The sequence below is a fragment of the Streptomyces sp. NPDC036764 genome (genome assembly GCF_055609385.1).
In genome coordinates, this window is record NZ_JBVJPT010000001.1 from 2,366,112 (window position 1) to 2,756,806 (window position 390,695).

The 390,695-nt window shown below is 68.9% G+C and carries 339 protein-coding genes, 1 tRNA gene and 34 pseudogenes (1 of these 374 only partly in view); 177 read left to right on the forward strand and 197 right to left on the reverse strand.

Going from position 1 to position 390,695, the window contains the following annotated elements; translation table 11 throughout:
• From ACZ69Q_RS09730 to ACZ69Q_RS09740, 3 genes are all read left to right on the forward strand, one after another.
• Window positions 1-202 carry the 3' end of a hypothetical protein gene (locus tag ACZ69Q_RS09730; RefSeq protein WP_471040182.1) on the forward strand. It extends 1,442 nt beyond the left edge of the window, so only the last 202 of its 1,644 coding nucleotides appear in the window; the start codon falls outside the window, past its left edge; it ends in the stop codon at window positions 200-202.
• Window positions 202-2,169, forward strand: a complete 1,968-nt coding sequence (locus ACZ69Q_RS09735) for a beta-galactosidase (RefSeq protein WP_471039083.1) — start codon at window positions 202-204, stop codon at window positions 2,167-2,169. The genes ACZ69Q_RS09730 and ACZ69Q_RS09735 overlap by 1 nt, the downstream gene beginning before the upstream one ends.
• A gap of 231 nt (window positions 2,170-2,400) precedes the next feature.
• On the forward strand, window positions 2,401-3,117 hold the full coding sequence (locus ACZ69Q_RS09740; protein ID WP_471039086.1) for a glycoside hydrolase family 12 protein: 717 nt from the start codon (window positions 2,401-2,403) through the stop codon (window positions 3,115-3,117).
• Between the two features lie 115 nt (window positions 3,118-3,232).
• Here ACZ69Q_RS09740 and ACZ69Q_RS09745 read toward each other — a convergent pair whose 3' ends face one another.
• The gene (locus ACZ69Q_RS09745) at window positions 3,233-5,251 is read right to left on the reverse strand and encodes a glycoside hydrolase (RefSeq protein ID WP_471039088.1); all 2,019 of its coding nucleotides are present in this window, start codon (window positions 5,249-5,251) and stop codon (window positions 3,233-3,235) included.
• 53 nt (window positions 5,252-5,304) lie between these two features.
• Window positions 5,305-6,930, reverse strand: a complete 1,626-nt coding sequence (locus ACZ69Q_RS09750) for a glycoside hydrolase family 43 protein (protein WP_471039091.1) — start codon at window positions 6,928-6,930, stop codon at window positions 5,305-5,307.
• A gap of 422 nt (window positions 6,931-7,352) precedes the next feature.
• Here ACZ69Q_RS09750 and ACZ69Q_RS09755 point away from each other — a divergent pair, with 422 nt between their 5' ends.
• Window positions 7,353-8,999, forward strand: coding sequence for a glycoside hydrolase family 27 protein (locus ACZ69Q_RS09755; RefSeq protein ID WP_471039095.1), 1,647 nt, complete (start codon window positions 7,353-7,355; stop codon window positions 8,997-8,999).
• Between the two features lie 64 nt (window positions 9,000-9,063).
• On the forward strand, window positions 9,064-9,963 hold the full coding sequence (locus ACZ69Q_RS09760) for a CE1 family esterase (RefSeq protein ID WP_471039098.1): 900 nt from the start codon (window positions 9,064-9,066) through the stop codon (window positions 9,961-9,963).
• 62 nt (window positions 9,964-10,025) lie between these two features.
• Here the strand turns inward: ACZ69Q_RS09760 and ACZ69Q_RS09765 are convergent, their stop codons facing one another.
• From ACZ69Q_RS09765 to ACZ69Q_RS09780, 4 genes and pseudogenes are all read right to left on the reverse strand, one after another.
• Complete coding sequence (locus ACZ69Q_RS09765; protein ID WP_471039100.1) at window positions 10,026-11,150, reverse strand: glycoside hydrolase family 12 protein; 1,125 nt, start codon at window positions 11,148-11,150, stop codon at window positions 10,026-10,028.
• Between the two features lie 206 nt (window positions 11,151-11,356).
• On the reverse strand, window positions 11,357-13,123 hold the full coding sequence (locus ACZ69Q_RS09770; protein ID WP_471039103.1) for a cellulase family glycosylhydrolase: 1,767 nt from the start codon (window positions 13,121-13,123) through the stop codon (window positions 11,357-11,359).
• A gap of 79 nt (window positions 13,124-13,202) precedes the next feature.
• A pseudogene (locus tag ACZ69Q_RS09775) lies at window positions 13,203-13,637 on the reverse strand (beta-xylosidase family glycoside hydrolase); the annotation flags it as partial.
• A gap of 108 nt (window positions 13,638-13,745) precedes the next feature.
• Complete coding sequence (locus tag ACZ69Q_RS09780; RefSeq protein WP_471039110.1) at window positions 13,746-15,785, reverse strand: beta-galactosidase; 2,040 nt, start codon at window positions 15,783-15,785, stop codon at window positions 13,746-13,748.
• A 223-nt stretch (window positions 15,786-16,008) separates the two neighbouring features.
• On the opposite strand from ACZ69Q_RS09780, the gene ACZ69Q_RS09785 reads away from it, so the two are divergent.
• From ACZ69Q_RS09785 to ACZ69Q_RS09800, 4 genes are all read left to right on the forward strand, one after another.
• Window positions 16,009-16,137: a hypothetical protein gene (locus tag ACZ69Q_RS09785; RefSeq protein ID WP_471039114.1), complete on the forward strand. Its 129-nt coding sequence runs from the start codon at window positions 16,009-16,011 to the stop codon at window positions 16,135-16,137.
• Window positions 16,134-17,534, forward strand: coding sequence for a GH1 family beta-glucosidase (locus tag ACZ69Q_RS09790; protein ID WP_471039118.1), 1,401 nt, complete (start codon window positions 16,134-16,136; stop codon window positions 17,532-17,534). The genes ACZ69Q_RS09785 and ACZ69Q_RS09790 overlap by 4 nt, the downstream gene beginning before the upstream one ends.
• Window positions 17,531-19,813: an alpha-xylosidase gene (yicI, locus tag ACZ69Q_RS09795; protein ID WP_471039122.1), complete on the forward strand. Its 2,283-nt coding sequence runs from the start codon at window positions 17,531-17,533 to the stop codon at window positions 19,811-19,813. Before ACZ69Q_RS09790 ends, yicI begins: the two co-directional genes overlap by 4 nt.
• Window positions 19,814-20,124: 311 nt before the next feature.
• Window positions 20,125-20,460, forward strand: coding sequence for a hypothetical protein (locus ACZ69Q_RS09800; RefSeq protein ID WP_471039126.1), 336 nt, complete (start codon window positions 20,125-20,127; stop codon window positions 20,458-20,460).
• Here ACZ69Q_RS09800 and ACZ69Q_RS09805 read toward each other — a convergent pair.
• The 3 genes from ACZ69Q_RS09805 to ACZ69Q_RS09815 all read right to left on the reverse strand — a co-directional run bounded on the left by ACZ69Q_RS09805 (window position 20,457) and on the right by ACZ69Q_RS09815 (window position 22,585).
• A protein-coding gene (locus tag ACZ69Q_RS09805) for an IS5 family transposase (RefSeq protein ID WP_471040184.1) occupies window positions 20,457-21,295 on the reverse strand; the annotation gives its coding sequence in 2 pieces (ribosomal slippage) (window positions 20,457-20,948 and window positions 20,951-21,295; 837 coding nt in all). The genes ACZ69Q_RS09800 and ACZ69Q_RS09805 overlap by 4 nt on opposite strands.
• 55 nt (window positions 21,296-21,350) lie before the next feature.
• Window positions 21,351-22,043: a metal-dependent transcriptional regulator gene (locus tag ACZ69Q_RS09810; protein ID WP_471039131.1), complete on the reverse strand. Its 693-nt coding sequence runs from the start codon at window positions 22,041-22,043 to the stop codon at window positions 21,351-21,353.
• An 8-nt stretch (window positions 22,044-22,051) separates the two neighbouring features.
• Window positions 22,052-22,585: a YbhB/YbcL family Raf kinase inhibitor-like protein gene (locus ACZ69Q_RS09815; protein WP_471039136.1), complete on the reverse strand. Its 534-nt coding sequence runs from the start codon at window positions 22,583-22,585 to the stop codon at window positions 22,052-22,054.
• Window positions 22,586-22,745: 160 nt separating this feature from the next.
• On the opposite strand from ACZ69Q_RS09815, the gene ACZ69Q_RS09820 reads away from it, so the two are divergent.
• Window positions 22,746-23,450 carry a GntR family transcriptional regulator gene (locus ACZ69Q_RS09820; RefSeq protein ID WP_471039140.1) on the forward strand — a complete coding sequence of 235 codons (705 nt, stop codon included), beginning with the start codon at window positions 22,746-22,748 and terminating at the stop codon, window positions 23,448-23,450.
• Window positions 23,451-23,527: 77 nt separating this feature from the next.
• Window positions 23,528-23,925, forward strand: a pseudogene (locus tag ACZ69Q_RS09825) (ABC transporter permease subunit); the annotation flags it as partial.
• Here ACZ69Q_RS09825 and ACZ69Q_RS09830 read toward each other — a convergent pair.
• On the reverse strand, window positions 23,861-24,766 hold the full coding sequence (locus tag ACZ69Q_RS09830; RefSeq protein ID WP_471039144.1) for an expansin EXLX1 family cellulose-binding protein: 906 nt from the start codon (window positions 24,764-24,766) through the stop codon (window positions 23,861-23,863). The pseudogene ACZ69Q_RS09825 and the gene ACZ69Q_RS09830 overlap by 65 nt on opposite strands.
• Window positions 24,767-24,973: 207 nt before the next feature.
• On the opposite strand from ACZ69Q_RS09830, the gene ACZ69Q_RS09835 reads away from it, so the two are divergent.
• Entirely contained in the window at window positions 24,974-25,696 is a 723-nt protein-coding gene (locus ACZ69Q_RS09835) for a hypothetical protein (RefSeq protein ID WP_471039147.1), read from the forward strand.
• Window positions 25,697-27,775 (forward strand): glycosyltransferase, encoded by a 2,079-nt coding sequence (locus tag ACZ69Q_RS09840; RefSeq protein WP_471039150.1) that lies wholly within the window; start codon window positions 25,697-25,699, stop codon window positions 27,773-27,775.
• Between the two features lie 204 nt (window positions 27,776-27,979).
• Here the strand turns inward: ACZ69Q_RS09840 and ACZ69Q_RS09845 are convergent, their stop codons facing one another.
• Both ACZ69Q_RS09845 and ACZ69Q_RS09850 read right to left on the reverse strand, forming a co-directional pair.
• Complete coding sequence (locus ACZ69Q_RS09845; protein ID WP_471039152.1) at window positions 27,980-30,868, reverse strand: glycosyl hydrolase family 95 catalytic domain-containing protein; 2,889 nt, start codon at window positions 30,866-30,868, stop codon at window positions 27,980-27,982.
• Between the two features lie 180 nt (window positions 30,869-31,048).
• The gene (locus tag ACZ69Q_RS09850; RefSeq protein ID WP_471039156.1) at window positions 31,049-33,280 is read right to left on the reverse strand and encodes an alpha-L-fucosidase; all 2,232 of its coding nucleotides are present in this window, start codon (window positions 33,278-33,280) and stop codon (window positions 31,049-31,051) included.
• Window positions 33,281-33,747: 467 nt separating this feature from the next.
• On the opposite strand from ACZ69Q_RS09850, the gene ACZ69Q_RS09855 reads away from it, so the two are divergent.
• From ACZ69Q_RS09855 to ACZ69Q_RS09915, 13 genes are all read left to right on the forward strand, one after another.
• On the forward strand, window positions 33,748-34,809 hold the full coding sequence (locus ACZ69Q_RS09855) for a sugar ABC transporter substrate-binding protein (protein ID WP_471039161.1): 1,062 nt from the start codon (window positions 33,748-33,750) through the stop codon (window positions 34,807-34,809).
• A 46-nt stretch (window positions 34,810-34,855) separates the two neighbouring features.
• The gene (locus tag ACZ69Q_RS09860; RefSeq protein WP_471039162.1) at window positions 34,856-36,418 is read left to right on the forward strand and encodes a sugar ABC transporter ATP-binding protein; all 1,563 of its coding nucleotides are present in this window, start codon (window positions 34,856-34,858) and stop codon (window positions 36,416-36,418) included.
• Window positions 36,411-37,454, forward strand: a complete 1,044-nt coding sequence (locus ACZ69Q_RS09865) for an ABC transporter permease (RefSeq protein ID WP_471039164.1) — start codon at window positions 36,411-36,413, stop codon at window positions 37,452-37,454. The genes ACZ69Q_RS09860 and ACZ69Q_RS09865 overlap by 8 nt, the downstream gene beginning before the upstream one ends.
• A 95-nt stretch (window positions 37,455-37,549) precedes the next feature.
• Window positions 37,550-38,884 (forward strand): L-fuconate dehydratase, encoded by a 1,335-nt coding sequence (locus ACZ69Q_RS09870; protein WP_471039166.1) that lies wholly within the window; start codon window positions 37,550-37,552, stop codon window positions 38,882-38,884.
• Complete coding sequence (locus ACZ69Q_RS09875) at window positions 38,877-39,779, forward strand: amidohydrolase family protein (RefSeq protein WP_471039168.1); 903 nt, start codon at window positions 38,877-38,879, stop codon at window positions 39,777-39,779. Before ACZ69Q_RS09870 ends, ACZ69Q_RS09875 begins: the two co-directional genes overlap by 8 nt.
• Complete coding sequence (locus ACZ69Q_RS09880) at window positions 39,770-40,207, forward strand: RbsD/FucU domain-containing protein (protein ID WP_383449148.1); 438 nt, start codon at window positions 39,770-39,772, stop codon at window positions 40,205-40,207. Before ACZ69Q_RS09875 ends, ACZ69Q_RS09880 begins: the two co-directional genes overlap by 10 nt.
• Window positions 40,204-41,247: a zinc-dependent alcohol dehydrogenase gene (locus ACZ69Q_RS09885; protein ID WP_471039171.1), complete on the forward strand. Its 1,044-nt coding sequence runs from the start codon at window positions 40,204-40,206 to the stop codon at window positions 41,245-41,247. Before ACZ69Q_RS09880 ends, ACZ69Q_RS09885 begins: the two co-directional genes overlap by 4 nt.
• A complete protein-coding gene (locus ACZ69Q_RS09890) occupies window positions 41,244-42,005 on the forward strand; it encodes an SDR family oxidoreductase (RefSeq protein WP_471039174.1) in 762 nt (253 codons plus the stop codon). The genes ACZ69Q_RS09885 and ACZ69Q_RS09890 overlap by 4 nt, the downstream gene beginning before the upstream one ends.
• A complete protein-coding gene (locus ACZ69Q_RS09895) occupies window positions 42,002-42,634 on the forward strand; it encodes a bifunctional 4-hydroxy-2-oxoglutarate aldolase/2-dehydro-3-deoxy-phosphogluconate aldolase (RefSeq protein WP_471039177.1) in 633 nt (210 codons plus the stop codon). The genes ACZ69Q_RS09890 and ACZ69Q_RS09895 overlap by 4 nt, the downstream gene beginning before the upstream one ends.
• A complete protein-coding gene (locus ACZ69Q_RS09900) occupies window positions 42,631-43,668 on the forward strand; it encodes a sugar kinase (protein WP_471039179.1) in 1,038 nt (345 codons plus the stop codon). Before ACZ69Q_RS09895 ends, ACZ69Q_RS09900 begins: the two co-directional genes overlap by 4 nt.
• Before the next feature lie 35 nt (window positions 43,669-43,703).
• Window positions 43,704-44,717 (forward strand): aldo/keto reductase, encoded by a 1,014-nt coding sequence (locus ACZ69Q_RS09905; RefSeq protein WP_471039183.1) that lies wholly within the window; start codon window positions 43,704-43,706, stop codon window positions 44,715-44,717.
• Entirely contained in the window at window positions 44,708-45,430 is a 723-nt protein-coding gene (locus tag ACZ69Q_RS09910; RefSeq protein ID WP_471039186.1) for a FadR/GntR family transcriptional regulator, read from the forward strand. The genes ACZ69Q_RS09905 and ACZ69Q_RS09910 overlap by 10 nt, the downstream gene beginning before the upstream one ends.
• An 824-nt stretch (window positions 45,431-46,254) precedes the next feature.
• Window positions 46,255-47,532 carry a glycoside hydrolase family 27 protein gene (locus ACZ69Q_RS09915; protein WP_471039189.1) on the forward strand — a complete coding sequence of 426 codons (1,278 nt, stop codon included), beginning with the start codon at window positions 46,255-46,257 and terminating at the stop codon, window positions 47,530-47,532.
• A gap of 102 nt (window positions 47,533-47,634) precedes the next feature.
• Here the strand turns inward: ACZ69Q_RS09915 and ACZ69Q_RS09920 are convergent, their stop codons facing one another.
• Together ACZ69Q_RS09920 and ACZ69Q_RS09925 are read right to left on the reverse strand one after the other, a co-directional pair.
• On the reverse strand, window positions 47,635-48,741 hold the full coding sequence (locus tag ACZ69Q_RS09920) for a ricin-type beta-trefoil lectin domain protein (protein WP_471039192.1): 1,107 nt from the start codon (window positions 48,739-48,741) through the stop codon (window positions 47,635-47,637).
• Between the two features lie 157 nt (window positions 48,742-48,898).
• Window positions 48,899-50,329, reverse strand: a complete 1,431-nt coding sequence (locus tag ACZ69Q_RS09925) for a glycoside hydrolase family 43 protein (protein ID WP_471039194.1) — start codon at window positions 50,327-50,329, stop codon at window positions 48,899-48,901.
• A gap of 420 nt (window positions 50,330-50,749) precedes the next feature.
• Here ACZ69Q_RS09925 and trpC point away from each other — a divergent pair, with 420 nt between their 5' ends.
• Together trpC and ACZ69Q_RS09935 are read left to right on the forward strand one after the other, a co-directional pair.
• Window positions 50,750-51,535 (forward strand): indole-3-glycerol phosphate synthase TrpC, encoded by a 786-nt coding sequence (gene trpC, locus ACZ69Q_RS09930; RefSeq protein ID WP_471039195.1) that lies wholly within the window; start codon window positions 50,750-50,752, stop codon window positions 51,533-51,535.
• Between the two features lie 186 nt (window positions 51,536-51,721).
• Window positions 51,722-52,285: an MBL fold metallo-hydrolase gene (locus tag ACZ69Q_RS09935; RefSeq protein WP_471039198.1), complete on the forward strand. Its 564-nt coding sequence runs from the start codon at window positions 51,722-51,724 to the stop codon at window positions 52,283-52,285.
• Here the strand turns inward: ACZ69Q_RS09935 and ACZ69Q_RS09940 are convergent.
• Window positions 52,282-53,526, reverse strand: a complete 1,245-nt coding sequence (locus ACZ69Q_RS09940; protein WP_471039200.1) for an amidohydrolase family protein — start codon at window positions 53,524-53,526, stop codon at window positions 52,282-52,284. The two genes, ACZ69Q_RS09935 and ACZ69Q_RS09940, sit on opposite strands and share 4 nt — an antisense overlap.
• Here ACZ69Q_RS09940 and ACZ69Q_RS09945 point away from each other — a divergent pair.
• Window positions 53,478-55,910: a SpoIIE family protein phosphatase gene (locus ACZ69Q_RS09945; RefSeq protein ID WP_471039201.1), complete on the forward strand. Its 2,433-nt coding sequence runs from the start codon at window positions 53,478-53,480 to the stop codon at window positions 55,908-55,910. The genes ACZ69Q_RS09940 and ACZ69Q_RS09945 overlap by 49 nt on opposite strands.
• A gap of 193 nt (window positions 55,911-56,103) precedes the next feature.
• Window positions 56,104-56,904 (forward strand): phosphotransferase, encoded by an 801-nt coding sequence (locus ACZ69Q_RS09950; RefSeq protein ID WP_471039204.1) that lies wholly within the window; start codon window positions 56,104-56,106, stop codon window positions 56,902-56,904.
• An 89-nt stretch (window positions 56,905-56,993) separates the two neighbouring features.
• Here the strand turns inward: ACZ69Q_RS09950 and ACZ69Q_RS09955 are convergent, their stop codons facing one another.
• Window positions 56,994-59,336, reverse strand: coding sequence for an alpha-L-fucosidase (locus tag ACZ69Q_RS09955; RefSeq protein ID WP_471039207.1), 2,343 nt, complete (start codon window positions 59,334-59,336; stop codon window positions 56,994-56,996).
• Window positions 59,337-59,675: 339 nt separating this feature from the next.
• Between ACZ69Q_RS09955 and ACZ69Q_RS09960 the strand changes: the two genes are divergently transcribed.
• A complete protein-coding gene (locus ACZ69Q_RS09960; RefSeq protein ID WP_471039208.1) occupies window positions 59,676-61,115 on the forward strand; it encodes an RICIN domain-containing protein in 1,440 nt (479 codons plus the stop codon).
• Window positions 61,116-61,482: 367 nt separating this feature from the next.
• On the opposite strand, the gene ACZ69Q_RS09965 is transcribed toward ACZ69Q_RS09960, so the two are convergent.
• A complete protein-coding gene (locus ACZ69Q_RS09965; protein WP_471039211.1) occupies window positions 61,483-62,070 on the reverse strand; it encodes a TetR/AcrR family transcriptional regulator in 588 nt (195 codons plus the stop codon).
• A gap of 226 nt (window positions 62,071-62,296) precedes the next feature.
• Between ACZ69Q_RS09965 and ACZ69Q_RS09970 the strand changes: the two genes are divergently transcribed.
• Window positions 62,297-65,518: a bifunctional cytochrome P450/NADPH--P450 reductase gene (locus tag ACZ69Q_RS09970; protein WP_471039214.1), complete on the forward strand. Its 3,222-nt coding sequence runs from the start codon at window positions 62,297-62,299 to the stop codon at window positions 65,516-65,518.
• 197 nt (window positions 65,519-65,715) lie between these two features.
• Window positions 65,716-66,912, forward strand: a complete 1,197-nt coding sequence (locus ACZ69Q_RS09975) for an MFS transporter (protein WP_471039216.1) — start codon at window positions 65,716-65,718, stop codon at window positions 66,910-66,912.
• Window positions 66,913-66,976: 64 nt separating this feature from the next.
• Here ACZ69Q_RS09975 and ACZ69Q_RS09980 read toward each other — a convergent pair whose 3' ends face one another.
• Both ACZ69Q_RS09980 and ACZ69Q_RS09985 read right to left on the reverse strand, forming a co-directional pair.
• Complete coding sequence (locus tag ACZ69Q_RS09980; RefSeq protein ID WP_471039220.1) at window positions 66,977-68,221, reverse strand: WD40 repeat domain-containing protein; 1,245 nt, start codon at window positions 68,219-68,221, stop codon at window positions 66,977-66,979.
• A complete protein-coding gene (locus ACZ69Q_RS09985; RefSeq protein WP_471039223.1) occupies window positions 68,222-69,037 on the reverse strand; it encodes a WD40 repeat domain-containing protein in 816 nt (271 codons plus the stop codon).
• Between the two features lie 448 nt (window positions 69,038-69,485).
• On the opposite strand from ACZ69Q_RS09985, the gene ACZ69Q_RS09990 reads away from it, so the two are divergent.
• The 3 genes from ACZ69Q_RS09990 to ACZ69Q_RS10000 are packed head-to-tail and all read left to right on the forward strand — an operon-like array spanning window position 69,486 to window position 73,131.
• A complete protein-coding gene (locus ACZ69Q_RS09990) occupies window positions 69,486-70,832 on the forward strand; it encodes a flavin-containing monooxygenase (RefSeq protein ID WP_471039225.1) in 1,347 nt (448 codons plus the stop codon).
• A complete protein-coding gene (locus ACZ69Q_RS09995; protein ID WP_471039227.1) occupies window positions 70,829-71,704 on the forward strand; it encodes an SDR family NAD(P)-dependent oxidoreductase in 876 nt (291 codons plus the stop codon). The genes ACZ69Q_RS09990 and ACZ69Q_RS09995 overlap by 4 nt, the downstream gene beginning before the upstream one ends.
• On the forward strand, window positions 71,701-73,131 hold the full coding sequence (locus tag ACZ69Q_RS10000) for an aldehyde dehydrogenase family protein (protein ID WP_471039229.1): 1,431 nt from the start codon (window positions 71,701-71,703) through the stop codon (window positions 73,129-73,131). The genes ACZ69Q_RS09995 and ACZ69Q_RS10000 overlap by 4 nt, the downstream gene beginning before the upstream one ends.
• Window positions 73,132-73,235: 104 nt before the next feature.
• On the opposite strand, the gene ACZ69Q_RS10005 is transcribed toward ACZ69Q_RS10000, so the two are convergent.
• The 3 genes from ACZ69Q_RS10005 to ACZ69Q_RS10015 form a co-directional block, all read right to left on the reverse strand.
• Window positions 73,236-74,297: an AraC family transcriptional regulator gene (locus ACZ69Q_RS10005; protein WP_471039232.1), complete on the reverse strand. Its 1,062-nt coding sequence runs from the start codon at window positions 74,295-74,297 to the stop codon at window positions 73,236-73,238.
• A gap of 93 nt (window positions 74,298-74,390) precedes the next feature.
• Window positions 74,391-75,509, reverse strand: coding sequence for a sensor histidine kinase (locus tag ACZ69Q_RS10010; RefSeq protein ID WP_471039235.1), 1,119 nt, complete (start codon window positions 75,507-75,509; stop codon window positions 74,391-74,393).
• Complete coding sequence (locus ACZ69Q_RS10015; RefSeq protein ID WP_471039237.1) at window positions 75,506-76,177, reverse strand: response regulator; 672 nt, start codon at window positions 76,175-76,177, stop codon at window positions 75,506-75,508. Before ACZ69Q_RS10015 ends, ACZ69Q_RS10010 begins: the two co-directional genes overlap by 4 nt.
• A 190-nt stretch (window positions 76,178-76,367) precedes the next feature.
• Between ACZ69Q_RS10015 and ACZ69Q_RS10020 the strand changes: the two genes are divergently transcribed.
• Window positions 76,368-77,576 carry a DUF418 domain-containing protein gene (locus tag ACZ69Q_RS10020; RefSeq protein WP_471039239.1) on the forward strand — a complete coding sequence of 403 codons (1,209 nt, stop codon included), beginning with the start codon at window positions 76,368-76,370 and terminating at the stop codon, window positions 77,574-77,576.
• Between the two features lie 72 nt (window positions 77,577-77,648).
• Here the strand turns inward: ACZ69Q_RS10020 and ACZ69Q_RS10025 are convergent, their stop codons facing one another.
• Entirely contained in the window at window positions 77,649-77,813 is a 165-nt protein-coding gene (locus tag ACZ69Q_RS10025; RefSeq protein WP_471039242.1) for a hypothetical protein, read from the reverse strand.
• Between ACZ69Q_RS10025 and ACZ69Q_RS10030 the strand changes: the two are divergent.
• Window positions 77,752-78,491: pseudogene (locus ACZ69Q_RS10030) on the forward strand (MMPL family transporter); the annotation flags it as partial. The gene ACZ69Q_RS10025 and the pseudogene ACZ69Q_RS10030 sit on opposite strands and share 62 nt — an antisense overlap.
• A gap of 155 nt (window positions 78,492-78,646) precedes the next feature.
• On the opposite strand, the gene gap (ACZ69Q_RS10035) reads toward ACZ69Q_RS10030, so the two are convergent.
• Window positions 78,647-79,645 carry a type I glyceraldehyde-3-phosphate dehydrogenase gene (gene gap, locus ACZ69Q_RS10035; protein WP_471039244.1) on the reverse strand — a complete coding sequence of 333 codons (999 nt, stop codon included), beginning with the start codon at window positions 79,643-79,645 and terminating at the stop codon, window positions 78,647-78,649.
• A 142-nt stretch (window positions 79,646-79,787) separates the two neighbouring features.
• Window positions 79,788-80,744, reverse strand: a complete 957-nt coding sequence (locus tag ACZ69Q_RS10040; RefSeq protein ID WP_471039247.1) for a GlxA family transcriptional regulator — start codon at window positions 80,742-80,744, stop codon at window positions 79,788-79,790.
• Between the two features lie 369 nt (window positions 80,745-81,113).
• Between ACZ69Q_RS10040 and ACZ69Q_RS10045 the strand changes: the two genes are divergently transcribed.
• The 6 genes and pseudogenes from ACZ69Q_RS10045 (at window position 81,114) to ACZ69Q_RS10070 (ending at window position 85,552) form a co-directional block, all read left to right on the forward strand.
• Window positions 81,114-81,800, forward strand: coding sequence for a hypothetical protein (locus ACZ69Q_RS10045; protein ID WP_471039250.1), 687 nt, complete (start codon window positions 81,114-81,116; stop codon window positions 81,798-81,800).
• Window positions 81,793-82,170, forward strand: a pseudogene (locus tag ACZ69Q_RS10050) (GntR family transcriptional regulator); the annotation flags it as partial. The gene ACZ69Q_RS10045 and the pseudogene ACZ69Q_RS10050, both read left to right, overlap by 8 nt.
• A gap of 467 nt (window positions 82,171-82,637) precedes the next feature.
• On the forward strand, window positions 82,638-83,108 hold the full coding sequence (locus ACZ69Q_RS10055) for a hypothetical protein (RefSeq protein WP_471039253.1): 471 nt from the start codon (window positions 82,638-82,640) through the stop codon (window positions 83,106-83,108).
• 281 nt (window positions 83,109-83,389) lie between these two features.
• On the forward strand, window positions 83,390-83,737 hold the full coding sequence (locus tag ACZ69Q_RS10060) for an ArsR/SmtB family transcription factor (protein WP_471039256.1): 348 nt from the start codon (window positions 83,390-83,392) through the stop codon (window positions 83,735-83,737).
• Window positions 83,727-84,131 (forward strand): VOC family protein, encoded by a 405-nt coding sequence (locus ACZ69Q_RS10065; RefSeq protein WP_471039259.1) that lies wholly within the window; start codon window positions 83,727-83,729, stop codon window positions 84,129-84,131. Before ACZ69Q_RS10060 ends, ACZ69Q_RS10065 begins: the two co-directional genes overlap by 11 nt.
• A gap of 248 nt (window positions 84,132-84,379) precedes the next feature.
• Window positions 84,380-85,552: a N(5)-(carboxyethyl)ornithine synthase gene (locus tag ACZ69Q_RS10070; protein ID WP_471039262.1), complete on the forward strand. Its 1,173-nt coding sequence runs from the start codon at window positions 84,380-84,382 to the stop codon at window positions 85,550-85,552.
• Window positions 85,553-85,757: 205 nt separating this feature from the next.
• Here the strand turns inward: ACZ69Q_RS10070 and ACZ69Q_RS10075 are convergent, their stop codons facing one another.
• The 7 genes from ACZ69Q_RS10075 to ACZ69Q_RS10105 all read right to left on the reverse strand — a co-directional run bounded on the left by ACZ69Q_RS10075 (window position 85,758) and on the right by ACZ69Q_RS10105 (window position 95,074).
• Window positions 85,758-86,732, reverse strand: a complete 975-nt coding sequence (locus ACZ69Q_RS10075) for a GNAT family N-acetyltransferase (protein WP_471039264.1) — start codon at window positions 86,730-86,732, stop codon at window positions 85,758-85,760.
• Window positions 86,733-87,422: 690 nt separating this feature from the next.
• Entirely contained in the window at window positions 87,423-89,642 is a 2,220-nt protein-coding gene (locus ACZ69Q_RS10080; protein ID WP_471039267.1) for an RICIN domain-containing protein, read from the reverse strand.
• A gap of 234 nt (window positions 89,643-89,876) precedes the next feature.
• A complete protein-coding gene (locus ACZ69Q_RS10085) occupies window positions 89,877-90,071 on the reverse strand; it encodes a hypothetical protein (protein WP_471039271.1) in 195 nt (64 codons plus the stop codon).
• 586 nt (window positions 90,072-90,657) lie between these two features.
• Window positions 90,658-91,065 carry an SseB family protein gene (locus ACZ69Q_RS10090; RefSeq protein WP_471039274.1) on the reverse strand — a complete coding sequence of 136 codons (408 nt, stop codon included), beginning with the start codon at window positions 91,063-91,065 and terminating at the stop codon, window positions 90,658-90,660.
• A gap of 450 nt (window positions 91,066-91,515) precedes the next feature.
• Window positions 91,516-93,864 carry an ABC transporter permease gene (locus ACZ69Q_RS10095; protein ID WP_471039276.1) on the reverse strand — a complete coding sequence of 783 codons (2,349 nt, stop codon included), beginning with the start codon at window positions 93,862-93,864 and terminating at the stop codon, window positions 91,516-91,518.
• On the reverse strand, window positions 93,861-94,553 hold the full coding sequence (locus ACZ69Q_RS10100; RefSeq protein ID WP_471039278.1) for an ABC transporter ATP-binding protein: 693 nt from the start codon (window positions 94,551-94,553) through the stop codon (window positions 93,861-93,863). Before ACZ69Q_RS10100 ends, ACZ69Q_RS10095 begins: the two co-directional genes overlap by 4 nt.
• Window positions 94,550-95,074, reverse strand: a complete 525-nt coding sequence (locus tag ACZ69Q_RS10105) for a PadR family transcriptional regulator (protein ID WP_471039280.1) — start codon at window positions 95,072-95,074, stop codon at window positions 94,550-94,552. Before ACZ69Q_RS10105 ends, ACZ69Q_RS10100 begins: the two co-directional genes overlap by 4 nt.
• Window positions 95,075-95,219: 145 nt before the next feature.
• Between ACZ69Q_RS10105 and ACZ69Q_RS10110 the strand changes: the two are divergent.
• A pseudogene (locus ACZ69Q_RS10110) lies at window positions 95,220-95,359 on the forward strand (IS5/IS1182 family transposase); the annotation flags it as partial.
• Between the two features lie 27 nt (window positions 95,360-95,386).
• On the opposite strand, the gene ACZ69Q_RS10115 reads toward ACZ69Q_RS10110, so the two are convergent.
• Complete coding sequence (locus ACZ69Q_RS10115) at window positions 95,387-95,839, reverse strand: VOC family protein (RefSeq protein ID WP_471039283.1); 453 nt, start codon at window positions 95,837-95,839, stop codon at window positions 95,387-95,389.
• Between the two features lie 348 nt (window positions 95,840-96,187).
• Window positions 96,188-96,526, reverse strand: a complete 339-nt coding sequence (locus ACZ69Q_RS10120; RefSeq protein WP_471039285.1) for a hypothetical protein — start codon at window positions 96,524-96,526, stop codon at window positions 96,188-96,190.
• A 250-nt stretch (window positions 96,527-96,776) separates the two neighbouring features.
• On the opposite strand from ACZ69Q_RS10120, the gene ACZ69Q_RS10125 reads away from it, so the two are divergent.
• Window positions 96,777-100,649 (forward strand): nSTAND1 domain-containing NTPase, encoded by a 3,873-nt coding sequence (locus ACZ69Q_RS10125; RefSeq protein WP_471039287.1) that lies wholly within the window; start codon window positions 96,777-96,779, stop codon window positions 100,647-100,649.
• Window positions 100,650-101,056: 407 nt separating this feature from the next.
• On the opposite strand, the gene ACZ69Q_RS10130 is transcribed toward ACZ69Q_RS10125, so the two are convergent.
• From ACZ69Q_RS10130 to ACZ69Q_RS10155, 6 genes and pseudogenes are all read right to left on the reverse strand, one after another.
• The gene (locus ACZ69Q_RS10130) at window positions 101,057-101,269 is read right to left on the reverse strand and encodes a DUF6355 family natural product biosynthesis protein (RefSeq protein WP_471040186.1); all 213 of its coding nucleotides are present in this window, start codon (window positions 101,267-101,269) and stop codon (window positions 101,057-101,059) included.
• A gap of 98 nt (window positions 101,270-101,367) precedes the next feature.
• Window positions 101,368-102,390, reverse strand: a complete 1,023-nt coding sequence (locus tag ACZ69Q_RS10135) for an alcohol dehydrogenase (protein WP_471039289.1) — start codon at window positions 102,388-102,390, stop codon at window positions 101,368-101,370.
• A gap of 103 nt (window positions 102,391-102,493) precedes the next feature.
• Window positions 102,494-103,305 (reverse strand): annotated as a pseudogene (locus tag ACZ69Q_RS10140) (IS5 family transposase); the annotation flags it as partial.
• 30 nt (window positions 103,306-103,335) lie between these two features.
• Window positions 103,336-103,920, reverse strand: a complete 585-nt coding sequence (locus ACZ69Q_RS10145; RefSeq protein WP_471039291.1) for a S1 RNA-binding domain-containing protein — start codon at window positions 103,918-103,920, stop codon at window positions 103,336-103,338.
• 111 nt (window positions 103,921-104,031) lie between these two features.
• Window positions 104,032-104,412: a hypothetical protein gene (locus ACZ69Q_RS10150; RefSeq protein WP_471039293.1), complete on the reverse strand. Its 381-nt coding sequence runs from the start codon at window positions 104,410-104,412 to the stop codon at window positions 104,032-104,034.
• A gap of 39 nt (window positions 104,413-104,451) precedes the next feature.
• Complete coding sequence (locus tag ACZ69Q_RS10155) at window positions 104,452-105,300, reverse strand: alpha/beta hydrolase (protein ID WP_471039296.1); 849 nt, start codon at window positions 105,298-105,300, stop codon at window positions 104,452-104,454.
• Window positions 105,301-106,679: 1,379 nt separating this feature from the next.
• On the opposite strand from ACZ69Q_RS10155, the gene ACZ69Q_RS10160 reads away from it, so the two are divergent.
• A complete protein-coding gene (locus ACZ69Q_RS10160) occupies window positions 106,680-107,141 on the forward strand; it encodes a hypothetical protein (RefSeq protein ID WP_471039299.1) in 462 nt (153 codons plus the stop codon).
• Between the two features lie 33 nt (window positions 107,142-107,174).
• Here the strand turns inward: ACZ69Q_RS10160 and ACZ69Q_RS10165 are convergent.
• The 3 genes and pseudogenes from ACZ69Q_RS10165 to ACZ69Q_RS10175 form a co-directional block, all read right to left on the reverse strand.
• Window positions 107,175-107,401, reverse strand: a pseudogene (locus ACZ69Q_RS10165) (IS30 family transposase); the annotation flags it as partial.
• 179 nt (window positions 107,402-107,580) lie between these two features.
• On the reverse strand, window positions 107,581-107,985 hold the full coding sequence (locus ACZ69Q_RS10170; RefSeq protein WP_471039303.1) for a DUF5958 family protein: 405 nt from the start codon (window positions 107,983-107,985) through the stop codon (window positions 107,581-107,583).
• A gap of 268 nt (window positions 107,986-108,253) precedes the next feature.
• A complete protein-coding gene (locus ACZ69Q_RS10175) occupies window positions 108,254-108,745 on the reverse strand; it encodes an SRPBCC family protein (RefSeq protein ID WP_471039306.1) in 492 nt (163 codons plus the stop codon).
• Between the two features lie 205 nt (window positions 108,746-108,950).
• Between ACZ69Q_RS10175 and ACZ69Q_RS10180 the strand changes: the two are divergent.
• Window positions 108,951-109,277 (forward strand): annotated as a pseudogene (locus ACZ69Q_RS10180) (IS701 family transposase); the annotation flags it as partial.
• 95 nt (window positions 109,278-109,372) lie between these two features.
• Here the strand turns inward: ACZ69Q_RS10180 and ACZ69Q_RS10185 are convergent.
• On the reverse strand, window positions 109,373-111,097 hold the full coding sequence (locus ACZ69Q_RS10185; protein ID WP_471039308.1) for a dolichyl-phosphate-mannose--protein mannosyltransferase: 1,725 nt from the start codon (window positions 111,095-111,097) through the stop codon (window positions 109,373-109,375).
• Window positions 111,098-111,234: 137 nt separating this feature from the next.
• Here ACZ69Q_RS10185 and ACZ69Q_RS10190 point away from each other — a divergent pair, with 137 nt between their 5' ends.
• A complete protein-coding gene (locus tag ACZ69Q_RS10190) occupies window positions 111,235-111,480 on the forward strand; it encodes a hypothetical protein (RefSeq protein WP_471039312.1) in 246 nt (81 codons plus the stop codon).
• Window positions 111,481-111,711: 231 nt separating this feature from the next.
• Here the strand turns inward: ACZ69Q_RS10190 and ACZ69Q_RS10195 are convergent, their stop codons facing one another.
• A complete protein-coding gene (locus ACZ69Q_RS10195) occupies window positions 111,712-112,218 on the reverse strand; it encodes a SigE family RNA polymerase sigma factor (protein ID WP_471039315.1) in 507 nt (168 codons plus the stop codon).
• Between the two features lie 489 nt (window positions 112,219-112,707).
• Between ACZ69Q_RS10195 and ACZ69Q_RS10200 the strand changes: the two genes are divergently transcribed.
• The 5 genes and pseudogenes from ACZ69Q_RS10200 to ACZ69Q_RS10220 form a co-directional block, all read left to right on the forward strand.
• Window positions 112,708-113,271, forward strand: coding sequence for a DinB family protein (locus tag ACZ69Q_RS10200; RefSeq protein ID WP_471039318.1), 564 nt, complete (start codon window positions 112,708-112,710; stop codon window positions 113,269-113,271).
• 575 nt (window positions 113,272-113,846) lie between these two features.
• The gene (locus ACZ69Q_RS10205) at window positions 113,847-114,014 is read left to right on the forward strand and encodes a hypothetical protein (RefSeq protein WP_471039321.1); all 168 of its coding nucleotides are present in this window, start codon (window positions 113,847-113,849) and stop codon (window positions 114,012-114,014) included.
• Window positions 114,015-114,086: 72 nt separating this feature from the next.
• Window positions 114,087-114,903 (forward strand): annotated as a pseudogene (locus ACZ69Q_RS10210) (IS5 family transposase).
• Window positions 114,904-114,950: 47 nt separating this feature from the next.
• A pseudogene (locus ACZ69Q_RS10215) lies at window positions 114,951-115,332 on the forward strand (transposase); the annotation flags it as partial.
• A 98-nt stretch (window positions 115,333-115,430) separates the two neighbouring features.
• Window positions 115,431-115,865 (forward strand): annotated as a pseudogene (locus tag ACZ69Q_RS10220) (IS5 family transposase); the annotation flags it as partial.
• Between the two features lie 521 nt (window positions 115,866-116,386).
• On the opposite strand, the gene ACZ69Q_RS10225 reads toward ACZ69Q_RS10220, so the two are convergent.
• From ACZ69Q_RS10225 to ACZ69Q_RS10250, 6 genes and pseudogenes are all read right to left on the reverse strand, one after another.
• The gene (locus tag ACZ69Q_RS10225; protein ID WP_471039323.1) at window positions 116,387-116,833 is read right to left on the reverse strand and encodes a hypothetical protein; all 447 of its coding nucleotides are present in this window, start codon (window positions 116,831-116,833) and stop codon (window positions 116,387-116,389) included.
• A gap of 185 nt (window positions 116,834-117,018) precedes the next feature.
• Window positions 117,019-117,552 (reverse strand): zinc metalloprotease, encoded by a 534-nt coding sequence (locus ACZ69Q_RS10230; protein WP_471039325.1) that lies wholly within the window; start codon window positions 117,550-117,552, stop codon window positions 117,019-117,021.
• A gap of 319 nt (window positions 117,553-117,871) precedes the next feature.
• The gene (locus tag ACZ69Q_RS10235; RefSeq protein ID WP_471039328.1) at window positions 117,872-118,363 is read right to left on the reverse strand and encodes a DUF6174 domain-containing protein; all 492 of its coding nucleotides are present in this window, start codon (window positions 118,361-118,363) and stop codon (window positions 117,872-117,874) included.
• A gap of 657 nt (window positions 118,364-119,020) precedes the next feature.
• Window positions 119,021-119,613: pseudogene (locus tag ACZ69Q_RS10240) on the reverse strand (IS5 family transposase); the annotation flags it as partial.
• A gap of 42 nt (window positions 119,614-119,655) precedes the next feature.
• A pseudogene (locus ACZ69Q_RS10245) lies at window positions 119,656-120,216 on the reverse strand (recombinase family protein); the annotation flags it as partial.
• A 296-nt stretch (window positions 120,217-120,512) separates the two neighbouring features.
• Window positions 120,513-121,514: a helix-turn-helix transcriptional regulator gene (locus ACZ69Q_RS10250; protein WP_471039333.1), complete on the reverse strand. Its 1,002-nt coding sequence runs from the start codon at window positions 121,512-121,514 to the stop codon at window positions 120,513-120,515.
• Between the two features lie 160 nt (window positions 121,515-121,674).
• Between ACZ69Q_RS10250 and ACZ69Q_RS10255 the strand changes: the two genes are divergently transcribed.
• Both ACZ69Q_RS10255 and ACZ69Q_RS10260 read left to right on the forward strand, forming a co-directional pair.
• Window positions 121,675-122,097 carry a VOC family protein gene (locus ACZ69Q_RS10255; RefSeq protein ID WP_471039336.1) on the forward strand — a complete coding sequence of 141 codons (423 nt, stop codon included), beginning with the start codon at window positions 121,675-121,677 and terminating at the stop codon, window positions 122,095-122,097.
• 111 nt (window positions 122,098-122,208) lie between these two features.
• Window positions 122,209-123,238, forward strand: a pseudogene (locus ACZ69Q_RS10260) (aldo/keto reductase).
• A 9-nt stretch (window positions 123,239-123,247) separates the two neighbouring features.
• Here ACZ69Q_RS10260 and ACZ69Q_RS10265 read toward each other — a convergent pair.
• The 8 genes from ACZ69Q_RS10265 to ACZ69Q_RS10300 all read right to left on the reverse strand — a co-directional run bounded on the left by ACZ69Q_RS10265 (window position 123,248) and on the right by ACZ69Q_RS10300 (window position 132,941).
• On the reverse strand, window positions 123,248-123,883 hold the full coding sequence (locus ACZ69Q_RS10265) for a hypothetical protein (RefSeq protein WP_471039338.1): 636 nt from the start codon (window positions 123,881-123,883) through the stop codon (window positions 123,248-123,250).
• A gap of 288 nt (window positions 123,884-124,171) precedes the next feature.
• A complete protein-coding gene (locus tag ACZ69Q_RS10270) occupies window positions 124,172-124,657 on the reverse strand; it encodes a hypothetical protein (protein WP_471039341.1) in 486 nt (161 codons plus the stop codon).
• Between the two features lie 120 nt (window positions 124,658-124,777).
• Window positions 124,778-125,569, reverse strand: a complete 792-nt coding sequence (locus tag ACZ69Q_RS10275; RefSeq protein WP_471039344.1) for an IS5 family transposase — start codon at window positions 125,567-125,569, stop codon at window positions 124,778-124,780.
• A gap of 334 nt (window positions 125,570-125,903) precedes the next feature.
• Complete coding sequence (locus ACZ69Q_RS10280; RefSeq protein WP_471039347.1) at window positions 125,904-127,352, reverse strand: GH1 family beta-glucosidase; 1,449 nt, start codon at window positions 127,350-127,352, stop codon at window positions 125,904-125,906.
• 157 nt (window positions 127,353-127,509) lie between these two features.
• Window positions 127,510-128,997, reverse strand: a complete 1,488-nt coding sequence (locus ACZ69Q_RS10285) for a ricin-type beta-trefoil lectin domain protein (RefSeq protein WP_471039349.1) — start codon at window positions 128,995-128,997, stop codon at window positions 127,510-127,512.
• Window positions 128,998-129,673: 676 nt separating this feature from the next.
• On the reverse strand, window positions 129,674-131,017 hold the full coding sequence (locus ACZ69Q_RS10290) for an ABC transporter substrate-binding protein (RefSeq protein WP_471039351.1): 1,344 nt from the start codon (window positions 131,015-131,017) through the stop codon (window positions 129,674-129,676).
• A 56-nt stretch (window positions 131,018-131,073) separates the two neighbouring features.
• Window positions 131,074-132,021 carry a carbohydrate ABC transporter permease gene (locus ACZ69Q_RS10295; protein ID WP_471039354.1) on the reverse strand — a complete coding sequence of 316 codons (948 nt, stop codon included), beginning with the start codon at window positions 132,019-132,021 and terminating at the stop codon, window positions 131,074-131,076.
• A 2-nt stretch (window positions 132,022-132,023) separates the two neighbouring features.
• Window positions 132,024-132,941 (reverse strand): carbohydrate ABC transporter permease, encoded by a 918-nt coding sequence (locus ACZ69Q_RS10300; RefSeq protein WP_471039357.1) that lies wholly within the window; start codon window positions 132,939-132,941, stop codon window positions 132,024-132,026.
• 245 nt (window positions 132,942-133,186) lie between these two features.
• Between ACZ69Q_RS10300 and ACZ69Q_RS10305 the strand changes: the two genes are divergently transcribed.
• The gene (locus ACZ69Q_RS10305) at window positions 133,187-134,284 is read left to right on the forward strand and encodes a LacI family DNA-binding transcriptional regulator (protein ID WP_471040188.1); all 1,098 of its coding nucleotides are present in this window, start codon (window positions 133,187-133,189) and stop codon (window positions 134,282-134,284) included.
• Window positions 134,285-134,708: 424 nt separating this feature from the next.
• Here ACZ69Q_RS10305 and ACZ69Q_RS10310 read toward each other — a convergent pair whose 3' ends face one another.
• Together ACZ69Q_RS10310 and ACZ69Q_RS10315 are read right to left on the reverse strand one after the other, a co-directional pair.
• Window positions 134,709-134,957, reverse strand: a complete 249-nt coding sequence (locus tag ACZ69Q_RS10310; RefSeq protein WP_471039360.1) for a hypothetical protein — start codon at window positions 134,955-134,957, stop codon at window positions 134,709-134,711.
• 197 nt (window positions 134,958-135,154) lie between these two features.
• Window positions 135,155-135,757, reverse strand: a complete 603-nt coding sequence (locus tag ACZ69Q_RS10315) for a TetR/AcrR family transcriptional regulator (protein ID WP_471039364.1) — start codon at window positions 135,755-135,757, stop codon at window positions 135,155-135,157.
• Between the two features lie 168 nt (window positions 135,758-135,925).
• Here ACZ69Q_RS10315 and ACZ69Q_RS10320 point away from each other — a divergent pair, with 168 nt between their 5' ends.
• Window positions 135,926-136,639: an SDR family oxidoreductase gene (locus tag ACZ69Q_RS10320; RefSeq protein ID WP_471039367.1), complete on the forward strand. Its 714-nt coding sequence runs from the start codon at window positions 135,926-135,928 to the stop codon at window positions 136,637-136,639.
• A gap of 562 nt (window positions 136,640-137,201) precedes the next feature.
• Here ACZ69Q_RS10320 and ACZ69Q_RS10325 read toward each other — a convergent pair.
• The 4 genes from ACZ69Q_RS10325 to ACZ69Q_RS10340 form a co-directional block, all read right to left on the reverse strand.
• Window positions 137,202-138,029 carry an enoyl-CoA hydratase/isomerase family protein gene (locus tag ACZ69Q_RS10325; protein ID WP_471039370.1) on the reverse strand — a complete coding sequence of 276 codons (828 nt, stop codon included), beginning with the start codon at window positions 138,027-138,029 and terminating at the stop codon, window positions 137,202-137,204.
• A 45-nt stretch (window positions 138,030-138,074) separates the two neighbouring features.
• On the reverse strand, window positions 138,075-138,881 hold the full coding sequence (locus ACZ69Q_RS10330) for a strictosidine synthase (protein ID WP_471039373.1): 807 nt from the start codon (window positions 138,879-138,881) through the stop codon (window positions 138,075-138,077).
• Window positions 138,882-138,914: 33 nt separating this feature from the next.
• Window positions 138,915-139,781 carry an alpha/beta fold hydrolase gene (locus ACZ69Q_RS10335; RefSeq protein WP_471039376.1) on the reverse strand — a complete coding sequence of 289 codons (867 nt, stop codon included), beginning with the start codon at window positions 139,779-139,781 and terminating at the stop codon, window positions 138,915-138,917.
• 65 nt (window positions 139,782-139,846) lie between these two features.
• The gene (locus tag ACZ69Q_RS10340) at window positions 139,847-140,842 is read right to left on the reverse strand and encodes an NADP-dependent oxidoreductase (RefSeq protein WP_471039379.1); all 996 of its coding nucleotides are present in this window, start codon (window positions 140,840-140,842) and stop codon (window positions 139,847-139,849) included.
• Between the two features lie 150 nt (window positions 140,843-140,992).
• On the opposite strand from ACZ69Q_RS10340, the gene ACZ69Q_RS10345 reads away from it, so the two are divergent.
• The 3 genes from ACZ69Q_RS10345 (at window position 140,993) to ACZ69Q_RS10355 (ending at window position 145,069) form a co-directional block, all read left to right on the forward strand.
• A complete protein-coding gene (locus ACZ69Q_RS10345) occupies window positions 140,993-141,616 on the forward strand; it encodes a TetR/AcrR family transcriptional regulator (protein WP_471039381.1) in 624 nt (207 codons plus the stop codon).
• A gap of 1,101 nt (window positions 141,617-142,717) precedes the next feature.
• On the forward strand, window positions 142,718-144,154 hold the full coding sequence (locus ACZ69Q_RS10350) for a streptophobe family protein (protein WP_471039384.1): 1,437 nt from the start codon (window positions 142,718-142,720) through the stop codon (window positions 144,152-144,154).
• Window positions 144,155-144,376: 222 nt separating this feature from the next.
• The gene (locus ACZ69Q_RS10355; RefSeq protein WP_471040190.1) at window positions 144,377-145,069 is read left to right on the forward strand and encodes a response regulator transcription factor; all 693 of its coding nucleotides are present in this window, start codon (window positions 144,377-144,379) and stop codon (window positions 145,067-145,069) included.
• Between the two features lie 169 nt (window positions 145,070-145,238).
• Here ACZ69Q_RS10355 and ACZ69Q_RS10360 read toward each other — a convergent pair whose 3' ends face one another.
• Window positions 145,239-145,385 carry a hypothetical protein gene (locus tag ACZ69Q_RS10360; protein WP_471039387.1) on the reverse strand — a complete coding sequence of 49 codons (147 nt, stop codon included), beginning with the start codon at window positions 145,383-145,385 and terminating at the stop codon, window positions 145,239-145,241.
• A 216-nt stretch (window positions 145,386-145,601) separates the two neighbouring features.
• On the opposite strand from ACZ69Q_RS10360, the gene ACZ69Q_RS10365 reads away from it, so the two are divergent.
• On the forward strand, window positions 145,602-146,687 hold the full coding sequence (locus ACZ69Q_RS10365; RefSeq protein ID WP_471039390.1) for a sensor histidine kinase: 1,086 nt from the start codon (window positions 145,602-145,604) through the stop codon (window positions 146,685-146,687).
• A gap of 204 nt (window positions 146,688-146,891) precedes the next feature.
• Here the strand turns inward: ACZ69Q_RS10365 and ACZ69Q_RS10370 are convergent, their stop codons facing one another.
• The 4 genes from ACZ69Q_RS10370 to ACZ69Q_RS10385 form a co-directional block, all read right to left on the reverse strand.
• Window positions 146,892-147,857, reverse strand: coding sequence for a carbohydrate kinase family protein (locus ACZ69Q_RS10370; RefSeq protein ID WP_471039392.1), 966 nt, complete (start codon window positions 147,855-147,857; stop codon window positions 146,892-146,894).
• A gap of 1 nt (window position 147,858) precedes the next feature.
• Window positions 147,859-149,052 (reverse strand): methionine adenosyltransferase, encoded by a 1,194-nt coding sequence (gene metK, locus ACZ69Q_RS10375; protein ID WP_471039395.1) that lies wholly within the window; start codon window positions 149,050-149,052, stop codon window positions 147,859-147,861.
• A 151-nt stretch (window positions 149,053-149,203) separates the two neighbouring features.
• Window positions 149,204-149,596 (reverse strand): hypothetical protein, encoded by a 393-nt coding sequence (locus ACZ69Q_RS10380; RefSeq protein ID WP_471039399.1) that lies wholly within the window; start codon window positions 149,594-149,596, stop codon window positions 149,204-149,206.
• Between the two features lie 6 nt (window positions 149,597-149,602).
• Window positions 149,603-151,126, reverse strand: coding sequence for a DHA2 family efflux MFS transporter permease subunit (locus ACZ69Q_RS10385; RefSeq protein WP_471039403.1), 1,524 nt, complete (start codon window positions 151,124-151,126; stop codon window positions 149,603-149,605).
• A 134-nt stretch (window positions 151,127-151,260) separates the two neighbouring features.
• Between ACZ69Q_RS10385 and ACZ69Q_RS10390 the strand changes: the two genes are divergently transcribed.
• Window positions 151,261-151,716: an anthrone oxygenase family protein gene (locus ACZ69Q_RS10390; protein ID WP_471039406.1), complete on the forward strand. Its 456-nt coding sequence runs from the start codon at window positions 151,261-151,263 to the stop codon at window positions 151,714-151,716.
• A gap of 167 nt (window positions 151,717-151,883) precedes the next feature.
• Here ACZ69Q_RS10390 and ACZ69Q_RS10395 read toward each other — a convergent pair whose 3' ends face one another.
• Window positions 151,884-152,930: a methyltransferase gene (locus ACZ69Q_RS10395; RefSeq protein WP_471039409.1), complete on the reverse strand. Its 1,047-nt coding sequence runs from the start codon at window positions 152,928-152,930 to the stop codon at window positions 151,884-151,886.
• A 198-nt stretch (window positions 152,931-153,128) separates the two neighbouring features.
• Here ACZ69Q_RS10395 and ACZ69Q_RS10400 point away from each other — a divergent pair, with 198 nt between their 5' ends.
• The 8 genes from ACZ69Q_RS10400 (at window position 153,129) to ACZ69Q_RS10435 (ending at window position 160,230) form a co-directional block, all read left to right on the forward strand.
• The gene (locus ACZ69Q_RS10400; RefSeq protein WP_471039413.1) at window positions 153,129-153,449 is read left to right on the forward strand and encodes a TcmI family type II polyketide cyclase; all 321 of its coding nucleotides are present in this window, start codon (window positions 153,129-153,131) and stop codon (window positions 153,447-153,449) included.
• Complete coding sequence (locus ACZ69Q_RS10405) at window positions 153,449-153,892, forward strand: cupin domain-containing protein (protein WP_471039416.1); 444 nt, start codon at window positions 153,449-153,451, stop codon at window positions 153,890-153,892. The genes ACZ69Q_RS10400 and ACZ69Q_RS10405 overlap by 1 nt, the downstream gene beginning before the upstream one ends.
• On the forward strand, window positions 153,882-155,153 hold the full coding sequence (locus ACZ69Q_RS10410) for a beta-ketoacyl-[acyl-carrier-protein] synthase family protein (protein ID WP_471039419.1): 1,272 nt from the start codon (window positions 153,882-153,884) through the stop codon (window positions 155,151-155,153). The genes ACZ69Q_RS10405 and ACZ69Q_RS10410 overlap by 11 nt, the downstream gene beginning before the upstream one ends.
• Window positions 155,150-156,361: a ketosynthase chain-length factor gene (locus tag ACZ69Q_RS10415; protein WP_471039422.1), complete on the forward strand. Its 1,212-nt coding sequence runs from the start codon at window positions 155,150-155,152 to the stop codon at window positions 156,359-156,361. The genes ACZ69Q_RS10410 and ACZ69Q_RS10415 overlap by 4 nt, the downstream gene beginning before the upstream one ends.
• Before the next feature lie 109 nt (window positions 156,362-156,470).
• On the forward strand, window positions 156,471-156,716 hold the full coding sequence (locus tag ACZ69Q_RS10420; RefSeq protein WP_471039425.1) for a phosphopantetheine-binding protein: 246 nt from the start codon (window positions 156,471-156,473) through the stop codon (window positions 156,714-156,716).
• Window position 156,717: 1 nt separating this feature from the next.
• A complete protein-coding gene (locus ACZ69Q_RS10425) occupies window positions 156,718-157,557 on the forward strand; it encodes an SRPBCC family protein (protein ID WP_471039428.1) in 840 nt (279 codons plus the stop codon).
• A complete protein-coding gene (locus ACZ69Q_RS10430; RefSeq protein WP_471039431.1) occupies window positions 157,554-157,898 on the forward strand; it encodes an antibiotic biosynthesis monooxygenase family protein in 345 nt (114 codons plus the stop codon). The genes ACZ69Q_RS10425 and ACZ69Q_RS10430 overlap by 4 nt, the downstream gene beginning before the upstream one ends.
• 523 nt (window positions 157,899-158,421) lie before the next feature.
• On the forward strand, window positions 158,422-160,230 hold the full coding sequence (locus ACZ69Q_RS10435; RefSeq protein WP_471039434.1) for an AfsR/SARP family transcriptional regulator: 1,809 nt from the start codon (window positions 158,422-158,424) through the stop codon (window positions 160,228-160,230).
• A gap of 113 nt (window positions 160,231-160,343) precedes the next feature.
• Here the strand turns inward: ACZ69Q_RS10435 and ACZ69Q_RS10440 are convergent, their stop codons facing one another.
• From ACZ69Q_RS10440 to ACZ69Q_RS10450, 3 genes are all read right to left on the reverse strand, one after another.
• The gene (locus tag ACZ69Q_RS10440; RefSeq protein ID WP_471039437.1) at window positions 160,344-161,093 is read right to left on the reverse strand and encodes an SDR family oxidoreductase; all 750 of its coding nucleotides are present in this window, start codon (window positions 161,091-161,093) and stop codon (window positions 160,344-160,346) included.
• Between the two features lie 133 nt (window positions 161,094-161,226).
• Window positions 161,227-162,237 (reverse strand): beta-ketoacyl-ACP synthase 3, encoded by a 1,011-nt coding sequence (locus ACZ69Q_RS10445; protein WP_471039439.1) that lies wholly within the window; start codon window positions 162,235-162,237, stop codon window positions 161,227-161,229.
• 183 nt (window positions 162,238-162,420) lie between these two features.
• Window positions 162,421-164,631 (reverse strand): MMPL family transporter, encoded by a 2,211-nt coding sequence (locus ACZ69Q_RS10450; protein WP_471039442.1) that lies wholly within the window; start codon window positions 164,629-164,631, stop codon window positions 162,421-162,423.
• A 128-nt stretch (window positions 164,632-164,759) separates the two neighbouring features.
• Between ACZ69Q_RS10450 and ACZ69Q_RS10455 the strand changes: the two genes are divergently transcribed.
• On the forward strand, window positions 164,760-165,395 hold the full coding sequence (locus tag ACZ69Q_RS10455; RefSeq protein WP_471039445.1) for a TetR/AcrR family transcriptional regulator: 636 nt from the start codon (window positions 164,760-164,762) through the stop codon (window positions 165,393-165,395).
• Between the two features lie 127 nt (window positions 165,396-165,522).
• Window positions 165,523-166,230: pseudogene (locus ACZ69Q_RS10460) on the forward strand (substrate-binding domain-containing protein); the annotation flags it as partial.
• Window positions 166,231-166,419: 189 nt separating this feature from the next.
• Here the strand turns inward: ACZ69Q_RS10460 and ACZ69Q_RS10465 are convergent.
• Genes ACZ69Q_RS10465 through ACZ69Q_RS10475 form a run of 3 tightly spaced genes read right to left on the reverse strand, consistent with a single transcriptional unit; the run spans window position 166,420 to window position 169,207 of the window.
• A complete protein-coding gene (locus tag ACZ69Q_RS10465) occupies window positions 166,420-167,496 on the reverse strand; it encodes a DUF7405 family protein (protein WP_471039448.1) in 1,077 nt (358 codons plus the stop codon).
• A gap of 4 nt (window positions 167,497-167,500) precedes the next feature.
• Entirely contained in the window at window positions 167,501-168,208 is a 708-nt protein-coding gene (locus ACZ69Q_RS10470; protein ID WP_471039451.1) for an NAD(P)-binding oxidoreductase, read from the reverse strand.
• Window positions 168,209-168,211: 3 nt separating this feature from the next.
• Window positions 168,212-169,207: a zinc-binding dehydrogenase gene (locus ACZ69Q_RS10475; RefSeq protein ID WP_471039453.1), complete on the reverse strand. Its 996-nt coding sequence runs from the start codon at window positions 169,205-169,207 to the stop codon at window positions 168,212-168,214.
• A gap of 117 nt (window positions 169,208-169,324) precedes the next feature.
• On the opposite strand from ACZ69Q_RS10475, the gene ACZ69Q_RS10480 reads away from it, so the two are divergent.
• On the forward strand, window positions 169,325-170,314 hold the full coding sequence (locus tag ACZ69Q_RS10480; RefSeq protein WP_471039456.1) for a LysR family transcriptional regulator: 990 nt from the start codon (window positions 169,325-169,327) through the stop codon (window positions 170,312-170,314).
• Window positions 170,315-170,462: 148 nt separating this feature from the next.
• Here the strand turns inward: ACZ69Q_RS10480 and ACZ69Q_RS10485 are convergent, their stop codons facing one another.
• From ACZ69Q_RS10485 to ACZ69Q_RS10510, 6 genes are all read right to left on the reverse strand, one after another.
• On the reverse strand, window positions 170,463-171,572 hold the full coding sequence (locus tag ACZ69Q_RS10485) for a 3-oxoacyl-ACP synthase III family protein (protein WP_471039459.1): 1,110 nt from the start codon (window positions 171,570-171,572) through the stop codon (window positions 170,463-170,465).
• The gene (locus tag ACZ69Q_RS10490; RefSeq protein ID WP_471039462.1) at window positions 171,572-172,309 is read right to left on the reverse strand and encodes an HAD family hydrolase; all 738 of its coding nucleotides are present in this window, start codon (window positions 172,307-172,309) and stop codon (window positions 171,572-171,574) included. The genes ACZ69Q_RS10485 and ACZ69Q_RS10490 overlap by 1 nt, the downstream gene beginning before the upstream one ends.
• Window positions 172,306-173,388 carry a ScbA/BarX family gamma-butyrolactone biosynthesis protein gene (locus tag ACZ69Q_RS10495; protein ID WP_471039465.1) on the reverse strand — a complete coding sequence of 361 codons (1,083 nt, stop codon included), beginning with the start codon at window positions 173,386-173,388 and terminating at the stop codon, window positions 172,306-172,308. The genes ACZ69Q_RS10490 and ACZ69Q_RS10495 overlap by 4 nt, the downstream gene beginning before the upstream one ends.
• A 124-nt stretch (window positions 173,389-173,512) precedes the next feature.
• A complete protein-coding gene (locus ACZ69Q_RS10500; RefSeq protein WP_471039468.1) occupies window positions 173,513-174,565 on the reverse strand; it encodes a ketoacyl-ACP synthase III family protein in 1,053 nt (350 codons plus the stop codon).
• A complete protein-coding gene (locus ACZ69Q_RS10505; RefSeq protein WP_471039470.1) occupies window positions 174,562-176,196 on the reverse strand; it encodes an FAD-dependent monooxygenase in 1,635 nt (544 codons plus the stop codon). Before ACZ69Q_RS10505 ends, ACZ69Q_RS10500 begins: the two co-directional genes overlap by 4 nt.
• Window positions 176,197-176,253: 57 nt before the next feature.
• Window positions 176,254-177,747 (reverse strand): MFS transporter, encoded by a 1,494-nt coding sequence (locus ACZ69Q_RS10510; RefSeq protein WP_471039473.1) that lies wholly within the window; start codon window positions 177,745-177,747, stop codon window positions 176,254-176,256.
• Window positions 177,748-177,931: 184 nt separating this feature from the next.
• On the opposite strand from ACZ69Q_RS10510, the gene ACZ69Q_RS10515 reads away from it, so the two are divergent.
• Together ACZ69Q_RS10515 and ACZ69Q_RS10520 are read left to right on the forward strand one after the other, a co-directional pair.
• Window positions 177,932-178,357 carry a nuclear transport factor 2 family protein gene (locus tag ACZ69Q_RS10515; protein ID WP_471039476.1) on the forward strand — a complete coding sequence of 142 codons (426 nt, stop codon included), beginning with the start codon at window positions 177,932-177,934 and terminating at the stop codon, window positions 178,355-178,357.
• Window positions 178,358-178,402: 45 nt separating this feature from the next.
• Window positions 178,403-180,871 (forward strand): alpha/beta fold hydrolase, encoded by a 2,469-nt coding sequence (locus ACZ69Q_RS10520; protein WP_471039479.1) that lies wholly within the window; start codon window positions 178,403-178,405, stop codon window positions 180,869-180,871.
• A gap of 176 nt (window positions 180,872-181,047) precedes the next feature.
• On the opposite strand, the gene ACZ69Q_RS10525 is transcribed toward ACZ69Q_RS10520, so the two are convergent.
• Entirely contained in the window at window positions 181,048-181,953 is a 906-nt protein-coding gene (locus ACZ69Q_RS10525) for a helix-turn-helix domain-containing protein (RefSeq protein WP_471039481.1), read from the reverse strand.
• A 396-nt stretch (window positions 181,954-182,349) separates the two neighbouring features.
• Between ACZ69Q_RS10525 and ACZ69Q_RS10530 the strand changes: the two genes are divergently transcribed.
• Both ACZ69Q_RS10530 and ACZ69Q_RS10535 read left to right on the forward strand, forming a co-directional pair.
• Complete coding sequence (locus tag ACZ69Q_RS10530) at window positions 182,350-182,994, forward strand: MmyB family transcriptional regulator (protein WP_471039484.1); 645 nt, start codon at window positions 182,350-182,352, stop codon at window positions 182,992-182,994.
• 109 nt (window positions 182,995-183,103) lie between these two features.
• The gene (locus ACZ69Q_RS10535; protein WP_471039487.1) at window positions 183,104-183,415 is read left to right on the forward strand and encodes an L-rhamnose mutarotase; all 312 of its coding nucleotides are present in this window, start codon (window positions 183,104-183,106) and stop codon (window positions 183,413-183,415) included.
• A gap of 846 nt (window positions 183,416-184,261) precedes the next feature.
• Here the strand turns inward: ACZ69Q_RS10535 and ACZ69Q_RS10540 are convergent.
• The 5 genes from ACZ69Q_RS10540 to ACZ69Q_RS10560 form a co-directional block, all read right to left on the reverse strand.
• Window positions 184,262-184,525, reverse strand: a complete 264-nt coding sequence (locus ACZ69Q_RS10540; RefSeq protein ID WP_471039489.1) for an RICIN domain-containing protein — start codon at window positions 184,523-184,525, stop codon at window positions 184,262-184,264.
• Window positions 184,526-184,686: 161 nt separating this feature from the next.
• Complete coding sequence (locus tag ACZ69Q_RS10545) at window positions 184,687-185,445, reverse strand: transposase (RefSeq protein ID WP_471039492.1); 759 nt, start codon at window positions 185,443-185,445, stop codon at window positions 184,687-184,689.
• A 210-nt stretch (window positions 185,446-185,655) separates the two neighbouring features.
• Window positions 185,656-186,186 carry a SigE family RNA polymerase sigma factor gene (locus tag ACZ69Q_RS10550; protein ID WP_471039495.1) on the reverse strand — a complete coding sequence of 177 codons (531 nt, stop codon included), beginning with the start codon at window positions 186,184-186,186 and terminating at the stop codon, window positions 185,656-185,658.
• A gap of 68 nt (window positions 186,187-186,254) precedes the next feature.
• Window positions 186,255-186,629, reverse strand: a complete 375-nt coding sequence (locus tag ACZ69Q_RS10555; protein WP_471039496.1) for a GntR family transcriptional regulator — start codon at window positions 186,627-186,629, stop codon at window positions 186,255-186,257.
• Complete coding sequence (locus tag ACZ69Q_RS10560; RefSeq protein ID WP_471039499.1) at window positions 186,626-187,408, reverse strand: hypothetical protein; 783 nt, start codon at window positions 187,406-187,408, stop codon at window positions 186,626-186,628. Before ACZ69Q_RS10560 ends, ACZ69Q_RS10555 begins: the two co-directional genes overlap by 4 nt.
• 202 nt (window positions 187,409-187,610) lie before the next feature.
• Between ACZ69Q_RS10560 and ACZ69Q_RS10565 the strand changes: the two are divergent.
• Window positions 187,611-187,985 (forward strand): annotated as a pseudogene (locus tag ACZ69Q_RS10565) (DNA helicase); the annotation flags it as partial.
• Between the two features lie 179 nt (window positions 187,986-188,164).
• A complete protein-coding gene (locus tag ACZ69Q_RS10570) occupies window positions 188,165-188,467 on the forward strand; it encodes a hypothetical protein (protein ID WP_471039502.1) in 303 nt (100 codons plus the stop codon).
• Between the two features lie 455 nt (window positions 188,468-188,922).
• Here ACZ69Q_RS10570 and ACZ69Q_RS10575 read toward each other — a convergent pair whose 3' ends face one another.
• The 3 genes from ACZ69Q_RS10575 to ACZ69Q_RS10585 are packed head-to-tail and all read right to left on the reverse strand — an operon-like array spanning window position 188,923 to window position 191,730.
• The gene (locus ACZ69Q_RS10575; RefSeq protein ID WP_471039505.1) at window positions 188,923-189,957 is read right to left on the reverse strand and encodes an NAD-dependent epimerase/dehydratase family protein; all 1,035 of its coding nucleotides are present in this window, start codon (window positions 189,955-189,957) and stop codon (window positions 188,923-188,925) included.
• A gap of 10 nt (window positions 189,958-189,967) precedes the next feature.
• Entirely contained in the window at window positions 189,968-190,684 is a 717-nt protein-coding gene (locus ACZ69Q_RS10580; protein WP_471039507.1) for a DUF998 domain-containing protein, read from the reverse strand.
• Entirely contained in the window at window positions 190,681-191,730 is a 1,050-nt protein-coding gene (locus ACZ69Q_RS10585; protein WP_471039511.1) for an aldo/keto reductase, read from the reverse strand. Before ACZ69Q_RS10585 ends, ACZ69Q_RS10580 begins: the two co-directional genes overlap by 4 nt.
• A 75-nt stretch (window positions 191,731-191,805) precedes the next feature.
• On the opposite strand from ACZ69Q_RS10585, the gene ACZ69Q_RS10590 reads away from it, so the two are divergent.
• Complete coding sequence (locus ACZ69Q_RS10590; RefSeq protein WP_471039513.1) at window positions 191,806-192,342, forward strand: TetR/AcrR family transcriptional regulator; 537 nt, start codon at window positions 191,806-191,808, stop codon at window positions 192,340-192,342.
• Between the two features lie 661 nt (window positions 192,343-193,003).
• Here the strand turns inward: ACZ69Q_RS10590 and ACZ69Q_RS10595 are convergent.
• Window positions 193,004-193,690, reverse strand: coding sequence for an NADPH-dependent F420 reductase (locus ACZ69Q_RS10595; RefSeq protein WP_471040192.1), 687 nt, complete (start codon window positions 193,688-193,690; stop codon window positions 193,004-193,006).
• A gap of 8 nt (window positions 193,691-193,698) precedes the next feature.
• Window positions 193,699-194,511, reverse strand: a complete 813-nt coding sequence (locus ACZ69Q_RS10600; protein WP_471039516.1) for an inositol monophosphatase family protein — start codon at window positions 194,509-194,511, stop codon at window positions 193,699-193,701.
• Window positions 194,512-194,628: 117 nt separating this feature from the next.
• Between ACZ69Q_RS10600 and ACZ69Q_RS10605 the strand changes: the two genes are divergently transcribed.
• Window positions 194,629-195,564: a LysR family transcriptional regulator gene (locus ACZ69Q_RS10605; protein WP_471039518.1), complete on the forward strand. Its 936-nt coding sequence runs from the start codon at window positions 194,629-194,631 to the stop codon at window positions 195,562-195,564.
• A gap of 10 nt (window positions 195,565-195,574) precedes the next feature.
• Here ACZ69Q_RS10605 and ACZ69Q_RS10610 read toward each other — a convergent pair.
• The 4 genes and pseudogenes from ACZ69Q_RS10610 to ACZ69Q_RS10625 form a co-directional block, all read right to left on the reverse strand.
• A pseudogene (locus ACZ69Q_RS10610) lies at window positions 195,575-195,806 on the reverse strand (IS5/IS1182 family transposase); the annotation flags it as partial.
• Between the two features lie 324 nt (window positions 195,807-196,130).
• The gene (locus ACZ69Q_RS10615; RefSeq protein ID WP_471039521.1) at window positions 196,131-196,328 is read right to left on the reverse strand and encodes a hypothetical protein; all 198 of its coding nucleotides are present in this window, start codon (window positions 196,326-196,328) and stop codon (window positions 196,131-196,133) included.
• A 1,397-nt stretch (window positions 196,329-197,725) separates the two neighbouring features.
• A complete protein-coding gene (locus tag ACZ69Q_RS10620) occupies window positions 197,726-198,022 on the reverse strand; it encodes a hypothetical protein (RefSeq protein ID WP_471039523.1) in 297 nt (98 codons plus the stop codon).
• Between the two features lie 1,518 nt (window positions 198,023-199,540).
• Window positions 199,541-199,858: a hypothetical protein gene (locus ACZ69Q_RS10625; RefSeq protein ID WP_471039525.1), complete on the reverse strand. Its 318-nt coding sequence runs from the start codon at window positions 199,856-199,858 to the stop codon at window positions 199,541-199,543.
• A gap of 597 nt (window positions 199,859-200,455) precedes the next feature.
• Between ACZ69Q_RS10625 and ACZ69Q_RS10630 the strand changes: the two genes are divergently transcribed.
• Window positions 200,456-200,878 (forward strand): hypothetical protein, encoded by a 423-nt coding sequence (locus ACZ69Q_RS10630; protein WP_471039527.1) that lies wholly within the window; start codon window positions 200,456-200,458, stop codon window positions 200,876-200,878.
• An 823-nt stretch (window positions 200,879-201,701) separates the two neighbouring features.
• Here ACZ69Q_RS10630 and ACZ69Q_RS10635 read toward each other — a convergent pair.
• Complete coding sequence (locus ACZ69Q_RS10635; RefSeq protein WP_471039530.1) at window positions 201,702-202,703, reverse strand: hypothetical protein; 1,002 nt, start codon at window positions 202,701-202,703, stop codon at window positions 201,702-201,704.
• Window positions 202,704-203,143: 440 nt separating this feature from the next.
• Here ACZ69Q_RS10635 and ACZ69Q_RS10640 point away from each other — a divergent pair, with 440 nt between their 5' ends.
• The 4 genes and pseudogenes from ACZ69Q_RS10640 (at window position 203,144) to ACZ69Q_RS10655 (ending at window position 205,164) form a co-directional block, all read left to right on the forward strand.
• The gene (locus tag ACZ69Q_RS10640; protein WP_471039532.1) at window positions 203,144-203,584 is read left to right on the forward strand and encodes a hypothetical protein; all 441 of its coding nucleotides are present in this window, start codon (window positions 203,144-203,146) and stop codon (window positions 203,582-203,584) included.
• Between the two features lie 131 nt (window positions 203,585-203,715).
• Window positions 203,716-203,892: a transposase gene (locus tag ACZ69Q_RS10645; protein ID WP_471040194.1), complete on the forward strand. Its 177-nt coding sequence runs from the start codon at window positions 203,716-203,718 to the stop codon at window positions 203,890-203,892.
• Between the two features lie 107 nt (window positions 203,893-203,999).
• Window positions 204,000-204,191, forward strand: a complete 192-nt coding sequence (locus tag ACZ69Q_RS10650) for a hypothetical protein (protein WP_471039535.1) — start codon at window positions 204,000-204,002, stop codon at window positions 204,189-204,191.
• A gap of 240 nt (window positions 204,192-204,431) precedes the next feature.
• Window positions 204,432-205,164, forward strand: a pseudogene (locus tag ACZ69Q_RS10655) (prepilin peptidase).
• 438 nt (window positions 205,165-205,602) lie between these two features.
• On the opposite strand, the gene ACZ69Q_RS10660 reads toward ACZ69Q_RS10655, so the two are convergent.
• Window positions 205,603-206,523 carry an NADP-dependent oxidoreductase gene (locus ACZ69Q_RS10660; RefSeq protein WP_471039538.1) on the reverse strand — a complete coding sequence of 307 codons (921 nt, stop codon included), beginning with the start codon at window positions 206,521-206,523 and terminating at the stop codon, window positions 205,603-205,605.
• A gap of 241 nt (window positions 206,524-206,764) precedes the next feature.
• Window positions 206,765-208,255, reverse strand: a complete 1,491-nt coding sequence (locus ACZ69Q_RS10665) for a pentapeptide repeat-containing protein (protein ID WP_471039540.1) — start codon at window positions 208,253-208,255, stop codon at window positions 206,765-206,767.
• Between the two features lie 15 nt (window positions 208,256-208,270).
• Between ACZ69Q_RS10665 and ACZ69Q_RS10670 the strand changes: the two genes are divergently transcribed.
• From ACZ69Q_RS10670 to ACZ69Q_RS10680, 3 genes are all read left to right on the forward strand, one after another.
• Window positions 208,271-208,678, forward strand: coding sequence for a hypothetical protein (locus tag ACZ69Q_RS10670; RefSeq protein ID WP_471039543.1), 408 nt, complete (start codon window positions 208,271-208,273; stop codon window positions 208,676-208,678).
• Window positions 208,679-209,204: 526 nt separating this feature from the next.
• The gene (locus ACZ69Q_RS10675; RefSeq protein WP_471039545.1) at window positions 209,205-209,738 is read left to right on the forward strand and encodes a GNAT family N-acetyltransferase; all 534 of its coding nucleotides are present in this window, start codon (window positions 209,205-209,207) and stop codon (window positions 209,736-209,738) included.
• A 187-nt stretch (window positions 209,739-209,925) separates the two neighbouring features.
• Window positions 209,926-209,999, forward strand: a tRNA-Met gene (locus ACZ69Q_RS10680).
• A gap of 335 nt (window positions 210,000-210,334) precedes the next feature.
• Here ACZ69Q_RS10680 and ACZ69Q_RS10685 read toward each other — a convergent pair.
• From ACZ69Q_RS10685 to ACZ69Q_RS10700, 4 genes are all read right to left on the reverse strand, one after another.
• The gene (locus tag ACZ69Q_RS10685; RefSeq protein ID WP_471039548.1) at window positions 210,335-210,694 is read right to left on the reverse strand and encodes a hypothetical protein; all 360 of its coding nucleotides are present in this window, start codon (window positions 210,692-210,694) and stop codon (window positions 210,335-210,337) included.
• A gap of 187 nt (window positions 210,695-210,881) precedes the next feature.
• Window positions 210,882-211,541: an ATP-dependent DNA ligase gene (locus ACZ69Q_RS10690; protein WP_471039551.1), complete on the reverse strand. Its 660-nt coding sequence runs from the start codon at window positions 211,539-211,541 to the stop codon at window positions 210,882-210,884.
• A 164-nt stretch (window positions 211,542-211,705) separates the two neighbouring features.
• Complete coding sequence (locus tag ACZ69Q_RS10695) at window positions 211,706-212,824, reverse strand: fatty acid desaturase family protein (protein WP_471039554.1); 1,119 nt, start codon at window positions 212,822-212,824, stop codon at window positions 211,706-211,708.
• 7 nt (window positions 212,825-212,831) lie between these two features.
• The gene (locus ACZ69Q_RS10700; RefSeq protein WP_471039555.1) at window positions 212,832-213,887 is read right to left on the reverse strand and encodes a ferredoxin reductase; all 1,056 of its coding nucleotides are present in this window, start codon (window positions 213,885-213,887) and stop codon (window positions 212,832-212,834) included.
• Between the two features lie 86 nt (window positions 213,888-213,973).
• Between ACZ69Q_RS10700 and ACZ69Q_RS10705 the strand changes: the two genes are divergently transcribed.
• The gene (locus ACZ69Q_RS10705) at window positions 213,974-215,113 is read left to right on the forward strand and encodes a PucR family transcriptional regulator (RefSeq protein WP_471039558.1); all 1,140 of its coding nucleotides are present in this window, start codon (window positions 213,974-213,976) and stop codon (window positions 215,111-215,113) included.
• A gap of 208 nt (window positions 215,114-215,321) precedes the next feature.
• Window positions 215,322-215,618 carry a hypothetical protein gene (locus ACZ69Q_RS10710; protein WP_471039559.1) on the forward strand — a complete coding sequence of 99 codons (297 nt, stop codon included), beginning with the start codon at window positions 215,322-215,324 and terminating at the stop codon, window positions 215,616-215,618.
• Between the two features lie 332 nt (window positions 215,619-215,950).
• Here ACZ69Q_RS10710 and ACZ69Q_RS10715 read toward each other — a convergent pair whose 3' ends face one another.
• From ACZ69Q_RS10715 to ACZ69Q_RS10725, 3 genes are all read right to left on the reverse strand, one after another.
• Window positions 215,951-216,829: a potassium channel family protein gene (locus tag ACZ69Q_RS10715; RefSeq protein ID WP_471039561.1), complete on the reverse strand. Its 879-nt coding sequence runs from the start codon at window positions 216,827-216,829 to the stop codon at window positions 215,951-215,953.
• Window positions 216,830-217,753: 924 nt separating this feature from the next.
• A complete protein-coding gene (locus ACZ69Q_RS10720) occupies window positions 217,754-218,629 on the reverse strand; it encodes a universal stress protein (RefSeq protein WP_471039564.1) in 876 nt (291 codons plus the stop codon).
• 391 nt (window positions 218,630-219,020) lie between these two features.
• Entirely contained in the window at window positions 219,021-219,935 is a 915-nt protein-coding gene (locus ACZ69Q_RS10725; protein ID WP_471039566.1) for a DUF1918 domain-containing protein, read from the reverse strand.
• A 117-nt stretch (window positions 219,936-220,052) separates the two neighbouring features.
• Here ACZ69Q_RS10725 and ACZ69Q_RS10730 point away from each other — a divergent pair, with 117 nt between their 5' ends.
• The gene (locus tag ACZ69Q_RS10730; protein ID WP_471039569.1) at window positions 220,053-220,724 is read left to right on the forward strand and encodes a CBS domain-containing protein; all 672 of its coding nucleotides are present in this window, start codon (window positions 220,053-220,055) and stop codon (window positions 220,722-220,724) included.
• 141 nt (window positions 220,725-220,865) lie between these two features.
• Here the strand turns inward: ACZ69Q_RS10730 and ACZ69Q_RS10735 are convergent, their stop codons facing one another.
• Genes ACZ69Q_RS10735 through ACZ69Q_RS10750 form a run of 4 tightly spaced genes read right to left on the reverse strand, consistent with a single transcriptional unit; the run spans window position 220,866 to window position 223,702 of the window.
• Complete coding sequence (locus tag ACZ69Q_RS10735; RefSeq protein WP_471039571.1) at window positions 220,866-221,330, reverse strand: Hsp20/alpha crystallin family protein; 465 nt, start codon at window positions 221,328-221,330, stop codon at window positions 220,866-220,868.
• A 32-nt stretch (window positions 221,331-221,362) separates the two neighbouring features.
• Window positions 221,363-221,650 (reverse strand): DUF1876 domain-containing protein, encoded by a 288-nt coding sequence (locus ACZ69Q_RS10740; protein ID WP_471039574.1) that lies wholly within the window; start codon window positions 221,648-221,650, stop codon window positions 221,363-221,365.
• A gap of 11 nt (window positions 221,651-221,661) precedes the next feature.
• The gene (locus tag ACZ69Q_RS10745; protein WP_471039577.1) at window positions 221,662-223,065 is read right to left on the reverse strand and encodes a nicotinate phosphoribosyltransferase; all 1,404 of its coding nucleotides are present in this window, start codon (window positions 223,063-223,065) and stop codon (window positions 221,662-221,664) included.
• Between the two features lie 31 nt (window positions 223,066-223,096).
• Window positions 223,097-223,702, reverse strand: a complete 606-nt coding sequence (locus tag ACZ69Q_RS10750; protein ID WP_471039579.1) for an Rv1733c family protein — start codon at window positions 223,700-223,702, stop codon at window positions 223,097-223,099.
• A gap of 319 nt (window positions 223,703-224,021) precedes the next feature.
• On the opposite strand from ACZ69Q_RS10750, the gene ACZ69Q_RS10755 reads away from it, so the two are divergent.
• On the forward strand, window positions 224,022-224,891 hold the full coding sequence (locus ACZ69Q_RS10755) for a universal stress protein (RefSeq protein WP_471039582.1): 870 nt from the start codon (window positions 224,022-224,024) through the stop codon (window positions 224,889-224,891).
• 152 nt (window positions 224,892-225,043) lie between these two features.
• Entirely contained in the window at window positions 225,044-226,072 is a 1,029-nt protein-coding gene (locus tag ACZ69Q_RS10760; RefSeq protein ID WP_471040196.1) for an alcohol dehydrogenase catalytic domain-containing protein, read from the forward strand.
• Window positions 226,073-226,439: 367 nt separating this feature from the next.
• Here the strand turns inward: ACZ69Q_RS10760 and ACZ69Q_RS10765 are convergent, their stop codons facing one another.
• Window positions 226,440-226,739 carry a hypothetical protein gene (locus ACZ69Q_RS10765; RefSeq protein ID WP_471039583.1) on the reverse strand — a complete coding sequence of 100 codons (300 nt, stop codon included), beginning with the start codon at window positions 226,737-226,739 and terminating at the stop codon, window positions 226,440-226,442.
• A 395-nt stretch (window positions 226,740-227,134) separates the two neighbouring features.
• Between ACZ69Q_RS10765 and ACZ69Q_RS10770 the strand changes: the two genes are divergently transcribed.
• Window positions 227,135-228,025, forward strand: a complete 891-nt coding sequence (locus ACZ69Q_RS10770; RefSeq protein WP_471039586.1) for a universal stress protein — start codon at window positions 227,135-227,137, stop codon at window positions 228,023-228,025.
• Window positions 228,026-228,035: 10 nt separating this feature from the next.
• On the opposite strand, the gene ACZ69Q_RS10775 is transcribed toward ACZ69Q_RS10770, so the two are convergent.
• Complete coding sequence (locus ACZ69Q_RS10775) at window positions 228,036-229,061, reverse strand: 6-phosphofructokinase (RefSeq protein WP_471039589.1); 1,026 nt, start codon at window positions 229,059-229,061, stop codon at window positions 228,036-228,038.
• A gap of 380 nt (window positions 229,062-229,441) precedes the next feature.
• Entirely contained in the window at window positions 229,442-230,116 is a 675-nt protein-coding gene (locus tag ACZ69Q_RS10780) for a CBS domain-containing protein (protein ID WP_471039592.1), read from the reverse strand.
• A 527-nt stretch (window positions 230,117-230,643) separates the two neighbouring features.
• On the opposite strand from ACZ69Q_RS10780, the gene ACZ69Q_RS10785 reads away from it, so the two are divergent.
• A complete protein-coding gene (locus ACZ69Q_RS10785) occupies window positions 230,644-230,979 on the forward strand; it encodes a hypothetical protein (RefSeq protein WP_471039595.1) in 336 nt (111 codons plus the stop codon).
• On the opposite strand, the gene ACZ69Q_RS10790 is transcribed toward ACZ69Q_RS10785, so the two are convergent.
• Window positions 230,968-231,375 (reverse strand): STAS domain-containing protein, encoded by a 408-nt coding sequence (locus ACZ69Q_RS10790; protein WP_471039597.1) that lies wholly within the window; start codon window positions 231,373-231,375, stop codon window positions 230,968-230,970. The genes ACZ69Q_RS10785 and ACZ69Q_RS10790 overlap by 12 nt on opposite strands.
• 379 nt (window positions 231,376-231,754) lie before the next feature.
• On the opposite strand from ACZ69Q_RS10790, the gene ACZ69Q_RS10795 reads away from it, so the two are divergent.
• The 7 genes from ACZ69Q_RS10795 to ACZ69Q_RS10825 all read left to right on the forward strand — a co-directional run bounded on the left by ACZ69Q_RS10795 (window position 231,755) and on the right by ACZ69Q_RS10825 (window position 234,681).
• On the forward strand, window positions 231,755-232,195 hold the full coding sequence (locus ACZ69Q_RS10795; RefSeq protein ID WP_471039600.1) for a pyridoxamine 5'-phosphate oxidase family protein: 441 nt from the start codon (window positions 231,755-231,757) through the stop codon (window positions 232,193-232,195).
• A 151-nt stretch (window positions 232,196-232,346) separates the two neighbouring features.
• Window positions 232,347-233,177: a universal stress protein gene (locus ACZ69Q_RS10800; RefSeq protein WP_471039603.1), complete on the forward strand. Its 831-nt coding sequence runs from the start codon at window positions 232,347-232,349 to the stop codon at window positions 233,175-233,177.
• A gap of 164 nt (window positions 233,178-233,341) precedes the next feature.
• Entirely contained in the window at window positions 233,342-233,599 is a 258-nt protein-coding gene (locus ACZ69Q_RS10805; protein ID WP_471039606.1) for a universal stress protein, read from the forward strand.
• 57 nt (window positions 233,600-233,656) lie between these two features.
• The gene (locus tag ACZ69Q_RS10810) at window positions 233,657-234,007 is read left to right on the forward strand and encodes a hypothetical protein (protein ID WP_471040199.1); all 351 of its coding nucleotides are present in this window, start codon (window positions 233,657-233,659) and stop codon (window positions 234,005-234,007) included.
• A gap of 59 nt (window positions 234,008-234,066) precedes the next feature.
• Entirely contained in the window at window positions 234,067-234,234 is a 168-nt protein-coding gene (locus ACZ69Q_RS10815; protein WP_471040200.1) for a universal stress protein, read from the forward strand.
• Between the two features lie 58 nt (window positions 234,235-234,292).
• A complete protein-coding gene (locus ACZ69Q_RS10820; protein ID WP_471039607.1) occupies window positions 234,293-234,538 on the forward strand; it encodes an NAD(P)(+) transhydrogenase (Re/Si-specific) subunit beta in 246 nt (81 codons plus the stop codon).
• Window positions 234,523-234,681 (forward strand): hypothetical protein, encoded by a 159-nt coding sequence (locus tag ACZ69Q_RS10825; RefSeq protein ID WP_471039610.1) that lies wholly within the window; start codon window positions 234,523-234,525, stop codon window positions 234,679-234,681. The genes ACZ69Q_RS10820 and ACZ69Q_RS10825 overlap by 16 nt, the downstream gene beginning before the upstream one ends.
• A gap of 811 nt (window positions 234,682-235,492) precedes the next feature.
• Here the strand turns inward: ACZ69Q_RS10825 and ACZ69Q_RS10830 are convergent.
• Together ACZ69Q_RS10830 and ACZ69Q_RS10835 are read right to left on the reverse strand one after the other, a co-directional pair.
• Window positions 235,493-236,386, reverse strand: coding sequence for a universal stress protein (locus ACZ69Q_RS10830; protein ID WP_471039613.1), 894 nt, complete (start codon window positions 236,384-236,386; stop codon window positions 235,493-235,495).
• 196 nt (window positions 236,387-236,582) lie between these two features.
• Window positions 236,583-237,281 (reverse strand): hypothetical protein, encoded by a 699-nt coding sequence (locus tag ACZ69Q_RS10835; protein ID WP_471039615.1) that lies wholly within the window; start codon window positions 237,279-237,281, stop codon window positions 236,583-236,585.
• Between ACZ69Q_RS10835 and ACZ69Q_RS10840 the strand changes: the two genes are divergently transcribed.
• The 3 genes from ACZ69Q_RS10840 to ACZ69Q_RS10850 all read left to right on the forward strand — a co-directional run bounded on the left by ACZ69Q_RS10840 (window position 237,253) and on the right by ACZ69Q_RS10850 (window position 239,988).
• On the forward strand, window positions 237,253-238,269 hold the full coding sequence (locus ACZ69Q_RS10840; protein WP_471039616.1) for a GerMN domain-containing protein: 1,017 nt from the start codon (window positions 237,253-237,255) through the stop codon (window positions 238,267-238,269). The genes ACZ69Q_RS10835 and ACZ69Q_RS10840 overlap by 29 nt on opposite strands.
• A 236-nt stretch (window positions 238,270-238,505) precedes the next feature.
• Window positions 238,506-239,228 (forward strand): CBS domain-containing protein, encoded by a 723-nt coding sequence (locus ACZ69Q_RS10845; protein ID WP_471039619.1) that lies wholly within the window; start codon window positions 238,506-238,508, stop codon window positions 239,226-239,228.
• Between the two features lie 553 nt (window positions 239,229-239,781).
• Complete coding sequence (locus ACZ69Q_RS10850; protein ID WP_471039622.1) at window positions 239,782-239,988, forward strand: hypothetical protein; 207 nt, start codon at window positions 239,782-239,784, stop codon at window positions 239,986-239,988.
• Window positions 239,989-240,070: 82 nt separating this feature from the next.
• Here the strand turns inward: ACZ69Q_RS10850 and ACZ69Q_RS10855 are convergent, their stop codons facing one another.
• The 5 genes from ACZ69Q_RS10855 to ACZ69Q_RS10875 form a co-directional block, all read right to left on the reverse strand.
• On the reverse strand, window positions 240,071-240,580 hold the full coding sequence (locus tag ACZ69Q_RS10855) for a flavodoxin domain-containing protein (RefSeq protein WP_471040201.1): 510 nt from the start codon (window positions 240,578-240,580) through the stop codon (window positions 240,071-240,073).
• A 190-nt stretch (window positions 240,581-240,770) separates the two neighbouring features.
• Window positions 240,771-241,169: a universal stress protein gene (locus tag ACZ69Q_RS10860; RefSeq protein WP_471039624.1), complete on the reverse strand. Its 399-nt coding sequence runs from the start codon at window positions 241,167-241,169 to the stop codon at window positions 240,771-240,773.
• Window positions 241,170-241,546: 377 nt separating this feature from the next.
• A complete protein-coding gene (locus ACZ69Q_RS10865) occupies window positions 241,547-242,044 on the reverse strand; it encodes a hypothetical protein (protein ID WP_471039626.1) in 498 nt (165 codons plus the stop codon).
• Between the two features lie 122 nt (window positions 242,045-242,166).
• Entirely contained in the window at window positions 242,167-242,562 is a 396-nt protein-coding gene (locus ACZ69Q_RS10870; protein ID WP_471039629.1) for an ABC transporter permease, read from the reverse strand.
• Between the two features lie 14 nt (window positions 242,563-242,576).
• Window positions 242,577-242,747, reverse strand: a complete 171-nt coding sequence (locus ACZ69Q_RS10875) for a hypothetical protein (RefSeq protein WP_471039632.1) — start codon at window positions 242,745-242,747, stop codon at window positions 242,577-242,579.
• A 277-nt stretch (window positions 242,748-243,024) separates the two neighbouring features.
• Here ACZ69Q_RS10875 and ACZ69Q_RS10880 point away from each other — a divergent pair.
• Window positions 243,025-243,884: pseudogene (locus tag ACZ69Q_RS10880) on the forward strand (universal stress protein); the annotation flags it as partial.
• Window positions 243,885-244,294: 410 nt separating this feature from the next.
• Here ACZ69Q_RS10880 and ACZ69Q_RS10885 read toward each other — a convergent pair.
• Window positions 244,295-244,954 (reverse strand): CBS domain-containing protein, encoded by a 660-nt coding sequence (locus ACZ69Q_RS10885; RefSeq protein ID WP_471039635.1) that lies wholly within the window; start codon window positions 244,952-244,954, stop codon window positions 244,295-244,297.
• 50 nt (window positions 244,955-245,004) lie between these two features.
• Window positions 245,005-245,469 (reverse strand): cyclic nucleotide-binding domain-containing protein, encoded by a 465-nt coding sequence (locus tag ACZ69Q_RS10890; protein WP_471039637.1) that lies wholly within the window; start codon window positions 245,467-245,469, stop codon window positions 245,005-245,007.
• Window positions 245,470-245,687: 218 nt separating this feature from the next.
• Between ACZ69Q_RS10890 and ACZ69Q_RS10895 the strand changes: the two genes are divergently transcribed.
• The 8 genes from ACZ69Q_RS10895 (at window position 245,688) to ACZ69Q_RS10930 (ending at window position 254,686) form a co-directional block, all read left to right on the forward strand.
• Window positions 245,688-246,611, forward strand: a complete 924-nt coding sequence (locus ACZ69Q_RS10895; RefSeq protein ID WP_471039640.1) for a carbamate kinase — start codon at window positions 245,688-245,690, stop codon at window positions 246,609-246,611.
• A gap of 175 nt (window positions 246,612-246,786) precedes the next feature.
• A complete protein-coding gene (locus ACZ69Q_RS10900) occupies window positions 246,787-247,386 on the forward strand; it encodes a hypothetical protein (RefSeq protein WP_471039642.1) in 600 nt (199 codons plus the stop codon).
• A gap of 113 nt (window positions 247,387-247,499) precedes the next feature.
• Window positions 247,500-248,405: a universal stress protein gene (locus tag ACZ69Q_RS10905; RefSeq protein WP_471039645.1), complete on the forward strand. Its 906-nt coding sequence runs from the start codon at window positions 247,500-247,502 to the stop codon at window positions 248,403-248,405.
• Window positions 248,406-248,430: 25 nt separating this feature from the next.
• Window positions 248,431-249,453 carry a zinc-dependent alcohol dehydrogenase gene (locus ACZ69Q_RS10910; protein ID WP_471039648.1) on the forward strand — a complete coding sequence of 341 codons (1,023 nt, stop codon included), beginning with the start codon at window positions 248,431-248,433 and terminating at the stop codon, window positions 249,451-249,453.
• Window positions 249,454-249,458: 5 nt separating this feature from the next.
• Window positions 249,459-250,331 carry a universal stress protein gene (locus tag ACZ69Q_RS10915; protein WP_471039651.1) on the forward strand — a complete coding sequence of 291 codons (873 nt, stop codon included), beginning with the start codon at window positions 249,459-249,461 and terminating at the stop codon, window positions 250,329-250,331.
• 356 nt (window positions 250,332-250,687) lie between these two features.
• Window positions 250,688-253,417: a bifunctional acetate--CoA ligase family protein/GNAT family N-acetyltransferase gene (locus ACZ69Q_RS10920; protein ID WP_471039653.1), complete on the forward strand. Its 2,730-nt coding sequence runs from the start codon at window positions 250,688-250,690 to the stop codon at window positions 253,415-253,417.
• Between the two features lie 12 nt (window positions 253,418-253,429).
• A complete protein-coding gene (locus ACZ69Q_RS10925) occupies window positions 253,430-254,161 on the forward strand; it encodes a CBS domain-containing protein (RefSeq protein ID WP_471039655.1) in 732 nt (243 codons plus the stop codon).
• 24 nt (window positions 254,162-254,185) lie between these two features.
• The gene (locus ACZ69Q_RS10930) at window positions 254,186-254,686 is read left to right on the forward strand and encodes a flavodoxin domain-containing protein (RefSeq protein WP_471039657.1); all 501 of its coding nucleotides are present in this window, start codon (window positions 254,186-254,188) and stop codon (window positions 254,684-254,686) included.
• Window positions 254,687-254,818: 132 nt separating this feature from the next.
• Here ACZ69Q_RS10930 and ACZ69Q_RS10935 read toward each other — a convergent pair whose 3' ends face one another.
• Complete coding sequence (locus ACZ69Q_RS10935; RefSeq protein WP_471039659.1) at window positions 254,819-255,055, reverse strand: hypothetical protein; 237 nt, start codon at window positions 255,053-255,055, stop codon at window positions 254,819-254,821.
• Between the two features lie 79 nt (window positions 255,056-255,134).
• Between ACZ69Q_RS10935 and ACZ69Q_RS10940 the strand changes: the two genes are divergently transcribed.
• Window positions 255,135-255,314, forward strand: coding sequence for a hypothetical protein (locus ACZ69Q_RS10940; protein WP_471039661.1), 180 nt, complete (start codon window positions 255,135-255,137; stop codon window positions 255,312-255,314).
• A gap of 31 nt (window positions 255,315-255,345) precedes the next feature.
• Here ACZ69Q_RS10940 and hypE read toward each other — a convergent pair whose 3' ends face one another.
• The 12 genes from hypE to ACZ69Q_RS11000 form a co-directional block, all read right to left on the reverse strand.
• On the reverse strand, window positions 255,346-256,380 hold the full coding sequence (gene hypE, locus ACZ69Q_RS10945; RefSeq protein ID WP_471039663.1) for a hydrogenase expression/formation protein HypE: 1,035 nt from the start codon (window positions 256,378-256,380) through the stop codon (window positions 255,346-255,348).
• Window positions 256,377-257,480: a hydrogenase formation protein HypD gene (gene hypD / locus ACZ69Q_RS10950; protein WP_471039665.1), complete on the reverse strand. Its 1,104-nt coding sequence runs from the start codon at window positions 257,478-257,480 to the stop codon at window positions 256,377-256,379. Before hypD ends, hypE begins: the two co-directional genes overlap by 4 nt.
• 16 nt (window positions 257,481-257,496) lie before the next feature.
• A complete protein-coding gene (locus ACZ69Q_RS10955; protein WP_471039668.1) occupies window positions 257,497-258,123 on the reverse strand; it encodes a CBS domain-containing protein in 627 nt (208 codons plus the stop codon).
• Window positions 258,124-258,144: 21 nt separating this feature from the next.
• Entirely contained in the window at window positions 258,145-259,476 is a 1,332-nt protein-coding gene (locus tag ACZ69Q_RS10960; RefSeq protein ID WP_471039673.1) for a Ni/Fe hydrogenase subunit alpha, read from the reverse strand.
• On the reverse strand, window positions 259,473-260,234 hold the full coding sequence (locus tag ACZ69Q_RS10965; protein WP_471039678.1) for an NADH-quinone oxidoreductase subunit B family protein: 762 nt from the start codon (window positions 260,232-260,234) through the stop codon (window positions 259,473-259,475). Before ACZ69Q_RS10965 ends, ACZ69Q_RS10960 begins: the two co-directional genes overlap by 4 nt.
• A gap of 1 nt (window position 260,235) precedes the next feature.
• Window positions 260,236-261,042: an FAD/NAD(P)-binding protein gene (locus ACZ69Q_RS10970; RefSeq protein ID WP_471039683.1), complete on the reverse strand. Its 807-nt coding sequence runs from the start codon at window positions 261,040-261,042 to the stop codon at window positions 260,236-260,238.
• Window positions 261,039-261,503: a Crp/Fnr family transcriptional regulator gene (locus tag ACZ69Q_RS10975; RefSeq protein ID WP_471039685.1), complete on the reverse strand. Its 465-nt coding sequence runs from the start codon at window positions 261,501-261,503 to the stop codon at window positions 261,039-261,041. The genes ACZ69Q_RS10970 and ACZ69Q_RS10975 overlap by 4 nt, the downstream gene beginning before the upstream one ends.
• Window positions 261,503-262,657, reverse strand: a complete 1,155-nt coding sequence (locus tag ACZ69Q_RS10980; protein ID WP_471039687.1) for a 4Fe-4S dicluster domain-containing protein — start codon at window positions 262,655-262,657, stop codon at window positions 261,503-261,505. The genes ACZ69Q_RS10975 and ACZ69Q_RS10980 overlap by 1 nt, the downstream gene beginning before the upstream one ends.
• Window positions 262,658-262,913: 256 nt before the next feature.
• Window positions 262,914-263,171, reverse strand: coding sequence for a HypC/HybG/HupF family hydrogenase formation chaperone (locus tag ACZ69Q_RS10985; protein ID WP_471039688.1), 258 nt, complete (start codon window positions 263,169-263,171; stop codon window positions 262,914-262,916).
• 6 nt (window positions 263,172-263,177) lie between these two features.
• On the reverse strand, window positions 263,178-265,469 hold the full coding sequence (hypF, locus tag ACZ69Q_RS10990; RefSeq protein WP_471039691.1) for a carbamoyltransferase HypF: 2,292 nt from the start codon (window positions 265,467-265,469) through the stop codon (window positions 263,178-263,180).
• Entirely contained in the window at window positions 265,466-265,972 is a 507-nt protein-coding gene (locus ACZ69Q_RS10995; protein ID WP_471039693.1) for a hydrogenase maturation protease, read from the reverse strand. The genes hypF and ACZ69Q_RS10995 overlap by 4 nt, the downstream gene beginning before the upstream one ends.
• A gap of 121 nt (window positions 265,973-266,093) precedes the next feature.
• A complete protein-coding gene (locus tag ACZ69Q_RS11000; protein WP_471039696.1) occupies window positions 266,094-266,918 on the reverse strand; it encodes a universal stress protein in 825 nt (274 codons plus the stop codon).
• Between the two features lie 181 nt (window positions 266,919-267,099).
• On the opposite strand from ACZ69Q_RS11000, the gene ACZ69Q_RS11005 reads away from it, so the two are divergent.
• From ACZ69Q_RS11005 to ACZ69Q_RS11030, 6 genes are all read left to right on the forward strand, one after another.
• Window positions 267,100-268,002 (forward strand): universal stress protein, encoded by a 903-nt coding sequence (locus ACZ69Q_RS11005; protein WP_471039699.1) that lies wholly within the window; start codon window positions 267,100-267,102, stop codon window positions 268,000-268,002.
• A gap of 315 nt (window positions 268,003-268,317) precedes the next feature.
• Window positions 268,318-268,545 (forward strand): cation-transporting P-type ATPase, encoded by a 228-nt coding sequence (locus ACZ69Q_RS11010; RefSeq protein WP_471039702.1) that lies wholly within the window; start codon window positions 268,318-268,320, stop codon window positions 268,543-268,545.
• 231 nt (window positions 268,546-268,776) lie between these two features.
• On the forward strand, window positions 268,777-269,109 hold the full coding sequence (locus ACZ69Q_RS11015) for a hypothetical protein (protein ID WP_471039705.1): 333 nt from the start codon (window positions 268,777-268,779) through the stop codon (window positions 269,107-269,109).
• On the forward strand, window positions 268,992-269,543 hold the full coding sequence (locus tag ACZ69Q_RS11020) for a cation transporting ATPase C-terminal domain-containing protein (RefSeq protein ID WP_471039707.1): 552 nt from the start codon (window positions 268,992-268,994) through the stop codon (window positions 269,541-269,543). The genes ACZ69Q_RS11015 and ACZ69Q_RS11020 overlap by 118 nt, the downstream gene beginning before the upstream one ends.
• Window positions 269,544-269,629: 86 nt before the next feature.
• Window positions 269,630-270,328 carry an NADPH-dependent F420 reductase gene (locus ACZ69Q_RS11025; protein WP_471039709.1) on the forward strand — a complete coding sequence of 233 codons (699 nt, stop codon included), beginning with the start codon at window positions 269,630-269,632 and terminating at the stop codon, window positions 270,326-270,328.
• Between the two features lie 73 nt (window positions 270,329-270,401).
• Entirely contained in the window at window positions 270,402-270,995 is a 594-nt protein-coding gene (locus ACZ69Q_RS11030) for a TetR/AcrR family transcriptional regulator (RefSeq protein WP_471039712.1), read from the forward strand.
• Between the two features lie 108 nt (window positions 270,996-271,103).
• On the opposite strand, the gene ACZ69Q_RS11035 is transcribed toward ACZ69Q_RS11030, so the two are convergent.
• The 5 genes and pseudogenes from ACZ69Q_RS11035 to ACZ69Q_RS11055 form a co-directional block, all read right to left on the reverse strand.
• A complete protein-coding gene (locus ACZ69Q_RS11035; protein ID WP_471039714.1) occupies window positions 271,104-273,491 on the reverse strand; it encodes a glycoside hydrolase family 65 protein in 2,388 nt (795 codons plus the stop codon).
• Window positions 273,488-274,231 carry an HAD family hydrolase gene (locus ACZ69Q_RS11040; protein WP_471039715.1) on the reverse strand — a complete coding sequence of 248 codons (744 nt, stop codon included), beginning with the start codon at window positions 274,229-274,231 and terminating at the stop codon, window positions 273,488-273,490. Before ACZ69Q_RS11040 ends, ACZ69Q_RS11035 begins: the two co-directional genes overlap by 4 nt.
• Window positions 274,232-274,281: 50 nt before the next feature.
• A pseudogene (locus ACZ69Q_RS11045) lies at window positions 274,282-274,767 on the reverse strand (universal stress protein); the annotation flags it as partial.
• 160 nt (window positions 274,768-274,927) lie between these two features.
• Window positions 274,928-275,350, reverse strand: a complete 423-nt coding sequence (locus tag ACZ69Q_RS11050) for an Hsp20/alpha crystallin family protein (protein ID WP_471039717.1) — start codon at window positions 275,348-275,350, stop codon at window positions 274,928-274,930.
• 139 nt (window positions 275,351-275,489) lie between these two features.
• Window positions 275,490-276,092 carry an Rv1733c family protein gene (locus ACZ69Q_RS11055; protein WP_471039720.1) on the reverse strand — a complete coding sequence of 201 codons (603 nt, stop codon included), beginning with the start codon at window positions 276,090-276,092 and terminating at the stop codon, window positions 275,490-275,492.
• Between the two features lie 286 nt (window positions 276,093-276,378).
• On the opposite strand from ACZ69Q_RS11055, the gene ACZ69Q_RS11060 reads away from it, so the two are divergent.
• On the forward strand, window positions 276,379-277,380 hold the full coding sequence (locus tag ACZ69Q_RS11060) for an Acg family FMN-binding oxidoreductase (protein WP_471039723.1): 1,002 nt from the start codon (window positions 276,379-276,381) through the stop codon (window positions 277,378-277,380).
• A 106-nt stretch (window positions 277,381-277,486) separates the two neighbouring features.
• On the opposite strand, the gene ACZ69Q_RS11065 is transcribed toward ACZ69Q_RS11060, so the two are convergent.
• Both ACZ69Q_RS11065 and ACZ69Q_RS11070 read right to left on the reverse strand, forming a co-directional pair.
• Complete coding sequence (locus ACZ69Q_RS11065) at window positions 277,487-277,897, reverse strand: STAS domain-containing protein (RefSeq protein WP_471039725.1); 411 nt, start codon at window positions 277,895-277,897, stop codon at window positions 277,487-277,489.
• Window positions 277,898-277,993: 96 nt separating this feature from the next.
• Entirely contained in the window at window positions 277,994-278,695 is a 702-nt protein-coding gene (locus ACZ69Q_RS11070) for a CBS domain-containing protein (protein ID WP_471039727.1), read from the reverse strand.
• A gap of 212 nt (window positions 278,696-278,907) precedes the next feature.
• Here ACZ69Q_RS11070 and ACZ69Q_RS11075 point away from each other — a divergent pair, with 212 nt between their 5' ends.
• The 8 genes from ACZ69Q_RS11075 (at window position 278,908) to ACZ69Q_RS11110 (ending at window position 288,681) form a co-directional block, all read left to right on the forward strand.
• Window positions 278,908-279,912, forward strand: coding sequence for an Acg family FMN-binding oxidoreductase (locus ACZ69Q_RS11075; RefSeq protein WP_471039729.1), 1,005 nt, complete (start codon window positions 278,908-278,910; stop codon window positions 279,910-279,912).
• A gap of 456 nt (window positions 279,913-280,368) precedes the next feature.
• Complete coding sequence (gene pflB, locus ACZ69Q_RS11080) at window positions 280,369-282,642, forward strand: formate C-acetyltransferase (protein ID WP_471039732.1); 2,274 nt, start codon at window positions 280,369-280,371, stop codon at window positions 282,640-282,642.
• The gene (pflA, locus tag ACZ69Q_RS11085; RefSeq protein WP_471039735.1) at window positions 282,639-283,370 is read left to right on the forward strand and encodes a pyruvate formate-lyase-activating protein; all 732 of its coding nucleotides are present in this window, start codon (window positions 282,639-282,641) and stop codon (window positions 283,368-283,370) included. Before pflB ends, pflA begins: the two co-directional genes overlap by 4 nt.
• 83 nt (window positions 283,371-283,453) lie before the next feature.
• Window positions 283,454-283,699 (forward strand): hypothetical protein, encoded by a 246-nt coding sequence (locus ACZ69Q_RS11090; RefSeq protein ID WP_471039737.1) that lies wholly within the window; start codon window positions 283,454-283,456, stop codon window positions 283,697-283,699.
• A gap of 77 nt (window positions 283,700-283,776) precedes the next feature.
• Window positions 283,777-284,337 carry a universal stress protein gene (locus ACZ69Q_RS11095; RefSeq protein WP_471039740.1) on the forward strand — a complete coding sequence of 187 codons (561 nt, stop codon included), beginning with the start codon at window positions 283,777-283,779 and terminating at the stop codon, window positions 284,335-284,337.
• Window positions 284,338-284,450: 113 nt separating this feature from the next.
• Window positions 284,451-286,835 (forward strand): phosphoketolase family protein, encoded by a 2,385-nt coding sequence (locus tag ACZ69Q_RS11100; RefSeq protein ID WP_471039743.1) that lies wholly within the window; start codon window positions 284,451-284,453, stop codon window positions 286,833-286,835.
• A gap of 140 nt (window positions 286,836-286,975) precedes the next feature.
• Window positions 286,976-287,599, forward strand: coding sequence for a hypothetical protein (locus ACZ69Q_RS11105; RefSeq protein WP_471039745.1), 624 nt, complete (start codon window positions 286,976-286,978; stop codon window positions 287,597-287,599).
• A 158-nt stretch (window positions 287,600-287,757) separates the two neighbouring features.
• On the forward strand, window positions 287,758-288,681 hold the full coding sequence (locus tag ACZ69Q_RS11110; protein ID WP_471039747.1) for a universal stress protein: 924 nt from the start codon (window positions 287,758-287,760) through the stop codon (window positions 288,679-288,681).
• An 18-nt stretch (window positions 288,682-288,699) separates the two neighbouring features.
• Here ACZ69Q_RS11110 and ACZ69Q_RS11115 read toward each other — a convergent pair whose 3' ends face one another.
• From ACZ69Q_RS11115 to adhP, 7 genes are all read right to left on the reverse strand, one after another.
• Window positions 288,700-289,080 carry a hypothetical protein gene (locus tag ACZ69Q_RS11115; RefSeq protein WP_471039751.1) on the reverse strand — a complete coding sequence of 127 codons (381 nt, stop codon included), beginning with the start codon at window positions 289,078-289,080 and terminating at the stop codon, window positions 288,700-288,702.
• A complete protein-coding gene (locus tag ACZ69Q_RS11120; protein WP_471039753.1) occupies window positions 289,081-289,743 on the reverse strand; it encodes a DUF4389 domain-containing protein in 663 nt (220 codons plus the stop codon).
• Between the two features lie 63 nt (window positions 289,744-289,806).
• Window positions 289,807-290,298, reverse strand: coding sequence for a pyridoxamine 5'-phosphate oxidase family protein (locus tag ACZ69Q_RS11125; protein WP_471039756.1), 492 nt, complete (start codon window positions 290,296-290,298; stop codon window positions 289,807-289,809).
• Between the two features lie 133 nt (window positions 290,299-290,431).
• Window positions 290,432-293,125 carry a bifunctional acetaldehyde-CoA/alcohol dehydrogenase gene (gene adhE, locus ACZ69Q_RS11130; RefSeq protein WP_471039759.1) on the reverse strand — a complete coding sequence of 898 codons (2,694 nt, stop codon included), beginning with the start codon at window positions 293,123-293,125 and terminating at the stop codon, window positions 290,432-290,434.
• A 240-nt stretch (window positions 293,126-293,365) separates the two neighbouring features.
• Entirely contained in the window at window positions 293,366-293,752 is a 387-nt protein-coding gene (locus ACZ69Q_RS11135) for a hypothetical protein (protein WP_471039761.1), read from the reverse strand.
• Between the two features lie 61 nt (window positions 293,753-293,813).
• Entirely contained in the window at window positions 293,814-296,498 is a 2,685-nt protein-coding gene (ppdK, locus tag ACZ69Q_RS11140) for a pyruvate, phosphate dikinase (RefSeq protein WP_471039764.1), read from the reverse strand.
• Between the two features lie 41 nt (window positions 296,499-296,539).
• Entirely contained in the window at window positions 296,540-297,550 is a 1,011-nt protein-coding gene (gene adhP, locus ACZ69Q_RS11145; RefSeq protein ID WP_471039766.1) for an alcohol dehydrogenase AdhP, read from the reverse strand.
• Between the two features lie 488 nt (window positions 297,551-298,038).
• Between adhP and ACZ69Q_RS11150 the strand changes: the two genes are divergently transcribed.
• From ACZ69Q_RS11150 to ACZ69Q_RS11165, 4 genes are all read left to right on the forward strand, one after another.
• Complete coding sequence (locus ACZ69Q_RS11150) at window positions 298,039-298,245, forward strand: hypothetical protein (protein WP_471039769.1); 207 nt, start codon at window positions 298,039-298,041, stop codon at window positions 298,243-298,245.
• A gap of 129 nt (window positions 298,246-298,374) precedes the next feature.
• A complete protein-coding gene (locus tag ACZ69Q_RS11155) occupies window positions 298,375-299,064 on the forward strand; it encodes a response regulator (RefSeq protein ID WP_471039772.1) in 690 nt (229 codons plus the stop codon).
• 126 nt (window positions 299,065-299,190) lie between these two features.
• Complete coding sequence (gene gap, locus ACZ69Q_RS11160; RefSeq protein ID WP_471039775.1) at window positions 299,191-300,219, forward strand: type I glyceraldehyde-3-phosphate dehydrogenase; 1,029 nt, start codon at window positions 299,191-299,193, stop codon at window positions 300,217-300,219.
• A gap of 165 nt (window positions 300,220-300,384) precedes the next feature.
• On the forward strand, window positions 300,385-302,100 hold the full coding sequence (locus ACZ69Q_RS11165; protein ID WP_471039778.1) for a sensor histidine kinase: 1,716 nt from the start codon (window positions 300,385-300,387) through the stop codon (window positions 302,098-302,100).
• A 16-nt stretch (window positions 302,101-302,116) separates the two neighbouring features.
• On the opposite strand, the pseudogene ACZ69Q_RS11170 reads toward ACZ69Q_RS11165, so the two are convergent.
• Window positions 302,117-302,969: pseudogene (locus ACZ69Q_RS11170) on the reverse strand (IS5 family transposase).
• Window positions 302,970-303,037: 68 nt separating this feature from the next.
• On the opposite strand from ACZ69Q_RS11170, the gene ACZ69Q_RS11175 reads away from it, so the two are divergent.
• Entirely contained in the window at window positions 303,038-303,445 is a 408-nt protein-coding gene (locus tag ACZ69Q_RS11175; RefSeq protein ID WP_471039781.1) for a DUF3592 domain-containing protein, read from the forward strand.
• 661 nt (window positions 303,446-304,106) lie between these two features.
• On the opposite strand, the gene ACZ69Q_RS11180 is transcribed toward ACZ69Q_RS11175, so the two are convergent.
• From ACZ69Q_RS11180 to ACZ69Q_RS11205, 6 genes are all read right to left on the reverse strand, one after another.
• The gene (locus tag ACZ69Q_RS11180; RefSeq protein ID WP_471039784.1) at window positions 304,107-304,982 is read right to left on the reverse strand and encodes an aminoglycoside phosphotransferase family protein; all 876 of its coding nucleotides are present in this window, start codon (window positions 304,980-304,982) and stop codon (window positions 304,107-304,109) included.
• A 626-nt stretch (window positions 304,983-305,608) separates the two neighbouring features.
• Window positions 305,609-306,343 (reverse strand): dienelactone hydrolase family protein, encoded by a 735-nt coding sequence (locus ACZ69Q_RS11185; RefSeq protein WP_471039787.1) that lies wholly within the window; start codon window positions 306,341-306,343, stop codon window positions 305,609-305,611.
• A gap of 289 nt (window positions 306,344-306,632) precedes the next feature.
• A complete protein-coding gene (locus tag ACZ69Q_RS11190) occupies window positions 306,633-306,923 on the reverse strand; it encodes a hypothetical protein (RefSeq protein WP_471039790.1) in 291 nt (96 codons plus the stop codon).
• A gap of 68 nt (window positions 306,924-306,991) precedes the next feature.
• A complete protein-coding gene (locus ACZ69Q_RS11195; RefSeq protein ID WP_471039793.1) occupies window positions 306,992-307,180 on the reverse strand; it encodes a hypothetical protein in 189 nt (62 codons plus the stop codon).
• 232 nt (window positions 307,181-307,412) lie between these two features.
• Window positions 307,413-307,571, reverse strand: a complete 159-nt coding sequence (locus ACZ69Q_RS11200) for a hypothetical protein (protein ID WP_471039796.1) — start codon at window positions 307,569-307,571, stop codon at window positions 307,413-307,415.
• A complete protein-coding gene (locus tag ACZ69Q_RS11205; RefSeq protein WP_471039798.1) occupies window positions 307,568-308,005 on the reverse strand; it encodes an ATP-binding protein in 438 nt (145 codons plus the stop codon). Before ACZ69Q_RS11205 ends, ACZ69Q_RS11200 begins: the two co-directional genes overlap by 4 nt.
• A 202-nt stretch (window positions 308,006-308,207) precedes the next feature.
• On the opposite strand from ACZ69Q_RS11205, the gene ACZ69Q_RS11210 reads away from it, so the two are divergent.
• Complete coding sequence (locus tag ACZ69Q_RS11210) at window positions 308,208-309,554, forward strand: hypothetical protein (protein WP_471039800.1); 1,347 nt, start codon at window positions 308,208-308,210, stop codon at window positions 309,552-309,554.
• A gap of 138 nt (window positions 309,555-309,692) precedes the next feature.
• Here ACZ69Q_RS11210 and ACZ69Q_RS11215 read toward each other — a convergent pair whose 3' ends face one another.
• The 3 genes and pseudogenes from ACZ69Q_RS11215 to ACZ69Q_RS11225 all read right to left on the reverse strand — a co-directional run bounded on the left by ACZ69Q_RS11215 (window position 309,693) and on the right by ACZ69Q_RS11225 (window position 311,192).
• Window positions 309,693-310,319, reverse strand: coding sequence for a hypothetical protein (locus ACZ69Q_RS11215; RefSeq protein ID WP_471039803.1), 627 nt, complete (start codon window positions 310,317-310,319; stop codon window positions 309,693-309,695).
• A gap of 315 nt (window positions 310,320-310,634) precedes the next feature.
• Window positions 310,635-310,796: pseudogene (locus ACZ69Q_RS11220) on the reverse strand (IS5/IS1182 family transposase); the annotation flags it as partial.
• A gap of 42 nt (window positions 310,797-310,838) precedes the next feature.
• Window positions 310,839-311,192 (reverse strand): DUF7878 domain-containing protein, encoded by a 354-nt coding sequence (locus ACZ69Q_RS11225; RefSeq protein ID WP_471039808.1) that lies wholly within the window; start codon window positions 311,190-311,192, stop codon window positions 310,839-310,841.
• Window positions 311,193-311,479: 287 nt separating this feature from the next.
• On the opposite strand from ACZ69Q_RS11225, the pseudogene ACZ69Q_RS11230 reads away from it, so the two are divergent.
• Window positions 311,480-311,686, forward strand: a pseudogene (locus tag ACZ69Q_RS11230) (transposase); the annotation flags it as partial.
• A gap of 357 nt (window positions 311,687-312,043) precedes the next feature.
• Entirely contained in the window at window positions 312,044-313,177 is a 1,134-nt protein-coding gene (locus ACZ69Q_RS11235) for an aminotransferase class I/II-fold pyridoxal phosphate-dependent enzyme (RefSeq protein ID WP_471039811.1), read from the forward strand.
• Here the strand turns inward: ACZ69Q_RS11235 and fxsT are convergent, their stop codons facing one another.
• A complete protein-coding gene (fxsT, locus tag ACZ69Q_RS11240; protein WP_471039814.1) occupies window positions 313,178-315,310 on the reverse strand; it encodes an FxSxx-COOH system tetratricopeptide repeat protein in 2,133 nt (710 codons plus the stop codon). It abuts the gene before it with no gap.
• 89 nt (window positions 315,311-315,399) lie between these two features.
• Entirely contained in the window at window positions 315,400-315,789 is a 390-nt protein-coding gene (locus ACZ69Q_RS11245) for a hypothetical protein (RefSeq protein ID WP_471039817.1), read from the reverse strand.
• Between the two features lie 520 nt (window positions 315,790-316,309).
• Between ACZ69Q_RS11245 and ACZ69Q_RS11250 the strand changes: the two genes are divergently transcribed.
• The 4 genes and pseudogenes from ACZ69Q_RS11250 to istB all read left to right on the forward strand — a co-directional run bounded on the left by ACZ69Q_RS11250 (window position 316,310) and on the right by istB (window position 320,260).
• A complete protein-coding gene (locus ACZ69Q_RS11250; protein WP_471039820.1) occupies window positions 316,310-317,677 on the forward strand; it encodes a pentapeptide repeat-containing protein in 1,368 nt (455 codons plus the stop codon).
• 234 nt (window positions 317,678-317,911) lie between these two features.
• Window positions 317,912-318,121 (forward strand): annotated as a pseudogene (locus tag ACZ69Q_RS11255) (transposase family protein); the annotation flags it as partial.
• Window positions 318,122-318,248: 127 nt separating this feature from the next.
• Window positions 318,249-319,475 (forward strand): Mu transposase domain-containing protein, encoded by a 1,227-nt coding sequence (locus tag ACZ69Q_RS11260; protein WP_471039823.1) that lies wholly within the window; start codon window positions 318,249-318,251, stop codon window positions 319,473-319,475.
• A complete protein-coding gene (gene istB / locus ACZ69Q_RS11265) occupies window positions 319,472-320,260 on the forward strand; it encodes an IS21-like element helper ATPase IstB (protein WP_471039825.1) in 789 nt (262 codons plus the stop codon). Before ACZ69Q_RS11260 ends, istB begins: the two co-directional genes overlap by 4 nt.
• Window positions 320,261-320,396: 136 nt before the next feature.
• On the opposite strand, the gene ACZ69Q_RS11270 is transcribed toward istB, so the two are convergent.
• The 3 genes and pseudogenes from ACZ69Q_RS11270 to ACZ69Q_RS11280 form a co-directional block, all read right to left on the reverse strand.
• Window positions 320,397-320,882 carry a GNAT family N-acetyltransferase gene (locus tag ACZ69Q_RS11270; RefSeq protein WP_471040204.1) on the reverse strand — a complete coding sequence of 162 codons (486 nt, stop codon included), beginning with the start codon at window positions 320,880-320,882 and terminating at the stop codon, window positions 320,397-320,399.
• A gap of 368 nt (window positions 320,883-321,250) precedes the next feature.
• Window positions 321,251-322,234: pseudogene (locus tag ACZ69Q_RS11275) on the reverse strand (NADPH:quinone reductase).
• A gap of 20 nt (window positions 322,235-322,254) precedes the next feature.
• Entirely contained in the window at window positions 322,255-322,833 is a 579-nt protein-coding gene (locus ACZ69Q_RS11280; protein ID WP_471039828.1) for a PadR family transcriptional regulator, read from the reverse strand.
• Window positions 322,834-322,847: 14 nt separating this feature from the next.
• Between ACZ69Q_RS11280 and ACZ69Q_RS11285 the strand changes: the two genes are divergently transcribed.
• Window positions 322,848-323,351 carry an ester cyclase gene (locus tag ACZ69Q_RS11285; RefSeq protein WP_471039831.1) on the forward strand — a complete coding sequence of 168 codons (504 nt, stop codon included), beginning with the start codon at window positions 322,848-322,850 and terminating at the stop codon, window positions 323,349-323,351.
• Between the two features lie 241 nt (window positions 323,352-323,592).
• Here ACZ69Q_RS11285 and ACZ69Q_RS11290 read toward each other — a convergent pair.
• Window positions 323,593-323,786, reverse strand: a pseudogene (locus ACZ69Q_RS11290) (arsenic resistance protein); the annotation flags it as partial.
• Window positions 323,787-323,950: 164 nt separating this feature from the next.
• Here ACZ69Q_RS11290 and ACZ69Q_RS11295 point away from each other — a divergent pair.
• From ACZ69Q_RS11295 to ACZ69Q_RS11315, 5 genes are all read left to right on the forward strand, one after another.
• Complete coding sequence (locus tag ACZ69Q_RS11295) at window positions 323,951-324,310, forward strand: ATP-dependent DNA ligase (RefSeq protein WP_471039833.1); 360 nt, start codon at window positions 323,951-323,953, stop codon at window positions 324,308-324,310.
• A gap of 477 nt (window positions 324,311-324,787) precedes the next feature.
• Entirely contained in the window at window positions 324,788-325,105 is a 318-nt protein-coding gene (locus ACZ69Q_RS11300; protein ID WP_471039836.1) for a hypothetical protein, read from the forward strand.
• 614 nt (window positions 325,106-325,719) lie between these two features.
• Window positions 325,720-326,481 carry a hypothetical protein gene (locus tag ACZ69Q_RS11305; protein WP_471039837.1) on the forward strand — a complete coding sequence of 254 codons (762 nt, stop codon included), beginning with the start codon at window positions 325,720-325,722 and terminating at the stop codon, window positions 326,479-326,481.
• A gap of 148 nt (window positions 326,482-326,629) precedes the next feature.
• Window positions 326,630-328,231, forward strand: coding sequence for an ISL3 family transposase (locus tag ACZ69Q_RS11310; RefSeq protein WP_471039840.1), 1,602 nt, complete (start codon window positions 326,630-326,632; stop codon window positions 328,229-328,231).
• A 46-nt stretch (window positions 328,232-328,277) separates the two neighbouring features.
• Window positions 328,278-329,006 (forward strand): hypothetical protein, encoded by a 729-nt coding sequence (locus ACZ69Q_RS11315; RefSeq protein ID WP_471039843.1) that lies wholly within the window; start codon window positions 328,278-328,280, stop codon window positions 329,004-329,006.
• 63 nt (window positions 329,007-329,069) lie between these two features.
• Here ACZ69Q_RS11315 and ACZ69Q_RS11320 read toward each other — a convergent pair whose 3' ends face one another.
• Together ACZ69Q_RS11320 and ACZ69Q_RS11325 are read right to left on the reverse strand one after the other, a co-directional pair.
• Entirely contained in the window at window positions 329,070-329,828 is a 759-nt protein-coding gene (locus tag ACZ69Q_RS11320; RefSeq protein ID WP_471039846.1) for a hypothetical protein, read from the reverse strand.
• 346 nt (window positions 329,829-330,174) lie between these two features.
• Window positions 330,175-330,549: pseudogene (locus ACZ69Q_RS11325) on the reverse strand (transposase); the annotation flags it as partial.
• Between the two features lie 958 nt (window positions 330,550-331,507).
• Here ACZ69Q_RS11325 and ACZ69Q_RS11330 point away from each other — a divergent pair.
• Window positions 331,508-335,044 carry an NB-ARC domain-containing protein gene (locus ACZ69Q_RS11330; protein WP_471039849.1) on the forward strand — a complete coding sequence of 1,179 codons (3,537 nt, stop codon included), beginning with the start codon at window positions 331,508-331,510 and terminating at the stop codon, window positions 335,042-335,044.
• A gap of 82 nt (window positions 335,045-335,126) precedes the next feature.
• Here the strand turns inward: ACZ69Q_RS11330 and ACZ69Q_RS11335 are convergent, their stop codons facing one another.
• Entirely contained in the window at window positions 335,127-337,892 is a 2,766-nt protein-coding gene (locus tag ACZ69Q_RS11335; RefSeq protein WP_471039851.1) for a type 1 periplasmic-binding domain-containing protein, read from the reverse strand.
• 130 nt (window positions 337,893-338,022) lie between these two features.
• On the opposite strand from ACZ69Q_RS11335, the gene ACZ69Q_RS11340 reads away from it, so the two are divergent.
• Both ACZ69Q_RS11340 and ACZ69Q_RS11345 read left to right on the forward strand, forming a co-directional pair.
• The gene (locus ACZ69Q_RS11340) at window positions 338,023-338,271 is read left to right on the forward strand and encodes a cadmium resistance transporter (protein WP_471039854.1); all 249 of its coding nucleotides are present in this window, start codon (window positions 338,023-338,025) and stop codon (window positions 338,269-338,271) included.
• Between the two features lie 164 nt (window positions 338,272-338,435).
• The gene (locus tag ACZ69Q_RS11345) at window positions 338,436-339,125 is read left to right on the forward strand and encodes a hypothetical protein (protein WP_471039856.1); all 690 of its coding nucleotides are present in this window, start codon (window positions 338,436-338,438) and stop codon (window positions 339,123-339,125) included.
• A gap of 209 nt (window positions 339,126-339,334) precedes the next feature.
• Here ACZ69Q_RS11345 and phoU read toward each other — a convergent pair whose 3' ends face one another.
• On the reverse strand, window positions 339,335-340,009 hold the full coding sequence (gene phoU / locus ACZ69Q_RS11350) for a phosphate signaling complex protein PhoU (RefSeq protein ID WP_471039858.1): 675 nt from the start codon (window positions 340,007-340,009) through the stop codon (window positions 339,335-339,337).
• Window positions 340,010-340,411: 402 nt separating this feature from the next.
• Between phoU and ACZ69Q_RS11355 the strand changes: the two genes are divergently transcribed.
• Window positions 340,412-341,475 (forward strand): IS630 family transposase gene (locus ACZ69Q_RS11355; protein ID WP_471039861.1). Its coding sequence is split into 2 segments (ribosomal slippage): window positions 340,412-340,922 and window positions 340,922-341,475, totalling 1,065 coding nucleotides; the frame shifts between segments, so codons are not numbered across the junction.
• 45 nt (window positions 341,476-341,520) lie between these two features.
• Here ACZ69Q_RS11355 and ACZ69Q_RS11360 read toward each other — a convergent pair.
• Entirely contained in the window at window positions 341,521-342,258 is a 738-nt protein-coding gene (locus ACZ69Q_RS11360) for a hypothetical protein (RefSeq protein ID WP_471039864.1), read from the reverse strand.
• Window positions 342,259-342,591: 333 nt separating this feature from the next.
• On the opposite strand from ACZ69Q_RS11360, the pseudogene ACZ69Q_RS11365 reads away from it, so the two are divergent.
• From ACZ69Q_RS11365 to ACZ69Q_RS11395, 7 genes and pseudogenes are all read left to right on the forward strand, one after another.
• Window positions 342,592-343,154 (forward strand): annotated as a pseudogene (locus tag ACZ69Q_RS11365) (dihydrofolate reductase family protein).
• A 240-nt stretch (window positions 343,155-343,394) separates the two neighbouring features.
• Entirely contained in the window at window positions 343,395-343,643 is a 249-nt protein-coding gene (locus ACZ69Q_RS11370) for a hypothetical protein (RefSeq protein WP_471039865.1), read from the forward strand.
• A gap of 368 nt (window positions 343,644-344,011) precedes the next feature.
• Window positions 344,012-344,614 carry a TetR/AcrR family transcriptional regulator gene (locus tag ACZ69Q_RS11375; protein WP_331753601.1) on the forward strand — a complete coding sequence of 201 codons (603 nt, stop codon included), beginning with the start codon at window positions 344,012-344,014 and terminating at the stop codon, window positions 344,612-344,614.
• A 115-nt stretch (window positions 344,615-344,729) separates the two neighbouring features.
• A complete protein-coding gene (locus ACZ69Q_RS11380; protein ID WP_471039868.1) occupies window positions 344,730-345,653 on the forward strand; it encodes a TauD/TfdA dioxygenase family protein in 924 nt (307 codons plus the stop codon).
• A 53-nt stretch (window positions 345,654-345,706) separates the two neighbouring features.
• On the forward strand, window positions 345,707-347,062 hold the full coding sequence (locus tag ACZ69Q_RS11385) for an MFS transporter (protein ID WP_471039870.1): 1,356 nt from the start codon (window positions 345,707-345,709) through the stop codon (window positions 347,060-347,062).
• 92 nt (window positions 347,063-347,154) lie between these two features.
• Window positions 347,155-348,864 (forward strand): aldehyde dehydrogenase family protein, encoded by a 1,710-nt coding sequence (locus tag ACZ69Q_RS11390; protein ID WP_471039873.1) that lies wholly within the window; start codon window positions 347,155-347,157, stop codon window positions 348,862-348,864.
• 77 nt (window positions 348,865-348,941) lie between these two features.
• Window positions 348,942-350,519 (forward strand): long-chain-fatty-acid--CoA ligase, encoded by a 1,578-nt coding sequence (locus ACZ69Q_RS11395; RefSeq protein WP_471039875.1) that lies wholly within the window; start codon window positions 348,942-348,944, stop codon window positions 350,517-350,519.
• A gap of 137 nt (window positions 350,520-350,656) precedes the next feature.
• Here the strand turns inward: ACZ69Q_RS11395 and ACZ69Q_RS11400 are convergent, their stop codons facing one another.
• A complete protein-coding gene (locus ACZ69Q_RS11400; RefSeq protein ID WP_471040207.1) occupies window positions 350,657-352,750 on the reverse strand; it encodes a SpoIIE family protein phosphatase in 2,094 nt (697 codons plus the stop codon).
• 1,555 nt (window positions 352,751-354,305) lie between these two features.
• On the opposite strand from ACZ69Q_RS11400, the gene ACZ69Q_RS11405 reads away from it, so the two are divergent.
• A complete protein-coding gene (locus ACZ69Q_RS11405; RefSeq protein WP_471039878.1) occupies window positions 354,306-354,668 on the forward strand; it encodes a hypothetical protein in 363 nt (120 codons plus the stop codon).
• Between the two features lie 209 nt (window positions 354,669-354,877).
• On the opposite strand, the gene ACZ69Q_RS11410 is transcribed toward ACZ69Q_RS11405, so the two are convergent.
• The 4 genes and pseudogenes from ACZ69Q_RS11410 to ACZ69Q_RS11425 all read right to left on the reverse strand — a co-directional run bounded on the left by ACZ69Q_RS11410 (window position 354,878) and on the right by ACZ69Q_RS11425 (window position 357,373).
• Window positions 354,878-355,717: an endonuclease/exonuclease/phosphatase family protein gene (locus ACZ69Q_RS11410; RefSeq protein WP_471040209.1), complete on the reverse strand. Its 840-nt coding sequence runs from the start codon at window positions 355,715-355,717 to the stop codon at window positions 354,878-354,880.
• Entirely contained in the window at window positions 355,641-356,555 is a 915-nt protein-coding gene (locus tag ACZ69Q_RS11415) for an NUDIX domain-containing protein (protein ID WP_471039881.1), read from the reverse strand. Before ACZ69Q_RS11415 ends, ACZ69Q_RS11410 begins: the two co-directional genes overlap by 77 nt.
• Window positions 356,482-356,748 (reverse strand): annotated as a pseudogene (locus tag ACZ69Q_RS11420) (alcohol dehydrogenase catalytic domain-containing protein); the annotation flags it as partial. The pseudogene ACZ69Q_RS11420 and the gene ACZ69Q_RS11415, both read right to left, overlap by 74 nt.
• Window positions 356,749-356,767: 19 nt before the next feature.
• Complete coding sequence (locus tag ACZ69Q_RS11425) at window positions 356,768-357,373, reverse strand: dihydrofolate reductase family protein (protein ID WP_471039883.1); 606 nt, start codon at window positions 357,371-357,373, stop codon at window positions 356,768-356,770.
• Between the two features lie 531 nt (window positions 357,374-357,904).
• Between ACZ69Q_RS11425 and ACZ69Q_RS11430 the strand changes: the two genes are divergently transcribed.
• The 4 genes and pseudogenes from ACZ69Q_RS11430 to ACZ69Q_RS11445 all read left to right on the forward strand — a co-directional run.
• Entirely contained in the window at window positions 357,905-358,375 is a 471-nt protein-coding gene (locus ACZ69Q_RS11430) for a DIP1984 family protein (protein ID WP_471039886.1), read from the forward strand.
• Between the two features lie 651 nt (window positions 358,376-359,026).
• Window positions 359,027-359,860 carry a PIG-L family deacetylase gene (locus ACZ69Q_RS11435; protein WP_471039889.1) on the forward strand — a complete coding sequence of 278 codons (834 nt, stop codon included), beginning with the start codon at window positions 359,027-359,029 and terminating at the stop codon, window positions 359,858-359,860.
• A gap of 91 nt (window positions 359,861-359,951) precedes the next feature.
• Window positions 359,952-360,221 (forward strand): hypothetical protein, encoded by a 270-nt coding sequence (locus ACZ69Q_RS11440; protein WP_471039892.1) that lies wholly within the window; start codon window positions 359,952-359,954, stop codon window positions 360,219-360,221.
• 368 nt (window positions 360,222-360,589) lie between these two features.
• Window positions 360,590-361,773: pseudogene (locus tag ACZ69Q_RS11445) on the forward strand (RNA-guided endonuclease InsQ/TnpB family protein); the annotation flags it as partial.
• 15 nt (window positions 361,774-361,788) lie between these two features.
• Here the strand turns inward: ACZ69Q_RS11445 and ACZ69Q_RS11450 are convergent.
• Window positions 361,789-362,067 carry a contact-dependent growth inhibition system immunity protein gene (locus ACZ69Q_RS11450; protein WP_471039895.1) on the reverse strand — a complete coding sequence of 93 codons (279 nt, stop codon included), beginning with the start codon at window positions 362,065-362,067 and terminating at the stop codon, window positions 361,789-361,791.
• A 92-nt stretch (window positions 362,068-362,159) separates the two neighbouring features.
• Window positions 362,160-363,662 (reverse strand): FG-GAP repeat protein, encoded by a 1,503-nt coding sequence (locus ACZ69Q_RS11455; RefSeq protein WP_471039898.1) that lies wholly within the window; start codon window positions 363,660-363,662, stop codon window positions 362,160-362,162.
• 758 nt (window positions 363,663-364,420) lie between these two features.
• On the opposite strand from ACZ69Q_RS11455, the gene ACZ69Q_RS11460 reads away from it, so the two are divergent.
• Window positions 364,421-366,382 (forward strand): hypothetical protein, encoded by a 1,962-nt coding sequence (locus ACZ69Q_RS11460; protein WP_471039900.1) that lies wholly within the window; start codon window positions 364,421-364,423, stop codon window positions 366,380-366,382.
• A gap of 88 nt (window positions 366,383-366,470) precedes the next feature.
• Window positions 366,471-367,106, forward strand: coding sequence for a hypothetical protein (locus ACZ69Q_RS11465; protein WP_471039903.1), 636 nt, complete (start codon window positions 366,471-366,473; stop codon window positions 367,104-367,106).
• A gap of 167 nt (window positions 367,107-367,273) precedes the next feature.
• Here the strand turns inward: ACZ69Q_RS11465 and ACZ69Q_RS11470 are convergent, their stop codons facing one another.
• The gene (locus ACZ69Q_RS11470) at window positions 367,274-367,810 is read right to left on the reverse strand and encodes a DUF6415 family natural product biosynthesis protein (protein ID WP_471039906.1); all 537 of its coding nucleotides are present in this window, start codon (window positions 367,808-367,810) and stop codon (window positions 367,274-367,276) included.
• Window positions 367,807-367,950 carry a hypothetical protein gene (locus ACZ69Q_RS11475; RefSeq protein ID WP_471039909.1) on the reverse strand — a complete coding sequence of 48 codons (144 nt, stop codon included), beginning with the start codon at window positions 367,948-367,950 and terminating at the stop codon, window positions 367,807-367,809. Before ACZ69Q_RS11475 ends, ACZ69Q_RS11470 begins: the two co-directional genes overlap by 4 nt.
• A gap of 212 nt (window positions 367,951-368,162) precedes the next feature.
• Between ACZ69Q_RS11475 and ACZ69Q_RS11480 the strand changes: the two genes are divergently transcribed.
• The 3 genes from ACZ69Q_RS11480 to ACZ69Q_RS11490 are packed head-to-tail and all read left to right on the forward strand — an operon-like array spanning window position 368,163 to window position 369,795.
• Window positions 368,163-368,423, forward strand: coding sequence for a hypothetical protein (locus ACZ69Q_RS11480; protein ID WP_471039911.1), 261 nt, complete (start codon window positions 368,163-368,165; stop codon window positions 368,421-368,423).
• Window positions 368,395-368,922: a DUF6879 family protein gene (locus ACZ69Q_RS11485; protein ID WP_471039913.1), complete on the forward strand. Its 528-nt coding sequence runs from the start codon at window positions 368,395-368,397 to the stop codon at window positions 368,920-368,922. Before ACZ69Q_RS11480 ends, ACZ69Q_RS11485 begins: the two co-directional genes overlap by 29 nt.
• A 21-nt stretch (window positions 368,923-368,943) precedes the next feature.
• Window positions 368,944-369,795, forward strand: coding sequence for a helix-turn-helix domain-containing protein (locus ACZ69Q_RS11490; RefSeq protein ID WP_471039916.1), 852 nt, complete (start codon window positions 368,944-368,946; stop codon window positions 369,793-369,795).
• 5 nt (window positions 369,796-369,800) lie between these two features.
• Here the strand turns inward: ACZ69Q_RS11490 and ACZ69Q_RS11495 are convergent, their stop codons facing one another.
• The 3 genes and pseudogenes from ACZ69Q_RS11495 to ACZ69Q_RS11505 all read right to left on the reverse strand — a co-directional run.
• Window positions 369,801-370,202 carry a hypothetical protein gene (locus ACZ69Q_RS11495; protein ID WP_471040218.1) on the reverse strand — a complete coding sequence of 134 codons (402 nt, stop codon included), beginning with the start codon at window positions 370,200-370,202 and terminating at the stop codon, window positions 369,801-369,803.
• Window positions 370,203-370,290: 88 nt separating this feature from the next.
• Window positions 370,291-370,392 (reverse strand): annotated as a pseudogene (locus ACZ69Q_RS11500) (replication-relaxation family protein); the annotation flags it as partial.
• Window positions 370,393-370,565: 173 nt separating this feature from the next.
• Window positions 370,566-370,652: pseudogene (locus ACZ69Q_RS11505) on the reverse strand (SAM-dependent methyltransferase); the annotation flags it as partial.
• Between the two features lie 110 nt (window positions 370,653-370,762).
• Here ACZ69Q_RS11505 and ACZ69Q_RS11510 point away from each other — a divergent pair.
• The 4 genes from ACZ69Q_RS11510 (at window position 370,763) to ACZ69Q_RS11525 (ending at window position 374,727) form a co-directional block, all read left to right on the forward strand.
• Window positions 370,763-370,939, forward strand: coding sequence for a hypothetical protein (locus ACZ69Q_RS11510; RefSeq protein WP_471039919.1), 177 nt, complete (start codon window positions 370,763-370,765; stop codon window positions 370,937-370,939).
• 992 nt (window positions 370,940-371,931) lie between these two features.
• Complete coding sequence (locus ACZ69Q_RS11515) at window positions 371,932-372,816, forward strand: toll/interleukin-1 receptor domain-containing protein (protein WP_471039922.1); 885 nt, start codon at window positions 371,932-371,934, stop codon at window positions 372,814-372,816.
• Between the two features lie 45 nt (window positions 372,817-372,861).
• Window positions 372,862-373,317: a hypothetical protein gene (locus tag ACZ69Q_RS11520; protein WP_471040221.1), complete on the forward strand. Its 456-nt coding sequence runs from the start codon at window positions 372,862-372,864 to the stop codon at window positions 373,315-373,317.
• A gap of 318 nt (window positions 373,318-373,635) precedes the next feature.
• A complete protein-coding gene (locus ACZ69Q_RS11525; protein WP_471039924.1) occupies window positions 373,636-374,727 on the forward strand; it encodes a DUF3800 domain-containing protein in 1,092 nt (363 codons plus the stop codon).
• Window positions 374,728-375,088: 361 nt separating this feature from the next.
• On the opposite strand, the gene ACZ69Q_RS11530 is transcribed toward ACZ69Q_RS11525, so the two are convergent.
• The 5 genes from ACZ69Q_RS11530 to ACZ69Q_RS11550 form a co-directional block, all read right to left on the reverse strand.
• On the reverse strand, window positions 375,089-375,640 hold the full coding sequence (locus ACZ69Q_RS11530) for a hypothetical protein (RefSeq protein ID WP_471039927.1): 552 nt from the start codon (window positions 375,638-375,640) through the stop codon (window positions 375,089-375,091).
• Window positions 375,641-375,776: 136 nt separating this feature from the next.
• Window positions 375,777-376,976, reverse strand: a complete 1,200-nt coding sequence (locus ACZ69Q_RS11535) for a NucA/NucB deoxyribonuclease domain-containing protein (RefSeq protein WP_471039930.1) — start codon at window positions 376,974-376,976, stop codon at window positions 375,777-375,779.
• Window positions 376,977-377,178: 202 nt separating this feature from the next.
• Complete coding sequence (locus tag ACZ69Q_RS11540) at window positions 377,179-377,355, reverse strand: hypothetical protein (protein WP_471039932.1); 177 nt, start codon at window positions 377,353-377,355, stop codon at window positions 377,179-377,181.
• A 65-nt stretch (window positions 377,356-377,420) separates the two neighbouring features.
• Window positions 377,421-377,699: a hypothetical protein gene (locus tag ACZ69Q_RS11545; protein ID WP_471039934.1), complete on the reverse strand. Its 279-nt coding sequence runs from the start codon at window positions 377,697-377,699 to the stop codon at window positions 377,421-377,423.
• 250 nt (window positions 377,700-377,949) lie between these two features.
• Window positions 377,950-378,861: a hypothetical protein gene (locus tag ACZ69Q_RS11550; protein WP_471039936.1), complete on the reverse strand. Its 912-nt coding sequence runs from the start codon at window positions 378,859-378,861 to the stop codon at window positions 377,950-377,952.
• 1,082 nt (window positions 378,862-379,943) lie between these two features.
• On the opposite strand from ACZ69Q_RS11550, the pseudogene ACZ69Q_RS11555 reads away from it, so the two are divergent.
• Window positions 379,944-381,127 (forward strand): annotated as a pseudogene (locus ACZ69Q_RS11555) (IS110 family RNA-guided transposase).
• A 56-nt stretch (window positions 381,128-381,183) separates the two neighbouring features.
• On the forward strand, window positions 381,184-381,627 hold the full coding sequence (locus ACZ69Q_RS11560) for a hypothetical protein (RefSeq protein WP_471039938.1): 444 nt from the start codon (window positions 381,184-381,186) through the stop codon (window positions 381,625-381,627).
• Window positions 381,628-381,826: 199 nt separating this feature from the next.
• Here the strand turns inward: ACZ69Q_RS11560 and ACZ69Q_RS11565 are convergent, their stop codons facing one another.
• The 7 genes and pseudogenes from ACZ69Q_RS11565 to ACZ69Q_RS11595 all read right to left on the reverse strand — a co-directional run.
• A complete protein-coding gene (locus ACZ69Q_RS11565) occupies window positions 381,827-382,618 on the reverse strand; it encodes an MBL fold metallo-hydrolase (protein ID WP_471039940.1) in 792 nt (263 codons plus the stop codon).
• Window positions 382,619-382,675: 57 nt separating this feature from the next.
• The gene (locus ACZ69Q_RS11570) at window positions 382,676-383,473 is read right to left on the reverse strand and encodes an alpha/beta hydrolase (protein WP_471039942.1); all 798 of its coding nucleotides are present in this window, start codon (window positions 383,471-383,473) and stop codon (window positions 382,676-382,678) included.
• A 19-nt stretch (window positions 383,474-383,492) separates the two neighbouring features.
• Complete coding sequence (locus ACZ69Q_RS11575; protein ID WP_471039944.1) at window positions 383,493-384,317, reverse strand: alpha/beta fold hydrolase; 825 nt, start codon at window positions 384,315-384,317, stop codon at window positions 383,493-383,495.
• A gap of 19 nt (window positions 384,318-384,336) precedes the next feature.
• On the reverse strand, window positions 384,337-385,161 hold the full coding sequence (locus tag ACZ69Q_RS11580) for an alpha/beta fold hydrolase (protein WP_471039946.1): 825 nt from the start codon (window positions 385,159-385,161) through the stop codon (window positions 384,337-384,339).
• A gap of 95 nt (window positions 385,162-385,256) precedes the next feature.
• Window positions 385,257-388,001: a helix-turn-helix transcriptional regulator gene (locus ACZ69Q_RS11585; protein WP_471040211.1), complete on the reverse strand. Its 2,745-nt coding sequence runs from the start codon at window positions 387,999-388,001 to the stop codon at window positions 385,257-385,259.
• A 1,774-nt stretch (window positions 388,002-389,775) separates the two neighbouring features.
• Window positions 389,776-390,558 carry a phosphotransferase enzyme family protein gene (locus tag ACZ69Q_RS11590; RefSeq protein WP_471039948.1) on the reverse strand — a complete coding sequence of 261 codons (783 nt, stop codon included), beginning with the start codon at window positions 390,556-390,558 and terminating at the stop codon, window positions 389,776-389,778.
• 52 nt (window positions 390,559-390,610) lie between these two features.
• A pseudogene (locus ACZ69Q_RS11595) lies at window positions 390,611-390,695 on the reverse strand (IS5/IS1182 family transposase); the annotation flags it as partial.

Sequence of the window (390,695 nt, forward strand, 5' to 3'; positions counted from 1 at the left end):
GGCGATCCACATGGCCGGCGCCATCGAAGGCTTCAACGCCATCCACCGCTCAGACGACGAGGCGAGGACCTGGATGCGGATCAACGACGACCATCACCAGTGGGGCTGGACCGGCATCGCCATCACGGGCGACCCGCGGGAGTACGGCCGGGTCCACCTGACCACCAACGGGCGCGGCGTGCAGTACGGGGAGCTGGTCTGATGCCCGGCCTGAGTGACGCGACCCGCGGCCGCCTTCTCTTCGGCGGCGACTACAACCCCGAGCAGTGGCCGGAGCGGACCTGGCACGAGGACGTCCGGCTGATGAAGGCGGCCGGCGTCAACTCGGTCACCCTCGGCGTCTTCTCCTGGGCGAAGCTCGAACCCCGGCCGGGGGAGCGGGAGTTCGGCTGGCTGGACCGGCTGATGGACCTGATGCACGAGAACGGCATCGGCGTCGTCCTCGCCACGCCCACCTCCTCACCGCCGCCCTGGATGGGCCGGCTCCACCCCGACACCCTGCCCGTCACCGAGGACGGCCGCACCGAGTGGTGGGGCGGGCGGCAGCACTTCTCACACTCCAGCGCCACGTACCGGCGCTACGCCGCAGCCATCACCGAGGACCTGGCCGCCCGCTACTGCGGCCACCCGGCCCTCACCATGTGGCACATCAACAACGAGTACTGCACCTACGACTACGGCGACGAGGCGGCGGCGGCCTTCCGTCGCTGGCTGCGGGACAGGTACGGCAGCCTCGACGCCGTCAACGAGGCCTGGGGCACCGCATTCTGGAGCCAGGGCTACGACACCTGGGACGGCATCCTGCCGCCCCGCCTGCCCCACTACATGCGCAACCCCGGCCACGTGCTGGACTTCCGGCGCTTCACCTCCGACATGCTCCTCGAGTGCTACACCGCGGAGCGGGACATCGTCCGCCGCCACACCCCGCACATCCCGGTCACCACCAACTTCATGTCAGTCTTCTTCGGCCTGGACGCCTGGCGCTGGGCCGAGGAGGAGGACGTCGTATCCGTCGACATCTACCCCGATCCGCGCGACCCCCTGGGCGCCCAGCACGGCGCTCTCGTCCAGGACCTGACCCGCTCCCAGGCCCGTGGACCCTGGATGCTCATGGAGCAGGCGGCCGGCCCGGTCAACTGGCGCGGGGTGAACCACCCCAGGCCGCGCGGACTCAACCGTCTGTGGTCCCTGCAGGCCGTGGCCCGCGGCGCGGACGCCGTCTGCTACTTCCAGTGGCGCCAGTCCCGGCAGGGCGCGGAGAAGTTCCACTCCGGGATGGTCAGCCACGCGGGCGAACAGGGCCGCACCTTCCAGGAGGTCAAGCAGCTCGGCGCCGAACTCGCCCGCATCGGCGGGGAGGTGACGGATGGTCATATCAGTGCGGACATCGCGATCCTGCACGACTGGCATTCCTGGTGGGCGGGCTCCCAGGACGGCCGCCTCTCCACTCACGTCGACCACCCCACCGTCCTCCACGCCTGGCACCGCGCCCTGTGGGAGGCCCACCTCACCACCGACTTCGCCCACCCCGAGCACGACCTCACCGGCTACCGGCTGGTCGTCGTCCCGCAGCTCTACGCGATGACGGACGCGGCGATCGAAAACCTCCTCGGCTACGTCAGCGGCGGCGGCACCCTCGTGACCGGCTTCCAGACCGCCGTCGCCGACGAGGACGACCGGGTTCGCCCGGGCGGCATGGACGCCCGGCTGCGCGAGCTGTTCGGCATCCGCACCCTGCACGAGTGGTGGCCGCTGGACGCGGGGGAGACCGTCACCTGCGAGGGCTTCCGGGGCTCGATGTGGTCCGAGGAGCTGGAGGGCGACGGCACCGCCGAGGAGGCGTTGCCGTACAAGGGCGGTGAGCTCGACGGGCTGCCCGCCGTCCTGCGCAAGGGCCGGGCCTGGTACGTCTCCACGCTCCCGGAGCCGGAGGCGCTGCGCGACCTGCTGACCCGGATCGCCTCCGGCGCGAGTGTCCGGCCCGCGCTCGACGGAGTCCCCGAGCAGGTCGAGGCGGTACGGCGGGGCGAGGTGCTGTTCGTGCTCAACCACGGCCTCGAGCCGGTGACCGTCGAGGTGCCCGGCACCCACCACGACCTGCTCACGGGTGAGGCCGTGACCGACCGGGTGACCCTCGGCCGCTACGGCGTGGCGGTGCTCCGGTCATGACCACGGTCAACGGGCCTGCACTGATCTAGATGCCTGTCCAGCCGACCCCACCGGCTGGTCCCCTTGCCCGCGCTGTCGCCCGCGATCCCGGCGGGCTGTCTCACGGAGGTACGTCAGAACTTCTTCCGGCGACGTGGAGCCGATTGACCTCGTAGCCGGAGAGGACCACGTCCTCAGCATGGGGGCGTGGTAGCAACCCCCACATTTCCCCCCACCCGTGGAAGGGACACCATGGTTAAAAGCACGATGCGCAAGATCACCATGGCGGTGCTCGCGCCGGCGATGGCTCTCGGTGCCACCGTCGGACTGGCCTCCGCCCCCGCTTCGGCGGCAGTCTGGAACTCCTGCGGCCAGTGGGCCAGCACCAATCTGAACGGCTACACGCTCTACAACAACATCTGGGGCTCCGGTGCGGGCGGCCAGTGCATATGGGCCAACTCCGGGACCGGCTGGGGTGTCTGGGCCGACCACCCCAACACCGGCGGCATCAAGTCCTACCCCAACTCGACGAAGACGATCAACAAGACGATCGACTCCCTCGGCTGGCTCAGCAGCGACTACAACGTCAGTGTCCCGTCGTCCGGCGCGTACAACACGTCGTACGACATCTGGGACACCGACCACGACTACGAGATCATGCTCTGGGTCAACTACAACGGAGCCGTCGGCCCGATCGGCGGCTATGAGGGGAACGTCTCCCTCGGCGGCCACAACTGGAACGTCTACAAGGGCACCAACGGGTCCAACGAGGTCTTCTCGTTCCTGCGGACGTCCGACTCCAACTCCGGCAACGTGGACATCAAGCCGATCCTCCAGTGGCTCGCCTACACCAAACGCTGGATGGCCGGCAACGAGACCATCGGTGAGGTGCAGTTCGGCTACGAGATCACCTCGTCGTCCGGCGGGCTCAACTTCAACACCAACAACCTGACCGTCAGCGGCGGCTGACCCGACAACAGGGCCCAGGCCGGTCCGTGCCTGATGCCAGGCGCGGTCGGCCTCGGCCCGAGTTGCGTCGGAGAGTGGGCGTGGGCCCCGCACGTGTGGTGCGGGGCCCACATGGTCAGCAGGTCGAGTTTGTCTGGGTGAGGAGGGCGAGCCGCCATGGGAGGAGGTTGTAGTCGCCGCCCGCGTTGGGGTTCATGCCCTGGTAGAGGTACTGGAGCCGGCAGGAGGGGATGGTGAGTGTCTGGTCGTATCCGGCGCGGATCATCTCGCCGTGACTGATGTCCCTGGTCCAGGCCCCGGAGGGGAAGGCGACGTTGTTGGCCCGTGCGAACGGGTTGCTCTCGGACGCGGCCAGGGGTGTCCAGGAGCCGGCGAGGCTGCCCGAGGTCCAGGAGCGGAAGTAGCGTCGGCCGTCCGATCCGATGGCCTCGACCAGGAGCAGGTACTGATTGGTGCCCTGCACCTTGTAGACGTTGCTCGCCTCGAACAGGGCGTACTTGGAGTCCTGGGCCGCGATGACGGTGTTGGTGAAGCCGTTCGGGAACTGGCCGACGGTCGTCTGGGAGCGGTACAGGTGCCCGTTGTCGTCGGAGGAGAACAGGTAGCAGTTGGCGCTGTCACAGATCACCCACATGTCGACCCAGTAGCCGTTGCCGATGTTCTGCTTGATGATGTCGGGCATCGACGAGTAGAAGTTGCGGGGCGCGCTCCACCCGTTCGGGTTGCTGATGTCGGGGTTGGTGGAGTACGAGGCGTTGCCTGTCTGGTACACGAGGTACCACAGGCGTTGCGGCGCGTAGTAGAAGACCTGCGGCGCTGCCCGGTAGCCGGCGCCGATGGCGCTGCGGTCGAGGTAGTGGTGGGTGGCCGAGCCGGCCTGGGACCAGTCGCTGAAGTTCAGGTACACCAGGTTGTATCCGGAGGAGCTGGCGACGCTCGCGAACACGTGGTACTTGCCGTTGTACTGGACGACGGTCGGGTCCTTGATCCCGGCGATGTTGTGGGTCGAGTCCGGCTTGGGGGCGATCAGCGGGCCGCCGGAGCTCCAGGAGAAGCGTGAGGGCAGCGCGGCGGCGGACCGGGCCGAAGAGGTGTCGGCCCTTCGTGTCGTGGGCGTGCCGCCCAGCGCGGTGAGCGTCGACTGGTAGGCGGGCTTCTTGTTGCCGCCCCGGTCGAACAGCAGCGGGTTCTCCGAAGCCCGCCAGGAGTCGCTGTCCCGGATGCCCCAGACGGTGATGCCGGTGCAGCGCGCCACGTTCATGCAGGCCCGCACCGTGTTCGCGTACGCGGTCGGCGGTGCCTGGGCGATGTCCAGCTCGGTGATCTGGACGTCCACGCCGAGGGCGGCGAAGCTCGACAGCGTCGTCTGGAAACTGGCGGGCGGGCCGCCGGTACCGAAGTGCGACTGGAGGCCGACGCAGTCGATGGGCACGCCGCGCGCCTTGAAGTCGCGCACCATGCGGTAGACGCCCTGGGTCTTCGCGTCGCTCCAGTTCTCGATGTTGTAGTCGTTGTAGCAGAGCTTGGCCGCCGGATCGGCCGACCGCGCGGTGCGGAAGGCCTGCTCGATGAAGCCGTCGCCCAGCAGGTTCTGGAACACCGAGGGGCGGTGCTGGCCGCTGCCGCCGTCGGCGAAGGCCTCGTTGACGACGTCCCAGGAGTGGATCCGGCCCTTGTAGCGGTTCATCAAGCCGGTGATGTGGTTGTTCATCACGCTGCGCAGCGTGTTCGCGTCCCTGATGGAGCTGACCCAGTTGGGCAGTTGGGAGTGCCAGACCAGGGTGTGGCCGCGTAAGCGCTGACCGCGGGACGTCGCGCCGTTGACGATCTGGTCGGCGGGGCCGAAGTTGAACGAGCCACGGGACGGCTCGGTCGTGTCCCACTTCATCTCGTTCTCGGGTGTGACCGAGTTGAACTCGCGGCCCAGGATCGAGGTGTACGTGCCGTCGCCGAGCCTTCCGGCGGCCACCGCGGTCCCGAAGTACCTTCCGGACTGCGCGGCTTGTGCGCCGAGCGTGGAGGCCCGGACGGCATCGGGTGCGGCGGTCGCGGCAACCGGCGTCACCAGTGCGGCCGCGGCCAGAAGGGCCAGCAGCGAGGCTCGGCGACGGCCGAGGTGTTTCAGCGGGTTCATGGTTCTCCTCGTACGGTCGGATGGGGGGTCGGGGTGTGCGATCCTCCGTTCGTTCAGGGCGTGGACAGCTCGAACCGCGTGACGCGGACAGTGCCGCCGAGTGCCTGCGTGGCGTGGTTGAAGAGGGCGAATCGGTAGCCCATGAAGAACCGCCAGTCGTTGCCCATGGAGAACGCGGGCCCGAGGCGGGTGAAGGTGGTCCCGTCGGTGCTGTAGGAGAAGGTGCCGGGGCGTGCCGAGCCGGGGCGGATGTCGGCGCCGGCACGCAGCCAGATCCGGCCGCCGGGGACGGCCGCGCTCGCGACCTCGGTGCCCGTGCCGGTGGTGTTCCAACTGCCGTCCATGGTCAGCCCGTTGACCATCACCACCCGCGTCGCGCCGCCCTCGCGCTTGACGCCGATCCAGGCGGAGGAGTCACGCAGAAGCGCGAGTCCGGCCCGGTCGCCGTCCCGCATCGCGGAGTGGTCGAGCTGGACCGTGGCGGTGGAGGTGGGGCCCTGGATGCGGTGGGTGAGGGTGTTGCGGGCCCAGTACAGGTCGTTGGTGACGGTCGCGGTCCGCAGGGTGAGGCCGTTGCCGACCGACCACTTGGTGTTGTCCGGGTTGTGGTTCCACTCCCACCTCGGTTTGAGGGCGGTGCCGTCGAAGGTGTCGACGCCGATCATGGGGGTGACCTGGCGGGGTGGAGCGGGCACGGCTGGGCTCGGATAGGAGGTGCCCCACGCGCCGTTCACGAGTTGCACGACGGGCCAGCCGTCCGAGGTCCAGGTGACGGGTGCCAGGGCGGGCATCCGGCCGCCGGGGTAGGCGTCGACGAAGGCCATGTAGTACCAGGCACCGCTCTGCGTCTGCACCAGCCCGCCCTGGTGCGGGACGCCACCACCGGGGATCGGCCCGCGCAGGTCGAGCAGGACCTGACGCATCGTGTACGGACCGAAGGGGCCGCTCGACGACTTGAGGATGTACTGGCCGTTGGCGGGGCGGGTCAGGAAGATGTAGTACTGCCCGTTGATCTTGTAGAAGCGGGAGCCTTCGAGGGTGCCGACACTGGACGGTGTCGTGAACACCTGCTGCGTGCGCACCTGGTCGCGGCCGTCGGGCGAGAGCTGGGCCACGCTGATCGTGGTGTTCCCGTACGCCACGTACAAGGAGTCGTCGCTGTCGACGAGCAGCCCCGCGTCGTAGTACGGCGTGCCGATCGTCGTCAGCCTGCTCCATGGCCCCTCGACGGCGGTGGCGGTGTAGAGATACGTCCGGGCGAAGTCGATCTGGCCCAGCCAGTAGAACGTCCTGTTGCTCGGACGGTAGGCCAGCGATGATGCCCAGATCCCTCTGACATAGCCACGGGCACCGTTCAGGTCGTACTTGGCGCCGAAGTCGAGGACCGGCACCGAGTGACCGGCGATCTCCCAGTTCACCAGGTCGTACGAACGCAGGACGGGTGCGCCCGGCGAGTAGTGCATGGTCGAGGCTGAGGCGTAATAGGTGTTGTCGACGCGGATGACGTCGATATCCGCGAAGTCCTGCCAGATCACCGGGTTGGTGAACTCCGCGGCGGCCAGGGCGGCCGACCTGGGGGAGGAAGCGGAGGCGGCGGCGGTCCGTGATGACCCTGCCAGAGGCAGGAACGCGCCGGTGACCAGTCCGGAGGCAGCGGCCAGCGCCCGGCGACGCGGCATGCGTTGATGAGGGCATGACAGATCCATGAGTGGCGTTCTCCTTGGGTGGCCCGGTCGTTGCGGAGGGACCGGATCAATCCATTGCGTTCGCAATGTCGAACAAGGGTCGGCGTGTCGGGCCTTTTGGATGATAGGAGGTCGACGGATCACGTCAATACCTCTCGCATGATTCGCATTAGGAGTCGAAACATTCGGAACCCGGCGGAGTCGTGCTGCCGCAGGGCGGTTGGCCGGATGTCGCAGATCGGCGAGGCTCTATTCGGTCGTACGAGGTCGTGCGCCAACTCTGTATGTCGAATGGTGTTGACATGTTCGGTGGCCTCCTTAGGATGCGTGACGCTTCGACTTTCCGAATTGCATTCGAAATTTCGACCCAGAGCATCGCCCTCGAGGTGTCATGAACGTGACATGAAGGAGCCTCCGTGCCCAGACGATCAGGCAGACGACTGCTCCACCTCTTCGCGGCCGTCGCGATGACGGTCGCCGCGACTGTCACGGCCGCTGCCCACTCCACGGCTTCCGCCGCGCCCGGCAGTCCGGCGCTCACCCCGCCGCTCGGCTGGAATAGCTGGAACAGCTTCGGGTGCGGGATCACCGAGGCTCAGGTGCGCCAGGCCGCCGACGCGATGGTGTCCTCGGGCATGCGCGACGCCGGCTACCGGTACGTGGTGGTCGACGACTGCTGGTTCGACCCGCAGCGCGACGCGGCGGGCAACCTGCGGGCCAACCCGACCAAGTTCCCCAGCGGGATGAAGGCGCTCGGGGACTACATCCACAGCAAGGGCCTGAAGTTCGGCATCTACCAGGTGCCGGGCGAACGCACCTGCGCGCAGACCAGCGGCGCCTACCCCGGGTCGACGGGCAGCAGAGGGCACGAGGCTCAGGACGCCGCCACATTCGCCTCGTGGGGCGTCGACTACCTCAAGTACGACTGGTGCTCCTCCAGCGGTACCCGCGACGAGCAGGTCGCGCGGTTCACGCTGATGCGTGACGCCCTGCGTGCCACCGGACGGCCGATCGTCTACAGCATCAACCCCAACAGCTTCCACGCCATCACCGGCGCCACCTACAACTGGGGCGAGGTCGCCGACCTGTGGCGGACGACCGAGGACCTGCTCGACATCTGGCAGAACAACAACACCAACAGCTATCCGATGGGCGTCGGCAACGTCCTGGACGTCACCGCGCCCCTGGCCGCTCAGTCGGGCCCCGGGCACTGGAACGACCCCGACATGCTGGTCGTCGGACGTCCCGGCCTGTCACTGACCGAGTCCCGCTCCCACTTCGCCCTGTGGGCACTGATGGGCGCTCCGCTCATGGCCGGCAACGACATCCGCACCATGTCCGCCGACGTGAGCACGATCCTGCGCAACCCGCGTCTGCTGGCGGTGAACCAGGACTCGCTGGGCGCGGGCGGGCGCAGAGTGCGCGACGACGGCGACACCGAGGTGCTCGCCAAGCCCCTGTCCGACGGCTCCGTCGCGGTGGGCCTGTTCAACCGGGGTGGTGGGACGGCGACCGTCACCGCCACGGCCGCGCAGGTCGGCCTGTCCGGTGGGCCGTTCACCCTCACCGACCTGTGGACCGGCACCACGTCCAGCACCTCCGGCCAGATCTCGGCGAGCGTCCCCGCGCACGGCGTCGCCGTGTTCAAGATGACCGGCGGCAGCCCGCTCGCCGCCACCACCGCACGCCTGCGCGGCACCGGATCCGGCCGCTGCCTGGATGTCGACAACGCCTCTACCGCGGCCGGGGCCACGGCACTGATCTGGGACTGCCACACCGCCGCCAACCAGCTCTGGACCACCTGGGCCGGCGGCGAGATCCGCGTCTACGGCGACAAGTGCCTTGACGCCTACAACCAGGGCACCACCAACGGCACCCGGGTCATCACCTGGCCCTGCAACGGCCAGAACAACCAGAAGTGGACCGTCGGCTCCGACGGGTCGATCCGCAACGTCCACGCGGGACTGTGCCTCGACGTCAACGACGCCGGCACGGCGGGCGGGACCCCGCTGGTCCTGTGGACCTGCAACGGCCAGGCCAACCAGAAGTGGACCCGCGCGTGAACCGCCGCGGCTTCAGAAGGGGAGTTTCACGATGACGAGGACAAGATCCTTCTTATGTACCGCCGTGATCGCGGTGCTGGTCGTCCTGAGCATGGGAGGCACGGCACTGGGCCACGGCCGGGGCGCGAACGCCCCGCTCACGGCCTCCGGGATGGCCGCCCCGAGCTCCGGCTGCGGCAAGGCCCCCACCCTGACGAGTGGTACGTACACGATCTCCAGCGGCGGCAAGACCCGCAGCTTCATCCTGCGCATCCCCGACGGCTACGACCGTAACCGCGCCCACCGCCTGGTCTTCGGATTCCACTGGCTGGGCGGCACCTCCACCGACGTCGCCACCGGCCGCACCGTGGAAACGGGCACCTGGGCCTACTACGGACTCCAGCGACTGGCGAACAACAGCGCCATCTTCGTCGCACCCCAAGGCCTCAACAACGGCTGGGCCAACAACGGCGGGGAGGACGTCACGTTCGTCGACGACATGCTCAGGCGCATCGAGACGGACCTGTGCGTCGACACGACACAGCGCTTCGCTCTGGGATTCAGCTACGGCGCCGCCATGTCGTACGCCCTCGCGTGTTCCCGCGCGACGGTCTTCCGCGCGGTCGCGGTACAGAGCGGCGGGCAGCTCAGTGGATGCAGCGGCGGCAACCAGCCGATCGCCTACCTCGGCGTGCACGGCCTCAGGGACAACGTCCTCGGCATCGCCGGCGGACGGGCCCTGCGGGACAGGTTCGTCAGGAACAACGGCTGCACCCCCCAGAATCCGCCCGAGCCGGCGCAGGGCAGTCTGACGCACCGAGTCACCGCCTACTCGGGCTGCTCGGCCGGACATCCGGTCGTCTGGGCGGCCTTCGACGAAGGGCACATCGCCGCGCCACAGGACGGGGCCCCGGGCGACAGCGGCAGGACCTGGCTGCCGGGAGAGGTGTGGAAGTTCTTCACACAGTTCCGTGCACCGAAGTGACCAGGTAGACGGCTGACAAGGCGCCGGGCGCTGAGCAAGCGCCCGGCGCCGGTCACGTCACGTCATGTCTTGGTGCAGGTGCTCCCGTTCAGACTGAAATCGCCCGGCGCGGCGAAGGTGCCGCTGTAGGTGCCCTGGAACCCGAACGTCTGGCTGCCGCCGGGGGCGATGCCCGCGTTGTGCGTCAGACCGCTCGCTGTGACGGACCCCGAGGACGAGGAGAGGGAGGCGTTCCAAGTGCTGGTGACCTGCTGGCCGGAGGGCAGGGTGAACGCGAGGCGCCAGCCGTCGACGGGTGCCGAACCGGTGTTGGCGACGGTGACGTTCGCGGTGAAGCCGCCCTGCCACACGTTCGTGGCGTACGACACCGCGCAGCTCGTGGCATCGCCCGGGCCGCTGGGTCCACCGCCAGTGTTGACGGTGGACGAGAACGAGTTCACGGCCAGCCCCGCGCCGTTCTGCCAGGGCTCGAAGCCGGCCTGAACGCTGGTCAGGTACCAGTTGTTCTGTGCCAGGCCACGGGCCACGGCCTGCCGTACGAAGTCCATGACGTCGAAGCTCCAGCCGCCGATCGCCGACGGGGCGACGAAGGAGAGCACGTCGTTGGAGCCGTTGCCGCCCGACCACACCTGCCAGGTGCGTCCGCCCACGGTGGCCGTGCCGACCCGGGAGCCGATGGGCTGGATCGGGCCCACCTTGTTGAGCCAGATCATGATCTCGGTCTTGTTCACGCCGTCCGTGCGGGGCGTCGGGTCCAGCCAGATGTCGTAAGAGGCGTTGTAGACGGCGTCGCCGACGTAGCCGTACGAGATGCTGCTCGGCGCGCTGGAGATGCGGGAGAGTTGCGCGGGGAGGTTGGTGCCCGGCGAGCAGTTGGTGTAGTGGCAGCCGTTGAAGAGGGACGGGTACGACTTCGGCCCGCCGGTGGTGGGCACGGAACCGTCGGCCCGGGTGAGCCGGAAGCCGGTGTCGGTGGCGGTGACGCACTGGGGCTCGCTGGTGCCCCAGCGGTTGTTCTGGACGACGTAGCGCCCCTGGACGACTGTCGAGCCGAACTGTTCGCAGACAGTCGTGTCGGCTTGGGCCGGGGGCGTGGCGGCGAACAGCGCGGCGACGGTGGCGAGCGCGGTGACGAGCGTGCCCAATGTGCCGCGCACGGTGCGGGAAAGGTGGGGTAGCGGTCGCATGCGGGACCTCTTTCGGAGGTGCGGCCGGACGGGGTGTGGGGCGCCCCGCCTCCGCATGAGTGGGAGCGCTCCCATGTGCTGTTGCTGACGGACTGTAGGAAATTTGCATGTCCCTGACAAGGGTGTGCGTCGAAAGGGATGGCATGCGGAGACGCCGATGCCCTGGTTGCCCGCGACGTGGGCAACCAGGGCGAGGGGCCTGTCGGTCAGGATTCCCTGACAGCCGTACCGGTGACAGAGTCTCCGGACTTCGTGACCTTGTACTTCACCTTGGCGCCGCTGTGGAAGTGGAAGGTCAGCGTCGCCGGTTCGCCGTCACGCAGGGACTTGAGCGTCTCGGCGGTCAGGATGATCGTGCCGTTCGGGACGTCCGGCCGGAAGGCGATGTTGAACTCCTGGAACGGAGTCCAGCTCGTCGGGCCGGCGTTGGTGCCGTCGGCGTACGTGGCCTCCATCGTCGCCAGGTCGTCTCCCTGGTACTTCGTGGGAATGGCGAACCCGTCCTTCGTGCCCGTGGTGTCCGAAAGAACCGGGGTGTCGTACGTGATCACGTCGATCTGCCAGGGCAGACCCTTCGAGAATTGGGCCTGGAGCGTCGAGTTGACTCCGTACGCACGGTCACCGGCCAGCTTGGTCAGCGTCGATGCCCTCAGGGTGATCCGGTCCTCGAAGAGGGTGTAGTCCCGGCCCTCGGCCAGCTTGGTGTCGCCGTGCCACAGCCCGCGGAACTTCAAGCCGTTGCGGTTCAGGGTGAGCGACTGCTCCTCGATCCGGCCGGACTTCTTCAGGTAGATCCGGTCGAAGGAGGTGGTTCCGGAGCGTGTGGTCCAGCTCGATTTGATCCACGCGAAGAGCGCGGGGTCGCGCCACTTCAGGGTCTCGCGGTTCAGGTAGGCGAAGCCCGGGTCCCACAGGGCGGTGGTCACACCGGCGGTGCGCGCCAGGTGCCCGATGTGCTCGTAGTACTTCAGTGCCTCGCCCCGCTCGATGCGGGAGGGGTGGTTGTCGTCGGGGTAGGCGAGCAGGCCGTACTCACCGACGTAGACGGGGATGCCCCGGTCGGTGAAGACATGCTTCATCCGGGCGAAGACGTCGTCCGCGTCGTTCCGGGCCTTGTCGTCGTACCGGGTGCCGCCGGCGATGTTCACACTGAACGGGAAGAAGCTGTAGTAGTGCACGGTGGCGACGAGGTTCTTGTCGCGCAGCCCGCTGATCGTGTTGTTGAGGCTGTCCATGAAGTCCTGGGACGGGGTGCCACCCGGTGTGGTCAGGACGAGCAGACGGTTCTTGTTCCCGCCGCCCGAAGCGCGGACGACCTTGTGGAACGAGGTGTTCAGCTCATGCACCAACTCGGCCTTCCGCGCGTCCGTGACGTCGCCGAAGCTCGGTTCGTTGATGCTCTCGAAGAGCAGGGTGCGCGGCTCGTCGCGGAACGCCGCGGAGACCTGCGTCCACAGGGAATCGAAGCGGGCGAGCACCTGGTCGCGGTCCGTGGAGATCTTCCAGACCCACTGCCAGGAGTCGTGGTGCACGTTGAGCACGACGTAGAGGTCCTCGGCCTGTGCCCAGTCCACCACCTGCTTGACACGGCTCATGTACGCGGCGTCGACGGCGTACGGCGCGGTGTCCTTCTGGTAGTTGCTCCAGGTCACCGGGATGCGGACGCTGCGGAAGCCCTGCGCCCGTACGGTCTTGAACAGCTCCCTGGTGGCCTTGGGGTTGCCCCAGGACGTCTCCTCCGGAATCGCGTCCAGGGTGTTGCCCAGGTTCCAGCTCGGCTGCATCGCCGCGACGGCGTCCATGGCGCGGGCCGGAACCTTGACCGGGGAGCCTCCCTGCTGTGCCGTGCCGCCGGGCGCGGCGATCGCGGTGCTGCCGGCCAGTCCCAGGATGACGAGCAGCGCCATCAGCAGGCCGGCGAGGCGTCCTGGGCCGCGTCCGGGGTGGCGCGCGGGTTGCCGCATGTCCTTCACGTGTCGTGCCTTTCGGTCGGTCGTGCCTTTCGGCCGACGGTTCGGATCGGTTGCGTCAGTGATCGGAGGGGACCCTGGTTCAGTGGTCAGGAGGAGGTGGGTTCACTCGTCGAGGGGGCTCGTAGTCGAACCAGTCGAAGTGGACAGTGCCTGCCGCGGCGTACATGCCGGTGACATGGCCGGTGAAGCCGCCGGCGACCTCCGTGGACAGGTAGCGGCCGTCGAGGGTCGCGAGTTCGGTGAAGGTTCCGTCCGGGGCTTCGATGCCCAGGGAGACGACGTCGGGTCCGGTGCAGGGCCCGTGCGGTGACGGTGGGTCGGTGACGGTGACGGTGACGGCGAGGGCGAGGGCCACAGGCCCGGCGGGCACGGACTGGGCGGCCACGACCGTGCGCAGGGAGCCGACGCGTGAGATCACCCGCACCTCCGTGCCGGATGCCTCGATCGCGTAGTGGTGCCGCTCGTCCAGCCGTACGGCGAGGCCGCCGCGCCCCTGCTCCGGGTCGACCGCTCGACCAGAGGCAGGGACCCACGCGGGCCGTTGCCCGCCTCGTCCGGCCGTCCGAGGTGCGTCAGGTGGGCGCTGCCGTCGTCGCCGAGGGCGAATTCGAGGTGCAGGGCCTCATGACCCCAGCGAAATCTCCGCTGTTCCGTTTCTATGGTGGCCGTTTCCAGGCCAGTGGCCGCGCAGGACCGCGCAGGCGCCGGGCGGCAGTTCGTGGGCCGTCCGGCCGGTGAGCAGGTCGTGGGCGGGATCCGGCAGAGGCACGGCGTCCTCGGTGTGGTTGATCAGGACGTGCCAGCGACGGCCGTCGGCCGCGTGCCGGGTGACGGCCTCGACACCGGCCGGCAGGTCCGGCAGCTCCGGCTCGACGCCGGCTTCCTTCAGGAGCCGTCCGACCAGAGCGCCGTAATCGGCGTCGTCCAGGCGGGTGGAGAGATACCAGCCCTGTCCGGTGCCGAAGCGGTGCCGCGTGAGCGCCGGGCTGTCGGCGAGCATGCCGTGGGTGTAGGCGGCGAGCGTTTCGGCGCCCTCGGTGCGCAGGGACTCGCTCCAGACGGTGCCGTGCGAGCCGTCGGACAGGGTGATCCGCTCCTCCGTCCGCAGCGGCCGGTGCTCCTCGACGCGGATGCCCAGTGCCTCGCGCAGCGGTGTGGCCGGGTAGCCGCCGAGCCGGGCGTGCATGCGGTCGTCGACATAGCCGGTGGCGTGCTGGACGAGGAGCGTCCCCCCGCCCTCGACGTAACGGCGCAGGTTCTGCGCACCCTTGTCGGACAGCAGGAACAGGGAGGGGGCGATGACCAGCCGGTAGCGGCCCAACTCGTGCTCCGGGTGGGCGAAGTCGACCGTGACGCCCGCGTCCCACAGCGCGCGGTGCGCCCCGGCGAGCGGCGCGTGGTAGTCGAGGCGGGAGGAGGGCAGCCCGTCCGCCTCCAGTGCCCACATGGCGTCCGGGTCGTCGAGCACGGCCACCTGCGCGGTGACCGTCGATCCAGCCAGCTCCCCGAGCGCGGCGACCGCCTCACCGGTCTGCGTGACCTCGCGGAAGATACGGCTGTCGGGGCCCGCGTGCGGGAGCATCGCCGAGTGCCAGGTCTCGGCGCCCGCCCGGGACTGCCGCCACTGGAAGAACAGGGCGCCCTCCGAACCGCGCGCGATGTGGCCGAGGCTGTGGCGCAGTACATCACCCGGCTCCTTGCCGATGACCTGATCGCCGTCGTAGACCGTGCTGGTGCCCTGCTCCATCAGCAGCCACGGGCGGCCGCCGGCCAGGGAGCGGGAGCGGTCGGCGTAGTAGGCCACATGTGCGGCGCCGTCGAGGCCGTTCGCGTCCGGGTACTGGTCGGAGCTGACGACGTCGAGTTCGCGGGCGAACGCCCACAGGTTGAGCCGCAGGTAGTACGGCAGCATCAGGTTCGTCGTCACCGGGCGGTCGCTGTGCTCGCGGATCGCGTCGCGCTGCTCGCAGTAGGCGGCGACGATCTCGTCACCCCAGAAGCGATGGAAGTCCACAGTCTGGCCGGGGTTCTTGTGGTACTGCGTCGCGCGGGGCGGCAGCACCTGTTCCCAGGAGGTGTAGCGCTGGCTCCAGAAGGCCGTTCCCCAAGCTTCGTTGAGGGCGTCCAGCGAGCCGTGCCGGGCGCGCAACCACACTCGGAACGCGGCCGCCGCGTGGTCGCACCAGCAGAGCGTGCCGTACTCGTTGTGCACGTGCCACAGCGCGAGGGCGGGGTGGTCGCCGTACCGTTCGGCCAGCGCGGAGGCGATCCGGCGGGCCGCGCTGCGGTAGGCGGGCGAGGCCAGGCAGTAGGTGTCGCGGCTGCCGTGCACGAGGCGGGTGCCGTCGGCCCTGACCGCCAGCACCTCGGGGTGGGCGAGGGTGAACCAGGGCGGCGGGGAGGCGGTCGGGGTGGCGAGGTCGACGGCCACGCCGTTCGCGTGGAGGCGTTCGATGTGGGCGTCCAGCCAGGTGAAGTCGTAGCGTCCCTGCTCCGGTTCGAGCAGGGCCCAGGAGAAGACTCCGAGGGTGGCCAGGTTGACCCTGGCCCGGCGCATGAGTTCGTCGTCCTCCTTCCAGACCGGCTCGTCCCACTGCTCGGGGTTGTAGTCGCCGCCGAAGGCGAGGCCGCCCAGGCGGTCGGTGATGCTGCGTGCCGTCATGGCGGTGAGCCTTTCCCGTGCACTGTCGAAGCGCTTCACTTGCGAGGGAAGGTAACGGACGTGTTTCGAGCGAAACAAGAGCTCGTGTGGGAGGAAAACTTTGTCTCTACTGGTCCATTGACAGCCAGTGAGCGAAAATGACAGCGTCGATGCGCTTCGACAACTCATTGTCCATCTCTGTCTCCGCCCCCCGTACACGCCCGACTGCCGAGGGATCTGTCTCGTGGCTTCTCCGTCGTCCTCCAGCACCGCGCGCCTCGGCACCGCCTACGCCGAGATCACCCACTTCGAAGCCGAGGTCGCGCGTGCGGCCACCGGCGACCGCCACACCTGGACGGACGGTTCCGAGTGAGCACCCCGCCTTTCCCGAAGCTGCCCGCCGGATTCCGCTTCGGTGCGGCCACGTCCGCCTACCAGATCGAGGGCGCCCATGACGAGGACGGCCGTGGACCGTCCATCTGGGACACCTTCAGCCACACCCCCGGGCGCACTCGCGCGGGTGCCACCGGCGACGTAGCCGCCGACCACTACCACCGCCACCTCGAGGACGTGGCGCTGCTGCTCGATCTCGGCGTCGACGGCTACCGCTTCTCGATCGCCTGGTCCCGGCTGCTGCCCCAGGGTGTCGGACCGGTCAACGCCAAGGGGTTGGACTTCTACGACCGCCTCATCGACGACCTGCTGGCCGCCGGTGTCGCCCCCGCAGTCACCCTCTACCACTGGGACCTCCCGCAGGCCCTGGAAGACCGTGGCGGCTGGCGCGTGCGGGAGACCGCCCATGCCTTCGCGGCGTACGCGGCGCTCGCCGCAGACCGCTTCGGCGACCGGGTGGAACGCTGGATCACCTTGAACGAGCCCTACTGCTCCGCCTTCGTCGGCTACGCCGAGGGCCGGCACGCCCCCGGCGCGCGGGAGGGATGGGGCGCCCTGGCCGCCGCCCACCACCTGCTCGTCGGCCACGGACTCGCCGTGAGCGCCCTGCGCGCGTCGGGGGCCCGGGAGATCGGCATCACCCTCAACCTGGACCGCATCCACGCCGCCTCCGACCGGCCCGAGGACCGCGCCGCCCTGCGCCGCGCCGAGACCCTGCACAACGACATCTGGACGGAACCGCTCTTCGCCGGACGCCATCCCCGGTACGAGGCCGAGACCTGGGCCGGGCTCGCCGACGGCCCCTGGCGGCTGCCGGGCGACCTGGACCTGATCGGCACCCCACTGGAATTCGTGGGCATCAACTTCTACCGGCCCCTCACCGTGGCCGCCGCACCACACCAAGTGGCCGACCCCGAGCAGCGCACCGCCGTGGACGTCGGCGTGACCGAACTGGACCCGTACGGCACCCGGCACACCACCATGGGCTGGCCGGTCGTCCCGTCCGCGTTCACCGAGCTGCTCCGCGACCTGCACGCCCGCTACCCGCAGTTGCCGCCGATCTGGATCACCGAGAACGGCTCCGCGGAGGCCGACACGGTCTCACCCGACGGACGCGTCCACGACCCCGACCGCGTCGGCTACCTCGCCGACCACCTCGCCGCCGTTGCCGACGCCGTCGACGCCGGTGTGGACGTACGCGGCTACTACGCCTGGTCGCTGCTGGACAACTTCGAGTGGGCGCGAGGCTATGACCAGCGCTTCGGCCTCGTCCATATCGACTACGACACCCTGACCCGGACCCCCAAGGACAGCTACCACTGGTACCGGGGCCTGATCACCGCGCACCGCGCGCGGACGGAGGGACCTGCCCGATGAAGTTCACGGACGGCTACTGGCTGATGCGTCCGGGCTGCACCGCCCGCTATGCCACCGAGGTCGGCGATGTTCGCGTCGACGACCACCGGATGACCCTGTACGCACCCGTGAAACACGTCAGCCGACGCGGGCAGACCCTCAACAGCCCGCTGCTGACCGTGGAGTGCTGGTCCCCTGCCGAGGGGGTCATCGGTGTGCGGACCACCCACCACGCCGGATCGGTGCGCCGGGGACCGGAGTTCGCGCTGCCCGGAGCCGATGCCGGCGCCGGCAAGGTGAGCCGGGAGGGAGCGGTGCTGGAACTGGCCTCCGGCGAACTGACGCTGCGGGTGGACACGGAACAGCCGTGGCGACTGGAGTTCACCGCCGGCGGGCGCGTGCTGACCTCCGCCGGCGAGCGCGGCACCGGATTCGTCACCGACGCCGAGGGCCGGCACCACATGGTCGCCCAACTCGCCCTGGGAGTAGGTGAACTGGTCTACGGGCTGGGGGAGCGGTTCACCCCGTTCATCAAGAACGGGCAGGTGGTGGACATCTGGCAGGCCGACGGCGGCACCAGCAGCGAACAGGCCTACAAGAACATCCCGTTCCACCTGACCAACCGTGGATACGGCGTCTTCGTGAACCACCCGGGCAAGGTCGGCTACGAGGTCGGCTCGGAGGCCGTCGGCCAGGTCCAGTTCAGCGTCGAGGACCAGTCGCTGGAGTACTTCGTCGTATACGGGCCGACTCCGAAGCAGGTCCTGGAGCGCTACACCTCGCTGACCGGGCGCCCGGCCCTGCCGCCCGCCTGGGCACTGGGCCTGTGGCTGACCACGTCGTTCACGACCGACTACGACGAGGCCACCGTCCAGGGCTTCATCGACGGTATGGCCGAGCGCGGCATCCCGCTGAGCGTCTTCCACTTCGACTGCTTCTGGATGCGCGCCTACCAGTGGTGCGACTTCGAGTGGGACGCCGAGACCTTCCCCGACCCGGCGGGCATGCTGGCCCGGCTGAAGGACCGGGGACTGCGGATCTCCGCCTGGATCAACCCCTACATCGCCCAGAAGTCCGAGCTGTTCGAGGAGGGCATGCGCGAGGGCCACCTCGTACGCCGCCCGGACGGCAGTGTGTGGCAGTGGGACCTGTGGCAACCGGGCATGGCCCTGGTCGACTTCACCAACCCGGCCGCCCGCGACTGGTACACCGGCAAACTGCGCACCCTGCTCGACCAGGGCGTGGACTGCTTCAAGACCGACTTCGGCGAACGCGTCCCCACCGACGTCGTCTGGCACGACGGCTCCGACCCGGAGCGGATGCACAACTACTACACCCATCTCTACAACCAGGCCGTCTTCGACCTGCTCCGCGAGGAGCGCGGCGAGGGCGAGGCGATGCTGTTCGCCCGCTCGGCCACCGCCGGCGGCCAGCAGTACCCGGTGCACTGGGGCGGCGACTGCGACTCCACCTTCGGTGCCATGGCCGAGTCACTGCGCGGCGGACTCTCGCTCGGCCTGTCCGGGTTCGGCTTCTGGAGCCACGACATCGGCGGCTTCGAGGGCACCCCGACGCCGACCGTCTTCAAGCGATGGGTGCAGTTCGGGCTGCTCTCCTCGCACAGCCGCCTGCACGGCAGCAAGTCGTACCGCGTCCCGTGGGACTACGGCGAGGAAGCCGTCGAGGTCACCCGCGAGTTCACCCTCCTCAAAAACCGCCTCGCCCCGTACCTCCAGCGCGCCGCCCAGCAGGCCCACACCACCGGCATCCCGGTGATGCGGGCGATGGTCCTGGAGTTCCCCGACGACCCCACCGCCGCCGTGCTCGACCGGCAGTACATGCTCGGGGACGACCTGCTCGTCGCGCCCGTCTTCACCGACGACGGCACGGTCGAGTACTACGTGCCCGAGGGCACGTGGACCAACATCCTGACCGGCGCCCAGGTCACCGGCCCCAACTGGGTACGCGAGCGGCACGGCTTCCACACCCTGCCGCTGCTCGCCCGCCCCGACTCCGTCATCCCCCTCGCCGCCGACGACCAGCGCCCGGTCTCGGCCTGGGCCGACGGCGTCGAACTGAGGGTGCACGCCTTCGCCGACGGTGCCCGACGCACGGTCGTCATCCCGCGCACGGACGGCCCCGGTGAGACGGCCTGCTTCGACGTCCACCGCGAGGGAGACCACCTCCGCGTCACGACCGACAGCCCGCACCCCTGGCGACTGCGCATCGGCGGCCCCGACGGCACCGTGCACACCGGCACCGAGGGGCGGGCGACGACCGAGTTGCGCTACGAGAACTGAGTGGGTGCTTTTCGACCCGGTGCATTTGCTGTCCAGAGGGCGCTTTCGCCCTCGACGAGGTCCCCGCAGTCGCGGGTGAACTGGCCGGCCGTCACGTGCGGAGCAAGCTCGTGCACGGGTTCCGCTGAATCAACAGGGATGGCTCTCGACCACGATCGTGGTCGAGAGCCATCCCCTTGCCTGCAAGGGGCCTTACGGCACGGGCCGGCGCCCGGCCAGGCTCAGCACTTAGAACCCCTAACGGAATGCTCTACGCGGACTTGAGAGCTAACTCAGGGGACGTGAACGAACGCGGTTGCTACTGTCCGGACGTGACCCTGACTGACCTCAACAACGGCTTTCGTGACGATGAGCAGCGGCGGCGCGTCCAGAGGCTCATTCATGATCGCCTCGCAGACGACCGTGACCCGCAGGAATGCCGCTTCCTCATGCGGTTCTGGTGGCAGCTGGTCATGTCGTACCAAGAGGTGTCGATGGACGAGCTCAGCCGGAACGTCAGCACGCCGAAGCTGGACGTGATCGAGGCACTGATCAGCGCCATCAGGTCGTCCCATGCCGACATCGACGCCTGGATCACCACCACACAGCAAGTCTTCCCGGTGATCCAAGATCGCGGCTTCAGTGCTGCCCAGGACAACGAAAGCTAACGCGCCCGAAGCTTCTTCAGCCGTCGCCAGCAGAGGATGCTGCAAGCGAGGCTGAGGAAGGCTTCGTGGATGTCATCGCGTATCTCCCAGCGGATGCGCAGGCGGCGGAACCAGTGCAGGTGGGCGAACGCTCGCTCGACAACCCAGCGTTGGGTGCCCAGGCCGGAGCCGTGCTCGGTGCCGCGGCGGGCGATCTGCGGCTTCACGCCGAGGTCCCAGAGCAGGCGGCGGTACTTGTCGTGGTCGTAGCCGCGGTCGGCCAGCACCACATCAGGGCGGCGCCGGGGCCGGCCGCGCTTGCCCCGCACCGGTGGTACGGCCTGGAGCAGCGGGATCAGCTGAGTGACGTCGTTGCGATTGCCGCCGGTCAGAGTAGCGGCGAGTGGGATGCCGGTCGCGTCGGTGATCAGGTGGTGTTTGCTGCCCGCCCTGCCCCGGTCGACAGGGCTTCGTCCCATCTTGGGGCCCCCTTTAACGCGCGGATGTGGGAGCCGTCGACCGCCGCACGGGAGAAGTCCAGGGCATTCGCGCCGCGGAGCTCGGCGAGGAGGACCTCGTGCAGCCGTGGCCACACCCCTGCCTCGGTCCATTCGGCCAGGCGACGCCAGCAGGTCATGCCGGAGCCGAAGCCGAGTTCCTGCGGAAGGTGTTCCCAGGCGATCCCGGTGTGCAGCACGAACAGGATCCCCTGGAACACCAGCCGGTCCGGCTGCCGCTTGCGCCCTGGATGCCGAACCCGACGCTCCACCTTGGGCAACAACGGCTCGATCACCGCCCACAGCTCGTCATCGACATCCCACGGCTTCCGCCGAGCCACCCCACACCTCCGGATCATCGGTCCGGAGTGATCCAACCACCTTGAAGATCATTTCGTTAGGAGTTCTTAGCGCTCAGCGCTTGGCCACGAAGACATGCGCGGCGGCCTGCGTGGGGAGTTCCGCGGCCTCCCTGCCGCTGCTGACCATCACACCGCCGGGCGAGGACGTCACGCTCACGACCGTGCCGGGCTGCACCCCGGCGCGCCTCAGGGTGGACATCAGTTGGGGGTCGGTCTGGATCAGCTCGCTCATGTGCAGTACGACCGCGCTCGCGCCGTTCGGCTCGGGCTTGAGGTCGCTGAGGCTGACCATGCTCTCGTCGGGGAACGGATCCAAGGTGCTCTTCCCGCCGAGTTCCTCCAGGCCCGGGATCGGGTTGCCGTAGGGCGACTTGGTCGGGTGCCGTAACAGCTCGAGGACGTGGCGTTCGACGGCCTCGCTCATCACGTGCTCCCAGCGGCAGGCTTCGGCGTGGGCCTGCTCCCACTCCAGCCCGATCACGTCGACGAGCAGGCACTCCGCGAGCCGGTGTTTGCGCATCACGCGCGTGGCGATCCGTCGGCCCTCCTCCGTCAGCTCCAGGTGCCGGTCGGCGGCGATGTGCAGCAGACCGTTGCGCTCCATGCGGGCGACGGTCTGGCTGACGGTGGGGCCGCTCTGGTCCAGGCGCTCGGCGATGCGGGCGCGCATGGGGGACACGCCTTCTTCCTCGAGCTCCAGGATCGTGCGGAGATACATCTCGGTGGTGTCGATGAGTGGGGACATGCTGTTCGTCAGGCGGGGGTTTCGGCCGTGGCGGTCAGGACCGCGCGGCCGAGGATGTGGCCGGCCATGGTGAAGCCGAGGATGGCCGGAGTGGCGTCGGCCGGGACGCCGATGGAGGCGACGTCGAGGGCGTGCACCACGACGAAGTAGCGGTGTTGGCCGTGCCCGGCCGGCGGTGCGGCGCCGATGAAGCGGGCTGCGCGGGCGTCGTTGGGCAGTTGGAAGGCACCCTCGGGCAGGCCCGAGCCGGTGTCGTCGCCGGCGCCCTCGGGCAGCTCGGTGACGGTGGCGGGGATGTCGGCGACCGCCCAGTGCCAGAACCCGGACCCGGTGGGGGCGTCGGGGTCGTAGACGGTGACGGCGTAGCTCTTGGTGCCTTCCGGGGCGCCGCTCCAGGAAAGCTGCGGGGAGGCATCCTTCCCGCCGGGGACGCCGGAGGAGTACTGCTCGGGCGACCATGCGGCGCCGTCGGTGACGGTGGTGCTGGTAACGGTGAAGGAGGCCGCCTCGGGGAGGCGGGCGAAGGGGTCGTTGGCGCTCATCGCGTCGTTCCTTTCAGGCCGTGCTGTGGGGTGGGTTGGCGGTGATGCGGCCGACGGGCCCACAGAGTCGCGTAGCGGCACCGCCGCCGCCTTTCACTGACCGCTGGATCGACCATAACACCAATAATCGATTATTCGCTGGATCGTCTATGCTGGAGGCATGACTCAGACGGCCCACACCGCGACCTCACCGGGGAAGCAGATGCTCTCCGAGCAGGTCTACGCACGCCTGCGGGACGCGATCATGCGTGGGGACTACGCCCCCGGTGACGCCCTCAAACCGCAGGACCTCGCCAAGGAACAGGGAGTGAGCCTGGCCGTCGTGCGCGAGGCGCTCGTGCGGGTGGTCGGCGAGGGTCTCGCCGACCGGCTGCCCAACCGCGGCTTCGCAGTCCCGGCCTTCTCCGACCGCCGCTGGCAGGAGATCACGGAGGCTCGCCGGACCATCGAACCGGTCGTGCTGCGCATGTCCATCGAGCGCGGCGACGTCGACTGGGAGGCCCGCGTACGCGCCGCCCACCACCGTCTGGCCCGCACTCCGGCGTACGTTCCGGAGGAGGGCGAGTACTACAGCAGCGCATGGTCCGAAGCCCACCGGGTCTTCCACCGCACCCTCCTGGAGGGGTGCGGCAACCCCGTCCTGCTGGAGACCTTCGACCGGATGTGGACCGCGAGCGAACTGGCTCGCCGCTGGTCGGCGCACCGCAACCCCGACCGGGACGGCGTCGACGAGCACCGTCGACTGGAGGAGGCGGCGCTGGCCCGCGACGCCGACACCGCGGCCGAGCTACTGACCCAGCACCTCACCCAGACCGCGGCCGGACTGACCGGCTGTACCCACCGCGAACCCGCGAAGGAAGCCTGATACGCCTCGCCGACCTGGCTGGAGATCTGCACCTGATCACCGACACCGGAGCTGTGGACGTCGCCGACGCGCGGCCGGGCTATCTCCTCCGCACCCACCTGCTGCCTGCCGTACTGCCCCCGTCCTGCGCAACGCCCTCCTGCGCCTGCCCACGACCGTCCTCGTACTGGCTTCTCTGGGCTTTCTCGGTCTGGGCGAGCAGCCGCCCACCGCGGAGTGGGGCCGTCTGCTGTCCGAGAACCAGCCGTACGTGGAACTGGCGCCCTGGACCGTACTCGGCCCGGCGTGCGCACTCGTCCTGCTCTCCGTGCTCGCCGTATCCGGCACGGACGCCGTGGCTGCGCGCAGCTCGGCGTCCGTCCAGACATCCCGTCGGTCCCGTGGGAGTGGGGTGCAGGCGCAGGGCGGGATCAGTGCCGGGCGAACTGAACCCCCGTCGGTTGCACGACGTTCGGCCGCAGCGCGATCCCGGTGACTGTCAGACGTTCTCCGTAGATGTCCGTGACCCTGATCGCCTTGCCGCACCCGCTGCCGTCGGCGGAGATGAAGTAGTTGTATTCCGTGCGGGGCAACTGCCGCCAGCCGCCGCCGGTCTGAACCTCCAGGCGGGCGACCGGGTTGCGGTGGCCGATCGCCTGGATGGCGCACCAATAGGGGCTGGACCCGGTCTTGTACCTGATGGACATCATCTCGGAGGTGCTGGGGCTCACCAGTTGCCAGGTGATCGGGATCCGGCCGACCTTGAGGTCGGCGAGCTTGGCGAAGGCCTGTTGGCTGAGGTCGATCTGCCCGGGTGCGCAGGGCAGGGGGCATTCGTTGGTGATCCGTACGGTGATCGACTTGCCGCTGGCCGCGCGGACGAGCACGTACGCGCCGCACGCCCTGGACGTCTCGTAGTCCGTGGTGTTCATGGCCGCGATCATGAGGTCGGGACTCGGGCCGAACAGGCAGGCGCCGTTTCCGTCCGCGGCCTCGTAGGCGGTGGCGACCCCGGTGTAGGTGGTGCCGGGCTGAATCCGTCCTGCCGACGGTGCCGTGGTCGACACTGTTCGCTGGGACTTCGGGGTGCCTTTGGCCGACGGTCGTGCCGACGCGGTGGTCGCATTGGCCGTCGGACTGGGGGTGCCGGTCGCACTCGGCGTCCCCGACGGGCTCGGGGTACCCGAGGCGGTCGAGGTGGTGGTGGCTCTCACCTGGGTGGTGGCGATGGGTGTGGCCGCGGCAGTCTTTGCATCCGCCTCGTGGTCGGGGAGCGACCCCATGACCAGGTAGGCGAGAACGCCCGCGGCGGTCACCGCCAACGTGGCGCCCAGCATGAGCCTGCGTCTTTGCCTGCGCCGGCGCGCGGCCTGCCTCGCTGTCTTCATACCTGTCCGTTCGGGAGATCGAGCCGATGGTGCACTACTCAGTGGCCGCCGGAAGGGAATAGGTTGCCGACGTTTTTTTCTCAGTGTGTCGCTCGAGGTCCCGGTCCTCGATGCCCATGCGGTCGCTCGGCCGAATGCGGCCGACAGAGGTCGTACTTGAGCCCGCCAGGTGAGTTGGTCCGGGAGCCCGTGCCGGTGTTCGCGCCGTGGGTGGTGCCCCAGGTGTTCGGCGTCTTCCGCAGCACCGAAGGGATCTACGGGGTCCTCCCGCTCTTCGCCGACGGCAAGGGGCAGGAGGCCAGGTCGGACCTCACCTCGGCGCGCACGACGCTGTTCCGGAACGGCGCGAAGGTGGGCTCGAGTTCCGACCCGCTCACCGGGAACAAGGCGTTCCGGGTCCCGGCCGCCGACGCCGAGTACACGCTGACCGCGTCGGCCACGAGGAGCGCCGAGGTCCACGCCGCCTCCACACGGGTCGACGCGCGCGGGACGTTCCACTCGAAGGCGCCGTCCTCCGGCCTGCCGACCGAACTGCCCGTCTCCACAGTCCGCTTCCTTGCGAAGACGGGACTGGACAGCCGAGTCGAGGCCGGCAGGACGGTCACCTTCCCGGCCGCCGTCGAGGGCGCGGCCAAGGGCCGGAACCTGAAGTCGCTGACGGTGTACGTGTCGTACGACGGTGGCCGGACCTGGAAGCGTGGCTTCCGGCAGACCGCATCGGCCAGAAGCGGCGGCGCCGCTCCTCGTTCACCGGGTCCCACTTTCGGATGGTCCGAGTCCGGCCTGTCGGCGGGGGTGCTCCCGCTGGTCGGCGGAGTGAGTGCCTCAAGGCGCCGCGATGGGATGGAGGTGCCGGCCGAGACCACGAGGAGCACATGAATGAGCAGATTGAAGATCACCTTTCTGCTCCACAACGCCTACACCGTCGATGGCACGGTGCGGGCCACGACCAACCTCGCCGCCGCACTCGCGACACGTCACGAGGTGGAGATCGTCTCTTGCTACCGCACCGCCGACCGGATGCCGCTCGCGGTGGCGGACGGGGTGAAGACGAGGGCGCTGGTGGATCTGCGGCCCACCTCCCGGCGGACCGCGGTCGAGGCGGCCGACCTGCGTTCGCCGGGAATCGTGTGCCCACATGATTCCCTCCACGCCGGCTGGACACCGCCGAGCAGGCTCGGCGAGACACGCCTTGCCGCATACCTCCGGAGCACCGACTCCGACGTGGTGATCGCGACGCGCCCGTACCTCGTCTGTTTCCTGGCCCAGCACGGCCGCACCGACTACCTCCGCGTCGGCCAGGAGCACGCCGGCCGCGCCGCGCACGGGGCAGCGCTGCTCGGCGACCTGGATGCGGCCATATCCCGCCTCGACGGCTACGTCACCCTGTCCCAGGCCGACGAACGGGCCCACGGTGCGGCGCTGCCTGGCGTGCGGACGCGGGTGACAAGCATTCCCGTCTGCTGTCCCGCGCCGGACGCCTCGCCCTCCACCGGCGGGTCCCGGATCGTGCTGGCCGGCGGCCGGCTGACACCGATGAAGCGCTACGACCGTCTCGTGGACGCGTTCGCCAAGGTCGCGGCCGTGCACCCGGACTGGAGTCTGCGGATCTACGGACGCGGCCGGGAACGGCTGCGGCTCCGTCGCCGCATCGAGGAACTCGGCCTGTACAACAACGTTCTGCTGATGGGCGCCCGTACGCCCATGGAGACGGAGTGGGCCAAGGGCGCTCTCGCGGTGGTGTCCAGCAGTCTCGAACCGTCCGGCATGTCCGTCGTAGAGGCCATGAGCTGCGGGCTGCCGGTGGTGAGCACCGACTGCGACCACGCACCTCGCGAGATCATCACGCACGGCGAGGACGGCCTCCTGGTCCCGGCCCACGGCCCGGTCGAGGACGTGCTCGCCGACGCCCTGTGCCGTCTGATCGAGAACGAGGCCGAGCGCGGCCGGATGGCCGCGGCGGCCCGGCGGAACTCCGAGCGCTTCCGCCCCGAATACATCGCCGCGCAGTACGAGGCCCTGTTCGCAGACCTTCGGCCGGAGCTCGACCACCGGTCATGGAGGACCGCGACCGCTCCCCGGCGGCGAAACCGGCTGTCCGTCCTGGGCGCCGCCCTGCTGCGACAGCCGGTCAGGGCGAGCTGCCAGGTCATGCCAGGAGGATCGCTGGCTTTTGAAGTGCCGGCAGACCAACTGACGTCCGGTGGCTGGGAGTTGGTCCTGCAATACCGGAACCAGAACATCGCCGGCACTCCGCGGATTCAGCTCGAACAGCCCGGCACGGGCGGCGACGGCAGCGTACGGGCCGTCCTCGACAAGCGCCACTGGGAACTCGCCGAGGGCGACTGGGACGTGTTCCTCCAACGCGCAGGCGGCAGCAGGCTGCGCCCGGTCCGAGCAGGGCTCGTCGAGACAGCGAGCCTCCTGGATCCCGCGGCTCCGCGGCCGACGGACAAGGGAGGGCAGAGGTGGATCCCGTACGCGACCGAAGGCGGAGGGCTCGCCGTACGCACCTGGCTCCGGCCCGCGCACGCGGAGGTCTCCTGCGTCGAAGTCGACGACAACGCGATCCGGTTGGCGGGCTCGCTCCACGGATCGACGGTGCGGGCGCACCACTACCGCTTCGTGGCCCGGCTCCAGGCAAACGGAGGCCACCTCATCGACGCCCCTTGCCCCGTCGATCAGTACGGCGGCTTCCACATCACCCTGCCGGTCGACGTGGTGGCGGAACTCCATCCCGGGGGAGAGGCGCTGTGGGATCTGCGCCTGAGCGCGTACGGCGGGCCGGAGATCCGCCCGGCGATGGTGACCGGCGATCTCGTCGACCGCCGGGACGTCTGCGTGTTCCCGGCCATCCGCTGCGCGGGTCCCCGCGGCACGCTGTCGCTCCGGCCCGAGCTGACACGTGGTCACGACCTGGTGTTGAGAACCGCCGACGCGGTGCCGGACAGACCGTAGGAGAGGAGAACCTCGTGAACACCGTTCCCGGGCCTGCGCGATGACCCACCAGCCGTGCTTGCCGAATCCGCCGGGGCTGCCGACAGCGCTCCAAGAAGGCATCGCATACGTCTCCGGCGGATTCAACATCGTGGTGTTGCTGTGCTGGGCCCTGCTCCTCTGCATGGCCTTGGCCGGCACACGCGTGAAGTAACGCGGTGACGATCAGAGGGCGACGAGCTGCCACTGCTGGTTGGTTCCGTTGCCGACGGGCCACTGGATGACGCGGGCGCCGTCGTCCGTTGACCCGCCGTCGACGTCCGCGCACAGCCCGGTGCGGACGTTGACGAGCCGGACGTATCCGCCGCCCGCGTCGACGAGCTTCCAGTGCTGGTTGTCGCTGTCGTTGTCCTGCCACTGGATGAGCTGGGCGCCCTGGCCGGAGCCTCCGGGGCTGTCGAGGACCTTGCCGCCGCGGCGGGCGGCGAGGCGGAAGGAACCGTCGGCGTTTGGCAGCAGCCGCCACTGCTGGTTCTCGCTGCCGGACCAGCCCCACTGGATGATTTTGGCGCCGTCCGCGGTGCTGCCGCCGGCGACGTCGAGCACCTTGCCACTGCGCCGGTTGACCAGCCGGAAGAAGCTGTTGGACAGGGAGACGGTGAGGTCCGTGCGCTGACCGGCGGTCAGGGAGACCTTTCTGGCGTGGGCGCCGAGGGAGGAGGGCGCGACGGTGGCCGTGGTGGTCACGGAGTCCATGCCGCGGCGGCTGATCAGGGTGACGTCCTGGTTGACGGCGGAGGTGACGGACAGCTTGGCGGTCCGCGCGTTCAGGTCCCAGTCCAAGCTGTGGATCCGGATCCGGCCGCGGGCCCGGACCCCGGTGATCGTGCCCTTCGGCAGTTGGTCGGGCAGCGCGGGGAGGACTTCCAGCACTCCGGGCCGGCTGTAGATCAGGGCCTCGGCCAGCACGCCGGGGATGGCGTTCGCGGCGTCGGCGTTGTAGATGTCGAGGTTCGGGTTGTGGGAGGTCATCAGCGACTTGAAGACCATGTTGTTGCCGAGGATCTTCCGCAGGTTGCCGTAGAACTGTCCGCCGTCCTTCAGCCGGGCTCCGGCCAGTGCGCGGTGCAGGCTGCCGTGGGCGGAGATGTTCTGGTCGCCGCGCTTTTCGAGGGCCCGCTTCGCCGGGCCGACCAGCGAGGGGGCGTCCTCGGGGTTGATCTCGTGCAGCGGCCAGGCGCCGTAGAGATGCTGGACATGCCGGTGGTTGTAGTTGTCGGTGAGGCTGGGCCAGGACCATTCGGCCAGTGCGTTGTCGCTGTTGACGCGGTAGTCCGGGATCTTCTTCAGCAGCGCCGTCCAGCGGGCGACGCCCTGGCCGCTGCCCTGTTCGACACCGAGGGTGTTTGCTGCGTCGATGGCGGCCTGGAGGGCGTGTTTGCCGGCCATGATGTCGCCGGTGGCGTTGATCGAGAAGTAGACGCCGGTGTTGCCGGGGGCGTTCTCCATGGAGAAGGACGGTACGAAGACCGCCTTGCCGTTCGCGTCGGTGCGGGTGAGGAAGTCCTCGTAGAACAGGGCCAGTTCCATCAGCGCGGGGCCGAGCTTGTCACGCAGGAACGCCTGGTCGCCGGTGACCTCGTAGTACTCCAGGAGCGGGTACAGCAGCCAGTCGGCGCCGCCGGTCCAGCACTGGCCGGGGAAGTTGCCGTTGTTGAAGTGCAGCATGTGGCCGTACTCGCCGTCGGTGCGCGAGGGGGCGAGGAAGCCGCGGGCTCCGTAGAGGTTCTTGGCGTTGGTACGCCAGTCGTCGAGCTGGCCGAGGATGAGGTTGAAGTACCCCTCCATCACCTCGGTCGTGTCGAGGATGTTGCCGCCCGCGACCTGGAGGTTGATGTTGGCGTCGGTGGTGAAGTCGTCGGCCCAGGCGGCGCCCCACGATCCGGCCCAGATGCCGGTGAGGCGGGGTGGCAGGATGCCGCTGGAGCTGATGAAGAAGTAGCGGCCGGAGTCGTAGAGACGTTCCAGCAGAGCCGTGTCGATGACGCTGCGGTCGGCGTTCTGACGGGAGATCAGTTCGCTGACGGAGAGCTGCCGGTCGGCGGCCGGGACGTTCAGGTCGAGGCGGGAGCGGTCGAAGAGATCGGTGTGAACGGCCGTGTGCCGCGAGCGCAGCGCGGTGTAGTCGGTGCCGAGCGCGGCCAGTTGGGCGTGCAGCGGCTCGGAGTCCCAGCCGGTGGACGACTCGTAGCGGCCCAGCTTCGTCAGCAGCAGCACCTTGGCCGCCTTCGCCACCACGATGGTGGAGCCGTTGACGGTGACCGTGGCGCCGGTGCCCGAGGCGACGACACGGGTGACGCCCTCGTAGCCGAAGGCGCCCTGCCCCGCTGGGTACTTGCCGCGCAGGTTGAGGTAGCCGGAGCCGTTGCTGACCGTGGCACGGGTGGTGAAGCTCAGGCTGCCGGGCAGACCGTCGAGTGCGGTGTGGACGCTCAGCGTGGTGTCGACGGTACGGCCGGAAGCGGGTATCAGCTCGTGGACGATCACCTTGTCGGCCCGGGAGACGAACCCCCGGCGGGTCCACGTGCCGAACTGGTCGGTCCAGCTCGAACTCACCTCGCCGGTACGGAAGTCGGTGACGCGCCCGTAGTTGTTGACCGTGGTCATGCCCGGGGTGTCGACGCGCAGTTCGTACGCGGGGTGGTAGGCCTGCGTCCAGCGCAGCGACCAGCCCGCGGCGTAGTCCCGGTTGGCGCCCGCATAGTCCCCTGCGAGTGCTTTGTCGCGTGCGCCTTCCAGTCGGCCGGCGATCACGGGCGGGGTCACGTCACGGGTGCCGTTCGGCAGCACCAGCCGGTGGTAGTTGAACACCACCTTCTCCAGGGCGGGAGCGCCGTGCAGCACGGCCCCGTATTCACCGTTGCCGGTGAGGAAGCCGTCGGTCCAGGAGGTGGCCGGGGAGGTGTCGTGGATACCGCGCTCGGGCAGTGTGATCTGCGGTGGCACGGCCGCTTCCGCCCGGCCCGAGAGGAGGCCGCCGGGCAGGGCGGCGGCTCCTGCGGTCAGCGCGGCCGCGGTGAGGAACTGTCTGCGGTCGATGGGTCTTGCCGTCACGGGGACTCCTTTGCCCGGTCGGCGGTGTGTGGTCGCGGGGGAGTGAAGCGGTGACCACCGTCGTCGTGGCCCACCGGTGTGGTGGCTCACCGGTGTACTGGCTCACAGGTGTGGTGACCCACCGCCGCCCGGTCGGATGGGAGCGGATCCGGGCGGCGGCGGGCGTATGGGGGAGAGGGATCAGAGGGCCGTGAACGTCCACAGCAGGTTGTTGCTGCTGCCGTACGTCCACTGCTTGGTGGCGGAGCCCGAGTCGACGTCGCCGCCGCCGTCGAGGACCAGGCCGGTGGTGCGGTTGGCGATCGTGAAGCGGTCGCCGCCCCGGTTGGTGATCTTCCACTGCTGGTTGGTGCCGCCGTTCCAGGGAGCCTGTCGGGCCGCAGAGCCGTCGGAGGTGGCGCCCCAGCCGTCGGCGACCATGCCGTTGGTGCGGTTGACGAGCCGGTAGTAGCCGCCTGCGATCGCCTCGGCGCGCCACTGCAGGTTGGAGCTGCCGTCCCAGGTCCACTGCTTGAGATTGGACCCCGAGTCCACGTTGCCGCCGCTGTCCAGGGCGAGGCCGTTGGTGGCGTTGGTGATCCGGAAGTACGTCGCCGGGTTGAACTGGACCCTCAGCGAGCTGATCTGGTCGTTGTTGCCGGTGGCCCGCAGGTCGGGGTTCTCGGCGGTGAACGTCCAGGAGGTACCGCTGAAGTTGTCCCCGGAGTAGCCGATCACCTGGTAGCCGGGGGCCGGCCGGAGGGAGGACACGGAGCGCGCGCCGAGTCCGGCGGCGGTCAGGTCGGCCGCGGTGTAGTCGCCGACGGTGAACACGCCCGCGTTGCCGCTGTAGTTGACGTCCGTGAAGGCGACGGCGCCGGTGAGCGGCCGCAGCGCCGGGATCGTGCCGGAGAAGGCAAGCTTCAGGACGTAGGCGCCGGCGGTGTAGGGGGCCGAGGACGGCAGGGTGACCGTGAGGCCGGAGGAGTTCTGGGTCGGCGCGGGCAGGTCGATGTAGGTGCCCGCGGTGGAGCCGAGGAGTTTTACGGAGGTCAGCGGCGAGAGGTTGATCCGGTCCGAGCTGAGGGTCTTGATCGTCAGTGCGCTGCCGGGCCAGCCCAGGACGGTGGCGTACAGGACGTTGCCGGCCTTGTTGCGGGTGAAGCGGATGTCCTGCGGCGTACCGGCGTGCGGGGTGGTGAACGCGCCGCCGCCCATCTTCGTCGGGCCCTCGCCGTACGCCGTCCAGGCGCGGGTCGCGTACACCGACTCGCCGAAGCGCTTCAGGTGGTCCCCGATGCCGAGCAGGATGTCCTTCTGCGCCTGGGGGATGGTGCCGTCGGCCATCGGCGCGATGTTCAGCAGCACGTTGCCGTTCTTGCTGACCCGGTCGATGAAGGAGTGCAGCATCTGCTGGATGGTGTAGTAGCCGATGCCTTGCGTATAGCACCAACTGCTGCTGGAGATGCTGTCGTCGGTCAGCCAGTACGGCGTGGTGATGTCGGCCGGGCCGCCGCGCTCGTAGTCGAAGACCTCGCCCTTGCCGTTCATGCCGTCCTTGTAGGTGGCGACGACCTCACGGCCCCAGCTACGCGCCTGGTTGTAGTAGTAGGCCAGGAAGTTCAGGCGCTGTTGCTCGTCGACGGCGTCCATCCTGAAGTCCTGCCACAGGATGTCGGGCTGGGCGAGGTCGATGACCTCCTCGAGCTTGTCGTACCAGAGCTGGTTCTCCGCGGCCGAGCCGAGCTGCCCGTAGAGCTTCTTGAGGCTGGGGTCGGTCTGGGCGGGGACGTGTTCGTAGAAGCCGTTGTAGTTGTACGCGTGATGCATGGCCACCAGCAGCTTGAGGCCCTTGGCGCGGATGGCCGTGGAGAAGATCCGCAGGAGGTCGAGTCCTGGGCCCTTGTCCACCGAGTTCCACTCGTTGACCTGGCTGTCCCACATCGAGAAGCCGTCATGGTGCTCCGCCACCGGGCCGGCGAACCTGGCGCCGGCGTCGACGAAGAGCTGCACCCACTCCTCGGGGTCGAACTTCCCGCCGGCCGACTTCAGCTTCGGCGCGAACTTGACTGTGTTGCCCGCCAGGTCCTTCGCTCCGTTGATGAAGTTGTGGTACGGCCATGCCGAGGGCTGGCCGTAGGTCGCGATGTGGTGCTGGTTGGCGTTGCTGCCCGCCTGGTACATGTTCCGCGGGTACCACTCGTTGTCGTAGGCGGGGACGCTGAAGGCGCCCCAGTGGAAGTAGATCCCGAACTTCGCGTCCTGGAACCACTCCGGGGCGGGCGGGTGCTGGTCGACGGAGTTCCAGTCGGGCGTGTAGGTGCTGGGCGCCGCCTGGGCGGCACCGGCACCGAACACGCCGCCGGCAACGGCCGTTGCGGCAACGCAGGTGGCACCGGCCAGGAAGTGGCGTCTGTTGATCGAACTAGACATGAAGAGACATCCCTGGTGCAGGAGGGGACAGGGGACTGCAAGGGGAAACGAGTCGGCGTGGCCGCTGTGCAAAGGGCGCCGCTTGTTACGCATGAAGGTCCGCCATGTCTCCATGGGATGTCAACCAGTGTGCAGGGATGAAAAGCGCCTTTCGGTCGGTCAATTGGCGCCACTTAGGTCATCTTTGATGTGATTTATTACCTCCCAAACATGGCATGTCTGCCAAGGGTTCGTGTCCGGTTGAGGTCATATGTCGGCGGGGATTGATGGGATGGATCTTGTCCCGCAGTCTCACCCTGCGCTACCCGGTTGGGCTCTGAGCTGGAGTTTCCATACGGATATGAACCAGGGTCTGGACAGCGGGCCGGAGGCGCACCTATAAACATCCCATCTCTATCGCGCGGCGATACATAGATGTCGTCGAGGCGAAACATCTCCCGCTACGGGACCGGCGCGAGGAAGCACCGATGAGAGTCAGAACCGCCCTGTGTTCAGCCGTCTCAGCCCTGTCCGCACTGGCTCTGCTCAGTGCGTGCGGCAGCGGCTCCACCTCGGCGTCGTCGAGCGACAAGCCGCTGGTAGGCGTCGACTACCCGCGCTCCGACACCGACTTCTGGAACTCGTACATCAAGTACACGCCTCAGTACGCCAAGGAGCTGGGGCTGGACCTGAAGACCACCAACTCGCAGAACGACGTCGCCAAGCTGACCGCCAACGCGCAGACGTTCATCAGCCAGGGCGTCAAGGGCCTCGCGATGGCCCCGCAGGACACCGCCGCCATCGCGCCCACCCTCGCGCAGTTGGAGGCGAAGAAGATCCCCGTCGTCACCGTCGACACCCGCCCCGACACCGGCAACGTGTTCATGGTCGTGCGCGCCGACAACCGCGCCTACGGCGAGAAGGCCTGCCAGTACCTCGGCACCAAGCTCGGCGGCAAGGGCAAGGTGGTGATGCTGCAGGGCGGCCTGGACTCCATCAACGGCCGTGACCGCACCGAGGCATTCAACGAGTGCATGAAGAAGAACTACCCGGACATCAAGGTGTTCGGCGAGGCCACCAACTGGGACGGGGCCGTGGCCGCCCAGAAGCTCCAGACCGACCTGACCGCCAACCCGGACATCAAGGGCATCTACATGCAGTCCAGCTTCGCCCTGTCCGGCACGCTCCAAGTCCTCAAGCAGAAGGGTCTGTTGGTCGACCCGAAGGACAAGAAGCACGTCTTCGTCGTCTCCAACGACGGCATCCCCGAGGAGCTCAAGTCCATCGCCGAGGGCAAGGTCGACGCCACCGTCTCCCAGCCGGCCGACCTCTACGCCAAGTACGCCCTGTACTACCTCAAGGCCGCGATCGACGGAAAGACGTTCAAGCCCGGCAAGACCGACCACGACAGCACCATCATCCAGGTCCGCGAAGGCCTGCTCGAGGACCAGCTCTCCGCCCCGCTGGTCACCGCCGACGGAGGCACCTACGGCGGCGTCCCCAGCGTCAAGAGCGACGACAAGTCGCTGTGGGGCAACAACCTCGGCTGATGGTCCATCCGGTACTGCAACGGCTCACGCACACAAGGCGGTTGAGATGAGCGACGGGGAGCGACCAGTCACCCCCGCGCCCGCGCCGGCGGACGACGGACGGGTCCCCTCGGACCCGCCCGTCGTCGAGGCGACGGGCATAGTCAAACGATTCGGTCCGACGGTGGCCCTGAACGGCGCCCGGATCACCATCAGGCCCGGTGAGACCCACGCACTCGTCGGCCGCAACGGAGCCGGCAAGTCGACCCTGGTGTCCGTCCTCACCGGCCTCCAGGCCCCCGACGAGGGAACGGTCACCTTCGGCGGCGAGCGCGCCCCACGGCTCACCGACCGGGACGCATGGCGTCAGCGCGTGGCCTGCGTCTACCAGAAGTCGACGATCATTCCCACACTGACCGTCGCCGAGAACCTCTTCCTGAACCGGCACGACCACGGACAGAGCCGGCTCATCAGTTGGCAGGCCACCCGGCGCCGCGCACAGGACCTGCTGTCGACCTGGTCGGTGGACGTCGACCCGCAGACCCCGGCCGGTGACCTGAGCGTCGAGCAGCGGCAGTTCGTCGAGATCGCCCGGGCACTGTCCTTCGGGGCGCGGTTCATCATCCTCGACGAGCCGACCGCCCAGCTAGACGCGGCTGCCATCAACCGTCTCTTCGACCGCATCCGCGACCTGCAACGCCAGGGTGTCACCTTCCTGTTCATCAGCCACCACCTGCAGGAGATCTACGAGATCTGCGACATGGTGACGGTGTTCCGGGACGCCCGGCACATCGTGACCGCGCCGGTCGCGGACCTCCCCCGCGCCGACCTCGTCGCCGCCATGACCGGCGAGGCGGCGGCCGACCGGCGCGAGGAACGGGCGAGCACCCTCGACCCCGGCGCCACGGCCGCTCTGAGCGTGGGCGCGCTGCGGGGCGACGCCTATCACGACGTCAGCTTCCGGATCGGGGCCGGCGAGATCGTCGGCCTCGCGGGCGCCGCCGGCAGCGGGCGCACCGAGGTCGCGGAGACCGTCGTAGGGCTGCGGGCGGCAACGGCGGGCGAGGTGGAGATCGCCGGTAACCGGCCCCGGCCCGGCAGCGTGCCGGCGGCGCTCGCCGCCGGCGCCGGATTCGTCCCTCAGGACCGGCACCACCAGGGCTTCGTTCCCGACATGTCGATCGCGGACAACGCCACCCTGTCCGTTCCGCGCAGGCTCGGTTCCAACGGGTTCCTCAGCCGCAGCCGCCGGGACCGGATAGCCGAGAGCCTGATCGACAACCTCGCGATCAAGACTCCCGGTCCCGAACTGCCCGTCTCCGCACTGTCCGGAGGCAACCAGCAGAAGGTCGTCATGGCCCGCGCCCTGGCCGACGACCCCCGGCTGCTGGTCCTGATCAACCCCACCGCCGGCGTGGACGTGCGCTCCAAGGAGTTCCTCCTCGGCAAGGTCCAGGAGACCGCGGAGACCGGCACCGGAGTGCTCATCGCCTCCGACGAACTCGACGACCTGCGCATGTGCGACCGGGTCCTGGTGATGTTCCAGGGCCGTGTGACCTCAGAGATCGCCCGCGGCTGGCACGACCACGACCTCGTGGCCGCGATGGAAGGAGTGGACCTGCATGCCTGAAACCGTCCTCGCGGACACTGCCGCCGCCAAGGCCCCGGAGCCCCGGCCGAAGCGGACCGCGCTGCTCGGCGGCCGGATACCCCTGGCCCGCCTGCGCGACCTCGCGCTCGTCCCGGCCATCGTGGTCATCGCGATCGTCGGACAGATCGTCAACCCGGTCTTCCTGCAGGCCGACAACCTCATCAACGTCCTGCAGACCATGTCCGAGATCGCCCTGCTGGTCCTCGCCCAGGCGATGGTCCTGATCGTCAAGAAGATGGACCTGTCGCTGGAGTCCACCATGGGCCTCGCGCCCGGTGTCGCGGCCTGGCTGGTGGTGCCGGCCGGCGCGACCCACGGACTCGGACTGCTCCCCGGCGCCTGGGCCATTCCCGTCACCCTCGCCGTGGGCGCGCTCGTCGGCGTGATCAACGCCCTGCTCATCATCCGCTTCGGCCTCAACGGCTTCATCGTCACCCTCGGCATGCTGATCGTCCTGCGCGGCATCCTCACCGGCATCTCCGGCGGCCAGACCTTCTTCCAGTTGCCGCCGTCGATGCTCTACCTCGGCACCGCACAGTGGTTCGGGATGCCCGCGTCGATCTGGATCTGCCTGGCGCTGTTCGCCGTCGCGATCGTGCTCCTCGGCTGGACGAGCTTCGGGCGCTCGCTGTACGCCATCGGCGGCAACGTCGACGCCGCGAAGGCCGCCGGCATCCGCACCGACCGCGTGCTGTGGATCGTCATCGTCACCGGCAGCGTGCTCGCCGCCCTCGCCGGACTGATGCTCTCCGGCCGCCTGGCCTCCGTCGCCTCGGCGCAGGGCAACGGCTACATCTTCACCGTCTTCGCCGCCGCCGTCATCGGCGGGATCAGCCTCAACGGCGGCAAGGGCACCATGTTCGGCGCGTTCAGCGGCATCCTCCTGCTCTTCATGATCCAGAACGTGCTCACCCTCGCCGGCATCCCCGCCCAGTGGATCGGCGCCCTCAACGGCCTCATCATCCTGGTCGCGTTGACCATCTCGCGTATCACGGGCGGCAAGGTCCAGGAGTGAACCGGGCGGCCGTCCCCGGGCGCCCCGCACCCTGCGCCGCACCGCCATCTCGTCGCAAGGGCCGTACTGCCCCTGCTCTCACAGGAGTTGCCGCCATGTCATCCGCCCTGTCCGCTTCACCTGCCACCGCCCGCATCACCGCCCTGGACGTCCTGGACGTACGTTTCCCGACGTCCGAGCACCTGGACGGGTCGGACGCGATGAACCCCGAACCCGACTACTCCGCCGCCTACGTCGTCCTGCGCACCGACGCCGGCGACGGACTCGAAGGCCACGCCCTGGCCTTCACCACCGGCCGCGGCAACGATGTCCAGGCCGCCGCCATCGCGGCCCTCGCCCCGCATGTGGTGGGCCTGTCGGTCGACGAGGTCTGCGCCGATCTCGGCGCGTTCTCCAACTCCCTCGTCCACGACCCGCAACTGCGCTGGCTCGGCCCGGAGAAGGGCGCGATCCACATGGCCACCGGCGCCGTCGTCAACGCCGCCTGGGACCTCGCCGCCAAGCGGGCCGGCAAGCCCGTCTGGCGCTTCCTCGGCGAGATGTCGCCCGAGGAGCTGGTCGCCCAGGTCGACTTCCGCTGGCTGTCCGACGCCCTCACCCCCGAGGAGGCCCTGGACATCCTGCGCCGCGCCGAACCCGGCCGCCAACAGCGCATCGGCCACCTCATCGACCAGGGCTACCCCGCCTACACCACCACCCCCGGCTGGCTCGGCTACTCCGACGAGAAGCTGGCCCGCCTCGCCCGCGAGGCCGTCGCCGACGGCTTCACCCAGATCAAGCTGAAGGTCGGCGCCGACCTGGACGACGACGTACGGCGCATGCGCACCGCCCGCGAGACCGTCGGCGACTCCATCCGCATCGCCGTGGACGCCAACCAGAGATGGGACGTCCAGCCCGCGATCGACTGGATGAGCGCCCTGGCCCCCTACCAGCCGTACTGGATCGAGGAGCCCACCTCACCCGACGACATCCTCGGCCACGCCGCCGTGCGCAAGGCCGTCAGCCCCATCAAGGTCGCCACCGGCGAGCACATCGCCAACCGGGTCGTCTTCAAGCAGCTCCTCCAGGCCGGCGCGGTCGACATCGTGCAGATCGACTCCGCCCGGGTCGGCGGCGTCAACGAGAACATCGCGATCCTGCTGCTCGCCGCGAAGTTCGGCGTCCCGGTCTGCCCGCACGCGGGCGGCGTGGGCCTGTGCGAGATGGTCCAGCACCTGTCGATGTTCGACTACGTCGCCGTCTCCGGCACGACCGAGGACCGCGTCATCGAGTACGTCGACCACCTGCACGAGCACTTCGTCGACCCGGTGCGCATCGTCGACGGCCACTACCTCGCGCCGACGCTGCCCGGACTGAGCGCGCAGATGCACGCCGAGTCCCTCAAGGAGTACGCCTACCCCGACGGCCCCGTCTGGACCGCCCGTGCCTGACGCCCAGGCCCTCGTCGACGCCCACCACCACGTCTGGGACCTGGACGTCAGACCGCAGCCCTGGCTGGACGAGCCCGGACACGAGCCGATCCGCCGCAACTTCAGCCCGCACGACCTGCGATCGGCCGCGACCCGGCCGATCGCGGGACGGCGGCTGACGAGCACGGTGGTCGTCCAGTGCGTCGCCTCCGTGCCCGAGACCCGCGAGCTGCTCGCCCTGGCCGACAGCGACCCGCTGATCGGCGCCGTCGTCGGCTGGGCGGACCTGACGTCCCCCGAGGTCGGCGACGTTCTCGACGACCTGCGGTCGGGACCCGGCGGGCGCTACCTGCGCGCCGTACGGCACGTCGTGCAGGGCGAGTCCGACCCGCACTGGCTCCAACGGCCCGACGTGGAAAGGGGGCTGCGAGCGGTGGGGGAGCGCGGGCTCGGATACGACGTGCTGATCCGCAGCCACCAGCTCCCGCAGGCGACCCGTCTCGCGGAACGACTCCCCGAGCTGCCGCTCGTCCTGGACCACGCCGGCAAGCCGTCGATCGCCGACGGTGACCTGGCCGACTGGGAAGGCCAGGTGCGTTTGCTGGCCGCACACCCGCAGGTGGTCTGCAAGGTGTCGGGGCTGATCACCGAGGCGGACCACGAGAAGTGGACCGTCGACGACATCCGCCCCGTGTGGGAGGTCCTGCTCTCCGCGTTCGGCCCTGACCGGCTGATGTTCGGCTCCGACTGGCCGGTCGCGAACCTCGCGGGCAACTGGAACCGCTGGGCCGCCACGGTCGAGGAGCTCCTGGACGGCTGCTCCGGCGCCGAGACCCACGCGGTGCTCGCCGGCACCGCGACCGCCTTCTACCGCCTGACCCCCGGCCCCACGAAGGAGGGGACGCCATGCTCCTGACAGAACTGCTGCACCCCGGGATCCTCGAATCCCTGGCCGGAGCCGGCCACGGCGCCCGCGTGCTGCTCGCCGACGGCCACTACCCCGCGAGCACCGCCACCGGCGAGCGCGCCAGAACCGTCCACCTCAACCTGGCCCCCGGCCTGCTCGACGTCACCACTGTCCTCGACGTCCTGCTGCGCGCCCTGCCCGTCGAGTCGGCCCACGTCATGGTGCCGCCCGAGGGCGAACCGGAGCCGCCCGCCATCGCCGAGTACCGCTCGATGCTGGCGCCCGTCCCGGTCGACACGCTCGGCCGCTTCGAGTTCTACGACGCCGCCCGCTCGCCCGACCTGGCGCTGGCGATCGTCACCGCCGACACCCGTACCTACGCCAACCTGCTGCTGACCATCGGCGTCCGCGCTGAAGGGACCCTGACGACACGATGACACTCGCCGTCCGTTACACATCCGCCCGCACACTGGACGCGGCTCCCGTCGAGCCCTCCCCGCCGGGTCCCGGTGAGGTGGAGCTGGCGCCGGCTTACGTCGGCATCTGCGGCACCGACCTCCACATCTTCCACGGCGACATGGACGCCCGGGTCGCCGCCCCCGCCGTTCTGGGACACGAGATGTCCGGCCTGGTCGTGCGGGTCGGGCCGGGTGTGGAGGGCTGGGCGCCCGGTGACGCGGTCACCGTCATGCCGCTGCGCTGGGACGACACCTGCCCTGCCTGCCAGGCCGGGCACCAGCACATCTGCCAGCACCTGGACTTCATCGGCATCGACTCCCCGGGTGCGATGCAGCAGCGCTGGACGGTGCCCGCTTCGACGCTGATCCGGCTGCCGGAGTCGCTCGCGCTGGACCGTGCGGCGCTGGTCGAGCCGACGGCGGTGGCCGTGCACGACGTGGGCCGGGCGAAGGTCGCCGAGGGCGAGAAGGTCGTGGTGGTCGGTGGCGGGCCGGTCGGTGTGCTGATCGCTCTGGTCGCGTGGGCCGCGGGCGCCGAGGTCCGGGTGGTGGAGCTGAGTGCCCACCGTCGGCTGCTGGCAGAGGAGTTGGGGCTGACCGTCTGGGACCCGGCCGCTGACGATATCGGCGTACTGGTCGGCGAGTGGACGCAGGACGCCGGCGCGGACGTCGCCTTCGAGGTGTCCGGCGCGGCGGGCGGCGTGGACACGGCCGTCGACGTCCTCGGTGTGCGCGGCCGTCTCTGCCTCGTCGCCATCCACCCCCGCCCCCGCGAAGTGAACCTGCACCGCTTCTTCTGGCGCGAACTCACCCTGGTAGGCGCGCGGTTGTATGACCGTGGCGACTTCGAGAAGGCGGTGGCCCTGGTCGCGGACGGCACGATCCCGGCCGAGCGGCTGATCAGCAAGGTCGTCCCGCTCACGCAGGCGCCGGCCGCGTTCGAGGCCCTGGAGGGCGGCGGTGACGTGATGAAGATCCTCGTGGACTGCACCGACGACGCCCAGGGAGTGAGCCTGTGACCGCCTTCGACCTCACCGGGAAGCTCGCCGTCGTCACCGGGGCCCGGCGCGGCATCGGCCGGGCCATGGCCCGCGCGCTCGCCGGAGCCGGCGCGGACATCATCGGCGTGAGTGCCTCGTTGGAGGAGTCCGGCAGTGCGGTGGAGAAGGACGTCCTCGCCGCGGGCCGCTCCTTCGAGGCGATCCGGGCAGACTTCGCCGACCCGGAGGCGGTACGGGCCCTGGGCGCGGACCTTGCAGGACGTGAACGCCCGGTGGACATCCTGGTCAACAACGCGGGCACGATCCGTCGCGCCCCGGCCGCCGAACACAACGATGCCGACTGGGAGTTGGTGCTCCAGGTCAACCTCAACGCCCAGTTCGCGCTGACCCGAGCGGTCGGCGCGTCGATGGTGGCCCGCGGCCAGGGCAAGGTCATCTTCACCGCATCGCTGCTCAGTTTCCAGGGCGGCATCACGGTCCCCGGCTACACCGCGGCCAAGCACGGCATCGCGGGTCTGACCAAGGCGCTGGCCAATGAGTGGGCCCCGCGCGGGGTGAACGTCAATGCCCTCGCGCCGGGCTACATCGCCACCGACAACACCCAGGCACTGCAGGACGACCCCGTACGCAGCAAGGCGATCCTGGACCGGATCCCGGCAGGACGCTGGGGTGACGCCGATGACCTGGCGGGCGCGACGGTGTTCCTTGCCTCGGACGCCGCCGCCTACGTCCACGGCGTGGTCCTGCCCGTCGACGGCGGATGGCTCGGCCGATGACCGGCACCGACCTGGCCTCCGTACTGGCAGGAGCCCGTCTCCTGCCGGTGCTGACCGTGCCTGTGGTTGCATCGGCCGGCCCGCTGGCCGACGCGCTCGCGGCGGGCGGCGCCCGGTGCGCCGAGGTCACCTTCCGCACCCCCGGCGCCGAGCAGGTGCTCAAGACGATGGCCGCCCAGGGCGGGCTCACCGTCGGCGCCGGCACGGTCCTCACGTCCGAGCAGGCGGAGCGGGCCGTGGCGGCCGGGGCCCGCTTCGTGGTCTCGCCCGGCTTCGACGAGGACGTCGTCGCCAAGTGCCGGGAACTGGGGGTGCCCGTGGTGCCCGGCATCGCCACCGCCACCGAGTTGATGCGCGCCCTGAAGGCGGGCCTCGACACCGTCAAGCTCTTCCCCGCCGAGCCGCTCGGCGGCCTGTGGACGCTGCGGGCACTCGCAGCCCTCTTCCCCCGGACGCGCTTCGTACCGACCGGCGGGATCGACGCCGACCGCATGGCCGCCTACCTCACCGACCCGGCGGTCCTCGCCGTGGGCGGTAGCTGGATGGCCACCGCTGCCCTGCTGGACCGGGGCGACTACGAGGAGATCCGCCGGCTGACCGCCGAGGCGGTGGAACGGAGCATGACGTGATCGATGTCGTGGCCCTCGGCGAGGTGATGCTGCGCTTCGACCCGGGCGAGGGACGGATCCGCACCGCCCGCTCCTTCCAGGTCTGGGAGGGTGGCGGCGAGTACAACGTCGTCCGCGGGCTGCGGCGCTGCTTCGGCCGGCGCACAGCCGTCGTGACCGCCCTCGCCGACAACGCGGTGGGCCGGCTCGTCGAGGACCTGATGCTCCAGGGCGGCGTCGACACCTCGCTGATCCGCTGGATACCGGACGACGGCATCGGCCGCACCGCCCGCAACGGCCTGAACTTCGTCGAGCGCGGCTTCGGGGTTCGCGGCGCGCTCGGAGTCAGCGACCGCGCACACACCGCCGTCTCCCAGATGCGGAAGGGTGACGTGGACTGGGACGCGGTGTTCTCGGCCGGGGTGCGCTGGTTCCACACCGGCGGCATCTTCGCGGGCTTGTCCGACACCACGGTGGACGTCGCCGACGAGGCCATGGCCGCGGCCCGTCGCCACGGTGTCACCATCTCCTACGACCCCAACCACCGCCCCAGCCTCTGGGCCGGCCGGGGCGGAGCCGAACGGGCCCGCGAGGTCGACCTGCGGCTCGCCCGGCACGCCGACGTCGTGGTGGGCGCCCTGGGTCTGGCCGGGGCGTACCCGGGGCAGGCGCGCGTCGGGGCCGACGACGTGGTGGACGCGCTCGCCGAGGTCGCCGGCCTGCTGCCCGGGGCCACGGTGCTGGCAACGACCCTGCGCGACGTGCCCTCGGCCGGCGTCAACGACTGGTCCTCGGCCGCCTGGTCCGCCGAAACCGGCCCCGTCATCGGCCCGCGGATGCCCGGCCTTCAGGTTCTGGACCGCATCGGCTCCGGCGACGCCTTCGCAGCCGGCCTGATCCACGGACTGCTCAACGGCACCGGCCTGGAGCGCGCCCTGGCCTACGGCACCGCCCACGGCGCGCTCACCATGACCACGCCCGGAGACGTCTCCATGGCCTCGCTCGCAGAGGTCGAGGCGCTCATCGCGGGCGGGTCGCCCCACGTCAGACGCTGACCGGCGCCCCATCGCCCGTATCCCAGGAGCACCTCTTGCACCAGCGGAAGATCCAGAACACGCCCGTCACGCTCACCGAGCTCGGCTTCGGCGCCTCCGTGATCGGCAACCTCTACCGCGTCACCCCGGTCGAGGACGCGACCGCTGCCGTCGATGCGGCCTGGGAGGCCGGTCTGCGGTATTTCGACACCGCACCGCACTACGGCCTCGGCCTTTCCGAGCGCCGTCTGGGCGCCGCTCTGCGAGGCCGCCCGCGCGAGGAGTATGTGATCTCCTCCAAGGTGGGCAGGCTGCTGGTGCCCAACGAGGAACCGCGCGGCGTCGACACCGAAGGCTTCGTCGTGCGGGACGACCTGCGCCGGCAGTGGGACTTCAGCCGCGACGGCGTACTGCGCTCCATCGAGGCCACACTGGAGCGCACCGGCCTGGACCGCCTCGACATCGTCTACCTGCACGATCCGGACGAGCACTGGCGGCAGGCGGCCCAGGAGGCCATGCCCACGCTCGCGGAACTGCGCGACCAGGGCGTGATCGGTGCGATCGGCGCGGGCATGAACCAGTCCGGGATGCTCGCCCGCTTCCTGCGCGAGACCGCCGCCGACGTGGTCATGCTCGCAGGCCGCTACACGCTCCTGGACCAGTCGGCACTCGACGACGTCCTGCCCGCCGCACGCGAACACGGCAAGAGCGTCGTCGCGGTCGGCGTCTTCAACTCCGGACTCCTCTCCCGCGACCGGCCCACCGAGGGCATGAAGTACGACTACCAGGACGCCCCGCCGACCCTCGTCGCCCGTGCCCGGACCATCGCCCAGGTCTGCGCGGCACACGGCACCACCCTCCCCGCCGCCGCCATCGCCTTCCCCTACACCGATCCCAGTATCATCAACGTCACCCTCGGCATGCGGACTCCGGAACAGGTCGGACGAAACGTGGAACTCCATGATCAGCGCGTCCCGGACGCCCTCTGGGACGATCTGCGCGCGCAGGGGCTGATCAGGTCGGACGTGCTCGCCGGGCACAGTGGGGGGAGGGATGTGCGGTGTCTCTGACGGACAAGGCCATCGAGCAGATCCGTGAGCTGATCCGGAGTGGTGACCTTCCTCCGGGCTCGAAGCTCCCACCCGAGCCGGACCTGGCCGCTCAACTGGGCCTGTCCCGCAACCTCGCCCGCGAGGCGGTCAAGGCGCTGGCCGTGGCGCGGGTCCTGGAGGTCCGGCGGGGCGACGGCACATATGTGACCAGCCTCCAGCCGAGCCTGCTGCTGGAGGGGCTCGGCGGCGCGGTGGAGCTCCTGCAGGGCGACTCGGTCGCCCTTCAGGACCTCATGGAGGTACGGCGGCTGCTCGAACCCATGGCCACGGCCCTCGCCGCCACACGGATTTCCGATGAGCAGCTAGCCGAGGTGAAGCGGCACCTGGACGCCATGCGTGAGGCCCGCGACGACGTCGAACGGCTCAACGCCCACGACGCCGCCTTCCACCGCGCCGTCGTCTCGGCCACGGGCAACGAGACCCTCCTCACCCTCCTGGAAGGGATCTCCGGCCGCACCCTGCGCGCCCGCATCTGGCGCGGTCTGGTCGACGACAGGGCCGCGGGCCGCACCCTCGCCGAGCACGAGGCGATCTTCAACGCCCTGTCCACCCGCGACGCCACCCTCAGCCAGGCCGCGGCACTGCTGCACGTGAGCAACACCGAACAGTGGCTGAGAGAGCACCTGCGCTCGGGCGAACCCCTCCCCTTCGGGACGACAGCGAGGAAGTGACGGGCGTCGCGGCCTGCACGGGTCGGCCTGGGGAGGCCAAGGGCACGAGGAGCCGGTCGGTGTCGAGGGACAGCAGGTAGTCGAGGGCGGTGGCCTGTGCGTCCAGGACGAGCCGGGGAGAAGGAGAGGGTTCATCAATCGCTCTGGCGATGTTGAGCTTCGCGCCCGGCGACGAGGGTGTCCGGTCCCGCTCGTCCTTCGTGTAGCGGTAGTACCTCCCGTTGTGCTTGATCACGGCCGAGTCGTTCTCCAGGAAGCGCCGCAACCCGAGCTGCGATGAACTGCACCGCACTCCGCTGCACGAAGGTGCCGATGTTCGTCTGGAGTGTGGCGAGTTCGCCCGCCTCCCACACCATCGAGCACCGCCAAGGAGCATGTTGTCCGCGCCTGCCTGCCCGGCCGGCGGCGGCCGCCCACATGCTGGGGTGAGCCGGCGCCACGTCGCAGCGTCTCCGACGGCATCCCTCGGACCCGGTTGACACCGCCCCGGCCCCCAACTTTTCATCGTTATACAACATCGGAGTCGCCCGTGCCCACCGCCACCGTCGACAACGTCACCGCACGGCTGCGTCTGACCGGCGCGGACGGTGACACGCAGTTCACGCGCACCACCCTGCGACCCAGCCGCACTTCACGAGCCGCTTCGCACCCGCCCCGGCCTCCCCGGTCGAGGACCGTTTGACCGGCCCGCTCTGCTACCTACCGCCCTGCTCCTTCACCGTTCTGCGCACCCGCACGGAAAGTGTCGTGCGCGCCCGCACCGAAAGCGATCAGCGATGACCCGACAGCCACGTCCGATCCCCCCGCACCACGCTCGTCCGCCGATGGGGTGGAATAGCTGGGACTGCTACGGCACCACCGTGACCGAGGACGAGGTTCTCGCCAACGCGGAGTTCATGCGCGACCACCTGCTCGCGCATGGCTGGGACACCGTCGTGGTGGACATCCAGTGGTACGAGCCGACGGCCCGCGCCCACGGCTACAACCCGGACGCGCCCCTGGTCCTGGACGCGTACGGCCGCCAGCTCCCGGCCCCGAACCGGTTCCCGTCGGCCGCCCAGGGAGCGGGATTCGGACCGCTGGCCGAGCGGGTGCACGGCCTCGGTCTGCGCTTCGGCCTGCACATCATGCGGGGCATCCCGCGCCGTGCCGTCGCCGCCCAACTGCCCGTCGCGGGAACCGGGTTCACGGCCGACGAGATCGCCAACACCGGCTCGGTCTGCCCCTGGAACTCCGACAACTACGGCCTGAACCACGACCACCCGGGCGCCCAGGCGTACTACGACTCCCAGGTAGCCCAGTTCGCCGAGTGGGGCGTCGACTTCGTCAAGGCCGATGACATGCTCTTCCCGTACCACGAGCGGGAGATCGCCGCCTACGCCCGGGCCATCGAGCGCAGCGGGCGGCCGATCGAGCTGAGCCTCTCGCCCGGCACCGACGTCTCGCTGGCCCGTCTCGACCATCTGCGGGAACACGCCACCATGTGGCGGGTCTGCGATGACCTGTGGGACCGGTGGGAGGACGTCGAAGGCCAGTTCGCCCGCATGGCCCGCTGGGCTCCCTGGCAGAATGCGGCATCGACAGACGGCTCCGCCGCGGGCGGCTGGGCGGACGCCGACATGCTGCCGCTCGGGCACATCGGCATCCGTGCCGAACGCGGCGAGGACCGGCTGTGCTCCCTCACTCCCGCCGAGCAGACCAGCCTGCTCTCCCTGTGGCTGATCTCGCGTTCCCCGCTGATGATGGGCGGCGACCTGCCGACCAGCCCGCCGGAGACCATAGACCTCCTCACCAACGACGAGGCGCTGGACGTGCTGTGGCACAGCAGGGACAACCGGGAGGTCCTGCGTGAGCGGGACCTTGTCCTGTGGACGGCAGGGGACGTGGACGGCCGCACCCGTTACGCCGCCGTGTTCTCCCTGGCCGACGTCCCGAGCCAGGTGGCCGTACCCCTGGGGGCCATCAGCGCGGGCACCGGCGACGACGTACGGGAGGTGTGGACGCACAGGGACATCCCGCACGACGGACATGACCTGCGTCTCGAACTGCCCGCTCACGGGGCGGTTCTGTTGCGCCTGACCCCGCCCGGCACATCCGCCTGAGGTGCACGAGCCGGCCGCAGCGGGCACCGCACCCCCCGGTGCCCCCCACCGACGCTCGCCTGAGATCTGGGCCCGAAAGGACTCAGATCCCAGGAGCGGGGGTCATCCCGCGGTCAGGGTGGTCCACTTCTGGTTGGAGCCGCCGGTGCAGTCCCACAGGTGGAGTTGCGTGCCGTCGGTCGTGGAGGAGCCCGGGACGTCGAGGCAGCGGCCGGAGGCGGGGTTGCGGTAGCCGCCGTTGTAGGGCTGCCAGATCTGGTTGGCGCCGCCGTGGCAGGCCCAGATCTGCACCTTGGTGCCGTTGGCGGTGCCCGCTCCGGCGGCGTCGAGGCACTTGCCCATGGAGCGCAGGGTGCCGTCGGTGTAGGCGGACCAGTACTGGTTGGCCCCGTTGCCGCAGCTCCACGTCTGGACGGCGGTCCCGTCGGCGCTGCTGGCTCCGTTGACGTCCAGGCACTTGCCGCCGATGCCGGACTGCACGCGTGCGGCGGTGGGGGCGGGGTTCCTCAGCCACCCGGCGCTGTCCGCGGCCTGGACGCCGCGGTGGAAGGCGTCCGCCATCTTCCGGTAGCCCGCGTCGTTGGGATGCAGGGGGTCGGCCAGGTCGGCTGCGGTCAGGCTGCTCATGTCCACGTAGGCGACGTGTTTGCCCGCGGCCTGCTCGTCCCTCACGATCTGGGGGATGGCCTGGTTGTACGCGGCACGGTACTGCTCCTCCGAGCCGCTGGTGGACACGACCAGGGAGGCCACGAGGACGGTTGCGTCGGGGGCGGCGGCGGTGACCTGGTCGACCAGCGACCTCAGCCGGGCGGTGGCGGTGGAGACCTGGTAGCTCTCGTTGAGGTCGTTGGTACCGATGTGCAGCGTCACGACGTTGGGCCGGTAGCGGGTCAGCGAGGCGTCGGTGAGTGCGGCGATCTGGTGGATCTTGTATCCGGAGTGGCCTTCGTTGTCGGGGTCGGACATCGAACCGCCCCGCAACGTGCCGACGAAGTCCAGCGGATGGCCGTCCGCCGCGAGCTTGTCCCACAACGGGCCCCGGTAGCCGTTGCCCGTACTGCTTCCCACGCCCCAGGTGATCGAGTCGCCCAACGGCATGACCCGTAAAGGCGTGTTGGGGGCGGCGGAGGCAGGGGCCACACCTGCGGCCGTCGCCCCGGACACCGCAGCGACAAGCGTGATCAGAGGTAAAACCCAAGACTTTCTCAATGCAGCGTCCTCTTCTGCGAGTGATTGGGTGCATCAGCGCGGCTGATCGCCGTTCGTGTCAGCAGCTCGGCCGCAGTGCCGTCCCTTCGGCGTCGGCGGCCGCCTGACGTACTGGCAGCGCGGCAGGGGTGGCGCGGAGAGGTGGGTTCGCGTCCGCTCAACTCGTCACGCGGAAGGTGGCGTCGCCGCGTCCCGTCGCGGTGGTGATCGGGTCGAGGCGGAGTTCGTACGCGTAGTGCCGGAGGTACCGGTCGGGGTGGCTGTACGACTGGAAGGACGACCAGTTCGAGTCGGCGAGCCCGGCGACCTGGCGGAAGGCGGCGTCCGCGGCGAACTGGGTGGTGCCGTCGTTGTAGGCCAACTGGAAATCGTAGTTGGAGTGCCGCAGGAAGTACCCGGGGAAGTTGACCGACTCGAAGGAGACGGTGCCGGAGCCCGCCAGGCCGGGGCGGAGCCGGAACTGGGCGTCCGGGCCGGTGACATTCTGGTCGATGCGCGCGTCGAAGTTGGCGTGCCGCACATACCGGTCCTGGAAGTTGAACGACTGGAGTCGGTTGACCGGGGTGTTGGCCCAGCGTGCGAGCACACGGCTCTCCTCGGCGGCCGTCAGGTTCAGGATGGAACCGTGACGCTTCTTCGTGCCGCCCAGGTTGTAGCTTCCCGACGCCGGCAGCCGGTAGGTGCCGGAGCTGGACGGGCTGGTCGTCAGGACGGGCAGGTAGCCGCGTCCGGAGGCGTACTGGTCGAGGTAGAGGGTCCACTCGTCGCGGTCTCTGAACTTCATCCACATCGGGCCTTCGACCTGGGAACCGGTCAGGCCTATGCCGGAGAGGTTGCCGAGGCCGGTCCACGTACCGAGGATCGAGTTGCTGCCTTCGAGGGTGATCTGGCCGTCGCCGGAGGCGCGTACGTACCGGTGGTTGCCGACTCCGGCCGGTACCTCGACGATCTGGGTGTCGATGATGTTTTGGGTGCCGGGGCGGTCGATGTAGAGCTGCGGGGTGGTGACGGTGCGGAAATCGGCAGTGCGGGCGTAGTAGATGCGGTGCTTCAGCACGCCGCCCAGGGTCGCGTTCGTCGCCCAGTACAGGACGTAGTCGTTGGTCTCCGGGTTCCAGATCGCCTCCGGCGCCCACGCGTTGCGCCCGTCGGGGATCGCGCCGGCGACGTTGAGCAGCCACGGCTGTGACCAGGTGACCAGGTCCGTGGACTCCCACACCACGAGGTTGCGACTGGCGTTGTTCACGGCGTCGTCCCACGACTGCCCGCAGCCGATGCACAGGTCGGTCGCGAGGATCCAGTACCGGCTCCCGTCAGGGGAGCGCACCAGGGCGGGGTCGCGCACCCCGCGCGTGCCCACCGTGGAACGCAGCGTCATCCCGCCGCCGTTGAGGTCACTCCAGTGCAGGCCGTCCGTACTGTGCGAGAAGTAGATCTGCTGACCGGTGGACCCCTCCCCGATGAAGTGCGTCATCAGGTAGCCGGGGTCGGCGGCAACCGCCCGCTGCGGTGTGGTCAGGGCTTGGCCGCTGAAGACGAGGCATGCGGCGAGCAATACCGCCGACAGCCGGGCTCGGAGCGCGGACATGTACGTCTCCTGTCGTTCAGTGAATGCTCGGTGTACTGACCGCAGTTGCGCCGGGTTCGGCTGGTCGAACAGTGTTCGTAAGGTCGGGCAGAAGTTAAATGTGAGCAGCAGGGTGCGTCAATACTTCCGACATCCGCAGTCCTTGGGACGTGCAGGCGGGCAAGCCCCGTGACGGCTTGCGGTTAAGGCGTTAATCACTCAACCTACCGGGCGACGCGGGCAGGGCCGCGAGGCTACCTGCATCAAGTCCCGTATTTGCGCCGGGCGCGAGCACGTCACTCGGACATGAGGCAGGCCGGTGCGCAGGCCATGATCGATCCGAATAACCTTCTTTGAGCACGACTTGGACGTGGGTGATGCACGGCCTCACTCAAGCCGGGGGACGTCCGCGGCGGCAGACGATTCGACAAGGAGAGGCCGATGAGCGTTCTTGATGGAATCCTCGCTGGAGTTCGCGAGGACTTGGAAGAGCGTAAGCGTGCGACGCCGTTGGCGGAGCTGCGCTCTCGGGCAGCGGACGCGGCACCCGCGCTCGACCCGCTGCCCGGCTTCCGGGCGCCGGGGGTGTCCATCATCGCCGAGGTGAAGCGGAAGAGCCCCAGCAAGGGGGCGCTGGCAGATATCCCCGACCCCGCGTCCCTCGCTGCCCAGTACGCGGCCGGCGGTGCCGCTGCGATCAGCGTGCTCACCGAGAGCAGGCGTTTCGGCGGCTCTCTCGCCGATCTGGACGCCGTACGTGCGCGGGTCGACGTGCCCGTGCTGCGCAAGGACTTCATCGTCGACCCCTATCAACTGTGGGAGGCCCGCGCGCACGGCGCCGATCTTGCGCTTCTCATGGTCGTGTCGCTGGACGACGGTCAGCTCGCCGACCTGATGGGGCTGTGCAAGGAGTTGGGTCTCACGCCGCTCGTGGAGGCGCACACGGCCGACGAAGTGCGGCGCGCCGTCGCCGCGGGAGCGGAGCTTCTCGGCATCAACGCGCGGGATCTGACCACGCTGGACGTGGATCGCGGTGTGTTCGCCGACCTCGTGACGGCCATCCCGGAGGGCACGGTCAAGGTCGCGGAATCCGGCGTGACGGGCCCGAAGGATGTGGCGGAGTACCGCGGTTGGGGAGCCGACGTGGTGCTGGTCGGCGAGGCACTGGTCCGCTCGGGGGACCCGCGCACCGCCGTGCGCGGGTTCATCGAGGCGGCCGGGGCATAACGGCGTGCGGCTCGGCCAGGGACCGACGGCACGAGACCGGACCTGACGACTACCACTCGCACAGCCCCCCCGAGCAGCCCTGGAGGCCTGGGCCCGCTCCTACCGCGCGGCTTTCGACACCCCCGGGGCGGTGCCGCTCGTAAGGCCCCACACCACACCCATCATCACCCCACCCGAGGAGCTCTCATGACCGCTGCCTTCCACGTCCTGACCACCGGCTACGCCGACGAGCGGGTGGCCGGCACCGTCACCCTGCTCGTCGACGGCGAGACCGTCGCGATCGTCGATCCCGGCATGGTCGCGGACCGCCGGCTCATCCTGGACCCGCTCACGCACCACGGGCTGAACCCCGAAGACGTCACCGACGTGGTCTTCAGCCACCACCACCCGGACCACACGCTGAACGCGGCCCTGTTCCCCAAGGCCCGCTTCCACGACCACATGGCGATCTACCAGAACGACATCTGGGAGGACCGCGATGCCGACGGATTCCAGGTGTCGCCGTCGATCACGCTGATGACGACGCCCGGCCACACCGCCGAGGACGTCAGCACCCTGGCCACGACCGACGAGGGCCTGGTGGTGCTGACCCATCTGTGGTGGACCGCCGAGGGGCCGGCCGACGACCCCTTCGCGCCCGACCGCGAGCAACTGAGGGCGGCCAGGGAGAAGGTCCTGGCCCTCGCCCCGGCGCTCATCGTCCCGGGACACGGGGCACCGTTCGTGCCGTCGGCGTCGACGCCCGTCTAGCCTGCCGCATACCTTCGTCGCCAAGCCATGAACCATCGGCCGATTCCGTCCCGCTCTCCCCTTTCCCACACTGGTACCGGCCCCGGGGGCCAAGGGGGAGGCGGGAGCACATGAGAATCTGCCGGGCTCGTTTCCTGGCCATGGCTTCGGCGGCGGTCGGCACGCTCATGCTGCCGACGACCAGAGCGGCGGCGCTGATCCGAATCGCCCACGGGACAGAGACGCCACAGCGGCGCGGTCGGACTTACGGCAGATCGTCCACGAAGTCGACGTAGGGGACACCTCCGCACCGGCTCGACGCCCGGCTGAAGTCGGCTCTCTGCGACCAAGAACGGCTCCGGTACGGCCCGCCCTCTGGGATACATGCGCGCGTACCGCTGCGGCCCGATGTAGGGCCGCAGCGCGTCGTTCGTGAACGCGGAGGGCATCGCCCACTGCAACTGCATGCTGGCCACCACTCCGGCCCGGGCGAACCGCCGATAGTCGTGGGGGTGCACCAGTTGGAGGTGGGCAATGGTGTGCCGTCGGCCGGGGCGGCCGGGGCGGCCGGGGCGGGCGACGGCCTCGTAGGCGTTCAGGGCCGTACGTACGGCGCGGTCGCCGATGGCGTGGGCGTGCATCTGCCAGCCGTCCGCGTCCAGCGCGCGGACCAGAGCGCGGTAGTCCCGGTCGCTGACGTGCAGGGTGCCACGGTGATCGGTCGGCCTGCCCTCGGCGTCCAGGTACGGGTCCAGCAGTGCGGCGGTCTGTGCCGGGAACTCCATCACGCCGTCCAGGAACACCTTGACCGTGGTCAGCCGCAGCGTGGCCGGTCCGGTGAAGCGCCGGCGCACGTCGCGCAGGTAGTCGGCCGCCGCACGGGGCTTCCTGGCGAGTTCGGTGTCGATCAGCAGCGCGGGGGTGATGTGCTGCGGCAGCAGGCCCTTGGCGATGAGCTCGGCGTAGGTCTTGACGGTGTCCTCGCCGCTGGCGGCGTCGAGGAAGGACGTGATGCCGGCGGCCGGCAGGGTGCCGGCCCTCGACGGTCCACACGGCGTGCGGTGCGACGGACGAACGGCACACCGTGACCGCAGGACTGCGGAACGCGGCCGGTTGAGGCGGGTGTGCGGCGGCGGGATGCTGGAGGCAGCGCCCGTGACGGGCGACGCAGTGCTGTGCTGTGTGGCTGCGAGAACGAGGTCGGGGTACCGCCATGGACAACAAGCCCGACACGACCACGGCAGCGAGGGGCGCGGGACCACCCGAGGACTTCGCCGTGATCATCGACGCCCGCGGAGCCGTCTCCGCGTGGAGCGCCGGAGCGGGGCGACTGCTCGGGTACGCGGCCGACGAGTTGATCGGCCGCCCGGCCGCCTCCCTGCTGGCCGCGAAGCTGCCCATCGCGTTGCGGCGCCACCTGGCCGCCCGGGAGCCGTGGACGAGCGATGTGGCGCTGCGGAAACGGGACGGAGACCACGTCAAGCTGCAGCTTCGGGGCACGCCGGTGGCGGACGGGGACGGAGGGACCCAGTGGGTCGTCACCCCGGCGGCGATGAAGTACCTCGCCGCGCCGACCGACGCCGGGACGGCGGAGCTGTGGGACCTCACGCTCGCGCAGCTCCCGTTGCCCGTGGCCATTTACGACCATGAGGCACGGTTCGTGGCCTGCAACCAGGTGATGAGCCGGGCCATGGGGCTCACGCAGGAGGAGATGAGGGGCCTGACGTTGTGGGAGATCTATCCCGTCCCCCCGCTGGACGAGATCGACCGCCTCCAACGGCAGGTGGTGCGCACCGGCGAGATGATCTTCCGCGAGGAGCAGCCGTTTCGGGCGTCCGGGGAGGTCCGCGATCACGCGTGGTCGGTCTACCTGTCACCGCTGAAGGACCCGGCGGGCGCGGTGCTGGGGCTGTCGGCAGTGGTGATCGACATCACCGAGCAGTACTGGGCCCGCCGCCGACTGGCGGTGCTCAACGAGGCCGGCACGCGCATCGGCAGGTCCCTCGACGTGACCCGGACAACCGAGGAACTGGCCGAGGTGGCGGTGGACGGCTTCGCCGACTTCGTCACCGTCGACCTGCTGGAGTCGGTCATCCAGGGCCACGAGCCGCAACCGATCCCGCCCGACACACCGGTGCAGTGCCGCCGTACCGCGCAACGGTCCGTGCTCTCGGGCTGCCCGGAATCCGTGGTGGCGACGGGTGACGTCGACGTCTACCCTCCCGGCTCCCCACCGGCCCAGGCGCTGAGCACCGGCCAGGGTGCCTACTACCGTGCGGGCGACCCGGAGCTGCGCAAATGGTCGACTGCCTCCCCGGCCCGTGCCGAGAGCATGCGACGGTTCAGGATCCATTCGGTGATGATGGTGCCGCTGCGCGCCCGGGGCGTCACCCTGGGCGTGATGCACCTGCTGCGGCACCGTACGGCGGACCCTTTCGGCGAGGACGATCTGGTGCTCGCCGAGGAGATCGCCGCCAGGGCGGCGGTGAGTATCGACAACGCCCGCCGCTACACCCGTGAGCGCCGGACCGCGCTCACGCTCCAGCGCAGTCTGCTGCCCGAGCGGCTGCCACGAGCGCAGGCGGTGGACCTCGCCTACCGGTACTTTCCCGCCGGTCCGGGGGACGAGATCGGCGGAGACTGGTTCGACGTCATCGCGCTGTCCGGGGGACGGGTCGCGCTGGTGGTGGGCGACGTCGTGGGCCATGGCGTGAAGGCATCGGCCACGATGGGCCGCCTGCGCACCGCTGTGCGGACCCTCGCCGACGCCGACTTCGCGCCCGACGAGCTGCTCACCCGGCTGGACGACCTGGTCATCCGGCTCGACCGGGAGGAAGGCCCGGACACCCGGGGCGAGACGGAGGAGGCCTCGGGAGAGGTCGGGGCGACCTGCCTCTACGCCGTCTACGACCCCGTCGCCGGCCGATGCGACATGGCCCGCGCCGGGCACCCTCCGCCCGTCCTGGTCACCGCCGACGGCACCGTTCAAGTCCTGGACCTACCGCCCGGGCCGCCGCTGGGCCTGGGCGGACTGCCCTTCGAGGCAGCTCGGATCGAGGTGGGCGAGGGCAGCCTGCTCGCCCTTTACACCGACGGCCTGATCGAGGCCCCCGGCCGGGAGATCGACGTCGGACTGGAGCTGCTGACCGAAGCGCTGCGCCGCCCGGCCGCCGGCCTGGAGGAAACCTGCGACGAGGTCATGCGCAAGGTACGGCCCGACCCGCCTGCCGACGACATCGTCCTGCTGCTGGCGCGCACCTCCGGTCTCGACGCGCACCAGGTCCGCACCTGGCGACTGCCCGTGGACCCCGCGGCCGTCGCCGGAGCCCGCCGCGAGGCGAGCGAACAGTTGGCCGCCTGGGGGCTGGCCGAGCTGGAGTTCTCCACCGAGCTGATCGTCAGCGAGCTGGTCACCAACGCCATCCGGTACGGCAACGCCCCCATCGAGCTGCGGCTCATCCGCGCCGACGTCCTCATCTGCGAGGTCTCCGACGGCAGCAGCACCGCCCCGCACCTGCGGCGGGCCCGTGTCTTCGACGAGGGCGGACGCGGACTGCTGCTCGTCGCGCAGGTGGCCGAGCGCTGGGGCAGCCGCCACACCGCCGTCGGCAAGACGATCTGGGCCGAACAGTCTCTGCCTCACTGAGCTTGTTCTTTATGGTTTGAGCCGGTTTCGTTCGATGAGCGGCCTTCGTCGTCGTCACGTGCATCCTTGGTCGGAGCACATGATCAGACGAAGGCAGCCTCAGCGTCCGGCGATTGCCCAGGTGAGCGACCTGGTTCGAAGCGTATTTCGGGACCGTCCCACACGCGACCGACCTGACGGTAGCGTGATCGACATGACGGCTGAGGGCGAAGCCCTGGTTGGCGGCATGGTGAACGCAGGCGCGGTCTTCCGCCACGGTGCCCTGGTGGAACGCCCGGCGCCGCGCACCGCGCGCGCCCTCCATGCCCATCTCCTCGCGCTCAAAGAGCAGGGGTTCGACGCGGCTCCGAGGCCGATCCGTCTTACCGCAGACGGCCGCGAGCAACTGACCTTCATCCCGGGCGACGTCGCTCTACCGCCGTTTCCGCGCTGGGTGATGACCGAGACCGCGTTGAGATCGGTGGGAAGCCTGTTGAGGCGCCTGCACGACACCAGCGCGGCCATCGCGGTTGACGCATGCGCTGAGTGGCCCCGATCCCTGGCCGACCCGGCGGGAGGAACGATGCTGTGCCACAACGATGTGTGCCCGGAAAACGTCGTCTTCCGCGACGGCCGTGCCACAGCCCTGATCGATTTCGACCTGGCGGCCCCCGGCCGAGCAGTATGGGACGTAGCCATGACCGCCCGCTACTGGGTTCCCATGCTTGATCCCACGTCCGCGGCAGTTCTCTATCCCGCGGGGCTGGATGCCCCGGCACGACTGCGGATCCTCGCCGACGGCTACGGTCTCTCCCCGCAGGAGCGCGGTGAATTGCCCGGCGTTATCGAGCAGGCCACCGCATCCTGCCGGGCCTTCGTCGCTGATCGAGTGGCCGACGGTGACCCCGTCTACACCCAGGCGCTGTCCGAGCACGGTGGTTGGCAGCGTTGGGACCGCATCCAGCAGTGGCTGGTGGCTCACCACGAGATGTTCACGGCTGCCCTGTTGGGATGACTGGCTAGGAGGTCAAACAACGAGCTGAGCGTGGGAGAGGACGCTGCGGGGGCCGCGCCGTCATGCGGCACGACCCCCGCCCGCTGTCGTCACAGCGCGAGGATCTGCCAGTCCTGGTTGGAGCCGCTGGTGGCGGGCCACTGGATGACCGAAGCGCCGTCCGCGGTGGCGGCGTCCTTGACGTCGGCGCACCACCCGTTGCGGACGTTGACGAGCTGGTGGTAGCCGCTGGTCTGGGAGGGCACCAGCTTCCACGACTGGTTGTCACCGCCGTCGTCGGTCCCCTGGTTCAGTCCGTCACCCTGGGCGGAGTCGCCCGGGCTCTGAAGCACCTTGCCGCTGCGGACGTTGGACAGCCGGTAGGAGCCGTCGGCGTTGGGCAGCAGTTTCCACTGCTGGTTGGTACCCCCGCCCCACGGCCACTGGATGGCGGCGCCCCCGTCGGCGGTCGAGGCGCCGCTGATCTCCAGCACCTTGCCGCTCTTGCGGTTCACCAGCCGGACGCTGCCGACGTCCGCGCTGAAGGGCCGGTCGTAGACCTCCAGGCTGCGGATCGACGCCCAGACACCCGACGGCAGCCCGGTGACCGTCACCCGCACATACCGTGCCTGAGCGCGGAAGACGGAGACCTGCACCTGACTGGTGCCGGTGGTGGCGGTCAGGTCGGCCAGGGTGGTCCAGTCGGAGTTGTCGGTGGAACCTTCGATCCGGTAGCGGTAGTTCGTCGCCGGGGACTCCCAGGCGATACGGGTTCCCGTCAGCGACCTCACCGACCCCAGGTCCACTTTCAGCCACTGCCCCGTGTCGCCGTTGCTCGCGCACCAGCGGGTGGCGGTGGAGCCGTCGACGGCCTTGGCGGCGGTGTTGCCGTGGGAGGTCTCCTCGCTGCCGGCCGTGGCCGTCCTGCCGACGGCGATGTCGGCCGGCTGCACGGAGCGGTCCAGCGTGACCCCCACGATGCTGTCCTCGGGGATGCGGGTGCGGTTGATGCCGGTGATCGTCACCTTGCCGTCCGAGCCGACGCTGTACGACAGATCGGTGCCCGTGGCGACCTCGAAGACGCGGGTGACCCTGGCGTCCGAGGTGGACGGGGTGGTGAAGGAGGTGCCGCTGTAGCCGGGCAGCAGGTGGACGTAGAAGGTGTTGTCCTTGCACGTGTAGCCGTACTGGCCGTCCACCGGTTCCCACGGCCCGCCGCGCGTGCCGTAGACGGCCTGGCCGCAGGTGGACAGGAAGGAGCCGACCTTGCGCACCGCTGCCGCCTGGTCGGCGGGGACCACGCCGCTGCGGTCGGGGCCGACGTTGAGGAGGACGGTCATGTTGCGCACCCAGGAGTTGACCAGGATGTTCATGATGTTGCCGAAGCTCATCACGGGCGCGCCCGACGTGTAACCCCAGGCGCCGCCGATGGTGAAGCACTTCTCCGCCAGCCTGCCGGTGCGCATCGCGCCGCTCGGCACGGAACCGCCTTCCTCGCTGGTGTAATCGCCGATCCAGCCGGAGCGCAGAGTGGTGACGATGTCGGGCTGGTGCTTGCGTGCCAGGCCGGTCAGCCCGAGCGGCTTGCCGGTCGCGGAGTCGGTCTCGCTGTAGGCGGCGTCCACCGGCCACTCGTTGGCGGTGTCGCGGAACTTGCCGGGCTCCCAGAAGAAGGAAGCGTCCGCGTCGGTACCCTGCTGGCCGAGCCAGCCGCCGTCCCACCACAGGTCGTCGATCTTGCCGTACTGGGTGACCAGTTCCCTGACCTGCTGGTACACCTCGTTCTTCATGATCCGCGCGTTCTCTTTGTGCGCGGGATCGGTTACGTAACCCCACTTGTTCGGGAGGCAGTTGGTGCCGCGGACGTCGTAGTAGCCGGGGTAGCGCCAGCTCAACGGCGAGTAGTACAGGCCCACCCGCAACCCGGCCTCGCGCACGGCGGTGACGTACTGGCTGATGAAGTCGCGCTGCAGGGGCGCCTGCCCGCTGTGCCAGGCGTTCGGGTGCGTGGATGGCCACAGCGCGAACCCGTCGTGGTGGCGGGCCGTGAGCACCGTGTACTTGGCGCCCATGTCCTTGGCCAGTTGCGCCCAGTCGGCAGGGTTGTACGCAGCCGCGGTGAACTGCTCGCCGTTGGCGTCGGTGACGTACTTCCGGTAGTTCTCCGGCGTGACGGCGGCGTTCTCCATGTACCACTCGCCCCTGGCGGGGCCTGAGTAGACCCCCCAGTGGATGAACATGCCGAGCTTGGCGTCCTGGAGCCACTTGATCTTCTCGTCGGACTGCTGCTCGATGCCCAGGTCCGGCTGGGGGACTCGCAGCGGGAGGAGCGGCAGCGGCTGTGGGGAGGCGGCGGCGTGGGCGGGGGTCGCCAGCGTCGGCGAGACGGCTGCGGCAACCGTCATTGCGGCCATGCCGGTCAGCACTCTGCGGCGACTGATCGGTTCGGGCACGGTTCTCTCCTGACTGTTCACAGAACAGCACGACGGTGTGTTGGTTCAGGTTCAAAGCAAGCGGCTCGAGGGGCGTCCCGGTGTTCGACCATATGCGGAGACGCAACAGGAACATTGGATGTATTAGCAGCTACCCAACGGGCTGTTGTCCAGAGATCGGATGCAATTGCCTTAGGAAGCAGGGCTTTTGCGCCATCGCCTGTTGGAGTGCCGACTCCTGACATGGGATGTATCTACCGTGCGGTAGCTATTGACGAGGGCATGCCCGGTACCTACCGTCCTGCGACGGATCCGAACAGATTTCAACAATGACGAGCTGTCGCTCGGAGTGGAGTACCGATGCTCAGACGTGCGTTCCCTCCTCTTCTCGCCCTTGTCCTGGGCGCGTTCACGCTGCTCGCCTCTGGCGCGCCGGCCCAGGCGGCCTCTGTCACCGTGACCAACGGGACGCAGTTCACCGACACCACGGGAGCCGTGGTGCACGCCCATGGCGGCGGGGTGATCAAGGTGGGCGTGTACTACTACTGGTTCGGCGAGAACCGTTACGCCGACAACACCTTCAAGGCCGTCTCCGCCTACCGCTCCACCGACCTGAAGACCTGGGAGTTCAGACGCAACGTGCTGACCCAGGCCAGCGCCCCCGAGCTGGCGGTCGCCAACATCGAGCGGCCGAAGGTCGTTTACAACAGCACGACCGGCAAGTTCGTGATGTGGATGCACAAGGAGAACGGCAAGGACTACAACGAGTCCCGTTCCGCGGTAGCCGTCTCCGACACCGTCGACGGCGACTACACCTGGCGGGGCAGCTTCCGGCCGCCGTCCGGCACGACGTCCCGGGACATGACCCTGTTCAAGGACGACGACGGAACCGCGTACCAGGTCACTTCCGCGGCCGGCAACGCCGATCTGCACATCTACAAGCTCACCGCCGACTACACCGGCTACGACAGCCTCGTCGCCAACCCGTGGCCGAACAACTACCGCGAATCGCCCGCGCTGTTCAAGCGCGACGGCGTCTACTTCATGCTCACGTCCGGCACCAGCGGCTGGAACCCCAACCAGCAGAGGTACGCCACCGCCACCAGCCTGGCCGGCCCCTGGACCGCCATGACCGAGATAGGCGACGCCGCCGCCTACGGCTCCCAGACGGCGTTCGTGCTGCCGGTGCAGGGAACCTCGGGCACCTCCTACCTTTACATGGGCGACCGCTGGGGTAACTCCATGGGCGGCACGGTCAATGACTCGCAGTACGTCTGGCTGCCGCTGACCTTCCCGACCAGGACCACCATGAACCTGCCGTGGTACCCGCAGGTCGCCGTCGACATCGCCGTCGGCACGGTCACCGGAGTGGGCGGCGGCCCGTACTACAACCTGGTGGCCCGGCACAGCGGCAAGTGCCTCGACATCACCGACAACTCGGCCGCCGACAGCGCGAGCGCGCTGCAGTACTCCTGCAACGGTGGCCTCAACCAGCAGTGGCAGCTCCAGGATGCGGGCGACGGCTACGTCCGGGTGCTCGCCCAGCACAGCGGTAAGTGCCTGGATGTCGACGGGGGTTCCACCGCCGACGGTGCGTTCGTGAACCAGTACCACTGCACGACGGGCACCAACCAGCAGTGGCGCTTCGATGACCAGGCAGGCGGCTACTACCGCCTGGTCGCCCGGCACAGCGGCAAGTGCCTGGACGTCGAGGACGCCTCGACCGCCAACGGTGCCCGCCTCATCCAGTGGCCCTGCGGTACCGGCGCCAACCAGCAGTTCCAGTGGCCCGCGGTGTGAGACGGGCGGCAACGCCGGCCAACGACTCCAACAGCAGCGCGCCCCGGCCCTTCCCAGGGCGCGTCCCCCACTGCGGCCAGGCGGCCGCACTCAGTGAAGGAGAAACCGATGTTGGGCATGCGTACGGCATGCAGGGTCCCGTGGTGGCGTCGCTGGACGCGAACGGCCGTGCTCGCCGCGGTGACCGCCTTGATGGCAACGCTGCTGTCCGGGTTGGGCGCTGTCGGGCGGCTCAGGCGGCCGGCGTGGATACGACGGCGTTCTCCCCGTCACGCTTGAGCAACGTCCGGTCGACTCCCACACCGGCGACCTGCTGGCCGACTACTGCCGCCGAGTCGGCTGCCGCACCCGGGCCTCCCCGGCACCCTCAAGCCATGGCCAGGACGGCGGAGATCAGGGCTCGCAGGCAGACCCTTTCGGCTTCCTCGTCCGGCAGTGAGAGGTGCTGCATCGTCAGCCCGTCGAAGCCCGCGAGGAAGAACCTCGCGATCGTCTCGGCGGGTTGGGCGAGTTGGTGGCCGGTGCGTTCGGCGGCCTCGCTGATCAGCTTGGTCGTCACGGCCGAGATGTCGCGGTGGTGGCCTTGCAGAGCCTCCTGGAGATGGGGCGTGCGCAGGGCGAACATGGACAGTTCCGTGAGGAGTTGGTAGGACGCCGGCTGTTCGAGCACCGTTTGCCACAGGGCCTCGGCGAGAGTGCCGATCGTGTCCTCGAAGCCCGCGTCAGTGGGTGCCGCGCGCTCCACCTGGCTGACCAGGTCCTGGGTGAGCTGCTCCATGACGGCCCGGTACAGATCTTCCTTCGTGCCGAAGGTGTAGTGCACGGTCGCCTGGGCCACGCCGAGCTCGGCGGCGATGGCGCGGGTGCTGCCGGCGGCGACGCCCTCCCTGGCCATGAGGTCGATGGCCGCCTTGATCAGTTGAGGGCGGCGCTCCGCCGCGGATACATGAGCCATGACGGCATCCTATGCGACTCAGTCTGCCGAACAGGTCGTCCGACAAGGTCTGGATTCACGAGCCCGGACCGGCCGGACATCTCCTGGAGCGGCCGGACGTCTCAAGGTCTCGATAGTTCCGTCAATTGACTGTGTCGGTCAACACGATCGATCGACATTGTCGAGTGACAATGTCGTCTGTATGGTTCTGGCCAGCGACAGCCTGCGCCGAACGAAAGGCAAGCTCATGACCCACGAGACCCTGCGCGGAACCGAGCCGATCCCTCAGCGTCCGGCCCTGCCCCTGGTCGGCCACGCCTTCGACATCCCCGGTGGCGCAGACGGCCTGCTCTACGTGATGAAGGAGGCCAAGGAGCTGGGACCGCTGTTCAAGCTCCGCGTCTTCGGCACCGAGATCAACTTCGCCTCCGGCCTCGACCTGGTCACCGAGCTGGCGGACGAGAGCCGGTTCCGCAAGAACGTGCACCCCGACCTCGTGATCCTTCGCGAGATCGGCGGCGACGGGCTCTTCACCGCGTTCAACGACGAGCCCAACTGGCGCAAGGCGCACGACATCCTGATGCCGGCCTTCTCGCTCGGCGCGATGCGCGGCTACCACGCGACGATGCTCAAGGTGGCCCGGGAACTGATCGGGAAGTGGGACCGGGCGGCCGGGACGGAGCCCGTGGACGTGGCCGGCGACATGACGCGGCTGACGTTCGACACGATCGGCCTGTGCGGATTCGGCTACGACTTCGAATCCTTCGGCCGCGAGGAGCCGCACCCCTTCGTCACCGCCCTGTCGCGGGCGCTCGGCTTCGCCCAGGCCAAGGGGGAGTCCATCCCGGGTGCCGACCTGTTCAAGTGGAAGCAGGCCGAGCAGTTCCGCACCGACGTGACCCTGATGAAGGACCTCGTCGACGACGTGATCCGAGAGCGCCGGGCCTCCGGGGACCCGAGCACCGACGACCTGCTCGGGCGCATGCTGCACACCTCCGACACGGTGACGGGCGAGCCCCTGGACGACGTCAACATCCGCTACCAGGCGATCACGTTCCTCATCGCCGGGCACGAGACCACCAGCGGGGCCCTGTCCTTCGCCCTCTACTACCTGACCAAGCACCCCGAGGTCCTCGCCCGAGCCCAGGCCGAGGTCGACGCGCTGTGGGGCGACTCGGACGCCCCCGAGCCGGACTACGGGGACATCGGCAAGCTGACGTACATCCGCCAGGTGCTCAACGAAGGCCTGCGGCTGTGGCCGACGGCCCCCGCCTACGCCGTGGAGCCACTGGAGGACACCGTCATCGGCGGGAAGTACGCGGTGCGCAAGGGCGCGTCGATCCAGGTGCTCATCCCGCAGTTGCACCGGGACCCCGCCTGGGGCGAGAACGTCGAGCTGTTCGACCCCGACCGGTTCCTGCCCGAGCGGGAGGAGGAGCGGCCGGTCCACCTGTTCAAGCCGTTCGGCAGCGGCGAACGCGCCTGCATCGGCCGCCAGTTCGCGCTGCACGAGGCGACGCTGGTCCTCGCGCTGCTGATCCACCGCTACCGCCTGATCGACCACACCAATTACCAGTTGAAGATCAAGCAGTCGCTCACCCTGAAGCCCGACGAGTTCACGCTGAACCTGGCCCGGCGCACCGGCGGGGAGCGCCGTCTGCCCACCGCCGCGGCCGTCGCCGCGAGCAGCGCTCCCGCCGGCCAGGACCGGCCCGGCGTCCGACGCGCCACCGGAACCGCGCTGACCCTCCTGCACGGCTCCAACCTGGGCACCTGCGCGGGCATCGCCCGCGACCTGGCGGCGGACGGCGACGAGCGCGGCTTCGCCCCGTCCGTCGCTCCCCTCAACGACGCCGTGGGCAAGCTCTCCGCGGGTGACGGACCGGTGGTGATCGTGGCCGCCTCCTACAACGGCAGGCCCACCGACGACGCCACGGAATTCGTCGCATGGCTGGAGGGCCTGGAGCCCGGCGCGCTCGACGGCCTCCAGTACGCCGTACTCGGCGTCGGCGACCGCAACTGGGCCGCCACCTACCAGCGCGTCCCCACCCTCGTCGACGAGCGGCTCACCGCCGCGGGCGCCACCTCACTGCTGGAGCGCGGCGCCGCCGACGCCGCCGGCGACTTCGCCGGCACGGTGGACCGGTGGACCGGCGACCTGTGGACCGCCCTGCTGGAGCGGTACGGAGCCGCCGCGGCAGCGCAGGAGACCGAGCCGGGCGCCGACCAGGAGGCGGGACTGTACGAGCTTCAGGACGCGACCGACTCGGTCATCGGCGGCCTCGCGGCACGACACGGCGTACAGCCGATGGAGGTGCTCGACGCGTACGAACTGGTCGACATGGACAACGGGTTGGGCCGCTCCAAGCGATTCCTGAGGCTGCGGCTGCCAGAGGGCGTCACCTACCGCACCGGCGACCACCTGGCCGTGCTCCCGAGCAACCCGGACGCCCTCGTACGGCGGGTGGCCGACCGCTTCGGCCTCGACCTGGAGCGCACCGTGCGACTGCGCGCCCGTCGCCGCAGCCGGGGCGCCCTGCCCGTCGACCGGCCGCTGACCCTGCGCCGCCTGCTCACCGACTTCGTGGAACTGCAGGATGCCGCCACCCAGGAGCAGGTCGCCGTGCTCGCCGAGCACACCGCCTGCCCGCCCGAGAAGCGGCCCCTGACCGAACTCGCGGAGACGGACCCGGAGGCCTTCCGCGAGCAGGTGACCGCCGCCGGACGCAGTGTCCTGGACCTGCTGGAGCGCTACCGCGCCTGCGAGCTGCCCTTCGAACGCTTCCTGGAACTGCTGCCCGTCCTGCGCCCGCGCCACTACTCGATCTCCTCGTCCGCCGAAGCGGCACCCGGCGAGGTGGACCTGATGGTGTCGCTGCTCGCCGCGCCCCACCGCGCCGGCGAGGGCATGTTCCACGGCATCGCCTCGCACTACCTCCAGACAGTGAAGGCCGGCGACACCGTCCAGGCCAGGGTGCTGCCCTGCAGCGAGGACTTCCGTCTGCCGCAGGACGAGTCGGTGCCGGTGATCCTGGTCAGCGCGGGCACCGGTCTGGCGCCCTTCCGCGGCGCGGTCCTCGACCGCCACCACACCCGGTCGACCGGGACGCTTCTGTGCTACTTCGGCTGCGACCACCCCGACGTCGACTACCTCCACCGCGCGGAATTCGAGACGGCCGAGGCAGCCGGAGCCGTCAGCATGCGACCCACCTTCTCCTGCGCGCCCGAGGACGGTGCCCGCTTCGTCCAGGACCGCATCGCGAGGGAGAGCGACGAGGTCTGGGCCGTACTGGAGGCCGGCGGACGCGTCTACATCTGCGGAGACGGCCGACGTATGGCCCCGGCGGTGCGGGAGGCGTTCATGGCGATCTACCGCAAGAACACGGGTGCCGGCGATGAGGAGGCCACCGCCTGGCTGGCCGCCCTCACCGAGTCCGGCCACTACGTGGAAGACGTCTGGGCCGGCTGACCGCCCACGGTGCGGTGGCAGACGTCCACCGCGTCGATATCCCGATCGACGGGCCACGGACGTCCGACGCGTCCGTGGCCAGTGTCCCGAAAACGCGGCTCGTGCCCTCTGACTCGTGAGGCTCTCATGCTTGTTGCACACTCGGCACTCCGCCGAGGAACGGTTGCAGTCCCCAACTGCTCGCAGAGGAGCAGCCGGTGAACGCGCGAGGCTCCTCCGCCCTGACCTTCGGTATGGCTGTGGCGCTCATCGCCGGAGTCACCCTCGGCAACGGCGGGGCGAACGTGATGCCCGTGTTCGTCGACGACTTCGCGTCACGCTTCGGGTTGTCGGACTCAGGCGCCGGGCTTGTGGCCGCTACTCAGCTGATGGCGACGGCGGTGGTGACGCTGTTGCTGGCCAAGCGGGCAGCACGGCCGGGGCGGGTGCGGATGACCCGCCTCGGACTCGCCCTCTCCGGTGCCGGCTTCCTGGCAGCGGCGGCGGCCGTCGACCCGGTGACCCTGGTCCTGGCCAACCTGGTCCTCGGCGCGGGGCTCGGCGCGGTCTACGCGGCGGCCACTGCGGCGCTCGCCGCCACCGACGACGCCGACAAGGCGTCCGCCGTCACCATCTCCGGCACGGTCGGCGTGACGGCGCTGCTGATCATGGGCGTACCCGCGGCCAACCACGACCTCGGGGAGGGCACCGGCTTCCTGCTCATGGCATTGTGCTGCCTCGCCGCCTGGCCGCTGGTGCGTCGGCTCCCGGACGGTCCCGCCACCGCGGAGCCCGGGTCCGCCGGTGGGGGAGAGGCGACCGCGACCAAACCGTCCGTGGTTCTGCTCCTCGGGACCGCGCTCCTGTGGACCGTCACCCAGGGCGCGTGGTCGTACGCCTCGGTCCTGGGCCGTCAGCACACGGGGATGTCGCACTCGGCCGTGTCGGCCGTCCTCGCCATCTCCAGTGTCGTGGCGCTCGTCGGCGCCGTGGTGGGGCCGGTGGCGGCGCGGCGCTTCGGGCGCATGCGGTCGATGGCCGTCTTCGTCACGGCACAGGCCCTCGCGATGGCGGCCCTGGTCCTCACCCACGACCCCGTCCTCTTCATCGTCGCGGCCGTCCTCTGGCAGGCCTGCCAACTGGCCGTCCTGGTGCAGATGCTCGCCGCCGCGGCGCTCATCGACCCGACCGGACGCCTGGTCGCCTCGCTCAGCGGCGCGGGCGCCCTGGGTACCGGCATCGGACCCCTGGCCGTCGGAGCCGTCCTCGACGCCGCCGGGGCCGACGTGCTCGGCATCGTCCTGGCGCTCGGCACCATCGTCGCCTCGCTGCCCCTTCTCCGGATGACGGTGGCCGGCACGCAGGCATCACCCGAGAAAGGGCTCGCGCCCTCCTCCTCCGCCGAGGCCGGGTGAGCACTTCAGCCGGGTCGTCCGACGCGGCGAAGGGCGTGGCCGAACCCGCGATCGAGACGCCGCATCACTGTCCGCAGACCTTCTGATATGGCACGTCGCCGACGTACGTCCGCCACTGTGCCCCGGTCGGTACAGGGCGTCCCGCGCGGGTGCAGACCTCGGCGACGGCCCGCCCCGGATCGATGACGTAGCGCTGGAGCGGGACGTGTGCGCCGGCCGCGTACACGGTCGTGCCGTCCGGGCTGAAGGACAGGGAGGCGACCGCGTCGCCGGGTGTGGTCAGTGGGTCGCCGAGGGGCTGCTGGGTCTGCGTGTCCCACAGTTGGAGCGTGCCCGCGGTGCCGCCGACGGCCAGAGTGCGGCCGTCGGGGCTGAACGCCGGCGCGCTGACCGATTCCGGGGTGGGGCCGAGCGAGGCGCGGAAGACGTTGCGCAGGATGCCCGCGCGCTGTCGCAGTCGCCCGTCCCACAAGGCGACTCTGCCCGCTCCGCCGCCTGCGGCCAGCCGCGAGCCGTCGGCGCTGAAGGCGAGTGCGCCGACCTCGTCGCCGAGGACGAGGTCCCGGCCGGTCATCGGATCCGAGGGCAGGGCGGCCCTGCGGTTGTCCGCGACCAGGAGGTGTCCGTCAGGGCTGACGGCGAGTGGCAGGCCGCTCAGGCCGGTCACGGTGGTGAGCACCCGGGTGCGGCGGGCGCGTGCGGTGTCCCAGACCTCGGTGTCCAGATCGCCGGAGGGCCCGACCCGACCTGCGTAGGCGGTACGGCCGGACGGGCCGAGCGCCAAGGTCACCACGGGGCCGGTGCCGGCGGTCGCCAGGTCCAGCCCGACACGTGCGCGGTCGTGTCGTACGTCCCAGAGCTCCAGATGCTGCGGTGACGCTTGACCGCACGGTGCCGAGACGCCGTAGGCGAACGTCGTGCCGTCGGCGTCGAACGCCATCAGCGGCAGGGTGTCCGTCGGCACGACCGGCTGACGGGGGTCGCGTGAGACCGGGAGCGGCGGCGCGGGCAGGATGCTCGGGACACGGCCGTCGCGGGTGGAGCGGAGCTGAAAGGTGTAACGGGAACCGGAGCGTCGGGCGGTGGCGAGGGTGCGACCGTCAGGGCTGAGCAGGAGTTTGTCGTAGGGACGGTCCTGCCAGGCGGAAGTGACCGCTGTGCCCAGGTCGAGAGAGTGGACCGTACTGCCTTCCAGGTAGCGCAGGACCGGGCGCGAGGGGTCCCAGTCCAGGCCGCCGTACGGCTGCTGGTTGTTCAGGTCGCGCCGGAACACCGGGGCGTCGGGGGCCGACAGCCGCCAGACCCGCACCTAGCTGTCGTCCGCTGTCGCAAGAAAGGCGCCGTCGGCGCTCAGGGCCGTGTGCTGCACGCCGGGATCATCCAGGTCGGCCACCTGGCGGCCGGTGCGGGTGTTCCAGACGCGGACGGCCGCGGACGACACGGACAGCAGGCGGTCGCCGGAGGCGCTCAGAGTCAGCGTCGTGGCGGCGTACGACACGCCCGTGAGCCCGTCGGCCGGGGCGCACAGGCCGGAGGTGTCCTCCCATGCGCCGGGCAGCCTGCGGCGGCCGGCGACGTCCCAGACCCGTGGTGTGCCGTGGGCGGGACAGACCGCGACGGACCGGCCGTCAGCTCTCAGGGCAGCGGCCACATCACCGGGTGACCTGGTCTCGAAGAGGACGTTGCCGTCGCTGACGGAACGCACCCGCACCCGGTCGTCGCCCGTGTCCCGGACCACCGCGGCGCCGTTGGCGATGTCCACCGTCGTCCATGGCGGCATGGGGTTCGAACCCCCTGTCCACCGGCCCGCCCTCGTGTCCCACAGCCGTACGCCGCCGCGCTGGGAGACGGCGAGGACGCGGCCGTCCGGGGCTGCCGCGATGACGTCGCCCTGCGGGAACCTGCCCGCCCCGGTCCTCTTGTGGCTGGCCACGTCCCAGGTCACCCAACGGCCGGAGGCGACGGTGAGCAGGGTACGGCCGGAGTCGGCGAGGAAGCGCCGGGGCGCGGTGCCGGAGGCCGGGTCGGTGAAGGCGTCCTGTTCGGGCTGGGTGAGCGAGCCCAGCAGGGCGCGGCGGGACTCGGGCAGCCGGGAGACGCGCCAGGCGGCGACGCCGAGCAGCATCGCGGTGCGCGGGTCGGTGGTGCGCGGGGCGTGGGCGACGGAGGCGATGCGGCGAGCGGCGGTGGCCGTGGCCTGCCGTCGTTGTCGACGTGCTGGCTCCAGGCGGCCAGGCCCACCACCAGTGCGGTGGCCAGGACGACGGACAGAGCCGTGAGCAGTGCGCGGGCCTACCTGAACACGCCCGCCATCGCCGCCAACCCGTGGACGCGACCCTGCAACCCGTCCGACCAGTGCCGGGACGGCAACGGGTAGAAGCCGTCCGCGATACCCGCCGCACGGCACCCGCGGCCCCTCGGTGACCGGCACCGAGGGGCCGCGTACTCGGGCAGTAGCGGCCTCCCCTTGGCCGCTGCGGTCCCCTCTGTGGCCGCAGGGGTCAGTTCCCGTCGGCCGCCCGGTGCATAGGTTCCCGGCAACACCTGAGACACCCGAGAAAGGAGGCGGACTGGTGAGTGAGAACCAGTACGACACCTGTGTGATCGGCGCGGGACCCGCGGGACTGGCGGTCGCGAGGGCGCTGGCCGAGCGCGACCTGCCGTACACGCACATCGAGCGCCACACGGGACCGGGCGGGCTGTGGGACATCGACAACCCGGGCACCCCGATGTACGAGTCGGCCCACTTCATCTCCAGCAAGACCCTCTCCGGCTTCGGCGGCTACCCGATGCCGGACCACTTCGCCGACTACCCGCCGCACCGGCAGATCCTGTCCTACCTGACGTCGTTCGCCGAGGCTTACGGGCTCCGGGACCGGATCGAGTTCGGCACCGAGGTCCGCAGCGTGGACAAGAACCCGGACGGCACCTGGACGGTCACCCGGGCCGACGGTCGGTCCGGCACACACCGACAGGTCGTCGTGTGCACGGGCGCGCAATGGCACCCCAACGTCCCCGACCTGCCCGGCGACTTCACCGGCGAGGTCCGCCACACGGTCACCTACCGAAGCAGCGGTGAACTGCTGGGCAAGCGGGTGCTGGTGGTGGGTGCGGGCAACTCCGGGCTGGACATCGCCTGCGACGCCGCGCGGTCCGCCGACCATGCCGCGATCAGCATGCGCCGTGGTTACTGGTTCATACCGAAGCATCTTTTCGGCCGGCCCGTGGACACCATCGCGGCGGGCGGACCCCACCTGCCGATGTGGGCGCAGCAGAAGCTGTTCGGCGGGTTGCTGCGGCTCCTCAACGGCGACCCGCGCAGGCTCGGTCTGCAAAAGCCCGACCATAAGCTGTTCGAGACCCACCCCGCCCTCAACTCGCTGCTGATCCACCACCTCCAGCACGGCGACATCACGGCCAGGCCCGGCATCGCCCGCACCGAGGGCAGGACGGTGCACTTCACCGACGGCACCAGCGACGAATTCGACCTGATCCTGCTGGCCACGGGATACGTCCACAAAGTCCCCGTCGTGCAGAAGTACTTCGGCGACGAGCAGCACCCCGACCTCTACCTGTCCTCGTTCTCCCGGGAACACGAGGGCCTGTTCGGTGTCGGCTTCGTGGAGACCAACTCCGGTGCCTACCAGCTCTTCGACAGCCAGGCCCAGTTGATCGCCTCCTTCATCCGGGACGCGAAGGCCGGGCTGCCGACCGCCGAGCGGTTCGCGCGCATGATCCGCGGCGACCGGCCGGACCTGTCCGGCGGACTGAAGTTCGTCGACTCGCCACGTCACACCGGCTACGTCCACAGCGACGCCTTCGTGAAGTACCTCGGCAAGGTCGCCGAAGGGATGGGCTGGCGCACCGCGGGCCTGCCGCCCCGGGCGACGTCCGCGCGACAGGAAGCGGTGGCGCCATGACGTACGACTTCCGTGACAAGGTCATCCTGGTGACCGGCGGTGCCGGAGGCATCGGCAGCGCCCTGTGCCACCGCTTCGCCGCGGGCGGTGCCCGTCTCGTCGTGGTCGACGTCGACGAGGTGCGGGCCAAGCGGACCGCCGCCGAGCTGCCGGCGAGCGGGCACGCCGGGCTGGGCTGCGACCTGCTGGACCGCGCCGGAGTGGAGCAGATGCTCGACGGCGTCGCGGCCACCCACGGCCGTATCGACGTCCTGGTGAACAACGTGGGCATGACCAGCTCCGAACGGTTCGACGTGCGCAGCGTCGAGAGCATCGAGCGGGAGATCGAGCTCAACCTGATCTCCCCGCTGGTCACGACACGGCTCGCCATCCCGCTGCTGCGGGCCTCCGGCGACCCCCGGGTCATCACGACCGTGTCCCTCGGCGGGATCTTCCCGCTGGGCGAGACCCCCCTCTACACCGCCTCGAAGTTCGGGCTGCGGGGCGCGATGCTCGCCATCGGGCTGGATCTGCGGGGCAAGGGCATCGAGGCCGGTTCGGTGCTGCCGTCGGCGACCGACACGCGGATGCTCCGTCAGGAGGCCGTCGAGGGCGGGAACTCCATGCAGTTCCAGGACGCGCCGCAGCAGCCGTCCGATGTCGTCAGGGCGGCTGTGAGCCTGCTGGACAAGCCTCGCCTGGAGGCCTACGTCAGACCGGGCGAGTCCCGGCTGGTGCGGTTCGCGATGCTGGCGCCGAACCTGCTGCCCCGGCTCTTCCCGCTGTTCCGCAAGCGCGGTGAGCGAGGCATGGCCCGCTATCTGGAGGACCTGCGCCGCAGGGGACTGGCCCGCCAGGTCGGCGGCCGGTGGGAACTGGTGGAGGAAGCATGAGCGGGACGCACATCACCGGCTCCGAGGAGACGCTCGATGTCGTCAATCCCGCGACGGGTGAGCTGATCACGACCGTGGCGGCGGCGAGCGAGCAGGACGTCGCACTGGCCGCCGAACGGGCGCACAAGGTCTTCGAGAGCGGCGTCTGGGCCGGCCGGCCCCCGCGGGAGCGGGCCGCTGTGCTGCTGCGCCTGGCCGGCCTCATGGAGCGCGACGCCGAAATCCTGGCCAGGCTGGACTGCGAGGACGCGGGTAAGCCGATCACGGAGTGCCGTACCGGCGACGTGCCCGGGGCGATCGAGTCGATGCGCTGGTTCGCGGAGGCGGCCGACAAGGTCTTCGGCCGCGTCGCCCCTACCGGGCACGACAGCGTGGGGCTGGTGAGCCGGGAACCGGTCGGGGTGGCCGCCGCGATCCTGCCCTGGAACTACCCGCTGGCGATGGCCGCCTGGAAGGTCGGGCCCGCGCTCGCCGCGGGCAACTCCCTGCTGCTCAAGCCCGCCGAGGCCACCCCGCGCTCCACCCTGCATCTGGCTGCACTGGCGGTTGAGGCAGGCCTGCCGGACGGCGTGCTCACCGTGCTGCCCGGCCACGGCACCGTCACCGGTACGGCCCTCGCCCGCAACCCCCTCGTGCGCGCACTGTCGTTCACCGGATCCACCGCCACCGGACGCCGCGTCCTGGCCGACGCGGCGCAGACCAACTTCAAGCGGGTCTCCTTGGAGATGGGCGGCAAGAGCCCCCAGGTCCTGATGCCGGACGCCCTCGAATACGGCGACGAACTGATCGACAACATGATCGAGGCCGCGTTCCTGACCATGGGGCAGAACTGCACCGCCGGCTCCCGCGTCCTGGTCCACCACAGCATCGCCGAGGAGGTGCTGGACCGGTTCACCCGGGCCGCGAAGAGCCTCACCATCGGCGACCCCGCCGACGCACGCACCCAGGTGGGGCCGCTCATCAGCCGTGCCGCCTTCGACCGGGTCGCGGCGGCGGTGGACGCGGCCCGATCTGCCGGAGCCCACATCCACACTGGCGGTCTGCCGCACGGTCTGCCGCCGCGCGGTGCCTACTATCCGCCCACCGTGATCAGCCGGGCTTCGGCGGGCAGCGACGTGCTCACCAAGGAACTGTTCGGCCCTGTGGTCACCGTCCAGACCTTCACCTCGGAGGACGAAGCGGTGCGGACGGCGAACGCCACCGAATACGGGCTCGCCGCCTCGGTCTGGACCCGCGACCTCGACGCCGCGCTCCGGCTCGCGCGGGGCATCGAAGCCGGGGTGGTCTCCGTCAACGCGTACAGCGAAGGCGACATCACCACCCCCTTCGGCGGGTGGAAGCAGTCGGGGTTCGGTGGCGCGGAGAAGTCCACCGACGCCTTCGCGCAGTGGACCAGGGAGAAGACCATCTGGATCCGCACGCGTTGACCGGGTGACCAGGTGACCGGGTGACCGGGTGACCAGGTGACCAGGTGACCAGGTGACAGGGTGACAGGGGGGCCAGGTGGCCCGCTGCTGCGTGGGCAGTCCGGTCACTGCTCCGCGGTCTCCTCGCGCAGCCGGGCCGGGCTCACCCCGTGCCAGCGGTGCACCGCACGCCGCAGCGCTCGCACGTCGGAGAAGCCCGCCTGCCGGGCGACGTCCCTCAGGGTCAGCCCGGGGCGGCGCAATAGCTGCTCGACCCGCTCGCGGCGCACCCCGTCGACGACCGCCTCGTACGTTGTGCCGCACTCGGCCAGGCGGCGGCGCAGCGTGCGCTCACTGGAAGCGTGCCGTCGGACCTGCTCGACGAAGGACGGCACGTCGGGCAGGCTCTGCGCGATCGAGATCTCCAGTACCTCCAGCAGATCCTGCTGGTCGCGTCTCGACGCCACCTGCTCCGCCAGCAGCTCCACGACGGCGGTGTAGGTGACCCGGTCGCGGCCCGGCATCGGCCGCCCGGCCCACGCCGTGGGGAACACCAAGCGGTTTCCCGCGGCGCGGAACCGTACCGGGCACCGGAACAGCTCGGTGAACGGCCCGCTGTCACGTGGGGCGGGAAAGGCGAACTCGACGCTCTGCGGCGCGAACTCCTCCCCGGAACTCAGCCGTGTGAGGGCGACGACGCTGGCGAAAGCCTCCTCCGCCAGGAAGACCGCGACCGCCGGATCGAGGGCGGGATCGGGCAGTTCGGCCCGCAGTGCGTAGCCGGCCTCCTCAGGCCCGGCCGACCAGACCACCATCGCCCCGGACAGGTTCTGGAAGCGCACGCCCGTCTCGATGGCCTCCCGCAGCGTATCCGCGGCCATCTGGGCGAACCCCAGCAGACCCCAGGAGGTCAGGTGCTGCGCGGCACCCACCCGCAGGCCCAGGTGAGCGTCACCGGTGAGCTCCAGCGCACGCCGGATGACGGCACTGCCCTGGCGGTAGGAGACCCGCAGCTCCGCCGAGCGCATCATCGCCTCGTCCAGCCCGACCTGTCTCAGCTCGGGCCGGAGGTCGACTCCGTACCCGTCGGTGACCGGCGTGAGACAGCGCAGAATGTTCGGCGGGATGGTCGCCGAGGTGCTGCGGCTGGTGCCCGGCGACTGGGCCGGGGCGGGGCTCTCGGACATGGCGTTCCTTGTGGCCGGGCTGTGCTCGCTGCGCACACAGTAGAAGGGTTCTCGCCCGAGGCGGCCCAGGAGGCGTCCTGACTCTGCTCGGTCTCAGTCCGTGCTGAGGGGAATCCGTAGCCGCACCCGGTAGCCGCCCTCCGTGGAAGGGCCCGACTCCAGGGCGCCGTGGAGGAGGTCGGCCCGTTCCCGCAGGCCGACCAGACCCTGCTGTGAACCGGGGAGGGAGAGGGAGGGGCGGGTGGGCGGTGTGTTGGTGACGGTCACTCCGACGTCGTCGCCGTCCTGCCACAGCTCGACGCAGGCCGTGGCTCCCGGGGCGTGCTTTCGGACGTTGGTCAACGCCTCCTGGACCGTGCGGTAGATGGCCCGCTGGGCGGGTGTGCCCACGGCGGGCGGAAGCTCACCCTTCAGCGCCGCGTGAGTGCCGCTTGACTCCACCAGTTTGCGCAGGTCGGCCAGGGTGGGCTGAGGAGTCAGCTCCGTTGCGCGGCCGCCGGAGGCGCGCAGCAGCGTGACCATGGTGCGCAGTTCGTCGAGTGTGGTGACGCTCAGCGAACGGATGGTGCGGGCGGCCTCTTTGGCGTCCGTGTCCGTGGTGGCGACCTGCAGTGCTCCGGCCCGTACGGCGATCAGGCTGACCTGGTGGGAGACGACGTCGTGCATTTCGCGGGCCAGTTGGGCGCGTTCGCGTGCCAGCACGGCCTGGGCGTGCAGTGCCCGCTCGTGCTCCCTGGCCTCCTCGATCTCGGCCAGCCGCCGCGCCAAGTCCCGCCTTGCCTGCACCAGTTGGCCGAGGAGGACCGGGGCGACAGCGGTCGCCAGGCTGTACACGAAGACGATCAGCGTCATGGTCCTGGTGACCTCGGTGAGGCCGGCCAGGGGCCACGGAATGCTGCTCGCTGTGGCGGACAGGGCGACGCACACCGCGAGGAGACGGCGGTTGCGCGAGCGTTCGGCCAGGGTGAACAGCGCCACGAGCGGAGCGACGGCGACATCCTGCGTCAGCGCGATGGGCAGGGTGAGCAGGAAGACACCGAGCGGGAACCGGCGCCGGAAGGCCAACGCTGCGCAGCCGATCGCGGCCAGCGCGACACCGAGCCGCGTGTCGTCCCACAGGTTCAGCCACACGTCCACGGCCGCCACGGCCACCAGGACGATGTCGATGACCGGCGCGGGAACACGCCGCCACAGCTCGCCTGCGCGGCTCATCGTCCGGCCTCCGGCTGCGGGCGCTCGTCCAGCAGCCCGGCCCGCTGCGCCAGCAGCGCGGCCTGCACCCGGCTCGTCACCCTGAGCTTCGTGAGGATCGCGCTGACATGGTCCTTCACCGTGCCGGCACCCAGGTGGATGCGTGCCCCGATGTCGGCGTTCGACAGCCCCTCGGCCACCAGGACGAGGACGTCGCGCTCGCGGGCGGTGAGCAGGCGGACGCGGGCCGCCTCCTCATCGACGGCCTTTCCGGTGCCGGGGTGGCTGTGCAGCAGGGTCCGGGACGCCTTGGGGGAGAGCACCACGCCACCGGCGGCCAGGGTGCGCACCAGATGGGCGAGCTGCTCCGGTTCGGTATCCTTGAGCAGGAAACCGGCCGCGCCGGAGTGCAACGCGGTCACGATGTACTCGTCGGCGTCGAAAGTGGTCAGCATCGCCACCACCGGAGCGTCGGGCATGCTCCGCAGCTCGCGCAGGACGGTGAGCCCGTCGACGTCGGGCATCCGGATGTCCAGCAGAACCACGTCGGGCCGCTCCCGGCGGACGGTCTCCACGGCGTCGCCCCCGCTCGCGGTCGCGACGACCTCGATGTCCTGCGAGGCGCCCAGAATGAGTTGGAAGCCCGAGCGGACCAGTGCCTCGTCGTCCACCACCACTACCCGGATCACGCGCGCTCCGCCTCACCTTCGCCCAGGCCGTCCGGCCCCTGCCGCATCGACCCTAAGGCCCCGCCGAGCCCCGGCGTCCCCGCGGACGGCAGCTCCAGCCACACGGCGGGGTAGCACCCACCAGTCGGCAGGGACACCGCAGCCTGCTGCCGGATACTCCATGATCGGCCCGGTCTCCAGCCTGAGGGGTATGACACAGCACGCAGACCCCTCGCTGCTCCCGGCCGAGGCGCCGTCCCCTGTACGCGAGTGCAGCAGGCCCTCGACCGGCGCGCCCGGCGTGGGCCGGCTGATCGCCGTGGACCTGGCCCGCGGCCTCGCCGTCTTCGGTATGTACGCCGCCCATGTGGGCGCCGACCCGAGCGTGGGCGGAGTGACCGGCTTCCTGATGGAGCTCTCTCACGGTCGCTCCTCCGCTCTCTTCGCCTTCTTGGCGGGCTTCGCCGTCGTGCTCATCACCGGGCGCACCACGCCGAAGACCGGGCGGGCCGGCCGCCAGGCGGTCGCCAAGGTGATCATCCGGGCCGTGATCCTGCTGGCCCTGGGCACCGCGCTGACCATGTCTGGCGCCCCGGTCGAGGTGATACTCGCGTTCTACGGCGTGTACTTCGTGCTCGTCCTGCCGCTGTACCGGCTCAGCGCCGGCCCTCTGGCGGTCATAGCGGCGGGCACGGCCCTCGTACTGCCCCAGGTGCTGTACGTAGTGAAGCGGGCGCTCGGCGGCGGCGGATTCCCCACGCCCGGTGAGCCCGACGGCCCGCTGTCCCTGCTCTTCACCGGAACCTATCCGGCCCTGACGTGGATTCCGTTCGTCATCGCGGGCATGGCCGTCGCCCGCCTCGACCTGGCAGCCACCGCCGTACGCCTGCGCCTCGCGCTGACCGGCATCGCGCTCGCGGTCTTCGGATATGGCGGCTCCTGGCTGGCCCTCCACCTCGTGCCGGGAGCGCTTTCGGCGCTGAGCACGTCCGGGTGGGGAGGCAACCCGGCGAGCGCATGGTGGTCCGACACGGCCGGTTACAACTTCGGCGACACTCCCTACTGGCTGCTGGCGGCCTCCCCGCACAGCGAGACGACCCTGTCGATCCTCGGCAACACCGGCGTGGCGATCACCGTGGTGACCGCCTGCCTCGCCGCCATGGACGCCTTCCCTCGCCTGCGCCGCCTGAGCGGGCCGGTCATCGCGGTCGGCTCCATGTCGCTGACGGCCTACGTGCTGCACATCATCGGCATCCGGCTCCTGGGCATCGAGGAACTGCCCGGCTCGCCCCTGCATGTGCTGGTCGGCTTCATCGTGGGTGTCATGGCGTTCGCGGTCATCTGGTCGCGGTACGTCGCACGCGGCCCTCTGGAGTGGCTGATGGCGAAGGCGACCGGCATCGCGCGCCACATCCGGTGAACTGGACGCCGGCGAACTCGCCCGCGGCCGAGGCGGTGCCCGCCCGGGAGCCGGGCGGACACCCGCCTCAACTCAGGACGTCGTACCGGTAACCGTGCTTCCCGAATTGGTCACGTAGTACGTCGCCGAGGCGCCGCTCCAGAACTGGAACGTGAGCTTCACGCGCGCGTTGTCCCCGAAGACGGCACCACAGGACGAAGGCACCACCGACCTCCTGGACCGTATGCGCAACGACATGGCCCCGAAGGCGGAACACGACACCGGCGCCGAGATCCTGGTCGGCGGAGCCATCGCCGCCTCCCAGGATTTCGCGGACACGGTCTCCAAGCGGCTGCCACTGTCGCCGTCGTGGTCAGCCTTTCGTCACTGCTGGTCTTCCGGTCGATCCTGATCCCCGTCAAGGCAGCCCTGCTCAACCTGCTCTCGATCACCGCCGCGCTCGGCGCCATGACCCTGGTGTTCCAGCACGGCTTGTTCGGGGTGCAGCCGGGCCCGGTCGACGCCTTCCTCGCCGTGCTGATCCTCGCGATCGTGTTCGGACTCTCCATGGACCACGAGGTGTTCCTGGTCTCGCGGATACACGAGGAGTGGGAGCGTACGAAGGATCACTCCGTCGCGGTACGGGAGGGACTGGCCTCCATCGGCAAGGTCATCACGGCGGCGGGGGCCATCATGATCGTGGTGCTCGGCGCCTTCATGCTGAGTGCCGATCGGACGCTCCAGCAGTTCGGCTTGGGCCTCGCGGTGGCGATCCTGATGGACGCCCTGGCCATCCGCTGCCTGATGGTCCCGGCCATCATGGAGCTGATGGGTAAGTGGGCATGGTGGCTGCCCGCCCCGCGGCTGCCCAAGGTGGCACTCGAACGCCCCGCGGACAGCCGGCAATCAGCCCCGCGAGAGCCCGCACCTGAATAGGTGGCTTCCCTGCTCGTAGCCGTGGGACGGCCGACTCCGGGCACGGCCTGCAAGCTCCGGCCCGTCGGGATCAGGTCGGTCATCGCCGCTGCGGCAGTGAACGGGAAGTGCCGGGCGGTGCGGTCGCCGGGGCGGGGTGCCGCCCCGGCGTCCGGTCAGCGGGTGGCGAGGAACTCGAGCGTGTCGATCACGCGGTTCGAGAAGCCCCACTCGTTGTCGTACCAGGCGACCACCTTGACGTGGCGGCCGTCGACGCGGGTGAGGGCCGAGTCGAAGATCGACGAGGCGGGGTTGCCCACGATGTCGGACGACACCAGCGGGTCCTCCGAGTACTCCAGGACACCGGCGAGCGGCCCTTCCGCCGCGGCGCGGTACGCCGCCAGCACGTCGTCGCGCGTCACGTCACGGGCGACGGTCGTGTTGAGTTCGACGATCGAGCCGACCGGCACCGGTACGCGGATCGAGTCGCCCGACAGTTTGCCGTCGAGGTTCGGCAGCACCAGGCCGATCGCCTTGGCGGCGCCGGTCGTGGTCGGCACGATGTTGACGCCGGCGGCCCGGGCACGACGGGCGTCGCGATGCGGACCGTCCTGCAGGTTCTGCTCCTGCGTGTAGGCGTGCACCGTCGTCATGAACCCGTGCTCGATACCGGCGAGGTCGTCGAGCACCTTGGCCAGCGGCGCGAGCGCGTTGGTGGTGCAGGAGGCGTTCGAGACGATCGTGTGTACGGCCGGGTCGTAGGCGTCGGTGTTGACCCCGAACGCGAGCGTGACGTCGGCGCCGTCCGAGGGCGCGCTCACGAGTACCTTCTTCGCCCCCGCGTCGAGGTGGGCGCGGGCGGCCTTGGCCGAGGTGAAGCGGCCGGTGGCTTCCAGGACGATGTCGACGCCGAGTTCGGCCCACGGCAGCTCCGCCGGCTCGCGCTCGGCCAGCACCGTGATCCGACGGCCGTCGACGACGAGGGCGTCCCCGTCGACGGTCACCGGGCGCCCGAGCCGGCCGGCCGTGCTGTCGTAGGCGAGGAGCCGGGCGAGAGTGGCGGGCTCGGTGAGGTCGTTGACGGCGACGATCTCGAGGGTGCTGTCGCGCTCCAGCAGTGCGCGCAGCACATTGCGTCCGATGCGGCCGAATCCGTTGATGGCGATGCGAGTCATGAGTGATGTCCCTTCCCTTCGCCATCAGGGTCGCCCGCGGCTCGCGCCGCTGACAGTGGCGGGATCGCCATGGTTCAAAAGGATCTCGCCACGCGGCGCCTGGGTGGCGCGCGTCCCGCCACGGTCGGGCTGTGCGCTGGGGCTACTCGCCCCGGGTGAAGGTGCGCCGGTACTCGCTCGGTGTGGTGCCGAGGATGCGCTGGAAGTGCAGGCGCAGGTTCGCGCCGGTGCCGAGCCCGATGTCGGCGGCGATCTGTTCGACGCTGCGCTGCGAGCGCTCGAGCAGCTCGCGGGCCAGGTCGATGCGGGCGCGCATCACCCACTGCATCGGCGTGTAGCCGGTCTCCTCGACGAAGCGCCGGGAGAACGTACGCGGCGAGACCCCTGCCTGCCGCGCCATTATGTCGAGGGTGAGGGGCTCGTCGAGCCGGTGCAGCGCCCACTCGCGGGTGGCGGCGAAGCGCTCGCCGAGCGGCTCGGGGACGCTGCGCGGCACGTACTGGGCCTGGCCGCCGCTGCGGTAGGGGGCCGCGACCAGACGCCGGGCCGCGTGGTTGGACGCGGCCACTCCGAGGTCGCCGCGCAGGATGTGCAGGCACAGGTCGATGCCGGAGGCGGCGCCGGCCGAGGTGAGCACGCTGCCCTCGTCCACGAACAGCACGTTCTCGTCGACCTGGATGAGCGGATGCCTGGCCACGAGCGCCCGCGTGTAGTGCCAGTGCGTCGTGGCGCGCCGGCCGTCGAGCAGGCCCGTGGCGGCGAGCGCGAAGGCGCCCGTCGAGATGGCGGCGAGCCGCGCGCCCCGGTCGTGGGCGGCGATCAGTGCGTCGACGACGGCCTGCGGCGGATCGTCGCGGTCCGGGAACCGGTAGCCGGGGACGAAGACGATGTCGGCCCACGCGAGCGCGTCGAGGCCGTGGGCGACGTAGTACGCGAGGCCGTCGCCGCCGGTCACCAGACCCGGTGCCGCCCCGCAAACCCGCACCTCGTACGGCATGCTCGCGCGGGTCGTGAAGACCTGCGCCGGAATTCCGACATCGAGCGGCTTCGCACCCTCGAGCACAAGGACGGCGACGCGATGCAGGCGGGAGGCTGGCACAGGAAGAGGTTACGTGGGCCGTGACTTCGAGACGCCACCGCGCGGACGGGGCAGGCGACACGCCGCCCGGGCGGTCGTCCGCCCTGCTGCCCACCGTCCGTCCCACCCTTCCGCACCGGCGGAAGGTGGGCGAGCGCCGGCCATGCCCGAGGTCCTCCGGTGGCCCGCCGGCGTTCTGCTTGTATCGAGCGTTTGACACAAGATTTCGACCAGGGCATCTTGTACCCACTGTTTGGTACAAGATGATCTGGGGGATCTCCACGTGCTCGACACCGTCCCGCTCCAGTCCCGGCTTCTCGACCACGCCGACCACTACGCCCGCTGGTCGGCCTGGCCATCGGAATCGGGGCCGCACAGCAGTTGGTCACGATGGAGAGCGGCGACATCACGACCCCCCTGGTGTTCGCCATCACCGCTTTCGGCATGTGTGCCGTGGGAGGTGTCCTGCTCGGTGACGCCCTGACCCTGCGTCCCCAGGAAGCGGTGCGCACCGCGAGTCTCGCCCCGCGTCTGGTCCGGGACCACGTGCCGCCCCGCATGGCACCCCTGCTTCTTCTGCAGGCGGTCTCCCTCGTCGCTCTGCTGGTCATGGGCGCCGTCACGGCCTCATCCGGCCCCGACCGGATAGGCGGAGCGGGGCGCGTCATCACCGTCGCCTGCGAAGGGATGAGCGCATCCCTCGGTCCCTTGCCCGGCCTGTACTACAGCGGCCCGATGTTCGCCGCCCTCGCGGTCGGAACCCCCGCCTGCGTCTGGGCCCTACGCCGTATCGCCTTCGGGCCGGGCGACTACCAGCAGCGCCGCGACCGCGCGTGGGCGATCGCGGGAGCCTGGGGGCTGTTGGTGTCCAGTCAGGTGCTCCTCGTCGTTCTGATGCTTCTCATCGCGCTCACGGAGAGGGCCTGCGCCGGCGTTCTGGGCGCCGTCACCATCGTGGCGATCTGTCCCCTGGGTCTGTTGAGCGTGTTCACATTCGGGTGGTCCCTGGTAACCGTGGTGGCTCCGCGGGCAGTTGACGACGAGGTAGCAGACGATGGGACCTACGACGATGAGTGACCGCGCCGTCCGCGTCGACACCACGAGCCAGGTACCGCCGTACGAACAGATCCCTGCCCAGCTCGCCGCACTCATTCGCACCGGCCGGCTGACCGAGGGCGAGCGCCTGCCGACCGTACGCCAGCTCGCTGCCGACCTCGGTCTGGCGCCGGGCACCGTGGCCCGCGCCTACCGCGAGCTGGAGGCCGCCGAACTGATCCGCACCCGCCGAGGCGCGGGTACCAGGGTCGCGGCGCTCCCGTCCGGGCCGCACGCCCACGATGCCCACCAACTCGGCACCCTGGCCCGGGACGTCACCTCCGCCGCCCGAGCGCTCGGAGCCCACACCGAGGACATCCTGACCGCCGTCCGCAACGCCCTGAACACGGGGCCGGCCCCTGCACCGGCCACCGTCGACAACGGAGCGGGTGCCCCCAAGACGACTGAGGCGTCCGTGAAGTTCACGGGCGTGAGGCAAGGACGTGAGCAGCAGGCGTAGTCGACGGACGTCGCAGGCCGCGGGGCGAGAGGCCCCGGTGCGAGTCCGTCGAGCTGTGCCCGGCTCGACCAACCGGCTGCCATACGAGACCACGAGAAGTCGGGCTACATCGGCTGGTGTTCCGGCCTCCGAAGTCCGGGCCGGCGTGGTCCTGGCTGGAAGGGCCGGCGTATGAAGTTATCGTCCGGGCTGCTGAATCCTGGTCGGCCGTAGCTGAGGTTCGGGATACGGCCGGGCGGCTGGCTGGCCGGTGGGGTGCGGTGCGCAGCCGCAGCCTTGCCGGGGTCGGAGAGCGCCTCCCGAAGGAAGGGCAGGATGCCGCGCGGTGCAGAATGGCCCCGCACCAACGGGAGGGGAACGTGAACAGACTCAAGAGCTTCATCGGGCGGGGCTCGGTCATTGTGGTCGCGATATCAGCGCTCACAGCCTGCGCTGGTGATGACAAGGGCGAGGCATTCCAACTCGCCCGGGATGCCTGCACGATGGAGTTCCCCGAGGTCTCCGGTGATCCGCTGATAGACGCCGCGGCTCGGCAGGAGTCCCGAGACAGGGTGCTTCCGCTCATGGAGAAGGCAGCCGACAAGGCGGCCCAGGCCGCCCGCCTCGACGACACCTGGCAGCCTCTCGCTACGGCGTTCAATCGGAGCGCCGAACTCGCCTCGGTCACCGTTGAACTGGGTGACCTGCGGGGCAGCCAGCTTGACGGTGACTACAGCGATCCCGCGGGCGCTGACAAGGACAGCCAGCTCGACGAGCGACGCACCAAGCTGATCAACAGGCTGGACGAGCCGAGTATCACCGGCGAGTGCCGGAAGACGACGGGGGAGTAATCGAGGCTGGGGCCGGCGTTGGGGCCAGCACGCCCGGGGCAGCGCGAGGCCGCGCCGTGAGTGCCGCCAGGGCGGCCAGTCAATGGTGTCGGTGACCTCACCGGCTACAACGTCCATCCCGATCGCGAGCATCTGGTGCGGGCTCGAGTTGGTCGGCAGCCGATCCTTCGGCAGCGACCTGATTGGCTGAGTCGCTCGCAGCGCGGCCCCCTAGGGCCTGTCCGGAGTTGCGATCAGCACGCTTCGGCATCGCTAATACTTAGCGAGTATGCTAAGTATTAGTGGTGTACGAATCCGCCAATCGCGAGCCCTCGGCCGCGTATGACCGGGCCTTCGCCGCCCTCTCCCACCCGACACGCCGCCAGATATTGATCACCCTCCACTTCGGGGGCGGGGCCATGGGCGCGGGTGCCATTGCCCGCATGTTCGAGCACGCATGGCCAACGATCAGCCGACACCTACAGGTCATGGAGGATGCCGGACTGATCACCCATGAACGTCACGGACGTGAACGGACCTACCGCATGAACCGGAAACGTCTTGAGCTACTGACCGACTGGCTCGGCCTCATGCAAGGGCACGACTCCAACCCATCCGAACTCCAGGAGCAAGACCGCGATGACCCCTAACACCGATACGCCCAGCCTGTTCCGCCTCAACATCGAGGTGGCCGGCCTGAAAGAGGCGGAAGCGTTCTACGCGACGATGCTCGGAGTGACAGGACGCGGGCAGGCAGGCTCGCGCTGCTACTTCACTTGCGGCCCGGTCACGCTTCAGGTACTGGATGTCTCCGGTCATGGGGCCGTCCACCCGCTTCCCAAGTCGCTCTACTTCACCGTCGATGACATTGAGTCGATCTTCGAGCGCGCCCGCGAGCTGGACTGTCTCTCTGCCGAGCAGGTACACGGCGCGCCCGGAGGTGAGATCGCTGTGCGGCCGTGGGGAGAGCGTTCCTTCTATGTTGAGGACCCCTGGGGCAACTCACTCTGTTTCGTCGAGGCAGGCACCGTGTACGAAGGCTGACTCTGCCAAGAACCGACGTGACCGGTGTCCCGGCGCGAACGATTCCCGTGGTCAATGACCTGACATGCCTCCAGACCTCGACCTGTGGATCCTTCGAGCTCAAACGAGCGGCGGGCGCTGAGCGGTCGGCACCGGAGTACGGTGGCGGTACCGAGCGCACCTCGCACGCCGTCATCCATTTCGGCGTCGCCCTCGGGGAACGGCAAGGCCGGAGCACATCGCGTCCGGTCGGAAATGAGCCGCCCCACATGAGCCTGATGAGCCTCGCAGTACTCGCCTCCTCCCACAAGGAGAACGAGTTCCGACTGCCCCTGCACCCCAGCCACCTCGAACGGATCGCCCCGGACATACGCGAGAGGATCTTCCTCGAACAGGGCTACGGCCGACGCTTCGGCGTCGCCGACGACGCGCTGCGCCCCCTCGTGGCCGGCCTGCGCTCCCGCGAGCGACTCCTCGCCGAGTGCGACGTCGTGCTGCTGCCCAAACCGATGCACGAGGACATCGCCGCGCTGCGCGAGGGCCAGGTGTTGTGGGGATGGCCGCACTGCGTGCAGGACGAGAAGATGACCCAGATCGGCATCGACCGACGGCTGACCCTGATCGCCTGGGAAGCCATGAACCACTGGACCTCCACGGGTGCCTTCAGCGTCCATGTGTTCCACAAGAACAACGAGCTCGCCGGCTACTGCTCGGTGCTGCACGCCCTGCAGCTCGGCGGGCTGACCGGTAGCTACGGGCGCCGCCTGCGTGCGGTGGTCATCAGCTTCGGCGCCACGGCGCGCGGAGCGGTCACGGGCCTGGGCGCCATGGGGGTCACCGACGTCACCGTGCTCACCCAACGTGCCGCGGCAGCGGTGGCGTCACCGATGCCCTCGGTGGTGATGGGCCACTTCGAGGAGCAGGAGGACGATCCCTCGTGCCTGCGGGCAGTCACCGCAGCCGGTTCCCAGCCGCTGGCGGAGTACCTGGCCGGGTTCGACATCATCGTCAACTGCGTCCTGCAGGACACCGACGCGCCGCTCACGTTCGTCACCGACGAGGAACTCGCCCTCTTCCGGCCGGGAACCTTCTTCATCGACGTCGCCTGCGACGAGGGCATGGGCTTCGCATGGGCCCACCCGACCACCTTCGGCGAGCCCATGCCCTCGGTGGGATCGGGCTGCCACTACTACGCGGTGGATCACAGCCCGTCCCACTTGTGGAACTCCGCTACCTGGGAAATCAGTGAGGCGCTCCTTCCCTACCTGCGCAAGGTCATGAACGGCCCCGCGGCATGGGACAGCGACGTCACGATCAGAAAGGCCATCGAGATCCGCGACGGCGTCGTCCAGAACCCGAAGATCCTCTCCTTCCAGCACCGGTCAGCCGCCTACCCCCATGCTCCCGAAGTCCCGGCAACTGCGCTGAGCTCAGGGGTCTAGTACGCCAGCGCGTTGTGGTTTCTCCCGCCGGGTGTGTTTGGCCGGTCGTCCACCGGTCTTGACCGCCGGAACAACTGCAATATGCCGACGTGGTCAGTAGGAACCGTGACGGGCGGTCAGCGACAGGTCGTTGAGCGTGGAGTCCTGGTGTCGGTCGTCTCCTGACGGCATCAGGTCTTCCCCGAAGCCGAGTACGGCGATGGACTCAGCGCCAGTCGTCGATCACGTAGGCGTCCTGGTGGCTGTAGCCAGGTTCGTTGGGCTTGTGCATGGTCACGCCTTGCAGCCAGGTACGGAAACCGCGGTCGACCATGCGCCGGTAGGCATCCTGGCGGGCCAGGCTCATTCCGGCGTCCAGTTGCCCCAGTCCCTTCTCGGTGGCCATCTGCTCGCACGCATTCAGCAGTCGCTCGAACCGGTCCGCGGCGTCCGGGCCAGGGCGTACGGCGCCGAATTTGACGAAGCACACGCCCTCACCGGCCTCCGACCCCGCTCCGCAGTGGCAGACAGCCAGACCGTCGAGGTCAGAGTCGGCGCCCTCGAGGAGGATGGTGTCACCGAGCCCCTGCGCCTGTGTGGCCATGATCTCGCGCTCCAAACTCAGGCCCTCGTACACGGCCCCCGTCAGTGCCCGACTGAGGCTCAGCGCGGCGGGCCGCTCAGCGGCGGTCAGCTCGCCGTACAGCACTCGGCCGGGGACTGCGGCACTGACGGCGACCTGTTTCTTCATGATGGCTGTCAGGAATCGAGGCCAAAAACCGTACCGGCGGTAGAGCTCGAGGTGCTTGGGACTGTGCGAGAAGGTGAACAGGCCGAGGTGGCGGTTCTCCCAGGTGTCGAAGCAGGCCATGACCGGTTCCATGAGGCGCCTGCCGACGCCCTGGTCCCACAGATCCGGACGCACGGTCAGCGGGCCGAAGAACCCGACGCTGCCCCAGTTGGCGGCGAAGTTCGATCCGACGACCTCGCCCTCGACGGTCGCTGCGAAGGCCGCGTGTGGATCTGCCGCCCAGCGGGTGCGGACATAGTCGGCGGTCCCGAAGAACGTCTCCGGCTCAGGGGCCCCGAGGAAGGTCCCGAAGGCGACCCTGAAGATCTCGTCGGCCCGATCAAGGTCCGGCTCAATCAGCGGCCGGACCGACACCTCGGCGGCGGTACTCGTTCGCTTCGCTGCGGGCATGATCGCTCTCCTTTCCGCCCCCGGTTCCATCGCACCACGGACGTGCGCCGCGGGCGAAGCGACAGGTCGGCGGTACTTCAAGGGTCGAGCGGCCGCGTTCCCCGACGACCGGGCGGCCGTCTTCCTGCCGATCGACGACCCGCTGGGCGCCGATCCGCCGGGGGCCTCCGAGGAGCCGGAGGAGCACCGACTGTGCTTGCTCCATCGCCTCGCCCAGCCATGGTCATCACCGCCGTCGACAAGTTCGCCCAGCGAACTATTGGAGCCCGCCATGGCTAGTTGACCTTGAATGGGTGATGTCGTCATGGTGGCTGGGGTCGGAGGCCGGTACCGGTGAGGCAGCCGTGGAGGACGTCGTGGTGGTACTGGAGCCGGCGGTGCTGCGTCGGACGGCAGTGATCGCACCCCCTACCGGGCCACGGCGCACGACGCCGTGCACAGCGCCCGCGCGCCGTTCGGGCCAGCGGCCGGTCAGCCCGCGAGCGTTCGGCGGGCGCCGGCTCGGGTGGGCTCGACGCCTCTCGGCCGCCGCACACCGCGAGCCGCACGAACGGGGCCGACGACTTCCACGGCTGGGTCGTCGGCACCGTCCTCAACCTTGTGAGCCCTCTCTTCCGCGAGGCCCGGTATCTGCTCGCGGAAGAGCCCGACCTGCGAGACCCCGCCGTGCATCTGTGCGTGCAAGGAGGGTCAGACGATCAACCAGCGCTGGAGGGAGGAGTTCGTGTTCGTCTCCTGCGTCACCGGGGATTTGTTCGACGACGAGGCGGCGGTGAGCAGCAGCCCCCCGTTCGCCGAGGCGACGGTGTAGGCGCCGCTTGGCAGCCTGGTGACGACCCAGCGCTGGTTGGCGCGCCCGTTGCAGGTCCATTGGATGACCTTCGCGCCGGCTTCGGTGGAGGCGCCGCTGACGTCCGCACACAGTCCCGATGCGACGTTGACGAGCTGATAGGAGCCGTCGGGCTGCAGGGTGAACCGCCACTTCTGGTTGGCTCCACCGTTGCTGGTGTAGGTGATGAGCTGGGTGCCCGGCTCTTTGCTGTAGTCCGGGACGTCCAGCGCCTTGCCCCTGGTGATGAGGGTGTGCGTGCCGTTGAGGCCGCCGGGGGTCGAGCCGACTGCGGTCATCGTCAGCGCTTGCTCGGCAGCGGTGCGTGAGCCGCCGACCGGGTTGCCCGTGGTGTTGGTCCAGTGGCGGGCGGGTGTGGTCTCGGCGAGGCGGTCGGCGTCGGCGGACATGCCGATCATCAGGCCGCTGTAGCGGTTGACCAGCCGGTACGTGCCGTCCTGCCCGCCACCGGCGGACGTGCCGGGGATGATGAACCACTGTTGCCCCACGGTGGGACCGTCGGCTCCGACCGCGGTCACGGTCGGTTTGGTTCCCCAGGCTCGGGTCGTGGTGGAGGTGTTGGCGACGCCCAGGAGCTGTCCCGTGGCGGCGTTGGTGATCCGGTACGAGCCGTCGCCGTTGCCCGCGAATGACCAGGCTTCCAGGTCGGATCCGGTGGCGGACGCCAGCGAGGTGGTGGCCGAGTTGCCGGACACCTGAGCCAGCAGCCGGCCGTTCCCGCCGGCGATGCGGTAGGTGCGGGCCGGGTCGAAGGGGGCCTTGGCGGGCTCGCTGGAGTCGATGGTGACGTTGGCGTACTCGCCGCCGGAGGTGGCGCAGGAGATGGCACAGTACGACCGGAAGGTCTTGCCGACGATGGTGGAGTTCGTCCTGTTGGCGCCGTCGAGGAACCAGCGGTACCAGGAGCTGGACGTGTAGCTGCCGGAGTCACCGGCCAGGTGCCACTTCTGGGTCGCCAGGTTGTCCGTCACGTAGTACTGCTGCGGCCCGGGCTGCTTCACGACCTCGGGCGTGCCGATGTACAGGCCGAGGTAGGCGTCGTAGGCGATGTTCATGACGAACAGCGGAGACGTCGGGGGGAGTTCACCGGCCTCGATCTGCTCTGCCGCGGTGCCGGGGTTGGCGGGGTCGTAGTCGCGCTCGACCGGGGTGTAACCAGTCGGGTTCGACGACGTCACCGGCTCCATGTTGCTCTCGAAGCCGCCTACCCCCGGCTGTGACCAGGAGCCGTTGTGCCACTTCCGCCAGGAACCCGGGGCCATCTTCGCCGAGATCGGCGCGCGGGCGACGTGCGCCTGGAACGCCTTCCAGGTGCCGCCCTTCTCCACGACCCGCGAGCCGTAGTAGACGTAGAAGTAGCCCGAGGCGGTGTCGACGAACAGTCGCTGGTCACCATCGCCGTAATAGTACGTCTGGTGCGGGAACTGCTGGTTGTCGCCGCGCTTGGTGCTGTACGGGGAGGTGATGGCGTGGCCTTTGATGTTCCACGTGCTGCCCTGGTCCTTCGATACCGCGTAGTCGATGCCGTCGTAGTGGATGCCGTCGCCGAAGGGCTGCGGGGTGAACTCGTTGTGCACCAGGCCGTACCAGTCCCCGGTGTCCGGATCGACCCACACGCCGGACAGGTCGCAGTAGTTGCGCTGTGAGTAGCGCGAGCCGGCGGGCGCGTTTGTTGCCTCCACGCCGGTGGGGCTGTTGTTGCATCGCCAGGTCGTGTCGTTGTTCTTGTCGTTGGGATTGGCGGGGTTCACCGCGTCGCTGATCGCGGACGAGCGCTTGGCGTCCTCGAAGTTCGTGCCAGTGAAGAAGTCCCAGTAGCGGGGCTCCGACGTGCCGTACAGCGCGGCGGACTGCTGGAAGTAGAACGTGCCGTCCTTGTCGATGTAGGTGCTCGCCGGGGTGTCCGTCGGGTGCGCGTACGTGCCCTTCGTCCCGATGGAGATCGTGTATGTGGCCTCGGAGGGGGACGCCGATGCGGTCGTCGTTGTCACTAAGGTGCCGCCGATGAGCGCCAGAATCATGGCGATGACGGCAGCGGCAAGTCTGAGGGGAGCCAACATGGTTACTCCGTCTTCGTGTCAGGAGGGTGCCGCCGATCGGCCCTGGAAGGGGGAGGATCCAGGGGCGGAACACCGGCCTTCTTGATGACCCAGGGCAGGATCCAGCGATGGTTGGCCCAGCCGTTGCAGTCCCACGGGTGGACCGGCGCGCCGTTCCCGGTGCCCTCTTACTCGACGTCCACGCACTTGCCGTTCGGGCCACCGAGGCGCAGCGTGCCGTTGCCCCACCACCAGTTAGTTCTCTGCGCCCGTACGGGCTTTGGCCCGCTCGGAGTTGGTGTCGCCGCCGACCTTCAGCTTGAGGGTCTGCAATGCCGCGCTGTAGCCAGACTTGAAGGGGTGGTCGAAGAGCTGGGTGCGCTGCGGCTCGGGGTGGTCGGCGAGCAGGCGGAGGAGAGGTGGTGGTCGCGGTCTGAGTAAGGAGGTCATGTCGGCTCCATGAGGGGTTGGGACGACCGGGGAGGGGCTGAAGCGACCGCGGCCGACTGCCAAGGGGGTGGGGGGAAGCGGTGGCGCGTCCGGAATCGCATCGCCGCTTGGCAGGAGTCATGCGCAGGGCACCATCGGGCCCACGATCGGGCCCCGCGAATCGTGCAAGCTTCAACGAGATCAAACCGATTCACTCACCTCGCTGTGTGATGGTGATTGGGATTCAGCGGGCATGTCAACGGCAGCGCGCAAATGTCCAAGTGAACGGGCAAGAAGTCCTTGCGATTCAAAGGGAAGGTGAGCAACGCTCGGCTCTAGAGAGTCGCCCGAACGCTTCAGTGCCCCCTAAGCCAACTCCCTACCGAAGTGCGAAACGGGAGCATTGCTCGACCTAATCGGGCGGATCCTGGTGCCAGGAGACACAAGTGTCGCGAAGCGCAAGATGTCCAACTACCGGCCAAACCAGGCTGAACACCATGCCTGGCCCAAGCCACCCACACCTACAGTCAGGCCATCCTCATCACACGACCTCAGCCCACACACCCATAACGCAAAGGCATTGCCCTTGGGCGTGCCGCTCCGATACTCACCCTCTGGGGCGGGTCAGCAGCCGTCGTGCCTGCTGCGGATGGAGAAGCAATGAATCCGGGGAGCCGGCATCGACCATCAAAGCGACACCACTCAAGGGCCAGTGAGCGATCAACTCACTCAGTATCACGGGTCGGTAGCGGCGCACTTCCCGAAGTGCCTGCGCCATGCGAGCCTCAGAGGTGAACACGAGTGCCACGGGGTCATGACCCCGGCGTTCGGCCACGGGCAGTAGAAGGTGGACGAACTGAGGACGGCCGTGCACATAGCACAGCCCTCCGACGACCGGAATGAGCACCTCGCATCCGGTCAACGCTTCCAGCGCCGTGCGATCCTCGCGAGTACCGGTCAGGTCTCTCAACGCCCGCTGCGCCACCGATTCGGAGACATCCCAGGGAATTTGCATCGCCTTGCCGTCCTGCCATCACGCCTCAGCCACCACCCGGAGTGCCCCAACCCTCGGGTGGGCCTGATTGGCGCCTACCCGCGATTCACTCCGACATGCGGGGCGGCCACGGACCGCTTGCGGCATTGCGGGCTCAGTCCGGACGTCCGCCCGGCCGGAGCGTCCGCCCTGCGGCCCGGCACCGGACGCGCTTCCGCCGACCACGTCGGCCCCTTCACCCCGGCAAGACAGGTTCGACGCAGCGAGCCGTTCGGCCGCGGAGTTCTGCCTGGTCGCCTCCGGCAGGCTCGCGGCAGACGCCGTCTGATGGCGTGCCCCCCTCGGCTGAGGATCCTGCTGTGCGCCGAAGTTGCCCTGAAGGTGACCGTGCTGATGCCGACCGGGCTTGCCTGCGTGTGAGGGTGGGCTCCTCTTGGCAGGAGGAGCCCACTTCGGGGGATGTGTGAGGGGCTATTCCGTACGCAGGCCCTCCGGGCGCATCATCCGCAGCAGCGGCGGCAGGCTGAGCAGCGTGACCACGCCGACCACGGCCGCGCCCACGCCGGTCATGGTCAGCACGCTCGCCCAGTCCATGGTCACCGGTGTGCGGGTCATCTTCAGCAGCACGGTGCCGAGGGTGATACCCACCGTTGTGGCCAGTACGAGGCCGAGTCCGACGGGGAGGGCCGTCTGCCACAGCACCGACAGGCTCAGTGTGCGGCGCCGGGTGCCGAAGGCGACCAGCGCGGAGAGCAGCTTCCTGCGCTCGCGCAATTGCTCCAGTTGGGAGACCAGCAGACTCGCGCCGATCAGCGCCAGCACGAAGACGGAGCCGACGAGCAGGCCGGTGCGGATGGAGGTGTACTTGGCGGCCTCCTCGGTCGCCGACCAACTGTAGGCGCGTGCCAGGGGGTCGACCCGGGCGACGACGTTGCGTACGTACTCCCGTGAGTCCGGCACCGACGGGTCCAGACGCACGTAGACGCCGTCCGAGAACAACGCGGGCTTGGCCTTGGCGGGCAGGGCGGCGGGGGTGACCAGCAGACCGTTGAAGTTCTGCAGTGAGTCCTTGCGCGCGTCCACCACCCGCACGTTCGCCGGAACGGTCCAGGGCACCTCGATGCCGCGTACGTCGGCGTCGCCGTACGAAGGGTCGATGTAGAGCTGCCGACCGGGCTTCACCACGGCGATTTCGCCGGCGTTGCTGGGGTCCGGGTAGCAGCACCGCGTTCGCGTGACGAACACGTCGCCGTCCTTGCAGGAGGGCAATGCGGCGAGTTCGCGCAGGGCGGTGCAGTTAGCCACGGTCAGGCCGCTGCTGTTCTTCGGGTCGCGACGCCCGTCCCCGTACTGCGAGTTGGCCAGGGCCACTGCGGCCCGTACCCCCTTGGTGCCGGTGAATTCGCGCTCGACACCTGACAGCGGCTTGCGGTCGCTGAAGTCGACCTGCATCTGGACCCGGCCGGGGTCCTTGCCGGTGGCCTTGGTGTACTGGCTCTGCGTTCCCGTGAACAGCATCTGCAGGGCGATGGCTCCGGCCACGGCGACGGCGATGCCGTTGACCATGCGTGCGGCGGTTCCGCTGCTGAGCTGCAGCCGCCGTACCGCGAGCTGCCAGGACAGCGCGCCCTTGCCGAGGCGGACTACGACCGCCTCCACGGCCCAGGGGAGCAGCGCGGTGATGCCGATCAGCAGCAGCAGCACGCCGCCGATGACGAGGTACTCGTTGAAGTCGCCGTTCTCGCGGCCCTTGCCGATCATCGGGTAGAGCATTGCGAGGCCGGCCAGCGGCGGCAGCAGCCGCCACCACAGCCGGCGGCGGCGCTGCTTGGCCGCGCGCACGACACCGAGCGGTTCCACCACGACGCCGCGCATCGCGAGCAGCGTGACGAGTACGGCGGCGACCGGCACTGCCACCGCGACCAGCGCGGCGAGCGCGGGCGAGGGGTCGAGGTAGCTGGGCCAGACGCTGATGCCCATCACCTCGGTGTAGCCCAGCGTCTGACGGCCGAGGAGGAAGAAGCCGGTGCCGATGACCAGGCCGAGCAGGGCTCCGGCGAGTGCCTCGCCCGCGGCGATCCGCCGGGTCATGTGGCTGTCCGAGCCGACCAGGCGCAGCGCGGCCAGCCGGCGGTCGCGGCGCTCGCCGCCGAAGCGGACGGCGGCGGCGATGAAGACGGCGACCGGGGTCAGCAGCACCACGAACACGACCAGGACCATGAGCAGCAGCACAGGGTCGGTCTTCTCGGGTTCCGCGTCCGGTCGGCCGTACTTGGCCAGCCGGTGCACCGAGGAGGAGTCGGTGACTTTCAGCCCCGAGGCGCCCGCGTAGTAGGCCAGTTCGTGGGAGCCGATGAGTCCGCTCTCGCCGATCGTGCCGGTGATCTTGTAGGGCAGCCGCTCCCGCAGCAGCTTGGCGCCGTCCGAGGCGAGTAGGTCCTTCAGCGCGGGGGAGACCACCATCTCGCCCTTGCCCGGGAAGCTGTCGACTCCCGGGGGCAGCGGCGCCCGCTTGCCGTCGGGTTCGAGGAGCCGGCCCCAGATGTCGTCGTCGTGCCAGGTGGTGTCGGCTTCGGCGATCAGGAAGGTGTTGTCGGCCTTGGGCTGGACCGTCTGGCCGTACATGTCGGCGTAGCGCGCGTCCTCCACCTCGTGGCGGGCGGCGAACACGTTGGGCAGGGCCGTGCACAGCAGGAGCAGTGCCACACCAAGGCCGACGCCGACAGCGGTGAGCGTTATTCGGACCCAGCTCTCGCGTCCGCCGGTGACGGCGAAGCGGGCTCCCATGGCCAGGTCTCTGGCCCACTGGCGAGGACTCATATCGCGCGCTCCACGTCGCGGGACTTGCCGTCGCGGACGACGATCTCGCGGTCGGAGTAGGCGGCCACGCGTGTCTCGTGGGTGACGAGGACGACGGCGGCGTTGGTCGAGCGGGCCGCTTCGGTCAGCATTTCCATCACGCGTTCGCCGTTGAAGGAGTCGAGCGCGCCGGTGGGTTCGTCGGCGAACAGCAGGCGCGGTCCGGTGACCAGGGCGCGGGCCACGGCAACGCGCTGGCCCTGGCCGCCGGAGACCTCGCCGGGACGCTTGGCCTTGAGGTCGTCGACCTCCAGGCGTTCCATCCAGCCGAGCGCGGTCCGCTCGGCGTCCTTGCGGGAGGTGCCGTTCAGCCGCAGCGGCAGGGCGACGTTCTCCACACAGGTCAGTTCGGGCACTAGCTGCCCGAACTGGAACACGAACCCGAACTCGGAGCGGCGCAGTGCGCTGCGCTGGGCATCGCTCATCTTCGTCACTTCACGCCCGTTGTAGGTGATCGACCCGGAGTCGGGCGGCACGATCCCCGCGAGGCAGTGCAGCAGCGTGGACTTGCCGGACCCGGAGGGGCCCATGATGGCGACGACCTCACCGGGGTGGATGGAGAACTCGGCACCGTCCAGCGCGTGGGTCGGGCCGTACGCCTTGCGCAGGTCGTGCGCGCGGAGCAGGGAACCGGGGGGAGAAGTCGTCATCGGGTCAGGGCCTCACGGAGTTTGTCGAGTCGGGCGGCGGTCAGCTCCAGCCAGCGCAGGTCGGCTTCGAGGTGGAACAGGGCGTGGTCGCAGATCATCTGGTCCGCGAGGTCGCCCCTGCGCTTGCGGTCGGTGAGGATCCGCATGCTGCGCAGATGCTCGGAGCGCTGGGAGTCGAGGATCTCGGCGGCGTCGCGCCGGGTGAGCAGGGCGAGGACGACCTTGGTGTAGAGGGTCGACTGGAGGTATTCCTCCGGCTTCTCCGGGGTCGCAAGCCACCGCTGTACGTCGGTGATGCCGGCGTCGGTGATCGCGTAGCGCTTGCGCTCGGGACCGCCGCCCGCCTCGATCCCGTCGACCTCGACGAGGCCGTTCTTCAGCAGGCGGGACATCGTCGAGTAGACCTGGCCGTAGTGCAGCGGCCGGTCGTGACCGAACTTCTCGTCGAAAGCCCGCTTGAGGTCGTAGCCGTGGCGCGGGCCGGCCTCTAGGAGCCCCAAAAGGGTGTGACCGATGGACATGATCCGCACTCTACACGCTGTGTATACGCGGCATGTATACGCGATGCGTATACGCCGGGTGCTCAGGTCGTGGCGGGGTGTACGACAGTGCAGGTGAGGGAGCCGGGAGTTCCGATCGTCACGGTTCGGAAACAGGCGCCCAGCAGTGATCACGGCGCCGGAGCCGTCTTGGTCAGCCTCGTTCACAGGGCTGATTCCACGTCAGTTCGGCAAGCTGGTCACGGAGTTGCGGCACGGGGTGCGGATCCGGTGCGCAAGGGGCGGCCGTGGAGCCTGCTCTTGGAGTGCTGGGTGCTCTCCAGATCCATACATCTAGCTCGTGCCGGCGGGCGGGTCGGCGTAGACGCCGTGCAACATGCCCGTGGCCTGGCCGACTTCGATGAGATAGCCGTCCGGGTCACGCAAGTAGCACCGCAGTTCGGCACCGCGATCGATGGGCGGCGTGAGGAACTGGGCGCCCTTCGCGCTCCACTCTCGGTGACTGGTCTCGATGTCAGCGACGCGGAGGTTGAGGAAGCTGCTGACCGTGCTCGGGTCGGTGGGCGGGCGCAGGGTGACGTCCGGCTTGTCCGGGGTGGGGCCGCCACCGGGGTTCATGATGATCCATCCATTGGCGAGCTTGATGGTGCAGGGGTTCTCCTCCAGCACCACCTCACCGCCGAGAACGTCGGCGTAGAAGGCGCGAGACCGGGCTACGTCAGCCACCGTCAGAAAATGAGTGACGAGGAGCCCGGAATCCGGGGCAGGGAAACCGTCACGGTGCATACAAGACCTCCAGGCCAAACGGACGTATCCGCCATATTGGTGGATGGATGGCCATAGGCGGGGATCGACACGGCGAGCGAAGAGCCGGCCCCGCGCCAACTGCTGGACCCGCCGCACCCTGTCTCTTCGAACGGGGTCCTCGGTCGGGTGAGTTGGCAACTTGCCTGGCTTGTCCTCCACCAGCCAGACCTGTTCGACCATGGCCGCGTTACCGTGCTCGCCGCCCCCGCCCCCTCAGCGGCCCGGCCCCCGAACTCGGGTGGGGTGCCCGAAGCCGATTCGCCTGGCGTCGGGCACCCCCATCGCTCGGAGTCGTTGCTCCGATGCGATCATCTGTCGGCCGGTTGCTCAAGGGTTGGCGACGAAGCCCCCGCAGGTGTCGGTGCTGTGTTCGCAGACCCGGAACTTGGTGATGCGCGAGCCGTTTCCGGACCAAGGGCCCCAGTGTCCATCCGAGCCGTTCCCGTCCCAGACGGTGTAGTGCCCGCCGTTTTGAGTGTAGACGTCGACGAACACGCCCCTGCTGTCACGCTCCCCGTCGTAAGCCCGGGCTTGAGTCGAGGTGGCTTCCCCCTTGTTGTTGCCGTAGTCGATGACGACGGCGCTTGCGGAGGTGGTCGTTGCCACGCCGATGAGCGTTGCCGCCCCCAGCATCGTTGCTGCCCTGAACAGTGCCCTGTGCTTCATATGCCGCCTCCAGCGGTGTGTTTCACGCCCGAGATGTGCGTGATGGGTGGTCAGGGGGTCGGCGGACTCCCCTGGGCGCTTGCAACACCGAGTTCAGCGGCGGACGCATTGTTCGGCAGTGGTGTTCCGGCGACTGAACAATGGCCGGGCGTGATCTTTGCGGCAGTAGGGAGGGCGCATAGCTTGGCCGGCGGGCTGTTGTTAGGGCGACGCAAGGGGGGTGGAGGTGGCGGGGCGCCGAGAAGTGCCGGTGGATCCGGGAGCGGGTCCGGTACAGCGGTTCGCATTCGAGTTACGCAAACTGCGTGAGGAGGCGGGCGGACTCACCTACCGGGTGCTGGCTCAGCGGGCCGGATACTCCGTCACCACCCTGTCGCAGGCGGCTGCTGGTGAGACGTTGCCGACGCTGCCGGTGGTCCTGGCCTACGTCCGCGCGTGCGAGGGCGATCCGGCGGACTGGGAGGCGCGGTGGAAGCAGGCCGCGGACGAGGTTGCCGCCTCGACTCCAGCGCAGGACGACACGGGGGCAGTACCTCCTTACAAAGGGCTGGCACGGTTCGAGACCGGAGACCGCGGCCGGTTCTTCGGCCGCGACAAGCTCACCGCCGACCTGCTGGAGCTACTGCGACGGCGACAGCTCGTGGCGGTGTTCGGCCCGTCAGGCAGCGGCAAATCCTCCCTCCTGCGAGCCGGCCTGATCCCCGCCCTCCAGCACACCCAGGAAGCAGGGCTGCGGCCGGCCGCGATCCGGATTCTGACTCCGGGAGAGCACCCGGCGCGCACTCACGGACCCGCGTTCGAACCAAGCGACACCGGCCCCGGCACTGATGGCACTGGGACGGACACGATCGTGATCGTCGACCAGTTCGAGGAGATCTTCACCCTCTGCCAGGACGTCTCGGAGCGCTCCCGGTTCCTTGACATGCTGCTGGCAGCCCGTCGGCGTGAGAGCCGATTACGGGTTCTCATCGCGGTGCGGGCCGACTTCTACGGCCACTGCGCCGAACACCGCGACCTTGCTCAGGCGCTGTCCGACGCTCACCTGTTGGCCGGGCCGATGAGCCCGGCCGAACTGCGCGATGCCGTCGTCAAACCCGCTGCCGCGGCCGGCCTGACCGTGGAGCGGGCTCTGACCCTCCGTCTGGTCGAGGAGGTAACCGCTGCTCCGGGCGCTCTGCCGCTGCTGTCGCATGTGCTGCTGGAGACCTGGCGCCGCCGCCGCGGCAAGACTCTGACCACGGCCGGCTACGAGGCCGCCGGCGGCCTCGCAGGCGCCATCACCAAAACCGCCGAGAGCGTCTACGACCAGCTCACCGACGACCAGGCACGTACAGCCCGTCACCTTCTTTTGCGCCTGGTCACCCCCGGCGACGGCACCCCCGACACCCGAAGGCCCGTAGAACACGCAGAACTACAGGGGATAGGAGGACAGCAGACCTCTCATGTTCTGGAGGCTCTCGCCCGGGCGCGGCTGCTCACCCTCGACGACGGCACGGTCGACCTGGCCCACGAGACCTTGCTGACCGCCTGGCCCCGGCTGCGCAAGTGGATCGAGCGGGACCGTGAACGCCTGCGTGCCCACCGGAGACTGACCGAAGCCGCCCGCTCGTGGGAGGAACTGGGCCGGGATCCGGGGGCGTTGTACCGCGGCACACGACTGGCCACCGCCCAAGAACACTTCGGTTCCGGGCCGTCCGACGACCTGACCGGCCTGGAGCGCACATTTCTCACCGCCAGCCTGACCGCACGCGTCCAGGAACAACGCGCTACCACCCGCACCACCCGGCGCTTGCGCCGGTTGAGGGCGGGCCTGTCCGCACTGGCGGTGCTCGCGCTCCTCGCGGGTGTGCTCGCGTGGCGGCAGAGCGAGTCCGAGGAACAGGAGCGGCTGCGGACCGAGGCGCGCCGAGCCGCCGCGGTGGCGGAAGGCCTGCGCGTGACGGATCCGTTGACGGCGATGAGGCTGAGTGTCGCCGCCTGGACCCTTGCCGACCTGCCTGAGACCCGCATGGCTGTCATGAGCGCCGCGGTGCAGAAGGAGCAGGACGCCTTCACCGATCCCAACACCGATCCAGCGGCGGTGCGGTATCTCAGCGTCGACGGCCGCACGCTGATCAGCGTTACTGCCAAGCAGGTCATGACATGGGACGTGCGCACCCATCGCCGGACCGCCTCATACACGGGGCTGGGTACCAATCTCGCCGATGCCGGCGTGCTGAGCGCCGGCGCCCGCGAACTCACCCTCGTACGCGAGGACGGAAGAGTACAGATCTGGGACGTGCGGGCGGGCCGTGTGGAAGGGCGGCGTATGCCGGCCGACGACGGAGGCGAGATCAGTCCCAGTGGCCGCATCCTTGCTCTCTACCGGACCGGAGGCCCACACGCAGTCGTCCAGTTACGGGACATGAAGACCCGGCGGGTTCTGTTCGAGCGCCGCATGAACGACCGCCTGCCCGAGATCGCACCCGGGAAACTGTTCGAAGTCTCGGAGAGGGCAACGCAACGGCTGCACCGCCAGCGTCGAATGACGAGCTATCCGCTGCCCGACGTCCAGGTGAGCGCGGATGACCGCCTGATGGCGCTGTGCTTGCCCGGTACCCGCGTTCAAGTGTGGAACATCGCCCTGCGCCAACAACTGCCGATCACATGGACACCCGTGGCCACGGCGCAGAACTGCTCCGAGGAGGACTTCCAGTTCACCCCCGACAGCCGGCGTCTGGTCTTGCGCGGCCCGGCAGGAATCCGCACGTGGGAGATTTCCTCCGGCCGGGAACTGCCCAAGATCCGGCATGAAGGACTGGGAGACCTGGAATTCAGCACGGACGGCGCCTTCATGGCAGCAACAGACGCCGACGAAGTCCTGCTGTGGCGAACGGACACTCCAGCAGCACCCATCTTTCGCCACTCATTGCCTGACGAGGTGGTCAGTGAACTCAGACTGGACATGGAAGAAGGCTTGATCCGCTACTTCGCGGGCCGGTCCCAGACCGTGGTGCGTTCCCTCTCCCTGGACAAGGCCGTCGACCCCCGCTGGCAGAGCCCGCCCGCCGTAGCGGCCTCCTTCAGTCCCGACTCAGGCACAGTCGCCCTCGCCCATCAGGACAGCCGCACCGGCCAGGCCCGCATCCAGCTTCGCGATACCCGCACCGATCGACGCCTGGCCGACCTGCCCCCTGCTCCCTGCCCGCCCCCTCCGGTGGGGCCAAGGTCCCGGAAGGCCTGCCCGGTGCACATGGCCTTCAGCCGCGACGGACATCTTTTCGCCTACGGCGCCAGCAACCCAGCACAGTCTGTTCCACCGGAAAAGCTGTCCCTGTGGGACGTGACAGCCCACCGCATCACCGCCTCGCTCACGGTGACACGAACCGATCCCCACGTCCCCGGCGCACCCGCGAACCCGGTCAACGGCATCGCCTTCCACCCGGATGGGACATCGCTGCTGGCCTCCCGGCTACCAGAAGACGAACGCATCGAGTACTGGAACATGCTCCGCGGAACCCGTACCCGGGACATCCCCGGTATCGGTGGTGAACATCTGGTGGTGAAACCCGGCGGCCGTATCCTCGCCACCGACCACGGTCAGCTTCTCGATATGCGGACCGGCCGCGTCACACGCCGCGCCCTCACCTCGGGCGCCACAACTGCCCTGGCGTACAGCCCGGACGGCAGGTACCTGGCAGCGGGCGACGAATCCGGCGGAGCCATCCTGTGGGACGGCAACGCCCGCCAGCCCCTCGGCGTGCTTCCCCCGCCGCCCGTCCACGACGGCCAACCCAGACATGTGTCAGCGCTCGCGTTCTCTCCAGACGGAAACACCCTGGCCGTCGCAGGCGTGGACGGCACGCTGCGGCTGTGGAACGTGGACTCCAGCAGGCCAGTCGGCTCTGCCCTCCCCACAGCGGGTACAGCCGTTCTTGCCGTGGCTTTCAGCCCCGACAGCAAGACTCTGTACGCAGCAGGGGCGCACGTACCGCTGCAGACCTACGACACCACCCCCAAGCAGGCAGCAGCCCGGGCATGCGAGCGCGCCGGGGCAGGTCTGACTCCCGACGAATGGCAGACGCACATCCGCGGCGTCCCATACAAACGAACCTGCCAGCCAGGCCGACAGGGTACGGGCTGACACCCACGGCACCTTCCGCCGCCGCGTCTTCTTGCTCCTGCCCTACCGACCGCCATAGCGACCCGGCAGGACTGCACGCCAAGAACGCACCCGTATCCGCCGAAGCCGTCGACCCCCGAACGTCGCATCATGCAGGAACTCGGCCGACAACTCCCGTTGTAGGCCGTGCCTGCTCTATCCGAGGAAGCTGGCGTCTCCGTCAAGCAGTGGGCCAGAGCACCCCGAACCACCCGACTCCGGTGCACCGCTTTAGCTTGCGGGGTCCATCCGACCTGGGTGGTCCAGCTCTTCCGGCAGTCAAGATCACCTTTGGAGGAGCGCCTCAGAGGGGAACTCAGCTCCGTCTCCCAACTCAGGGGAGGCGGGGCTGTTTCGTGTTCGTTCCGCGCCGGCCGTGAGGCGGTGGGCTAGTCCCCGCCGACAGGACAACGCCGGTCGTTGCACCAGGCGTTGCGGATCGTCAGGGTGGATCCGAGCTTGGTCGTGCCGGGGCCCACGCACCGGTAGTCGTCGGGCCAGTTGGGGATGTCGACCTGGATCTCGATCCAGGTGCCGGTGTCCCGGCGCAGTGGTTGTAAGGGCCGACCTGCTGCGGCGTCCGTCCGACCCGACAGCGCCAGCCGACTTACCGGCCCGTCGCCACGCCGTCGAGTGCCGGACGTCGGGCCCGTCCTCGCCGTCGCCCCCTGCCGCCGTGGGGGTCCACATCACCGCGGCTTCAGCCGGTCGTGAGCACCATCCGGAAGCGGGCGGCGCCGGACAACATCCTTTGGTACGCCTCATCTGCTCGGTCCAGCGGCACGGTCTCGATCATCGGGCGGATCCCGTGCAGGGCGCTGAATGCCATGGTGTCCTGCACGTCCTGGGCGGTGCCGGACGGGTGGCCGCGGATGATCTTGCCGCTCAGGATGAGCTGGTTCGGGCTGATACCCAGGGGCTCGGCGTCGGCGCCGATGACCACAAGCTCGCCACGGGGGCGGAGCCCCTCCAGAGTCGCTGTGATAGCTGTGGAGTTGGCTGCGGTGGCCAGGACTACTTGGGCGCCGCCAAGTGACTGCAGCGCGTCCGCGACAGTGGTGTCCGCTGTGCTGTCGACGTAATGGTGGGCGCCGAGCTGCTTGGCGAAGTCGGCCTTGTCGGATCCGCGGGCGATGGCCACGGTCTCGAACCCCATCGCGGCCGCATACTTCACTCCCAGGTGGCCAAGGCCGCCGATGCCGAGGACGGCAACCAGATCGCCAGGCCGTGCGGAGCTGCGGCGCAGTCCGTTGTATGTGGTCACTCCAGCGCAGGCCAGGGGCGCCGCATCGGTCGCCGCCAGGGCGTCGGGGATCCGTGCCAGGGCGTCGGCCGGCGCGATCACCGTATCGGCGAACCCCCCGTCGTATGCCCATCCAGGAACCTTCAGGTTCTCGCACACGATGAAGTCGCCATGTCTGCAGGGTGTGCAGTGGCCGCAGCTTCCACCGAACCAGCCCACGGCCACACGGTCGCCCACCTGCCAGCCTCTGTATGTTCCCTCGCCGATCTCTTCGATGCGCCCGGCGATCTCGTGCCCGGGGACCAGCGGGAACCTGACGCCAGGCACCAGGGCGTTCACGAATGCGGCGTCGCTGTGGCAGACCCCGCAGGCTTCCATGGCAATCCGTACGTGGCCCGGTCCCGGCCGCGGTACCTCACGCTCGACGATCTCCAAGGGGCCGCCGACCGCTGCGACCTGAGCCACTCGATGGGCATTCATCTGGATCTCTCCGTGGTACGCGGATATGGGCACCCCTACGTCCAGCAGACCAGCTCCAGGCCCATCACGCACGCCGGCACATCAGGTGAGCACTCGACGTCGCTCACCACTCCCATCCGCCGCACGAGCAGTCCGTGCAGGGCGGTGACCGTCGGTGACGTACGGAGCCAGATGGTGAGGGCTGCGGCGGTTGCGGTGCCGAGGTAGACGTACCGGCGTTTGTTGTGGCGGGTGCCACTGCTCGGTGCTGCTTGAGCCGGTTGATGGCCCGTTCGACGGTGTTGCGTTTCTTGTACCGCTCTTCGTCGATGCCAGGTGGCCGGCCGCGGTGTGAGCCTTTGCGGAGCCGGGCGGTCTGGCTGTCGGTTTTCTGCGGGATGGTGTGCCTGATGCGCCGGCGCCGCAAGTACTCGCGGCAGGGTCGGTTGCTGTAGGCCTTGTCGGCGGCGATGCTGTCGGGCTTCTCGCGGCGCCTGCCCAGCCCGATCTTCGGGGCACGGATCTTCTCCAGAACCGCCTTGAACTGCATGCAATCAGCTCGCTGACCTGGCGTGACGACCAGGGACAGCGAGCGGCAGTGTCCATCCGCGCTCAGGTGGAGCTTGGTGGTGAAACCGCCGCGCGAGCGGCCCAGGCCCTCGCCTCCCGCACCACCTCCACCAGACGGGCGTGCAGGCTCTGCCACGGCGCTTCGTCCTGATGTTCTCTCCCTTCGCCCCCCCCTTTGAGGCGGGGGCGGACGGTGGGTCGGTGCGGGCACCGGCGGCATGCTGATGCGCCCGCACGGATGGTGGAGTCGACGGAGAGGTCCCAGTCGAACTCGCCTGCGGCGTCGGCCGCCGCCTGGACCTGCTGCAGCAGACGCTCCCACGTCCCGTCGCCCGACCACAGCCGGGGCCGTTCGTAAACCGTCTGCTCAGATCAACGACTCGGGCACGGCGGCCGTCACGTGGGCAGCACGACGCCTGCGTGCCGGCCGGTCTCTGCCCTGGAGAGGAACACCCGTCGGGTTGGCAGCTCGATTTCCTCGACGGCGACGACGATCTCCTCGCCGACTTCGAAGGCTTCAGCCGGACTTGCCGCAGGTCGGCCGTGGACCTCTCTGAAGGGGACCAGCCCGGAAATGCCGTCCCCAAGTTCGACGAAGACGCCGATGGGAACCACCTTCTCAACCCTTCCGCGGAGTTCCTGACCCACCACTGTGCGATCGGCGAAAACCTGAAGGGGATCGGGCTCCAGCGCCTTCAAAGACAGTCTGGCCTCAGCGTTGAAGGTGTCGAACTGAAGGAACTCGCACGAGACACGCTGCCCTGCCTGAACAACATCGGTGGGAGCATCGATGTGCCGCCAGGACAGTTCAGGGATAACGATGAATCCGACACCGGGCAGGGTGGGATGGCCAGGCCCCTCGTCCAGGGCCACGAAGACCCCGAACCGTTCGATCGCCGCGACGGTGCCGGACAGAATGTCGCCAGCGTGCAGGGACTCCAGGAACGCCCAGAGTTCCGGGCTCTCAGACTGCCAATCCATACCCGCAACCCTTGCACACGACGTCGTGTGCCAGCCATGGCCTCAAGCTGAAGCGACCGCCCGCAGTCCGCCATGCCTCAGCCGCCGGCACCTTGTTCGTCCGGACAAGTCCTAGCCGTCGTAGACCACGATGACGATGACCGCGAGGACACCACACAGGAAGCCCCAACCGGGAGGCGAGTACACGGCCCCGGACATTGCCCGGGAATCGTCACCTGCAGGGTGATCCGTGATCACCAAAACGAGCAGGTCGGCCAGGCCGCTCTTGCCGTCGTTGTGGGAGAAGCGGATGTTCCCGTCGGTCTCGTTGCCGTTGACGGCCCGGTACTCGATGACCTTCAGGCCCTTGGGCACCTGGGAGAACTCCGCCTTGGTGATCTCCAGGTCCTGGCCCGACGTGTTCCAGGCGAGACCGCGGTGGCGCAGGGCGCCGGGAGGCTGATCGGCCTCGCACCCGTTGTCCCGTGCCGCCGAACGATGATTGCGTGTCATCGAAGTTCGATCAGAGCGAGCTGCGCGAGATTGCCGAGATCATGAGATGTCGCAGTGGTCCACGAGCCAGTCCAGTGCGCTTGCACCAGTGTTGAGGACAGAGATGTGTCCGTCCCTCGGGCTCAGCCGCAGCTCTGACGCCGGGCAGCGGCTTGCGAGCCACTGGCTGTGTGTGCTGGGCGCGATCCGGTCCCGGCCGCCATGCAGCACAAGGACCGGTGCCGTGACCTGGCGGGGGTCGAATCCCCACGGAGCGACGTATGCCAGGTCGTCGTCTACCAGCCCGCCCGGCCCTGCCTCCAGGGCAGGGCCGACGACATCGGCGAACCAGGACCATTCACCGGCGAGCGCGGCGTGATCGGCTTTCGTGAACATCTCCGGGTCATACTCAGCGGATGCCTCGTAGGTCTCCTTTGCCGCGCGCCCCTCGGCGGCAGCCCGCAGGGAGGCTACGCCGGAGTCCGACATGCCCGCGAACCAGTCGAGTCCTTCAGCCGCGAACGGGGCCAGTCCCGCCACGCTGACCACGGCGAGAACGCGGTCGGGCAGCAGCGCGCCGCAGGCCAGGGCATGCGGACCACCACCGGAATGGCCCATCACCGCGAACCGCTCAATGTCCAGGGCATCGGCGATGGCGGCTACGTCACCCGCGGCCGAGGCGATGTCCCGGCCAGGGCGGGGAGTTGACCTGCCGTAGCCCGGCCGGTCATACGACACCCAGCGGATGCCGAGCCGGGCGGCGTGGGGGAGAAGGGGCTCGGGAGGGGCACCGATGTTTGGCGTGCCGTGATGCCAGAAGACGATGAGGCGGCCGACGGAATCTTCCGGGCTGGTGTCGTAGACGTGAAGGCTACGACCATCGCTCAGCTCCAGCTCAGTTTCCGTCACAGCGCCACCTCCGAAGACCCCACAGCCGCTCAAACCTACTGCGTTCTCGTCCCGCCACAGCCCCTCCACAAGCGGTCTGGAAGGTCCGGCCCCGGCCGGGTACGCAATGGGTCCGATGACCGCCGCTGCCCCGCATGGACAATTGGACCCACTGCCCCGCCGCTTCCGGGCGGGCCCCCTTGAACCACCCGACTCGATGTATTTTCGTCACCCGTCTTCCAAGGGGGTGGCGCCTGCTAGGACCGCTGCCGGCGAGCTCCCATTCAGTCCTCGGATGCGAGGCCATGGTCGCCGGCCCATCATTGCGGGCCGGGGGAGCGGCTGCTGTGCTGGCCGGGGTCGGCGGGTTCCTCGCCTTCCTCGGCGCGGGGCGGGGGTTGTGGCCGGGGTCTGTTGCCGCCGCTCTTCGATCAGGCGTAAGACCACTGCATGCTGGTGTGGTGCGGCGGGCGGCCGCGAAGCGGGTCGGCAGTGGCTTTGCGTGCATGCGCGGCTGCTTGGGTTGCGGCCGGCGTCGTCGGCCGTCGGCAGTGCGGGAACACGCTGTCGGCCGGTGCTCCTGACATGTGTCAGGAGCACCGCGGTTTCTGCGGAACATAGCGTCGCAGAGCAACTCCTGGTGACCGCTTTACAGCGGCGCCGGATCCGGTCGACACAGGAGGAGACTGTGCGCAAAGCCGTACTCGGTTTGTTTGTGGCAGTGGCGGTCGTGTTCGCGGTGGCGCCGCTAGCCGGCGCCGACCAGAGTGCGACAGTTGCCTGCTGCGGTGGTATGGGCGGCTTCTAAAGGGTGCTCAGGTTGGCTCGATGTTGTGCGAGGGCCCGTCAGCTCGCTAGCGGGCCCTTGCTTTCGTGTGGAGCGATGACCCGGCGGAAGCCGGCCGGCCCTTGATCCGCAGGCCCGCAGCATGGCCCGGACCCTGACATCTGTCAGGGTCCTCTCCTGCCCGCGCTTTTCTAGTCTTGCGTGCACGACGACCCTGTCGTCCCGGTCGCGAGGAGTGCTATGGATCCGGGCACCCGAATGGCGCGAGCCGCTTTCCAGGAGAGCGGAGTGCTGGCCCCCTTAACTGCAGGGGAGGCTTGCCGGGCGTGCTGCTGGACACGTGGCCGGCCCTTCACCGGTAACGGTTCAACTCATGTTGGCGTGTTGCCGGCAGCGGGGCGCATCGAGCGTGGGCGGCACAAGTGCTCGCCGCGGGCCGCGACGGCGGCCCTCTGGCCGGGTTCTGCACCGACGCTCCCAGCGGGATCGGCAACGCCCCGGACTGCTTACAGGTCGCCGTCTGCTGCGTCCCGCAGCCGACTGGTCGGCCGTAGAGGTCGCTAGGCAGGAGCGGCAGGGCTGGATCAGGTTGTTCCTTCGACAAGGAGCTGTGATGCGTAAAGCTGTTCTCGGCGTGTTGATGGCGTTGGCGGCGGTGCTCGCGATGGCACCGCCTGCCGACGCCGGTCAAATGGAGACCGCGGCCGCCACCGTCGCTGCGGGAGCCGGCAACACCGTGACGTCCGGCCCCCGGCCCGCGGTCGCAGGCAAGAGCGAAGGCGATGTCTCCATCAAGCGCGCCTTTACCACCTGGGCCACGAATGTGAACGTGCGCCACAACAACGCCAGCCTCACCACCTGCGGCATGTCGCCGTCCACGGCCAACTGCCCGGACATCCGGGCGCAGGTGAACCCGGGCTTCTCCTTCGAGGTCTGGTGCCAGACCACCGGCAGCCAGACAGTGGGCGGCAACCCGTACTGGGTCTACATCATCACGCCCAACTTCGACGGCTGGATGGCCAGTTATTACATCGACTACCCCGACAACGTGCTCCCGGACACCCGGTTCTGCTAGCGGCCGCCGGACCGCGACCAACGAGCAGTTCCCTCACGGGGAACTCCTCGGGGTCGTTGCAACACCGCGGTGAGTTGACCAGGCCGCGAGCAGCTTGGACAGACGCTCGGCCGGGGGTCTCCCGGCCGAGCGTTCTGCGTGGGCGGCCGTCGACTTCGATGGCGACGGCATACAGGTCGTCGCGGGTGTGCAGGGCAGAGGCTCGGTGCCTTGAGGAAGGACTGGCGCAGCAGGCCGTTGACGCTTCTATCCCAAGCGGACCGCTTCGCCCCCGTCACCGCACCACCCCAGCCACGCTGCCTGGACACCCTCAGCGCTGCTGAAGCCACCCGCGAACTCGACCCACGACCAGCGCACCGCCCCGGCCGGCCGCTGCGTTGCGGCACACCCGGACTAGAAGAATGGCCTCTTCGCCTTGTGGCTTGCCTGGTCTGATCGATCAAGCGGGATCTACGGCGGACAGCCTGTGCCACCAATGACCGCATCCGCCGGAGCAAAAGCGCTCGCGGCGCCGTTCGTCAGCGATCGCCAATACCGCGATCAGCAGCCGGAACGCCTTGCGGCGCTCATCGAGAGGGGCGAGAGCGGCGATCTTCCCCAGTTGCTGGTCGATTCGGCCGCGTGTGATCAGCACCGCAGGCGTATGCGTCGGGCGCAGTCCGGCACGGCGGATGCTCTCCGACCCATCCTCGATGACGGCGCGAGCTTGCACGCAGTGATGGCGCAGGAACAGCAGCGTCTCGGACTGCTCCTCCGGGCTGAGCCCGTCGAACCAATCAATGCCTTGTGACATGGGGCGCAGCCCTTGGGCGAGTTCGTTGAGTATGACGTCGCGTCCGGTCATGAATGGCTCCCGTTGGACAGACGTAGGCAGGGCTCCTGCGTCAGCGCAGGACATTCAGTGTTTCGGGCCCGGCGTCATTTTGGTCTTGAAAACCGCTGTGTGCCAGGGCGATACAACTCGCTCTACTTCATCAAGCGACCAAGATTTGGCCCACACCGATGACAACTGTGGCAACTAGTACTCCAGCCGTGGATCGCGATCTTGCTGTTCAGGGCCGGTGCGAAGACAGGTACGGCCACCGTCAGGGCCCCTCCTCGCGGCAAAGATCTCAGGCCGACGACACCAGCTCCTCCAGCTTGTTGAGACTCTGAGACCAGCCCTCCTCGTGAAGAGCTTGGCGCGCCTCAGTGGCGAAGTCACCCTGGCTGATAACCAACTCGGCCCGTGTACCGCCGATATCGCGAAGCGACAGCGTCACCACCGTCTCCCGATCCTCGGGATCAGGATCCTCCCACCGGAAGGTGTAGGAGAGGCGTTCCGGAGGGTCGGCCTCAACGAATTCCCCCACTAGGTAGAACAGATCGCCCTCCGGAGGCTGCATGGCGATCCGATACCTACCGCCTGGCCGAAGGTCGCTTTCCACACTTGGGATGGTGAACCCGTCAGGGCCCCACCACTTGGCCAGTTCCTGCGGTTCGGTCAACGCTCGGAATACGACCGAGCGCGGTGCGCGGAGGACACGCTGCAGATGCAGCCTCAGCCCGCCATCGTGTGTCATTGCGAACCTCCTCCAACCGAAAGCGCCGAGATTGACCAGCATGTTTATCGTAAGTATCCCAGCCGTAGACCGCGATCTCGCTGGCCAGGGGCGGTGTGAGGACAGATGCGGCCACTGGTGATCATCGCGTGCTGTGTGGACAAGCGAAGATCAAGAGCTGGTCGCGGGCCATAGCGTAGACCTGGCTCGCTGGCTGGGACATGTTCGATGCCCTTATGGGCCGGATCGCGGGCCGTTTCAGCGGACGTGGCGAGTGAAAGAGACCTTCCAATCCGGAAAGGGGCTGGCCGGACTGGACGAACACCAGGTCAGACGGTGGACCTCCTGGAGCCGGTGGGTCACCCTAGCCATGCTCGCGCACGCCTTTCTCGCCGTCACCGTCGCCCACGAACACGCCCGCCAACCGACCGCCGACGAACTGATCCCGCTGACTTGCAACGAGATCCGGCATCTGTTCACCAGCCTGGCCGTCCAGTCCGTCCACGGCGCAGCCCACCGCTTCCGCTTGTCCCACTGGCGACGCCGCCATCAAGCCCGCGCCCGCAACGGCCACTACCGACGACAAACAGCCTAAAACGCATGAAGATCATCAACTACGGCTGGAGTGCTAAGGCCAATACGGCATGAGGCCACGGCCGACTGCCGTGCCCTAGTGGTGTGTCTGCCCAGCTACACCCAGGTATCCAGCCACATCCGCGACCGCCAGTCGTCGATCGGGATCGCCGTGCCCGTGTAGATCGGCCAGAAGTAGATGAAGTTCCAGGCTATGAGCAGCACCAGCGTGCCCGCAGCCACCGCACCCCGTTTGCGGCGTTTCTCGGTCGCCCCCGGCGGGCCTATCAGCGCGCCCAGCATCATCGCCAAGGCCAGGCACAAGTAGGGCACGAAGACGACAGCGTAGAAGGAGAAGATCGTCCGGTCCTGGTACAGGAACCACGGCAGATAACCGGCACCCACTGCGCACAGGACGGCGCCCGCGCGCCAGTCACGGCGCAGCGCCCAGCGATAGAGCAGATACACCAGTGCGCAGCAAGCCGACCACCACAGCAGCGGCGTCCCCAGGGCGAGGATCGCCTGCGAGCAGCCGTAGGCCGCGTGGCAGCCGTCCTTCCCTGACGCCGGTGACTGGAAGTGGAACAAGACAGGACGGCCGAGGACCAGCCAACTCCACGGATTCGACTCGTACTTGTGGAAGGTGTTCAGCCCCACGTTGAACTGATAGACCCCGTACTCGTAGTGCCACAGGCTGCGAAGCGGGGCCGGGACCCACGACCATGTGCCGCCGCGGCCGTCCGCCCAATGCCGCCCGTAACCGTCGTCTGACAGGAACCAGCCGCTCCAGGTCGCCAGATAGGCGACCACGGCAACCGGAACGAGGGACACCACCGACCAGCCGAGTTCCTTGCGCAGCACCGCACGGTACGGGTGGAGTGCCCCCGCGATACGGCGGGCGCCGACGTCCCACAGCACGGTCAGGATGAGGAAGAAGGCCAGGAAATACAGGCCGTTCCATTTGGTTGAGGCCGCCAGGCCCAGGAAGACGCCGGCTGCGAGGCGCCACGGACGCGCTCCCGTCCCGGCGCGGTCACCGGTGTCCTGGTCCGGGCGCGTGCGGCCGTCGCCGTCTGCCGGTAAGGCCGCCGCGAGCCGGGCCCGTGCACGGTCCCGGTCGATGAGCAGGCATCCGAACGCCGCCAGGACGAAGAACATGACGACGAGGTCGAGCAGAGCGGTGCGGCTCATCACGTAGTGCAGACCGTCCACCGCCATCAGTGCTCCTGCGAGGCAGCCCAACACCGTCGAATGGAACAGGCGGCGCCCTATTCGGCACAGCATCAGCACCGACAAAGTGCTCAGGACCGCCGTCATGAAGCGCCAGCCGAAGGGGCTGAGGCCGAACATCCATTCGCCGAGGGCGATCACCCATTTGCCCGTCGGCGGGTGTGCGACGAAGGCCCCGGTTTCAGAGAGCGGGATCACCTGGGGGTCGGCCAGGATCTGTGGGTCGGCGATCTTGCGGTCCGGCCAGGTGCCTTCGTAGCCGAGCCGCAGCAAGGACCAGGCGTCCTTGGCGTAGTACGTCTCGTCGAAGACGACCGCACGCGGGCTGCCCAGACGCCAAAAGCGCGCCAGCCCGGCAAGGAACGCCACCAACATCGGGCCGCCCCAACCCGACCAGTGGGCCAGCCTGCCCGCTGCCACCGGGGGCAGCCCGAGCATGCGCCACAGCCGTGAGCTGGGTTCGGGAAACGGCACCACCAGGCGGTCGTGCGTGGACGTACGCGGGCGCTCGACGTGCCCGAAGCGACGGAGCCGCCGCTCCCAGGGAGCCGGTTGGCGATTCGTCGCCGTCCGTGGCACGTCGACAGACGCGGTCGCGTTCTCACGGTTCACCTGGTCAGCTTTCAACTCGTCGAGAGGTCGAGAACAGGGCAGCAGAGATCAAGCCGCCCAGTGGTCGGTGGTGGTCACGCCGGCTCAGGCAGCCCTCACCCACCGGGACCGCTTGAACCTGACCGAGGAGCTACCTGATGGTTGGAGTCCGTGTCGGCATCGGTACCGGCTCAGAGCTGGAGGGGCGGTACGGCATCGGTACCGGCTTGGTGGTTGACGTGCAGGTCGGGATCGGAACCACCTTGGCAGGGGAGGCGGGGCGGGCCGTCGAGGCGTTGGTAGCTGCTGTGCAGCTCGGCATCGGTGCCTCTTCGGCAGTAGAGGCGGGGCGGGCTGTCGACGGCATCGGGACCGACTCGGTGGAGGTGACAGGGCGGGGCTGAGGGCCAGTAGGCCCGCCCTGAGCGAAAGAGCTCGGCAGGACCATCAGTACGACTGCGAGTCCGGCAACGGTCAGTACGGATCCGATGGCCAGCCAGGCTGTCCGGGCCCGCTGCCGGGCGCGAACGCCGGCTTGCAGTCGGTACCGGTGCCTGTCCTCGTAAGGCGTGTCCTCTTGGCTGTCACGCATCATCCGTGCCAGCTCCTGCTCGAAGTGGTCCATGGCTCCTTCTTCACTCCACCGGCTTGGCTGCCTCAGCCAGGAGCAGCCTCAACCGTGCAACGCCGCGCGCCGTGAGCGAACGGGCGGTACCCACCGGACACCCCAGCACCTCGGCGACGTGCTGCTCGGGCAGGTCCTGGTAGTAGCGCAGCACCACCGCAGCCCGCTGCCGCGCCGGCAGCAACGCCAACATGGCCTCCAACCGGGTCCGTTCATCCACGGCAGCGGTCTCGTCCCCCACCTCGGGCGGATCGGGCAGTTGCTCCACGGGGTGCTCGCCCCACCAGCGACGCCGTGCCGAGCGAGCCGCAGCACGGACCAGGACCCTGCGCACGTATGCCTCGGGCGCCTGCTCGGCCACCCTCGGCCAGGCGAACCACAGCTTGACCAGCGCCTCCTGCAGCAGATCCTCCGCCCGGTGCCGGTCCCCGCCGGTGAGCAGCCGAGCCAGGTGAAGCAACGCCGACCACCGAGCCGCCACGAACCGGTCGAACTCGTCGGCCCGCAACTGCCCCATCAGCGCCGCCCCTCCACCTCGACACGCCCCTACATCTTCAAGAAGACACTGGCCCCTACCCGGCTATGCACCCCCGTCGTGTGACCTGCCTTACACAAGCCCGCCAGGCGTTCGGCACGTTGCGGGCGGCCCCTGAGCCTGATGAAACCAAGGCATGGCTTCACGCATCAGTGAGTCTTCGCCATCTTCGAACATGCAGGTCGGAGACTCTGGCGTGGTGCTCGCTCGGGGTACTCATGCTGATCACGGGCGGGAGTCGACGATCTTGATCGTCCGTCATGTCATCGGTTGAGACAGTTACATTTAGGTCGTTGAACCCAACTCGGCCTGCCGGGTTGTTAGTTTCAAGAAACCGTTCGCGGCGGCTCGGCCCGAAGGCACATCAGCTCCCAGCGGCATCTCTCGGTGCGGTACGCCCTTGCGGCCCACGGCCGGCGACGGCGTCCGCGAGGGTCGCAGCAAGATCCCCGTTGTATGTAGTGTGCGGAAGTGACAAGAAGCGAGCGGCTCGCGGAGCAGTTGGACTGGCACTGGCGCACGAACCTGCGGCCGCGGCTGGACGGTCTTACCGATGAGGAGTACTTCTGGGAGCCGGTGCGCGGCTGCTGGAGTGTCCGCCCGCGTGGCACGTCGGCCGCACCGATGTCGGAAGGTTCGGGGGAGTGGACGATGGACTTCGCGTCCCCTGGCCCGGTGCCGGCGCCGGTGACCACGATTGCCTGGCGGCTGGCACACATCATCGTCTCGTGCCTGGGCTATCGGGTCGGATGGTACTTCGGCGGCCAGGACGTCGACTCCGAGACATTCGCCTACGCGGGGACCGCTGACGAGGCGCTGAAACAGCTCGATGAGATGTACGGGAGATGGAACGAGGGGGTCCGCGCGCTCTCGGACGCTGACCTGGAGAATCCGCCCACGGTGGGTCCGGAGCGGTTTCCCATGGAGAACAGGGTCCTGCACGTCAATAGGGAGCTGATCCATCACGGCGCTGAGATTTCCCTGCTGCGCGACCTCTACCGCTGGCAGGACGGAGCCGTACCGCACCGAATATGACTTTCGGTAACCGGCGATCGAGCTTCGGAGGCTTACGTGGGCTCCGTGACGCTCCGTCGCTGCTGCCGCCGAGAGTCCTCACGATCTTTAACCGCCCTTCTACCTGCATGTTCGAAGAAGCTTCGCCATCTTCGAACGTGCTAGTCGAGGGCTCTGGCGTGATCGGTTTGCGGGGTGCTGGTGCTGGTGCTGGTCGTGGGCGGCAGTCTGGCGTGTAGATCGTCTGGCAGGGATGGTTATGCGGATTCCTGCCCGTCGGTTCGGGTTGCGTTTCTACGCTCCGACACATAACGGATCTCGAGGTGCTGGAGCGGCTTGCGGCGCGACGCGCGGAGCTGGACGGCCTCGAAGAGTAGATGGTCAAACAGTTGGCGGAGGTGCGGTCCGAGCGGGACGAACTCGCCGTGGCTGAGCGGGTGGTGATGCGGATGGCGAGCGGATCGCCGCTGAGCGGGGGATACTGCCTCCTCGCCGGTCGTGCACGTGGCGGGGCGCGCGGTGCGGCTGGTCCCGGACCGTGCGCCGGTGGTGGCCGAGTCCGCTCTGCCGGCGGAGTCCGGCGCATCCTGGCCACGGTGCGCGAGGCTGGGGGTCCCGTGGCGACCCGGGCCGTCGGCGAGATGCTGGGCCTGGACACCTCGGTGCGGGGCAGGCTGGAGCCGCTGCGCGGGAAGCTGACGAAGCTCGCTGATCGTGGATGGCTGCACAAACGGCCCGACGGGAAGTACAGCGTCCGCCCCTAACCAGGGCTTACTGGCTCTAACAAAAGCGGGTTGATCATGTGACTGTCGGCTTGATCGCTCGTTGATGTGGTCATGGGGAAGCGTCAGTCGCGGCCGTGGATCGTGTCGGACGAACTGTGGTCGCTCATCGAGCCGTTGCTGCCCGAGCCGGCGCCGAAGCTCGTGGAGGGACGGCCGCGAGTGCCCGACCGTCAGGCCTTGTGCGGGATCTTGTTCGTCCTGCACACCGGCATCCAGTGGGAGTACCTGCCCCAGGAGCTCGGCTTCGGTTCGGGCATGACCTGCTGGCGGCGCCTGGCGGCCTGGAACGAGGCCGGCGTGTGGGACCAGCTGCACCAGATGCTGCTGAACAAGCTGCGCTCGAAGAATCAGCTGGACTGGTCGCGGGCGGTGATCGACTCCTCCCACGTCCGGGCCGCACGCAGGGGCCCAAAAGCGGGCCCAGCCCGGTCGACCGCGCACGCCCGGGCAGCAAACACCACATCATCACCGACGGCCAGGGATCCCGCTCGCGGTGTCTCTGACCGGCGGAAACCGCAACGATGTCACCCAGCTGCTGCCCCTGTTGGACAAGATCCCGGCAGTGGCTGGAGTCGTCGGTCGGCCGCGCAGACGGCCGGACGTGCTCTTCGCCGACCGCGGCTACGATCACGACAAGTACCGACGGCTCTTGCGGCAGCGCGGGATCCGGCCGGCGATCGCCGAGCGTGGCCAGCCGCACGGGACGGGACTGGGCACTTTCCGCTGGGTTGTTGAGCGGACGATCTCCTGGCTGCATGGCTTTCGCCGCTTACGGATCCGCTGGGGACGACGCGACGACATCCACGAGGCCTTCCTCGGACTCGCGGTCTGCCTGATCACCCACCGGCACGTCCAGAGGCTTTGTTAGGGCCAGTTAGACGGTGTCCTATGTGGTGATCGCTCGTTGGGCTGTCTATGGGGCGGGGTACGTGGAGTTGGATTGTTCCGGAGGGCTGTGGGAGATCGCCGAGCCGCTGATCCCACCATCGAAGGTGCGGCCACAGGGTGGCGGGACGCAGGACACGCCTGATGAGACGCTGTTCGCGGCCATCGGCTACGTGCTGGTCAGCGGCTGCGCCTGGCGCCAACTGCCGTCCTGTTTCGGCATATCGAAGTCGACGGCTCACCGCCGGTTCCTGATCTGGTCAAGAGCCATCGTCTGGGGCCGCCTGCACGAAGCCCTGCTGCACCGCCTCGACGACGCTGGCCTCATTGACGTCACCCGTGTTGTCCTCGACACCGCCCATGTGAGGGCTAAAAAAGGGGCGAACACACAGGTCCGAGCCCCGTGGACCAGCCGCTTGCGGCCGCCCAAAGCCTTGGTCCGGTTCTTGCGGATCTCGAACATCACACCCCTCAGGGAGAGGTGTTGCGACGACCGCTAGAACTCAAGGGGGCAAGCCGGGTTCCAAGATGCACGTCCTGTCGGACGCGAACGGACTGCCCCTGGTCGTCGGCGTCTCGGCCGGCAACACCCACGACAGCGAAGCACTGAAGCCCATGGTCGAGGGTCACCAAACGAGACACGACCCTCATCGCGGCCGCCACTTCAAGCCCCAGCGCCTCCATGCGGACAAGGCATACGACGCGCCTCACCAGCGGAAATGGTTACGAGGCAAGCGCATCGGCGTACGCATCGCCCGCAAAGGCATCGGGTCCAGCGAACGGTTGGGCCGCCGCAGGTGGGTGATCGAGCGGACGATCTCCTGGCTGTCCGGCTACCGCCGACTCAGCCCCCGCTACGAACGCCACTCCCGCAACTACCTGGCCTTTCTCGGTCTCGCTGCAGCCCTGTGCTGCTACAAGCGACTGGTCCGCCTCACCACGTAGGGCACCCTCTTACTGCGCCACCGGCGCTACGCAAGCGGACCGACCGAGACGCCAGGTACCCGACTTTCGCGGGCGCTCCGGGCCTGTTCAGGTTGAGCAGTTCCCCGAGGGGGCGAGCGGCGCCGGGTAACTGCTTCACGCCACAGGCACTCGTCACAACGCATCGAGGTCGGGGCACCCCTGTCGTGTCGGGGTACCCCGGCCTTGAACCGGTCGGGTTGGTTGTCAGTGGTAGGGGGAACGGCCCTTGCCGCAGCCGATCATCCACTTGTTGACCGGCGTGGCGAGGGCCACCTCGATCGCGGACTTGTGGTCCAAGCCAACCCGGCGGACCGCGAACAAGGTGAAGGAGTAGCCCTACAGGAATGCCAGCGACATCGCCAGGACCACGGTGGGCACTCTCTCCAGAGCGGGGCGGTATCGGCACTCCGAGTATCTCGCCGATCGCCCGGCCTGTCAGGCAGTGCGGCTTGGCCTTCGCAGCCGTCTGTCAGGCCGCTCTTGCGTGCCCGCCTTGGTGGCTACTGGCTCGCCGCCTTGGTGAGCTGCTCCAGATCCTTCGTGGTCATCTTGAGCTTGTTGTGGGGGAGGGACTGCGGCTCTCCCGCGCCGTCCAAGGGGTACTGGCCCTGCACCGGCGTGATCACCGAGGCTGGCTGGTCCGGGAAGGTGGTCAGGAAGAGCAAGTACGGCTTTCCGGGAACGAGGGGCGTGGACTCGTCGGAGACGTACTCGGTGCCGCCCAGGTCGCCCCCGAGTTCCTTGACCTCGATGGTGTCCCCGACCTTGCCGACGCCCTTGTGGAGCTTGGTGATTTTGATCTTGCGGACCGTCACCACAACGGGGTCTTCGGCGGGCTGCTCGCCGCTGTCCACGCCGGCCTGGGGGTTGAGTCGGGGGTCGTCGCTGTCCGTTCCGCCGGACGAAAGCTTTCGGACTTCCGTGCCCGGCTGTACTACCGCCCGCACGACGAGGTCTGCTTTTCCGTAGAGCTCCTCGGAAGAGGAGAAATCGGGGTACGAGGCATGGTACGCGACCTGGTTGGGCGTAGACGACTGACTGTCTCCGGATCCACACGCCGTAATTAAGGAAAGAATTCCTGCGGCGCAGGCCAGGGAGAGGAACCGATTCTTCTTCACTTTTCCCCCGCTCGTCAGTAGATTCGGTTTACTTCGGCGATGTCGTACGTCGTTGGTTTCACCAGAGTGTTCCACGCCGTGTATTTCATGATTGACGAGGAGGACGTGGACGGATTGTCGGCCATGCTGAGTCCGTGGCCCAGCTCGTGCGAGAAGACGCGGGTTACCATGTTGCTGAAGTTGGTGGCGTCCCTGGAGATCGTCCTGCTGTTCAGCTTGATCGTGAAAGTGCGGCTGCTGTCGCGCGGGCCAGACGAGGTGAAGAGGCCGTACCAGGTGTCAGAGTAGGACGTCGCCGTCAGGGTGTTGGGGGAGCTGGACAGCTTGCCGATCGCCGCCGGAGTGGGCGTTCCGTTCCAGTTCACAATTCCGTTGTCGAGCGGGCCCTGCCACGTGGGGTTGTAGGAGTAGGTTCTTATCGAGAAATCAGCGCGGGGCATTCCTCCGGACCAGTAGGTGGCGTGTGCGGGTGCGGCGAAAAGCGCGATGGTGCAAGCGGTCGCCAGGGACGTGATGACAAGGCTTCGGGCCAGACGCATCAAGCGCATACTTTCATTCCTCACTGGCTGAAAGAGCCGTGGCATGGAACCTGTGTGCCTCCTGTGGTGCCTGAGGAATGCTAAGTGTCCGAAATGGATGGACGCAACGTTTTTCTTTGGAATTACGAGTTCCGCTTATTCCGGCCGGTTTTCAGTCATTCTTTGACGTACGGGCGCCTTTACCGCAGGCGTTTCATCCCGATCGTTCGTCTGGTCGAACTATTCGGCCGGTCGAATTCCGCATTCGACCGGCCGCGCTCGTCGGCAGGCATACGGTGTCCGGGTCCACGTACGGTCCGTCTGCGCCGGGGGCGACGGGTTGAGGTACCTAACTGCCAGCCGGTTCGTAGGAGCTGATGACGTACTTGGCTTCGTCATCGATGGAGTTCTCGTCCCAGTCCAGGATGATCCGCAAGGGATGCCCGTCGGGGGCGTACTCCACGTCCGCCGTGTCCGCCTGCTCGTGCCGGGCCTTCTCCAGCCTGTCCAGCAGGTCGCCGATCTTGGGGATCTGACCAGGTCCTCGCTCCACCACCTCCCGACTGCTGTCGTCGAGGCCCACCGCTTTGGTCACCTTGCCGTCCCGGACCGTCACCCGGAAGCTCCCCGCCAGGGCCTGTTCGTTCGAGGTGAGTGTGTAGACGTAGGAGGCAGGCTCGTTCCACGTGGCGTTGCTCTGTGTGGTCGTGCCCTTCGGTGAAATCCCTTCGGCTGGTTCTGGAGACGTCTGGCCGCCACAGGCGGCGGTCACCCACACCATCCCCGCGATCAGCGCGGCAGCGGAGAGCAAGGAACGGGCCCGGGAGTGTACGAGATCCATGGCGGTCCCCTTCTTCAACGGTTACGACTATGACGCCGCCCCTCCCCAGAACGTTCGAGGCGATCACGGTCCCCGAGCACCTAGGCGACCGAGACGCCGCACAGACGTTCAACCTCCCTGAGGTCGCAACTGCTCACGTACCCGCGGGACCAGCAACCTCCTGACGACCTGCAAGGTCGATCAGCGGGCCGCCGCGGGGGATGCTCGTTGCTAAAACGCGGTGTTGGGGTATGGGCCGAGGTGAAAGGGTGGTTGCCCCTGTGGAAGAACAGACACCAGCTGAGCAGGCTTTGAGCCGCTCGTACGTCACGGCTGACGGACTCCGTTTCGACGTCACCAAAATGACGGTCGAGCACCATCCGGACGGCAGCGCGATGTTGACGTACTGGCTGACTGTAGGCCGCCAAGGCCATCCGGATGAATGTTGGGTGGTCGCCCTCCCGTGGGGCGACAAGTCCTGGGTGGATGTGCTCACCTCGCCCGCCCCCCCTTCCGACCGACTGGGGCAGCGCGTGCACCTCGTCCACGCCCACCTGGAAGAGTGGTGGGATACCAAGGGGGGCAACCGTCAGTCGAAGCGAAGATGGGACGGCGACTTACCTGACCCCGGACTCTACTGGGCAAACTCGTCTTCAGGCGCCGCTCTTAGACCGTGTCCTACGTGGTGAGGCGGACGTACCGCTTGTAGCAGCAGATGGGTGCGGCGAGGCCGAGAAAGGCCAGGTAGTTGCGTGGATTGCGTTCATAGCGAGGGCTGAGTCTGCGGTAGCCGGACAGCCAGGAGATGGTCCGCTCGATCACCCACCGACGGCGGCCCAAACGTTCGCTGGACTCGACGCCTTTGCGGGCGATGCGCACTCCGATGCGCTTGCCGCGTAACCATTTCCGCAGGTAGGGAATGTCGTACGCCTTGTCGGCATGCAGGCGTTGGGGCTTGAAGTAGCGGCCCCGGTGAGGGTCGTGTCTCGTTTGGTGACCGGCCACCATGGGCTTCAGCCCTTCGCTGTCGTGGACGTGGGCGGCGGAGACGCCGACGACCAGGGGCAGTCCGTTCGCGTCCGACAGGACGTGCATCTTGGAACCCGGCTTGCCCCGGTCCACGGGACTCGGACCTGTGTGTTCGCCCCCTTTTTGGCGCGCACGTGCGCGGAGTCGAGGACGACGCGGGAGACGTCGATGAGGCCCGCGTCGTCGAGTTGGTGCAGGACCGCTTCATGCAGCCGGCCCCAGACGCCGGCCCTGGACCAGACCCGGATGTTCTCCCGCTCCGTCTCCGCCATCGCGGCGAAGAACCCGAACAGCAACTTGCCGGGACCGGTGGGGTCGTAGATGCCGGGCAACGGTCCGGCGAGCATCTCCAGCACCAGGCCGTGCTCGGTCAGATGGTCCGCGAGGGCGGTCTCTGCCGCGTCACACCTCACCCTCTTCATCTCGAACACGGTGAAGATGACCCGGCAGTGCGGGGCGTACGCCTTGATCTCCCGGGCGGTCTTCAGTGCCTCCTCGAACTTCGGGCGGATCTTGACCCGGGTGCTGTTCTTCTCGCTGAAGATCTTGTCTCTGCCGATGCCGTGCTTGGCGAGCGCGTCCACTGCGAGTCGAGCTCCTGGCTGTGGTGCGAGCAACGGGCATAGCCGATACGGATGTTGGCGCTCGGCAGGCTGGATCGACGGCCGCGGGCACCGACTTGCCGGGTCGTCAGGGCTGCCCCGTCCCTCGATTGGCCGGGGTCGGCACCCGCAGCTCCTTCGCCGGCTTCGGCACCTTGGTGAAGCGGCCGGTGGTAGGTGCTCGTGACTGCCCCGCTGCGCGAGCGGCACGGCGAGCCGGGGGCGGCCTTGTACTTCGGGCACGGATGGCGCTCGACGAGATCGCCTTCGGACTCAGGTCCAGCGGAAGGTTCTTGAGGGACCGTCTTGGACCCAGATTCTCGCAACGCAAGTCGCAGAGCTCTCTCCTGCCACCTTTGAGCGCGAACGGGTTCTGAGAGTCGGTCAGCTTCTTGGTGACCTTCATCCGACCCTATTTGATTTGCTCGAGCAAAGGTTTGTTCATGCGAACCCCTTCCCTGCACTCGGATCGCGCGTAACTGAGCGTTGGGTCGGCCCCGGAGGTTCGGAGGGCTTGAGCGGCGTGGTGAGTTCTGTTCTCACCGCGCCGGGCCGGTCTCTGGTCGTGTGGTGCGGGCGGCGTGGGCGTAGCGGGCGGCGAGGTCCCCGAATGCGGTTGCCAGTTGGGGTGGGCCGATGACTTCGATATCGGTGTCGAAGCGGCCAATGGCGGCGGCGAGTCCGGTCCATGACCAGGAGCCGAGGATGAGCCGGCAGTGGCTGGGGCCGAGTTCCTCGACGATTCCGTCCTGGGCGAAGGGTGCGACATCGGCGGCCGGGAGGCGGAGGATGACCTCGCCTTGGCATGGCCAGTCGGTGGAGGTGCCGTCGTTGCCGCGGAATCGGCTGCTGATGAAGGTGGAGACGGCGCCGCCGGGGAGGTCACGAGGGGTGAAGCGGGGGCCGGTGGGTGTGCGGGGCCGGATGCGGTCGACGCGGAAGGTACGCCAGTCCTCGCGGTGGAGGTCCCAGGCCACCAGGTACCAGCGATGACGCCAGGTGACCAGGTGGTGGGGTTGTACGCGGCGGACGTCATCGGCCGAGGTGCTTGGACCCGGGGCGTAGTCGAAACGCAGTTCCTCGCGGGCGTGGATGGCGCGGCTCAGGTCCATCAGGACCTGAGCGTCGACCTGGGGGGTGTCGCCGGCCGCCGCGGGCGGCCCGACGGCGGTGATGTGCAACAGGTCGATGCGGTGGCGCAGGCGGGGTGGCATGACCTGGCGGAGGGTGGCCAGCGCGCGGGTGGCGTCGTCGGCGACGGTGGTGCCGGCGGCCGCGGTCTGCAGCGCGACGGCCAGTGCGACGGCCTGGTCGTCGTCGAACAGCATGGGCGGCAGGTGAGTGCCGGCCTCCAGGCGGTAGCCGCCGGCCGGTCCTTTGACGGTCTTGATCGGGTAGTCGAGTTCGCGCAGCCGGTCGATGTCACGGCGCACCGTGCGCGACGTGATGCCGAGACGTTCGGCGAGATCATCGCCGGACCAGTCACGGGGCGTTTGAAGGAGCGAAAGCAGCGCGAGCAGCCGGGCAGATGTTTTATGCATGGCACCCATACTCCCCGGAGTACCGGACACAACCTGTCCTCTACCTCTGCCATCGTGGCGTACGAGCCGTTCGGGAGGCATCGCTCCTGGTCACGGCAGCCGCCGCTGGAGCTGGGACGGTCGGCGGTGTGTATTCATCACATCGAGCAAGGAGCAGGTCATGTCCGTCACGACCACCACTCACCTGAACTTCCGGGGCACCGCACGTGAGGCGCTGGACTTCTACCAGTCCGTGTTCGGCGGACGTACCGTCGCGGTCACCTACAAGGACGCGGGCGCCGTGAAGGATGAGAGCGAGGCGGACTGGGTGATGTGGGGCGAGGTAGCCGGCGACAACGGCTTCCATGTGATGGCCTACGACGTGCCCTCGCAACTGCCCTGGAACCAGGGCGAGAACCCGTTCTTCGTCTCCGTGCGTGGCGACGACACCGAGGAGATCAGCGCCCTGTGGGGCAAGCTCGCCGAGGGCTCGACCATCGTGCGTCCGCTGGAGCCCGCGCGGTGGGCACCGCTGTACGGCATGCTCACCGACCGCTTCGGTGTCACCTGGGTCCTGGACGTCACCGCTCCGTACAACGGCTGAACCAGCCGACCGACCTGACCTGCCTGCGCCGTCCGGGCCGCCGCAGCCGCACGGGCGGCCCGGACGGCGCAGGCACCGAACCCGTACGGCAGCGGAAGGAAACGGGGCACCGTGAGGGTGCGGAAGCTGGGACGGACCGGCATCGAAGTGAGTGCCTACTGCCTGGGCACCATGATGTTCGGCAAAGTGGGCAATCCTGATCACGACGACTGCGTGCGCATGGTCCACCGGGCGCTGGATGCGGGCATCAATTTTGTCGACACCGCTGATGTGTACGGCGACAGCGAGACCGAGGAGATCGTCGGAAAGGCCCTCAAAGGGTGCCGCGACGAGGCCGTGCTGGCAACCTAGTTCAACGGACCGATGGGCGAGGACCCCAACCGCAGGGGCAGCTCCCGGCGCTGGGTCGTCCAGGCGGTCGAGGGCTCACTGAAGCGGCTGCAAACCGACTACATCGACCTCTACCAGATCCACCACCTCGACCCGCACAACGACATCGAGGAGACCCTCTCCGCGCTCACCGACCTCGTGCGTGCCGGGAAGGTTCGCGCGATCGGCTCCTCCAACCTGCCGGCCTCGGAAATCGTCGAGGCCCAGTGGGTGTCCAGCAGCGTGGACTGCACCGCCTGCGAACCGAGCAGCCCACCTACTCCATCCTCAACCGCGGCATCGAGCGGGAGGTCCTGCCCACCTGCCGCCGCTACGGCCTGGGCGCTCTGGTGTGGGGTCCGTTGGCCATGGGTCTGCTCGCCGGCCGCTACCGCAAGAACGCCCCGCGGCCCGACAACGCCCGCATGCAGTGGGTCTCCCGGCACCTCACCGACGAACGCAAGCTTGACGCGGTGGAGCAGATGCTCACCCTCGCCGAAGAAACCGGCGACTCCCTCACGCACGTGGCCATGGCCTTCGCCACCAGCCACCCAGACGTCACCGCAGCCATCATCGGCCCGCGCACCATGGACCATCTGGACGCTTGCTCGTCGGCGCCACCCTTACGCTCGGCGACGACATCCTCGACAAGATCGACGCAATCGTCCCGCCCGGCACCGACATCAGCCCTCTGGACGTCTCCTGCGTACCTCCCTCCCTCACCCACACGGACCTGCGCCGACGCCCGTCCCACGAGCGAGCCGCCTCGTGAACTGTGCCCTCAAGCGGCGCCACTCGCTGACGACGACGCCTCATCCTCGTTGTCCCCGGCTGAGGCTTCGTCGCGGCCGCGCGGGCCCAGAGGTTGACGCGGCTCCAATCCATCGGCCTGGCTCTCACCCGCACTCTCTTCAGAGCCCTGAAGAGCCACTTCCTGGAGTTTCAACTCCAGCCACCCTTCTGCCAGAGGACCAAGGGGCGAATACAACACCCGGCAGATAGGCACCACAGCAACGGCGAGCGCGCCGGCAGCCACAACGACGGCCAGAGCCTCGGCGGCCTCAACCTCCTTCGGCTCCTTGGGGTCCGCCAACCAGACCAGGCAGAGGACGATTGCCGCCGCCTGCGCGACCATGATCAAACCCCACACGAGGCCAGTCGCCAGGAACAAGAGCGATTTCGCGGCCCCCACGCCATACTTCGGCAATCTCTGTACCTTGAACGCCTGCAAGGCTGCCCGGCGCTCTGACAGCGTCATGCTCGCCAGCTCCACCTTCATGCTCCTGAAGCTGTCGAACGCTGCGCGTGTCCAGTCCTGGATCGCCCTGCTCACGGCGGCTGCCTCCAACGTGGCGGCGATGAGAATCGCCGATGACACAGAGGCAACAGTCGTCGCAAAAGCTTCTGTCATCTGCACCCAGACAGACTGCCCAGGCGCCGCCTGTCCTGCGACCCACGTTGCCGAACAGTGACTTCCGCAGGAGGTGCCGTGGTTGGCAACCCCTGCAACGGGCGCCCCTACCGCAGGTACTGCGCGTGGCTCCGCGCACAGCGCCTGCCCTGCTGGTGGTGTGGCCACAACATCGGGCACGAGCTCGACGCCCGCCACCCGCTCTCCTTCACCCTCGGCCACCAGGTGCCCCTTTCCCGCGGGGGCAGCCTCCTCGACAAGACCAACGCCCGCGCCGCACATCGCCCTTGCAACTCAGCCAGGGGGAACCGGACGGCGCCGCAGCGGACGCAGCGAGCCCCACGGAGATGGTGAGCCGCCCTCATCGGGCCCAGACTCTCCCCGCCACTGAGTCACCAATTTCCGCGCCTCCAGCATGGCCTTGCCCTCAGCAACGCCAGATTGCACAACCGGGAAGTACGCAAGCCATACCATTCCCCCGACCAAGGCGAACCAGCAGAAGTAGGCGTTTGCCGTGTGCTGTCCAGCGTCTGGCGTGGCAAGCCACAGCAACGACACCCATTCCGCGGTGATCTGGGCAAGAGCAAAGAGCGTCCACCCCAGGAACACCCACTTGGCAGGGCGGGCTGCCAATCTCATCCGCTGCTCAGTCTGGTTAATATCTGGTGCGGGTTGACCCCGATCACGCGATTCGCGCAAGTCCTCCAGTATCCGGTCGAGTTGCTCGTGTTCCCGTCGGCGATACGTCGCCGCCTCCACCAGTCCCGCGAACACCAACACGGGCGCCACTGAAGCAACAGTCGTCGAGAAAGCCTCTGTGTCATCTCCACCAACCCAGGGTGCCGTTCACGGGACGCATGGAGGCCCGCGGCTGGCTGGCCGAGCCCGCACCGGGCCGGTTCATGCCGGCTGCGGGCGTGTCCGGGCCAGGCGGCGGGTCATGAGCAGGGTCCTCGACCAGTAGATCATTGCTTCGGCACCGGTGGTGCGGCGTTCGAAGTCGCGTGCCAGGCGTCGGGTGCGCATCAGGTGTGCGAAGAAGCGCTCGACGATCCACCGTTTGGGCAGCACCACGAAGCCGCGCATGTCGTCGCTGCGCTTGACGATCGCCAGGACCAGCGCGAACGCGGCCAGGCAGTGCTCGACGAGGCTGCCGGTGTAGCCGCCGTCGGCCCAGACGAGGGCGAGGCGGTGGTGGGCATCGCCTACCTGTTTCAGCAGCACGCGGGCGGCGGTGCGGTCGCCGGTGTCCGCGGCGGGGACCATCACCCCCAGCAGCAGACCGAGCGTGTCGACCACGACGTGCCGTTTGCGGCCGTTGACCAGCTTGCCGCCGTCGAAGCCCCGACTGTCCGCCCCGACCACCGCGTCCGCCTTGACCGACTGCGAATCGATCACGCCTGCGCTTGGCTCCGCGTCGCGGCCCACCATCAGGCGGGCCCTGGCGCGCTGCCGGTCGTGGAACTCCCTGACCAGACCGTGGTCGCGCCAGCGGCGGAAGAATGCGTACACCCGGTCCCACGGCGGGAAGTCAGCAGGCATCGCCCGCCACTTGATGCCGTTGTCCACCAGGTAGCGGATCGCATCAAGTACGGCCCGGTGGCAGTACGCCTCCGGCCGGCCGCCGCGACCGCGCAGCCAGCCCGGCACCGGCAGCAACGGCCGGACAGCCGTCCACTCCCGGTCCGTCAAGTCCGTCGGATAACGCGGCTGCCGGGACCCGTTGTCGGCGGCGTTTCCGAAAACCGGTGAGCCAGGCAGTCACACTCCAGGGCGACCGATCTGGACTGCACGGACATCAACACGGAACACTGCGGCACCGGGGCCTCCTGCTCGGTGATTCGATACCAACGAGTTGTTCAGGAGGCCCCACCCGTATGCGCCAAGCATCCCGCGACCACCCAATCGGGACTCCCGCCCGACGGGCTTCTCTCAAGATCGAAAAACAACAGCTACCAAGAGCCTCGGCCTCGGCGGCATCCATGCACCGCTTCGCCGCGTCCTGTCGGCCCGGGACATGTGAGCGTCAGACAGTCCTCTGGTGACGAGGGTCTTCAGTTACTGCACCGCTCCTCCGAACAGAGGTTCCCTTCTCGGGGGTGGGAATCGCGACGGAAGCTGCGTGTTGTGTGGTGCGCCCGTGGGCGCGGATGATCTCGGCGTAGCGGTGGCCGCTGTCCTTGATGGTGCGTGTCTGGGTCTCGTAGTCGACGTGGACGATGCCGAACCGCTGGGAGTAGCCGTAGGCCCATTCGAAGTTGTCCAACAAGGACCAGGCGAAGTAGCCGTCGAGCGGGACGCCGCGGCGGGCAGCCCGCGTGCAAGCTGCCAGGTGGGACTCCAGGAAGGCGATGCGCTCGACGTCGTGGACGCTGCCGTCGGGCGCTGCACGGTCGGGGTAGGCGGAGCCGTTCTCGGTGACGAAGATCGATCGCGGTGCGTAGTCCTCGCTGATCCGGACGAGCAGGTGTTCCAGCCGGTCCGGGTGGACCTCCCAGTCCATTCCGGTACGGGGTGTGCCCGGCGGTGTGACGGGACGGGCGAACGGTGCGGGCCCCTGCGGATCGTCGACGGTGACTGACCGCTTGTAGTAGTTGACGCCGAGCCAGTCCAGCGGCGCGGCGATCGTCTCCAGGTCACCGGGTTCGGCGGGTGGTTCGGTCCCGTACACCTCGACCATGTCGGCCGGGTAACCGCGGCCGTGGATGGGATCGAGCCACCAGCGGTTGTTGTGCCCGTCGTCGCGTCGGGCGGCGGCGATGTCCTCGGGCCGGTCGCTTACGGGCTCGGACTGCGTGAGGATGTTGACGATGCCGACCCGCGCTTGTGAGGCGGTGGACCGGAGGGCCTCGACGCCGAGCCCGTGGGCGAGCAGCAGGTGGTGTGAGGCGCGCACGGCGGCGGTCAGGTCGGTGCGGCCCGGCGCCATGACCCCCTGGAGGTGGCCGAGCCATGCGGAGCAGTACGGCTCGTTCAGCGTCGCCCAGTTGGTGACCCGGTCACCGAGCCTGTCGGCGACAACGGTGGCGTAGTCGGCGAATTGCAGGGCGGTGTCGCGGGCGGGCCAGCCGCCGCGGTCCTCGAGGGCCTGCGGCAGGTCCCAGTGGTAGAGGGTGGCATGAGGAGCAAGGCCCGCTTCCAGCAGTGCGTCGACCAGTTGGTCGTAGAAGGCCAGCCCTGCCGGGTTCACGCGGCCGTCCCCGTCCGGCATGACGCGGGGCCAGGCGATGGAGAATCGGTAGGCGTTGAGGCCGAGGGCCTTCATCAACGCCACGTCGTCGGGCCACCGGCGGTAGTGGTCGCAGGCGATGTCGCCGGTGTCCCCGCCGGCGATGGTGCCGGGCTGCTTGCAGAAGGTGTCCCAGATGGATGGTGCTCGGCCGTCCTCGGCGACCGCGCCTTCGATCTGGTAGGCGGAGGTGGCCGCTCCCCAGGCAAAGCCGGGGTGGAATGCGGTCAGGTCGTCAAGGGGCACAGCTTTCCTCGCTTCGTGGTAGGGAGACGTTCGGAGTGCCGATGGGACCGTGGATGGACCGGTCGGCTGCTCCGGCCCGGGGGGCCCCGGGGATGAGGCCGGTCGCGGCTCTTGACGTCCGCGACCGGCCTGTGGGTGTCAGGCGGGGGGCTGCCTCTCAGATGGTCTGCCACTTCTGGTTGTTGCCGCCCCAGCAGGACCAGAGCTGGGCCTTGGAGGTGTCCAGGGCCCTGTCCAGGCACAGACCGGACTGCACTCCGCGGATCGTGCCGTCGGAGTAGAACATCCACTTCTGGTTGTCCTGGCCGTTGCAGTCGTAGGTGCCGACCTTGGTGGCGTCGTTGGTGCCTGCTCCGTAGGCGTCCAGGCACTTCGTGCCCTGGCTGTAGACAGTGATCTGCCCGGAGGGCGTCAGGGTCCACTGCTGGTTGTCGCCGCCCCAGCACTGGGCCCAGACCTGGACTTGGCCGTTGTTGTGGTTGAGATCGGCGTCGAGGCAGCCGTTGCTGCCGACGTTGCGCAGGATGCTCGTGTGCGAGCCGGGGTCGCTGCCCCAGGCGTACTTCAGGCGGTCGATGCCGCTGATGTTGCGAACGCCCAGCGCCAGGTTGGAGCCGCTGCCCTTGAGGTCGAACAGGGAGTACCAGTCGTAGGCGGGCCGGTCGATGCGCTTACCGCCGAGGGCCGGCCAGTAGACCGCGCCCATGCCGAGGGAACGGGCGGTGTCGGTGTCGGCACGCAGGTACCGCACGAAGTTGTCGGTGCTCGTCGCGTCGTTGTAGTTGAGACCTGTGTCCATCGGCGCGCCGAACTCGTCCAGGATGGTACGCGTGCCGCAGGTGCCGACCTTGCTCTTGAAGTCGGTGACCCATTCGCTGTAGGTCTTCGCCGGCTTACCGAAGGCGTAGTGGTGGAGCGAGAGGTAGGTCCCGTCGAGGCGGGAGTCGGCGCACACGGTCGTGACGTAGTCGTTCGAGCCGGGTCCGCTCACGATGATCCGGTTCTTGGGGACCGAGGGGCGGTCGGTGATCCACTTGGCGGCGAGGTTCGCCCAGTCGGTGGCGCTGTAGCCGTGGGGCTCGTTCATCGGCTCGAAGTAGACCAGGCTGTTGGAGCCGTACTTGCCGATGACCGCGTCCCACATCGAGTTGAAGGCGGCCATATTGGTGATCCTGCCGCTCTGGGCCGCATCGTCCTCCCAGTAGGAGAGGATGACCTTGAAGCCCTTGGCGGTTGCGGCGTCGATGGCGCCGGTGTACTTGTCGCCCCACGTCGTGCCGGGGACGGAGTGGGTGTTGATCGGCAGCCGGACGGTGTTGGCGCCGAGCGTGCTCTGGAATCCGCCGAGGATGGCGTTGGCCTTGGCTTTGACGGTGTCGTAGCTGTCGGAGCTGTCCAACCCCTCGGGGACGACGTCGCCGTGGACATAGTTGTCTCCCACGCGGGCCCAGTTCACGCCCTTGAACTTGCTGGCGTCCGTCGGGTTGGTTTCCGCAGCCGCCGGCGACGCGGTGGACAGCATGGTGATCGGCGCGGCGATCAGTGCGGCCGCGAGGCAGGCCAGCGCGCGGCGGAGGAAGCGGGTACGGGCGGGGGGCAGTACGGCGGAGTGAGGACCTGGCCGGGTGCGTTGGGAGTTGGGCATGTCGTGTTCCTTTTCTGCATGCGGCTCTGTGCAGGCGGTCGTTGCCGCCTTGGGCGCCACGAAGCGATCTGCCGCAGTGGGCGGTTGTGATGCGGTGGTGGCGCCCGGTGTGTCCCTGGAGGGGGCGCGGCGCAAGGGTGGTGATGGGCGCCGGGCGGCCGGGGAACGTGGGGTCGGCTGAGTTGACGTGCTCGCTTTGGGCTGGCGGGCACGGCCTTTGATGTGGAGAAGGGGCCACTGCGGGTGAGGCCCGCTACGGCGTTGTCACCGCCCGCTGAGTGTCCTTGCTCGGGGCGGCGGGCGCGGGATGCTGTGGGCGGCTGCGCGGCCGGCTGCGGTGATCGCGACCACTGGTGCCCGAATCCGCGCGGGCGGTGGCCTGGGCAGGATGCTGGGCGAGCGTCCGTGCATCCGGGTTGCTCCTTCGGGTACGGGCGGCTCAGGGCATGGGGGAGGGAGACCGCGTGTGGCTCGGTGAGCCCGGGGTGGGACCCCGCCGGCCTGTCAGGTGGCCGGCGGGGCGATGGTGGAGGCGGGTCGCTGAGGTCGTCGTCAGCGGCGGCCGTTGGCGGCCGGTCGTGCGACCTCGTGCCCTCAGGGTGGAGGTGTGAAGAAGTGCCGTTGGCCGGTCCTGCTGTCCCGCCAACAGGCGGGCGGGACACGGGCCGGGGGCGTGTTACTTGACGGTGAAGCCTTGTTCCTGGCCGTACTTGCGGGAGGCGTCCTGCCAGGCTTTGAGGCCGTCCTGCAGGGTGGTGTCGCTGACGTAGGCCTTGCCGACGTTGTCGTTGAAGATGCTGTTGGCGTAGACCTGGAAGGGCAGGTACGACCATCCGATGAGGACGTCGTTGGCCGACTCGGCGAGCACCTCGTTGATCTTCTGGCCGCCGAAGTACGGGTCCTTCTTATTGAGGAAGTCCGGGGACTTCAGCTGCTTGGTGGTGGAGGGGAACGTCCCGGCGTCGACGCGGGTCTGCGCGCCCTCGTCGACGGTGGCGTACTTGAGGAAGGCGTAGGCGAGCTCCTTCTTGGTGCTGGCCTGCATGACGGCCAGCGAGCTGCCGCCGTTCTCGGCGGTGGCCTCCTGCCCGCTCTTCCACTGCGGCATGGGCGCCACACGCCACTTGCCGGCGCCGGCCTTGACGCCCGATGCGAGGGGCGCGGGCATCCACGCGCCGGTGACGAGGGAGGCGATCGTGCCGTCGCCGAGGCCCTTGTACCACGCATCGCTCCAGGGGGAGACCGGCGCGAGCAGCTTGTCGCTGATGAGCTGCTGCCAGGCGGTGGTGAACTTCTTGGTCCCGGCGTCGTCGAAGTTCACGCCGACGTCGGTGCCGTCGACGGTGTACGGCTTGCCGCCGGCCTGCCAGACCATGCTGGTGGTGAAGCCTGCGTCGCCGGTGTCGGCGGTGAGGTCCGCCTTGGGGTCCGCCTTGTGCAGCTTCTTGGCCGCGGCGATGTACTCCTCCCAGGTGGCCGGCACCTTGATCTTGTGCTTGTCGAAGACCTCCTTGTTGTAGAACAGGGCCATCGGGCCGGAGTCCATCGGCAGGGCGTAGATATCCTCGGTGCCGGCGTGGACGGCGCTCCACGGGCCGGCGGAGAAGGTGCCCTTGAGCTTGTCCGCACCGAGGGCGCTGAGGTCGGTGAGGGACTTGGCGAGCGAGAACTGCGACAGGGCGTAGTACTCGATCATGGCGACGTCGGGGACACCCGATCCGGCCTTGACCGCGTTCTGCAGCGCGGTGTACTGGTCGTTGTTGGTGCCGGCGTTGACCAGCTTGACCTTGACCTTGGGGTACTTGGCCTCGAAGTCGCTGACGACCTTCTTCAGCGTCGGGTCCCAGGCCCAGACCGTGATCTCGCCGCCGGTGTTCAGGGCGGCCTGGATGTCGGCGTTGGACGCCGGCTTGGCGCTGCCCGAGTCCTCGGTGCCGGAGGAGCTGCAGGCGGTGGCGGTGAGTGCCACCGACAGGGCCGCGGCGCCCAGCAGCAGGACGTGACGACGGGTTCTCGTCATGGGGTGTTCCCTTTCGTGCGGTGTACCTGGGAGGGGTGGCAGTCGGCGGGCGCAGATCAGCCCTTGACGCTTCCGGCGGACAGGCCGGACTGCCAGTACCGCTGGAGCAGCAGGAACGCCGCGATCAGCGGGACGATGGTGAGCAGTGATCCAGTGATCACGAGATTGAAGACCGCTTCGCCGCCCACGGTGGAAGCCTGGGCGTTCCAGCTGTTCAGGCCGAGGGTCAGCGGGTACCAGTCGGGATCCTTCAGCATGATCAGCGGCAGGAAGTAGTTGTTCCAGGTCGCGACCACGTTGAAGAGGAGAACGGTGACGATTCCCGGCGCCAGCATCGGCATGCTGATCTGGAAGAACGTGCGGAACTCGCCGGCGCCATCGACGCGCGCCGACTCCAGGATCTCTTTCGGGACGGCGTCGGTGGCGAAGGTCCACATCAGGTAGAGGCCGAACGGCGAGACCAGCGACGGGATGATGATCGCCCACGGGGTGTTGGTAAGCCCCATCTCGGAGAACATCAGGAAGGTGGGAACCGCCAGTGCGGTACCGGGCACCGCGACCGCTCCGATGACGGTCGCGAAGACGGCCTTCTTGCCGGGGAAGTCGAACTTGGCCAGCCCGTACCCGGCGAGCGTCGCGAGGAAGGTAGCGCCGCCCGCCCCGACCACCACATACAGCACGGTGTTGAGCAGCCAGCGGGTGAAGATCCCGTCGTTGTAGCTGAAGGTGTCGGCGATGTTGCCGAACAGGGCGAAGTCGCCATCCAGCCACAGGCCGAAGGAGTCGAACAGCCCCTTCTGCGTTTTGGTCGCGTTGATCGCCAGCCAGGCCAGCGGCAGCAGCGTGTACACCAGCATGATCACCGTCAGGGCGGTCAGCGTGGCGCTGCGCCTCTTCCGGCGGGAGGCGCGCCGCGCGGGGCGGACCACCAGCGGGCCCGAAGAGGCACCCGCGTGCTGTGCGGTGCGCGGCTTGTGCCCGACGCGGGGAGTCGTGGTCGCCATGATCAGGATTCCTTTCGCATGCCGCGCAGCTGGACGGCGTAGGCGATGATCATCGTGATCACACCCATGACGATGGCGACCGTGGCCGAGTAGTTGAACTTCTGTCCGGCAAACGACAGCGAGTAGGCGTAGAGGTTTGGCGTGAAGTAGGACGTGATCGCATTCGGCGCCAGGCTCTTGAGGACGCTCGGCTCGTTGAACAGCTGGAAACTGCCGATGATCGAGAAGATCGTCGCGATCGACAGAGCCCCGCGCAGCGCCGGGAGCTTGATCGCCCGGATGATCCGTAGCTGCCCGGCCCCGTCCATCTCCGCGGCCTCGTACAGCGTCGGATCGACCACCCTCAGCGCCGAGTAGAGGATCAGCATGTTGTAGCCGACGAACTGCCAGGTCACGATGTTGCCGATCGACGCGAGGACCAGACCGGGCGACAGCGGGTCGGGAAGCGAGATCCCGAACGCCTCATTGATGTTGCCGACCAGGCCGAACCGGGTTCCGTACATGAAGCCCCACATCAGCGTTGCGACGACGGCCGGCACCGCGTAAGGCAGGAACACCGAGATCCGGAAGAAGCCCGCCCCGTACAGGCGGCCGCTGTCGATCGCCAGGGCCAGTAGAAGCGCGAGGAGCAACATGATCGGGACCTGCACGGCCAGGAAGACCGCCACCCGCCCGAAGGCTGACCAGAACTGCGCGTCGCCCAGCACCTCGGTGTAGTTGTCGGCACCGACGAAGGCCGTTCCGCCGATCAGCCGGGTACGGAACAGGCTCAGGTAGATCGAGTAGCCGATCGGTGCGAGGAAGACCAGCGCAAACACCGCCACGAACGGCCCGACGAACCGCCAGCCGACCCATGACCGCCGTCTCGAGGCCGATGGCCTCCTGGCACCTAGAACCCTTGCCTGTGGTGCTGCGACCACCGCTTCACTCCTTGCTGCGCGAACGCTGACCACACTGCGTGGTCACGTGAACATCGAGTCCGGCTCAGCGTGCCGGCCCGAACCCTGTTCACGTGACCATTCAGCCCGCAGGCGGTTGGTCACGTGAACATGATGCGGTAGCGTGGCACCCGTCACAGTGGGAGGTCAAGGTTTCTCGCACGTTAAAACTTCCGCCCGCGCCTTCAGCGGACGGCGACGAGTGGACAGACAGGAGCGAAGGCTCGATGGACCTGAGTGAGCGCGGAGAGCAGGATCCTGGTCCTGCGATCGGTGCGCAGCGAGGCGGCTCGGCCGTACCGGGCGGGCGCCACAGGCAGCACGTCACGAGGGCCGACGTCGCCGCGCTTGCCGGCGTTTCACGTCAGACCGTGTCCAGGGTGGCCAACGGCCATCCCAGCGTGATCGGTTCGACCCGGGAGCGGGTGCAGGCTGCGATGCGGGAACTGGGCTACCGGCCCAACAGTGCCGCGCGCGCCCTCAGGTACGGGCAGTTCAAGACCATCGGCGTGATCCTCCACAGCCTCTCCGCCACCGGCCACAGCGACACCGTGCAAGCGATCGCGGCCCAGGCTGCGGCCGAGGGATACGCGATCACGGTGATCCCCGTCGATATTCCGACCCAGGACAGTGTGCTGGGCGCCTTCACCCGGATGGGCGAACTGGCCGTCGACGCAGTCATCGTCTTCATCGAGGTCTACCTGCTTGACGCGGGAACCGTGAAGCTGCCGCCCGGCGTGCGCGTGGTCGTGGTGGACTCCGACGCCGGAGACCGCTATCGCGTGGTCGATACCGACCAGGCCGGCGGCACCCGAGAGGCCATCAGCCACCTGCTGGAACTCGGACATGAGACCGTCTGGCACGTGACCGGTCCGGAGACGTCGTACGCAAGCCAGCGCCGAGCCCAGACATGGCGGACCGTGCTCGAGGAAGCCGGACGGTCTGTGCCACCGCCCCTGCACGGCGACTGGACCGCCGCATCGGGCTACGCGGCCGGCCTCGAACTCGCACAAGAGCCGGACTGCACCGCGGTGTTCGCCGCCAACGACCAGATGGCACTCGGTCTCCTGCACGCCTTCCAAGAACGAGGCAAGGCCGTCCCCGGCGACATCAGCGTGGTCGGCTTCGACGACCTCCCCGATGCCGCCCACTTCGCCCCGCCCCTGACCACCGTCCACCAGGACTTCGCCGAGGTGGGCCGGAAAAGTGCCCAGGAGGTCTTGCGGCAGATCCACGAACACGACGTCCCCCGATCCGGCACGGACATCGTTCCCACCCGCCTGGTGGTCAGAAGCAGCACGGCGCCGCCGCCCCCGAAGCGGTAAGGGTGGGTGGCTGTTGGCTTGCCGAACTTGAGGACGGCGTTTCATCTGGTCAAGCCTAGGGTCGGTGATTCCGTGGGAGCTGTGGCGTGTCGCGTTGTCGCTCGCCGGGAGGCCTCGAATGCCGTCGGGGTCGGGCTACTGGAAACAGTACGAGTTCGCCGCTCGCCGTCGAGTCGACGGGCTGCGTGAGGAGGCTGCCGTATCCAGGCCGAGCTGGCCGCGGCCGAGCTGGAATGGCAGGAGTGGGCGATCGCCCGCAGGCGGGTCAACACGGTACTGGCTCCGGACGGCGGCAACACCGTCGGCACGGGGGTCACCCCGGATCCGCGGGATGCGAACGCGCCCCCAAGCACCCAGGACCACCTAATCGGGACTCCCGTTCGACGCGCATCTCTCAAGATCGGAAAGACAACAACTACTCACGCTAGGTCCACTGTCGGGCACCGGCTCGCCGCCTCAGGTCCTCGGCCGCGGCAGCGGTGTCGTAGCGGAACGGGTGCACACGCTGGATGTAGTCGGCATGCCCCAGGAGGGCTTTGCGAAGCTGCTTCAGGTTGCGGGCACTGAAGGAGATGCCGCCGCGCTTGTCCACGACGCCGGCGGTGATGGCAAGCGGCTCGAGGTCCACCGTCAGCAGGTACGCCTCCGTATTGATGACGGCGCTGCATCCCATGGTTCCCTCTGAGTAATCGAGAGAGACCCAGTACTCAACCACAGCGCCTTTGTAGCGAGCGCATGGCATCACCACATCCTCTTCCTCGGGACCTGTAAGCCCCAGAGAAGCCGCCGTAGGGGCGCACGTCGTCCGCACCTCTTCGAAGAATACTTTCCACCCTGATGATCGCCTGGGCCTGGAAGCCGGGCCGCGCGTCAGCGAGGCAGCAGGACGTCGACCTGCCCCCGGATGTCCTGCACGATCCCCTCGACGCTCAAAGCGATGTTCACGCTCGCCGCCATGCTGAGGAACATCACGGCGGACACGATGTGTGCCAGTGTCGCGGCGTCGCCCTCTGCGACCCGCTCGTCTCGGCGCAGCACGGCGGCGATGGCCTCCTCGGTCTGCGCGACGATGGCGAGTGCTTCGCTGTGCCGGGGCTCCTCGGGGTCACCGAAGGCCATCTCTCGCAGGTAGGTGCGTCCGTTGTCGATCTGGGTGCGGTTGCACTCCACGATCGGTCGGACGATCGCCAGCACCGCGTCCAGCACGCCTGGGACGGTCTCGGCGTCCGCCCGGCCCTGCTCGAGCGCTTCGGCGTACTTGGCGTTCTGCACAAGCAGGAGGAGTTCGCCCTTGGTCTTGGCATAAAGGAACAAGGTCCCGGTGCCGATGTCGGCCTTGTCCGCGATCTGCTGGGTCGTGACCTCATCGACGCCGTGTTCGGCGAACAGCTCACTGGCGGCAGCGACAATGCGGTCGAGCTTTTCCTGCTTGTTCCGCTCGCGCCGTCCGACCGACTGGGGGGCGACAGACATGGCGGTGTCCTCCAGGAATCATTTCTGACTGTACTCAGTTATGATGGTAGTCATTACCGCGTGGGCTCCAATGTGGCTCCGCTCATTCTTCCACGGCCGGGCGAGGAGTCATTGCTCCATCCGCGCACAGCCACGCCCTTCACATCCCCTTGGAAAGAAGGAAGAGCAATGCCCTCTCTCGACGGATCAGTCGTCCTCGTCACCGGCGCCAATGGCGGTATCGGCACCCACTTCGTCCACGACGCCCTGGAACGCGGCGCCGCCAAGGTCTACGCCACCGCCCGTTCCCCCCGCGCCTGGGACGATGAGCGCATCGTCCCCCTGACCCTCGACGTCACCGACCGCGCGTCGATCGACGCAGCCGTCGCCGACGCGGCGGATGTCACCGTGCTCGTCAACAACGCGGGCGCCATCCCGCCGAGCGCGAGCCTGCTGGACGTCACCGAGGCGGACATCCGGGCGAACATGGAGACGAACTTCTTCGGGCCGGTCTTCCTCGCCCGCGCCTTCGCACCGGTCCTCGCCGCCAAGAAGGGGTCAATCCTCATCGACGTGCACTCCGTTGCCAGCTGGTATGCCTTCGGCGGCGCCTACAGCGCGTCCAAGGCCGCACTGTGGTCGGCCACCAACTCGCTGCGCATCGAGTTCGCACCCATGGGCGTCCACGTGACGGGTGTGCACATGGGCTACGTCGACACCGACATGGCCGCGCACGCTGTCGGACCCAAGATGCTGCCGACGCATCTGGTGACGACGGTCTACGACGCCGTCGAGGCCGGAGAATACGAGGTCTTGGCCGACGAGTTGACCAAGGGGGTCAAGGCGGCTCTGAGCGGCCCGGTCGAGGCGCTTTACCCGGACCTGCACAGCACGGACGCCTGAGCTTGTTCTTCGGTCCCGACGTGATCTCTTCACGTCGGGACCCCGTGATCCATGGCGTTCGAACAGTTGGCCGGCCGGTGTCGAGAAGGGGTGCACCGTCGCGGCCGTCGAGCCGCGGATGACATCGGCGGGCGATCCGGCAGCAGCCCGATCAGCAGCGGGGCACCACCGTGGTGACAGACCATCGCGGCTGTCGGGCCACGGGCTCAGGCGGTGCCAGGCACCGCGAGGTCGGCCCGGTCTGTGTCGGTGAAGCTCGGTCAGGCCAAGCTCGGCGCGCACTCGTCCGCGCATCATCCGGTGTAGTTCGTCCAGCGACCGCCAGGGCACTTCCCCCGCCACCACTCGCAGCAGTGTCGGTGGGTACAGGCTGCGCCACTTGGAGGTGAGTCCTGGCCAATCGGCCTGTGCCGCGACGCGGGCGCCGACGCGTTCGAATTCGCCCGCGATGCTGGTGCGCCGGTCGACCACAGTGCCGAAGACGTCGGAAATCAGGTGGGCCCCGCGACAAAAGAGGACGGCCGCGGCATCCGCTGCGTCCGTGCTCGCTTCCTGGTGGGTGTCAGCGTTGCTGGTTGGCCATGCCGATGTAGTGCCCGAGACGGTACTCGAAGTCGATGCCGACCTGTTCGGCCACGGCCTGCGTGCCTGTGGCCCGGGTGAGGAAACCGGGGAGGGTGAGGGAGTGGGTGAACTCGCCGTACGCGGCGATCAGGTCCGCGTCCGGGGGCAGGGATGCCCGGTTGATCTGGGCTTTGGCCGAGGCGAGTGAGGTGCGGTCGAAGGAGGCGAGCCGGGCGGCGACGGTGCCGACGAAGGCGTCGAGTTCGCTGTCGGGGAGGGCGCGGGTGACCCAGCCCCAACGCTCGGCGGTGTCGGCGTCGTAGTCGTCGCTGGTGAGGATGGCTTCCAGGGCGCGGTCGCGTCCGATGGCCCGGGGGAGGCGTTCGGTGCCGCCACCGCCGGGCAGCAGTCCGCTGCCGACCTCGGGCTGTCCGAAGATCGCCTTCTCACGACTGGCGTAGCGCAGATCGAGGGCGAGGGCGAGCTCGTTCCCGCCGCCGCGGGTGCGTCCCCGGATGGCCGCGATGGTGATGTAGGGCGCTCTGGAGAGTTCCAGACCAGATTCGTCCATGCCGGCACCGCGTCCGGGTCCTCGGGGGCGGGGAAGTCGGCGGCGGCCAGGTCGAAGTGGTTGTAGAAGAAGTCGGGGGGTGGCGCTGTCGAACAGCACGACCTGGATGTCCGGGTCGGTGGCCAGTTCTTCGACGATCTCGATGAGGCGCAGGACGGTCTCGCCGGCGATGAGGTTGACGGGCGGGTTGGCGAACGTGATCTTCGCGATCTGCGGTGAGGTGCGCTCGTAGTGGATGGTGCTTTGCTCGCTCATGGATTGCTGAGCAGATCCGGTGGTCCCGCTTCCCACCTGCGCTGCTCACTCCTGGTAGCGCGGGAGGATGTCGCCGTTCTTGACGTAGGTGAGGGCGGCGGTGACGTCGTAGGCGTGGATCGCGGAGACTTGCGGTGCCAGCCGGTTGGACAGGTCCTCGATCGCGTTGCCGGTGAAGAAGGCGTCCCCTGCTGCGGTGTCGGTGAACCCGAGGCTGACCGAGGCGTGGAAGTGCTGGTCGTGGGGGTTGTCGTGGGCGACGTCCGGGGTGTCCCAGAGCTTTTCGATCCAGGGCAGGAACGTCTGCGTGCGCAGTTCCTTCAGCACTCCGGTGCCGGCGAGCGCGGGGGCGAGCTGCTCGTTGACGAACTTCCGGAAGGCGCCGGCGCCGACGCCGTCTCTGCGGCGAAGGTAGATCAGCGCGCGGGCACCGACCGTCTGTCCGGGGCCTGCGACGTCGTACCAGCGGGATGAGTTCGGCGGGCCGGCGTAGAGCAGGGTGCGGCGGAACACGTTGATCTCGTCGGCGTAGGCCAGCTTCGTCTGCTTGCGCCCTTTCAGGGGTGCGAGCGCCGATTGAAAGGTGACTTCCGCGACGCCGTCGATCTTCCGGTCTGCGGGGATCGCGGTCTGGACCCCGTCGGTGGCCGGCCACCGGCCCGGGTTGTGCTCGGCGAGGTGGATCTGCCGGTACTCCTCCAGGCCCGGGGTGGCGGAGATGATCCCTGAGTGCGGGCCCTTCCAGTGGTCCATGCCGGTCTGGCGGGGCTGGTCGGTGCGCACCCACAGCAGGATCGAGGAGGTGAGAGGCTTCCTCACTTGCAGAGGTGCGACGGCCGGTGACGTGCTCATGGTGTTGCCCTTCTCTTCCTGGTCAGACGGTTGTCATCGGGCCAGGAACTCGACCGCCACGGGGGCGAACTCGTCGTGGTACTGGAAGATGCCGCCGTGCCCGGAGTCGGGGTAGATGATCAGCTCACTGCCCTTGATACGCCGGTGCAGGTCCTCCGACAGGACCGACGGCACCATGCGGTCGTTGTCGCCGTTGGCGATCAGGGTGGGCTGCGTGATCGACGAAAGGTCGTCGGGGGCGGAGCGCCCCCACTTCTTGATCGCCTTCAGCTGCGTCTGGAACGCCTTGGTCTTGATGTCCGCGTCGCGGTCGACGGTGCGCTCCTTGAGCCGGTTGACGAACGCGCGCGCGGCGGGCTTGCCGGTGGCGTTGCGGTTGAAGAACAGGAACTCCTTGGGGTCCGAGCGGGTCAAGGTGGCGCGCAGGATGTCCCAGTACGTGATTCTGGCGATCTTGTCCATGTCCTTGCCGCCCTTGGGCCCGGTGCCGGTGAGGACCAGCTTGCGGACGAGCTCGGGGTGCTTGACCACCAGGGCCTGGGCGACCATGCCGCCGAGGGAGAAGGAGAAGACGTCGATCTCGTCGTACCCGAGCGCCTTGATGAAGGTGTAGGCGTCGTCGGCCATCGCCTCGACACTGTCCGGCACCTGGCCGGTGGACGCCCCGACACCGCGGTTGTCGAAAGCGATGACGTGACGGCCCCTCGCGACGGGGTCGATGATGCGGGGGTCCCAGTTGTCCAGGGTCGCGGCGAGGTGGACGAAGAAGACGACGGGGATGCCGCCCTTCGGTCCCAGCTCGCGATAGGCGTAGGTGACGCCGCCGGCGCTGACGGTGCGGGCCGGGGCCTTCGCGTAGGAGGTGATGACGGCTTCGTCAGGGGTGTCGGTGCTGCTCATGACGGATTCTCCTTGCGTGTTCTGTGTCGCTGTGTGTTTCGTGTCGCCCGTCGCGGTTGCGGCGGTCAGCTGTTGCCGATGACGGCCTTGCCGCGGATGCCACCCTGAGACAGGGACTGCAGCGCCTGCGGGGTCTGGTCGAAGCCGACCACCTTTCCCACGACCGGACGCACCACGCCCTCGTCGATGAGGGTGGTGATCTGGCGGAGCTGGTCGCCGCTGGCGCGCATGAGCAGGAACTCGTACGTCACCCCGAGCTTCTTCGCCTGCCTGCGGATCTTGCCGCTCAGGCCCGCGACGGCCAGGCGCAGCAGCGGGTTCAGGCCGGCCTCGCGGGCGAACGCGGGGTCCGGGGGACCGGCGATCCCGATGGCCTTGCCGCCGGGCTTGAGCACCCGCAGGGACTTCTCGAGGGTCTCCCCACCGATGCTGTCCAGCACCAGGTCGTAGCCGGTCAGGAGCTGTTCGAAGTCCTGGGTGCGGTAATCGATCACCGTGTCCGCGCCGAGCGCGCGCACGAAGTCCGCGTTGGAACCGCTGGCGGTCGTGGCGACGCTCGCACCGAGGTGCGCGGCGAGCTGGATCGCGATCGAACCGACCCCGCCGGCCCCGGCGTGGATGAGAACCTTCTGCCCAGGCCGCACCTTCCCGCGCTCCACCAGCGCCTGCCACGCTGTGAGCGCCGCCAGCGGCAGTGAGCCGGCCTCTTCCATGCTGATCGAAGCCGGCTTGAGCGCAAGGTCGCCCTCCGCGACGGCGATGCGCTCGGCGAATGTGCCGATGCGGTTCTGGTGGGGCCGGGCGTAGACCTCGTCTCCGGGCTTGAAGCCGCGAACCGCTGCCCCGACACCGATGACGGTGCCCGCGACGTCGTTGCCCAGGATCAGCGGCAGCTTGTAGGGCAGGACCTGCTTGAACTCACCCGCGCGGATCTTCTCATCCAGAGGGTTCAGCCCGGCGGCCTCCACCCGGACGAGCACGTCGTGCTCCCCCACGGTGGGTTCGGGGACGTCCGCCTCCTGCAGCGGCTCCTTGTACTTGGTGACGACGAACGCTCGCATGAGGCGTCACTCCTTGCCTTAGTCCAATTTGTCCAGGTCTGAGACCGGGTCGGCCAATTCAGCGCGACACTCTGAGGTCTCGCCTCACTCAATCGATCTGAGTAAACTCAACTATGAGTCCACTCAGAATTCTTGTCAAGGGAGGTCCTCATGGGAAGCGGTCACATGCCGATCGGGCGCCGCGAGCTGGCCAAACAGGCCAAGCGCGAGCGCATCATGACCGCAGCCCGCGAGTTGTTCGCCGAACACGGCGTCGACGGGGTCACGACGCAGCAGATCGCCGACCGAGCCGATGTCGCGATCGGGACGCTCTACCTGTACGCGTCCACGAAGGCCGAGTTGCTGATCATGGTGCAGAACGAGAAGTTCGCCGCCGCCATCGATTCCGGCCTCGCCGCCGCGAACGCCGCCGTCGGACAGGGCGTACTGGAGCCGGTCATCACTCTCATCCGTCCCGTGGTGGAGTGTGTGAGGGAGCGCATCGAGAACGGCCGCACATACCTGCACGAACTCGTCTTCGGCGACCCGGCCGAGCCCTACCGGCAAACGGGTCTAGCCCTTGCCGGCCGCCTCGAGGTCGGCATCACCGGCCTGCTCACCCGCGACGAGCACATCGACGCCGCCGACGCGGCAACGCTGGCGCGGGTGATCACCGCGATCATCCACATCAGCACCACCGCCACCGTGTACCTGCACTGGAGTGACGAAGCCGTCCTCGCCGACATCCGCGACCAGATCCACGCCACCCTGGCACCCCACCACCGCGCCGCATGACCACTCGCTCCGCGAGCCAACCATCGAACACCCTGGAAAGGGGGCACGTCATGAGCGCGCACTACGACGTCGTCGCCCTTGGCGCCGGCACGAGCGGGTACGTCGCCACGATCCGCGCCGCGCAACTCGGCAAGACCATCCCGGCGCTGCGCGCGGTGTCGTGATCGCCGTGGGTCGTATCGAACCCCGCCAGGAGGACGTCCAGGTCCCCGAAAGCGGCTTGAGCCGCCTCGGCGATCCGGCCGACGTCGTCGTGCTGTCGCAGCACGGCTTCAGTTTCTCCGCGCCGCTGGTTACCGACGGAGTGGTATGCCCTAGTGGGTGCGATCTCTACGTGCGACTGCGGTCATGAGGTGGGGCCTTACCGGCGCCGGGCCGTAAGCGTCATTGTGCCCCTGTCAATCCGCAGGTATGTACTTCCGGTTGCTGGTACCAGAAGCTTCCGCTGGATGGAGTGACGGTGAGGCCGAAGTCCTCGCGTGCCGGGGCCTGGTCGCGGGTGTTTCTCGTTCACATGTGCTTGATCTCCTGGATAGAGAAGGGGAGTTGCCTCGTGCGGCTCGGTGATGGGGACGCCTTCGGCAGGTGGCCGCGTGGGGGGCTTGCCGCAGGACTTCGTCCGGGTTGGCGTGCGGGCTCGGGGCGCGCGGCCGGGAGGGCGCTGACTGCGGTCACTCTGCGCCGAATGCGGTGAGAACATGCTCGGCCCTCCCCGCGCCCCGGATCGCGCACGGCTTCACCAGCCATCTACGAGGGCTAAGGCTGAACATGCTGGGAGCGGCGCTGATGCCGGGCGTCCGGGCGGTTCTGGGAACTTTCTGAGAGAGAGGCCGACACCTCGGTCGTGCGTGCTCCGTGACCTGTGTGGATCCCCCACCAGCTCTCAGAGACCTCCCAGAACCTCTCGGGAACGTCGTATCCGCAACCGCGAGTGTGTGCGGGTCCCATGGCACGCGGCGCCGGAATCTCCCCGGTTCGGCGCCGCGTGCTCCCCGCGAGTGAAGCGGAGTTTCCTAGATGGCTGCCACCACACACCACCCCCGCACGAGGCTCGGTTCCAGTGCGGAGCCTGGTACGAGTCCGCGATCCCAACGCCGCACCGTGCCGGTACACCTGATCGGTTCATGGCAGAACGCTTTGGAAGGAGCGGGGGCCGCGTTGTGCGCGGTGGTCGCCATGGCGGCCGTGTCCGCGCTGGCTCTGGCCTTGCTCGATGCCGGGTCATTCGGATCGCTGTGGTCCTTGACGATGGCCCTGACGGCCATGGCCGTCGGCGGCTCGGTGAGCGCGGGTTCGGATGTCTCCGGAGACGCCGGGGCGATCGGCGGTCTGGCATCGCTGTTCGGCGGCGGTGGTGGCATGGGCCCCTCGACGAGCGGTGCGGCCGATGTCGTGCCTCTCGGAGTCACGTTGGTCGGCGCCGTCGTCCTGTGGGTCGCGTTCTCCAAGCGGCTGCGTCAAGGGCAGCAGCGGCGGTTTACCGCCGGTGAACTGGCCGTGCGGGCGGCGGGAGCGGGAACCGCGGCGCTTGTCACCCTCATGATCGTGGCGGGCCTCGCGCAGGGATCGGCCACCATGCCCGCGTCGGCGATGACCGGGATGGGAGGAACCGGCGGGGGCCGGTCTGATGAGGGATTCGGCGGCGGGAGTGGTGGCCTGAGTGAGCTTCTGGGCGGTGGCGGTGCGGGGGCCCAGCCGACGATGACCTACCACATGAGCGCGGGTTCGACCGGCTTCGGCGCGGTCCTGTGGGTGGGGGTCGTGATCGGCGTGGGATGCCTGATCAGCCGTCGGGTGCGGCTGCCGTTGGGCGGTTCGCTGGACGGGCTGCGCACCACCTGGGGCCGGAGCCTCTCAGTCGTCGTCCGCACGGTTCTCGTCTTGGCGGCTGTACCGCTGGTGGTCTTGTTGTTCGTCGGGGTGGTGGTCGGTGACCGGGTCGGCTCGGCGGCGGGTGCCGCTCTGTTGCTCGCCCCGAACGCCCTGGCAGTGTTTCTGACGCTGGGCGTTGGTTCCTCATGGACTGCCGCGGTGCATCCGGTACAGAGCGACGAGGGCGGCAACCCGCTCGCCGCGCTCATGCGTGGGATGGGTGGTACGGGTGGAATGGGCGGCGGCAATCGGCCGGACCGCACCGAGCACCTGAGGTCTCTGGCGGCGGGCGGATGGCCGCTGTGGCTCGCGGCGCTCGTGGTGACCGGCCTGATCCTGCTTGCCTGCGCCTACCGGGCGGCCCGGGCCGCGCACCCCGGCCACGAACTCCCGATGCTCCCGTACCGGGGTCCGCTGGCCCAGCATCTGGGCATGGCCGAGCGGTTCGGTGTCGTCACCGCCGTTGTCCTGGGCGGGGCGGCCTGGTTGGTGGGGGCGTCCGGGCATTTCGGCGTCAGCATGTTCGGCAGCGAGATGGGGGGAATACTGGCTGAGCTGCGTGGCAGCGTGCTGCGGACTGTCGTCTTCGGGCTGCTCGTTGGCGGCCTGGCTGGGTTCACCGGAAGCCTCCTGTCTGTGGTGCGGGGTGACCGTGGTGCGCGGTAACAGGGGGCTTTACGCGGTGAAGACGGTCCACTTTCGTATCCTGCCCGGCAGGTTCTCGGCTGCCGTGGGCCGCGCGGCTTCAGCCGTATCCCCCGTGTCTGGCGGGGTCAGGAGTGTGTTCCCGCTTGCCTGGAGGCCCCTTTGACACCTGTCGAGCGCTCTGCCCTGCCTGGGGTCGGCGTCGGGAGCGCCCCCGGCGCGGCGGCCGCCATTGGCGTGAACCTGCTGGTCGTGGACGACGAACCCACCGTGCGGGAACTGCTGTGTGCGGCCCTGCGGCACGCCGGTTTCACCGTCGCCGCGGCTGGGACGGGTCAGGAGGCCCTGGATCGTGCGCGGGAGGTCTCGCCGGATCTGGTCCTGCTGGACGTGATGCTGCCTGACCTGGACGGCTTCGAGGTGATCCGTCGGCTGCGCGAGCAGCACCGCCCTGCCGCGGTGCCTCGCGCCGGGCACATCCCGGTCTTGTTCCTCACCGCCCGTGACGCGACCCAGGACAAGATCGAGGGCCTGGTTCTGGGCGGCGACGACTATGTGACCAAGCCGTTCGACCTCCAGGAGCTGATCGCCCGCATCCGTGCCGTGCTGCGCCGCACCAGTGGCGACCCCAGCGCCTTGCTGCGGGTTGCCGACCTGGAACTCGACCCCGACGGTGTCCAAGCGGCGCGGGCGGGTGAGCCGCTGCGTCTGTCGCCCACTGAATTCCGGCTGCTGCACTACCTGATGACCAATGCCGGGCGTACGGTCTCGAAGCCGCAGGTCCTCCAGCGGGTGTGGGACTACGACTTCAACGGCGACACCGGCATCGTCGACACCTACATCAGCTATTTGCGTCGCAAGATCGACAACGGTGGCCCGAATCTCATCCACACTGTGCACGGCGTCGGGTACGTGCTGAGAGGACCGAAGTCATGACCAGGCCCCGACTTCGCGGGGCGTGGGCGCGGGCTTCACTGCGCAGTCGGGTGCTGCTGTTGGCAGTTGCCCTGCTGGCTGTCGGGTTCTCGGCCTTCGCCCTGGTCACCGGCAATTCCCTCCGCGGCTATATGGAGGACCGAGTCGACTCCCAGCTCCGTGCCACTGCTCAGGTGTTCGCGGCACTGCCGCCGACGGTGGCGGAGAACGGGGCCCAGCGGAAGCCGCTGGCGGGGCTGGCAGACTTCAGCACGGACGTTCTCGGCAACCCCGTCATCACGTACGTCGCCACGGACGGCACCGTCGAGAGGAGCATTGACTCCCTCGCGGGGGCGAACCGTACGAAGGACGCGCGGAGCCCGGCACTTCCCCGGCTGGACAGGGCAGCGGTCGCCGCCCGCGGAGGCCGCCCGTTCACCGTCGACGGTACGGAGGGCAACGCACGCTGGCGAGTGATCGCCGTGCCCAGGACAGCGCGCGTCGTACTGCCGGGAGCCTCGGTGGCGGCCTCTGCCGAATCCAGAGTGTGGTCGTGGCAACGTCGATGGAACAAGTGGACAGCACCGTGGGCCGCATGTGGCAGAACTACCGAACTACCGGACTCGCCTTGCTCGCGGTCTTGGCAGTGGCCGGCTGGTTCGCGGTCCGCTCTGGGCTGCGTCCGCTGTCCCGCGTCGAGCAGACAGCCGCCGAGATCGCGGGTGGTGACCTGTCCCGCCGGGTGCCCGAACTGGCCAGTCCAAAGACGGAGTTGGGCCGTCTGGCCGCCGCGCTGAACGGCATGCTCGGGCAGTTGGAGACTGCCTTCGCTGTCCGCGCCGAGTCCGAGGCGCGGATGAGCCGATTTGTCGCCGACGCCAGCCACGAGTTGCGCACCCCGCTCGCCGTCATCAAGGGCCTGACCGACCTTCACCGCATGGGGGGCCTCCCCGACCGCGAGGATATCGACGCCACGATGGCCCACATCGCCCGAGAGTCTGAACGCCTCACCCGGCTCGTCGAGGACATGCTCCAATTGGCCCGCCTCGACGCACATGCGCTGAAGACCACCGGGAGTCCCACCGGTTACCTCGCGCCCGGCCTCTCAACGGGCCTCGACTTCACCCCTGCTGACCTGCGCACCCTCGCCGCCGCGGCCCTGCACGACGTACGCGCCCTGGACCCGGCCCGCACCGTCGCCCTCACTGGTCCGGCCGGCGACGGACCGCCCGCCCCAGCGTCGACCCTCGCCGACGAGGCCCGGCTGCGCCAGGTCGCCACCAACCTGGTCGGCAACGCCATCGCCCACACCCCAGCCGGCACACCCCTCAGGATCGGCGTCGGCACGGTCGGCGACCACGTCGTCCTGGAGGTCGCCGACGAGGGACCCGGCCTCACTCCGGAACAGAGCAACCGCATCTTCGAGCGCTTCTACCGCGCAGACGCCTCCCGGAACCGCGCCACCGGCGGCGCCGGCCTCGGCCTGTCCATCGTCCACTCCCTGGTCACCGCCCACGGCGGACACGTCGAGGTCGACTCGGCCCCCGGCCGGGGCACGACCTTCCGGGTTCTCCTCCCTCAGCTCACTGACCAGCACATGTCGACAAGTCCGCCGGAACCGGCAGTTCTCCAGAAGTGACCACGGCGTGCAAAGCTAGGCTAGGAGCCGACGTTCCCAACTTCGGGGCGAAGGCAGCCGCTTGGGCGCGGACGCCGATCTGGGCGAGGGTGTAGCTGACGTAGGACTTGACGGTGGCCAGGGCGATGGACAAACGCCCCCGTCCGAGCAGGTGAGTACGCGCGTTCATCGGTTCATGGCGCGCCGAGTGGATGGCGGACCTCGTCACCCCCCGGCCTGCGTCGCGGTGACCGAACTTGAAGACGCCGTGACGAGGTCGTCAGATCCGCCGGGGGCAAGTGTGTATGTCTGGGTGCCGACGGCAGCGAGGGCCAGGGCGGCCAAGGCCGAGCCCGCCTGGGCGCACCGGACCGGATCGACGCCGGCGGCGAGGGCCGACAGGTAACCGGCGCGGAACGCGTCACCGACCCCCGTGGGGTCGACTGCCGTGGCCTCGGGCACCGCTGGGACCTCGGCTGGCGGCCTTCCCGCTTGCTCGACGTGGCTTCCATTCTCGCCGAGGGTGGTCACCCACACGGAGACCTGAGCCAGTACGTCGGCCGGTGTCCAGCCGGTCTTGACCAGTAGTAGCTCGCGCTCGTACTCGTTGGTGAACAAGTGATCGGCCCCGGCGACGAGCTCCCGGATGTCCGCACCGTCGAGTCGGGCGAGCTGCTGGGAAGGGTCGGCGGCGAATTTCACTCCCAGTGCACGACACGCCCGGGTGTAGCGCACCATTGCCTCCGGGGCGTCGGCACCAATGAGCACGAGATCGGCGCCACCGTGCCGCTGCAGCACGGCGACGAGGTCGATGGCGGGCGCCTCGCTCATCGCGCCCGGGTAGAAGGACGCGAGTTGGTTGCCGTCCGTGTCCGTGGTGCACAGAAAGCGGGCGGTATGGCGGGTGGTGGAGACACGGACTGCGGACAGGTCCACTCCCAGCGCGGCCAGCCGGGCACCGTACGTGTCGAAGTCGGCGCCGACCGAGGCGATCAGGAGCGGTCGGTGGCCGAGGAGGGCCAGCCCGTAGGCAATGTTGGCCGCGACTCCACCGTCCCGGACCTCCATGGTGTCGACCAGGAGGGATAGGGAGAGATGGTCCAGGCGGTCGGCCAGTAGCTGGTCGGCGATGCGGCCGGGAAAGGTCATGAGATGGTCCGTGGCGACCGAACCGGTGACGGCGATGCGCATGTCAGGCTCCGGCCGCGTCGCGGAGAGCGGCTGCCCGGTCGGTACGTTCCCAGGCGAAGTCGGGCAGCTCGCGGCCGAAGTGGCCATACGCAGAAGTCGGGGTGTAGATCGGGCGAAGCAGGTCGAGGTCGCGGATGATCGCGGCAGGGCGGAGGTCGAAGACAGTATCGATGGCCCGTTCGATCGCGGTCGGAGAGACGTTAGCAGTGCCGAAGGTGTCCACGAAGAGACCGACTGGTTCTGCCCTGCCGATGGCGTAGGCGACCTGGACCTCACAGCGGGAGGCCAGGCCTGCCGCGACCACGTTCTTGGCCACCCAACGCATGGCGTAGGCGGCGCTGCGGTCCACTTTGGACGGGTCCTTGCCGGAGAAGGCTCCGCCGCCGTGGCGGGCCATGCCGCCGTATGTGTCGATGATGATCTTGCGCCCGGTCAGCCCCGCGTCCCCCATCGGGCCGCCGATGTGGAACCGGCCGGTCGGGTTGACCAGTAACTGGCAGCCCTCGGTGGTGAGCTCGATGCCGTCATCGGCCAGCCGTGCGAGTTCGTGATCGACGACGTGCCGGCGCACGTCTGGCACGAGCAAGTCCTCAAGGTCGATGTCTGCCGCGTGCTGGGCGGAGACCACCACAGTGTCGAGGCGGGCTCGGCGATTGCCCAAGTACTCGACGGTCACCTGTGTCTTTCCGTCAGGGCGCAGGTACGGGACGGTGCCGCCCTTGCGGACCTGGGCCAGCCGGTATGCGAGCCGGTGCGCCAACTGGATGGGCAGCGGCATCAGTTCCGGCGTCTCGTCGCAGGCGTAACCGAACATCAGGCCCTGGTCGCCCGCGCCCTGTGCGTTGAGCGGATCGGCGTCCTTTGCGTCGGTGTCCACGCCGCGGGCGATGTCGGGCGACTGGGCGCCGATGGAGACAGAGACGCCGCAGGAGGCGCCGTCGAACCCCTTCATGGACGAGTTGTAGCCGATGTCGAGTACGGCGTCTCGGACCAAGCCAGGAATGTCCGCGTACGCAGTCGTGGTCACCTCTCCGGCGACATGCACTTGGCCGGTGGTGATCAGCGTTTCCACGGCGACCCGCGACAGTGGATCCTCCTTTATCAAGGCGTCGAGGATCGTGTCGCTGATCCGGTCGGCCATTTTGTCGGGATGACCCTCGGTCACGGACTCCGAGGTGAACAGGTTGCGGGGCATGACACTCCCTCGGGTTGCAGGGGCCGCTGATGATCTGGACAAGGCAGCAGTGCGGTACGACTTCTGGGTCAGGCCTCTGGTGTCGGACGCGGCCTCAGGCCGAACGGGGTGTTACCCGGGAATCATTGTCCGGTGGGCCGGTGACTCGACGTCAGCGGTCGAGGGTCAGGGCAGCCTGGCCGGCCTCGGCGGGATCGGTTCCCGGGGCCAGCACGAGTAGCCAGCGGGGCGAGCACTGCATGGCCGAGGCGATGGCGTCGGAAGCGGTGAGGTTTCCGGCTGTCCTGGGAAGCAGGACGAGAGCGCCGTCCACTCGCCTGCGGGTCGCAGCTTCCTCAGTGGGGTGGTTCCGGTGGCCGGGTGGGCGGAGGGCGACCGTGGCGCCGTGGCTGCCGAGCTTTGCCGCGATGGCACGAGCGGAGCCGCCCTGCCCGAAGACTGCGATGAGCCGCCCGGCCAGCGAGGTTGACCCGGCCGGAGTCGGTAAGGGCGGCAGCAGCACGGGGACGGGAACGGCCGGAACGGCGACTACGGGCTCGCGCATGGGTGGTTACCTCCGGAGCTCCTGGGTGGTTGAGGTCGGGCCGGGATTGCTGGGTGCCGTGTTGTCGGGACGTTCCGCTGATCTGGGCTCGCCGGGGGAGTGGGCCGGCTGCGCCCGGGCGTCGACGGCGAACCCCACGCCGACTGCTCCTAGGGCCAGCAGGGCCGCGACCCAGCCGGTGGCCACTGCGAACCCGTGTACCGTGGCGGCCTGTTCGACTGCCTCGCCCGGCTCCGCGCTGCCGTGCGCGCGCTCGTATCGCTGTGTCGCGCTGCTGGCCAGCGTGTTCAACAGCGCGACGCCGGTCGATCCACCGACCTGCTGTGCCGTGGTGAGGGTGGCCGAGGCGATGCCCGTCTCCCTGGGGTCGACGCCCAGCGACGAGCAGGCGATCGCCGCCATGAACGTGGTGCCGGCGCCGAGCCCCACCATGAGCTGCGCAGGCAGTACGTGCGACAGGTACGCCGGCTCTGTGCCGAGCCCGGTGAGCAGCAGCATTCCGCCCGCTGCCAGCAGCATTCCCGGCACGATCAACCCACGCGGTGGCACCCGGTGGCTGAGCCCGGCGGAGATCCGGGCCGCTCCGACGATGATGCCGACGGCTGTCGGCAGGAAGGCCAGGCCGGTCTTGAGAGGGGAGTAGCCAAGGACCGTCTGCAGGTAGTACGTGACGGACAGGAACAGCGCGAACAGCCCTATGGTGACAAGCGTCATCGTGACGTACGCACCCGCGCGCACGCGACTGCGTACGATGCGCGGCGGCAGCAGCGGCGTGCGGGTACGGGTCTGCCACCGGGCGAAGAGAGCTAGCAGGACGGTGCCTGCGACCAGCAAGCCCAGCACCGTGGCGTCCGCCCAACCGCGTGAGGTCGCCTCGCCGAAGCCCGCCGTGAGGGCGACGAGGCCGGTGCCGACCAGCAGCACACCTGGGAGGTCCAGGCGGGCACCGGTGTTCCCCGGGCGATCGCGCAGCACGATCAGCGCCCCGGACACGGCGACGGCGCCGGGCGGCAGATTGGCGTACAGACACCACCGCCAGTTCAGGTACTCGGTGAGCAGACCGCCGGCGATGAGGCCGACGACCGAGCCTGCTCCGGCGATCGCGCCGAACACGCCGAATGCCGTGGCACGTTCCGCGGGGTCGCGGAAGGTCGTCGACAGCAGGGCGAGCGCGGACGGCGCGAGCAGCGCGGCGAACACGCCCTGCAAGGCTCGCGCCGCGAACAGCAGCCCCGCGGTGGGGGCCGCGCCGCCCAGCGTGGAGGCGACTACGAATCCGACGAGGCCGATGAGGAACGTTCGCTTGTACCCGACACGGTCGGCGACCTGGCCGCCGAGGAGCAGCAGTCCGCCGAACGCGAGGGTGTAGGCGGTGATGACCCACTGCCGGTTGCCGTCGCTCATGTTCAGGCCGTCCTGGGCGTGCGGGAGTGCGATGCTCATGATCGTGGCGTCGAGCACCACTAATAGCTGGGCGAGGCCGATGACGGCGAGTGCCCACCAGCGTCGCGGATCGGGTGCGGCGGTCATGCGGCCACTGTCGGGCGGGGCGTTGGGGCCCGACTGGTGTCCGGCGTACCACCGGGCGCCAGACGGCCTCGAGCAATCGCCCAGTGTGTTGCGGTCGACTCCGGTCAAAGGCCCGTGAAAGTGGGAGGTATGAGGTGACCGAGGCATTGAACGCGCTGTCGATCGTGCTGAGCGGTGCGGCGCTGGGCGGTCTGCTGGTCGGCCTGTTGGTGATCGAGCCCGTGCTGCGCGGACTGAAGGTTGATCAGTATCTCTTGATGAACACGCTGCTCGCGTACCGGATGGACAAGCTGATGCCGGCGCTGGTGGTGTTCGGGGCGTTGAGCGACTTGGTCCTGTCGGTCACTGTGAACGTCATGGCTGAGCGACTGTTGTACGGACTCGCGGCGGCGTGCCTCGGTGGGATCGCCGTTGTCTCCCGGCTAATGGTTCGGCCGCTGTACGAGTGGGTGGAAAGGATCGACCCGACCGATCCGCCGCCGGAGTGGGAGGACGTACGGCTGCGGTGGCGCACTGTCCACCACGTTCGGGTCGGGCTCGGCGTCGTGTCCGTTGCGCTCGGCGCTTTGGCTGCGGCATTCAGCCTCTGATGGCCGGCTCTTGACGGCACTGAGCGCCTGGCGCACTACGCCAGGCGCGCGGAAGCGTCTGTCCCCGCCGCCACTGGGGGGACAGACGCTTCCTTGCCGTTTCCCTGGGGTGAGTCCTGGCCGTTCAGGGGGAGCGGCGGCCAGGTCTTCGTTCCGCCAGGGAGCGCTTAGCTCCGATGCAGCAGGCCCTCGACGAGGTGCAGTCGGGGCAGCGTGCCCGGAACGGTCTGCACACTCAGCTTCTTGATTCCGGCCTCCGCGAACAGTGGTTCGAAGTCGGCCAGGCTGTGCTTCGCCCCACCGACGTTCATCATCAGGAACAGGTCGAGTGTGGTGGTGATGCGCATTTCGTCGGGGTAGGCGTCCACCAGGCTGTCGATGATGATCACCCGTGCTCCGGGGGGAGCGCTGGCGGTGATGTTGCGGAGCACCGCCCGGGAGTTCTCGTCCGGCCACTCCACGAGGTTCTTCAGGATGTAGACGTCCGCCCTGACGGGCACCGACTCCAGGCAGTTGCCGGGCACGATCCTGGTCCGGGGGGCGAGCCTGCCGCCCTCCTTGAGGTCTTCGTGGGCGCCGGCCAACACCTGCTCGAAGTCGTACAGCACGCCGTTAAGGTGCGGGAACCGGTCGAGCAGAGTGCGCAGCAGCAAGCCCTGGCCGCCGCCGATGTCCACGACCGTGCCGACGCCGGTCAGGTCGATGGTCTGCGCGACCACCTCGGAGCTGCGCGCGCTGGAGTCCGTCATGGCACGCGCGAAAAGCTGCTCGTCGTCGGGTGCGTCCTCACGCAGGTAGTCGTAGAACTCCTTGCCGTAGATCGACGGGATCACGGACTTGCCAGTGCGGAGTGCTTCCTCCAGGCGCGGCCACGCCTGCCAGGTCCACGGCGCGCCGATCCACAGGATGAGGTTGCGGATGCCGTCGAGCGAGTCCTCGCGCAGCGGCAGCGACATCTCGGTGTGCGCGAAGCTCCGCTCGCCGACCTCCTCGAACACGCCGTAGGTGGTCAGGGCGCGCAACAGCCGGTACAGCAGGTGAGGTTCGATGCCCGCCTTCTCGGCGAGCTCCTCGACCGGGACGGGCTTATCTCCGATCATGTCGGGGATCTTCAGCCGGGTTGCCGTCTGGACGGCAGCCGCGTTTCCGGCTGCGAAAGCCAGCTCACCCAGCTTCCGGAGGCCGACGTCCCCGGCCGGTTGCGAAACGGTCATGGATTCCCTCGCGATCGATGCGGGCTCGAGGTTCTGACGGCCCGACATTGCCCGAGGGCGCTGGTGGGCCGCTGTCCGCGCACTGGTGGAGCACCGTCCAACGGCGACCAGCGTGCCGCCAGGCGTACCACCCACGATGCGCAAGGACGGATTTCAGCTCACATGCGACTCACAGAATCGAACTGCCGGGGAGGCGGAATGCACCGCACTTTGATCGTGGCGCGGATGAAACCCGAGGACGCCGACCAGGTCGCAGACCTGTTCCGCTGGTCGGACAACACAGAACTGCCGCACCTCATCGGCGCGCGGCGACGCACGCTCTTCCGCTTCCACGACCTGTACATGCATCTCGTGGAGGCCGACGAGGACCCCACGCACAAGCTCTACGCGGCACGGGAGCACCCGCTCTTCAAGGAGCTCCACGAGCGACTGCTGCCGTTCATCACGCCATACGACCCCAAGTGGTCCGAGCCCAAGCACGCCATGGCGCAGCCGTTCTACTCCTGGCAGGCCGACTGATGTCCGCCCAGGAAGTGCACACCGCCCCGAAGGAAGGGAAGGCGGAACTCCCTGTCGTCAAAGTTGCCGCCGCGGAAGTCCCGTCGAGCCCCCGGCACGGCGGCGATCTGCGCATCGTGCTCGGCCCGGCGACGACGGGAGTGGCCAGTGGCTTCATGGGCACCGGCCTCCTGGCCGCCGGCGAGCGGATCCGGGAGCACTACCACCCGTACTCGGACGAGTTCATGTACGTGGTGCAAGGCGGTCTACAGGTGACGACGGATGGCAAGGACGTCCACCGGGTCACGGCGGGCGAGGGCATCCTCATCCCGCGTATGACCAAGCACAAGATGCTCAACGACGGCACCGAGCCTGCATTCGTCGTCTTCCACTCGTGCCCGCTCGCGCCCCGGCCCGAGCTGGGGCATGTCGACACGGAGGAGCCCGATCCCGATGAGGAGTGAACGACGCGCCGTCATCACCGGTATGGGAGTGGTCGCCCCAGGCGGGGTGGGCACCCCGGCCTTCTGGTCCGCTGTTACCGCAGGCCGTACGGCCACGCGCCGCATCACGCTGTTCGACCCGGAGCGCTTCCGCTGCCAAATAGCCGCGGAATGCGACTTCGACCCGGCCTCGCTGGGCCTGACGCCGCAAGAGATACGCCGGTTGGACCGGGCAGTGCAGATGGCCCTGGTGGCCACCGGGGAGGCACTCGCGGACGCGGGGGTCGGCGAGGGCGATCTGGACCCGGCCCGCACCGGCGTCACCATCGGCAGCGCGGTCGGCAGCACCATGATGATGGAGGAGGAATACGTCGTCATCAGCGACGGCGGCCGGCAGTGGTTGTGCAACCAGGAGTACGGCGTACAGCACCTGTACGGCGCGGTGATCCCGAGCACGGCCGGCGTGGAAGTCGCCCGCCGGGTCGGCGCGGAGGGCCCGACAGCGGTGGTGTCGACCGGCTGCACCTCCGGGCTCGATGCGGTCGGCCACGCCGCGCAACTGATCGAGGAGGGCTCCGCGGACGTGGTTGTCGGCGGTGCCACAGACGCTCCGATCTCACCGATCACGGTGGCCTGTTTCGACTCGTTGAAGGCCACCTCGACCCGTAACGACGACGCCGCACACGCCTGTCGCCCCTTCGACCGGCACCGTGACGGGCTGGTGCTGGGCGAGGGGTCCGCGGTCTTCGTGATGGAGGCCAGGGATCGGGCCGTACGGCGCGGCGCGAGGATCTACTGCGAGGTGGCCGGCTACGCCGGACGCGCCAACGCATACCACATGACGGGCCTGAAGCCGGACGGCCGTGAACTTGCCGAGGCCATCGACCGGGCCATGGAGCAGGCCGGCATCTCGGCCGAGGACATCGACTACGTCAACGCGCACGGATCGGGCACCCGGCAGAACGACCGGCATGAGACAGCGGCGTTCAAGCGAAGCCTGAAGGACCACGCCCGCCGGGTACCCGTCAGCTCGATCAAGTCGATGGTGGGCCACTCCCTGGGGGCCATAGGGGCGATCGAGGTGGCCGCCTCCGCGCTCGCCATCGAGCACGGAGTGGTACCGCCGACGGCGAATCTCACCACACCGGACCCCGAGTGCGATCTCGACTACGTACCGCACGAGGCACGCGAGCACCCCACCGACGTGGTGCTCAGCGTCGGAAGCGGCTTCGGCGGCTTCCAGAGCGCGGTCGTACTGATCTCTCCGAGGAGCAGGCGATGACGGTGATCACCGGTCTGGGCGTGGTCGCCCCCACGGGCGTGGGCCTGGACGACTACTGGGCCACCACGCTCGCGGGCAAGAGCGGCATCGACCGCATCCGCCGCTTCGACCCGTCCGGATACACCACGCAACTTGCCGGACAGGTCGACGACTTCGAGGCGGCCGACCACGTCCCGTCCAGGCTGCTCGCCCAGACCGACCGGATGACGCACTTCGCGTTCGCCGGTGCGAGCATGGCGCTGGCGGACGCCAAAGCCGATCTCGCCGACTTCCCCGAGTACGAGCGGGCCGTGGTCACCGCGAACTCCTCCGGGGGCGTCGAGTACGGCCAGCACGAACTGCAGAAGATGTGGAGCGGCGGCCCCATGCGGGTGAGCGCCTACATGTCGGTGGCCTGGTTCTACGCGGCCACCACCGGGCAGCTGTCGATCCATCACGGTCTGCGAGGCCCCTGCGGGCTGATCGCGACCGAGCAGGCCGGGGGGCTGGATGCCATCGGGCATGCCCGACGGCAGTTGCGGCGCGGCGCCCGTATCGCCGTGACCGGCGGCACCGACGCCCCGCTCTCCCCGGCCTGCATGGTCGCGCAGCTGGCGACCGGGCTGCTCAGCCGGAGCGCGGACCCGACCGCCGCCTATCTGCCGTTCGACCAGCGTGCGGCGGGCTACGTGCCAGGCGAGGGCGGCGCAATCATGATCATGGAGCGGCGCGAGGACGCGCAGCGCCGCGGTGCCGAGCGGGTGTACGGCGAGGTCGCCGGCTATGCGGCAACCTTCGACCCCGCCGCCGGATCCGGACGTGGCCCGACGCTCGGCCGGGCGATCCGCAACGCACTCGACGATGCCCGGATCCCCCCGGCCGACATCGACGTGGTCTTCGCGGACGGCTGCGGAGTACCGGAGCTGGACCGCGCGGAGGCCACAGCACTGGCGGAGGTGTTCGGCCCGCGCGGAGTGCCAGTCGCCGTGCCGAAGGCCGCGACCGGGCGCATGTACTCGGGCGGCGGGGCACTCGATGTCGCCACCGCGCTGCTGGCCATCCGCGATGGCGTGGTGCCACCCACCCCGCATGTGGACGAGTTCACCTCGGAGTTCCCGCTGGATCTTGTTCGTGCGCAGCCGCGCGAACTGCCGATACGTCATGCCCTGGTCTGTGCCCGGGGTGTGGGCGGCTTCAACGCGGCCATGGTGCTGCGCGCCACGCCCTGACTGGCCTGCCAGTGCGGACCCGTCTGTAAGACCCAGGGGTCTTGGCGAGACCCGTGGGTGACCCAAAACCCATCCAGCCGATGAGGGAGCGAACGTGAGGACTTTGAGTGTGGAGAAGCTGCTCGAGATCATTCGGGCCACCCAGGGCGAGTCCGCAGACGCGTCGAGCCTGACCGAGGAGGTCCTCGACAAGGCATTCACGAACCTGAATGTTGACTCGCTGGCCGTCCTTGAGGTCGTCACCCAGATCCAGGACGAGTTCCAGTTGCGGATACCTGACGCCGCCATGGAAGAGATGGAGACTCCTCGGCAGGTGCTCGACTACGTCAACGCGCGTCTGGAAGAGGCGGCTTGAGATGGCCGGCCGCACCGACAACTCCATTGTCATCGACGCCCCCATGGAACTGGTCTGGGACATGACCAACGACGTCTCCACGTGGGCCGTTCTGTTCGAGGAGTACGCGGAGTCGGAGGTCATCGCCGTCGAGGGCGACACCGTCCGCTTTCGGCTCAAGACCCAGCCGGACGCTGACGGAAAACAGTGGAGCTGGGTCTCCGAGCGGACTCCCGACCCCGAGAGTCGAACGGTCACTGCGCATCGACTCGACAATGGCCTGTTCACGTACATGAAGATCCGCTGGGAGTACGCGCCGGAACCGAGTGGCGTCCGTATGCGCTGGATCCAGGAGTTCGCCATGAAACCGTCCGCGCCCGTGGACGACTCAGGCGCCGAGGATCACCTGAACCGGCAGACGGTAAAGGAAATGGCCCGCATCAAAAAGCTGGTCGAAGCGGCCGCACGGGCAGACGCCGACGGCAGGGCCCTGGATAAGGGGAGCGACAGTGTGAAAGATGCGTCGATCGCGAACGGCGACCAGGGACCGGTCTTCAGGGTGCTGCTGCGAGCCGAGATCGTAGCAGGCAAGGAGAAGGATTTCGAGGAGACATGGCGGGAGATCGGCGAGGTCATTACCTGCCAGCCCGCCAACCTCGGCCAGTGGCTCATGCGTAGCCACGATGAGCCTCGCGTCTACTACATCATCAGCGACTGGACCGACGAAGAGCACTTCCGCCTCTTCGAGCGCAGCGAAGAGCACATCGGCCACCGGAGCAGGCTGCAGCCGTTTCGGACGAAGGGCTCCATGGTGACCACCGACGTTGTCGCCGAGATGACGAGGACGGGGGTGGCACGGTGAGTGCCGGCACCGAGCGGGGCACGGTTCGGGTCACCATATACGTTCGGGTGCAAAACGAACACGACCCGGACGAGGTTGAGAAGTTGGTGCAGGCGTACGACGAATCCAGCAAGGCATTGCAGGGGACGCCCGGCCTGCTCCGCAACGAACTGCTCCGCAACTTGAAGGAACCCGTCCGTTTCGCCGTGCTCAGCGAGTGGGAGGACCGGCGAGCGTTCCTGGAGTGGGAAGAGGGTGCCCGGCACAAAGGACAGACGGCGCCGATCCGCGAGTTCGCCGACCCGAGTCCATCCGGAGCGCCTTTCGCCGTTTACGACGTGATCGCGTCCTACTCGGCGTGACCGATACTCTCCGTGAAGGGGGCGTCCCGGGCTGCGGGACGCCCCCTTCTTTTTGGACTCACCGGTAATTATGTCGTGAACTAGTTCTGGCTGCGTCCTGCTGGGACCGCAGGGAAATCGGCGGCAGAGTGTTTCTCAACGGCGCGCACCTTCGTAATCGCTTTCCGGTTCATCAGGTTGCGCCAGTCGGTGAACGGTTTATTCCCTCGACATACTCGCGAAACCCTGGGAGGTTCAACCATCGCTACTATAAGATGAGTTATGGCGAGTGCCCACCTTCGGATCAAGAGGCCGCAATTTGACGGGCAGTGTAATCCATTACTTGGGTTTTCGTGGCTGAGGCGACGCTCTCAGTAGGGGGATCACGCGGATGGGTAAGGTGGCTGAAATACGGTTTCGTGTCCTTGGGCCGCTGGAGGTGATCGGCGGCGAAGATCGCGAATTGACGCCGAGCGCACCGAAGTTACGTCAGTTGGTAGCGCTGCTGCTGGTGTCCGGGAACCGCGTTGTAGGTATACATGAGATGACGGACGAGTTATGGGGAAGTCGGCCGCCGGCCAGCGCGCTCGCCACTCTCCAGTCGTACATATACAAGATCCGGAAGAACGTCTTCGACGTTCTCGAGGGCACCGACATCTCACTGCACACCAAGCCCAACGGCTATCGGCTGGACATGCCGCCCGGCGTGCTCGACGTGCACCGCTTCGAGGAACTGATCGACCAGGGCCGGAAGACGCTTGACGGCGGAGACGCCGAGACCGCCGCCCACCTCCTCGCGGACGCCCTGTCTTTCTGGCGCGGTGCACCGTTGGCAAACGTCGCGCCGGGCGAGCAGCTCGGTGTCCAGATCACCCGCTTCCAGGAACGCCGGATGTGCGCGGTGGAGCTGCGGCTCGAGGCCGAACTCCAGCTTGGTCGGCACCGCGAGCTGATCAGTGAACTGAAGACGCTGTGCTCCACCCATCCCCTCGACGAGGGTATGCACAGCAAACTGATGATCGCGCTGTACCGCTCCGGACGGCGGCACGAAGCCCTGGAGACATATCAGACCTTCAGGCGAGGCATGATCGACGAGCTCGGCCTGGAGCCCTCGCCCATGCTGGCCCGACTGCACACGGCCGTGCTGGTGGCCGAACGAGAATTGTATCTCGAATGTGAGCCCACGCCTGAACTGACACTGCGTCCGGTGCGGACCACGCCGGACGGCATCGGTGCGGCTTCCGGGCACTCCGTGGCCGGCGACGAGGGGGAGTTGGTTGAGCTTGCTGGGGCACAGGTCGCGGCCGCGGTCGGACTGCCGTCGGGCGCGGCGCAGCAGGCCTGGTCTGCGCCTCATCCGGCACAGCTCCCTCCCGACATAGCGGACTTCACCGGGCGGACGAAGGTACTCAGTCGGCTGGAGAGCCGCCTCGCGGAATGCCGTGAGCAGCATGCTCCGCTGCCCATCCTGTGGATCACCGGCATGCCGGGCGTGGGTAAGTCGGCACTGGCTACCCGACTCGCCCACAGGGTGCGCGACCGGTTCCCGGACGGTCAGCTCTACGTGGACCTGCGCGGCGACAGCGCCGATCCGGTTCATCCGCGCACTGTGCTGCATCGTTTCCTCGCCGCGCTCGGCGAGCACCGTTCCGCTCTCCCCGATGACATCGACGAGGCCGGCGAGCTGTTCCGCAGCCGCTGTGCCTCCCGGTCGCTGCTCTTTCTCCTCGACGGTGCCGCGGCTACCGCCCAGGTCAAGCCGTTGCTGCCGGGCAGCGGTGACTGCGCGGTCATCGTCACCAGCCTCGCGCACGGGCTCGCCGGCTCCGAACTGGTACTCCTTGACCCGCTGCCCGACGACGAGGCCCGCGAGCTCCTGACCTCGATCATCGGACCACAGCGGGCGGGGGAGGATTCTCCCGCCGTCGACCGTATCGTCGAATTCTGCGGGGGGCTTCCGCTCTCGCTGCGGGCGGTCGGCACCCGGCTCGGCCGACTGCCGGGGTGGCCGCTTCGCCAGTTCGCCGAACGGCTCGCCGACCCTCGCCGCCGTTTCGACGAATCCAGTCTCCCTGGCCTCGACCTGCGCGCCTCCTACGATGCCGGCTTCCGGCAGTTGGACGAGCGGGACCGGCTGGCCATGCAGTTGTTCGCGATGCGCGCCGGGGGTTCGTTCACCGCCGAGGAGGCCGCCCAACAGCTCGGCTGTGACCTGGTGAGTGCCGAAGGTGTGCTCGCCCGGCTCGCCGAGCGGCACCTGCTGCAGGCGACGGGGACCAAGGACGGTCCGCTGGGTTACTCCGTCCACGAACTGGTGAGGGTCTATGCGCTGCAACGGCTGGCCGGGAACTGACGACAGTCTGTCGACCTCCTGCCGGAACATGGACCACCACCACGGGTTGCGGATGGGTGGGAGCCGGCCGCGTCCCAGGCGGAACATCCGCCGGTGCGACACGGCCGCGGGTATCAGATCCCCCCGTCCACGTTGATCGTCTGGCCGGTCACGTAAGAAGAAAGGTCACTCGCGAGGAAGAGCGCGGCGTCGGCGATCTCCTCCGTCTCGCCGAGGCGGCCGAGCGCCGTCTTCTCGCCGTAGCGGGCAACCAGTTGGGCGCGTTGTTCGGCTGGGATCGCGTTGGTGTCATCACTGTCGATCACTCCGGGTGCGATCACGTTGATCCGCACCCCCCGCCCGCCCAGCTCCTTCGCCGCCGAGCGGGCGAACCCCTCCAGGCCTGCCTTCGCAGCCGTGTAGTGGCTGCGTAGGGCAATGCCCCGGGCCGCTGCCCGCGAGCCGATCAGTATGACGGAGGACCGTTCCCCGTACAGCGGAAGGGTTTTCTGCACCACCATGAAGGCCGCGGTCAGGCTGGTGTCCAGCACGCGGTGCCACTCCGCCATCTCCAGTTCCGGCAGCGGGATATGGCTGATCACGCCGGCGTTGTGCACGACGACGTCCAGCGATCCGTACCTGCTCTTCGCCTCATCCGCCAGCCGGTCGAGGTCGGCCGGGTCGTTGACGTCGGCCTGCAGCAGATGGTGGTTGCCGTCGATCTTCTTCAGATCGGTGCCCAACTGGTCGGCCTGTGCACTGGGGTTCTGGTGGCAGGCCAGGACGTCGGCTCCCGAGCGGGCGAGGGCGAGCACGATGGCTCTACCGATGCCTCGGCTTCCGCCGGTGACGAGCGCGTGCTTGCCGGTGAGGTTCAGATTCATGAGGGGCACTCCGAGTTCGCGGGTGGGGCAGGATGGTTGCGTCGGATACGTTCGGACTGCGCTGTTCAGGGCTGGGCAGGACACCAGCGGGCTGCCACCGGGCCCACGGCCGGAGACGGTCCGGATGCGGCACCTAGGGGAGCAATACGACCTGGCCGGCGTGCACCAATCCGGATCCGAAACCGATGAGCAGGGCGGCGTCCCCGGACCGTGCCTCGCCCGAGGCGAGCAGGCGCTCCATTGCCATCGGGATCGAGGCGCCGGAGGTGTTCCCGCTGTCGGTGATGTCCCGGGCGACGGCTGCGTCGGCAGGCAGGCCTATGTCCTTGACCAGCGCGTCGGTGATGAGCCCGTTCGCCTGATGCGGGATGAAGGCCGACAACTGGTCCGGTGTGAGCCCGGCCCCTTCGACAGCCTCGCGGGCCGCCTGGCCCATGGTCTCAGTGGCCCACCGGAAGACCTTCCAGCCCGTCATGCTCAAGTAGGGCCAGGGGAGTTCAGGATTCTCGCGCAGACTCGGCGTCCACTGGCCGGTCATGGTGATGGCGTCCATCCGCCCACCGTCCGCGCCCCAGGCCACCGGGCCGATGCCCGGCGTCCTGGACGGACCGATGACAACAGCGCCCGCCCCGTCCGCGAAGAGGAATGCGGTCGCCGGATCATCGGGGTCCACCACATCCGTCATCCGGTCCGCACCGACCAGCAGTACATTGCGGGCGGTGCCCGAGCGGACCATGCTGTCCGCGATGGCGACACCATGGCAGAACCCGGCACAGGCCGCCGACAGGTCGAACGCGGCGGTGCCCTGGGCGCCCAAGCGTTGAGCCACATCGACCGCCAGCGCGGGCATCTGCAGGAGATGGCTGATCGTCGCGACCAGGACACAGTCCACCTCGCCGGCCGACAGTCCCGCCGAAGCCAGGGCCTTTTCCGCGGCCGTGGCGGCCATCATCGCCAGCGGCTCCTCCGGCCCAGCGAACCTCCGGGTGCGGATGCCCGACCGGCGCGCGATCCACTCGGGGTCCACCCCGATCCGAGGGGCGATCTCCTCGTTGGTGACAACGCGCGCCGGCCGGTACGCTCCGACGCCGCGGATTCGGCTGCCGCCGACGGGAGCCGACGGCGACAACGACAACTGAGACATCTGGGCTCCTTCGTACGGATCCACCTGCGGGGTGATACTCGCAGCGCTTCATCGCGGGCCGATGGCGCGTACGGACGGCCGTCACCAGCAGAGGAACGAGCGGTGCACGACCGATCCTCCAGCGGGTAGTGCCGCTGGAGGACTATGGGGTACTGCTGTTGGGGGCCAAGGGCCTGCACGTCGTCAGTTCGCCCGAGCGTCCTGAGTCTTTGGTGGCGCAGGGGGCGAGGGTGCGGGAGACGGGGGTGCATCCGCCGGTTCGACCGCCAGGTGCGGCAGCCTCTTGTCGAGCCAGCCGGGCAGCCACCAGTTGGCAGTGCCCAGCACCCGCATGACGGCAGGCACCAGCATGGTGCGGATCACGAACGCGTCCAGTGCGACTGCCGCTGCCAGACCCACGCCGAACTCGGAGATGATCCGCTCCTCGCGGAAGACGAACGCCGAGAACACACAGATCATGATGACCGCCGCGGCGTTGATGACCCGGCTGGTGTTCGTCAGGCCCACCGTCACCGCCTTGCGGTTGTCGTGGGAGTGCACCCACTCCTCGTGCATCCGGCTGACCAGGAACACTTGGTAGTCCATCGACAGTCCGAACAGCACCGCCAGCATGACCGCCGGCAAGAACGCCTCGACCGGCCCAGCGCCGCCGACCCCAAGGGGGTCCGAGAGCCAGCCCCATTGGAACAGCGCCACCAGCACGCCGAATGAGGCCGCCGCGGCGAGCAGGTTCATGACCCCGGCCGTCAGCGGGATCACCAGACTGCGGAAGGCCACGAGTAGCAGCAGGAACCCGAGCGCCACCACGATGAGCACGAACCACGGCAGCTTGCCGAGCATGACGGTGGCGAAGTCGTCGAACGTCGCGGTCTGTCCCCCGACGTAGACGTTCATCGTGGTGCCCCGCTCGGCAGCCGGAATCGTGGTGTCTCGCAGCCGTGCGATGAGATCGGAGGTCGTCTCGTCCTGAGGGGCGGTCTTCGGGATCACCTGTACCACGGCCGTTGTCGCGCCTGGCTGTGCGGGCAGGGCCACCACAGAGGCCACGTCCGCGTCGCTGCGTAGGGTGTCGGCGAGCTGCCGCAGAGCATCCTTGTCGCGTTGGCCGTCGATATCGGCGACCAATTGCAGAGGTCCGTTGAAGCCCGGCCCGAAGCCGTCCTCCAGCATGTCGTACGCCTGTCGCGTGGTGTTCGACTCGGGACGGTTGCCCTGGTCGGAGATGCCGAGACGGAGCGAGAAGAACGGGATGGTCAGCACGGCGAGTACGACCACGGCGGCAGTCAGAACACCGCCCGGCCGACGCTGGACAAATGCCGCCCACCGCACCGCCAGTCCGCGTGGTTCCTCCTCGTTCGAGCCTTCGGCGGCCAGTCGCCTCCGCTCCCGGCGGCTGAGCACCCGCAGGCCACACAGGCCGAGCAGGGCAGGCATGAACGTCACCGACGCGGCCATCGTGAGCACCACCACCGTGGTGGTGGCGATCGCGACGCCGGTGAGGAACTCCAGCCGCAGCGCGAGCAGGCCGAGCAGTGCGATGCAGACCGTGGCGCCGGCGAAGAGCACTGCGCGGCCGGAGGTGTTGAGTGCCCGGACGGCAGCCTCTTCCGGATCGATGCCCGCCTTCAGTCCCTGCCGGTGGCGGGTGATGATGAACAGGGCGTAGTCGATGCCCACGCCGAGGCCGATCAGTGTCGAGAGGGTGGCGGCCAGTTCCGGGACATCGGCACCGTGCGACAGAAGCTTGATCGTCATCATGCCGGTGCCGACGCTGAATAGCGCGCTGATCAGTGGCAGCAGCATTGCGAGCAGCGATCCGAACGCGAGATAGAGCACGACCGCTGCGGCCGCCAGGCCCACGAACTCGGCAATGTTGCCGGCCTGCCCCTCCTCGGTCTTCTCCGCGACGGGTCCCGAGACTTCGACCTTGATCCCATCGGTACGGGCCGCGGCCGCGGCGTCGATGACGCGCTCGGCCTCATCCACCGACAGCTCCTCAGCCGTCTTGTGGTAGGTGATCCCGGCGTATGCGGTACGGCCGTCGCGGCTGATCTGGGTGGCGCCGGCGGCGGCGTAAGGACTGGTCACCGTCCCGACCGTGTCAAGCCGGTCGATCTCGTCGAGCGTCGTGGACAGGCGCTTGCGTACCGCGGCGTCCTGGACGGTGCCGTCGTCCACGTGCCATACGACGGTATCCATGTCGCCCGCGCTTTGCGGGAACGCGGACTTCAGGAGGTCCTGTGCCTTCTCGGATTCGGTGCCGGGGACGGAGAACACGTTCGCGTAAGCGGGGCCTGCGGCCTGGCTGGCCACAGAGATGCCGCCTAACGCCAACAGCCACAGTAATAGAACCAATAGGCGATGCTGGAAGCACCAGCGAGCCAGCGGGGTCATGCCGCTCCTAAGTATTAATCGGTCGATCGATTAATACTTGCGAAGGTAGCATACGGACGCGGAGCTCAGGTGACGGCACGAGACATGTGCGACACCTCCCGAGCCCCAGAACGGGAGTTGCAAGAACGATGGCCCGGACCGCCGGAAGCACGGCCGGAGTTACCCGCCAGCGGATCCTGGACGCCGCAAGCGTGCTCTTCGCGGAGTACGGCTACGCCGGAACCTCGATGCGCGACCTCGCACGGCACCTGGGCATGACCAGCGCGGCCCTCTACTACCACTTCCCGGCCAAGGAGGAGCTGCTGTCGGCTCTCGTGAGCCCGGTCGTGGACGCCCTGGACCAGTTTGCCGACCAGGCCGAGGAAGCACAGTTCGACCAGGAGAGGCTGGTCCGCGGCATCATCGCGGTTCTGGAGAACAGCGGCCGCACACTGCAGGCCATCGCGACCGAGCCCGCCGCGCTGCGCATCCTGGTCGACCGCCACGACCTCGGTCGGCGACTGGCTCGGCTGGAGCGGCTCATCGCCGGTACGGACGACCCGGAGTTGATGCTGCGCTGTCGCTGCGCGCTCGGCGCCATCCGCGTCGGCGTCATGTCGATCCACGTGAAGATGCCGCGTCCCGGTGTCTCAGCGGACGCGACCCAGAAACCGGGCCCGACGAAGCCTCCGCCCCGACTCGCCGATTCCGAACGCGAGTTGCTCGTGTCGATCGCCCTGGCGGTACTCAACGCGCCGGCACCGAGCGGTGGCCGGGCCGCGTGACCCCCCTGGGCGCGGCCGTTGCTATGCCTGGTCTTGTCCGGCCCAGTCTTCCTGTCCGGGCCCACTGGCCGAGCAGGAGTGGCGGTAGCGGGTGCAAGCACGCGCCGCCCAAGCTCGCGTTTGGTGTGACAGTGCCGCGCGCGCCCTCAGGTACGGGCAGTTCAAGACCATCGGCGTGATCCTCCACAGCCTCTCCGCCACCGGCCACGTCAACACCGTGGAAGCGATCGCGGCCCAGGCCGAGGGATACGCGATCACGGTGATCCCCGTCGACATCCCGACCCAGGACAGTGTGCTGGGCACCTTCACCCGGATGGGAGCTGGCGGTCGACGCAGTCATCGTCTTCATCGAGGTCCACCTGCTCGACGCAGGCACCGTGAAGGTGCCGCCCGGCGTGCGCGTGGTCGTGGTGGACTCCGATGCCGGAGACCGCTACCGCGTGATCGACACCGACCAGGCCGACGGCACCCGACAGGCCGTCAATCACCTGCTCGAACTCGGACATGACACCGTCTGGCACCTGACCGGTCCGGAGGAGTCGTACGCAAGTCAGCGCCGAGCCTGGACATGGCAGACCGTGCTCGAGGAAGCCGGACGGCCGGTGCACCGCCCCTGCACGGCGACTGGACGGCCGCATCGGGCTACCGGGCCGGCATCAAGCTCGCAGACGAACCGGACTGCACCGCGGTGTTCGCCGCCAACGGCCAGATGGCACTCGGTCTCCTGCACGCCTTCCAGGAACGAGGCAAGGCCGTCCCCGGTGACATCAGCGTGGTCGGCTTCGACGACCTTCCCGAAGCCGTCTACTTCGGCCCGTCCCTGACCACCGTCCACAGCACCGCGCCACCTCCCCTGAAGCGGCAACGGTAAGCACGCTGGCGGTATGGGTTCTGGTTGTTGCGGTGGCGACGCCAGTCTCGCCAGTTGCGGTCCTCGAAGTGGACCAGAGCCCGCTTCATCGCGGCCACTGATCCGGACACCTCACGTTGTGAGAGGACCGCGCCTCGCCGTCGAGTACGTCACTCAATCCGCGAGATGCGGATACGCCCGGTAGCGCCTGGGTGGCAGCCCGAAGGTGGCGCGGGAGCGGACTTCGATGAACGCGTTGATGCCGTTCTGGCGGCGCGCGCCCACCGAGGGGTGGTGGGCGCGCGCGTCGGCGGCGTTCATCACGGCTCGGGTAACGTTGAAGTCCTCCATGGAGCGTTGGAGGGACACGAAGTGCGTGCCGGGCGACCCGCCGTCCAGAGTGGCGAAGTCGCGGCGGTTGATTCGGGGTAGGCCGTTCAGGCGTGCGCGGCCTGTGGCCTGGGCGTGCCCTACGACGCCATGGGCGGCGGTCAGCGCGGGGAGGTCGTCGGCGTCGCTGCGCGCGTCATCGACCAGGTGCGCGGCGGCGTGGGCGTCGATTCTCGGTGAGAACATCTGCGCGCTGCGGCGGTCCGCGTCCTGTTCGTACCAGCTGTCCACGTCGAGCGTCAGACGGCTGACATGCATGGTCGTCCCCCCGGCCAGCGGACCGTTCGTGATGGTGATCGCCTCCTCGGTGGCCTGGTTGCCGCGCAGCCCCGAGTGGAAGCCCAGCATCAGTGGTGCCCGCTCGGGGATTCCGGCGCCGGGCAGCCGCTCGGCCGGCAGTCCCCGTCCGACGAAGCCCGACCGGGTCTCACGCACCCGCAACCGCTCCCGCTGGCCGAGCGGTCCGTCGCCGAACAGCTCCTCGGCGACCTCGGCGAGCAGGTCCTCGTCGTCGCTCGCCAAGTGCAGGCAGGCGTCGATGTCCTCCAGGACCGGATTCTCCCAGCGGGCCATCGGCAGCGGGGGCGGGACCGGCGACCGGCCCAGCACGGTGTGCCGATCGAACCAGCCAGGGCCCCAGCCCAGGCAGGTCAGCAGCCCGTCAGGGCCGTACGGATGGCGGTCCTCCAGGGTCCGTAGCGCCCGCTCCAGAAAATCGGCGTCGGACCTGTTCGGCCGGCCCGTCACATCCAGCATGAGCAGCCGGTGGAAGCGCGGCGCCAGCGGCCGGCCCTCCGGGTCGCTGTGAAAGGTGCCCTCCCAGGCGTGCTGAGCCTCGGGCAGTTCCTCGGTCGTGGTCATGCCGTCATACCTCCGGGAGGGGACCAGGGAGCCGGGTGCGCGGATGCGGTACGGAGATCGAGCCCAGCCTTTGCCGCTCGGTGCGGTTGTCGGTGTCGCGGACGTCGTCGGGCCGCAGCTTGGCGAAGACTGAGGCCCAGTCGGTGAGTGGTTGCCCCGGCTCGTTGTAGAGCCCGAACGTGGTCCCGCGCGCGGCCGGCTGTTCGACGGCGGCGATCAGGGCGGCCGCGAGGTCGGCCCGCGAGATCATGCCGTCCGTGCGCGGATCCTGGGTCAGCATCAGGGCGTGTGAACCCGCCGGGTCCTCGCTGAACCAGACCGGCCGCACGATGGTGTAGGGCAGGCGCCCGTTCCGCGTCGCGTGCTCGGCGGCCGTCCGGCCCGGCAGGAGCGAGGGATCGGTCCGGTTCAGCGGATGCATCGGCCCGTGGCCGACGGCGAAGGAGCTGAGCAGTACCAGGTGCGGGGCCGTATCCAGCGCGTCGGCGGCGTCGGTAAGCGAGTGCACCGCGCCGTTCGCATGCTGCCAGGCGTTTCCGCGCCGTGGGATGAGGACGACCGCGTCGGTCCGGGCCAGCGCGGCCCGTACCGCCGCCTGGTCCTGGAGGCCGGGAAGTTCGGTGACCTTATGGCCCCGTTCCCGGGCGTGCGCCGTCACCAGCAGTCCCAGGGAACCGGAGTAGCCGGAAGCGGCGACCACCAGGTGTGCCATCGCTCATGCACCCCCGTCGTCAGGGTCGGGACCGTACCCCGAGCCCGTGCCAGAGCTTTCATCGGTGCCGCCGACCACGAGGACTGCCTTGCCCGCCACGCGCCGTTCCCGCATCGCGTCCAGCGTCTCGGGCAGCCGCTCCCAGGAGCTGCTCCAGCCCACCACCGGCGTGAGCCGGGCGGTCTCGATCAGCCGCAGCAGGATGGCCAGGTCCTGCGACACCGGTTCACCGGAGCCGAACACCCAGAAGGGATGCAGGGTCTGCCGCACATGCGGCACGAACGAGGAGATCGTCAATGTGGCCGGTTCCCGCGAGGAGGTGCCGAGCAGTACGAAGTTGCCCAGCGCGGAGACCATCTTGAGGGTGCGGTTCAGCACCTGTCCGCCGACGGACTCCAGGACGATGTCGAACTCGCCACGCAGGGCGTCGACATCGCTCACCACAGTGGTCGCCCCGAGAGCGGCGAGATCCAGGGTGCGGTGGGCACCGGTGAGCGCCGTCACCTCTGCGCCGCCGGCCGAGGCCAGTTGGACGGCAAACGAGCCGACGCCGCCGCTGGCCCCGGTGATCAGCACTCTCCGGCCCAACAGCGGTCCGCCGCGGCGCAGTGCCCGCAGAGCGGTCAGCCCGGCCACTCCCAACGTAGCCGCCTGCCGGGAGGGAACCGAGTCCGGTACGACGGCGAGCCGGTCGAGGGGCACGGCGGCGTACTCGGCCCAGCCGCCGTAGTCGTTCATCGCGGCGATACGGGTCCCGGCGGCCGGGCCGCCGCCGTCCGCGGCCGGTTGTACGACGGTGCCGGCCAGGTCCTGGCCAGGACGCCAGCCCTCCTCGCGGCGGTCGAAGAGGCCCAGTTCGCCGCGGTTGACGGAGAACGCCTCGATGCGTACCAGTACTTCGCCAGGCCCGGGCTCCGGGAGCGGAACGTCCCTCAGATCGGGGCCCTTTGGGGTGCCGACATAGGCACGCATCACGGTGTGCGGTGGGAAAGCGGTCATATTCCGACGCTATGAGCGCAGCCTGGCGCGGGGGAAAGACCGGTTCGTTATGGGTGGTCGGCGCTCTGCTTATCAATAGCTGCCCGCCTGCGGAATTCCCTGCCTATCGTGGGAGGAATGACACCCGAGGCGAAGCTCCTGCGGTCCTTCCTGACGGTCGCGGAAGAAGCGAACTTCACTCGGGCTGCGACCCGGCTGCACATCGCTCAGCCCGCGCTGAGCGCACAGATACGGCAGTTGGAATCACAGCTCGGCGTGCGCCTACTCGAACGCACCACCCGCAGCGTGCGGCTGACCGAGGCGGGCCGGGCCGTCCAGGAGCGGGGCCCCGCCGCGCTGGCCGCACTGGACGAGGTGTGGGAGGCGGCGCGGCGGGCCGGGCGTGGTGAACTTGGCCAAGTACGGCTCGCGTACAGCGCGAGCACCGGATACGGCACGGTGCCGAGCCTCGTCGAGGCGGTGCGGGCTGGCCACTCGGGCCTGCGGATCGCCGCGGACCTTCTCGCTACTCCGACGATCGCCCCCGCCGTACGCGAGGGCCGTGCCGACGCGGGGATCGCTCGCGCTCCCCAGCCAGACCCGGAGGTGCGGATGGTCCCACTGCGCATCGAGCGGTACGGCGTGCTGATGGCCGCCGCGCACCCGCTGGCATCCTACGCGCCGGGGCCGGTGCCGCTCGCGGCCGTCGCGCAGTTCCCGCTCGCGGTGCACCCGCGCGAGGCCAACCCAGGCCACTACGACCAGCTCACGGGGATGTTCCACCACGCCGGGGTGCCCACTGCCCTGGTCGAGCGCCCGGTGTCCTTCGACCCCACTCAGCGAGTCCTGCGGGACGCACGTACGGTGGCCCTGATCGGCGAAGGTGCGGACGACGGCCTCGCGGACTGGCTGAGCTGGCTCCCGCTGCCCGCCGAAGTGCCTCGTCTCGTCACCCGGCTGATCCTGCCTCCACAGGCCCGGACAAGCCCGGTGACAGCCCGCTTCGCTACCCTCGCGCTCCTCCACGGAAAGGTCTGCGGCTGGCTGCCGAACACGGATGTGGGCGCCGACAGTGGTGCGAACGCAGAGAGGGATATGGATACGCGAACGGACGCCGGCACAGACTGACGGCCCCGTGGCCGGAATCCGAGCCACACGCGGCGCGCTGAACGGCCCTAGGGACACACCCCGGACATGAAGCCGCCCGGCTGCACGCGACGGGGGAAGAGGCGCACAGCCGGGCGGTCGGCACCGCGGGACACGCGAGGCGGTGCCGTCAGGGGGGCGGTGTGATCACCGCTCCGGGGGCAGGGCGCGGGCCACGGGTCTGGTGAGGGATTGCGGCGGCCGGCGACCGCGCGTGGGCGGTATGCGTCCAGTCCGCGAGCAACGCGCCCACCGACATCCCACCGCCGAACGCGGCCAGCACCATGCGGTCACCCACCGCGAACTTGCCTTGCCGGTGCGCTTCGTCCAAGGTGACGGCCAAGGAAGCGGCACCGGTGTTGCCGTACTGGTCAACCGTAAGGTGCAGTTCGGCCGAGCCGAGGCCGAGATGGGGCCACACGTCGGTCAGCATCACACCGTTCGCCTGGTGCGGGACGAAGTGCCGGACGCCGGTGGCATCCACACCCGCCTCGGTGAGCAGGCCGTGGACGGCGACGGGCAGTTGCTCCTGTACGAAGCCGCGTACTCCGCCCCCGTCCATCGCGAAGAAGTGGGCGCCGTCCCGCACAGTGGCCACCGACGCGGGGAGCCGGCTGCCACCCGCTGGAACCTTGATCAGACCGTGCTGGTCGCCCCGGGTCAGCAGCCGGGTTCGGAGGATGCCGTGGCCGGAGGCCACCGGACCGAGTACGACGGCCCCAGCCCCGTCACCGAACAGCACGGCGGTTCGCCGGTCGGAGCGGTCGAGAATCCGTGAGTAGATGTCGGCGCCGATCACCAGGGCGTGACCGGCCGGGGCGTCCGTGCGCAGCAGCCCATGGGCCACAGCCAAGCCGTAGACGAAGCCGCTGCACACCGAGTTGAGGTCGAAGCATGCCGCGTTGCCGGCGCCGAGCAGGTGCTGGACGATGCCGGCCGTCGCGGGCTGCGGATGATCGGGGGTGGAGGTGGCGACCACGATGTACGCCAGATCCAAGGGACGGAGCCCAGCCTGCGCCAGAGCCCGTCTGCCGGCCTCGGCGGCGAGGTCGGAGGTGGCTTGGTCGGGAGCGGCACGCCGTCGTCGCTGGATGCCGGTCTTGCGGACGATCCACTCTTCGGTGACTCCGGTGGCCCGCGCCACCTCGTCGTTCTCCACCACCTCGGCGGGCAGGTAGGAGCCGGTGCTCACGACGCCGATCGGATCGCCGACGCCGTCCGAGCCATGCTGAGACACCATCACGCCTCCCGGGAAACAACGGGTTTGGTCTGCCCTCGATGGACCGCAGTCACTGCGGGACGGTCGGCGGTGATGTGCTCCCAGCCCATGCGGGCCGCGTACTCGGTGAGTACCGGGTCAGCGCCCACCACGACGGGCTGCCCGACGCTGCGCAGCAGGTCCAGATCACTGGAGTGGTCGCCGTAGGCTGCGCACACGGCAGGGTCGAGGCCGCCCAGGGCCATGGTGGCGTGGGCCGCCCTGCTCTTCGCGAGGCCGATGATCGGGGTGAGGACCTCGCCGGTCAGGTCGCCCCGGCGGATCCGTGGGCGGGTGCCGAGCGCCCAATGCGCACCCAGGTGATCGGCGATGGGGTCCAGGCAGGCGAAGAATGAGCCGGAGAGCAGCATCACGAAGTCGCCGCGGCACAGGTGCCCGGCCAGCCGCGCGGTCGGCTCGGTGGTGAACATCCCCCCGGCAGCGAGCCGTCGGTCGAACCAGTCCAACCCGGAGCGGGCCAGCCGTTGGGCGCTGTGGCCGGTGTAGAGGCGGTAGTAGTGCCGGTTGACCTCGTGGCGGGTGATGCCGGACGCCGCCATGCGGTGCAGCTCAGCAGTCAGTCGCTGGTAGGTGGACGGCGGTTCGCCCTGCTGTTCCAGGTAGAACTCCAGGAAGTCGAACATGCTCTTCAGGCCGATCAGGGTTTCGTCCACGTCGAAGAACGCGGCGCCTCCGCTGTTGCCCTGCCCGGCGGTCACGAGCGCGCCCCCGCCGGATCGAGGGTCAGTGAGAACTCGCACAAGGGCTCGCCATCCTGCAGGCACGACCCGCGTACCAGCAGGCCCTCGGCGGGGCCGTCCGGGTCCAGAGTGCCGCCCTGGGTCCATATCACGCCGGGTGAGACGGCCTGGGATGTCTCGCACCTCAGCTTGGTGGGTTTCTCCAGCTCGCCGAAGCGGCTGAAGACCACGAACAGGCTGGCGAGCGCGGTGCGGGACGGGGACATGCCCAGGGTCTCCAGCGCGGTCAGCAACGCGAGCTGGCGCGCGCCCTCGGCGATCACCATGCCGGGCAGGTGGTCCTGCGGATGGTCGAACATACTCGGATGCGCCGCGGGTATGCGCAGCGTGGCTTGCCCGAGGCCACCGGTCACCTCGCAGTCCGCGAGGACGACGTTGCCCGGGTCGTTCCGGCCCACCCGGTAGGGGGCCACAGGCTCGCCCTGGCCCCGATCCACCATGGTTGCGGAAGACGGCAGTGGCTTCCCGTCGCGGTTGCTCAGCCGCAGCCGTTCGTAGTCCTCGGGTGCTTTGAAGCGCAGCCCCACGGATGCCGATCCGACCTCCAGATCCTGTGCGTACAGCCCGAGCTCGTAGTCGAGACCGGTGGTCCGGCCTTCCCGGTGGCGGTGGGCGGACACCGCGACCCGCATGGACAGCCGACATGGTGCGGCGCCGACCACCGCGTGTTCCGGACGGCTCAGAGTGATCCTCAGGTGAGTCAGGATGAACTTGTGGTCGGCGGGGACCCGGTAGAACTGGTGAGCTCCGGCGAGGGTGGCCTGCCGGCACGCTTCCAGCAACAGGAGGGGGTCGTAGGCGGTGGGGCGCAGCAGATGGTCACCGTAGTAGGCATGGGAGCGGGGCAGTTGGGCCGCCGCCGTGAACGCCTTGGGGGAGCCGGTGTCACCGGCGTGACCGACGGCTTTCACATCGGTGAGGAAGACCTCGCCCAGGGAGTCCCGGTGCACCAGGTCACGGTCGACGGTTCGTGAATAGGTCAACTCGGTGTCGCCCTCAGGACGAAGCCCGTCCGGAGAGACTGCCGCGGTGGTCATGATCGGAGCCTGCCTTCGTGAGGTGGGTCGTCCGGTCCGGCGGGGTGGCCACCGGCCGATGCGTGATCGGGCACGTGCCGCTGATCGGCGCTGATCAGGGCGGTTGGGGTCGCGCGAAGCGCGCTCAGAGTCGTTCCACGAGCATCCCGGTCCAGCTGAAGCCAGCTCCGGCGCCCAGCAGGAGCAGCCGGTCGCCGGGGGCGAACTCCTCGTCGGCGAGGTGGTCGAGACCTGCGATCTGGTCACCACTGCCCAAATGCCCGACTGTGCGCCCGAAGGCCCACAGCGAGGCGTCGGCGCCTCCGGGGAACTCGGGGAAGTAGTTGTCCTCCAGCAGCTTCAGGCCGAGGTTGGGGTAGACGACGCGGCATAGCTGCGGATCGATACCGGCGGGCAGCAGCGTTCGGCTGATCTCTCCGACGGCGGCTCGGGTGGCCTCGCGCAGCCGGTTTATGCCGTGCTCGCTGAGAAAGCGCCGCTTGGCACTGCGCACATCGTGCTCGGCCGCGAGCAGGTCGGGCTGCTCGGGGGCGGGGTCGTCGGCACGGTGGAGACCCTCGAGTCCCGGGTCGCAGACGGTGTGGCGGGCCACGATCCGCCAGCCGGTCGCGCCGGGGTCCGTGGTGAGTACCGCCGCGGCGGCGCCGTCCCCGTAGACAATGCCGTAGTCGGCGGTGAACCTGTCGAAGCTGGAGCCGCCGAACCGGTCTGTGGCCACCACCAGTGCGGGGCCGCCGCCGCCGAGGAAGCGGGCTGCCACCTCAAGGCCCAGCATCTGGGCGTTGCAGCCCTGGTTGATGGTGAGCGGCAGTGCCCTCGGGCAGCCGAGCTTGGCTTGGAGCCAGGAGGCGGGCGACCAGAGCCGCTTGTGGCCGTGCCGGTGGATGCCGGTCACCATCAGCAGTTGCAGGTCCCCGGGCTTGACACCGGACCTGGCCAGTGCGCGCTCGGCGGCGATCAGGGCCATGTCGGCTGGGTAGAGGGTCTCCTCCACGGTTACGGTCGCATAACCGGTGGCGAGGATCCGGTCGTGGTCGTCGGGATACCGCTCGGCGGCCTCGGCCACGTCGATGCGGGTGTCGGGCAGGTAACTGCCGGTGCCGGCGAGAGTGAGCGCCGGACCAGCCGGGACCTGCTGCTCGGAGAGGCGAACTGAGGACAGGCCGAAGGCGTTCATACGCCGACTCCTCCGCTGACGTCGCGTCCGTTGATGTGGGCGGTGCCCGTCCCCTCACCCATGCCGTCGTAGCCGACGTCCCGGGCCTGGTGGGGAGCGGTGCCGTCCGGGCGGAGTACGGCGGCGACGTAGCCGTCGGGGCGAACCAGGACGGAAGCCGGGCTGCTGAGAAAGGCCGCCTGGCGTGGGGACTGACGGGTTATGACGGTCCCGGGTGGGAGCCCGGCGGTGGCCCCGCCGGGGATTTCGCTCGCACTTAGGGTGGGCGGCAGTAACAGCGTGAAGCGTTTCAGGTCCGGTGTGTGCATAGGTACGCGGGCTCCGGCTCGTAGCCGATGCGTGTCGCGGTTGCCGAGGACGGCCCGCGCGGTGGGGTCGTCCTCGGCAGGCCCCGGGTAGGTCAGGTAGAGCTGGCTCCAGACGTCGGCGAGTCCCGCGAGACCGTCCAGGACCGTGCGCTCGGCGGCCGCGCGCGTTCCGATTCCGTCGGCACGCGCGCTCCCCGCATCCTCAACGCCCCCGGCCGAAGCCGCCCGCATCGCGTCCAACAGCGGCAGTACGCCGGTGCTGCGGGCCACTTCCCCGGCGGCGGCTCGACGTTCGCGCGCGTAGTCGTCGAGCAGGGTCGGGTCGCCGTCCCCGGAGCCGGTGAGCCGGGCCAGTCGCCAGGCCAGGGCGGTGGCGTCGGCGAAGCCGGTGTTCATGGCCTGGCCGCCGGCGGGGGAGTTGAGGTGCGCGGCGTCGCCGGCCAGCAGTACCCGGCCGACCCGGAACCGTTCGGCGAGGCGCTCATGCACCTGGTAGTGGGCCAGCCGGTCGGCTCTCGCCAGGCGCAGTCTGTCGCCGAAGCCGAGGGTGTCGACGGTGTCCTGGAACTCGTCGAATGCCAGCGCGGCGTCACGGTCCAGGCGTTGTCTGGCGACCGGCCCGGCCACCCGCACGGTGCCGTCCGGCATGGGCAGCAGTGACACCGCGCCGCGGGTGCCGATGTACATCGCCGACTCGGCGCGGCTCGGCTCGGTGACAGGCTCTCCCTCGGCGAGCAGATAGCTCATGGGATAGGTGACGCCGTCGAAAGCGATACCGAGGCCCATGCGCACCGACGACGAGGCGCCGTCGGCGCCGACCATCCAGCGGGCCGCCACCGTGACGTCGTCCGCCCAGGTTTCGCAGCGCAGGAGGGCGACCACCTTGTCCCCCTCCTCGCGGTGCTCTTCGTAGCTCACCCCTCGTGCCAGGCGTCCGCCCAGGTCGCGGTAGGCGTCGGCGAGGACCGCCTCGACTTCTGGCTGTGGCACGTTGAGGTAATACGGGAAGGATGTGTCCTGATCGGTGAAGTCCAGTGCCCAGGAGCGGCCGAGGGTGTGGAAGCCGATACGCAGTTGAGCGATGCCCCTCGCCTCCAGCCGCTCCCGCAGTGCCAGCGCCTCGAACCTCTCCAGTGAGGCCGCGTGGACCATCACCGCCCTGGTGCGGGGGTCGATCTCCTGGCCGCGTTCGACCACGAGGCAGTCCACGCCCAGGGTCCGCAGTTCGCAGCCGAGCATCAGGCCGGTCGGCCCTGCGCCGACGATCAGAACCTCTGCCTCTGTTGTCGGGTCAATCCGGCCTTCGCGTGTCGATCCGTCCATGACGTCCCTATTGCCGAAGTGCGGGTGCCGATCAGGGAGAAGAAGGAGGCGGGCTCGTCAAGTGGCGGCCGACATCGCGCGTGGCCGCGCGAGCATCGCCGCGACCAGCAAGCCGACCGCGGCCACGACGATGCCGTTGACGAGGATCGCCGTGGTGATGCCGCTGAGCGTCGCGTCCTGGAGCGAGTGTCCGACCGACTCCGACCGGGTACGGGCGGTCGCGATCGCACTCATGATCGGGATGCCGACCGCGATGCCCACCTGCTGGGTGAGCGTGGTGATACCGGTGGCCAGGCCCTGCTCCTCGTTGGGCAGTCCCGAAGTGGCGGTCACCAGGAACCCGACGATGGCCGCCACGTGCGCGTAGCTGCTGAGGAACGCCAGCGTCAGCACCGGCACGAGCCAGCCGCGGCCTGGGCCGGCCAGGAACAGCACCCCGACCGTCACGCCCTGCGCCACGAGTCCCGCCACCAGCAGTGGACGGCTGCCGCCGAGGACACCGATCCAGCGCGGCGCGGTGACCCCGCCGAGGAAAGCGCCGACGCCAAGTGCACCGAAGGTGAACCCGGTGGTCATCGGCGAATAGCCCAGCACCACTTGGAGGTACAGGGTGAGCAGGAAGATCATCGCGGTGAAGCCGATGAAGGTGGCGAAACCGCCGAGGTTGCCCCAGCTGACCGAGCGGAGCCGAAGCACGCGCAGCGGGGCCAACGGCTGTGCGACGCGCAGCTCGACCCATCCGAAGATGGCCAGCAGCACCACCCCGACTGCGAGTCCGATCAGTGTCGTCTCGTGACCCCAGCCCTTGCGCCCGGCCTCGGAGACGCCGTAGACGAAGGCGATGAGGCCCGCGCTGACGGTGATCGCACCAGGGATGTCGAGTTTGGTACCGCTCCTGCCGCCGCCGCCCTTGAGCAGGAACGGCGCCGCCGCGGCCAGCAGGACACCGATCGGCACGTTGATGAAGAAGCCCCACCGCCAGCTCAGACCGTCAGTCAACAGGCCCCCCATGATGGCGCCGCAGGTGAAGCCGGCCGACAGCATGGCCCCGTTCAGGCCGAGCGCTCGGTCGCGCAGTGGCCCCTCGGGGAACGTCGTTGTCAGCAGGGCGAGACCGGCCGGAGTCACCATTGCAGTGGCCAGCCCCTGGGCCACCCGCGCGGCGATCAGCGGTCCGGGCGAGTCGGTATACCCGCCGAACAAGGAGGCGACGATGAGCAGGACCAGACCGCCGAGGAAGATCCTGCGGGCGCCCACCATGTCTGCGACCCGGCCGAACAGCAGGCTGAAACCAGCCGCTGCCAGCGCGAAGGAAGTGGCGATCCACTGGAGGTTGTCGGTCGCGAAGCCTAGATCGCTGCCGATGACCGGCACCGCCACGTTCATGATCGAGAAGTCCACCGCCAGGGTGAACTGGGTACCGAGCAGCAGCACCAGAGCCAGCTTCTGACGCTGCGTCATACGCGGTGGCCCGGGCTCCGGCAGTGCTGCGTTGGCAGTCGGCTCCGCCGCGGTGCAGGTGACCGCGCCGGAATCTTCGGTTGTTGACATCGGATGGATACCTTTCGCCTCCGGTCAGGGGGTTTCGGCGACAAGCATCCGGACAGACCATTCGGCGGAGCCAGTACCCGCATTCTCATATGGCCGCGCTTCACACCCCTGGCAGGGGTGGCAATCCAGGTCATGCCCCTGGCAGGGTCTGTCTACGGGGCAGACCGCACAATACCGTCATGGCATGCCGAACATCACACGCAGCGCTACCGTTTCCGTTGTCGAGGAATTCCTTCAGCGGCTCGGTAGTGGTGAAATCGAAGAGGCCATCGCGCTTCTCTCCGAACCCCTCGACTGGTTCACTCCGGGCGACACCGACCTCATTCCGTGGATGGGCCGGCGGAGCACGCACACGGAGGTACGCGACTTCTTCCGGCAGGCCAACGAAAACCTGACCCCGGAGAAATTCGACATCCAACGGATCGTCGTGGACGGCGAATTTGCCATCGCCCTCGGTCATTTCCAGTACCGGGTCGACGCGACCGGCGCGAGTTTCGCCTCCGAATTCGCCCTCGAACTGCAGGTCAGCAACGGCCTGATCACCCGCTACCACATGCATGAGGACAGCTACGCTATCTCGTTGGCTTTCCTCGCGCGAATCCACAAGTGAATCCGCAGTTCCCAGGGCGCTACGCGACTTCTCACAGGAGACTCCATGCCCACCGAGAACGACTGCGATGTACTCATCGTCGGGGCCGGCCCCACCGGTCTGACCTCGGCCTGTGAACTCCTGCGACGCGGGGTACGGGTGCGCCTCGTCGACGCCGGCGCAGGTCCGAGCGTTCATTCCAAGGCCATGCTGGTCTGGCCGCGCACCCTGGACATTCTGCAGGACCTGGGGTTGGACGGGCCGGTGGCCGACATCGCCGTGAAGCTGCGGCAGATGACGTACTACTCGGAGGGCCGCACGGTCACCCGCATCCGGATGGACGAGGACCTGGCACCGTACTGCCTGCCGCAGCGGCACACCGAGGAAATTCTGTACGACGGGCTCAAGGGCCTGGGCGGCGGCATCGAGCGCGGGGTGCGGCTGCTCGGGCTGCAGAACGTCGACTTCAGTGGGGCAATCACGCCCGGACACCGGGTAACGGCCGTTCTGGAACACCCGGACGGCAGCGTCGAGCGGTTCCCTGTGCCCTGGGTGATCGGAGCGGACGGTGCCGGCAGCGTGGTGCGCAACCAGTTGGGCATCGCCTACGAGGGCGCCACGTACGAGAACCGCTTCCTGATCACCGACGCTCGGGTCGCGGACAACCCGCTGGACCCAGACGAGGTGCACTACTACCAGTCCCGCAACGGCGTCCTGGCGGTCGTCCCGCAGCCGTACGGGCTCTACCGCTTCTTCACCAACGCGCCCGCCGGGGTGGACGACGGCACCCTGGCGGACATGCAGCGCCTGGTCGACCAACGTGGCCCCGGCGGCCTGCGGCTCATCGAACCCGACTGGGTCACCACCTTCCGCGTGCACCGCCGACGCGCCGCCACCTTCCAGCTCGGTCCGGTGTTCATCGCCGGCGACGCCGCCCACGCACACAGCCCGATGGGCGGCCAGGGCCTGAACACCGGTATCCAGGACGCGCAGAACCTGGCCTGGAAACTGGCTGCCGTCGTCCGCGGCGAGGCCCGCCCCGAACTGCTGGACAGCTACACGCCCGAACGCGCCGCCGTCGCCGACGCGGTGGTGCGCGACACCGACCTCCAGACCCGCGCAGCGATGTGGACCGGGACCTCGCAGGTGATGATGCGTGACACGGTGATGCGCCTGCTGGACCGGACCAGGACGCTGGACCGCTTCTACGCCCCCGTGGCCGCGGGCCGGCGCTGGGTGTACGCACCCTCTTCCGCCACCGCCGCTCCACGCGGACGGGTGCTCGCGGACTGGTGTGACGCTCGCTCGGTGCTGCGCCGACAGGCCAAACAAGGCGCCGCGCTACCGCGTGCGCTGGCCCTGGCCTTGGGTGTGGCGGGCCCCGACGTCGACCCCGTCCGCTATTGCGTTCTGGTAACACCCGATGCTGTGGGCGACGACGGACGCTTCGCCGAAGCGGTGCGCAACCTCGTCCGGCCCTGGTCCCGCCAGATACGGGTGGTGGCCGTATCCGGCCGCCGTACGGCATTCGGATACGGCGGCGCCGCCCTGGTGCGCGAAACCCACCGCCAACTGCACTGCCGACGCGCCGGGTTCCATCTGATCCGCCCCGACGGGCACATCGCCCTGCACGGCCACCGACCCGAACTCGACTCGCTGTACGGGGAGCTGCGCCGGATCCTCACCGACCCCCCTACCACTGCCCTCGACCCGCTGGATGCCGACGAACTCGCTCCGGCCACCCCGAATACCGCTACGGAGGAAGCCATGTCCGACCCCTACATCCCACCGCACCAGATCGTGGGCAACGGCTCGCACAAGGTCATCGTTCTGCACTCGATCTTCGCCGGCAAGTCGTCCTTCAGCGCCTGGCAGCCGTACTTGGACGGCAAGAGCTTCACGTACGCCTTCCCGGACGCGCGCGGGTTCGGCGACGCGCGGGAGGTGGCGGGCACGTACAGCACCGACGAGATCGCGTCGGACACGCTTGCGCTCGCCGACAGCCTGGGATGGGACGAGTTCTCCCTGATCGGGCACTCTCTCGGCGGCCAGCCGATCCAGCAGATCTACCTCAAGTCCCCCCAGCGGGTCCGCAAGCTGATCGGGCTCAGCCCCGTCCCCGCCAACGGCATGCCCATCCCCGACTCGGACTTCCCCCTCTTCGCCGACGCCGCCCACGAGGTCGCCAACCGGCGCACCATCATCGACCTCACCACCGGCAACCGCCTCTCGCCGACCTGGGTGAATAGCTGGGCCGAGCAGTCCATGACGGAGGTTGGAGCGGTGGCCTTCCGCGGCTACCTCGACTCCTTCCGTACCACCGATTTCTCGGCGCGTATCCAGGGCGCCGGGGTCCCGGCCCTGGTCCTGGTCGGTGAGAACGACCCTGCAGTGACCGCCGAGGCCATGAACGAGACCTGGATGAAGCACTACCCGGCCGGCGAGCTGATCGTGCTGGGCAACTCCGGCCACTACCCGATGGTGGAGACTCCGATCGCACTGGCGACGGCGCTGGAGAAGTTTCTGGCGGCGTAGGTCCCCCCGGGCCCCGGTCCAGTGTTCCGGCACCGAGTCAGTCCCTGGCCCGGCCGACAACTCGGTCCCGGCTTTCTGCGACCGGCCGAACGGCCCCGGTCCCGCCCTCCGGTCACCGGCGGCCGGGGCCGTTCACTTCACGCAACCTGCTTCGAACCGCTCTGCCGGCGCAGTGCTCAGGCGTCCGCCAGGAGGCTGTTGAGCGCGTCGCTCGACGGGGAGCCGGGTTCCGCCTGGTAGAGCACTATGACCTGGTCAGGTGCCTCTGGTAGGCGGAGGGTCTCGTACGACAGCGCCAGCGCGCCGACCTTGGGATGGTTGAGGTGTCGTATGCCGTGCGACTTGTCCCAGACACGGTGTTCGGACCACAGGGCACGGAACTCGGGGCTGGAGGCACCCAGTTCGGTGATCAGCTCGGCCAGTTCCACATCGGCGGGATAGCGGCCGGCCATCAGCCGCAGGTACCCCACCAGGTCGGTGGCCTCCTCCGTCCACTCTAAGTAGAGCTGCCTGGCGCCGGGCACGCAGAACAGCAGCCGGGCCAGGCAAGGTGGCTGGGGTTCGCCGTCGTTGCCGGTGAGGTCGATATAGCCGGTGAAGAGCATGGTGGCCAGCCGGTTCCAGGCCAACACCCTGGTCTGCCGGTCGAGTAGCACCGCAGGTCCGCTCTCGAACGATCGGATCATCCGGGCGAGACTGGGCCGCACCTGATCGGTGGGGCGCTCCATCCGCGCGGTTCGAGGCGAGCGCACGAGGTCGATCAAGTAGGCGCGTTCGTCGGGGCGCAGGCGCAAGGCCGTGGCCAGCGCGTCCAGCACTTCGGGAGAGGCGTTGCGGTTTTGGCCCTGCTCCAAGCGCGTGTAGTAGTTCACACTGACGCCCGCCAACTGGGCCACTTCCTCACGCCTGAGCCCGGTCACGCGGCGCCGCTTGCCATGAGTGATCAGACCAACCTCTTCGGGACTGAGGCGGCTGCGGGCGGACTGGAGGAAACTCCCCAATTCGCCCTGTCCCCCCGTGGACCTCTGCAATGTGATCTCCCCTCGGCCTACGAGAATAGAGTTGCCGCACCCGCGGGTCACCGCCGGCGAACCGGCTCCCGGTATCTGGCTGGAAGGAGCGGTTCCCCTCGCCGTCGAGGCAAGGACCACACGTGCGCTGCCTGAATATTTCTAGGCGATCCCGCGCATCGACCGCGTGGAATCAGCCACCTGGCTCAACAGTCTGGCATTCACGGCGCCCTGGTGGCGTTAATTTGCGGGAAATTCTGGCCATGATTCCAGGCTCGTTGAATGGTCAATTTCCGGTTGAAATCTGAATCGTCTATAGGGCGTGATCCGGTGGTGTAGGGCTGGCCAGTGGGGTACATGTGGTCGGTCTGAGTCCGGGGATGCAGCCGGGTTGCAGCCCGAGGGGTGGGACTGGCAGGGATATGCAAGACGCTCTGCCCGGCGTCCGTGCCGGGGGACACTTCACCTATGGAGGAGACCGCCATCCCAAACGAAGGCCCACGCTATGAAGAAGCCCCTGTGGGCGAGGTCTTGCGAGACGGGTTCCGCTTCTTGCTGCGCGGGATGAAGAGTACGCCCGCGGTTATCCTGAGCCCCAGTCGCGACGTGCTCATGTGGAACCCCCTGGGATGCGCCCTCCTCGCCTGGCATCTGACCGGGTTGGCCGAACCGCAGACCGGACAGACTGCAGGAGGCCGGGCGTCCATGACCAGGCCGGCCGGAGTACGGCCGAACTGTGCCCGGATGCTGTTCCTCGACCCTCCGACCCGGAGCCTGTATCCGCAGTGGACGCACGAAACCGCCCAGGAGGCCGCGGTGTTGCGGCAGGCGGTCGACAGCCATCCCGACGACCCGGCTCTCGCGACCCTGATCGGCGAACTCTGCGAGGCGGACGCGTACTTCGCGAATCTGTGGCCGCGTACGGCGGGGCGGGCGCGCCCTTTCGGCGTTCGTCAGTTCCTGCACCCCGTGGCCGGCCCTCTCGAACTCGCCTACGAGAACATACAGCCGCACGAGCCCGGCCCCTGCATCATCGTATTCAGCGCCGAGCCTGACTCCGCGTCAGAACGGGCCCTCCGCGAGCTCTCCGCCAAAGCCGCCGCCATCCGCTGAGCGGCGGATCGGCCGAATGCCCATTCGGCGGAGCTGTGCTCCGAAGGGTGGCTGCTCCCCCCAGTTCCGGATCCCAGGCCATTCAAGAAACCGCCGCGAAGGAGCCGCTATGAGAATCGCCCTGCACGCCATGGTCCGCGCCGACCGCTTCGCGGAGTACGAAAAGGCGCGCGAGGAGATGCCCGAGGAACTGACTGCCGCCATCCGTGCCGCCGGCGTCAGCGAGTGGACCATCTGGCGAAGCGGCACCGACCTGTTCCACTTGTTGGAAGTCGAGGACCATATGGCGAGGACTGCCGTATGGGAGGACCTGCCGGGCGACATCGCCTGGCAGGCTCCGATGGCCGAGCTGCTGGAGGCCGTCCACGGCTACTGCTTGCAGGGCGCAGCCGCCTCGCTGCCGGTGGTGTGGGAGCTGTGACGAGAGTCGAGAAGGGCTCGGGACCATCGGCGCGTACCAGCACGTGTGGGACCTGGCCGTCCGCGACCAGGACTGGATCACCACCCCTGCACTCGCCCCAGCGCCTCGACTTCGCCTCCTGCCAGGGTTGCCCGCGATCGGCCGGCGAAGGTGGGGAAGGGTAAGGCTCCCTGGCAGATGGAGCCGCCAGGCGACAGTGGGGGACGAATCGCGGGCGGCCGCGTCGAAGGCGCGTGAGAAGGTCCGCTCGGTGAGGTGGTCGGCGACCGCGGAGTCGGGGGTGCAGGTACGCAAATATGCGGCGACGGCGCTCTAGTGGCGCAACACGATGGCCTGGAAGGCGGGTGCGTCGCCTCTGCGGACAAGGTGGGCGATCTCTGCGTCGCCGCCGTACACCGGGCGGGATCGGTTGCGTTCCCGTGCGAACTGATATGCCTCGGCGAGCCGGCCGCGCAGGGGAGTTCCCGATCGGGCACGGCACCTCCTGTGTTCTCGATGGGGTGGGTGAGAGCGGAATGTGCAGGGCGGGTGGCGGTTGCTCAGCGAGGGCAGGGAAGGGACGTATCACCGCCCGCTCACCTGCCGGGACGTGGGTCAACCAGCCGGTGAGCGGTGGGTCGTGCTGACAGGCGTTCTTGTCCAGCGGCCGGCACTGGTTCGAGCCGTCGTTCGGCGGCCGCTGGACGACGTAGCCGCCCAGGGTGATGGATGCCGTCTCGGGTAGAGCGCGAAGACTCCTAATGGGTGCGTAAACCGATCTGGGCATGGAGTGCCTCTCGCGCCGGTGACGATGACGTACGCGAGCATGTCCACGTCGGGTGGTGCGGACCGGGTCCGGCAGCGGGGTCAGGTCTTGGGGATGGGCCCCTTGAACTGCTGATTGGCGCCGGTGCCGCAGGTGTACTGGACGAGGCGGGTGTGGTCGTCGGTGGAGGTCTTTGCGACGTCCAGGCACTTGCCGCTGTGCTGGGCGAGGATGCGGTAGTAGCCGTCGCCCGCGTCCTCCAGACGCCACTGTTGGTTGAGGCCGCCGTTGCTCATTGCCGACATGCTGACGTCCCTGTCTGGAGTGGGGCCAGTGCGCTTGCGGCTCGGCTTGAAATGGCTCAAATGGCGCCAGGTGCCGGAACGTTAGGGCTCCACCGGAGACTTTGACTAGGGGGTGGACGAAGACCTCTCAAAACTCCTCGGGAACCGCATCGGTGTGTGGATGGACGAGGCCTGAACCCGTCTCGGAGCTCTCGCCGTGTCTTGCAGCTACTTGCTCGATGCTAGTAGCCCCTTGCGTTGCGCCTCGCCCGCATGGTCCACGAATTCGACCGCTCCACCACCCACCGCTTCGGTAGCACGACAAAACCGTCGGCGTCCTTGGGACGGGGAACGACCTTGATAGTGATGCCGAGGGTGTCCTGGGCCCACGTGGTGCATTCCTCTCCGCCGTAGGCGTTGTCGGCCCAGACCAGGCCGATTTCGGGGTGTTCGGCATGGAGCCGGGTGAGCAGGATGCGGGCGGCGGCGCGCTCCTGGACGTCGACGGGGGTGACGAGCAAGTCGACCAGGAGGCCGTCCTGGTCAACGATGAGATGTCGCTCCCGGCCGTTGATCATCTTCCCTTGATCCCATCCCCTCGTAGCTTTCGAAACGGTTTCCGCGCCTTTGACGGATTGAGCGTCGGTGATCACACGGACCGGCCAGGGGCAACGGCTGCCGCGCGGACGCAGTCGACGGCGGAGCTGGTCGAGGATGCGCTTGAGGACGCCGGCCTTCGCCAGCGGGCGAAGTAGCCGAACACGGTGCGCCATGGGATACCGAAGTCGCGGGCGGCTGCGTGGCTGCACGGTGCGCGCCGCCCGCGGCAACGGCCTGCCGCGCAGGACGCCCCGCACTCCGGACAGATGGCCGTCCGGCCGGCCTTCACCGGCTCGGTCCTCACCCGCGCCCGCCGCATCCGCCGTCAGTGCCGCGAACGGCAGGCCGACGAGCAGAAGACCGCCGCCGCCTTCGCCGCCGGCATCAGCAGACCACCGCACCCACGGCATAACCGCGGGCCGGCGTCGTTCTCCGCAACTACAACCAGCCGCAGCCGGGGGAGTCCGTCCCTGCTCATGCGGCCACCGTACGACCCGGGCCACCGCCTGGACTTGCGAAGCGTGATAGCGGTGTGGCCCCGGCTCTTGCCCGGAACCGCGCTGCATTACGCATCAGTGATCAGCCGTCAGCCACCACGGTGGCTGCGTCGGCTAGGAAGAATCGAGGTGGCGGCGTTCCAGTTCCTGCCGGAGCCGGGCGAGCGCGCGATGCAGAGTGCTCTTGACCGTACCGGCTGACATGCCGAGGGCAGCGGCCGTCTCCTGCGTGGACATCTGCTCCCAGTGCCGCAGCACAACGACGCTGCGCTGCTGGGGCGCCAGAGTCTTCATGATGCCCATCAGCAGGGCGCGGTCGGCGTGCTGCTTGGTGGAGTCCTCGACGCTCACGTCCGGCAGTTGCTCGGTGGGAAGCTCTTGCAGCTTCCTGGCCCGCCACCACTCGGTGCGCGTGTTGATCACGACGCGGTGCAGGTAGGCATCCGCGAGCTGCTTGTCTATGCGGTCCCAGCGGCGGTACGTTCGCGCGAGCGCGGTCTGCAGCAGATTTTGTGCGTCGAGCGGATCGTGGACCAGGCACCGGGCGCTGCGCAGCAGAACGTCATGCCGCGTGCGGACGTACTCCTCGAATCCCAGCACCTCGCCAAGTTGCTTGCTTGCGTTCAGGTGTGCGATTCCTCTCATGGGTGGGCGGGATGGCCAGGACGTGCCGAGTGGGCCGACGGGGGACCGCACCGGACGGCCGGTTGGTCCTAGTTCAGCGCCTTTCGCAAGGCGGTCAGGATGGCTTCGTCGCCGGCGCCCAGAGCGCGGGCGGCCGAAGTGAAGTCCCGTGCCAGTGCGGCGAGTTGGTCCGGATCGGGGTGTGTCGCATCGGACGGCGGCGCCGCGACCCGGGAGCCTGCGCCACGGCGGGTGCGGATCAGCTCAGCGGCCTCCAGCTCGCGATATGCGCGGGCCACGGTCCCCGGCGCCAGGCCCAGGTCGGTGGCGAGCTGACGCACGGTGGGCAGGCGTTCGCCCTCGGCCAGTTGGCTTGTGAGAATCAGGGCGGCGAGCTGGATGCGGATCTGTTCGTACGGCGGCACCTGGCTGGTGGTGTCGATGCGGACGGCGAGCGCGGTCATCGTCGGGCCGCCCGGGGTGCCACCACGGTGAACAGGGACCAGGCCAGGGTGGGCAGGGCCAGCAGGCCCAGGGGGTAGATCGCCAAGGAGGCGACGGAGCCCATCATGCCCCCGCAGTTACTGTCCGCCAGATAGGTGGCGATCATCAGAGCGACGAGCAACAGCAGGCCCGAGACCAGCACCCCCCAGGCTGCGACGATCGCCCGCGCGCGGTCGCGGCGCTGCTGTTCGTCGCCCGGACGCCGGGCGATACGCCGCAGGGCCCAGGCGCAGGCGACTGTGCCGATGACGAGCGAGCCGAGGATCTGGCGGCCGTCCAAGATGCCGGGCCAGAGGATGACAGGTGGTTCGGTCCCGTCACAGCCGCCGTCAGACGCCATCGCCCCGATCACCCGGTCCGCGGCGCCTTGAGTGGCCGTGGCATCCCCGATGCCCACCAGCGCGACGAGGAATACCGCCTGGAGGAGAAGTAGAAGGGTGATACGGGGCGGCACATGGTCTCGCACTCGGCGCGGGGTGAGACTGGCGGTGCGTACCGCCTCCCGAGGACGCGGGGTGAGGGCGTCACCGAGCAGGACGCCGCCCACCGTGCACAGGCCGAAGGCGGTGGCGAAGCTGACCAGGGGCACGCCGAAGCCAAAGCTGCTGTGGCCGAAATTGGTGCTGTCTATGGTGGCCCACAGCGGTGCTGCGGCGACGCCCACGGCCGGACCGGCCCAGCGAGCGTAGTGATCAGCACGGGCACGGAGGCGGGACTCGGGCCGGTCGGTGTCGAGCATACGGGAACCCCAATGAGTGGTGATGGCCGCATGGCTTGCGCCCAGCGGAAGCGGACGCTGCTTGCCGCAAGCCACGTTTGTATCGAGCGGTGAGTACAAGATGCCGTGGATGGAATCTTGTGTCAAATACTCGATACAAGGATTGGTTGGCGACGGCTCTCCACCCGATTGAACCGGCCAGTGCGGGCGGCCTCGGGGATGTTTCAACAAGGACATCGCGCGGGGCGCCGCAGCCCGCTTCCTGTCCACAGCGCAGTGCTGCACCGCCCACGCCACCGCCTTCGCCGCACTCGGCCACCGCTATGCCGACCGGCTCAACAGCCCCCGCCAGCCGGCCTGGAAGACCGGACAGTCCCTCGGCATCCTCCGCCCCGTACGAATCGCCGACCACGAGATCAGCCCAAGAACCCTGTCCCACAACGTGCTGCGCACCGTCACCCGCTTCTGCCACGGCGCCGACAGCACACTGGCCCGTCACCACGTACCGTGCCTGCGCGGCCTCGACGCCCCCGCCGCCCACCGGCAATTCGCCGAACTCGTGCTCCCATTCGCCGCCAAGGCCTGGGCGGCACAGCAAGCAAAGAGTGGACGGACGGCGACTCGGTGCACGAGGTGCACTCCCTCAAGCGCCGCGCGGCTACCGCGACCCGGCCTGTGCCCATCCCGCCGCAGTTCGTACGCATGCTCCGCGCACACATAGAACGCTTCGGTGTGGCGCCGGACGGACGACTGTTCCGGAACCAGGCAGGCAATTACGTGGACGCAGATGCATATGGCACAACGTGGGCGCGGGCACGGAAGTACGTCCTGACCCGTACAGAACTCGCCTCCAGGCTGGCAAAGCGGCCCTACGATCTCCGGCACGCCGGGATCTCGTTCTGGCTGTACTCCGGTGTGGACCCCGCCGAGTGCGCTCGTCGCGCGGGCCGGAGCATCGAGGTCCTCTTCCGCCACTACGCCAAATTCCTGGACGGCGTCCGAGAACAGGCCAACCGCCTCATCGAGCAGTCCATGCAGGAGTGGGACCGCGTCAGCCAGGGCGCGGAGTCTGAAGGGTGAGTCGGGGTTTGGTCCGTGACTGGTCCGGAAGTACTGGTGAGGAGCGGGACAGCAGTGCGAGGAACTGGGGGTTATGACGTAAGTCGATCCTTGCCCCGGACGGACCGAGAGGAAGGCGCCTGACGGGAAAAAGCCCAGGTCAGACGCCTTTTCTCGTGCCTTTAGAAGAAGCCTGGCTTCCTCGGCGAATACGACACCAGAAGGTTCGGACCACCGCCTGGCTCCGCGACCGGGACCGGCACGCCGACTTTGAGTTCGCCCAGCTTGAAGGGGCGCCGATCGGGCTCCGTAGCCGACATCCGGTTCCAGCACGGCGGGCTATGCACCGGCACCAGACCTCCCGAGAGCACGAACGGGACTGATCGTCATGGCCCTGCCGACGGGCGTGGCCACTTTTCCCCGGCCGCGTCGCTGATGCCGTCATCCGGTCGACGGGGGGTTGCCGTGTCAGTGGGTTACGAGTCGGTCTTTGTCCCGATGCCGTGGGCGAGGAGGCTCTCGGCGGTCTCCGCGATGGTGTCCTCGATGGGGCGCGCTCGCCACCCGAGAAGCTTTTCCGCCTTGGTGCTTGTGGCGGCGAGATCCCGGCCGAGCTGGTGCCTGAGCAGCCGCAGTTCCGGGTTCACGATGCCCAGTGTGCGTGCGAGCCACACGGGCAGTTCACGGGTCGGGGCCTTCGCGGCGCGCTTGCCGAGGCGGTCATGCAGAATGCGTGCGATGTCGATGACGCGCAGGCTGTGCCCGGCGGTTGCCAGGAAGCGTTCGCCGGCGGCTGCCGGATCGGTCATTGCGCGCAGGTGCAGATCCGCGACGTCGCGCACGTCGACGAAGCCCATCCCGAAGGGTGGGCACGCAGGAAGTCGTCCCTCGAGCATTCTGCGGACCAGACGCAGAGACGGCGGGTCGTCCGGGCCTAGCAGTGGTCCGAGGACCCCCACGGGATGAACCGCTGCCAGTTCCAGACCACCGCCTTCGTCCTGGACGAACTGCCAGGCCGCGCGTTCGGCGAGTGTCTTGGACCGCTGGTAGGGCGGGATATCGCTGTCGACGTTGGTCCAGTCTTCCTCGGTGAACGGGGTCGAGCGCGGGGGGTGCCCGATTCCGACGGCACCGAAGGCGCTCGTCAGGACGACCCGGCGCACGCGGGCGTCGCGGGCTGCGCGCAGCACGCGCAGGACGCCCTCGCGTGCTGGGACCACCATCTCGTCGTCGTTCGCCGGTGTATTGCGCAGGGTCGGCGAGGCGACGTGGAGGACGAAGTCGCAGTCGGCGACGGCAGCGTCCCAGCCGTCGGGGTGTTCGAGGTCGGCGCGTACGACCGTGAGACGGTCGTCGTCGAAGGGTGTGGCCGCGTGGAGCCAGGAGCGCAGCGCCGGCTCGCGCCGCAGGTCGCGGACTGTGGTGCGGACGGTGTGCCCGGCGTCGAGCAGGGCGTGGATGCACCAGCTCCCGATGAAACCGGTTCCTCCGGTGACCAGTACCTGTGTCATCTGACTCTCCTCAGCTCTCGACTCGTGCAGTAAGGGGTGCCAGCGGGTGGGTCGCACGGTGGCGGTGGGCAGCGGCCACGCTGCTTCCGAGGAGGGCGTGGCCGATCATGATCGGGTAGATCACGGCGCGTTCGAACAGGCCGATGTTCCACATCCAGCCGGTGAACACGTCGGTCATGAAGAGGGGGAACGCGACCAGTCCGGCCGTGCCGAGCGCGGTGCTCGCGATCGACCGGCCCCGGCTGAGACCGATGCGGGCGCCGCTGGTTCCGACGGCGATCGCCATGATGTTGCCGGCGAGCATGACGCCCTGCGCGCCGAAGGTGTGGAAGGCGATCAGGCCGTTGTCGACGTTGGCGTTGGAGCCCTGGAAGATGCCGACGAGTGAGACTCCGACGCCGGCGAGGACGGCGAGGATCATGATGATGATCGGGCGGGCGCCCTTGCGTGGGTCGAACACGAGGAACGTGCCGATGATCAGGAGGGTGCCGTAGATCACCCAGCCGGTGTCCATGACGGCACCGAGGGGGGAGCTGGCGACCTGCCCGAACGCGGTCTGCGGCGGTCCGGTCAGGCCGAGGTGGCTGACCCAGTTGTACAGGGGCGAGTACGGCGGGTCCTGCCACGCGGCGGCGGTGATGAACTCGGCGCCCCAGGACACGAGCGGGCCCAGAAGGATGAGGAGGGCTCCGGTGCGGGCGGCGCCGGAGCGGACGATGGGGTTCATGCGAGAGCCATTCCGGGGACGCGCTTGCGGATGGCCTCCAGCTCGGCTTCGTCCGAGACGCCCTGCCAGTCGTAGCGGGGGGTGTACGGGGCTTCCAGGGCGCGCACTTCGTCGTCGGTGAGCTCGATGTCGAGGGAGGCCACGGCCTCGTCGATCTGCCGGATCGAGCCGGCGCCGACCAGGGGTGCGGTGACGACCGGCTGGCGGCGCAGCCAGGCGAGGGCGACCTGTGCGCGGCTGACGCCGTGGGCGTCCGCGACCTGCCCGACCGCGTCGATGATCGCGTGGTTGGATGCCTCCTGCGCGGGCGAGTAGAGCAGGTCCGCGTAGGCGCCGTCCGTCTCGGAGCGCACCGTCGAGCGAGCGTCGTCCCATGCGCGGGTCAGGCGGCCGCGGGCCAACGGCGACCAGACGATCGTGCCCACGCCCTCGTCCAGGCACAGCGGGATCATCTCGCGCTCCTCCTCACGGGCGAGGAGGTTGTAGTGGTCCTGCATCGACACGAACCGCGCCCAGCCGTTCTCTTTCTGCAGGCGCAGCGCCTTCGCGAACTCCCACGCGTGCATGGACGAGGCGCCGAGGTAGCGGACCTTGCCGGCCTTCACGAGGTCGCTGAGTGCTTCGAGGGTCTCCTCCCAGGGGGTGGAGTGGTCGTTGCGGTGGATCTGGTAGAGGTCGATGTAGTCGGTTCCGAGGCGGCGCAGCGAATGGTCGACCTCGGTCATGATCGCCTTGCGTGACAGTCCCCGTCCGTTGGGTCCCAGCCGCATGGGGTGGCGCAGCTTCGTGGCGATCACCACGGCATCACGGTCGGCGAAGTCCTTGAGCGCCCGGCCGAGGATTTCCTCACTGGAACCGTTGGAATACATGTTCGCGGTGTCGAAGAAGTTGATCCCCGCTTCCAGCGCGTGCTTGATGAGCGGTCGCGCGTCCTGTTCGCCCTTCGACCAGACGGGGTGCCCGCGGTCGGGCTCGCCGTAGGTCATCGCTCCGATCGCGATCGGGGATACGTCAAGGCCGGTCATGCCCAGCTTGATGTAATGCATGACGCTCCTTAGAGTAGGTGGAGAGCTCTCCACATAACGTAGTGGAGAACTCTCCACTTATCAAGGTGAGGTCCTGTGGTCCGCTCAGACGCCCGCGAGAACAGGGCGCGCATCCTCGCCGCCGCACACGAAGCGCTCGCGGCGGACGGCAGCACGTCGATGAACCAGATCGCCCAGCGCGCGGGAGTCGGCGCGGGCACGCTGTACCGCAACTTCCCCACACGCGAGTCGCTGGTCCTGGCCGTCTACCAGGACGAAGTGGCACGCATCATCGGCACCGTGCCCGGCCTGCTGGCCCAGATGCCGCCACTGGAAGCGCTCCGCCACTGGACGACCGACCTCGTCGAGGCCATGCGCAGAAAGCACGGCCTCGGCGACGCCCTCGGCCCGGGCGCGCACCAGGCGATCAGCGAGCAGAGCTACGGGCCGGTCATCGCCGCGATCACAGAGCTCCTTGACGCCGGCAAGAAGGACGGAAGCATCCGCCCAGACGCCGACCCAGGCGACTTCCTCCAACTCACCGGCGCATTGTGGCGCGCCGCGTCCAGCCCCGAGGACCGGGCACCCCACATGCTCGCGCTCATCCTCGACGGCCTGCGCACGCACCGGTAAACGCGGCGCACGCGCAGGCCTGTCAGAAGGACGGCTTACAGTCACGTTCGTGCTGGTGACGGGCGCGCAATTCGGCCACGAGAACGGTGGCGTCGTCGTCAAGCCGGCCGTGGGGCTGGCCGTCGAAGTAGTAGCGGTTGATGCAATCGACAGCTCTGATCGCAGCCCATCCCAGATGCTCGGCTCCAACGAGCGCTCTCGTCACCCTGCGGCAAACCCAGCGCCGAGCAGGGCGGCGCCTGGGCATCTGCGGGCGCGACGCGCAACGCAGGCCCTGTGCAGGCCGCACGGCAAACCCGCTCCGGCCGGGACGCGGGCCCAGGTTCATGCTGCCCGCTCCCTGCCCGGCATCGCCGCGCTGGGGCGGAGGCCGCCCTCGTCGACCAGGAGCTGGTCCTCGAGGACCTGGCCCGCGAGCAGGTCCTGGGCTGGTGGCTCTGTACACGGGAATGGGGGTCGGTTGTCGACGACTTCGGGAGTCGCCTCCCGTGTAGTAGGCGTGATCGATGTCGATGAGTTCGGGCGTTACTTGCTGCTCAGCGGACGTTGTCCCTGCCGGCACCCGGCACCCGGCACCCGGCACCCGGCACCCGGCACCCGGCACCCGGTTGCCTCGCACGAGCCCGCGACCTGGTTTTGGTCGGAACCCGGTCTTGGTGGGTCAGCGGGCGAGGGAGACGGCGAAGGGCTTGAAGCCGTGTCGGCGCAGGATGTGGGGCACAGCCAGGATCATGGCCTCGGTGGCGCGGGCTGTGGTGATGTCGCCGAGGTCCTCGATCCGTTCGGGCTGCCAGCCCAGGTCGCCGAGCAGGCCGGTGACGGTCTTCTTCGCGTGTTCGTCGTCGCCCGAGAGATAGGCGGTCGGTGGCGTGGCCAGGGTCTCGGGGGCGGTCATGACCATGAAAAGCATGGTGTTGAGGGTCTTGACCACATGGGTGTCGGGGAGTGCGGCCTGGAGCTTCTCGGCGAGGCTGCTGCCGGGGTAGCACAGGTCGCCGGGCAGGCCGTCAGCGGCGTCGTGGGTTGCGTTGGAGACGTCGATGAGGATCTTTCCGGAGAGCTCGGTGCGTAGGTCGGTGAGGCGCTCCAGGGAGCTGTCGCCGGGCGTCGCGTTGATCACGATGTCCGTGGTGCTTGCGGTGGTGCGCTGGTCGGCGAAGGCGATCCGCGGGTCGAGCCCAATGGTGCGGGCGGCGGTGTCTTCAGGGCTCCGGCCACCGAGGGTGACATGGTGCCCGGCTGCGGAGAGCTTGCCGGCGAGGTTGGTGCCGACGCGGCCCGCACCCAGGATGCCGATGTTGGTCATGCGGTGATGCTCCTTGCGGTATCGGGGTGGAGGAGAGCGCAGACGTCCGGTCAGGCGATCGGCGAGAGGACCTTGAGGGCGGCGCCATGGATGCCGGGGGCGGCGGCCAGGAAGTCACGGCTTGCGGTGTTCCAGGGTTCGCCCGTCAGGTCGGTGACGGTGCCTCCGGCCTCGGAGACCAGCAGGGCGCCGGCGACCAAGCCGGAGCGGACGTCGGAGAACTGCCAGAACGCGTCCATGCGTCCGGCGGCGACGTGGATGAGCTGCATCGTGGCGGGAACGGACACGCGCACGACCAGGCCGTTGATGAGCATGGCGGTGACGGAGTCACCGATCCGCCGGAAGGTGCGCTCGTCCTCGCCGGGCTTGGCCTGGCCGGTGCCGATGAGCGCGGCGCCCAGGTCGGTCTTGGGGGACACCTTCAGGGGTCGGTCGTTGAGGCGGGCACCGCCGCCGGCGACGGCGGTGTAGGTGTCGCCGGTCAGTGGCAGGTGGACGACGGTGAGTACCGGCTGGTTGTCGCGGACCAGGGTGGCGGTGACGGCCCAGTCCTCCATGCCGTGGACGTGGTTGATGTTGCCCTCGGCGGGGTCGACGACCCACCACTCCCCGGGCGGGAGCGCGCCGCCGGCCAGCTCGTCCTCGGCCCACTGCGACCCTTGCCGGGCCCGCAGCAGCGGTTCCCTCAGCACATCCAGTACCGCGTCGTCGTTGGCGTGGATCTCGCCGACGACCTCGTCCAGACTCACGCCCCGGGCGTGCGAGGTATGGCGCTCTCGCAGCGTGACGCCAGCGGTCTTCACCGCTGCTGTCACGTCGGACAAGAGCGTCGTGCCGGCGTCGAAAGGCATGGCTGTGCTCATGGTGGGCTCCCTGGGGGATCGGTAGAAGCGGGGCGGTTGTCTCGCCCCCGCACTTCGAAGGTAGGCCGCCTGACCATTAACAACAAGTGCATGCTTGTCACTTGTAGAGTTACTGCCATGCAACTGGATCTGAACCTGCTCACCGCCCTGGACGCCCTGCTGGAAGAGGGCAGCGTCGCCGGCGCGGCAGCACGCCTCCACGTCACTTCACCGGCGATGAGCCGCTCCCTGGGCCGCATCCGCAAGGCCACCGGTGACCAGATCCTGGTCCGCACCGGCCGCAGCATGGTCCCCACCACCCGCGCGCTGGCCATGCGCGCCCAGGTCCACGCCCTCGTGCAGCAGGCCCACCAACTTCTCTCCGCGCAGCAGGACCTCGACCTAGCGGCTCTGGATCGGGTGTTCACCGTGCGCTGGCACGACGCCCTGACCACCGCCTGCGGTACCGCCTTGATCACGGCCGTCCACCATCAGGCCCCCGGCGTCCGGCTGCGCCTGTCCGCCGAACCCGGGACGGACGACGCCGAGCTGCGCCGGGGTGAGGTCGACCTCGAATCAAGCTCCAGCACTCCGACGCTCCCCGACATCCGCCACCGCCTCATCGGCAGGGACCGGCTGATCGTCGCCGTCCGTCCAGACCACCCGCTCACCGAAGGCCCGCTGAGCCTCGAGCGCTACGCAGCCGCCGAACACCTCACCGTCTCGCGGCGCGGAAGCCTGCGCGACCCGATCGATGACGCCCTGACCACACGCGGCCTCGAACGACGCGTCGTCGCCGCCGGGCCCACCGCCGCCTTCGCCCTGCAACTCGCCCTCGACACCGACCTGGTCGTCACCCTCCCCGACGCGGTGACCCGCACGGCTCGGAAACAACTCGGCCTGGCCACACTGCCGCCGCCACTCCCGCTGCCCGACGTCCCCCTGTACCTGCTGTGGCACCAGCGCTACGACAACGACCGCGCCCACACCTGGCTGCGAGACCTGGCCACCGAAACCGTCCAGGCACTATTCGCACCCACGACCGCCTCTCAACGGCCCCTCACCGGGCAGTGAGGCTTTTCCTTTATCGGACTGAGCTGGTCAGATGCAGGGCGAGGACGGCCTGGACAAGGCAGGTGATCCGAGTGGTTGAGCACCGGAGGTTGCGGAGGAGTCGCCAGGACTTGAGGGTGGCCATGGCCTGCGACGAGTGCGCGGACCTTCGGGTGGGATCGGTTGACCGCCTGCTGACCTGTGGAAAGGGTCTCCCACCGACCCCGGTGTTGGGTGCGGATCGTGCCGCGGGCACCCCTATGTATCAAGCCGGAGACAACGAGCTACTCGTCGACGAGCTGACCACGAGGGTGCACACCGCCCTCTCCGCGCCGGTCACCGCTCTCTAGCCGGCTCTCACGCAATAGCCGAACCACTGACCTTGAAGGCGTGATCTCGTCACGGTGATGCGGGCCCGGCCAGGCCCGCTTCACCTGTAGCCAAGTTTCTTCGTGACCGTTTCGTGCGATCACCGGCCGCTTGGCCATGAGTACCGAGGCCGGACATACGCCTGGCCCCGGAGGGAAAGGCATCCCCGGGGCCCGGCGTATGGAGTTGCACGGTTCAACGACGGTGCGGCATTCGCGTCACGGGGTGGCCTGCTCGGCTTGTGCCGGGTCAGGGCAGGGCCAGGCCATGGTGATGTGATCGGCGCAGACGCCCTGGCCTGACCACAGCACCAGCGAGGGCTTGCCGCACAGGACGCCGTGCATCCACTCACGCTGCCCGCCGGGCATCTCCACCTCGCGGGCGACCAGGCGACGACACATGATTCCGTCCAACATCCGACCCACTCTCCTCGCCCCGCTCGCGTGACCGCTAGATCGCAATCTGCGCATTGCAGTACACCTCGACCCTAACTCCACGCGCGTAGATGTGAGGTAAGCGCGGTCGAGGGTCGGTCGTCTGGAGCCCACTGCTCCCGCGTGGTCTCCAGGCAGGGGGCCTCATGGACGTGCGGGGGTGGCCGGGGAGGGGACCTGGTGGGCAGGCCGGGTTCTGCATTGGGCCCAACCGGCGCTGACAGGGGTCACTGACAACGCGTCACAACGCCAGTACCTGGAGTGGTCGAGGAAGGGGAGAACAAGCCAGTTCAGGGAAGCGCGGGGCTCTGTCCCGACGAAAGGGCACGGTGGCCCGTACCGACTGCGCTTCCGTACGATCCACCTTGAGGCTGCCTGTCACAGCGGCTGCCGCACTGGCCCTACGCGAGGGCCGTCGACGACGCCTTGGCCGCGCGCGGCGTCCCGCCCGGCTCGGTGCGGGGCCAGCTACACCAGCCGCGACCAGCGACTGACCACGTACGTGCGTGACGTGGGACGTCTCGCGCACCCGGCGGCCGCGGTGGCCGCTGGCCGCACGGGACGGAACGCCAGGGCGTTGGCCGCTGCCTGGTATTTCATCTCGCGCAGGCCGAATCGCCCCCACTCAGAGCAGGGGGGCGGAGCTGGGCAAGACACTGTGCGTCACCGCAACAGCCACCTCTCGATTGACCGGAGAGTGAGTGCCGGTTTTCGTGCCTGGTCAACGGGTTCCGCGGGCACTCCCGGGGCACTCGGGAAGCAGGTCAGACCGTGTTTGAGGGGCTGGCTGACAGGGGCCTTCGGTTCGGAGCAGAGCCGGAGGTCTGCTGTGCTCCCGTGGCCCTCATGTCGCGGGAACCGGTCGCCGTCGACGGGCTGCCCGGCGGCGGCCGGGGCGACAGTGGTGAGGTGGAGGTTGGTCAGGCGGCCACCATTGCGGGCGACGCGATCTGCGTTTGCGACGGACCCCGCGCAGGGGTGGCTGTCGTGGGGTACCGATTCCGGGTGGCGGCCAGCTCCTGCCACCTTCGCCGGCATGCTCCGGTTGGGACCTGCCCGATCCGGCGTGCTCTCACTGGGCCTGAGCGTTCTGGGGCGTAGACGCCAGGCGGCCGTGTCGCCTCCGCTTGCGGTGGATGCCTGGCTACCCGGATTCGGGTGGGTTGCTGTCGGGGATCTGGGTGGGGCCGTGGCGGTCGAGAGCGCCTTCGAGTGCGGTGCGGATCTCGGCGGGTGGCGCCGTGGCTACTGCCGCAGGGATTACGAAGCGCTGGTCGTCGTGACAGTAGACCGTCGCCAGGAACCCCGCATGTCGGTGGGCCCATCCCAGTACCCGCGCGGGCTGGGCCCAGAACCGACAGGGGCTATTCCGACAGGCTCTAGAAGGCGCTGTTGTTGCAGCCCATGGTCGAGCCCAGGTGGGTCTTCTGCGCGCCGGCGTCGCCTTCGCCGTTGAGTGCGCTGCCCAGCAGCCCGTTGAGTAGGCCGACCTGGCCGAGGATGTCGAGGTTCAGGTCGTGGGACTTGCAGTTGGTGCTCTGCAGGACGCTGTAGCTGTTCCCGTCCTTCTTGTCGCCGTGGCCGTCGAGGCCCTGGGCGGTGGCGGTGCCGGCGCTCAGGAATCCAGCGCTGCCGATGGCCACGATCACGAGGGCAGCCTTGCGAAGCTTGTGCATGTCATCTCCGATGAGCATGAGGGGTGGCGATCCGCGAGAGATCGACGTCGTACAGTCACGGGAGATTAAAATCAGGAAATTCAGGATGTCCTCGGTGACACACCGAGAGTCCTGATCTCGTGGAGGCACGGTCAGGCAAACGGTCGTATTCGATTTCCTTCGGCAACTACGCTTCCCGAATCGCCCGCTGAGTCTCCGACAGATCGGCTCCTTGAGATTGCCCCCGACGAGTTCGCATGCGCCTGAAGGTTGTCGGAGATCTTGGGCGGCCACCCTTCAGGGAGATCATCAAGCGGAACAGAGCCTTGGGGAGGCTTTGCCGCCAAGGGGGCAACTACGGGGGCCGCTGGCCGCGGCCACCCGCGTCGTCAACTGGACGAAGTACACCAGTACTTCGGCACGCGCTGGGGAGTGGCCGTGAACGGACGCTGCCCCGACTGCCACAGGACGCACAACGTTCGGATTCGACGCGGAGACAAGATCAGTAACTAGCGGTGTCCGGACTGCGACCCCTCTCGAGGGGTGTGTCGGCCGGACGGGGGCGTGGCCAGTACATGTGCCCTATCGCCGGGGAGGCCGTCGCCCTCGGACAGCCCGGGTAGCGAGGTCGGGGTGGGTGGCGGCTAGCTGGGGGGTGGGTGGCGGTCAGGGGGGGGCGATGAGGGCGGTGAGATCGTCGTGGGTGAAGGCCGCGCGGCGCTGAGTACCAGAATCACCGTTGTGCCAGCGCTTGATGAGGCTGATGAGCCGTCGCTCAATGGCTCCCTGGCGGGCCGCGTTCCGCGTGGCCGCCCTGCGAGCAGCCCTCGACGCCTTCAATGACCACGGCACGCGTCGAGTCCGCTGACACTTGCCAGCACCCGTACGGCCGGCTACTGCGCGGGCCGGTGTGATCCCCAGGCCGATCGCGGCCCGCTGGGGTATCCCGGTGATGTTCCCGTCGGGACCGGAGGGATGGCGTCCAGGTCCGGGCTTTGGTGATCGGGCGAGTTGTGGGGTTTGTCTGCAGCGCCGGTGTCGGACGTTCTACGCTCACCCATCTTGTGTCATCGGCGGGGGAGGGGATGACCTATGCCGCAGGCCCCAGGGCACGTGGGCGACGGCCCAGCGGACACGGCGCCGGACGCAGCCGCTCAACCCGCCCCGTTACGAGAGTGGCGCTACGCTGCCGAGGGCGCCGCCCATGGGCGCAGCGTTGAGGCGATCCTCACTGAGCAATCCATCTCCGGTCGGCTGCTCAGCCGTCCCGAGGTGACTGCAGACGCGGTACGTGCGGCCATGCAGGCTCCTGCTGCCGTCAATCGGGCGCTCACACTCAGCGGGGAGATTCCCGGTGCGACCCGGCAGGCCCTCGACGAGAAGACCAAGACCCTCAGGAGACGCGCCCGGGCCCGAGCCGAGGTGGCCTTGAACCAGCCTCTGGGTGACCTCCAGCACGGCCAACACGACCATCGACGGTGTGGAGCCGGGCTACCTGGTGTGCCTGAGATGAGCCGAGACAATTTGTCTTCGAACGCTTCATCTGTCGCCGGACGTGTCGGGGACCGGGAGCCAGGCCTTCGCGTCCTCGCTCCAGCGCAGGAGGTGCCCGCGCAGTTCGGGCCGTTTGACGTCGAGGTCGATCAGGGCGACCCGGGCCTCGTCGGTGAGATCCGGGCCCAGCTCGATCCTGAACATGGCCCCGACTGTGCCCACCTGGGTGACTTCGAGCTCGTTGCCCTGCCTGCGGCGCTGCCACCGGGACGGCGGCGTGATCACCGTGACCCTATGTGCCAGATGCTCTCCGAGCTTCGTGGCGAACGCCTGGACGAACGGGGTGACCGCAGCGACGATCACGAGCAACTCGATCCCGTGGGAGGGGCCACCCCAGTTTCTGGGGGGAGGACACCGCCAATCCGTGGCCCGGGCATTTCGACGTCTGGCCCATGCGAGGAGGGCTGCGAGCAGAACGACGGACAGCAGGCCGAGCCAGGGCGAAGGCATTGGGTCAGTGGACCGTACGGCGCTGCCGGTGGGTTAGCCCCTGCGGGGGGCGCGTGGTTGCGGCGAGGGCCCGGCCATCCCTCCCACCGACGCCGGGCCCCCTGCGGATCTGCATCCTCACCCAGCCATGAGGCTCCGAGAGCTGGGCATACAGTTATGCCCCATGAAGTCGCCACTACCAACGGATCCGCAAGCCGAGGCCGCACAAGGCCGTATCGCTCTGTGGCTGGACCGGGAGGACTTGCGCTGGCTGGCGCAGCACTGCTGTTGCGCCGACGACGCAACCGAAGCAGACAAGGACCGCTGCGGACGGCTCCGCTTCCGGGCTAGCGCAGCCCTGCACAAGCATCATCACTCGGCATGAGGACGTAGGCCGTCGCGGAACTGTGGCCAGAGCCGATTCTCAAGGAGCGCCATCACCCTGGCTATTTGATCTGCGATGAGGCTGGTATGACGAAGGAGTTGAGCGATGCCCGTGCCTCGGCCGACGTCGTCCGCGGTTCTCCGCGGTCTGCTGCACGGTGGAGCGCGCCGATCATCCCCATGGTCTGCTCTGCCCATGCATGCAGATCGTCATCGCGTACGAGCAAGCGCGGACTGGTGAACGGCCTGGAAGGCCTGGCCACGGATCCGGAACGCCTCCGATCTGGCTGCCACGTGTGCCGGGCCATTCCGTTCCTCGTGCTGGCGGTGCCACCAGTCGCGTTGACTCCGTATGAATTCGTTGGCCGCAGCGGTGAAGGCGAGGACAGCGCTGCGGCGTTCACTCCGGTCTGCCACACGCTTCTGGAACTGGTACCCCAGCAGGGCACCGATGAGCGTGCCCACCACTGCGATCAGGGTCGTAAGTACCTGGCTCACTGGGCTAGTTGACCACGCCGACACCGGAACCAACAGGGACTGTGGCGGCGAGATGCCGCACGGGCCCTAGTGGTGGCGCCAGTGGTGGTGGACCCGCTGCACGTCGCCTTCGAGGACGTCGCGCAGGTCGTCGTCTCCCGCGGGTACGTCCAGGCCCAGGGCGTCGGCGACTTTGCGTTAGGACGTCGTCATGGTCGGGTCTGCCGAGGCGACGAGGGACGACAGGAGTGCCCGGTCGGCTGGCGTGCTCTGGTTCGACAAGTGTCAGGACCTGGATCCGGTCCACGAGCGTCATGAGGGGGAGTGCGGAGCCGAGTTGCTGTTCCAGCCGGGCCCAGGTGGTGGTCTGCTGTTCCCGGGCGGTCTTCTTCAGGGCCCCACGCACCGCCGCGGCCGCGGCCTGGAGGACGTCCGGCGCGAGTTCCCGGCGCACCGGGTTCGGCCGGTCCTGCCTCGGTGTCCGGGACGTTTTTCTGATCCAGAACCGGACCTCGCGCTGCTCCTCGGCGGACAGCCAGTCGCCGGCGGTGTCCGCGACGGTCGCCAGCTCTCGTGCGAGCTCGCGCTGCTCCTCAGCGGAGAGAGGAAGGCCGCGCGGGAGAGTGTCGGGTGGGCCCGGGTGGGGCGTCAAGAGCTTGTGCCATGACGGGGACGGTACGGAGCGGGGCACCCGGCACTCAGTGAAAATCGAAAGATCAACCCCACCACCGACGGCATCGCAACCTCCTCGATCAACAACGAGGCCGTCCGCTGCCTGACCGTCGCTTTCCACGATCACGGCCCGCACACGAAGTAGGCCCTGCTCATCGAGGGGGACTCCTCTTGCCGCAACGAACTACAGCGTTCGGTACACCCGAACGGTCACCGGCGGGTGCTCATAGGACTCTGGGCAGTAGTAGATCTGCAATTCTTCGCCCCCCAAATTGATCATGGTCGGGTCGCCCACTGGTGGGTAACCGTTCCGGTCATCGGCGTCGGCGTCCTCCATCGGGCGCCAACCGCCTTCGTTGTCCTCGTTCCATTCACTGAGGCCAACGGTGAGCAGCGGCTCGGTCACCGTGCCGCATCCGCATCGTGGCGGGTCGGCAGCATCGGCATCGTCCGATGAGACGACACCCCAGCCGCCGGTCTTCCAGCCCGGGGCCACCGCGAACTCGGTGTAGTGATGACCGGTCTCCTCCTGCCACGCCTCCACGCGTGCGCTCACCGCGGCAGGCATCTGGGTGGGCGCCGGGTACTCGGTGACCTGTTCCGGATGCAGGACACAGGGTGCGGGCCAGTAGTCGTCCAGTTCGATGACAGGCGGCTCCGGTGGTGGCGAAAGAAGTGCGGTGACCTGGTCGGCACGGCGCCAGCGCACGTGGATGGCTGGGATGTCGTCGTCGTGGTCCATGAACGGGCACCACAGGATCTGCAGCAGGTCGGTGCCATCCGGGACAGGCAGGCCGGGGACATCCCGGGCATAGAGCTGAGCCACGGGCAGCATCGGCACCGGATCTGTATAGGGGCTGTCGGTCTCCTTCGGTGTTCTTCGGTCGAAGATCGACTGTTCCTCGGGCGTGGGCGGTTCATCGTCCGGCCGTGACCACCGGGCGATCGCAATGTGATGCGAGGCGCGCACCGCCTCAAGCTCCACCACCTCGTACACCTCGTGCGACCGTGTGCACGTCGGCCACGGCTCGCCCTGCGGCCACAGCAGCGGGCCACCCACCGAGCTGTCCTCAACCGTGGGCAAGCCCGACCGCGGATGCAGCCGAGTGACGTGCCTGGACATCGTGGCCAACTCGGGGAACACCGCGGTCACATCCAAAGGCCGCGGCGGCGTCGTACGTGTCACGGGACCTCCATTCCTCTCACAAGCACTGGGCAGGCCATCGAAGCACGCGGCACTGACAGGCCCTGGCCGCGGAGAGAACCCCCCCCTTCGAAACGGCGGCGGCCACCAGGCCTGTTCCATGTATGTGGGAACCGCATCTGCGGGGCGTAGATCTGCTACGCACAGACGAAACCCGTGATCTTTCTGCTGGTGTGGAGCAACGAGCAGCAGATCTGCACATCGTCTCTAAGAACTCGTAACACGATCTTGCTGAGGTGCGCGGTGTCTCCGAGCGCTTCAGGTGGCGCTCGGGCAGTTCAGGTGGCACTTTGGGCGCTGGTCTCGCATGCGATGCCGGCCGCAGGGGTTGGTCACTCGAAGGGGCGGATCACGTGAGCGTAAGCGGGGGACGGGAGCACTGGGAGATACCCGGAGCCGGGCTGGGGCCACTGCGGTTCCGGATGAGCCCGGCCGAGGTCGCCGACGCGCTCCAGGTCTCTGAGCCGCAGAAACGAGTGGGCGGTCCCTACGAGCAGGAAGACTTCGCCGACGGGGTGAAGGTGTTCTACGACGCGGGCGAGTTGGCGTGCATTGCCCTGGATGCGGTCACGGGTCCGCAGGTCTTGCTGGCGGACTATGCATTGGCCGGCAGTGATCCCGAGCAGGCGCACCAGTTCCTCCTTGACTACGCAGCCGAGCACGCGAGTTGCTTGTTGTACACACCCGATGACTCCCTCGCCCTGACCGATCTGGGGGTTCTTCTGCGCACACAGGAGGTCGGTGGCGTGCGGATGTCGCGGCCGGTCTTCGTGAGGGAGGACTGGTTGGAGTCGGAGTACCTCCGCGATCGCCTTCCTTTGGAAGGCGTTCCGGCTGCCGATGCATCGCCCCGGCCGTCGTAGATGCGCGTGCCGATGCCGCAGCGGGAGGGGCGTGGCCGGTGTGATGATTCGGCCGTTTGGGAGAGTGTGAGTGTTCGACCGTGGATTGTGGACGATGGCCTCTGGGCGTTGATTGAGCCGTTGCTGCCGCCCTGGCCGCAGAAGGCCCCGGTCCCAAGTCGGTGGATGACCGGCTGCGCCTGCAGGGCATCGTGTACGTGCTCAACAACGACGTGAGCTGGCAACTGCTGCCGCTGGAGCTGGGGTTCGGCTCCGGACAGACCTGCTTGCGCCGGCTGGGCCGATGGCAACGAGGCCGACGTCTTTGAGAAGCTGCACCGCATCATGCCCGCCGAATTGCACGCGGCCGATGCCTTGGACTGGACGCGGGCCTGCGTGGATGCCTCCCACACCGACGGGCCGTCATGAGGCTCTGATGAGTCTGGCGGAGATGCGGGAGAAGGCCGGAGACCGGGAAAGCGCCGAAGCTCTGGCCCGGCAGGCCGTCGACTACGGCGAGGCGGGCGATCCCCTGTTTCGGAACGATGCGCAGGTATTGCTCACAAAGCTGTGGCCGCACGGTCTGGACCCGGACGGTAGGCCGACGCCGCGATGGCAAGCGCCGTAGCCGTGGCGCCCAACCCCCAGCTCGCGCCACGAACCCCACCGAACGACCACCGTGCCGGCGACCCGGTGAGCCGAACAAGCCGCCGTGGCGGGGCTCAGCCGGGTCAGCCCAGCAGACGCAAGAGGGCAGCCGACACCGTGATTACTGCTTTGCCTCGGTGCGGCTGGACTGGAACGTCGTAGTTATGGCGTCGAGTTGGCCAGGCCCACGTGCAGCGGAGCTGGTCATAGGCTCCGTACGGTGAAGACGTTCCTGATCATCACGGCTGCAGTCCTGTGGGGCTACGGAACGGGCGTGCTCATACCCCGCCCTGCCTTCCGTCTCTCCGTGCCCGTCGAGGAACCCTGGCGGTCGCAGTGCCCGGCGGGTCACCCTCTCGCCGGCACTGGCGCCGGGTGGCTGGGCCGCGCCCGTTGTCTGACCGGGGAAGCGTACGGACCGAGCACGCTCTGGGTCGCCTCCGTTACGGCCGTGGTCTGCACCGTTCTGGCCGCCGCGATCGGTGCCCGCCCCGAGCTGGTGGTCTGGTTGCTGGTCGTCCCGGCCTGCGTGCTGCTCGCCGTCGTCGACGCTGCGGCGTACCGGCTGCCCGACGTGCTCACCCTGCCGGCCGCCGCTGCCACGCTCAGCCTGCTCGGCGTGGCCGCGCTTCTTCCCGGCGCCGGTGGCAGTTGGACGTCCGCGATGCTCGGCTCACTCATCCTCGGTGCCGGCTACCTCGCGCTCTTCCTCATCAGCCGGGGATTGGGGTTCGGTGACGTGAAACTGGCGCTCGTTCTGGGTACCGTGCTGGGCTGGTACGGGTGGCCCTTCGTCTTGATCGGAGACCCTTGCCGGGTACCTGCTCGGCGCGCTGTACAGCATCGGCCTTCTCGTCGTGGGCCGGGCCGGACGGGACACCAGGATTCCGTTCGGCCTGTTCCTCCTCACGGGAGCGTTTACCGGAGTGCTGCTGGGATCCACCTTCTCCTGAACCGGACGCCCTCTTTAGGGCACGGGTTCGTCCGTCACCAGTTTTTGACCGCTCTTCCGTGATGACTACGGCCAGTGCTCGCGCGTCCTCTACCCGAGCGTGAGCAGCGAAGTGGCGTCACGACATCATCCGCCTTCGCGACGTCCTTGACCCTCCGGTCGCTCCACAAAGGGAAGCCCTCTTCGATATCTAAGCGATCACCCGCAGTCACGGGTCGCAGAACTTGGACCCGTGCCGGAACTCGTGAACAGAGCCAGTCGGGCGTCGGCACCCGAGCAGCAGCAGCCCGCTCCCAGCAAGGACTTCGCCCGCAAGGAGGGCCTTGGCTGCGATCGGTGGCGCGTTCTCCGGGGCGGCCCGCGCCATGGCGCAACCTCTCCTCGGAGACAGCTCGTGACACGACCCGGTGGTCTCGGTCTCCCAGTCCTCGAATCTCGCTCAGTCTTCGGTGACGCGGATGATCGTTTTGCCGTGGGTGCGCTTGTCCGGTGTGAACGCGGAGGCTGCTTCGGCGAGGGTGCGGACGGCGCCGATGATCGGCTTGAGGCGGCCGTCCCGCAGGCGCTGGGCGAGGTCGGCCAGGCGGGCCCGGTCGGGTTCGACGACGAAGAAGATCGCTCGTCCGTCGTGGGGGTGGACGGTGACCGGTTCGGCGATGGTGACCAGGGTTCCGCCGGGACGGACCAGTGCGGTGGAGCGCTCGAGAATCTCGCCGCCGATCACGTCGAACACGACGTCGACCTCTCCGATGTCCTCCAGTTTCTCGGCCTGGAGGTCGACGAAGGCGTCCGCGCCCAGGCCGAGGGCGGTGTCGCGGTCGGCGGCCCGCCCGGTGGCGATCACCCGGGCGCCGGCCTCGCGGGCCAGTTGTACGGCGATGGAGCCGACGCCGCCCGCGGCGCCGTGGATGAGTACGCTCTGGCCGGTGATCAGGTGGGCGTGGTCGAACAGGGCCTGCCAGGCGGTGAGTCCGGAGATGGGCAGTGCGGCGGCCGTGACGTGGTCGACGTCGGCCGGGAGCGGGGCGAGGTTGCGGGCCTCGACCGCTGTGTACTGGGCCAGCGTGCCGTTGCGGGTCCAGTCGGTCAGTCCGAACACGCGCTGGCCGATGGTCAGGCCGGTGGTGCCGTAGCCGAGCTCGGTGATCACGCCGGACAGCTCGTGGCCGGGCACGCTCGGAGTGCGGTCGCGGCCGGCACGGTCGGTCCAGGTGCTGGGCCAGTCCAGCTCGCCGGGGGTGAATCCGGCGGCGTGGACCTTGACGATCACGTCGTTCTCGGCGGCGCGCGGGTGGGGGGCCTCGGTGAGGGTCAGGCCGCTGACACCGGCGCCACGGTCCTGGACGGTGATGGCTTGCATGAGGGGTTCCTCTGAGTCGGGGGACGTTCAGGGAGCGGGCACCGCGCCTGATGGGCGCATGCGTCGGCCCACAGGAAGCCGGCCGCCCGCCATGACCAGTCCCAGTGTCCGTCCCGTCCCGCTACCGCACACAGCGGCGGACGCAGCACGGCTGACAGGTGCCGTTGTGATCACGCTTCCGACCCTAGGAGGGAAGCAGCCCAAACGCCTGGGCCACTTGCACCCACTTCCAGTGGGCCACTTAGAGCTGCAGGCGTCGGCTCGCACGGCGGGCGTCTGACCCGAAGCTCCGTGTGAGCGGCACGCGCGCCTTCAGCGGGTCGTCCCGTTCCCCGGGACCGCGTATGCCGGGCCCCGCCTCGATGGCGTTGCGCTGGAATGCAGGCACTTCGTGGCCTTCCGCATCGCGTTTGCCGCGGGAGGTCCGCCGGGTGAAGGTGACGGAGACAGCGGTGACGTTCCATCGGAATCCCCACTTCGCGACGGTGGCGATGCGGTCGGCGACCTTGGGATGGTCGGCGATCTCGGACGGCAGCCGCGTGGTCGGCGTGGGGCAGGCTGCCGTTACCTGCTGGACCGTGAGGAGTCCGGCCTCCCGCAGGTCCGCGCCATCCAGCCAGGTGTCGGTGAAGACGGCGTCGTACAGGATGGCGCCGGTCAGATCCGCGTCGAGGCAGGCGCGGGTGAGGTCTGCCTCAATGAGACGTGCTTCGCTGAGGTTCGCACGGTGGAACTGGGCGTCGGTCAGGTTCGCGGCGTCGAGCTGGGCTCCGGTGAGTTCCGTGCGATCCATTTGGGCCCGGGCGAGGTCGGCCTCGTCGAGCCGCGCATGGCTGAGGTTCGCCTGGTTCAGCCAGGCGCCGGTGAGGTCGGCTCGGCGGAGTGTGGCGTACGAGAGGTCCGCACGGTCGAGTTGGCCGTAGGCGAGCTCCGCATCCTCCAGATGGGCGTGCGAGAGGTCGGCGCCTTGCAGCCAAGCAGCGGCCAATTTCGCTCCGTTCAAGCGGGCGCCGGTGAGATTCGTATCGACGAGTCGGGCGCCGGCGAGGTCCGCTCCGTCCAACGCGGCATGGGCGAGGTCGAGTTCGCTGAGATCGATCGTGTGGTCAGGGAGGCTGCTGCGGCGGGATGTCGGACGGGTCAGTGCCGTCAGGGCGGCTTGTATGTCGGCGTCGGGCGCCTCGCGCAGCCGCGCGTGGGCGAGCGAGCGGGGTGCCCTGGAGCTGAGAGCGGCGCGCAGTTCGGCGGCGCCTTGCGCTTCCTGGACGCTCTGCGCTGTGGAGTGCCGGGCGCGCGGGGCGCGGTCGCGGATGAAGGCGCCGAGGACGTGCGCGGCGTGGGTGGCATGCTCGGGGGAGTCCTGCACAAACCGTTCCAGCACGAGGACCCCGCCAAGGCGCACATGCAGATCCGGCGACCCGAGCCGTTCGAGGGCCTTGGTGAAGCGGTCGGTGTCCTGGCCGCGGCGGGAGAGACGGTAGGTGAATCCGGTGAGGACCAGCGCCGTGCCCGCGCCGAGGAAGGCGGCACTCTGGACCGCGGCCAGCCGGAACTGCCCGAGGGCCGTAGCACGGGCCGCACTGTCCATCCGTGTCCAGTCCGGCCCCCAGGCCCACTGCACCACCCACCGGCCCACGGGAGTGAACACCAGCGCCAGCGCCCCGACCACCACCAACGCGCCGGCGGCCGCAGCCCATGCCGTACCCCGCGGCCACTGTCGTAAGGCTCGCATCCCCCCACCCTGGCGGTGACCGCCGACGACCGTGGGCCAAACCGTGTGGTTCAGAGCTTTTCCAGAGCTACCGGGCGCCGGTGCGCCCTCTACGACGAGCGTTGCGTTGACGGCCTCCTTGTCCGCGATTACGAGTGGACGGTCAACGGCCGCACGTACCGTCGGAGCGCCGACGCCCTCAAGGAGTTGGAGGGGGAGCGCACGACTGTCTTCGTGGAACCGGCTCGACCGGACACCATAGTCCCCGAGGTCATGTCCGCGTACCGGGGCATGTACGGCGTGGCCCTGTTCGTCTTGCGCACGCTCGTCTTCCCCGGCCGGTCCCTCAAGGAACTCCAGGGCAAGGTCGCCGACCAGGTACGCAAGCGCGTCGACCGTGCCCTCGCCAAGGCAAGGGAATCAGTGATGACCACATCCTCCTGAATTCGGTGCGTCGATCTGCGTCAGACGGGCTGCCGCATCCGCACATCGAAGGGCTGCTCACTGCCTCCGAGAGACTGAAAGTCCCAGGCCCGTGTAGCGCTGGCGCTGGCCGTTCGGTGGGCCAGGGATGGCGACGTACGACACGGCCCGTCAGCATCACCACCCGCCCGAACGCGCTGCCTACGCGGACACATGGCGGCGACCGATGTACTTGCGGCAGGGCGAGGCGGCCTTGGGCGGCCGGACCATGCCTTTCGGCACCGAGATCCCGGAGAAGCCGGCAACTGGGGCAGCCTGAGACGACGACGTCTTGACTTCCGAGGCCCTGGTCACCACGACCAAGCCCGTCGCCATACTCGCGCCGGCCGAGGCATCAGCTCGGTCAGATAACGGTGCTGCGCGCCCGCGTCGACGCGGGCCGGGCGTGCCGGCGGGCCAGATGACCATGGCCACGTGCCGGCAGAGCTGCGGCATCGGCACGGCGCCGATTACCGATGAGGCTCTTGCCTTCGGCAGGATGGGGTCCATGAGTGAGATCCGCACCCCCCGCCTCCTCCTTCGCCGTTGGCATGACGACGACCTCGCGCCTATGGCGGATATCAATGCGGACCCGCAGGTCATGCGCTGGATCGACGATGGCGCGGTGCGCGACCTGGACCACACGGCCGAGGATATTGAGCGGTGGGAGGAGGAATGGGACGAGGAGGGTTTCGGCCTTTTCGCCGTCGAGCTGCTGGCCTCTGGTGAACTGGCAGGCTTCACGGGGCTGTCCGTGCCCGAGTTCCTGCCGGAGGTGCTGCCTGCCGTGGCGATCAGCTGGCGGCTCGGCTCACAGTTCTGGGGCCAGGGCTACGCATCCGAAGCAGCCCAGGCCACGCTGGAGTTTGCGCTCCAGGACCGCGGCCTTGACCGCGTCATCAGCATCAACCGGGTCGGTGACGACGCCTCCGAGAACATCAGCCGCAAGCTCGGCTTGGTGGCGGAGAGTGTGATGGCACATCCGGTGTACGGCTACCCGCTGCACGTTCACACCATCGATCTCACCGAGTTCGAGGCGTGAACCGGCTGAGCCGTCGGATGAGCAGGAGGCAATCGCCACGGAACGAGGCACTCTGGCGTAGGTTCTCGCCTTCCCGCCGTGACCTGCACCTTTACGGGACTTTGGCCAGAGCCCGAGAGCTGCGTCACCTCCGGGCGAAATTCGATTCGGCCCAGCCGGATCAATGCCGTACAGTTCACCGTACCGACGCGGGGTGGAGCAGCTCGGTAGCTCGCTGGGCTCATAACCCAGAGGTCGCAGGTTCAAATCCTGTCCCCGCTACTCACATGTGAAGGCCCGGCATCCACCGGGCCTTCACTGCGTCTGTGCCCGCTCGAATCCGATCCTCAGGCTACTGGGGTTCCAGAGGGTTGGAACACGTCAATCTCCGGGCACCCTCGCTCGAAGGCACTCACGGCCACCCGTGGGCTCCGAGGTGCTTGTGGGTGATCATCCGCGGCGGGGTCTTACCGCCCGGTCACGCCAAGGGCCCCGGGGGGAAAGGCGTCCCCGGGGTCCGGCGTATGGAGTCACGCTGTTCAGCGACGCCGTGCCGACGGCGTCACGCGTCCCCATCCGCGGGTTTCGTGTCCTGCGCAGCCGGGAGCGCGATGGGCTCAGGTCACGGTCTTCCAGGCCTCCAGGCAGACGATGTAGGTGTCGAAGTTCCGGCAGGGCCGGAAACTGGTCACGGTCGTACCGGACGGCGCCGTCCCGGACCCGCAGCCCGACGCAGACCCATTGGTGTCCTTCACATAGCCGGACTTGCCATCACTGCGCCGGTATTCCGTCCAGAGACCGACCCCATCCGCGTACGTGTCGCACGAGGTCACGGTCCGGTGGTTGCTGGACACCTTCGAGTAGCCGCACTGCTGCGTCCCGAGAGTGCCGCAACCGGGGCTCCACGAGTACGTCATCTCGTGGGCCTGCGCCGCCGGAGCACCCAATATCGTGAAGGCGGCAGCCGCAGCGATCACCGAAAATGTAGCCCGCTTTCTCACATGCCCTCCATAAGCCCTTTATCTGCTTGTTCCTGTGTGGCAGCAGGGTAGGAAGGAGGTGGGCGGCAGCCCACCTACAAGGTTGCAGGTTGCCTTTCCGTGCAGCAGCGATAGGGAGGGCCTGGCAAGGTGTCGGTGTGAGTGTCGATGGTCAGCCGCACACTCAGGTGACCTTCACGGATCCTTCGTTCCCCATCCTGCGGAGAAGGACCAGCCTCTCCACGGATGGTCGGCCCGGGCTGTGGACAACAGCGGCGTCATCGTCTGGGTGGAGGCCTTCGTGAGGGTGGTGCTGCGCCCGGCGTACTGCAGACTGCCCATCTGTGTCGTATCTGCCGAGCAGCAAGGTACGGGGCGGGGCCAGGGACCCGGTGATCGCGCCGATGATCGCCTCGGTCGTCTGGCGCGGCTTGTACGCCTTCCATGCCAACCGAGCCCAGGTCAGCCACTCTGTGACTTTCTCAGGATCGATGGTCGGCGGACACAGCGTCCAGGGTGTCGTGAGTCGGCGGGTGGTGAACATTGACTCGAGGGCGGCGCGGCGACGGTGGTACGGCCTGCTCGTGGTGTCTGTGCCGGAAAGGCGCGGCAGATTGAACGCGACGTAATGCGCAGGCCAGGTGTCGGTGGCCCGGTCCGCACCAGCTCCGCGTCGGTGCAGCCGGTCCTGGAGCCGCTCGAACGCCGGCCGCCCTTGTACCCAGACGATCAGCTCGCCGTCCAGTGCCGTCGCGTCCGGCAGCGGCACGCGCCCGGATTCGATCTCCGGGAACGAAGCCGCCAGGCTCGTGCCCCGCCGCGAGTGCAGCACGACCAGGCCCACGTCGACGGAGACCAGGGTGTGTCCAGGCACCGCAGCCGGACACCGGGCTGCCCGGATCCCGTGTCGTACGGTCTGATGTCGCGCCCGCCCACCGTCCGCAACGGACCTCACCGAACCCGGAGGTGCCGCTGGTACGGCCGAGGGATCTGATCCAATACCGGGAATCAGGCTGCGACGAGCTCCTGCTCGCGGTCCGGCGTCTTGACCTTGGGCTTCTTGTTCGGCAGCGAGAGCCGGAAGACCTTGTGCCACGCGGAGAACACCTGCTTGGGCAGCGACCCGGTGACGTACTCCAGCTCGTACTTCTCGAACAGCGCGCGCACCTTCACAGCGACCTCGGCGTACCGGTTGCTCGGCAGGTCCGGGAACAGGTGGTGCTCGATCTGGTGCGACAGGTTGCCGGTCATGAAGTGCATGGCCTTGCTGCCGCTGATGTTCGCCGAGCCCATCATCTGGCGCAGGTACCACTGGCCGCGCGTCTCGCCCTTGATCGACCGGCGCTCGAAGACCTGTACGCCCTCGGGGAAGTGCCCGCACATGATCACCGAGTGGGACCAGAGGTTGCGGACCAGGTTCGCGGTGAACGTGGCGGCGAGCGTGGTGAGGAACGACGGGCCCGACAGCAGCGGGTGGATCACGTAGTCCTTGAGCACCTGCTTGCGGATCTTGCGGCCCACGGCCTTGGCCCGCGCGCGGAACTCCGGGTTCTTGCGGCGGCGCTTGTGCAGGTTCTTGCCGAGCTCCAGGTCGTACGCTGCGATGCCGTACTCGAAGAAGCAGGCGTTGATGAAGTTCCACAGCGGCTGGCCGAGGTGGAACGGGTGCCACTTCTGGTCCTCGTCGACGCGCATGATGCCGTAGCCGAGGTCGTTGTCCTTGCCGATCACGTTGGTGTACGTGTGGTGCAGCTCGTTGTGCGAGTGCTTCCACTGGTCGGACGGCGAGACGTGATCCCACTCCCAGGTGGTGGAGTGGATTTTCGGGTCTCGCATCCAGTCCCACTGGCCGTGCAGGACGTTGTGACCGATCTCCATGTTGTCCATGATCTTCGCCACGGACAGACCGGCGGTGCCGATCAGCCACGCGGGCGGGAAGAACGAGAACAGCAGCACGCCCCTGCTGACCAGCTCGAGCTTGCGCTGCGCCGAGATGACCTTGCGGATGTAGGCGGCGTCTTTCTCACCGCGGCTGGCGATCACCTCGTCGCGGATCGCGTCCAGCTCGCGGCCGAGCTCCTCGATCTGCTCCGCGGTCAGGTGGGCGGTGGGGTCGATGGCGGTCAAGGTGCTCCTACCGTTCGATGTCGCAGGGGCCCGCCGCGGCGGACACACAGGTCTGGATGAGGACGCCCGGTTCGGCCTCGGTGATATCGCCGGTGCGCAGGTCGCGGACGGCGCCCGCCTTGAGCGGCGTGATGCAGCCGAAGCAGATGCCCATGCGGCACCCGGAGGGCATGAGCACGCCGGCCTCTTCGCCGACGTCCAGCAACGGCGTTGCGCCGTCCGCGTCGACGGTCTTTCCGGTGGCGCTGAACGTGACCTCGCCGCCGTCGCCGGCGACGACGATGCTGGGGCGGAAGCGTTCGGTGTGCAGGCGCTCTTGGACGCCGTGCTCGGTCCAGTGCTCTTCGGCGGCGTCGAGCAGGCCCGCGGGCCCGCAGGCCCAGGTCTCGCGCTCGGCCCAGTCGGGCACGAGTTCGTCGAGACGGGCGATGTCGAGCATGCCGTCTGTGTCGGTGTGCACCTCGGTGAGCCGCAGCTTCTTGTCCGCGACCAGGTCGTGCAGTTCGTTGCGGAAGATCACGTCGTGCGGCTGAGGCGCGCAGTGGACCATGACGACGTCGTCGAACTCGGTGTCGCGCAGCATGCCCATCACGGGCGTGATGCCGCTGCCGGCCGTCAGGTAGAGCACCTTGGCGGGCTTGGCCTGCGGCAGCACGAAGTCACCGGTCGCCTGGTCGAGCTGGATCAGCGTGCCCGGTTTCGCCTTGCGGACCAGATGGTTGCTGACCTTGCCGTCGGGGATCGCCTTCACGGTGATCGTGACGCGGCCGTCCTGGCGGTTTGTCGGCGAGGTGAGCGAGTAGGCACGCCAAAGGCGCACCCCGTCGACGTCGACTCCGATCCGCACGTACTGACCCGCTGTGTGGCCACGCCAGCCTCGTCCCGGTCTGATCACGATGGTCGCGGCGTCCCCCGTCTCGGGGTGCACTGCCTCGATGCGCCCCCGCAGGTCAGCACCCGCACGCAGCGGGCTGACCAGGTCGAGGTAGTCAGACGGCAGCAGCGGCGTCGTGACCATCTCCAGTAGTTTCCACGCCCTGCTGCGGAGGGCTGTACTCGTCATGGCTCCAGCTTGCTGCGCCTCAGGGCGTAAAGTCCTGACCGCAGGACGTAAATCTGGCCTGCTGAATTGTTCGCAGGGAATAAAACATGAGCCATGTAATCCGGAGGGCCAGTGAACTGGCCCTGGATGAGACGACGGTCACAGTACTTCGGGCTGCGCTGAAGGCCACCGCCGACGAGGTCGTCCAGGCGATCATCGACGAGGTCCCTCCCTATGCCAACGCCCTCTCGGGCCACATGGGCGCCACCATCCGCCGAGCCGTCCGCACCGCCCTGGGGCACTACCTGGACCTCGCGAGCGGGAACGCCACGAGCAGCGACGGCGGTGACGCGGCCTACGAGCTGGGCCGCGGCGAGGTCCGCGACGGCCGTTCGATGGACGCCCTGCTCAGCGCCTACCGCGTCGGTGCCCGCGTGGCCTGGCGATGTCTGGCAGCAGGGGCCGTACCCGCAGGTCTGCCCGCCGCCGAGGTCGCCAAGTTCGCCGAGCTGACCTTCGCCTACATCGACGAGCTCTCCGCCGCGAGCGCCGCGGGCCACGCCGACGAACTGGCCGCCCGGGGCAGGGATCACGAGCGCCACCTGGAGCACCTGGCTCGCGACCTCCTCGCCAGTGCGAGCCCGGACGTGCTGCTGGTCTCTGCTCAAAGGGCCGGCTGGCAGCCTCCGGGCTCGCTGACCGCGGTCCTGCTGCCCGCCGCCCAGGCCCGGCCTGCCTACCGCACGCTCGACCCGAGCACCCTCGTCCTCGACGATCTTCCGGACGCCACCGGTGTGCTGCTCGTCCCCGATGCCGACCGATCACATCTCTTGCGGCAGATGACCGACCGCACCGCCGTGGTCGGCCCGGCCCGGCCATGGACTCGTGCGTCCGCCTCGTACGCACGAGCCGTACGCGCGCGCTCACTCTCCGCTGATATTCGCGACACCGAGGACCACCTGCCCGAGCTGGTACTGAGCGCCGACGTGGACGCGTTCGCAGACCTGCGTGCCCGAGCCCTCGCACCGTTGCGGACCTTGCCTGTCGCGACCGCACGGCGGCTGGAGGAGACGCTGCGGGAGTGGCTGCTGCACCAGGGCAGGCGGGACGAGGTGGCGGCGGCGTTGTTCGTCCATCCCCAGACAGTCCGGTACCGGATGTCGCAGATGCGGGAGCTGTTTCCGGATCTCGCATCGCCACACCGGGTCCTTGAACTGACGCTGGCGCTCGGTCTTCGGGTCGGCTGATCTCAGTCGAACGACTTGGGCCCTCGCCTCACCCGACAACCGTCTGCCCTCGTCGGCGGTGCCCAATGGTCCCGTCCGAGGACGCGACCTTTGTCAGTGCCTCCTGGCAGGGTTCTGATCATGTTCGACGGACCTCATGACATCGACTGGGCGTCGATGGAGCGTGCGTACGGCTCGGCCGAGGAGATGCCGGCGCTGCTGGCGGCGTATGGGCTCACCGGACGCCGCGGAGCGCGACACGGCCTTCGACCGTTTCTACGGTGCGGTCCACCACCTGGGCAGTGTGTATCCGTCCACGGCAGCCAGCCTGCCCTTCCTGTTCGAGTTGGCCGCCGACCGTGCGACGCTTGACCGTGCCGCGGTCGTCACGCTGCCGGTCAGCATCGGCCGGGAGTCACTCGAGCGGGGCTTTGAGGAGGATGGCATCGAGATCGACTACTGTCCGCCGACGGGCCGCGCGCAGGCGATCGGCTTCCTGCGCGTTCTCCGAACACCCCAACGATGACTGTCCGTTGGTTCTGATCACCGGGCGACACTGACGCACCGCAACTCCAGCAGCATGACCCGCGCGGCAACTTCGCGCTCGATCCCGTCGACTTGCTCGACCTGCCCATTGAGGACGCCGTCCGGGTACGGCGTCCGGGACGGGTGCGCACGTCACCTTGAAGAGTGGACACGGCCGAGCTTGGCCTATCGCCGGGGTCAGAGAACGAATGGCCCCAGGCAGGCGTTCCGCTCTTCCACATCCCCGAGAGTGGATGAAACGTCTGACCCGTTTCAGCGGGCTCGTGGAGTGCAGTAGCCGTTCGGATCCTGCCATCTCAGAGGGCATTCCACTCAGGACTGCGCACTGCTGCGGCCATGGTCTGTGGCGTACGCAGCGAACACTTCCGCCGGTGCTCCTCCCGTGTGGAGGAAACGCTGGTCGAGGGTGGCGGCGAGGTCTTTGAGCGCGCCGGCGAGCAGGTCACCGGCCAGGCGCACCTCCGGACGTCGCGCTGTCTGTCCGTGCTCGGCGAGGCCGGCGGCGTAACCGACCGTGGCCGCCAGTGACGACTGGTCCTCCCCGTCGTGGAAGTAGTAGGCCTCGGCATACTGCGTGAAGTCGATGCGGACGCGTACGACTTCTGTGACCAGACTGTCCAGTAGCAGGGCCCCTGCCGTGGAGTCGAGCTGTTCGGGCCTCGGGTCCGCGTCGCGCAGCAGCGCCAGCCGGATGGCGAGGACCCTCCTGCGGGTCAGCGCCGGGTAGATCTCCAGCACCCAAGAGACCGTGGCCGTCAGCAGGGCGAAGCCGACGAGGGCTTCGAGCGGTGAGATCAGGCGGAGCCAGCCCTCACCGGGTGCGATGTCTCCCAGGCCCAGGGTGGCCACCGTGACGAGAGACAGGTACACGGAGTCGAGCAGCGCCGACTCCTGTGCCGCCTTCGAACCCGGTGAGAAGGTGAACGCCCCGGGCATGTGGGGCCAGTAGACGATGGCCCAGCCGATGATGACGGTTCCCGCCCACATGCCCACCACCGTCACCATGGCGAGCGGGCCGACGAGCCCGACCACTCGCCTGCGCGTACGAAGGCGTCGGGCCAGTTGCCACATGGCCGTCATGACGAGGCGGCTCAGACCGCCGTGGCGGGTGGGGTGCCAGAGCGTGTGGAACAAGTCCCGCAGGCTGACCATGACGAGCCCGGCACCGACCAGTGAGACCAACCACTTCACGCACGCCTCCCACATTGCTGTCACGTTGGCGCGGTCCCCGGTTTCGGAGCCCAGGCCCAAACCTGACGGATCACGCGGCAGACGTGGTGCCCGGCACGCCCATCCGCGGGGATCAATCAACTTGCAGGCAGCCCCACCGTGCCGGTCAACCCGGGCGGGATGGTGACGGTCGGTCCGCAAGCGGCACGCAGATCGTTGCCTCCTCGGAGTCGGGTAAGCCGATGTGCAGATGTTCGCTCCATCGCCGGATGCCGACGCCATACTGACCGCGACGGCGCGGCAGAAATTCGTGTTCGCAGAGCACCGGCAGAGGCGTCAGGTTCAGTGACAGGGCGTCCTCGCGCCCCGCCGGTCGTGCTGCTCTGGCCGGCGGCGATGTCGCCCTCCGGGACCTCCTGGACATACAGCCGTGTCTCGGCTCCTCTGGTTCCGGTGAGGACCAGGCCATGGGTGAGCCGACTCTGTGTAGAGCCTTGGCCGGGTGTGGTGCGGTGCGGGTAGTAGTCGACGGCCCTGCACCAGACGTCGTCCTGGTCGTACCGGAGACGACCCGAACACAGCCCAAAGCTCGCCGGGGGAGCGGAGGTAGCCGGGCATGGAGGCCTCGGCCTGCTTGGGCGCCCTGTGGTGGTTTACCGCGTCTCCCTCGGCCGTCGGAATCTGGTCCAGCCGTCGGATCGACCGGTTCAGGGCAGTGAACACCTCTGCAGTGCAGCCAAATGCAAATCCTCCGTGTGCACCAGGTGGCTCTGCTCGACGCCGAGCATGCCCCGCTCGTCATCCCGGTGGGGGAACGAGCGGGTGAGCGCGGCTGGGCGCACGGCCAGCGCATGCCGGGATCCGGGAGGGAATGCGCATCCGGAAGATCCCCCACGTTCCCTCTCCGCCGGAAGTCGTAGGAGCCCTGGCCCACGCGGCAAAGTTTCAGACCCGCTGCGGGACGATGGCGACCGGACACTCGGAGTGGTGCAACAAGGAGTGGGCAGCCCTACCGAGTTGCAGACCGAAGTGACCGTGCCGGCGCAGTGCGCCGACGACGATCAGATCGGCATCGGCCGAGGCGTCCAGCAGAACACGGTGAGCGGGGCCTTCGATCAGTCGGCGGTGTACCTCGACTTCCGGGTGCTCCCGTCCGGTCTCGCGGAGGGCGTCGGTGAGCCGGCTGGAAGCCTGCTCCTCATACGCCCCTGAGGCGTCATCGGCGATCAGCAGGTGGTCCACTGGCTCGTGAGCCGGGCTCCGCCAGGCCCGAACGGCCGTCAGGTCGCAGCCGCGTGCACTGGCCTCGCGGGCGGCGAACCGAACGGCGCCCTCGCCGTCGGTCGAGTCGCCGACGCCCACCACGACCCGGCCGAAGGAACCTCGAAGGTTCCCCTCCGAGCCGCGGACCACGATGACCGGGCACACCGCGCGGGCAGCCACCGCGAGGCTGACCGACCCCAGTAGCCGTCCGGCGATCTCGCCGCGCCCGCGGAATCCCGTGACCAGGGCGAACGCCTCGTGCCCTGCCCTCAGCAGCACCGACACGGCATCGTCGGGCAGTATCTCGCCCGACGCCTTGACCTCGGGGTTGCGAAGCCGGGCACGTTCCGTGCAGGAGGCGATGATGTGCTGCACCATGACCTCCTCAGCAGGACGATCGGTGCCGAGGGACGGCCGGCTGCCCTCATAACGCTCCCAGAGGGAGGCATAGAGCAGGCGGAGCGGCAGCCTGTGACGTGCAGCTTCGTCCACCGCCCAGTCGACTGCCACCAGACTGGAGTCCGATCCGTCGACGCCCACGACCAGTGGGAGTTCCATCGTCGCCACCGCCTTGTCCATCCGGCTTGCTGAAGGGCCCCCTGTGACTACCGTCGCACCGGCCGCGGACCTCCGCGACATACGGACGGCTCACGGTACGGATTGCCTTCGGCCGAATTCCGGTACGCCGGCCATGAGGACATCGAGGAGGAGGACGGTGCGCCGCGCCAAGGGCTCGAGGCTGTTCCCCCGCACTCGCTCGAACGCGCGCGCCCGGGAAATAGTGGAAGTGCCAGGGCTGTGCGTTGTGCACTGAAGGGGGGTTGCAGCCTCGTGGGCCTCGGCCGCCACCCGTTCATCGGACGGGGTGTGCTGGCTCACTTGTCGGCTTACCGGAGTCTCCTCTCGCGAGCTGGCGGCAAGCCGGGACGAGGTCACTGCCCCTGGCAGGTCACTGATCGGCGGGAGTGATGCGCCGGCCTGTGAGACTCGTGGGCCGGATCGACACCCACATCTCTCGTTGACGCCCCGCCCATGGCGCGGTGTGGGCGCTCTGGGTGAGCCTGCGCACGGCATCGGGCTCCGTCACCACACTCGCCGGGCCGACCGCGAGCACGCTCCAGCCCTGGCTCAGAGCCTCGTCGATGTGGTCGACCTCGAAGGCGACGTCCGTTCCGACGGCGGCGGGAACCGAGTCGGGCGCGGTCCGGAACATGATCGAGTCGTCGACGACCTCGTAGTTGACCGGGACGACCGCCGGACGTCCGTCGGACTCCGACACCGCGATACGCCCCACGCCGTGAGTGGAGAGGAGTGTGCGGCATTCTTCCGGGCCGATGTCGCGCAGCTCAGGGTGCAGCAGCGCGTGGCCTTGACCGGGAGGGAGATCGATCCCTTCTCCGCGCAGGGCGGAGACGGTGGTGCCGAGCGCGTCGGCCAGCCTGATGAGAGTGGCCAGGGTCGGGTTGGCGGGCTGTTCTTCCAGATACGCCAGATAGTCGGGCGACATCCGTGCGCGGCGGGCGGTTTCCCCACGGCTGAGCTTCTGCCTCCGACGTTCGGCGGCCACGCGTCGGCCGAAGTCGCCGGGGTCAGGTGTCCCAGTCGGCCGGGCGGCCGGGGCCGCCGCTTCCCCCGTGTACGGCCGGGAAGATTCGTGGGTCGTGCCGGGCTGTCCGTGCTCGGCATGGTGGATGTGCGCGTCGGGGCCGGGGAAGACGAGCGTCACTTCGTCCGTGTCCGACCACCGAACGTCGTAGGGAGGTGTTCCGTCCTCGTGGTGCAGTCCGACGATCTCGCCGTCGCGCCTGCTGGCGCCGGTCGTCGGGCTTTCGATGACGAGTTGGTCGCCGAGGTGAGCTCGCATGATCGCCGCCCTCTCCGCAGAATGGTGCTGTATCCAACGTGCCACGTACGACACACCGCCGCATGGGGCCGAAAGCCCCGTATCCGTGAGGCGGGCGGCCCGTATCCGGGAGGCAACATGCACCACCGAACGGTCGCGGAGCTCATGACCCGGGATGTCGTGCGGGCGCGGCGTGACATGCCGTTCAAAGAGATCGTCAGGCTGTTGACGGAGAACGATGTCACCGCCGTACCGGTGGTGGACGATCGGGACCATCCCGTCGGCGTGGTGTCCGAGGCCGACCTGCTGCGCAAGAGCGCCGGCCAGTCCGACCCGTCGGGCAGGGCCCCGGTCGCGCACCTGGAGGCTTGGGAACGGGCCAAGGCCGAGGGGGCCCGAGCCGAGGAACTGATGTCTGTGCCGGCGGTCTGCGCACGTCCGGACTGGAATGTGGTCGAGGCCGCCCGTCTGATGGAGACCCATCACGTCAAGCGGCTGCCCGTGGTGGACGAGGCGGACCGGCTCCTGGGCATCGTCAGCCGCGGCGACCTGCTGCGGATCTTCCTGCGCCGTGACGACGCCATCCGCGACGAGATAGCCGAGGACGTGCTGCGCCGGACGATGGGGCTTGCCCCCATGGAGGTGACGGTCGATGTGCACGAGGGCCAGGTCAGCCTTCGCGGCTCCGTCGAGTTCAGAAGCCTGATCCCCGTCATCGAGCGGTTGTGCCGGAGCGTCGACGGGGTGGTGTCGGTCGCCGAGCACATCGGGTACCGGACGGACGACTCCCGGCGTTCGCCGGCCGTTTGAGGGCAACCCACCTGGGCCGCTGAGCGGCACGTGGGACCTCAGTCGCGCGTGGGCCGACGGCGACGGAACCGTCGGCCCGTCACGGAAATGGGCGCCGGCCTGCCGAACCGGGTACGGACCAGGTGGCGGCCCTGGCCCGGCTCAGCCGGTGATCTCGACGCGCTGCGACTTCCCCCTCTCGGTCTTGGGAACGCGCACCGTGAGCACTCCGTTGGTCAGATCCGCGCTGACGTGCTCGGTGTCCGAGTTCGAGGGCAGGCTGGTGTGGAAGTCGAACTGCCCGATGTGGCGGGTGTGCCTGCGAACGACCCCGGCGCGTTCCCTTTCCTTGATCTCACCGTGGACGTCCAGTTCGCCTTCGACGACCTCCACGGTGATCTGGTCCTTGTCCACACCGGGAAGCTCCAGTTCCACGAGGTAGGCGTCCTCGGTGTCCTCGACGTCGGCCAGCGGCGCCCAGGCCTCGGCGGTGCCGAACTCGGGGAAGCCGGCGATGGGGAAGGTCGCATGCATGAGTCGGTCCATGCGGGTGCGGAGATCCTCGATCTCACGGAAGGGGTCCCACATGGGATGGGCGCCCCTGCTGCGTCGTACGGGATGAGTCATGGCTGATCCTCCTTGCCTTCCGGTTCCGGGGCTCACGTGGACCATCCAGTGACTTGAGGGGCGCTGGGCCGGGACGCGCCCACGTCTTCGATGTCGCGCTCGGCGACGCTGAGTAGCTGCTGGGAGAGATCGTTCATGGCCCTGCTCGCCGCCAGCTCGTCGCCTATCTCGGGCACGTTCATGTCCGCCGGATTGCAGTGCGCGGCCCCGTGGCCGGTGAGTGTCGTGATGCCGGTGTCCAGCACCACGCGTGCCTTCGTCGTCCCCTCGTCATCCTCGAAGAGGTGGAGACGAACCTTCCATTCCGCCGTATGCGGCATCACTTTCCTCCTCACGTCGGTACGGACCGCTGTGGTCCGGATTCGGCTCGTTCCGAGGCCGGGCGCTGTATGAGTTGGCCGACGTCTCGCTCCTCCTCGATGCGCCGTCGGACTCGGACCGTGAGCGCGCTCAATCGCTCGGACACCGTCGCACCAGGCGCCTGTGACCCTCGGATCCGACGGGCCGTCGACGGCAGTCCGCCCAGGTCCGCGGCGAACCTCGCCCGGCACCCGTCGAGCGTGGGCCTTTCACCGGTGCGCTGCCCGCCGCGCATCACCGTCTCCAGCAGAGGCCTGCCGTCGGCGGGCGGCTGCTCGTCGGCCAGACCGATCACGTCGGCGTAGCCCGGGCGGCGGAACACTTGTTTGGGGCCAGGTGCCGTGACCTTCGCGGAGGAGAGCTTCATCACCGGGCGGCCGTCGTACTCCACCATTTTGTAGGCGGAGTCCAGGAACGGTGCGTCGGCCGAGACTCCGACGCGCGTGCCGACGGCGTACGTGTCGATCGGCGCTCCGGAGCGGACCAGGCTGTCCACGGCGTACTCGTCGAGACCGCCGCTGGCGGTGATCCGTACGTCCGGCAGGCTCGCGCCGTCGAGGATGGCCCGTGCTCGCACCGCCAGGGCCCCTAGGTCGCCGCTGTCCAGGCGTACGGCCGAACCCGGTCCGCGCTCCAGGTCCCGCAGGACACGAGACGCGACGCGGACGCCCTCCTCGGTGTCGTAAGTGTCCACCAGCAAGGTCACCGGCCCGGGATGGGACCGTGCGAAGGCGCGGAACGCCTCTTCCTCGGTGGTGAATGCCTCCACGAAGGAATGCGCCATCGTACCGACGGCAGGTATGCCGAAGGCGGTGGCCGCCGCCACGTTGCTGGTCCCCGCGAAGCCGACCATCGCTCCGAGGCGGGCGGCCTGGAACCCGGCCTGCGGACCGTGGGTCCGCCGCAGGGAGAAGTCCACCAGAGGATGGCCGGCCGCGGCCAGTACGCAGCGTGCGGCCTTCGAGGCGAGTGCCGTCTGATGGCTGAGTTGGTTGAGCACGTACGTTTCGGCCAACTGCGCCACCGGTAGCGGCGCGGTCACCTCAAGCAGCGGCTCTCCCGCCAGCACGATCCGCCCTTCCGGCACGGCCCGCACGTCGCCCGTGAACTCCAGGCCGAGCAGGGCCTGAAGATCCCCGGGTGGTCGGTGCAGGGCGGAAGCGAAGGCGGCGGCGTCCTCGGGGCCGACATGCAGGCCGGACAGGTAGTCCAGGGCCGACTCCAGCCCCGCCGCGACGAGGAAGCCGCGCTCAGGAGGCAGGTCGCGGACGAAGAGGCTGAAGGTCGCCGGGCCGGTCATGCCCTCCCGCAGATAGGACATGGCCATCGTGACTTCGTACAGATCGGTGGTCATCGCATCCGACATGGGCGTCACCTCCTCCGTCTTCCGACCGTGCTCCCGTCTGTCACCTGCGATATCGCGCGGACCACAGGGGCTCCACCAGGACCCACTCGGATTCCCATTGCGCGTACCTTCTGCGGTCAAGCACGTAGCGCATGCCTGCCCGCGTGGCGAAGAATCCGGCGGTCACGCAGGCCGCTGCCAGGCCGCCCACGAGCCAGCCCGTGGTCTTGGCATTGAGCGTGCTCATCGGCGGGCCGGTAAGGGCTCCGTCCCGGTCCACCCACACCTGCACGGTCGCGCCCTTGCGCGTTCCCGGCTCCACCAAGGCGGATCCCGTCCACACCCCGCCATTGCCGTCGGTCCAGCGGACCTGCGCTTGTTGCTTCGCGTCCTCGGCATTGCCCTTGACGTCCGCCGTAAGCCGGGCGGTGACCTCCTGCCGCTGTGCCGACTGGGTCTGCACAGCGCGCATCGACGACTCGTACGCAGTCAGCCCGGCACCGAGTGCGGCGGCCGGCAGGCCGAGGACGAACACGAGCATCAAGAGGCCGCTCAAGCAGTATTCGATCCTGTCGGACGTCCGCCGCAGGGGGTTTGCCCTCTTCGGCGTGTGCTCCTGATGCGGCGGGGGCGGGCCGGACGCGGACGGCGAATCTTGTGCACTCATGAGTCGGCCTCCAGCAGGTCGCTGGTCCGTTCCCCCGTCTCTCCGTCCCACGATCGAACAGCAGCGGTGTCCGGTCACTGGGCCGATAGTCCCTGTGGAGCCGACGTCCGGCCCCACAGGGCCCGGCGGCCGACTCGATCTGTCCCTGTGCCCTCTCCTGCGCGGGTCCACATGCGCCCCGGATGAGATGGGGTAATTCTCGAAGGAGAGAACGCACCACGCTAGGCATGTCGGCGACGTTCGGACCATCCGCACCATCGGACTCGCTCACCGTCATCCACCGTCGTTTCCAGCTTCGTACGAGACGGAGGCCGCTGCCATGCAACCAGTCGTCACCGTGGGCCTGGACGGCTCACAGGAGAGCCTTGCCGCCGCCCGATGGGCCGCAGACGAGGCGGAGAAGCGCAAGCTCACCCTGCGTCTGCTGCACGCGTGGCCGCTGCTGGCACCGGAACCGACCCGCGTCCCCTCGGAAGTCGATCAGAACTACTGGGCGAAGCGCCTCGTTCACACTGCGCAGGCCGAGCTCCAAGCACGTCACCCGGGCCTGTCGATCGTCGGTGACCTGGTCGCCGAAGACGCCCAGAGCGCGCTGCTCCAAGCTGCGTCGGAGTCCGAGATGACCGTGCTCGGTTCACGGGGGCTGGAGCCCGTCGAGAGCTACTTCCTGGGCGACGTCAGCATGCCCGTGGTGGCGAGGGCCGAGCGGCCGGTCGTACTGGTCCGCGCCGAGACCTCGGAGCGGGGAACACCCCCGGCACCGGCGAGCCGTGTGGTCGTGGCCCTGAAACTGCACGGAGCCTCCGACGACCTGCTCGACTTCGCCTTCCACACCGCCGCGGCCAGGGGCGTTGCACTCCTGGCCGTCCACGGACGCAGCGTGCCGCTCCATGCACGGCTGCCCTGGGGTGTGGACCATGATGTCGCTGAAGAGATGACACGGGACGCACAGAAGGACCTGAGCAAGGCGCTCCGTCCCTGGCGCGAGAAGTACCCGCAGGTAGACGTCGCCGACAGCATCCGTCTGGCAAACCCCGCCAAGGCCGTCGTACGAGCCGCCGAAGACGCCGGGCTGCTGGTCGTCGGCCGGCGCGCCCACCGGCACGGCACGGCACCCCACATTGGTCCCGTGGCGCAGGCCGCCATCCATCACGGGAGCTGTCCCGTCGCTGTCGTTCCTCATGACTGAGCGGGAGCTCAGCGGGACATCGGTGCGATCGACGCCTCGGGCCGACCATTCGTGCTCCGGCCCCGGGCGGATCGTGACGGGTGGGCATCTGTGTTGCCCGGGAGCCCGGTGGGGGAGACCGTGGAGGTGCGGGAAACGAGGAAGTGAACACAGTGCGAGCGCTCGTCTATCACGGCCCGGAACAGATCTCCTGGGACACTGTCCCGGACCCTGCGATCGAGGAGGCGACCGACGCGATCGTGCGCGTCGATGCCACCACCGTCTGCGGCAGTGACCTGCACATCCTGCGGGGAGATCTCCCCGAGGTGAAACCGGGAACGATCCTCGGCCACGAGGCCGTGGGAGAGGTCGTGGAGGTCGGGAGCGACGTCCACCAACTGCGGCCAGGGAGCCAGGTGATCGTGTCGTCCGTCTCGGCCTGCGGCCACTGCAGGGCGTGCCGCGACAGCATGGGCGGACAATGCCGCGGGGGTGGAGGCTGGATCCTGGGCAACCTGGTCAACGGGACGCAGGCCGACTACGTGCGGGTGCCGTTCGCCGACTACTCCACGCACCGATGGCCTTCCGCCATCCCGCTGAGCGAAGCTGTCCTGCTCGCCGAAGTCCTCCCCACCGCCTACGAGGTCGGAGTGCGGAACGGACATGTGAGCCCGGGAGACACCGTGGTTGTGGTGGGCGCGGGGCCCGTAGGTCTCGCCACGGTCGCCGTCGCGCGGCTCTACTCGCCCCGCCGGATCATCGTGGTGGATCTGTCCGCCGCGCGGTTGGAGGCAGCCCTCCGCGTGGGTGCGGATGCCGCCGAACTGCCGGGACGAATGATCGCCGAACTGTCCGAAGGACCGGGAGCCGACGTAGTCATCGAGGCATCGGGTGAACCGGAGGGCTTCGTCCTGTGCACCCGCGCCGTCCGAACAGGAGGGCATATCGCCAACATCGGCACACACGGCAAACCGGTCACGCTGCATCTCGAATCCCTGTGGCGCCAGAACGTGACGATCAGCACCGGCCAGGTGGACACGTCCTCGACCCCCTGGCTGCTGGAGCAGGTGAGGTTCGGACGCCTCCCCCTCTCCCCGCTCGTCACCCACACTTTCGGCCTCGATCGGATGGAGGACGCCTATGAGGTGTTCTCACACGGCACCACCACGGGCGCCCTCAAAGTCGTGCTGCACCGCGAGTGAACCGCCCGGCCCGAAAGAGGGGCGAACGTGCCGACCGGACCCTCGGTCAGGGCCGTCCGGCCCTACAACTCGTCGGCGAGCGGTGGTGACATGGAATTGAGCCGAGGGCGACAAAGAGACACGGAGCAGCGGATCAGGGGCCGCGCACCGTGCAATTCGGGCCCGCAAGAAGCGGGCGGTCCTCGGCTCCATCGACGCCCGGGGTACGTCACCGGCCGTCCGCGTCCGGCTGTGCCGCCGGGCCGAGGTGCAACCAAGGCCGGGCACAACATGGCCCACGAGGCGGTCGAGCGGCACACGGCTTCAGGCCTCGCGACCTGGCCGCGTTGCGATGAGTGGCCCGGGACGATTCCGTCCGGACCGGCACCTACGCGGAACTGGCCCGCACGGCGGTCAACCGTCTGCTGCGGAAACCGGAGCGGCTGTGGACATGCCCGACGACGTGTTCCGCGACGGGTGGGAGATGGATGCGCTGGACTTCCATAGGTTCGTCGAGGCCCTGAGCGAGCGGTCCGGCGTGCGCGGTCGAGGACACGCCCCGGCTCACCACGTCGGCTGCTGCCGGCGCCGAAGTCCTTGCCGCTCTTGTGCAGCCCACCACGTCGTCGATGTCCCGTACCGATGCGAGCAGTTCGGGGACCACAGCGTTGTCCAGTCTCCCCGCCATCGTCACCACGCCGTTCTGCACAGCGACTTGGACGGCGTGTGGATCCAGCAAATGCCGACCGATCAGAGATTCGGCCTCGGCCTGGTGCGGCGGGCGTCCTTCTCCGTGGAGCTGTGCTCGAAGTCGCTCACGGATGCCTCCCGTGACGCAGTCCACTACGCGGCCAGTCTTGCATCGTGGACGTCCGGTGTCCGTCCCGGCGACGCCGAATGTCGGCACCGCCACCTCACGAATGCTGCGTACTCTCCATTGACGCGCCACGGTGGTGTGGGGGAGGGAAAGGCGGGCGGCCCTTTCGCCGGGACCATCGGGGCCCGCCGTGGAACAGTGGAAGAAGGGTCGGAAGAGTCGCGGGACGCGCCTGCGGACGTGCACGGCGGGCGAAGGAGGACGCGATGAGTCACCCGGTGCTGGCGGGTATCGACGGCTCCGAACGCAGCCTGGCCGCAGCCGACTGGGCCGCGCGGGAGGCGCTGCTGCGCGGCGTCGCGCTGCGTCTCGTGCGCGCCTTGCCACCGTTTCCGGGCGGTGCCGTTCCCGCCCCGGCCATGCAGACGCTGCACCACATGGGGGTGCACATGCTCCAGCGGGCGATCGCCGATCTCGGCGCCCGCTACCCGGACCTCCAGGTGCGGGGCGAGCAGGCCGCCGACGCTCCGGCCGTGGCACTCCTCGCCGCCGCGCGCGACGCCGGGCTTCTCGTGGTCGGAGCACGGGGCTCGGGCGGCTTCGACGGACTCGCGGTCGGGTCGGTGGCCCTTCGCGTCGCGGCGGAAGCCGCTTGCCCCGTGGTGCTCGTGCCCGAACGGCCGGTCGAGGGCATCGGAGACGGGACGCGGGTGGCGGGCGGTGGCGCCGAGGTGGTGGCGGGGTTCGACGCGCACCGTCCGGTCGGCGAGGTGATGGACTTCGCGTTCTCGGCATCTGAGGCGAGACGGGCGCGTCTGCACGTGGTTCAGGCCTGGGCTCTTCCCGCCGAGGCCGTTTCTCCCCAGAAGCTGTTCGTGACCGAGGAGGACCGCGCCACCTGGGAGGACCAGGAGGTGCTGAAGCTGTCAGACGCCCTGCGCACGCGGCAGGACAAGTATCCGGAAGTCACGACCCGCACCGACGTCGTCCTGCTCCATCCCGCGCAAGCGCTCGTGAACGCGTCCCGGGGAGCGGGCCTGCTGGTCGTGGGCCGTCGCACAGACCCGCGGGCGCCCGAGGGCCGGCTGGGGCCGGTGACCCACGCCGTACTGCATCACACCCGCTGTCCGGTGGCGGTCGTGGGGCACGTCGGCTGACAGAGGAGGGTCAGCCGAAGAACACCTCGAACTCGTCGTACAGTGACGGATCTACCAGCTTGGTCCTGGCCCTGCTGCCGTCGAGAGGAATGCGGATGATCTGGGTGCCGCGCAGGGCGACCAGCTTGCCGAAGTCGCCGTCCTTGACCGCGTCGACGGCGTGCAGCCCGAAGCGCGTGGCCAGCCAACGGTCGAAGGCGCTCGGAGTCCCACCGCGCTGGACATGGCCGAGGACGGTGGTTCGGGCATCCGTGCCCGTGCGTTCCTCGATCTCCTGAGCAAGCCACTCGCCAATGCCCGACAGCCGCACATGGCCGAACTCGTCCAGCGTCCGGTCCTTCAGGACCATCTGCCCCTCGATCGGGACGGCTCCCTCTGCGGCGACGACGATCGGCGCATAGTGGATCTTGAATCGGCCTTTCACCCATGCACAGACCTGATCGATGTCGAACGGCCGCTCCGGGATGAGGATCACGTTGGCGCCGCCCGCCACACCGGCGTGCAGGGCAATCCACCCCGAGTGCCTCCCCATCACCTCCACCACCAGCGTGCGCATGTGTGACTCGGCGGTGGTGTGGAGGCGGTCGATGGCCTCGGTCGCGATGCCGACGGCTGTGTCGAAGCCGAAGGTGTAGTCGGTGCCGGACACGTCGTTGTCGATGGTCTTCGGTACGCCGACCAGATTGACCCCCTGACGGCTCAGCTCGGTGGCCACACCGAGCGTGTCCTCGCCCCCGATCACGATGAGCGCGTCCACCTGGTGCGCGGCAAGGGTGCCCTGGATGCGCTCCACGCCGTCCTCATGCTTGAACGGGTTGGTGCGGGAGGAACCGAGGATGGTTCCGCCGCGTGGCAGGATCCCGCGCACGTCGGCGATGTCCAGCGGCACCACGTTGCCCTGAAGCGCACCGAGCCAGCCGTCCCGCAGGCCGACGAATTCGAAGGCGTACTCCTGGATTCCCTTGCGGACGACGCTGCGGATCACGGCGTTGAGGCCGGGGCAGTCGCCGCCGCCGGTCAGCACTCCGACCTTCATGGCTTCCTCCCTGCTCTGCAAGTGACGTCGGGCGGCCCGCACCTGTCGGCTTTGTCCGCTGTGTCTTTGGGGCGGTGACGGTGAGGATGCCGTCGGCGAGGTCGACGCCAGGAGCGGGTTCATCCGCTCGAAGAGTTCGTCGCACTCGGCGGCGAACGGCTCAGACCGAGGAGGTCCGCCCAGCAGGCTTTGGCATGTGCCGAATGGGCGGAGTCATTCGGCTGACCTCCGCGGACGTGAACTCGAACAGCCAGGTGACTCTCCTTCCAGCATGAGCGACACCGGCCTCGTCGGCGACCCGCTTTGCGGCCCCGCAGCCCACGGCCTTCGACCCCATGACGGCCCCGGGGACGCCGCGGCGCGAGATCGCCACGCGGCGCTCATGCTCCGGTGGGGGAAGTCCGGGAGGCGTCGATCCGATACCCGATGTGCACGGAGACCGAGACCACGCCGTCGACGTTCCTGCACAGCCGTTCGATGATGGGGATCAGGCTGCTCACCTCGACGGTTCCTTTGAGGGTCACCTGTCCGTCGCGCACCTCGACCGTCACGTCCGAGGGCGCGAGGCCCAACGTCTGCCGCAGCACGTCCCCGGTGATCTCATCGCGGACGGCGTCGTCCCGGCGCAGGAAGATCCGCAGCAGGTCGCTGCGGCTGACGATGCCCCGGAGCCGGTCCGCCTCGTCCACCACCGGCAGTCGTTTCACGTTCTCGGTTGCCATGAGCCGGGCGGCCTCGACCACACTCCACTCCGGACGTGCGCAGACGGCGGGCGTCGACATCAACTCCTCGGCCCTGACACCGGCGGCCCTGGCCCGCTCCCACGCCTCCAGATGCGGAATCGGCGCGTGCCCGGACGGGTCGGACCGGACGGAGCACTTGCGCAGCAGGTCGGCCTCGGACACCACGCCCAAGGGGCGGTCGAGGTCGTCCACCACCGGTACGGCGGTGACGTCGTTCTCGGCCAACAGCTCGACGATCTCCTTGAAGGGCGTATCACGCCGTGCCCGGACCACATCGTGGGTCATCAGGTCGGCGACCGTACGGTGCTGCATGTCGCTCCTCCCTTCCCCAGAGTGACAGTCGGCAGCCGTCACATGTCCAGGGTGGCAGGGTCCAGTAGTCTGCAGGAGAGCCGTCCAGGACCTGTTCAGGACCGGATGGCCCTCAAGCCGGGCCGTTCGGCCACCCTCGGATCGGATCGTCGAGCGCACACGGCGGAACGCTGCACATGCCCAGGCTCACCCGGCGAGGGGCTCGGCCCCGGACGCTGTTCGACATCCCGCCGGTCAGGCGGTCTCAGGGACCCACTGGGATCAACCTGCACCCTGCACCGGAACGTTCGGCCCTCTCCGGCCAGGGTCTCCGCTGAGAACGTATGGCCGGTCGGCTCCCTTTCCCGAGCAGGGCGAGACCGGGTGCTTGCGGGAGCTGACCGCGGACGCCGAGCAGCGTAACCGTTTGGACACCGACCGCAGCACCGGGAGCCGTCGATGGGTGCGCGGGGACCCCTATGCGGAGGCCGACACCGAGCTTGCCGTGGGCGGCGCTGGGCCCGCAGGAGGCCCGGGAGTGACTCCGCATGCGCGACTTCACTGCCCAACGCCATCGCGACCGGCTCCCCGCCCGCGTCTACGAGACGACCCCTGTCATCGCTGTGCTGACCACCGAGCACGACCGGCGCGTCGACTGGCTGTGCGCCGGGCAGGCCCTCGAACACGTTCTCCTGCTCGCCACGGCTCACGGACTGCGCGCGTCGCTCCTGCACCACGCGATGGAGTGGCCCGGTCTGTGTGCCTCCGTGAGCCGAGGGCCCGACCACGCAGCCATGCTCGTACGACTCGGCTACGGCCCGGAGGGTCCCGCAACTCCGCGGCGCGCGGCGCGGTGCTCCACGCCCGGGCGGTCAGCGGGGTAGCCGGTCGGGGCCCGTCACACCTCCCGGGACGGTGACCACGTGTGCGTCGAGGAGTGCGGGCAGGTTGGGGTTGACCTCGAATGCGTCCTCCAGACCGGTGATGCGCAGCACGCGCAGGAAGCACGAGTCCTGGGTGACCGGACGGAGTCGGCCCTGCCGGGCCATGACGCGGTTGCGGGCCCGGCACAGGACGCCGAGCCCCGTGCAGTCGATGAAGGACACGGCACGCAGGTCGAGCACCAGATCGGGGCACGTCCCGGCGGTCAGCGTGTCCAGCCATGCCCTCAGGGCCGGTGCCGCGAGGAGGTCGATCTCGCCGCACAGCTCCACCACGGTCGTACCAGCGACTACACGCGCTGGGAGAGACTGCGAGGACCTGGTGGGGTTCTCGTACATGCTCCAAGCGAACCCTGCGCGTCGCGCCGGGCGCAGGGCCGATCGGCCCAGTCCACCCGATCACGCGGGGCCGTATGGCCAAGCCTGCGTGCCCCGGCTGGGGGCAACCTGGGCCTGCGGCCAGTACAGGCACCGTCGAGGCTCGCCCACCGGCGACCGTGGAGCATGTACTCAGCGAGCCCTGGGTGGCTGGGCGGCCCGATCACCGGCTGTTCATCGCGCCGCGCGGTGTCACCGGCCGGCGGATCACCGCGCAGAACGGGCCACTGTCCGGCGCGTCCGGGACCGATGGCCCTCGCCCGTGGTCCCCGCGGGGCGAACGATGAAGTGGCCGGCGCACGGCTGCACCGGATGCATCAACGGAAAGACGGACTCGCTCATGTACCGCAACGACGGATTCCGCGAACTCGACAGGCAGGAGTGCCTGCGCCTGCTGGCGAAGGCTCCCGTAGGGCGGATCGTGTACACGCGTCAGGCCCTGCCCGCGGCACTGCCCGTCAATTTCAGCCTGGATGCCGACGGCGCCGTGCTGCTGCGCACCGCGACCGGCTCCGAACTCGTGCGCGCGATCGACGGCGCCGTCGTCGCCTTCGAGGTCGACGACATCGACGCGGTCACGCACTCGGGCTGGAGCGTCGTCGTCACCGGCTCCGCCATGGTGGTCACCGACGCGGCCGAGCACGAGCGCCTGGTCCGCACCGGCCCGCGTTCCTGGGTGCCGTCGCCCAGCGAGGTCTTCATCCGCATCGAACCCGAGCTGGTGACCGGCCGCGAACTCGTGGGCGGACGCGGCATGTACGGGCTGGGCCTCTCCTGCTGACCCCGGTGTGAGCTCCTCTCGCGTTTCTCCGGTGCGGGCCGTACGGCCCTGCGGTGGGGGCCGTACGGCGTGTCGCCAGGTGCGCGTGGCCCCTGCCCGCGACGTCGCGGAAGGACGAGCATCGGGAGCACGGAGCAGAAAGGAGAGGGAGATGGCTCTCCATCATGTGGTCGTCGGCGTGGACGGTTCTCTGAACGCCGTACGAGCGCTGGACTGGGCCTCGGACGAGGCCGCACGGCGTGGCACCCACCTGCGTGTCGTGTACGTCGTGCAGGACCGCGACGAGGCCGGACCCGTCCTCGCGTCTGCCGCCGCACGTGTCCGGCAACGTCATCCGGCCCTGTCCGTGGTGACCAAGGCCGCGGCGGGTGGCGCCGTGCGGGCCCTTGTGCGCGAGAGTGAGGGCGCTGACCTGACCGTCGTCGGCACCCGCGGTTTCGGCGGCGTCACAGGGTTGCTCGCCGGCTCGGTGAGTCTGCGCCTGGCGGCTCATGTGCACGGCCCCTTGCTCGTCGTACGCGGTGACCACCCATGCGACGGCGAGCGCAGCGTGCTGCTGGGCCTGGAGGGCGACTCCGACGCCGACGCGGCCTCCTACGCCTTCCATGAGGCGGAGCGGCGAGGTGCCAGGCTGAAGGTCCTGCACTCGACCCACCGGTACGTCACCCCCGAACTGCCCTCCCTTATCCCCGCGACGAGCCCCGGGCAACGGCGGCGCGCCCAGAACGATCTGGCCGAGGAGGCCGTGCCGCGCTTCAATCTGGCCAAGCTGCGGGAAGAGCATCCCCAGGTCGATGTCGATGCCCGGACGGTCCGCAGAGGACCGGCCCAGGCTCTGCTGGACGCCACGCGCGAATCCGCCGTCGTCGTGATCGGTGCCCACCGTCGTACCAGTCGGCCAGGGCCGCAGGTCGGCCCGGTCGGGCACACGCTCCTGCACCGCTCCCACTGCCCTGTGGTTCTGGTGCCGACGACCGGCTGACCGGCGCACACCTGGCGTTCCGGGGCCGCCGACTTCTCAGAGACTCCCGTCCGTCAGGACGGCCGTCACACGGGACCGTCGGCTGTACACAGGGACCTCCGGTCCCTCCTGCCGCAGGGGCTCGGGACACAGGAGCGGGGTCACACACCGAAGGGGGCCCGCTCATGTCCCGCACCGTCACCGTCGGTCCAGAGGGCTCCCTGGAGAGCCTCGCCGCTGCCGACTGGGCAGCTCGTGAGGCACACCTGCGGGCAGTTCCGTTGCGAGTCGTGCACGCCGGGGAGCAACAGCCGCACGCCTATGCGCCGTTCGCGGCGGAAGCCGTGGCGCTCCCGGGAGAGGGCCGATCCGCCCGGATGCTGCATCACGCCGAGGTGTTTCTGACGTACAGTCACCCCGGTCTGAGGATCGCCGCTGAGTAGCTCGCCGGACAGCCCGCGACGGTCTCGTCGGCACAGGTGCGAGAGAGTCAGGTGCTGGTGCTGGGGTCGCGCGGACTCGGGCGTGCCTCCGGATGCGTCTTCGGTTCCGTGGCATTCGCCGTGGTGGGGCGGGTCGAGGGACCCGTCGTCCTCGTCCGCGCCGGAGCAGGCGATCTGGACGAACACCGGGCGGCCGCCCACGGGATCGCCTCCGAGGTCAGCCCGAACCAGGACGTCGTACTTGGCCTGCGGTTGCCGGGGCCCTACGCCGAAGCGGTTCTCGAGTTCGCGTTCGACGCGGCCGCGCGTCGTGGGACCGGTCTTCGGGTCGTGCACGGTTGGAACGCGATGCCGCCCCGTCGGCGGGAGAGTAGGACGGGCCGGCCGTGGAGCCGGAGGTGCTGCTGAGCGAGACGCTGCGTCCGTGGCGGGAGAAGTTTCCTGGAGTAGAGGTGACGGAGGAGGCCGTGATCGGCAGGCCGGGCGCGCATCTGGCGGATGCCTCCCGTGACGCCTCGCTGGTCGTCCTCGGGTGCAGGCGCCGCAATGCGTCGGTCGGACCGCACGTCGGTCCCGTGACACACGAGGTACTCCAACGCGCGATCGCGCCCGTCGCGGTGGTACCACACCACTGACCGGAGAGACGGATCAGGCCTCGACGCGGGCGAGCCGGCGTCCGGTGACCAGGTCGGGGTGAGTGCGCTGTTGTACGAGAAGGAGATGGAGCCGGTCCAGGTCTTCGCTGTCGAGGCCGCGATTTCGCGCCGTCCCGGCAACGTGATCTCGGGCATGCCCATCCTGGACGTCGACAAGGCGAAGAGTGGCGTCGTCGTCAAGTGCTCGATGGCGCATGGCTACGCCGACGTCGACAACGAGCTCTGCGCCGACCCGAAGACCGGCATGTCCTTCTCCGAGGTGAGAAGGTGCTGGGTGAACTGAAGGCGGCGGTGGAGGAGTTCGCCGGCATGGGAACAATCCCGGCGTCGCGGGTGCTGTCCCTAATACCCCGCTGGGTATACGACACCGAGGAAGTGCCGCCCGAAGGGGCTGAAGCCGAAGACCTGCCCCCAGGGAGGGTGTGAGACCGATGGTGACGGCGGAAGGAAGCCGGTCGAGCACGGCCGGCGACGCGCCTTTGGTGACGGCCTGCGGCCGGCGGATCGCGGTGAGGTGCCTCAGGCTCGCGTCGACGGATCGGCCGATCAGCCGGGTCGCCCTGGACGTCGGTCGGGACCAGGGTGGTGAGCCGGGGGTCTGGGCAGCACTGACCGCGGACGAGGCCCGTGATCTTGCGCACCGCCTCCTCGCCCACGCCGCGTCGGCGGAGCGCGGCCCCCGGAGCGGTGCCCGCTGACGGCCGGGCCGCTCGGCCGCAGGGTGCCGAAGTGCGGCTCGCTCGAGTCGGCGGAGCATGACCCGGAACAGCCGACGCCCACTCGGCGAGAACGCGTGGGCGGGCCGTCCACCCCGGTCCCGGGCCTGTGTGCCCCTTGCTCCGCTGCCCGGTGGTCGGGCGGTTCACTCGGTGAGTTGATCAGCACGCGGCCGCCGGGGCCCGAGTCCCTCGAAGACGTTCACCTGGTGCGGCAGTGTCGCGTCCTGGATCACCAGGGTGTCGGGCCGGGTGACGGGCTCCCCGACACGGATCCGCCGCTCATCGATCCGGTAGAACGCGGCCGTGACGGGCCCTGGCTGCGCCCCGTCCGTGGATGCGTACCTGCAACACGGAGCTCATCTCCCGTGCGGCTTGCCTGCCGTCGTACCGCTGCGGCCGGTCGGCGGATCAGGGGCGGAACGTCCCGGGCGACTGGCCGGCAGTCATGAACAAGCTGCCGTCCTCGGCGATCGGCCCCACCCGGTCCGAGCCCTGCCGACGGAACCGCGAGGGACGACTCACGCGTGCGGCACGATCGCGACCGGGCAGCGGACGTGGTGCATCACCGCGTGCGCGACCGGACCGGTGTGCATGCCGACCCTGGCCGGGCGGATCCTGCGGCCGACGACCAGCAGACCGGCGTCCTGCGCGGCGTGCAGCAGTTGCTGTGCCGGACGGCCCTCTTCGACCAGCTCGGTGACCTCCACCGCGGGGTACTTCTCCTGCCACGGTCCGAGAACGGAGTCCAGCACTCGCTGGGCGCCCGACTGCACGTCCCTGCGTGCCTTCACCTCCAGCGCGTGAGGCACGTACGGCACCTGCCACGTGTGAACCACGCGCAGTGGCGTGGCACGCAGCCTCGCGCTCTCGAAGGCGAACGCGAGCAACTCCTCGCACGACTGAGCCGGGTCCACGCCGACCACGACAGGGCGGTACGGCGTGTGTGACGACGGCCGGCCCTCCGAGTCCGGCTCGTGCTCGTCCTCAAGGGGCTGATCCGCCCGTACGAGTACGACGGGTCGCGCCGCGTGGGCAACCGTCGCCAGCGCCACCGAACCGGCCATGAAACCCCCGAAACCGCTGAACGCGCGGCTGCCGAGGACCAGCAGCTCGGACTCGTCCCCCGCCTCGATCAGCGCGTCGGCCGCCGGCCGGGAGATCTGCTCCGCGCTCAGATACACCTGCGGATAGCGCTCGTTGAGCCGGTCCATGGCGTCCCGCAGGATCCGCCGCGCCCAGTAGCGAGGCGCCTCCAGTTCGGGCAGCTCCGACTCGTCGGGCGACATTCCGCCCTCCCACGCGTGCACCAGGCGCAGCGGAAGACCGCGCCTGAGCGCCTCCCGGACCGCCCAGTCGGCGGCAGCGAGGCTCTCGCGGGAACCGTCGAGTCCCACCACAACGGGGCGAAGCACGGCCACCACCTCCCCGGATCGGTGCCCGCACGCCGGTGTGCGGGTCCCTCCACTGCCAGGATCCCCGTGCGGTCAGCGGCTCCGGGAGGGGCCGGTGCGGCCCTGTCCGGTGCCGAATGGCCCTTTCGCGTCGGTCGGTGCGCCACGACGGCCGGAGACGGTGAGTGACCGTCCGGGTGCACGTCGGTGATGAGATCTAGCCGACGTCCCGCCGCCGGAACCACGCCAGCCCTGCTGCCGTCAGGGCGGCGGCGAGTGCGGCGAGTGCGGCGAGTGCGGCGAGTGCGGCGAGTGCGGCGAGTGCGGCGAGAAGTGCCGGTGCCGTGAGGCTCGGGTCGGCCGCGGGGAGGTGCGGTACGTGCTCGAACGGGGAGAGGTCCCTGGCCCAGTCCGGTAGGTCGAGGGCCTGGCCCAGCAGGCCGTTGACGAAGCATGCGATCAGGGCGGTCCAGGCGGCCATCGCTCCGCGCGGGATCAGCCCGAACAGGGTGGTCGCGAGCCCTGCGAGTAGCCAGGGCGCCGGTGCGTAGGCGAGCGCGGATCCGATCAGCCGCGGCACCTGGCCCAGGTCACCGCTGATGAGGCCGTACGCCAGGCCCGTGCCGAGCCCGCCGGCGACGAGGACGACGACGCTGCCGGCCAGCGCCACGGTCAGATGGCCGGCCACCCAGCGGCTCCGGGAGACCGGTGTGGCGAGCAACGGCTCGGCCCGCAGACCGTTCTCCTCGCCGCGCAGCCGCAGGACGGACTGCACCGTGTACGCGGCGCCGAGAAGAGCCACGACGAGCAGCGACTGGGACAGGTAGGAGTCGGTGAGGCTCGCGCCGCCGTACCCCGCGATCCTGGAATCGCCGGAGGAGGCCGTCATGCGTACCGAGATCTGCACCAGGCCCATGTCCCACCGGCTGCGGCACCCGATCGTCCCGGCCGCCGCGACCCTGCTCGTGTCCTCCGTGGCGACCGCGTGCGGAAGCGACACCGGACCCACGGGCACCCCTCCCGGGATCACACCGCCGAGCACGTCGAAGACCGACGGCACCAACGGCGGCACCACCGGAGCCGGCCCCACCACACCGGGCCGGGACGGTACCGGCCCATCCGGCACCCTCGGCACGACGACCCACACCCCCTCGCCGTCGACGACGCCGAGGGGTCAGGGCGGCGGACCGCGCCAGGTACGGACGTCGGTGTACTTCCTGCACGGCGAGAAGGTCTCACCCGCCCCGCGCATGGTGGCCACGCCCACTACCGCGGCCGGTGCGCTGCGCGCCCTGCTGGCTGGGCCTAGCCGCTATGAACGCGCCCACGACCGCACCACGGCCATTCCCCCGGGCACGACACTGAACTCGGTGGCAGTCAGCCGACACGTGGCCACCGTGGACCTCTCCGCGCGCTACGACGACGGCGGCGGAAGCCTGTCGATGCGCGCACGGCTCGCCCAGGTGGTCTTCACCGCCACCCGCTTCCCTGCCATCGAGAAGGTGCGGTTCGAACTGGACGGCAAGCCGGTGACCGCCTTCGGCGGTGAGGGCATCGTCCTGAACAAGCCCGTGGGCCGCGCCGACTTCGAGGACCTCGCACCGCTGGTCCTCGTTGAGTCGCCGCTGATCGGCGACGCCATTCGCACTCCCGTACGGGTATGGGGAAGCGCCAACACCTTCGAGGCCACGCTACGGCTGAAGATCACCGACGCCGCCGGGCGGACGGCGGCGAACATCTACGCCACGGCGACCTCCGGTACCGGGACCTGGGGCACGTTCGACGTGACATTCCCCTACAGGGCGACCCGCTCGGGTGCCGGCACGCTCACGGCGTACTGGGACTCTCCCGAGTACGGCCGTGCGGTGATCGAGGACACCGTGCCTCTGACCGCCAGACGGTGACCCGGTCAGGCGGTGCCCAGGACTCGGCGCGTGGGCGACCGCGCGCCGAGTCCTGCACATATGCCCGATGGGACCCTGGACAAGGGGCCACTCGGCCCATGTTCTCCCCGCACGCCTGACCGAGTCTGGAGACAAGAGACGTCACTCCTCGACCTGCACGTCCCCGACGACGGCGGACCTCGCGGACGATCGGGAGACGGCACACCGCCCGAAGCGGATTTTCGCCGGAGGACACCATGTACGGCACCCCGAATGTCGTGAGCGACGTGATGACCCGCACAGTCGTGGCCGTTCAGCGCGGTGCGACGTTCAAGAGCATCGTGAAGGCCATGCACCGGTGGAACGTGAGTGCCCTGCCCGTCGTGGACGAGGGGCAGAGGGTGCTCGGAGTCGTTTCGCAGGCGGATCTGATGGTCAAGGAAGGGTTCCGAGGCGGCGGCGACGTCGGCCGGTCCGCCGGCTTGGGGCTGCTGTCCGACCTCGCCAAGGCGGAGGCGCGGACCGCCGAGGAACTGATGTCGATGCCGGCCATCACCGCCGACGAGGGCGACACCCTGGCTCAGGCCGCCCGGACCATGGCGTACTACGGGGTCAAGCGGCTGCCGGTCATCGATGACCAAGGTGTGCTGAAGGGCATCGTCGGCCCTTCCGACCTGCTCAAGGTGTTCCTGCGGGACGACGGGGACATCGCCGAGGAAGTGCGGCGCGAGGTCGTCGCCTTCCTCTTTCCCGAGGCACTCGAAACGATCCGGGTGGGGGTCCGCGAAGGAGTCGTGCGACTCACCGGCCGGGTGCCGGACAGCACGCTCGTACCCGTCGCCGTGCGGCTGGCGGGCGCCGTGGAGGGCGTTGTGGGCGTGGACTGCGAGCTGCTCGGACCACGCCGCCCTGCCCTCGGATCGGATCTGCCGGACGACCAGGCGGTCGAGCGGCCCTCAGGAACCGTCGAATCCGCCTGAGAAGCCTTCACCAGTGAGCCGCTGTACCCGGCAGGGGCGTGCGGGACCGCCACGCGAGAGCTCGAGGTGGCGCCGTCCCGCATGTGCGAAGTCCGACTGAACCGGGCCAGCGGATCCGGTCCACGACGGCTCGTCCTCGCTGGACGGACCGACAGTCGGCCCGATGACGCCGACGAACCGGTCGGCCCACACACCCCGACCTGTTCGGAGAGTCTCCCCTCCACACCGTGCCGGGAACACCCGGCCTCCGCATCGAGGAGCGTCTGACGGACGGAACGCACGTGCTGCGGGCCGAGCTTCCGGGCATCGACCCTGCCGAGGACGTTTCTTGTCCACCGTCGGCTCCCGGACCAGGGGCGATCGACTTCGGATCACGGGCCGAGTCGCACTGGATCCGAGGGCCGGTCGGCCCCCCGGGCAGTGTGAGAGCGGACCGCGTCCGGCAAGGGCCGCTCCAGCCCTCTGTTCGGGACACGTGGCTCATGTGCCGGGAGCCGTATCGGAGTTGGCTGTAAGCGAAGGGAAACGATGCCGACACTAGGGGGCGAGGACCGTGGGCACGAGTCTCACGCCGGAGTTCTGGGAGCGGTTCACGCTCCTGCTGTTCGCGGCGATGGGGGTGACCTTCGCTCTTGCCGCGCTGTTCGACACACTCGCGCTGCGTCGGCAGAACCGCCGCGGGCACCTGCCGTCGGTTCCGCCGACGCGGGCCCCGCACAGGACCGAGACCGCCGACCACCGCCCGCCCGTCCGCTTCTGAGGCACCCGGCTCACCGGGGAACGGGCCACTGCGCCACGGCTCCCCGCCGCCCGCACGGCGGGGAGCCATCATGCGCGAGCCGTCAAGTGCGGAGCAGTTCTGCGGCGATCTCAGCCGCCCAGGCGTCGATGACGTCCCAGTCACGGTAGTCGCCGTACCAGCCGCCCATCAGACGGAACCGGATCCGTCCGCCGAGCGGCAGATGGGAAGCGCGGATGACGCCGGAGAAGAGACGATGACCTCGGTACGACAGATCCGTGGGCAGGCTCCGGACGATCACCGGGGCCTCCATCGGTCCCAGTCGCTTCCACGGCCCGCGCAACGCTCCTGGCATTCCTACGCTGAAGAGCCACACGGGGCGGGAACCGAGCAACTCCAGGTTGTCGCGCAGGAACGCCTTGGCCGGGTCGAGCCAGTTCTGGTTGTGCACGGCGCTGCCGAGGACGAAAGCGCGGTACGCGTCGACGTTGTCGACTACGTCCACAGGGCGCACATCGGTCCGCAGCCCGGCGCGGTCCAGGCCGGCGGCCAGCCGGTCGGCGACACCATGGGTCGATCCGTGCGCGGTCGCGTAACCCACCAGGACATGCATGGTGCTCACCTCATCGTAGGGTGGCTGTGCCAGGCCGCCCCACTCCGGACGCCGGACGGCTCGCTCGATCCGCGGCGCCCCGTCACGCGGCTCCGGTCCGTACGCCGGCAGTGGCGCCGACCGCAGTGAGCCGTGCCGTCCGGCGGTCGGGGGCGGGCACCGTCACCACGGGGACCGTGGCGTGGCGGAGTCACTCGCGGCCGACCGTGCCGACGGCCGGAAGCTCCCACTGCCCGTGTGCCCGGCGTCCGAGGGCCAGTAGCAGAGCGTCGCGCCCGTACCGCAGGAGCACCCGTGCGGGTGCTCCCTCCACCACGACGGCACGCAGGTCGGGGCCGAGGCGGGGACCGAACGCCGCACGCACGGTCGAGGCGAGGACCTCGGCGGCTCGCTCGCGCTGGTCCGCGACCGTCGAGAGCGACGACGCCGGCGCGTAGGGCGCGAACCCGGCCGTGGCCGGTTCCCAGGCGTGCACCGCGACTACCGGCGTGCCGAGGATCCGTGCCTGCTTCGCCGCCCAGCGCAGCGCGGCCACGGATGCCTCGGACCCGTCGACGCCCACCCCGATTCCTTCCGCGTGTTCGGTCATGGCCGCCTCCCCGGATGGCCTCTCCTGCCACCCCTCCCGAACCGGGCGGGCGACGCGTGGGCCGAGCGGCTCCGGGCTCGTGCCCAATGGGCCCTTGCCGAGGGCCTGCCCGAGGAGGGCTAGGTATGGCGACCACGGTCGGCTCGTCGCCACGGAGGCGATGACTCCCGCGTCGAGGAGCACAGCACGCGGCAGGCCGAGGTCCTGACGCTCGGGTACCTCCTCTCGCCCGCCGAACTGCCGGCCTGTTCGTCAGGCTGGGACTCCGCCCGCACGGGGAGACCTGGCGGGGCACCGTCGACCACAGGCTTCGCCCTGCGTCACCGGGGGGCGACCTGCCGGGAGACTGTCTCGATCGAGCGGGCCGCCCCCGACCGTCAGGCGGCCTGGATGCCCGAGATGAGCCGCGTCGCCAGATCGGACTGAACCATCAACTGGGTGCGGTGCACCCGGCTCCCGGAGTCCTGCCAGGTGAGCGTGACGCGGGTCCAGCAGTGCCCCATCCCACTGTCGTTGTAGACCGCCTTCCAGGCGATCGGGACGCCCTTGGCGCGCAACACACCGTCCCTGTGGTGGGTGGCCTCCCAGCGGGCCAGGCTGCTCCGCAGCCGCTCGGTGAGGTAGTGGCCGCGCAGGGAGTCGGCCGGTCGGCCGCGCCCGGAGTCGAACAGGATGTCGATGTAGGCGCCGTAGAAGTCGGCGACCCGGTCGACCGTGCTCGTCGGGCTCCCGCTGCGGGCCGGGGCGGTGGTGGCCGTGGTGCCGGTGGCCGGAGTGTCCGCTCCGACGCCGCTCGCAGCCGCCGTGACCGAGGCTCCGAGGGCCGCCACCGCGCCCACGAGCGCGAGATGACGGAACGTGCGCGACGTAGCCATGCCAAGACTCCTCTCGCGAAGAATGGGCGAATGAGCCCTTCAACTGGAGTACAGCGCAGATGAGTTGCCGGATGCGCGGGCCGAGCGACCCCGTGTGGGGGCCGATCGGCGGTGGTGGGCGGTCACGCCCGGGCGCCGGTCGTCAGCCGGTGGCGCAGGGACAGGGACGCGAGGGTGAGGAGCGCGGCGGCGAAGGCGGCCAGGACTCCCAGAGCGCGCAGAATGGCGGCCAGGTCCCTGTCCCGCGACAACAGCGTCGTCCACGCGTCGACGGCCCAGGCGTGCGGCACCGAGTGCCCGGCGCTGCGCAGCCAGTCGGGCACCACGGCCAGCGGCCACATGCAGCCGCCCAGCATGCCCGTCCCGATGCCGAGGGCGGGGCCGATCGCGTGCACCTGTTCCGGCGTACGGAACAGGGCCCCGGCCAGGACGCCGGCGCCGGCGCCCACCAGCGCCCACACGGTGACCAGCACACCCGCGGCGAGCGGATCACCCCACTCCACGTCGAAGACCAGCACCCCGATGCCGACGATCAGCAGGACTGCAGAACCGCCAGCAGCAGATAGGCAACCGTCTCGCCGAACACCAGGGTGCGGGCGGCGACCGGTGCGGCGAGCGCGCGGGCGTAAACCCCCGTCCGACGTGTCTGCACGATGGCCGCACCACCGGCCAGAGCGTTGATGAACACGAACAGCACCAGCATGGTCGGTGTGCTGTAGCTGTAGCCGAGCGGCAGGAAGTCGCGCTGGCCGTTGACGGTCTCGCTGCGGACGGCGATGGGGGACGCTGCCCGCTCGGCGCCGCGTGCGAGCGTGAGAGCGTCGTCGAAAGAACTGCCGGTCGGCGGGGCCCATGGCCGAGATGGCCGGGCGTGGGGCCCGGCGGCATGCTCCTGCCCTCGCCCTGCCTACCGGGCCCGGCGGACCCGGCAGGGGCAGGTCGTGCGCAGCCGTGGAGTCGGCCCGGGAAAGGGGAGCGAGATGAACGGCCCGGTAGTGGTGGGGGTGGACGGCTCGCCGTCGAGCATGGTGGCAGTGGAGGTCGCGGCCCGCGAGGCCGGGCTGCGAAGGGTGGGGCTGCGGCTGGTGCATGCCTTCAACTGGCCGGCCGCACACGTACCGCCCGGCGGGCCCTGGGAGCCGAGCGGCGCCGGGCTGCGCGAGCTGATCGACGACGCGCTCGCAAAGGCCGAGCAGCGCGCCCATCGGAGGGCGCCCGGGACCGAGGTCACGCGTGAGGTCGTGGTCGGCGAGCCGGTGACGGTGCTCGAGATCGAGTCGTGCACGGCGTCCCTGGCGGTGGTCGGCAGCCGCGGCCTCAGCCGTTTCGGTGCGCTGCTGCTCGGTTCCACCGCCGGCCATCTGACCGCCCATGCCGCCTGCCCGGTGCTGGTGGTGCGCGGGAGGCCGAACCCGGCCGGGCCCGTTCTCCTGGCCGTGGACGGGGCGCCGGCGGCGCACGGAGCCGTCGAGTTCCGCGCAGGCTTCCATGCACGGCAGGGACCTGATTGCGCTGCACGCCTGGTCCACCCGGAGCGAGCGCACCTACGACGGACCGTCCGACCCGCCGTTCGTGACGTACGACGAGGACCGGATGCGGGACGAGGAACAGCGGGTGCTGGCCGAGGCGCTCGGCGGGCTGGGGGAGAAGTTCCCGGACGTCACCGTGCATCGCAGGCTGGTACGTGGCCGGATCCGGCACTCGCTCATCGAGGTGAGCGCCGAGGCCGGGCTAAGTGGTGGTCGGGGCGCGCGGCCGGGGTGGGTTCGCCGGGCTGCTGCTGGGCTCGGTCAGCCAGGCGGTGCTGCACCACGCGCACTGCCCCGTCGCTGTCGTCCGGACAGTTAAAACCACGGGCGAGCGCTCGGGCGCCAGAGGCCGCGCAGGAGCCGGTTGCGGGGAGGGGCGGATGTCAATCGGATCGCCCGAGCGGGTGGCGGCCCGGTCCGGTGTCGAGCCGACGACGGGTCTGAGTAACCGCGACGCCGACGAGAGCGCCACGGCCTCACGACCGAACCGGCGGGACGGCTCGAACGGTGGCGACCGTACGGAAGTTCTTGAGCCGGCTGATCGCCCACCCGGTACAACACGCCGTTGATCACCTGTCGGTGATCTCGCCACCTGCCGCAACGCCCGTGATCGTCAGGGCGTTGACCAGGGCCTGGCGATGGTCGGCACTGATCGCTGAATACGGTCAGTGGCCGCAGACCCGGGTGATGACCGGGAGTATCCGATCTACCCGGCCCGGTCTCACACCGCCGAAGTGCCCTGTTCGTCCAGTTCGAACACCACATCCACAACCCCCTCGACCGCCCGCACCAGCCGCGCCGCCGCCGGTACCAGTGACTTGTCCCGGATCCGGCCGCCCAGGTGCACGACACCGTCGAGGACGTTGACCCGTACTGCCGAGCCGGGCCCCGGGAAGAGGTAGGCCACGACCTCGCGCCGAACCTCCTCCGCGATCTCTTCGTCGTCCCGCAGGAACACCTTCAGCAGGTCGACCCTGCTGACGACACCCTCCAGTCGTCCGTCCGTGTCGACCACGGGCAGGCGCTTGACCCTGGCCCGCGCCATGGTCCGGGCAGCCTGGGCGAGCGTGGCGTCGGCGGTGACGGTGAGCGCGGGACGGGTCATCAACTCGCCCGCGGTCAGCGAACCGGCCTTCACCATGTCGGACAGCCGGCGCAACTGCGTGTACCGGTCGGGGTCGCTGTCGCGGAACTCCTCCTTGTGCAGCAGATCGGCCTCGGAGACGACGCCGAGGACCCGGCCCGCGCCGTCCACCACGGGCAGGGCGCTGACCTCGCGCTCCTGCAGGGTCCGCACGATGTCCTTGAACGCGGCGTCGCTGCCGACGACAGCGACGTCGCTGGTCATCACGTCACGCACGATGTGCGGGGAACCGGGCACGATGACTCCTCCAACTCCTAGATCGGTTCGGTCCGCGGCGCCGAGGGCGGTCAGTGCAATGTCCCGCTGCCGTACGGCGCGTAAAGGTCCAGCAGCCGGATGCGGGCCGCCTGGAGGCGGTGGGCCACTACCTCGCCCACCCACCGGGCGATGCTCCGGCCGAACTCCGGGTCGCTCTGGCAGATCGCGCGAACGGCGACGGCGTCGAACTCGTACACCCGCAGCGGCGAGGCCGCCTCAGCGCCCAGATGCCAGACGTGCGGCGCGTACAGCCAGGACCAGCCGAGCAGTTCGTTGTGGCCGAGCGACTCGATGACGGCGGCCCGGCGGCCGGGCACGCGCATGTCGAGTTCCACCGTGCCGGTCCGGATGATCCAGAACCGGTCGGCCTTCCCGCCTTCCTCGAAGAGCCGGGCCCCCTGCGGGAAGGACACCTCGCGGGCGAGCCGCAGCAGCCGTTCCCGGTGCTCGGCAGGCAGCGCTCGAGGCATGCTCGTGGATGCGGGTGCGTTCATGGGGTGCCTCCAGGTCGTGCGTACGGAGCTGCCACCTCCAGCGTGGGCACATGCGACCGCCGGTGCCATGGGCCACCCGGCCCCAGGACCGGGCCACCCGGCGGCGGACAGGAGCCCTTCGGCACGCTGCGCGAACGGGCGGCCCGGCGTTCGATGGTGGCGAAGGGAGTGTCTTGGCACAGATGCCGGCAACAGAGGCGAGGAGAGGGGCGGAAATCATGCGCATCGTCGTCGCCCTCGGCGGCAACGCCCTGCTGCACCGCGGTGAACGCCCCGACGCGGACGTTCAGCGCACCAACGTCGTCCGCGTCGCCACCGCGATCGCCGCCCTGGCCCACGACCACGAACTCGTCGTCACGCACGGCAACGCACCACAGCTCGACCTCCTCGCCGCCCAGAGCACGGCGGACGCGGCCCTTACCGCGCCCTACCCGCTGGATCTGCTCGGCGCCCAGACGCAGGGCGTGATCGGCACCCTCCTGGCGCGCACCTTGCGCGACGTGCTGCCCGGACGCAGGGTCGCCACTCTCGTCACTCACACGCGGGTGGCCGTCGACGACCCCGCGTTCGAGCGCCCCACGTTGCTGGTCGGCCCGGTCTACCCCGAGAAGCCGGCCCGGTTCCTGGCGGGGAAGCACGGCTGGCACATGACCGTGTACCGGCACGGCTGGCGGCGCGCGGTACCCGCCCCGGCGCCCGAGCGGATCCTGGAGGCCGACACCGTTCGAGTGCTGCTGGAGACGGGGACCGTGGTGGTCTGCTCGGGCGGCGGCGGTGTCCCGGTCGTCGCTGACGAGGTCACCGGAGCCCTGCGCGGCATGGACGCGGTGGTGGACAAGGACCTGGCCGCGGCCCGACTGGCCGAGGACCTGAAGGCCGACTTCCTGCTCGTCCTCACCGACGTCCCGAACGTCTACGCCGACTACGGCACCCCCGACCAGCGGCCCGTCCTTGACACCACGCCCGCCGAACTGCGCGACGCCCGCTACGCGCAGGAGTCGATGGGCCCCAAGGCCGAGGCCGCCGCCCGGTTCGTCGAGAACACCGGCCAACTCGCCGCGATCGGCGCGCTGGACGCAGCGTACGAGATCGTGCACGGCCGTTCCGGGACCCTCGTGCGGCCCGATCTGCCGGTCGCCTGACACCCACCGACGCCGGTCACCGCTCCCGGGGGCGGCGAATTCGGAGCCGGCGGGGCCCGAGGAAGGGGCCGTTCAGCCCGACAGTCACGGACCTTCGGCATCCGGCGACGGCATGTCCGCGCCATGAGTAGTGGACGGCGTCGACAACGAATCCGTCCCGAGGGGGATGAGGACCATGGCAGTTCACGAACAACCGCACCGGCACCTGCGATTCCGCCTCCCGTCACTGCACAAGGCCGAGGCGGCGACCGACGCCGTGGCGACGAACGCCTATGTCTTCGCCGGGCTGCGTCTGCTGACCGGGTTCGTCTTCCTGTGGGCGTTCCTGGACAAGACGTTCGGCTTCGGGTACGCCACCCAGTCCGGCAAGGGCTGGATCGACGGCGGCTCGCCCACCGAGGGCTTCCTCAGCGGGGTTGCGGCGGGGCCGATGGAGTCGACCTTCCACGACTGGGCCGGGGACGCCTGGGCGGACTGGCTGTTCATGCTCGGCCTGCTCGGCATCGGCGTGGCGCTGGTCCTCGGCATCGGCCTCCGACTGACCGCGATCGCGGTCACGTTGATGATGGCGTTGATGTGGATCGCGGAGTGGCCGCCCGCCAAGCGCCTGTCCGATGGTTCGCCCAGCATGTTCACCAACCCGTTCGCCGAATACCACGTCGTGTACGCGGTCGTCCTGATCGCTCCGGCGGCCGTGGCCGCGGGCGCGGTCTGGGGGCTGGGCAAGGCCTGGGCGCCGCTTCCCGTCGTCGAACGCCACCCCTGGCTGCGGTGAATGGGAGGGGCCGTTGGGCCGGTCGGTCCACCGGCAGAGGACCAGCGACCCCTGCACCCGCGATGCCCCGAATCCGAAGCTGGACACAGAATCCCCGATCAGGAGGCAGAACCATGGACCGCACCGTTGTCGCAGGTCTCGACGGCTCGTCCGAAAGCCGGGCCGCGGCCGAGTGGGCGGCCCGCGAGGCGAAGCTGCGCGGCCTGCCGCTGAAGATCGTCCATGTCTCGGAGCCCGTCCCGGAGTCCATGGCCCAGGCCCCGCTGCTCGGCGCCGAGACCCAGCGGCACTGGAGCGAGCGGGTGCCCCGTGAGACCGCCGAGGGAATCCGGCTGCGCCACCCCGGCGTCGAGGTCACCACCGAGCACCTCACCGGTGGGGCCGCCGATGCCCTGACCAAGGCTGCGGCGGACGCGGAACTGCTGGTCCTCGGCTCACGCGGACTCAGCGGCATCGGCGGGTTCATGGTCGGCTCCGTCGGCCTCTCCGTCGTGGCGCAGGCCGAGCGGCCGGTCGTGCTGGTCCGCGCCGGCGAACAGGCCGCCGACGAGCACGAGCCGGACCCCGTGGGCATCCCGTCGGCCGCCACCCCCTACCGGCCCGTCGTCCTCGGCATCGACGCGGCGAGCCCCGACGACTCGGTGATCGAGTTCGCCTTCGAGGAGGCTGCCCGCCGCAAGACCGGTCTGCGGGTGATCCACGGCTGGAACCTGCCCCCGTACTTCGTCTACGGCCTCTCCGCCGATGCCCAGTTGCACGACGAGATCGGCCGGCAACAGGCCGCCGTCCTGGCGGACGCACTGCGGCCCTGGCGCCGGAAGCACCCGAACGTCGAGGTCACCGAGAAGACCCCGTCCGGCAGCCCCGGCATCCGGCTGGTGGATGCCTCCCACGAGGCCTCGCTGGTCGTCGTCGGCCGCCGCATCCGCCGCAGTCCGCTCGGCGCCCACATCGGACCTGTCACGCACACCGTCCTGCACCACGCCGCGGCTCCCGTCGCGGTCGTCGCCCACAACTGACCACCATCCCTCAGGAGTTGACCCCATGAAGGCAGCGGTTGTCCGAGCCTTCGGCGAGCCCCTGGTCATCGAGGACCGGCCGGATCCCGAGCCCGGTCCCGGTCAGGTACGCATCCGCGTCGAAGCATCCGGACTGTGCCACACCGACATCCACGCCGCCCACGGCGACTGGCCCGTCAAGCCCAGCCCACCCTTCGTGCCCGGTCACGAAGGAGTCGGCCTCGTCGAGGAGCTCGGCGACGGCGTCACCCACCTCAGCGTCGGCCAGCGGGTCGCCGTGCCTTGGCTCGGCAAGGCGTGCGGGCGGTGCGAGCACTGCCTGTCCGGCTGGGAGACGCTGTGCGAGCGGCAGATCAACACCGGCTACGGCTGCGACGGCGGTCATGCCGAGAAGATGCTGGCCTTCGCCGACTTCGCGCAGCCGGTGCCGCAGGGCGTCAGCGCCGTCGACGCCGCGCCACTGACCTGCGCCGGCGTGACCACGTACAAGGCGCTCAAGGTCGCCGACGTCAGGCCGGCCCAGATGGTGGCGATCTCGGGCGTCGGCGGGCTCGGTCACCTGGCGGTGCAGTACGCCAAGATCGCGGGTGCCACGGTGGCGGCGATCGACGTCACGGACGACAAGCTCGACCTCGCCGCCGAACTGGGTGCGGACCTCGTGATCGACGCACGCAAGCACAATGTCGGGGAGGTGCTGAAGCAGCACGGCGGTGCCCACGCGGCGATAGCCCTGGCAGTGAACGAAGGCGCCTTCTCGGCTGTCAACGCCGGGCTGCGGCGCGGCGGCAAGCTGGTCATGGTGGCGCTGCCCGCGCACGGTACCGTCCAGGTCCCGATCTTCGACACCGTCCTGAACGGCACCTCGGTGATCGGCTCGATCGTCGGCACTCGCCAGGACCTCGCCGAGGTCTTCCAACTGCATGCGGCCGGCCGTACGAGGGTCGTCAGCGAGACCCGGCCGCTCGACTCCGTCAACGAGTCCATCGACGACGTGCTGCGGGGCCAGGTCAAGGCGCGGATCGTCTTCGATCTCGGCGCGGGGAGGTGAACGTCGTGAAGCTGCCTCTGGTCGTCGGTGTCGACGGATCCGAGCCGAGCCTGCGCGCCACGGACTGGGCGTCCGACGAGGCCGCGCTGCGTGGAGTGCCGCTCGAGGTGGTGTACGCCTGCCTGTGGGAGCGGTACGAGGGAGCGGCGCTGGCCGAGGACCTCGGTCGGCCCTCCGCGCAGGTGCTGCCCCAGGAGATCACCGGCGCCGCCGTCCGGCGCGCCCGTTCCCGGCACCCGGACCTGAAGGTGACCGCCGATGTGGTGTTCGAAGAGCCCGGAGACGCCCTGGTGCGGGCGAGCCGGAACGCCTCGGCGCTGGTTGTCGGCAATCGCGGCCGCAGCGGCCTCGCCGAAGTGTTGCTGGGCTCCGTGAGCCTGACGATTGCCGCACATGCCCATTGCCCGGTGGTCGTGCTGCGTGGCAGCCACGACAACCAGGTGATGCCCCCGCTCCATGGACGCATCGTCGTGGCCGTCGGAGAGAACGCCGAGAGCTCGGCGGTCGTGCGGTTCGCCCACGAGGAGGCGCGGCGCCGCGGAGTTCCCCTGGAAGCCGTACGGGCCTGGCGGTGCCCCGTGCACGAGACCACCGACCACCCCTTGTTGGCCGACGCCCCCGCCCGTCTCCATGCGCAGCACGCCGAGGAGACCCTGACGGAGGCCCTTCGGGACGCTCCGCCGGATCTGGAACTGCACCGCCGTACCGTGGAGGGCCACGCCCGCCGCGTGCTGGTGGACGCCTCGTACGACGCCGACCTCCTGATCGTCGGCGCCAGGCGTCGCACCGGTCATCACGGGCTCCAGCTCGGCCGCGTCGCCCATGCGGCGCTGCACCACTCCGCCTGCCCGGTCGCCGTCGTACCGCACCAGGCGTGACCGCCCTGCCTGGCACGGAGGCCGCCCGTGCGGTCCGGGACATGGCTGTGCAGACCGCACGGCAGGCGCCGGTTGCCGGCCGACCCGTTTGACGGTGCCGCCCCTGCCTGCTGCCGCCCCTCAGATGACGACGAGGCGGGCACCTCTGCGAGCGTCCCTTGCATCGGGGCGCAGCAGTTCCTTCTCGTACGTCCTGGCCGGGTCCTTGTCGGGCGGGCTGGGAAAGCCTGAGATCCGGCCTTCTTTTGAGGGCCGACCGGCCCACCCACACCGCCCGGACAGCCCATGGGGCCGGCGTCCTTCCCGCTGGATGCTCTAAGTGCCGGGGAACACCGAGGGAGACCGAGGAGACCGCGATGACGGACGACACACTCAGTCGGCGCACGGTCCACGCCCTGCTCGCGGACGGCACCACGGTGTGCATCCGTCCGGCGCGGCGGGACGACCACGACCAGGTGCAGGGGCTGTACGAGGAAATGTCTCCGGAGAACCTGCGCCTGAGGTTCTTCGCCGCCAGCCGACGTTCCGCCGAGATGGCCGCCGACCGGGCCTGCGCCGAGCCGGGCCCAGGGCACCGGGTGCTGCTGGCCGAGACCGGTGGTCGGGTGATCGGCCTCGCCGAGTACGACAGTGGCGGGACGGGAGACACGGCGGAGATCTCCATCGCCGTCGCCGACGGACTGCACCACCGGGGCGTCGGCACCCTGCTCATCGAGCACCTGGTCTCCGGCGCCCGCGCGGAGGGCATCACCGGCTTCACGGCTGACGCGCTCAGCGAGAACCATGAGGTGCTCAAGCTCTTCGCCGACCTCGGCCTGCGCACGACCCGCCGCTTCGAGGGCCCCGAGGTGCGCTGCTCCATCTCCCTCGACCAGAGCGACACCTACCTGACGGCCGTCGAGGAACGCGGCCGCGCCGCCGACGTCGCCAGCCTCGAACCGCTGCTGCGGCCGCGCACGGTCGCCGTCGTCGGGGCCGGACGAAAGCCGGGCTCGGTGGGCCGGGCGATCCTGCACCAACTGCACGCGGGCCGCTACACCGGACGGCTGTTCGCGGTGAACCCCCGTGCCGACTCGATCCTCGGAGTGCCATGCCACTCGTCGGTCGGCGCCCTGCCCAAAACCCCCGAACTCGTGGTTCTTGCCGTACCCGCCGCCGCGATCCCCGGCACCGCCGAGGAATGCGGGAAGGCTGGCGTAAGGGCGCTTCTCGTCGTCACCGCAGGTCTGGACGCCGACCAGGCGCGCGCCCTGCTGGCGGCCTGCCGCTCCTACGGCATGCGGCTAGTCGGCCCCAACTGCCTCGGCATCTCCCATACCGACCCGGAACTGCACCTGGACGCCACCTTCGCCGCCGGCCACCCGCGGTCCGGCACCGCGGGAGTGGCCGTGCAGTCCGGCGGCGTCGGTATCGCGCTGCTCGACGGGCTGTCCCGGCTCGGCATCGGCGTCTCGTCATTCGTCTCGCTCGGCGACAAGTACGACGTCAGCGGCAATGACATGCTCCAGTGGTGGGAGAGCGACGGCCGAACCGACCTCGCCGTGCTGCACCTGGAGTCCTTCGGCAACCCGCGCGGCTTCTCCCGCACTGCCCGCCGCGTCACCCGCCGGATGCCGGTCCTGACCGTCGACGCCGGACGCACCGAGGCAGGCCGACGCGCCGCCGCCTCGCACACCGCGGCCGCCGCGACCCGCACCATGACCCGGGGCGCCCTGTTCACCCAGGCCGGCATCACCGCCACGCGCTCCTGCGGCGAACTCCTCGAAGCCGCCGCTCTGCTGCATACCCAGCCCCTGCCTGCCGGTCCCCGCGTCGCCATCGTCACCAACGCCGGGGGAGCGGGTGTCCTCGCCGCCGACGCCTGTGCCGAGGCGGGGCTGGAGCTTCCGGCGCCCGGCCCCGAGCTGATCGACGACCTGCTCGCCGTCCTGCCCGTGGGCGCCACCGTCGCCAACCCTGTCGACGCCACGGCCGCCGTGACGGAGGAGCAGCTCAGTGACTGTGTGGACCGGGTCATGCGAAACGGCGGTGTCGACGCCGTCCTTGTGGCCCTGGTCCCCACAGCGGTCGCCGCGGCGACGGGCGACGACCTCGTCCGTGCCCTTACCTTCCCCGAGTCTCGAATGGACTCAACCGAGGAGACCCGCATGCCCGGACGACGGCCCAAGCCGATCCTTGCCGTCCGGCTCGAACAGGCCCTGCCGGTCGAACTGCTGCCCGCCGCTGAGGACACCGCCATCCCCGCCTACGCCGAACCCCAGGCGGCGGCCCGTGCGCTCGCCCATGCGGCCCGCCGCACCGCATGGCTCGCCCGGCCCGCCGGGACGGTTCCCGAGCTCGACGGCGTCGAGACGGAGCGCGCCCACGCCGTCGTCGACGCCTATCTCGACCGGCACCCGGATGGCGGCTGGCTCGACCCGCGGGCATGCGCCGAACTCCTGGGCTGCTACGGCATTCCTCAGATGGCATGGGCCTGGGCGGGCACCGAGGTGGACGCCGTCCTCGCCGCCGAGCGACTGCGCGGCGCCGACGGCCGCGTCGTGATGAAGGGCCACTGGCCCGGCCTGGTGCACAAGACCGCCGAGCACGCCGTCCACCTCGACCTGCACGGGGACTCCCAGGTCCGTGCAGCCTTCCGTGACTTGGAGACCAGGTTCGCCGGCCTGCTGGAAGGCGTGGTGATCCAGCCGCTGGCCGAGCGCGGCACCGAGCTGTTCGCCGGAGTCGTCCAGGACCAGGTCTTCGGGCCACTCGTCCTGTTCGGCCTCGGCGGTACCGCGACGGAGGTGCTCGCCGACCACGCCGCACGGCTGGCCCCGCTCACCGACCACGACGTCCACGACCTGATCACGGCCCCACGCTGCGCCCCGCTGCTGCTCGGCGCCAACGGGGCCCGACCGGTCGACCTCCAGGGCCTCGAACAACTGCTGCTGCGACTGTCCCGCATGGCGAGCGACCTGCCGCAACTGGCCGAGGCCGACTTCAACCCCGTTCTCGCGACACCGGGCCGAGTCACCGTGCTCGATGCGCGCGTACGCCTGCTGCCCCGCAGGCCCCAGGACCCGTATCTGCGCCGACTTCGCTGAGGAGGGACAACCATGAAGCACAACAAGGTCGGCTCCGTGATGACCACGGAGGTCGTCCGCGCCGAGTACGGCACCCCGTTCAAGGAAGTGGCACGACTGCTCGGGGACCACCGCATCAGCGGACTGCCAGTTGTCGACGACGACGAGAAGGTCATCGGCGTCATCTCCGAGACCGATCTGATGGTCCGGCAGGCCCAGACGCCCGACCCGTACGAGCCGAAGAAGCGCTTCCGCTTCGACCGGCTGACCCGGGCCGGCCGGGAGCGGGCCGTGAAGGCGCGGGCCCGCACCGCCGGTCATCTGATGACACAGCCACCGGTCACGGCGCATGCCGACGACACCATCGTCGAGGCCGCCCGGACCATGGCGCAGCACCACATCGAACGGCTTCCCGTCCTCGACGAGGAGCACCGGCTCGTCGGCATCGTGACCCGCCGCGACCTGCTCCAGGTCTTCCTCCGGCCGGACGCGGACATCCGCGCCGAGGTGGTCGACGAAGTGCTGGTACGGGCGCTGTGGCTGCTGCCGCGCAGCATCGCCGTCTCCGTCACCGAGGGGGTGGTCACCCTCATGGGCCAGATGGAGCGCAAGAGCGAGACGGAGATCGCCGTCTCCATGACCCGGCAGATCGACGGCGTGGTCGCGGTCGTCGACAAGCTCACCTACCGGCTGGACGACTCACACCTCCGGCCCGGTGAGCAGGAGCTGCACGGCATCGCCGACGACTGGCTGCGCAAGCTGTGAACAAGTGAAAGGAGGCGGAGCGCCATGACGACCAAGGTGCTGGTTGCCTACGGGACGACGAACGGATCGACCGCGCAAATCGCCGAGGCCGTGGCCGAGGTCATGCGAAAGGAGGGCCTCACCGCCGAGGTGCTGCCGGCCGGTTCCGTCGCCCGTGTCGACCTCTACGACGCCGTCGTGGTCGGCGGCGGACTGTACGCCGGACGCTGGCACAAGGACGCCCGCCGGTTCCTCCGCCGGCACCGCCGCGAGCTGGCGGGGCGCCCGCTGTGGCTGTTCAGCAGCGGTCCGTTGGACCCCTCGGCGTCGGAGCGGGAGATCCCGCCCGTGGCGGGCCTGAAGCGGGCCATGTCGCGACTCGACGCGAACGGACACGTCACCTTCGGCGGCTGTCTGCAGGAGGGTGCCAAGGGGTGGGTCGCACGGATGATCATCAAGAACGGAAAGGGCGGCGACTTCCGGGACTTCGCCCGGATCGAGGACTGGGCGCGGACGGTCGCCGACGAGTTGGTGGTCAAGGGCTGAGCCGGGCCTCGCGGGTCAGGAGGGTTCCCGAAGGGGGCAGCACCATGTCCGTACGAGAGTCCCGGCAGCGCGTCCAGCGTGCGTCCCGGTCGTGCTGCCCTCCACCTGGCCCGCGCCGCCTCCCTGGCACCGTCACCGCACAACAGCCAGCCGTGGCTCTTCGTCGAGGAGGGGCACGACCACGGCTTCGAGTTGCACATGCACGGCGGGCGGCGGATGATCCTGACCGACCCAGGTGGCCGGGAAGCCGTTATCGCCTGCGGGGCGGCCCTGTTCAACGTGCGGATCGCCGTATGCCTGCTGGGCTTCCAGCCAGCCGTCGAGTTCCTGCCGGAGTCCGGGAACCCCCGACCGTTCCGGCACCGTCACCCTCGACCTCGGCCGAGGCGGGCTCGGGCAGGCCACCCGCCGGCCGCGTCTGAAGGACGGACAGGTCACCTTGCACCTGATGACCGCCGAGACACTCGGCAGCCCCGCGCCGGCCCGGCTCGTCGACCGGATCCAGGACGGGCTGACGCACCGTACCGCTGTCGAACATCCCTCGGGGTTGAAGGCCACCGGCCTCGACGTCACAAGTACCGGGCTGGACCGAGGTCCGACCGGGCTGCCGGAAAGGACGAGCACCTGATGCCCCGCCGTGCGGATCCCAGGAGCGTTCGTCAGCAGATCCGCGGCAACTGCTCCCCGAGCGGCATCTCCACGATCCGCCGGGCACCCACCAGCGTGCGCAGCGTCACTCTCCCCGCGGGGCCGTCCGCCGGCACCTCGCCGATGCGCACCGCTCCCGCGCCCTCGCTCGACGACCGCATCGCCTCCAGGGCGCTCGCGGCCGCGTCGGCGGCCACGAAGGCGACAAGACAGCCCTCGTTGGCGACGACCAGCGGGTCCAGCCCGAGCAGATCGCAGGCCGAGGCGACCGGTTCGGGCACCGGCACCGCGCCCTCCTCGATCTCGACGGCCACGGACGAGTCACGGGCGATTTCGTTGAGGGCCGCCGCGAGCCCGCCGCGCGTCGGGTCGCGCAGCACATGGACATCGGCGCCGAACGGCACCAGGGCGCTCACCAGGCGGTGCAGGGGCCGAGTGTCGGAGGCGATGTCGCTCTCGAAGCCGAGGCGTTCACGGGTGCTGAGCACGGTCGTCCCGTGCAGTCCGACCGGCCCGGACAGCAGGACCGCGTCGCCGGGGCGGGCCAGCGCGGCGGATGGATGGAGCGAACCGTGCCGCTGCCCGATGCCGGTGGTGTTGATGAACAGTTTGTCGGCGGCACCGCGCCCCACGACCTTGGTGTCCCCGGTGACCACGGGCACTCCCGCGTCCTGCGCGGCTTTCCCCAACGAGGCCAGGACAGTGCGGAGTTCGGCCAACGGCAATCCCTCCTCGATGATGAGGGACACTGACAGCGCGAGAGGCCAGGCGCCCCGCATGGCGAGATCGTTTACCGTTCCGTGGACAGCGAGGGACCCGATGTCGCCGCCGGGGAAGAACAGCGGGCTGACGACGAAACTGTCGGTGCTGATCACCAGTTCGCGGTAGCCGGGCAGCAGCGCCGCGTCCTCCATAGGGCCCGGGGCGCCGTCCAGGACGGGCAGGATCACTCGGTCGAGGAGTTCGGCGGTGAGGCGCCCGCCGGCTCCGTGGCCGAGCAGGACGACCTCGTCGTCGTGGTGGGGGGTGGGGCATTGCATGGTCATGCCGTGCTCCTCGCGCGAGTGCGTCCGGCCGCGTGGAAGGCGGCACAGGTCCCCTCGGACGACACCATGGGCGCGCCGAGGGGATGACGGGGCGTGCAGCGGGTGCCGTACGCCGTGCAGTCGGTGGGCAGTTTGGCCCCGGTGAGGACAGCTCCGGCAATGCACTCGGCGTCCTCGACCGGACACAGCCCGGTCACGTCGAAGCGCAAGGAGGCATCGAACCGCCTGTACTTCTCGGCCAGTTCCAGCCCGCTGCCGGGCAGCGCCCCGATGCCTCGCCAGGCCCGGTCGGTCACCTCGAACACCTCACGGACAGCGTCCTGCGCCTCGGTGTTGCCCGAGCGCCGCACGGCCCGCACGTACTGGTTCTCCACCTCGTACCGCCCCGACTCCATCTGCCGTACGGCCATCAGGATGCCCTCCAGCAGGTCCAGCGGCTCGAACCCGGTGACCACGATCGGCACCCGGTACTCGGCGGCGATCGGTTCGTACTCCCGCCAGCCCATCACCGCGCACACATGCCCGGCCGCGAGGAAGGCCTGCACCTCGCAGTCCGGGTCGTCCAGCAGTGCGGTCATGGCGGGCGGTACGAGGACATGGCTGACCAGCATCGAGAAGTTCGTCAGCCCGAGGCGGGCCGCGTGCAGCACGGCCGTCGCGTTGGCCGGCGCGGTCGTCTCGAAGCCGACCGCGAGGAAGACGACCTCCTTGTCGGGATGCTCGGCGGCCAGGCGTACGGCGTCCATCGGGGCGTAGACCACACGTACGTCCGCTCCCCGCGCCCGCAGTGACAGCAGGTCGGTGTCGGTGCCGGGCACGCGCAGCATGTCGCCGAAGCTGGTGAGGATCACGCCGGGCCGGGCGGCGACGGCCATGGCCCGGTCCAGGGTCTCCAACGGGGTGACGCAGACCGGGCAGCCGGGGCCGTGGATCATCCGCATCCCGGCGGGCAGCAGCTCGTCGATGCCCTGGCGGACGAGGGTGTGGGTCTGTCCGCCGCACACCTCCATGATCCGCCAGGGGCGCGTGGCGGTCTGCCGCAGCTCGTCCAGCAGGCGCCGGGCGAGGACGGGATCGCGGTACTCGTCGAGGTACTTCATCGGTCGTGCCGGCCCTTCATCGGTGGCTCAGATCCAACTGGACGTCGATGACTCCCTCAATGGCTCGCACGGCCCGGGCGACCACCGGGACGAGCCCGCGCTCGGGCATCGAACCGGTCAGCGTGACCACGCCCTCGGTGACCGAGACGCCCAGCGCGGTGGTGACCGGGAGAAGGCCCAGCACGCTGCCACGGATCTCGTCGGCGATCTCCTCGTCGGACCGCAGGAACACCTTCAGCAGATCGCTGCGGCTGACAACGCCCTGGAGCAGGCCGACGCCGTCCACGACCGGAAGCCGCTTGACATGCCGACGAGCCATGATGCGGGCCGCCTCGGCCAGCGAGGCGTCCGCGTGCACGGTCACCGCAGGGGCGCTCATCAGCTCGCCCGCGGTCAGTGCGCTCGCCTTGAGCCGCTCCCCGGCATCGCTCCCGATCTCGTTGCTGTTGCGGAACTCCTCCTTGGGCAGCAGATCGGCCTCGGAGACCACCCCGACGACTCGCCCCTCGCCGGCCAGCACCGGCAAGGCGCTGACCTTCCACTGGTCGAGCAGCTCGACGATCTCCTTGAAGGACGCCTCGCTGCCGACGGCGATGACGGTCTGCGTCATCACATCGCTCACGGTGTACGGAGATTCAGACATCACAGACTCCCGCATGTCTCGTCAGGTGCGGACGACCGTCAGGTCGAGGAAGTGGGTGGAGCAGGAGATGCACGGGTCGTGATTGCGGATCGCCCGCTCGCACAGGGCTGTCAGTTCGCCGTCGTCGGGGTCGCCGTCACCGATGGCCCGCTGGGTCAGCCGCCGCAGGTCGTCCTCGATCGCGCCCTGGTTCTGCGCCGTGGGCGGCACCAGCAGCGCGCTGGTCACGAGACCTTCGGCGTCGAGTTCATAGCGGTGGTAGAGCAGCCCCCGGGGGGCCTCAGTGGCACCGTGCCCGATGCCCGCGACCGGGGGCACCTCCGTGTACGGGCGTGGGGGTGGCTCGTAGGACTCGATGATCCGCAGCGCCTCGCCGACGGCGTACACCGTCTCCACCGCCCGCACCAGGATCGACCGGAAGGGATTGCGGCACACGGCCCCCGCACGTGGATCGCCGAGCCCCGCCTCCACTGCCGCCTGCAGTGCCACCGACGACAGCCGCGGGCCACTGATCGCGAACCGGGCGAGGGAACCGGTGAGATGGAGCCGCCCGTCGAGCCGGGAGTGCAGCGCCGTGGAGTGCGGCACATGCGACTCGGTGACGCGCTCGGTGAAGTCCCGCACCGGGAAGGAACCCGTGGTCCCGTCGGCCCGCAGGACGGTCGGCGTCCCGCTCTCGATGGCGTACGTGTCCGGCTCGGCCAGCGCCAGCAGATCGGCCTCGACCCGGGCGTCCGGGAACTCGAATCCGGCGACCCAGCGCACGGTGTTCCATGCGTCGTCGAGTGCCTGCTTCAATTCCTCGGCGACCGGACGGAGTTCATCGCGGGTAGGCACCCGGTGGAAGCCGCCGAGGCGGACGTTCACGGGATGCACGGCCCGGCCGCCGAGCAGCTCCATCAGCGAGTTGCCCGCCTTCTTCAGCCGGAGCCCCCTCTCGACCTCGGGCCGGTGCGTGCGGGCCAGCTCGATCGCGCTCGCCCGGCCCAGGAAGTCCGGGGCGTGCAGCAGGTAGATGTGCAGGGCCTGGCTCTCGATCCACTCCCCGCAGTACAGCAACCGGCGCAGATCACGGATCGCCGGATGAACCGTGACCCCGCACGCGTCCTCGATCGCCGCGCACGCACTCATCTGGTACGCCACCGGGCAGATCCCGCACACCCGCGCCGTGATGTCCGGCGGCTCGGTGTACGAACGCCCGCGCAAGAACGCCTCGAAGAACCGCGGCGGCTCATAGATCTCCAGCCGCGCCTCGGTGACCGTGCCGTCATGGACGTGCAGGTGCAGTGCGCCCTCACCCTCGACCCGCGACAGCGAGCCGACGTGCAACAGACGGGAACCACGGTGCGTCACCTGGCCGACTCCTTCTCGATCTTCTCGAACGCGGCGGCGTTGAAGGTGTGCAGGAACCGCTCCACGTCGTCTTCGTCGAGGCCGTCGCGGCGCAGCACCGGTATCAGCGCGGGCAGGTTCACCGACCCGGACGGGCCGAAGCAGCCGAAGCAGCCCCGGTTGTACGCCGGGCACAACGCCCCGCACCCGGCGTGCGTGACCGGGCCCAGGCAGGGGGTGCCGTGGGCGACGGTGACGCAGACGGTGCCGCGCCGCTTGCACTCGAAGCACACGCTGTGATCGGGAATGTCCGGCTTGCGGTCGGCGAGGAACGCGGTGATCACCTCGATGAGCTGGCGCTTGTCGATCGGGCAGCCGCGCAGCTCGAAGTCGACGTCCACATGCGCCGAGACGGGTGTGGAGGTGGCCAAGGTGTCGACGTACTCCGGGTGCGCGTAGACCACGCGCCGGTATTCGTCGACGTCCGCGAAGTTCCTGAGTGCCTGGATGCCCCCTGCGGTCGCGCAGGCTCCGATGGTCACCAGGTGGCGCGAGGCCGCCCGGATCGCGCGGACCCGCTCGGCGTCCTCGGCCGTGGTGACGGAGCCCTCGACCAGGGACAGGTCGTACGGGCCGGGCTGCACCGCGCTGGACGCCTCCAGGAAGTGCGCGATCTCCACCTCGCCCGCCAGCGCCAGGAGTTCGTCCTCGCAGTCCAGCAGGGTGAGCTGGCAGCCGTCACAAGAAGCCAGCTTGAACACGGCGAGTGCGGGTGGCATCTCACAACTCCCTTACCGACAGCAGCGGTTCGGCGCGGCCCCAGTCCACTACGGGGCCCACCTGGCACAGCAGCAGAGGGCCGAGCTGGCAGTGCCCGCAGTGCCCTGTCCCGCAGCGCATGTTCCGCTCCAGCGAGACGCGGATACGGTCGCGGGGGACACCACGCTGGGCGAGTTCGCGTGCGGTGGCCCGGATCATGGGTTCCGGTCCGCACACGAACGCCCAGGTGCCGTCCGGCTCGAAGTGCGCGCGCCCCAGCAACTGGGTGACCACGCCGACGTCCCCGCGCCAGTCCGGAGCGGGCTGGTCGACCGTCATCCCGGTGAATGCCGCGGCCCAGCTCTCCACCTCCCCCCGGGCGATCAGGTCGTTCGGAGTGCGCGCCCCGATCAGGACGTTGACGCGGCGGAATGCCTCGGGTTCGGCCAGCGCGCTCAGAATGAGCGGCCGCAGTGGGGCGAGACCGATGCCGCCGGCCACGACCAGCACGTCGCTGCCGCGCGCCCGCTCCAGTTGCCAGCTCGTGCCGTACGGACCACGCAGCCCGACGACATCGCCGACCCGCACCGAGCAAAGCCCGTCGGAGACCGCGCCCACCGAGCGGATCGTATGGGCCAGACCACCCGTGGCCTGGACGGAACTCACCGAGACGGGGATCTCGCCGCGGCCGAAGGAGTGCACCATCGCGAACTGTCCCGGTGCGAAGTCGGGCAGTGGCGCGCCGACCGGTTCCAGTCGCAGCGTGACCGTGTCCATGGTCTCCGGCCGGCGGGCGACCACGCGATACGGGACCGGCACGGCGGTCATCGCGCTTCCTTCGTCTCGTAGATCCCGTACAGGTCGACCAGCCGGGCACGGGCCGCGTTCAGCCGGTGCGCCAGCACCCGGCCCACCCAGTGCTCGACGGCACGCCCGAACTCGGGGTCGTTCAGGCACATCAGGCGTACGGCGACGGCGTCGAACTCGTAGGCGCGCAGCGAGGTCAGGGTCTCGGCGCCCAACTGCCAGACGTACGGCTCGAACAGCCAGGACCAGCCGACGAGGTCGCCGACGCCGAGCGTCTCGATGACCGGCGGCCGGCGGCCGGGCACGTGCATGTCGAGCGCGGCCGTCCCGTCCCGGATGATCCAGAAGCGTTTGGCGTGGCCGCCCTCCTCGAACAGACGGGTGCCCGGCTGGAAGCGGACCTCACGGCCGACACGGAGCAGCCGCTCGCGGTGCTCGGCGGGCAGCGCGTGATTCATGCGCAGGGCTATCGAGGGAGGCATCAGTCCGTCTCCGTTCCGGGAGCCACCTGTGCAGCGCGCTCGGCGTCCAGGGCGGCGACTTCCTCCGTGATGTCGATGCCGACCGGGCACCAGACGATGCAGCGCCCGCAGCCGACGCATCCGGTCGTGTCGAACTGGTCGTGCCAGGTGGACAGCTTGTGGGTGAGCCACTGCCGGTAGCGGCCGCGGGGCGAGGAGCGGACCGGGCCGCCGTGCAGATAGGAGAAGTCCAGGTCGAAGCAGGAATCCCAGCGCTGCCAGCGCTCGGTGTGATCACCGGTGAGGTCGGTGACCTCCTCGGTCGTGGTGCAGAAGCAGGTCGGGCAGACCATGGTGCAGTTGCCGCAGGTCAGACAGCGGGCGGCGACGTCGTCCCAACGCTCGGCGTCGAGGCTCGCGCCCATGAGGTCGCGCAGGTCCACCGGTGGCAGGGCGCGGCCCATGCGGTCCCGGGCGGCGTCCACGGTGGCGCGGGCCGTGGCTTCGGTGTCCGGGTCGGCGGTCCGGTGCGGCACCTGGTGCAGCAGTTCGGCACCCTCCGTGCTGCCGACGCGTACGAGGAAGCGGTGACCGTCCTCGTCGATCACCTCGGTGAGCGCCAGGTCGTATCCGGGGTCGGCTGCTGGGCCCCCTCCCGTGGAGATGCAGAAGCAGGTGGCGCCGGGTTCGGTGCACTCCGCGGCGATCAGAAACGCCTTGGCGCGGCGCTTCCCGTACCCGGAGTCTTCGTGCCGCCCACCGGTCAGCACGCGGTCCTGGATCGCGATGGCCCGCAGATCACAGGGGCGGACGCCGAGAAAGGCGTACGACGGCGGCTCCGGCTCGTGCGGGGTGTAGCGGACGTGCCCTTCCGGCGTCCGGTCGGCGCTCCACAGCTTCTCCCGCGCGGGATGCAGATAGGACTTCCAGGACTGCGGCCCCGAGCTGTGCGCGAAGGCGGCCCCGTCCTCGCGGCGGACCAGCCGGTAGCGCCCGGCGTCCAGCTCCACGCCCCAGCCGTAGGGGAGCGCGTTCGCCGAGGTCAGCTCGGCCAGCACGATCGCGCCGTCCCGCACGGTCGGCCCGACGACGGTCCGGCCCGCCGCCACCAGCGCCGCGACCAGGGCGTTCAGGCCGTCCCGGTCGAGCACGGCCGGGGCTGCGGTGGCGGTCATGACGGTCCTCCTTGTCCGGGCGGCTCCGTTCTCGTCCATCATCAGGTTCCGACTGCGAGGGGTGCCTGCGGGAGGGGCCGACCGGCCCTGGTCCGGAGCCGACCGGATCTCTCGACGCCGGGAAGCATCGCGCCGCCAGGGTGGCGTGGCCGTATCCGTATGCGGCTCCGCCGTGCGGGCACGACCAGCCACATACGACCTGCCGTGCACGACGCACGGACCACCCTGTCCAAGGTCCGGCCAGCCCGACGGAGCGCTACGGCAGCGGCTCACCCAGCTCACCCTCGACCGCGCCCGCCATCGCCCGCAGCACGTCGAGCGTCCGCTGTGCCTCGGCCTCGTCGACCTGGGTGATCGCGAAGCCGACGTGCACGATGACGTACGACCCGACGCCCGCCTCGGGCGTGCAGCTCAGGCAGACCTCGCGTCGGATACCGCCGAAGTCGACCGTCGCCATGCGCAGTCCGGCGTCGTCGTGGATCTCCAGGATCCGTCCGGGGATGCCCAGGCACATACGCGTTCACCCCTCCCAGGCCAGCCGCGCGGCCGCGACCGCGGCCTGGCCGTAGCTGATGCCGCCGTCCCCGACCGGGACCTGGCCTCCGACCAGCACCCGCAGCCCCTGCGCGTGCAGCCGCCGCTTCACCTCGGTCAGCAGTCGCCGGTTGACGAAGCAGCCGCCGCCCAGGCACACCGTGCGCGGCGCGCCCTCGGCCACGGCCCGCTCGACGAGTTCGGCGGTGACGATCGCCAGCGTCTGATGGAAGGCCGCCGCGAGCCGTGCCACCGGCTCCCCGTCCATCTGCCGCAGCAGCAGATCGGCCAGGGTCGGCGCGGAGTCGTACACCCACAGACCCTGCACCCGTACCACCCGATGGGCGAGAGGCACGGCATGCTCGTCCCCCGCGGTCGCCTCCAGCCGGACGGCCGCCTCGCCCTCGTAGGTCACCTGGCCGGCGAGGCCGAGCAGCGCGGCGGCGGTGTCGAAGAGCCGGCCGGCGCTCGACGCGCGCGGGCAGTTGACGTTCCGCGCGATCATGGCGCGCAGGGTGGCGACCTCTGCCGGGTCGAGCCGGTCGGTGAACGGCCGAACGAGCCACGGATACGGGCGCGGGCAGCCCAGAGCCTCGCCGCCGAGCAGGTGGCCCAGGGCGGTGCGGGAGGGATGGCGTACCGCCGCGTCGCCGCCGGGCAGAGGCGCCGTGGCGAACCTGCCCACGCGGCGGTAGCCGCTCAGATCGGCGACGAGGACCTCGCCGCCCCACAGCGTGCCGTCGTCGCCCAGTCCCAGCCCGTCGTAGGCGACCCCGAGGAACCGGCCCCGCACCCCGTGCTCGGCCGCGACGGCAGCCACGTGTGCGTGGTGGTGCTGCACCGGAATCCGGCGAAGCGGCTGCGCCTTGGCCCATTGGGTGGAGAGGTAGCCGGGGTGCAGGTCATGGGCCACGACCTGCGGCTCGATGCCCGTGAGTGCCTTGAGGTGTGCGTACGACGCCGTGAACGCCTCGTACGTCGGCTGGTCGGCCAGGTCCCCGGTGTGCGGCCCGATATGGGCCCGGCCATCGGCGGCCAGGGCGAACGTGTGCTTCAGATGGGCCCCCGCCCCCACGACATGCTGCCGTACCGGCAGCGGCAGCGGGGCGGGAGCGAGACCACGCGCCCGGCGCACGGTGATCCGGGTCCGTCCGGTGAACTGCACCACGGAGTCGTCGTACCGGGACCGGATGGGCCGGTCGTGGGTGAGGAAGCCGTCCGCCACGATGGCGAGAGCGTCCCGTGCCTCCTCGTCGTCGATGGCGATCGGCTCGTCGCTGAGGTTGCCGCTGGTGACCACGAGCGGCCGGGCGAGCTCGTCGAGGAGGAGGGCGTGCAGACCGGTGGTGGGCAGGAACAGGCCGACCCGGGTCAGGCCGGGGTGGACTTCGGGAGCGAGGGGAGCCGTTCGCCCAAGCGATCGGCGCCGCCCGAGCAACACGACGGGCCGCTCCGGAGAAGCCAGTGCCTGGCGCTCGCCCGCGCTGATCTGCGTCAGCCGCGCGGCCGTCTCGACATCGCGCACCATCACCGCGAACGGCTTTGCCGGACGGCGCTTACGGCGCCGCAGCTCCGCCACGGCTGCCGCATCGCCCGCGTCGCACACGAGCTGATAGCCGCCCAGCCCCTTCAGCGCGACGATTCCGCCCGTGCCGATCGTCCGCACCGCAGCCCGCAGCGCCTGCTCACCACGCATCTCCTCCCAGGCCAACCGGGGCCCGCACACGGGGCAGGCGACGGGTTCGGCGTGGAAGCGCCGGTCGCCGGGGTCGGCGTACTCGGCCGCGCAGGCGGCACACAAGGGGAAGCGGCGCATCGTCGTGCGGACCCGGTCGTACGGCAGGTCCTCGATGATCGTGGCGCGCGGGCCGCAGTCGGTGCAGTTGATGAACGGGTAGCGGTAGCGGCGGTCGTGGGGATCGCGCAGTTCGCTCAGGCAGGCGTCGCAGATCGCCGCGTCCGGCGGGATCTCGCGGGGTGCCGTGTCCGAGTCGCCAGGGGTGCTGTGCCGTACCTGGAAGCCGGTGGCGTAGGGCACCTGCCGCCGGCCACCGGTCAGCCGGACGCGGCGCACCCGGGCGAGGGCCGGGGCGCCGGTGGCCAGCCGGGCAGCGAACTCCTCGATCGCGCGCATCGGTCCGGCGACCTCGCCCTCCACATGTCCGTTGACGTTGGCCACCCAGCCGTCCAGGCCGAGCTCCGCCGCGGTGCGGTAGACGAAGGGCCGGAAGCCGACGCCTTGCACGATGCCTTCGACGTGGAAGCGCCGTGCAGTCATGTCGACCTCCCGCTTGTGGGGTCCCCGTGGCGGGTGATCTCCGCCTCGACGGCCTTGACGAGGGGTTCCACCGCCTGTGCGACGGCGGGAGACAGACCGATGCCGAAGTCGCTCTCGGCGCCCTCCACGGCGTACACGATCAACTCCTCGGGCAGCAGGCCCAGCACCCGTGACAGCTCCACGGCCTCGCCGAGGCCCAGCCCGTGGGAACTCGTGGTCGCAGGCTGTGCGAGGACCCCGGCATCGAGTGCCAGGCGGTGCACGCGGCCGGGGGTGCCCGGGTGGGCGTGGGCCGCGTCGACGACCACGGCGAGGTGGGCGCCCTCCCACAGGTCGATCAGCCGACCGGGTTCGCCGTCGCAGGTCGTCAGGTCGGTGTCCGGCGGCAATGGCCGGCCCTCGGCCCGTTCGCGCAGGCGGGCGAGCACGGCCCAGCCCACGCCGTCGTCGCGCCGGAACTCGTTTCCGACGCCGATGACGGCGATCCGACCGGGGCTCCTCATGTCTTCACGGTGGGCTGTTGTCGCCGTACGCCGCATGGGCCGAACGACCCAATCCACAGGGCCGAACATCCCTGACAGATGTTCTTGCCCATCGGCGCCGAGCCTGTGGTCCGTCGCACGGCTACACCGGCACGACTGCGACCGGGCAACGGGTGTGCGGCAGCAGCGCGAGTGCCGTACGGCCGGAGCGGCGGCCGACCACCACCAAGCCGGAGTTCCCGGCCGCGTGGGCGAGCGCCACTTCCGGGGCGAGCAGGACGACGTCCTCCAGAACGTCGACCTCGGGATGCTTTCCGCGCCACGGCCGAAGCGCGTCCGACAACCGCTGCACCTCGTCGTCCTCCCAGGTCGCGCGATCCTCCTCCAGGACTGGGAGGGGCCGCTCCGCCGCCTGCACGGGCAGCGTCCAGGCGTGCACGGCGTGGAGCCGTACGTCACGCAGCCGGGCCGTGTCGAAGGCGAGGCCTACGGCGCCGCTCGCGGGGCTGCGGGCGTCGATACCGAGGGTCACGCCGTCGGCGCCGCCGGGCGGTCCCTCGCCCGCGAGGGTGCCGGGGACCAGCACCACCGGCCGTTTGCACACCCGGACCAGGGCGTCGGCGGTCGAGCCCACGGCGATACGGGGATGACTGGCCTCGCCGCGCAGGCCGAGCACCAGTAGTTCCGCATCCTGGGCCATCGTGCGCAGGACCGCCACCGCAGCTCCGGTGAGGTTCAGGCCCTGAGCCCGCAATGCCGGATGCCGGTCGGTGAGTTCGGCGACCACACGGTCCGCCACCGCCTCAGGACGGTGCGGCCACCGTTCGCCTGAATCCGGACCGTCCGGCGGCGACACATGGACCACCCGCAGGGACAAGCCACGCGACAGCGCCTCGCGTGCGGCCCAGTCGGCCGCGGCACGGCTGCGTGCGGAGCGGTCGACGCCAGTGATGATCTCTCGTTCCATGTTGTGCCGCCTTCCGCGCAGAGGGGATTCGATCCCCAGGCCGGTCCAGCATCGCCACGAAACCGCCCGGAACGCACGGGGCCGAACGGGCCGGGTCGGAGCCTTGGTGGCCCATGTCCGCCTGCATGGCAGGGCGGGACGCTGGCATCGAGGAACGGACACAGCACAGGAGGTGTGCGCCATGCTTCTGGCCGTCATCGCCGCAGTCGACGGATCCGCCGAGAGTCTCGCCGCCGCCGAGTGGGCTGCCCGCGAGGCGGTGCGCCGGGACCGGCCGCTGCGTCTGGTGCATGCCTGGAACTGGCACCCCCGCCAGGGAGCCGGCGAGCCTGCCACGGCAGCCCAGCGGTATCTGGGCCGTCGTGCGCTGCGTCAGGCCGAGGACCGCATCCGTCGTACGTGCCCCGGCGTCAAACTCGACGACGAACAGATGGAGGGACCCGCGACCACCGCTCTTCTCCAGGCCGCCGAACAGGCCGACCTGATGGTCCTCGGCTCACGCGGCCTCAGTGGCTTCACCGGGTTCCTGGTCGGTTCGGTCGCCTTGGGCGTGGTGGCACGCGCCACCCGGCCGGTCGTTCTCGTCCGGGCGGGCGAGGAGGGGGCGGACGAGCACCTTTCGGCCGACGACCGCAGCCCGTCCACCCGCACCGGTCACCGGGACGTCGTCCTGGCCATCGACCTCGCGTCCCCCTGCGACGAGGTGATCGAGTTCGCCTTCGAGGCTGCCCGGCTGCGCGGCGCGCGCCTGCGTGTCGTGCACGCCTGGCAGGAACCGTCCCCGCTGGGGCTCGGCCCCGGCGACATCGGACTGGTGAACGGCCCGGAACAGGCCGACGAATGGCTCGGCTTCCTCACTGCCGTCCTGCAGGGGTGGCGGGACAAGTACCCCGAGGTCGAGGTCGCCGAGACCGTGACCGAGGGCCGCGCTCAGTCGGTACTGGTCCGCGCTGCCACCGGGGCGAGCCTCCTGGTGGTCGGCCGTCGCATGACGGAACGCCTGACGGGTCCTCGCACCGGACCCGTCACCCACGCCGCGATCCATCACGTCGGCTGTCCCGTGGCTGTCGTCCCCCACGAGTGAGAGGGCCGGTCGGTGCGTCCTTGAGGTCCGGACGGCCTCGTGCGGGACGGGGGCCGGTGCGCCGACGCTGAGGCCGTGCCGGCCAGGCCGGGGCGCTCGGGAACGCGCCGGGCGGGCCCGGCCGGTGGAGGTTGAGGCGTGGGAGGCGGACAGACGTGGGGTGGGGCCGGATGGGGTGCCGTCGGCTGGTCATCGGGACATACGTCACCGATCCCGGTGAGGGCTCACCTGTACGGCGGCCCGTCCGTGCGTGAGATCACGCGACCGGTTCATTCGGCTCCTGCCCCCCCCACATTGCTCGGTGGCCGTGATTTCGTGCCCGAACGGAAGGACCTGACTGTGGAGGCATCGACGACGACAAGGGTCGGGCGGACAGCCTCCGGGCAGGAACACTCCCGGGGGCTGCCCGATGCCCACGCCCTGCCTCCCGAGCAGGTCGCGGCCCGCCTCCGCGTGGACCCGACCGTCGGCCTCAGCACTCGGGAGACCGCCGAGCGCGCGACGGTCCACGGGCCGAACCTGCCCGCGGGTGACGGGAGCTGAGCTGGACCGGATGGCGGAGGATCAACCCGCCGCGCGAGGCGACGACATCGGGGTGTTCGCCCGCGTCGCCCCCGAAGCACAAGGTCACGATCGTCCGAGCCTTGTCCAGCCGCGGACACATCGTCGCGATGACCGGTGACGGCGGCAACGACGCCGCCGCCCTGCGGGCCGCCCACATCGGCGTGGCCATGGGCGTCACCGGCACGGACGTGGCGAAGGAAGGCCGCCGACATGGTTCTCACCGACGACGACTTCTCCACCGTCGTGCGCGCGGTCCACGAGGGCCGCTGCATCTACGACAACATCGTCAAGTTCGTACGCTTCCAGCTTGCCACCAACGTCGGAGCGATCCTCACCCTGCTGGGAGCGTCCCTTGCCGGACTGCCCGCCCCGCTCACGGCGGTCCAACTCCTGTGGATCAACATCATCATGGACGGGCGCCCGCCATGGCGCTGGCCGTGGACCCCGCCCGCGACGACGCGATGCGCCGGCCACCGCGCGACCCGGCCGAACGCATCCTCGGGGCCCGCCGCCTGGCCGCCATCGCCCGGGCCGGGGCGGTGATGGCCGCGGGCACGGTGACCCTGCTGGCCCTGGCCCGCCCGCAGGTGGGCGCGGATGCCGCGTTGACCATGGCGTTCACCACGTTCGTCCTGTTCCAACTGTTCAACGCTCTGGTCGCCCGCGCGGGCGACGGTTCCGTTCTGGGCCGCCACCAGTTCCGCAATCGGACCCTGTGGCTGTGCCTTGCGGGCGTGCTCGCCGTGCAGGTTGCCGCCGTCCAACTGCCTTGGGCCCGAACGGTCTTCGGCACCGTTGCGCTGACGGCAGGTCGGTGGGGCGGTCTGCCTGGCCACCGCGTCCAGCGTGCTCCTCGCCGAACTGGCTTTTCATGCCGTGCACTCGGTGTGGCGCGGGCGGCGGGCCGGTTCCCGGCAGGGGAGCCAGGTTTGTCTTCCAGGGTCCTGAGTCCACCGCCGAGCGACACTGGAGCTTGAAATACCGAACCACTCGGTTTAGTTTTTAGGAAGTGGCGGGACACGCGAGTCCCGGCGTCGCAATCGCCTGGAAAGGTCTCATTCTCATGCGCTACGCAGTCCTCGGCACCGGCGTCGTAGGGCGGACGATCGCCGCCAAGCTGGCCTCCGTCGGCCATCACGTGGTCATCGGCACCCGCGACCCCGAGGCCACCCTGTCCCGCACCGAGCCCGACGGTTACGGCAACCCGCCGTTCTCGCAGTGGCTGGCCGCACACGAGGCGGTCCGTCTGGAGTCCTTCGCCGACGCGGCCTCCTGGGGGGAGACGGTGGTGAACACGACCGCGGGAGCCGGAAGCCTGCAGGCCCTGGAATCCGCAGGGGCGGCGAACCTGGCGGGCAAGGTGCTCATCGACATCGCCAACCCGCTCGACTTCTCCGCCGGTCTGCCGCCCACGCTGACCCCGGTCAACACCGACAGCCTGGGCGAGCAGATCCAGCGAGCCTTCCCGGAGGCGAACGTGGTCAAGACCCTCAACACCATGAGCAGCCAGGTCATGGTCGCCCCGGCGCGGGTCGCCGGTGAGCACACGGTGTTCGTCTCAGGTGATGACAGCGGTGCGAAGAAGGCTGTCACGGAGCTCCTGCTCTCCTTCGGTTGGCCCGAGAGCAGCGTGCTCGACCTGGGAGGCATCGAGACCGCCCGCGGCACCGAGATGCTCCTGCCGATCTGGCTCCGGCTGTGGGGCAGGCTTGGGCACGCCGACTTCAACTTCCACGTCACCGGCGCCCACGGCGGTGCCTGACCCCGGCGTCGTGGCATCCGAAGTATCCATACCGGGCCACTCGGTATGTTTACTCGCGGCCTATCCTGTCCGCATGGGTGACATGGAGATCAAGAGCGCGGGACGGCCGCGATCCGCCGAGAAGGACACCGCGATCCTCCAGGCGGCCCTCGAACTGCTGGCCTCGCACGGCTACACCCGGATGAGCCTGAATCAGGTGGCCACCACTGCGGGCGTAAGCAAGTCCACCATCCACCTGCGCTGGAAGACGAAGGCGGACTTGCTCACGGCCGCGCTGGCAGCCCTACGGATGGCCGATGCCACGCCGCCGAGTGGAGACGCCAGGGCCGACCTGATCGCGGTTCTCCAGGACTTCGCCGCCACCGTGGAACGCGTGCGCGGCATGGCCCTGATCGGAACCTGCCTCGCGGAGGAAGCCCACACCCCCGACCTCCTCGCCCTACTGCGCGAGCGGACGGTCATGCCCCGGCGTGCGCTGCTCCGGCAGATCCTCGAACAGGCCCGTGACCGCGGGGAGATCCGCCCGGGCGCTGACCTTGAGGCCGCAGTCTCGGCGCTCCTCGGCCCTTACTACGCCGACTACATGGCCGGCCGCGGCGGGCGCATCGGCTGGGCCGAGGACGCGGTGGACATCGTCCTCGCTGGTTTGCGGCCGCCGAGTTCCTGAAGAGCGACCGCTCGGTCGACGTACCAGTCCCGTCACCCGCGCGGCGATTCATCACGTCGGCTGCCGGTGGCGGTCGTGCCGCACAGGTGCGCCGTCACGAGGGCCGGTTCAGTCCGCCGGCCTCAGCTCGCACGACTCTCCCGGCGCGACGGACACGGCACGGTCGGGCAGTTCGATGGTGATGGGGGAGCGGTCGGAGGCCGGGACGTCGACGTGGAGCTGCCCGGGGCGGATGCGCAGCCGTACGCCCCAGTGCCCGCGGTAGCGCAGGGCGAAGCCGTACTCGGCGAGTTCCGGCATGGGAACCGGGTCGAGCCACAAGGCGCCGCCCCGGGTCTCCAGGCCCGTGAGCCCGCGCTGCACGACGTCGAGGGTGCCGGCCATCGCGCCCAGGTGGATGCCCTCGCCCGTGGTGCCGCCCTGCAGGTCGGCGATGTCGCCCTCCAGAGCCTCCTGGACGAAGGTCCACGCCTCGGCCCGCCGCACCCGGGCCAGCACCCACCCGTGCACAAGTCCGCTGAGCGTGGAGCCATGGCTGGTGCGGGCCAGGTAGTAGTCGACCGTGCGGCCCCAGGCGTCGTCGTCCAGGGTGTGGCCGAGCCGGGCGAAGAGCGCGTGCAGGGTCGCGGGCGGAAAGAGGTAGCCGAGCATGAGCACGTCGGCCTGTTTGGACGCCTTGTAGCGGTTGACCGTGTCGCCCTCTGCCTCCAGGATCCGGTCCAGCCGACGGATGTCCCGGTACCTCTTCGCATACGCCTCCCAGTCGAGCTCGGCGAGTTCGCCGTACCCGTCGAACTGGCTGATGACCCCGTCGTGGAAGGGCACGTACAGCGAGCGGGACACGTCCTCCCACAACTCCAGTTCCCCGCTGTCGAATCCGGTGCGCTCGGTCAGTTCCCGGCGGCGCGGCTCAGGGAGGGTCGTCATCAGGTCGATGGCCCGTGCGAGCACCCAGGCGGCGGTGACGTTCGTGTACGCGTTGTCGTCCAGGCCGGGCCGGTAGGTGTCGGGATAGCCGTCGTGGTACTCGTCGGGGCCGACGACACCCCGGATGCGATAGCGGCGCATGGATTCGTCATACGTCGCCGTCTCCGCCCAGAACCGGGCGATCTCCAGCAGCATCTCGGCGCCCTTGGTGTGCAGGAACTCCGTGTCGCCGCTGGCCTCGCAGTACTGCCAGACATTGTGGGCGATGGCCGAACCGACATGGTGCTGCAGGCGTGAGTGGTCCGGCAGCCAGCGCCCGGAACGTGGGTTGAGGTGCAGTTCCTGCGTCTCTTCGCGGCCGTCGCTGCCGCTCTGCCACGGGTACATCGCCCCGGCCCGCCCGGACTTCCGGGCGGCGGAGCGGGCCCGTTCGAGCCGTCGGTGGCGGTAGGTCAGCAGAGCGCGCGAGACCTCGGGGAAGTGCAGGTTGAGATAGGGCAGGACGAACAGCTCGTCCCAGAAGACGTGCCCCCGGTAGGCCTCACCGTGCAGACCGCGCGCCGGTACGCCCACGTCGAGGTCGGCCGTGTGCGGCGAAAGGGTCTGCAGCACATGGAAGAGGTGCAGCCGCAGGATGCGGCCTGCCTCGCCCGGGACCTCCAGCGCGGCCCTGCGCCACAGTTGGTCCCAGGCGGTGAGGTGGGTCTCCAGCAGCTCGTCGAAGCCGGGCGCGTCGCTCACGCGGTCGACGGCCGCCTGGAGCGGGTCACTGATCGCGGGGTCGCGGGACGTGTGCAGGGCGACGACCTTGTCGACGGTGACCGTTCGTCCGGGCGTGAGGGGCAGCCGGAACCGCTGGGCGGCGCGGCGCTCTTCGAGGTGGGGTTGCGGCTGCTGCCCGTCGGACGTGGAGGTGCGGGCCGCCAGGCCGACGCGGATGTCGGAGGTGCTGGTGCGGCAGCGCAGCCAGACCGTGTCCGGGGCGGCAGTGCCGGTGTGGACGTGGGTGAGGTGACGCCCGTTCAACCGGCGGTAGCGTGCCACGCCGCTGTTGGTGACGGCTCCGTCGAGGGCCGCCTCGACCTCCAGTTCGCCCGCCCAGTTCTCCGCGGTCAACTCCGAGCGGAGCACGGCCAGGTGGGGATCCGCCATATGGACGAGGCGCTCTTGCCGCACGGTGATCCGACGGCCGCTGCGGTCCTGGTACCGCGTGTGGCGCTCCAGCAGAGCGGAGCTCAGGCGAAGGCTGAGCCAGTGCTCCAGGACGGTGGCCGTCTCCGGTGTGAGCCACTGGCCGGTGCCGTCGTCGCCGTGGATGCGGAAGCGCAGGGGCAGCCAGTTGGGCAGGTTGACCATGTCCTCGTTCTCGACCTGGCGTCCGGCCACGTCCGAGGTGAGCCGGTTGTAGCAGCCGGCGGCGTAGGTGCCCGGGTAGTGGATGCCGTCCGCCTCGCACTCGGGGGCGGCTCCGCGGGTGGCGAAGCGGCCGTTGCCCAATGTGCACAGGGACTCGCGCAGGCTTTCCTGCGCGGGGTCGTAGCCCTCGTACTCCCAGGTCCAGTCCGTCACGCGCGCGCTCCTTCGGTGAGCAGTTCGGCCAGATCGGCTACGACGATGTCGGCGCCGTGACGTCGCAGCCACACGCCCGTGGAGTGGTCGTCGGTGCGGTCGACGCCGATGACGAGGCCGAAGCCGCCGCGCCTGCCCGCCTCGACCCCGGCCAGGGCGTCCTCGACCACCGCGGTGCGCTCCGGCGGACTGCCGAGCCGGCGGGCGGCTTCGAGGAAGAGGGCCGGGTCGGGTTTGCCCGGCAGGTTCATCCGGGCCGCCTCGCCACCGTCGACGAGCGCGTCGAACAGGGGCAACACCTCGGTGCGCAGGAGGAGTTCGCGGGCGTGCCGGGACGCCGAGGCTGCGGCGAGGCGCACGCCCCGCGCGCGCAGGGTGTGCAGCAGGCGTACGGTTCCCGGGTAAGCGGGAATGGCTCCCGTGCGCATCCGCTCGACGAACAGCCTTTCCTTGTCGGCGGCCACCTCCGCCACCGTGGCGTCGGACAGGCGCAGCCCGCGAGAGGTGAGAAAGGAAGCCGCTCCGTCCAGCCGGGACTTGCCGTCGACATATCGCAGATAGTCCTCGTGGGCGTCGAACGGCCGCCGCTGAGCGGGATCGGTGGGCGGATGGTCGCGCAGGAAGGTGTCGAAGGCCGATTTCCAGGCCGCGGCGTGGGCCCGTGCGGAGTCGGTGATGACCCCGTCCGTGTCGAGGACCACGGCCTCTACATCCCTGAGACGTGCGGAGATCCCGGTCACAAGGCAGTCCTTCCCGTTCGGCGGAGCGCGGACCTCGGGCGGTGCGGGGGTCACCCGTGTTGCGGTACGACGGCTACGGGGCAGTCGGCGTGGAGTACTGCGTGACTGACACGGCCGAGCTGGAGGCCGGCGTGTCCGTGGCGGCGTCGGGCTCCCAACACCAGCAGGTCGGCCCCGGACGAACGGTCGAGGAGCACCCTGCGCGCGGGCCCTTCCACGACGGTACGGCGCACGTCGACGTCCCCGTGTTCCCGCGCCGGGACGCGCAGCGCGTCCTCCAGCAGCTCTGTCGCCTGCTGCCGGTGGTACCGGGCGGATTCGCCGGCCGCCAAGGGGTGGTCGACCAACTCGTGCGCGGGGTACCGCCAAGCGCGTACCGCCTCCAGCACACTGCCGCGCACCTCGGCCTCCCGGAACGCGAAACCGGCAGCGGCGGACGAACCCACGGCGTCGCCCACGCCGAGGACGAGGCGCCCGTGGGCGCCGTCCCGGCAGGGCGCCCGGGCCGCCAGGGCCAGGCTCACTGAACCCAGCAGGGGCAGATCCATGTCGAGCACCGCCTCTCGCGTATCTCCCTGCCTGACAGTGCGTCAGTTCGCGCCGGACGTTGCGGCGTCCATGGGCCGAAGTGACGGGCCCGGGCGTCCGGCCTGCCCTCGCGGACGCCCGGGCCCGGCGACACGGCAGAGCGGGAATTCAGCCGTGCCGCACGGGGATGGTCCGGGTACCCGTCTTCGTCTCGGGAACCGGGACCGTGATGGTCAGTACACCGTCCTTGTACTCCGCGGTCGCGTCCTCGCCGCGGGCCCCGGCCGGCAGCCGGACGGCACGGGCGAAGGTGCCGTAGCGGAACTCTGTGTGATGCTTCTCGGTCTTCTCCGGGGAACGCTCCGCCCGCAGTGTCAAAACCCCCTCCGTCACGGTGATCTCGACATCCTTGGCCGGGTCGATGCCAGGGAGTTCGGCACGCAGGACGTACTTGCCGTCCGCGAGGTGCTCCTCGACACGGATGCCGTGCACTCCGGGCGTCTGGTGCAGGCCCGGGACACCGCTCTCGATCCAGCCGAACAGGTCCGGCAGCGGCGGCCAGCCCGGCCACCGTTCGATCATTCCAGTCATTACGCTCTCCCGACTGCTGAGGCGTCTTCCTCCGGTTCCCCCGCTCCTTCCAGCTTCCGCCGACCGTGCCGGCAGCCGCCAGGGCCGGTCGGTCCACTGCTCGGCCAACCGGCCCCGATTCCCGCTGTCCTGCGATGGATCACATGGTCTTGCGGCGCCACTGCGGTCCGGTCTGCTCCCATTCCCTGCCCCACTGGTCGTATCGCCGCTGGTCGAGCCGCCACCGCATGACGCGTCCGGCGCCGAACGTCAGTCCGCCGAGCGTGACAGCGGCGCCGGTGCCCAGGACCGTCGCCTCCACCGCAGCCTCGGTGGCGGACTGTGGCTGTGGCGTCAGTTGCCCCCCGTCATCCAGCCAGACCACGACATTCGATCCGGCCTTGAGTCCGGTGTCCACCAGGGTCTGGCCCGTGTGCGCGGAGCCGTCCGACGTCGTCCAGCGGACCTTCGCCCGGACCCGGTCGCTCATGGTTCCCCTGCCGGTGAGCGCGGCGTCCGTCGTACTGTCCACGAGCACCGCCTGTACGGCGCGGCGTTCGTCGCGTTGCTGTGCGAAGGAGTCGTCGGCGGCCTCGGCGGTCAGCACGCCGACGAGCGTGCCGCCCAGCGCGATGACCGTCCACACGGCCAGCACGGTCCAGGCCTCGACGATGTCGTCGTGCCGCCGCAGCGGGTTGCTCCGCCACCGCCACAGCAGATGCCTCGTGGCCTTCGTTCGTTTCGTGCGCCGCTCTTCACGCATCGGACTGCACCTCCTCGTCGTCGTCTCGGACAGGAAGGTGACATCTGGGAAACGCGCCGCGGCAGGGGCCGAACAGGGGGCGTCGTGGGGTCCTTCGGGGGCGTCTTGGCGTGTGCTGGGGGCCGTTCGGCCTTGGTTGTGGCACGGCGGCGGGCGCCGGGAGGCCGACTCCGGTCCGTCCGGCGCCCGGCTGGGGACCATCGGCCCCTCTCCTCGGCGCTCCGAGTGCCTCAGGCTCTTCAGGAGAGCACCACCCGCTCCGAGTCACCGCGGGGAGGAGAACACCATGCGGTCGACGACTCTCGACGCCTCGACCTTGGAAGCCTGCATCGCAGCCGCGGTCGCCGCGCCCTCGATCTTCAATACGCAGCCGTGGCGCTATCGATTGGACCCCGAGGCCGTCACGTTCCAGGTCCGCGCGGCTCCCGAGCGAGGCCTGCGCCACGTGGATCCCACGGGCCGTGCCCTGCATCTGTCGGTTGGCGCGGCGGTGCTCAACCTCCGTGTCGCGGTCGCCCATTTCGGCTGGTACCCGGTCACCCGCCTGCTGCCTGTGCCGCAGGACCCCGAACTCCTCGCCACCGTCCGCCTCGCCGCCCCCACGGCCCGCCCGGCAACCGGCCACCGTACCGACCTCTACGCGGCCATCCGGCGCAGGCACAGCAGCCGGCTCCCGTTCTCCGGGAGGCCGCTGCCGTCGCACGTGCGCTCCGAACTGACCGAGGCCGCCCACATGGAGGGTGCCCGGCTCACCTTCCCCGAGCCGGAGGACACGGCCCGGCTGCTGCGCCTGACCGCCGAGGCCGAGCGGCGCAACCGGGACGACGCCGACCGCCGTGACGAGAGCCGCCGCTGGATCCGTCACGACGCCGACGGGCAGGCCGACATCGGACTGCCGGAGAGCGCGCTTGGGCCGCAGGACACCCGCGAACGAGTCCCGCTGCGGGACTTCACCGCCGAGCGTCATCCCGAACGGCTCGCCGCCCAGCCTTTCGAGGCCGAGCCGGTGGTCGCGGTACTCAGCACCCAGCACGACCGCCGAGCCGATTGGCTACGGGCAGGACAGGCGCTGCAGCACGTACTGCTGGTCGCCACGGCTCACGGAGTACGCACCTCACTGCTGCACCAAGCGGTGGAATGGCCGGACCTGAGGCGGACCCTGAGCGGGCCGGTGGGCTTCGCCGGGCATGTCCTGATGCTGATCAGGCTCGGGTACGGTCCGGAAGGGGCCGCGACTCCTCGACGGGCCGTGGACCAGGTGCTCGACTCCGGCCTGCCGGAACGGTAGAGCGGCCGCGTGCGCTGAACCCGGGGTGCGACGGCACCGCGCAGCGATGCGTGCTTTGCTCACCGGGCCTGTCGTGCCGGCCACCGAGCAGGGGTCTCTCGTGCCCCTACACCGGCACGCTGCGGTTCTTCCCGGCCTCGGGGGAGTTGTCGGTGCCGTCTGCCCGGAGCAGGTCCCCGGGCAGGCGCGGTGATACGTCGAAGGCGTGGCCGAGGCCGGTGCAGCGCAGGATCCGCAGGACCTGCGGGCTGTTGACGACCAGCCGTAGTCGTCCGCAACGGTCGAGGACGCGTTTGCGCGTCCGGCACAGGATCGTCAGACCGCTGCAGTCGATGAAGGTGACGGAGCGCAGGTCCAGCACCAGCCGGGGGTGAGGGCCGGCGGTGAGTGCGTCGAGACGCGCCGAGATGCGGGGTGCGGTGAGGATGTCGATCTCACCGCCGAGTTCCACGACCGTCGTACCGCCGACGACGTGTTCGCACAGATCGGGGGCGGACCGGATCCGGATCTCGTTCATGAGGTAAGAAAAACCCGTTGTCGGGGTGCACGGAAGGGCCGATCGGTCCCATTGACAGTCCGCGGGTCCCTGTGATGCGGCAGGTGCGCTCGTCACTCAGGGCGACGGCTGGTCACGGCGTGACGCACCGGTGTCCGAAGTCGGGCTGCCGAGGTCGTCGACCCGGTACTCCAACTCCTCGGTGACGTCGACCACGCCGTCGACGGCGCGGCACAGCCGTACGGCCACGGCAATGGTGCTCCTTCGCTCGACGGTGCCGCGCAGGGTGACCCGGCTGTCGACGACGTGCGCGGTCACGGTGTCGGGCGGGATGCCCAGCGTCCGGATCAGCACGTCCCCGGTGATCTCCTCACGGATGGCGCGGTCCCCCCGCAGGAAGACCCGCAGCAGGTCGGCACGGCTGATCACACCGATCAACCGGCCAGAGCCGTCCACCACCGGCAGCCGCTTGACCCCGCCCCGCTCCATGGCACGGGCCGCCTCGACCACCGTCCACTCCGGGCGAGCGGTGACGGCCGGGCTGGTCATCAGGCCCTCGGCCGTGGTCGCCTCCGACTTGTCCCCTACGGCGGACTGCGGGTGTGTGGGCAGGAGCCCGGAGGTGTCGGCCCGGCCGGCCTCTTTGCGGAGCAGGTCGGCCTCCGACACCACGCCCACGGGCCGATCGTTGTCGTCCACCACCGGAACCGCCGTGATCCCGTGCTCGGCGAGCAGCTTGGCGATGTCCGAGAAAGGCGCGTCGCGTCGCACGCTCACGACATCCGTCGTCATCAGCTCGCCTACGGTGCGATGCCGCATGGGTCCCGCCTCCTTTGACGTACTTCCTCACTCTCCACGGTCCGCCACACGGGCCCATCCCGCATGGGCCGGTCGGGCCCCACTACGCGAACCCGCCCGTCAGGGCACCTCCCGGGCCCCGGCAGTGGGTCGGGGGTGACGTCGGCCCTGCCGTGGTGCACCGTGGTTAGTGAAAAGGCTGCACGTGGCCTGTGCGTCAGAAGGAGGCTGTGATGTCCGAGCGGAAGTCCAAACCGCCTGGTCTCCAGGATGTGACCGCCCTGGTCGGTGACGCGGTTCGGGCCCCCTCAATGCACAACGCGCAGCCCTGGTCCTTCCGCTATCTGACCGGCGAGCACCTGTTGCACCTGCGGGCCGACCCCACGCGTGCCTTGCCCCGCACGGATCCCCGCCACCGGGCCTTGCACATCGGCTGCGGAGCGGCCCTGTTCAACCTTCGCGTGGCCGCCGCCCACGCCGGTCTCGGTGCCCAGGTCCGGGTGCTGCCCGACCCCACGGATCCGCAGCTTCTGGCCGTCGTCGGCCTGGATCCAGGGTCCTCGCACACAGCACCGGAGCACGACATGGGCCGGCTGTATCCGGCGATCGGACGACGGCACACCAGCCGCAACCCCTTCTCCGAGAAGGACGTACCCGAGCCGGTGCGGCAGGTGCTGCGCGAGGCGGCCGCGGAAGAGGGGGCAGAGCTCGTGTTCGTCGACTCCTGGCACGCCGATTTCCTGCTGAAGCTGGTGCGCGACGCGGAGAGCCGCGACAGCCTGGAACCTGCGGGCCGGGAGGAGTTGGAGCGCTGGACCCGTCTCGGAGCGGAGGCGGACAGCGCTGTCGACGGCGTTCCCGAGTACGCCTTCGGGCCACGTCCGAGCGAGGGCACGGCGGCCTGGCGCGACTTCGCCGGGCGCAGGCCGGTGGCCGACCGCGGCACCACCGCCTTCGAGCACACGCCGCACCTGGCGCTGCTGGGCACGCGCGACGACCGGCGGGCCGACTGGCTGTGCGCGGGCCAGGCCCTGGAACGCGTCCTGCTCGAAGCGACCCTGGCAGACCTGGCCACCGCCCTGAGTTCCCACTCGCTGGAGCGCTCCGACCTGCGCGAGCTGACCCGCGATCCCCTCAGCGGCATGGGCTACGTCCAGATGGTGCTGCGACTGGGCTACGGTCCGCAGGGCCCGGTCACCCCTCGCCGCTCTGTCCGGGACGTCCTGGAGATCGGTTGATCATGCGGCGCGGCGCGCGGGCGACTCGGCCGGCGACTGTGCCAGTGTGACCGCTCTGGGCCGGCTGGCGAAGCGGCCCTCGGCGACGGGGCGGGCGGTGCGTTGACATCCTGACAGCCGGTCATGGTCACCAGTGCAAAGGAAGCCCGGTAGACGGCGTCGGAGTGGACCGGTGGTTGGTATCGCGCCGAGGGTGGTCAGGGGTCGGCCACCTGCGCGCTCGGCGTCGTCGGAAGCCGCTCCATCTGTACCGCGCCGGTATCCGGGCTTGAGGGACCCCCCCCACCAACCCACTCCGTACCGAGGCGGCAGGGACCAATGGTCCCTCTGCCGGGGCCGTACGGCGCGCTGCCGGGCTCCCGACGGCCCTGCCCTCGGCCGGCGTTCAGGACCAGCATCGAAAGTGAAGGCGTCCGAGCGAAATCACGGACGCGTCGTCCGGCGCATGCGGAGGCAATGATGACGACGGTGGCCCGGCACGGAGCGGAGGAAGCGCAGGGATCCGCGTCCGCGTGGCGCGGCTTCACGGGCGGGCGCTGGCGCGACGCGATCGATGTACGCGACTTCATCCAGGCCAACTACACGCCGTACGAAGGCGACGCCGCCTTCCTGACCGGCCCGACCGAACGTACTCGTACCGTCTGGGACAAGGTCAGCGCCCTGTTCCCCGAGGAGCGGCGGCGCGGCATCCTCGACGTGGACGTCGCAACCCCGTCGACGATCACCTCGCACGCACCCGGCTACATCGACCGGGGCCGCGAGCTGGTCGTGGGTCTGCAGACCGACGCCCCGCTGAAGCGGGCGATCATGCCCAACGGGGGTCTGCGCATGGTCGAGAGCGGTCTGAAAGCGTACGGCTACGAGCCGGCACCGTTCGTCACGCGCGTCTTCGGCAGCTATCGCAAGACCCACAACGACGGCGTTTTCGACGCGTACACATCGCAGATGCGTGCCGCACGCAAGGCGGGAATCATCACCGGGCTGCCGGACGCCTACGGCCGCGGCCGGATCATCGGCGACTACCGGCGCGTCGCGCTGTACGGCACCGACCGGCTGACCGAGGCCAAGCGCGCCGAGAAGGCCCTGCTGGACGCGCAGCCCTCATCGTCGGACGTCATCCGCGACCGCGAAGAACTGGCCGAGCAGCTCCGCGCGCTCGGGGAGCTCGCCGAGATGGCTGCCTCCTACGGCTGCGACGTCACCCGTCCCGCCGCGACCGCCCACGAGGCGGTGCAGTGGCTCTACCTCGGCTTTCTGGCCGCGGTGAAGGAGCAGAACGGTGCGGCGATGTCCCTGGGCCGCACCTCCACGTTCCTGGACGTGTACCTCCAGCGGGACCTGGACGAGGGCGTCATCGACGAGGTCCGCGCCCAGGAGCTGATCGATGACTTCGTCATCAAGCTGCGGATCGTACGGTTCCTGCGCTCTCCCGAGTACGACGCCCTCTTCTCCGGCGACCCGACCTGGGTGACGGAGTCCATAGGCGGCATCGGCGCGGACGGCCGGCCGCTGGTCACCCGCACGTCCTTCCGCTTCCTGCAGACCCTGTACAACCTGGGCCCGGCCCCCGAACCCAACCTCACCGTGTTGTGGTCGCCGCGCCTTCCCGAGGGCTTCAAACGGTTCTGCGCGCAGGTCTCCATCGACACCAGCGCCATCCAGTACGAGTCCGACGAGCTGATGCGCCCGCGCACCGGCGACGACACCGCGATCGCCTGCTGTGTGTCGGCGATGGCCGTGGGCAAGCAGATGCAGTTCTTCGGGGCGCGGGTCAACCTGGCCAAGGCGCTGCTGTACGCGATCAACGGCGGCCGGGACGAGATGTCCGGCGAGCAGATCGCACCGGAGGCGCCCGCGCTGACCCGCGAGTACCTGGACTACGAGCATCTGCGGGCGGCGTACGACCACATGCTCGACTGGCTCGCGGCCACATACGTCAACACGCTCAACGTCATCCACTACATGCACGACAAGTACGCCTACGAGCGCATCGAGATGGCCCTGCACGACCACCCCGTGCACCGCTTCATGGCGTGCGGCATCGCCGGCCTGTCGGTCGCCGTGGACAGCCTCTGCGCGGTCAAGTACGCGCGCGTGAAGGTCATCCGGGACGACACCGGGCTCGCCGTCGACTACGAGATCGAGGGCGACTACCCGGCATACGGCAACAACGACGACCGCGCCGACGCCATCGCCACCGACCTGGTGACGTCCTTCATGGCCAAGGTGCGCCGCCACCCCACGTACCGGGACGCCGAGCACACCCAGTCGGTGCTGACGATCACCTCCAACGTCGTGTACGGCAAGCACACCGGGAACACTCCGGACGGGCGCCGCGCTGGACAGCCCTTCGCTCCCGGTGCCAACCCGATGAACGGCCGCGACCGGCACGGCGTGGTCGCCTCCGCCCTCTCGGTCGCCAAGCTGCCGTACGAACAGGCCCGTGACGGCATCTCGCTGACCACGACGATCACTCCCGAGGGGCTCGGGCATGACCCGGCCGAGCGTGCGGACCACTTGGTCGGCATCCTCGACGCGTACATGGCCGCCGACGGCTTCCACATGAACGTCAATGTACTGAACCGGGCGAAGCTGGAAGACGCCATGGAACACCCTGAGCAATACCCGGAGCTGACGGTCCGGGTGTCCGGATACGCCGTCAACTTCGTCCGCCTGACGCGCGAGCAGCAGCTCGACGTGATCAGCCGCACCTTCCACGAGTCCCGATGAGGACCACCGGCCGGATCCACTCCTGGGACCTGTCCACCGGCGTGGACGGTCCCGGGACCCGGTTCGTCTTCTTCGTGAGTGGCTGCCCGCTGCGCTGCCTGTACTGCGCCAACCCCGACACCTGGCACATGCGGGACGGCAAGGAGGCCACCGTCGACGAGGTGATGGCGGAGATCGACAAGTACCGGGCCTTCGTCACGACCGCCGGGGGAGGGGTGACGATCACGGGCGGGGAACCGCTTCTCCAGCCCGCGTTCTCCGGCGAGGTCCTGCGTCGCTGCAAGCAGACCGGACTGCACACGGCCCTCGACACATCCGGCTTCCTCGGTGCCCGCGCCTCCGACGAACTCCTCGCCGAGACCGACCTGGTGCTTTTGGACATCAAGTCCTTCGACATCGGAACCTACCGGAAGCTGACCGGCGGCGAGCTCGCCCCCACGCTCGGTTTCGCCACCCGCCTCGACCGCCTCGGCGTGCCCGTATGGATCCGCTACGTCCTCGTTCCCGGCTGGACCGACGACCCGGAAGCCGTGGACGGGCTGGCGGGATTCGTGGCCGGGCTCGGCAACGTCGACCGAGTGGATGTCCTGCCGTTCCACAAGCTCGGCGCTCACAAGTACGACGCCCTGGGGATCCCGTTCCCGCTGCGCGACACCCCCGTACCGGATCCCGGCCTCACCGAGCGGGTGCGCGAGCAGTTCCGGGAGCACGGGCTGAGAGCGCTCTGACCCATACGTGCCTCACATCGCTGTGCATCACACATCAGGGGAGGGAACGGCAATGACCACTGCCCGTGTGGTCGTCGGAATGGATGGCTCGCAGCCCGCCGTACGGGCACTTGATCGCGCCGCAGGAGGCGGAGTCACGCGCCGCCGTGCTGGACGTCGTGTACGCCGTGTCCGACCGCGACGCGGCCGCACCGGTTCTGGCGTACGCCGCCTCACGACTGCGGGACCGCCACCCCGGCCTGCCGGTCACCGCCTCCGCCTTCGAGGGTGGCCCGGTGGAGGCGCTGACGCACCATGGCCGGGACGCGCTGCTCGGAGCCTGTTTCTGAACCCCCGCCGTCCGCACCGAACGCCGCTGCGCCCGCGCTCCGTGCGGACGACGGGGGTTCAGAAACAGGCTCTCACCGTGACGGGCACCCGCGGACTCGGCGGCGTGGCCGGTCGGCTGTTCTCGGTGAACCTGCGGCTGGCCGCACGCACACCCGGTCCGCTGCTCGTCGTACGCGGCGACCGCCGGCCCGCGAAACCGGGTGACGTGCTGCTCGGTGTGGACAGCGACCACGATGCCGACGCCGCCGCATACGGCCTCGCGGAGGCGGAACGCCGTGGCGTCCGGCTGCTTGTTCTGCACGCCTGGACCTATCGGCATCTGAGTCCCGAACTGCCGGCCCCGGCGCCTTTGGTCCGAGTGCCCGACGAGGCGGTCCGACTCGGCAGGACCGAGGAGGCGGTACCGCGCTTCGCCGTGTCCGCGCTGCGGGAGCGGTACCCCCGGATCGCCGTGGAGACCCGCGCCGTCCGCTCCGGTGCGGCGCATGCCCTGTCGGGGGCCACCCGTGAGGCCGAAGTCGTGGTGATCGGCGCCCACCGCCACCCGCGCCGCTTGGCCGGGCACCCGGGCCCGGTCGCTCACACTCTGCTGCATCGCTCCCACTGCCCTGTCGTGATCGTCCCCGGCCACGGCTGAGCGGAGGACATTGTTGGCCCGACCGGCCCTGTCGCCGCGCCCTGCGGCTGCCGCACGGTGAAGAGAACCCGCGAAAAGCGGCAAACCGATCCCGGCCCGGAGGGAACCCGACCATGCCCGACGTCGCGCAGCAGACGCCGACCGACATCACGGACGAGGAGCTGAACGCCCTCGACGCCCACTGGCGTGCCGCGAACTACCTGGCAGTGGGCCAGATCTACCTCATGTCCAACCCGCTCCTCACCGAGCCGCTGTGCCCGGAACACGTCAAGCCGCGGCTGCTCGGTCACTGGGGCACCTCACCCGGCTTGAACCTCGTCCACACCCACCTCAACCGTGTCATCAAAGCCCGGGGGCAAGATGCGCTGTGCATCTGGGGACCCGGCCACGGCGGACCGGCGGTGCTCGCCAACTCCTGGCTGGAGGGCACCTACTCGGAGACGTATCCGGACGTGAGCCAGGATGCGGACGGCATGGCCAGGCTGTTCCGGCAGTTCTCGTTCCCCGGCGGGGTTCCGAGCCACGTCGCGCCCGAGACGCCCGGCTCCATCCACGAGGGCGGCGAGCTCGGCTACTCCCTTTCGCACGCCTACGGCGCCGCCTTCGACAACCCGGACCTGCTCGTCGCCTGTGTGATCGGCGACGGCGAGGCGGAGACCGGGCCGCTGGCCGCCTCCTGGCACTCCAACAAGTTCCTCGACCCGGTCCACGACGGCGCGGTTCTGCCGATCCTGCACCTCAACGGTTACAAGATCGCCAACCCGGCCGTGCTGGCCCGGCTTCCCGAGCCCGAACTCGACGCGCTTCTCGAGGGATACGGCCACGACCCGATCCACGTCACCGGCGATGACCCGATGACCGTGCACCGGGCCATGGCCGCCGCCATGGACGACGCACTGGACCGCATCGCCGCGTTCCAGCGGGCCGCACGCGAGGACGGGGCGACCCAACGCCCCGCGTGGCCGGTGATCGTGCTGCGCACCCCGAAGGGTTGGACCGGTCCGGCCGAGGTCGACGGCCTGCCCGTGGAGGGCACTTGGCGTGCCCACCAGGTCCCGCTGGCCGCCGTACGGGACAACGCGCAGCACCTGCGCGAGCTGGAGAACTGGCTGCGCTCCTACCGCCCCGAGGAACTCTTCGACGAACGAGGACACCCCAGCCCCCAGGTGCTGGCCTGCGTTCCCGACGGCGCGCACAGGCTGGGCGCCACACCGCACGCCAACGGCGGGCTGCTGATGCGCGAGTTGCCCCTGCCCCCGCTGGAGCGCTACGCCGTCGCCGTCGACAAGCCGGGCGCGACGATGCACGAGCCCACCCGCGTGCTCGGCGACCTGGTGGAGTACGTCATGCGCAGGACAGGCGAGCGGCGTGACTTCCGTCTCGTCGGCCCCGACGAGACGGCCTCCAACCGCCTCAACGCGGTCTACGGCGCCAGCGGCAAGGCCTGGCAGGCCGAGACCCTTGACGTGGACGAGCACCTCGACCGGCACGGCCGGGTGATGGAGATTCTCTCCGAACACACCTGCCAAGGCTGGCTGGAGGGCTACCTCCTGACGGGACGACACGGACTGTTCTCCTGCTACGAGGCCTTCGTCCACATCGTCGACTCGATGGTCAACCAGCACATCAAATGGCTGCGGGTGACCCGGCGGCTGCCCTGGCGCGCCCCCATCGCCTCTCTCAACTACCTGCTCACCTCGCACGTCTGGCGCCAGGACCACAACGGCTTCTCCCACCAGGACCCCGGCTTCGTCGACCACATCCTCAGCAAGAGTCCTGAGGCCGTACGGGTCTACCTGCCGCCGGACGCCAACACCCTGCTCTCCGTCGCCGACCACGCCCTGCGCAGCCGCGACTACGTCAACGTGATCGTGGCCGGCAAACAGCCCTGCTTCGACTGGCTCACCATGGACCAGGCGAAGGTCCACTGCGCACGAGGCGCCGGTATCTGGGAGTGGGCCGGGACCGAGGAGGGAACGGGCGAGCCCGACGTGGTGCTCGCGGCGGCAGGAGACGTACCCACCCAAGAGGTCCTGGCGGCCGCCCAGTTGTTGCGCCGGCACCTGCCGGATCTCGCGGTCCGGGTCGTCAACGTCGTCGACCTGGCGCGGCTGATGCCCGAGGCGGAGCACCCGCACGGCATGCCGGACGCGGAGTACGACGCGCTCTTCACCCGCGACAAGCCGGTCATCTTCGCCTACCACGGCTATCCGTGGCTGATCCACCGCCTGGCCTACCGCCGCACCGGCCACAAGAACCTGCATGTGCGCGGCTACAAGGAGATCGGCACCACCACGACGCCCTTCGACATGGTCGTCCGCAACGACCTCGACCGCTACCGGCTGGTCATGGACGTCATCGACCGCGTCCCCGGACTGGCCGTGCGGGCCGCAGGCGTGCGGCAGTTGATGGAAGACGCACGGTTCCGTCACCACGACTGGATCCGTGCGCACGGCACCGACCTGCCGGAGGTCGCGGACTGGACCTGGAGCGGCTGAACGGGCCCGCACGGCAAGGACGTTCGGCCCCGTCACGCGGGCCCCACGGACCCTCCAACCTCTCTCGCCGAAGCGGGACATTGAAAGCGCAACGAGAGCCAACCAGACTCCGCGCAATCACCCCTGGAGGGGATGACACCATGGCAGTCCACGAACACCCCCAACGGCACACGGGGTTCCACTTCCCGTCGCTGCGCAGGAGCCGCTCCGCTTCCGTGCCCGGCGAAGCCGCGACCGCGTCCGCCGCGGCGGTGGGCTCGTACGTCTTCGCCGGCCTGCGCCTGCTGACCGGGTTCGTCTTCCTGTGGGCCTTCCTCGACAAGACGTTCGGCTTCGGCTACGCCACGCAGTCCGGCAAGGGCTGGATCGACGGCGGCTCGCCGACCAAGGGTTTCCTCAGTGGTGTCGCGGTGGGCCCGATGGAGTCCATGTTCCACGAGTGGGCCGGAGCCACCTGGGCCGACTGGCTGTTCATGCTCGGCCTGCTCGGTATCGGCCTCGCCCTGATCGCGGGCATCGGCCTGCGGCTCGCCGCGGTCGCCGGCACCGCCATGATGGCGCTGATGTGGATCGCCGAGTGGCCCCCCGCCAAGCACCTGTCGGACGGTTCGCCGAGCATGTCCACCAACCCCTTCGCCGACTACCACCTCATCTACGCCGTCGTCCTGATCGCCCTCGCGGCCGCGGGCGCCGGTGCCACATGGGGCCTGGGCAGGGCGTGGGCGAAGCTGCCGTTCGTCGACCGCAACCGCTGGCTGCTCTGAACATGCCGGCAGGCGAACCGGGGCGCCACCGCAACTGCGCGGTGGTGCCCCGCTGCTGCTGCCTGGGGACCATCGGTCCCGGTCAGGGACCAGCGGCCCCTGCTGACGCGCACATGCCGCTCGAAGACTGAAGGTGCATCCACGAAGGAGGACCACCCATGCCCCGCACCGTCACCGTCGGCATCGACGGCTCCCCGGCGAGCCTCGCCGCCGCCGACTGGGCCGCACGTGAAGCCCTGCTCCGCGACCTTCCCCTACGCATGCTGCACGCCTGGCAGTGGCAGCCTTACGCCTACACACCGCTGGTGGGGGTGACCCTGCCGCCCGCTGGAACCGACCCGCAGCGTGAATGGGCCGAGCGCATACCCCGCGAGGCCGAGGCCCGGCTCGCGCAGCGTCACCCGGACCTGCGGATCACCACCGACCAGATCGCCGAACAGCCCGTGCCCGCGCTGCTGGCCGCCGCTGAAGACGCCGAGCTGCTGGTGCTCGGGTCCCGCGGGCTGGGCAGCGTCACCGGATTCCTGGTCGGCTCGGTCGCACTCGCCGTCGTAGCCCGCAGCCAGCGGCCCGTCGTCCTCGTCCGGGCCGGTGAAAGCGGCGAGGACGCAGACGTGCTGGACAGCTCCGGGACCGCCTCCACGGCCACGCCGTACCGCGATGTGGTACTCGGCCTGGATCTGCACAGCCCCCATGGCGCCGTGATCGAGTTCGCGTTCGAGTCCGCAGCCCGACGCCTGGCCGACCTGCGCGTGGTCCACGGGTGGAGTCTGCCGCCGTACTACTACGGCTACGGCGGCGGCCTGGACCCCGAGCTCAACGTCCAACTGGGCGCGCAGGTCAGGGCCAGGCTGACGGGGTTGCTGCAACCGTGGCGGGACAAGTACCCCGGGGTCGCGGTGACCGAGCAGGCCACGATCGGCGGCGCGGGCCCTCACCTGGTCGATGCCTCACGAGACGCGGAGCTGGTGGTCGTGGGCCGCCGAACCCGTCACACACCGGTCGGCAGCCACATCGGGCCTGTGACCCACGCCCTCCTGCACCACGCCGCGGCGCCGGTCGCGGTGGTCCCGCACGACTGACCTTCGACACGGTGGCTCTCAATAGAGGGACGCAGGCCATGAAGAGGCCACGGCGACGATGACGCCCGTGTCCAGGAGCATCCCGACCGTGAGCCACGGGTCGAACCAGACCGCCTTGAGGGCGAGCCCGCTCGCGGCCGCGACGACGGCCGCGGTGGGCCACCAGCCGGCGGCTGCCGCCGTACCGGCGCCGGCGACGATGTACAGCAGTGCGGTGTACCAGGCGAGGGCCAGCGCCGCGGCCCTCGTCGGGGCGGCAGCGACACCGGCCGCGGACAGGACCCACGAGTGGCCGGGATCGAACGGGGCCGGCTTGTCGGGCTGGACCGGAGCCGTCCACACACCGGGATGCAGCAGACCGTGCACGACCAGAAACGCCGCGACGAGGAACGTGGTCATCTACGTCTCCTCCCGGGCGGCAGGTTCCACGCCTCCCATGTCGAGACGGAACGGCGGGTATACGTCCGTCATCAGGGCGGCGTATGCCACCACTCGCAGACACCAGCGGTTGAGACCGAGGATCAGGTCGAACAGATCCTTCGGGTACTTCTCCGTGAACGCCATGATCACGGCTGCGATCACCGTCAGGACGCCCACGAGTCCGCCCGTCCACCAGCCGAAGCGGACACCCCCGACGAAGAACCCGATGACGAGGTAGTGGGGGATGGCAAGGAGCCACCACTTCACCAGCACCAGGCCTCGGGACAGGCGCTCGGGGTAGGCGACGTCCAGCCGTGTGGGGTACTCGGGCTCCTCACCCAGGCTGAACGGCGGATATCGGTCCGTGCCCAGAGCACTGTACGAGTAATACGCGACTCGCCAGCTCCAGCGCAGCACACCCAGATTGAAGTCGAACAGCGGGCGCGGATAGCGCTCGGTGAACAGGATCGCGAAGAATGCGATCACGCTGACGCCGGCGAAGGCGATCCATAGGAAGAACAGCACCACGAGGTGCGGGACGACCAGGATCCACTTCACCAGCCACAGCCAGCGGGACAGCGGCGCGTCGAGCACCGCGTTCAGCCGGACGGGGCGGTCGGGGAATTCCAGCAGGGTTGCCATGGGCTATCAGCTCCTCGGCCTGCCGAGGGTCTTCAAGGCCAGTGTGTGCGCCGTCGGCGGCTGTCACGAGGGCCGAGTGGGGTCGTCCAGCAGGACCGTCGGGCCCTCCCATGCTGCGGTCAGGCGGATGCCCGAGACCAGGTCCGGGTGGATACGGACCGCGTAGTCCATCGTTTGCTGCACCCAGGGATGCAGCAGTGCCTGATAGCGGGCCAGCTCGCGAGGGTCGGTGACCAGACGGGCGTAGCCAGTGGCCACGACGCTCCAGCCGACGTGGGTGTCCGGGTCGATGGCGTCGGCCTGGTAGGCGACGACGACCCCCTCGCTGTCGGCTCCGAGCGTGTGCGCGGTCAGGGCCGCTGCCTCATGGGTGCGGATCACGATGTCACCGTCGACCAGGATGTGGTTGACCGGTCGGACGGTCGGCAGTGCGTGCCGGGTGAAGACGATCCTGCCCAGGGACACGCTGCCCAGCAGACGCATTGCCTCGGCGGCGTCGACTTCGACGCTGTCGCGCGGGCCGGCTTCGGTTGCCCGGCCATTGTTGGTTGCCATGGTGTGTTCCGTCGGATTGATCGCTGGTCGTCGGGTGCCCCGGGGAGCGCGCAGGTGCGCTCAGACCTTCATGGAACGGCGACTGATCGTGTCGTGCCAGGGCCGTTCGGCCCCTTCTGCCGTACTGACCGGCCTATTCGGCTCCGTGCACGTCGTCTTCCTGTGCTACATGGGCGGTGGAGTCCGCCTTCCCGTAGTAGGCCGCTCGCATGAGCTGCTGCATGTCGTCGAGCATGGGCATGCGCGGGTTGGCCGGTGCGCACTGGTCCTCGTAGGCGTTCAGGGCCTGCCGGGGAAGGGCGGCGATGAAGGTCCGCTCGTCCACGCCCAGGGCCTGGAAGGACGGCTCGATGCCGACCGCGTCGCGCAGCCGCCCCACCGCGGCCGCGAGGGACTCGACGCCCTGCGCCGGGGTGGCGGCGGGCAGCCCGAGGGTGCGGGCGATGTCCTGGAAGCGTTCGTGCGCGCGGTAGTGCTCGTATTTGGGCCAGCCTGTGAGCTTCGTTGGGATCGTGCCGTTGTAGCGGATGACGTGGGGAAGCAGGACCGCGTTCGTGCGCCCGTGCGCGAGGTGGAAGGTGGCGCCGAGGGTGTGGGACATGGCGTGGACGATGCCGAGGAAGGCGTTGCCGAAGGCCATGCCGGCGATGGTGCCCGCGTTGTGCATCTTCTCGCGCGCCACGGGGCTGTCCGCCCGGTTGTTCACGGCCGCTTCGAGGTTGTCGAAGATGAGCCGGATGGCGTGCAGGGCGAGGCCGTCGGTGAAGTCGTTGGCGTAGACGGACACGTACGCCTCGATGGCGTGGGTGAGGGCGTCGAAGCCGCTGTCGGCGGCCAGGGCCGGGGGCAGGTCGGCGGCGAGCAGCGGGTCGACGATGGCCACGCTGGGTGTGAGCGCGTAGTCGGCCAGGGGGTACTTCCTGCCGGTCGCCGGGTCGGATATGACGGCGAACGGGGTGACCTCCGCGCCGGTGCCGGAGGTGGTGGGGATGCACACCAGGCGGGCGCGCGAGCCGAGCACGGGGAAGCGGAAGGCCCGCTTGCGGATGTCGGAGAACTTCTGCCGCATGTCGGCGAAGTCGATGTCCGGCTGCTCGTACAGCAGCCACATCACCTTGGCCGCGTCCATCGGCGACCCGCCGCCCAGCGCGATGATGGTGTCCGGGCGGAACTCGCGCATCAGGTCGGCGCCGTGCTGCACGGAGTCGATGCTCGGCTCGGGCAGGACGTTGTCGATGATCTGCAGGGTCACCGGCTCAGGGCGGCGCTGGAGGACCCTGCGGACGCGGTCGACGAAGCCGAGGCGGGTCATGACCGCGTCGGTGACGACGGTCACGCGGTGAACGTCGGGCATGGACTGCAGATACCGGATCGCCTGCGGCTCGAAGTAGATCTTCGGTGGGACCTTGAACCACTGCAGGTTGTTGTGACGGGTGCCGACTCGCTTGATGTTCAGCAGGTTCGCCGCCGAGACGTTGTTGGAGACCGAGGTACTGCCCCAGGATCCGCAGCCCAGGGTGAGCGAGGGCAGCAGGCTGTTGTAGATGCCGCCGATGGCGCCCTGGGAGGACGGGGCGTTGACGATGACCCGCACCGTCTTCATCCGCTGTCCGTATGCCTCGGCGAGCGCCCGCTCTCCGGTGTGGATGACGGCGCTGTGCCCCTGGCCGTGGAAGGCGACCATGGCAGCGGCCAGGTCGAAGCCCTCCCGCTCCGAGTCGGCGCGCAGCACGGTGAGCACCGGGCACAGCTTCTCGCGGGTGAGGGGCTCGTCCGGGCCGACGCGGGCGGCCTCGACGAGGATGACGGAGGTGTCGGCAGGCACGGTGAAACCGGCCTTCTCGGCGATCCACGCCGGGCTCCGCCCCACGGCCGCGGCGTTGACCTTGGGCTCGCAGCCCTTGTTGGAGGCGTCGACGGGGAAGAGGAACCCCTCCAGCTTCGCCTTCTCGTCCGCGGTGGCCAGGTGGGCGTGCAGGGTGCGGAACTCGGCGACGGCCGCGTCGTAGATCTCGCTGTCCAGGATGACGGCCTGCTCGGAGGCGCAGATCATGCCGTTGTCGAACGACTTCGACAGCACCAGGTCGTTGACGGCCCGGCGCAGGTCGGCGCTCTTGTGCAGATAGGCGGGGACGTTGCCGGCGCCGACGCCGAGCGCGGGTTTACCGACCGAGTAGGCGGCCTTGACCATGACGTTTCCGCCGGTGGCGAGGATCAGGGAGACGCCGGGGTGGTGCATGAGGGTGCGGGTGGCCTCGATGGAGGGCCGCTCGATCCACTGGACGCAGTGCTCGGGTGCTCCGGCCGCCACGGCCGCGTCGCGTACGATGCGCGCCGCCTCCGCGCTGCAGCGCTGGGCGGAGGGATGGAAGGCGAACACGACCGGGTTGCGGGTCTTCAGCGCCATCAGGGCCTTGAAGATCGTGGTTGAGGTCGGGTTGGTGACCGGGGTGACCGCGCACACCACACCGACGGGCTCGGCGATCTCGATCATGTCCTCGATGTCGTCGCGGGCGATCACGCCGACCGTCTTCATCCTGCCCATGCTGTGCGTGACGTGCTCGCACGCGAACATGTTCTTGGCGGCCTTGTCCTCGAAGAGGCCGCGCCCGGTCTCCTCCACCGCGAGCAGGGCCAGCTCGGTGTGCCGGTCCAGGGCGGCGACCGATGCCTTCTTCACGATGTGGTCGATCTGCTGCTGGTCCAGCGACTCGTAGTCGGCGAGAGCCTTGAGGCCATTGGTGACCAGCCGGTCCACGACGATGACGGTCTCGGAAGGCCCCGAGCCGAGGGCGGTGGATGGGTCGCGGTCGCAGTGTCCGTTCATGGTGAGTACGCCTCTCCGTCGTCGAGTTGCACAGCACGGGTGAGGAGCGGCCCGGGGGATCGGAACCGCTCCCACAGACACCATTTCGCGGCCGGGGTTGTGTCCCCCAGAGCCCAATGGACTCAGGTGCAGGGCCGGTTGGCCCGGGTCGGGGCGGGCTGAAGGGCCGATGCGATGTCTCTCCCTCACTCCAGCAGCCGTGCCACGTCCTTGAACGATTTCCATGGACCGGGGTGCCGCTCAGGCCCGCCCGACCGTGTGGCCGCCGCGCCATCGCGGTGCTACCGCCCTGCGGTCGGCGCTGCCCCGGACGGCCTGTTCCAACTGGTCGCGCAGCCGGTCCCTCAGCCGATCGGCCAGTTCCCGGCCTGTGGCCTCGCGCGCGTGGACGACCACCAGGGCATGCCCTGCCCGGACCTCGGCCACCGCGGTCCACGGCTTCTCGGCGGGGTGCGCCGTCGCCCGGGCGATCCTGACCTCGCCGGTGAGCGCGGGCCGTCCCGGACGCTCGGCGACGGCCTGGATCCGGTCCCGTGCGTAGGCGAGGATCTCCGCGCTCACGTCGCCGCTCCTCGCGCGCACCAGCACGCCGTCGGTGTCGTGAGCACCGGTTTCCGTTCGGGTCATGCGATCGACCCCTTTCCTGAGTCGAGTGGGTTGCCGCTGCCGTCGTCTCCCGGCCGATCGCTCACCTGGTGTCGCTCGGTCGAGTCCCGTCGATCACGGCCCGCCCCGCCTCAAGCCGGGCGACCGGGACGCGGAACGGAGAGCAGGAGACGTAGTCGAGGCCCGCGGTGTGGAAGAAGTGGACCGAGGCGGGGTCGCCGCCGTGCTCGCCGCAGACGCCGATCTTCAGGTCGGGTCGTGCGGCACGCCCCTCGGCGACGGCGATCTCGACCAGGCGGCCCACGCCCTCGCGGTCGAGCGTCTCGAACGGGGACACCTTGAAGATGCCTTTGTCGAGGTAGGCGGAGAAGAACGCCGCCTCCACGTCGTCGCGGGAGAATCCCCAGGTGGTCTGGGTGAGGTCGTTGGTGCCGAAGGAGAAGAACTCCGCTTCCCGCGCGATCGAACCCGCCGTCAGCGCGGCCCGGGGCAACTCGATCATCGTGCCGACCGGGCAGTCGACGGCGATGCCGGAGGACGCGGCGACCTCGGCCAGTACCTGCTCGACCTCCTCGCGTACGAGCCGCAGTTCCTCGACCGTGTCGATCAGCGGAACCATGATCTCCGCCCGCGGGTCACCGCCGGCCCGCTTGCGTTCCGCGACTGCCTCGGCGACGGCTCGCACCTGCATGGCGACCAGGCCCGGCGCCACCAGGCCCAGACGTACCCCGCGCAACCCGAGCATGGGGTTCTCCTCGTGCATGCGGTTGACCGCGTCGAGCAGTTCGGCGTCGTGCGCGTCCGGCGGGTTTCCGCGGGCCTCGGCAGTGGCGACGCGTACGGCCAGTTCGGTGCGGTCGGGCAGGAATTCGTGCAGCGGAGGGTCGAGGAGGCGGATGGTGACCGGCAGACCGTCCATCGCTTCCAGGATGCCGACGAAGTCCTGCCGCTGCAGCGGGAGCAGGGCGCCCAGCGCGCGTTCGCGCTCGTTCTCCGAGCGGGCCAGGATCATCGCCTCGACCAGCCGACGGCGCTCGCCGAGGAACATGTGCTCGGTGCGGCACAGCCCGATGCCCTCGGCGCCGAACCGACGGGCGCGGGCGGCGTCCTCGGGAGTGTCGGCGTTGGCCCGCACCCCCAATCGCCGTACACCGTCGGCCCGTTCGAGAGCGCGAGCCACCGCGTCGACCAGGCCCGCGGACCGTGCACCGGTCTCGAAGTACCGCATCACCGAGGAGTCGACCAAGGGCGCGGCCCCGAGGTACACGGCGCCTTCGGAGCCATCGACGGAGATGACCGTGCCTTCCTCGACCGTGGTGCCGTCCGCAGTGAAACGCCGGGCCTGCATGTCCACGGCCAGTTCCTCGGCGCCGCACACACATACCTTGCCCATGCCACGGGCGACCACGGCCGCGTGACTGGTCTTGCCACCGCGGCTGGTCAGCACGGCTTGGGCAGCGACCATCCCGGGAAGGTCATCGGGGGTGGTCTCCTGGCGTACGAGGATCACCTTCTCGCCGGCCTCGGCGCGGCGTACTGCCTCGGCCGAGTCGAAGACCACGGCCCCGACGGCCGCGCCGGGGGATGCCGGAAGGCCGTGCGCGAGCGCCGAGCCGACCGCGTCGGTGTCGAAGCGAGGGAACATCAACCGCGCCAGTCCGTCCCCGCTCACCCGGGCGAGCCCTTCGTCGGGGGTGATGAGCTCCTCGTCCACCAGCTCGGCGGCGATCGTGAACGCCGCCTCGGCGGTGCGCTTGCCGACCCGGGTCTGCAGCATCCACAGCATGCCGCGCTCGACGGTGAACTCGATGTCGCACAGGTCGCGGTAGTGGGTCTCCAACAGCCCCATGTGGTCGTGCAGTTGGACGTATGCCTCGGGGTTCAGGTGCCTGAGCTCGTCCAGGCCGACGGTATTGCGGATACCGGCGACCACGTCCTCGCCCTGCGCGTTGGGCAGGTAGTCGCCGTACAGGCCCCGGTGGCCGGTGGCCGGGTCGCGGGTGAAGGCGACGCCGCTGCCGGAGCCGGGGCCGAGGTTTCCGAAGACCATCCTCTGCACGTTGACCGCGGTGCCGAGGTCGTCGCTGATGCCCTCGCGGCGACGGTAGAGCCGGGCGCGTTCACCGTTCCAGGACTCGAAGACGGCCAGGATCGCCCGTTGCAACTGCTCGGCAGGGTTTTGAGGGAAGTATTCGCCGGTCTCCTGGTGGATCACGTCCTTGTATGCCTCGACGAGAGCGGCCAGATCGTTGGCGTCCAGATGAAGGTCGTCGGCCGCGCCGCGAGCCTCCCTCAGCCGGGTCATGACGCTCTCGAACCGTTCGCTCTCGACGCCCATCACAGTACTGCCGAACATCTGCAAAAGACGGCGATAGGAGTCCCAGGCGAAGCGCTCGTCCCCCGAGGCCTTGGCGAGGCCCAGAACGGACTCGTCGTTCAGGCCGATGTCGAGGACCGTCTCCATCATGCCCGGCATGGAGAAGCGGGCCCCGGATCGGACGGACAGCAGCAACGGATCGTCCGGCTGACCGAGTCGCCGTCCGGCGGCCCGCTCCAGGGTGGTCAGGTGCGCGGAGACCTCGCGGGCCAGGCCCTCGGGCTCGGTTCCTGTGGCCAGGAATGCCCGGCAGGCCTCTGCGGTGATCGTGAACCCCGGCGGTACGGGCAGCCCCAGCCGGGTCATCTCGGCCAGGTTCGCTCCCTTGCCGCCGAGCAGGTAGGCCATGTCCCGGCCGCCCTCGGTGAAGTCGTACACGTGGTTCGTCATGGCGGTGTGCCCTTCCTTCCGCGTGCCGGCCCGGAGCCGGGTCACATCTCGAAGACGATGCGTGCCTTGATCCGGCCTGCCAGGACGTCGGTGATGCACTCGTTGACGGTGGCCAGCGGTCGGGTCTCGTAGATCACCCGGGTGCGGCCGGCGGCGTGCAGCTCGAACACCTCGGCGAGGTCCTGACGCGTACCGACGATCGAGCCGATGACGGACGTGCCGTTGAGCACGGTGTCGAAGATCGGGACGTGGATGGTGCCGTGTGCCGGGAGGGCGACCATGACCAGCTTTCCGCCGCGGCGCAGTCCGCTGTTGACGGCGGCGAAGGCCTGCTCGTTGACCGCCAGTGCGATCGCGGCATGGGCGCCGCCATGCTGCTTGAGGACCTCGGCGGGGTCGTGCTTGCGGGCGTCGATGACGAGGTCGGCGCCGAGTTCGGCGGCGAGTTCGAGCTTGTCGTCCGTGACGTCGATGGCGGCCACGGTGGCGCCGGCGATCTTGGCGTACTGCACGGCGAGGTGCCCCAGCCCGCCGACCCCGGAGATCGCCACGAGCTGCGTCGGGCCCACACCGGCCACCTTCAGTGCCTTGTACGTCGTGACACCGGCGCAGGTCAGCGGGGCGGCGTCACGCGGGTCGATGCCCTCGGGCACGGGCTGCGCGAAGTCGGCGAAGGCCAGCATCTTCTCGGCATAGCCGCCGTCGACGCTGTAGCCGGTGTTCTTCTGCTGCTCGCACAGTGTCTCCCAGCCGGACAGGCAGTGCTCGCAGCGCCCGCAGGCCCAGCCGAGCCACGGTACGGCGACGCGCTGCCCGACGGCCAGGTGCGTGACGCCGTCGCCGAGCGCCTCGACGATGCCGACGCCCTCGTGGCCGGGGACGAAGGGAGGGTTCGGCTTGACGGGCCAGTCGCCGTGGGCGGCGTGGATGTCGGTGTGGCACAGCCCGGATGCTTCGACGCGGATGCGCGCCTGGCCGGGAGCGGGATCGGGATCGGGCCGGTCCTCGATCACCAGCGGTTCGCCGAAGGAGTGGACGACTGCTGCCTTCATGGGTGCTCCCGGTTGTGTCGGAGACTTCCGCGCGGTTGTGATTACAGGTTCGAACGGGCCCTCACGTGGTGGGCAGGTCCCGTACGTCCTCGACCGGTGGGCCGGTCGGCCCTCAGTCGTGTGGGACGACCGCGACGGGGGCGGCTGCGTGATGCAGCACGGCATGGGCGACCGGGCCGATGGGCAGGGCGCGCGGAGTGGTGCAGCGTGCGGTCGACCACGACCGGCCCGGCTCGGGCAGCGTCCCGCAACACGACTCCGCAAGCGTGGACCAGGTCGAGTGTCTCGGCGACCGGCACCTGCGGGTACTTCTGCCACTACGGCAGCAGCAGCTCGTCCAATCCCGCTCTACCCGGCCTTCCGGTCCGCCGGCTGTGTCGCTGATATGCCCCGGCGGGGCGGGAGCCGAAGGCGGCGGCAACTGCCAGGCGTGCACGGCCCGCAGGCCGCCCGATCGGCCGAGGCAAGTGGGAAACGGAGATGGAGCCATGGCGTTGGGGGTCGAGCACCGGCATCTCGGCCGTCTCCGCCTCGCCCAGCAGTTCTTCGGCGGCTACCTCGGAGACCTCCGTGGTGCCGATCACCAGGCCGATGGAAATGCAGCTCACCGCTCCCGCCGACTCGGGTCCGTCTTCCAGGGGCCGGTGGTCCCGGGCTCCGGCCTTGCGGTCCTCGCCCAGGTCCGGCTCAGGTGAATCAGGGCCGGTCGGCCCTGGTCCATCGGTCCCGGAAGGCGCAGGATCAGAGGCATATGGCGGTCTCGTGCCGCTCATTCGGCCCAACCCGGGCAGCAGGCGACGCAGGTGACAGAACAGGAGCGACACATGGCGGACAGTGCACTGGCCGGCGGCGATCCGATCCGGGTCTTTCTACTGGACGACCACGAAGTCGTACGGCGCGGGGTGCACGACCTGCTGAACGACGAGCCGGACATCACCGTGGTCGGCGAGGCGGCCACCGCCGAACAGGCGCTGGTCCGAGTACCGGCGCTGCGTCCGCAGGTCGCGGTCCTCGACGTCCGTCTGCCCGACGGCGACGGCGTCACGGTCTGCCGGGAGCTGCGCTCGAGCCTTCCGGAACTGGCCTGCCTGATGCTGACCTCTTTCGATGACGAGGAGGCCCTGCTGGACTCGATCATGGCGGGCGCCTCCGGGTACGTGCTGAAGCAGATCCAGGGCTCGGATCTGGTGTCGGCAGTCCGCACCGTGGCCGCGGGCCAGTCCCTGCTCGACCCCAGCGCCACCACCAAGCTGATGGCCCGGCTGCGCGCGGGCGAGCAGCCGGAGCCGGAGCCCGAGGCGCTGCCCGGTCTGACGGATCGTGAACGGGAGATCCTGGCACTCATCGGCGAGGGGCTGACCAACCGTCAGATCGGCGAGCGCCTTTACCTTGCCGAGAAGACGGTGAAGAACCACATCTCCCGTCTGCTCGCCAAACTCGGCGTCGAGCGGCGCATCCAGGCCGCTGTCATCGCCACCCAGGCCCAGGACCGGATCAGGCAGGAAGGGCACTGAGAGCCGCCGGCGAGCCGTGGGGCCGAAGGTCCTCTGACTCGCCCCCGTACGGCCCATGTCCCGGCAGGAGCCGCGGCCACAGGCTGGCAGCGCACACCACGAACACCGACCGGGAGGACGACGGACATGACCGTGCGCGTGGGCATCAACGGCTTCGGCCGCATCGGACGCAACTACCTGCGCTGCGTACTGGAGCAAGCGCAGAGCGGCGCCGGCACACCCGTTGAGGTGGTCGCCGTCAACGACATCACCTCCCCGGCCGCGCTGGCGCACCTCCTGTCGTACGACTCGACCTACGGCCGACTCGGCCGCACGGTCGAGCACGACGATGCTTCGATCATCGTCGACGGGAAGCGCATCGCCGTCACTGCCGAGCGCGACCCGGCCGCCCTGGCCTGGGGCGACCTCGGAGTCGACATCGTCATCGAGTCCACCGGCCGCTTCCGCACCCGCGAACAGGCCGGACTGCACCTGAAGGCCGGGGCGCGCAAGGTACTGCTCTCGGTGCCCGGAAAGGACGTCGACGCCACCGTCGTGATGGGCGTCAACGAGGGTACATACGACCCGGAGCGCGACCATGTGGTCTCCAACGCCTCATGCACCACCAACTGCGTGGCGCCGATGGTGAAGGTTCTTCACGAGAGCTTCGGACTCGTCAAGGGCCTGATGACCACCATCCACGGCTACACCAACGACCAGGTCGTCCTCGACGGTCCCCACAAGGACCTGCGTCGCGGCCGGAGCGCCGCCGTCAACATCATCCCTACCTCCACCGGTGCCGCCCGCGCCGTCGGCCTCGTTCTGCCTGAACTGGCCGGCACCCTGGACGGCAGCGCCGTACGCGTCCCGGTCGAGGACGGCTCCCTGACCGACCTGACCGTGGTTCTGGACCGGCCGGTGACCGCGGACGAGGTCAACGCCGCGTTCCGGCAGGCCGCAGGCGGGCCGTTGAAGGGTGTGCTGCGGGTCTCCGACGCCCCGATCGTCTCCCGCGACATCGTCGGCGACCCCGCGTCCTGTGTCCTGGACGCACCGCTGACGCAGGTGCACGGCGAACTGGTGAAGGTCTTCGGCTGGTATGACAACGAGTGGGGCTACACCAATCGCCTCCTCGACCTGACCGAGTACATCGCCGCCCGACTCCCGCAGATCTGACCCGCGCCGTACACGGGCCGCTCACCTGCGCAAGACCTGCGGTTTCCCCACCGCCCTGCCGTTGGAGCCGACTTCCTTTCCTTCCGAAATCCCGTCACGGTACGGTGACAGGCCAACGGACGACCGGCCGTCGGCTCGGCAGGGGATGCCTGGAGGAATCAGCGGGTGGGAAGCTCGGAGAGCGGCCGCGTGCGGCTGCCGCAGCTGAAGCTGGACGAACTGCTGGAAGAGTTGCAGGCCCGCCTGGACGCGGCGCGGGGAACGCAGAACCGGGTCCACAGCCTGCTGGAGGCGGTGCTCTCGGTCGGCCGCGAGCTGGACCTGGAGCAGGCGCTGCGGAGCATCGTAGAGGCAGCCGCGGTACTGGTGGAGGCCCAGTACGCGGCCCTGGGCGTGATCGGGCCGGACGGCAATCGGCTGTCGGAGTTCCTGACGGTGGGCGTCACCGACGAGCAGATCGCGAAGATCGGGCCGTACCCGGAGGGCCATGGCATCCTCGGTGAGCTGATCCGCAACCCCGAGCCACTCAGGCTCGCGAAGATCTCCGAACACTCGTCGTCGTACGGTTTCCCTGCGAACCATCCTCCGATGAATACTTTCCTCGGTGTCCCGATCCGCGTCCGCGACCAGGTATTCGGCAACCTGTACCTGACGGAGAAGCGGGGCGGCGCCCAGTTCGACGAAGAGGACGAGTCCGTTCTGTCGACGCTGGCTGTCGCGGCCGGTGTCGCGATCGACAACGCCCGCCTGTACGAAGAGGCCCAGCGGCGCGAGCGCTGGGTGCGGGCGAGCGCGGAGATCACCAGCAGCCTGCTGTCCGGCAGCCCGCGCGGCGAGGTGCTAAGCCTGGTCGCCGACAGGGCGAGGCAGATCGCAGGCGCGGTCCTGTCCGTGGTCGGTGTGCCGGTGAAAGACACCGAAACGCTCACCGTGGAGCTGGCCACGGGCCAGGACGCCGAAGCACACCGCGGGCTGGTGTTGCCGGTTGAGGGCAGCCTCATGGGCGAGGCCTTCGCCGCCGGCTCACCCGTGACGAGCGCGGACGTCCTGCAGGACGAGCGCTTCCTGGTCGGCCGGCAGCGCTTCACCGGACTCGGCCCGGCGGTGGCGGTGCCCATCGGCAAGGGCGACGGGGTGCGGGGCGTGGTGCTACTGGTCCGTGAAGCCGGCAGCACGGTGTACTCGGACACGGAGACCGAGCCGCTCCAGGCCTTCGCCGCCCAGGCGGCGGTTGCGATGGAACTCGCCGACCGGCGCAACGACGCCGAGCAGATGGCGCTGCTGGAGGACCGCGACCGAATCGCCAGGGACCTGCACGACCTGGCGATCCAGCGGCTCTTCGCGACCGGAATGACCCTGCAGAGCGCGGGGCGTTTCATCGAGCACCCACAGGCCTCGGAGCGGGTTGTGCGCGCGGTGGAGGACCTTGACGAAACCATCAAGATCATCCGCTCGACGATCTTCGGGCTCCGTACGCGGGAGGGCGCCGCGGGGCAGAATCTGCGGGCCCATGTGGTGCGTGTCGTGGGCGAGGCGGCGCCGGTCCTTGGCTTCGCACCCAGCCTGCGCATGGAAGGGCTGCTGGACACTCAGGTGTCCAAGGAGACCGCCGACCAAGTCGTCGCCGTACTCTCCGAAGCACTCACGAACGTTGCCCGGCACGCGCATGCCGACCGGGCCGAGGTCCTGCTGGAAACCGACGGCCGTGAGGTGCGGCTGACCGTCACCGACAGCGGCGTGGGCATCCCGGCCGACGGGCGGCGCAGCGGCCTGCGCAACATGGCGGAGCGGGCCCAACAGCTCGGCGGCACGCTGGAGTTCAGATCTCCCGAGAGCGGCGGGACGACACTGGTCTGGCGCGTGCCGGCGGGGGGCGCCTAGGTCCTGTCGTCAAATGTCACGCCCACATCAGCAGGGATGCCAGGGTGACGGCTGCCTGGTAGGACTCGGCGGTCTTCTCGTAGCGGGTGGCGATGCCGCGCCGTTGCTTCAGCCGGTTGAAGCATCGTTCCACCACGTTGCGCCGCTTGTAGATCTGCTGGTCGAAGGCTGGGGGCCGGCCACCGCGGCTGCCACGCCGGAGGCGGTTGCGAACCTGGTCCGCCCGCTCGGGGATCGTGTGAGCGATGCCCCGCCGACGCAGCCGGGTGAGGATTGCCTTCGAGCTGTAGCCCTTGTCCCCGATGACGTGAGACGGCCTGGTCCGGGGCCGGCCCGGGCCGATGCGGGGCACCCGGATCGCTTCCATGACCGTGGTGAACTGGGTGCAGTCGTTGGTGTTTCCGCCCGTTGCCACGAGCGCGAGCGGGCGGCCGAAGGCATCGCAGGCCAGATGAATCTTGCTGGTCAGACCGCCGCGTGAACGTCCAAGGGCCGGCGCCCCCTTTTCGGGCACCGGCGGTGTGCTGGTGGGCGCGCACGATGGTGGAGTCGACCGACACCAGCCAGTCGATGTCGTCGGCCGCATCCGCCCTCGCCTGTGCGGCCTGGGGCATCCGAGTGAACGTGCCGTCCTTGGCCCACCGGCGGAAACGAGTGTGCAGCGTGGCCCACGGCCCATACCACTCGGGTACGTCTCGCCAGGCCACCCCAGCCCGAAACTTCCACACGATCCCGTTGAGGATTGTCCGGTCGTCCAGCCGCTTCCGGCCCTGCAACGATTTCGGCAGCAGTGGCCGGACGAACTCCCATTCCACATCGGACAGTTCATGGCGACGTATCACCCGACCATGATCCACCACCCGAATCACGAGGCGTTTTGCCCGACGGTACTGACGGTACGGCCTGTCGCGTCCGAGGGGCGCTATAGCATGCCCGCGTGAACTTGGACCAGATCGTCATGGCGTCCTTCATCCCTGTGTCGGCGGGGCTCTCGGGTTGGGCCTTCGTGAAGGCGTGGACCAACTTCCGCCTCCTTACCCGAGGGCAGTGGATCGAGGCGGAGATCGTCTACGTCCGGGAGGACACAAACGGCGACGGCGACCCCCGTTTCTATCCCGAGGTCGCCTTCACCCCTCCGGACAGCGATGAGGTCAGGGTCGAATCCAAGGTCGGTCGGCTGTATCCGATCGACTACCCAACGCGGATACGCGTCCGGTACGACCCAGCCGAGCCCCGACGTGCCCGTCTGCAGGGCTACGGCGAACCTGGCCTGTTCGCATGCCTGGTGGGCGGGGTCGGAGGGGCCTTCCTCGCTGTGGGGCTGTTCATGGACCTCTTCACCTGACGATCTTCCGGACCACCTGGCCGCCGACACGGGCCTAGGAACAGGTTCTCGATCAGGCTGACATCGCCCCCCTTGGTCGTGTTGGCCTGACACTTTGACGACAGCTCCTAGGGCCCGCCCGAACTGCCCCGACTGCAACGGCGAAGGCGGCTGGTGGTCTGAAGGGCCGTACCCGGGCGGCGAGCTGTGCTGGTGCTGGGACCGACCGACACGGACCCTTCGGCTCCTTCCGGTCCGCGACCCCTGGCCGGACGAACCCCCGTTCTAGAGCAGTTCCGTCCCGGCGATGCGGGCCGGACCGGAGCCTTTCGGGCGGCGGCGCATCAGCAAACAGGCGGCCGCCCGCTCCCTCACCCCTCAAACCAGATCAGGAGAGACACCGTCGTGCACCGCTCCGGCACCTTCGCCGCGCTGCTCGGACTGACCCGCGCCGCCAGCGCCATCGGCGACTTCTGGGTTAACGCGGCGAAAGCCCTGTCCACTTTCCCAGGTGTCTCGCTGCCAAGGGAGCTCCGTTCCGCACCCTCTTGCCGGTGTGCTGCGGATGTGTCTCGATTACCGAGCGGCGCGTTGCCTCGCCGAAGTTCACCCGTGCGGGTGGCGGAGACAACGACGGCGTGATGCAAGCAGTCGTTGGCCATCTCGTCACTGATGACGGCCCTCACAGGGCAGGTTGTGCAAGTACTTCAGCGATGGTGCGTCGCCCAAGCTCGGCCATGGCAGGGTTGGTCTGGCGGTAGTACGTGATCCCACCGACGAATGTCAGGGCCCAGCCTCGTCCCCGGGCCCATGTCGCGTCGTCGAAGCCGACCGCCTGTCGGAAGGTCGGCCGCGTCTCGGCATTGAACAGTGTCCATGCGGGGAGCGCATCGCAGGCGGGGTCGCCTGCGCCGGCCGCGCCGAAATCGATCACTGCGCCGAGTCGCCCGTCGCGGATCAGCACGTTGCCGGCAATGAGGTCGCCGTGCGTCCAAACCTGCGGACCATCCCACTCGGGCTGGGCGAGGGCATGCTCCCAGGCGGCAAGCACAGCGCGAGCGTCGATAAGATCTGCTGCCTTGGCCGTCCACTCCCGAACGTAGGCATCGCGGGCTCGCAACGATCCTCCCCGGTAGCCCAGTCGCGCTCCCGTAGCGTCAGTCGTGCGCAGAGCCGCGACAAACCTACCTAGATCCATGGCGAATCCGTGCCTGTTCCTGTCTCCGTCTGCCGGATGCTCGCCGTCAAGCCAGCGGTTGACCGCCCACGGCCAGGGATAGCCCTGGCCAGGCCGCCCCAAGGCGATCGTCTCCGGCACGGCGACGGGCATGAACGGTGTCAGTCGCGGCAGCCAATGGTGCTCGAACTGCACCTGCTCGACGGCATCCTCGATACGGGGCAGGCGAATCGCCATATCGTCGCCGAGCCGGTAGATCGCGTTATTGGTGCCCGCTGCGTCTACGGATATCAGGGGAAGCCCTGCCCACTGGGGGAACTGCTGTGCCAGCAGCCTGCGCACCAGCGGGACATCGGTCTTGATCTCGTCTTCGTGCATCATCAGCCTGGAACCTATCCCTGCGGTCGAGAACCCGCATCGGAGTTCTCTGGCACCCATGCCAAACCGAATGGGCTCGGCAAGTGCGGTCGGCTGGCCAGTTGGAGGCGGAGCCGCCGAAGCTAGTCGTCCTTCGCGGCGAGGGCGTTCCACTTCGGTCTCTGCCGCCGATGCGCCGGCGAACGCCAAGTGCGGACGCTGCTGACGCCGCCCGACGGCAAACGCCGTCCTGAGCTCGACCCGCCAATGGAACGGCGCGATACCGTCGACGCCCTGGACGTGGATGACACATGAACTCTATATCCTGGCAGTGCTGATCAGCCTGCCGGCCCCTGGCCTTTCCTCGGTAGGTGCAGCGGCGACTGCCGCTGAGTCGAGATCAGCCGGACGTGCGAACCGATCACCCGCCCGAGCCGCCCGACCTGATCGCGTGACCTGCCAAGTACGCGACACAGAAAGACTGATCGACCCAGCCGAATGGCGCGTCAGACGTCCTGCAGCGATGCCGGGTCGGCGTCGTTGAGACGTTCAGGAAGAGCGGTGAGGGCGGGCTCAGCCCGCCCTCACGCCGACTTCGAAAACCCTTTGGACTCCAAGCCGTGTTTAAGGCCTGGTTCCGAGCCGGAGCCTCAGCGGTTGACCAGGGTGCGGTTGAGGAGGGGGAGCAGGCGGTCCCAGTGGCGCTGCAGCGCGGAGGGGTTGAAGGCGTCTGTGTCGGACATGGTGAAGCCGTGGATGGTGCCGGGGTAGATCTCGGAGGTGTAGCCGACCCCCGCGGCGTCCAGGGCCTGGTTGAGCTCGTCGAGGGCCTCGGGCGTCATGTCGCCTTCGGCGTGGCCAAGGTAGACCTGGGCGGTCAGCTTGGCGAGGCTGTCGGACCCGTCGGCGCCCACGGGGCCGTGGAATCCGGCGACGGCGGCCACCTGGCCAGGGTGGGCCGCAGCAGTGCGCATCGCCAGGAGGCCGCCTATGCAATAGCCGGTCACCGCGACCGGTCCGGCGCCGACCTCGGGTTGGGTGGTGAGGAACCTGAGGTACGCGTCGGCGTCGCTCAGGACACGTTCGGCGGTGTGCGCCTCGATCAAGGGCATCAGATGGGCGAAGACCGCGGCCCGGACCTCTTCTCCGATGTGCTCGGGAAGTTCGATCACCGGTGCCGGGCCGTGGCGGTAGAAGAAGTTGGGGACGAGCACGTAGTACCCGTGCCCCGCCAGTTCGCGGGCCATCTCCCGCAGCACGGGCCGGATGCCGAAGCCGTCCGCGTACATCAGCACCCCTGGGTGCCGCTCACCACCGTCGGGGAAGGCGGCGAAAGCGTCGGCCTGGCCGTCCGCGGTGGGAATGTGCAGCGTCTTGGTGGGCATGAATTCTCCTGTCGTGGTTGATGTGTTGAGCCTGTGATCAACACGACAGAGGCGGAGCCCGCGCAGCAGCGCAACATCCTCGATCGAACAGCGGGCCCTCACCGGCCCGTACGGCGCTCAGAAGAGCACCGGGTCACCAATCCGTGTGTGGCGCAATGCCGTCCCGGTAGTCATCGCCGCGCAGCATAGCCCACCGGACGAAAGCTGCCGCCAGTACCCCCAGAAGATCCCGGGCTCTCTTCGAGACTTCGGAACAGCCCGACAACCTTGATTCCGACAACCCACTTGCCTAATGAAGGCAGTCGTAGTCGCAACCGAGGTTGATCTCCCACGACGCTTTGACGAAGCCGTAGCGTGACGGCTCGCGGGCCAGGAGGAAACCGTGCGAGCCCGTGGTCGGAACAGTCATCCGCCACGCTTGCGAGGCAGCGTCGTGCAGCCAGGCCGGGGCGGGCTGGTCCTCGGCGACGGCCCTGCCAGGCTCCTCATACCGTGCCTGGGGAATCTGGACGCCGGCCGCGTGACCGGGCTGCACGAGCAGGTACTGCCCCAGGAAGGGACTGGCTATCGGGCGATGCATTGCAAGCCTCCAGAGTGGAGTGGGCCGCGCCTCGGCCGTACGTCCGCACGACCGAGCGCGGAAGTCGATCAGGCGATGGCCGGCCGCCGCGCCAGGAAGTACGTCATGGCCCTCTGTTGAAGGCGCGCCAGGCAGTCCTCGCACGCGAGGAACGGAGCGTGCTGGTCGTCCCACTGGACCGGTCCGAGGTAGATCACCAGCAGGCCGTCACGCTCGCAGCCGAGCCGGCAGACTCCGGTGACCCACTCTCGTTCCACTGCTGATGTCCTTCCTGAGCGTCGATTTGGGGGCATATCCGGTCGGCGGAGAGCCCGAACAGGGGTCCCGGTTCGGGCAGGACGTGCGGCATGTGAAGCCTCCAGCGAAGGGGAGGGACAGAAGCCGTGCGCCACCCCGCCTCAATCCGGGTGGGGACGGCAGTGGGCACGGAGGGACGGAGTTGGACCGGTGGCCGGGCGGGAAGGGGAAGCACCGTCCGGCCACCGGAGATCACCACTCGGCGCCGCCGTAAGCGAGCAGAGCGAGCACGAAGGCTGTGACCGTGACGAAGAGGAGTTGCGCGGCGACCTGCCGCCAGCCGATCCGGGTTCTCCGCCGCCGCGCAGCAGCCTCCTTCAGCGCCCCGTCTAAGCCGTTGAGCGGCATCACGGGGTCACCTTCAGCTCTGCCCAGCAGCGCTTGCCCCACGGACGGGTGGCGGGGCCGAGCCGGTCGTAACCCCATCGCTCGCTCAGGGATTCGACGATGGCCAGCCCGCGCCCGCTCTGCTCTTCATCCTCCGGGGTGCGCAGGTGTGGCAGGCACGCGGGTGCGCGGTCGATGACGGCGAGATAGACGCGCGTGTCACTGGGCCGGTCGACGATGACTCGGACGGAGGGACCGCACGCGTGCCGCACCGCGTTGGCGAACAGCTCTGCCATCACGAGGGCCGCGGACTCCGTCACCTCGTCGGGAAGGCCCCATGCGGCGCACGCCGTGCGGGCCAGACTGCGGGCCAGGGGCGCAGTCTCCTCGGTACGGGGGCGGAGTTCGCTGTAGCCGGGATACCCCTTCGCGCGGGGGCGGCTCGCCGTCATCGTCATGGATCACGCCTTGGTCCGGGGGCGGGGGAAGCCGCGCCGACCCCTCGCGGGGGATTGGGTGGAGGGGCCGGCGCGGCGTCAACTGGCTGCCCAATGGGGATCACCGAACGGCCTGTAATCACTCAACTCCGGTGCGCGCAGCGGGGTAAGGGAGCAGAGTGGAGTCACGGTTGAACTGGTTGAACACAGCTCGGGGGTTGGAATGGCACGACGACCGCGCACGCCCAATACGGCCCTCGCGGGCCTGATGCAGACGGAGGCGATCGGAAACGCGCGGCTAGCGCGGCGGACGAACGCCGTCGGGAAGGAACTCGGGGTCGCGCTGCACTACGACAAGTCGAGCGTGTCGCAGTGGCTCGCCGGCAGCATGCCGAAGCCGCAGGCCCGGCCCGCGATCCTTGAGGCGCTCTCGCGGCTCGCCGGACGGCCAGTAACGTCCGCCGAAGTCGGCTGGGGGGACGACCCGGCCGAAGAACGCGACGCTGTTTCAGGTGTGATGGCGCTGAGCCGAGCAGACATGGATCCATCCCGCCGCAACGTGCTGACCGCGGGCATGTACGCGGCCACGCTGGTGGTCCCCACCTACGACGAGCTGACCGACGAACTGGACCAGCGCGTGAAGGAGACCAGCGCGGGGCGCACGCTGCGGATCGGGATGAGCGATGTTGAGACCGTGACCAAAATGACGGACAAGGTCGCCGAGATCCTGGACGAGATCGGCGCAGGCCACGCGCGACCGATGGCAGCGGCGTTCATCACCAACACGATCGGGACGTACCTGCGCGCCGATGCCTCGGAGACTGTGCGCAACGCGATGCTCGCGGCCGTCGCGGACTTCGTCTACCTCACGGGGTGGATGGCGATGTACGAGACGAAGCAAGGGCTAGGCCAGAAGTACTACCGCTCCGCCCTCGATCTCGCGGCGGAAGGCGGAGACCACATCACCTACTGCCGGACCCTGCGCGGCATGTCCTTGCAGGCATCCCACCTCGGCTACGGAGAAGCGGCTTTGAAACTCGCGGATTCCGCAGCGGAGGCCGCCCCGGCGTCAGGACCGCGCCTAGTGGCGTTCCTGCGCGGACAGCAAGCCGCCGCCGCGGCGATGACCGGCGACCGGACCACCGCCCTCTCCCGGCTCCGCGAGACGGAGACCGCACTAGCCCAGGCCGACAACAGGAGAGACGCCGTGGGCGGTTACGACGAAGCTGCCTACCACTTCCACGAGGCACACGTCAGGTGGTCACTCAAGGACGGACCGGGCAGCATCAAGGCCCTGCGCCGCTCGAACGCAGCCCGCAGCCCCCAGGAACGGCAGGGCCGGGTGCACTGCCTCGGAGTGATCGCCGAGCGGCAGATGGCCATGCGGCACGTGGAGGCAGCCTGTGCCACATGGGCCGAATTCCTCGACGAACACCAGATGATCAGTTCAGCGCGCGGAGACGAGCACCTGCGGAACCTGCGCGCGCAGCTCAAGCCGTACGCCTCATTGTCCGTCGCACGCACCCTCGGCGAACGGGCGCGTGAGGTCGCCAGGCTCAAGGCGGCCTGACGCGGGCAGGGGAACCGAATCGGCCGATCGTGCGCCCATGGCCCACCCCTTCACCCGTGCCTCCCACGGGGCCGATCGGCTCGTTGCTACGCTCCCGTTCATGGCCGGGGCAGCGCTCACGCCCGCACGCACCGGCTGTCAGTGGTCGGCGTCTGCGGGCTGCGCCTCGGCTGCAGGTGCTTCGGCCGGCTTGGGGGCGGTGTAGAAGACGGACCTTCCTTGCTTGGTGCGCTCTGCCTGGCTTTTGGCCACGAGCCCTTCGAGCGTGACCCGTACGACCTTGTCTGCGAACTGGCGCTCGGGGTGGGCCTGGCCGAGCGCTGCGGAGATTTCAGCAGCCGAGCGGGGTTCCTTCAGTTCGAGGAGGTGGCGGCGGATGAGCTCGACCAGGGTGGGCTGGGCCGTCTTTGCGGCATCCGCCGACTTGGCCTCGGGCTTCTTGGGCGCTGCCTTTTTCGGTGGGGCGGTGGCCTTCCGGGCCTTCTGCTTCCGGCCGCGCGTGGCGCTGGTCTTCTGCCGGGGGGAGGGTACCGCGGCGCTCTCGGCCTCTGCCGTGGGCTGGGTCGGCGCCTGGGGGAGGCCGAGTGCCTGCTGCACGTTCATCAGCACCGTGTGGTCGTGCTGTACGGCGGCAAGCTGTTCTTGGAGGGACGCGATCTCCGCGCTGATGCGTTCCTGCTCTTTCGCATTGCTTTCAAGGTCGCCGGTCACCTGGGCGAGGTACTGGGATGTCAGTTCGGTGGCGGGGGCTGTTGTCTCGGGCATGGGGTGGACCTTTCCTCGGCGCATGTGTGTCGTGTGGGGCTGTGCCGCATGTGCGTGGCGCGCCTCTTGGGTGAGGTATCGGCGGCCCGGCTGGGCGCCGCAGGTGCCGCAGGATGCCTCGGTGTACAGATGGTACGGGCGAACAGCGCTGGTTGTTCGTGCCAGGTGGTGTCTTCTTACTCTTGAGACAGTCTCACAATGCCCCTGCCCGGTGTCTGCGAGGCATTACATGGACAGGCTGGTGAAGTGCCTCCGGGCCCGCGGCACGTACGTGTGCGCCCAGCCGGTCAGTTGGTGGTCGATGGTCTTCGAGTGGATCGGCTGGGGCTCCAGCCGAAGGCTCCAGGGTCGGCCGCGCCGGACGGCGTCCGCTCCCTCACGGCGTAGAGCAGTCACGAGTTTGCGGAAGCAGTGCGGGCTCAGCCCGGTGAACGGGCCTATCCAAGACGGCTGATACGCCGTGATCACACCAGCCACACGATGATCATCGCAGTCGGTGCGGGCCGACCGGATCTGCTGTCAGGGCTCCGGGATGAAGGCGGGGTCGATGCCCATCGCGGTCACGCCCTCGCGCACGGAGCGGTCGAAGTGCTTGATCTCTGACACGAGGACATCCCAGCTGACGGCTGTGGTCCAGAAGGCCGGCGTGAGGATGGAGCCGATCTGCCAGCCCTGACCGGAGTTCACGATGCGGATCACCCCCTCCTCCGCCTGCATCGAGTTCAGCTCGAAGTCTTCATGGCAAGCATCCGGACTCTGGAGCCAGAGCGCCAACTGGTACGCCAGCTCGGCAACGGGGAACTGCTCCTCGGACCACACCGCCCGTCCCTGTTCCCAGATGGACAGCTCAGCCTCGATGTCGAGGAGCAGCACAGCCAGGGGAGCCTCCTGCGGGGTGAGACCCCGCCGTGGCAGATCCGACAGTCCAAAGTTTCGACAGGCGAACCGCACTGCCTCGCCTCCACAAGATCTGGGGCCTACTGCACGTCCCGGCCACTCAAATGTGGACAACCGTACCAAGACGTTTCAGACGCCCCGCCCGGCACCCCATTGGTGGGACATCCCTTACAGGGTGTTGCACAAGGCTCTGAGCTGGGGCCTGACCTTGAAGACGGTCAGGCGACCGAAGGACGCGAGCGGACGCCGTCGTCGCATCGGACAGCCGCGGCTTCGACGGCGGCAAACTGGTCAACGGCCGCAAGCGGCACGTCGTGGTCGACACGCTCGGCCTGCTGCTGGGCGTAATGGTCACCGCAGCGGACACCGGCGACCGCACCGCCGCCCACGTGCTGCTCGGACAGGTCGCCGACATGCACCACCGGCTGGAATTGGTCTGGGCCGACGGCGGCTACACCGGCAGCCTTGTCACCCACTGAGCCCTTTCAGCGTTGCCGCTCAAGGGTGAGCACGGCCGCGGCGATTGACGACATTCGCAGCGCACGCAGGAGCCCGGGTGCGCGGGTGAGCCGACGCGGCATCGCGCAGACCAACCCGGAGAAGGCCGACCCGCATCGAGACAGACGAAGCCGTCGCCCGTAAGTGCAGCTACAAGGCGCTGATGAGCCTGGCCCGACCGGCACGGGTCGCAAGAGGTGCGTCGCACTCAACAACCGGGAACAGCCGTTAAGTTGACATACCTGTAGCTTGCGGATGGTAAGGGCGAAGAGGGACGATTAGAAGCAGTCCCTGACAGGGGCGGTCGGTTGAACACACAAGGGGTGACGGTGATCGAGCGCAATCTCACGCAAGAGGAGGTGGACGCTCTCCCATTCGAACACAACCTGTCGGATGGCCACGCCTTCCGCTCCTGGACACACGCCGAATCTGCGATCATCGCCGAATCGGCGCGCTTCTTCGCCGAGTCCGACCGCAGAGGCGGGCAACGGGCCGAGGCCGAGTACATACGCCGCTACCTCGCGCTCGGGGGGCAGTCATACATCCCGGATTACTTCACCGGGCTGATGTCATACTCCGCCTCGATGGCCGTCGAGATCGTAGCCAATCTGCTGCGCCTCCGGAGGCTTTCCGCGGCCCTGATCGAGCCCTGCTTCGACAACATCGCCGACATCCTGCGGCGCCACCGCGTACCCCTGCAGCCGTTTCCGGAGACCGTACTGACGGACGGAACGGCCGCGTTGGAGGCGCTGCTCGAGACGCTCACAGCGGACGTGATCTTCCTGGTGAGCCCGAACAATCCGACCGGTACCGTGGTGAGTGAGGCGGCGTTCACCCGGATCGTCGAGTACTGCGTGGCCGAGGGGAAGCTGCTCGTTCTGGACGGGTGCTTCCGGGTCTATCTGTCCGACGAGGAGGTCTACGACCACTACAGGATCCTCGCTGCTTCTGGAATCGACTGCGTGGTGATCGAGGACACGGGAAAGGTCTGGCCTGCGGCCGAGTTGAAGGCACCCTTCCTCAGCGTCTCGCCGAGGCTGGTTAGCGCCGTCATCGGAATGCACTCGGACTTCCTTCTGCACCTCTCGCCTTTCACCGTCCGACTGATCACAGAGTTCGTGTGTCTCGCGGAGGCCGATGGTGGCCGCTATCTACGCGAACTGGTCGTGGAGAACAGGACGCTCTTTCAGAGCAGAATCCCTGGTTCATTTCTGAGGACGGACGACACTCAGAAGCTGGGCCTGGCATGGCTGGAGGTGTCGGCCGGCGGACTGGATGGAGAGGGCGTCCGCAGGCTGCTCGCCGAGCGAGGCGTCCATGTCCTGTCCGGCGAGAGGTTTTACTGGTCGTCACCGCACCTGGGTCGACGGCACCTTCGCATGGCCCTGTTGCGCGACCCGGACATCATCGTCCATGCCTCGGCGGTGATTGCTGATCTCTCGGACGAGCTCGGTGTGGGCTGATCACGGAGATAACGGCACAGCGGCAAGGGCCCGGGCCGAGCGCTGGGTGTCCGGGTGGTCTTCGCCCAGCACCCGGCATCGCCGCATCCAGGTGTCGCGGTGCAGTTCGCGGGCGCGTGTGTATTCCTCAAGGGCGCACAAATCGTCCGCGAAGCTGTAGGCGGAACGGAGCGTGTCGGGGTGGTCGTCACCGTGCAGCCGTCGCCGCCGGTCCCAGACGTCCTCGTTCAGCGCCCGCGCTCGGGGATACTCACCCATCCGGTGGAGGGTGATGGCGAAGAAGTGTTCCGTACGCAGGGTGTCCGGGTGGTCCTGGCCCAGTCGGTGCCGCCGCTGCCCCAGCACCCACCGCTGCAGCTCCAAGGCTTGCTCCAGTTCACCCAGGTCGCAGAGGTCCGAGGCGAGATGGTGCGCGGAGTGCAGTGTGTCGGGATGGTCCTCGCCGAGGACCTGCCGGCGTCGCTTCCAGACGTCCGCGTTGATATCTCGGGCCCGCTCGCGCTCGCCGAGCTCATACAGGTCGGAGCCGAGGTAGTGAGCCGACTGCAGTGTGTCGGGGTGGCTCTCGCCGAGCAAGCGGCGGCGATGCCGCCATCCCTCCTCGTCCAGGGCGCGCGCGCCGGCAAAGTCCCCCAGGTCGCAGAGGTCGGCAGCGAGCTGGTGCGCGGAACGAATGGTGTCCTGATGGTCCCTACCGAGGATCCGGCGCCGCCTATCCCAGACTTCCTGGTCAACATCCCGGGCTTGTGCGTACTCACCGAGCTCGAACAGGTTGGACGCGAGGTTGTATCCGGAGTGGAGCGTGTCGGGATGGTCGGGGCCGAGCCGGGCCGTCCATGAATCCCGGGTGATCCGGCAGATGTCGACCGCGGACCGGGATTGGCCGGAGAAGTACAGATACCGTTGCACCTTCAGGACCAGGGCACGGAACGCCTCTGCGTCCAGCTGGATTCCGGGGAGGGCTGCGGCGGACGACAGGAGCTCCCTGACGTGCGGGACGATCAGCCCGTACTCCGGCCAGGATTCGGGCGTGTCCGGGTCACCCAGAGTGATCGTGGCGAGCAACTCCTCAGCGGCGTGGTGAATCCCCCCGTGCTCGGAGAGCGGAAGCCTCGCCCGGAGCAGAGTATGAACGAGGCGGTGCATCTGCAGGGCGTTGTCGGCGTGCCGGGCCAGTCCGAGGGTGACGATCTTGCGGACGGCCAGAGCGGCCGTCGCCGTGTCACCGAGCTGGACGCCGAACCGAGGTGGCCCGACAGTGGGATCGGAGCCCAGCGGAATCGGTTCCGGGGCGAGGAACGCGAGCCGGTCGAGCAGAGCAGCGGCAGCCGGCCCGGCAGTCGTCACCAGCCGGTCACGACTGGTGACGACCACTGATACCAGGCCGGGATGGGCTGAGACCGTGCGGTCGTCCAGGCCGCTCGCCGTCGGCTGGGATTTGAGGAGCGTGAGGTAGTCGGCGGTCTCCAGGCCGGTCTCGTCCAGGAAGCAACCGACTTGCTCGACCGAGAGGGGCAGGTCGCCCACTGCTGCGGCGACCCGGTCGGCGTCTTCGGAGGACAGGGACGGACAGCGGCGCGACAGAAGCGTGATCGACTCGTCTCGCTCGAACTCGGTAATGTCGATGCGCGTGCCGATCCGTCCGATGCGGGGATCGCGACCGGTGATGAGTAGCCTCCCTCCTTCGGGAGGGAGGAGATCGTTCATGCCGCCGACATCGTCAAGGTTGTCGTACACCAGCAGCCAGTCCCTCCTGGCCGCCAGTTCTACCCAGAGGGCCCGTATCAACAGGGACGGCTGCACGGCGGTGAGCCCCAGATGGGAGGCCAGGGCGGTGAGGCTCGCCATAACCGCGGCGGGCTGGTCGGCGCCCACCCACCACACCAGCCCGTAGTCATCGGCGTGGCGATGGGCGTATTCGAGGGCTAGTTGGGTCTTGCCGATACCGCCCATCCCGATGAGCGACACCCAGCCATGTTCCTCGGCGCCGCCTTCTCCTGCGCGCCGCATGTTGTTGCTGACGCGCTTGAGGAGGGCGATCCGCCCGGTGAAGGCTTGATTGCGCGACGGAAGCGCGTGGATGGGTCTCGAGCGGGTGATCGGTCCGTTCGACGGCGGGGGCGCCAGGTGCACGTGGTCGATGCGCGCGGCAACGACTCCGGCGGCGATCGCCGCCGTTCCGGCCGCGATCGTCGGGTGGGCGGGCGTCTCTCCGGAACCGCTTAGCCCTCGTGCGGTTCCGGGGGCGAAGGGTGGTGCCCGGTCGTCACTCCTTCCGCGACATTCCCTCCGACAACGACGCCACCAGTTTCGACCTGGAGGCCAAGCGTCAGGCTGCCGCCGCTCTGATGCGCCAGGCCGGCCTCGTGGCGTTGCAGGCGGTCGACGGATGCGGCCAACTCGGCGGCAAAGCCGGGATCTTCCTCCGCCACGTCGGCGATCGCGTCCGTCGCCCGCCGCGTCGTGCGCTCAGTCACCTCGCCGTCGACGGCCTGCACCAGCAGCCGCGTGACGGCGGGATCGTCGCCGACGACCCCACTGACCAGCTCGTGCAGGGCGTCCATGCTCTCGTCGAGGACCCGGTCGACCTCGGCATCGGGAGGGGTGCCCACTCTCCGAACGTTCCTGACGAGGTAGCCGACCGTCGCTCCGGCCACTAGTTCCAGTCCGGGTGTAGGCACTGTCCCTCCCCGCTGTCGCCTGAGACAAGTAAACACCCTGACGGCCCACTTGCTGCCAAATCGTTTCCGACAAGGTTCGGGCCGAAAGACGCGAAGTGTGTCCATCTGATGGCCTTGTCTTGCTTTCGACGGTTGCTGTGGCCCCCTGGCCATCAAGGACGCAGTCGAAGAGAGGGAACGGCCCGTCGCGCGGGCTCCGATGCCGTAGTACACGGCGCTGCGCTGTGCCTGCGGGCGCACCATCGAGGCGCATACATGACTGTCACCGGGCCGGCCGTGGCGGACGGGCCGTTGGACGTACGGGTGGTGGTCCGGGCGAGGGTGCGGCGTAGGCGGGGTCGGCCCCGTTGAGTGGGAATGAAGGGGGAAGTGTGCTCACCTGTCCGGGGGGTTCCTCAGAGGCCCGGCGGCGGGCGCAACCAGTGGCGGGTTTGGACTGTCTTCTGAGAATGTGAACACACACCTGCCCCGGCGCTGGGCCGAGCGGCGCGGACTGCGACTTTGGCCTGTGGGCACGGTCCTCGCCCTGACCTTCACCGCCGCGGTCCTTGTGGCGGTCGCGGTGTTCTACACCGGGTGGGAGCTCCTTGGTGCCCGGGGGCTCAAGGCCGAGCCCCGCATTGAGTCTCAGACGCTGTTCGATCTGGTGAAGCTGTCGTTCGGCGTGGTCGCTGGCGCCGGTGCCTTGGTGGCTCTGGTGGTGGCGTACCGGCGCCAGCGCGTCGACGAGGACGGTGCCCTGCGGGAGGCGACCCGCTTGCACACCGAGCGCTTCACCACTGCTGTCGCCCAGCTCGGCGAGGAGTCCGCCGCCGTCCGCCTCGGCGGGGTGCACGCTCTGGCTGGCCTCGCCGACGACGCTCCCACCCGTCGCCTGCGCCAGACCTGCATTGACGTTATGTGCGCTTACCTTCGCCTGCCGTACACCGTCGAGGCAGACCTGCCGGCAGACAACGCCCAGGCCCGGCACGCGTACTTGGCCCTACGGGAGGTGCGGCACACGATCATCCGCCTCATCCGCGACCATCTGCGGCTTGAAGAGCACCCGCACTCGTGGCGGGGGCACGACTTCGACCTCACAGCTGTCACGTTCGACGGTGGCGATCTCTCGAAAGTGCACTTCGGCGGCGGGACGGTCGACTTCAGCGACTCGGTCTTCTGCGGAAGCATGGTCGACTTCCGGGGCGCGCGGTTCTCCGGCAGCACGGTCGACTTCAGCAGGGTGGACTTCAGCGGCGGCACCGTCGACTTCAGTGGCTCGGACTTCTCCGCAGGCACCGTCTATTTTCGCGACGCGCGGTTCTCCAGAGGCACGGTTCACTTCAGCGGCAGTCGCCTCGGCGGTGGCACGCAGTTCTCGGGCAGCGCGATCGTTTTCAGTGGATCGGAGATCTCCGCCAGTACGGTCAGCTTCGATGGCGCGTGGTTCTCCGGCGGCCAATTTTTCTTCGACAGGGTGGACTTCTCCGGCGGCACGGTCGACTTCAATGGCTCACGCTTCTCCGGCGACGTTACCGTCGAGTTCGGCGCGTCGTTCTCCGGCAGTACGGTCAGCTTCTGCCGCACGAGCTTCTTCGGAGGCATGGTCAACTTCAGCGACGCGGTCTTCTCCGGGGGCGTGGTCGACTTCCGCGCCGCGCAGTTTGCCGTCGCCCGGGTCGTATTCGGCGGCATCGTCAGCGGAGCGAGGTTCTCGGGTGGGCGCGTCGACTTCCGCGGCGCGGAGGGTGTCGCGCCGATCAACCTGGTCCCGACGGACGGGTCGCCACTGCCGGCCGGGTTGAGTCTGCCGTCCACGTGGCATCCGTCACGGACGTAATCCTTCCGCCTCCCCGGGACAGTTGCGAGCTTGGTCCTCCACGATCTCGGCTCGTACGACGTCATGGACTGGCACCGCGACCTTTCGCGGGGACGCGGCCTACCTGCCGTACATTCTCCTTAAGGAAGAACGGGGGCTGCGCTATGCGCTGGCGCTGACCGGGGAGGTCGCCGACCTGGGGAGGCCGAGCCGCAACGAAGGGTTCCTCATCCTCGGATGTGCCCTGATCTACTGGGGGGCGGCCCCTGGGTGACCACGGGCATCAAACGCAGGCCCCTGCAGGAACTCAGCCTCACCGAGAAGACCGCCAACCGGGCCCTGGCCGCGGCACGGGCACCGGTCGAACGCGGCGTCGCGCGCCTGAAGTCCTGGCGGATCTTCCGCAGATTCCGATGCAGTCCAAACTGCATGACGTCAAGCGTCAAAGCCGTCCTCACCCTGGAGGTAGGCCGCGGCGTGCGGGGTGTCGGGGTGGACCAGGGTGACGGCGATCAGGTCGGGGCCGTAGTCGTCGCCGGGGATGGGGTGGCTAGGGCGGCGTCATTTGGCTCCACCCGGGGCGGATGCCGAGGTGGACTTCGGGGAGGTCTGGGTCGATCTGGCGGGGCAGCGGGTGAAGTGCTACCTGTTCGCCTTCCGCCTGGCCTATTCGGGCCGGGCGGTGCACCGGATCTCCCGTTCCTGCGGGCAGCAGGCGTTCTTCGAAGGACACGTGCACGCGCTGTCCGTGCTGGGCGGGGCGCCGGCCGGGCAGGTCCGCTACGACAATCTCACCCCGGCCGTCCGCAAGGTCATCTTCCGCAGCCGACTGCGGGAGGAGAACTCGAAGTGGACCGCGCTGCACACGTTCTACGGCTTCACCCCCTTTTACTGCGAGCCGGGGCTGCGCGGCGCCCACGAGAAGGGCGGGGTGGAGGGGCAGGTCGGCTACTTCCGGCGCAACTACCTCACGCCCGTCCCGCGAGTGGAGACGCTGGAGGTTCTCAACGGGCAGATCACCGTGTTCGAGGAGCGGGATCTTCAGCGGCGGATCGGCTCGCGGATCCGCACGATCGGCCAGGACTTCGCGCGGGAGGCGCCGCACCTGCTGCCGCTGCCGGCGGAGGCGTTCGAGACGGCGATGACCTTTCAGCCGCGGGCCGACCGCTACAGCCGGATCACGGTGAAGATGTGCTCGTACTCCGTCCCGGTCCGCTTCATCGACCGCAAAGTCACCGTCCACCTGACCGGCGACCTGCTGGTCGTCTTCGCGGGCCGCCGCGAGATTGCCTGCCATGCCCGACTCGCCGGCCGCGGCCTGGAGCACCTGGTCCTGGACCACTACCTGGAGGTGCTGCTGCGCAAGCCCGGCGCCCTGGACCGCTCCGAGGCGCTGCACCAGGCCCGCGCCGAGGGCACGTTCACCGCCGAACACGAGGCGTTCTGGGCCATGGCCCAGCGGCAGCTCGGTGAGATCGAAGGAACGAAGGCCCTGGTCAGGGTTCTGCTCCTGCACCGCCATCAGCAGCACACGGACGTGATGGCGGGCCTGCGGGCCGCCGTCGACCTGGGCACCTGCAGCGACGACGTGGTCGCCCTGGAAGCCCGCAAGGCCGCCCAGGCGGCCGGCCGGGCCCCCACCGTCACCGCCACACCGGCACCGGCGGACCAGACGGAACTGCCAGACCCGCAGTTGCCGCAGGTCAGCCATCTCGCCCCACGCCGTCTGGCCGGGTCACTGCCCGAGGATGCCCGCCCGCTGCCCCGCCTGGAGCAGTGGGACGAACTGCTGAACCTGCGACGGAAGGATTCGTCATGACTGCCGCCCAGCACGCGCTCACCGCCCAGGCGTCCGACGCCGCGATCGACACCGCCTGCCGGATGCTGCGGCTGCCCACCATGCGGGCCCAGGCCGCTGACACCATCGCCCGCGCTGAGCGCGAGGGTCTCTCCTACGCCGGATTCCTCGCCGAGCTCCTGCTCGCCGAGTGCGAGGACCGTGACCGCCGCCGGGCCGAACGCCGCATCCGGGCCGCCCACTTCCCGCGCGAGAAGTCGCTGCGCGAGTTCGACTACACCGCCAACCCCAACGTCGACCCGGCCGTCATCCACAGCCTCGCCATCTGCGACTGGATCACCAAGGGCTACCCGCTGTGTCTGATCGGGGACTCCGGCACCGGCAAGTCCCACCTGCTGATCGGCCTGGGCACCGCGGCCGCCATGGCCGGCTACCGCGTCCGCTACACCACCGCCGCCTCCCTGGTGAACGAGCTCGTCGAAGCCGCCGACGACAAACAGCTCGGCAAGACCATCGCCCGCTACGGACGCGTCGACCTTCTGGAAATCGACGAACTCGGCTACCTCGAACTCGACTGCCGCGGCGCCGAGATGCTCTTCCAGGTTCTGACCGAACGCGAGGAGAAGAACAGCATCGCCATCGCCTCCAACGAGGCGTTCACCGGCTGGTCAAAGACGTTCACCGACCCGCGGCTCTGCGCAGCCATCGTGGACCGGCTCACCTTCAACGCCACCCTGATCGAGACCGGAACGGAGTCCTACCGGCTGGCCCGCACCAAGGCGAACAAGACCAACGGGCTGAGGTGAGTGCCTGCCAAGTGTCCCGTCTCGGTCGACCTGGTCTCGGTCTCAATCGATCTGGTCCGATTCGCTTTTCGTCCCAGGCGATCCGGTCCGCCGGAGCTGCTCGTCCGGTCGCATTCAAGCAGATGAAATGTGCCCCTTACGGCAGGGAGCGAGTGAGCCACACCAGTTCGCCACGGTCGTCTGCCGAGACATGGTCGCGCTCGAACCCGAGCTTTTCGAGGACGCGAAATGACGGCGCGTTCCAGGGACGCACCGTCGACCACAGCCGCTTCCGTCCGGTCGCGATCGCGGCGTCGAGCACCGCGGAAGCCGCCTCGGTCGCATAGCCCAGTCCGTGCACGCGTCGGAACAACTCGTACGCGATCTCGGGCTCATCGACGGAAGCCCGACCGACGGTGAGCCCGCAATACCCAATGAAGTCGCCCACATCGCGGCGGATGACGGCCAGCAGAGCAATGCCTTTCAGTGCCGACGCAGCGCGCTGATCCTCGATCATCCGTCGGTTGTGCTCGATTGACGGCATGCCATCGCCCCGTTCGGCGACGAGCTCACGATGGGAGTCGATGTCCGACTCGGTCCACGGACGCAACGTCAGCCGAGCGGTTTCGAGTTGGAGCGGCATTGGCGGATACGGCACGGCGACACTCTATCGACGCCGCCTCGGGCCGAACCAGATCACCTGAGACACCCCCGCTATCCGCGAATCCGGAACCAGATCAACTGAGACTTCCGGCACCCCGGCGTCTCAACCGATCTGGTCGCCGCAGGTCACAGGGCCACCCATAACCCAGATCACTTGCGACGGGACACCAAGGTCAGGAGCTGAGATGCTTATGCAGCATTGTCCCTTGTCATCCAATCGAGTCGTTTGACAGCGAACCCAGTCGTTTCGGCTTCTTTGACAGTGAACTTAGTCGTGTGAGGTGAGTGATCCAGTAGCCGTCAATGAGACGGGGGTTGCTGGTGACGGGCCGGTGTTCCGAGTCTGCGCTATTGGGGGGTGGTGAGCAGGATGCGGCCGTGGCCACCGCCGGCGTCGACGTGGTCGTGTGCCTTGGCGATGTCGTCCAGCGGGTAGCGGTCGCGGACGTCGACGGTAGGGCGCCGACGGCGGCTGCGGAGGTGAGGTCGCGGGCGGCCTGGCGTTTGGCCTCGGCGGGGAAGTCGTCGCTGCCGAGCAGCCGCAGGGTGACGTTGTTGAACAGCAGGGGCCAGAAGGGGATCTCGGTGCGGTCCGTGCGGGTGGCGTAGGCGGCGATGACGGCGTTTGTTGGCGGCGACGGCGTTGTCGAGGTCGGCGTTGTCGGACAGCGCGACCTCGATGATCCGATCGACGCCCCGCGGGGCGTACGAGCGGATGGCCGCGGCGGGCTCGCCGGTGTCCAGGGCGACGGCGTGGGAGACGACGGCCGGGTCGACGCGGTCGAGGTCCGCGGTACGGCGGACGGTGGCGATCACGGTCGCGCCGGCCCAGTGGGCGAGCTGGGCGGCCAGGGAGCCGACACCGCCGAGAACTCCGTGGACCAGGACCAGTTGGCCGTCGACCGGGCCGTCGGCGAAGACGGTGCGGTGGGCGGTGATACCGGGGATGCCGAGGCTCGCGCCCAGCTCGTCACTGAGGTGGTCGGGCAGGGGTGCGGCCTGGTGGTCGGGTACGACGGTGTACTGGGCGGCGGTGCCGAAGGGGCGGTAAGACTGGGCGCCGTATAACCAGACCCGCTGTCCGACGCGGTGGGCGTCGACTTGGGCGCCCACGGCGTCGATGACTCCGGCGGCGTCGCTGTGCGGGATCACCCGCGGGTAGGGCATGGACGAGCCGAGCCAGCCGCGCCGTTTCTTGGTGTCGCCGGGGTTGACGCCCGAGACGGTGACGCGGACGCGGACCTCGCCGGGGCCGGGGACGGGATCAGGGAGTTCGCCGACGTGCAGGACATCGGCGGCGGGGCCCTGGTCGTCGTACCAGGAAGCAAGCATCGAGGTTCCTCCGGGGGCGGTCAGTTCGCGGGAGCGGCGGGCGCATGCGGATCGCTGTCGGTGCATGCGGTGTCGAATGCGGGCGGCTCCTCGCCGAGGGTCTCGCGCAGCCAGGTCCGTTCGGCGCGGCTGGTGGCGCGGGCGGTGAGCAGCATGCCCCGCCGGTAGGGGTCGGCGATCTCCTCGGCACGCAGGGGCCGCTCGTTGTCGTAGAAGAAGCTCGCCGGCTCTTCCAGGAACTCCAACCGTCTGCGCAGCACCGCGTGCTGCTCGGCCACGTCGGGCAGGTGGGAGAGGAAGGCCAGGACGACGTAGAACCGGGTGAAGTCGGTGATCTGGTGGTCGGCGGGCTTGCGCAGGCGCTGAAGCAGTTCGGCCCGCCCGGCCGCGGTCAGGCTGAGCACGTATCGGGCTGCTCCTGCGGCCGGGTCTGAGCGCCGCTCGATCAAGCCCGCCTTGGTCAGGCGATTGATCGCCGGATACAGGCTGCCGTCGCTGACCGGCCGCGTGTAGCCGGTCAGCTGTGAGATGCGGCGGCGCAGCTCGTGTCCGGGCAGGGGTCCCTCGGCGAGGAAGCCGAGTATCGCGAGTTCCAGCATGAGTCCATCTTCGCATGGAACATCGAATCGATGTGAACATCGATTCGATGTTACGCTCGCAGGCACCCGCCCAAACGTCTCTGGAGAGGCACAGCAAGATGCCATCGCAGTCCACCGAGTCAGTGATGAACCGCTTCGTCGAGTTCATCAACACGGGCAACGAGGATCTCGCCCGCGAGGTCATTTCTCCGGACGCGGTGTTCCACGCGCCAAACCACCCGGAACCACTGCGGGGGCCCGATGGGTACCTGGAAGTCCTCGGGATGATGCGCGGCGCCTTCCCCGACGTCCAGTGGACGCTGGAGGAGGCGGTCGCCGAAGGCGGCACCGTGGCCGCGCGGTTCACCATGCGGGGAACCCACGACGGTGAATTCTTCGGGATCCCGGCGAGCGGCAACAAGATCTCGGTGCAGGCCATGAACTTCTACTACCTGGCCGGCGGCCGGATCGTCGGCGAACGCGGCCAGCCCGATCTCCTCGGGGTGATGCAGCAGATCGGTGCCCTACCGGCGCCGTGAACCTCGTAGCGCCGCGTGAGCCTGCTATCGCGCGGAACTACCGCTGCCGGGAAGGGGCCGTACCGCGCGGTGGCAGAGGGCGACAGCCCGCACCGGAGCGCGGGCGGTCGGCGCGGGTTCACCGCAAGAGGCTGGTCTTCTTCTTGCTCCGGCGTCTTCGCCCAGACAGCGCCCGTTCAGCGAGAGCTCTACACCTTGTCACCGTTGACGTGACCGAGCCGGGTAGGGAACTGCTCGCTCTACGGCGGATACTGCAACCCTCGAATACCGACAGGAAGACGACGTAGAACGGACGACTGCGGCGACATCGGCGAGGCTGTCGCCGAGCTTGGGGACCCGGGAGGCGACCACCACCAGCACAGTGGCGGCCATCAGCGGCACCGTCGTGGTGATCGTCGCGTCGGAGACCTTCTGCCCGGCCGGACGGCGCGCGCTCGACGGGTAGCAGCGCGGCATCCTCGTAGAAGCGCAGCATCCTGGCCGGAACGCCGGAGCTCTCGGCGAACTGCGGCATGTCGTCACACCATCGACGCCAAACCTTCAACCCGACTCGAAGGTCAACCCGCATCGGGACAGCCACCAGTCCCTCACCGGCGTACGTGTTCGCACTCGAACTGCTCCAGGATTCCGCGAACCCGCGCGCTTCCGCCTTCGACCTCCTGCTCCACCCCGGGCACGGAGACGTCCGAGCCCGCCCCTACGACGAACGCCGCGGTCTACTCGCCGACCTGATGCTGGAATACGACATCGGGCCCCCGATCCAGCTTGTCCCAATGACCGATGACCCCGCGGTGGCCCGGGTCTGGTACCAACAACTGCCGGAGCAGGGGAGCGAGGGCATCGTGGCCAAGCAGGCGACCTCCCCCTCCAGGCCCGGCCGGATCTGGCGGAAGATCCGGCATGCCGAGACCGTGGAGGCCGACGTCGTCGGCTACACCAGCTCAGCCGCGCGGCCGTGAGCCCTCGCGGTCCGCCTCCCCGACGGACGCACCGCCCTCACCCAGTCCCTCAAAGCCCCGCTCGCCGCCCAGGTCGTCGCGCACTTCGCCGCCAGCGGCCCGCCGCGCAGCGCACGCACCCGGGCCGGGGAGCCCTACAACACCGCCGAGCCCGGGCTCGTGGTTGAGGTCCTCGCCGGGACGACCCGACACGCCGTAGTGACAGTCACCCGGCTGCGCAGTACGTGACACGCCCGAGACCAGTGGTGCAAGGCGACGAAGAGCGCAGCCACGGCCCTTTGGGGCGGGCGTCCGTGAAGACGGCCTGCACCCGGTCCTGGTCACTCCCGGAAGCCGGCGCGGCAGGCCGCACGGAGCAGGATCACGCTCGCGGCCGCCATCGTCGGAGGTCCGATCGGGTGAGAGGTCGACTGGAGAGTGAGCCGAGTTACTCCAGATGCAGGACACCCTATCGGTGCCCGTTCCTACGGTCCCAGCATGCTCTTCCAGCTCATCCTGCCCACGGACCCGACCGGCTTCGCAGCCGAACCACTCCACATGCGCGACGCCGCCGCACGCATCCTCGGCCTCCGCGCCTCCGACTTCGACCACCTGATCCGGGCCGGTCTCCTCACCCACGCGGACACCGCCCGCTCCGGCTGGAACAAGCACGACGTGGTCCTGCTCTACCGCCAGGCTGACCTGGACCGGGTGATCCGAAGCCGCCGTGTCGACTGGGACGCCGTCCCCGCGACCCTCAAGGGCCACCGCTCCCCGCTAGCGGCCCTTCCCACCCGGACGGCGGCTGCCCGGTGACTGCCGAGCTGGCCACCGACTGGTATGCCGAGGTCGCGGCGGGCTGGGCAGCGCGCCGAGGACGAGAAGCGGCGTATTCCCAAGGGTGAACCTGGTCCGCACTCATTGCGGGGGATCGACGGCGCCGGCCGGGCCTGCCCCCGGACGATCGCGCACTCCGGGCTCTACGGCCTCCCGCCGGACCACAGGCATGACGTGCCGACACAACTGCCCTGGGGGCGACTGCTACTGCCCGGTCCCCGAGGAAAGCCCGATCAACCCGGCCTGCGGGCACCTGCAGTCGTCGATGTGCGGATGCGGCTGCTGAACCGTATGCGTCGGCTGCCACTGCTGGGGTTGACCTTGTCGGCTTCCTGATGGGAGCGGTCCGGCCAAGTCTCGTAGTTGGGTGTCAGGAGACTGCGCGAACCGGGTGTACCGCTCCCCTCGACCGGCCTCGTCCTGCGCGCTTGGCTCCCATCCCTTGGTGACCATGTGCGCAAAAGGGCGGACGGGAGAAGGGGCGGCGCAACGATGGGCAGTGGCTGCGAAGGGGGGGGCCGAATCAGTCAGACACCGGGCGGCATGGGCGGAAGTGGAAGACGGCTGAACGACTGCTGGCGGCGCTGGCGGCATTGATCGCTGTCATCGGCGGCGTGGTCTGGGCGACGCAATGGATGACCCGGGAACCTCCGGTCGAGAAAGAGCGGAAGCAGGTGGAGCAGCTGAGACCCGGGCAGACTTTTGCCCGTGCCATCGAGATCATGGATGACGAGCCGCACTACACGGAAAAGCTGGCATCCGGAAACAGGCTCTACCAGTACATCCGGAAGTGGGAGCGCATCCAGCTTCTGGTGGATTCGGACGACATCAGCGTCCTGTCTGTGGGCATCTTCGCCGACAGCGCAGACTTCCGCCCCTCGTTCCGGCTCGGCAGTTACCGGCTGACGATCAACCGCACGCCATACGCGGCGGCAACTGGCGAGCCGCCGTACTTCGTGTTCGGCAACTGCGGGGCTCACTCCGGGAGCTACTTTGAAGGCCACCCCAACCTGTCTTTCGTCGCAGCCGGAGGCAGCGTCGCCGTGGGCATTCACGACGCGCACCTGGGCAGCGTCAGCATGGACCCGGTGTGCGCGGCACTCCAGGAAGCCCCGGACGCCTGCGTCCCCTTCGATTTCAAGGACGTCGACCCCTCGCCCGGCCCGCACGCAGAGTGCCTGACGTCTGCTCCCGCAGGCGACTCGCGCTCTCGCAGCCGCGGGATACACCGAGCTCAGCCAACTCGCCGGCGCGTCCGAGGAGGAGCTGAAGGCCCTGCACGGCGTGGACCCGAAGGCTTTGCGCGTGCTCCGCGATGCCCTGGGGGAGCGTGGCCTCAGCCTGAGTTGACGTAAACGCCCTCCATTACGCCGCGTTGAGCGCTTCAGTGGGCGAGTCCCGTCAGGTTGTTGACGATTCTTGAAATTGGCTCTGTCCGCAGTTCCGTGAATCCCCAGGTCAGTGGAGTGAGCAAGGGATCGTTTCGGCAGAGTATGTCCCGGCATGGCGAGCAAGACGGTCGAGGCTGTGCTGTTTCCCGGGATCGATGTGCGAGTGGAGCGCGTGAGCGACTCCTCCGACGTCCTCGTGGTGGAGGCCGTGTCCACCGCTCGCCCGGGTCGATGCCCGGACTGCCGGAAACAGGCGAGGCGCATACATAGCACGTATCAACGCGCCCTGGATGAAAGGCCGTTGGGGCCTCGCCGGGTCATAGTCCAACTGCGGGTCCGCCGGTACTTCTGTGACCGGAAGACGTGTTCCCGCAAGACGTTCGTCGAGCAGGTGGCGGGCCTGTCCGAGCGGCACCGCCGCTCCAGCACCGGGCTGACGGGGTGGCTGCGATCGATCGCGGTGGAACTGGGCGGCCGTCCGGCCGCGCGGTTGTGCCGCCGCCTGAGGCTGGTCGCGGGCCGGACCCGGCTGCTCAGGCTATTGACGGCGCCGGCGGTGCCGGACCGTGCGCCGCGGGTGCTGGGGGTGGATGAGTTCGCCTTCCGAAAGGGCTGCACCTACGGAACCGTGCTGGTCGACGTCGAGGCCGGCCGGGTCGTGGACGTGCTGCCCGACCGCACCTCCGAGACATTCGCGGCCTGGCTCGGAGAGCATCCCGGAGCAGAGATCATCTGCCGGGACCGGGCCACCGCCTACACCAAGGCGGTCAGGGAAGCTGCCCCGGACGCCTTGGAAGTCGCCGACCGGTGGCATTTGCTGCAAAACCTGGCCGCCGCGGTGGAGAAGACCTGCCACCAGCACCGCAACTGCCTACGCAAACGCGCTGAGGAGGAGACAGTGGCCGAGGTGCCGGAGCGGCCCCCGATGCTGTTACCGCCCGCGGAACTGCCCCGCACCCAGATCATCGAACGCACCCGTCACCGCTACGAGGACATCCACCGTCTGCTGGAGAAACGCTGGACGATCAGCGCAATCGCCCGTCGGCTGAACCTCGACCGCAAGACCGTCCGCCGCTTCCGCGACACCGACCTCGACGAGCTACTCGCCTCCGCCCGCGACCGCCGCCCCAACGGCGTCTTGGAGCCGTTCAAGGCATATCTCAACGCCCGCTTCACCGACGCACAAAGCCAGGTCAGCGGCGCCCGACTGTTCCTGGAGATCCAGGCTCGCGGCTACCGTGGCAGCCGCCAGGTCGTCCGCAAGCACCTCGCTGCCCTTCGCGCGGGCACCGCCGAACCGGTCCGAGCCGACATTCCGAGCCCTCGCAAGATCACCTCGTGGATCATGCGGCCCCGGGAGACGCTCACCGAGAGCCAGGACAGGCGACTCCTTCAAGTCCGGCTCGCCTGCCCGGACATCACCCGGGCCTGCGACCTCGCCCGCACGTTCGCGGACCTGGTCCGTCAGCAGCGGGGATACCTGTTGCTGGCGTGGATCCGACAGGCCGAGCAGGACGCTCCGAAGCCCATGAAGGGCTTCGCGGGCTTCCTCCGCCAGGACCTCGGCGCGGTGACCGCCGGTCTCACCCTGCCCTGGAGCTCCGGGGTCGTCGAGGGACACGTAAACCGGGTGAAAACGCTCAAGCGGGCTATGTACGGCCGAGCCTCGTTCGAACTTCTCCGGGCCCGCATCCTGACTCAGCTTGAGGGGTAGACACGAAGCGCCACCTGCCTGCCCGCAGGCACGGTGCACAGGCGCAATGGGGGTGGGGCAGGTGCGGCGGGTGGTCAATCTGCAATCTGTTGAGCAGAAGTTGTTGCTGCTCGCTCTCCTGTTCGTGATTGGCGGGTCGATCGTCGCAAACCTCTTCGCGTGGGACGTGAAGTGGCAGATACCGCTCATCTATGCAGTGCTCTATGTCCTACTATCAGTCGTTATTGAGATCCGTGACCGTCAGGCCCCTACAGCTTCCACGCACTACCGCACCAGTGACGAATTCTTCCTGTCGTTCGCCCGTCTCGTGCGCACTGCCGAGCGTCATGTCTACACGAGCTACGTGCGCAACACGCCCCCGCCGAGTTTCCAATCCCCGGCTGCACAGCAGTACTTCAGGGCCGCGGCCGACTGGACTCGGCGCAACCCCGGCGCGTCATTCCACCGCATCATCGGCGTCCCTGCCCAGGAGCCCGGCAAGAGCGCCATGCGCCTGTGGCTGCGAGAGCATTACGAAGAGATGGCCGGCCTTGCCAACTACCACGCCCGCGTGGTGACTACGGACAGCGGTGTCGACGCGGTCAATATGGCGATCATCGACGACACCGCGGTTCTGCTGCTGCTGACCGCGGACGGTTCGTTCATGAGCGGACACAGCCTGGAAACGGCTGAGGCCGTCAATTCCTTCAGGGACTACTACAGGTCCTGGTGGGCATCGGGCGAGTCCTTGGACAGCTACGCGCAGCGTACGGGCCTCATGGCCTCCAACGACTGAGCTGCGCGAAACTGCGGACAGAGTAAATTTCCAGAACTGCCATCATCGCCAAGCCTCCGACGCTCACGGCGTCTCTAAGCGTTCATCGATGCGCCGGAGAATGTCCTCGCTGATGTGCCACCGGTCCGAGTCCCGGCGGAAGCGAATCCCCCGCTGGGACTTGACGACCTTGGCGAGCCGCCTTAGCTGGTTCGGGTCAAGGTCGTCGATCATGCGCGCTGCAAGCCGCATTGCGTGGTACTGCTCGAATGCACTGCGTGAATGCTCGATAGCTTCGAGCGCCGCATCGAAGTTCCGCAATTCACGGCTTGCCTGCATCATGGCCAGGGCAGTGACACGTTCCTCGTCGCTTCCCTCCCGCAGCCAGCGCAGTACTTCGGCTGGCTCGAATGGCTGCTCCTTCGCGAGACGGCGAGCTCTGGAAACGGCCTCTTCCATCGCCCAGGTACGCTCTGGACCAGCACGCATTGAGCTGCGCACTGACCGGTAGTCAGCTGCGATGGGCCCCGCGGCGTCCAGCAGGGCGTGAGCCTCCACTCGTAGCTGACTCGCCGCGGCAATGTCTCCGCGGCGCTCCGACTCTTCTGCCAGTGCGAATTTCTCCGCCGCGGCGGCACGGAGCCTCAGCGTGGCTCCACCGAATTCCAAGCTCTCGATGCGGTTACCAAGTAGAGCGAGAACAAGCAAGACACCGCCGAAGGCAAGCAGTACCCCCGCGCCACCGTTCGGAGTCACGAAAACCGCAAAAACCCCCGTTCCGAAGGCCCCCGCGCCCAGTAGGCCCGTGAGCACACGCAGGACGGGTGTGAACTGGGAAGACATTGAGGGCGGATCCACTGACTTCTCTCCATCTCTTCAGATGGGTGGGAACCTACCGCGCGTCTACGTGAGACGGCGGACATCAGACAGCGACGCATCTGTATTCGACCAACCAGCCGATGGTGGATGTCGGGCATGGCAAGTGGACGCCGCGCTGGTGGCGCGGCGGATCCAGGACGATCCGCGCGAGGCGGCGCTGCCTTGTCGGAGGTGGGAAGTCACAGGTCATCGTCTTGCGTACTGCTTGGAAAGCAGCGGCACCTCCTGGCAGCGTCTTCGAGATCCTGGGGATTCACGGAACTGCGGCCAGAGCCGTTTTCAAAGATCGTCATCAAGGTGAAGTGCTCAGTCACAGTTGGAAGTCGAGGCCGGTCTTGGCGATGAGGCCGTTGATGAGGCCGGGTCGGTACTGCATCTGTTTGAGCCGGTTCTTCACCAGCGCGGTGAGCTGGTCGAGGCTGTGTTTGGTGAGGTTGGCCAGGGACCGTTTCAGGTGTGACCAGACGCCCTCGACGGGGTTGAGTTCGGGTGCGTACGGCGGCAGCTGGTAGACGGTCAGCCATAATCGGGCGTCGATCAGCTGCCGCATGGTGCGGCTGACGTGCGTGTTCAGATTGTCCCAGACCAGGACGATCGGGCCGCCGAGCTGCTGGTGTGCGGTATCCAGCAGGCGGGCGTAGTCGGTCTCGTTGAAGCCCTTGCGCCGGTCTTTGGAGGTCGACCTTGACGGTACCTTTCCTGTGACCTAGGGCGTGCATCAAAAGTGGATCTTGAGTGATGGATGATCGTGGTCACGGCGCGGCGAGATCTCACGGATGCACAGTGGGCGGTGTTGGAGCCGTTGTTGCTCATGGGAGCGAAGGTTGGGGGGCCGCCCCCTAATTCCTGGCGGCAGCTGATCGACGGCATATGGTTCCGGGTTCTCATCGATGCTGGGATAGCTGGGCGGCTGTGACCTGCGGTCCCGTAGATGTGGCGAGACAGTCTTGAGGGGCGGTTCGGGGGAGGGCAGCCTGCCCCAGGCGCACGGGGACGCGCTGTTCGAAGTCTGACTCGTTCCAGCCCGGCCGTGCGGTCTCACTCCGGAATGCCTCCCCCACTGGACGGGACGATCGGACCGCTGCCGCGCAACCTGATCCCGGCATCAGGGGCTTCCCTGCCAGTTGGGCTCACCCTGGCGGCAGCCTGGCGAACGAGTTCGCTGGCGAGATGTGTGTCATCCAAGGTGCACTGAGTGATGGGTCCTGCATGAACTTGACGGCGTCCTGGCCGGATGCGTCTGCTGGCTGACAGTGCTCTTTGGCTGGGTGGCCAGCCGAATCTGGCCGGACGGCACAGTCGGTGGGAGCCGTTAGCGTCGGCTGGGCGTCACGTGACATGGCGTTGCCAACTCGGGGGCCCGGGGGGGGGCGGTGCCTGCTCAGGAGTGATCTGCCGCCTGGCGTCGGTGTCACCACCATCGGGGTTGGTCCAGTGGCTGATCCGTGTCACGAGTGGGGTCCTGTGGTCGGGGTCTCACCGGGCGAGGGCGGCTGTGTTGAAGTACCGATGCTGACCGGCCGGTTCGCCTCCTGGGGTACGGTCTGTGATCCACCATGGGTCCAGCACGTTGCGAGAGTTGGGGAACTAGAGCCTGGGGGCGAGCGGTGCGAGGCAGGAGTTGGCAGACGTGGGGTGCTGCCGTGTTGGGAATCCTCGTGCCGGCCCTTGCCGCGGTGAGCGCCGTAGCGGTCAATGCCGCCACTTCGGTGCAGGCGCCCTGGCCCTGGGGGTTGGAAGTCCTTCGGCGGTATCCATGGGTGGCGACGGCTGTTCTCACGGTCGCCGGCGTAGCTGCCGCACTCGTCGCGCCCGTCCTCCAGCGTGGCGGGGCTACGGCCGGCTCCGATGACCCCCCTCCACCGCCGCTGCCGGACATCCCGGACTGGGTGGTGGAGCGGCCTTCGGAAGCCGACCGGATTGTCAGGGCCCTGTGCCGCAGAGGTGGCACCGTCGGAATCACGACCGCCCTGCACGGTGCCGGTGGCTTCGGGAAGACGACGTTGGCGGATGTGGTCGCCCGCGACAAACGTGTGCAGAGGTTCTTCAGAGGCCGTGTCTACCGGATCACCCTCGGGCGGGACATTCGAGGCAGCGCCGCTATCGCGGCGAAGGTCAACGAGACCATTCGGTTCATCACCGGCCAGGAGTCCGGGCTTGAGGATCCCGCACTCGCAGGCCAACATCTCGGCCGCCTCCTGGAGAAGCGCGGGCGGACGCTACTCGTCATCGACGACGTCTGGGAAGATCGACACCTGGCGCCCTTCGTCGTCGGGGGCACCAAGTGCGTCCGCCTTGTCACCACCCGGGTGGCGAGTGCTCTGCCCGACGACGCCGTCCGCGTACGCGTGGACCAGATGTCCACCCGCCAGGCGCATCAACTGCTCACCTGGGGGATCCCTGACTTCCCTCCGGTCGTGGCCGAGCAACTGTTGGCCGCCACGGGCCGGTGGCCCTTGCTGTTGCGCCTGATCAACCGCGTACTGAGTGCCTTTGCCCCTGATCCTGCTGCTGTCACCTCTGCGGGCCACGAGGTCCTGGAGCGCCTACGGGGCTCTGGGCCGACAGCCTTCGATCATCTCGCCACGGTCGTGCTCGATCTGGACGACCCGCAGCAGCGGGCTCGTGCCGTTCGGGCAACCATCGGCGCGAGCACCGACCTGCTTCCTGCCGAGGGTGAGCAACGGATGCTGGAATTGGGGATCTTCGCCGCAGACCAGACCTTGGCTCCTTCTTTGGCGTCATCCTTGTGGCGGTCCACTGCAAACCTCGACCCTCTGGAGAGCCGGAGTCTCGTCCAGCACCTCGTCCGCCTGGCCCTGATCACCGAGCACTCAGAGCTTCCGGGGCGACCCTTCTCGCTCCACGACGTCGTACGCGACTACGCGCGCGCGGAGCTGGGGTCACAGCGCCTCACCGACATCAATCGCAGCTTCGTCGAAGCTCTCGCAGAGGGGCTTCCTGCCGCCTCAGCCCTGCCGCCGGACAACAGTTCGCCTTTGCCGGCCTGGTGGCACTTGCCCACGGAGGACCAGTACCTGTGGGACCACCTGGTCGGCCACCTGAACGCCGCAGGCCAGCCGGCCGAAGCCGAACGTGTCGCCTGCGACCTGCGCTGGGCCGAAGCAAGGCTGCTGCGTTCCGGACCTGGCGCGCTGTACTCGGACCTCTCCGTGGTCGGTACACCACACGCTTTCGAGCAGAGGGCGGCCTGGGTCCAGGTGACGCCTTTGCTATCACCCACGGAACCGCGCAACGCTGTCTTGGACGTCCTGCGAACTGCGCTGTCCAGCAGTCCGCACTGGGGACCGCAGATCGCTGCCGCCCCGCAGGACCCATCGAGGGCACGTCTGACAAGCCGTTGGCCGATACCAGACATGCGGACGGACACGTTGCGCCGCACCTTTCCCGAGCGCGAGCAGGGCGAGCACCCCGGTTTCAGCCCGGCCACCCTGTCTGCCGACGGCAACAGCGTGATCGCCGGCGAGGAGGACGGCCGTGTCGTGGTTTTGGATGCTGCCACAGGGCGCCGGCACCTGGCCCACAAAGTCCATCGCCGGCGGCCCTCGGTCCTGGCCATAAGTCCGGACGGGGTCTGGTGCGTCACCGCGGCCTCTCGCGAGCCTGCTCGAATGTGGTCCATGGAGTCGGGGCACGACCGGCCGGGATTTCGCCGTCTGTCAAAAAGGGCCCAACGCATTGCGTTCAGCGGGGACGGATCATGGTTCGCGACCTTCGTGTATGAAGGTCGCGAATTCCTCGAAGCTGACAGACAGGGGCGCGTCCAGTTGTGGGACGCCTCGTCCGGGCAGTTCCTGGGACAGCTGCCCGACAGATGCAAGGCCTTCGCCATCTCGCCTGATGGCACCTGGATCGTGACCGGGCATCGAGACGGCAGGGGCACCATCTGGGATGTCGCGTCGAAGGAGCAGCGCACGAACTTCTCTCTGTTCCAGGACTGCGCAGTGATCACGCTCGCGGTCGCCCCCGACGCCACATGGATCGCTGCCGGCTCCAACAGGAACACGCTGCGGATCCTGGACGCGGCCGACGGCGTCCTCCACACCGAACTCACCCTGCCCACGCTGGAGGGGTCGTCGAGGGGGTGGGGGGTGACAGCGGTGGCGATCTCCCCGAACGGCAGATGGCTCGTTGCCGGCAATGATGGCGGGCAGATCGCGCTGTGGACACGGGGCGCGGACACCTGGCATCGGACCCTGTCCACAGACGATGCCGTCCGTTCATTGACGATCTCCCCTGACAGCAGCTTGTTCTTGGTAGGCGGTGAGGCCGGCAGGCCTGAGCTCTGGGAGGCAACAGCCGTCCGAAGGACCAGTGTCCAGACACCACACTCCGGACCCCGCAGTGCCATCCTCGCGATTGACCCGACCCGAATCGTCACCGCCGGGGACGACGGAGTAGCGACATGGGATCCGGCGACGGGGCGCAGAGTCCACCTCCGGCAGTTCGCCTGCCGTCTGCTCGCCGCATCTGCCGACGGACGGCTACTCGCCGCCGCCGACGCGCGACGGGTACGCCTGTGGCAGAGCGGATCGGCCTCGCCCCTGATCAACATCAGCCAGGACCATCCCGTGCTCGCACTGGCCATCCGCAGGGACGGCGGTCTGACCTTCGTCAGCAGCAGCGACGCACAGGTACACCTGTGGGATGCAGGAACCTTCGAACTGCTCCACGAGATCCCTGTATCGGTCACAGCCGATCCGGTGGTCTCCCAGGACGGCCGATGGCTCGCTGTGGACAACGCAGCCCGCAGAACCCGGATTTGGGATCTGGCGGCCGGCCGAATTCATAGCGAGGCCGCCGTCCCGGGAAGGCCCGTCGGGTTCCGCCAGGACGGCAGCCAGTTGGCCATCGCCAGGGAAGACACCGTGACGCTCTGGGACATCCCTGCCCAGGCGATAGCTGCTGAGTTCACAGCCAAGGACGCCCTGATCCACAGGGCCTCTTTCTCCCCCGACGGCGCACATATGGCCGCCCTTGCGAACAACACCCTGTCGGTCTGGCACTTTGCCGCCCCACAGCCGGTCGCGGCCATCCGTACTCCCCGCGTGCTCCTCGACTGCGTATGGCTCGCGGACGGCACAGGAATCGCCGCGACGGGTCTCGGCGGTCTCTACGTCTTCGATTTTCCGCCGCTCTCGCAACGCCCGCGACCGTGATCGAGTTCGTACTGCTGCTGGGTTTGGCAGAGCGAGCGGTGTCGGTACGTGTCCGGGGTTGATCATGCCCCCGTCAGTGCTGCTACGGGCAGGGATGCTCGTTCCCTGTCGGCCCCCATCTTGCCCGCTCGTCATCGCGTGCCACTGTGCCGCACAGCATTTCTGTGGTCGTCGACCCGTCGGAGCGGCCCCGCACCACCGCGAGCAGCTTGTCCTCCGTCAGACGGCCACCGCTTGCCGCACCGTGCGCGTCGATCCAGCCGGTGGCACCGTCGAAGCCCCCGCCGCCGAGTCCCTGGTACAGCACGGCCTGCACCAGCCCCCGGTCCAGGCGCTTGTCGTGCCGGCCCGTGGTGCGCCAGGCCTGGTCGATGCCTTCGGCGAGGTAACGCAGCGCGTCCCAGGCGAGTGCGACATGGGCGTCCTCGCGCAGAGCCTGGCCCCGGATGCTGCGGTCGCTGCCGTAGGCACGGTCGTACGCGGCGAGGAAGGCCGAGGCCTCCGGGCTCTCGGCGGCCAGGGCGGGGGCGTAGCCGTGCGAGACGTAGAAGAGGGTGAGGCCCTTGAAGTGGTCCCAGGGGCGCTGCTGATCGGTGAGCGCGTTGGTGACGTCGTCGCCGGCCAGCACGCTCATTTTCGGGCAGTCGCCGGAGATCCGGGAGACCTCGGCGAGGAACAGCTGGAACTGGCTGGCCCGCGCCGACCAGACCACCGCCGTCCTCGGTTCTTCCTTTACCGCCCGGCACACCTCGCGCGCCAGATCTTCCAGGGTCGGCACCAGCCGGCCGCCGAGCGCCCCGGGCAGCGGGTCCGGCTCCGGCGCGTCGGTGGGCGTGTAGAGAAGGACATCGGTGCGGGAGGGCCCGTAGGCAGTGCGGAAGGACGCGGCAAGGCTGTTGCTGTACGCATCGGTGGCATCGGCGACCAGGCTCACCTGGCGCGCCTTGTGACCGCCCGTGGCCATGGTGGCGTCCGATGCGAACGCGGCCATGAGATGAGCGGCCCGCTGGTCGGTGGGTGCAGTTTGGTAGTAGTGCTCGCCCTGCCGGAGTAGGTCGTCCGCGGTGCCGGAGGTTCCGACCATCGGTACACCGGCCTTGTCGAGGATGCGTATCGCCTCGTAGGTGTTGCGGCGGCTCTGCCCGAGGCCGACGACGCCCGCGATGGACGGGTCGCTCGCGGCGAGCTCCGCGATGCGCTCGGCTACGGCGGGGGCATCCTTGAAGCGGTCCCCGGCGTTGGCTGCCAGGACCCGCAGCGGGACCCGCTCGCCGGAGCGCAGGGCCTGCGCGTTGATGTGCTGCTGGGCCACCGCGATTCCGCGCAGTTCGGCGTACGTGCCGCCACGCACCGGATCTTCCGCGTCCTTGCCTCCGGTCAGCGGGCCGAAGTAGACCACGGTGCGGCGTCCGGGCCGCGGATCGTCCGCAGCGCGGTCCGCGAGCTCCTGGTCCACCTCCTCGTTCTGCCGCTCGATCTGCTCCAGCACGGTCCGTACGGCCTGCTCGCTCGGCCCCTTTCCGAAACCCGCCGCCCCCTCGCTGACGCCCACGCACTGGCCGTCGGTGCCGAGAAAGGTGGAGCCCTGGCAGGGGTCGTCCCCTTCGCGGTGCCACAGGCCAGGGACGAGGAGGAGGCCGGCCACGAGCGCGATCGCGAGCGTGCCCGCGCCCAAGGCCCCGGCCACCTCCGTCACCGGCCCCCAGCGCGGTGACGGCGTCACCAGCGTTGGCCAACGGCCGAGCCAGTACACGGCGGCCTGGTCGTCCTCGGGTCCCTGCGCGACGGGGACGACGATGCCGGTCGGTTGGTCCGGCGTCATTCCCCGGCGCTCGATGTTGATCAGCTCGGCCCCAGCCTGGGCGAGGCTCGAGGCGTGGATGTCGGGGATCCGGGCGGCCAGTGATCGTACGCCGCCGGCCACCGCGAACACCGATGTGCACCGCAAGTCGGCCACGGCGGAGCGCAGTTCCCGCAGGAAGCGCTGTACTCGCGAGTCCTGCGGCCCGGCCTCGTCGAAGAGCAGCACGAACCGGGAGGTGCGGCGCCGGCGCCACGGATGGAGGAACCGGGTCCGGCAGGCCTGTTCGAGATCGGAGAGCACCGCCTGCATCAGCACCCGGTCGAGCTGCTCGGGGTTGTCCCGCAGTTCGGTGTGGACGAGGTCGAGCGCGGAGCGGAAGAAGTCGGTGGGCGGGCTGCCCTGCTGCTGCCGCACCCATCGCGCGTACCAGCGACGGCTCCGCGCCCGTCCCAGCATGTGCCGGTTGATCCGCCGACCGTAGACGGCGCGCGGCAGCCGCTGGAACAGCGGGCCGGCGACGAAGTTCCACAGCAGCTCCAACAGCGTCCCGCCGCTGGCCTGGTCGCGCCCGCCGAGCCACCACAGGGTCTGTGCCGTACGCGACCACGCGCGGTGCTGTGCGTAGCAGTGGTTGCGCAGCTCGGTGTGGCGGTGCTCCCTGAGCCCGTCGAAGGCGGGAGCGGTGACGACGGAGCGCAGCAACCGGTAGCTGTGCAGCCGCAGTTCACCGGTGCCGGGCGGCATGGTCTCCTTGAGCTGGTTGGTCAGCAGCTCGAACAGCTCGAGCGGCGGTGGATCGGCGCCGTCAGGAATCCGCGGGATGTACGCGTGAGGGGCGAGCACCTCACTGCGCCCGCGCATCCGCGATCGCAGCCCGGCCACGATTCGCTGTCCCGCATCCCCGCCCTCGGGTTCGTGAAGCAGCACGACCGGTACTCGGCTGCGGGTGCGCCGTGACTGGACCACCAGTCTGTCGAATGCCTCGATGAACCGGTCGACGCCGGGGTAGGCCGGAATACGGCTCTGCGAATCCCCCATGGCCATGGGCTGGCCCCTCCTCGTCCTCTTGGAACCCAGGACTGTCTTACTCAACTGATCCACTCAAGCAGGGAGTTGGATCACACTGGGGGCTTTTGCTGCTTTCCCCCAGGCCTGTTCAGGCGGAGCCGGATCCGTGCGGCCCCGGGAGTGTCCGTTCCTGGAGCAGCACGCGGAGAGCGCCACGGCTGGCGTCGGCGGCATGAGCGTGTACGCCGCTGTCTTCCTCGTCCTGGTCGGCGTGTGGTGCTTCGCGGGCAGGTTCTTTGCCACCCGGCCGGTCATTGCAACGGCCCTCAGTCGGTGGGGCCACATCCTGCTTCCGCTCGTCCTCATCGCGATCGGCCTGCTCATCCTCATTGAGGGCGGCGCCTTCGGGCTGTGAGCAACGACTGCTCGGTGACAATCACTCAAGGTTCGGTGTCACAGGACAGGCAGTGGCTGTCCCGTGCCGTCGAACATTGAGCATTGCCACCGAAGCGTGGCGAACCGTAGGTTCGTTGCGGCTGGGGCGTGAGGCCAGATGAACTGCTGACTGCAGGGGGTGCCGTGTCAGACGCGGTCTACGGTCTGCTGGGGGCGCTAGGTGGGGCGATCGTCGCCGGCGCAGCCAGTTTCTACGGGCCCCTTCAGATGCAAAAGCGGGCACTCCGAGAGGCAACAGCCGAGCGCGACTCGGCTCACGCTCAGGCCGAAGCAGCCCGACAGTACGAGTTGCAGCGTGCCCAGATCGGTCGGGTCGCGCAGGTGCGGAAGTCAATGGCCGCGTGGGACAACCTGCTGGATCGCACGTATCGCCAGATCCAGAGTCGCCGTGTTGTCGATCCTGACGAATTCCGTCAAGCCGCAGAACGGGCGCGGGAAGATGCGACCGCGGCCCTCTATGACGCGCTGAACGATGGCTTGTACATCCCGGCAAGCGTGATCAGCGGCAGCCGTGAACGGGTGCAACTCGGCGACTATGACTGGGGGGATCCCGCAGACTCGAAGTGGGTCCTGGATGTATTCGAGGACGCCACAACTATGCTGGACGCCGTGGTGGTGGCCCAAGCCGCAATGGATGATGCGGATCTGGCCGGTGACCCCTGGGAGGAATATGTCCTGCATGCGGGAGATCCGATACTGAAGGCACATGAATGCAGATCTGATCTCTCGTACGCCCTGATGCGGCACGTCGAGACCATTACGGATGTCACCACGATTGAGACCCGACGTGGCGAGGAAGCAGAACCGGCATGACACGCAGCCCGGCCCGGAGTGCCGCCGCCAGGAGCCTTGGACGCACCTGAGTCCGGTGCGGCCAGAACTGAAAGTTCGTCAACCTTCGGCGACAACGATCAGCATGGCCGACACGCTCGTCCAAGGATCTGTTTTGAACTGGCCAGCGATCCCGTCCGGTTCCGCAGCCTGCACAACCAGCACGGCCATGGAGGTTGAGCCGCCGTTGATCACGCAGTGCCGGGCGGGGCAGGGGCCGGTTCGTCAGCGGGCACGCCGGTGACCAGGTAGACCACGCGGCGGGCGATGGACACGGCATGGTCGGCGAACCGCTCGTAGTAACGGCCGACCAGTGTGACGTCCACGGCTGTCTCGACACCGTGGTGCCACCGGTCGTCCAACAGGTGCTGGAATATCAGTCGATGCAGTTCGTCCATCCGGTCGTCGTCCCGCTCCAGTTGCAGGGCGGCATCGACGTCGCGCGTGATGAGCACCTCGGCGGCCTGCGCCATCAAACGCTGCGCGAGCTGGCCCATCTCCAGGACAGTGCGACGCAGATCAAGTGGCACCGCGTGCTTTGGGAAACGCAGCCGGGTGACCTTGGCGACATGCTCCGCCAGGGCGCCGCACCGCTCCAGGTCCGCACTCATGCGCAGTGAAGTCACGACGATCCGCAGATCCGTGGCCACCGGCTGCTGCCGTGCCAGGACCGCGATCGCCCGGTTCTCCATATCCCGTTGCAGATCATCGACCGTGTCGTTCGCGGAGACCACACTCTCCGCAAGCTGAAGATCGGCATCGAGCAGAGCGGTGGTGGCCCGGCCCATGGCGGAACCGACCAGATTCGCGATCTCCACCAGACCATCACTGATCGACGCCAGCTCCTCGTGATACGCCGCCCGCACCAGATCTCGCCCTCCAAAGCCACAGACAGTCACCACCTGATGCCAGACTCGCACAACCCACACGGAGCTGAAACGACCACTGCTCTCCCGGGAGCAGGATCACGCGTGGGATGAGTGGCCGGTCGTAGCCTTGCGGTCCCGGACAACGATCAAGCCGAGGCGGCAGCAGTCGACTCAGATGCAGGCGCTGGGTCGCTGTACGTGGTGTCACCAAGAGGCCACTCGCAGATTGTCGTGCTCCGTCACACCACGCTCGCCGCCCTTGTCATGCGTCAGGGAGTTAGCAGGTTGGTCTCGGTATAGCTGGGCTCAGTACGTGTGTGCTTAGTCTCCGGTTACTGACCTTCAAAGCGTGGTGTCGTAGGGACTGACCTCTCATGATCCCTGCGGTATGCCGACCGCATGAGGTATGCGCAAGGGGGCGGGCTGACTGACGAACGGCGGGCCTTCCGCGAGAAGTTGCGGTTGCAGGCGGCCGAGCGGTTCAGGCAGGGCGAGAAGAACACGGTCATCGCTCACGACCTGCGGGTCAGCGTCCGGTCGGTACAGCGCTGGCGCAAGGCTTGGTCGCAGGACGGGCCGAGAGCCCTGGCCTCGAAAGGCCCAGCATCGCTGCCGCTGCTCAGCGACGAACTGTTCGCCGTGCTGGAGCGGGAGCTGGCCAGGGGCCCGACGGCACATGGGTGGCCGGACCATATCTGGACCCTGTCGCGGATCAAGACGCTCATCGGGCGCCGTCTCCACAAGAGCTACACCGTGCAAGGGGTGGCCGCCCTGCTCAAGCGGCACGGCTGGAGCTGCCAGGTCCCCGCCCGGCGGGCGATCGAGCGGGACGAGAACCTTGTGGCCGGCTGGGTGGAGGAGACCTGGCCCCAGGTGGAAGGACCGTGGCGGCGCTCGACGCCTGGCTCGTCTTCGAGGACGAGGCCGGATTCTCGATGACGCCGCCGACCACCCGCACCTGGTCCCGACGCGGCCACACCCCTGTGGTCCGCGTCCGGGGCCGCTCCCGCCGCCGCTTATCTGTGGCCGCCCTGGCCTGCTACAAGACCGGCGAAGCCTCACGGCTGATCTACCGGCCTTGCCCAGACGCCCGGCCCGATGGGCGCAAAAGCTTCTCCTGGAAGGACTACCGCGACCTGATCCAGACCGCCCACCAGCAGCTTGGCGGCCCGATCGTCCTGGTCTGGGACAACCTCAACACCCACCTCACCACCGGCATGCACCGGTACATCGCCGACCGCGACTGGCTCGCTGTCTTCCAACTGCCGCCCTACACACCCGACCTCAACCCGGTCGAGGGCATCTGGTCCGTCCTACGACGCACCACCGTGGCCAACCGTGCGTTCGTCGGTCCCGTTGACTTGATCACTGCCGTCCGACGCGGCCTACGCCAGCTCCAATACCGCCACGGCGTCCTCGACGGCTGCCTCACCGGCACCGGCCTCCGATGCCAGCCAGCATGACGACATCACGCACTCGACGCGGTAGTCGGAGAGCCCTTTCGGTACTCAGATGTGCTGCATCCAGATATTGGGCTCTACGTAGGTGCCCTGATCAGCGGAGTGGTCGAGTCGTAGCAAGCTCAGCCCTTCAGGGATGACGTAGTTACCCGTCTCAGGGAAAGCCATGCCGGTCCACCCCTCCCATTCGGCGATCGTGCCGGTCATGGTTTGCGACTCGGGAGCCGCTGCGAGAATGCGGGCGCCCAGACGCTGGTGCGTCCGGATCCATGGATCCAGGGCCATACCGTCCTCACGGGTCCATCTCATGAAGGCCTCGATGGACGTCAGTGGGTAGCGGGCTTTCAAGGTCGGGCGGACCGGTGCGATGACGCGCGGCCATCCTGCATCCTCGGCGAGTTGGCGCAGTGCTTTGAGTGTCTCCCCGGCCAGGCCGCGTCCTTTGAGTGACGGGGTGACGATTGCTCCGCAGATCACCAGGGTGTCGGGTTCGACGCCTTGTTCTCGGCCCTCCACGGCGCGGATCGTGGCCTGGGTGTAGCCAGTGGGGAGTGTCTCCGCTCGCCCGTCCCACCGGATCGGTATACCCCAGCCGGCCGCGACAGGCATGCCGTGGTCGTCCACCAGCGTGAGATTAAGGTCGGCGAACCACTCCCTGATCCTGCCTATGTACTGCTTGGCCTGCCGATCGGCTGTGATGAACTCCGGGAAGCCCTCGCTGAAGAGCTCCTGCATCTGCTCATCAGGCCATGTGCGTGCGTCTGTTCGCTCAACAGTCAAGGTCACCGGCCCGTTTATAGCGCACCGACCACAGACGGAGCGACAGAGTTCTTATGGCTTGGGCTGGAGCAGGCCGCCGGGATCACGCCCTGCCCGCCCTCACGACACCACGCTTTGAAGGTCAGTAGTGAGATTTTCACGGTACGCGTTTCTGCAACAGCACAGATCGCAGCGGTGGCGGCGGGCTCGTCTCGACCCGCCGGTACATCGGAGGTCTCCTTTCCGTGCGGAGCATCTGCTTGGCGTGGTGGTCAACTGGCCCTCGGTGTGGCCTGACCGATGAGTTCTGCGCGCCGCGGTGGTCTGTACGCCGAATACCACTCACGGGAGGCTGACGCCATGCGGAAACTGACCTTCGGCATGAACATGAGCCTGGACGGCTACATCGCCGCGCCCGGCGACGACCTCGGCTGGAGCGTGCCGAGCGACGAGCTGTTCCAGTGGTGGTCTGACCGGGTGGACGCGATGGGCCTGGCGCTGTACGGGCGCAAGCTGTGGGAGACGGTGAGCTCCCACTGGCCGACCGCCGACAAGCAGCCGGGTGCCACACCGGCGGCGATCGAGTTCGCCGGCCGCTGGCGGGACATGCCGAAGGTGGTGTTCTCCTCTACGACCAGCACGGTTGACTGGACACCCGTCTGGTCACCGGCGACGCGGTCACCGAGATCACCAGGCTAAAGGCCGGCGACGGCGGCTCCATGGACATCGGCGGTGCCACACTCGCCGCGGCGGCCATGCGGGCCGGGCTGATCGACGAGTACGCGATCGTCACCCATCCGGTCCTGGTGGGCGGCGGCACGCCGTTCTTCACGGCCCTGGACAACTGGGTGAACCTGAGCCTGGTGGAGACCCGGACGTTTCCCGACGGCGTGGTGCTGACCAGGTACGAGACAAGGCGCTGAGTGCCATACGGCGGATCAGCGCGGGCTTCGGGCCACCCAAGGATCTCGTGGCGATGTGTTCCGAGGCGATCGTGACGTCCCTGCAGGATCGATCCTGTTTTCACCGCAGACGATCTGTCCTGATAGGGATCCCCTAACGGACGACCGGACCGGTGGCTACTGGCTCTCCGGGCTGGTGAGGTACGCCTGTCGCGGCGTCCGGTCGTCGAGTGTTTGATGGGGCCGGAAGTTGTTGTAGGTGTGGCGGAACTGGTTGATCTCGACGGCGAGGGCATTGCCGTCACCGATGATCGCGGCCTCCTCGTGGCGGCCCTCGGCGCTAGGTTCGCCTTGCTGGCCTGGGCGCCGATGGCGCGCATCAGCATCGATGGCGGGTTCGAAAACAGCAGCACCGTCGCCACATTGGCCGCCATGGCCGTGCTCGCACTGGGAGTGTGGGGACACAACAGATGGTCGAACCGCTACCAGCGGCCGGAGTTCGTGTCCTGAACGAACGTTCTGCACCAGGTGTGTGAATCGCGCAAGGCCACGGCAGCCGTTCGCCGAGGCCCGCTTCACGCGTGGGCGCCGTGGGACGTTATGCCCTGCCCGATGGGTGATCTCGGCAGTCATCAGCGATCTCGACGGTGCATGGATGGCGACACCGGACCGGGGGCAGGCGCTGCCCCGCCGCGTCGATTTCGCAATCGCCGTCTCTTTCGCTGCCTCAACGAGGAATGTACCGCCGGTCGGCGCGCCATGCGATCGCGCACCAGGTCGATCACCAGGGCATCGGCGGGCAGTATCCCTTGTATGGGGCTCCGGTCGACGAGCTCACCTCGTTCCGGCCGGTCCGGCGGAGACCGTAGGCTCTGGGCATGGTGGGTATGCAGCGGGACGGGGCCGTACGAGGGCGGGGGCGCCCGCGCGAGGAACGGGTCACTGGAGCCGTCCTGACCGCGGTCGTGGACCTGGTCACGGAGCAGGGGATCGGGGCGGTCACCATGGACGCCGTCGCGTCCCGCGCCGGGGTGAGCAAGCCGGCCATGTATCGGCGGTGGCCCACCAAGCAGGATCTGATCATCGCCGCTGCCGAGACCCGTCTCGGTGTCCTGTCAGTGCCTGATCTGGGCGACTTTCGCGCCGAGCTCCGCCTCGTCCTCACCGCTCGCCTGGAGGCGTATCGGCTGCCGGGGTCGGACCGGCTGATCGCGGGCCTGATCGGAGTGGCGGCCGAGGCGGGCGCGGCACGGGGCCAGTACGCGGAGTACACCGAGCGGATCACGAGTGAGACGAGACGCATCCTCGAACGCGGGATCGACCGAGGTGACGTGGACCCGGACACCGACGTCCGGGCCGCCGCCACTCTGGTGGCCGCACCGCTGCTCTTCCGGCTGATCGGCGAGCAGGAGATGCCCGACGCCCCCTTTGTGGAGACGCTGGTCGAGCTCGTGGCCCGAGCTGTGGGCCCGACCGGCTGAAGCCTGGCATCCGCGGTTTTCCACGCCCCATTTTTCGTGCTGCCAAGGCCTTGCCTCACTGCACCCTAATAACGATACTTCCGGTAACGATTTTCCCGGCCGTTACGGAGGACTCATGGACAGCGCCGTCACCACCCCCGCCCCCGCTCTCGACAAGCCGCTGATGCACTACGGGAAGCGCACGCTCGACCGCATCGCGCCGAACGTGTCCCAGCCCGAATACCGGCTCCTGGACATCTGCCCGCTCACCCCGCACATCGGGGCCGAGATCGAGGGAGTCGACCTCTCGCTCCCGATCGGTGAGGACCTCGCCGAGGAGATCAGGCAGGCCCTGCTGGAGTGGAAGGTGCTCTTCTTCCGCGACCAGCACGGCTTCGACCCGCAGTCCCAGCTCGCGTTCTCCGGACTGTGGGGTGAGCCGGAGGCCAACCCGTTCTTCCCCAAGGGCGACACGATCGGAGTCTCCCGGCTGGCCAAGGACGCCATGGTCATGGGCACGGAGAACATCTGGCACAGCGACCACTCGTTCATGGCCGCGCCGGCCCTCGGCTCCGTGCTACGGGCCGTCGAGGTTCCGTCCGCCGGCGGTGACACCATGTGGGCGGACATGGCGGCTGCCTACGACAACCTCACCGAGTCCATGAAGGCTCGGATCGAGGGGCTCACCGCGGTGCACGACTGGGTGCCCAGCTGGGGTTCGCTGATGACCGAGGTCCAGCTCGCCGCGCATCGCGAGAACCTGCCGGCCGTCGAGCACCCCGTGGTCGTCCGCCACCCGCGCACCGGCCGCAAGCTGCTCTACGTCAACGAGCCCTTCACCACTCGGATCGTCGGTCTGTCGGACGAGGAGAGCCGCGAACTGCTGGGTGAGCTCGTCCTCCAGGCCCGCATCCCCGAGTACCAGGTGCGCTTCCGCTGGCAGCCGGCGTCCGTTGCGATCTGGGACAACATCGCCACCCAGCACTACGCGATCAACGACTACTTCCCGCAGCGCCGTGTCATGGAGCGCATCGCCATCGCCGGCGTCCCGCTCTCCTGAACCAGCCTCCCGGCCCCCTTCTCCCCTCCCCATCCAGTTTCCGCGGAGCCCCAGTGACCGATACCGACGTCGCTTCTGTTGTGCCCGCCAGCACCGCGAAGGCGCCGAACGGAACGAGACGCCGCGCGTGGATCGTCACGGCGCTGCTCGTCGTCTTCATGATGATCAATTTCGCCGACAAGTCCGTGCTCGGTCTGGCCGCGGAGGAGATCCGACAGGACCTCGGCTTGTCCGCATCGGCCTTCGGACTCGCCAGCAGTGCGTTCTTCCTTCTGTTCTCGATCTCCGGTGCTGCGGTGGGGTTGCTCGCCGACCGCGTGCGGCCGAAGTGGCTGCTGCTGATCATGGCCGTTCTGTGGTCGGTCTCCCAGGCGCCGCTGGCGGTGGGCGGGGGGCTCGCCGTGCTCGTCGCCTCTCGTGTTCTCCTTGGTGCCGCCGAGGGGCCCGCGTACCCGGTCGCCCAGCACACGACCCTGTCCTGGTTCCCCAACCACCGGCGCAACCTGCCCGGGGCGCTGATCGTCCTGGGGATCACGCTGGGGGTTCTGGTCGCCGCTCCGGTGCTGACGTGGTTGATCAACCATCACGGCTGGCGCTCGGCCGTTGCCGCGGTGGCGCTGGTCGGCGTGGTGTGGACGCTGCTGTGGATTCCCTTCGGCGGAGAGGGGCCGTACGCGACCACGTCGGACAACGACTCCCCGGCCGAGGCGTCCTGCGGCGAGGGGCCGGGGACGGGCAAGGGGACCGAGGCAGGGACCTTCGGTCAGGCACAGACCAAGATGCCGTACCGCAGGATCCTCGCGACCCGCACCTGGATGGGTGTCACGATCGGCTACTTCAGCACCTACTGGGTGATCGCCTTCGCCCTGGTGTGGCTCCCCTCCTACCTCCGTGACGCGCTGGGCTACTCCTCGGCCGTGTCCACACAGCTGCTGATGCTGTTCTGGGGTCTGAGCGGAATCCTGGTGCTCGGGCAGGCGGGCCTGAGCGGATGGATGCTGCGCCGCGGAATCGCGAGCCGGTGGGCCCGCGGTTGGGTTGGCGGCGCCCTTCTGCTCATCTCCGGTGTTTCCTGTCTGGCCCTGCCCGTGGCCCCGGCCGGTACCGTGACGGTCGTGCTCCTGGTCGGCGCCTTCGGCCTCGCCGGAGCGATGGGCAGCATCGCCGCCACCACCATCATGGAGCTGGCTCCTGCCAATCGTCGCGGCGGCACCCTGGGCTTCATGAACGCTGTGGTGACCACCGCCGGTCTGATCGCCCCGACGCTGATCGGCAGCCTCGTGGACACCCATGGAGCGGGGGGCTACAGGTACGCGGTCATGATCACCGGTGCCTTGCTCCTCGTGGGCGGAACCGCCGCCGTCACGCTGATCAACCCCGACCGCGACGCCCGCCTGCTCTCCGTGTGACGACCCGTACGGGCCTGCTTCTTGGCACAACGCACGGGGCAGGCCCCGCCCTTCCCGGCCTTCTCACTCCCGACCTTCCGCAAGGGACGACGTTGAACACCAGCGCCCTCGACACCTCCTTCCTCGACCGCACCGTGGCCGACGTACGCGGCAACGCCGAGTCCTGGTCCACCACCCCGCTCACCGAACGCATCGCTCTCCTGGAGCGGTTGCAGCCGCGCGTCCTCGCACGTGCGGCCGAGATGGCGGGCGCGGGCTCCCGGGCGAAGGGGTACGAACCGGACTCCCCCTGGGCGGCGGAAGACTGGATGGGTGGCCCCTGGGCCCTGGTCCAGAACACCGCGGCGCTTCTGCACGTCCTGCGACGGATCGCCGCGGGCAGGGATCCGCTGGACGCCAACGCTGTCCACGAGGAGAACGGCTGCACCCGCGTGGACGTCTTCCCCGCCACCGGCTGGGACACCGTGCTGCTCAACGGGTTCACGGCCCAGGTCTGGATGCGCCCCGGCGTCACCGCGGAGCGGGCGCGGGCGCGCGCCGCGGGCGAGTACCGCGGCAGGCAGGGAGACCCGGCCCTGGCCCTGGTGCTCGGTGCCGGCAATGTCTCCGCCATCACCGCGCTGGACATCCTGCACAAGCTCTACGCCGAGGGCCAGGTCGTCATCGCCAAGATGAACCCGGTCAACGCCTATCTGCGCCCCCACTTCGAGTACGTCTTCGCCGAGTTCGTCGAACGGGGCTGGGTGCGTTTCGTCGACGGCGGCGCGGCCGAGGGCGCCTATCTCACCCGCCACGACGGCATCGACACCATCCACGTCACCGGCAGCGACCGCACCCACGACGCCATCGTCTGGGGCACCGACGAGGACGCGGAACAACGCCGACGTGACGACCTCCCGCTGATCGCCAAGCCCTTCAGCAGCGAACTGGGCGGCGTCAGTCCCTGCATCGTGGCGCCGGGCCCGTGGAGCGACGCCGACTTCCGCTTCCAGGCCGAACACATCGTCACCAGCAAGATGAACAACTCCGGCCACAACTGCATCGCCAGCCAGATCCTCGTCCTGCCGCGCGCCTGGGACGGCACCGAACGGCTCCTGGACGAGATCCGGCGGGTGCTGCGTGCCCTGCCCGCGCGCACCGACTACTACCCCGGCGCCGCAGGCCGTCTCGCTGCGGTACGCGAGGCCCACCCCCAGGCGGAGGCACACGGCGACGACTGCCGACTGCTTGTCCCCGACATCACCGACCATCACGACGACGTCCTCATCACCGACGAGGTCTTCGGCAGCGCCCTGGGCGTCGTACGCCTGCCCGGCGCGACCCCTAACGCATTCCTGCGCCACGCCGTCGACTTCGCCAACGACACCCTGCCCGGCACCCTCGGGGCCACCCTGATCGTCCACCCGAAGACCGAGAAGGCCCACCGGGAGGCCGTGTGCACCGCCATCGCCGAGCTGCGCTACGGCACACTGGGCGTCAACTGCTGGTCTGGGGTTGGCTTCCTGCTCGGCTTCACTCCCTGGGGCGCCTTCCCCGGCCACACCCGCCAGGACATCGGCAGCGGCATCGGCTTCGTCCACAATGCCTTCATGCTCGAGGACGTCGAGAAGACCGTTCTGCGCGCGCCCTTCGCACCCGCTCCGCGCGGCCTGCTCACGGGGGACCCGTCACTGTCACCCCGTCCTCCGTACTTCGTCACCAACAGCACCGCGCTGACCACGGTGAAGCGGCTCACCCGATTCACTGCGGCGCCGAGCCTCGTCAAGCTGCCCGCTCTCTTCGCCTCCGCGCTGCGGGGCTGACCCCGACCGGCCTCGGTCCCGCCGACCCCCGATTCCGCCACGCCTATGGCCCGCCGAAGCATCCCCACGGAGACCTCATGCTCAATCTCGCTGCCCTGCTGGAGAACAGCGCCCGCACCGTGCCCGACCGCACGGCGATCGTGCTGGGTACTCAGCGGCTGACCTACGCCGAGCTGGACACGGCTGCCCGCCGGGTGGCCAACCTGCTGCGCTCGCGCGGCATCCAGCCCGGTGACAAGGTCGCGCTGTCCTGTCCGAACCTGCCCTGGTTCCCGATCGCCTACTACGGCATTCTCAAGGCCGGCGCGGTGGTCGTCCCGCTCAACGTGCTGCTCAAGGGCCGTGAGATCGCCTACCACCTGGCCGACTCCGAGGCGAAGGCGTACTTCTGCTTCGAGGGCGGCCCGGACCTCCCCATGGGACAGGAAGGCTTGTCCGGCTTCGGTGAGACCCCCGGCTGCGAGCAGTTCTTCCTGATGACCGCCGCCCCCGCAGAGGTCTCGCCGATCGCGGGCGCCGAGACCCTGACCGCGGCGCTGGCCTCCCAGAGCGCGGACTTCGAGACGGTGGCCACCGAGCCCGGAGACACCGCGGTCATCCTCTACACGTCGGGCACGACCGGCCGACCCAAGGGCGCCGAGCTCAGCCACTCCAACGTGATGCTCAACGTGGTGACCTGCCACAAGCTGTTCGGCGAGGTCGAGCACGATGTCCACCTGATCACCCTGCCGCTCTTCCACTCCTTCGGCCAGGTCGTCCAGATGAACGCCGGCATCGCCTCCCGGGCGACCCTCGTGCTGCTGCCACGTTTCGACGCCCGCTCGGCCCTTGCCCTGATGCAGCGTCATGCCGTCACGTTCTTCGCGGGTGTTCCCACGATGTACTGGGCCCTGCTCGAAGAGGAGGCCCCCGATGTCGACCTGTCGCTGATCGCCAAGAACCTGCGGATGGCCGGGTCGGGAGCCTCGGCACTGCCGGTCGAGATCCACCGCCGCTTCCGTGAGCGCTTCGGGGTCACCATCATGGAGGGGTACGGCCTCTCGGAGACCAGCCCGGCGGCCACCTTCGTGCCGCCCGGCGAGGAGGTGCGTCCGGGCTCCATCGGGCGCCCCGTCTGGGGCGTGGAGGTGGATCTGGTCGACAAGGACTGGACACCGGTCCAGGGCGCCGACGCGATCGGCGAGATCGTCGTCCGCGGCCACAACATCATGAAGGGTTACTACAACCGACCCGAGGCGACCGCCGAGGTGATGCGCAACGGCTGGTTCCGCACCGGTGACCTGGCCCGCCGTGACGCCGACGGCTGGTTCTACATCGTCGACCGCGCCAAGGACATGATCATCCGTGGTGGCTTCAACGTGTACCCGCGCGAGATCGAGGAAGTCCTGCTCGCCCACCCCGCCGTGAGCATGGCTGCCGTCATCGGCGTGCCGCACGACCGCCATGGCGAGGAGATCAAGGCGTGCGTGGTCCGCGCCCCGGGGGCGACGCTCACCGAGGAGGAGCTGATCGACTGGTGCAGGGACGAGATGGCGGGCTACAAGTACCCACGCCTCGTGGAGTTCCGCAACGTCCTGCCCATGAACGCCACTGGCAAGATCCTCAAGCGCGAGCTGAGGGACGCGGAGGACCACGCGATCGATGCGACTCGATGAGCACGCGGCCTTTCGTCCCACGGTTGGCCGGTCGGCTTGCCGCCACAGCGCTTCTGTTGCGTGAGTTGGACGGACCGGCGACAACCGGCCGGGCAGTGGTCGGGGGAGCAGGTGGAGCGCTTGGGGTGCTCGGCCGGTCACGGCAGTGCTTGCTCAGTCCAGATGGTCTTGCCTCGGCGGCCGGGACGGGTGCCCCAGCGCTGGGTCATCTGTGCGATCAGGTAGAGCCCGCGGCCGCCCTCATCGGTGTCCTCGGCGTGCCGCAGTTGCGGCGAGGTGCTGCTGGTGTCGGAGACCTCGCAGATGAGGGACCGGTCGCGGATCAGGCGCAGCCCGATCGGTCCCTGGGAGTAGCGGATGGCGTTGGTGACCAGCTCGCTGACGACCAGTGAGGTGGTGTATTCGAGGTCGTCCAGGTCCCAGGTGTTGAGTTGGCCGATGGTGAGTTTGCGTGCCTGCGCCACGACCTCGGGTGCTGGGGGCAATGTCCAGGAGGCCACGTGGCCGGGGCCGAGAGCGCGGGTTCTGGCGAGGAGGAGGACCGCGTCCTCCTGACGGTCTTCCGGGGTCAGGAGGCCAAGTAGGGCATCGCAGATTTGCTGCAGGGAGCTGGCGTCAGACGCGAGGGCGGTGCGGATGCGGTCCAGTCGTTCCCCGCCGCTTTGGTGGGGGGAGCTGGTGGAGTTCAGGGCTGTGTTGTTGAGGATTATGAGCGTGCCTTCGGGCAATTCCCGCTGGACGGTTCGGTACGTGGGGAGGCCCTGTCCGAGGGGTGGTCCTTGGGGGATGTCGGCGAGTTGCACAGAGCCGTCGGGGAAGGCGAGGGCGGGAGGCGGATGGCCCGCCCGGGCCATGCTGCACTGCCGGGTCGCCGGGTCGTAGACCACGTACAGGCAGGTAGTGCCGACGGTTTGGCCGTCGGCACCCCCATGCTGGGGACGTTGGCCTTCGAGCCGGGTGACGAGCTCGTGTTGGCGCTCAAGGAGTTCGTCGGGCGCCAGGTCCAGTGCGGCAAGGGCTCCGATGGCGGCCCGGATTTCGCCCATGGCTGCTGCGGCGCGGATTCCGCGGCCCGGGGTGCCGCCGGCCGTCAAGGCGATTCGAGCGCCGGACAGGGGGATCACGTCGAACCAGTCGCCGCTGGGGCCGGAGGGGAGGTAGCTGTGTGCGGTCTCCACCGCGGTGTGCGCAGGTACCTCGGGCGGCCGCAGGCTGAGCTGGAGGAGCTGGCCGGCGGAGTGTTCGCGGCTGTAGAGCCGGGCATTGTCCAGACAGACCGCAGTACGTGCGGCCAGCTGGACAGCGAGTGCCAGGTCGTCGTCATCGTAGGCGTCCGGGCACTGCGCCCGGTAGAAGCAGACCAGGCCCAGCACCACGCCCCGCGCGGACAGGGGGACCACCATCATCGAGTGCACCCCGGCCTCACGCAGCGCGCGGGCACGGACAGGGTCCCGGGCGAGCCACCCGGTGTCCGGGTCCAGCCGTCTCATCAGCCGGGGCTGAAGGGCGGCCATGCTTCGGCGGTACGGCGTGCCCGCGGGGAACACATTCGCTTCCCCCACTGGTGGTGTACTAGGCTCTTCGGCGTCATCGAGCGCACGCCAGGCGGCCCGTCGCAGGGGGAGGTTCTCGATGAGCCGTCCGGGTGCCGGCGCCTCGCCGCGCAGAACCAGGTCGAGAAGGTCCACCGTCACGGTGTCGGCCAGCTCCGGGACAGCGATGTCCGCCAGGTCCTGCGCCGTGCGGAAGAGATCCAGGGTATGGCCGATGCGGGCCGCGGCCCGATCCAGCAGGGCGAGTCGCGCCTGGGCCCGGTAACGGTCTGTGACATCGACGATCGCGCCCGCCACCCCCAGGGGACGCCCTTGCGGGCCCTCCAGCCGGAACCATGACACCGACACTGTGACCAGGGCAAACGGCTCATGCCTGGAACGTACCGTCAACAAGACATCGCGAATCGGGCTGCCGGTGTCCAACACCCCGCGGACCATGTTCTCAATGGCGTCCGCCCGCGCGACGCCAAGATCCCGGAGCACGTCGATGAGCCTGCGTCCCAGGGACGCCTCAAGTGGGAACGCGCGAATGTGTCGGGCGGCGGAGTTGTACCGGACCAACCGTAGCTCTGTGTCCAGGACATGCAGGCCGACCTGGGGTTCGGAGAACAGAGCTGCGAGGACTGCATCATCCAAGTCGCGGTCGGTCCGACTCGACGTGTCCTGCGGAGTGTTCACGGCGCCCCATCCAACCCGCTCGCGGACAGCACCTTGATCGGGACGGTGGCCAGGCCGAACGAGATGGCGCCGGACCAGACAGGGCGGGGCATGACGAACCTCCATCAGGAGCCTCGACATCAGCCTACCGAGGGAGGCGGAACCTGGCATGTGGGCCTGTCTGCCATGGCACCGTTCGACGAGGGTGCCCGACGGACTACGCATCGGATGGGGAGTCCAGATGTCCTCCGCCGGCACGCAAGGGCCCCGCAGCGGCCGCGCCCGCGCATCGAAGGGTCGGGACCCAGCCGACCGGAGGAAGCCGGGGTCCGCGTACGGGCCGACCAAGGCGCACGCCCCAACATCGACCGCCTGGTCGCCGGCCGGGGAATCGCGGTGTATTCCGGTGGCCAGGCTGGGTTCAGTCGACCCATGGCGCTGGCTTGGCTCAGGCTTCTCTGGTTCAGCCCACGTGCTGCGCAAGCTGCCCCCGTCGGGCCCGGCCGTCACGTCCTGAAGGCGTGAGGCCACGGCAAACGGTCTTCGTTGACTATCGACGTTCCCGGCGGCGGTCTTGGGATAGGTGACCCCGCGCTCGGGTAGCACGAATGATCACTCCCTCATCTACACTGCCGGCCGAGGTTGGAAGAACGTGGGGGCTGCTATCGACAGCGCACTGGTGCAAACGTTCCCATGCCAGGGCAGCCGTGAGCCCCCCGAGCCTCGTCCGTCATTCGAAGGGAACCTGCATGCCTCACCCCGCTGTCGCTCGCTTGTACCAGCTACTCACGCCGCCTGCCACCGGCGGTGACGTAGTGGATTGGGAGGACATCGAGCGGACGACGGGCCTGGCCTTCCCAGCCGACTACCGCGAATTTGTGGGGTCGTACGGGGGCGGAGAGACTGACGAACATCTTTCTGTCAGCACGCCGCCGGTCCCCGGTTCTCCCTATGGAGATCTTCTCGACAGAGTGAATCCAGCTATCACCGATCGCGACCGCGAAGAGCTGAGCGCGCTCCTGCGCTCAGGTGCCCTACCGCCGCTGCTGCCTTTTGCGGACACGGCCAGTAGCGATGTCGCCTTCTGGATGCGTCGGGGCGCACCTGACGACTGGCGGTTGGCTGTCTTCCGGAGGCAGACACCGCGTGGTCTGAGTCGCTGGACCATTGTCGACGGTGGAATGGCGTCATTCTGCTTGGCGGCCCTGAGCGGTGAGGCGGACGTGTTCAGCGAGCGCTTGTCGACAGGGGAAGCCCATGAGTTCGTGAGCTTGCGCGGGGTGTAAGGGCCGGCCTCGTTTATTGGACGCCATGCTGTGAGATCTGCAAGCCGTGGACCTCTGGACCTGATGGCTTTGGGTGCAGCTCTTCCGTAGGGGAGCTATGACCTGCGTAGTTGCTGACCTTGGGTTGGTTGCTCGATCGTCGTGGCGTCGGGTGGTCGGGTTCCGGGGGCGGCGGTGATGGTGTCGTGGCTGGAGGAGATCGAGCGGCGGGAGGCAGCCACTCGGGAGAAGATCGGGGAACTGCGCGCTCAGCTTGAGGACTTGATCGGACACCTCCCGAGCAGGAGGCGGTGCTGTCCAGTCTGGAGAACATCCGGGAGACGATGACGGAGATCCTGTCCGGTGGTGAGGCGGTCACGGGGCGCGAGGCCGGGGTCGGGTCGGGGGACGCCGGACCGGTGGAAGCGTCGGGCAGTCGGCCAAGGGAAGAGGAGAGCCGGTTCGGGGTAGGGCCACCGGAGCGGGTGCTGCAGTGGTTGCCCGAGCTGGCGGTTGGCGCCCTGCCGTGCTCCTACCAGGACATTCTTGAGGTCCCCGAAGGCGCGGTGCATCCGATGCGGGCGCATCCCGTCCGCGCTGCGCTGGGGTTGTCGACGAAGACTGAGGAACTGCTGCTTTTCACACCTGGAGAGCACGAAGCCCGCCCGCGCTGAGTCCGAGCCCGGCAGGGCCGTGGTGGGGCCGATGGGTACTTCAGGTCGGTGCACTAGTCGACTAGCTAGCCATCTGGTGGACTGGTCGGCGGGTCGGGTGCCCGCGAACGGATGAAACGCCCGCGGACACCCAGGGGGTGCAGCTCAGAAGCCTCGGGCAGCGAGCCGGGGCCCGTACTCCCACACCCGCTGACCACCAATCAGTCGACTCAGCGATGCTCTTTCAGATCTAGCGCCGCTTGCACCGGCAGGTGGTCGCTCGGTAACTGGCCATTCGCTACAAAGGTGTTGATGGCCGCCCAGTGTGTAGTCACCCGGGGGGTGGTGAGGATCCAGTCGATGCGCTGGCCACCGGCCTCCGGCGGCCGGAAGTTGTTGAACGTCGCATACAGGGGACCGCGCGCAGCCGCAGCGTCCCAGGTGTCCAGGAGTCCGAGGGCCAACATCGCGTCGTAGACCTGGTTGTCGTGTGCTGCGACGTTGAAGTCGCCGGTCACCACGACCGGTAGGGAGCTGTCGAAGGCGGCGATGGTTTCGCCGATCAGCTCTACGGAACGCTCGCGCGCGTACTGGCTCCGGTGGTCCAGGTGGGTGTTGAGTACGTAGAACTCCCGGCCTTCGCGGGCGAGATCGCTGAACCGGACCCACGTCACCACACGCGGTAGGTCCGCGCCCCAGGTGTTGGAGGCGACCACGGATGGCGTGTCGGAGAGCCAGTAGTGGTCGAATTGGATTGGCTTCAGACGTCCGGTGTCGTAGAAGACGGCCGCGAACTCGCTTTTCCTGCCGCCCATTCGGCCGATGCCGATCCAGTCGTAGTGCGGGCCGATGTCCTTCTCGATCCTGCGCAGCTGCCGGTAGAGACCCTCCTGGGTGCCGATGACGTGGGGACGCTCCCGGCGCAGCAGTTCCCGCATTGCCGGGCGCCGCACGGCCCAGCGATTGCCGCCGGTGGCGTGGGCGACTTTCAGGTTATACGTCATGACGCTCAGCGCCCCTGGCTGCTCGCCGGCCGAGGCGGGCATGGTGGACCCGTCGGTGGTGAGCAGCGGGGTGGCCGCCGCTGCGGTCTTGAGGCTCTGGTGGCGCGTCAGTCCTATGTCGTCCGGCACGTGATCTCCTCCCCTTGGGAACCAGGATGAGGGCGGCTGTCATGTCAGTGTGTCCACCGGCGTGGCGCGTGCGCCGGGGGCAAAGCGAGTGAAGTGCGCAGACGGGTGATCGATGGCTAGGTCGGGCCGCCATGCGGTGAGGATCTGGGCGCTGCACACGAACAGGCCGTCGGGGAGCTGGTCGAGCGGGTACCACGCTCAGGCGCCGACGCTCTCGTCCGGCTGTGTGGCCGGCTGCCCCTGCCAGGCGTGGACGAGCGCGCCGACGGTGACCCGCAGGACACCTGCGACGTGATCGACGAGCGTGCCCAGGAGCCCCCAAGTCCTCGGCGCGAGCGACCAGACCGGTTTCCTCGGCGAGTTCGCGGATCACCGCGTGCGCAAAGGGTTCCCCGGCCTCCACGCTTCCGCCGGGCAGTTCGAGGGTGCCGCCGTGGTGCCGGCCCAGCAGGATGCCCTGCTCGCTCAGCAGGATCGCTCCGACGCCGACGGCCGCGTGCGCGGCCGGTGCTCGGGTGCTGCTGCGGCGGCTGGAGACGCGTGTCAGCCGGTCGGGCAGGCGCCGGCCGCGGATGAGTTGCACGATCGCCGGGTTGTCCGTTTTCGGTGCACGCAGCAGGTCGATCGCCTCCACGACGAAGCCGTAATCAGTCAGGAGGCCCTCCCACCCTTGCCCGGTCAGGGCCCACGTCTGTACCGGGGCCGGTGGTGCCGTAGCCGAGCTCGGTGACCACGCCGGACAGCTCGTGGCCCGGCACGGACGGGGTGCGGTCACGACCGGCCCGATCGTTCCAGGTGCTGGGCCAGTCCAACTCGCCCGGGGTGAATCCGGCGGCGTGGACCTTCACGATCACGTCGCTCCCGGCGGCGCGCGGGTGGGGGACCTCGGTGAGGGTCAGGCCGCTGACACCGGCGTCACGGTCTTGGGGAACTCCGGGCCCACCGGCGCCGGCCTGGCGGTCGTCCAGACCGGCGGATGGGGCGACGTCACGCAGGGACGCTGAGCGGCGGGTGCTCGAGCACTTGGGGCTTGTACTCGACCAGCTGGATGCGGCCGTCGAAGGTGCGGTGCTCGATCATTTCGAGGGCAACGTCCGGGTAGCCGTCGTAGATGCGTTCTTCGCCCGTGGCGCCGGTGATCACAGGGAACATCACGACCCGGAAGCGGTCGACGAGTCCGGCTCGTAGCAGGGACCGGCACAGGCTGAGGCTGCCGATCGTGCTGAGGAGCCCCGAGCCATTCGACTTCATGTCGCGGACCGCCTCGACGGCGTCGTCGCGGACGAGCGTGGAGTTGGCCCACGTCAGTGGCTCCTGGAGTGAGGAGGAGAACACCACCTTGGACGCTCGCGTGAGCTCGTCGACGGACGCCTCTTCTTCGGGCCTGAACTCGTCTTGGCCAGTCGGGACCTCGCCTGCGGCGAAGCCCGACATCAGGCGGTAGGTGTTCGCTCCCATCAAGTAGGTAACCTCGGGCTGCTCGCCGAGCCATGCGAGGTACTCCGGGCCCTCGAGGCCCCAGAACCCGGGCCATCCCTCTCCCGATGCGTGGCCGTCGAGGGAGGTGATGAAGTCGACGAGAAGCTCCGACATGGCGGTGTCCTTTCCTAGGTGTCACCAGGTTGGACCGGCCGGGAGCCGCAAACTCATCGGCCGCGCTGTGGACCAACGAGGGAACCTCTGTTTGCCCGCCTGTCTCCTCGGGCGGACCTGGTCAGGCGGGATGCCGGTGCTCGAGCAGGAGGGTGGTGTCGTCGAGACGGGTAGAGATTTGGGCATCTCCGGGTCGTGCGGCAGTTCGGTGCGCGGTTGGCCGGGTGGTATGACGCTAGCCGCCGGCGCCGTTCCGAGGTGCGGCTCTGGCTCCCGGCGCGCACCGCACAGGACCAAGGCGGCACTGGCCGCCCAGTGGCTGAGTGGCCCCGAAGGAGCGACTCTGCCGCTGGTCGACGTTCGCTCGGCCGGCAACCGCGTAGACATCCTCACCGACAACAGCCGGCCCGACGAGCTCGCCCGCTCTCACTCCAGCGGCTGGTCAGGGCTGTGGCGGATCAACAATTCAGATGCGCACGAGCTAGTTCGCACTCGTATACTCGTGCGACTCATGGAGGGGCGGTGGAGACAGTGAAGCTTGCCGAGGCACTGGCAGAACGCGCGGAGGCGGCCCGCCGCGTGGAGCAGCTGCGAGCACGTGTCGTCAGTAGTGCGCGGCACCAGGAGGGGGAGGCACCCGCCGAGAATGCGGCTCAGCTGTTGGCTGAGGCCGGTGAGGTGATGGACACCCTGGAAACGTTGATCAGGCGGATCAACCGGACCAATGCCACCGTGGAGGTGGGTCCGGACGGCACGCTCACCGATGCCCTCGCACGCCGGGACGTCCTGCGGCTGCGTCACTCTGTGGTCACCGCGGCGGCGGACGCGGCAGCGGGTACGGGGGAGCGGGGATACGGCCGGCAGCTTCGTTCCGGGCTGATGATGCTCTCCGCGCTTCCGGTCGCAGAACTGCGTGCTCAGGCGGATGCACTCGCCCGGGAGATCCGCGAGGTCGATGTGCGGATCCAACGTACGAACTGGGAGATCGATCTGCTGGACTGAGCAGTCCAGCAGACTGGGAGGATGTGGAGCAGGTAGCTGCTTCGGAGGCGTGCACACACCGAGGGCTGGCGGTTTTCCGGCCCACTCCTGGCGCGTGAAGAGCAACGCGGGGTTCGACTCCCTAATTAACAGTGCAGCTCAGCACCGCGTACAGGTAACAGTGCACATCGCACCGCACATCACCACGTGCAGATCCGAGGCGGCGAGGGCGGGTTCGGGGCTTTCCACATCGCAGCATCACGGAGACGGCGATCCACGGCGGATGCAATTCTGGCGGCGGTCCTCCATCTATCGCGAACGAGGGCTTCTGCGAGATCCGGGTCGTTTGAGAGCGCTGGCCACTGGCGCACTCGAACGACCTGGCAACCGCGCAGGTCAGCAGCCCACCACACGCCAGACGCAGTGCGCCAGGGCAATGCAGGTCGCGCCCTTATCTCGTTCAACGCTGAAACGCCGGCACCTGGAAGGCCAGGCGGCCCCACCGGGAACAGCCGGCCCTACCGGCACGGTTGCATCGACCGAGGGACCGGCGTCGCCCGGGCGGGGAACACGATGACCAGAGGGTTGTCGCCCCACCAGGATCCGGACCCCAGGAGCGGCACGCCCGCCGCGCAGTCGGACCAAGACGTATTTCTGCAGGAGGACTGTTTCATGACCGACCGGCCCTTGACGCTCATGGCAGTACACGCCCACCCCGACGACGAGGCCACCGGAACCGGAGGGGTCCTCGCGCGGTACGCGGCGGAAGGCATCCGTACGGTTCTCGTGACGTGTACCGACGGCGGTTGCGGTGACGGACCGGGGGGTGTCAAGCCGGGCGATCCCGGGCACGATCCGGCGGCGGTTGCCCTGATGCGCCGTCAGGAACTTGAGGCGAGCTGTGGCGTCCTGAAGGTCAGCGATCTGGAGATGCTGGACTATGCCGACTCCGGGATGATGGGCTGGCCGAGCAACGACGCCCCCGGATCCTTCTGGCGGACCCCCGTGGAGGAAGGCGCGGCCCGACTCGCGGACCTCATGCGGCACTACCGACCGGATGTAGTCGTCACCTACGACGAGAACGGCTTCTACGGTCACCCCGACCACATCCAGGCACACCGCATCACGATGGCGGCGCTGGAGATGACCGCACTCACCCCGAAGGTGTACTGGACCACGATGCCCCGCTCGGGAATGCAGCGGTTCGGTGAGATCATGCGTGAGTTCGGTGAGGACATGCCGGAGCCGGATCCTGCCGAGGCCGCCGCGCTGGCCGAGATCGGCCTCCCCGACGATGAGATCACCACGTGGGTGGACACCACCGCGTTCAGCGGTCAGAAGTTCGACGCGCTGGCCGCGCACGCCAGCCAGGGCGAGAACATCTTCTTCCTCAAGATGGGCAAGGAGAGGTTCAGCGAGTTGATGGGCATGGAGACCTTCGTACGCGTCCAGGACGCCACCGGCGCGGCCCTACCAGAGAATGATCTCTTCGCCGGACTGCGCTGATCCATCCATCGGGAGCGGAGCTCGGAAGGACCCCATGCACGACGAGACCTGGGCCGCGGCGGTGCGCTATGCCGTGGACTAGGGCGCGGACGTGATCAACATGTCGTTCGGCAACGACGGCGGCAAGACCCTGAGCGACGGCCTGGCAGCGATCGCGTACGCGCAAGCCCACGACGTCGTGGTGGTGGCGGGCACCGAGGGATCCATAGCCGTCGGCGAGCGGGCCGCGCTGCCCGGCGTCGTCGCCGTCGGCGCCATCGACAAGGACGGCAACCGCTGGGAGCGTTCTAACACAGGAGGCGGGCTGGCCCTCGTGGCTCCCGGTGTCCAGATCCTCGGAGCGGACCCCACCAGGTCGTAGAAGTACAGCCTGTCCAGGGGCAGTTCGGATGCCGCAGTCTATGGGTCGGCCACTGCCGCGCTGATCCGCTCGAAATACCCCGAACTCACCGCAGGCCAGGTCATCAACCGCCTCATCAAGTCGGCCTCGTTCCGCGACCGCAAGGGGCTGACGGCGCCCAACGAGGAGTACGGCTACGGGATCATCAGGTCTTCCTTCGTGGATACCCCCGGCTTCAGCCGGGGGAGGAAACGAAGCTCCCGCGGGAGCGGGGCCGGGAGAGCCGATTCGCCGGCAGGGCGGATCGGCGTACACCAACAGCGCAGGTGAAGCCGACCACGTAGGGCAGGAGGGCTCAACTGTCAGTCCTCCCAGGTACGTTGGGACGCATGACGACAGAAGCGATCACGGAGGCGAGCGGCTACTGCCGGTACTCCTACCGTCTGCGTTGTCGTCTGCGGCGCGCGCTGCTCTTGATACGGAGTGGGACCGGTTGCGGTGGGTGTGGAATGAGTGCGTCGCGAAGTCCAGGGCCGTCAACGCGCACAACCGGGCGACCGGTGAGGGGGCGACGTGTGGTCCGGTGCAGATGGCGGCGATGCTGACCGAGGCCCGCGCCCGCACTGAATGGCTGCGGGAGGGTGCGTGTGTTCCTCAGCAGCAGGTGATCCGCGACTTCGGTAAGTCCCGAGCCAAGGCGCTGAAGGACATAAAGGCCCGGCTTCCGATGCGGCAGCGGGCCGGGATGCCCAGGTGGAAGGAGCGCGAGGCACTGCCTACTCTCGAGTACACCCGGCGGGGTTCCGGCTGAAGGACGGCCGCCTGTATCTGGCCGGCGGGATTGTGGTGCGGCCGGTGTGGTCGCGTGAGCTGCCGAAGCCCCTGTCTGGCGTGCGCGTGTACCGGGATGCGGTGGGGCACTGGTGGGCATCCTTCGTTGTCCCCGCCGTGACCGAACAACTCCCGGCGACCGGGCGTGTGATCGGGATCGACTGGGGCGTCAGGGAGACCGCCACCACCACATCCGACGACCGCGATCTCCCCCACCCGCAGCACGGGCGTACGGCCGCGCAGAAGCTTGCCCGCTACCAGCGGATGATGGCCCGGCGCCGTCCGGCCAAGGGACAGGCCGCCTCGAAGGGCTACCGCGAGTCGAAGCGGCAGACCGCGAAGCTGCACCGCAAGGTGGCCGCCCAACGGCAGGACACCGGCCGCAAGTGGGCCCAGCAGGTGGTCCGCGACCACGACGCCATCGCGGTGGAGGACTTCCGGCCCAAGTTCCTCGCGAAGACCACCATGGCGCGCAAGGCCGCCGACGCGGCGATCAGTGCCACAAAGAAGGCCCTGGTCGAGATGGGCCGCAAGCACGGCAGGGCCGTGCACCTGGTCCACCCCGCACACCACCATGGACTGCGCCACGTGCGGAGCGAGAACCAAGCACGCACTCCCTCTTTCCGAACGAACCTATGCCTGCACCGCGTGCGGAGCCGTCTCCCCGAGAGACAAGAACTCCGCCCGCGTGATGCTGGTCCGGGCTGGTCTCAACCCGACTGGTGCTGATCTCGTAAGCCCTGCCACCTGCTAGGTGTCAGGCGAATGAGCCAGGAATCCCCCTCCTCCAGGAGGCGGAGGAGTCAAACATGTCGCCTTCGGCCAGAGGAGCGGGGCGCAGCACCTCCAGGGCGAGGGGCAGGAGATAGCTGAGTCCCACGTTTTGCCCGATCAGCAAACGCATGTCCTCGACGGTCAGTTTCCTGATCGGCCGACGCCGAAGGGCATGTAGCGCCGCAACAAGGTGACTTGCATCTGCTGGTGGGGCCGGCCAACGGTCGCGCTCGAGGTCCTCCAGAGAGCGGACGGTCTCCAAGTCGAGTCATTGTGCGATCGTTCCATGCCGCAGATCTCAAACGCGGTCTTGGAACGTCCTGGTCGGGGGCGCCTCGTCGCTGGGGGAGCGTGCTACTCGTCGATCGCCGCTCCGAACTGCGCATTAGCCGCAGGAGCCCCGAGCCGGGATCCGCCGTAGTTCCACGTGCCCCGGGCGACCAGTCCCGACGGCGAGGCGGGGATGACCCATACGAATCCGTCGTTGGTGTTCTCGCCCGGTGCCGTCGCGAGCAGGCCGCAGCGGCCGTCCTTGTTTGCGTCGATCAGCCGGACCTGGCCGCCCCAGCGGTCCGAGGTCTCCGCCGTGCCGGGGATGTCGGCGAGTTGCTGGTCGAAACTCTTCGCGCCGACGTTGGTGAAGCCGGTCCGATCGCCGCGCAGCACCCACACCGCGCCTGCGTTGGAGACATTGCCGATGTCCTCGCCGGGTGCGCCGATGGCGAGGTCCGGGTGGCCGTCGCCGTCGGTGTCGCCGGCCGACAGCTCCGCGCCCCACTGGTCGCCCGCCTCCGCGACTCCCGGGATTCCGCTGGAGTCCTGGGTCCAGTACTGCACGGGCTCCGGTTCCAGGCCGGACAGGTCGCCGCGGCCCGCGTAGAGGCTGATCCCGCCGCCCCGGGGTGAGCCCGCGCCGGTGTCGCCGATGACGAGGTCGTCCTGACCGGTGCCGTCCCAGTCGCCGGACACGATCGCCGGGCCGCCTGGGAAGGTACCGCCGTCGCCGAGCTCATCGACGTTCGGCGCACCGTGCAGCACGTGCACCGTGCCGATGCCGGGCTGGTCGCCGGTGGTGACGCCTGAGACGGCCAGGTCGGCCCAGGAGTCCTCGTTGTAGTTGCCGTGGCTGAGACTGCGGAACTCGAAGCCGCCGTCCACCGGGGCGAAGTCCCGCGCGCGCAGGCTGCGCTGCGACGTCTTGGCCAGTTGTCCCGCTCCGCTGGGCTGGGCGGTGAAGAACAGCAGGGCGTCGTCCTCCAGGACGGCGATCGAGTCACGTGGGTCGGCGTTCGGGTCCGTCGGGTCCGGAGCAGAGTAGCGGGCCGCTTCGATCGCCCGGCCGAAGTTCGCACCGGCCCGAGGCGCTTCGGTGTTTTCCAGCCAGGTGCTGTCGGACCCGCGCAGCCCGGTCGGTGATCCCCAGAAGATCGTGACGCCACCCGCGTCGGACAGCCCCGCCAGGTCCTCGCCGGGGATGCCGACGATGGCGTCGTCGTAACCGTCGTTGTCCAGGTCACCGGAAGCCACGGCACGCCCGAAACCGTCGCCGGCCTCGGCACTGCCCGGGACCCCTGAGGCGTTCTGGTGCAGCACGCTCCTCCTGGTGGTGCTGAGACCGCTGGACGAGCTGTACTGCACGGTGACGTAGCCGGCGCCTGTGGCGCCGCTCACCGTGGCCCCGGGGGCGCCGGTCAGCACGTCGTCGAAACCGTTGCCGTCGTAGTCGCAGTTGCGCTGCTGCCAGCCGATCGACGGGAAGGGCACCGCGGCTTGCGCGGCGGGAGCCGCGAACACGGCGCCGCCACCGAAGGTGAGGATTGCTGCAGCCGCGAGGACGGCGCTTCTGATGTGACGCACAGGAGGAACTCCTTGGTCCCTAGATGTCCTACGGCGTGCCGCTCGGCCGCGGTGGGGTGGTCGGCAGAGGCGCTAGATCAGTTTGTCGGCGCGACGCCGGAACACAGACCGGTCCGATTGCCCTGAGTGCCGGGCAGAGCGCCACTCAACCGAGAAGACACCTGAAGTTCATGAAGGGTTGTACGTCAGGTCGGACGTTCGTCGCGGAGGCGGGAGGGGCTGCACCCGGGGCTGAGGTGAACCGGAGTTGGCGACGCCGGGCGAGATCATCCCGCTCGTCACGCTCACCTACCACCTACGAGCTGGCGGCCCGCGGGTGTTTGTTCTGCGGCAGCGGGTTGCGCGCGGAGTTCCCCGTGTGGCTCGCGGTGGCCACCGCCCGGAGACGCCACCCTCAACTCTGACACCTGTTCCTTACTGGCGAGTTGGAGGGCACCCACAGCGACCGCTGCCCATGGTTTGGAGGATTCGCGCTGCAACCCTCTCCAAACGTCGGCCTCATCACGTCCACTACCTGTGTTTCAGGCTGAACGCCCCAGTTGATGACCTTGGGGCGGCGACACGGTGGCCTGTAGGAAGGTTCCCGGCGCGACTCAGACCACCAACCAGCTTGAGCCCCGGGGGACTTGCTCAGTCGTGAGCTCGCGGGGCCGGGCCTGAAAGGACGATCCAGCGTGTCTGGAACGAGGAAAAGAAATCGCTGCCTGTCCCGAATAACCATCGGTGTCACCACCGCGGCCCTGTTACTCGGCACCGGCGTGGCGTCTGCCGCCGACAGCCCGGATCCCAGTGCGAACGGGAACTACGCTCCGTCGTCGCGGCCGGCCGCCGGGCCGGAGAAGGGCACCCGAGCCGGCGGCCGCCCCGCGTCGGGAAGCAAGCCGGAAGCCGGACCCACATGGAAGCAGAGCGGCACCGTGTGGCTGGTCGACCGCACCGTGGCTCAACTGCGCAACTCGGTCACGGACCCTGACGGGGACAAGGCGAACCTCACCTTCGAGGTGTGGACCGTGGACGCGGCCGGGAAGCCGAAGGCCAAGGTGAAGCTCACGGGCCAGAACGCTGACCCGGCCAACGAGGGCGACGTGTCCGCCGAGTACGGCGTCATCGTGTCCAAGATGGTGGCCTCGGGTTCGAAGGCCACGGTCACCGTCCCGCACGGCAACCTCAAGCCCGCCACCACCTACGCGTTCCGTACCTCCGCCTACGACGGCTCGCTCTACGAGACGGACTGGTCGCCCTACGCGACGTTCAAGACCCGGGGCCGGCAGGTCGACATCACCCTCCCGGCACCCAAGAGGGACGCGACGGACCCGGCGTTCGACACCTCATGGCAGCCGGTCCCCGGCTGGGGTTCGGTGCAGACCAGGGACGCCGCGGGTGAACAGCACTGTGAGGCGACCGCGCGGGGTGACCGGCTGTGCATCGCCTGGAAGCCCGCCACGAAAGCGGACTTGGAAGCCGCCCGCGCATCCAGGGCGAAGCTGAAGTCCACGCGGGCCGCGAACCCGCCGCTGCATGACTCCTGCGAAGTGGGCGCCGCGCAGGGCACCTACCTGTCGGTCTTCACCCGCGACAAGGCGTGCATGTACGGGAAGTTCTCCGTCCAGGTCACCGATCAGACGGGCCAGGACGAGAAGGGCTATCAGGAGTTTTTGTACTCCTCCCACATGAGCACGGCGCTGACCGGCACGGAGCTGAAACTGTGGGCCCGTGTCACACCGCTGCCGATGCCCGCCGGACACCTGCCGTTCCCCGCGCAGCCTGGGGCGATCAAGCTGACCATCTCCCCGCAGTGCTCCGCCGGGTGCGCCGACAAGCCCTCCTACGCCTGGGACGGCAACCTGATGTGGGGCGGCTCCTACGACATCGACCCGCACGAGGAGACCGCGACGGCCACCGTGCAGTGGTCCGGCGGGGTGCCGGACGAGTCCGGGAAGAAGGACTCCGACCTCTCCCAGGCGCTGGCGTTCGCACCGTACGCGACCTTCTCCACCTCGGTGCCGGAAACCTTCCCCACGGACAACAGCCAGGGTTTCATCGGCAATCCGGTCTATACGCGCTGCGACATGGTGTACTCCCCGGCGGGCTGCGTGTTCCGGGACTACATGCCCGGCTATGTGTTCAACACCGCCAAGACCCCGGCGGCCGCCGCGCACGCCTGGCTGATCCAGGCGAAGATCCGCAAGGGCGCGCCGCTGACCTACCTCCCCGACCGCAGGGGCGACACGGGCGAGCACGGTGAGCGCAACAAGTACGGCCGCGACCCCGACGCCAACCGCAGGGTCATTTGCCCGGACGGCTGGGCCGCCAAGTCCGGGCACCCGGACACCACACCGGTGACGGACATCTCCGCCGGCGACAAGTCGTCCTGTGACGAGTTCACCTTCGCGGCGAGTTACAACAGCGGCGGGATGCCCTCCGACATGGGCGGCACGAACCAGGTCAGCTCGGGCGACAAGTGTGCGCAGACCTACGCCACCAAGCTGTCGGACGGCACTTGGCGACTGTACGATGACGAGCGCACGGCCGCGCCGACGTGGTCCGAAGTGTGCGGCCGGTCCGCGATGTCCGGGTGGGTCAACTCCACCTCGATGAGCCGCTTCCCCACGTTCGCCAAGGAGCTCCGGCTGATCGATCAGGACGCGTATTTCGTCAGGACGCCGGGCTTCGATAAGTGCGACGCCTCGAAGCCGACGATCAAGTGCGACATCCGCTAGCACCGGACTGACGCACACCCCAGGTGTGGCACGGGGCCGGTCACGGGCCGACCCCGGGCCGCGCCACATCGGAGAACGGAGACACGCAGTGAGTTCCGGCGGGATCACATGGATTGCCGACGAGGACATCTCCTGGCTCGGCTACTGCATCAAGCTGGCCCGGGGCCTGACCGGCGAGGAGCTCACCGCCCGCCTCGCCGCGACCGGCGGCCCCGTACCGGTCGAGGCCACCACCGGGCCGCGGGCCGAGGAGCTCATCGACGAGCTCGACGCGGAGCGTGGTGACAGCGACAGCATCGCCGTCCGTTACGGCGACCACGCCGGCCTGGGCTTTGCCGTTGCCTACGGCCACTGGCCCTCCGTCCTCGGGCCCGCGTACCACGACGGGGCATCCCGGAACGGCGCCCACGTGTTCGAGCTGTACTACGAGAAGCAGAACCCGAAGGTCCCGCCGCCCGCCTTCGCCTACTTCCACGACGACAGCTACGTGTGCGGCTTCGACATGTACATGAACACCTGGTCGCAGGAGATCACCGGCCCGGGCGCCGACCTCGTCCGCGCCGACATCGTCGCGGCCGGAATCCCGGAGGAGAGGGAGAGGGACACAGCACACCGCGCCTCTCTCGCCGTTCTGGAGCAGCGCTTCGAACTGGCGCTGCCGCGTGATCTGATCCTCGACGCGTCACTGCCCACTGCGCTCGTCAGGGGGCAGCAGCCGCAATGAGCTCTGCCGCGCACTCCGTGTGCCAGCCCCTTCCGTCACGATCAGCCGTAGCGGGCCGACTGCGGGCAGCGCAAGCATGCGAGCCAGCGGATGGCCGCGAAGGGGGAGCGGGCGGCGTTGCGCGATGAGACCAGGCGTCAGCGCCAGCAACTGCGGGCCACCTCCAACTACCTCCGGAAGGGGCCAGTGATCACGCCGCCGAAATCCCAAGGGCTCACAACGAGTTTGCCACGCTGGAAGCCGAGGTCACGCCACTGCGGCGGGAACTCGACCACCTGACCACCCAGGCCCCGCGCCTGCCGAGTGTCCGGCCGGCACCCCCTCGGTGCCGGCCTTCGGCGCATTCGGCACATGTTGATGCCGATGAGCGTGTCCAAGTGGTCCCACAGGGCGATCACGGACATGGCGAGTCTCTTCACCCGCTCGTACTCACATTGGAGGCCGCTGCGCTCCGTCAGGCCCAGGCGTCGGCGGGCCTCACCGACACCGGCGATGGCCACCTTCGCCTGGACGTCGTCCGCGGGCCGCTCATGGGCGTGTCGCTCGATCTGTGGGACCAGCCCTTCGAGGGCCTCGCGGAAACCGGCTTCGAAGGCTTTGACGGTGGGGTGGCTCGGCAGCGTCGTCTGGGCGGTGAACCAGATGGCGCTCGCTCGCGTACTCGCGGTACGTATGGGCGACTTGGCCTCGTGGACGGCGCTCACCGGGCCTCCGCCGAGGGACCCTGCTTCTGGAACTTGTCCGCAGTGCCGCGATCCCCGGTCACTGTGCCGTAGCGGTCCACGGTGTACACGCGCACCGGCTTCTTGTCCCGGATGTGCCTGGCGGCTGCGCTGTTGCCCATGTCGACGCTCCCTCGCTGGTTGAGCGTTGGCCACTCCCGGGGCCTTTCGTGCGACCCTCGGGCTTTGTCGTCTCCGACGCTAGGAACGGCAGCAGCGGCATCGCCAGGAATGTGCACCGATGTACACACGGCTTGATTGCCTACTTGACCAGTCAAGGTTTAGAGCTGACCGTGATGTACATCCATGAACACTCAACGTGCAGGAGGCGGTCATGCCCTTACAGTTCATCGGGATCGACCCCAACACCGGCGACGGGGAGAGCCCCACGGTCTGGGTTGACCAGGACAAGGACGAGCTCGTGCTCCAGGGCTGGAAGCCGAGCCCCGAACTCCAAGCGCAATGCGCGGCGTTCGAGATCCCTGGCCACGCCAAGGGAATCCCGAACCACGAGGCCGTCGTCCGGATCCCTGCCAGGATGGTGCACATGATCAGGGAGGCGTGCGATGCCCTTGAGCGTTCCGACATGGCCTGAGCTCCTCGGCTCAGCCAGTCATTCAGCCGTGCATCTCGAAATGCGCGACTCCTACGCAGTCGACTACGAGAAGGGGCCGTTCGCCGACTGGCGCGCAGGGTTCCGACACGACCGGTGCGAGCGTGCCTCCTGGTGGCGGCCTTGGCTCGACCTGATCCAGGAGACCGTGGGCCGCGGCGTCGTCGTGTGCCGCGCCCGCATCGTGTCCGAACCGGTCAGCGAGTACACCCGCTTCCTGTATGACGGCACCTTCACCAACATCGCTGCGGGCGAGCAGGTGCGGTGGCTGCCGCGCCGCCGTGCCTCGGACATCGCCCTGCCCGGCAACGACTTCTGGCTGATCGACGGCCGGCTGATCAGGTGGAACCATTTCACTGGTGAGGGTGCCTCGGCCGGCGGGGAGATCAGCGAGGACCTGGCCGCAGTCAAGCTGTGCGCCGACGCCTTCGAGGCCGTGTGGGACCGCGGCATCCCGCACGACATGTACAAGATCAGCTAGCGAGAGTGACCAGGCCAGCTCATGTCTATCTCCCCGTCCTCCTCCGCCCAGGCTGCCCGGGAATCCGTCGCCGGCCGCTTGAAGGAACTCCGCGCGGATGCCGGGATCAGCGGGCCTGAGTTGGCCTCGCTCTGTGGCTGGAGCCACCCGAAGACCTACCGGATCGAAGGCGCCCGCACCCCTCCATCGGCCGAAGACATCCGCCGCTGGTGCGAAGCGTGCGGAGTACCCGGGCAGGCCGACGACATCATCGCCCAGTCCCGCACCGCCGAGTCCATGTACGTCGACTGGCGGCGCAAGGTCCGCACCGGGCTCAAGCAGCTGCAGAACAGCTACGTCCCACTGTTCAAGTCCACGAAGCTGTTCCGGGTCTACTCGCCGACGATGGTCCCCGGCCTCCTCCAGACCGAGGGCTACGCACGCGGATTGATGACAGGCATCGGCCGCTTCCGGGACATCCCCGACGACGTCGCCGAAGCGGTCGCTGCACGAATGGAGCGCTCCCGCATCATCCACGAACCGGGGCACCGCTTCACCCTGGTCATTGAGGAAGCGGTGCTCTCCTACCATCTGGGGGACAGCGATGCGATGGCGGCGCAGCTCGGCTACCTGCTGACCGCCGGCGCGCTCCCACAGGTCTCCCTGGGCATCATTCCCAGCGCGACCCCGGACCGCCCGATGTGGCCGCAGGAGGTGTTCCACATCTACGACGAGTCCCTCGTCTCCGTCGAACTGCTCGCCGCCCGCGTTCAGGTGACTCAGCCATCCGAGATCGCGCTGTACCTGAAGGCATTCGAGCAACTGCGGAGCATGGCCGTCTACGGGGCCGACGCCCGTGCCCTGATCGTGAAGGCCATCGACCGGCTGCACTGATCCAGTCAGATGCCGGGGGAGTCCATCCATCTGGTCCGTCGGCTGGGGTCTGTGACGGGTCGCCAGAGGGATGCTGAAGGTCCGTCTTGGAGTAGGTCGGTCAGGAGGGCGGCCAGGATGGGCACGTTGTGCAGGAAGTCGGCTCGTGCCAGCTTGGCGCCGGCATGGAGGGCGGTGAGGCGGTTGTCGATGCCGGTGGGGCCGGTGCCGTCCAGGACGAACAGCACCCGTGGGAACACGGGATAGCGGTGTCGCCATTCTTCCGTCGGGAGTTCACGCGTGCCGGGCAGGGGCCGCACGACCGGGACCGGCACGTACCGGTAGAGCCGTTCGTAGAAGCTGATCTTCGAGGCGAGGCGTTCGGGTCCCATGGTGGCCCGGTCGATTTCCACGAATGCCCGCAGCATCGGCCCCCCCGCTGCTGTCTTGGCTGCCGTGCCGGTAGTACAGCAGGGCATCGGGGACCAGGGCTTTACTGCTGCCGAGCGGGTGGTGGACCTCCGGGATCCAGTCCAGCGGCTGGCACACGTCCCCGCAGCGGCGGGCGTCCTGCACGAATGCCAGGGCGGTCTCCGTCACTGCCAGGGTGTGTCCCACGCGCAGCCCGGGCGGCGGTGCGATCGGCTGCCAGCCGCGGTGGCCGCCAGTCCCGCAATTCCGGCCACTGCGAGGCGACCTCCGCCCCGTACTGAGTGACGAACCACACCCGTGTGCGGCCGGCCTGCGGCAGCGTCACACGCGCGACGGGGCGGGCTGCGCTGTGCCGCGCCGCGCCGCACCACGAACACGAACCTCCTTCCCGGCCGGTCGGGTGCGTCGCGTACGTCCTCAACGACGAAGCCCTGCTCCTGCAAGTCCCGCTTGACCGCCAGCGCTGGCACCATAGGTCCTGTCTGAAAGGGCCGCGCCGCACCAGAGGGTGAAGGGCAGCCCATAGGGGCGTGCCCACTGCGCGAGAGACCGGATCATGACCGAGCCCGCTGTCCATAGCCTCTACTTCACCACCGCTGAGCCCACCGGCTGCGTTGTCAGCGCCGACATCGACCGCAACACCGTCCGCATCCGCATCCGTACCTGCCACTGCACCGATCACACGCAGCGCGGTCCCCGCATCGACACGGTGATCTTCAACAGTCGTCCATAGGCGGGCTTCGTCCCAGGGCCCCGTCTACGCCGATGGGGCTCGCCGGAGGCGGCCAGATAACTATCTCCCGCATCAGCCTGCCCGACGAGCCCGCCGAACCCGCTGTTGAGGAGATGGCGTACGACCTGTGTACCCGCTGGGTGGGCCACAGCCCGCTGCGTCGCGCCGCACTTGCCATCCTGCAGCACCTTCAGGACCAGGACGTCGACCTCAGCGACGTGGAACTCTCCGGCTGCCGCTTGGCCATCCCCAGCCGTATAGCTGGCCGCCTCGAAGGGCCCCGCTGGTGGGTGAGCTGGAAGTGGCAGCACTACCGGTCCATCCCGTACTGCCTGCCGACGGTGACGGCACGTTGGCGAGGTGGTGATGTCTCTGCTTCGTGTTGCTCTCAACGGATCCGGCGCGAGTGGACATACCGAGTAGTGCCTGGCGTCGGCGCGAACCGGTAGCGCGTGCGCGGGGGCGCACGGAATTATGGTGCGATCGGCAGCGGCCGTGAGCGCCCATGCAGAGACGGAGAGGGTGGCGCATGGCGGAGATCCATCCGAAGCTGTCAGTGGATTCCGGCTACGACCTCACACTGGCGAACGACTCCTACAACTGGTACCGCAGCGTTGCGATCCGCCCGCGCCGTGCCTACAGGATCTCCGAGACGACGATCCTCCTTGGTCGCCCCGCACATCACCTCATCCCCGCGGCCTCGGTGCACTGGGCGTCGTCGGTTCCGGCCTGGGCTCCGTCTATCACTGGCAGGACAACTACGTGCACTTCAGCGGTGCCCACGAAGCGGCAAAGGCCGAGCGCAGCCGCCACCACACCAGCGCAGAACCGTACGACGATGCAGCCACTTGGGACCAACTCCTTGCTCTGGAGGTTTCGCGATCGAACAGGGAGAGACGAACGGGTGGGCCAAGGTGGCCTCGGAGCGGCCGAAACCGTAGGTCTGTCCATCAAGTGATGAACGCTGGCGGAACTGACAGGAGGGATGGCCGATGACTGGCGAACCGGTTGCTTTCATGAGTTACGCCCAGTTCAACGACCGGCATGATCGCGGCTGGCTGACCGCCTTCCGTAAGCGGCTGAGCGGTGAGGTCGAGGCGCTGACCGGCATGCCGTTCCCCATCTTCCAGGACCGCGAGAGCATTGAGTGGGGCGAGCACTGGGAGTCGCGAATTAAGCAGAGCCTCGACGCGGTGACACTGTTCATCCCGATCGTCACGCCGCATTTCTTCACCAGCGTCTCCTGCCGCAAGGAGCTCGGAGACTTCTTGCAGAACGAGCGGACGCGCGGCCGCCAGGACCTCGTGCTGCCGCTGTACTACGTGACCGCCGATCTGCTGGAGGACTCCGGGAATACGGACGAGGACGCCACAGTCCTGAAGTCCCGGCAGTACTACGACTTGCGCGGGCTGCGCGGTGAGAAGCCCCGCTCCCATGCCTTCGAGGAGGGGGTACGGCACGTCGCCCAACGACTGCGCCGAGCGTTCACGCAGCGCTCCGCGACTGGTCCGGGCCGCACGGGGAATCGGGCGGTGGACGGCCGTGCATCGGCTCCCGCGTCGAAGGAGCCCTCGGACGACGAGCTGGGCTCGTGGGACGGCCTGGTCCGTGTGCTGCGGCAGACCGCTTTCGACGACTCGAGCTGGACGGCCCTTGCATCGAGCGCTGCCCTGCTCGTGCACCAACTTTCCTTGACCCGGCCGCCCCACCCGACCGACGACGACGTACTCAGTAGGTACGTAGGGGAGTTGGAACGCACGCTGGCGGCGGCGTCGAGACCGTCCGCCAGCCCCATGCAGGTGCGCTCCGCTTGCGCGCACGCGGCTAAGACACAGGGATGGTTGCTCCAAGTGCTGGCGAACAGCAGTCGGTTCTGAGTCCCGAGCGTGGCCGCGGGAGCTCGCCCGAGCGGGTACGGCGCGGTGTTGAAGGCCGTCCAGGCCAAGCTGGGCGAGCTAGGCGAGCAGTGCAGAAACCTCCCGAATCTTGAGCGGCACTTCGAAAGTTTCAGTGCAGAGGTCGACGAGGTCCGAAGTCTCCTCGGTGGCCTGGGCGACGCGTTGCCGCCCCCGATGCGGCAGCTTAAAGAGGCCCTGCTTGACCAGGCACAGGACTTGAAGGACGACACAGACAACTTTCGCGACTATCTCTCACGGCAACACGAGATGCCGCCGAGCAGGTACCTCATCGGCCGAAAGGACATGGGCAAGGAACTGCGACAGACCATCAAGGCCATACAAGAGTTCCTCGCCAAGTTGCCCGAGACGTTCAGCGGCACGTCCAGCCTCCGGCACAGAGCCCGCGACTCGATCGTGGTATCGGTCCACGACGAGCATCTGGCATCGGGCGACACGGTCCGACGGGTGGCCGAGGACTGACCGCGGACCCAACCGTGGCGCTTGCCGGAAGGGGACGACGCGGAAGACTGCCGCGAGGTGCGGGGCGCCTTCACGCGGTACCAGCACGAGCAGCCGCGCCTTGGGGGCGATCCGCTTCGCCGCCGCGGCGGCGACCACGGTCTTGCCCGTTCCGGAGGCGGCATGTACCCGTCCGCGCAGGCCGTTCTCGAAGATCCCTGCGAGCGGGACGTCGAGCCCCCCACACGATGTCGGCCACGGCCTCGACCTGCTGGTGGCACAGCTTGATCCCCGTCACCGGCCAGGTGCGTCGGGAGCGCACTCCGGGATAATGCGGCTATGCCTCTGACAGGGCCCGACTACGTGCGACTCACGCACACCGCGCCAACACTCGACAGCGAGGCGGACGGTCGCTGGATCGCCCCTGACGAGTCCGGCTACGACGGCGAGGATCTTCTGAGTGAAGGCCGCTACATGATTGTGGCAGGAGTCGCCGTCGACGACGCGGAAGCCGAAGCCATCGTGGGCGACCTCCGTACAGAGACAAGCATTCAGCCGACCGTCCGCGAGCTGAAGTTCAAGCACTTCCAGCGTGGGGACCGGCTGCAGAAGCTCAGCCGCCTGTGGCAGATCGGCGGCGCGTTGCACGGACGATGTTCGGTGTACGTGGTCGACAAGCGATACGGAATCATGAGCAAGGTCATCGACCTCTTGGTCGAAGAAGAGGCCTACCGACGTGGTATCGACCTGCATGTGAACAGGCAGGCCAGAAAGCTGGCCCGGGCCCTCGCGTGCGACGGTCGACGCGCGCTGAAGGGCGACCGGTTCAACAAGCTGGAGCAGGCATTCGTCGCCTTCGCCCGCCGCAAGGACCCGGGCGACCGGCAGGCAGTCATCCAGACCTTCTATGACGAAGTGGAGGCGGCCTGGACGGTATCGACCCGGCGCAACGTCACCGAGGCCCTGCAATGGCTTCGGCCCACGCGTGCCCACGCGGAGGCACTTCACAACGACGTAGCGCCTCAACCGCCGCCGCACCTGGAACTGCTGGACACTGCGCTCGCCACTCTGACAAGAGCCTGGAGCGAACGCTTGGGAACAATCAGCGTCCTGGCCGACGAACACCGAGAACTCACGGACGCCCGGCTGGAAGTGACCAGAAACGTCCTGCGCTCCGGGGCCGGAGCTACGCCTTCCTCCATGCACCGGCGCCTTCGCGTTCAACGCATGGTGCGCGGGAGCTCCTACGATCACGCGTCCATTCAGCTTGCCGACCTGCTCGCTGGCGCGGCGGGAAGCGTGGCCAAGGGTGACGGCCGCAAGCCCACCGACGCCAGCGTACTGCTGCGTCCGATCATCCTGCCGCTGATCGAGCGGACATCGCTCGTCCCCACCGAAGGGCTTGACCCCTTCAGCTCCGACCGGATGTGAAGAAGGCCGAACTCGAGGATCTCTTCACCCGGGTCACGTAGCCGGCCAGTGCGCGTCCCACCAGGAGACGACCACGGCCTGTGCCACTTCCAGCGCACGGGAGAACAGGGGCATACGACGCGGCCGCATTAACTGGTGGTGCGCCGCCAATACCTCTGGCAGCCCCTCCAGACCTGCCAGCACATCCAGGAGCGTCGTCCTGCCCACGCAGTCGGGCGTGTTTCGGCGTGTCACAACCTGGCTGAAGAACCGAAGGGTCAGAGGTGCTGGCGATATCGCCCACGCTGCGGTCGAGGCTGAGCACACGGCACTGCTCGGCGAGAAGCTGGGCGCGATGATGGTCTGTCGGCGTGGGGCGGGGTCATTCGGGTTTTGTGATGGGTGGTGCGTCCAGGGGAGTGGGGTGGGGGGTGCGCTGTGGCTGGTGGGTGTGGCGGGCCTGTTCTGCCTGGATGCGCGGACTGCTCTTCAGGATTTCTGTTTCTGCGGAGGTGGAGGGCCAGGCGGAAAGCTGGTAGCGCTCGATCGGGTCGGAGTCGGTGCCGTCGGGGTTGGTGGCGCGGCCGTGTGCGTGGACGCGGATGCAGTACCAGCCGAGGCCGGCGGTGGCCAGGTTGGGCAGGTCTTCGGCCGGGCCGAGGTCGAGGGACTCGACGAGCATCTGGGCGGATTGGCACTGGATGCTGACCTCGACGATCTCGTCCCAGGGGGTGTCGTCGGTCGTGTGGGGCGGGCTGTCTCGTGCTTCGGCGGTCACCTGGACGTCGCCTGTGCGGATGCCGGTGAGGATGATGGCGCCGTGCGACATGGGGGCGGCCAGGCCGTTGGACCAGTCGGCCGTGTCCACGGGGATGTCTCCGCCGTCCAAGACCCCGAAGGTTCGCTCCGCGACGAAGAGTTGGGGGGCGCTCATCTGCTGGGCCTCTCCTTGCCGGGGATGCAGTGGCAGCCCGGGAGCTTGCCCCCGGGCTGCGATCGTACGTCGGTTCGGCACCGGCCGGCGGACATCGCACGGTCGCGATGGCCGCCGAACGGTTGTGACGGACGGTCTAGGAGATTCGGATCTGGAAGGGGTCTCCGTCCAGCATGCGCTCTCTGCGGAAGAACTGGGTGTTCAAGCCGCCCTGGGCCTCGTTGTCACTCTTGTTGATCATGCAGGCGCTGGCTCCCCTGGAGCCACCGCCCGAGGGGATGTTGGGCAGGTCGCAGGCGGAGAAGGAACGGCGGGATCCCCCGGAACTCAGCCCCTGCTTGGAGGTGGCGATGGGGTATTCATCGCAGGATTTGTCCTGGATGCCGGGGGCGTCTCCGCATGCCTTGGTGCGGTTGTCCCGGATGGTCTGGGCATTGGTGGTGCGGGTCAGCGGGTCCTTGAAGGAGCCGCCGGGCAAGCCGGAGGCCTGGGCGCGCTTGACGTGCTTGGCCAGGTCCGGGTAGGTGGTCTGGTCGTAGTAGAGGATCGACGGGTACCAGGAGACGACGCAGCCGACCCGGGGCCGGCCCGTTGTGGCGTTGTCACAGCGGAACTCGTTGAAGCTGACCGGCAGGAGCGCGTCGTTGTGGCCGGGAGTCTGGAGGGTCAGTGTCCAGGTGCTCTTGCACTTTCCCTTCGTGCCGGCGGTGTGGATCGTGGTGTCGTAGAACGACTCCCCAAGCCGCCAGGAGTTCTTGGGCAGCAGCGGCTTACTCGGGAACCTCGCGCTGCTGACCTTGCAGGCTCCGGTCTTCTTGGCGGAGCCCTTTACCGAGCCCCTGTTGAGGGCGTCGCCCCAGCCGTCGTATGCGGCGACCTCGATCTGGTGGGCGATGGTGCCCAGGCCGGTGTCGCCATAGCTGTAGCTGATGAACAGCAGCTTGGCCCGGCCGGTCTCGCGCCACACACCGTTAATCTTCTGCTTGGTGGTGTAGTCGGCACCGCCGACCTGGCACACAGCCGTGCGGAGCCCGACGACCTTGCCCCTGCTGTTCTCGCACCACTGGGGAGGAGCTACCCCTGCGCGGGCCGCGTCCGCAGTCATAGCCGTCGCACTCTGGGCAATCGCGTCCGGCGGAACCTGCTCCACACAGGCCGCCTTGCCCTCCTCGTCAGGCTCCGAACACGTTTCCCCCGTGGAAGACATGGGCGACTGCTGCAGCTTCGTGAAGGGCATCTCGACGCCAGCACCGGCAGCCGGCTCCTCTACTGAGGGATCCTCCAGCCCGTCGGCCACCGGCGCGGGATCCCCTCCTTCCGCCAGCAGCTCGGACATCTCCTCGTCCATCACCCAGGAGGCATCCCCCCCCAGGACGAGCCCTCCTCCTCCGGGACGGGTGTGGGATCCTCCGGCACCCCCACGGCCACGTCGGGCGCAGATCCAGCAGGCGGTCTCGGTCATCCACCGCGGGCGCAGCGTGATGGCCCCCACCCTTCCCTCTCACGAGGCCGAACCGAGTCAACCCGGCCTGCCCGCATCACTGATTGCCTTGCAGCGTGCGGCAGACCTCGAGCGCAGGAAGCTGGAACTGCTCGAACCCTCTGACGAGCGGACGCAACAGCGTCAGCTCTGGCGTGAGGCGGCGGGGGTCGTGCAGGACGCTGTAACCCACTACGCACGAGCTGAGCGCCAGAACCGCTTTGACGTTGAACATCAGCTACGACGAGCCGCGAGGGGCGATGGCAGCGGTAGCAGCTGACCGGGTACCCGTCACCGCGTTCAGACGCGTCCGTGATAGGTCGTGCGGAAGACCAGCAATGCCCAGAAGGCGGGGCCTTCGTAAGCGGAGGAGGAGCCGTACGTGCTCATGCTGTCCAGCGTCCACCCCTCCCGCTCAACGCCGTCGATGGCCGCCGACAGCAGCTGCTCGTGCGCCTGGTCCGAGGCCGCGGGGTGACTCATCGGCACGCTCACGGAGAACACCTTCGCCTGGGAACTGCGCGCTTGAGCGGTGATCGTGTCCAGCCATGCACTCGCGCTCTCCACGACCGCTGTCATGTCTTGCCCCGTTCCGAGCTGTACTGCCATCCGTCCCCACACGTTCGATCCCCTACGTTCGACGGCCCGCAGGATGCAGGCCCTGCGGACTCCATCCACGACATGCCCCGCATACGGCTGTCCCGTCTCACTTGATCTGGCTCCGCGCCAAGGCGTGGACCTGCGGGCGACCAGGTCGACTGAGAGTCGCGGTGCCGGGAATCTCGGTAGTTCTGGTTCCGGGAGCGTGGATGCCGGACGTTGTCTCAGCTCAGAGGAGTCCGACTCTCATCGGGCTGTCGAGGTGCCGATCGGTGCATGCGTACTGTTGCCCCCACTGTCCGTCGGTGAAGCGCGACCACCACACGGCGGAGTCGCCTGCCGCGCCTGCCCACACCATGATCACGGACCCTGTATCGGAGGCCCCCAGCGTCGGACTGCCCGCTGTCCGCCGGTCGTTGAGCACCTGCCGCGGCCGCCACCTGGGAGCCTCGGGAGGGCCTGTCAGCGTTGACCAGCTGATGTGGTCATCGTCGGTGTTGCGCCATGCCATGTGGAGCGTGGTGCCGTCGGACACCAGGGAAGGCAGCGCGTTCGTGTGCTGGTCGTCGGCGATCGTCCCGTCTTGCGCGGTCGCGCCATCGAACCAGTGCCAATGAATACGGGTGTCGGTGCCTCTGCCCCGCCACGCCAGGTAGCGACGCCCTTGGTGTACGGCCGCTGCGACGCCCTCGACACCACGAACCACGGTGTCGAACTCCATCGGACTGGTCCACTCGCCGTCGACCAGCTCGGACCAGACCATCATCCGGTCGCGGGAGTACGGATCGGGGTTGGTGTTGTACCGCTTCCAGTACATCAGCAGCCGGCCGTTGAACGGCGACAAGGTCGGAAACGTGTCGGTCTGGAGCCAGTGCGCCGATTGCTGCGGTGACCAGGCCGCCGGATGGTCGGTCAACGGCCCGCTGTAGCCCGACAGCGTCGACCAGTAGATGTGCTTGTCGTCGTCGGCGCCTTTCCACGCCATGTAGGTGGTGTGCCCGACGCGCGCGATGGACGGCGGGCTGCTGGCGCGGCGATCGTCCAGTACATGCAGTCCCGGCCACTGGAACACCAGCCCAAACTGGCGCTCATCCGGCGACCATCGAACATGATTGTCCGAGTCACCCTGAAACCAGACCATCGCCGGCACTCTCGACATACGCCCCCCTCATCCCCCGCGCACCCAGATGTTGCCGTCCAGCCAGTACAGCAGACCTTGCCGCACGTCGGAGCCCCTAGGCGAGGGAAACCGCACCGATCGGGGAAGCGGGGCCGGGGGTCCCGTGTCCCGTACGCAGAAAGTGTCACCTCGACCAGCGACAGCCCGCTTCAAACACGTCGACGAACCGGGTCACCTGAGACCGCAAGCGAATCGAACCGGATCACATGAGACAGGGACCAGATCCTTGGGGAGCTCATCCCCTCGACCGCATCCGCGTTATTCAGCTTGCCAACCTCGGCATCTCCCTCACCGTGTGAGTGGATAAGCGCCAGCAGGATCGTCACGAGCCACAAATGGTGGCTGACCGACCCCGTGAGCTGTGGATTAGGTGAAGGTGCGGGAGTGTCCGAGTCTCGTGGTGTTGGACTTCGGGCGCGGTGTGCCGCCCCCCCCCGCGGTCCGGAGTGGAGCCACAATCTCGCGGGCGCTTCATCTAGGCAGGAAGTGTGATGATTGCGCTCGATCAGCGGCGGGTCCAGGCACGCCGCATGCGGCGCCTGCGCCGGATGGGGGCCTGGGTGCTCGTCCTGGGCGGCGCTCTGGTCCTCGCGGTCGGTCTGCCCTGGCTTGCGTGGCGAGGGCCATACCTGCTCGATAAGGGGGGAACCGACGAAATGCGGCCCGCGGGGTGACGGAATGCCCGGAGTGGGGCAGCGGGCCGGACGGCCGCCGCGTGTTCGTCGGCGCGCGTGCCGCGCTGGGTTCCCAGACTGGGAACGCGGGACCTGCTCAGGAATCTTGGGTCGTTCTGTGACTGAGCTCCTCAGTTGGCCTTACGTTCCAGGGACGGGATGGTGGAGCCATTCGTAGGGTTGGGCCGCCCAGGGGTGCCGGGTGTGGCTCTTAGTTGGCTGCCGTCCGTGGCTGCAGTGGCTTGGCCGCCCGGCGCCCCACGACGACCCGGCCGCCAGATTGGGAAATGCGGACAAGATCGCTGTGTAAGGCCATGCCGGCGAGGTCGTCTGTGGCACGAACCCTGCAGGACGATCGTCTGGAGCACGATGAACCGGATCTGGGCCGGCATTGGCAGCGGCAAACCCACCACCTTGCCTCGTACTCAACGAAAACGGCGAAGCATTGCTGTCCCGCCCGTCGCCAACGACGAGCCGGAGCTCCTGAAGCTCCTTGACGCCGTACTCGCCCTCGGCGACCAGGTGACCTGGGCCGTGGACATGGCCAGTGGTGAGCCCGCCCTCTTACTCGCCCTACTGGTCAATCACGGCCAGGAAGTCCGCTACATCCCTGGCCGCGTGGTCAACCGGGCCAGCGACGGCTACCGGGGTGAAGGCAAGACCGACGCCCGAGACGCACTGGTCATCGCTGACCAGGCCCGCATACGCCGCGACCTGCACACGCTGCGGCCCAGCGAAGAGGCCACCATCGAACTCCGTGTCCTGACCAACCGCCGCACCGACCTCGTCCGCGACCGCACCCGGTCCATCAACTGATTCCGCTCTGCACTGACCGGCATGTTCCCCGCGCTGGAACGGGTGCTCGTCCTGACGAGTGCCGGACCCCTCGTCCTGCTGGACGGCTACCAGACGTCGGCCACCCTCCGGCGCATAGGCACCGCGCGGCTCACCGTTGGCTGCGCGCCCGCGGCGTCCGCAGCCCCCAGACACTCGCGCAGAAGGCCGTGCAGGCCGCCGAGCGGCAGCACACCGCCGTCCCGGGCGAGGCTGTGATCGCCCAGCTCGTTCGGACACTTGCCGAGGAGGTCCAGACCTTGAACGAGAAGGTCGCCGAGATCGACCGGCTCATCGAGACCCGGTTCCGGACACACGAGCTGGCCGAGGTCGTGGCCAGCATGCCCGGCATGGGGCCGCTGCTGGGCGCCGAGTTCCTCGCTGTGATCGGCAGCGACCTTGAGGATTTCGACGGCCCGGACCGCCTCGCGGCTTTCGCCGGCCTGGCTCCGGCACCGCACGATTCCGGGAAGCGGAATGGCAACTTACGCCGCCCTCGCCACTACCACCGGGGACTCCAGCGCATCTTCTACATGTCCGCTCTGACGAGCGTCCGCTACGACCCCAACTCCCGGATCTTCTACGATCGCAAGCGTGCCGAGGGCAAACGCCATACCCAGGCCGTGATCGCCCTCGCCCGCCGCAGGGTCAACGTCCTGTGGGCCCTGATCCATGACCGGCGCCGTTACGAGGTCGCCCCACCACAGTCCGCCGGTTAGGTTCTGCGTCGGAAAACGAGGCGACGAGCCTTGCCCGTGCTCGGCAGACTGCGGGCATGTCCACCGATGTCAGCGGAATGATCGAGTGCAGGTCCTTGGCCCGGATCTTCGGGGAGGACGACGAGGACGCGGTATGGCACGCCGCCATTGACCTCTTCCTCCTCAACACCGGCAACGCCTTTGCCTGCCTCTTCGGCGTCCGCAACTCCTTCGGGTTCCGACCGCTGTCCGAGGACCGCGGCCTGCCGGAGGACGCTTCCGAGGGACTGCGAGAGACATTCAGCGCATGGGGTGGGCCACAGGACGCGCACGGAACAACGTGGATCAGATGGGCCGAGTTGGCAGCCGCCGACTGGGACGAGACCGATCGCTCCGGCACACTCAGCCGAAGCACCGTTGCCGGGACGGGAACCCATTGGGCGCCGGTCTGGGACGTGATGAGGACGCTGGCCGAGCTGCACGGCCCGGAGCACGTCCGCCTCGTGGTCTGGTTCGACTGAACACGGAACCAGGTTCTGTCCAACGCACAGGAACTCAGCTTGACTTCTCCATTGGGAAGCCATTGAGCGCTCCAGGTGGCCGTTCCGGCGCTCAGTGTTGTCCTGCCCGGTGTGCCTCAGCCTTGGAGGTCGAGCGTCCGTCGACTCCGCGTGCGAGAGGCGATCCTGCCGGCAGGAGCATCAGCACCGACTGGTGCGGTCACACGCTGACGTCGACGCCCGTTCCGGCGGGCAGCCAGCGGAAGCGGTCCCGGATGTCGGCGGGAGCCGAGGCCAAGTGCCGTTCGATGGCTTCGCGGTTCTCGCGGAAGTGGTGCCAGCCCTCGTAGTGGATGGGGAGGGCGGTTCGCGGGGTGAGCAGACGGCACAGCTCTACAGCCTGAGCGGCCGTCATCGTGTAGCGGATCGGGCCCGTCAGAGGGAAGCGCACGCCGCCCATGTGCAACAGGGCGGCGCCCACGTTCAGGCGGCGGGCAAGGTGACGTACACCGTCGTGGAGGACGGTGTCCCCGGAGATCCACAGCACACCGTGCTGCTGTCCCTCCCAGTGGAGCGCGAAGCCGGTGACGTCCCCGGTGATCAGCCGGGACAGCGGCGGTCCGTGGCGGGCGGGAGTCGCGGTGATATCGATCGTTGTGCGCCCTGGGGCCTGAAGGCGTGTGGTCGTCCAGGGCGCTAGGCCACGCGCGTTGCCGTTGAGTCGTCGTGCTCCGGACGGCGTGGTGAGTACGGTGTCCACGGTCGGCAGCAGGGCGCGCCCGGCCGTGTCGAGGTTGTCGCCGTGGTGGTCGTGAGTGAGCAGGACGGCGTCGACCGGCGGCAGGTCCGCGACGGCAAGGGCGGGGCCGGACGTCTTACGGGAGGACGTGCCCCAGCCGAACGAGTAGCGGCGCCCCGGCGGATCGAACGTCGGGTCGGTCAACAGCCGCCAGCCGCCGACCTCGATCAGTGTGGTCGGACCGCCGATGTGGGTGACGCGGACCTCTGTCATGCGGTCATCCCTTCCCTGGCCCGGGACGGCGGGTATCCGTCCCGGGCGTACTGGTGGCTATCGGGCGTGCGACAAGGCCCACGACAGCGCGTGGTCCGCGACCTCTTCCCAGCCTGGCGAGGCCGGCATCAGGTGCGGCTGCCCCGGATACACCTTGACCTCGGTGACCGTGTTCGACTTGTAGTGCTCGGCGTTGGACTGCTGGACCTTGGGCGGCATGAGGTGGTCCAGTTCGCCGGAGAGGAACAGCAGCGGTGCACGGTCGTCGTTGTGGTAGTTCACCCAGATGTCCTGGTGGCCGGGCTGGAGGTTGGCCAGCACGCTGTTCCACAGGATGCGGCCCGACGCGGGAATCGCGTAACGCTCGTAGAGCGCCCGGGACTCCTCTTCGGGAAATGTGTTGGTGAAGGCGTAATGCCACTGCTCAGGGGTGAGGCCGACCGCCTTGTGGTGGTTGGCGGGGTTCTTGAGCACGGGGAAGGTCGCCTTCACCTGGCTCAGCGGGGTCACCTTCACGCCTTCGGTGGGCGCGGAGTTGATGGCCACTCCGGCCGCGCCGAAGCCGTGGTCGAGCAGGACCTGGGTGAACGCTCCGCCCGCGGAGTGGCCGATCAGGACGGGCGGTTCGTTGAGCCCGCGGATCACGTTTGCCAGGCTCTCCATGATCTGCGGGGCAGTCACCTTCTCGATCGGGGTCGGGTCGGCGTTCAGGGACTCGACCTCCACCTCGAAGCCGGGGTAGGCGGGCGCGAGCACGCGGTAGCCCTGCTTCTCGTAGCGGTCGATCCAGTGCTCCCAACTGCGCGGCGTCACCCAGAAGCCGTGGATCAGGACGATGGTGTCCGGTGCGCTCATCGATGTTCCTTCCAGGACGTCAACGGGTGGCGCGGTAGGCGGCCAGGATCTGGCGGACGACGATGTCGGGATGCGACATCATCACGACGTGGGAGGAGCCCTTCACCTCGACAGTCGTGCTCCCGGCGCGCCCCGCCATGAAGCGCTGCACCGCGGCCGGGATGACGTTGTCGGCGGTGGGAATCACGTACCAGGACGGCAGGCTCTTCCAGGCTGGCACGCCGCTGCCGGACGCCAACCCGCCCACGCTGCCGGGGCGTTGGGTGGCCGCCATGAGCCGCGTCACGGAGGTCGGCAGATCCTGGGCGAAAACCTCGTGGAACTTCGCGTGGTCGATATAGCCGTCGGTGCCGGTTGTGCCGTCGGGCAGCGGGAACGGGCGGGTCACCAGCGCGTCCTTCAGTTTGCTGCCTGGGAACATGTCGGCGAGCTGCAACGCGCTCTCGCCCTCGTCGGGCGCGAAGGCTCCGACGTACACCAGCGCCTTGACATGGGAACGATCGCGTCCGGCGTTGGTGATGACCTCGCCGCCGTAGGAGTGGCCGACCAGGATGACCGGGCCTGGGATGGTGTCGACGACGCTGGAGACGTACGCCGAGTCGCCCGCCAGGTCGCGCAGCGGGTTCGCGGGGGCGATGACTGGGAATCCGGCCTTCAGCAGCCGGGCGATGACGTCGTTCCAGCCGGAGGAGTCGGCGAACACGCCGTGCACGAGCACGACGGTCGGTCTCGTACCGCCGCCCGAGCGGGCGGAGGCCGAGGCGGGGGCGGCGCCGAGCGTGACCGCTCCCGCCGCGAGCAGGCCGCCGAGAACGCGACGGCGAGGCTGACCTTCGGAAATCATGCGGTGGTTCCTTCCGCGATCAGGAGTTGAGGAAGTCCAGCAGGTCGGTGCCGAGCTGTTCCTTGTGTGTGTCCGTGATGCCGTGCGGCGCCCCCGGGTAGACCTTCAGCATCGCGTTCTTGATGCGGGCCGCCGACGCCTGACCGCCCACCTCGAAGGGCACGACCTGATCGTCGTCGCCGTGGATAACCAGCGTGGGCACGTCGAAGGCATCCAGGTCGGCGCGGAAGTCGGTGGCCGAGAAGGCCGCGACGCATTCGTAGGCGTTTCGGTGTCCGGCCTGCAGGCTCTGGCGCCAGAATGCGTCCCGGATGCCCTGGGAGACATCGGCGCCGGGTCGGTTGTTGCCGAAGAACGGGCCGTCGGCCAGGTCGCGGTACAGCTGCGAGCGGTCGGCGAGCGACCCGGCGCGGATCGCGTCGAACACGTCGACCGGCACGCCGCCGGGGTTGTCGCCGGTCTTGAGCATGAACGGCGGTACGGCGGACACCAGCACGAGCTGCGCGATGCGGCCGGTGCCATGCCGCCCGATGTAGCGGGCGACTTCCCCGCCGCCCGTGGAGAAGCCGACCAGCGTCGCATCGCGCAGGTCGAGCGTGTCGATGAGGGTGGCGAGGTCGTCGGCGTAGGTGTTCATCTCGTTGCCGTGCCACGTCTGGTCGGACCGGCCGTGCCCACGACGGTCGTGGGCGATGGCGCGGAAGCCGTTCGAGGCGAGGAACAGCTGCTGTGCCTCCCAGCTGTCCGAGTTCAGCGGCCAGCCGTGGCTCAGCACGACCGGCCGGCCCGTGCCCCAGTCCTTGTAGAAAATCTGCGCTCCGTCGCTTGCGGTGACGTACGGCATGGAATGCTCCCGTCTGCAGGATCTGTCCGGTCGCCCAAGACTCGGCCAGGACGGACGGTGCTCGAATCCCGTGAAGCACGTAGTCGTGACCGCGGTCAGTCGTCCAATGCTTGGTGGAGTTGCCGCCGGGACGTCACGTCGAGCTTCCGGAAGATCTTCCGCAGGTGGTAGTCGACGGTGCTGGCGCTGATGTACAGCTGTGCGGCGATCTCGGCGTTGGTTGCGCCGCCCTTGGCGAGGCGTGCGATCTGGAGCTCCTGCGGGGTCAGCACGCTCGTCGCCCCGGCCGTCCCGCGCTGGGGGTGCGCCCCGGTGGCAGCAAGCTCCTGAGCGGCGCGCGCCGCGTAGCCCGTGGCCCGCATGGCGTCGAACATCGCCACGGCCGTACTCAGTTCCTCGCGGGCGTCCTTGCGGCGCTTACGGCGGCGCAGCCACTCGCCGTACAGCAGGTGGGCGACGGCGAGATCGGAGCGGGCTCTCGTGCCCGACAGGAGGGTGATCGCCTCGCTGTACAGCGGCTCGGCGTCGCCGACAGGGGCAAGCAGGGCGCTCGAGCGAGCCAGCAGGCCCAGGGCCCAGGGCGTGCCGGAGGCCGCCGCCCGGGAGGCCAGCGTCCCCAGCGCGGACGTGGCCAGGACCCGGTCGCCGCAGCGTACGGCCGCCTCGACAAGGCAGGGCAGCAGCCGGGAATGCACCCCGAGCACATCCTGCTCGATCAGCTCGTGCGCGACGGTGCGCGCCTCGGCGTAGTCGCCGCGGCTCAGGGCCAGCACCACCATTCCGATGCGGGCGATGGACTCGACCGCGCCGCTGCCGAGCCAGGTGCCGGCCTCCATCGACCCGCGCAGCACGGCGTCCAGGTCGTCGCGCTCGCCATGCCAGGCGAGCAGTTCAGGATGCCGGTATATGGCCCACACGTCGTCGTTGGCGCCGATCGCCGAACGAATCTGGTGCCCCTCGGCCAACAGGTCGTTGGCAGCGGCCAGTTCGCCGAGATTGGTCTCGGACATCGTGGCGCAGTACAGCGCGCTATCCAGCTGCCACAGGGAGCCGGTCCGCCGGGCGACGTCAGCCGCCCGGCGGATGACCGCGGTGTGGGTCTGCTCATCCCATAGGATCATCGACATGGTCATGGTGGGCAGATAGCCGCGCAGCACCTCCTCCTCGAGGGTGTCCGGGTCCAGCACCATGGCGCAGGCCCGCCGCAGATGTGGTACGGCGCGTTCATAGCCGTCAGTGATCAAGGCCGCGAAACCGCGCAGCACGAGATCGACGCCGGTCGCTCCACCGCTGCGCGGCACCAGCGTCTCCACGGTCCGGGCGATCTCGGCCAGCGTCGTATCCCGCATAAGGTGCTCTGCGGTGATGAGGCGGTCGATGGCCCTGAGGAGTGCCTCACGAGCAAGGTCCGGAGCACCGTCAGAGAGAAGCCGCGCGGCACGAACACACAGCGCCGGCGCCTGCGCGAACGAATCCTCGCGGCCCAGCGCGATGCCCGTGTTAGCCCGGACCAACAATGCCCGGCCCTGGCCGACATCACCGAGCAGTTCCCCATCGATCCCGTCCAGCAGCGACTCCGCCTGCAGCGGCGCCCCGGCTCGCAGCGCTGCCTCGGCCGCCGCCAGCAGCCGTCCCGCTCGTACCTCGCCTTCCGGTGTCAGCTCGGCGGCCCGGGTCAGGAAGGTGGCGCGCGCGGCGTAACCGCCACGCGCGCCTGCTCGGTCGGCCACGTCTTCCACCTCCGCGGCAACGGCGGCATCCGTCCCGATCGCGGCCGCGGCAAGATGCCAGGCGCGCCGGTCGGCGTCGGCCGGGCGGTCAGTGACCTGGGCCAGCGCGTGGTGCGCCCGTCTTCGCTCGACGCTGGTGGCGCCGCTGTAAACAGCCGACCGGACCAGCGGATGACGGAACTGTGCGGCGGCGTGCAGCACAACCAGGCGCGCGGCTTCGGCCGGACCGGAAGCCTCCGCGCTGATCCCGAGCCGGTCTGCCGCACTCGTGAGGTACCCGAGGTCACCGCCGGGCTCGGCGGCGGCGAGGAGCAGCCAGGTCTGCGTAGGCTCCGGCAACTCGCGGACCTGCTGGAGGTAGTGCGCCTCCAGCGTGCCGCCCACGGGCAGCGGTTCCGGCAGTGCGAGCCCTCCCGAGAGCTGGTCGGCGGAGAGTTCCTGCCCCAGGTCAGCCAGCGCCAGCGGGTTCCCGGCCGTGGCGGCCACGATCCGCGCCGCGACCCGGGTGTCGAGCTGTCCGGGGACGGCCTCCCGCAGCAGTTCCAGAGCGAACTCGTCCTCCAGACCGGCTACTTCAATGCATGGAAGGCCCGCAGGCGCGTCGAAACCGGTTCGCGCGGCGAACAACAGACCGACGCCCTCGGCGTGCACCCGCCGACCTACAAAGGCGAGCACGCCCAAGGACTCCTTGTCGAGCCACTGGGCATCATCGACGCAGGCCAGCACAGGCCGTTGCTTCGCGGCCTCCGCAAGCAGCGTGAGCGTCGCGAGCCCCACCAGGAACTGATCCGCGGCAGGGCCGTCGGCCAGTCCACAGGCCACCCGCAGCGCCGCGCGCTGGGCTGCGGGCAGCGCGCCGGGTTCCTTGAGGCCGTCCAGAAATGGAACGAGCAGACGGTGAAGCGCCGCGAAGGGGAACCCGGACTCTGCCTCCACACCCGCCACCCGCAGGACGCGCAGATCGGCGGCCTCCGCGGCGGCATGATCCAGCAGGACAGTCTTACCGATACCAGCGTCACCGCTTAGGAGGGCGACACCGCTTAATTCCCCGCGCAGGTCCGCAACGAACCGATCGAGGGCTTCACGTTCCCTGACCCGCCCCTTGAGCATCACGCCGACACCTTTCAGAAAGGTCGGGTGGCAAGGTCAACGGCAACGCGGTCCCCCCACGCACACTACGCCCGCACCCTCCGCTGGTGCTGCCCATACTGCATATGCTCGCCCGGACTTACAGGAGACTTGCATAAGTCATATGCCTCCCTCCGCTTCGCCGCGGCTCCTTCGTCAACCGGACGACGCTTTGTCCTTGGCGATGTGAGGCGACGTCGTACCGATCTCACACTCCCAATGGGCGTCTTCCAATTGCTCGACCAGCGCCGGCCCAGGCTTGCGCAGAAGCCGCTGCCGGCACCTCCATGGGACAAACATCAAGTCGCTGGAAGATGCGGCAGCCTGTGCCGATTGCGCAGACGGACGGGAACAAGGCACCGGACACCAATCAGGCCGCCTGCGGCCGAGCGGCCTGGTCAGCCTGACGCTGATCAGCCGCCACGCGAATCGGCTTACCGGCACCGTGCTACCCGCGGGACGGCAGCCAGCTCACGTACCGCACAGACGACGTCGGCGTCCGGCGAGCTCCCAACGGCACTCCACCGCCGTAACCAGCCCTCGCCGACCTCCAGCCGCTGAGTGACCTGCTCATCCAGCACGTACGGCGCGATCAGCTCATCCAGCCCGCACGTGTGCGACCACCGGCACGCAGGGCTCCGAGGACGCCTCCACGAGGCCAGCACAGCCGCTGAACCGGCTTCGCGGTCGACTTCATCGAAACCGACATCAGATGTCCGAACTGATCGCTAATCCCTCCGGCCAACTGTGACGCTCAGAGTGGCCAATTGAAGCGCTCAGTTACACGTTCCTGGTAGGTGAACTCGGTGGCCATTGCCAGGGCCTGGTGAGTTTCTTCGGTGGTGGTGGAGGGCTGGTTGCGCTGCCGAGCGTGGCCGTGACGGCTCGCACGAAGCTCTCCACCCACCCGGTGAACCACGCACGTTCGGCCGGGGCGTTGCGGTCGTCGATAGTCTCTGCGATCTCGCCGAGCCAGAACGTCGCCCAGTCTGTCCAGGACGATTCCGTCGCGGTGCTCCAGGAGCAGCCGGCCGATCTGCTGGGCGACCGGGGAAACGGCGTTCCTGCACGAGCATCAGGGCCCGCTCGGCCCGTTGCTCGGCGGCTGCGCGGTCCTCGTGTTCGCGGGCGGTTTCGGGGGTGCTGCGCTCGCCGGGCTCGCGGAGCTGCTCGGCCTTCAGCCGCCGCGCCTTCTGGTAGGCGCCCTGTTTGGAGGTCACGCGCAGTGCCTCGGCGAAGTGGTCCCAGGGCACGCCGGCGGCCCGGCCGTCCTCGATCGCCTTCAGATGTCCGGCGTCGGCATGCTCGCGCAGGTACTGCCACAACTTCGCGCGTAACACCGCGGCCTCGCCGACCACGTTGACCAGGTTGTCCTTCGGCTGCTTCAGCTTCCCGGCCCACGTCTGCGCGTGCTCCAGGGCTGGTGAAGAACACCTCCGCATTGCCGTCCGCTCCGGTGACCACCACATTCGCCCGGCGGCCCGTGATCCTCTTCGTGCACGCCGCGCACTCCGCGTGCTGCGATATCAAGCTTGTCGCGGAAACCGAGCGGTGCCCGCACCGTGTGGTCAGGCTCGGTCGCCTTGGGGCTGACCACCATTCTGAACAAATAGTGAGGGTCCGCCAGCGAGCTGACGGACCCTCACTGCAAGATCGCGCTAGCGGTGAGTACCCATTACTTCGGGGTCTGGCCGCAGCAGGCGACGGTGTTCGAGATGTCGTTCGATGCCAGGAGCCAGGCACGGGCGCTGTTGCCTCAGCTAGCGAGCAGGGCCTGCATCCACTGGTCTTCGCGTTGCTCGATGTATTCGGCGTCGTTTCGCCAAGCGTCGCCGTGGCCTTCAGCCCACAGCCTTGCCCAGGGCTGGGCTCCTTGGGCTGCCTGGTCGCGCAGGAAGTCGTGCATGGAACGCGTACGGCGCCCCAGTAGAGGCACCAACCGACGGCGTTCGGACTCAGCCAGACCGTAGGCGTCGGCGAAGACTCCCAGTCGGTCCGCCGCGTCCGGGCTCTGCCAGTCCGGATGCGCGGACAGCGGGATGAACCCGTGAATGGCGTATGCGACATCCCACAGGCGCGAGCCGGGACCTGCAGCGTCCCAGTCGATGAAGGCCCACCGCGCCTCGTCTGCGACCACGAGGTTCCAGGGGGCCAGGTCGTTATGGGCGATGATGTCACTGCCCTCAGCGGGGATCAGCGTCTGCCACCGCGCATCGGAGGGCGCCGTGAAGTCCTGCACGGCGTCGTGGAAGTCCCGGATCAGCCGTGCCACGCGAGCCAGTTGTCGAGCGGGTTCCATCAGCGAGAACCGGTCGGGCCAGACCACATCTCCCGGCATGAAGGTCAGGACCTCACGCCCCTGATCGTCAATGCCGAGCGGACGAGGCGCCGCGCCGAATCCCACCTCGTGCAGGTGGGCAAGCAGGGCATGCACAGCGGGAGTCCATGGTCCGGTCGGACGGCGAACGGTGTCCCCGACGCGAACGACACCATCACTGACGTTGCCACCGGACAAAGGCTGTTCATCATCTTGCCGCATCGAACCAGTGTGTCGGATCAGCTCGTCGTGATCACCCCATTAAGTCGTCATTTCAGTTGGCGAGTCTGCGGTGGCATATGAGGGTCGCAGCTATGGCGGTGAAGGCGAGGAAGTGTTCGGGCTTGCGCTCGTAGCGG

Bases quoted from the DNA above. Each gene is read 5' to 3' on its own strand.
- ACZ69Q_RS09735 (WP_471039083.1), top strand. From the start codon at position 202: ATGCCCGGCCTGAGTGACGCGACCCGCGGCCGCCTTCTCTTCGGCGGC.
- ACZ69Q_RS09740 (WP_471039086.1), top strand. From the start codon at position 2,401: ATGGTTAAAAGCACGATGCGCAAGATCACCATGGCGGTGCTCGCGCCG.
- ACZ69Q_RS09745 (WP_471039088.1), bottom strand. From the start codon at position 5,251: ATGAACCCGCTGAAACACCTCGGCCGTCGCCGAGCCTCGCTGCTGGCC.
- ACZ69Q_RS09750 (WP_471039091.1), bottom strand. From the start codon at position 6,930: ATGCCGCGTCGCCGGGCGCTGGCCGCTGCCTCCGGACTGGTCACCGGC.
- ACZ69Q_RS09765 (WP_471039100.1), bottom strand. From the start codon at position 11,150: ATGCGACCGCTACCCCACCTTTCCCGCACCGTGCGCGGCACATTGGGC.
- ACZ69Q_RS09780 (WP_471039110.1), bottom strand. From the start codon at position 15,785: ATGACGGCACGCAGCATCACCGACCGCCTGGGCGGCCTCGCCTTCGGC.
- yicI (WP_471039122.1), top strand. From the start codon at position 17,531: ATGAAGTTCACGGACGGCTACTGGCTGATGCGTCCGGGCTGCACCGCC.
- ACZ69Q_RS09810 (WP_471039131.1), bottom strand. From the start codon at position 22,043: ATGTCCCCACTCATCGACACCACCGAGATGTATCTCCGCACGATCCTG.
- ACZ69Q_RS09815 (WP_471039136.1), bottom strand. From the start codon at position 22,585: ATGAGCGCCAACGACCCCTTCGCCCGCCTCCCCGAGGCGGCCTCCTTC.
- ACZ69Q_RS09820 (WP_471039140.1), top strand. From the start codon at position 22,746: ATGACTCAGACGGCCCACACCGCGACCTCACCGGGGAAGCAGATGCTC.
- ACZ69Q_RS09830 (WP_471039144.1), bottom strand. From the start codon at position 24,766: ATGCTGGGCGCCACGTTGGCGGTGACCGCCGCGGGCGTTCTCGCCTAC.
- ACZ69Q_RS09840 (WP_471039150.1), top strand. From the start codon at position 25,697: ATGAGCAGATTGAAGATCACCTTTCTGCTCCACAACGCCTACACCGTC.
- ACZ69Q_RS09850 (WP_471039156.1), bottom strand. From the start codon at position 33,280: ATGTCTAGTTCGATCAACAGACGCCACTTCCTGGCCGGTGCCACCTGC.
- ACZ69Q_RS09855 (WP_471039161.1), top strand. From the start codon at position 33,748: ATGAGAGTCAGAACCGCCCTGTGTTCAGCCGTCTCAGCCCTGTCCGCA.
- ACZ69Q_RS09860 (WP_471039162.1), top strand. From the start codon at position 34,856: ATGAGCGACGGGGAGCGACCAGTCACCCCCGCGCCCGCGCCGGCGGAC.
- ACZ69Q_RS09865 (WP_471039164.1), top strand. From the start codon at position 36,411: ATGCCTGAAACCGTCCTCGCGGACACTGCCGCCGCCAAGGCCCCGGAG.
- ACZ69Q_RS09870 (WP_471039166.1), top strand. From the start codon at position 37,550: ATGTCATCCGCCCTGTCCGCTTCACCTGCCACCGCCCGCATCACCGCC.
- ACZ69Q_RS09880 (WP_383449148.1), top strand. From the start codon at position 39,770: ATGCTCCTGACAGAACTGCTGCACCCCGGGATCCTCGAATCCCTGGCC.
- ACZ69Q_RS09885 (WP_471039171.1), top strand. From the start codon at position 40,204: ATGACACTCGCCGTCCGTTACACATCCGCCCGCACACTGGACGCGGCT.
- ACZ69Q_RS09895 (WP_471039177.1), top strand. From the start codon at position 42,002: ATGACCGGCACCGACCTGGCCTCCGTACTGGCAGGAGCCCGTCTCCTG.
- ACZ69Q_RS09915 (WP_471039189.1), top strand. From the start codon at position 46,255: ATGGGGTGGAATAGCTGGGACTGCTACGGCACCACCGTGACCGAGGAC.
- ACZ69Q_RS09925 (WP_471039194.1), bottom strand. From the start codon at position 50,329: ATGTCCGCGCTCCGAGCCCGGCTGTCGGCGGTATTGCTCGCCGCATGC.
- trpC (WP_471039195.1), top strand. From the start codon at position 50,750: ATGAGCGTTCTTGATGGAATCCTCGCTGGAGTTCGCGAGGACTTGGAA.
- ACZ69Q_RS09935 (WP_471039198.1), top strand. From the start codon at position 51,722: ATGACCGCTGCCTTCCACGTCCTGACCACCGGCTACGCCGACGAGCGG.
- ACZ69Q_RS09945 (WP_471039201.1), top strand. From the start codon at position 53,478: ATGGACAACAAGCCCGACACGACCACGGCAGCGAGGGGCGCGGGACCA.
- ACZ69Q_RS09950 (WP_471039204.1), top strand. From the start codon at position 56,104: ATGACGGCTGAGGGCGAAGCCCTGGTTGGCGGCATGGTGAACGCAGGC.
- ACZ69Q_RS09960 (WP_471039208.1), top strand. From the start codon at position 59,676: ATGCTCAGACGTGCGTTCCCTCCTCTTCTCGCCCTTGTCCTGGGCGCG.
- ACZ69Q_RS09965 (WP_471039211.1), bottom strand. From the start codon at position 62,070: ATGGCTCATGTATCCGCGGCGGAGCGCCGCCCTCAACTGATCAAGGCG.
- ACZ69Q_RS09970 (WP_471039214.1), top strand. From the start codon at position 62,297: ATGACCCACGAGACCCTGCGCGGAACCGAGCCGATCCCTCAGCGTCCG.
- ACZ69Q_RS09985 (WP_471039223.1), bottom strand. From the start codon at position 69,037: ATGCTGCTCGGCGTCGCCGCCTGGCGCGTCTCCCGGCTGCCCGAGTCC.
- ACZ69Q_RS09995 (WP_471039227.1), top strand. From the start codon at position 70,829: ATGACGTACGACTTCCGTGACAAGGTCATCCTGGTGACCGGCGGTGCC.
- ACZ69Q_RS10000 (WP_471039229.1), top strand. From the start codon at position 71,701: ATGAGCGGGACGCACATCACCGGCTCCGAGGAGACGCTCGATGTCGTC.
- ACZ69Q_RS10005 (WP_471039232.1), bottom strand. From the start codon at position 74,297: ATGTCCGAGAGCCCCGCCCCGGCCCAGTCGCCGGGCACCAGCCGCAGC.
- ACZ69Q_RS10010 (WP_471039235.1), bottom strand. From the start codon at position 75,509: ATGAGCCGCGCAGGCGAGCTGTGGCGGCGTGTTCCCGCGCCGGTCATC.
- ACZ69Q_RS10020 (WP_471039239.1), top strand. From the start codon at position 76,368: ATGACACAGCACGCAGACCCCTCGCTGCTCCCGGCCGAGGCGCCGTCC.
- ACZ69Q_RS10025 (WP_471039242.1), bottom strand. From the start codon at position 77,813: ATGTCGTTGCGCATACGGTCCAGGAGGTCGGTGGTGCCTTCGTCCTGT.
- gap (WP_471039244.1), bottom strand. From the start codon at position 79,645: ATGACTCGCATCGCCATCAACGGATTCGGCCGCATCGGACGCAATGTG.
- ACZ69Q_RS10045 (WP_471039250.1), top strand. From the start codon at position 81,114: ATGGAGAGCGGCGACATCACGACCCCCCTGGTGTTCGCCATCACCGCT.
- ACZ69Q_RS10065 (WP_471039259.1), top strand. From the start codon at position 83,727: ATGACCCCTAACACCGATACGCCCAGCCTGTTCCGCCTCAACATCGAG.
- ACZ69Q_RS10070 (WP_471039262.1), top strand. From the start codon at position 84,380: ATGAGCCTGATGAGCCTCGCAGTACTCGCCTCCTCCCACAAGGAGAAC.
- ACZ69Q_RS10075 (WP_471039264.1), bottom strand. From the start codon at position 86,732: ATGCCCGCAGCGAAGCGAACGAGTACCGCCGCCGAGGTGTCGGTCCGG.
- ACZ69Q_RS10080 (WP_471039267.1), bottom strand. From the start codon at position 89,642: ATGTTGGCTCCCCTCAGACTTGCCGCTGCCGTCATCGCCATGATTCTG.
- ACZ69Q_RS10085 (WP_471039271.1), bottom strand. From the start codon at position 90,071: ATGACCTCCTTACTCAGACCGCGACCACCACCTCTCCTCCGCCTGCTC.
- ACZ69Q_RS10090 (WP_471039274.1), bottom strand. From the start codon at position 91,065: ATGCAAATTCCCTGGGATGTCTCCGAATCGGTGGCGCAGCGGGCGTTG.
- ACZ69Q_RS10095 (WP_471039276.1), bottom strand. From the start codon at position 93,864: ATGAGTCCTCGCCAGTGGGCCAGAGACCTGGCCATGGGAGCCCGCTTC.
- ACZ69Q_RS10100 (WP_471039278.1), bottom strand. From the start codon at position 94,553: ATGACGACTTCTCCCCCCGGTTCCCTGCTCCGCGCGCACGACCTGCGC.
- ACZ69Q_RS10105 (WP_471039280.1), bottom strand. From the start codon at position 95,074: ATGTCCATCGGTCACACCCTTTTGGGGCTCCTAGAGGCCGGCCCGCGC.
- ACZ69Q_RS10115 (WP_471039283.1), bottom strand. From the start codon at position 95,839: ATGCACCGTGACGGTTTCCCTGCCCCGGATTCCGGGCTCCTCGTCACT.
- ACZ69Q_RS10120 (WP_471039285.1), bottom strand. From the start codon at position 96,526: ATGAAGCACAGGGCACTGTTCAGGGCAGCAACGATGCTGGGGGCGGCA.
- ACZ69Q_RS10135 (WP_471039289.1), bottom strand. From the start codon at position 102,390: ATGAATGCCCATCGAGTGGCTCAGGTCGCAGCGGTCGGCGGCCCCTTG.
- ACZ69Q_RS10145 (WP_471039291.1), bottom strand. From the start codon at position 103,920: ATGGATTGGCAGTCTGAGAGCCCGGAACTCTGGGCGTTCCTGGAGTCC.
- ACZ69Q_RS10150 (WP_471039293.1), bottom strand. From the start codon at position 104,412: ATGACACGCAATCATCGTTCGGCGGCACGGGACAACGGGTGCGAGGCC.
- ACZ69Q_RS10160 (WP_471039299.1), top strand. From the start codon at position 106,680: ATGCGTAAAGCTGTTCTCGGCGTGTTGATGGCGTTGGCGGCGGTGCTC.
- ACZ69Q_RS10170 (WP_471039303.1), bottom strand. From the start codon at position 107,985: ATGACCGGACGCGACGTCATACTCAACGAACTCGCCCAAGGGCTGCGC.
- ACZ69Q_RS10175 (WP_471039306.1), bottom strand. From the start codon at position 108,745: ATGCTGGTCAATCTCGGCGCTTTCGGTTGGAGGAGGTTCGCAATGACA.
- ACZ69Q_RS10190 (WP_471039312.1), top strand. From the start codon at position 111,235: ATGGTTGGAGTCCGTGTCGGCATCGGTACCGGCTCAGAGCTGGAGGGG.
- ACZ69Q_RS10195 (WP_471039315.1), bottom strand. From the start codon at position 112,218: ATGGGGCAGTTGCGGGCCGACGAGTTCGACCGGTTCGTGGCGGCTCGG.
- ACZ69Q_RS10230 (WP_471039325.1), bottom strand. From the start codon at position 117,552: ATGCGCTTGATGCGTCTGGCCCGAAGCCTTGTCATCACGTCCCTGGCG.
- ACZ69Q_RS10235 (WP_471039328.1), bottom strand. From the start codon at position 118,363: ATGGATCTCGTACACTCCCGGGCCCGTTCCTTGCTCTCCGCTGCCGCG.
- ACZ69Q_RS10250 (WP_471039333.1), bottom strand. From the start codon at position 121,514: ATGCATAAAACATCTGCCCGGCTGCTCGCGCTGCTTTCGCTCCTTCAA.
- ACZ69Q_RS10255 (WP_471039336.1), top strand. From the start codon at position 121,675: ATGTCCGTCACGACCACCACTCACCTGAACTTCCGGGGCACCGCACGT.
- ACZ69Q_RS10285 (WP_471039349.1), bottom strand. From the start codon at position 128,997: ATGCCCAACTCCCAACGCACCCGGCCAGGTCCTCACTCCGCCGTACTG.
- ACZ69Q_RS10290 (WP_471039351.1), bottom strand. From the start codon at position 131,017: ATGACGAGAACCCGTCGTCACGTCCTGCTGCTGGGCGCCGCGGCCCTG.
- ACZ69Q_RS10295 (WP_471039354.1), bottom strand. From the start codon at position 132,021: ATGGCGACCACGACTCCCCGCGTCGGGCACAAGCCGCGCACCGCACAG.
- ACZ69Q_RS10305 (WP_471040188.1), top strand. From the start codon at position 133,187: ATGGACCTGAGTGAGCGCGGAGAGCAGGATCCTGGTCCTGCGATCGGT.
- ACZ69Q_RS10310 (WP_471039360.1), bottom strand. From the start codon at position 134,957: ATGGGATGCAGCGCCGTCATCAATACGGAGGCGTACCTGCTGACGGTG.
- ACZ69Q_RS10315 (WP_471039364.1), bottom strand. From the start codon at position 135,757: ATGTCTGTCGCCCCCCAGTCGGTCGGACGGCGCGAGCGGAACAAGCAG.
- ACZ69Q_RS10320 (WP_471039367.1), top strand. From the start codon at position 135,926: ATGCCCTCTCTCGACGGATCAGTCGTCCTCGTCACCGGCGCCAATGGC.
- ACZ69Q_RS10325 (WP_471039370.1), bottom strand. From the start codon at position 138,029: ATGAGCGAGCAAAGCACCATCCACTACGAGCGCACCTCACCGCAGATC.
- ACZ69Q_RS10330 (WP_471039373.1), bottom strand. From the start codon at position 138,881: ATGAGCACGTCACCGGCCGTCGCACCTCTGCAAGTGAGGAAGCCTCTC.
- ACZ69Q_RS10335 (WP_471039376.1), bottom strand. From the start codon at position 139,781: ATGAGCAGCACCGACACCCCTGACGAAGCCGTCATCACCTCCTACGCG.
- ACZ69Q_RS10340 (WP_471039379.1), bottom strand. From the start codon at position 140,842: ATGCGAGCGTTCGTCGTCACCAAGTACAAGGAGCCGCTGCAGGAGGCG.
- ACZ69Q_RS10345 (WP_471039381.1), top strand. From the start codon at position 140,993: ATGGGAAGCGGTCACATGCCGATCGGGCGCCGCGAGCTGGCCAAACAG.
- ACZ69Q_RS10360 (WP_471039387.1), bottom strand. From the start codon at position 145,385: ATGCTCCTCTCGACGGTGCCGTCCGTGGCGACGTACGTGATGACGGGG.
- ACZ69Q_RS10370 (WP_471039392.1), bottom strand. From the start codon at position 147,857: ATGCGCATCGCCGTCACCGGTTCGGTCGCCACGGACCATCTCATGACC.
- metK (WP_471039395.1), bottom strand. From the start codon at position 149,052: ATGCCCCGCAACCTGTTCACCTCGGAGTCCGTGACCGAGGGTCATCCC.
- ACZ69Q_RS10380 (WP_471039399.1), bottom strand. From the start codon at position 149,596: ATGCGCGAGCCCGTAGTCGCCGTTCCGGCCGTTCCCGTCCCCGTGCTG.
- ACZ69Q_RS10385 (WP_471039403.1), bottom strand. From the start codon at position 151,126: ATGACCGCCGCACCCGATCCGCGACGCTGGTGGGCACTCGCCGTCATC.
- ACZ69Q_RS10395 (WP_471039409.1), bottom strand. From the start codon at position 152,930: ATGACCGTTTCGCAACCGGCCGGGGACGTCGGCCTCCGGAAGCTGGGT.
- ACZ69Q_RS10400 (WP_471039413.1), top strand. From the start codon at position 153,129: ATGCACCGCACTTTGATCGTGGCGCGGATGAAACCCGAGGACGCCGAC.
- ACZ69Q_RS10405 (WP_471039416.1), top strand. From the start codon at position 153,449: ATGTCCGCCCAGGAAGTGCACACCGCCCCGAAGGAAGGGAAGGCGGAA.
- ACZ69Q_RS10410 (WP_471039419.1), top strand. From the start codon at position 153,882: ATGAGGAGTGAACGACGCGCCGTCATCACCGGTATGGGAGTGGTCGCC.
- ACZ69Q_RS10415 (WP_471039422.1), top strand. From the start codon at position 155,150: ATGACGGTGATCACCGGTCTGGGCGTGGTCGCCCCCACGGGCGTGGGC.
- ACZ69Q_RS10425 (WP_471039428.1), top strand. From the start codon at position 156,718: ATGGCCGGCCGCACCGACAACTCCATTGTCATCGACGCCCCCATGGAA.
- ACZ69Q_RS10435 (WP_471039434.1), top strand. From the start codon at position 158,422: ATGACGGACGAGTTATGGGGAAGTCGGCCGCCGGCCAGCGCGCTCGCC.
- ACZ69Q_RS10440 (WP_471039437.1), bottom strand. From the start codon at position 161,093: ATGAATCTGAACCTCACCGGCAAGCACGCGCTCGTCACCGGCGGAAGC.
- ACZ69Q_RS10445 (WP_471039439.1), bottom strand. From the start codon at position 162,237: ATGTCTCAGTTGTCGTTGTCGCCGTCGGCTCCCGTCGGCGGCAGCCGA.
- ACZ69Q_RS10450 (WP_471039442.1), bottom strand. From the start codon at position 164,631: ATGACCCCGCTGGCTCGCTGGTGCTTCCAGCATCGCCTATTGGTTCTA.
- ACZ69Q_RS10455 (WP_471039445.1), top strand. From the start codon at position 164,760: ATGGCCCGGACCGCCGGAAGCACGGCCGGAGTTACCCGCCAGCGGATC.
- ACZ69Q_RS10465 (WP_471039448.1), bottom strand. From the start codon at position 167,496: ATGACCACGACCGAGGAACTGCCCGAGGCTCAGCACGCCTGGGAGGGC.
- ACZ69Q_RS10470 (WP_471039451.1), bottom strand. From the start codon at position 168,208: ATGGCACACCTGGTGGTCGCCGCTTCCGGCTACTCCGGTTCCCTGGGA.
- ACZ69Q_RS10475 (WP_471039453.1), bottom strand. From the start codon at position 169,207: ATGACCGCTTTCCCACCGCACACCGTGATGCGTGCCTATGTCGGCACC.
- ACZ69Q_RS10480 (WP_471039456.1), top strand. From the start codon at position 169,325: ATGACACCCGAGGCGAAGCTCCTGCGGTCCTTCCTGACGGTCGCGGAA.
- ACZ69Q_RS10485 (WP_471039459.1), bottom strand. From the start codon at position 171,572: ATGGTGTCTCAGCATGGCTCGGACGGCGTCGGCGATCCGATCGGCGTC.
- ACZ69Q_RS10495 (WP_471039465.1), bottom strand. From the start codon at position 173,388: ATGACCACCGCGGCAGTCTCTCCGGACGGGCTTCGTCCTGAGGGCGAC.
- ACZ69Q_RS10500 (WP_471039468.1), bottom strand. From the start codon at position 174,565: ATGAACGCCTTCGGCCTGTCCTCAGTTCGCCTCTCCGAGCAGCAGGTC.
- ACZ69Q_RS10505 (WP_471039470.1), bottom strand. From the start codon at position 176,196: ATGGACGGATCGACACGCGAAGGCCGGATTGACCCGACAACAGAGGCA.
- ACZ69Q_RS10510 (WP_471039473.1), bottom strand. From the start codon at position 177,747: ATGTCAACAACCGAAGATTCCGGCGCGGTCACCTGCACCGCGGCGGAG.
- ACZ69Q_RS10515 (WP_471039476.1), top strand. From the start codon at position 177,932: ATGCCGAACATCACACGCAGCGCTACCGTTTCCGTTGTCGAGGAATTC.
- ACZ69Q_RS10520 (WP_471039479.1), top strand. From the start codon at position 178,403: ATGCCCACCGAGAACGACTGCGATGTACTCATCGTCGGGGCCGGCCCC.
- ACZ69Q_RS10530 (WP_471039484.1), top strand. From the start codon at position 182,350: ATGGAGGAGACCGCCATCCCAAACGAAGGCCCACGCTATGAAGAAGCC.
- ACZ69Q_RS10535 (WP_471039487.1), top strand. From the start codon at position 183,104: ATGAGAATCGCCCTGCACGCCATGGTCCGCGCCGACCGCTTCGCGGAG.
- ACZ69Q_RS10550 (WP_471039495.1), bottom strand. From the start codon at position 186,186: ATGAGAGGAATCGCACACCTGAACGCAAGCAAGCAACTTGGCGAGGTG.
- ACZ69Q_RS10555 (WP_471039496.1), bottom strand. From the start codon at position 186,629: ATGACCGCGCTCGCCGTCCGCATCGACACCACCAGCCAGGTGCCGCCG.
- ACZ69Q_RS10560 (WP_471039499.1), bottom strand. From the start codon at position 187,408: ATGCTCGACACCGACCGGCCCGAGTCCCGCCTCCGTGCCCGTGCTGAT.
- ACZ69Q_RS10575 (WP_471039505.1), bottom strand. From the start codon at position 189,957: ATGACACAGGTACTGGTCACCGGAGGAACCGGTTTCATCGGGAGCTGG.
- ACZ69Q_RS10580 (WP_471039507.1), bottom strand. From the start codon at position 190,684: ATGAACCCCATCGTCCGCTCCGGCGCCGCCCGCACCGGAGCCCTCCTC.
- ACZ69Q_RS10585 (WP_471039511.1), bottom strand. From the start codon at position 191,730: ATGCATTACATCAAGCTGGGCATGACCGGCCTTGACGTATCCCCGATC.
- ACZ69Q_RS10600 (WP_471039516.1), bottom strand. From the start codon at position 194,511: ATGAGCACAGCCATGCCTTTCGACGCCGGCACGACGCTCTTGTCCGAC.
- ACZ69Q_RS10605 (WP_471039518.1), top strand. From the start codon at position 194,629: ATGCAACTGGATCTGAACCTGCTCACCGCCCTGGACGCCCTGCTGGAA.
- ACZ69Q_RS10615 (WP_471039521.1), bottom strand. From the start codon at position 196,328: ATGTTGGACGGAATCATGTGTCGTCGCCTGGTCGCCCGCGAGGTGGAG.
- ACZ69Q_RS10620 (WP_471039523.1), bottom strand. From the start codon at position 198,022: ATGCACAAGCTTCGCAAGGCTGCCCTCGTGATCGTGGCCATCGGCAGC.
- ACZ69Q_RS10630 (WP_471039527.1), top strand. From the start codon at position 200,456: ATGACGAAGGAGTTGAGCGATGCCCGTGCCTCGGCCGACGTCGTCCGC.
- ACZ69Q_RS10640 (WP_471039532.1), top strand. From the start codon at position 203,144: ATGAGCCCGGCCGAGGTCGCCGACGCGCTCCAGGTCTCTGAGCCGCAG.
- ACZ69Q_RS10650 (WP_471039535.1), top strand. From the start codon at position 204,000: ATGAGTCTGGCGGAGATGCGGGAGAAGGCCGGAGACCGGGAAAGCGCC.
- ACZ69Q_RS10660 (WP_471039538.1), bottom strand. From the start codon at position 206,523: ATGCAAGCCATCACCGTCCAGGACCGTGGCGCCGGTGTCAGCGGCCTG.
- ACZ69Q_RS10665 (WP_471039540.1), bottom strand. From the start codon at position 208,255: ATGCGAGCCTTACGACAGTGGCCGCGGGGTACGGCATGGGCTGCGGCC.
- ACZ69Q_RS10675 (WP_471039545.1), top strand. From the start codon at position 209,205: ATGAGTGAGATCCGCACCCCCCGCCTCCTCCTTCGCCGTTGGCATGAC.
- ACZ69Q_RS10700 (WP_471039555.1), bottom strand. From the start codon at position 213,887: ATGACGAGTACAGCCCTCCGCAGCAGGGCGTGGAAACTACTGGAGATG.
- ACZ69Q_RS10705 (WP_471039558.1), top strand. From the start codon at position 213,974: ATGAGCCATGTAATCCGGAGGGCCAGTGAACTGGCCCTGGATGAGACG.
- ACZ69Q_RS10710 (WP_471039559.1), top strand. From the start codon at position 215,322: ATGGGCTCACCGGACGCCGCGGAGCGCGACACGGCCTTCGACCGTTTC.
- ACZ69Q_RS10720 (WP_471039564.1), bottom strand. From the start codon at position 218,629: ATGGAACTCCCACTGGTCGTGGGCGTCGACGGATCGGACTCCAGTCTG.
- ACZ69Q_RS10725 (WP_471039566.1), bottom strand. From the start codon at position 219,935: ATGCGAGCTCACCTCGGCGACCAACTCGTCATCGAAAGCCCGACGACC.
- ACZ69Q_RS10730 (WP_471039569.1), top strand. From the start codon at position 220,053: ATGCACCACCGAACGGTCGCGGAGCTCATGACCCGGGATGTCGTGCGG.
- ACZ69Q_RS10735 (WP_471039571.1), bottom strand. From the start codon at position 221,330: ATGACTCATCCCGTACGACGCAGCAGGGGCGCCCATCCCATGTGGGAC.
- ACZ69Q_RS10740 (WP_471039574.1), bottom strand. From the start codon at position 221,650: ATGCCGCATACGGCGGAATGGAAGGTTCGTCTCCACCTCTTCGAGGAT.
- ACZ69Q_RS10750 (WP_471039579.1), bottom strand. From the start codon at position 223,702: ATGAGTGCACAAGATTCGCCGTCCGCGTCCGGCCCGCCCCCGCCGCAT.
- ACZ69Q_RS10755 (WP_471039582.1), top strand. From the start codon at position 224,022: ATGCAACCAGTCGTCACCGTGGGCCTGGACGGCTCACAGGAGAGCCTT.
- ACZ69Q_RS10765 (WP_471039583.1), bottom strand. From the start codon at position 226,739: ATGGCGGGGAGACTGGACAACGCTGTGGTCCCCGAACTGCTCGCATCG.
- ACZ69Q_RS10770 (WP_471039586.1), top strand. From the start codon at position 227,135: ATGAGTCACCCGGTGCTGGCGGGTATCGACGGCTCCGAACGCAGCCTG.
- ACZ69Q_RS10775 (WP_471039589.1), bottom strand. From the start codon at position 229,061: ATGAAGGTCGGAGTGCTGACCGGCGGCGGCGACTGCCCCGGCCTCAAC.
- ACZ69Q_RS10780 (WP_471039592.1), bottom strand. From the start codon at position 230,116: ATGCAGCACCGTACGGTCGCCGACCTGATGACCCACGATGTGGTCCGG.
- ACZ69Q_RS10785 (WP_471039595.1), top strand. From the start codon at position 230,644: ATGCGCGACTTCACTGCCCAACGCCATCGCGACCGGCTCCCCGCCCGC.
- ACZ69Q_RS10790 (WP_471039597.1), bottom strand. From the start codon at position 231,375: ATGTACGAGAACCCCACCAGGTCCTCGCAGTCTCTCCCAGCGCGTGTA.
- ACZ69Q_RS10795 (WP_471039600.1), top strand. From the start codon at position 231,755: ATGTACCGCAACGACGGATTCCGCGAACTCGACAGGCAGGAGTGCCTG.
- ACZ69Q_RS10800 (WP_471039603.1), top strand. From the start codon at position 232,347: ATGGCTCTCCATCATGTGGTCGTCGGCGTGGACGGTTCTCTGAACGCC.
- ACZ69Q_RS10805 (WP_471039606.1), top strand. From the start codon at position 233,342: ATGTCCCGCACCGTCACCGTCGGTCCAGAGGGCTCCCTGGAGAGCCTC.
- ACZ69Q_RS10840 (WP_471039616.1), top strand. From the start codon at position 237,253: ATGCGTACCGAGATCTGCACCAGGCCCATGTCCCACCGGCTGCGGCAC.
- ACZ69Q_RS10835 (WP_471039615.1), bottom strand. From the start codon at position 237,281: ATGGGCCTGGTGCAGATCTCGGTACGCATGACGGCCTCCTCCGGCGAT.
- ACZ69Q_RS10845 (WP_471039619.1), top strand. From the start codon at position 238,506: ATGTACGGCACCCCGAATGTCGTGAGCGACGTGATGACCCGCACAGTC.
- ACZ69Q_RS10855 (WP_471040201.1), bottom strand. From the start codon at position 240,580: ATGCATGTCCTGGTGGGTTACGCGACCGCGCACGGATCGACCCATGGT.
- ACZ69Q_RS10860 (WP_471039624.1), bottom strand. From the start codon at position 241,169: ATGACCGAACACGCGGAAGGAATCGGGGTGGGCGTCGACGGGTCCGAG.
- ACZ69Q_RS10865 (WP_471039626.1), bottom strand. From the start codon at position 242,044: ATGGCTACGTCGCGCACGTTCCGTCATCTCGCGCTCGTGGGCGCGGTG.
- ACZ69Q_RS10875 (WP_471039632.1), bottom strand. From the start codon at position 242,747: ATGCTGGTGCTGTTCGTGTTCATCAACGCTCTGGCCGGTGGTGCGGCC.
- ACZ69Q_RS10890 (WP_471039637.1), bottom strand. From the start codon at position 245,469: ATGAACGCACCCGCATCCACGAGCATGCCTCGAGCGCTGCCTGCCGAG.
- ACZ69Q_RS10895 (WP_471039640.1), top strand. From the start codon at position 245,688: ATGCGCATCGTCGTCGCCCTCGGCGGCAACGCCCTGCTGCACCGCGGT.
- ACZ69Q_RS10900 (WP_471039642.1), top strand. From the start codon at position 246,787: ATGGCAGTTCACGAACAACCGCACCGGCACCTGCGATTCCGCCTCCCG.
- ACZ69Q_RS10905 (WP_471039645.1), top strand. From the start codon at position 247,500: ATGGACCGCACCGTTGTCGCAGGTCTCGACGGCTCGTCCGAAAGCCGG.
- ACZ69Q_RS10910 (WP_471039648.1), top strand. From the start codon at position 248,431: ATGAAGGCAGCGGTTGTCCGAGCCTTCGGCGAGCCCCTGGTCATCGAG.
- ACZ69Q_RS10920 (WP_471039653.1), top strand. From the start codon at position 250,688: ATGACGGACGACACACTCAGTCGGCGCACGGTCCACGCCCTGCTCGCG.
- ACZ69Q_RS10925 (WP_471039655.1), top strand. From the start codon at position 253,430: ATGAAGCACAACAAGGTCGGCTCCGTGATGACCACGGAGGTCGTCCGC.
- ACZ69Q_RS10930 (WP_471039657.1), top strand. From the start codon at position 254,186: ATGACGACCAAGGTGCTGGTTGCCTACGGGACGACGAACGGATCGACC.
- ACZ69Q_RS10940 (WP_471039661.1), top strand. From the start codon at position 255,135: ATGACCGCCGAGACACTCGGCAGCCCCGCGCCGGCCCGGCTCGTCGAC.
- hypE (WP_471039663.1), bottom strand. From the start codon at position 256,380: ATGACCATGCAATGCCCCACCCCCCACCACGACGACGAGGTCGTCCTG.
- hypD (WP_471039665.1), bottom strand. From the start codon at position 257,480: ATGAAGTACCTCGACGAGTACCGCGATCCCGTCCTCGCCCGGCGCCTG.
- ACZ69Q_RS10955 (WP_471039668.1), bottom strand. From the start codon at position 258,123: ATGTCTGAATCTCCGTACACCGTGAGCGATGTGATGACGCAGACCGTC.
- ACZ69Q_RS10965 (WP_471039678.1), bottom strand. From the start codon at position 260,234: ATGCCACCCGCACTCGCCGTGTTCAAGCTGGCTTCTTGTGACGGCTGC.
- ACZ69Q_RS10970 (WP_471039683.1), bottom strand. From the start codon at position 261,042: ATGACCGCCGTGCCGGTCCCGTATCGCGTGGTCGCCCGCCGGCCGGAG.
- ACZ69Q_RS10975 (WP_471039685.1), bottom strand. From the start codon at position 261,503: ATGCCTCCCTCGATAGCCCTGCGCATGAATCACGCGCTGCCCGCCGAG.
- ACZ69Q_RS10980 (WP_471039687.1), bottom strand. From the start codon at position 262,657: ATGACCGCCACCGCAGCCCCGGCCGTGCTCGACCGGGACGGCCTGAAC.
- ACZ69Q_RS10985 (WP_471039688.1), bottom strand. From the start codon at position 263,171: ATGTGCCTGGGCATCCCCGGACGGATCCTGGAGATCCACGACGACGCC.
- hypF (WP_471039691.1), bottom strand. From the start codon at position 265,469: ATGACTGCACGGCGCTTCCACGTCGAAGGCATCGTGCAAGGCGTCGGC.
- ACZ69Q_RS10995 (WP_471039693.1), bottom strand. From the start codon at position 265,972: ATGAGGAGCCCCGGTCGGATCGCCGTCATCGGCGTCGGAAACGAGTTC.
- ACZ69Q_RS11000 (WP_471039696.1), bottom strand. From the start codon at position 266,918: ATGGAACGAGAGATCATCACTGGCGTCGACCGCTCCGCACGCAGCCGT.
- ACZ69Q_RS11005 (WP_471039699.1), top strand. From the start codon at position 267,100: ATGCTTCTGGCCGTCATCGCCGCAGTCGACGGATCCGCCGAGAGTCTC.
- ACZ69Q_RS11015 (WP_471039705.1), top strand. From the start codon at position 268,777: ATGGTTCTCACCGACGACGACTTCTCCACCGTCGTGCGCGCGGTCCAC.
- ACZ69Q_RS11020 (WP_471039707.1), top strand. From the start codon at position 268,992: ATGGCGCTGGCCGTGGACCCCGCCCGCGACGACGCGATGCGCCGGCCA.
- ACZ69Q_RS11025 (WP_471039709.1), top strand. From the start codon at position 269,630: ATGCGCTACGCAGTCCTCGGCACCGGCGTCGTAGGGCGGACGATCGCC.
- ACZ69Q_RS11030 (WP_471039712.1), top strand. From the start codon at position 270,402: ATGGGTGACATGGAGATCAAGAGCGCGGGACGGCCGCGATCCGCCGAG.
- ACZ69Q_RS11050 (WP_471039717.1), bottom strand. From the start codon at position 275,350: ATGACTGGAATGATCGAACGGTGGCCGGGCTGGCCGCCGCTGCCGGAC.
- ACZ69Q_RS11055 (WP_471039720.1), bottom strand. From the start codon at position 276,092: ATGCGTGAAGAGCGGCGCACGAAACGAACGAAGGCCACGAGGCATCTG.
- ACZ69Q_RS11060 (WP_471039723.1), top strand. From the start codon at position 276,379: ATGCGGTCGACGACTCTCGACGCCTCGACCTTGGAAGCCTGCATCGCA.
- ACZ69Q_RS11065 (WP_471039725.1), bottom strand. From the start codon at position 277,897: ATGAACGAGATCCGGATCCGGTCCGCCCCCGATCTGTGCGAACACGTC.
- ACZ69Q_RS11070 (WP_471039727.1), bottom strand. From the start codon at position 278,695: ATGCGGCATCGCACCGTAGGCGAGCTGATGACGACGGATGTCGTGAGC.
- ACZ69Q_RS11075 (WP_471039729.1), top strand. From the start codon at position 278,908: ATGTCCGAGCGGAAGTCCAAACCGCCTGGTCTCCAGGATGTGACCGCC.
- pflB (WP_471039732.1), top strand. From the start codon at position 280,369: ATGATGACGACGGTGGCCCGGCACGGAGCGGAGGAAGCGCAGGGATCC.
- pflA (WP_471039735.1), top strand. From the start codon at position 282,639: ATGAGGACCACCGGCCGGATCCACTCCTGGGACCTGTCCACCGGCGTG.
- ACZ69Q_RS11090 (WP_471039737.1), top strand. From the start codon at position 283,454: ATGGCTCGCAGCCCGCCGTACGGGCACTTGATCGCGCCGCAGGAGGCG.
- ACZ69Q_RS11100 (WP_471039743.1), top strand. From the start codon at position 284,451: ATGCCCGACGTCGCGCAGCAGACGCCGACCGACATCACGGACGAGGAG.
- ACZ69Q_RS11105 (WP_471039745.1), top strand. From the start codon at position 286,976: ATGGCAGTCCACGAACACCCCCAACGGCACACGGGGTTCCACTTCCCG.
- ACZ69Q_RS11110 (WP_471039747.1), top strand. From the start codon at position 287,758: ATGCCCCGCACCGTCACCGTCGGCATCGACGGCTCCCCGGCGAGCCTC.
- ACZ69Q_RS11115 (WP_471039751.1), bottom strand. From the start codon at position 289,080: ATGACCACGTTCCTCGTCGCGGCGTTTCTGGTCGTGCACGGTCTGCTG.
- ACZ69Q_RS11120 (WP_471039753.1), bottom strand. From the start codon at position 289,743: ATGGCAACCCTGCTGGAATTCCCCGACCGCCCCGTCCGGCTGAACGCG.
- ACZ69Q_RS11125 (WP_471039756.1), bottom strand. From the start codon at position 290,298: ATGGCAACCAACAATGGCCGGGCAACCGAAGCCGGCCCGCGCGACAGC.
- adhE (WP_471039759.1), bottom strand. From the start codon at position 293,125: ATGAACGGACACTGCGACCGCGACCCATCCACCGCCCTCGGCTCGGGG.
- ACZ69Q_RS11135 (WP_471039761.1), bottom strand. From the start codon at position 293,752: ATGACCCGAACGGAAACCGGTGCTCACGACACCGACGGCGTGCTGGTG.
- ppdK (WP_471039764.1), bottom strand. From the start codon at position 296,498: ATGACGAACCACGTGTACGACTTCACCGAGGGCGGCCGGGACATGGCC.
- adhP (WP_471039766.1), bottom strand. From the start codon at position 297,550: ATGAAGGCAGCAGTCGTCCACTCCTTCGGCGAACCGCTGGTGATCGAG.
- ACZ69Q_RS11150 (WP_471039769.1), top strand. From the start codon at position 298,039: ATGGCGTTGGGGGTCGAGCACCGGCATCTCGGCCGTCTCCGCCTCGCC.
- ACZ69Q_RS11155 (WP_471039772.1), top strand. From the start codon at position 298,375: ATGGCGGACAGTGCACTGGCCGGCGGCGATCCGATCCGGGTCTTTCTA.
- gap (WP_471039775.1), top strand. From the start codon at position 299,191: ATGACCGTGCGCGTGGGCATCAACGGCTTCGGCCGCATCGGACGCAAC.
- ACZ69Q_RS11180 (WP_471039784.1), bottom strand. From the start codon at position 304,982: ATGATGCACGAAGACGAGATCAAGACCGATGTCCCGCTGGTGCGCAGG.
- ACZ69Q_RS11185 (WP_471039787.1), bottom strand. From the start codon at position 306,343: ATGCCCACCAAGACGCTGCACATTCCCACCGCGGACGGCCAGGCCGAC.
- ACZ69Q_RS11190 (WP_471039790.1), bottom strand. From the start codon at position 306,923: ATGCATCGCCCGATAGCCAGTCCCTTCCTGGGGCAGTACCTGCTCGTG.
- ACZ69Q_RS11205 (WP_471039798.1), bottom strand. From the start codon at position 308,005: ATGACGATGACGGCGAGCCGCCCCCGCGCGAAGGGGTATCCCGGCTAC.
- ACZ69Q_RS11210 (WP_471039800.1), top strand. From the start codon at position 308,208: ATGGCACGACGACCGCGCACGCCCAATACGGCCCTCGCGGGCCTGATG.
- ACZ69Q_RS11215 (WP_471039803.1), bottom strand. From the start codon at position 310,319: ATGCCCGAGACAACAGCCCCCGCCACCGAACTGACATCCCAGTACCTC.
- istB (WP_471039825.1), top strand. From the start codon at position 319,472: ATGACTGCCGCCCAGCACGCGCTCACCGCCCAGGCGTCCGACGCCGCG.
- ACZ69Q_RS11270 (WP_471040204.1), bottom strand. From the start codon at position 320,882: ATGCCGCTCCAACTCGAAACCGCTCGGCTGACGTTGCGTCCGTGGACC.
- ACZ69Q_RS11280 (WP_471039828.1), bottom strand. From the start codon at position 322,833: ATGCTGGAACTCGCGATACTCGGCTTCCTCGCCGAGGGACCCCTGCCC.
- ACZ69Q_RS11285 (WP_471039831.1), top strand. From the start codon at position 322,848: ATGGAACATCGAATCGATGTGAACATCGATTCGATGTTACGCTCGCAG.
- ACZ69Q_RS11300 (WP_471039836.1), top strand. From the start codon at position 324,788: ATGCTCTTCCAGCTCATCCTGCCCACGGACCCGACCGGCTTCGCAGCC.
- ACZ69Q_RS11310 (WP_471039840.1), top strand. From the start codon at position 326,630: ATGGCGAGCAAGACGGTCGAGGCTGTGCTGTTTCCCGGGATCGATGTG.
- ACZ69Q_RS11315 (WP_471039843.1), top strand. From the start codon at position 328,278: ATGGGGGTGGGGCAGGTGCGGCGGGTGGTCAATCTGCAATCTGTTGAG.
- ACZ69Q_RS11320 (WP_471039846.1), bottom strand. From the start codon at position 329,828: ATGTCTTCCCAGTTCACACCCGTCCTGCGTGTGCTCACGGGCCTACTG.
- ACZ69Q_RS11335 (WP_471039851.1), bottom strand. From the start codon at position 337,892: ATGGCCATGGGGGATTCGCAGAGCCGTATTCCGGCCTACCCCGGCGTC.
- ACZ69Q_RS11375 (WP_331753601.1), top strand. From the start codon at position 344,012: ATGGTGGGTATGCAGCGGGACGGGGCCGTACGAGGGCGGGGGCGCCCG.
- ACZ69Q_RS11380 (WP_471039868.1), top strand. From the start codon at position 344,730: ATGGACAGCGCCGTCACCACCCCCGCCCCCGCTCTCGACAAGCCGCTG.
- ACZ69Q_RS11395 (WP_471039875.1), top strand. From the start codon at position 348,942: ATGCTCAATCTCGCTGCCCTGCTGGAGAACAGCGCCCGCACCGTGCCC.
- ACZ69Q_RS11425 (WP_471039883.1), bottom strand. From the start codon at position 357,373: ATGTCGGAGCTTCTCGTCGACTTCATCACCTCCCTCGACGGCCACGCA.
- ACZ69Q_RS11435 (WP_471039889.1), top strand. From the start codon at position 359,027: ATGACCGACCGGCCCTTGACGCTCATGGCAGTACACGCCCACCCCGAC.
- ACZ69Q_RS11475 (WP_471039909.1), bottom strand. From the start codon at position 367,950: ATGGGCAACAGCGCAGCCGCCAGGCACATCCGGGACAAGAAGCCGGTG.
- ACZ69Q_RS11480 (WP_471039911.1), top strand. From the start codon at position 368,163: ATGCCCTTACAGTTCATCGGGATCGACCCCAACACCGGCGACGGGGAG.
- ACZ69Q_RS11485 (WP_471039913.1), top strand. From the start codon at position 368,395: ATGCCCTTGAGCGTTCCGACATGGCCTGAGCTCCTCGGCTCAGCCAGT.
- ACZ69Q_RS11490 (WP_471039916.1), top strand. From the start codon at position 368,944: ATGTCTATCTCCCCGTCCTCCTCCGCCCAGGCTGCCCGGGAATCCGTC.
- ACZ69Q_RS11495 (WP_471040218.1), bottom strand. From the start codon at position 370,202: ATGCTGCGGGCATTCGTGGAAATCGACCGGGCCACCATGGGACCCGAA.
- ACZ69Q_RS11510 (WP_471039919.1), top strand. From the start codon at position 370,763: ATGACCGAGCCCGCTGTCCATAGCCTCTACTTCACCACCGCTGAGCCC.
- ACZ69Q_RS11515 (WP_471039922.1), top strand. From the start codon at position 371,932: ATGACTGGCGAACCGGTTGCTTTCATGAGTTACGCCCAGTTCAACGAC.
- ACZ69Q_RS11525 (WP_471039924.1), top strand. From the start codon at position 373,636: ATGCCTCTGACAGGGCCCGACTACGTGCGACTCACGCACACCGCGCCA.
- ACZ69Q_RS11530 (WP_471039927.1), bottom strand. From the start codon at position 375,640: ATGAGCGCCCCCCAACTCTTCGTCGCGGAGCGAACCTTCGGGGTCTTG.
- ACZ69Q_RS11535 (WP_471039930.1), bottom strand. From the start codon at position 376,976: ATGTCCGAGCTGCTGGCGGAAGGAGGGGATCCCGCGCCGGTGGCCGAC.
- ACZ69Q_RS11540 (WP_471039932.1), bottom strand. From the start codon at position 377,355: ATGTTCAACGTCAAAGCGGTTCTGGCGCTCAGCTCGTGCGTAGTGGGT.
- ACZ69Q_RS11545 (WP_471039934.1), bottom strand. From the start codon at position 377,699: ATGACAGCGGTCGTGGAGAGCGCGAGTGCATGGCTGGACACGATCACC.
- ACZ69Q_RS11550 (WP_471039936.1), bottom strand. From the start codon at position 378,861: ATGGTCTGGTTTCAGGGTGACTCGGACAATCATGTTCGATGGTCGCCG.
- ACZ69Q_RS11560 (WP_471039938.1), top strand. From the start codon at position 381,184: ATGTCCACCGATGTCAGCGGAATGATCGAGTGCAGGTCCTTGGCCCGG.
- ACZ69Q_RS11565 (WP_471039940.1), bottom strand. From the start codon at position 382,618: ATGACAGAGGTCCGCGTCACCCACATCGGCGGTCCGACCACACTGATC.
- ACZ69Q_RS11570 (WP_471039942.1), bottom strand. From the start codon at position 383,473: ATGAGCGCACCGGACACCATCGTCCTGATCCACGGCTTCTGGGTGACG.
- ACZ69Q_RS11575 (WP_471039944.1), bottom strand. From the start codon at position 384,317: ATGATTTCCGAAGGTCAGCCTCGCCGTCGCGTTCTCGGCGGCCTGCTC.
- ACZ69Q_RS11580 (WP_471039946.1), bottom strand. From the start codon at position 385,161: ATGCCGTACGTCACCGCAAGCGACGGAGCGCAGATTTTCTACAAGGAC.
- ACZ69Q_RS11585 (WP_471040211.1), bottom strand. From the start codon at position 388,001: ATGCTCAAGGGGCGGGTCAGGGAACGTGAAGCCCTCGATCGGTTCGTT.
- ACZ69Q_RS11590 (WP_471039948.1), bottom strand. From the start codon at position 390,558: ATGCGGCAAGATGATGAACAGCCTTTGTCCGGTGGCAACGTCAGTGAT.